This is a genomic window from Ralstonia edaphi, from assembly GCF_958350185.1.
Taxonomy (GTDB): domain Bacteria; phylum Pseudomonadota; class Gammaproteobacteria; order Burkholderiales; family Burkholderiaceae; genus Ralstonia; species Ralstonia edaphi.
In genome coordinates, this window is the sequence record NZ_CATWHI010000003.1 from 450,208 (window position 1) to 900,438 (window position 450,231).

At 65.3% G+C, this 450,231-nt stretch carries 421 protein-coding genes, 1 tRNA gene, 6 pseudogenes and 2 riboswitches (2 of these 430 cut by a window edge); of the genes and pseudogenes, 212 read left to right on the plus strand and 216 right to left on the minus strand.

What is annotated here, in order from left to right:
- The 16 genes from R2669_RS12560 to R2669_RS12635 all read left to right on the plus strand — a co-directional run.
- Positions 1-416, plus strand: partial view of an acetyl-CoA C-acetyltransferase gene (locus R2669_RS12560; RefSeq protein ID WP_316900375.1) — the 3' portion only. Its footprint begins 766 nt before the window's first position; the window shows 416 of its 1,182 coding nt (coding positions 767-1,182); its start codon lies beyond the left edge, outside the window; the stop codon is at positions 414-416.
- Between the two features lie 9 nt (positions 417-425).
- Entirely contained in the window at positions 426-1,139 is a 714-nt protein-coding gene (locus tag R2669_RS12565) for an SDR family oxidoreductase (protein ID WP_316900377.1), read from the plus strand.
- Positions 1,140-1,149: 10 nt separating this feature from the next.
- Positions 1,150-2,280 carry an acyl-CoA dehydrogenase family protein gene (locus tag R2669_RS12570; protein ID WP_316900379.1) on the plus strand — a complete coding sequence of 377 codons (1,131 nt, stop codon included), beginning with the start codon at positions 1,150-1,152 and terminating at the stop codon, positions 2,278-2,280.
- A gap of 27 nt (positions 2,281-2,307) precedes the next feature.
- Positions 2,308-3,006 (plus strand): HAD family hydrolase, encoded by a 699-nt coding sequence (locus R2669_RS12575; RefSeq protein ID WP_316900380.1) that lies wholly within the window; start codon positions 2,308-2,310, stop codon positions 3,004-3,006.
- Positions 3,006-3,446 carry a YchJ family protein gene (locus R2669_RS12580; RefSeq protein WP_316900382.1) on the plus strand — a complete coding sequence of 147 codons (441 nt, stop codon included), beginning with the start codon at positions 3,006-3,008 and terminating at the stop codon, positions 3,444-3,446. Before R2669_RS12575 ends, R2669_RS12580 begins: the two co-directional genes overlap by 1 nt.
- Before the next feature lie 28 nt (positions 3,447-3,474).
- A complete protein-coding gene (locus R2669_RS12585; protein WP_178959184.1) occupies positions 3,475-5,082 on the plus strand; it encodes a carboxyl transferase domain-containing protein in 1,608 nt (535 codons plus the stop codon).
- 30 nt (positions 5,083-5,112) lie between these two features.
- A complete protein-coding gene (locus R2669_RS12590; protein ID WP_316900383.1) occupies positions 5,113-6,036 on the plus strand; it encodes a dienelactone hydrolase family protein in 924 nt (307 codons plus the stop codon).
- A complete protein-coding gene (locus tag R2669_RS12595) occupies positions 6,033-6,827 on the plus strand; it encodes an enoyl-CoA hydratase/isomerase family protein (RefSeq protein ID WP_316900384.1) in 795 nt (264 codons plus the stop codon). The genes R2669_RS12590 and R2669_RS12595 overlap by 4 nt, the downstream gene beginning before the upstream one ends.
- Positions 6,828-6,870: 43 nt before the next feature.
- The gene (gene bioB, locus R2669_RS12600; RefSeq protein WP_316874972.1) at positions 6,871-7,950 is read left to right on the plus strand and encodes a biotin synthase BioB; all 1,080 of its coding nucleotides are present in this window, start codon (positions 6,871-6,873) and stop codon (positions 7,948-7,950) included.
- A gap of 619 nt (positions 7,951-8,569) precedes the next feature.
- Positions 8,570-10,594, plus strand: a complete 2,025-nt coding sequence (locus R2669_RS12605; protein WP_316900387.1) for an acetyl/propionyl/methylcrotonyl-CoA carboxylase subunit alpha — start codon at positions 8,570-8,572, stop codon at positions 10,592-10,594.
- A gap of 108 nt (positions 10,595-10,702) precedes the next feature.
- Positions 10,703-11,644, plus strand: coding sequence for a 2-hydroxyacid dehydrogenase (locus tag R2669_RS12610; protein ID WP_316900389.1), 942 nt, complete (start codon positions 10,703-10,705; stop codon positions 11,642-11,644).
- 1 nt (position 11,645) lies between these two features.
- Complete coding sequence (locus R2669_RS12615; protein WP_316900390.1) at positions 11,646-12,575, plus strand: hydroxymethylglutaryl-CoA lyase; 930 nt, start codon at positions 11,646-11,648, stop codon at positions 12,573-12,575.
- Positions 12,576-12,597: 22 nt separating this feature from the next.
- Complete coding sequence (locus tag R2669_RS12620; protein WP_316900392.1) at positions 12,598-13,098, plus strand: YbaK/EbsC family protein; 501 nt, start codon at positions 12,598-12,600, stop codon at positions 13,096-13,098.
- Positions 13,099-13,108: 10 nt separating this feature from the next.
- Entirely contained in the window at positions 13,109-13,375 is a 267-nt protein-coding gene (locus R2669_RS12625) for a DUF1289 domain-containing protein (RefSeq protein WP_316900394.1), read from the plus strand.
- Between the two features lie 12 nt (positions 13,376-13,387).
- Entirely contained in the window at positions 13,388-14,341 is a 954-nt protein-coding gene (locus tag R2669_RS12630; protein ID WP_316900396.1) for an MBL fold metallo-hydrolase, read from the plus strand.
- A gap of 61 nt (positions 14,342-14,402) precedes the next feature.
- Positions 14,403-15,080: a TetR/AcrR family transcriptional regulator gene (locus tag R2669_RS12635; protein WP_147217425.1), complete on the plus strand. Its 678-nt coding sequence runs from the start codon at positions 14,403-14,405 to the stop codon at positions 15,078-15,080.
- 6 nt (positions 15,081-15,086) lie between these two features.
- Here R2669_RS12635 and R2669_RS12640 read toward each other — a convergent pair whose 3' ends face one another.
- The 8 genes from R2669_RS12640 to R2669_RS12675 all read right to left on the minus strand — a co-directional run bounded on the left by R2669_RS12640 (position 15,087) and on the right by R2669_RS12675 (position 26,258).
- Positions 15,087-16,673 (minus strand): AMP-binding protein, encoded by a 1,587-nt coding sequence (locus R2669_RS12640; protein ID WP_316900398.1) that lies wholly within the window; start codon positions 16,671-16,673, stop codon positions 15,087-15,089.
- 93 nt (positions 16,674-16,766) lie between these two features.
- Entirely contained in the window at positions 16,767-18,761 is a 1,995-nt protein-coding gene (locus R2669_RS12645) for an acetyl/propionyl/methylcrotonyl-CoA carboxylase subunit alpha (RefSeq protein ID WP_316900400.1), read from the minus strand.
- 4 nt (positions 18,762-18,765) lie between these two features.
- Positions 18,766-19,923, minus strand: a complete 1,158-nt coding sequence (locus tag R2669_RS12650; protein WP_316888781.1) for an acyl-CoA dehydrogenase family protein — start codon at positions 19,921-19,923, stop codon at positions 18,766-18,768.
- A 60-nt stretch (positions 19,924-19,983) separates the two neighbouring features.
- A complete protein-coding gene (locus R2669_RS12655; RefSeq protein WP_316900403.1) occupies positions 19,984-21,603 on the minus strand; it encodes an acyl-CoA carboxylase subunit beta in 1,620 nt (539 codons plus the stop codon).
- Positions 21,590-22,477, minus strand: coding sequence for an SDR family oxidoreductase (locus tag R2669_RS12660; protein ID WP_316900405.1), 888 nt, complete (start codon positions 22,475-22,477; stop codon positions 21,590-21,592). Before R2669_RS12660 ends, R2669_RS12655 begins: the two co-directional genes overlap by 14 nt.
- Positions 22,478-22,523: 46 nt before the next feature.
- Positions 22,524-23,690, minus strand: coding sequence for an acyl-CoA dehydrogenase family protein (locus tag R2669_RS12665; protein ID WP_316900407.1), 1,167 nt, complete (start codon positions 23,688-23,690; stop codon positions 22,524-22,526).
- 14 nt (positions 23,691-23,704) lie between these two features.
- The gene (locus R2669_RS12670; protein ID WP_316900409.1) at positions 23,705-25,477 is read right to left on the minus strand and encodes an acyclic terpene utilization AtuA family protein; all 1,773 of its coding nucleotides are present in this window, start codon (positions 25,475-25,477) and stop codon (positions 23,705-23,707) included.
- A 1-nt stretch (position 25,478) separates the two neighbouring features.
- Complete coding sequence (locus R2669_RS12675) at positions 25,479-26,258, minus strand: enoyl-CoA hydratase/isomerase family protein (RefSeq protein ID WP_316900411.1); 780 nt, start codon at positions 26,256-26,258, stop codon at positions 25,479-25,481.
- A gap of 272 nt (positions 26,259-26,530) precedes the next feature.
- On the opposite strand from R2669_RS12675, the gene R2669_RS12680 reads away from it, so the two are divergent.
- Genes R2669_RS12680 through R2669_RS12690 form a run of 3 tightly spaced genes read left to right on the plus strand, consistent with a single transcriptional unit; the run spans position 26,531 to position 30,254 of the window.
- Entirely contained in the window at positions 26,531-28,810 is a 2,280-nt protein-coding gene (locus R2669_RS12680) for a TonB-dependent receptor (protein ID WP_316900414.1), read from the plus strand.
- A complete protein-coding gene (locus R2669_RS12685; protein ID WP_316900416.1) occupies positions 28,810-29,580 on the plus strand; it encodes a tetratricopeptide repeat protein in 771 nt (256 codons plus the stop codon). The genes R2669_RS12680 and R2669_RS12685 overlap by 1 nt, the downstream gene beginning before the upstream one ends.
- Complete coding sequence (locus R2669_RS12690; RefSeq protein WP_316900419.1) at positions 29,571-30,254, plus strand: Fe2+-dependent dioxygenase; 684 nt, start codon at positions 29,571-29,573, stop codon at positions 30,252-30,254. The genes R2669_RS12685 and R2669_RS12690 overlap by 10 nt, the downstream gene beginning before the upstream one ends.
- Positions 30,255-30,263: 9 nt before the next feature.
- Here the strand turns inward: R2669_RS12690 and R2669_RS12695 are convergent, their stop codons facing one another.
- Entirely contained in the window at positions 30,264-31,190 is a 927-nt protein-coding gene (locus R2669_RS12695; RefSeq protein WP_316900421.1) for an alpha/beta fold hydrolase, read from the minus strand.
- Between the two features lie 137 nt (positions 31,191-31,327).
- Between R2669_RS12695 and R2669_RS12700 the strand changes: the two genes are divergently transcribed.
- The 3 genes from R2669_RS12700 (at position 31,328) to R2669_RS12710 (ending at position 34,645) form a co-directional block, all read left to right on the plus strand.
- Entirely contained in the window at positions 31,328-31,876 is a 549-nt protein-coding gene (locus R2669_RS12700) for a type 1 glutamine amidotransferase domain-containing protein (RefSeq protein WP_316900423.1), read from the plus strand.
- Positions 31,877-31,975: 99 nt separating this feature from the next.
- Positions 31,976-32,959: an NAD(P)H-dependent flavin oxidoreductase gene (locus R2669_RS12705; protein ID WP_316900424.1), complete on the plus strand. Its 984-nt coding sequence runs from the start codon at positions 31,976-31,978 to the stop codon at positions 32,957-32,959.
- A 210-nt stretch (positions 32,960-33,169) separates the two neighbouring features.
- Positions 33,170-34,645, plus strand: a complete 1,476-nt coding sequence (locus tag R2669_RS12710) for a DUF1254 domain-containing protein (protein WP_316900425.1) — start codon at positions 33,170-33,172, stop codon at positions 34,643-34,645.
- A 22-nt stretch (positions 34,646-34,667) separates the two neighbouring features.
- Here R2669_RS12710 and R2669_RS12715 read toward each other — a convergent pair whose 3' ends face one another.
- Positions 34,668-35,699, minus strand: coding sequence for an NADP-dependent oxidoreductase (locus tag R2669_RS12715; protein ID WP_316900427.1), 1,032 nt, complete (start codon positions 35,697-35,699; stop codon positions 34,668-34,670).
- A gap of 181 nt (positions 35,700-35,880) precedes the next feature.
- Between R2669_RS12715 and R2669_RS12720 the strand changes: the two genes are divergently transcribed.
- Positions 35,881-36,465: a helix-turn-helix domain-containing protein gene (locus tag R2669_RS12720; RefSeq protein WP_316900428.1), complete on the plus strand. Its 585-nt coding sequence runs from the start codon at positions 35,881-35,883 to the stop codon at positions 36,463-36,465.
- Positions 36,465-37,004: a GNAT family N-acetyltransferase gene (locus tag R2669_RS12725; protein ID WP_316900430.1), complete on the plus strand. Its 540-nt coding sequence runs from the start codon at positions 36,465-36,467 to the stop codon at positions 37,002-37,004. Before R2669_RS12720 ends, R2669_RS12725 begins: the two co-directional genes overlap by 1 nt.
- On the opposite strand, the gene R2669_RS12730 is transcribed toward R2669_RS12725, so the two are convergent.
- Both R2669_RS12730 and R2669_RS12735 read right to left on the minus strand, forming a co-directional pair.
- Positions 37,001-37,858 carry a PhzF family phenazine biosynthesis protein gene (locus tag R2669_RS12730; protein ID WP_147217391.1) on the minus strand — a complete coding sequence of 286 codons (858 nt, stop codon included), beginning with the start codon at positions 37,856-37,858 and terminating at the stop codon, positions 37,001-37,003. The genes R2669_RS12725 and R2669_RS12730 overlap by 4 nt on opposite strands.
- 145 nt (positions 37,859-38,003) lie before the next feature.
- Positions 38,004-38,858, minus strand: a complete 855-nt coding sequence (locus R2669_RS12735) for a 3-hydroxybutyryl-CoA dehydrogenase (protein WP_147217389.1) — start codon at positions 38,856-38,858, stop codon at positions 38,004-38,006.
- 175 nt (positions 38,859-39,033) lie between these two features.
- On the opposite strand from R2669_RS12735, the gene R2669_RS12740 reads away from it, so the two are divergent.
- From R2669_RS12740 to R2669_RS12770, 7 genes are all read left to right on the plus strand, one after another.
- Positions 39,034-39,966: a LysR family transcriptional regulator gene (locus tag R2669_RS12740; protein ID WP_147217387.1), complete on the plus strand. Its 933-nt coding sequence runs from the start codon at positions 39,034-39,036 to the stop codon at positions 39,964-39,966.
- A gap of 240 nt (positions 39,967-40,206) precedes the next feature.
- Positions 40,207-40,890 (plus strand): hydrolase, encoded by a 684-nt coding sequence (locus R2669_RS12745; protein ID WP_147217385.1) that lies wholly within the window; start codon positions 40,207-40,209, stop codon positions 40,888-40,890.
- A 111-nt stretch (positions 40,891-41,001) separates the two neighbouring features.
- Positions 41,002-41,823: an alpha/beta fold hydrolase gene (locus R2669_RS12750; RefSeq protein ID WP_147217383.1), complete on the plus strand. Its 822-nt coding sequence runs from the start codon at positions 41,002-41,004 to the stop codon at positions 41,821-41,823.
- Positions 41,824-41,880: 57 nt separating this feature from the next.
- Complete coding sequence (locus R2669_RS12755; RefSeq protein WP_045785585.1) at positions 41,881-42,201, plus strand: XapX domain-containing protein; 321 nt, start codon at positions 41,881-41,883, stop codon at positions 42,199-42,201.
- A gap of 4 nt (positions 42,202-42,205) precedes the next feature.
- Entirely contained in the window at positions 42,206-42,637 is a 432-nt protein-coding gene (locus R2669_RS12760) for a DoxX family protein (RefSeq protein WP_147217381.1), read from the plus strand.
- 4 nt (positions 42,638-42,641) lie between these two features.
- Positions 42,642-44,480, plus strand: coding sequence for an amidohydrolase (locus R2669_RS12765; RefSeq protein WP_316900433.1), 1,839 nt, complete (start codon positions 42,642-42,644; stop codon positions 44,478-44,480).
- Positions 44,470-45,177, plus strand: coding sequence for a YoaK family protein (locus R2669_RS12770; protein WP_316900435.1), 708 nt, complete (start codon positions 44,470-44,472; stop codon positions 45,175-45,177). The genes R2669_RS12765 and R2669_RS12770 overlap by 11 nt, the downstream gene beginning before the upstream one ends.
- A 12-nt stretch (positions 45,178-45,189) precedes the next feature.
- On the opposite strand, the gene R2669_RS12775 is transcribed toward R2669_RS12770, so the two are convergent.
- On the minus strand, positions 45,190-45,912 hold the full coding sequence (locus R2669_RS12775) for a GntR family transcriptional regulator (protein WP_316900437.1): 723 nt from the start codon (positions 45,910-45,912) through the stop codon (positions 45,190-45,192).
- Between the two features lie 274 nt (positions 45,913-46,186).
- Between R2669_RS12775 and R2669_RS12780 the strand changes: the two genes are divergently transcribed.
- From R2669_RS12780 to R2669_RS12805, 6 genes are all read left to right on the plus strand, one after another.
- On the plus strand, positions 46,187-47,254 hold the full coding sequence (locus R2669_RS12780) for a porin (RefSeq protein WP_147217373.1): 1,068 nt from the start codon (positions 46,187-46,189) through the stop codon (positions 47,252-47,254).
- A gap of 147 nt (positions 47,255-47,401) precedes the next feature.
- Positions 47,402-48,448, plus strand: coding sequence for an ABC transporter ATP-binding protein (locus R2669_RS12785; protein WP_316900439.1), 1,047 nt, complete (start codon positions 47,402-47,404; stop codon positions 48,446-48,448).
- Between the two features lie 77 nt (positions 48,449-48,525).
- The gene (locus tag R2669_RS12790; RefSeq protein ID WP_206273234.1) at positions 48,526-49,791 is read left to right on the plus strand and encodes an ABC transporter substrate-binding protein; all 1,266 of its coding nucleotides are present in this window, start codon (positions 48,526-48,528) and stop codon (positions 49,789-49,791) included.
- Between the two features lie 2 nt (positions 49,792-49,793).
- A complete protein-coding gene (locus R2669_RS12795) occupies positions 49,794-50,750 on the plus strand; it encodes an ABC transporter permease (RefSeq protein WP_316900441.1) in 957 nt (318 codons plus the stop codon).
- A 1-nt stretch (position 50,751) separates the two neighbouring features.
- A complete protein-coding gene (locus R2669_RS12800) occupies positions 50,752-51,648 on the plus strand; it encodes an ABC transporter permease (RefSeq protein ID WP_316888813.1) in 897 nt (298 codons plus the stop codon).
- Positions 51,649-51,658: 10 nt separating this feature from the next.
- Positions 51,659-52,381 (plus strand): aspartate/glutamate racemase family protein, encoded by a 723-nt coding sequence (locus R2669_RS12805; RefSeq protein WP_316900443.1) that lies wholly within the window; start codon positions 51,659-51,661, stop codon positions 52,379-52,381.
- A gap of 11 nt (positions 52,382-52,392) precedes the next feature.
- On the opposite strand, the gene icmF is transcribed toward R2669_RS12805, so the two are convergent.
- Positions 52,393-55,680 carry a fused isobutyryl-CoA mutase/GTPase IcmF gene (icmF, locus tag R2669_RS12810; RefSeq protein ID WP_316900444.1) on the minus strand — a complete coding sequence of 1,096 codons (3,288 nt, stop codon included), beginning with the start codon at positions 55,678-55,680 and terminating at the stop codon, positions 52,393-52,395.
- Positions 55,681-55,989: 309 nt separating this feature from the next.
- On the opposite strand from icmF, the gene R2669_RS12815 reads away from it, so the two are divergent.
- The 9 genes from R2669_RS12815 (at position 55,990) to R2669_RS12855 (ending at position 65,440) form a co-directional block, all read left to right on the plus strand.
- Positions 55,990-57,015 (plus strand): hypothetical protein, encoded by a 1,026-nt coding sequence (locus R2669_RS12815; protein ID WP_147217361.1) that lies wholly within the window; start codon positions 55,990-55,992, stop codon positions 57,013-57,015.
- 256 nt (positions 57,016-57,271) lie between these two features.
- Positions 57,272-58,474, plus strand: a complete 1,203-nt coding sequence (locus tag R2669_RS12820; protein ID WP_027678482.1) for an ammonium transporter — start codon at positions 57,272-57,274, stop codon at positions 58,472-58,474.
- A gap of 84 nt (positions 58,475-58,558) precedes the next feature.
- Positions 58,559-58,915: a DUF427 domain-containing protein gene (locus R2669_RS12825; protein WP_316900446.1), complete on the plus strand. Its 357-nt coding sequence runs from the start codon at positions 58,559-58,561 to the stop codon at positions 58,913-58,915.
- A gap of 163 nt (positions 58,916-59,078) precedes the next feature.
- Positions 59,079-59,801, plus strand: a complete 723-nt coding sequence (locus tag R2669_RS12830; RefSeq protein ID WP_147217357.1) for an AraC family transcriptional regulator — start codon at positions 59,079-59,081, stop codon at positions 59,799-59,801.
- Positions 59,802-59,906: 105 nt separating this feature from the next.
- Positions 59,907-60,887 carry a DMT family transporter gene (locus R2669_RS12835; protein WP_316900448.1) on the plus strand — a complete coding sequence of 327 codons (981 nt, stop codon included), beginning with the start codon at positions 59,907-59,909 and terminating at the stop codon, positions 60,885-60,887.
- 638 nt (positions 60,888-61,525) lie between these two features.
- On the plus strand, positions 61,526-62,161 hold the full coding sequence (locus R2669_RS12840; RefSeq protein WP_316900450.1) for a LysE family translocator: 636 nt from the start codon (positions 61,526-61,528) through the stop codon (positions 62,159-62,161).
- 25 nt (positions 62,162-62,186) lie between these two features.
- Positions 62,187-63,380 (plus strand): low temperature requirement protein A, encoded by a 1,194-nt coding sequence (locus R2669_RS12845; protein ID WP_316900452.1) that lies wholly within the window; start codon positions 62,187-62,189, stop codon positions 63,378-63,380.
- 94 nt (positions 63,381-63,474) lie between these two features.
- Positions 63,475-64,182, plus strand: a complete 708-nt coding sequence (locus R2669_RS12850) for a glutathione binding-like protein (protein ID WP_316900453.1) — start codon at positions 63,475-63,477, stop codon at positions 64,180-64,182.
- A gap of 61 nt (positions 64,183-64,243) precedes the next feature.
- Positions 64,244-65,440, plus strand: a complete 1,197-nt coding sequence (locus R2669_RS12855; RefSeq protein ID WP_316900455.1) for an MFS transporter — start codon at positions 64,244-64,246, stop codon at positions 65,438-65,440.
- A 261-nt stretch (positions 65,441-65,701) separates the two neighbouring features.
- Here R2669_RS12855 and R2669_RS12860 read toward each other — a convergent pair whose 3' ends face one another.
- The 4 genes from R2669_RS12860 to R2669_RS12875 are packed head-to-tail and all read right to left on the minus strand — an operon-like array spanning position 65,702 to position 68,118.
- Positions 65,702-65,959, minus strand: coding sequence for a hypothetical protein (locus tag R2669_RS12860; protein WP_316900458.1), 258 nt, complete (start codon positions 65,957-65,959; stop codon positions 65,702-65,704).
- Positions 65,956-66,372, minus strand: coding sequence for a VOC family protein (locus R2669_RS12865; protein ID WP_004633594.1), 417 nt, complete (start codon positions 66,370-66,372; stop codon positions 65,956-65,958). The genes R2669_RS12860 and R2669_RS12865 overlap by 4 nt, the downstream gene beginning before the upstream one ends.
- Positions 66,372-66,878, minus strand: coding sequence for a helix-turn-helix domain-containing protein (locus tag R2669_RS12870; protein WP_316888830.1), 507 nt, complete (start codon positions 66,876-66,878; stop codon positions 66,372-66,374). The genes R2669_RS12865 and R2669_RS12870 overlap by 1 nt, the downstream gene beginning before the upstream one ends.
- A gap of 19 nt (positions 66,879-66,897) precedes the next feature.
- Positions 66,898-68,118 carry an aminotransferase-like domain-containing protein gene (locus R2669_RS12875; protein ID WP_316900460.1) on the minus strand — a complete coding sequence of 407 codons (1,221 nt, stop codon included), beginning with the start codon at positions 68,116-68,118 and terminating at the stop codon, positions 66,898-66,900.
- 125 nt (positions 68,119-68,243) lie between these two features.
- On the opposite strand from R2669_RS12875, the gene R2669_RS12880 reads away from it, so the two are divergent.
- Positions 68,244-68,597, plus strand: coding sequence for a glyoxalase superfamily protein (locus tag R2669_RS12880; RefSeq protein WP_147218043.1), 354 nt, complete (start codon positions 68,244-68,246; stop codon positions 68,595-68,597).
- A 69-nt stretch (positions 68,598-68,666) separates the two neighbouring features.
- Here R2669_RS12880 and R2669_RS12885 read toward each other — a convergent pair whose 3' ends face one another.
- Both R2669_RS12885 and R2669_RS12890 read right to left on the minus strand, forming a co-directional pair.
- Positions 68,667-68,855, minus strand: a complete 189-nt coding sequence (locus R2669_RS12885) for a hypothetical protein (protein ID WP_147218045.1) — start codon at positions 68,853-68,855, stop codon at positions 68,667-68,669.
- A 61-nt stretch (positions 68,856-68,916) separates the two neighbouring features.
- Entirely contained in the window at positions 68,917-69,387 is a 471-nt protein-coding gene (locus R2669_RS12890; RefSeq protein WP_147218048.1) for a PRC-barrel domain-containing protein, read from the minus strand.
- A gap of 199 nt (positions 69,388-69,586) precedes the next feature.
- Here R2669_RS12890 and R2669_RS12895 point away from each other — a divergent pair, with 199 nt between their 5' ends.
- Together R2669_RS12895 and R2669_RS12900 are read left to right on the plus strand one after the other, a co-directional pair.
- Positions 69,587-70,063 carry a hemerythrin domain-containing protein gene (locus R2669_RS12895; RefSeq protein WP_147218051.1) on the plus strand — a complete coding sequence of 159 codons (477 nt, stop codon included), beginning with the start codon at positions 69,587-69,589 and terminating at the stop codon, positions 70,061-70,063.
- Positions 70,064-70,093: 30 nt separating this feature from the next.
- The gene (locus R2669_RS12900) at positions 70,094-71,890 is read left to right on the plus strand and encodes a thiamine pyrophosphate-requiring protein (RefSeq protein WP_316900463.1); all 1,797 of its coding nucleotides are present in this window, start codon (positions 70,094-70,096) and stop codon (positions 71,888-71,890) included.
- 23 nt (positions 71,891-71,913) lie between these two features.
- Here R2669_RS12900 and rtcA read toward each other — a convergent pair whose 3' ends face one another.
- The 4 genes from rtcA to R2669_RS12920 all read right to left on the minus strand — a co-directional run bounded on the left by rtcA (position 71,914) and on the right by R2669_RS12920 (position 75,230).
- Entirely contained in the window at positions 71,914-72,984 is a 1,071-nt protein-coding gene (gene rtcA, locus R2669_RS12905; protein ID WP_316900465.1) for an RNA 3'-terminal phosphate cyclase, read from the minus strand.
- A 94-nt stretch (positions 72,985-73,078) separates the two neighbouring features.
- Positions 73,079-73,594 carry a hypothetical protein gene (locus tag R2669_RS12910; protein ID WP_316900466.1) on the minus strand — a complete coding sequence of 172 codons (516 nt, stop codon included), beginning with the start codon at positions 73,592-73,594 and terminating at the stop codon, positions 73,079-73,081.
- 11 nt (positions 73,595-73,605) lie between these two features.
- On the minus strand, positions 73,606-74,820 hold the full coding sequence (locus tag R2669_RS12915) for an RtcB family protein (RefSeq protein ID WP_316900467.1): 1,215 nt from the start codon (positions 74,818-74,820) through the stop codon (positions 73,606-73,608).
- Positions 74,817-75,230 carry a zinc-ribbon domain containing protein gene (locus R2669_RS12920; protein ID WP_316900468.1) on the minus strand — a complete coding sequence of 138 codons (414 nt, stop codon included), beginning with the start codon at positions 75,228-75,230 and terminating at the stop codon, positions 74,817-74,819. Before R2669_RS12920 ends, R2669_RS12915 begins: the two co-directional genes overlap by 4 nt.
- A gap of 194 nt (positions 75,231-75,424) precedes the next feature.
- Between R2669_RS12920 and rtcR the strand changes: the two genes are divergently transcribed.
- Together rtcR and R2669_RS12930 are read left to right on the plus strand one after the other, a co-directional pair.
- Positions 75,425-77,023, plus strand: a complete 1,599-nt coding sequence (rtcR, locus tag R2669_RS12925; RefSeq protein WP_316900469.1) for an RNA repair transcriptional activator RtcR — start codon at positions 75,425-75,427, stop codon at positions 77,021-77,023.
- A 56-nt stretch (positions 77,024-77,079) separates the two neighbouring features.
- Positions 77,080-77,994, plus strand: a complete 915-nt coding sequence (locus R2669_RS12930) for a LysR family transcriptional regulator (protein ID WP_316900471.1) — start codon at positions 77,080-77,082, stop codon at positions 77,992-77,994.
- Position 77,995: 1 nt separating this feature from the next.
- Here R2669_RS12930 and R2669_RS12935 read toward each other — a convergent pair whose 3' ends face one another.
- The 7 genes from R2669_RS12935 to ttcA all read right to left on the minus strand — a co-directional run bounded on the left by R2669_RS12935 (position 77,996) and on the right by ttcA (position 86,874).
- Complete coding sequence (locus tag R2669_RS12935; RefSeq protein WP_316900473.1) at positions 77,996-79,009, minus strand: zinc-binding alcohol dehydrogenase family protein; 1,014 nt, start codon at positions 79,007-79,009, stop codon at positions 77,996-77,998.
- Positions 79,010-79,123: 114 nt separating this feature from the next.
- On the minus strand, positions 79,124-80,044 hold the full coding sequence (locus tag R2669_RS12940; protein ID WP_316900475.1) for a patatin-like phospholipase family protein: 921 nt from the start codon (positions 80,042-80,044) through the stop codon (positions 79,124-79,126).
- A 108-nt stretch (positions 80,045-80,152) separates the two neighbouring features.
- On the minus strand, positions 80,153-80,425 hold the full coding sequence (locus tag R2669_RS12945) for a DUF1145 domain-containing protein (RefSeq protein WP_316900477.1): 273 nt from the start codon (positions 80,423-80,425) through the stop codon (positions 80,153-80,155).
- Positions 80,426-80,552: 127 nt separating this feature from the next.
- The gene (locus R2669_RS12950; protein WP_316900479.1) at positions 80,553-82,019 is read right to left on the minus strand and encodes an FAD-dependent monooxygenase; all 1,467 of its coding nucleotides are present in this window, start codon (positions 82,017-82,019) and stop codon (positions 80,553-80,555) included.
- Between the two features lie 258 nt (positions 82,020-82,277).
- Complete coding sequence (gene glmS / locus R2669_RS12955) at positions 82,278-84,116, minus strand: glutamine--fructose-6-phosphate transaminase (isomerizing) (protein ID WP_316888847.1); 1,839 nt, start codon at positions 84,114-84,116, stop codon at positions 82,278-82,280.
- Between the two features lie 116 nt (positions 84,117-84,232).
- Positions 84,233-85,600: a bifunctional UDP-N-acetylglucosamine diphosphorylase/glucosamine-1-phosphate N-acetyltransferase GlmU gene (gene glmU, locus R2669_RS12960; protein ID WP_027678561.1), complete on the minus strand. Its 1,368-nt coding sequence runs from the start codon at positions 85,598-85,600 to the stop codon at positions 84,233-84,235.
- A gap of 326 nt (positions 85,601-85,926) precedes the next feature.
- The gene (ttcA, locus tag R2669_RS12965; RefSeq protein ID WP_027678562.1) at positions 85,927-86,874 is read right to left on the minus strand and encodes a tRNA 2-thiocytidine(32) synthetase TtcA; all 948 of its coding nucleotides are present in this window, start codon (positions 86,872-86,874) and stop codon (positions 85,927-85,929) included.
- 166 nt (positions 86,875-87,040) lie between these two features.
- Between ttcA and panE the strand changes: the two genes are divergently transcribed.
- On the plus strand, positions 87,041-87,997 hold the full coding sequence (panE, locus tag R2669_RS12970) for a 2-dehydropantoate 2-reductase (protein WP_316900861.1): 957 nt from the start codon (positions 87,041-87,043) through the stop codon (positions 87,995-87,997).
- 287 nt (positions 87,998-88,284) lie between these two features.
- Here panE and R2669_RS12975 read toward each other — a convergent pair whose 3' ends face one another.
- From R2669_RS12975 to R2669_RS13000, 6 genes are all read right to left on the minus strand, one after another.
- Positions 88,285-90,024, minus strand: coding sequence for an efflux transporter outer membrane subunit (locus R2669_RS12975; protein WP_316900480.1), 1,740 nt, complete (start codon positions 90,022-90,024; stop codon positions 88,285-88,287).
- A gap of 7 nt (positions 90,025-90,031) precedes the next feature.
- Positions 90,032-91,201, minus strand: a complete 1,170-nt coding sequence (locus R2669_RS12980) for an ABC transporter permease (RefSeq protein ID WP_316900481.1) — start codon at positions 91,199-91,201, stop codon at positions 90,032-90,034.
- The gene (locus tag R2669_RS12985) at positions 91,198-92,169 is read right to left on the minus strand and encodes an ABC transporter ATP-binding protein (protein ID WP_316900483.1); all 972 of its coding nucleotides are present in this window, start codon (positions 92,167-92,169) and stop codon (positions 91,198-91,200) included. Before R2669_RS12985 ends, R2669_RS12980 begins: the two co-directional genes overlap by 4 nt.
- Positions 92,166-93,140, minus strand: a complete 975-nt coding sequence (locus tag R2669_RS12990; RefSeq protein WP_316875056.1) for an HlyD family secretion protein — start codon at positions 93,138-93,140, stop codon at positions 92,166-92,168. Before R2669_RS12990 ends, R2669_RS12985 begins: the two co-directional genes overlap by 4 nt.
- A 58-nt stretch (positions 93,141-93,198) precedes the next feature.
- Complete coding sequence (locus R2669_RS12995; protein ID WP_316900485.1) at positions 93,199-93,963, minus strand: TetR/AcrR family transcriptional regulator; 765 nt, start codon at positions 93,961-93,963, stop codon at positions 93,199-93,201.
- Positions 93,964-94,049: 86 nt separating this feature from the next.
- Positions 94,050-94,973 carry a LysR family transcriptional regulator gene (locus R2669_RS13000; RefSeq protein WP_316900487.1) on the minus strand — a complete coding sequence of 308 codons (924 nt, stop codon included), beginning with the start codon at positions 94,971-94,973 and terminating at the stop codon, positions 94,050-94,052.
- Positions 94,974-95,091: 118 nt separating this feature from the next.
- Here R2669_RS13000 and rocD point away from each other — a divergent pair, with 118 nt between their 5' ends.
- A complete protein-coding gene (gene rocD, locus R2669_RS13005) occupies positions 95,092-96,318 on the plus strand; it encodes an ornithine--oxo-acid transaminase (protein WP_316900488.1) in 1,227 nt (408 codons plus the stop codon).
- Between the two features lie 25 nt (positions 96,319-96,343).
- Complete coding sequence (locus tag R2669_RS13010) at positions 96,344-97,273, plus strand: arginase (protein WP_316900489.1); 930 nt, start codon at positions 96,344-96,346, stop codon at positions 97,271-97,273.
- A gap of 286 nt (positions 97,274-97,559) precedes the next feature.
- On the opposite strand, the gene R2669_RS13015 is transcribed toward R2669_RS13010, so the two are convergent.
- The gene (locus tag R2669_RS13015; RefSeq protein WP_024976941.1) at positions 97,560-97,958 is read right to left on the minus strand and encodes a dihydroneopterin aldolase; all 399 of its coding nucleotides are present in this window, start codon (positions 97,956-97,958) and stop codon (positions 97,560-97,562) included.
- 21 nt (positions 97,959-97,979) lie between these two features.
- A complete protein-coding gene (locus R2669_RS13020; protein ID WP_147215915.1) occupies positions 97,980-98,798 on the minus strand; it encodes an SDR family oxidoreductase in 819 nt (272 codons plus the stop codon).
- A gap of 16 nt (positions 98,799-98,814) precedes the next feature.
- Here R2669_RS13020 and R2669_RS13025 point away from each other — a divergent pair, with 16 nt between their 5' ends.
- A complete protein-coding gene (locus R2669_RS13025) occupies positions 98,815-100,008 on the plus strand; it encodes a class I SAM-dependent methyltransferase (protein WP_316900491.1) in 1,194 nt (397 codons plus the stop codon).
- A 4-nt stretch (positions 100,009-100,012) separates the two neighbouring features.
- On the opposite strand, the gene R2669_RS13030 is transcribed toward R2669_RS13025, so the two are convergent.
- A complete protein-coding gene (locus tag R2669_RS13030; RefSeq protein ID WP_027678574.1) occupies positions 100,013-101,302 on the minus strand; it encodes a muropeptide transporter in 1,290 nt (429 codons plus the stop codon).
- Positions 101,303-101,399: 97 nt separating this feature from the next.
- Between R2669_RS13030 and R2669_RS13035 the strand changes: the two genes are divergently transcribed.
- Together R2669_RS13035 and R2669_RS13040 are read left to right on the plus strand one after the other, a co-directional pair.
- A complete protein-coding gene (locus tag R2669_RS13035; protein WP_147215921.1) occupies positions 101,400-102,347 on the plus strand; it encodes a M48 family metallopeptidase in 948 nt (315 codons plus the stop codon).
- 304 nt (positions 102,348-102,651) lie between these two features.
- On the plus strand, positions 102,652-103,683 hold the full coding sequence (locus R2669_RS13040) for a hypothetical protein (protein WP_316875067.1): 1,032 nt from the start codon (positions 102,652-102,654) through the stop codon (positions 103,681-103,683).
- A gap of 15 nt (positions 103,684-103,698) precedes the next feature.
- Here the strand turns inward: R2669_RS13040 and R2669_RS13045 are convergent, their stop codons facing one another.
- The gene (locus tag R2669_RS13045; RefSeq protein WP_316900494.1) at positions 103,699-104,616 is read right to left on the minus strand and encodes an EamA family transporter; all 918 of its coding nucleotides are present in this window, start codon (positions 104,614-104,616) and stop codon (positions 103,699-103,701) included.
- 216 nt (positions 104,617-104,832) lie between these two features.
- Between R2669_RS13045 and R2669_RS13050 the strand changes: the two genes are divergently transcribed.
- The 4 genes from R2669_RS13050 to R2669_RS13065 all read left to right on the plus strand — a co-directional run bounded on the left by R2669_RS13050 (position 104,833) and on the right by R2669_RS13065 (position 107,580).
- Complete coding sequence (locus tag R2669_RS13050; RefSeq protein ID WP_316900496.1) at positions 104,833-105,345, plus strand: MarR family winged helix-turn-helix transcriptional regulator; 513 nt, start codon at positions 104,833-104,835, stop codon at positions 105,343-105,345.
- Positions 105,346-105,369: 24 nt separating this feature from the next.
- Positions 105,370-105,525 (plus strand): hypothetical protein, encoded by a 156-nt coding sequence (locus R2669_RS13055; protein WP_316900497.1) that lies wholly within the window; start codon positions 105,370-105,372, stop codon positions 105,523-105,525.
- Between the two features lie 81 nt (positions 105,526-105,606).
- Entirely contained in the window at positions 105,607-106,362 is a 756-nt protein-coding gene (locus R2669_RS13060; protein ID WP_316888868.1) for a YdcF family protein, read from the plus strand.
- A gap of 309 nt (positions 106,363-106,671) precedes the next feature.
- Complete coding sequence (locus tag R2669_RS13065) at positions 106,672-107,580, plus strand: prohibitin family protein (RefSeq protein WP_316900500.1); 909 nt, start codon at positions 106,672-106,674, stop codon at positions 107,578-107,580.
- A 59-nt stretch (positions 107,581-107,639) separates the two neighbouring features.
- On the opposite strand, the gene argC (R2669_RS13070) is transcribed toward R2669_RS13065, so the two are convergent.
- Positions 107,640-108,653 carry an N-acetyl-gamma-glutamyl-phosphate reductase gene (gene argC / locus R2669_RS13070; protein ID WP_012760871.1) on the minus strand — a complete coding sequence of 338 codons (1,014 nt, stop codon included), beginning with the start codon at positions 108,651-108,653 and terminating at the stop codon, positions 107,640-107,642.
- Between the two features lie 127 nt (positions 108,654-108,780).
- Positions 108,781-109,566 carry an exodeoxyribonuclease III gene (locus tag R2669_RS13075; protein ID WP_316888870.1) on the minus strand — a complete coding sequence of 262 codons (786 nt, stop codon included), beginning with the start codon at positions 109,564-109,566 and terminating at the stop codon, positions 108,781-108,783.
- A 32-nt stretch (positions 109,567-109,598) separates the two neighbouring features.
- Between R2669_RS13075 and pyrE the strand changes: the two genes are divergently transcribed.
- Entirely contained in the window at positions 109,599-110,276 is a 678-nt protein-coding gene (gene pyrE, locus R2669_RS13080) for an orotate phosphoribosyltransferase (RefSeq protein WP_316875077.1), read from the plus strand.
- A 603-nt stretch (positions 110,277-110,879) separates the two neighbouring features.
- On the opposite strand, the gene R2669_RS13085 is transcribed toward pyrE, so the two are convergent.
- The 4 genes from R2669_RS13085 to R2669_RS13100 all read right to left on the minus strand — a co-directional run bounded on the left by R2669_RS13085 (position 110,880) and on the right by R2669_RS13100 (position 114,492).
- A complete protein-coding gene (locus tag R2669_RS13085; RefSeq protein WP_316888872.1) occupies positions 110,880-111,707 on the minus strand; it encodes a polyphosphate kinase 2 family protein in 828 nt (275 codons plus the stop codon).
- A 57-nt stretch (positions 111,708-111,764) separates the two neighbouring features.
- The gene (dapF, locus tag R2669_RS13090; protein WP_316888874.1) at positions 111,765-112,646 is read right to left on the minus strand and encodes a diaminopimelate epimerase; all 882 of its coding nucleotides are present in this window, start codon (positions 112,644-112,646) and stop codon (positions 111,765-111,767) included.
- A gap of 90 nt (positions 112,647-112,736) precedes the next feature.
- On the minus strand, positions 112,737-113,630 hold the full coding sequence (locus R2669_RS13095; RefSeq protein WP_147218780.1) for a lipid A biosynthesis lauroyl acyltransferase: 894 nt from the start codon (positions 113,628-113,630) through the stop codon (positions 112,737-112,739).
- 13 nt (positions 113,631-113,643) lie between these two features.
- Entirely contained in the window at positions 113,644-114,492 is an 849-nt protein-coding gene (locus R2669_RS13100; protein ID WP_316900502.1) for a lysophospholipid acyltransferase family protein, read from the minus strand.
- Between the two features lie 239 nt (positions 114,493-114,731).
- Here R2669_RS13100 and metK point away from each other — a divergent pair, with 239 nt between their 5' ends.
- Positions 114,732-115,922, plus strand: a complete 1,191-nt coding sequence (metK, locus tag R2669_RS13105; protein ID WP_045205042.1) for a methionine adenosyltransferase — start codon at positions 114,732-114,734, stop codon at positions 115,920-115,922.
- A 117-nt stretch (positions 115,923-116,039) separates the two neighbouring features.
- Here metK and R2669_RS13110 read toward each other — a convergent pair whose 3' ends face one another.
- Both R2669_RS13110 and R2669_RS13115 read right to left on the minus strand, forming a co-directional pair.
- Positions 116,040-116,618 (minus strand): hypothetical protein, encoded by a 579-nt coding sequence (locus R2669_RS13110; RefSeq protein WP_316900504.1) that lies wholly within the window; start codon positions 116,616-116,618, stop codon positions 116,040-116,042.
- 7 nt (positions 116,619-116,625) lie between these two features.
- Positions 116,626-117,255 (minus strand): hypothetical protein, encoded by a 630-nt coding sequence (locus R2669_RS13115; RefSeq protein ID WP_316900505.1) that lies wholly within the window; start codon positions 117,253-117,255, stop codon positions 116,626-116,628.
- Between the two features lie 530 nt (positions 117,256-117,785).
- Between R2669_RS13115 and R2669_RS13120 the strand changes: the two genes are divergently transcribed.
- Positions 117,786-118,667, plus strand: a complete 882-nt coding sequence (locus tag R2669_RS13120) for an AraC family transcriptional regulator (protein WP_316900506.1) — start codon at positions 117,786-117,788, stop codon at positions 118,665-118,667.
- A 20-nt stretch (positions 118,668-118,687) separates the two neighbouring features.
- Here R2669_RS13120 and R2669_RS13125 read toward each other — a convergent pair whose 3' ends face one another.
- Complete coding sequence (locus tag R2669_RS13125; RefSeq protein WP_316888880.1) at positions 118,688-120,676, minus strand: acid phosphatase; 1,989 nt, start codon at positions 120,674-120,676, stop codon at positions 118,688-118,690.
- 232 nt (positions 120,677-120,908) lie between these two features.
- Here R2669_RS13125 and R2669_RS13130 point away from each other — a divergent pair, with 232 nt between their 5' ends.
- Positions 120,909-122,057, plus strand: coding sequence for an HPP family protein (locus tag R2669_RS13130; protein WP_147218768.1), 1,149 nt, complete (start codon positions 120,909-120,911; stop codon positions 122,055-122,057).
- Between the two features lie 42 nt (positions 122,058-122,099).
- Here R2669_RS13130 and R2669_RS13135 read toward each other — a convergent pair whose 3' ends face one another.
- Positions 122,100-123,005 (minus strand): LysR family transcriptional regulator, encoded by a 906-nt coding sequence (locus R2669_RS13135; protein ID WP_316900507.1) that lies wholly within the window; start codon positions 123,003-123,005, stop codon positions 122,100-122,102.
- A 106-nt stretch (positions 123,006-123,111) separates the two neighbouring features.
- Here R2669_RS13135 and R2669_RS13140 point away from each other — a divergent pair, with 106 nt between their 5' ends.
- From R2669_RS13140 to R2669_RS13150, 3 genes are all read left to right on the plus strand, one after another.
- Positions 123,112-124,170, plus strand: coding sequence for a polysaccharide deacetylase family protein (locus R2669_RS13140; protein ID WP_316900509.1), 1,059 nt, complete (start codon positions 123,112-123,114; stop codon positions 124,168-124,170).
- A gap of 73 nt (positions 124,171-124,243) precedes the next feature.
- On the plus strand, positions 124,244-124,618 hold the full coding sequence (locus tag R2669_RS13145; protein ID WP_316900512.1) for a 5-carboxymethyl-2-hydroxymuconate Delta-isomerase: 375 nt from the start codon (positions 124,244-124,246) through the stop codon (positions 124,616-124,618).
- Positions 124,619-124,673: 55 nt separating this feature from the next.
- Positions 124,674-126,029, plus strand: a complete 1,356-nt coding sequence (locus R2669_RS13150) for an MFS transporter (RefSeq protein WP_316900514.1) — start codon at positions 124,674-124,676, stop codon at positions 126,027-126,029.
- A 61-nt stretch (positions 126,030-126,090) separates the two neighbouring features.
- On the opposite strand, the gene R2669_RS13155 is transcribed toward R2669_RS13150, so the two are convergent.
- Entirely contained in the window at positions 126,091-126,705 is a 615-nt protein-coding gene (locus R2669_RS13155) for a glutathione S-transferase (protein WP_316900516.1), read from the minus strand.
- Positions 126,706-126,947: 242 nt separating this feature from the next.
- Here R2669_RS13155 and R2669_RS13160 point away from each other — a divergent pair, with 242 nt between their 5' ends.
- From R2669_RS13160 to R2669_RS13170, 3 genes are all read left to right on the plus strand, one after another.
- The gene (locus tag R2669_RS13160; RefSeq protein WP_316900518.1) at positions 126,948-129,167 is read left to right on the plus strand and encodes a response regulator; all 2,220 of its coding nucleotides are present in this window, start codon (positions 126,948-126,950) and stop codon (positions 129,165-129,167) included.
- A gap of 75 nt (positions 129,168-129,242) precedes the next feature.
- Entirely contained in the window at positions 129,243-130,151 is a 909-nt protein-coding gene (locus R2669_RS13165) for an RNA polymerase sigma-70 factor (RefSeq protein ID WP_316900520.1), read from the plus strand.
- A gap of 133 nt (positions 130,152-130,284) precedes the next feature.
- Positions 130,285-130,755 carry a carboxymuconolactone decarboxylase family protein gene (locus R2669_RS13170; protein WP_147218582.1) on the plus strand — a complete coding sequence of 157 codons (471 nt, stop codon included), beginning with the start codon at positions 130,285-130,287 and terminating at the stop codon, positions 130,753-130,755.
- 82 nt (positions 130,756-130,837) lie between these two features.
- Here R2669_RS13170 and R2669_RS13175 read toward each other — a convergent pair whose 3' ends face one another.
- A complete protein-coding gene (locus R2669_RS13175; protein WP_147218580.1) occupies positions 130,838-131,380 on the minus strand; it encodes a GNAT family N-acetyltransferase in 543 nt (180 codons plus the stop codon).
- Between the two features lie 208 nt (positions 131,381-131,588).
- Between R2669_RS13175 and R2669_RS13180 the strand changes: the two genes are divergently transcribed.
- On the plus strand, positions 131,589-133,121 hold the full coding sequence (locus tag R2669_RS13180) for a lactonase family protein (protein ID WP_316900522.1): 1,533 nt from the start codon (positions 131,589-131,591) through the stop codon (positions 133,119-133,121).
- Positions 133,122-133,229: 108 nt separating this feature from the next.
- On the opposite strand, the gene R2669_RS13185 is transcribed toward R2669_RS13180, so the two are convergent.
- Positions 133,230-134,864, minus strand: a complete 1,635-nt coding sequence (locus tag R2669_RS13185) for an acyl-CoA synthetase (RefSeq protein WP_316875109.1) — start codon at positions 134,862-134,864, stop codon at positions 133,230-133,232.
- Between the two features lie 193 nt (positions 134,865-135,057).
- Between R2669_RS13185 and R2669_RS13190 the strand changes: the two genes are divergently transcribed.
- Both R2669_RS13190 and R2669_RS13195 read left to right on the plus strand, forming a co-directional pair.
- Complete coding sequence (locus R2669_RS13190) at positions 135,058-135,756, plus strand: Crp/Fnr family transcriptional regulator (RefSeq protein WP_316875110.1); 699 nt, start codon at positions 135,058-135,060, stop codon at positions 135,754-135,756.
- 102 nt (positions 135,757-135,858) lie between these two features.
- Positions 135,859-136,530, plus strand: coding sequence for an AraC family transcriptional regulator (locus R2669_RS13195; protein WP_316900524.1), 672 nt, complete (start codon positions 135,859-135,861; stop codon positions 136,528-136,530).
- A gap of 21 nt (positions 136,531-136,551) precedes the next feature.
- On the opposite strand, the gene R2669_RS13200 is transcribed toward R2669_RS13195, so the two are convergent.
- The 11 genes from R2669_RS13200 to R2669_RS13250 all read right to left on the minus strand — a co-directional run bounded on the left by R2669_RS13200 (position 136,552) and on the right by R2669_RS13250 (position 144,346).
- The gene (locus tag R2669_RS13200) at positions 136,552-137,499 is read right to left on the minus strand and encodes a bestrophin family protein (RefSeq protein WP_316900526.1); all 948 of its coding nucleotides are present in this window, start codon (positions 137,497-137,499) and stop codon (positions 136,552-136,554) included.
- Between the two features lie 33 nt (positions 137,500-137,532).
- Positions 137,533-137,874, minus strand: coding sequence for a type II toxin-antitoxin system RelE/ParE family toxin (locus tag R2669_RS13205; protein WP_316900528.1), 342 nt, complete (start codon positions 137,872-137,874; stop codon positions 137,533-137,535).
- Positions 137,874-138,149 (minus strand): type II toxin-antitoxin system Phd/YefM family antitoxin, encoded by a 276-nt coding sequence (locus R2669_RS13210; RefSeq protein WP_147216796.1) that lies wholly within the window; start codon positions 138,147-138,149, stop codon positions 137,874-137,876. Before R2669_RS13210 ends, R2669_RS13205 begins: the two co-directional genes overlap by 1 nt.
- Positions 138,150-138,516: 367 nt before the next feature.
- The gene (locus R2669_RS13215; RefSeq protein WP_147216794.1) at positions 138,517-138,792 is read right to left on the minus strand and encodes a fucose-binding lectin; all 276 of its coding nucleotides are present in this window, start codon (positions 138,790-138,792) and stop codon (positions 138,517-138,519) included.
- Between the two features lie 32 nt (positions 138,793-138,824).
- Positions 138,825-139,118 carry a hypothetical protein gene (locus R2669_RS13220; protein ID WP_316900530.1) on the minus strand — a complete coding sequence of 98 codons (294 nt, stop codon included), beginning with the start codon at positions 139,116-139,118 and terminating at the stop codon, positions 138,825-138,827.
- Positions 139,119-139,165: 47 nt separating this feature from the next.
- The gene (locus R2669_RS13225; protein WP_316900531.1) at positions 139,166-140,278 is read right to left on the minus strand and encodes a hypothetical protein; all 1,113 of its coding nucleotides are present in this window, start codon (positions 140,276-140,278) and stop codon (positions 139,166-139,168) included.
- Between the two features lie 269 nt (positions 140,279-140,547).
- Complete coding sequence (locus R2669_RS13230) at positions 140,548-141,285, minus strand: amino acid ABC transporter ATP-binding protein (protein WP_102064220.1); 738 nt, start codon at positions 141,283-141,285, stop codon at positions 140,548-140,550.
- Positions 141,272-141,925, minus strand: a complete 654-nt coding sequence (locus R2669_RS13235) for an amino acid ABC transporter permease (RefSeq protein ID WP_316900533.1) — start codon at positions 141,923-141,925, stop codon at positions 141,272-141,274. Before R2669_RS13235 ends, R2669_RS13230 begins: the two co-directional genes overlap by 14 nt.
- Positions 141,922-142,656: an amino acid ABC transporter permease gene (locus tag R2669_RS13240; protein ID WP_027678607.1), complete on the minus strand. Its 735-nt coding sequence runs from the start codon at positions 142,654-142,656 to the stop codon at positions 141,922-141,924. The genes R2669_RS13235 and R2669_RS13240 overlap by 4 nt, the downstream gene beginning before the upstream one ends.
- Before the next feature lie 67 nt (positions 142,657-142,723).
- On the minus strand, positions 142,724-143,551 hold the full coding sequence (locus R2669_RS13245; RefSeq protein ID WP_430708790.1) for a transporter substrate-binding domain-containing protein: 828 nt from the start codon (positions 143,549-143,551) through the stop codon (positions 142,724-142,726).
- A gap of 30 nt (positions 143,552-143,581) precedes the next feature.
- Positions 143,582-144,346: a FadR/GntR family transcriptional regulator gene (locus tag R2669_RS13250; protein WP_316875122.1), complete on the minus strand. Its 765-nt coding sequence runs from the start codon at positions 144,344-144,346 to the stop codon at positions 143,582-143,584.
- A 541-nt stretch (positions 144,347-144,887) separates the two neighbouring features.
- Here R2669_RS13250 and R2669_RS13255 point away from each other — a divergent pair.
- Positions 144,888-146,873: a glycoside hydrolase gene (locus tag R2669_RS13255; RefSeq protein ID WP_316900535.1), complete on the plus strand. Its 1,986-nt coding sequence runs from the start codon at positions 144,888-144,890 to the stop codon at positions 146,871-146,873.
- An 87-nt stretch (positions 146,874-146,960) separates the two neighbouring features.
- On the opposite strand, the gene R2669_RS13260 is transcribed toward R2669_RS13255, so the two are convergent.
- Together R2669_RS13260 and R2669_RS13265 are read right to left on the minus strand one after the other, a co-directional pair.
- Entirely contained in the window at positions 146,961-147,962 is a 1,002-nt protein-coding gene (locus tag R2669_RS13260; RefSeq protein WP_316900537.1) for a helix-turn-helix transcriptional regulator, read from the minus strand.
- A gap of 256 nt (positions 147,963-148,218) precedes the next feature.
- Positions 148,219-148,995, minus strand: coding sequence for a hypothetical protein (locus tag R2669_RS13265; protein ID WP_316900539.1), 777 nt, complete (start codon positions 148,993-148,995; stop codon positions 148,219-148,221).
- 498 nt (positions 148,996-149,493) lie between these two features.
- Here R2669_RS13265 and R2669_RS13270 point away from each other — a divergent pair, with 498 nt between their 5' ends.
- Both R2669_RS13270 and R2669_RS13275 read left to right on the plus strand, forming a co-directional pair.
- Entirely contained in the window at positions 149,494-149,862 is a 369-nt protein-coding gene (locus R2669_RS13270) for a 5-carboxymethyl-2-hydroxymuconate Delta-isomerase (RefSeq protein ID WP_316900542.1), read from the plus strand.
- A gap of 104 nt (positions 149,863-149,966) precedes the next feature.
- Positions 149,967-150,074: pseudogene (locus R2669_RS13275) on the plus strand (IS5/IS1182 family transposase); the annotation flags it as partial.
- A gap of 37 nt (positions 150,075-150,111) precedes the next feature.
- Here the strand turns inward: R2669_RS13275 and R2669_RS13280 are convergent.
- On the minus strand, positions 150,112-151,062 hold the full coding sequence (locus tag R2669_RS13280) for a fimbrial protein (RefSeq protein WP_316900863.1): 951 nt from the start codon (positions 151,060-151,062) through the stop codon (positions 150,112-150,114).
- Positions 151,063-151,617: 555 nt separating this feature from the next.
- On the opposite strand from R2669_RS13280, the gene R2669_RS13285 reads away from it, so the two are divergent.
- The 4 genes from R2669_RS13285 (at position 151,618) to R2669_RS13300 (ending at position 156,275) form a co-directional block, all read left to right on the plus strand.
- Positions 151,618-152,721 (plus strand): hypothetical protein, encoded by a 1,104-nt coding sequence (locus tag R2669_RS13285; protein WP_316900544.1) that lies wholly within the window; start codon positions 151,618-151,620, stop codon positions 152,719-152,721.
- Positions 152,722-153,376: 655 nt separating this feature from the next.
- Positions 153,377-153,850, plus strand: a complete 474-nt coding sequence (locus R2669_RS13290) for a hypothetical protein (RefSeq protein WP_316900545.1) — start codon at positions 153,377-153,379, stop codon at positions 153,848-153,850.
- A 293-nt stretch (positions 153,851-154,143) separates the two neighbouring features.
- Positions 154,144-154,821, plus strand: a complete 678-nt coding sequence (locus R2669_RS13295) for a type II restriction-modification system restriction endonuclease (RefSeq protein WP_316900547.1) — start codon at positions 154,144-154,146, stop codon at positions 154,819-154,821.
- Entirely contained in the window at positions 154,818-156,275 is a 1,458-nt protein-coding gene (locus R2669_RS13300) for an SAM-dependent methyltransferase (protein WP_316900549.1), read from the plus strand. Before R2669_RS13295 ends, R2669_RS13300 begins: the two co-directional genes overlap by 4 nt.
- A gap of 161 nt (positions 156,276-156,436) precedes the next feature.
- Here R2669_RS13300 and gyrB read toward each other — a convergent pair whose 3' ends face one another.
- The 3 genes from gyrB to dnaA form a co-directional block, all read right to left on the minus strand.
- Entirely contained in the window at positions 156,437-158,965 is a 2,529-nt protein-coding gene (gene gyrB / locus R2669_RS13305) for a DNA topoisomerase (ATP-hydrolyzing) subunit B (RefSeq protein ID WP_316900550.1), read from the minus strand.
- Between the two features lie 115 nt (positions 158,966-159,080).
- On the minus strand, positions 159,081-160,196 hold the full coding sequence (dnaN, locus tag R2669_RS13310; protein WP_012760842.1) for a DNA polymerase III subunit beta: 1,116 nt from the start codon (positions 160,194-160,196) through the stop codon (positions 159,081-159,083).
- A 276-nt stretch (positions 160,197-160,472) separates the two neighbouring features.
- Positions 160,473-162,062, minus strand: coding sequence for a chromosomal replication initiator protein DnaA (gene dnaA, locus R2669_RS13315; protein WP_147213433.1), 1,590 nt, complete (start codon positions 162,060-162,062; stop codon positions 160,473-160,475).
- A 629-nt stretch (positions 162,063-162,691) separates the two neighbouring features.
- Between dnaA and rpmH the strand changes: the two genes are divergently transcribed.
- The 4 genes and pseudogenes from rpmH to yidC all read left to right on the plus strand — a co-directional run bounded on the left by rpmH (position 162,692) and on the right by yidC (position 165,416).
- Entirely contained in the window at positions 162,692-162,826 is a 135-nt protein-coding gene (gene rpmH / locus R2669_RS13320; protein WP_003262958.1) for a 50S ribosomal protein L34, read from the plus strand.
- Between the two features lie 62 nt (positions 162,827-162,888).
- Positions 162,889-163,311, plus strand: a complete 423-nt coding sequence (gene rnpA, locus R2669_RS13325; RefSeq protein WP_316888928.1) for a ribonuclease P protein component — start codon at positions 162,889-162,891, stop codon at positions 163,309-163,311.
- Positions 163,308-163,604: pseudogene (gene yidD, locus R2669_RS13330) on the plus strand (membrane protein insertion efficiency factor YidD); the annotation flags it as partial. The gene rnpA and the pseudogene yidD, both read left to right, overlap by 4 nt.
- Positions 163,605-163,751: 147 nt before the next feature.
- Complete coding sequence (gene yidC / locus R2669_RS13335) at positions 163,752-165,416, plus strand: membrane protein insertase YidC (RefSeq protein WP_147213436.1); 1,665 nt, start codon at positions 163,752-163,754, stop codon at positions 165,414-165,416.
- A 75-nt stretch (positions 165,417-165,491) separates the two neighbouring features.
- On the opposite strand, the gene R2669_RS13340 is transcribed toward yidC, so the two are convergent.
- Positions 165,492-165,890, minus strand: coding sequence for a VOC family protein (locus R2669_RS13340; protein ID WP_316900552.1), 399 nt, complete (start codon positions 165,888-165,890; stop codon positions 165,492-165,494).
- A 59-nt stretch (positions 165,891-165,949) separates the two neighbouring features.
- On the opposite strand from R2669_RS13340, the gene mnmE reads away from it, so the two are divergent.
- From mnmE to R2669_RS13355, 3 genes are read left to right on the plus strand one after another with little or no spacing between them, the layout of a single operon-like run.
- Entirely contained in the window at positions 165,950-167,395 is a 1,446-nt protein-coding gene (gene mnmE / locus R2669_RS13345) for a tRNA uridine-5-carboxymethylaminomethyl(34) synthesis GTPase MnmE (protein WP_316900554.1), read from the plus strand.
- Positions 167,396-167,402: 7 nt separating this feature from the next.
- Entirely contained in the window at positions 167,403-167,792 is a 390-nt protein-coding gene (locus R2669_RS13350; RefSeq protein WP_316900556.1) for an NUDIX hydrolase, read from the plus strand.
- A gap of 3 nt (positions 167,793-167,795) precedes the next feature.
- Positions 167,796-168,119, plus strand: a complete 324-nt coding sequence (locus R2669_RS13355; RefSeq protein WP_147213439.1) for a low molecular weight protein tyrosine phosphatase family protein — start codon at positions 167,796-167,798, stop codon at positions 168,117-168,119.
- A 15-nt stretch (positions 168,120-168,134) separates the two neighbouring features.
- On the opposite strand, the gene R2669_RS13360 is transcribed toward R2669_RS13355, so the two are convergent.
- Both R2669_RS13360 and rpsU read right to left on the minus strand, forming a co-directional pair.
- Positions 168,135-168,386, minus strand: a complete 252-nt coding sequence (locus tag R2669_RS13360) for a hypothetical protein (protein ID WP_147213440.1) — start codon at positions 168,384-168,386, stop codon at positions 168,135-168,137.
- Between the two features lie 339 nt (positions 168,387-168,725).
- Entirely contained in the window at positions 168,726-168,938 is a 213-nt protein-coding gene (rpsU, locus tag R2669_RS13365; protein WP_003262970.1) for a 30S ribosomal protein S21, read from the minus strand.
- Positions 168,939-169,184: 246 nt separating this feature from the next.
- Between rpsU and R2669_RS13370 the strand changes: the two genes are divergently transcribed.
- Positions 169,185-170,276, plus strand: a complete 1,092-nt coding sequence (locus R2669_RS13370) for a DNA topoisomerase IB (RefSeq protein WP_147213441.1) — start codon at positions 169,185-169,187, stop codon at positions 170,274-170,276.
- Between the two features lie 33 nt (positions 170,277-170,309).
- On the opposite strand, the gene R2669_RS13375 is transcribed toward R2669_RS13370, so the two are convergent.
- From R2669_RS13375 to R2669_RS13385, 3 genes are read right to left on the minus strand one after another with little or no spacing between them, the layout of a single operon-like run.
- Entirely contained in the window at positions 170,310-171,854 is a 1,545-nt protein-coding gene (locus tag R2669_RS13375) for an efflux transporter outer membrane subunit (RefSeq protein ID WP_316875164.1), read from the minus strand.
- Between the two features lie 2 nt (positions 171,855-171,856).
- The gene (locus R2669_RS13380; protein WP_316900558.1) at positions 171,857-175,009 is read right to left on the minus strand and encodes an efflux RND transporter permease subunit; all 3,153 of its coding nucleotides are present in this window, start codon (positions 175,007-175,009) and stop codon (positions 171,857-171,859) included.
- Positions 175,010-175,024: 15 nt separating this feature from the next.
- On the minus strand, positions 175,025-176,296 hold the full coding sequence (locus R2669_RS13385; protein WP_316900561.1) for an efflux RND transporter periplasmic adaptor subunit: 1,272 nt from the start codon (positions 176,294-176,296) through the stop codon (positions 175,025-175,027).
- Between the two features lie 568 nt (positions 176,297-176,864).
- On the opposite strand from R2669_RS13385, the gene R2669_RS13390 reads away from it, so the two are divergent.
- The 4 genes from R2669_RS13390 (at position 176,865) to R2669_RS13405 (ending at position 180,948) form a co-directional block, all read left to right on the plus strand.
- Positions 176,865-177,536: a TetR family transcriptional regulator gene (locus tag R2669_RS13390; protein ID WP_147213444.1), complete on the plus strand. Its 672-nt coding sequence runs from the start codon at positions 176,865-176,867 to the stop codon at positions 177,534-177,536.
- A complete protein-coding gene (locus tag R2669_RS13395) occupies positions 177,533-178,426 on the plus strand; it encodes a patatin-like phospholipase family protein (protein ID WP_027678632.1) in 894 nt (297 codons plus the stop codon). Before R2669_RS13390 ends, R2669_RS13395 begins: the two co-directional genes overlap by 4 nt.
- 105 nt (positions 178,427-178,531) lie before the next feature.
- Complete coding sequence (locus R2669_RS13400; protein WP_316900566.1) at positions 178,532-179,956, plus strand: dihydrolipoyl dehydrogenase family protein; 1,425 nt, start codon at positions 178,532-178,534, stop codon at positions 179,954-179,956.
- Positions 179,957-180,057: 101 nt separating this feature from the next.
- Entirely contained in the window at positions 180,058-180,948 is an 891-nt protein-coding gene (locus tag R2669_RS13405; protein WP_316900567.1) for a DODA-type extradiol aromatic ring-opening family dioxygenase, read from the plus strand.
- 31 nt (positions 180,949-180,979) lie between these two features.
- Here R2669_RS13405 and R2669_RS13410 read toward each other — a convergent pair whose 3' ends face one another.
- Positions 180,980-182,008 (minus strand): D-2-hydroxyacid dehydrogenase family protein, encoded by a 1,029-nt coding sequence (locus R2669_RS13410; protein ID WP_147213467.1) that lies wholly within the window; start codon positions 182,006-182,008, stop codon positions 180,980-180,982.
- 426 nt (positions 182,009-182,434) lie between these two features.
- Here R2669_RS13410 and R2669_RS13415 point away from each other — a divergent pair, with 426 nt between their 5' ends.
- The 3 genes from R2669_RS13415 (at position 182,435) to R2669_RS13425 (ending at position 186,569) form a co-directional block, all read left to right on the plus strand.
- Complete coding sequence (locus R2669_RS13415) at positions 182,435-184,303, plus strand: phosphoenolpyruvate carboxykinase (GTP) (protein ID WP_316900570.1); 1,869 nt, start codon at positions 182,435-182,437, stop codon at positions 184,301-184,303.
- Positions 184,304-185,163: 860 nt separating this feature from the next.
- The gene (locus R2669_RS13420) at positions 185,164-186,006 is read left to right on the plus strand and encodes a winged helix-turn-helix domain-containing protein (RefSeq protein WP_316875171.1); all 843 of its coding nucleotides are present in this window, start codon (positions 185,164-185,166) and stop codon (positions 186,004-186,006) included.
- Between the two features lie 101 nt (positions 186,007-186,107).
- On the plus strand, positions 186,108-186,569 hold the full coding sequence (locus tag R2669_RS13425) for a DUF3617 domain-containing protein (RefSeq protein ID WP_316900571.1): 462 nt from the start codon (positions 186,108-186,110) through the stop codon (positions 186,567-186,569).
- A gap of 69 nt (positions 186,570-186,638) precedes the next feature.
- Here R2669_RS13425 and otnI read toward each other — a convergent pair whose 3' ends face one another.
- The 6 genes from otnI to R2669_RS13455 form a co-directional block, all read right to left on the minus strand.
- Positions 186,639-187,427 (minus strand): 2-oxo-tetronate isomerase, encoded by a 789-nt coding sequence (otnI, locus tag R2669_RS13430; protein ID WP_316900573.1) that lies wholly within the window; start codon positions 187,425-187,427, stop codon positions 186,639-186,641.
- Between the two features lie 23 nt (positions 187,428-187,450).
- The gene (locus tag R2669_RS13435; protein ID WP_316888949.1) at positions 187,451-188,776 is read right to left on the minus strand and encodes an MFS transporter; all 1,326 of its coding nucleotides are present in this window, start codon (positions 188,774-188,776) and stop codon (positions 187,451-187,453) included.
- A gap of 61 nt (positions 188,777-188,837) precedes the next feature.
- The gene (gene otnC / locus R2669_RS13440; protein WP_316900575.1) at positions 188,838-189,482 is read right to left on the minus strand and encodes a 3-oxo-tetronate 4-phosphate decarboxylase; all 645 of its coding nucleotides are present in this window, start codon (positions 189,480-189,482) and stop codon (positions 188,838-188,840) included.
- Positions 189,479-190,792: a 3-oxo-tetronate kinase gene (otnK, locus tag R2669_RS13445; RefSeq protein WP_316900577.1), complete on the minus strand. Its 1,314-nt coding sequence runs from the start codon at positions 190,790-190,792 to the stop codon at positions 189,479-189,481. Before otnK ends, otnC begins: the two co-directional genes overlap by 4 nt.
- Positions 190,789-191,700, minus strand: coding sequence for an L-threonate dehydrogenase (gene ltnD, locus R2669_RS13450; protein ID WP_316900579.1), 912 nt, complete (start codon positions 191,698-191,700; stop codon positions 190,789-190,791). Before ltnD ends, otnK begins: the two co-directional genes overlap by 4 nt.
- 15 nt (positions 191,701-191,715) lie before the next feature.
- Positions 191,716-192,432, minus strand: a complete 717-nt coding sequence (locus R2669_RS13455) for a FadR/GntR family transcriptional regulator (protein ID WP_102064183.1) — start codon at positions 192,430-192,432, stop codon at positions 191,716-191,718.
- Between the two features lie 132 nt (positions 192,433-192,564).
- Here R2669_RS13455 and denD point away from each other — a divergent pair, with 132 nt between their 5' ends.
- A complete protein-coding gene (denD, locus tag R2669_RS13460) occupies positions 192,565-193,548 on the plus strand; it encodes a D-erythronate dehydrogenase (RefSeq protein ID WP_316900581.1) in 984 nt (327 codons plus the stop codon).
- Here denD and R2669_RS13465 read toward each other — a convergent pair.
- Complete coding sequence (locus R2669_RS13465) at positions 193,545-194,189, minus strand: response regulator (protein WP_147213457.1); 645 nt, start codon at positions 194,187-194,189, stop codon at positions 193,545-193,547. The genes denD and R2669_RS13465 overlap by 4 nt on opposite strands.
- Positions 194,186-195,625 (minus strand): cache domain-containing protein, encoded by a 1,440-nt coding sequence (locus R2669_RS13470; RefSeq protein WP_316900583.1) that lies wholly within the window; start codon positions 195,623-195,625, stop codon positions 194,186-194,188. Before R2669_RS13470 ends, R2669_RS13465 begins: the two co-directional genes overlap by 4 nt.
- A 226-nt stretch (positions 195,626-195,851) precedes the next feature.
- Here R2669_RS13470 and R2669_RS13475 point away from each other — a divergent pair, with 226 nt between their 5' ends.
- Together R2669_RS13475 and R2669_RS13480 are read left to right on the plus strand one after the other, a co-directional pair.
- Positions 195,852-197,906: a carbon starvation CstA family protein gene (locus R2669_RS13475; RefSeq protein ID WP_316888957.1), complete on the plus strand. Its 2,055-nt coding sequence runs from the start codon at positions 195,852-195,854 to the stop codon at positions 197,904-197,906.
- Positions 197,907-197,914: 8 nt separating this feature from the next.
- The gene (locus R2669_RS13480; protein WP_027678649.1) at positions 197,915-198,109 is read left to right on the plus strand and encodes a YbdD/YjiX family protein; all 195 of its coding nucleotides are present in this window, start codon (positions 197,915-197,917) and stop codon (positions 198,107-198,109) included.
- A gap of 74 nt (positions 198,110-198,183) precedes the next feature.
- On the opposite strand, the gene R2669_RS13485 is transcribed toward R2669_RS13480, so the two are convergent.
- The 5 genes from R2669_RS13485 to gabT all read right to left on the minus strand — a co-directional run bounded on the left by R2669_RS13485 (position 198,184) and on the right by gabT (position 203,945).
- The gene (locus R2669_RS13485; protein ID WP_410003861.1) at positions 198,184-198,864 is read right to left on the minus strand and encodes a tetratricopeptide repeat protein; all 681 of its coding nucleotides are present in this window, start codon (positions 198,862-198,864) and stop codon (positions 198,184-198,186) included.
- Positions 198,865-199,031: 167 nt separating this feature from the next.
- On the minus strand, positions 199,032-199,667 hold the full coding sequence (metW, locus tag R2669_RS13490; RefSeq protein WP_147213461.1) for a methionine biosynthesis protein MetW: 636 nt from the start codon (positions 199,665-199,667) through the stop codon (positions 199,032-199,034).
- A complete protein-coding gene (metX, locus tag R2669_RS13495; protein WP_316900586.1) occupies positions 199,664-200,878 on the minus strand; it encodes a homoserine O-succinyltransferase MetX in 1,215 nt (404 codons plus the stop codon). Before metX ends, metW begins: the two co-directional genes overlap by 4 nt.
- A 279-nt stretch (positions 200,879-201,157) precedes the next feature.
- Positions 201,158-202,660 carry an NAD-dependent succinate-semialdehyde dehydrogenase gene (locus R2669_RS13500; protein WP_316900588.1) on the minus strand — a complete coding sequence of 501 codons (1,503 nt, stop codon included), beginning with the start codon at positions 202,658-202,660 and terminating at the stop codon, positions 201,158-201,160.
- Positions 202,661-202,664: 4 nt separating this feature from the next.
- Positions 202,665-203,945, minus strand: a complete 1,281-nt coding sequence (gene gabT / locus R2669_RS13505) for a 4-aminobutyrate--2-oxoglutarate transaminase (protein WP_316875186.1) — start codon at positions 203,943-203,945, stop codon at positions 202,665-202,667.
- Positions 203,946-204,098: 153 nt separating this feature from the next.
- Here gabT and pdxR (R2669_RS13510) point away from each other — a divergent pair, with 153 nt between their 5' ends.
- Positions 204,099-205,613 carry a MocR-like pyridoxine biosynthesis transcription factor PdxR gene (gene pdxR, locus R2669_RS13510; protein ID WP_316889238.1) on the plus strand — a complete coding sequence of 505 codons (1,515 nt, stop codon included), beginning with the start codon at positions 204,099-204,101 and terminating at the stop codon, positions 205,611-205,613.
- A gap of 60 nt (positions 205,614-205,673) precedes the next feature.
- On the opposite strand, the gene slmA is transcribed toward pdxR (R2669_RS13510), so the two are convergent.
- Genes slmA through argB form a run of 3 tightly spaced genes read right to left on the minus strand, consistent with a single transcriptional unit; the run spans position 205,674 to position 208,153 of the window.
- On the minus strand, positions 205,674-206,324 hold the full coding sequence (gene slmA / locus R2669_RS13515; protein WP_027678656.1) for a nucleoid occlusion factor SlmA: 651 nt from the start codon (positions 206,322-206,324) through the stop codon (positions 205,674-205,676).
- Between the two features lie 45 nt (positions 206,325-206,369).
- Entirely contained in the window at positions 206,370-207,227 is an 858-nt protein-coding gene (locus tag R2669_RS13520) for an HAD-IA family hydrolase (RefSeq protein ID WP_316900591.1), read from the minus strand.
- Complete coding sequence (gene argB, locus R2669_RS13525) at positions 207,227-208,153, minus strand: acetylglutamate kinase (RefSeq protein ID WP_316900592.1); 927 nt, start codon at positions 208,151-208,153, stop codon at positions 207,227-207,229. Before argB ends, R2669_RS13520 begins: the two co-directional genes overlap by 1 nt.
- A gap of 183 nt (positions 208,154-208,336) precedes the next feature.
- Between argB and R2669_RS13530 the strand changes: the two genes are divergently transcribed.
- The 3 genes from R2669_RS13530 to R2669_RS13540 are packed head-to-tail and all read left to right on the plus strand — an operon-like array spanning position 208,337 to position 209,397.
- On the plus strand, positions 208,337-208,930 hold the full coding sequence (locus R2669_RS13530) for a sigma-70 family RNA polymerase sigma factor (RefSeq protein WP_004628241.1): 594 nt from the start codon (positions 208,337-208,339) through the stop codon (positions 208,928-208,930).
- Between the two features lie 42 nt (positions 208,931-208,972).
- Positions 208,973-209,185, plus strand: a complete 213-nt coding sequence (locus tag R2669_RS13535) for a zf-HC2 domain-containing protein (RefSeq protein WP_147215063.1) — start codon at positions 208,973-208,975, stop codon at positions 209,183-209,185.
- The gene (locus tag R2669_RS13540) at positions 209,182-209,397 is read left to right on the plus strand and encodes a cysteine-rich CWC family protein (protein WP_147215061.1); all 216 of its coding nucleotides are present in this window, start codon (positions 209,182-209,184) and stop codon (positions 209,395-209,397) included. The genes R2669_RS13535 and R2669_RS13540 overlap by 4 nt, the downstream gene beginning before the upstream one ends.
- Here R2669_RS13540 and R2669_RS13545 read toward each other — a convergent pair whose 3' ends face one another.
- Together R2669_RS13545 and R2669_RS13550 are read right to left on the minus strand one after the other, a co-directional pair.
- Positions 209,398-209,619: a hypothetical protein gene (locus R2669_RS13545; RefSeq protein ID WP_316888968.1), complete on the minus strand. Its 222-nt coding sequence runs from the start codon at positions 209,617-209,619 to the stop codon at positions 209,398-209,400. It lies immediately after the preceding gene.
- 46 nt (positions 209,620-209,665) lie between these two features.
- A complete protein-coding gene (locus R2669_RS13550) occupies positions 209,666-210,160 on the minus strand; it encodes a copper chaperone PCu(A)C (protein WP_430708795.1) in 495 nt (164 codons plus the stop codon).
- Positions 210,161-210,304: 144 nt separating this feature from the next.
- On the opposite strand from R2669_RS13550, the gene R2669_RS13555 reads away from it, so the two are divergent.
- Positions 210,305-211,651, plus strand: coding sequence for an ATP-binding protein (locus tag R2669_RS13555; protein WP_147215058.1), 1,347 nt, complete (start codon positions 210,305-210,307; stop codon positions 211,649-211,651).
- A 48-nt stretch (positions 211,652-211,699) separates the two neighbouring features.
- On the plus strand, positions 211,700-212,278 hold the full coding sequence (locus R2669_RS13560) for a response regulator transcription factor (protein ID WP_024977037.1): 579 nt from the start codon (positions 211,700-211,702) through the stop codon (positions 212,276-212,278).
- Positions 212,279-212,309: 31 nt separating this feature from the next.
- On the opposite strand, the gene R2669_RS13565 is transcribed toward R2669_RS13560, so the two are convergent.
- The 20 genes from R2669_RS13565 to gatC form a co-directional block, all read right to left on the minus strand.
- Positions 212,310-212,513 carry a CsbD family protein gene (locus R2669_RS13565; RefSeq protein ID WP_024977038.1) on the minus strand — a complete coding sequence of 68 codons (204 nt, stop codon included), beginning with the start codon at positions 212,511-212,513 and terminating at the stop codon, positions 212,310-212,312.
- 79 nt (positions 212,514-212,592) lie between these two features.
- Positions 212,593-213,207, minus strand: a complete 615-nt coding sequence (locus R2669_RS13570) for a hypothetical protein (RefSeq protein ID WP_147215056.1) — start codon at positions 213,205-213,207, stop codon at positions 212,593-212,595.
- Between the two features lie 214 nt (positions 213,208-213,421).
- Positions 213,422-214,753, minus strand: coding sequence for an ATP-dependent protease ATPase subunit HslU (hslU, locus tag R2669_RS13575; RefSeq protein ID WP_316900596.1), 1,332 nt, complete (start codon positions 214,751-214,753; stop codon positions 213,422-213,424).
- Positions 214,754-214,779: 26 nt separating this feature from the next.
- Entirely contained in the window at positions 214,780-215,316 is a 537-nt protein-coding gene (gene hslV, locus R2669_RS13580; RefSeq protein WP_015856093.1) for an ATP-dependent protease subunit HslV, read from the minus strand.
- 156 nt (positions 215,317-215,472) lie between these two features.
- The gene (locus tag R2669_RS13585; RefSeq protein WP_316900598.1) at positions 215,473-217,074 is read right to left on the minus strand and encodes an ABC transporter substrate-binding protein; all 1,602 of its coding nucleotides are present in this window, start codon (positions 217,072-217,074) and stop codon (positions 215,473-215,475) included.
- Positions 217,075-217,174: 100 nt separating this feature from the next.
- A complete protein-coding gene (zigA, locus tag R2669_RS13590) occupies positions 217,175-218,482 on the minus strand; it encodes a zinc metallochaperone GTPase ZigA (protein WP_316900600.1) in 1,308 nt (435 codons plus the stop codon).
- 99 nt (positions 218,483-218,581) lie between these two features.
- A complete protein-coding gene (gene dksA, locus R2669_RS13595) occupies positions 218,582-219,001 on the minus strand; it encodes an RNA polymerase-binding protein DksA (RefSeq protein ID WP_024977044.1) in 420 nt (139 codons plus the stop codon).
- Between the two features lie 421 nt (positions 219,002-219,422).
- On the minus strand, positions 219,423-220,508 hold the full coding sequence (locus R2669_RS13600; protein ID WP_027678670.1) for a CobW family GTP-binding protein: 1,086 nt from the start codon (positions 220,506-220,508) through the stop codon (positions 219,423-219,425).
- Positions 220,496-221,023 carry a Fur family transcriptional regulator gene (locus R2669_RS13605; RefSeq protein ID WP_316900602.1) on the minus strand — a complete coding sequence of 176 codons (528 nt, stop codon included), beginning with the start codon at positions 221,021-221,023 and terminating at the stop codon, positions 220,496-220,498. The genes R2669_RS13600 and R2669_RS13605 overlap by 13 nt, the downstream gene beginning before the upstream one ends.
- Before the next feature lie 96 nt (positions 221,024-221,119).
- A complete protein-coding gene (locus R2669_RS13610; RefSeq protein WP_316900604.1) occupies positions 221,120-222,358 on the minus strand; it encodes a lactonase family protein in 1,239 nt (412 codons plus the stop codon).
- Positions 222,359-222,370: 12 nt separating this feature from the next.
- Positions 222,371-223,897, minus strand: a complete 1,527-nt coding sequence (locus R2669_RS13615; RefSeq protein ID WP_316900606.1) for an FAD-binding oxidoreductase — start codon at positions 223,895-223,897, stop codon at positions 222,371-222,373.
- A 132-nt stretch (positions 223,898-224,029) separates the two neighbouring features.
- Positions 224,030-224,548, minus strand: a complete 519-nt coding sequence (locus R2669_RS13620) for a metal-dependent hydrolase (protein WP_316900865.1) — start codon at positions 224,546-224,548, stop codon at positions 224,030-224,032.
- Positions 224,549-224,626: 78 nt separating this feature from the next.
- Positions 224,627-225,820, minus strand: a complete 1,194-nt coding sequence (locus R2669_RS13625; protein WP_316900607.1) for a class I SAM-dependent rRNA methyltransferase — start codon at positions 225,818-225,820, stop codon at positions 224,627-224,629.
- 39 nt (positions 225,821-225,859) lie between these two features.
- On the minus strand, positions 225,860-226,846 hold the full coding sequence (gene xerC, locus R2669_RS13630; RefSeq protein WP_316888980.1) for a tyrosine recombinase XerC: 987 nt from the start codon (positions 226,844-226,846) through the stop codon (positions 225,860-225,862).
- A 14-nt stretch (positions 226,847-226,860) separates the two neighbouring features.
- Positions 226,861-227,550, minus strand: coding sequence for a DUF484 family protein (locus R2669_RS13635; protein WP_316900866.1), 690 nt, complete (start codon positions 227,548-227,550; stop codon positions 226,861-226,863).
- A gap of 14 nt (positions 227,551-227,564) precedes the next feature.
- Positions 227,565-229,031, minus strand: a complete 1,467-nt coding sequence (gene gatB / locus R2669_RS13640; RefSeq protein ID WP_316900609.1) for an Asp-tRNA(Asn)/Glu-tRNA(Gln) amidotransferase subunit GatB — start codon at positions 229,029-229,031, stop codon at positions 227,565-227,567.
- A gap of 85 nt (positions 229,032-229,116) precedes the next feature.
- The gene (locus tag R2669_RS13645) at positions 229,117-230,079 is read right to left on the minus strand and encodes a dienelactone hydrolase family protein (protein ID WP_316888982.1); all 963 of its coding nucleotides are present in this window, start codon (positions 230,077-230,079) and stop codon (positions 229,117-229,119) included.
- Complete coding sequence (locus tag R2669_RS13650; protein WP_316900611.1) at positions 230,079-230,561, minus strand: hypothetical protein; 483 nt, start codon at positions 230,559-230,561, stop codon at positions 230,079-230,081. The genes R2669_RS13645 and R2669_RS13650 overlap by 1 nt, the downstream gene beginning before the upstream one ends.
- 38 nt (positions 230,562-230,599) lie before the next feature.
- Positions 230,600-232,087: an Asp-tRNA(Asn)/Glu-tRNA(Gln) amidotransferase subunit GatA gene (gene gatA / locus R2669_RS13655; RefSeq protein ID WP_316900613.1), complete on the minus strand. Its 1,488-nt coding sequence runs from the start codon at positions 232,085-232,087 to the stop codon at positions 230,600-230,602.
- 98 nt (positions 232,088-232,185) lie between these two features.
- Positions 232,186-232,485 (minus strand): Asp-tRNA(Asn)/Glu-tRNA(Gln) amidotransferase subunit GatC, encoded by a 300-nt coding sequence (gatC, locus tag R2669_RS13660; protein WP_316900615.1) that lies wholly within the window; start codon positions 232,483-232,485, stop codon positions 232,186-232,188.
- 491 nt (positions 232,486-232,976) lie between these two features.
- On the opposite strand from gatC, the gene R2669_RS13665 reads away from it, so the two are divergent.
- From R2669_RS13665 to rodA, 5 genes are all read left to right on the plus strand, one after another.
- Positions 232,977-234,020 (plus strand): rod shape-determining protein, encoded by a 1,044-nt coding sequence (locus tag R2669_RS13665; protein ID WP_004628293.1) that lies wholly within the window; start codon positions 232,977-232,979, stop codon positions 234,018-234,020.
- A gap of 239 nt (positions 234,021-234,259) precedes the next feature.
- Positions 234,260-235,306 carry a rod shape-determining protein MreC gene (mreC, locus tag R2669_RS13670; RefSeq protein WP_316875201.1) on the plus strand — a complete coding sequence of 349 codons (1,047 nt, stop codon included), beginning with the start codon at positions 234,260-234,262 and terminating at the stop codon, positions 235,304-235,306.
- 16 nt (positions 235,307-235,322) lie between these two features.
- A complete protein-coding gene (mreD, locus tag R2669_RS13675) occupies positions 235,323-235,835 on the plus strand; it encodes a rod shape-determining protein MreD (protein WP_147215030.1) in 513 nt (170 codons plus the stop codon).
- Positions 235,836-235,877: 42 nt separating this feature from the next.
- Positions 235,878-238,283, plus strand: coding sequence for a penicillin-binding protein 2 (gene mrdA, locus R2669_RS13680; RefSeq protein ID WP_316900617.1), 2,406 nt, complete (start codon positions 235,878-235,880; stop codon positions 238,281-238,283).
- Between the two features lie 23 nt (positions 238,284-238,306).
- Positions 238,307-239,458: a rod shape-determining protein RodA gene (rodA, locus tag R2669_RS13685; protein WP_037026347.1), complete on the plus strand. Its 1,152-nt coding sequence runs from the start codon at positions 238,307-238,309 to the stop codon at positions 239,456-239,458.
- Positions 239,459-239,494: 36 nt separating this feature from the next.
- On the opposite strand, the gene R2669_RS13690 is transcribed toward rodA, so the two are convergent.
- A complete protein-coding gene (locus R2669_RS13690; protein ID WP_316900619.1) occupies positions 239,495-241,183 on the minus strand; it encodes an AMP-binding protein in 1,689 nt (562 codons plus the stop codon).
- 450 nt (positions 241,184-241,633) lie between these two features.
- Here R2669_RS13690 and R2669_RS13695 point away from each other — a divergent pair, with 450 nt between their 5' ends.
- Positions 241,634-242,572, plus strand: coding sequence for a LysR family transcriptional regulator (locus R2669_RS13695; RefSeq protein ID WP_316900621.1), 939 nt, complete (start codon positions 241,634-241,636; stop codon positions 242,570-242,572).
- A 73-nt stretch (positions 242,573-242,645) separates the two neighbouring features.
- On the opposite strand, the gene R2669_RS13700 is transcribed toward R2669_RS13695, so the two are convergent.
- From R2669_RS13700 to R2669_RS13715, 4 genes are all read right to left on the minus strand, one after another.
- Positions 242,646-245,276, minus strand: coding sequence for a DNA topoisomerase III (locus tag R2669_RS13700; RefSeq protein WP_316888988.1), 2,631 nt, complete (start codon positions 245,274-245,276; stop codon positions 242,646-242,648).
- A 253-nt stretch (positions 245,277-245,529) separates the two neighbouring features.
- On the minus strand, positions 245,530-245,910 hold the full coding sequence (locus tag R2669_RS13705; RefSeq protein WP_316888990.1) for a thioredoxin family protein: 381 nt from the start codon (positions 245,908-245,910) through the stop codon (positions 245,530-245,532).
- A gap of 62 nt (positions 245,911-245,972) precedes the next feature.
- Entirely contained in the window at positions 245,973-247,178 is a 1,206-nt protein-coding gene (gene dprA, locus R2669_RS13710) for a DNA-processing protein DprA (protein ID WP_316900623.1), read from the minus strand.
- A 25-nt stretch (positions 247,179-247,203) separates the two neighbouring features.
- Positions 247,204-248,391, minus strand: coding sequence for a LysM peptidoglycan-binding domain-containing protein (locus tag R2669_RS13715; RefSeq protein ID WP_316900625.1), 1,188 nt, complete (start codon positions 248,389-248,391; stop codon positions 247,204-247,206).
- 252 nt (positions 248,392-248,643) lie between these two features.
- Between R2669_RS13715 and def the strand changes: the two genes are divergently transcribed.
- From def to R2669_RS13790, 15 genes are all read left to right on the plus strand, one after another.
- Positions 248,644-249,159 carry a peptide deformylase gene (def, locus tag R2669_RS13720; RefSeq protein WP_092974019.1) on the plus strand — a complete coding sequence of 172 codons (516 nt, stop codon included), beginning with the start codon at positions 248,644-248,646 and terminating at the stop codon, positions 249,157-249,159.
- Between the two features lie 10 nt (positions 249,160-249,169).
- Positions 249,170-251,194, plus strand: a complete 2,025-nt coding sequence (locus tag R2669_RS13725; RefSeq protein ID WP_316900626.1) for an ArnT family glycosyltransferase — start codon at positions 249,170-249,172, stop codon at positions 251,192-251,194.
- 56 nt (positions 251,195-251,250) lie between these two features.
- Positions 251,251-252,234: a methionyl-tRNA formyltransferase gene (gene fmt / locus R2669_RS13730; RefSeq protein WP_316900628.1), complete on the plus strand. Its 984-nt coding sequence runs from the start codon at positions 251,251-251,253 to the stop codon at positions 252,232-252,234.
- A 31-nt stretch (positions 252,235-252,265) separates the two neighbouring features.
- On the plus strand, positions 252,266-252,922 hold the full coding sequence (locus tag R2669_RS13735; RefSeq protein WP_316900630.1) for a LysE family translocator: 657 nt from the start codon (positions 252,266-252,268) through the stop codon (positions 252,920-252,922).
- A gap of 120 nt (positions 252,923-253,042) precedes the next feature.
- A complete protein-coding gene (gene htpX / locus R2669_RS13740) occupies positions 253,043-253,903 on the plus strand; it encodes a zinc metalloprotease HtpX (RefSeq protein ID WP_316888995.1) in 861 nt (286 codons plus the stop codon).
- Positions 253,904-254,006: 103 nt separating this feature from the next.
- The gene (rsmB, locus tag R2669_RS13745; RefSeq protein ID WP_316900631.1) at positions 254,007-255,338 is read left to right on the plus strand and encodes a 16S rRNA (cytosine(967)-C(5))-methyltransferase RsmB; all 1,332 of its coding nucleotides are present in this window, start codon (positions 254,007-254,009) and stop codon (positions 255,336-255,338) included.
- A 13-nt stretch (positions 255,339-255,351) separates the two neighbouring features.
- Complete coding sequence (locus R2669_RS13750; protein ID WP_316900633.1) at positions 255,352-256,122, plus strand: DUF4390 domain-containing protein; 771 nt, start codon at positions 255,352-255,354, stop codon at positions 256,120-256,122.
- Positions 256,119-258,587 (plus strand): sensor histidine kinase, encoded by a 2,469-nt coding sequence (locus tag R2669_RS13755; RefSeq protein WP_316900635.1) that lies wholly within the window; start codon positions 256,119-256,121, stop codon positions 258,585-258,587. The genes R2669_RS13750 and R2669_RS13755 overlap by 4 nt, the downstream gene beginning before the upstream one ends.
- A 36-nt stretch (positions 258,588-258,623) precedes the next feature.
- Positions 258,624-259,337 carry a response regulator gene (locus tag R2669_RS13760; protein WP_147215005.1) on the plus strand — a complete coding sequence of 238 codons (714 nt, stop codon included), beginning with the start codon at positions 258,624-258,626 and terminating at the stop codon, positions 259,335-259,337.
- Positions 259,338-259,404: 67 nt separating this feature from the next.
- Positions 259,405-259,480, plus strand: a tRNA-Phe gene (locus tag R2669_RS13765).
- A gap of 285 nt (positions 259,481-259,765) precedes the next feature.
- Positions 259,766-260,071, plus strand: a complete 306-nt coding sequence (locus tag R2669_RS13770) for a hypothetical protein (RefSeq protein ID WP_147215003.1) — start codon at positions 259,766-259,768, stop codon at positions 260,069-260,071.
- Positions 260,072-260,248: 177 nt separating this feature from the next.
- Complete coding sequence (locus R2669_RS13775) at positions 260,249-261,157, plus strand: MurR/RpiR family transcriptional regulator (protein WP_316900637.1); 909 nt, start codon at positions 260,249-260,251, stop codon at positions 261,155-261,157.
- Between the two features lie 25 nt (positions 261,158-261,182).
- Positions 261,183-262,538, plus strand: coding sequence for an aspartate aminotransferase family protein (locus R2669_RS13780; protein ID WP_316900639.1), 1,356 nt, complete (start codon positions 261,183-261,185; stop codon positions 262,536-262,538).
- A complete protein-coding gene (locus R2669_RS13785; RefSeq protein WP_316900640.1) occupies positions 262,535-263,368 on the plus strand; it encodes a beta-keto acid cleavage family enzyme in 834 nt (277 codons plus the stop codon). Before R2669_RS13780 ends, R2669_RS13785 begins: the two co-directional genes overlap by 4 nt.
- A gap of 83 nt (positions 263,369-263,451) precedes the next feature.
- Entirely contained in the window at positions 263,452-264,357 is a 906-nt protein-coding gene (locus R2669_RS13790; RefSeq protein ID WP_316900643.1) for a glutamate/aspartate ABC transporter substrate-binding protein, read from the plus strand.
- A 30-nt stretch (positions 264,358-264,387) separates the two neighbouring features.
- Here R2669_RS13790 and R2669_RS13795 read toward each other — a convergent pair whose 3' ends face one another.
- The 4 genes from R2669_RS13795 to R2669_RS13810 form a co-directional block, all read right to left on the minus strand.
- Complete coding sequence (locus R2669_RS13795) at positions 264,388-265,674, minus strand: multifunctional CCA addition/repair protein (protein WP_027678703.1); 1,287 nt, start codon at positions 265,672-265,674, stop codon at positions 264,388-264,390.
- Positions 265,671-266,372 carry a glutathione S-transferase family protein gene (locus R2669_RS13800; protein ID WP_316889005.1) on the minus strand — a complete coding sequence of 234 codons (702 nt, stop codon included), beginning with the start codon at positions 266,370-266,372 and terminating at the stop codon, positions 265,671-265,673. The genes R2669_RS13795 and R2669_RS13800 overlap by 4 nt, the downstream gene beginning before the upstream one ends.
- Before the next feature lie 225 nt (positions 266,373-266,597).
- Positions 266,598-267,602, minus strand: coding sequence for a complex I NDUFA9 subunit family protein (locus R2669_RS13805; RefSeq protein WP_316900644.1), 1,005 nt, complete (start codon positions 267,600-267,602; stop codon positions 266,598-266,600).
- A 182-nt stretch (positions 267,603-267,784) separates the two neighbouring features.
- Positions 267,785-269,737, minus strand: a complete 1,953-nt coding sequence (locus R2669_RS13810) for a lytic transglycosylase domain-containing protein (protein WP_316900645.1) — start codon at positions 269,735-269,737, stop codon at positions 267,785-267,787.
- A 43-nt stretch (positions 269,738-269,780) separates the two neighbouring features.
- Here R2669_RS13810 and R2669_RS13815 point away from each other — a divergent pair, with 43 nt between their 5' ends.
- Positions 269,781-270,386, plus strand: coding sequence for a 5-formyltetrahydrofolate cyclo-ligase (locus R2669_RS13815; protein WP_316900647.1), 606 nt, complete (start codon positions 269,781-269,783; stop codon positions 270,384-270,386).
- Positions 270,387-270,403: 17 nt separating this feature from the next.
- On the plus strand, positions 270,404-271,018 hold the full coding sequence (locus R2669_RS13820) for a pyridoxamine 5'-phosphate oxidase family protein (RefSeq protein ID WP_316900649.1): 615 nt from the start codon (positions 270,404-270,406) through the stop codon (positions 271,016-271,018).
- A gap of 4 nt (positions 271,019-271,022) precedes the next feature.
- Here the strand turns inward: R2669_RS13820 and R2669_RS13825 are convergent, their stop codons facing one another.
- The 5 genes from R2669_RS13825 to R2669_RS13845 all read right to left on the minus strand — a co-directional run bounded on the left by R2669_RS13825 (position 271,023) and on the right by R2669_RS13845 (position 275,151).
- Positions 271,023-271,481 (minus strand): TfoX/Sxy family protein, encoded by a 459-nt coding sequence (locus R2669_RS13825; protein WP_316900651.1) that lies wholly within the window; start codon positions 271,479-271,481, stop codon positions 271,023-271,025.
- Between the two features lie 29 nt (positions 271,482-271,510).
- Positions 271,511-272,341 (minus strand): methylenetetrahydrofolate reductase [NAD(P)H], encoded by an 831-nt coding sequence (metF, locus tag R2669_RS13830; RefSeq protein WP_015856052.1) that lies wholly within the window; start codon positions 272,339-272,341, stop codon positions 271,511-271,513.
- 10 nt (positions 272,342-272,351) lie between these two features.
- A complete protein-coding gene (locus R2669_RS13835) occupies positions 272,352-272,696 on the minus strand; it encodes a phage holin family protein (RefSeq protein WP_004628357.1) in 345 nt (114 codons plus the stop codon).
- Positions 272,697-272,751: 55 nt separating this feature from the next.
- A complete protein-coding gene (gene ahcY / locus R2669_RS13840) occupies positions 272,752-274,176 on the minus strand; it encodes an adenosylhomocysteinase (RefSeq protein ID WP_316900653.1) in 1,425 nt (474 codons plus the stop codon).
- A gap of 108 nt (positions 274,177-274,284) precedes the next feature.
- Positions 274,285-274,359: riboswitch (S-adenosyl-L-homocysteine riboswitch) on the minus strand.
- 42 nt (positions 274,360-274,401) lie between these two features.
- Positions 274,402-275,151, minus strand: a complete 750-nt coding sequence (locus R2669_RS13845) for an AAA family ATPase (protein ID WP_316900867.1) — start codon at positions 275,149-275,151, stop codon at positions 274,402-274,404.
- A gap of 235 nt (positions 275,152-275,386) precedes the next feature.
- Between R2669_RS13845 and R2669_RS13850 the strand changes: the two genes are divergently transcribed.
- From R2669_RS13850 to R2669_RS13870, 5 genes are all read left to right on the plus strand, one after another.
- Positions 275,387-276,847 (plus strand): alkaline phosphatase, encoded by a 1,461-nt coding sequence (locus tag R2669_RS13850; protein ID WP_147214986.1) that lies wholly within the window; start codon positions 275,387-275,389, stop codon positions 276,845-276,847.
- A gap of 17 nt (positions 276,848-276,864) precedes the next feature.
- Positions 276,865-278,259 (plus strand): alkaline phosphatase, encoded by a 1,395-nt coding sequence (locus tag R2669_RS13855; protein ID WP_147214984.1) that lies wholly within the window; start codon positions 276,865-276,867, stop codon positions 278,257-278,259.
- Between the two features lie 75 nt (positions 278,260-278,334).
- Positions 278,335-279,030 (plus strand): hypothetical protein, encoded by a 696-nt coding sequence (locus R2669_RS13860; protein WP_316900655.1) that lies wholly within the window; start codon positions 278,335-278,337, stop codon positions 279,028-279,030.
- A gap of 526 nt (positions 279,031-279,556) precedes the next feature.
- Positions 279,557-280,468, plus strand: a complete 912-nt coding sequence (gene thiD, locus R2669_RS13865; protein WP_147214981.1) for a bifunctional hydroxymethylpyrimidine kinase/phosphomethylpyrimidine kinase — start codon at positions 279,557-279,559, stop codon at positions 280,466-280,468.
- A gap of 12 nt (positions 280,469-280,480) precedes the next feature.
- Complete coding sequence (locus R2669_RS13870) at positions 280,481-280,840, plus strand: DUF4369 domain-containing protein (protein ID WP_147214979.1); 360 nt, start codon at positions 280,481-280,483, stop codon at positions 280,838-280,840.
- Between the two features lie 18 nt (positions 280,841-280,858).
- Here R2669_RS13870 and R2669_RS13875 read toward each other — a convergent pair whose 3' ends face one another.
- The 8 genes and pseudogenes from R2669_RS13875 to thiC form a co-directional block, all read right to left on the minus strand.
- Positions 280,859-282,457, minus strand: a complete 1,599-nt coding sequence (locus R2669_RS13875; RefSeq protein ID WP_316900658.1) for a hypothetical protein — start codon at positions 282,455-282,457, stop codon at positions 280,859-280,861.
- A gap of 9 nt (positions 282,458-282,466) precedes the next feature.
- Positions 282,467-284,861 (minus strand): annotated as a pseudogene (locus tag R2669_RS13880) (T6SS effector phospholipase Tle3 domain-containing protein).
- Between the two features lie 170 nt (positions 284,862-285,031).
- Positions 285,032-285,511, minus strand: a complete 480-nt coding sequence (locus R2669_RS13885) for a VOC family protein (RefSeq protein ID WP_316900660.1) — start codon at positions 285,509-285,511, stop codon at positions 285,032-285,034.
- Between the two features lie 125 nt (positions 285,512-285,636).
- Complete coding sequence (locus tag R2669_RS13890; protein ID WP_316900662.1) at positions 285,637-286,791, minus strand: thiamine phosphate synthase; 1,155 nt, start codon at positions 286,789-286,791, stop codon at positions 285,637-285,639.
- Positions 286,788-287,615: a thiazole synthase gene (locus tag R2669_RS13895; RefSeq protein ID WP_316900664.1), complete on the minus strand. Its 828-nt coding sequence runs from the start codon at positions 287,613-287,615 to the stop codon at positions 286,788-286,790. Before R2669_RS13895 ends, R2669_RS13890 begins: the two co-directional genes overlap by 4 nt.
- A gap of 9 nt (positions 287,616-287,624) precedes the next feature.
- Entirely contained in the window at positions 287,625-287,840 is a 216-nt protein-coding gene (thiS, locus tag R2669_RS13900) for a sulfur carrier protein ThiS (RefSeq protein ID WP_027678722.1), read from the minus strand.
- Positions 287,837-288,982 (minus strand): FAD-dependent oxidoreductase, encoded by a 1,146-nt coding sequence (locus R2669_RS13905; protein ID WP_316889025.1) that lies wholly within the window; start codon positions 288,980-288,982, stop codon positions 287,837-287,839. The genes thiS and R2669_RS13905 overlap by 4 nt, the downstream gene beginning before the upstream one ends.
- Before the next feature lie 14 nt (positions 288,983-288,996).
- Entirely contained in the window at positions 288,997-290,892 is a 1,896-nt protein-coding gene (thiC, locus tag R2669_RS13910; protein ID WP_147214971.1) for a phosphomethylpyrimidine synthase ThiC, read from the minus strand.
- A 99-nt stretch (positions 290,893-290,991) separates the two neighbouring features.
- Positions 290,992-291,093, minus strand: a riboswitch (TPP riboswitch).
- Positions 291,094-291,308: 215 nt separating this feature from the next.
- On the opposite strand from thiC, the gene R2669_RS13915 reads away from it, so the two are divergent.
- Entirely contained in the window at positions 291,309-292,469 is a 1,161-nt protein-coding gene (locus R2669_RS13915; protein WP_147214970.1) for an NAD(P)H-dependent flavin oxidoreductase, read from the plus strand.
- A gap of 74 nt (positions 292,470-292,543) precedes the next feature.
- Here R2669_RS13915 and R2669_RS13920 read toward each other — a convergent pair whose 3' ends face one another.
- On the minus strand, positions 292,544-297,571 hold the full coding sequence (locus tag R2669_RS13920) for a putative Ig domain-containing protein (RefSeq protein ID WP_430708792.1): 5,028 nt from the start codon (positions 297,569-297,571) through the stop codon (positions 292,544-292,546).
- A gap of 628 nt (positions 297,572-298,199) precedes the next feature.
- Here R2669_RS13920 and R2669_RS13925 point away from each other — a divergent pair.
- The gene (locus R2669_RS13925) at positions 298,200-299,861 is read left to right on the plus strand and encodes an acyl-CoA dehydrogenase family protein (protein WP_316900668.1); all 1,662 of its coding nucleotides are present in this window, start codon (positions 298,200-298,202) and stop codon (positions 299,859-299,861) included.
- A gap of 323 nt (positions 299,862-300,184) precedes the next feature.
- Positions 300,185-301,093 (plus strand): amino acid ABC transporter substrate-binding protein, encoded by a 909-nt coding sequence (locus R2669_RS13930; protein ID WP_316900669.1) that lies wholly within the window; start codon positions 300,185-300,187, stop codon positions 301,091-301,093.
- A gap of 306 nt (positions 301,094-301,399) precedes the next feature.
- Here R2669_RS13930 and R2669_RS13935 read toward each other — a convergent pair whose 3' ends face one another.
- Positions 301,400-303,130, minus strand: coding sequence for a GMC family oxidoreductase (locus R2669_RS13935; protein ID WP_316900670.1), 1,731 nt, complete (start codon positions 303,128-303,130; stop codon positions 301,400-301,402).
- Between the two features lie 352 nt (positions 303,131-303,482).
- Between R2669_RS13935 and R2669_RS13940 the strand changes: the two genes are divergently transcribed.
- Together R2669_RS13940 and R2669_RS13945 are read left to right on the plus strand one after the other, a co-directional pair.
- Complete coding sequence (locus R2669_RS13940; protein WP_316900672.1) at positions 303,483-304,907, plus strand: coniferyl aldehyde dehydrogenase; 1,425 nt, start codon at positions 303,483-303,485, stop codon at positions 304,905-304,907.
- 58 nt (positions 304,908-304,965) lie between these two features.
- Positions 304,966-305,850 carry a LysR family transcriptional regulator gene (locus tag R2669_RS13945; protein ID WP_316900674.1) on the plus strand — a complete coding sequence of 295 codons (885 nt, stop codon included), beginning with the start codon at positions 304,966-304,968 and terminating at the stop codon, positions 305,848-305,850.
- A 14-nt stretch (positions 305,851-305,864) separates the two neighbouring features.
- Here the strand turns inward: R2669_RS13945 and R2669_RS13950 are convergent, their stop codons facing one another.
- The 4 genes from R2669_RS13950 to R2669_RS13965 form a co-directional block, all read right to left on the minus strand.
- Positions 305,865-306,563 (minus strand): VOC family protein, encoded by a 699-nt coding sequence (locus R2669_RS13950; protein ID WP_316900869.1) that lies wholly within the window; start codon positions 306,561-306,563, stop codon positions 305,865-305,867.
- A gap of 74 nt (positions 306,564-306,637) precedes the next feature.
- Positions 306,638-306,922 (minus strand): hypothetical protein, encoded by a 285-nt coding sequence (locus R2669_RS13955; RefSeq protein WP_260803671.1) that lies wholly within the window; start codon positions 306,920-306,922, stop codon positions 306,638-306,640.
- Between the two features lie 460 nt (positions 306,923-307,382).
- On the minus strand, positions 307,383-307,604 hold the full coding sequence (locus R2669_RS13960) for a hypothetical protein (protein WP_027678733.1): 222 nt from the start codon (positions 307,602-307,604) through the stop codon (positions 307,383-307,385).
- 109 nt (positions 307,605-307,713) lie between these two features.
- Positions 307,714-308,157, minus strand: a complete 444-nt coding sequence (locus R2669_RS13965; RefSeq protein WP_316900676.1) for an acyl-CoA thioesterase — start codon at positions 308,155-308,157, stop codon at positions 307,714-307,716.
- A gap of 186 nt (positions 308,158-308,343) precedes the next feature.
- Here R2669_RS13965 and R2669_RS13970 point away from each other — a divergent pair, with 186 nt between their 5' ends.
- Positions 308,344-308,778: a universal stress protein gene (locus R2669_RS13970; RefSeq protein ID WP_316900678.1), complete on the plus strand. Its 435-nt coding sequence runs from the start codon at positions 308,344-308,346 to the stop codon at positions 308,776-308,778.
- Between the two features lie 40 nt (positions 308,779-308,818).
- Here R2669_RS13970 and R2669_RS13975 read toward each other — a convergent pair whose 3' ends face one another.
- Complete coding sequence (locus tag R2669_RS13975; RefSeq protein WP_316900679.1) at positions 308,819-309,616, minus strand: IclR family transcriptional regulator; 798 nt, start codon at positions 309,614-309,616, stop codon at positions 308,819-308,821.
- 194 nt (positions 309,617-309,810) lie between these two features.
- On the opposite strand from R2669_RS13975, the gene R2669_RS13980 reads away from it, so the two are divergent.
- From R2669_RS13980 to R2669_RS14000, 5 genes are all read left to right on the plus strand, one after another.
- Positions 309,811-310,575 carry an ABC transporter substrate-binding protein gene (locus R2669_RS13980; protein WP_147218707.1) on the plus strand — a complete coding sequence of 255 codons (765 nt, stop codon included), beginning with the start codon at positions 309,811-309,813 and terminating at the stop codon, positions 310,573-310,575.
- Positions 310,576-310,596: 21 nt separating this feature from the next.
- Positions 310,597-311,268 (plus strand): ectoine/hydroxyectoine ABC transporter permease subunit EhuD, encoded by a 672-nt coding sequence (gene ehuD, locus R2669_RS13985; RefSeq protein ID WP_147218705.1) that lies wholly within the window; start codon positions 310,597-310,599, stop codon positions 311,266-311,268.
- A 2-nt stretch (positions 311,269-311,270) separates the two neighbouring features.
- Positions 311,271-312,032, plus strand: a complete 762-nt coding sequence (locus R2669_RS13990; RefSeq protein ID WP_316900871.1) for an amino acid ABC transporter ATP-binding protein — start codon at positions 311,271-311,273, stop codon at positions 312,030-312,032.
- Positions 312,029-313,339, plus strand: coding sequence for an NAD(P)/FAD-dependent oxidoreductase (locus R2669_RS13995; RefSeq protein ID WP_316900681.1), 1,311 nt, complete (start codon positions 312,029-312,031; stop codon positions 313,337-313,339). Before R2669_RS13990 ends, R2669_RS13995 begins: the two co-directional genes overlap by 4 nt.
- 73 nt (positions 313,340-313,412) lie before the next feature.
- Entirely contained in the window at positions 313,413-313,802 is a 390-nt protein-coding gene (locus R2669_RS14000; RefSeq protein ID WP_147218701.1) for an RT0821/Lpp0805 family surface protein, read from the plus strand.
- 71 nt (positions 313,803-313,873) lie between these two features.
- On the opposite strand, the gene R2669_RS14005 is transcribed toward R2669_RS14000, so the two are convergent.
- Positions 313,874-314,737, minus strand: coding sequence for a DMT family transporter (locus R2669_RS14005; RefSeq protein WP_316900684.1), 864 nt, complete (start codon positions 314,735-314,737; stop codon positions 313,874-313,876).
- Between the two features lie 373 nt (positions 314,738-315,110).
- On the minus strand, positions 315,111-315,383 hold the full coding sequence (locus R2669_RS14010) for a metal/formaldehyde-sensitive transcriptional repressor (RefSeq protein WP_027678743.1): 273 nt from the start codon (positions 315,381-315,383) through the stop codon (positions 315,111-315,113).
- Positions 315,384-315,480: 97 nt separating this feature from the next.
- On the opposite strand from R2669_RS14010, the gene R2669_RS14015 reads away from it, so the two are divergent.
- Positions 315,481-316,605, plus strand: coding sequence for a nickel/cobalt efflux protein RcnA (locus tag R2669_RS14015; RefSeq protein ID WP_316900686.1), 1,125 nt, complete (start codon positions 315,481-315,483; stop codon positions 316,603-316,605).
- Positions 316,606-316,824: 219 nt separating this feature from the next.
- Entirely contained in the window at positions 316,825-317,133 is a 309-nt protein-coding gene (locus tag R2669_RS14020) for a hypothetical protein (RefSeq protein ID WP_316900687.1), read from the plus strand.
- Positions 317,134-317,186: 53 nt separating this feature from the next.
- On the opposite strand, the gene R2669_RS14025 is transcribed toward R2669_RS14020, so the two are convergent.
- On the minus strand, positions 317,187-318,083 hold the full coding sequence (locus R2669_RS14025; protein WP_045785360.1) for a LysR family transcriptional regulator: 897 nt from the start codon (positions 318,081-318,083) through the stop codon (positions 317,187-317,189).
- A gap of 98 nt (positions 318,084-318,181) precedes the next feature.
- Here R2669_RS14025 and tam point away from each other — a divergent pair, with 98 nt between their 5' ends.
- Positions 318,182-318,961, plus strand: a complete 780-nt coding sequence (tam, locus tag R2669_RS14030; RefSeq protein WP_316900689.1) for a trans-aconitate 2-methyltransferase — start codon at positions 318,182-318,184, stop codon at positions 318,959-318,961.
- An 86-nt stretch (positions 318,962-319,047) separates the two neighbouring features.
- Here tam and R2669_RS14035 read toward each other — a convergent pair whose 3' ends face one another.
- The gene (locus R2669_RS14035) at positions 319,048-319,884 is read right to left on the minus strand and encodes a bifunctional allantoicase/(S)-ureidoglycine aminohydrolase (protein WP_027678748.1); all 837 of its coding nucleotides are present in this window, start codon (positions 319,882-319,884) and stop codon (positions 319,048-319,050) included.
- A gap of 138 nt (positions 319,885-320,022) precedes the next feature.
- A complete protein-coding gene (argC, locus tag R2669_RS14040; protein WP_316900691.1) occupies positions 320,023-320,955 on the minus strand; it encodes an N-acetyl-gamma-glutamyl-phosphate reductase in 933 nt (310 codons plus the stop codon).
- Positions 320,956-321,070: 115 nt separating this feature from the next.
- Between argC (R2669_RS14040) and R2669_RS14045 the strand changes: the two genes are divergently transcribed.
- Positions 321,071-321,955: a LysR family transcriptional regulator gene (locus R2669_RS14045; RefSeq protein WP_316900693.1), complete on the plus strand. Its 885-nt coding sequence runs from the start codon at positions 321,071-321,073 to the stop codon at positions 321,953-321,955.
- A gap of 168 nt (positions 321,956-322,123) precedes the next feature.
- On the plus strand, positions 322,124-323,443 hold the full coding sequence (locus R2669_RS14050; RefSeq protein WP_316900695.1) for an MFS transporter: 1,320 nt from the start codon (positions 322,124-322,126) through the stop codon (positions 323,441-323,443).
- 4 nt (positions 323,444-323,447) lie between these two features.
- Here the strand turns inward: R2669_RS14050 and R2669_RS14055 are convergent, their stop codons facing one another.
- The 5 genes from R2669_RS14055 to R2669_RS14075 all read right to left on the minus strand — a co-directional run bounded on the left by R2669_RS14055 (position 323,448) and on the right by R2669_RS14075 (position 328,425).
- On the minus strand, positions 323,448-323,879 hold the full coding sequence (locus R2669_RS14055; protein ID WP_316900697.1) for an SRPBCC family protein: 432 nt from the start codon (positions 323,877-323,879) through the stop codon (positions 323,448-323,450).
- Between the two features lie 48 nt (positions 323,880-323,927).
- Positions 323,928-324,365: a carboxymuconolactone decarboxylase family protein gene (locus R2669_RS14060; RefSeq protein ID WP_147218668.1), complete on the minus strand. Its 438-nt coding sequence runs from the start codon at positions 324,363-324,365 to the stop codon at positions 323,928-323,930.
- A gap of 78 nt (positions 324,366-324,443) precedes the next feature.
- Positions 324,444-325,901 (minus strand): MocR-like pyridoxine biosynthesis transcription factor PdxR, encoded by a 1,458-nt coding sequence (pdxR, locus tag R2669_RS14065; RefSeq protein WP_316900700.1) that lies wholly within the window; start codon positions 325,899-325,901, stop codon positions 324,444-324,446.
- Between the two features lie 75 nt (positions 325,902-325,976).
- Entirely contained in the window at positions 325,977-327,191 is a 1,215-nt protein-coding gene (locus R2669_RS14070) for an NnrS family protein (protein ID WP_316900702.1), read from the minus strand.
- A 28-nt stretch (positions 327,192-327,219) separates the two neighbouring features.
- Positions 327,220-328,425 carry a globin domain-containing protein gene (locus R2669_RS14075; RefSeq protein ID WP_316900703.1) on the minus strand — a complete coding sequence of 402 codons (1,206 nt, stop codon included), beginning with the start codon at positions 328,423-328,425 and terminating at the stop codon, positions 327,220-327,222.
- A gap of 230 nt (positions 328,426-328,655) precedes the next feature.
- On the opposite strand from R2669_RS14075, the gene R2669_RS14080 reads away from it, so the two are divergent.
- The 5 genes from R2669_RS14080 (at position 328,656) to R2669_RS14100 (ending at position 332,418) form a co-directional block, all read left to right on the plus strand.
- Positions 328,656-329,135: an RrF2 family transcriptional regulator gene (locus R2669_RS14080; RefSeq protein ID WP_147218674.1), complete on the plus strand. Its 480-nt coding sequence runs from the start codon at positions 328,656-328,658 to the stop codon at positions 329,133-329,135.
- Positions 329,136-329,316: 181 nt separating this feature from the next.
- A complete protein-coding gene (locus R2669_RS14085; protein WP_147218676.1) occupies positions 329,317-329,700 on the plus strand; it encodes a DUF2795 domain-containing protein in 384 nt (127 codons plus the stop codon).
- 26 nt (positions 329,701-329,726) lie between these two features.
- Entirely contained in the window at positions 329,727-330,269 is a 543-nt protein-coding gene (locus R2669_RS14090; protein ID WP_316900704.1) for a DUF4142 domain-containing protein, read from the plus strand.
- A gap of 34 nt (positions 330,270-330,303) precedes the next feature.
- Positions 330,304-330,510 carry a hypothetical protein gene (locus R2669_RS14095; protein WP_316900705.1) on the plus strand — a complete coding sequence of 69 codons (207 nt, stop codon included), beginning with the start codon at positions 330,304-330,306 and terminating at the stop codon, positions 330,508-330,510.
- Between the two features lie 246 nt (positions 330,511-330,756).
- On the plus strand, positions 330,757-332,418 hold the full coding sequence (locus R2669_RS14100) for an S-layer protein (protein ID WP_316900707.1): 1,662 nt from the start codon (positions 330,757-330,759) through the stop codon (positions 332,416-332,418).
- A gap of 168 nt (positions 332,419-332,586) precedes the next feature.
- On the opposite strand, the pseudogene R2669_RS24825 reads toward R2669_RS14100, so the two are convergent.
- Positions 332,587-332,823 (minus strand): annotated as a pseudogene (locus R2669_RS24825) (sensor histidine kinase); the annotation flags it as partial.
- Between the two features lie 131 nt (positions 332,824-332,954).
- Here R2669_RS24825 and R2669_RS14110 point away from each other — a divergent pair.
- Positions 332,955-333,389: a PaaI family thioesterase gene (locus R2669_RS14110; protein ID WP_316900711.1), complete on the plus strand. Its 435-nt coding sequence runs from the start codon at positions 332,955-332,957 to the stop codon at positions 333,387-333,389.
- A gap of 21 nt (positions 333,390-333,410) precedes the next feature.
- Positions 333,411-334,010: a hydrolase gene (locus R2669_RS14115; RefSeq protein WP_316900713.1), complete on the plus strand. Its 600-nt coding sequence runs from the start codon at positions 333,411-333,413 to the stop codon at positions 334,008-334,010.
- 4 nt (positions 334,011-334,014) lie between these two features.
- Here R2669_RS14115 and R2669_RS14120 read toward each other — a convergent pair whose 3' ends face one another.
- On the minus strand, positions 334,015-334,860 hold the full coding sequence (locus tag R2669_RS14120; protein WP_316875274.1) for a helix-turn-helix transcriptional regulator: 846 nt from the start codon (positions 334,858-334,860) through the stop codon (positions 334,015-334,017).
- A gap of 124 nt (positions 334,861-334,984) precedes the next feature.
- On the opposite strand from R2669_RS14120, the gene R2669_RS14125 reads away from it, so the two are divergent.
- Together R2669_RS14125 and R2669_RS14130 are read left to right on the plus strand one after the other, a co-directional pair.
- Positions 334,985-336,451: an MFS transporter gene (locus R2669_RS14125; protein WP_316900714.1), complete on the plus strand. Its 1,467-nt coding sequence runs from the start codon at positions 334,985-334,987 to the stop codon at positions 336,449-336,451.
- Between the two features lie 134 nt (positions 336,452-336,585).
- Positions 336,586-337,365 carry an aquaporin gene (locus R2669_RS14130; RefSeq protein ID WP_316900716.1) on the plus strand — a complete coding sequence of 260 codons (780 nt, stop codon included), beginning with the start codon at positions 336,586-336,588 and terminating at the stop codon, positions 337,363-337,365.
- Between the two features lie 9 nt (positions 337,366-337,374).
- On the opposite strand, the gene R2669_RS14135 is transcribed toward R2669_RS14130, so the two are convergent.
- The 14 genes and pseudogenes from R2669_RS14135 to R2669_RS14200 all read right to left on the minus strand — a co-directional run bounded on the left by R2669_RS14135 (position 337,375) and on the right by R2669_RS14200 (position 353,203).
- Complete coding sequence (locus tag R2669_RS14135; protein WP_147218691.1) at positions 337,375-338,022, minus strand: response regulator; 648 nt, start codon at positions 338,020-338,022, stop codon at positions 337,375-337,377.
- Between the two features lie 242 nt (positions 338,023-338,264).
- On the minus strand, positions 338,265-339,479 hold the full coding sequence (locus tag R2669_RS14140; protein ID WP_316889056.1) for an EAL domain-containing response regulator: 1,215 nt from the start codon (positions 339,477-339,479) through the stop codon (positions 338,265-338,267).
- A gap of 940 nt (positions 339,480-340,419) precedes the next feature.
- The gene (locus R2669_RS14145) at positions 340,420-341,226 is read right to left on the minus strand and encodes a MetQ/NlpA family ABC transporter substrate-binding protein (protein WP_316889058.1); all 807 of its coding nucleotides are present in this window, start codon (positions 341,224-341,226) and stop codon (positions 340,420-340,422) included.
- A 136-nt stretch (positions 341,227-341,362) separates the two neighbouring features.
- Positions 341,363-344,179, minus strand: a complete 2,817-nt coding sequence (locus tag R2669_RS14150) for a sensor histidine kinase KdpD (RefSeq protein WP_316900718.1) — start codon at positions 344,177-344,179, stop codon at positions 341,363-341,365.
- 639 nt (positions 344,180-344,818) lie between these two features.
- On the minus strand, positions 344,819-345,442 hold the full coding sequence (kdpC, locus tag R2669_RS14155; RefSeq protein WP_316900720.1) for a potassium-transporting ATPase subunit KdpC: 624 nt from the start codon (positions 345,440-345,442) through the stop codon (positions 344,819-344,821).
- A gap of 15 nt (positions 345,443-345,457) precedes the next feature.
- Positions 345,458-347,683 carry a potassium-transporting ATPase subunit KdpB gene (kdpB, locus tag R2669_RS14160; RefSeq protein ID WP_316900723.1) on the minus strand — a complete coding sequence of 742 codons (2,226 nt, stop codon included), beginning with the start codon at positions 347,681-347,683 and terminating at the stop codon, positions 345,458-345,460.
- A 40-nt stretch (positions 347,684-347,723) separates the two neighbouring features.
- Positions 347,724-349,496, minus strand: a complete 1,773-nt coding sequence (gene kdpA, locus R2669_RS14165) for a potassium-transporting ATPase subunit KdpA (RefSeq protein WP_316900724.1) — start codon at positions 349,494-349,496, stop codon at positions 347,724-347,726.
- Between the two features lie 19 nt (positions 349,497-349,515).
- Positions 349,516-349,605 carry a K(+)-transporting ATPase subunit F gene (gene kdpF, locus R2669_RS14170; RefSeq protein WP_004628487.1) on the minus strand — a complete coding sequence of 30 codons (90 nt, stop codon included), beginning with the start codon at positions 349,603-349,605 and terminating at the stop codon, positions 349,516-349,518.
- Positions 349,602-349,727, minus strand: a complete 126-nt coding sequence (locus R2669_RS14175) for a hypothetical protein (protein ID WP_004628489.1) — start codon at positions 349,725-349,727, stop codon at positions 349,602-349,604. The genes kdpF and R2669_RS14175 overlap by 4 nt, the downstream gene beginning before the upstream one ends.
- 31 nt (positions 349,728-349,758) lie before the next feature.
- Positions 349,759-350,556 carry a TorF family putative porin gene (locus R2669_RS14180; protein WP_316900726.1) on the minus strand — a complete coding sequence of 266 codons (798 nt, stop codon included), beginning with the start codon at positions 350,554-350,556 and terminating at the stop codon, positions 349,759-349,761.
- 387 nt (positions 350,557-350,943) lie between these two features.
- Positions 350,944-351,342 (minus strand): hypothetical protein, encoded by a 399-nt coding sequence (locus tag R2669_RS14185; RefSeq protein WP_147216765.1) that lies wholly within the window; start codon positions 351,340-351,342, stop codon positions 350,944-350,946.
- A gap of 103 nt (positions 351,343-351,445) precedes the next feature.
- A pseudogene (locus R2669_RS14190) lies at positions 351,446-351,628 on the minus strand (toxin-antitoxin system HicB family antitoxin); the annotation flags it as partial.
- Positions 351,629-351,674: 46 nt separating this feature from the next.
- Positions 351,675-352,205 carry a YqhG/Tai3 family protein gene (locus R2669_RS14195; protein WP_147216767.1) on the minus strand — a complete coding sequence of 177 codons (531 nt, stop codon included), beginning with the start codon at positions 352,203-352,205 and terminating at the stop codon, positions 351,675-351,677.
- A 482-nt stretch (positions 352,206-352,687) separates the two neighbouring features.
- Positions 352,688-353,203 (minus strand): hypothetical protein, encoded by a 516-nt coding sequence (locus R2669_RS14200; RefSeq protein WP_147216769.1) that lies wholly within the window; start codon positions 353,201-353,203, stop codon positions 352,688-352,690.
- A gap of 798 nt (positions 353,204-354,001) precedes the next feature.
- On the opposite strand from R2669_RS14200, the gene R2669_RS14205 reads away from it, so the two are divergent.
- From R2669_RS14205 to R2669_RS14220, 4 genes are all read left to right on the plus strand, one after another.
- Positions 354,002-354,367 (plus strand): hypothetical protein, encoded by a 366-nt coding sequence (locus tag R2669_RS14205; protein WP_316900730.1) that lies wholly within the window; start codon positions 354,002-354,004, stop codon positions 354,365-354,367.
- Between the two features lie 338 nt (positions 354,368-354,705).
- On the plus strand, positions 354,706-354,969 hold the full coding sequence (locus R2669_RS14210) for a DUF2933 domain-containing protein (RefSeq protein ID WP_147215665.1): 264 nt from the start codon (positions 354,706-354,708) through the stop codon (positions 354,967-354,969).
- Complete coding sequence (locus R2669_RS14215) at positions 354,969-355,640, plus strand: methyltransferase family protein (RefSeq protein WP_316900731.1); 672 nt, start codon at positions 354,969-354,971, stop codon at positions 355,638-355,640. Before R2669_RS14210 ends, R2669_RS14215 begins: the two co-directional genes overlap by 1 nt.
- A gap of 28 nt (positions 355,641-355,668) precedes the next feature.
- Positions 355,669-355,932: a DUF5676 family membrane protein gene (locus R2669_RS14220; RefSeq protein ID WP_104564768.1), complete on the plus strand. Its 264-nt coding sequence runs from the start codon at positions 355,669-355,671 to the stop codon at positions 355,930-355,932.
- A gap of 42 nt (positions 355,933-355,974) precedes the next feature.
- On the opposite strand, the gene R2669_RS14225 is transcribed toward R2669_RS14220, so the two are convergent.
- The 11 genes from R2669_RS14225 to R2669_RS14275 form a co-directional block, all read right to left on the minus strand.
- Positions 355,975-358,215: a copper-transporting P-type ATPase gene (locus R2669_RS14225; RefSeq protein WP_316900732.1), complete on the minus strand. Its 2,241-nt coding sequence runs from the start codon at positions 358,213-358,215 to the stop codon at positions 355,975-355,977.
- A 156-nt stretch (positions 358,216-358,371) separates the two neighbouring features.
- Complete coding sequence (locus tag R2669_RS14230; protein ID WP_316889084.1) at positions 358,372-358,845, minus strand: hypothetical protein; 474 nt, start codon at positions 358,843-358,845, stop codon at positions 358,372-358,374.
- An 832-nt stretch (positions 358,846-359,677) separates the two neighbouring features.
- Positions 359,678-360,007, minus strand: a complete 330-nt coding sequence (locus tag R2669_RS14235) for a hypothetical protein (protein WP_045205246.1) — start codon at positions 360,005-360,007, stop codon at positions 359,678-359,680.
- A 48-nt stretch (positions 360,008-360,055) separates the two neighbouring features.
- Entirely contained in the window at positions 360,056-360,361 is a 306-nt protein-coding gene (locus R2669_RS14240) for a DUF6966 domain-containing protein (protein ID WP_316900733.1), read from the minus strand.
- Complete coding sequence (locus R2669_RS14245; protein ID WP_316900735.1) at positions 360,362-360,598, minus strand: hypothetical protein; 237 nt, start codon at positions 360,596-360,598, stop codon at positions 360,362-360,364.
- Between the two features lie 135 nt (positions 360,599-360,733).
- A complete protein-coding gene (locus tag R2669_RS14250; RefSeq protein WP_316900737.1) occupies positions 360,734-361,642 on the minus strand; it encodes an alpha/beta fold hydrolase in 909 nt (302 codons plus the stop codon).
- Between the two features lie 238 nt (positions 361,643-361,880).
- Positions 361,881-362,954 carry an ACR3 family arsenite efflux transporter gene (gene arsB, locus R2669_RS14255; RefSeq protein ID WP_147215598.1) on the minus strand — a complete coding sequence of 358 codons (1,074 nt, stop codon included), beginning with the start codon at positions 362,952-362,954 and terminating at the stop codon, positions 361,881-361,883.
- Positions 362,955-362,969: 15 nt separating this feature from the next.
- Complete coding sequence (locus R2669_RS14260; RefSeq protein ID WP_147215600.1) at positions 362,970-363,464, minus strand: arsenate reductase ArsC; 495 nt, start codon at positions 363,462-363,464, stop codon at positions 362,970-362,972.
- A 10-nt stretch (positions 363,465-363,474) separates the two neighbouring features.
- Complete coding sequence (locus R2669_RS14265) at positions 363,475-363,963, minus strand: ArsI/CadI family heavy metal resistance metalloenzyme (protein ID WP_147215602.1); 489 nt, start codon at positions 363,961-363,963, stop codon at positions 363,475-363,477.
- Positions 363,964-363,974: 11 nt separating this feature from the next.
- Positions 363,975-364,298, minus strand: coding sequence for an ArsR/SmtB family transcription factor (locus R2669_RS14270; RefSeq protein ID WP_316900738.1), 324 nt, complete (start codon positions 364,296-364,298; stop codon positions 363,975-363,977).
- A 485-nt stretch (positions 364,299-364,783) separates the two neighbouring features.
- Positions 364,784-365,245 carry a lysozyme inhibitor LprI family protein gene (locus tag R2669_RS14275; protein ID WP_316900741.1) on the minus strand — a complete coding sequence of 154 codons (462 nt, stop codon included), beginning with the start codon at positions 365,243-365,245 and terminating at the stop codon, positions 364,784-364,786.
- A 174-nt stretch (positions 365,246-365,419) separates the two neighbouring features.
- Here R2669_RS14275 and R2669_RS14280 point away from each other — a divergent pair, with 174 nt between their 5' ends.
- Positions 365,420-366,424, plus strand: coding sequence for a lysozyme inhibitor LprI family protein (locus R2669_RS14280; protein ID WP_316900743.1), 1,005 nt, complete (start codon positions 365,420-365,422; stop codon positions 366,422-366,424).
- A 6-nt stretch (positions 366,425-366,430) separates the two neighbouring features.
- Here R2669_RS14280 and R2669_RS24830 read toward each other — a convergent pair whose 3' ends face one another.
- Positions 366,431-366,868, minus strand: a complete 438-nt coding sequence (locus R2669_RS24830) for a Rieske 2Fe-2S domain-containing protein (protein ID WP_428984269.1) — start codon at positions 366,866-366,868, stop codon at positions 366,431-366,433.
- Positions 366,863-367,987 (minus strand): annotated as a pseudogene (locus R2669_RS14285) (NAD(P)/FAD-dependent oxidoreductase); the annotation flags it as partial. The pseudogene R2669_RS14285 and the gene R2669_RS24830, both read right to left, overlap by 6 nt.
- A gap of 223 nt (positions 367,988-368,210) precedes the next feature.
- Here R2669_RS14285 and R2669_RS14290 point away from each other — a divergent pair.
- Positions 368,211-368,450, plus strand: a complete 240-nt coding sequence (locus R2669_RS14290) for a hypothetical protein (protein WP_147214349.1) — start codon at positions 368,211-368,213, stop codon at positions 368,448-368,450.
- A gap of 75 nt (positions 368,451-368,525) precedes the next feature.
- Here the strand turns inward: R2669_RS14290 and R2669_RS14295 are convergent, their stop codons facing one another.
- From R2669_RS14295 to R2669_RS14320, 6 genes are all read right to left on the minus strand, one after another.
- Positions 368,526-368,675, minus strand: a complete 150-nt coding sequence (locus R2669_RS14295) for a hypothetical protein (RefSeq protein ID WP_186829252.1) — start codon at positions 368,673-368,675, stop codon at positions 368,526-368,528.
- Between the two features lie 40 nt (positions 368,676-368,715).
- The gene (locus tag R2669_RS14300) at positions 368,716-369,891 is read right to left on the minus strand and encodes a DUF4382 domain-containing protein (protein ID WP_147214348.1); all 1,176 of its coding nucleotides are present in this window, start codon (positions 369,889-369,891) and stop codon (positions 368,716-368,718) included.
- A 210-nt stretch (positions 369,892-370,101) separates the two neighbouring features.
- Positions 370,102-370,563 carry a chromate resistance protein ChrB domain-containing protein gene (locus R2669_RS14305; protein WP_260780507.1) on the minus strand — a complete coding sequence of 154 codons (462 nt, stop codon included), beginning with the start codon at positions 370,561-370,563 and terminating at the stop codon, positions 370,102-370,104.
- Between the two features lie 30 nt (positions 370,564-370,593).
- Positions 370,594-371,766 (minus strand): chromate transporter, encoded by a 1,173-nt coding sequence (locus R2669_RS14310; RefSeq protein WP_316900746.1) that lies wholly within the window; start codon positions 371,764-371,766, stop codon positions 370,594-370,596.
- A 38-nt stretch (positions 371,767-371,804) separates the two neighbouring features.
- Positions 371,805-372,767: a chromate resistance protein ChrB domain-containing protein gene (locus R2669_RS14315; protein ID WP_316900873.1), complete on the minus strand. Its 963-nt coding sequence runs from the start codon at positions 372,765-372,767 to the stop codon at positions 371,805-371,807.
- Between the two features lie 54 nt (positions 372,768-372,821).
- On the minus strand, positions 372,822-373,823 hold the full coding sequence (locus tag R2669_RS14320; RefSeq protein WP_316900876.1) for a dienelactone hydrolase family protein: 1,002 nt from the start codon (positions 373,821-373,823) through the stop codon (positions 372,822-372,824).
- A 543-nt stretch (positions 373,824-374,366) separates the two neighbouring features.
- Here R2669_RS14320 and R2669_RS14325 point away from each other — a divergent pair.
- Positions 374,367-377,846: an autotransporter outer membrane beta-barrel domain-containing protein gene (locus tag R2669_RS14325; protein WP_316900747.1), complete on the plus strand. Its 3,480-nt coding sequence runs from the start codon at positions 374,367-374,369 to the stop codon at positions 377,844-377,846.
- 78 nt (positions 377,847-377,924) lie between these two features.
- Here the strand turns inward: R2669_RS14325 and R2669_RS14330 are convergent, their stop codons facing one another.
- Complete coding sequence (locus R2669_RS14330) at positions 377,925-379,298, minus strand: ABC transporter ATP-binding protein (protein WP_102064047.1); 1,374 nt, start codon at positions 379,296-379,298, stop codon at positions 377,925-377,927.
- 75 nt (positions 379,299-379,373) lie between these two features.
- Positions 379,374-381,158: an ABC transporter permease gene (locus R2669_RS14335; RefSeq protein WP_316900748.1), complete on the minus strand. Its 1,785-nt coding sequence runs from the start codon at positions 381,156-381,158 to the stop codon at positions 379,374-379,376.
- A gap of 287 nt (positions 381,159-381,445) precedes the next feature.
- Here R2669_RS14335 and R2669_RS14340 point away from each other — a divergent pair, with 287 nt between their 5' ends.
- Both R2669_RS14340 and R2669_RS14345 read left to right on the plus strand, forming a co-directional pair.
- Positions 381,446-381,733: an acylphosphatase gene (locus tag R2669_RS14340; protein WP_316900750.1), complete on the plus strand. Its 288-nt coding sequence runs from the start codon at positions 381,446-381,448 to the stop codon at positions 381,731-381,733.
- 102 nt (positions 381,734-381,835) lie between these two features.
- Entirely contained in the window at positions 381,836-383,422 is a 1,587-nt protein-coding gene (locus tag R2669_RS14345) for an inorganic phosphate transporter (protein WP_316900752.1), read from the plus strand.
- A gap of 82 nt (positions 383,423-383,504) precedes the next feature.
- Here R2669_RS14345 and ppk2 read toward each other — a convergent pair whose 3' ends face one another.
- Positions 383,505-384,407, minus strand: a complete 903-nt coding sequence (ppk2, locus tag R2669_RS14350; RefSeq protein ID WP_027678801.1) for a polyphosphate kinase 2 — start codon at positions 384,405-384,407, stop codon at positions 383,505-383,507.
- A gap of 231 nt (positions 384,408-384,638) precedes the next feature.
- On the opposite strand from ppk2, the gene R2669_RS14355 reads away from it, so the two are divergent.
- On the plus strand, positions 384,639-385,838 hold the full coding sequence (locus tag R2669_RS14355) for an AVRPPHE avirulence protein (protein WP_147214340.1): 1,200 nt from the start codon (positions 384,639-384,641) through the stop codon (positions 385,836-385,838).
- Between the two features lie 21 nt (positions 385,839-385,859).
- Positions 385,860-387,098 (plus strand): AVRPPHE avirulence protein, encoded by a 1,239-nt coding sequence (locus R2669_RS14360; RefSeq protein ID WP_147214339.1) that lies wholly within the window; start codon positions 385,860-385,862, stop codon positions 387,096-387,098.
- 34 nt (positions 387,099-387,132) lie between these two features.
- Here R2669_RS14360 and R2669_RS14365 read toward each other — a convergent pair whose 3' ends face one another.
- Together R2669_RS14365 and R2669_RS14370 are read right to left on the minus strand one after the other, a co-directional pair.
- Positions 387,133-387,990 carry a 23S rRNA (adenine(2030)-N(6))-methyltransferase RlmJ gene (locus R2669_RS14365; RefSeq protein WP_147214338.1) on the minus strand — a complete coding sequence of 286 codons (858 nt, stop codon included), beginning with the start codon at positions 387,988-387,990 and terminating at the stop codon, positions 387,133-387,135.
- A gap of 60 nt (positions 387,991-388,050) precedes the next feature.
- Positions 388,051-389,484 carry a CoA transferase gene (locus tag R2669_RS14370; RefSeq protein WP_316900754.1) on the minus strand — a complete coding sequence of 478 codons (1,434 nt, stop codon included), beginning with the start codon at positions 389,482-389,484 and terminating at the stop codon, positions 388,051-388,053.
- A 107-nt stretch (positions 389,485-389,591) separates the two neighbouring features.
- Here R2669_RS14370 and R2669_RS14375 point away from each other — a divergent pair, with 107 nt between their 5' ends.
- A complete protein-coding gene (locus tag R2669_RS14375; RefSeq protein WP_316900756.1) occupies positions 389,592-390,824 on the plus strand; it encodes a citrate synthase family protein in 1,233 nt (410 codons plus the stop codon).
- Between the two features lie 15 nt (positions 390,825-390,839).
- On the opposite strand, the gene minE is transcribed toward R2669_RS14375, so the two are convergent.
- From minE to R2669_RS14395, 4 genes are all read right to left on the minus strand, one after another.
- Positions 390,840-391,094: a cell division topological specificity factor MinE gene (minE, locus tag R2669_RS14380; protein ID WP_147214336.1), complete on the minus strand. Its 255-nt coding sequence runs from the start codon at positions 391,092-391,094 to the stop codon at positions 390,840-390,842.
- Between the two features lie 12 nt (positions 391,095-391,106).
- The gene (gene minD, locus R2669_RS14385) at positions 391,107-391,925 is read right to left on the minus strand and encodes a septum site-determining protein MinD (RefSeq protein WP_009239512.1); all 819 of its coding nucleotides are present in this window, start codon (positions 391,923-391,925) and stop codon (positions 391,107-391,109) included.
- Positions 391,926-391,969: 44 nt separating this feature from the next.
- Complete coding sequence (gene minC / locus R2669_RS14390) at positions 391,970-392,740, minus strand: septum site-determining protein MinC (RefSeq protein WP_316900758.1); 771 nt, start codon at positions 392,738-392,740, stop codon at positions 391,970-391,972.
- Between the two features lie 161 nt (positions 392,741-392,901).
- On the minus strand, positions 392,902-393,099 hold the full coding sequence (locus tag R2669_RS14395; RefSeq protein ID WP_316889104.1) for a hypothetical protein: 198 nt from the start codon (positions 393,097-393,099) through the stop codon (positions 392,902-392,904).
- On the opposite strand from R2669_RS14395, the gene R2669_RS14400 reads away from it, so the two are divergent.
- The 4 genes from R2669_RS14400 (at position 393,098) to R2669_RS14415 (ending at position 398,420) form a co-directional block, all read left to right on the plus strand.
- The gene (locus R2669_RS14400; protein WP_316900760.1) at positions 393,098-395,164 is read left to right on the plus strand and encodes a bifunctional 2',3'-cyclic-nucleotide 2'-phosphodiesterase/3'-nucleotidase; all 2,067 of its coding nucleotides are present in this window, start codon (positions 393,098-393,100) and stop codon (positions 395,162-395,164) included. The two genes, R2669_RS14395 and R2669_RS14400, sit on opposite strands and share 2 nt — an antisense overlap.
- 12 nt (positions 395,165-395,176) lie before the next feature.
- A complete protein-coding gene (locus R2669_RS14405) occupies positions 395,177-395,980 on the plus strand; it encodes a tetratricopeptide repeat protein (protein ID WP_316900762.1) in 804 nt (267 codons plus the stop codon).
- Between the two features lie 266 nt (positions 395,981-396,246).
- Positions 396,247-397,215, plus strand: coding sequence for a fimbrial protein (locus R2669_RS14410; RefSeq protein ID WP_316900764.1), 969 nt, complete (start codon positions 396,247-396,249; stop codon positions 397,213-397,215).
- A 326-nt stretch (positions 397,216-397,541) separates the two neighbouring features.
- Positions 397,542-398,420: a fimbrial protein gene (locus R2669_RS14415; RefSeq protein ID WP_316900766.1), complete on the plus strand. Its 879-nt coding sequence runs from the start codon at positions 397,542-397,544 to the stop codon at positions 398,418-398,420.
- Positions 398,421-398,435: 15 nt separating this feature from the next.
- Here the strand turns inward: R2669_RS14415 and R2669_RS14420 are convergent, their stop codons facing one another.
- From R2669_RS14420 to R2669_RS14435, 4 genes are all read right to left on the minus strand, one after another.
- Positions 398,436-399,413, minus strand: coding sequence for a 2-dehydropantoate 2-reductase (locus tag R2669_RS14420; RefSeq protein ID WP_316900767.1), 978 nt, complete (start codon positions 399,411-399,413; stop codon positions 398,436-398,438).
- 4 nt (positions 399,414-399,417) lie between these two features.
- On the minus strand, positions 399,418-400,242 hold the full coding sequence (locus R2669_RS14425; RefSeq protein WP_316900768.1) for a class II aldolase/adducin family protein: 825 nt from the start codon (positions 400,240-400,242) through the stop codon (positions 399,418-399,420).
- 112 nt (positions 400,243-400,354) lie between these two features.
- Positions 400,355-401,302, minus strand: a complete 948-nt coding sequence (locus R2669_RS14430) for a DUF2272 domain-containing protein (protein ID WP_316900770.1) — start codon at positions 401,300-401,302, stop codon at positions 400,355-400,357.
- Positions 401,303-401,447: 145 nt separating this feature from the next.
- Positions 401,448-401,726 carry an HU family DNA-binding protein gene (locus tag R2669_RS14435; protein ID WP_004628548.1) on the minus strand — a complete coding sequence of 93 codons (279 nt, stop codon included), beginning with the start codon at positions 401,724-401,726 and terminating at the stop codon, positions 401,448-401,450.
- A 633-nt stretch (positions 401,727-402,359) separates the two neighbouring features.
- On the opposite strand from R2669_RS14435, the gene R2669_RS14440 reads away from it, so the two are divergent.
- Positions 402,360-402,899 (plus strand): SET domain-containing protein, encoded by a 540-nt coding sequence (locus R2669_RS14440; RefSeq protein ID WP_147214327.1) that lies wholly within the window; start codon positions 402,360-402,362, stop codon positions 402,897-402,899.
- A 16-nt stretch (positions 402,900-402,915) separates the two neighbouring features.
- On the opposite strand, the gene R2669_RS14445 is transcribed toward R2669_RS14440, so the two are convergent.
- Together R2669_RS14445 and R2669_RS14450 are read right to left on the minus strand one after the other, a co-directional pair.
- Complete coding sequence (locus tag R2669_RS14445) at positions 402,916-404,589, minus strand: sensor histidine kinase (protein WP_316900772.1); 1,674 nt, start codon at positions 404,587-404,589, stop codon at positions 402,916-402,918.
- Positions 404,590-404,598: 9 nt separating this feature from the next.
- On the minus strand, positions 404,599-405,309 hold the full coding sequence (locus R2669_RS14450; RefSeq protein WP_316900774.1) for a response regulator transcription factor: 711 nt from the start codon (positions 405,307-405,309) through the stop codon (positions 404,599-404,601).
- A gap of 77 nt (positions 405,310-405,386) precedes the next feature.
- On the opposite strand from R2669_RS14450, the gene R2669_RS14455 reads away from it, so the two are divergent.
- Positions 405,387-405,614, plus strand: coding sequence for a DUF3717 domain-containing protein (locus R2669_RS14455; protein WP_024973951.1), 228 nt, complete (start codon positions 405,387-405,389; stop codon positions 405,612-405,614).
- 18 nt (positions 405,615-405,632) lie between these two features.
- Here the strand turns inward: R2669_RS14455 and R2669_RS14460 are convergent, their stop codons facing one another.
- Positions 405,633-405,947, minus strand: coding sequence for a 4a-hydroxytetrahydrobiopterin dehydratase (locus R2669_RS14460; protein ID WP_316875319.1), 315 nt, complete (start codon positions 405,945-405,947; stop codon positions 405,633-405,635).
- Between the two features lie 46 nt (positions 405,948-405,993).
- Positions 405,994-406,938, minus strand: coding sequence for a phenylalanine 4-monooxygenase (phhA, locus tag R2669_RS14465; protein ID WP_316900775.1), 945 nt, complete (start codon positions 406,936-406,938; stop codon positions 405,994-405,996).
- Positions 406,939-407,076: 138 nt separating this feature from the next.
- On the opposite strand from phhA, the gene R2669_RS14470 reads away from it, so the two are divergent.
- The 4 genes from R2669_RS14470 to R2669_RS14485 all read left to right on the plus strand — a co-directional run bounded on the left by R2669_RS14470 (position 407,077) and on the right by R2669_RS14485 (position 410,379).
- A complete protein-coding gene (locus R2669_RS14470; protein WP_027678817.1) occupies positions 407,077-407,553 on the plus strand; it encodes an Lrp/AsnC family transcriptional regulator in 477 nt (158 codons plus the stop codon).
- A gap of 93 nt (positions 407,554-407,646) precedes the next feature.
- Complete coding sequence (locus R2669_RS14475) at positions 407,647-408,411, plus strand: lysoplasmalogenase (protein WP_147214323.1); 765 nt, start codon at positions 407,647-407,649, stop codon at positions 408,409-408,411.
- A gap of 34 nt (positions 408,412-408,445) precedes the next feature.
- A complete protein-coding gene (locus R2669_RS14480; RefSeq protein WP_316889121.1) occupies positions 408,446-409,447 on the plus strand; it encodes a delta(1)-pyrroline-2-carboxylate reductase family protein in 1,002 nt (333 codons plus the stop codon).
- Between the two features lie 203 nt (positions 409,448-409,650).
- On the plus strand, positions 409,651-410,379 hold the full coding sequence (locus R2669_RS14485; protein WP_102064027.1) for an OmpW/AlkL family protein: 729 nt from the start codon (positions 409,651-409,653) through the stop codon (positions 410,377-410,379).
- Between the two features lie 65 nt (positions 410,380-410,444).
- On the opposite strand, the gene R2669_RS14490 is transcribed toward R2669_RS14485, so the two are convergent.
- Positions 410,445-410,657, minus strand: coding sequence for a heavy-metal-associated domain-containing protein (locus R2669_RS14490; protein WP_206273366.1), 213 nt, complete (start codon positions 410,655-410,657; stop codon positions 410,445-410,447).
- Positions 410,658-410,802: 145 nt separating this feature from the next.
- On the opposite strand from R2669_RS14490, the gene R2669_RS14495 reads away from it, so the two are divergent.
- The 9 genes from R2669_RS14495 (at position 410,803) to R2669_RS14535 (ending at position 421,260) form a co-directional block, all read left to right on the plus strand.
- Positions 410,803-413,025, plus strand: coding sequence for a heavy metal translocating P-type ATPase (locus tag R2669_RS14495; RefSeq protein WP_316900779.1), 2,223 nt, complete (start codon positions 410,803-410,805; stop codon positions 413,023-413,025).
- On the plus strand, positions 413,022-413,489 hold the full coding sequence (gene cueR / locus R2669_RS14500) for a Cu(I)-responsive transcriptional regulator (RefSeq protein ID WP_316900781.1): 468 nt from the start codon (positions 413,022-413,024) through the stop codon (positions 413,487-413,489). Before R2669_RS14495 ends, cueR begins: the two co-directional genes overlap by 4 nt.
- A 75-nt stretch (positions 413,490-413,564) precedes the next feature.
- Positions 413,565-414,434 (plus strand): alpha/beta hydrolase, encoded by an 870-nt coding sequence (locus R2669_RS14505; protein WP_316900783.1) that lies wholly within the window; start codon positions 413,565-413,567, stop codon positions 414,432-414,434.
- Positions 414,435-414,500: 66 nt separating this feature from the next.
- A complete protein-coding gene (locus R2669_RS14510; protein WP_316900785.1) occupies positions 414,501-416,135 on the plus strand; it encodes a GMC family oxidoreductase in 1,635 nt (544 codons plus the stop codon).
- Between the two features lie 251 nt (positions 416,136-416,386).
- The gene (locus tag R2669_RS14515) at positions 416,387-417,157 is read left to right on the plus strand and encodes an ABC transporter ATP-binding protein (RefSeq protein ID WP_147214315.1); all 771 of its coding nucleotides are present in this window, start codon (positions 416,387-416,389) and stop codon (positions 417,155-417,157) included.
- Between the two features lie 112 nt (positions 417,158-417,269).
- Positions 417,270-418,010, plus strand: coding sequence for an ABC transporter ATP-binding protein (locus R2669_RS14520; RefSeq protein WP_027678827.1), 741 nt, complete (start codon positions 417,270-417,272; stop codon positions 418,008-418,010).
- Between the two features lie 75 nt (positions 418,011-418,085).
- Positions 418,086-419,294: an ABC transporter substrate-binding protein gene (locus tag R2669_RS14525; protein WP_027678828.1), complete on the plus strand. Its 1,209-nt coding sequence runs from the start codon at positions 418,086-418,088 to the stop codon at positions 419,292-419,294.
- 80 nt (positions 419,295-419,374) lie between these two features.
- Complete coding sequence (locus R2669_RS14530) at positions 419,375-420,259, plus strand: branched-chain amino acid ABC transporter permease (protein WP_316900787.1); 885 nt, start codon at positions 419,375-419,377, stop codon at positions 420,257-420,259.
- Positions 420,260-420,273: 14 nt separating this feature from the next.
- Entirely contained in the window at positions 420,274-421,260 is a 987-nt protein-coding gene (locus tag R2669_RS14535; protein ID WP_147214313.1) for a branched-chain amino acid ABC transporter permease, read from the plus strand.
- Between the two features lie 233 nt (positions 421,261-421,493).
- Here the strand turns inward: R2669_RS14535 and R2669_RS14540 are convergent, their stop codons facing one another.
- Positions 421,494-421,745 (minus strand): hypothetical protein, encoded by a 252-nt coding sequence (locus R2669_RS14540; protein ID WP_045785300.1) that lies wholly within the window; start codon positions 421,743-421,745, stop codon positions 421,494-421,496.
- 119 nt (positions 421,746-421,864) lie between these two features.
- Here R2669_RS14540 and R2669_RS14545 point away from each other — a divergent pair, with 119 nt between their 5' ends.
- Together R2669_RS14545 and R2669_RS14550 are read left to right on the plus strand one after the other, a co-directional pair.
- The gene (locus tag R2669_RS14545; protein WP_316900791.1) at positions 421,865-422,302 is read left to right on the plus strand and encodes a hypothetical protein; all 438 of its coding nucleotides are present in this window, start codon (positions 421,865-421,867) and stop codon (positions 422,300-422,302) included.
- Positions 422,303-422,325: 23 nt separating this feature from the next.
- Positions 422,326-423,084 carry a sulfite exporter TauE/SafE family protein gene (locus R2669_RS14550; RefSeq protein WP_316900793.1) on the plus strand — a complete coding sequence of 253 codons (759 nt, stop codon included), beginning with the start codon at positions 422,326-422,328 and terminating at the stop codon, positions 423,082-423,084.
- Here R2669_RS14550 and R2669_RS14555 read toward each other — a convergent pair.
- The gene (locus tag R2669_RS14555; RefSeq protein WP_316900795.1) at positions 423,074-423,451 is read right to left on the minus strand and encodes a cupin domain-containing protein; all 378 of its coding nucleotides are present in this window, start codon (positions 423,449-423,451) and stop codon (positions 423,074-423,076) included. The two genes, R2669_RS14550 and R2669_RS14555, sit on opposite strands and share 11 nt — an antisense overlap.
- Before the next feature lie 169 nt (positions 423,452-423,620).
- Here R2669_RS14555 and R2669_RS14560 point away from each other — a divergent pair, with 169 nt between their 5' ends.
- The gene (locus R2669_RS14560) at positions 423,621-424,172 is read left to right on the plus strand and encodes a phosphonate degradation HD-domain oxygenase (RefSeq protein ID WP_316900796.1); all 552 of its coding nucleotides are present in this window, start codon (positions 423,621-423,623) and stop codon (positions 424,170-424,172) included.
- Here the strand turns inward: R2669_RS14560 and R2669_RS14565 are convergent.
- Positions 424,158-425,126, minus strand: a complete 969-nt coding sequence (locus R2669_RS14565; RefSeq protein ID WP_316900798.1) for an SDR family oxidoreductase — start codon at positions 425,124-425,126, stop codon at positions 424,158-424,160. The two genes, R2669_RS14560 and R2669_RS14565, sit on opposite strands and share 15 nt — an antisense overlap.
- A gap of 105 nt (positions 425,127-425,231) precedes the next feature.
- Between R2669_RS14565 and R2669_RS14570 the strand changes: the two genes are divergently transcribed.
- On the plus strand, positions 425,232-426,128 hold the full coding sequence (locus R2669_RS14570; protein WP_316900800.1) for a LysR family transcriptional regulator: 897 nt from the start codon (positions 425,232-425,234) through the stop codon (positions 426,126-426,128).
- 12 nt (positions 426,129-426,140) lie between these two features.
- Here R2669_RS14570 and R2669_RS14575 read toward each other — a convergent pair whose 3' ends face one another.
- From R2669_RS14575 to crgA, 3 genes are all read right to left on the minus strand, one after another.
- Positions 426,141-426,356: a DUF3820 family protein gene (locus R2669_RS14575; protein ID WP_027678837.1), complete on the minus strand. Its 216-nt coding sequence runs from the start codon at positions 426,354-426,356 to the stop codon at positions 426,141-426,143.
- Positions 426,353-426,898: a hypothetical protein gene (locus tag R2669_RS14580; protein ID WP_316889138.1), complete on the minus strand. Its 546-nt coding sequence runs from the start codon at positions 426,896-426,898 to the stop codon at positions 426,353-426,355. The genes R2669_RS14575 and R2669_RS14580 overlap by 4 nt, the downstream gene beginning before the upstream one ends.
- 149 nt (positions 426,899-427,047) lie before the next feature.
- Positions 427,048-427,944 (minus strand): LysR family transcriptional regulator CrgA, encoded by an 897-nt coding sequence (gene crgA, locus R2669_RS14585; RefSeq protein WP_316889139.1) that lies wholly within the window; start codon positions 427,942-427,944, stop codon positions 427,048-427,050.
- 107 nt (positions 427,945-428,051) lie between these two features.
- On the opposite strand from crgA, the gene R2669_RS14590 reads away from it, so the two are divergent.
- Both R2669_RS14590 and R2669_RS14595 read left to right on the plus strand, forming a co-directional pair.
- On the plus strand, positions 428,052-428,657 hold the full coding sequence (locus tag R2669_RS14590; RefSeq protein ID WP_147214304.1) for a short chain dehydrogenase: 606 nt from the start codon (positions 428,052-428,054) through the stop codon (positions 428,655-428,657).
- Positions 428,658-428,812: 155 nt separating this feature from the next.
- Complete coding sequence (locus R2669_RS14595; RefSeq protein ID WP_316900802.1) at positions 428,813-429,961, plus strand: ABC transporter substrate-binding protein; 1,149 nt, start codon at positions 428,813-428,815, stop codon at positions 429,959-429,961.
- A gap of 78 nt (positions 429,962-430,039) precedes the next feature.
- Here the strand turns inward: R2669_RS14595 and R2669_RS14600 are convergent, their stop codons facing one another.
- Positions 430,040-431,053, minus strand: a complete 1,014-nt coding sequence (locus R2669_RS14600; RefSeq protein ID WP_316900804.1) for an aldo/keto reductase — start codon at positions 431,051-431,053, stop codon at positions 430,040-430,042.
- An 86-nt stretch (positions 431,054-431,139) separates the two neighbouring features.
- Here R2669_RS14600 and R2669_RS14605 point away from each other — a divergent pair, with 86 nt between their 5' ends.
- The 14 genes from R2669_RS14605 to R2669_RS14670 all read left to right on the plus strand — a co-directional run bounded on the left by R2669_RS14605 (position 431,140) and on the right by R2669_RS14670 (position 444,613).
- Positions 431,140-432,069 (plus strand): LysR family transcriptional regulator, encoded by a 930-nt coding sequence (locus tag R2669_RS14605; RefSeq protein ID WP_316900806.1) that lies wholly within the window; start codon positions 431,140-431,142, stop codon positions 432,067-432,069.
- Between the two features lie 186 nt (positions 432,070-432,255).
- Positions 432,256-434,205, plus strand: coding sequence for a tRNA uridine-5-carboxymethylaminomethyl(34) synthesis enzyme MnmG (mnmG, locus tag R2669_RS14610; protein WP_316900808.1), 1,950 nt, complete (start codon positions 432,256-432,258; stop codon positions 434,203-434,205).
- Complete coding sequence (gene rsmG / locus R2669_RS14615) at positions 434,205-434,873, plus strand: 16S rRNA (guanine(527)-N(7))-methyltransferase RsmG (RefSeq protein ID WP_316900810.1); 669 nt, start codon at positions 434,205-434,207, stop codon at positions 434,871-434,873. Before mnmG ends, rsmG begins: the two co-directional genes overlap by 1 nt.
- Before the next feature lie 37 nt (positions 434,874-434,910).
- Positions 434,911-435,696, plus strand: coding sequence for a ParA family protein (locus tag R2669_RS14620; RefSeq protein ID WP_015855941.1), 786 nt, complete (start codon positions 434,911-434,913; stop codon positions 435,694-435,696).
- 17 nt (positions 435,697-435,713) lie between these two features.
- Positions 435,714-436,625 (plus strand): ParB/RepB/Spo0J family partition protein, encoded by a 912-nt coding sequence (locus tag R2669_RS14625; RefSeq protein ID WP_147214297.1) that lies wholly within the window; start codon positions 435,714-435,716, stop codon positions 436,623-436,625.
- 350 nt (positions 436,626-436,975) lie between these two features.
- The gene (locus R2669_RS14630) at positions 436,976-437,524 is read left to right on the plus strand and encodes an ATP synthase subunit I (RefSeq protein WP_316889145.1); all 549 of its coding nucleotides are present in this window, start codon (positions 436,976-436,978) and stop codon (positions 437,522-437,524) included.
- 232 nt (positions 437,525-437,756) lie between these two features.
- Positions 437,757-438,638, plus strand: coding sequence for a F0F1 ATP synthase subunit A (gene atpB / locus R2669_RS14635; RefSeq protein ID WP_147214295.1), 882 nt, complete (start codon positions 437,757-437,759; stop codon positions 438,636-438,638).
- 83 nt (positions 438,639-438,721) lie between these two features.
- Entirely contained in the window at positions 438,722-438,988 is a 267-nt protein-coding gene (gene atpE, locus R2669_RS14640; protein ID WP_003262709.1) for a F0F1 ATP synthase subunit C, read from the plus strand.
- Between the two features lie 106 nt (positions 438,989-439,094).
- The gene (locus R2669_RS14645) at positions 439,095-439,565 is read left to right on the plus strand and encodes a F0F1 ATP synthase subunit B (RefSeq protein WP_009239554.1); all 471 of its coding nucleotides are present in this window, start codon (positions 439,095-439,097) and stop codon (positions 439,563-439,565) included.
- Positions 439,566-439,567: 2 nt separating this feature from the next.
- Positions 439,568-440,104, plus strand: coding sequence for a F0F1 ATP synthase subunit delta (locus R2669_RS14650; RefSeq protein WP_027678847.1), 537 nt, complete (start codon positions 439,568-439,570; stop codon positions 440,102-440,104).
- A gap of 73 nt (positions 440,105-440,177) precedes the next feature.
- Complete coding sequence (atpA, locus tag R2669_RS14655) at positions 440,178-441,719, plus strand: F0F1 ATP synthase subunit alpha (protein WP_009239556.1); 1,542 nt, start codon at positions 440,178-440,180, stop codon at positions 441,717-441,719.
- Positions 441,720-441,783: 64 nt separating this feature from the next.
- The gene (atpG, locus tag R2669_RS14660) at positions 441,784-442,659 is read left to right on the plus strand and encodes a F0F1 ATP synthase subunit gamma (protein WP_027678848.1); all 876 of its coding nucleotides are present in this window, start codon (positions 441,784-441,786) and stop codon (positions 442,657-442,659) included.
- Between the two features lie 42 nt (positions 442,660-442,701).
- Positions 442,702-444,105: a F0F1 ATP synthase subunit beta gene (atpD, locus tag R2669_RS14665; protein WP_037028786.1), complete on the plus strand. Its 1,404-nt coding sequence runs from the start codon at positions 442,702-442,704 to the stop codon at positions 444,103-444,105.
- A gap of 91 nt (positions 444,106-444,196) precedes the next feature.
- Positions 444,197-444,613 (plus strand): F0F1 ATP synthase subunit epsilon, encoded by a 417-nt coding sequence (locus tag R2669_RS14670; protein WP_027678849.1) that lies wholly within the window; start codon positions 444,197-444,199, stop codon positions 444,611-444,613.
- A gap of 102 nt (positions 444,614-444,715) precedes the next feature.
- Here the strand turns inward: R2669_RS14670 and R2669_RS14675 are convergent, their stop codons facing one another.
- Positions 444,716-447,091, minus strand: a complete 2,376-nt coding sequence (locus R2669_RS14675) for a DUF6600 domain-containing protein (RefSeq protein WP_316900812.1) — start codon at positions 447,089-447,091, stop codon at positions 444,716-444,718.
- Positions 447,092-447,658: 567 nt separating this feature from the next.
- Between R2669_RS14675 and R2669_RS14680 the strand changes: the two genes are divergently transcribed.
- The 3 genes from R2669_RS14680 to R2669_RS14690 all read left to right on the plus strand — a co-directional run.
- A complete protein-coding gene (locus R2669_RS14680) occupies positions 447,659-448,801 on the plus strand; it encodes an RsiV family protein (RefSeq protein ID WP_316900814.1) in 1,143 nt (380 codons plus the stop codon).
- 20 nt (positions 448,802-448,821) lie between these two features.
- Complete coding sequence (locus R2669_RS14685; protein ID WP_316889148.1) at positions 448,822-449,283, plus strand: CoA-binding protein; 462 nt, start codon at positions 448,822-448,824, stop codon at positions 449,281-449,283.
- Positions 449,284-449,398: 115 nt separating this feature from the next.
- Positions 449,399-450,231, plus strand: the 5' portion of a protein-coding gene (locus R2669_RS14690; protein ID WP_316900816.1) for an alpha/beta hydrolase. Its footprint extends 115 nt past the window's final position; the window shows 833 of its 948 coding nt (coding positions 1-833); the start codon lies at positions 449,399-449,401; its stop codon lies beyond the right edge, outside the window.

Here is a 450,231-nt window from a genome sequence, read left to right on the forward strand (position 1 = left end):
CGCTGGTGATGATGCGCGAATCGACTGCCAAGCAGCTCGGCATCACGCCGCTGGCGGTGATGCTGGGCCACACCACGCACGCGCAAGAGCCCGGCTGGTTCACCACGGCGCCGGTCACGGCCATCGACAAGCTCTTCAAGAAGCTCGACTGGAACTCGGGCAACGTCGACCTGTTCGAGATCAACGAGGCGTTTGCCGTGGTGCCGATGGCCGCGATGCACGACCTACACATCCCGCACGAGAAGGTGAACGTGAACGGTGGCGCGTGCGCGCTGGGCCATCCGATCGGTGCATCGGGCGCACGCGTAATCGCCACGCTGCTGGGCGCCCTGCGACACCGCGGCGGCAAGCGCGGCGTGGCCAGCTTGTGCATCGGTGGCGGCGAGGCCACGGCTGTCGGCATCGAACTCTACTAAGGCACGCGCATGACGAATGCAACGTCGCGCCGCACGCGCACCGCGCTCATCCTGGGCGCGTCGCGCGGCATCGGCCTGGAAACCGTCAAGCAGTACCGCGCGGATGGCTGGCGCGTGATTGCGACCGTGCGCACGCAGGAAGCCGCGCAGGCGCTGCAGGCATTGGGCGCGGAAACACACGTGCTGGACTTGACCGACGCAAATGCCGTGGCTGGCCTTGCATGGAAGCTCGACGGCGAAGCGCTGGACGTGGCGATCTACGTGGCGGGCATCTACGGCCCGCGCACGCAGGGCGCCACGCCCGTCAGCCAAGCCGACTTCGATGCCGTGATGCACACCAACGTGTGGGCGCCGATGGGCGTGCTGCCCGCCGTGCTGCCGATGGTGGAGGCCGGACGCAATGAGGCGGACGAGCCTGGCGGCGTGCTCGCCGTCATCTCCAGCCGCATGGGCAGCATCGGCGACATGGCGGGCAACGGCGGCTGGCTGTATCGCGCCAGCAAGGCGGCGGTGAATGCCGTGCTGCGCGGGGTGTCGATCGACGCCAAGAACGCCACGTGCCTTACCTTCCACCCCGGCTGGGTGCAGACCGACATGGGCGGTGCAGGCGCGGCCATCACGCCGCAGGAAAGCGTGGCCGGCATCCGCCGCGTGATTGCCGGTGCCACGCGTGCCGACAACGGCGGGTTCCGCAACTACGACGGCAGCGTCATTGAATGGTGAGGCCGAAACGATGCTGCTGACCCAAGAGCAAGAGATGATTCGCGACGCCATCCGCACCTTCGTGCGCGAGGCGATCGTGCCGCACGCCGCCGCATGGGACCGCGATGCGACGTTCCCGAAAGACGTGCACCGCCAGCTCGGCGAGCTGGGCGCGTATGGGGTAGCCGTGCCGGAAGAACTCGGCGGAGCGGGGCTCGATTACCTGTCGCTGGCGCTGATCCTGGAAGAGATTGCCGCGGGCGACGGCGGCACCTCCACCGTCATCAGCGTGAACAACTGCCCCGTGTGCAGCATGCTGATGGCGTTTGCGAACGACGCGCAGAAGCAGCAGTGGCTCGTGCCGCTGGCGCGCGGCGAAATGCTTGGCGCGTTCTGCCTGACCGAGCCGCACGTCGGCTCCGACGCATCGGCGCTGCGCACCACGGCCGTGCGCGATGGCGACCACTGGGTGCTCAACGGCGTGAAGCAGTTCATCACCAGCGGCAAGCATGCCGACGTGGCGATCGTCATGGCCGTGACGGACAAGGCCGCAGGCAAGCGCGGCATCAGCGCATTCCTGGTGCCGACCAAGACGCCGGGCTACATCGTCGCGCGGCTCGAAGACAAGCTCGGCCAGCACTCGTCCGACACGGCGCAGATCGTGTTCGAAGATTGCCGCATCCCCGCCGATTGCCTGCTGGGCGAAGAAGGCGCCGGCTACAAGATGGCGCTGTCCGGGCTGGAAGGCGGGCGCATCGGCATTGCCGCGCAGAGCGTTGGCATGGCGCGTGCGGCCTTTGAAGCCGCGCTGGCGTACGCCAAGGAGCGCGAGAGCTTCGGTCAGCCGCTGTTTGCGCACCAGGCGGTGCAGTTCCGCCTGGCCGAGATGGCGACGCGCGTCGATGTGGCGCGGCAGATGGTCTGGCATGCAGCCAGCCTGAAAGACGCCGGCCTGCCGTGCCTGAAAGAGGCCGCCATGGCCAAGCTCAACGCCAGCGAGATGGCGGAGCGCGTCTGCTCCGATGCCATCCAGGTCTTCGGCGGTTACGGCTACGTAAGCGACTTTCCGGTGGAGCGCATCTACCGCGACGTGCGCGTGTGCCAGATCTACGAAGGCACGAGCGATATCCAGAAAATCTTGATCGCCCGCGCGCTGGCGTAGGCGGTCTCAACTCTCAACGCACCAGGCATGACTGCAGTGACTTCCCCTGTTTCGAACCACCCGCGCTTTGACGCGATCCTCTTCGATTGCGACGGCGTGCTGGTCGACAGCGAACCCCTCGTCAACCGCCTGATCTGGGAGATGCTGACCGAGCTGGGCATCAGCATCAGCCTGGAAGATTCGATCCAGCGCTTCCTCGGCAAGGCCATCCGCGAAGAGCTGGATGCGATTGCCGAGATGCGCGGCGCACCGCTGCCGCCGAACTGGCTGTCGACGTTCCAGGCGCGCCGCAACGCGCTGCTCGAAGCCGAAGTGGAAGCCGTGCCGCATATCGGGCATGCCATCGATGTGCTGTCCAGGCTTGGCCTGCCGATGGCCGTGGCTTCCGGCGCGGATCGCACGAAGGTCGAGCTGCAGCTCAATCGCACCGGCCTGATCGAGCATTTCCGGCCGACGGACGTACGTATCTTTTCGGCCACCGAAGTCGCGCGCAGCAAGCCCGCGCCCGATGTGTATCTGCTGGCCGCCAGCAGCCTCGGCGTATCGCCGTCGCGCTGCTTGGTGATCGAGGACAGCCCAACCGGCGTCACTGCCGGGCACGCTGCCGGCATGACGGTGCTGGCGTACGCCGGCCGCAACGCGCCCGGCCCGTTGATCGCCGCCGGTGCGACGCGCACGTTTACCGACATGCGCGAGCTGCCGGAGCTGCCGGAGTTGTTGGCCTGATGCCTGCTGCACAAACCCGGTCCATCGGCCTAGCCGACGCTTGCCCGTGCGGCAACGGCACCTACGCGCGCTGCTGCGGCCCGTTCCACGCAGGCGACGCCGTGCCGGCCACCGCTGAGCAACTGATGCGCTCGCGCTACAGCGCCTATGTGCTGGGCGACACGGCGTACCTGCGGCGCACGTGGCATCCGTCTACCTGCCCCGCCGACCTGGAAACCAGCGAAGCAGACGCGGCCGCCACGCGCTGGCTCGGCCTGGACGTCAAGCGCCACACGCCGCAAGACGCCACGCACGCGACGGTGGAATTCGTCGCGCGCTACAAGGTCGGCGGCCGCGCGCATCGCCTGCACGAAACCAGCCGCTTCGTCCGCCTGGACGCCAGCGGCGCTGAATCCGCCGAAGGCCGTTGGCTGTACGTCGACGGCACCTTCCCTGACTGAACCGCACCGACCTTCCCGCACTGCTGCCATGCCGACGCTAGAGACCAAGCTGAACCCCCGCGCTGAAGACTTCAAGGCCAACGCCGATGCCATGCGCGCGCTCGTCGCCGACTTGCGCGACAAGGTTGCGCGCATCGCCCAAGGCGGCGGTGACGACGCCCGCGCCAAGCACCTCGCACGCGGCAAGCTGCTGCCGCGCGACCGCGTGCAGCAACTGCTCGACCCCGGCACGCCGTTCCTGGAGTTCTCGCAGCTGGCCGCGTACGGCATGTACGACGACGCCGCACCGGGCGCCGGCATCATCACCGGCATCGGCCGCATCTCGGGGCAGGAATGCGTGATCGTCTGCAACGACGCCACGGTCAAGGGCGGCACGTATTACCCGATGACGGTGAAGAAGCACCTGCGCGCGCAGGAGATTGCCGAGCAGAACCACTTGCCCTGCGTCTACCTGGTCGATTCGGGCGGCGCCAACCTGCCGAACCAGGACGACGTGTTTCCCGACCGCGACCACTTCGGCCGCATCTTCTACAACCAGGCCAACCTGTCGGCCAAGGGCATTCCGCAGATCGCGGTGGTGATGGGCTCGTGCACGGCGGGCGGCGCCTATGTGCCGGCCATGAGCGACGAGTCGATCATCGTCAAGGAACAGGGCACGATCTTCCTGGCGGGCCCGCCGCTGGTGAAGGCCGCGACCGGCGAAGTGGTGAGCGCTGAAGACCTCGGTGGCGCCGATGTGCACACGCGGCTGTCCGGCGTGGCGGATTACTTCGCCAACAACGATTCGCACGCGCTGGCGCAAGCCCGCAGCATCGTCGCGCACTTGAACCGCCGCAAGCCCGAGCAGGTGCAGATTCATGCGCCGGTCGAACCGCGCTACGCAGCCGAAGAGCTCTACGGCGTGATCCCGACCGACACGCGCAAGCCGTTCGACGTGCGCGAAGTCATCGCCCGCATCGTCGACGATTCGGCCTTTGACGAATTCAAGGCACGCTACGGCACGACGCTGGTCTGCGGCTTTGCGCGCATCTGGGGCTACCCGGTCGGCATCATCGCCAACAACGGCATCCTGTTTTCGGAGGCGGCGCTCAAGGGCGCGCACTTCATCGAGCTGTGCTGCCAGCGCAAGATTCCGCTGGTGTTCCTGCAGAACATCACCGGCTTCATGGTCGGCCGCAAATACGAGAACGAAGGCATCGCCAAGAACGGCGCGAAGATGGTGACGGCGGTGGCGACGGCGCAGGTGCCGAAGTTCACGGTCATCATTGGCGGTTCGTTTGGCGCGGGCAACTACGGTATGTGCGGGCGCGCGTATTCGCCGCGCTTCCTGTGGATGTGGCCGAACGCGCGCATCTCGGTGATGGGCGGGGAGCAGGCGGCCAGCGTGCTCGCCACCGTGCGCCGCGACGGCATCGAGGCCAAGGGCGGCCAGTGGAGCGCGGATGAAGAAGCCGCCTTCAAGGCGCCGATCCGTGATCAGTACGAGCGTCAGGGCCACCCGTACTACGCCAGCGCGCGCCTGTGGGACGACGGCGTGATCGACCCCGCCGACACGCGCAGCGTGCTGGGCCTGGGCCTGTCGGCCAGCCTGAACGCGCCGATCGGCGACATGAACTTCGGCGTGTTCCGCATGTAAGCGGACCGCCCATCGAACAGGACATTTGCAGTGAACAGCAACACCGCGCGAACGTGGCGCAGCGCCTTGGCAGCCGTTGGCTGCGCGCTGCTGCTTGCCGTCGCGCACGCGAGCGAAGCGGCGCCGCCGGGCATCAGCGAAACCATCGTGGAAGTGCCCAAGTCTGCGGGCATCTTCACGCTCAAGCTGGAGACGACCGTCTACAAGCCGGCCGGTGACGGCCCTTTCCCGCTCATCGTGCTCAACCACGGCAAGGCGCGCGGCAAGGCGGCATTCCAGGCACGTGCCCGTTACAGTGAGCAGGCGGCGGCGCTGGTCGCGCGCGGCTACGTGGTGGCCATCCCGATGCGGCAGGGGTTTTCCAAATCCGGCGGCGCGTATATCGGCAGCGGGTGCAACGTGGAGGCCAACGGCATCGTCCAGGCCGAAGACGTGGTGGCCACGCTCGACTACATGACCGCGCAGCCGTACGTGGACCGCAACCGCATCGTGATCATGGGCCAGTCGCACGGCGGTTTGACCACGCTCGCCTTCGGCACCATCGCCTACCCCGGCGTGCGTGGGCTGGTGAACTTTGCCGGGGGCCTGCGCAACGACACCTGCGTCGACTGGGAGGGCAACCTCGTGCGCGCCTTTGAAACGTACGGCCGCCAGTCACGCTACCCGTCGCTCTGGTTCTACGGCGACAACGACAGCTACTGGCCCAAGCCAATGCCCGAGAAGATGTTCGCGGCCTACACAAGTGCGGGCGGCAAAGGGCGGCTGGTGGATTTCGGCACCTTCCGGAACGACTCGCACGGCATGTTCGCCAGCCATGCAGGGCTTTCCATCTGGCTGCCGCAGGTCGACGCCTTCCTGCGCGAACTCGGCTTGCCCGCAGGCCCGGTCGGCCCCACCGCTGAAGCTTCCGGGGCCGACGACCCCAAGTCCGACACCAACAAGGACCCCGAATGAACGCTTTCGAGACCCTCGCCTTCGCACAGAACGGCACCGTCGCCACGCTCACGCTGAATCGGCCTGACGTGCGCAACGCCTTCAACGAGACTGTCATCGCCGAGCTGACCGGTGCGTTCCGCGCGCTGGCCGACGAGCCGAGCGTGCGCGCCATCGTCCTGTCGGGCAACGGCCCTGCGTTCTGCGCGGGCGCCGACCTGAACTGGATGAAAAAGATGGCCGGCTACTCCGACGACGAGAACCGCGCCGACGCCCTGCGCCTGGCCGAAATGCTGCGCGCCATCTACACCTGCCCCAAGCCCGTGATCGCGCGCGTGCAGGGCGACACGTATGCCGGCGGCGTCGGCCTGGTCGCCGCGTGCGACATCGTCGTCGCTGTCGACACGGCCAACTTCTGCCTGTCGGAAGCGAAGCTTGGCTTGATCCCGGCCACCATCAGCCCATACGTGATCCGCGCGCTGGGCGAGCAGGCATCGCGCCGCTACTTCATCACCGCAGAACGTTTCTCCGCCGCAGAGGCGCATCGCCTCGGCCTCGTGCATGAGCTGGTGAGCGCAGACGGCCTCGACGCCAAGGTGGCGGACATCACCGCCACGCTCGTCGCCAACAGCCCGAACGCCGTTCGCGAGAGCAAGCGCCTCGTGCGTGAGGTGGCTGGCGCCGCCGTCAACGACGCCTTGCTGGCGGATACCGCCGAGCGCATCGCCGCCATCCGCGCCTCGGAAGAAGGCCGCGAAGGCGTGCAGAGTTTCCTGGGCAAGCGCAAGCCGAACTGGCTGCTGCCGGCCTGACCCGCATAACAACGAAATCACGCATCACTTGAAGGAAGTCCTCATGCAATCCACCCCATTGAACTTCGTGCCGAACGCCGCCAAGGTGCCGCCCACGCCGGGGCAGAATCCCAACGCCCGCTGGAGCCGCGAAGCCATCGAAGCGCTGTTCGCGCTGCCGTTCAACGACCTGCTGTTCCAGGCGCAGCAGGTGCACCGCGCGAACTTTGATGCGAATGCGGTTCAGCTGTCGACGCTGCTGTCCATCAAGACCGGCGGCTGCCCCGAAGACTGTTCGTACTGCCCGCAATCGGCGCGCTACGACACGGGTGTCGAGGCTGAAAAGCTGATGCCGATCGACGCAGTGCTGGAAGCCGCATCGCGCGCCAAGCAAAACGGCGCCAGCCGCTTCTGCATGGGCGCCGCGTGGCGCAACCCAAAGCCGCATCAGCTCGACGCCGTAGCCGATATGGTGCGCGGCGTGAAGGCGATGGGGCTGGAGACTTGCGTGACACTCGGCATGCTCAAGCAGGAACAAGCCGCGCAGTTGAAGGAAGCTGGCCTGGATTACTACAACCACAACCTCGACACCGCGCCCGAGTTCTACGGCGAGATCATCACCACGCGCACGTATCAGGACCGGCTCGACACGCTCGAGCACGTGCGTGACGCCGGCATCAACGTGTGCTGCGGCGGCATCGTCGGCTTGGGGGAATCGGTGCACGAGCGTGCAGGCCTGATCGCCGAGTTGGCGAACATGGAGCCGTATCCGGACTCGGTGCCCATCAACAACCTGGTGAAGGTGGAAGGCACGCCGCTGGCGGGCAACGAAGAACTGGACCCGTTTGATTTCGTGCGCACGATTGCCGTGGCGCGCATCACGATGCCCAAGGCGATGGTGCGGCTCTCCGCTGGCCGCGAGGCGATGGACGATGCGCTGCAGGCGCTGTGCTTCATGGCGGGCGCCAACTCGATCTTCTATGGCGAGAAGCTGCTGACGACGGATAACCCGGAGGCCGATGCGGATCGGAAGCTGCTGGCGCGGTTGGGGATGCGGGTGGAGGTGCAGGATCACATGCACCATGAATCGCATGCAGGGGCGCAGTCTTCGCATTGTCATATCGACATTACGCCTGCGGACTGATGCTTTTTTGTGGGGGTGGGTCTTGGTTTTTTGTTGGTGGTCTGCCTCCCTTTCGTCCCCTGCCGGGGCCGACTCACTTTCTTTGTCTTGCCAAAGAAAGTAAGCAAAGAAAGGCGCGCCCGAGATGGCGAAGGATTCCTTGAATTTATGTCGCAGAGAGGGAGAGGAGGCAAACTCGCTTCGCTCAAACAGCCTCCTCTCTTTTTCCTCTCTGCAACAGAAATTTAAGGCGCCATCTAGGGCAGAAAAGTCAACGGCCAAACCATCGGCCACGAGTGCAGTAGGAACCGGCAGCACAACGCGAAGCAAAGCGAGCAACACAGCAGCAAACAAGAGCCAGCCAGGTCAGCACACAGATTGTGTGGCCGTACCCTGCCCTAGATGGCGCCTTGAATTTGTGTAAGCGGGCGGAAAAAAGAGGGAGGCTTGTCTGAGCGAAGCGAGTTTGCCTCCCTCTCCGCCCGGTTACACAAATTCAAGGAAGGGGTCGCCATCTCGGGCGCGCCTTTCTTTGGTTACTTTCTTTGGCAAGACAAAGAAAGTGACTCAGCCCCGGCAGGGGATGAAACAAGGAATGCACCACAAGTGCAAAACCAAAACCAGGAGACGTAACAACACCATGATCACCAAGCTCCTCATCGCCAACCGAGGCGAAATCGCCTGCCGGGTCGCCGCCACCTGCCGCAAGCTCGGCATCCGCACCGTCGCGGTCTACTCCGATGCCGACGCCAACGCCCGCCACGTCGCGGCCTGCGACGAAGCCATCCACATCGGTGAACCTGCCGCCCGCGACAGCTACCTGCGCGCCGACCGCATCCTCGAAGCCGCACGCGCCACGGGCGCGCAAGCCGTCCATCCCGGCTACGGCTTCCTCTCGGAAAACGAAGCCTTCGCAAAAGCCTGCGCAGACGCCGGCATCATCTTCGTCGGCCCACCGGCCTCGGCCATCGAAGCCATGGGCAGCAAGAGCGCGGCCAAGGCGCTGATGGAAACGGCGGGCGTGCCGCTCGTCCCCGGCTACCACGGCGACAACCAGGACGCGGCCTTCCTGCGCACGCAGGCCGATCGCATTGGCTATCCCGTCCTCATCAAGGCAAGCGCCGGCGGCGGCGGCAAGGGCATGCGCGTGGTGGAATCGGGCGACGCGTTCGAAGCGTCGCTAGCGTCGGTCAAGCGTGAGGCGTCGTCCAGTTTTGGCGACGACCGCGTGCTGATCGAGAAATACCTCACCCGCCCGCGCCACATTGAAATCCAGGTCTTCGCAGATAGCCTTGGCAATGCCGTCTATCTGTTCGAGCGCGATTGCTCCGTGCAGCGCCGCCACCAGAAGGTGCTGGAAGAAGCGCCCGCCCCGGGCATGACGCTGGAGCGTCGCCGCGCGATGGGCGAAGCCGCCGTGGCTGCCGCGCGCGCCGTGGGCTACGTGGGCGCCGGCACGGTCGAATTCATCGTCGACGAAGACGGCACGTTCTACTTCATGGAGATGAACACGCGCCTGCAGGTCGAGCACCCGGTCACCGAAATGATCACGGGCGAAGACCTCGTCGAATGGCAATTGCGCGTCGCCTCCGGCGAGCCGCTGCCGCGCACGCAGGACGAACTGCACATCCACGGCCACGCGCTCGAAGCACGCATTTACGCTGAAAACCCCGACCGCGATTTCCTGCCCTCCATCGGCACGCTGAAGGTGTTGCGCACGCCGGCAGCCGTGGAGTTCACCGTCGGCGCGCAAGCCAATGGCGAACCCGCCGCCGTGCGCATCGACGCTGGCGTGCGCGAGGGCGACGCCATCAGCCCGTACTACGACCCGATGATCGCCAAGCTGATCGTCTGGGGCCGTGACCGTGACGAAGCGCTCGCGCGCATGCTGCAGGCGCTGGGCAGCTTCCACCTGGTGGGGCTGTCGTCCAACGTGGCATTCCTGCGCCGGCTTGTTGCATCGAAGCCGTTTGCGACCGCCGATCTGGATACCGGCCTGATCGCGCGCAATCACGACACGCTGTTCCCTGCAGCACCGGACGTGCCGCAAGACGCCATCGCCCTGGCCGTGGCAGCGCTGCTCGCCCGCGAGGCGCGCAGCCTGCGCACCGACACGCGCGACCCGCATTCGCCGTGGGCACGCGGCAGCGGCTGGCGGCTGAACGGTGCTGCTGAGCGCACGCTGCGTTTCACGCATGGCGATCAGTCCATCGACGCGACCCTCATCTACGGCCGCGACGGCTCGCGGCTGAAAGCTGGCGGCAGCGAAGCGCCCTTCACCTCGCAGCGCCATGCCGAGACCTTCACCGTCACGCTCGGCACGCACAAGGCGACCGGCCAGGTGCACGCCGATGGCGATGCCTTCCACGTCTTCACCGGTGGCGCGCACTGGACGCTCGAGCGTCACGACCCGCTTGCCCATGCCGGCGAAGCCGATGACGAAGGCGGCAAGCTCACGGCGCCGATGCCCGGCAAGGTCATCGCCGTACTGGCCGCGCCCGGGCAGACCGTCACCAAGGGCGCGCCGCTGGTCGTCATGGAAGCCATGAAGATGGAGCACACGCTCACCGCACCGGCCGACGGCGTCGTCGAATCGGTGTTGTATGGCGTGGGCGATCAGGTGACGGAAGGTGTGCAGCTGCTGGCGTTCAAGCCGGCGGAATGACGCCCGAATGACCGCCGAATAACGCTTGAGGGGGCCGCCACACGCCTTGGCGGCCCCTGCTACACTGCTTGACGTATACGTCAATCATCCGCACTGAAGTCGCCCCACATGCACATCCAGATCTACACGCCCGACGGCAAGCCCCAACCCTGGCTCGATGGTTTTGCGCAGGCACTGCCCGAGGCGCGGCTATCGGTGTGGGAGCAAGGTGCGGCGCGGGATGCGGACTACGCCGTGGTGTGGCAACCGCCCGCCGACATGCTGCGCGATCGCCGCGACCTGCGCGCCGTGTTCAACCTCGGTGCGGGCGTCGATGCGATCCTGGGCCTGCGCGCGCAATCGCCCGACGCGATTCCCGAAGGCCTGCCGATCGTCCGGCTGGACGACGCCGGCATGGCCGCGCAGATGGGCGAGTACGTCACGCACGCCGTGCTGCGCTTTTTCCGCCGGCTCGACGAATACGAGCGTCAGCAGCAAGCGAAGATGTGGCGCTTCCTCAAGCCGTTCAACCGCGACGAATTCGTCGTCGGCGTGCTCGGCCTGGGCGTGCTGGGCACGCACATCGCCAAGACGCTGGCAGGCTTCGGCTTTCCGGTGCGCGGCTGGAGCCGCTCCGCCAAGCACGTCGATGGCGTCGATTGCCGCGCGGGCAGCGATGCCCTGCCGGGCTTTCTCGCCGGCACGCGGGTGCTGGTGAACGTGCTGCCGCTGACGGCCGACACCGAAAACGTGATCGACGCGAAACTGCTGGCTCAACTCGCGCCGGGCGCGTTCGTCGTCAACGTGGCGCGCGGCAAGCATGTGGTGGAAGACGACCTGCTGGCCGCGGTGCGCAGCGGGCATGTTGCCGGCGCCGCGCTCGACGTGTTCCGCACCGAGCCGCTGCCTGCCGACCACCCTTTCTGGACCGAACCGCGCATCCACATCACGCCGCACATTTCGGCGCTGACACTGCGCGAGGTCAGCATTGCCCAGATCGCGCGCAAGATCCGCGCGCTGGAAGCGGGCGAGCCGATTGCCGGCATCGTCGATCTGCAACGAGGGTACTGAGATGAGCATGCCGAATTTTGTGAAGGTGGTCGAGGTCGGCCCGCGCGATGGTCTGCAGAACGAGAAGTCGCCGGTCTCGACGGATACCAAGGTCGAGCTGGTGAACCGGCTGTCCGACGCCGGCTTCGTCAATGTGGAAGCCGCCTCGTTCGTGTCGCCCAAATGGGTGCCGGCGATGGCCGATGGCGCCGACGTGATGGCGCGCATCCAGCGCCGGCCGGGCACGCTGTACTCCGTGCTCACGCCCAACATGAAGGGCTTCGAAGGCGCGGCCGCAGCGGGCGCGGATGAGATCGTGATCTTCAGCGCCGCCAGCGAGGCCTTTGCACAGAAGAACATCAACTGCTCGATTGCGGAATCGATCCAACGCTTTGTGCCGGTGGCCAAGGCCGCCAAGGATGCGGGCATTCGCGTGCGCGGGTCGATCTCGTGTTCGCTGGGCTGCCCGTATCAGGGCGAGGTGCCGGTGTCGTCGGTGGTGGATGTCATCAAGCGCATGGCCGATCTGGGTTGCGACGAGATCGACATTGCCGACACCATCGGCGTGGGCACGGCCGGGCAGGTGAAAACCGTGATGGAAGCCGCCGCGGCGACGTTCCCGATCGACCGCCTCTCGGGCCATTTCCACGACACGTACGGCCAGGCGCTGGCCAACATCCTCGCCAGCCTGGAAGTCGGCATCGCGATCTTCCACGCGTCGGTGGCGGGGCTGGGCGGCTGCCCGTATGCCAAGGGCGCGACCGGCAACGTCGCCACCGAAGATGTGCTGTACCTGCTGCACGGCCTGGGCATCCGCACCGGCATCGACCTCGACAAGGTTGTGCTTGCGGGCGACTTCATCTCGCAGGCCATCGGCCGCCCGACTGCCTCGCGTGCGGGCCGCGCGCTGCTGCTCAAGCTGCAGGACCAGATCGCCCAGGCCTGCATCTGAAACTCCATCCAGAAACACGACGATGACCGCTACCGATACGAACGCCCCCCTGCCGGAATCCGCCCAACGTGTGGCCGACCACCTCCGCACGCTCGGCTACGAAAAAGCCATCGTGATGCTACCGGCCACCGGCAAGACCTCCGCTGAAGCGGCTGCCGGCCTGGGCTGCTCCGTGGCCGAGATTGCCAAGTCGATCATCTTCCGCCGCGCAGAAGACGACGTGCCGGTGCTGGTGATCGCCAGCGGCACCAATCGTGTCGACGAGGCAAAGGTTTCCGCGCACGTGGGCGCGCTCGCCAAGGCCGATGCGAAGTTCGTGCGCGAGAAGACCGGTTACGCCATCGGCGGCGTGTGCCCGGTCGGCCATGCGGTCAAACCCGTGATGCTGCTCGACCAAGACCTGTTCCAGTACGACAGCGTGTGGGCCGCGGCCGGCCACCCGCATGCCGTGTTCAACCTTACACCCGCCGAGCTGGAAGCGATGACCGGCGCGCCCGTGGCCGACATCGCCCAGCGCAACTGATCGCCCAAGCATGGACGCCTGCACCCGCGCGCAACTGAAGCTGTCGCTCGGCAAGTTGCGCAACAGCCGCCAGCAGGCGGAGCGTGCGCAGCCGGTGTCGTCGCCGTGCATCAACGTCTGCAAGATGGACGACGCGCGCGGCCTGTGCATCGGCTGCATGCGCACGATCGACGAAATTGCCGCGTGGTCGACCATGAACGACGCAGCTCGTCTGGCCGTGTGGAAAACCTTGCCCGAGCGCGCCTGCGCCTGGCTCAACGACGCGCCCTGCGCCTGACCGCTGATCACCATGGCCGAACACGACATCGTCACCCTTCCGGATTCGATGCGCGTGTTCGAGCGCGGCTGGCTGTCGTCCAACAACATCCTGTTCTTCGATGACGAAGCGCACGGTGGTTGCGCGCTGGTCGACAGCGGCTATCTGACGCACGCCCCACAAACCGTCGCGCTGGTGCAGCACGCGCTGCAAGGCAAGCCGCTGCGCCGTCTGCTAAACACGCACCTGCATTCCGACCACTGCGGCGGCAATGCAGCGCTGCAGGGCATCTACGGCAGCCATACACGCGTGCCCGCCGCGCAGATCGACGACGTGCGCCGCTGGGATACCGACGCCCTCAGCTACGGCCCCACCGGGCAGGAATGCGCGCGCTTCACGCTGCCCCACAACGATGCCGACGCAGCCCTGGCCGACGGCATGACCGCGCGACTGGGCGGCTTCGACTGGCAGGTCATCAGCGCACCCGGGCACGACCCGCACGCGGTCATCCTCTTCAACCCCGACACGCGCGTGCTGATCTCGGCCGACGCCCTGTGGGAACGCGGCTTTGGCGTGATCTTTCCCGAGCTGGAAGGCGAAAGCGGTTTTGCCGAGCAGCAGGCCATTCTTGAGCGCATCGCGCAACTCGACGCGCGCGTGGTGATCCCCGGACACGGCCGGCCATTCACCAACGTCAATGCCGCAATTGACGCGTCGCTGGGGCGCCTCGCCTATCTGCGCGCAGACCCCGAGCGCAACGCGCTGCACGCCATCCGCGTGCTGGTGAAGTTCAAGCTGCTGGAGCAGCAGGCGCTGTCGCACGACGCGCTGTTCGCGTGGTTCACGCAGACCACGCTGATGCCGCGCTTGCAAGCGCGCTTCTTCGCGAGCCAATCGATGGAGACGCTGCTGGATGCCGCGATTGCGGCGCTGGTCAAGGCGGGCGCCGCCACCGTCGAACACGGCCGCATCCTGAACCGCGATTGACGTGCCGCGCGGTGGTGATGCCCCGCTACAATGCATCGACGCCTCTTCTCCTGCCCAGGGCATGCCGAAACCCGCCACACCCAACCCGCCCGAATCTGCCGCCGACACCGCCTCTGAAGCCGAAGCACCGCGCCGCAAACGCGGCCGCCCCGCGCAGGATGCCAACGAGGGCCTGCGCCGCGCGCTGATCGAGCAATCGGCCAGGCTGTTCCGCGAGAAGGGCTACGGCAACACCACGGTGCGCGACATTGCCGCCGCCACGGGCGTGCATGCAGGCAGCTGGTTCTATTACTTCAAGACCAAGCAGGACATCCTGCAGGCGGTGATCGAGCACGGCCTGACCGTCGCGCTGGCCGACATCGAAGCCATCGATATCGACCACCTGCCGCCGCGCGAGGCCATGCGCCAACTTGTGCGCGCACACCTCTACACGCTGCTCGCGCCGAACCAGGATTTCATTCCGGTGATGCTGTACGAATGGCGCTCGCTCGATGCGCAGGCACAGGAACGCATCATCGCGCTCAAGGATCGGTACGAAGACATCTGGACGCGCGTGATCGATCGACTGCGCGCCTCGGGGGAATGGGCCCAGCCGACGCCCGTCGATCGGCTGCTGATGTTCGGTGCGCTGAACTGGACGGCGCAGTGGTATCAGGCCGGCGCGGGCATCAGCATCGATGCACTCGCCGATCAGGCGGTGCTGTTCATCCTGCGTACGCCGCCCCAGCCGGCGGCTTAGCGCTCCTTAACGCGCATCGCCCTCGAACAGCGTCTGGTTGGCAGTGCGCAGCACGTGCTTCTGGATCTTGCCGGTCGCAGTCATGGGCAGCTTGTCGACCACGGCGATGTGCTTGGGCACCTCAAAGCTGCCGAGATGCGCCCGACAATGCGCCTGCAGCGCGGCGGCATCGGCCTGTGCATCGGGCTTGAGGCAGACAAACGCCGCCACCGCTTCCACCCAGTGCGCGTGCGGCAAGCCGACCACTGCAGCGTTCGCCACGGCCGGGTGCCGTAGCAACACTTCTTCCACCTTGACCGAAGGGACGTTCTCGCCGCCGGTCTTGATCATGTCCTTGATGCGGTCCTTGAACTGAAGCTGGCCGTCGGCATCCCACATCCCGAGGTCGCCCGTGTGGTGCCAGCCGAAACGGCGCGCGTTGGCCGTGGCCTGCGGGTCCTTGTAATAGCCGAGCATGACGTTGGGGCCGCGGTGCACGATCTCGCCCAGTTGGTTCGGGCCGAGCAGATTGCCTTGATCGTCCATCACCGCTGCTTCGTTCACCATGCAGGGCTGGCCCCAATAGTTGCCGGTGCGCTGCAGTTGCTGGTCGGGCGCGAAGTACATCGTCATCGGAAAAATTTCGGTCTGCCCGGAGCCCAGGGCAAAGTTGGGGCACACCTCGGCAATCAGGCGTTCGAGCAGCGGCTTGGCCATCGGCGCCATCGCATAGAGGCACAGGCGCAGGCTGGAAAGGTCCCGCTGTGCACGCAGCGGATGGTGCAGCAACGCGGCGTACATGAGCGGCAGGCCGAACAGTTGCGTGATGCGCTCGCTGGCAATCGCATCGAGCAGCGCCGCCGGATCAAAGCCGCGCTGGATGACAAGCGTGGCGCCCACCATCATCGCGGACGCAGCCGTCGCGAACTGCGCGCAGTGGAACATCGGCAGCAGGCACGAGAACACGTCGGTCTCGTTCAGATTCAGGCTGGCGACGTTGGACATCAGCGCGGCATGCACTGAGCGGTGTGAGTGCATGGCACCCTTTGGCCGCCCGGTCGTGCCGCTGGTGTACATGATGAGCGCGAGATCGCGGTCGTCGATCACCACGGCGGGCAGCGTATCGGCGTGGCCTTGCGACGCTTGCTCCACCGTTTGCGGCCCGTCAGCAGCGGGTTCACCGAAGCATTGGTGCGCTGGGAGCCCGAGCGCCGCCAGCGTGTCGCGCAGCGTCGGATACAGCGTCGCGTCGATCACCACGTGCCGCGCCTCGGCATGTTCGAGGATGTAGCGCACATCCTCCGGCCCGAGCATTGCGTTGATCGGCACCCACACCAGCCCCGCCTTGAGAATGCCGTACGCGGCCACCAGGAACTGCGCCGAGTTGCCACACACCATCGCAACCTTGTCGCCGGGCTTGAGGCCGCTTGCAAGCAGCGCATGCGCATAGCGATTGCTGTCTGCATTGAGTTCGCCATGCGTCATGCGGCGCGGGCCGTCCACCAGCGCGACCTTCGCGCCGAATTTGCGGGCACTGCGATGCAACGTGTCGCCCAGCGCCACCCGGTTCAGCAGGTTGGCTTCAAGCGTGGTGTCTGGCGTGGCTTCGGACATGAGACGTCTCCTGTGGACTGCATGGACCGCATTGACCGCACGAATGGCACGAACTGCACGACGAAACGATGGAGCAGGATGACGGCCGAACCGTCAGGCCGCGGCAATCTCCATCAGCAACCCACCGGGCGCAACCTGTGCCCCGACCTGGGTGAACAGGCCCCTCACCTCGCCTGCGAGCGGCGCGGCAATGCTGTGCTCCATCTTCATCGCCTCCACCACCAGCAGCACCTGACCCGCGCTGACGGCCTCGCCTTCGGCTACGTGCACCGCAACCACGCGGCCGTTCATCGGTGCGCTGATGCGGCCGTTGCCGGTTTGCGCGCCGCTGCGCTCGGCCTTGGCGTAGGTGGTATCGATGGCGGCGTGTTCGATGCCATTCAGCACGAAGTGGCAAGCGCCGGCCATGACGGCGTAATCAACCGCGTGAAATGTGTCGCCCAGCACCAGCGTGACGCGACGGTCGCCCTCAGACACAAGCGCCACCTGCGTGGCACCGCCGTCCCAGGTCAGCTCCCATTGCTGCGCACCGAGCGCACGCACGCGCATGTCGATCGCTTCACCGTCGAGCGTGAAGCGGCACAGCGTGGGATAGGTGCGGCTGCTGGCCCACCCATGCAGTTCTGCGGGATAGCGGCGTGCAGTGTCTTCACGCAGATGCGTGAGCAGCACGGCAGCCGCCTGGCAGACCGCTGCATCGGGTACGGCCGCCTGCCGCGTCGCCGCCGGGAAATGGCGGTCGATGAACGCCGTCGACACGTCGCCGGCAAGGAAGGCCGGATGCGCCACGCAATCGCGCAGAAACGCTCGGTTGGTCGGCAAGCCAAGCAGCAGGCAATCGTCCAAGGCGCGCGCAAGACGCCGGCAGGCATCGGCGCGGTCGGTGCCGTGCGCGACGATCTTGGCGAGCATCGAGTCGTAGTAAGGCGAGACGACGAGCCCGTCGGCCAACGCATGGTCCGTGCGCACCTCTTCGGGCGCACGCCAGCGGGCGACGGTGCCGCTCTGCGGCAGGAAATTCTGCTGCGGGTCTTCTGCGCACAGCCGTACTTCGATGGCGTGCCCGCCTTGCGCGCGGCGTGCATCGATGGCGTCTTGCGCAAGCGGCAGCGGCTCGCCCAGCGCCACGCGCAACTGCCACTCGACCAGATCGACGCCGACGATCGCTTCGGTCACCGCATGCTCGACTTGCAGGCGCGTGTTCATCTCCATGAAGTAGAACGCGCCGTCCGGGGCGAGCAGGAATTCCAGCGTGCCCGCGCCCACGTAGCCGATGGCGCGTGCCGCCGCCACCGACACCGCGCCCATGCGCGCACGCAGTTCGGCCGATACGGCGGGCGACGGCGATTCTTCGATCACCTTCTGATGACGGCGCTGCACCGAGCAATCGCGCTCGCCGAGGTGGACCACATTGCCGTGCGCATCGGCAAAGACTTGAATCTCGATATGGCGCGGCTCAACGATGGCTTTTTCGAGGATCAACTCGCCCGAGCCAAACGCGTTCTCCGCTTCCGAGCGCGCGGACTGCAGCGCCGCCTCAAACTCCTCCGCGTGGTCCACGCGCCGCATGCCGCGCCCACCGCCGCCAGCGGCCGCCTTGATCATCACCGGGTAGCCGATCCGTGCGGCTTCCTGCGCCATGCGCCCGACGGATTGATCTTCGCCTTGATAGCCCGGCACGCACGGCACGCCGGCGGCTTCCATGAGGCGCTTGGCGCCGGCCTTGTTGCCCATTGCGCGGATGGCATCTGCGGGTGGGCCAATGAACACGAGGCCGGCATCCGCGCATGCGCCGGCAAAGGCATCACTCTCCGCCAGGAAGCCATAGCCTGGATGGACCGCCTGTGCACCCGACTTGCGCGCCGCCTCCAGCAACGCCGCAATGTTCAGGTACGAAGCCTGCGGTTGCGATGCGCCAATCGGCAACGCGAGATCGGCGGCGCGGCAATGCGGCGCATCGCGGTCAGCGTCGGAATACACGGCAACGGTGCGCATGCCAAGGCGACGCGCCGTGCGCATGATGCGCAAGGCGATCTCGCCCCGGTTGGCGATGAGGACCGAGCGGAAGGCGGCATGCGGGGCGGCCATCGCGTTAGCCCTTCTTGCCCGGCAGCGTGTTCATGTATTTGCAGATGATGCCGAGCATCACCTCGTCCGCGCCGCCGCCAATCGAGCCCAGGCGGCCGTCGCGGTAATAGCGCGAGACCGGGTTGTCCCACGTGAAGCCCATGCCGCCCCAGAACTGCAGGCAGGCGTCGGGCACGATGCGCGCGAGGCGCCCGGCCTTGAGCTTGGCCATCGATGCCAGCTCCGTGACGTCCTGCCCGTTGATGTACAGGTCGCATGCGCGATACGTGAGCGCGCGCAGCGCTTCCACCTCCGTCTTCAGCTCGGCCAGCTTGAAGTGCACCCACTGGTTGTCGAGCAGGCTGGCGCCGAAGAGCTTGCGCTCACGTGCGTACTCGACGGTGGTCTCGATGCACATCGTCATCGTCGCCAGGCTGCTGGCCGCGGCCCACAGGCGCTCTTCCTGGAACTGCAGCATCTGGTACGTGAAGCCCCTGCCTTCCTCGCCGATGCGGTAGCGCTGCGGCACGCGCACGTCGTCAAAGTAGATGAGGCCCGTGTCTGATGAATTCATGCCGATCTTGCGGATCTTCTTGCCGATCGACACGCCCTTCGTGTTCATCGGCACGATGATGAGTGACTTGTTTCGGTGGGCCGGGTCATCGGACGTGTTGGCCAGCAGGCACATCCAGTCCGCTTGCAGGCTGTTGGTGATCCACATCTTGCTGCCGTTGATGATGTAGTCGTCGCCGTCCTTGCGCGCGGTGGTCTTGATGCTTGCCACGTCGGAGCCGGCGCTCGGCTCCGATACGCCCACGCAGGCCACCGCATCGCCGCTGATGGCGGGGGCCAGAAACTGTGCGCGCAGTTCGTCCGAACCGAAGCGTGCCAGGGCGGGCGTTGCCATGTCGGTCTGCACGCCAATCGCCATCGGCACGCCGCCGCAGTGGATGTGCCCGAGCGTCTCGGCCATCGCCATCGCATACGAATAGTCGAGCCCCAGGCCGCCGAATTCGGTGGGCTTGGCGATGCCGAGAAAACCCAGCTCGCCCATCTTCTTGAAGAGCTGCTTGGCAGGAAACATCTCGGCCGCTTCCCATTCATCCACGTACGGGTTGATGTCGCTGTCGATGAAGCGTTTCAGGTTGCGCTGCAGTTCCTGGTGTTCGTGGGTGAAGTGCATGGTGTCTCGCTCCGTTGTCCTGGTGTGCTGGCTGTTTCGAGTATGGATTTCGGGGTGGCGCTACGGGCGCGCAACGCCAAACTGGATCGGATGCAGCGTTCGCCTGCGGGCCTCGTCGCAGACGGACAGCACGCAGGCGAGCACCTTGCGCGTATCGCGCGGGTCGATCACGCCGTCGTCCAGCAGCCGGCCCGAAATAGTGAACGCGTCGGACTGCCGCTCGAACGTGTCGATGACCTTGGCGCGCATCGCTTCGATGGCGTCGTGGTCGACGGTCTGCGTCTTGCGTTGCATGCTCGCGGCCATCACCGTCGCCATCGTGCCGGCGGCCTGCTCTGCGCCCATCACGGCCGTCTTGGCGTTGGGCCAGCTGAAGCAGAAATCCGGAAAGAAGCCGCGCCCCGACATGCCGTAGTTGCCCGCCCCGAACGACGCACCGCAATGCACGGTGATGCGCGGCACGGTGGCGTTGGCCATGGCCTGGATCATCTTCGAGCCATGCTTGATCATGCCGGCCTGCTCCGACGCCTTGCCGACGATGAAGCCGGTGGTGTTTTGCAGATACAGCAGCGGCGTGTCGGACTGGCAGCACGCCTGGATGAAGTGCACCACCTTGGTGGCGCCCGCCGGGTCCAGCGGCCCGTTGTTCGTGATGACGCCAACGCGCATGCCGCAGATGGCCGCATGCCCGGTGACGGTGCCGGGGCCGTAGTCGGGCTTGAACTCCAGGAAGTCCGACCCGTCTGCAATGCGTGCAATCACCTCGCGCATGTCGAGCGGTTTGCGATGATCGGTCAGCGCAATGCCAAGCAGTTCTTCGTCATCAAAGCGCGGCGGCGCGTATGGCCTGTCCGGTGCCGGCACATCGCGGTTCCAGTCGAGCGCAGCAACAACTTCGCGCGCGATGCGCAGCGCATCGGCATCGTCTTCGGCCAGGTATTCGGCCAGGCCGGAAGTGGTGGCGTGCATCTCGGCGCCGCCCAGTTCCTCTTCGGTGGCGATCTCGCCCGTGGCGGCTTTCAGCAACGGCGGGCCGGCGAGGAACGCGCGCGCCCGGTCGCGCACCATCACCACGTAGTCCGACAGCCCGGGCATGTAGGCGCCGCCCGCCGTGCTCGACCCATGCACCACGCTGATCACCGGAATGCCCGCCGCCGACAGCCGCGCGAGCCAATAGAAACCGCTGCCGCCGTGGATGAAGGTCTCCACGCGATACGTCAGCAGGTTGGCGCCGGCCGATTCGACGAGGTGGATGAACGGCAGCTTCTGCTCCAGCGCAATGGCCTGCGCGCGCTGGAACTTCTCGATGCCCATCGGCTGCACCGCGCCTGCGTCGATGCCCGCGTCGTCAACGATGATCATCGCGCGCACGCCGCTCACCCAGCCGATGCCCGCAATGAGGCCGCCGCCAGGAATGGAGCGCGCCGGGTCGGCGTGATCGAGGCAAAAACCCGCCAGCGTCGACAGCTCCAGAAACGGCGCACCGGCGTCGAGCAGGCGGCCCAACCGGTCGCGCGGCAACAGTTGCCCGCGTTGTTCGAAGCGCACGCGCGAGGCTTCGGACTTGTCGCGCGTGCGGTTCTCCAGCGTGCGCAACTGGCCGACGCGCTCCGCGAGCGCAGCATGGTTCTGCCGATACGCGTCGCTCTGCGGCACGATGCGCGATTCAAGCGCCGGCATTGCGGTCCTCCTCGTCTTGCAGCACGTGCGGCGTCACGGCCAGGTGAAAACCGTTGAACGGCTCGGCGCCATGCCGCGGTGCCGGCATCGGTGAACCTGGCCGCACGTTCGGCCGGCCGCCGTCCACGCGCAGCGTCGTGCCGGTGATGAATGCCGCCGCCTCCGAGAGCAGATACACGATGGCCGACGACACTTCCGCCTCGGTGGCAAAGCGCCCGAGCGGCACCGTCGACGGCATGCTGCGGATGGTCTCGGCCATCCACGACGGATACGCATCCATGCCCGACGACGCCACGTAGCCGGGCGCCACCGCGTTCACACGCACGCCGTACTGCGCCCACTCGAATGCGGCCGTCTCCGTCAAGTTCACCATGCCTGCCCGCGCGGCGCCGGAGTGACCCATGTTCGGCATGCCGCCCCACATGTCCGCCACGATATTGACGATGGCGCCGCCGCGCTGCTGCATCGCCTGGTTGAGGCATTCGCGCGCCATCAGGAAGCCGCCCGTCAGGTTTGTCTGCACGACGGCTTCCCAGCCCTTGGCCGAAATGTCCTTGAGCGGCGCCGGAAACTGCCCGCCCGCGTTGTTGACCAGCGCGTCGATGCGGCCGTGTTCGCCGTAGATGTGCGCGACGGTCGCTTGCACGGCGGCCTCGTCGCGGATGTTGCAGACGTAGGCGTGCGCGGTGCCGCCGGCTTCGACGATCTCCGTGCGCACCGCCGCGAGCTTCTCTGCATTGCGCCCCACCAACGCGACGGCCGCGCCCAGCGATGCCAGCTCATGCGCCGTGCACCGGCCGATGCCGCTGCCGCCGCCCGTCACCACGGTCACCTGCCCCTGGAACAGCCCCGGTCGAAAGACTGAGCGATACATGGTTCTCTCCCTGAATGCTGAATGCGCGCGCTGGCCCCTTAGGCCCTTAGGCCCAGCCGAGCTGGCGCGCGGCAAGGTCGCTGAGGACTTCCTCCGCGCCGCCGCCGATCATGTAGACCTTCACTTCCCGATAGATGCGCTCCGACTTGGTGCCGCGCATGAAGCCCATGCCGCCGAGCAGTTGCACGGCCGTGTCGGCGCAGAACTGCAGGCTCTGCGTGGCGAAGTTCTTCAGCATGCACAGCTGCGCGACCGGTGCATCGCCGGCTTGCATGCGCCGCATCAGGTCTTCAAGCAAGGCGCGCGTGGCTTCGATGCGCGTGGCCATCGCCACCAGTTTCTGGCGCGCCACCTGATGCTGCACGAGGCGCTTGCCGAAGGTTTCGCGCTGGGTGGCCCATTCCACGGCTTCGGTCAGGCACGTGCGCGCCAGGCCGTAGGCCTGCATCGCCAGCGCCAGGCGTTCGTGGTTGAAGTTGCGCATGACCAGCTCGAAGCCGCGGTTTTCTGCGCCGAGCAGGTTGGCGACAGGCACGCGGCAATCATCGAAATGCAGTTGCGCGGTGTCGGAGCACCACCAGCCCATCTTCTTGAGCGGCGTGCGCGTCAGGCCCGGCGTGTCACCTTTCACCAGCAGCACCGAGATGCCGCCCGCGCCCGCCCCGCCGGTGCGCACCGCCACGGTGATGTAATCGGCGCGCATGCCGGAGGTGATGAAGATCTTGCTGCCGTTGACGATGTAGTGATCGCCGTCGCGCACCGCGCGCGTGGCAAGGTTGGCGACGTCAGACCCACCCGAGGGTTCGGTGATGGCGAGCGCGCTGATCTTCTCGCCCGACAGAATCGCCGGCAACACGCGCGCCTTCAGCTCGGCCGATCCGCCAGCAACGATGGGCGGCGCGCCGATCGTATGGCTGAACAGCGAAGCAAGCAGGCCACCGCTGGCAGCGCGTGTCAGTTCTTCGATCATCGCCAGTTCAAGGAACAGGTCGCCCGGCGTGCCGCCGTATTCCTCGGGGAAACCGATGCCGAGCAAGCCAAGATCCGCCGCTTCCCGATACAGCGCACGCGGAAACGTCTCGGCCTCTTCCCACGCATCGATGTTCGGCAGCACGGCCTTGTCGACAAAGCGGCGCACGGTTTCGCGAAACGTATCGTGATCGGCGTCGTGATCGGCGCCAAAGCGCGCAGACGGCAGCAGGCCTGGGAACATGATCGCCTCGTCGTTCAAATGGGGTCGACCGGCACGCGCACCGGCATCGTCAGCAGCACCTGCGCCATGCCCTTGCCGAGCGGGTCGTTGCGCAACGACGCCATGCCGCCACCGCCCAGTGCCTGCTCGCACACAAAATTGAGCGCGTGGATGCCGGGCAAGTCGTAGCGCGTCACGCGCCCCTTCACGACGTGCGCGAGGTACGCGGCGACGGCCTCAGCGGTCAGCTGCGCGCGCAGCAATGGCAGGTCTTCAGGCCGACGCGCGATAACGCCGATATTGGAGGTGTCGCCCTTGTCGCCGCTGCGCGCGTAGGCGAGTTCGATGAGCGGCACGTCCCGCGTCGGACCGGGCGGCAATGCAGCCGATGCCGGCGCGACAGCGGATGCTTCCAGCGCAGCGCCACCCGTCGGCACGGCAATGTCGAAGCCTTCCTCACCCAGCAACGTCACGCGCGGCTGCACGCGCGCCTTGTCGATCAGGAAGGCGTATTGCTTGATGGCCGGCACCACGCTTGGCCGCCCGCCGGCGCCGGTCGTGCCGGGCGCCCACGACGTGCCGGCCGGGGCGATTTCGCGCGCGAACAACTCCAACGCCTGCTTGTTCGGATGCGTCACCGCCAGCCACATCACCGATTCAAAGCGGGGCGCGTCCGGCTGATGCGGCCCGAACAGATACGCCGAGCCGAGCGTCTCGATATGCGTTGCGCTGTAGTCCGGCAGGCCGAGCTGGCGGAACAGGCCGCGCGTGCGCTCCAGAATCGCCTCGGCTGTACGGCGCGCCTTGCGATCGGCATCGATGCCGACAACAGTGAGCTGACCCGTCGCGCGATAGCCGTCGGCATACGTTGCGCTCACCTTGTAATCGGGCGTGGGCGCGCGACCGCGTGCGCCCCGCACTTCGACGCGATGCTCGCCGGCCTGCGCCATCGTCACGTGCGTGAAATCGCAAACGACGTCGGGCAGCACATAGCGCGCGGGATCGCCGATTTCGTAAAGCAGCTGTTCGCCCACGGTCGCAGGCGTCACCAGCCCGCCCGTGCCGTCGGGCTTGGTGACGATGAAGCTGCCGTCGGCCCGGCATTCGGCGATCGGATAGCCGCTGTGCGCCCAGTCGGGCACGGCTTCCCAATCGGTGTGCAGGCCGCCCGCGCCTTGGCAGCCGCATTCAAGGATGTGCCCGGCAAGGCTGCCGGCAGCGAGTCGATCGTAGTCGTCGATCGCCCAGCCGAAGTGGTGCATCAACGCGCCGAGCGCGACGGCGCTGTCGACGCATCGCCCCGTAATGACAACCTGCGCGCCGGCATCCAGCGCTGCCTTGATCGGCAATGCGCCGAGATACGCATTCGCGCTGACCACCTTGTCGGGCAAGGGGCGGCCGCTTTGCAGCTCGCGCACGCCCTCGTCGCGTAGCGCGGGCAGCAGCGGCGTGACGTCGTCGCCTTCCACGACGGCAATGCGCACGCTCACGCCCAGGTCGGCGGCCAACGCTTGCAGCGCCGCTGCGCATCCGCGCGGATTCACGCCGCCCGCGTTGGCGATGATGCGGATGTTCTGCGCCAGCGCATCCTTGAGCACCGCGCGCATCGCCACGCTCACAAAGTCGGTGGCGTAACCCAACTCGGGGTTTTTCATGCGGGCGCTGGCCAGCAGCGACATGGTCAGCTCGGCCAGGTAATCGAAGACGAGGAAGTCGATGCGGCCGGAGGCCACCAGCTGCAGCGGCCCGGTCACGCTGTCGCCCCAGAAACCGCTGGCCCCGCCGATGGAAATGGTGTCCTTGCGCATGTCAGCGGCCCGTCCAGTTGGGCGCGCGCTTCTCGCGAAAGGCGGCCTGGCCTTCCTGCGCGTCTTCGGTCAGTGCAAACAGGCCGATCTGGCTTTCGGTAAAGGCCATGGCCTGCTCGAAGCTGAGTTGCTCGACGTGCTTGAGCGTGTACAGGCCGCGCCGGATGGCCGACGGCGATTTGTCGACCAGCCGCGCGAGCAATGCATCGACTGCCGCATCCAGCGCTTCGGGCTCGGCGACTTCGTTGACGAGGCCGGCGGCGAGCGCGCGGTCTGCGTTCATCGGTTCGCCCGTCAGGCAGAGTTCATTGAGCACGCGACGCGGCAACTGGTGCTGCAGCACGGCCAGCACCTGCGCTGGAAACAGGCCGACCTTCACCTCCGGCAACCCGAACGTGGCGCCGCGGCTGGCCACCGCCAGATCGCACATCGCCAGCAAGCCCATGCCGCCCGCCATGCACGCGCCGTTTACGCGGGCGACGAGCGGCACGGTGCAGCGACGCGCCGCGCGAAACAGATCGGCCAGCGCCTGGTGCGGCTGGGAATAGTCGAAGCGGAAGGACTGGCCGCTTTGCAGATCGGCCCCCGCACAAAAGGCGCGCGTGCCGGCGCCGGTCAGCACCACGGCGCGCACGGCGGCGTCACGGCCGGCGTCGGCCAGCGCGGCAGTCAGCGCTTCGAGCACGGCGGCGTTGATCGCGTTGCGGCGGTCTTCGCGCTGAATGGTCAGCCACAGCGCTTGGCCGCGCCGCTCGATGAGGAGTTCCGGGTCCGTGCTCACGCGATGCTCGCCTTGAAAGGGAAATCGGTTGGACAACCTGCCCGGCAATACTAAATCATTTGATTGAAAAAATGGAAGCGTTCGCGTGACGTAGCGCTCAACAATTTTCTACAGCAGCGGAGGAGCGTCGTAACCCCATGATTTATATGACGATCCCACCGCAGCCATCAGGCAATTCGCCTTTCGGCGCGTTGACTCGTTCACGCGCAAACAATAACAATTCTCATTTACAAAACATGTGTAACGAGAACTTTGGGGAGAGGCAACACGCCATGTACGCAGCACAGACGGAACGCAAGCGCACGGAACATTCGGTCGTCGGTTATCTGACCGGCGCGATGAGCTTTGCGGTGGCTTCAGCGCCCGCGATGGCCGACACGAAGAAAGACGCCGTATCCGCCACCCTGCCCGAGCAGACCGTGACCGGCACCAACGGCTTCAAGACCGACGCGGCCTCGGGCGGCAAATTCACCGCGCCGCTGCTCGATACGCCCAAGTCCGTCACGGTGATCCCCGCAGAGGTGTTGCAAGGCACGGCCTCCGTCACGCTCACCGAGGCGCTGCGCACGGTGCCGGGCATCGCGTTTGGCGCCGGCGAAGGCGGCAATCCCGTGGGCGATCGCCCGTTCATCCGCGGCTACGACGCGCAGGCCAGCACCTTCCTCGACGGACTGCGCGACATCGGTGCGCAATCGCGTGAGATGTTCAACGTGGAATCGGTGGAAGTCATCAAGGGGCCGTCGGGCGCGTATGAAGGCCGAGGCGCGGCAGGCGGGGCGGTCAACATCGTCTCGAAGACGCCCAAGCTGGAGCACTTCACCGAGGGCACGCTGTCGGTCGGCAACGCGGCGTACAAACGTGCCACGGCCGACGGCAACTACCAGATCGGCGAGCACGCGGCGTTCCGCCTGAACGCGATGGCGCACGACGCCGCCGTTGCCGGCCGCGACGTGACGAGCTTCAGCCGCTGGGGCATCGCGCCGTCCATCGCCTTTGGGCTGGGCACGCCCACGCGGGCCACGCTGTCGTACTACCACCTGCAATCGAACGACACGCCGGACACCGGCATTCCGTACAACAACCCCGACAACCCGAAGAAGCCGCCGCCGGGCCCGCGCCTGTCCGGCCCCGGTGACGGCTCGCCAGTGGGCGTAAACCGGAACGTCTACTACGGTCTATCGCGCGATTTCCGGCGCGACCAGATGGACATGGGTTCGCTCGCGCTGGAACACGACATTTCCGGCTCGGCAAAGCTGCGCAACATCACACGTGTATCCAAATCACGCCAGGACTATCTCTGGACACGCCCGGACGGCCAGTTCGACGGCAACATTTATTACGGCATGGTCTGGCGGCGCACCAACTCGCGTTTTTCGGATGTGAACACCGCCGCCAATCAGACCGAGCTGACCGGCAAATTCACAAGCGGCGGCATCAAGCACAGCTATGCCGTCGGGCTGGAGTTCTCGCGCGAGAAAAGCCGCAACGACACCTATAAGGTCGATACCGGCCCAAAGTGCGCGCAAGGCACGGGCGTCGCCAGCGGCTACAACTGCACGGACCTGTTCCATCCGAACCCCGACGACCCGTGGGCGGGCAGCATCGCACGCGCCAACAATCCGGCAGAAACGACCGTCCGCACGCAGTCGGCCTACGTGTTCGACACGATCGAGCTGTCGCCGCGGTGGCAAGTCAACGGCGGGCTGCGCTTTGATCGCTATTCGGCATCGGCCACCACGTCGGCGAATGCGCAGGGCGTGCGTTCCAGCTTCTCGCGCGATGACAACCTGCTGAACTACCAACTCGGCCTGGTGTTCAAGCCTGCGCAGAACGGCAGCATTTATCTCGCGTACGGCACATCGTCGACACCGTCGGGCTCGGTCGCGGGCCAGGGCGCCGATACCAGCGCGCTCACGCCGGACCGCTCGGGCAATCGCGGGGACGTGCTCGCTCCGGAAAAGAACCGCGCCTACGAACTCGGCACCAAGTGGAACGTGCTCGACAGCAAGCTGGCGCTGACGGCCGCAATCTTCCGCATCGAAACGACGAATGCGCGCATCGTGCAGCAGGACGGCACCGCCGCCATGGCCGGCAACAAGCGGGTCGATGGCTTCGAGCTGGGCTGGTCGGGCGCGCTGACCAACCGCTGGCAGGTGTTCGGCGGTTACACGTATCTGAAGAGCGAACTGCGCAACAACGGCGGCGCGGGCGCTGCCTTTGGCGGCACCAACGGTACGGCCTTCCCCAACACGCCGAAGAACAGCTTCAGCCTCTGGACGACATATCAGCCGACGCCGAAATTCACGCTGGGCGGCGGCGCGTATTACGTCTCGAAGGTGTGGGGCAGTGCCAACCCCGCCAACCCGAAGTGGGTGCCGGCTTACTGGCGCTTTGACGCCATGGCCGCGTACCGCATCGACAAGCACGCCACCCTGCAGTTGAACGTGCAGAACCTGTTCGACAAGGTGTACTTCAACCAGGCGTATGCGTCGCACTACGCGTCGCTGGCACCGGGCCGCACGGCCATCCTGACGCTAGGCATCCGCTACTGATGCCGGCTGACGCTGCAACCGCCGCAGCCGCTGTGAGCCCCACAGCCGATCCGGCGGTGATCGATGCCATCCACGCCGTGCTGACCGGCCCCGCAGATCGCGCCGCGCGCTGGCTGGCGTCAGCCGCCCGGCGCGGGCACACGGAAGCGCAGGCCATCTTCGGCCAATGGCTGCTCGATGGCCGCGGTGTTAAACGCAACCCCGGCGAAGCGCTGTTCTGGTTCAAGACAGCCGCGCTGTCGGGCCACGCGATGGCCGCCAACATGCTGGGCCGCTGCTATGAGCACGGCTGGGGCGCGCCCGCCTGCGACAAGACCGCCACGCGCTGGTACGCCCGCGCGGCCGATGCCGGGCTCGACTGGGGCCAGTACAACTACGCGACGCAGTTGCAACTCGGGCGCGGCATCCCGGCGGACCGCGCCCGCGCGTTTGCACTCTTCGAGGCTGCGGCCGCGCAAGGGCACGCCAAGTCGATCAACGTGCTGGGCGGCTTCTACGAAGACGGCTGGGAAGTCGAGGCCGATCCCGCGATGGCCCTGCGCTGCTATGTGCGTGCCGCAGAGGGCGGAGACTTCCGCGGCCAGTTCAACGCAGCGCGCCTGCTCGCACTGGCCAACCGCGCAGACGACGCTCTCGCCTGGATGCAGGCCGTGCCGCGCACCGCCACGCCGGCCTTCCTCGCGAAGGCGCATGACTTTCTCGCCGGCCATCCCGATGCGCGCTTGCGTGCGTTGGCCTGCGTGCTGAACACCCCATCGCCATGTTGCTGAAGATTCCCGCCGTCCTCACGAAGAAACAGGTCGCGCAGTGCCGCGCCACGATCGACGCTGCCGAATGGGTCGACGGCAAGGTCACGGCCGGCGCGCAGTCGGGCCAGGTGAAGCACAACATGCAGCTGCCCGAAGGCTCGCCGGCCGCGCGCGAGGTCGGCACCTTGATTCAGGATGCGCTGTCTGCCAATACGCTGTTCTTCTCGGCCGCATTGCCGCTCAAGGTGTTTCCGCCGCTGTTCAACCGCTATGCCGGCGGCCAGACCTTCGGCAACCACGTCGACAACGCCGTGCGCCATCTGCGCGGCACGGATTTCCGCATCCGCAGCGACCTCTCCTGCACGCTGTTCCTGACCGAGCCCGAAGACTACGACGGCGGCGAACTCGTCATCGACGACACCTTCGGCGAGCACCGCGTCAGGCTCGGCGCCGGTGACATGGTGCTCTACCCCAGCAGCAGCCTGCACCGCGTGACGCCTGTCACACGCGGCGCTCGCGTCTGCTCATTCTTCTGGCTGCAGAGCATGGTGCGCAGCGATGCCCATCGCACGCTGCTGTTCCAGATGGACACGGAACTGCAGCGGCTGATGGCGTTGTTGGGGCAGGACGATCCGTCGGTCATTGCCCTGACCGGGACGTATCACAACCTGCTGCGCGAGTGGGCCGACGCCTAGGCGGCTGCCTCAGGCAAAGTACGCCCGCATCTCCTTGAGCAACGCCTCCGGCGCCTCCTCCGGCACGTAATGCCCGCATGGCACCGTGCCGCCGCTCACGTCGTCTGCCACGGCTTTCCACAACTCCAACGGCTTGAAGCAGCGCTGGATCACGCCGTGCTCGCCCCACAACACACGCAGCGGCACGCTCACGCGCTTGCCTGCGTCGCGGTCGGCGCGATCATGTTCGAGGTCGATGGTGGCGGCGGCGCGGTAGTCCTCGCACATGGCGTGCACGCAGGCGGGTTCGCGCATGGCAGCGGCGTAGGTGGCCATCGCTTCGGGGGCGAACGGTTCCAGCCCCGCGTGGCGCAGGCCCATCAGTTTGCTGATGTAGAAATCGGGCGTGGCGTTGATCAGCGTCTCTGGAAACGGCGACGGCTGGATCAGGAAGAACCAATGCCAGTAGGCAGACGCAAACGCCATGTCGGTGTGTTCGTACATCGCCAGCGTGGGGGCGATGTCGAGCAGCATGGCGCGCTCGACGTGGAGGGGATGATCGACACACAGGCGATGCGCCACCCGCGCCCCGCGGTCATGCGCGCACAGCCGGAAGCGGCCGAAGCCGAGCGCGCGCATCACCTCCACCTGGTCCTGCGCCATGGTGCGCTTGCTGTATTCCGCATGCCGGGCGCTGCCGGCCGGCTTGGACGAGGCGCCATAGCCGCGCAGATCGGTCGCGACGACCGTGTAATCGTGCGCCAGCTCGCGCGCCACCTTATGCCAGATCACATGGCTTTGCGGATGGCCATGCAGCAACAGCAGCGGCGGCCCGCTCCCGCCGATCACCCCCGCGATCTCCACCCCGTTGGCCATCTGGCGGAACGGACGAAAGCCGGAAAACAGCGCGGCATCTGCGGCAGCGGTGGCGGCATCGATGGAAAGCGGCGTGGTCATGCGGGTCTCCGGTGATCGGTCGTGGTTGAAGTGATGCGTGGCGAATGCTCCGCATGCTAGCGCAGAGCGGGCACGCGCGTTGCGAAATGGTCCACTGCCGTTTTCTTCTTTTCATTTCCCCTGACAAGGAGTTCGCCATGACCCCATTGCATGACATGCGCATCGCCATCCTCGTCGACGATCTGTTCGAGCAGGCCGAACTGGCCAGCCCGAAGCAGGCGCTGGAAGGCGCCGGTGCCACCGTCAGCATCATTGCGCCCAAGGGCCCCAGCGTGACCGGCCTGCACCACGCCGACAAGGGCGATACGTTCAAGGTGGACCTGGCGCTGGACCAGGCCAAGGCAGACGACTTCGACGGCCTGGTGCTGCCGGGCGGGGTGTTCAACGCCGATGCACTGCGCGTCGTGCCGGCCGCGCAGGCCTTCGTGAAAGCGTTCGAGCGCGCGCAAAAGCCGATCGCCGTGATCTGCCACGGGCCGTGGCTGATGGTGTCTGCCGGACTGGTGCGAGGCCGCACGCTGACGAGCTGGCCGACGCTGCAGGACGACATCCGCAATGCCGGCGGCATGTGGGTCGACCGTGAGGTGGTCACCGACCGCAACTGGGTCAGCAGCCGCAAACCCGATGACCTGCCCGCCTTCAACCGCGCATTCATCGAACTGCTGGCGCAGCACGCGCACGTTTGAGCCCCGGGGGTGACCGCGCACGGCGGGGTGCCGGATCGTTCCTATAATCGAACGACATGTTCTGCCCTGTTGTGCCGGTTTGCCAAACCAGGAGACGCCATGCCCGCCGCCAAGCACCTGCCGCCCGTGCTGCAGCACCTGACGCTGCCTGTGATCGGTTCACCGATGTTCATCGTCAGCTATCCGGAACTGGTGCTGGCGCAATGCAAGGCCGGCATCGTCGGAGCGTTTCCCGCGCTCAATGCGCGCCCGGCGGAGGTGCTGGACGACTGGCTCACGCAGATGAACGAAGACCTGGCGGCATACCGCACGGCGCATCCGAACGCGCTGGTGGGGCCGATCGCCGTCAACCAGATCGTGCACCACTCAAACGCGCGGCTGGAGCAGGACGTGGCGACCTGCGTCAAGCACAAGGTGCCGATCTTCATCACCTCGCTGCGCGCGCCGGTCAAGGAAATCCTGGATGCCGTGCACAGCTACGGCGGCATCGTGCTGCACGACGTCATCAACCTGCGCCATGCGGAAAAGGCCTTGGAAGCCGGCGTCGACGGCCTGATCCTGGTCGCTGCCGGTGCGGGCGGGCATGCCGGAACGCTCTCACCCTTCGCACTCGTTGGCGAGGTGCGGCGCATTTTCGACGGGCCGATCGCGCTGTCGGGCGCCATCGCCACGGGCGACGCCATCCTGGCCGCGCAGGCCATGGGCGCGGACCTTGCCTACATCGGCACGCGCTTCATCGCCAGCCAGGAAGCCCACGCCGCCGAGAGCTACAAGCAGGCCATCCTCCGCGCAGCCGCATCGGACATCATTTACACCAACCTGTTTACCGGCGTGCACGGCAACTACATCCGCGAAAGCATCGAACTGGCCGGCCTGGACCCGGCGGCCCTGCCCGAGGCGGACAAATCAAAGATGAACTTTGGCGACGGCAGCTCGCGCGCCAAGGCCTGGAAAGACATCTGGGGCGCGGGCCAGGGTGTCGGACAGATCGCCGATCTGCCGCCCGCCGCCGAAATCGTGGCGCGCATGAAAGCCGAGTACGACGCTGCAAAGTTGCGTCTCGCACTGCACCTGCGCCTGTGAAACGCGCCCGCGCCAAGCCATGCGTGCATGCCCGGCTGCACTTGAATTGACTTGCGCGGGCGGCGCTTCTACATTCCAAAGATTCGACACACGACATGCATGGAGCCACGGGATCGGCCACCACGCAACCGTATGCGCAAGCATCCTTGGGGGGATGTCCGACAGGCGTCTGCTTTCCTGTTGCGCGCACCGACGACAAAGGAGAACAAGATGACGCACTGCCCTGCGCCCGCGCGCCCGCTTACCAAGCTGGCGGCTGTGGCGCTGAGCGTGGCGGCCTCGGCGCTTACCCTGGGCCTGACTGGCTGCTCCACCCAGAACGCCGCGACCACGGCCCCGATCGAACAACGTCTGCCAAGGCCGAACGAAGCGCTCGTGCGCTCGGCCTATGTCTACGCGTTTCCGTTGATGATGACCGACGCGTTGGTGCAGACGACATCCGCACTGGCGCCGGCCGGCACGTTCATGCACCAGCGCACCCTGGAAGACGAAGCCCTGCCCACCGGCGTGCGGGCCCGCGTGGACGTGCTCGCCAGCAGCGCCTTCGTCGATCTGCGTAACGGCCCGGTCGTCCTGAGCCTGCCCGACACGGGGCGCCGCCACATCTGGGTCGCACTGCACGACGGGTGGAACGATGTGTTCGAGTCACTCGGCAACCGCACGACGGGCGCCCGTGCCGCGCATTACGCCATCACGCCGCCGGGCTGGGAGGGTACGCTGCCGGCCGGCGTCAAGCAGATCGCCGCGCCGACCAGTCTCGTCTGGGCGGTTGCCCGCACGCAGGTGGCCGGCCCACGTGACATGACGGCCGCGCGCCGCGTGCAGGATCGCTTCCGCATCACCCCGCTGGACGCCTTCGGCAAGGCCGCCCTGCGCGAGGCTGAAGCCGAAGCCAAGGTCAGCACCGACAAGGCCACCGACTTCGACGTCAGCCTGGATGCCGCGCGCCGCCGCGTCACCGCGCTGGATGCGAACAGCTACTTCACGCGCTTTGCCGAGCTGCTCAAGGACAATCCGCCGCACGCGGCCGATTCGACGATGCTGCAATCGCTGCGTGAGTTGGGTATCGTGCCGGGTGCGCCGTTTGACGCCAAGACCGTCAGCGCCGCCAATCTGAAGGTGATGGACGGCGGAGTAGCGGCCGCGCGCGAGACACTGGCGCTGGCCGTCAAGCAGCCGTCCGTCACGCAGAACGGCTGGTTCATCCCGCGCATGATCGGCGCCTATGGGCTGGACTACGCGCAGCGCGCCATCGTCGCGTGGAACGGCGGCGGTACCGACCTGCCGCAGGACATGCTCATCGCCACCGCCACGACCGACACCAACGGCATGGCGCTGGACAGCACGCACCGCTACGTCCTGCATTTCGAGCGCAACCAGCTCCCGCCCGAGAATGCCGGTTGGGCCATCGCCGCCCTGTCCCCGGCCGGCCAGCCGCGACGCGGGTCCGAACGCACGGGCCTGCGCAACATGCTGAGCGAAGCCGACCACCCGCGCCTGAACCGCGACGGCTCGCTCGACATCCTGATCCAGCGTGCGCCGCCCAAGGGCATGCGCAACAACTGGCTGCCGCCGCCCACCGGCCCGTTCGTGCTGCGCATGCAGCTTACGTGGCCGAAGGAGGCCGCGCTCGACGGCTCGTGGCTGCCGCCGACGCTACAGCGCCGCGACGCCGCAGCCCAATAACCAACGGACAACGCCGGGGCGATCACGCCTCGGCCACGCGCACCACGAGCTTGCCGAAGTTGCGTCCTTCGAGCAGGCCGAGGAACGCGGCCGGGGCATTTTCCAGACCGTCGACCCGGTCTTCGCGCACCTTGACCTTGCCGGCCGCCACCCACGCAGTCATGTCGCGCTGGAAAGCGTCGTAGCGGCTGGCGTAGTGGTCGAGGATGATGAAGCCCTGCATGCGCACGCGTTTCTGCAGCACGGTCGCGGTGACCTTGGGCAGGCGGTCTGGCCCGGCGGCGGCCTCGTCGTTGTAGTGCGAAATGAAACCGCACACCGGCACGCGTGCGCCGATGTTCAGCAGCGGCAACACCGCGTCGAACACCTCGCCACCCACGTTTTCGAAGTACACGTCGATGCCGTCTGGGCAGGCCTCGGCCAGGCGCTTCGCGAGGTCCGGTTGGCGGCGGTCCAGGCAAGCGTCAAAGCCGAGCGTGTCGACGGCGTAGCGGCATTTGTCCGCGCCGCCGGCAATGCCGACCACGCGCGCGCCCTTGAGCTTGGCAATCTGTCCGACCACCGCACCGACCGCGCCCGTGGCCGCGGCCACCACCACGGTTTCGCCGGGCTTGGGCTCGCCAATGTCGAGCAGCCCAACGTACGCGGCAAACGCCGGCATGCCAAGCCCGCCCAGCGCCAGCGACGGCTCGGGCATATCGCCCAGCGGCGTCAAGTCCTCGCCGGCGGCAACGGCATAGTCCTGCCAACCGGCGGCGCCGAGCACCACATCGCCCTCGCGAAACTGCGCGTGCCGCGATGCCACCACGCGGCTGACGGTACCGCCCACCATGGGCGCGCCCACCTCCACGGGCGGCGCGTAGCCGGGGCCGACTTCATCCATCAGATTGCGCATGTAAGGGTCGAGCGACAGGTACAGCGTACGCAACAGCACCTGGCCATCCTGCGGCGTGGGCACGGCGGTTTCTTCGATGCGGAAGTTGTCGAGCGAAGGCGTGCCGCTGGGGCGGCTGGCGAGAACGATGCGGCGATTGACGGCTTCACGTTGCGGCATGGCAAACTCCTGTAGACCAATCGTCTAGAAAACGGCGAAAAAAATTTGCGTGGCTGGGCAATCTAGCAGCAATCGCAAGATTCAGCCGACGGCTCGGCAAGGCACTACCCTCAACAAGGCCAATTGCGCCACCCCGCAAATTCCAGTTTACTGGATACAAATTTCCATTAAACTGGAACGCATGGACATCCATCAACGTATCGCCCAGCGCCTGCGCGAACTGCGCGACGGCCAGGGCCTCTCGCTCGACGCGCTGGCCGAACGCAGCCAGGTCAGCCGATCGGCCATTTCCCTGATCGAGCGCGGGCAGAGCAGCCCGACGGCTGCGGTGCTCGATCGGCTCAGCTCCGCGCTGGGCGTGACGCTCGCCTCGCTGTTCGAAGACAGTGCGGCGCCGGCTGCGGAGCCCTCGCCCGTATCACGCGCGTCGGAGCAGCCGGAGTGGACCGACCCCGCCTCCGGCTACGTGCGACGCAATCTGTCGCCAGCAGCACGTTCGCCGCTGCAGCTCGTGGAGGTGCACTTTCCGCCCGGCGAGCGCGTCGCCTATGACACCGGCGCGCGCGATGCCGAAATCCACCAGCAGGTGTGGATCATCGAAGGCACGATGGAAATGACCGTGGGCGACGCGCACTGGCGCCTCAATGCAGGCGATTGCCTGACCATGCGGCTGGACTGCCCGATCGTCTATCACAACCCCACGCGGCGGCCGGCCCGCTACCTCGTCGCACTGACAACCGTGTCCGCTGCCCACTGGAGACCCTGATGACCGACACCCTCACCATCCGCCGCGTGGGCGCCAACGAGGCAAGCGCGTGCGTCGATGCCTTGGCCGATGTGCTGATCGATTGCGTGGAGGGCGGCGCGTCGGTCAGCTTCATGGCGCCGTTGTCGCACGACAAGGCGCAAGCATTCTGGCGCAGCGTGGCCGATGGCGTGGCGAGGGGCGAGCGCGCCCTGCTGATTGCCGAAGATGCGGCGGGCGCCGTCCACGGCACCGTGCAACTGGTGCTCGCGCAGCCGGAAAACCAACCGCACCGCGCAGACGTCGCCAAGATGCTCGTGCACCGCCGCGCACGCCGTCAGGGCCTGGCGCAGCGGTTGATGGCGGCCATCGAAGACGAGGCGCGCGCCGAGGGCAAAACGGTGCTCGTGCTCGACACCGTAACGGACGGCGATGCCGAGCGGCTGTACGCACGCGCCGGCTGGCAGCGCGTGGGCGTGGTGCCCAACTACGCGCTCATGCCCGACGGCGCGTTCTGCGGGACGACGTTCTTCTGCAAACAGTTGAGCGCCGCAAGTTAAATCGTCAACGTGCCGCGGCCGATTTCGATCACGCGGCCACCGACGTGGATCGTGCCGTCGGCATCCACCCGCAGCGTGAGGTGGCAGGGTCGTCCCACTGCGGCGCCCTGCTCGATGCGGTAGCTGGCGGGCAACGCATGGCCCGTCGCGCGCAGCCAGCCGCCGAGGTTGGCACACGCCGAGCCGGTGCCCGGGTCTTCCCACAGGCCCGTGCCGTATTCGAAGAAGAAGCGCGAGACCACCGGATCGTGGCTGCCGGGCGCCGGCATGGTGAAGACGTAGGCGTTGCGCCCGTCGTTGCGGCTGCGCGGCCACGCATCGAAGGCCGACGGGTCGGGCCGGGCGCGCTCCACGTCGGCGCGTGTCTTGACCGGCACCATCAGTTGCTCAATGCCTGCGTCGACCCACAGCGGCGGGCCTGCCAGCGCATCGGCATCCAAGCCCAGTATGCCGGCGATGGCCGGGTCCGCCTCGCGCGTGCTGAGGGCACCGGAGCGCGGCGGCACCAGCGACCACCCGTCGTCCTGCGCCGTCAGCGACACGATGCCCGACGGGCAACGCAGCGTCAGTTCATTGCCGGGGCCGTACAGCTCGCGCACCACCTGCGCGGTCCCGAGCGACGGGTGGCCGGCAAAGGGCATCTCGTAATCGGGCGTGAAGATGCGGAAACGCGCCGTGGCGCCCTCGGCCCCGTCGGGAAAGATGAAGGTGATCTCGGACAGGTTGAACTGGCGTCCGATGGCCTGCATGGTGGCGTCATCCAGGCCCCGTCCGTCTTCAAATACGGCGAGCTGGTTGCCGCCAAAGGTGGTTTCGGCAAAGACGTTGAGCAGGCGGAAGGCGTAGCGCGACATGGTGGCGTCCGAAGTGTTGGGGAAGAAAAAAACGGTGTGGCGATGCGTCATCATCAACGCACCGCCACACCGTCTCCATGCACACTTGCAGACAGTTTGCGCGAATCCGGCCTGACAGTTGGGGGACAGCGCGAACGTCAGGGGCTTACTTCCGATAGTCGTACACGCCGCGGCCGGTCTTGCGGCCCAGGTAGCCGGCGGCCACCATTTCGCGCATCAGCATGGCGGGGCGGTATTTCGGATCACCGAATTCGGTGTACAGCACTTCCATCACGGCCAGCATGGTGTCCAGGCCGATCATGTCGGCCAGCGCCAGCGGCCCGATCGGGTGGTTGCAACCGAGCTTCATGCCTTCGTCGATCTCCTCCGGCGAAGCCAGACCCTCACCCAGCACGCAGAACGCCTCGTTGATCATCGGACACAGGATCCGGTTGACGACAAAGCCCGGGCTGTTCTTGACCGTGATCGGCGTCTTGCCGAGCTGCTTGGCCAGCGCTTCCACAGCCGCGTGCGTGGCATCGCTCGTCTGCAGGCCGCGGATGACTTCCACCAGCGCCATCAGCGGCACCGGGTTGAAAAAATGCATGCCGATGAAGCGGCTGGCGTCTTGCAGCACGGCGGCCAGCTTGGTGATCGAGATGGACGACGTGTTCGACGCCACGATTGCGTGCGGCGCGGCGGCAGCTTCCAGCTGCTTGAGGATCTTCACCTTCAGGTCGAAGTTTTCGGTGGCGGCCTCGATGACGAGGTCGGCGCGCTTGAGGTCGTCGTACGAAGTCGAGCCCTGAATGCGTGCTAGCGCTGCGGTCTTGTCGGCTTCGGTCAGCTTTTCCTTCTTGATGAGGCGGTCAAGGCTGCCGGCCACGGTAGCAATGCCTTTCTGCACGGCGGCATCGCTGATGTCCACCATCACCACATCCAGCCCGACCACGGCGCACGCTTGCGCAATGCCGTTGCCCATTGTTCCGGCACCGACGATGCCGACGACTTGAATTGCCATGAACTGCTCCTCGTTTGGTATTGGAATGGAAGATGGATGAAAACAGATTGCAGAGGATAAACGACGCGGCGACGCACCGAAAAGCCTTGCTGACGGCAACGTCACATTCCGCCGGTTCGCCGTATGATGGCCGGCGTCGCGCCACCCTTTGACTTCAGGCGCCGGGACGCAGCAAATGGACCGTTTTCTCAGTATCGAAGCCTTCGTGCGCGTGGCAGAAACGCGCAGCTTTGCCGAAGCCGCCCGCCAGCTGGGCGTGACGAACTCGGTGGTCACCAACCGCGTGCAGCAGCTGGAGCGCTTTATCGAAGCGCCGCTGTTTCACCGCAGCACGCGGCACGTGCGCTTGTCCGAGGTGGGCGAAACCTACTACAAGCAATGCGCTGAAGCCGTCTGCATGCTGACGGATCTCACCGACCAGATGCGCGGCCTGCGCGCCACGCCCGCCGGCAAGCTGCGCATCCGCATGCTGCCCGGCTACGCGCTCAGCCACTTTGCCGAGCCGCTGGCCCGTTTCAGTGCGCAGTACCCCGATATCCAGCTCGACGTGGTGGTGGACGACAGCGTGGTCGACCCGATTGCCGAAGGCTTCGACGTGGCGTTCCAGATTTTCCCGCCCATCAATGATTCGTTGATCGAGCGGCGCCTGTTCATGCTGCGGCGCATGTTCTGCGCCACGCCTGCGTACATTGAGGAGTACGGCCTGCCGCAGCAGCCGGCGGACCTGCTGCAGCATTCGCTGGCGCTGTACTCCGGCTACCCGACGCGCAAGCGCTGGGAGTTCTCGCGCAACGGCGAAACGCTCCCCGCGATGGATCTGCCCGAGCAGGTGCGCTCCAACTCCGTGCATCTGTTGCGCGACTACGCCCTGACCAGCGCCGGCATCGCCTGTCTGCCCACGCTTGTCATCAGCGACGATCTGGTCGCGGGCCGCCTCGTGCCCGTGCTGGCCGATTACGACCTGACACCGCTGCATTTCTCGGCCGTATACCCAGCGACGCAGCGCCAGGCGGTCAAGGTGTGTGCGCTCATCGATTGCCTTGCCAGCCACCACGCCGGCGAGCTGGCTTGGGACAAGCCCTTGCTCGAGCGCGGCTGGATCCGCTGACGTCCGCTTCGGCCATGCGCGTCGAATCCCACCACCGGCGCGCGGGTCCAGGGTACCGACCGAATGTTTCCGAACGTCGCGACGATTGTTCGGCAATCGCAAAAACTGCACTCGCCGATTGGGGCGTTGCGCCCGGAACGCAACTTCCTATCATGGATGGGCCGTTGATCGCGCCGCGCCGATGCGGCGACCGGTCTGCAGCATCCCCCCTCGCATCTCCCATCGGAACCCGATACGGCCATGAATCCCAAGCTGGAAGTCCTTACGCCCCAAAACTGTCAACTGATCTTCATCGACCATCAGCCGCAAATGGCCTTCGGCGTGCAGTCGATCGATCGCCAGGTCCTGAAGAACAACACCGTTGGCCTTGCCAAGGCCGCGAAGATCTTCAACATCCCCACCACCATTACCACTGTCGAATCGCAGAGCTTCTCGGGCTATACCTACCCCGAACTGCTCGATGTGTTTCCGGATCAGCCACTGCTCGAACGCACCTCGATGAACTCCTGGGACGACCAGAAGGTGCGCGACGCCCTGGCAAAGAACAACCGCAAGAAGGTGGTCGTCTCGGGGCTCTGGACGGAAGTGTGCAACTGCACCTTCGCGCTCTCGGCCATGCACGATGCCGACTACGAGATCTACATGGTGGCAGACGCTTCGGGCGGCACGTCGAAAGATGCGCACGACTACGCCATGCAGCGCATGATCCAGGCCGGCGTGGTGCCCGTGACCTGGCAACAGGTGCTGCTGGAGTGGCAGCGTGACTGGGCCCACCGCGACACATATGACGCCGTCATGAAGCTGGTGAAGGAACACTCCGGCGCCTACGGCATGGGCGTGGACTACGCCTACACGATGGTGCACAAGGCCCCGCAACGCACCGCCACGCCGCACGAGGCGCTGGCTGCCGTGGCCGCCAACTGATCGCGCTGCCGACCATAAAACAAGACGCTGCTTCGGCCGGGCGACCCATGTGCAACCGCATGCGTCGCCCCGTCGTCCATTCAACCAGCCACCCTCCTCTCTCTCATTCCCATGCAAACGATTACCACCCAAGACGGTACGCGCATCTTTTACAAGGACTGGGGCAGCGGCAAGCCCGTCGTCTTCTCGCACGGCTGGCCGCTCAATGCCGACGCGTGGGACGCGCAGATGCTGTTCCTCGTGCAGAAGGGTTTTCGCGTCATCGCGCATGACCGGCGCGGTCATGGTCGTTCCGACCAGCCGTCGCAGGGCAACGACATGGACACCTATGCCGACGACCTGGCAGCGCTGCTCGATGCGCTCGACATCCAGGGCGCCACGCTGGTCGGCCATTCCACCGGCGGCGGCGAAGTCGCGCACTACATCGGTCGCCACGGCACCAAGCGCGTGGCCCGCGCCGTGCTGATCGGCGCAGTGCCGCCCATCATGCTGAAGACGGCGGCCAACCCGAACGGCCTGCCGATGGACGTGTTCGACGGCATCCGCAAGGGCGTGACCGACAACCGCTCGCAGTTTTACCGCGATCTCGCCACGCCGTTCTTCGGTTTCAACCGGCCGGGCGCGAAGGTTTCGCAAGGCACCATCGACGCCTTCTGGGCGCAGGGCATGACCGGCGGCATTCACGGCCAGTACCTGTGCATCAAGGAATTCTCGGAGGTCGACTACACCGAAGACCTGAAGAAGATCGACGTGCCGGTGCTGTTCCTGCATGGCGACGACGACCAGATCGTGCCGATCGACAATTCGGCGAGGCTGGGCGTGGAGCTGGTGAAGAACGGGACGCTCAAGGTCTATCCGGGCGGCTCGCACGGCATGTGCGTGACCGAGGCAGACAAGGTCAACGCGGACCTGCTGGCCTTCCTCAGCACCTGATCGGCACGGGCGGCGCCGTTTGCGCGCGCCGCCCCTTGGCATCCTGGAGCCCTCCTCGTGAAGCCCTATCTCATCTCCATTGCCGTCGGCATGCTGGTTGGCGTCATCTATGCATTGCTGCACGTCCGCTCACCGGCGCCACCGGCGATCGCGCTGGTAGGGCTGCTCGGCATGCTGATCGGCGAACAGATCGTGCCGGCCGCGCAGCGCCTGCTGGCCGGCGAGCCGATCACCATGGCGTGGTTCCGGCACGAATGCGTACCCAAGATTACGGGCGCGCCGCCTCAAGTGCCGAGCCAAGCGCCGCCCCAGGCGTCACCCACGGACCTGGCCGCCACCGGCGAATCCGGCAGCGCCACGCCGCGCAATCCGAGCTGATGCCATGACACGCCTGTCGCTCGAACCCTCGCACGCTGCCGCGCCCACCGGCACCGCGGCGAATGTTGCCCTGCATGCCGGCCTGCTGTTCCTGCGCGTGACCGGCAGCGCCCTGCTGATCGCCGTGCATGGGTTGCCCAAGGTGCTGCACTACAGCCAGGAACTCACGCGCATTGAAGACCCGTTCCACATGGGCGCCGCACCCACGCTGCTGCTCGCCATCCTGTCGGAAACGCTGTGCCCGCTATTGATTGCGCTCGGCGTGCTGACGCGCCTGGCGTGTCTGCCCATCATCGCCACGTTGCTGGTGGCCATGCTGGTGGTGCATCCTGGCTGGTCGCTTGCCGATGGACAGTTCGGCTGGATGCTGCTGATCATCTTCACCACCGTCCTGATTGCCGGACCCGGACGCTTCTCGATCTATCCCAAATACTGACGCAATGACCGCCGACCTTATCCTGCACAACGGCCGCATCCACACGGTCGACCGCGAACGCCCCTCCGCCAGCGCCGTGGCGGTGCGTGACGGGCGCTTTGTCGCCGTGGGCGACGACGCTACCGTGATGGCCCAGCGCGGCGCCACCACCCAGGTCATCGACCTGCGCGGGCGCACCGTCATTCCCGGCCTGAACGATTCACACCTGCACCTGATCCGGGGCGGGCTGAACTACAACCTCGAGCTGCGCTGGGAAGGCGTGCCCTCCCTGGCCGACGCGATGCGCATGCTCAAGGAGCAGGCCGCGCGCACGCCGTCGCCGCAATGGGTGCGCGTGGTGGGCGGCTGGTCGGAATTCCAGTTTGCCGAGCGCCGCATGCCCACGCTCGAAGAGCTGAACCAGGCCGCGCCCGATACGCCCGTGTTCGTACTGCACCTGTACGACCGCGCGCTGCTCAACCGCGCGGCGCTGCGCCAGGTCGGCTACACCAAGGACACGCCGAACCCGCCCGGCGGCGAGATCCAGCGCGACGCATCCGGCGAGCCCACCGGCATGCTGATCGCCAGGCCCAACGCGATGATCCTGTACGCGACGCTCGCCAAGGGGCCGAAGCTGCCGCCGGAATACCAGGTCAACTCCACGCGCCAGTTCATGCGCGAGCTGAACCGCCTCGGCGTAACAAGCGCCATCGACGCGGGCGGCGGCTTCCAGAACTACCCGGAAGACTACGAGGTCATCCGCGAGCTGTCGGCGCAGAACCAGCTCACCATCCGCATCGCCTACAACCTCTTCACGCAGAAGCCAAAGGAAGAGCTGGCCGACTTCAAAAACTGGACCGGCAGTGTGCAATACCGCCAGGGCGATGACTTCTTCCGCCACAACGGCGCGGGCGAGATGCTGGTCTTCTCCGCCGCTGATTTCGAAGACTTCCTGCAACCGCGCCCCGACCTGCCCGAGACGATGGAGCAGGAGCTGGAAACCGTGGTGCGCCACCTGGTCGCGCAGCGCTGGCCGTTCCGGCTGCACGCTACTTACGACGAATCGATCTCGCGCATGCTCGATGTGTTCGAGCGTGTGAACCGCGACATTCCCTTCAACGGCCTGCCGTGGTTCTTCGACCATGCCGAGACGATTTCGCCGAAGAATATCGAGCGCGTGCGTGCACTCGGCGGCGGCATCGCCATCCAGGACCGCATGGCCTTCCAGGGCGAATATTTTGTCGACCGCTACGGCGCAGCCGCTGCCGAACAGACGCCGCCCATCAAGCGCATGCTGGCCGAAGGCGTGCCCGTGGGCGCCGGCACCGACGCCACGCGCGTGTCGAGCTACAACCCGTGGACGTCGCTGTACTGGCTGGCGAGCGGGCGCACCGTGGGCGGCATGGCACTGTATCCGGAAGGACTGCCGCGCGAGGTGGCGCTCGAGCTGTACACGCACGGCAGCGCGTGGTTCTCGGCAGACCAGGGCAACAAGGGGCAGATCAAGGTCGGCCAACTCGCCGACCTGGCAGCGTTGTCGGCGGATTTCTTCAGCGTGCCGGAGGCCGATATCAAGACCATCGAATCGGTGCTGACGGTGGTGGGCGGCCGCATCGTCTACGGCGCCGCGGAGTTTGCCGAATTCGGCCCGCCGCCGATTCCGGTGCTGCCGGAGTGGTCGCCCGTGGCGCGCGTGCCGGGGCACTGGCGGCCCGCTGCGGCCATGCAGCAGCAGGTGCATCAGTGCGTCGGTTCGTGTTCGGTGCACGGCCACGCCCACCAGAAAGCGCGCACGGCCAATGTGCCGACCACCGACTTCCGCGGCTTCTGGGGCGCCTTCGGGTGTTCGTGCTTTGCCTTCTGAAGCGGCGACGGCGGCAACGGCCGCACCGGCGTCAGCGCGTTTCCTGATCGCGCAGGGAACGCTGCTGGCGTTCGTCGCGGGCTATGTGGATGTGGTCGGCTTCGCGGCGTTGTTCGGACTGTTCACCGCGCATGTCACCGGCAACTTCGTGATGATCGGCCTGGAGCTGGCGGGCTCGGGCCAGGGTGTGCTCGCCAAGCTGCTGGCGCTGCCGATGTTCGTGGTGGCCGTGGCGGCGACCAAACTTGCCGTGACGGCGCTCACGCGGCGCGGTGTGGCGCCGCTGCGGCCGCTGCTGCTTGTGCAGGCCGTCCTGCTGCTGGCCTTCATGGCGGCGGGACTGCTGGCGCTGCCGATTCAGTCACCCGATGCACCAGCCACGATCGTTGTCGGGCTGATCGGCGTCGCGGCGATGGGCGTGCAGAACGCCAAGGCGCGCATCGTGCTGTCGGAACACGCCCCCACGACGATCATGACGGGCAACACCACGCAGATCGTGATCGATGTGGTGGAGCTGCTGTCGCCGGGCGCTACGCAGAAGGATGTTGCGCGCACGCGGTTGCGCAAGATGGTGCCGCCGCTTGCCGGCTTTGCCATCGGGGCGGTGCTGGGCGCGCTGGCGTTTGCGACGCTGTCGTTCTGGTGCGTGTTACAGCCGGTGGGGATTCTCGTGGCCCTGGCCGTCATGCAGCGCTAGGGCTTCGCCCGGTCAGAGCTTGACGCGGCGGAAGAGCGTCGAGAAATCGATCGCCTCCACCTGGCGGGGCTCCAGCTCCAGCGCAGCGATGTATTCACCCAGGTGTTCGCCCATCAGCCGCGCGGCGCGCTCGCCGTCGCGGCGCTCCACCGCATCGAGAATGGCCAGGTGTTCGTCATGGCCGCAGCTCGGCCGTGCGGGAGACTCATAAAGCCCGATCAGCAGCGAGGTGCGCGCCACCAGCGTGCGCAGCATTGCCGTGATGATGGGGTTGCCGTTGGCCTCGGCAAGCTGGATGTGGAAATCGCCCGACAGGCGGATCCACTCGCGCCAGTTGCCGGATTCCCGGCTGGCATGTTCTGCCGCGGCCAGCGCGCGCAATTCGGCGAGTTGCGTCGCGGTAGCGTGCTGGGCCAGTTCCCGCACCGAGCCGGTTTCCAGAATCAGCCGCGCCCCAAAGACCTGTCGCGCTTCCGCCGCGTCGTGCACGGCGATGGTCGCGCCTCGATTGGGCTGCAGTTCGACCACGCCCTCATGCGCCAGCTTCACCAGCACCCGGCGCAATGTCCCCCGCGTAATCCCAAAAGCCTTGCATAGCTGCGCCTCGACCAGGCGCGTGCCCGGCGGCAGCTTGTGCTCAAGGATCGCCTCGTACACCGCATCGGAAATGCGGGCGTCGATTTCGGCGTTGTTGCGGCGGGGCTGGGAGATCGGAGGGGTCGTAGGCGCTGGCATCTCGCCATTCTAATCGAGCAAACCGCGCTTGGATTGTGCACAACCCTGATGCCAATCCGGACGACCTTGGTGCGACATCCTCAAGAAATCTCCCCGCCTCACACACGGTTTTGCACCAGAAGCAGGCGAAAACCCGCGATTTTGCATGGCACGGTTACTGCATAGATGGTCTACGTGATTGTGCACAATCCAAACGAAGCTTGTACTCAACATAGAACGCAATGCCAGGGGCGGCCACGCGGTCGCGCCAATTCATTTAGGGGGATCACCTGTCATGAGCACCACCACCAAGCTGGGCGCTGCCGCCCTGGCATTCGGGCTGTCTGGCGTCGCTGCTGCGCAGTCGAGCGTGACGCTGTCGGGCGTCATCGATACCGGCGTGAGCTGGACCAACCATGCCGGCAACGGCTCGCAAAGCCTGACCGGCGTGTCGGACAGCATCCTCGGTGTGTCCAACTTCGGCCTGAGCGGCAAGGAAGACCTCGGTGGCGGCCTGAAGGCGCTGTTCAACCTGCAGGCGGGTTTCAACCCGAGCAACGGGCGCATGTCGTCCAACGGCACGCTGTTCTCGCGCAATTCGTATGTCGGGCTGAGTTCGTCGTCGGGCACGCTCACGGCCGGCAAGCAATGGAACTTCAACGACGACTGGCTGGTGGGCAGCGTCTTCAAGGGCGGCTACAACTCGGGCTCGATCTTCAAGTTCAGCGAGTTCGACGCCGTCAGCGAGATCTACAACAACACGGTCAAGTACGTGTCGCCCGACCTGGGCGGCGCGCAGTTCGGCGCGATGTACGGCTTTGGCGAAGCCGCCGGCTCGATCTCGCAGGGTTCGCTGTTCAACCTCGCTGGGCGCTATAGCGCCGGCCCGCTGTACCTGGCCGCCAGCTACGACCAGGAGCGCGATGGCAGCGGCACCGGCTCGCTCTACAAGCTGATCACCGTGGGCGGCAGCTACACGTTTGGCGCGACCAAGCTGCGGCTGGGCGCGGCGCGCGCCGATGTGGGCGGCACGGGCGCGTTCCAGTCGATTCCCAGCATGTCGGCGCGCAAGGCCTACGCCGTGGAAGGCGGCGTCGACTACGCCTTCACCACCGCCTTTACCGGCTCGGCCGATGTGCTGTACCGCCGTAACACGACGCTGTCGAACAGCTCGATGGTCTACCGGCTGCTGGGTCTGTACAGCCTGTCGAAGCGCACCACGCTGGTGGCCAACGTGGCGTATCTGAAGAACTCGTCGAGCGCGACCGAAGCGCTGGTCAACACCACGTCGGGCGCCATCGGCGGCGGTGTGCCGGGCACAAGCCAGACCTCGGTGGCGCTGGGCGTGCGTCACACCTTCTGACCCGCGCGAAGCCAGTCGCGCCACCTGCCCCGGTATGTGGCGCGGCTGCCCGCAGATGCAGCCACACGCACCAGAACGACGCATGCACGGCGCGCACGCCGCGAATTTGCCGCGCGCAGACAGGCACACCTATTGCACCAACCCGACATGACCCGCGCCCCCACTGCTCCCGCCGCCGCTGCCGACTCCCTCGAACTCGTTGCGCTGACCAAGCGTTACGCACCGGACGCCGTGGCCGTCGACGCCATCAACCTGCGCGTGCCGGCCGGCAGCTACTGCTGCCTGCTGGGCCCGTCGGGCTGCGGCAAATCGTCAACGCTGCGCATGATTGCCGGCCATGAGCACGTGAGCGAAGGCGACATCCTCCTGGGCCCGCGCAACATCACCAACCTGCCGGCGGCATCGCGCGGCACGGCCATGATGTTCCAGAGCTACGCGCTGTTTCCGCATTTGAGCGCGCTCGACAACGTGGCCTTCAGCCTGAAGATGCGTGGCATCAACACACGCGAACGCCGCCAGCGCGCGCAGGCGTTGCTCGAACGCGTGGCGATGGGCCACCTGGCGCAGCGCCGGCCGGGCGAGTTGTCGGGCGGCCAGCAGCAACGCGTGGCGCTGGCACGTGCGCTGATCATGGAGCCGCGCGTGCTGCTGCTGGACGAACCTCTCTCTGCGCTCGACCCGTTCCTGCGCACGCAGATGCGCGCCGAACTGCGGCGCTGGCAGCAGGAGCTGGGGTTGACCTTCGTGCACGTCACGCATTCGCAGGAAGAGGCGATGGCGCTGGCCGACCAGATGGTGGTGATGAACCACGGCCGCATCGAACAGGCCGGCAGCCCGCGCGAGATCTACAACCAGCCGGCCAGCGCGTTTGTTGCCACCTTCATCGGCGGACACAACCTGCTGGAAGACGCGCATGGGCCCGTGGCGGTGCGCATCGATCGCATGACCCTGCACGCAGACGAGGCCACCGCCGGCGACCGCCCGCGCCTGCACGGCCGCATCTGCGACATCGAATACCAGGGCACGCACGTGCTGGTGAGCGTGGAAGGCGTGGCGCTCTCGCCCTCGCAACGCGTAACGGTGAGCCTGCCCGAGACCGACGCCGCCATCGCGGGCCTGGCCCTGCATCAACCCATCTGGGCTTCGTGGGATGCCGCGCAGGCGCACCGTCTGCCGGCCGCCTCCGCAGCCTGACACCCGAGACCCGACATTCCAATCCGCAGCCTGACGGCTTCAGGCGCTGCCTTCACCTTCCTATCAGGGGTTGCAACATGTCTGACGATTCCAACGACTTCAAGGCCGGCCGCCGCACCGCACTCAAGGGCATGGCCGCCATCCTGGCCACCGGCGTCGTACCCGCGATCCACGCGCAAGAAAAGCTGACGCTGCGCTACCTCGGCACGGCGGTCAACCAGGACAAGCTGATCGCCGAGAAATTCGAAGCCGACACGGGCATCCGCGTGCAGTACGTGGCCGTGACGACCGACGAGATCACCAAGCGCGCCGTGACCGCGCCGAGCAGCTTCGACCTCATCGACACGGAGTATTTCTCGCTCAAGAAGATCGTGCCGACCGGCAACCTGCTGGGCATCGACGCGCGGCGCATCAAGAACGCGGACAAGATCACGTCGCTGTTCACCAAGGGCGAGGTGGCCGGCAAGAAGGTGGGCGACCAGGGCACCGCGCCGAAGAAGGTGATGTACCTGCCGGGCGCCAATGCGACCACGTTCGCGGCCTCGCCCACGCAGTTCATGACGCTGATCCCGACCGTGTACAACGCCGACACGCTGGGCATCCGCCCCGACCTCATCAAGCGCCCCATCAACTCGTGGGCCGAGCTGCTGAACCCGGAATTCAAGGGGCGCGCGTCGATCCTGAACATTCCGTCGATCGGCATCATGGACGCGGCGATGGTGGTGGAAGCCAAGGGCCTGCACAAGTACGCCGACAAGGGCAACATGACCCGCGCCGAAATCGACCTGACCATCAAGACGCTGATCGAAGCCAAGAAGGCCGGCCAGTTCCGCGCGCTGTGGAAAGACTTCAACGAAAGCGTGAACCTGATGTCCTCGGGCGAGGTGGTGATCCAGTCGATGTGGAGCCCGGCGGTGACGGCCGTGCGCAGCAAGGGCATCGACTGCACGTTCCAGCCGCTGAAGGAAGGCTATCGCGCGTGGGCCGCCGGCTTTGGCATTCCAAAGACGGTGTCGGGCAAGAAGCTCGACGCAGCGTATGAATTCATCAACTGGTTCCTCGACGGCTGGGCGGGTGCATACCTGAACCGCCAGGGCTACTACAGCGCCGTGCTCGAAACGGCCAAGGCGAAGATGGAGCCGTACGAGTGGGCCTACTGGATGGAAGGCAAGCCCGCGGCCAAGGACATCAAGAGCCCGCACGGCGATGTGCTCGCCAAGGCCGGCAGCGTGCGCGACGGCGGCAGCTACGAACAGCGCATGGGCGGCATCGCCTGCTGGAACGCGGTCATGGACGAGAACGAGTACATGGTCCGCAAGTGGAACGAGTTCGTCGCCGCCTGATCATGACGACCACAGCACCGTCCACATCGTCAGAACCGTCGGCAGCGTCGGCACCGTCCAACGACACAGTCGCCGCCCGCGCCCGGCGCCCGGTCGGTCCGGGCTTGCAGGCGCTGCCGTTTGCGGCGGTGTTCGTGGTGTTCTTCCTCATCCCGCTGGGGCTGGTCGCGATGGTCAGCTTCTGGGATTTCAACGAGTACGCGCTGCTGCCGACCTTCACCTTGCGCAACTACGCCAAACTGTGGGAAGGCTGCGGCCATCTCAATGAATACGGCGATCTGTGCGTGACCGCGTCGACGTATCTGTCGACGCTGCGCTTTGCGCTGGGCACCTGGGCGCTCACGCTGGTTCTGGGTTTTGCGCTGGCGTACTTCCTCGCGTTCCATGTGCGCTCGGCTGCCGTGCAGACGCTGCTGTTCGTGATCTGCACGGTGCCGTTCTGGACGTCCAACGTGATCCGCATGATTTCGTGGATTCCGCTGCTGGGCCGCAACGGCCTCGTCAACCAGACGCTGCAGGCCATGCACCTGATCGACCAGCCGCAAGACTGGCTGCTGTATTCGAACTTCTCGGTGCTGCTGGCGTACGTGCACCTCTACACCATGTTCATGATCGTGCCGATCTTCAATTCGATGATGCGCATCGACCGCGCGTTGCTCGAAGCCGCGCGCGATGCGGGCGCCACCGCGTGGCAGACGCTCTGGCATGTGATCGTGCCGCTGTCGCGCAGCGGCATCCTGATCGGCTCCATCTTCATCCTGACCATCGTGATGGGCGATTTCGTCACCGTCGGCGTGATGGGCGGCCAACAGATTGCCTCCGTCGGCAAGATGATCCAGGTGCAGACGTCGTACCTGCAATTTCCGCTGGCGGCCGCCAACGCCGTGGTGCTGCTGCTGACGGTGCTGATGATCATCTGGGGCCTGACCCGCGTGGTCGACATCCGCAAGGAGCTTTGACATGCAAGCGCGCTTTCGCGAACCCCGTGCCCCCGGCTTCTGGCCGCTGGCGTGCCTCTTCGCGCTGTTTGTGCTGTTCCTGTACGGGCCGATGCTGACGATCTTCGCGCTCAGCTTCCAGGGCCCGGACGGCGGGCTGACGTTCCCGATGAACGGGCTGTCGCTGCACTGGTATCGCCAGCTGGCCGAGGGGCTGGGCGTGGTGGATATCGGTGCGGCGTTCCGGCGCTCGCTGGCGCTCGGCGCGGTGGTGATGGCGCTGACCATGGGGCTCTCGCTGCTCGCGGCGCTTGCGTTTCGCAAGCGGCTACGCGGCGGCGGTGTGCTGTTCTATGTGACGGTGGCGAGCCTGATCATGCCGTCGATCGTGGTGTCGCTCGGCATCGGCCTGCAGTTCCGGCTGATCGACACGGGCCTCAAGGCGCTGCTCACCGCGTTGGGCATGACCGATCAGGCCGACAGCTTTGGATCGTCGCTGGGCCTGTGGACCTCCGCCCTGGGCGCGCACCTCACGTGGACGCTGCCGTTCGGCCTGCTCATCATGTTCGCGGTCTTCAACCGCTTCAACCCGGCCTACGAAGAAGCCGCGCGCGACCTGGGCGCCACGCCGTGGCAGACCTTCCGCCACGTCGTGCTGCCGCTGATTGCGCCGTCGCTGATCGGCGTGGGCATGTTCGGCTTCACGCTGAGCTGGGATGAGATCGCGCGCACCTCGCAGGCCATCGGCGACGTCAACACGCTGCCGCTCGAGCTGCAAGGCTTGACCACCACCGTCACGACGCCATCCATCTACGCGCTGGGCACGCTCACCACCGTGGTGTCGTTCGTGGTGATGGGGCTGACGATGCTGGCCATTGTTCGACTGCGCCGCCGCCAGAGCGCCGGGCGTGTCGACTGAACGCCTGCCAATGACCATCGCTACCGAATCCCCCAGCCCGCGCCGGCTGCTGTTGATCAACCCGAACACCACGAGCGCGCTCACACAGACCATCACACGCTTCGTGCAGGCCGCATTGCCCAGCGATGTTGTTGTGGAATCGGTTACCGCGCGGTTTGGCGCGCCGTACATCGCCACCGAAGTCGGCTACGCGGTGGCCGCGCACGCCGCGCTCGACGCATGGACGCGGGCACAGCAGCCGGCCATCGACGCCGCCATCATCGGCTGCTTTGGCGACCCGGGGCTCTTCGCGCTACGCGAGGTGGCGCCGTGCCCCGTCACCGGCTTGGCGGAAGCCGCGTTGATGGAAGCGGCAACGTACGGCAGTTGCGCGGTCATCACGGGCGGCCACGCGTGGGGCCCGATCCTGGAGCGCTTGCTGCCCACGCTGGAGGGCGGCGACACCGTGCGCGACATCCATACCGTCGAACTCGACGGGGCCGCGCTATACGCCGCGCCGGATGCGGCAGAACAGATCTTGATCGGCGCCTGCACGACCGTCCTGCGGCGCCAGCCCGTGGACGCGATCGTGCTGGGCGGCGCCGGGCTGGCGGGCCTCGCGCAGAAGCTGCAAGCCCACGTTCCCGTACCGCTCATCGACAGCGTGACAGCAGCCGCGCGCCAGGTCTGGCACGCGCCGCGCGGCGGGCATGGCGCGCTGCCGGCATGGATTGCGCCCGCCGCGCACGCTTGAGCGGGGTGCGGCTACATGTTGCGCCGGTACTGCCCGCCCACCTCGAACAGCGCATGCGTGATCTGCCCGAGCGAGCAGACGCGCACCGCATCCATCAGCACCGCAAACACGTTCTGATCGTCGATCGCGGCACGCTGCAGCCGCTGCAGCATGGCGGGCGCTTCCCCGGCATGCCGCGCATGAAACGCTTCCAGGCGCGCGAGTTGGCTCTGCTTCTCTTCCTCGCTGGACCGAGCCAGTTCAATGTGCGGCGGCACCACGCTCTCCGCATCGGGATTGCGGAACGTATTCACACCAATGATCGGCAGCGAGCCATCGTGCTTGCGCTGCTCATACAGCATCGACTCTTCCTGGATCTTGCCGCGCTGGTAGCCGGTTTCCATCGCCCCCAGCACACCGCCGCGCTCCGCAATGCGCTCGAACTCCTGCAGCACGGCCTCTTCCACGAGGTCCGTCAGCTCGTCGATGATGAAGCTGCCCTGGTTCGGGTTCTCGCACTTGGCCAGGCCCCACTCGCGGTTGATGATGAGCTGGATGGCCAGTGCGCGCCGCACGGATTCGGCCGTCGGCGTGGTGATCGCCTCGTCGTAGGCATTCGTGTGCAGGCTGTTGCAGTTGTCGTAGATGGCGATCAGCGCCTGCAGCGTCGTGCGGATATCGTTGAAGGCAATCTCTTGCGCGTGCAATGACCGGCCCGACGTCTGCACGTGGTACTTCAGCTTCTGGCTGCGCTCGTTCGCGCCGTACTTGTCTCGCAGCGTCACCGCCCAGATGCGGCGCGCGACGCGGCCGAGCACGCTGTATTCCGGGTCCATGCCGTTGGAGAAGAAGAACGACAGGTTCGGCGCAAAGTCATCGATATGCATGCCGCGCGCGAGATACGCCTCCACATACGTGAAGCCGTTGGCGAGCGTGAAGGCGAGTTGCGAGATCGGGTTCGCGCCCGCCTCGGCAATGTGGTAGCCCGAGATCGACACCGAGTAGAAATTGCGCACCTGGTGGTGCACGAAATATTCCTGGATGTCGCCCATTACCTTGAGCGAAAACTCCGTCGAGAAGATGCAGGTGTTCTGCCCCTGGTCTTCCTTGAGGATGTCGGCCTGCACCGTGCCGCGCACGTTTTGCAGCACCCACGCGCGGATCTTCGCCTCTTCGTCTTGCGTCGGCTCTCGCCCGTTGTCGGCGCGGAACCGGGCGAGGTTCTGGTCGATGGCGGTGTTCATGAACATCGCCAGGATCGTCGGCGCGGGGCCGTTGATCGTCATGGACACCGACGTGGCGGGGCTGGTCAGGTCAAAACCGTCGTACAGCACTTCCATGTCGTCGAGCGTGGCGATGGACACGCCGGAGTTGCCGACCTTGCCGTAGATGTCGGGGCGCAGCGCCGGGTCTTCGCCGTAGAGCGTGACGGAGTCGAACGCGGTGGAGAGCCGCTTGGCCTCCATGCCTTCCGAGACCAGCTTGAAGCGCCGGTTGGTGCGGAAGGCATCGCCCTCGCCCGCGAACATGCGCGTCGGGTCTTCGTTCTCGCGCTTGAAGGCGAACACGCCGGCGGTGTACGGAAAACTGCCCGGCACGTTTTCGCGCATCAGCCAGCGCAGCACTTCGCCGTCGTCTTCGTACGGCGGCAGCACGACCTTGCGGATGGTGGTGCCCGAAAGCGTGGTGTGCGTGAGCTGCGTGCGGATTTCCTTGTCGCGGATCTTGACGACGTATTCGTCGCCGGAATACGCGCGGCGCAGGTCGGGCCACATGGCGAGCAGCTTGCGCTCGGCGGCGCCGAGCTGTGCGTCGCGCTCGGCCGCCTGCTTGTCGAGCGCGGACAGCGTCTGCACGGTGGCGCCGGCCTGCTCCAGCATGCGGTGGCTGGCCTGCAACTGCTGGCGCTCGCGTGCGAGGCGGCTTTGCGCGTCGACGCGGCGGTGGTAGCTGCGCACCGTATCGGCCACCTCCGCCAGGTAGCGCACGCGCGCGGGCGGCACGATGGCATCGTGGCTGGTGGAGCATTTGCCGGCCGGGCGCGGCAGCGAGCGTTCGGCCAGCGCCATGCCGCGCTCGGTCAGTCGATCGGCCAGCGCGTGATACAGCGCCGTCACGCCGTCGTCGTTGAAGTGCGAGGCCTGCGTGCCGAACACCGGCATGTCTTCGGGCCGGGCGTGCCATTGCTCTCGATTGCGCTGCACCTGCTTGGCGACGTCGCGCCACGCATCCTGCGCGCCCTTGCGGTCGAACTTGTTGATCGCCACCAGATCGGCAAAGTCGAGCATGTCGATCTTCTCCAGCTGACTGGCGGCGCCAAACTCGGGCGTCATCACATACAGCGACAGATCGACATGCGGCACGATCGCCGCGTCGCCCTGCCCGATGCCGGAGGTCTCGACGATGATGAGATCGAACCCGCCCGCGCGGCAGGCGGCAATCACGTCGGGCAGCGCGTCGGAAATCTCGCGGCTCGCTTCGCGCGTGGCCAGCGAGCGCACGAAGATGTTCGGATGGTTGATCGCGTTCATGCGAATGCGGTCGCCCAGTAACGCGCCGCCCGACTTGCGCCGCGATGGGTCGATCGAGATGACGGCGATGCGCAGCGAGTCCTTCTGGTCGAGCCGGAAGCGGCGGATCAGCTCATCGGTCAGCGACGACTTGCCTGCGCCGCCCGTGCCCGTGATGCCGACCACCGGCGTATGCGTGGCCGCCGCAGCCGCGCGTACGGCGTCGCGCAATGCCGGATCGATGCGGCCCGACTCCAGGGCGGTGATCAGTTGCGCGAGGGCGCGGCGGTCGCCGGTGGCGACGGGCTCCAGCGTGGCGGGCGCATAGACAGAAAGATCGATGTCGCAACGCTGCACCATGTCGGCAATCATGCCGGCCAGCCCCATGCGCTGGCCGTCTTCGGGGCTGTAGATGCGCGCGACGCCGTAGTCCTGCAGTCCGCGGATCTCCGCCGGCACGATCACGCCGCCGCCACCGCCGAACACCTGGATGTGCTCGCCGCCGCGTGCGCGCAGCGCGTCGATCATGTACTTGAAGTATTCGACGTGGCCGCCCTGGTAGCTGGACACCGCAATGCCCTGCACGTCTTCCTGCAACGCTGCGTTGACCACCTCGTCCACCGAGCGGTTATGCCCGAGGTGGATCACCTCGCAGCCCATCGACTGCAGGATGCGCCGCATGATGTTGATCGACGCGTCATGCCCGTCGAACAACGATGCGGCCGTCACGAAGCGCACCTTGTTGCGCACCGGCGCGGCTTCGGTGGCAAGCGTCGGATCGGCCGCGCGGGCAGCGGAAAGATCGGTCATGTCTCCACCTTCGATAGTGGGGCGCCGGCGTTGGATGTGTTGTACGACGCACAAGGCGACGCGTGCCGGTCAGCGGGTCGAACAGACAGTATTTTCGGGGTTGGGGCGGTCGTCAACGGGCCGCACGGGCGAGGGCCTGTTGAGCCCTCCACACAAATGGGCACGCTGCCACCCGGGCCGGTTTGCGCAAATCGCGGACGACCGGAACGGTCCGATCTCGGTGCAACACCCAGCTTGCACACAATCGATACAAATCGTTAGAGTCGGATTTTGGTCGGAAACGGGTCCGGCCACAGGGGGGAACTTCCAATGCCAAGCCGCGCAACGATGCGCTGGTGTCTGACCGCCTTGCTGGCGTGGTCCGGCCACGCCGTAGCGTGGGACTACACGCCCGGCGCCATCCCGGGGCTGATCAGCGTGCTTGGCTTCCTGACCGTGCAATCGCAGGCGATCGACCGCGCCATCCAGCGCTTTCCCGGGCAGCGTGAAGAGTTGATCCGCGCCCGCACCCAGTTCGACAACACGTTCCCGCAGGCGCTGACTCGCACGCGTCGCCTCATCGCCGGCATTCCGCTGTCCGACGACGAGCGCCAACTGCTGATCGGGCGCGCGCTCGACATTCATCAACCCAGTGTTGGCGTTGCCACCCAGACAGCCGAGACGGCCCACGCCCTGGCCGAACGCGTGGTGGCACGCGCACAGGGCAACCAGGACCGCGCCACGCTGCAGACGCTGCTGGCGGTGGTCTACGACGACCGCCCCGCCGATGAGCTGGGCAGCCGCTTCACCCAGGCCGTGACGCTGTCTGACTGGCCGAACGCGCGCGGCGCGAGCCTCAACCTGCGGCTGCCGTTCTCGTGGGAACGCGTGCCGCCCACGGCCCCGCGCAAACCCGACCCGGCCCGCGTGGCGATCGGCGCGTGGGCCAACCAGGGCGGCTCGGGGCTGTCGCGCATTGAACTGATCGTGCGCCCGACCGAAGGCGATCTCGAACCCGTTCCCGACAGCCGCGAGCCCCGCTGGATGCGCGATGCCGTCAAGCAAGCCGTGGCCGGCCCCTGCAAGCTGCTCGGCTGGGGCACGCAATCGTTCGGCGGCCGCCCCGGCGTGTGGGCCAGCTACATCGGCGAATCGCCCGGGCCGCATATCCCGCGCGCCACCGGCAACACGCTGGTGGGCCGCGTTTTGATGGTGCCGACCGACGGCGCCCTGCTGATGCTGCACATGCAATCTCCCGCCACCTCGCCCGAGCAGGCCAGTGCCGTGCGCCTGCGGTACGAGCCGCTGTGGAACGCCGTGGCGGCATCGTTCAGCGTCGCGGGCGCCAAGCCTTAATCTTCCGGCGGGCCGGCCGCACCACTACGGCGCATCCGACGCCTCGACCGCACCATTTCAAAGCAGACACGCACCGATTTCGGGCTGAACTCAGAACCTCGTCCGACCGCGACCTGCCGCGCACGGCCGTGGTGCGCCATGTCACCTTTTTGCACACCGTTGGAACAACTTTTGCATCTGTCGGCGCTTTTTGCGTCATTTGTGGGCAAGCACTGCACCCGGATGGCGCTGACCCTCAACCCGCACGACAACCGCAATGAACTCCATCAAAACCGGGGGCGACGCGCTCTTCATCCTGCTGGGCGCGATCATGGTGCTGGCCATGCATGCCGGCTTCGCGTTCCTTGAGCTGGGCACCGTCCGCAAGAAGAACCAGGTCAATGCGCTGGTCAAGATCCTGGTCGACTTTGCCGTGTCGACCATCGCGTACTTCTTCATCGGCTATTCGATCGCGTACGGGGTCAATTTCTTTACCGGCGCCGACGTGCTCGCCCAGCAGAACGGCTACGAGCTGGTGAAGTTCTTCTTCCTGCTGACCTTCGCGGCCGCCATCCCGGCCATCATCTCGGGCGGCATTGCCGAGCGCTCGCGCTTCGAGCCGCAACTGGCGGCGACCTTCGTGCTGGTGGGCTTCGTCTACCCGTTCTTCGAGGGCATCGCCTGGAACCAGCGCTTCGGCATCCAGCACTGGCTGCAGAGCGTGACGGGCGCGGAGTTCCACGACTTTGCCGGCTCGGTGGTCGTGCACGCGGTGGGCGGCTGGATCGCGCTGCCGGCCGTGCTGCTGCTGGGCGCACGCCACGGCCGCTACAAGGACGACGGCCGCATCGCCGCGCATCCGCCGTCGAACATCCCGTTCCTGGCGGCCGGCGCCTGGGTGCTGGCGGTGGGCTGGTTCGGCTTCAACGTGATGAGCGCGCAGACGCTCGACAAGATGAGCGGCCTGGTCGCCATCAACTCGCTGATGGCGATGGTGGGCGGCACGCTCACCGCGTGGTGGATGGGCAAGAACGATCCGGGCTTTTCGTACAACGGGCCGCTGGCCGGCCTGGTAGCCGTGTGCGCCGGGTCCGACGTGATGCACCCGCTGGGCGCGCTGGCCGTCGGCGGCATTGCGGGCGTGCTGTTTGTCTGGATGTTCACGCGCGTGCAGAACGTCTGGCGCATCGACGACGTGCTCGGCGTGTGGCCGCTGCATGGCCTGTGCGGCGCCTGGGGCGGCATCGCGGCCGGCATCTTCGGTTTGAAGGCGCTCGGCGGCCTGGGCGGCGTGTCGTTCTGGGCGCAGGTGGCGGGCACGGCCGGCGGCATCGCCATTGCGCTGATCGGCGGCACGGTGGTGTACGGCACGCTGCGCAAGCTCGTCGGGCTGCGGCTGGACCGCGAGGCCGAATTCATGGGCGCCGACCTGGCCATCCACCGCGTCTCGTCCACGCCGGAATCGGAAACGCACTGGTAAGCACGAGCCGGCAGTCAGGGGAAGGCGCGCGCGGCGCTTGCTACAGTGAAAGCGTCTCCCCTCGCCCAACTGCAGGAGTGCCGCATGCCCGATATCGATCCGAATCACCCGATCACCGTCGAGTCGAACCCGCGCCGCGTAACCGTGACGCTCAACGGTTTCACCATCGCCAGCACGCATCTGGCGCGCACGCTGCGCGAGGCGTCGTATCCGCCCGTGCAGTACATCCCGCGCGACGATGTGCAGATGAACCTGCTGGAGCGCACGCAGCATCACACCCATTGCCCGTACAAGGGCGATGCGTCGTACTACACGATCGTGGCCGGCGATGTGCGCGCCGACAACGCCGTCTGGACGTACGAACAGCCCAAGCCCGTCGCGCGTGAAGTGGCCGGCTATCTGGCGTTCTATCCGGACAAGGTGACGATCCAGGAGGAATGAAAGCGCAGGCGCGGCTGACACGCCGGTGTCACGCAAACAGCGCACGATATGCGTGTTCCTCTTCTCACGGAGCCTCTTTCCGTGAAAGTTCCGAGACCCGGCGCAGACGATCTGTGGCCGGGTATTTTTTTGGGCGAATGCCGGTGCTATTCTCGGCGGCACCATGCTGGACTTCCGCACTTACGGCCTCGCCGCGCCCCCGCACTCGCACGACTTCATGCAGGTCGTGATGCCCGCACGCGGCATCCTCGAGATGGACGTCGACGGCCGCGGCGGCCGTGTCGACACGCACCACGCGGCGCTCATTCCGGCGGGCGCCACGCATGCGTTTGAAGCCACCGGCGCCAACCGCTTCATCGTCTTCGACATCCCCGGCCAAACCGTGGACGCGCCCAGCCTGGGCGGCTTGGCCGACCGCGTGTTCTTTCCGCTCACGCCCGGCCTGCGCGCACTGACGACCTGGCTGCAGGACGCGCCCATCGTCGATGCCGTGCTGGCCACTGCGTGGTCGTCGCTCGCGCTAGCGACGCTGGCCGCGCATCCGGCCAACCAATCCACGCAGATCCGCGCACGCCCCGACGCGCGTGCCGAGCGCGCATGGCACGCCATCGAGCACCGCTACGCGGAGCCGCTCACCGTCGATGCGCTGGCCGCAGAAGCGGGCGTGAGCGCGCGTCGCCTTGCCACGCTGTTTCGCGCCGCTTACGGCACCACGCTGCATGCGCATCTCGCCCAGGTGCGGCTGCGGCATGCATTGACGCTGCTGGAAACCACCGCCCTGCCCATCGCCGAGGTTGCCGCACGCACCGGCTACTACGACCAAAGCGCCCTCACGCGTCACCTCAAGGCCGCGCACGGCATCACGCCCGCAGCGGTGCGGCGCTAGCCCCACCATTTCCGTTTTTGCCAAAGCGCAGCCGTCTTCACCAAGACGCGCGGCACGCACGCGCGCAGAGTGCCGGTTCGATTGGTCTTTTCGGACAGGCGCTCCATGGCTGTTGGCGACACCTCCACTGCAACGCAGCTGCATCACGGTCAGCACGACGCGCGGCGCGACCACCTCACGGGCATCGGCTACGGCGTCGCGGCCGGCGCGCTGTGGGGCGTCATCTTCGTCGCGCCGAAAATGCTGCCGCAGTTTTCACCGCTGGCGCTGTCGGCCGCGCGGTATGTGCTGTACGGCGTGCTCTCGCTCGTGCTGGCGCTGCCGGTGTGGCGCACGCTGTGGCGCAAGACGACCCGGCGCGACTGGGCGGCGCTGCTGCTGTTATCGCTGCCGGGCAACATCCTTTACTACCTGTGCGTGGCGGGCGGCGTACAGCGCGCGGGCGTGGCGCCGGTGTCGCTCATCGTCGGGCTGTTGCCCGTGACCGTCACACTGGCCGGCGCGGCCGAACGCGGCAGCCTGCCGTTGCGGCAACTGGCCCTGCCCCTGCTGATGGCCGTGGCCGGCGTGGTGTGCATTTACCTCGATGCGCCCGACGTGCATTCGAGTGCCGGCGGCAGAACCTATTTCATCGGGCTCTTGATGGCAGCGGGCGCGCTGGCGTGCTGGACGGTGTACGCGGTGTGCAATGCGCGGTACCTGCGCGCGCGGCCGCAGTTCACGAGCCGGGAATGGTCGCTGTTGACGGGCGTCGCTACCGGGGTGCTGTCACTGGCACTGGCCGTGCCGGCGTTCTTGCTGCCCGGCATGGCAACGGCGTCTGCGCAGCCCGCATCGGCGTGGGGGATGTTCTGGCTGGTGAATATGGGCGTGGCGCTGGGGGCGTCTGTGCTCGGGAACAGCCTGTGGAATGCGGCCAGCCGCAAGTTGCCGTTGACGCTGTCGGGGCAGTTGATTGTGTTTGAGACGGTGTTTGCGTTGGTGTATGGGTTTGTTTATGAGGGTCGGTTGCCGCATGGGTTGGAGGTGGCGGCGGGGGTTTTGTTGGTGAGTGGGGTGGGGTTGGCGGCGCGGAGGCATGGGTAGGGTTTTTTTTGGGGTTGTTTTTTGCCTTGGTGGTCCACCTCCCTTTCGTTCCCTGCCGGGACCGACTCACTTTTCTTTGTCTTGCCAAAGAAAAGTAAGCAAAAGAAAGGCGCGCCCGAGATGGCGACCCCCTCCTTGGATTTGTGTCGCGGGGAGGGGAAGGAGCCAAACTCGCTGCGCTCAGACAAGGCTCCTTCCTTGATCCTCCCCGCAACAAAAATCCAAGGCGCCATCTAGGGCTCAACGTCAAAAGAAAAAGGCCAACCCATCGCGCAGTTGGCCTTGTCGTTTGGGCCTGCGCTTAGATGGTTTGGCCTTTGACTTTCCTGCCCTAGATGGCGCCTTCAATTTTCGTAAGCGGGCGGAAAAAAGACGGGGAACTGTCTGAGCGCAGCGAGTTTTCCCCGTCTCCGCCCGGTTACGAAAATTGAAGGAGTCTTTCGCCATCTCGGGCGCGCATTTCTTTGCTTACTTTCTTTGGGCAAGACCAAAGAAAGTGAGTCAGCCCCGGCAGGGGATGAAACAAGGGATGCACCAACAACCCCAAAACCAAAAACAAAAAACCCCACCCCATTTGACGCCCCATTTTTTTCATGGATAACTGTCTCCCCTCCCCCAACAACACAGCGAGCCACCCCATGACCCTCCAAACCTGGCTGGCCTTCATCGGCGCCAGCATCATCATCCTGCTCATCCCCGGCCCGACGATCCTGTTGGTGATTGGTGATTCGCTGGCCAACCGTGGCCGCTCGGCGTGGAGCACCGTTGCCGGCGTGGCCGCTGGGGACACCACAGCCATGGCCGTGTCCCTTGCCGGTGCGGGCGCCCTGCTGGCCGCATCGGCGGCGGCCTTCACGGCGCTCAAGCTCATCGGCGGTTCGTACCTCGTCTATCTGGGCATCAAGTCCATCCTGAGCGCCCGCCGCCTGCGCGACGATGCGCCCGAGGCGACCATCCCGGTGCAGCAGAAGTCCGCTGGCCGCCGCTTCCTGTCCGCCTGGACGGTCACGGCGCTCAACCCCAAAAGCATCGTCTTCTTCGTCGCCTTCGTGCCGCAGTTCATGTCGGCCGAGCAGACCTTCCTGTCGCAGAGCGTGATCCTGCTGCCGACCTTCGTCATCCTGGCCGCCGCCAACGCGTCGTTGTACGCGCTGGCCGCCAAGCTGCTCGCCAAGCGCCTGACCAGCGTGGCCGCGCAGCGCCGCTTCGGCTACACGGGCGGTGCGGTGATGGTGGGCGCTGGCACGCTCACGCTCGGCATGCAGTCGGCCTGAACCTGCCCGTACGAGGTTCGTCACGATGCACCGCAGCTACCTCCGCCCCTCGCCCGAAGGGGCCCACGGCCACCACCGCGTCACCAACATCGAGCTGTTCTTCGATCTGGTGTTCGTGTTTGCGGTGACGCAGCTCTCGCACCTGCTGATCGGCAACTTCACGCTGCAAGGCGGCGCGCAGGCGCTGCTGCTGATGCTGGCGGTGTGGTGGGTATGGATCTTCACCTCGTGGGTGACGAACTGGCTCGACCCGGACAAGCTCGCCATCCGCATGCTGATGCTCGTGCTGATGACGGGCGGGCTGCTGCTCTCGGCGTCGCTGCCGCAGGCATTTGGCTCGCGCGGGCTGGCGTTTGCGCTGGCCTATGTGTTCATGCAGTTCGGGCGCACGGTGTTCTTCCTGTGGGCCGTGCGCGGCGAGTCGCTGCCCATGCGGCGCAACTTCCAGCGCATCGCCACGTGGCTCGGCATCTCTGCGGTGCTGTGGCTGGCGGGCGGCCTGTCGGACGGTTCCGTGCGGTGGGCCTGCTGGATCGTCGCGCTGTCCATCGAATGGGTGGGGCCGTCGATGGGCTTCTACACGCCGGGCCTGGGCCGCTCCACCACGAACGACTGGAACGTGGAAGGCGGCCACATGGCCGAGCGCTGCTCGCTGTTCATCATCATCGCGCTGGGCGAATCGGTGCTGGTCACGGGCTCCACGTTTGCCGGGCTCGACTGGACTGCCGAAAACATCGCGGCGATGGCGATGTCGTTCATCGGCAGCCTGGCGATGTGGTGGCTGTACTTCGACACGATTGCCGAGCGCGGCGCGCACACCATGTCGCATTCGGCGGATCCGGGCCGGCTCGCACGGCTGGCCTACACCTACATCCACGTGGTGCTGGTGGCCGGCATCATCGTCGGGGCGGTGGCCGACGAGTTCGTGCTGGCGCATCCGGTGGGCCACCCCCATGCGGGGACGGCACTGGCGGTGCTGGGCAGCGCGGCGCTGTACCTGCTGGGCAACCTGCTGTTCAAGTGGGCGATCTTCGGCAGGTTGCGCCCGGCGCATGTCGTTGGCCTCGTGGTGCTGGGCGGCGCCTGGATGGTGACGGGCGAATGGCCGGCGCTGGCGGTATCTGCGCTGGCGACGGGCGTGCTGTGCGGCACGGCGGCGTGGGAAGGGTACGCACGCTCCTGCGAGACAGCCGAACCGGCACAAGCGCACGGACACTGAGTGGTCACCTGAAAATTCCAGTTTCTGGACATTACAAAAGGCCACTCGCGCGCCTACTCTGTCCACCAACATGACAGAACACGAGGGCCCCGCCATGATCGACCTCTACTACTGCGCCACGCCCAACGGCCTGAAGATGGCGCTGTTCTTTGCCGAAACCGGCTTGCCGCACCGCGTCATCCCCGTCGATATCAGCCGGGGGGACCAGTTCAAGCCCGAGTTCCTGGCCATCTCGCCCAACAACAAGATCCCGGCCATGGTCGACCACGACCCGGCCGCGGGGACCGAGCCGGTGGTGCTGTTCGAATCGGGCGCCATGCTGCTCTACCTGGCCGAGAAGACCGGCCAGCTGATGCCCGCCGACCTGCACGGCCGCATGGAAGTGCTCAAGTGGCTGTTCTGGCAGGTGGGCGGCCTGGGTCCGATGGCCGGGCAGATCGGCCACTTCAATGTCTATGCGCCCGAGCGCGTGCCCTACGCCATCGAGCGCTACACCAAAGAGACCAACCGCCTCTACGGCGTGCTCGACCGCCGCCTGGCCGACCGCCCGTACATTGCCGGCAACGACTACACCATCGCCGACATCGCGGCCTATCCGTGGATCGTCCCGCACGCCGGGCATGGGCAGGACCTGAACGACTTCCCGCACCTGCAGCGCTGGTTCGAAGCCGTGGGCGCACGGCCGGCCACGCAGCGCGCTTATGCCGGGGTGGAACGTGCCTACTCGCGCCGCCGCGAAGACATCTCCGACGACGAGCGCAGCGTGTTGTTCGGTCAGACCGCCAACTCCGCCGCGCGCTGATCCTCGCGGAGCCTCCGCGCTCCGCCCTCTCTCCGTTTTCCTCTTCTGACAGGAGCCGACCATGCCGGCATCGCTGTGGTGGTTGTGCCTGGGCGCGTTCGCCATCGGCACTGAAGGTTTCATGATCGCCGGCCTGCTGCCGGTGCTGGCCGCAGACCTGGGCGTGAGCGTGCCGGCGGCCGGGCAGCTCGTTACCGTGTTTGCCGTTACGTATGCCGTGGGCTCGCCGGTGATGGCGACGCTGCTCGGCAATGTCGACCGCCGCCGCGTGCTGATCGGCGCGCTGGCCATCTTTGCGGCCGGCAACCTGCTGGCGGCCACCGCGCACGGCTTTGGGCAGTTGATGGCGGCGCGCGTGCTGCTGGCGCTGGCGGCCGGCGTGTTTCTGCCCACGGCCAATGCGGTGGCCACCTCGCTGGTGCCGGCTTCGCGCAGCGGCTCGGCGCTGGCCATCATCACGGGCGGCGGCACGGTGGCAGTGGCGCTCGGCGTGCCGCTGGGCGCGTGGATTGCGGCGCAGGGCGACTGGCGCTCGACGTTCATCGCATGCGGTGTGCTGTCAGCGCTGGCCACGGCGGGCCTCGCCTTCGGCCTGCCGCGCGCGCTGCCGCACAGCGTGACCACGCTGGCGCAGCGCCTCTCCGTGGCCCGCCGGCCAGGCATGCTGGGCGCGCTGGCGGTGTCCACGCTGTGGGCCGCAGGCGGCTTTACGTTCTACACCTACGTCGCCCCGTTCTTCGTGCAGGGGCTGGGCTTCGCGCCGCAGCACGTGGGGGTCGTGCTGTTCCTGGTCGGCAGCTTCGCGGCGCTGGGCACGGGCCTTGGCGGCCACATGACCGACCGCGCAGGCGTGGCGCGCGTGCTGGCGGTCAGCAGCGCGGGCATCGTGCTGGCGTTCTCGGTGCTGTCGCTGTCGGCGCAGGTGCTGCACGGTACGGTGGCCGGCGCGGTCGCCATCGGCGCGGTCGTGCTGTGGGGCATGGCCGGCTGGGGCTTCGGCCCGGCGCAGGCAACGCGCCTGATCCGCCTCGCGCCCGATGTGTCGCCGATCACGCTGTCGCTGCATGCGTCGGCCGTGTATGTGGGGATCGCGCTGGGGTCGAGCGTTGGCGCGCTGGCCCTGGCGCATGGCGGCCCGGGCATGCTGGGCTGGGCAGCCGCCGCGTGCCATGTGGTGGCGGTGGTGTTGTGGCGCAACAGTGCGCGCCATGAAGCCGCACAGGCAGACGGGCCGACGGCCACATCGATCGCACATTGAGCGCCGGGCCGCCGATGCCGTGCTCAAGGTTCCGAGCTCGGCGAGCCGAGCAAAAAGCCTGGCGATCCGAGCTCCGAGCTCGGCGGGCCGAGCAAAAAGCCTCACGATCCGAGCTCCGAGCTCGGCGGGCCGAGCAAAAAGCCTCACGATCCGAGCTCCGAGCTCGGCGGGCCGAGCAAAAAGCCTCACGATCCAAGCTCCGAGCTCGGCGAGCCGAGCAAAAAGCCTGGCGATCCGAGCTCCGAGCTCGGCGGGCCGGCCTCAGGCCCCAGCGGCGGGGGCTTCGCGGTTGGCCCGATTTACGCGTCGCTCGGCGCGGCGGTCCAGGTACGGCAGCGCAAACATGTAGAGCCCCGTGAACAGCAGCAGCGCCAGCGGCAGCAGCGGCGCGTAGGTGATCCACGCCGGCGGCTGCGCACCCTTGCCCAACCCCAGGGCGACAAAGTTGGCGATGACCGTGAGCGTGAACGCCATCGACACCCAGCGGTGAAACTGGCGGATTGCGTGGCGGGCGCTCACTGGGCACCTCCGGCGGCCTGGATCATCTTCCAGCCGTTGCCGGCCGGGTCACGAAAGCCGGCGTCGACGCTGCCGAAGCGGTCGATCGGCTCTTGCGTGAACTCCACGCCGCGCTCGCGCAGTTGCGCATAGGCGGCGCGGCAATCGGCGACGGTCAGCACCAGCGGCGGCATCGCGCCCTTGGCCACCATGGCGCGCAAGGTCTGCGCGGTGGCTTCGTCGTGAATGGGCGGGCCCGGCTGGAACAGGCCGAGCTGAAACGACGGCTGCTCCGGATGCTGCACCGTCAGCCACCGGTACGGGCCGTTGCGCACGTCGGTATGCACGCGAAACCCGAGCTTGTCGACATAGAACGCCAGCGCCGCGTCCTGATCATCCACATACAGCCCGACGACATTGATCCCTTGGCTCATCACCGCTCCTTGTTGTTGGTGGGTGACGGATTTGTACCCGCCGCCAGCTGGCGGCGCTTCTCCGAAACTGCTGTGACGAGGTCGGGCCGCTGCGCCGCCTTCAGCACACAGGCGGGCACGCGGTCGAGTTGCTGCTGCGGTGCGGTGGCCTGGGCGTGGCGGCGAAGCGCGCTCGGGCTCTGCCCGGTGATGTCGCGAAAGATGCGGCCGAAGGTGCCGAGGCTTTCCCAGCCCGTGGCGTAGGCGATTTCGATGATGGGCAGGTCGGTGTCGCGCAGCAGGGTGGTGGCCTGCTCAATGCGGCGCGTCAGCAGGTAGCGGTGCGGCGGAATGCCGAAAGCCTGCTTGAACGAGCGCGCGAAATGCGCCTCCGACACGCCGCTCACCTCGGCCAACCGCTTGACGGGCCATGCCTCGTGCGAGGCGGCGTCCATGCGGTCTTTGGCGCGCAGCAGGCGGCGCAGCAGCGCGGGGTCTTGCTGCGCGTCGGTGTGTGCCTGTGCCACCGCGGCCTGCCAGCGGGGGTCAGCCCAGCTTGAACTCGCCGATGGCATGCGCGAGCTTGCGCACCCCCTCTTCCACCTGCGCCAGCGACGAGGTGGCGTACGACAGACGCAGCGTCGAGCGATCCGGGTCGACCGGGTAGAACGCCGCGCCCGGCACGAACGCCACACCGCGCTCGATGGCCACCTTGGCCACATCGCCGGCATTGCGGCCCGGCAACGTGCACCACAGGAACATGCCGCCGCGCGGGCGGTTGAAGGTCAGCTCAGTGTCGGGCAGCAGCGCACGCAGGCCGTTGGCCATGGCGTGAGCGCGTTCGGCATAGGCGGCACGCGTGCGCGGCAGCACGGTGTCCAGGCGATTGCTGCGCAGGTACGCCGCGGCCGTGGCCTGTGCAAACGTGGAGGTGTGCGCATCGGCAAACTGCTTGACCATCACCGCGTTGCCCAGCACCGGCTGCGAGGCGATCATCCAGCCCACGCGCAGCCCCGGCGCCACCACCTTCGACAGGCTGCCCAGGTAGATCACACGCCCCTGCGCGCCGTCGGTCTGCTGCGACAGCGCGTACAGCGACGGCGGCGGGGGCGCGTCGAAATACAGATCGCCGTACGGGTCGTCTTCCACGATCAGCAGGTTGTGGCGCACTGCCGCGTCGAGCAAGCGCTTGCGGCGCTCCAGGCTCATCAGCGCGCCGCTCGGGTTGCCGAAGTTGGGAATCACGTAGAGGAATTTGGGGCGAGTTGTGGCCGCCCCCGTGGCGAGCATCTTTTCCAGCGCGTCGACATCCAGGCCGTCGCCATCGGTCGGCACGCCGGCCACCTTGGCGCCGTACAGCTTGAACGCCTGGATGGCGGCGAGGAAGGTGGGCGCCTCGGTCAGCACCGTGTCGCCCTCGCCGATCAGCACCTTGCCCAGCAGATCCAGCCCTTGCTGCGAACCGGTGGTGACGAGGATGTCGGTGTTGGCGACATTGGCGCCGCGACTCTTCATCAGCGTGACGATGGCCTCACGCAGCGGCTCGAAGCCCTCGGTGGCGCCGTATTGCAGGGCGCGGGCGGCGTCGGTGGTGAGCGCGCTGTCGGCGGCAGCCTTCAGGCCTTCCACGTCAAACAAGGCGGCATCCGGAAAGCCGCCGGCAAACGAGATCAGGCCCGGCTTGCCGAGCACCTTGAACAACTCGCGGATGGCGGAGGTTTCAACGTTTTGCAGGCGGGGTGCCAGCAGCGATTGCAGGAATTCCATGGCGTGCGTGTCTCTGTAGTTCGGTGCCCGCCACTTTACGTGATGTGCGCCCCGTGCGCATGCCAGCAAGACGTCACAGCCGTGACTAGAATGCCGCCACCGAATGGGTAAAAAGGAGGCAACGCATGGCTGTCCGACGCATCGTCCCGAACCTGCATGCCACCGATCCGGCACGTGCCCGCGCGTTCTACGTTGAACTGCTGGGGCTGGAAGCGGTGATGGACCACGGCTGGATCGTTACCTTTGCCAATCCAGCCAACACGACGACGCCGCAGGTCAGCATTGCCAGCGAAGGCGGAAACGGTACGCCGGTGCCAGCGCTGTCGGTGGAGGTTGACGACGTGGATGCCGTGCACGCACGGGCCGTGTCGCTGGGCCTGGAAGTCGTCTACCCGCTCGTCGACGAGCCTTGGGGCGTGCGCCGTTTTTTCGTGCGCGATCCGTTCGGCAACGTGGTCAACATCCTGACGCACCGCTAACCACACGCGTCAAAAAAGAAAACGCCCGCATGCCAAAGGCGATGCGGGCGCGGCAGGGCCGGCTAGCGGCTACCGGTGATTGCCGTTGTGGGTGCGCTTGTCCTGGTGTGCGTTGCCGTTCTTGTCCTTCTCGACAACGCGTGTGATGCCGCCCGTGGCGGGCGGGTCACTGGCCGGGAAGGTGTCTTCCACCGCCTTTTCCACCAGCTCCTCACGCTTTTCTGCGTGCGGATGCTTCTCTTTCTTGCCCTTCTCCATGGCGCCCTCCTGTTTCAAGCGTGGTTGAAGACACGCAAGCGAACAGCGTGCCTGGGCGCGTTCAATACTCTTCCCAGTACGGACGCGAGCCGTAGTACTCATGCACGGACTGCGCCCAGGTCGGATCGGCCATCGTGGGCCAGCTGTCCTTGTCGAAACCCGGAGCTGCCTCCAGGCGATCCTTGTTGGCGTCGAGCACAAAGCACTTGCGGTCGACGTCGAGCGACATGGCGCTCCACGGCACGGCAAAGAGCTTGTCGCCGATGCCCAGGAAGCCGCCCACCGACATCACCGCATAGGCGATCCGGCCGCGCTGCACGTCGAGCATGATGTCGGTGATCTTGCCGAGGTCCTCTCCATTGAGGTTGACGACGCGATCGCCCTCCAGCGTATCTGCGGCCATCAGTTCCGGGCCCGGGCCGGCTGAATCAGACTCAGCGCGGCCGATGATGCGCATGCGTACACCGGCGGTGGTGCCTACACCGGTGGCGGTGCCAGTGCCCAGGGTGGTGCCGGTTGTCGTGGTTTGCATAGCAGTTACCTCCCATCAATCAGTTGACGTTCAGGATGGTGTGCGGCCGCCACGCATCTTGCGCAGCGTCTGTCGCACGCAATGACCTCTGCCAGCACGAAGCTTGCCTGCAACGCGCCGCCCGCAACGACGGGGCGCGGCATGGCGCTTGCTCGACGGTACGGCGTACTTCAACAAGAACCCCACCCGGAGAACCCCCATGAACAAAGCTGAAATTCCTGTGGCGCAACGCGCTGTGCTGTCGATGCTGCTGGACGATCACCGCGAGGTGAAAAAACTCTTCAAGGCCTTCCAGCAGGAAAAAGACAAGGCGGCCGGCGAGCAAATCGTGCGCGAAGCGTGTGAAAAGTTGACCGTCCACACGCAGCTTGAAGAAGAGGTGTTCTATCCGTTCGTGCGCGACAACGGCGGCGAAGCCTTCAAGGACCTGGTCGACGAAGCCGTGGTGGAACACGCCACCGCAAAGGATCTGATCGAGCAATTGAACGGCATGGAAGCAGGCGACGATCTGTTCGCGGCCAAGTTCACCGTGCTGGCCGAGTACGTCTCGCACCACGTGGAAGAGGAAGAGACCGAGCTCTTTCCCAAGCTGGTCCGACAGCACGTGGACCTGACGCCGCTGCAGGAACCCATGACCGCGCGCAAGGAAGCGCTGCTCGCCGAGACCGCCAGCTGACGCCCCGCCACCCGACACCGGACAGACACCATGCAAGCCACCGTCAGCGATTTCCTCGTCGCCCGCCTGTATGACTGGGGTGTGCGGCGCATCTTTGGCTACCCCGGAGACGGCATCAACGGCATGTTCGGGGCCTTGCAGCGCGCGGGCGGCAAGATCGAGTTCGTGCAGGTGCGGCATGAAGAGATGGCCGCCTTCATGGCCTCGGCGCACGCCAAGTTCACCGGTGAGCTGGGCGTGTGCATGGCGACGTCCGGGCCGGGTGCCACGCACCTCATCACGGGGCTGTACGACGCGCGGCTCGACCACATGCCGGTGCTGGCGATTACCGGGCAGCAGGCGCGCACGGCAGTCGGCGGGCATTACCAGCAGGAGGTGGATCTGGCGGCGATGTTCCGCGACGTGGCCGGCGCGTTCGTCCACCAGGCCAGCATGCCGGCGCAGGTGCGGCACCTGCTGGATCGCGCGGTGCGCATCGCCATCGGGCAGCGTCGGGTGACGGCGCTCGTGCTGCCCAACGATCTGCAGGAAATGCCCTACACCGAGCCGCCGCGCGCGCATGGCACGGTGCACTCGGGCGTGGGCTACAGCGCGCCGAGCGTGATCCCGCAAGCGGCCGATCTGGAGCGCGCGGCGGACATCCTCAACAGCGGCCGCCGGGTGGCGATGCTTGTCGGCGCGGGCGCACTCGGGGCCAGCGCAGAAGTGGCGGTCGTGGCGGAAACGCTCGGCGCGGGCGTGGCCAAGGCGCTGCTCGGCAAGGCCGTCCTGCCCGACGAGTTGCCCTATGTGACAGGCGCCATCGGCCTGCTCGGCACCGAGCCGAGCTGGGAGCTGATGAGCCACTGCGACACGCTGCTGATGGTCGGCTCCGGCTTCCCCTATGCGGAATTCCTGCCCAAGGAAGGCCAGGCGCGCGGCGTGCAGATCGACCTAGACCCCGGCATGCTGGGGCTCCGCTACCCGATGGAGGTCAACCTCGTGGGCGACAGCGCGCAGACGCTGCGTGCGCTGCTGCCGCTGCTGCAGCGCAAGACCGATCGCTACTGGCCCGACCGCATTGCCCGCTGGAACGAGCGCTGGTGGAAGACGCTGGAAGACCGCGCGCTGCAGCCGGCCTACCCCGTCAACCCGCAGCGCGTGCTGTGGGAGTTGTCACCGAAGCTGCCTGGCAACGTGATCGTCACCAGCGACTCCGGCACCTGCGCCAACTGGTATGCGCGCGATCTCAATTTCAAGCCCGGCATGATGGGCTCGCTCTCGGGCGGGCTGGCGTCGATGGGCGCGGCGGTGCCGTATGCGATCGCCGCCAAGTTTGCGCATCCCGATCGCCCCGTCATCGCACTCGTGGGCGACGGCGCCATGCAGATGAACAACATGGCGGAACTCATCACCGTGTCGAAATACTGGAAGCGGTGGAAGTCTCCCAAGTGGATCTGCATGGTGCTCAACAACCAGGATCTGAACGAAGTCACCTGGGAGCAGCGCGTGATGGAAGGCGACCCGAAATTCCCGGCGTCACAGGACATCCCTGACGTGCCGTATCACCGCTTTGCCGAGTTGATCGGCCTGAAGGGCATCTACGTCGACAACCCCGACCAGCTGGCCGGCGCGTGGGATGAAGCGCTCGACGCAGACCGCCCCGTGGTGCTGGAAGTGAAGACCGACCCCGATGTACCGCCGCTGCCACCGCACGTCACGCTGCAGCAGGCGCGCAACTTTGCGACGGCCCTGGCGTACGGCGACCCGGACGCGAGCGGTGTGCTGCGCGGGACAGCGCGGCAGGTGTTGTCGGCGCTGTTCCCGGTGCACAGGGACAAGGAGTGACACGGAAAGTGGAGGTGGCGCGGTCAGGCCACCTCGACGTGGACGGCCCCTGATTCCAGCGGGCGCACCGCCACCTCCACCGGCAGGAACTTCTCGATCACGCCGATGTTGGTCAGCAGATGCGATGACGCCGTGACCACCGTGAAAGCACCGGCGCCTGCGAGCGCCATTGGCAGCACAAGCTGATCAGCGAGGTATTCGTCGACGGCTGCGGTGCTTTGCAGGTAGCGCTGCGCGGCACGGGCGACTTCCTTGCCGATCGTCTCCGCCGTCACGCCACGCTCGCCAAAGCCCGTGAAGACTTCGGTCACGTGCTCATGCTCGATGTCCAGGACGAGCGCATTGCCCGGGCCTTCCGCGTTGCCGAGATCGCGGACCGTGCCTTCGACGCCGGGCACGAGACGACTCAACGTGTCCAGCTCGCGCCGCGCCACGCTGCCGCGCACGCCGGCAACGATGCCTTCGGCACGCAGCGCCCGTTGCGCACCGCGCTCGGTCAGGTGTAGCGGCATCAACGCATCCGTGCACGGCGCTACCGTCGCGACCACCTCGCCGCCGCCCGCCGGATAGAAGCCGTGGCGCTTGAGCGCGAGCGTCTGCGTCACACCCATGCGCGCCACCAGCGGCAGCCATGCCCGGATAAGGAAATCGACCGGCGGCGCCGCGCGGTTGTGCGTGCCACCGCTGACCGACACGGTGCTCGGCGCGTCGGCAAACCAAAGCGCTGGAAGGATCGTCTGCAGCACGAGCGTGCAACTGCCGGCCGTGCCGATGGCGAAGCGGTAATCGCCGCCACGGATGACTCCCGGCACAAACCGCAGCGTCTGCGAGCCTGCTTCTGCGCCCCCTACCGTCGCACCGCTGATCTGCACGGCAGCCTGCACCGCCGTCAGATGCTGGCGCAGCAAGCCCGGCTTGGAACGCTTGGCGCGAATGTTCTCGATCTGGAACGGCGTGCCGGTCAGCATGGACAGCGTGAGCGCCGTGCGCAGGATCTGCCCGCCCCCTTCACCTTGTGCGCCGTCCAGTTCGATGCAATCGGCGGACTGCACGTGTGGTGTGTGTCGTGCGTGTCGTTGTAATAGGGTGTTCATGGTTTGTTCTTCTTGTTCTTTGTTGGTGTGCGCCTCGCCGCCGCATGCGCGTCAGGTCGCACGGGCTTCGCGAGCGTGCTCGCCCGTCTCAATCTCAATCGGTCGTGCTTGCTGCCAGCACGCACAGCGTGCGGCATCGCGGGTTGAAGACGGTCAGGCACCAGATGCCCCACCATTCCTTTCCCGCATCAAAGTAATCACTCCACGTGCTGCGCTCGGGCTCGTCGTCCGGGTTACCTACCCAGTCGATGGCTTCCAGATCGTCATCTGGAAGAACACACAGCATTGCGAGCCAATCCCGGAAGTCCTTACGGTCGAGCTTCGTACCGTAAGGCGGATCGAGGAACGCCCGCTCCAACGGTCTGCCTTCTTCTGCCAACGCACGAACTTCCGGTGCGTCAAGGCGCCTCGGACAAGCACGGTCCCACTGGACGTCTTGTGCGGGCCACTCGAGGTGCGCGAACAAGCCGGCCAGCGCCTGGCGGTGAATCTCAGTGCCAGGCGCGTCCGGCCCTTCGACGCGATACAGCACGAAATCAAAAGCGCATCCGGCGTGCCCCAAGCGCCGGCGCATCGCCTCCATGTCAGGGCTCTCGACACGCGTCAGCATGGTCGATGCCCTTAACCCTTCACACACACCACCTGGCGCAGCGTGTGGACGATCTCCACCAGATCCGCCTGGGCAGCCATCACGTGGTCGATGTCCTTGTAGGCCATCGGGATCTCGTCGATCACGTCGGCGTCCTTGCGGCATTCCACGTGGGCCGTGGCGCGGATCTGGTCATCGACCGTGAAGCGCTTCTTGGCCTGCGTGCGGCTCATGGTGCGGCCTGCGCCGTGGCTGCACGAACAGAACGCGTCTTCGTTACCGAGCCCGCGCACGATGAAGCTCTTTGCGCCCATCGAACCCGGGATGATGCCGAGCTGCCCCTTCTGTGCCGACACCGCGCCCTTGCGCGTCACCAGCACCTCGCGGCCGAAGTGGGTCTCTCGCTGCACATAGTTGTGGTGACAGTTCACCGCTTCCACGTCGGCCGCGAACGGCTTGGTGATGACCTTGCGCGCGGCCGCAATCACGTTCTGCATCATCGTGGCGCGGTTGCGGCGCGCGTAGTCCTGCGCCCAACCGACGGCTTCAACGTAATCGTTGAAGTGCTCGCTGCCTTCTTCGAAGTACGCCAGGTCGCGGTCCGGCAGGTTGGCGATGTGCTGTCGCATATCGGCCTGCGCCAGTTCGATGAACAGGTTGCCGATGGCGTTACCCACGCCGCGCGAACCGGAGTGCAGCATGAACCAGACGCGCTGCTCTTCATCGAGGCAGACCTCGATGAAGTGGTTGCCCGTACCGAGCGTTCCCAGGTGCTTGTAGTTGTTGGTGTTCTTCAACTTCGGGTACTTGTCGGTGATGCGCTTGAAGCCATCGGCCAGTTCACCCCACATGGCATCCACGGTTTCCGGCGGCGTGTTCCAGGCCCCCTTGTCGCGCGGGCCCGGCGTACGGCCGTGCGGCACGGCCGCTTCAATGGCGCTGCGCACGCCGTGCAGGTTGTCCGGCAAATCAGCCGCCGTGAGCGTCGTGCGCGCGGCCATCATGCCGCAGCCGATATCCACGCCCACGGCCGCCGGAATGATCGCGCCCTGCGTCGGGATCACGCTGCCGATGGTCGAACCCTTACCCAGGTGCACGTCCGGCATCACGGCCAGGTGCTTGAAGATGAACGGCATCTTGGCCGTGTTCATCAACTGCTTGCGGGCGTCGTCTTCCACCGGCACGCCGTTGGTCCACAGCTTGATGTCGGCACCGTTGTCGACGTGGAGGGTGTTGTAGCTGCTCATGATGCGTTGCTTCCTTTGTTGTTGTCGTTGTTCTTCTTGCTGATCGTGCGTCCGCTGCGTCGTATTACGCGACACGGTTTGCAGCGGATGGCGATCGAGTCGATATAGCCCTTGGCGGTTTCATACCACCATTTCTGCTGTGCGGCGGTCCAGACCTCGTGCTTTCCGCAATCGACGCAGGCGTACCACTGATCGACGTAGTAACCGTGTTGTGCGAAGCGGGGCAGACCGGAACCCCAGCTGTTGTGCGGCGCCAGTTGCGACACATCCACCGGCAAGCTACCTCGCGGTGGAGGCGGAGGTAGAAGCGACACCAGCGCTCGTGCCCGCAGGCAGGCAATCTTTGCCTGTTCTCGCCGCTCGTGGCGCCGCGCCATGATGGCGGCGCGCTTCTGTTTACCGCTGATCATGGTGCGCTCCTGCTGAGTTGGACACATCCTCTAGTGCAATGGGTATGCCAGGTCACTTCCCATGGCGTGATTGCACTCGCAACACCTTGATTTCATTGGATTTCCACGCATCCAACGCAGATGTAGGCACGCTAAACTTCCCGAAATATCGATCTATCGATATATTGGTTTATCTTTTTAGATAAACACACGGGATGCGCAAAAACGTCGCCATTGGTTTCGTCGGTACCACGCTCGACTACGTGGGCAAGGGCGCGCAGCGCTGGGAACGGTGGCGGCCGACCGTCGGCCTGTGCCAGCAGGACGACCTCGTCATCCACCGCCTTGAGCTGCTGCACGACGCCCGCAGCCGCGGCCTGTTCGAACGGCTGCGTGCGGACATCGCGTCCGTATCGCCCGAGACCGAGGTGCGCAGTGTGGAAGTGTCGCTACGCGACCCGTGGGACTTCGAGGAGGTCTACAGCACGCTGCACGATTTCACCCGCAGCTATGCCTTCGACACCGAGGCCGAGGACTACCTCATCCACATCACCACGGGCACGCACGTCGCGCAGATCTGCTGGTTCCTGCTGGCCGAGGCGCGCTACCTGCCAGCCCAGCTCATCCAGACCGCACCGCCGCGCAAGAAGGAACTCGGCAACACTGCGGGCAGCTACAGCATCATCGACCTGGACCTCTCGCGCTACGACAAGATCGCCACGCGTTTTGCACGCGAGCGCGAAGACACGGTGTCGCTGCTGAAGTCCGGCATTGCCACGCGCAACCCGGCGTTCAACCGGATGATCGAGCAGATCGAGCGCGTGGCCTCGCGTTCCAAGTCGCCGATGCTGCTGTTCGGGCCGACCGGCGCGGGCAAGTCGTTCCTCGCGCGGCGGGTGTACGAGATGAAGAAGGCGCGGCACCAGCTGGCCGGCCGCTTTGTCGAGGTGAACTGCGCCACGCTGCGCGGCGACAGCGCCATGTCGGCGCTCTTCGGCCACGTGAAAGGCGCCTTCACCGGCGCACAGACCGAGCGCGCGGGCCTGCTGCGCAGCGCGGATGGCGGCCTGCTGTTCCTCGATGAGATTGGCGAACTGGGCCTGGACGAACAAGCCATGCTGCTCAAGGCCATCGAAGAGAAGCGCTTCCTGCCGTTCGGCAGCGACCGCGAAGTCGAAAGCGATTTCCAGCTCATCGCGGGCACCGTGCGCGACCTGCGACAGTGGGTGGCCGAGGGGCGCTTTCGCGAAGACTTATACGCGCGGATCAATCTGTGGACCTTCGACCTGCCGGGCCTGGCCGATCGCCCTGAAGATCTGGAGCCGAACCTCGATTTCGAACTCGCCCGTTTTGCACGCGAGCACGGCGAGCAAGTGCGCTTTCATACCGAGGCGCGCCGCATTTATCTGAAGTTCGTCACTTCGCCGCAGGCGCGGTGGACGGGCAACTTCCGCGAGCTATCGGCCAGCGTCACGCGGCTGGCAACGCTGGCCGAAGGCGGGCGCATCACCGAAGCCGATGTCGCAGACGAAATCGCGCGTCTGCAACGCACGTGGGCCGAGCCGGACCCGGCAGGCAAAGGCGACCGCCTTGCCAACTTGATCGGCGACGCGGCGGCATCGATCGACCTGTTCGACCGCATGCAGCTGGAAAACGTGATTGCCGTGTGCCGCGAATCGGCATCGCTGTCGGACGCCGGGCGCCGGCTCTTCGACGTGTCGCGCACCGAGAAGGCCAAGGTGAATGACGCCGACCGTCTGCGCAAATACCTCGCACGGTTCGGACTGGATTGGGCGACCGTGCGCGCCGGCTAGGCGCTCGGTAAGATGCGCTCCATCCTTCGACGCCTTCGCACTCGACACCACACGCCATGATCCGCCTGGACGACCTCACCATCCTCGTGCTGGCCGTGGACAACGGCAGCCTGTCGGCGGCTGCGCGTGTGTTGAACATTGCCCCCGCGGCAGCAAGCGCGGCCATCAAGCGGTTGGAGGCGGAACTCGGCGTGCGGCTGCTGGCGCGCTCCACGCGCAGCCTGGCGCTCACGCAGGAAGGCGAGCGCTACCTGCAACACGCGCGCCGTGCGCTGGCGGATCTGCAGGCCGGGCAGGACGCGCTCGCGCTCGGCCGCCAAGCCATCGGCGGCGATGTGTCGCTGTCGATCCCGTCAGACCTCGGCCGCAACGTGCTCACCGGCTGGCTCGACGACTTCCTCACCGAGCACCCAGCGGTGGCGCTTCAGGTGCGCATCGGCGACCGGCTGGTCGACATGTTCCGCCAGCGCGTCGATGTCGCGGTGCGCTATGGCGAGCCCCAGGATTCATCGCTCGTGGCGCTGCCGCTGGCGCCGGACAACCGCCGCGTGCTGTGCGCGGCGCCGGCCTACTTTGCGCGGCACGGCATGCCGAAGACACCGGACGATCTGCGTCAGCACAATTGCCTGTTGCTGGCCCTGTCCGACACCACGCACGACCAGTGGACCTTTCACGGCGCGAGCGGCGACGGTCAGGCGCACGTTGTGCGTGTCACCGGCAACCGCATTGCCGACGACGGCGAACTCGTGCGCCGCTGGGCCGTTGCGGGGCATGGCATCGCTTACAAGTCGCGGCTGGATGTCCTGGCCGATCTGCGCGCCGGCCGGCTGCAAGCCGCGCTGACCGACTGGCGCGGTGAGGCAGCGCCGCTGCACTTGATCTGCACGCACCGCCTCACGCTATCACCCACGTTGATGCGGCTGCGCGACTTCCTGCAAGAGCGCATCGCCGGTTATCTGGCGGACGCCTGAGTCAAAACCCTTCCAGCACGATCTTGCCGCGCGCCTGATTGCTTTCGATCAAGGCATGCGCGCGCTTGAGGTTGGCGGCATTGATCGTGCCGAAGTGCTCGTTCATGGTGGAACGCAACGTGCCTTCGTCGATGAGCGCGGCCACGCGGTTGAGCAGGCGGTGCTGCTCGATCTGGTCGTCCGTGCTGAACATGGAGCGCGTGTACATGAACTCCCAGTGCAGCGACAGGCTCTTCGCCTTGAGCTTGCGAACGTCGAGCTGCGCCGGGTCGTCGATCAAGGCAAGGCGGCCTTGCGGCTTGAGCGCCTCGACGATCTGCTCGAAGTGGTGTTCGGTCTGGTTCAGGCTGGCGACGTAGTCCACCGCCGGCACACCAATGCGATGCAGTTCCGCGGCCAGCGGCTGCGCGTGGTTGATCACATGGTGGGCGCCCAGCTCGCGCACCCAGGCGGCCGTCTCCGGGCGCGAGGCGGTGCCGATGACAGTCAGGCCGGTCAACCGGCGCGCGAGCTGCACGAGCACCGACCCCACACCGCCCGCCGCGCCGACGATCAACAACGTCTTGCCGCTGGGCGCCGCAGACTCCGGCACCTGCAGCCGGTCGAAGAGCAATTCCCAGGCGGTGATGGCGGTGAGCGGCAGCGCCGCTGCCTGCGCAAACCCGAGCGTGGCGGGCATCGCGCCGACCACGCGTTCGTCCACGACATGCAGCTCGCTGTTGGTGCCCGGGCGCTGCAGGGCACCGGCATACCACACCGCATCACCCGGCTTGAAGAGCGACACCTCGGCGCCGACAGCGCGCACCACGCCGGCAGCATCCCAGCCCAGCACGCGGGGCTGACCATCCACCGGCGGCATGCCGGCGCGCACCTTCACATCGACCGGGTTGACGGAGATGGCGCGCACTTCCACAAGCAAGTCGCGCGGGCCTTGCGTGGGTTCGGGCAGGGTCAGGTCGACGAGCGCCTCGGGGCGGTCGATGGGCAGGCTTTGGTAGTAGGCAACGGCTTTCATGGCGGGCATTCCAGTGAATTGGATAGCCGCATCATGGGCGCGCAACGCTGGGGGAAACAGACGCGCGGCGCAGATTCAGTTTCAACGCCGGACAGAAAATCGCACCCTGCAGCATCAAGCCGCGGGCATGCCGTGGAGGTCTGCGCTGCAGTTCGGGTGAGCTTCGTCGTGATGGTGCTCACGCAGCGCGCCCGGGATGCCGGTGGCCGCCAGACCATCGGCTGCAAGCCATGTCGCCGTGGCGGCAGCAGCGCGGTCGATCAATTCGCCGCAGCGGGCGTAATCGTAGGGCGACACGTCGAGCGGGCACAGCGGCGGCACAACGGTAATGGGCACCTGCCCGGCCCAGCGCTCCAGGTCTTGCACAAGCTGACGCGCGACCAGCAGCGACAAGGCGTTCAGTGCGTGCTCGATGGCGCTGCGCGGGGCGCGGCGGTCCGCACAGGCAAACCCCGCCGGCAATACGACGACGCGCGTGGCGCCCAGCCGGATGGCCGCGGAGATCGGCGTGTTGTTGGCGACGCCGCCGTCGATCAACAGGCGATCACCAACGCGCACCGGCGGAAACACGCCGGGAATGGCGGCGCTGGCCAGCACAGCCGGCACGATGGCGCCGGACGACAACACCACCTCGGCGCCGGTGCGCATATCGGTGGCGACAACATGCAGCGGCAGCGTGGCCGACTCAAGCAGGGTCTGCGCAAAATGCCGCGTCAGCAGGCGCTCCAGGCCAGAGGCATCGACGAGGTGCTCCCGTCGGCCGCCCAGGATGCCGAGCATGCCGAACATTGCCCGCCAGGACCACGGCATCACGTCGGCGCGCCGCACACCGCGCCACAGCGCCTCCAGCTGCGCCGTGCCGGCCGCATGCGGATTGCACGCAAAAAAGGCAGCGTTGATGGCGCCGGCCGAGGCACCCACCACCATGTCGGGCACCACGCCGGAGGCCACCAGCTCGCGCAGCATGCCGGCCTCGATGGCGCCGAGGCTGCCGCCACCGGCAAAGACAAATGCCGTTCGTTCCACTCTGTCCATGATCGATGCCGCGTTGCAGCAAGGAGTCCCAACTGGTCAATCCAGGGACGACTGGAACTAGAGTAGGTCTGCCCCGCCGTTGCGGCTAGTAGGGCCGGTCAGTCGCAATCAGCGAGCTTGCCGCGCGGCGTCCGCCAGCGGCTTCCAGTGCAGAAAGCCGAACAGCAACGTCAGCAGCACGCTGTCGAACAACGGCCCCTTGTGCAGCACCACCTTGCGAAAGCACAGCACCACTTCCAGCAGGTGCGCGGCCAGCAGCACCAGCGCCACGATGCGCAGCCAGCCGATGGCGTCGGCCGACAGCGGCAGTGGCGTGGCATAGCTGGCCAGCGCGAGGCCATACACGGCCAGCAGGACGATCTTGCTGAGGACGTTGAACATGCCAGGACTCCAGAGGGACGGTGATTCCGATGCCATGCAGCATACCGGCCACCGCTGTCCCTCCGGCCGCTTCAAACACCTGGATAGACGCCGCCCTCCACCCGGCTGTCTCTGCCGGCAAGCGGCGTCAGGCCGTCGCCGTGCCGAACCACCGCTGCAACGCCGCCTGCAGCCCCTCGGTCGTTCCGTCACCGACCCACCCCACGTGGCCGTCCGGGCGGACCAGCACAGCGGACGGCGCGGGCACCGTGCCCACCACGGGCAGCGTCCAGGCGCCTGCGTGGCGGGCGTCCACCCGCCGCACGCGATCGGCCCATGGCGCGATGTCGATCGCATCCGCCGGGCCGAAGTTGAGCAGCACCGCGCCCGCCGCGTGCAACAGCTGGAAAACGCGCACCGGGCCCTCGGCGGTGTCCAGGTCGAGATCGGGCATGCGGCGGCCAAGCAGCGGATGCCCTTCGCCAAAGTCGTAGCGCACATCGAGCGCCGAGACCATCCCAACCAGACGCCGGCGCGGTTCATCCATGCGAAACAGCTCCGAGGTGATCTCGCTCAGCGCCTTGGAGCGTTCGTCCTGGCGAAGCAGCACCACCTGCGCCAGCGTATTACGCAACGTGCGTGCGGCCACCGGATGGCGCTCCGCGTGATAGCTGTCGAGCAGGCTTTCGGGCGCCGTCTGCTTGATGACGGCGGCCAGCTTCCAACCCAGGTTCACGGCATCCTGCATGCCCATGTTCAGGCCCTGCCCGCCCATGGGCGGATGCACGTGCGCGGCGTCGCCTGCCAGCAGCACACGTTTGTCGCGGTAGGCCACGGCCTGGCGGGCCATATCGGAAAACCGCGAGATCCAGTTCGGGCGATGCGCGCCAAAGTCGGTGCCATAGACCGCGATCAGCGCCTCGCTCAGGTCGGTCAGCGTGGGCGCATTGTCGGTGCCGAGTTGTCGCTCGGTCAGCACCACGCGGACGCATTTGCCGTCCTCCATGGGCGCGACGGCGTGCCGGCCGATGGCATCGTATTTGAAGCCGAAGGGGGGCGGCGGCTGCGTGGTGTGCACCTCGGCGATGAGCCAGCTGGTCGTGGCTTCCCAGCCGGCAAACTCAATGCCGGCGGCCTTGCGGACAGCGCTGCGCCCGCCATCGCAGCCAACGAGGTATTGCGCCCGCAGCACCTTGCCGTCGGACAGCGTGACCTCGACGCCGCTGCCGTCTTGCGTGAAGTCCGTCACTTCCCGCGCGCGATAGAACGGCACGCCCAGCTCGCCGACCCACTGCGCGAGGAGGCGCTCGGTGTGGTGCTGCCACAGGCCGAGCACATAGTTGTGCCGGGTCGGGAAGTCGCTGATGTCCAGCGGGTTCTCGCCGAAGTGCACGACCGGATAGGTCTTGCCCTGCGAGACAAACCGCTCGGCCACGCCACGCTGGTCGAGCACCTCGATCGATCGTGCGTGCAAGCCGAGGGCACGCACACCCACCACATCCTGGTTGGCACGGCGCTCGACAATGGCGACGTCAATGCCGGCCAGCGCCAGCTCGGCCGCGAGCATGAGCCCGGTCGGCCCACCACCGGCAATCACCACGGCATGCCCGCTCATTTCGCACCTCCGGCTTGCATCACCGCGGCACTGCCCTGTGCTCCAAACGTCGATGGCATCACACGCATGTCTCACCCTCCTTCGGTCGGTTTCAAGATGGGTGGCGATGCTACTGCGGCCGCCGGGGCTTCCCGCAAGCCCCAGGGGCCGCGGTATACTTGAGGCAACGGTGGAGCGAATGCTTGTCTGGCGAAGCGCACACCACGAAAAAAGGCCGTCCCGAAGGACGGCCTTTTCTGTTTCTGCGCCTGCCGAAACTTATTCGACAGTCACCGATTTCGCCAGGTTGCGCGGCTTGTCGACGTCGGTGCCGCGCGCCAGTGCCGTGTGATACGCCAGCAGCTGCAGCGGCACCACGTGCAGGATCGGCGACAGCTGGCCGTAATGCTCCGGCATGCGGATCACCTGAATGCCGTCGCTCGACTGGATATGCGTATCGGCGTCGGCAAACACGTACAGCTTGCCCCCGCGCGCGCGCACTTCCTGGATGTTCGACTTGAGCTTTTCGAGCAGCGCGTCGTTCGGAGCCACCGTCACGACCGGCATCTGCTCGGTCACCAGGGCCAGCGGGCCGTGCTTGAGTTCGCCGGCCGGGTAGGCCTCTGCGTGGATGTACGAGATTTCCTTGAGCTTGAGCGCGCCTTCCAGGGCGATCGGGTAATGCAGACCGCGACCGAGGAACAGCGCGTTTTCGCGGCGGGCAAATTCGTCCGACCACGCGATGATCTGCGGCTCGAGCGCCAGCACCGCGTTCAGCGCCGACGGGAGGTGGCGCAGATGGCGCAGTGCATCTTCTTCCTGCTCGGCGTTCAGATGACCGCGCAGCTTGGCGAACGTCAGCGCCAGCATGTACAGCGCGGCCAGCTGCGTGGTGAATGCCTTGGTGGACGCCACGCCGATCTCGGTGCCGGCGCGCGTGAGGAACTTGAGCTGCGTCTCGCGCACCATGGCGCTGGTCGCCACGTTGCAGATGGCGAGCGTATGCGTGTGGCCCAGTTCGCGTGCGTGGCGCAGTGCGGCCAGCGTGTCGGCGGTTTCGCCCGATTGCGAGATCACGACGACGAGCGCGTTCGGGTTGGGCACCGTCTCGCGGTAGCGGTATTCGCTGGCAACCTCGACCTGCGTCGGGATCTTGGCGATCGATTCAAGCCAGTACTTGGCCGTGCAGCCAGAGTAGTAGCTCGTGCCGCAGGCCAGGATCAGCACGCTGTCGACCTTGGGCAGCACCTGGGCCGCCTCGGGGCCAAACAGGTCGGGCCCAAAACCCTGCACGCCTTCGAGCGTATCGCCCAAGGCGCGCGGCTGCTCGAAGATTTCCTTCTGCATGAAGTGGCGGAAGGGGCCGAGTTCAACAGCGGCAGCGTAGGTGCCGACTTCCTTCACTTCACGCTCGACGATCTTATCGTTTGCATCGGCCACGGTGAAGCCTTCGCGGGTGAGTTCCACCACGTCGCCTTCTTCCAGGTAGGCCATGCGGCTGGCGGTACCGGCCACGGCCAGCGCATCGGAGGCGAGGAACGATTCGTTCTCGCCAAGCGCCACGACCAGCGGCGAGCCGGCGCGCGCCCCCACCACCACGTCGGGGTTGTCGCGTGCAAACACGGCAATCGCATAGGCGCCGTGCAAGCGCTTGACCGACGCACGCACCGAGGCGAACAGGTCGCCGCGCGTGGCGCTGCTCGGGTACGTGTAGGCCTGGTGGATCAGGTGCGCGACGACTTCCGTATCCGTCTGCGATTCAAAGCCGTAGCCGACGGCTTTGAGTTCTTCGCGCAGCGCCTCGTAGTTTTCGATGATGCCGTTGTGCACCAGGGCGATGGTGTCGCCCGAGAAGTGCGGGTGCGCGTTGACGGTGTCCGGCCGGCCGTGCGTGGCCCAGCGCGTGTGGGCGATGCCGATGGCGCCGTCCAGGTGGCTGGTCTGTGCCTGGGCATCGAGATCGGCCACGCGCGACACGGTGCGCGCGCGCTCGAGCTGTCCGTCACGCTGTACGGCGACGCCGCAGGAGTCGTAGCCGCGGTATTCCAGGCGGCGCAGGCCTTCGATCAGGACGGGAACGATATTGCGCGTGGAAACCGCGCCAACGATACCGCACATGTTGATTTCTCCAGTTGGGGTGTGACCGCACGTTCAATGTGCGCCGCACTCGGTAATTCAGTATCGATGCTCGTGTGCCGAAGCGGCATCCGCTGTTCGGCGCAGGAGAAAACCTGTCAGCCTTCCTTCTTCTGCTTGACCGGGCGTTGCCAGCTGTCGATGGTGACCTGCCGTGCGCGCGAGACCGTCAGCTTGCCGTCGGGCGCATCCTTGGTCAGCGTGGTGCCGGCGCCCAGCGTCGCGCCCTTGCCCACGCGCACCGGCGCCACGAGCTGCGTGTCGGAACCGATGAAGGCGTCGTCTTCGATGACGGTGCGGAATTTGTTCGCACCGTCGTAGTTGCACGTGATGGTGCCCGCGCCGATGTTGACGCGCGAGCCGACCGTGGCGTCGCCCACGTAGGCCAGGTGGTTGGCCTTGCTGTGCGCCGCGATCTGGCTGTTCTTGACCTCGACAAAGTTGCCGATGTGCACGTCTTCGGCCAGCTCGGTGCCCGGGCGCAGCCGCGCATACGGGCCGATGCGCGAGTCGGCGCCAACCTTGGCGCGCTCGATATGGCAGAACGGCAGGATCTCTGCGCCGGCCTCGATGGCCGCATCGCGGATCACCGCGTTGGCGCCGATGCGCACGCCGTCAGCCAGCGTCACATCGCCCTCGAAGATGCAGTTGACGTCGATCACCACGTCGCGGCCGCAGGTGAGCTTGCCGCGCACGTCGATGCGCGCCGGGTCGACGAGCGTCACGCCGTCTTCCAGCAGTTGCTGCGCGATGTTGCGCTGGTGAATGCGCTCCAGCTCAGCCAGCTGCACCTTGCTGTTCACGCCCAGCGTTTCCCACTCGGCCAGCGGGTGGGCGGACGTGATGGGCACGCCTTCGCTGGCGGCGCGCTCGATCACGTCGGTCAGGTAGTACTCGCCCTGCGCGTTGTCGTTGGAGAGCGTGGCAAGCCAGCTCTTGAGCTTGGCCGTCGGACACACGAGGATGCCGGTGTTCACCTCATGGATGGCGAGTTGCGTTTCGTTGGCGTCTTTCTGCTCGACGATGCGCGTGATGCGGCCGGCGGCGTCGCGCACGATGCGGCCGTAGCCGGTCGGGTCGCCCAGATGCACGGTCAGCACGCCCAGGTGGTCGTTGCCGGCGGCGCCCACCAGCGCGTTCAGCGTTTCGGCGCGGGTGAGCGGCACATCGCCGTAGAGCACCAGGGTGGGCACGCTCTCGTCGAGCTGGTCCACGGCCTGCATGACGGCGTGGCCCGTGCCAAGTTGCTTGTCTTGCGTGGCGAAAGCGATGTCGGGCGCGCCAACCATCTCGCGCACCCGATCGCCGCCATGACCGACAACCACCACCAGCCGCGTCGGCGACAGGGTGCGCGCGGTTTCAATGACGTGCGCCAGCAGCGATTTGCCGGCCAGGGGGTGCAGCACTTTCGGCAGGGCGGAGCGCATGCGTTTGCCCATGCCTGCAGCCAGGATGACGATATTCACAAGGAGGTTCCTAGAGTGACTCGAAGCGATAGCCTGCGACGGGTTGCCGGCACCGGGATTGGCTGCCTGAAACCCACCGCCAGCCACCTCCCCTCAGGATGGCCGGACCGCCTGCAAACCCTTCTGCGGGGCGCTTTTGCGGCGTATAAGACACAGATGGAAAAATTCTAGCATGGGGCCCACCCTCCCCCTGAACCGGTCAAACGGTGGAATTGTTGCAATCGCGCCATTACCGAGACGGTTAGGCCGCCGGCCGGTCAGGCGGATGGCGGAGCGCACGCAGCGCATGTGCGCCGCGTGTGTCACCTGTGTGAAGCGCGCCGCGCTCAGCTTGCCGCGGCCTCCCCGGGCACGGCTTGCTCGGCGGGCTTGTCGCCTGGTTTGCGCTCAAACCGCACGAACTCGATGCGATCGTCGTGCGAGCCGGCAAACACCAGCGGGGCCTGGTCGTAGGCAGTCTGGCCGAACAGCGCGTCTTCGCCGATCTTCGCCAGGCCGGTGGTCAGGCCGTTGAAGTCGAACAGATCCGTATCGGCTAGGTGCGACGGCACGACGTTCTGCAGCGAAGCGAAGATGTTGTCGATGCGGCCCGGCGTCTGGCGCTCCCACTCCAGCAGCATCTCCTTGACCTTCTTGCGTTGCAGGTTTTCCTGCGAGCCGCAGAGGTTGCACGGGATGATCGGGAATTCCATCGCGCGGGCGTAGGAGGCGATGTCCTTTTCCGCGCAATAGGCAAGCGGCCGGATGACGATGTGGTCGCCGTTGTCGGTGGCCAGCTTGGGCGGCATCGACTTCATCTTGCCGCCAAAGAACATGTTCAGGAAGAACGTGTTGACGATGTCGTCGCGGTGGTGGCCCAGCGCGATCTTGTTGGCGCCCAGCTCCTTGGCCGTGCGGTAGATCACGCCGCGGCGCAGGCGCGAGCACAGCGAGCACGTCGTCTTGCCCTCGGGCACCTTCTCCTTGACGATCGAATAGGTGTCCGCCTCGACGATCACATATTCCACGCCCAGCTTCTTCAGATAGTTGGGCAGCACCTCTTCCGGAAAGCCGGGCTGCTTCTGGTCGAGGTTCATCGCGATCAGCTTGAAGTCGACCGGCGCGCGCTTCTGCAGCGCCATCAGCACCGACAGCATCGTGTACGAATCCTTGCCGCCGGACAGGCACACGAGGATGGTGTCGCCGTCTTCGATCATCTTGAAGTCGCCGATGGCGCGGCCAACCTGCGACTGCAGACGGGTTTCGAGGCGGTGGAAATTATTGGAAAACGTCATGGCATATCGACCCCGCCAGCGCTGAATAATGGCCGGACGGGCGTCAAATTGTGAGGAAAATCAGCATTTTAGCGCGCGCGGGGCGCCGCCTGCAGGGTCGCGCGAACAGGCCTAGAATCGTTTGCCTATCTTTGGCTCGATGGAAACGAACCCCATGACGACAGCAATGCGGATTCTGGTGCTTGGCGCCGGTGGCACCGGCGGTTATTTCGGTGGGCGGCTCGCCCAGGCGGGCGCAGACGTGACGTTCCTGGTGCGCCCTGCGCGGGCGGCGCGGTTGCGCGAACACGGCCTGGTGATCCGCAGCCCGCACGGCGATGCGCAATTGCCCGTGCAGACCGTCACCGCAGACCAGGCGGCGGCTTGGGGCCGTGCCGACCTGGTGCTGCTGAGCTGCAAGGCCTACGACCTGGAAGACGCCATCACGGCCATCCGCCCCGTGGTGGGCGAGCGCACGGTGGTGCTGCCGGTGCTCAACGGGCTCGCGCATCTGGAACGGCTGGATGCGGCGTTTGGTGAATCGCGGGTGCTCGGTGGGCTGTGCCACATCAGTGCGACGAGTGCGCCGGATGGCGCGGTGCTGCACCTGAGCAACGGCCAGGGCCCCGCCGCGCATTCGATCACCTTTGGCGAGCGCACGCCGCATGCGCCCCGCGAGCGCACCGAGGCGATTCGCGATGTGTTTGCCACGGCCCACTTTGATTCCGTGCTGGCCGAGAACGTCATGCAGGACATGTGGGAGAAATTCACGTTCCTCACTTCGCTAGCGGCAATGACGTGCCTGATGCGGGCGACGGTGGGCGAGATTGTCGCCACGGATGAGGGCGCCGCGCTGAACGAGGCGATGTTCACGGCGTGCGAGCGCGTGGCGGCAGCGTCGGGGTATCCGAATCGGCAGGCGGCGCGCGAGCGTGCGCTGAACGTGCTGACGCAGGCTGGGTCGCCGCTGACGGCATCGATGCTGCGGGATCTGGAGAGTGGTGCGCGGGTGGAGGCGGATCACATCGTGGGGGACATGTTGCGCCGTGGGCGGGCGTTGGGCGTTGATGTGTCGCTGCTGCGGGTGGCGTTTGCGCATTTGCAGGCTTATCAGCAGCGGTTGTTGCGGGCGGCGGCTGGCTGACTGTTTGTTTTTTGCGCTTTGGGTTCGCCCTTGTTTCACCCCCTGCCGGTGGCGACTCACTTTCTTTGTCTTGCCAAAGAAAGTAAGCAAAGAAAGGCGCGCCCGAGATGGCGACTTCCCCTTGAATTTCTGTGACCGTGCGGGGAAGGAGGCAAACTCGCTGCGCTCAAACAGGCCTCCTTCCTTTTTCCGCCCGCTCACAGAAATTCAAGGCGCCATCTAGGGCAGGGTACGGCCACACCGGCTGAAGGCTTGCGTTGTCGATTGGGTTTCCCTTTGTCGTGGGTTTATTGCCAACCGCCACCCAACGCCTGCATGAGCGCGGCGGAGTCCAGCAACCTGTCGGCTTGGCTCTGCACCTGTTGCAACGTGGCCTGGTCGACCTGGCGCTGGGCGTCCAGCAACGTCAGCGTGCTGATGCCGCCGGCGGCGTGGCGGGCTTGGGCGGCGCGCAGGGTCTGTTGCGCCTGATCGGTTGCCTGCGCTCGGGCCTGTAGCGTTTGGGCGTCGTTGTTGACGGCGTGCAGGGCGTCGGCCACTTCTTGCAGGCCTTGCAATACGGCTTGCTTGTAGGCGGCGCCGGCAGCGTCGTAGGCGGCTTCGGCTTCGCGCTTTTTGGCGCGCAGGGTGCCGCCGTGGAAGATCGGCTGCGTGAACCCGGCGCCGAGGTTCCAGATGCTCGACCCGGCGCCGAGGAGGTTGCGGAAGCTGGTGGTTTCCGAACCCAGGCCTGCGGACAACGTGATGCGCGGGAACAGGTTCGCCGTGGCCACGCCCACGTTGGCGCTGGCTTCGTGCCACATCGCTTCGGCAGCGCGGATGTCGGGGCGGCGCTGCGCGAGCGTGGATGGCAGCGACACCGGCAGCGGGTCGGGCAAATGCAGCGTGTCGAGCGATGGCAAGTCCGGCAACCCAGCGCCGGGCTCGCGGCCCAGCAATACCGATAGACGATGCCGCTGCTGCGCAGCCTGTTGCACGAGCGGCGGCAGCGTCGCGTCGGTCTGCGCGACGAGCGTGCGCTGCGAGAACGCATCGACCTGCGCGACGCCGCCCACGCTCAACCTCCGCTCCGTGATCTCCAACTGCTTGCGCTGCTCAGCCGCCAATCGCTGCGTGGTCGCGATCTGCACATCCAGCGCGGCAATCCGCACCACGGTCGTCACCACATTGCCTGCCAGAGACAAGCGCGCCGCTTCGAGTTCATAACGCTGCGTATCGACCTGCGCTTGCGATGCTTCCAGCGCCCGGCGCACGCCGCCAAAAATATCCAGCGCATACGACACCGACAGCGACGCCGAATACAACGTGAACGGCCCCGGCTTGGGCGTATTGAACCCGAACGCCTCCGGGTTGATCTGCTGGCGCACCGCCGACACGGTGCCATCCACCGACGGCAACGCATACCCGAACTGCGCCTGCGCTTCGGCCTGCGCCTGGCGCAAGCGCGCCTCCGCCTGCGCGACGGACGGGCTCGCGCGCAACGCCTCGTCCACCAACGCATCCAGCGCGGGGGACCGGAACAGGTGCCACCAATCCGCCGGCACGTTGGCATCGACAAGATGCTGCGCTTCGCCGCCAACAACGGGCGCGGACGCGGTTTCCCGCGCCACAGGCTGCGCGGAATAGCCGGTAGCCGCAGGCCCCGCGGGTGCCTTGAAATCGGGACCGACGGCACAGCCACTCACAGCCAGTGCGGCGATCAACACGACCCCCGCCGCACATTCGCCAACCGCCAACGCACGCCCCAACGTCAGCAAATGGGACCAGATGGTGTGGCCGTACCCTGCCCTAGATGGCGCCTTGAATTTCTGTTGCAGAGAAGAAGTAGGAAGGGAAACTGTTTGAGCGAAGCGAGTTTTTCCCTTCCCCTCTCTGCGACATAAATTCAAGGGGAATTCGCCATCTCGGGCGCGCCTTTCTTTGCTTACCTTTCTTTGGCAAGACAAAGAAAGTAAGTCGGCCCCGGCAGGGGACGAAACAAGAGATGCACCACCAGCCTCAGCACGTCGAATCCACAGCATCCACATAGCCACCTCAATCCAACGTCCTGCGATAAAACCGCAACGCCACCCCCAACACCACCACCGTAAACACCATCAACGGCCAAATGCTCGGCCACAACTCAACCCATCCATTGCCCTTGAGCAGAATGCCGCGCGTGAGCCGATTGAAGTACGTCATGGGGAGCAAGTTGCCGATCACCTGCGCCCACTTGGGCATGCCCACAAACGGAAACATGAAGCCCGAGAGCAAGATGTTCGGCAGGAAGTAGAAGAACGTCAGCTGCGTCGCCTGCAGCTGGTTCTGCGCCAGCGACGACAGCGTGATCCCCACCGTCAGGCTCGCCACGATAAACAGCAGCGCCGACACGTAGACCATCCACACGCTGCCGACAAACGGCACGTGGAAAACGAAGAACGCCATCAACAGAATGATCGTTACCTGCACCAGCCCGATGAAGATGTACGGGACGATCTTGCCCGTCATCACCTCCAGCGGATGCACCGGCGTGGCGAGCAGGTTTTCCATCGTGCCGCGCTCGCGCTCGCGCGTCATCGCCAGGCCCGTCATCATCACCATGGTCATCGTCAGGATGGTGCCCATCAGGCCGGGGATGATGTTGTACTGCGTGATGCCTTCCGGGTTGTAGAGCTTGTGGATCCGCACATCGAATGGCGGCGCCGCACTGCTCGGGCCCGCGCCCGCACCTCCGGCCAACGGCGACAGCGCGCCCTTCATGTCCTTGTTGACGACGCCTTGCACGAGTTGCGAGAGCGACGCCACGGCCAGGCCGGTAGCGGCAGGATCCGTGGCATCGGCCTCCACAAGCAGCGAGGGCTTCTCGCCGCGCACAAGCTTGCGCGTGAAGTCCGGCGGGATCGTTACGACAAACTGCAGTTGCCCCTTGGCCAGCGCTTCGCGCCCCGCCGTTTCGTCGACCAGCGTGGTCGTCAGGTCGAAGTAGTCGGAGTTGCGCATGCTGGCCAGGAAGCTGCGTGTGAACTCGCTCTGGTCTGCGGCAATCACGCCGGTCAGCAGATGCTTCGGATCGGCGTTGATGGCAAAGCCGAACAGAAACAGCTGCATGATCGGAATGCCGATCATCATCGCGAACGTCACGCGGTCGCGGCGCAGTTGCAGGAATTCCTTGAGCACCACGCTCCACCAGCGCACGAGGGAAAAGCGATTGCCGTCCGGCTTCATGGCTGCGCCCCGTAGTTGTCGGAGGAGCGCTTCATCATGTGGATGAAGACGTCTTCGAGGCCGGTGTCGATCGGCTCGGCGCGCGTGCCGGATTCTCCGGCGAGCTTGCGCAGCGTGCCCTCCAGCGCTTGCGCGTCCGCGCCGGTCACATGCAGCACAGACCCAAACGCGACGGTCTGATCCACGCCGGGCTGCCCTTCCAGCTTGCGGCCCAGTTCCACCAGGTTGCCGCCCGAAACCGACCATGTCGACAGATGCTGTGCGGCGATCACCTCATCGGCGGTGCCGTGCGCGAGCAGTTCGCCATACGCGATGTAGGCGAGCTTGTGGCAGCGCTCGGCTTCGTCCATGTAGTGCGTGCTGACGAGCACCGAAATGCCTTCCGCCGCCAGCCGGTGCAGTTCTTCCCAGAAGTCGCGCCGCGCTTTCGGGTCGACGCCGGCGGTGGGTTCATCGAGCAGCAGCAGCTCGGGCTTGTGGAGCATGCACGCGGCCAGCGCCAGGCGTTGCTTCCAGCCGCCGGACAGCGAGCCCGCCAGTTGCCTGGCGCGCGAGGCCAGCCCGAGATGCTCCAGCGCGTGGTCGACCACCTCTCGCCGATTGGGCATCTCGTACAGGCGCGCCACGAAATCGAGATTCTCCCGAATCGAAAGATCATCCCAATACGAGAACCGCTGCGTCATGTAGCCGACGCGCCGCTTGATCTGCGCAGACTCCTTGAGGATGTCGTAACCGAGGCACGAGCCGCTGCCGCTGTCGGGCGTCAGCAGCCCGCACATCATGCGGATCGACGTGGTCTTGCCGCTGCCGTTGGGGCCGAGAAAGCCGAAGATCTCGCCGCGCGCGACCTGCATGGAGAGGTCTTTCACAACGTGCTTGTCGCCGAAGTGCTTGTTCAGGCCATGCACGTCGATGGCGTAGTCGCCGTTGCGTGTGAGCGGTTGACCGTCGTGGCTGGCAGCGCTCATGGCAGCGTGACCTCCACGGGCTGGCCCGGGCGTAGCTTCGGACCGTCGGCCGCAGCGGGCCGCGCCTCCACCATGAAGACCAGCTTGTCGCGCGTCGCGTTGCTGTAGATGACGGGCGGCGTGTATTCGGCTTCGGTGGCGATGTAGGTGACGGTGGCGTTGATATCCGCCGCGCAGCCATCGCAGTGCAGGCGCGCGGCTTGCCCGGGCTTGAGCGCGCCGACCACGCCTTGCGGCACGAAGAACCGCACTTTCACGTTGGCCGGCGGCAGCATCCGCACCACGGGGCTGCCGGCGCCGACCCACTCGCCTTCGCGATACAGCGTGTCGAACACGAGACCGCCCTGCGTGGCCTTCTGCGCTTTCTGATCGAGCCGCCATTGCGCTTGCGCCACCGCCGCACGCGCGGCTTCCACCTGCGCGGATTGCGCGCGAATCTGGTCATTGCGCGCCGGCAACTGGGCAATGCGCAGCTGATTGGTCAACTCACGCACGCGCTGCGCGTTGGTCTGCGCGGTCGAGCGGCTTGCATCGAGCTGCGATTGCGCGATGCCGCCTGCGCGGAACTGCGCTTCGTCACGCGCGAGTTGCGTCGACGAGAGCTTGTCCGCCGCCACCGCCTGCGCCAGTTGCGCGCGCACCGCGTCCACTTCGGGCACACGCTTGCCGACGTTCAGATCGGCGAGTTGCGCTTCGGCGCCTTGCAATTGCGCGGCTGCCTGCTGGCGGGCCGCGGTCTCGTCCACCGATTCGAGCGCGAAGAGCGGCGTACCCGCATTGACGGTCTGCCCGCGTTGCACAGCGAGATGTTCGAGCCGCCCGCCCACCGGCGAGGCCACGTAGACGAACTCGCCTTCCACATAGCCCTGGTAGGTCCGGTCGTCGTGTTTGGCGCAGCCCGCCAGCACGATGGCTGCGGCCGATACCGCCGCCAAACTCCCTGCCCTACCCATGCACAACGCTTGCCGCATACCGCCCTCCGCGGGATTCGATTGATGCGATTGATGCGATTGACCTGCCGTGTTCGCCCTACTCGCGTTCCTTGCTCTTTGGCTTGGACTTGGGCTTCGATTTCGATTTCCGCTTGGCTGATTTCCCGTCCGCCTGCTCGGGCGTGGCGACTGGGCCGATGCCATGCAGCAGTAGCGCCGCCACGTGCCGGCCGATGTCCTCGTCGCTGACCCGATCCGCCAGCGGCAGGCGGCCCCACAGCGCGCGCGTCGCCAGCGGCAGCATCGCCAGGCCGATCAACGACACCATCACCAGCGGCGGCTGCAAAGACGCGTTCACCGCGCCGGCGGCCTGCGCGCGCGCAATGCGGTCGACCAGCAACGTGGCGCGCTCCAGCGCGATGCGTGCGAACACACGCTCGCGCAACTGCCCGCCCTCGCTGGCGATCTCGCGAATCCACAGCGTCGGAAACCATGGCGTGGCCGTGGCCACCGCCACCATGCGCTGGGCCACGCCGGCCACCGTCTGCGCAAGGTCGGGCAGATGCGCGTCGTCGGCGATGATCGCCAGCGCCGGCCCCGTCACCTGATCGACGAGCGGCCGGATGCGCCCTTCCACCACGGCGTCGAGCAATTGATCGCGCGTCTTGAAGTGGTAATGCACCATCGGCGCCGTCACCCCGGCTTCGCGGGCGATGGCGGCAAGCGTGGTCGGGCCGACGCCATCGCGCGCAAACAACGTGACGGCCATGTCGAGCAGGCGGTCACGGAGGTCGTCCTGCGTTGCGCCATCCTGGCGGCGGGGGCGGCCGGGGCCGCGAGCGGGAGGTTTACGGGTTGCCATGCCGCGAATATTAATTGTCGAATTAATTAATTTCAAGGCGGAAATTGACGCTGTGCAGGTCGGTCAGGAAGGGGACGATTTCGCGGCTAAGCGCGCGCGGCCGCATCGAGCTGCGCCAGCCGCACCAGCAAGCGGTCTTGGGCTTCGCTCGGGAAACTCGATGTGCGACGCACGGCAAACACGGTGTTCAGGCAGCGTCGCGCCACGATCGGGCGCACGACGTGCAAGCGCCCGCGCTCCACTGCATCCTGGATGGCGTGCAGCGGCAGCACCGACCAGCCCATGCCAGCCTCCACCAAGGTGCTCACCTCTTCCAGGTCGGAGACGTGATGCGCGCTGACGGTCGTCTCGGGCATGCGCCGGAACAGCGCCTTGAACCACAGCCCGTAGACCGCGTCGGATTCGTCGTAGGTGACGAAGGGCAGCGCCGCGCAATCAGCCAGCGTGCGTGGCGCAGCGTGCTCGCGCAGTGCGCGGGCGCTGCAGGCGAGCACAAATTCCTCGGTATAGACAGCGTGGTGCTCAAACAGGCGCGACGTGCGCGGTGTGTAGACGAAACCGAGATCGGCGCGGCCGGATTCAACGTGGCCGAAGACCTCTTCGTCGCTACCGAAGGCGAGTTCGAGGCGCACGTCGTCCAGCAGCGGCGCGTCTGATTCGGGCGATGGCGTCAGGAGCGCCGGCATCAGCACATAGCGGCCGAAGCTGGAGCCGCTCGCCAGCTTGAGCGACACGCGCTCCATCTCGCCGCTGTGCAAGGCCGCGCGCAGTTCATCCAGGCCGGCAAACGCATCGCGGCACCACGCACGCACCGAAGTGCCCGCGCGCGTGAGCACGAGCTTGCGCCCCGAGCGCTCGAACAAGGGCACGCCGAGCCACTGCTCCAGCTGCCGCATCTGGTAGGACAGCGCCGGTTGCGACACGGCCAGGCGGTCTGCGGCACGCACGAAGCTGCCCTCGTTGGCGACGGTCAGGAAGCTATGCAAATAGCGCAGCGGCGAGTGCGACATGGCGCCTCAATTCATCAAATTTTTGGATCGAAAAACGAAAAACATTCGATTTGATTTCAAGTCTGTCAGATCGCACAATCCGCCGCAAGTGAACGACCGATCCAGGCAGGAGGCCATCATGACGACCGCAATGCAACATCCGAGCTATGCATTGGAAGACCGTTACGGCGCACGCAACTACGCGCCCTTGCCCGTCATGCTGGAACGCGGCGAAGGCGTGTGGCTGTTCGATACCGGCGGCCGGCGCTACCTCGACATGATGTCGGCGTACTCGGCCGTGAGCTTTGGGCATTCGCATCCGAAACTCGTTGCCGCGCTGATAGAGCAGGCGGGCCGCCTGACGCTCACGTCGCGCGCCTTCCACAACGTCGAACTGGGCCCGTTCCTGGCCGACGTCTGCCGCATCACGCGCATGGACCGCGCGCTGCCCATGAACACCGGCGCCGAGGCCGTCGAAACCGCCATCAAGGCGGCCCGCAAGTGGGCCCGCGACGTGAAGGGCCTGGCGCCCGAGGCGGCCGAGATCATCGTCTTCGAGAACAATTTCCACGGCCGCACAACGACGATCGTCGGGTTCTCCTCGCACGATCAATATCGCTACGGATTCGGCCCGTTCGCGGGGGGCTTCCGACGCATTCCGTTTGGCGACGCCGATGCACTGCGTGCGGCCATCGGGCCCAACACCGGCGCCATCCTCATGGAACCTGTGCAAGGCGAAGGCGGCATCGTCGAACCGCCTGCTGGCTACTTGAAACTCGCGCGTGAACTCGCCACCCGGCACAACGTGCTGCTGATCTGCGACGAGGTGCAAACGGGCCTCGGCCGCACCGGCGATGTGCTCGCGAGCTGGCATGAAGGCGTTGACGCCGACCTGGTGGTGCTGGGCAAGGCGCTCGGCGGCGGCATGGTGCCCGTGTCAGCCATTGCGGGGCGCGAGGCCGTCATCGGCGTGTTCCGGCCGGGCGACCACGGATCCACGTTTGGCGGCAACCCGCTCGCAGCGCACATCGGCCGGGCGGCACTTGCCTTGCTGATGGAAGAACAACTGCCACAGCGTGCCGCGCGCGTGGGCGCAGCGTTCATCAATGAACTGAAAACGCTGGTCGGCCACGGCGTGCGGCAGGTGCGCGGACGCGGCTTGTTGATCGGCCTGCAGCTCGACGCCGACATCGACGCACACGACTTCGCCTTCGCGCTGGCCGAGCGCGGCGTGCTGACCAAGGACACCAACGGCAACGTGGTCCGCCTGACACCGCCGCTGGTGATTGGCGAGGCGGAACTGGCACTGGCGCTGGAGGCCATCCGCCAGACGCTGGCAGGGTGGCCGCGCCGCAAGGTGGCGTGACGGAAGAACTCGCAAGGGGAGTGACATGACCATCATCGATCTGATCGGCGCGGCCATCGGCTGCGGCGCGCAAGACGACGGCTGCAAGGACGGCCCGCGTGCGCTGCTGGAAGCCGGCGCGCTGGCGCGATTGCAGACGCCTGACACGCACGCTGGGCTCGTGCACGACATCGAACTGGCGACGTCGGCCGGGCACAACCGCTCGGCACGCCTGGCGGCGCTCCCGGGCGTTGCCGGCTTCTCTCGCGCGCTTGCGGATGCGACGGCGCACAGCGTGCACCAAGGACATGTGCCCGTGGTCATCGGCGGCGATCACTCGTGCGCCATCGGCACGTGGTCCGGCGTGGCAAACGCCTTGCGGCCGAAGGGTCCGCTCGGCCTGATCTGGATCGACGCCCATCTCGACAGCCACACACCGCAGACGAGCGATTCCGGCGCCATCCACGGCATGCCGCTGGCGGCGCTGCTCGGCCATGGCGCAGCGGCCCTCACGCAAATCCGCGATGCCGCGCCGAAGCTGTTGCCGGAACACGTCGTGGTAATCGGCGCGCGCAGCTATGAGCCCGCCGAACGCGCGTTGCTGGATCTGCTTGGCGTGCGCGTCGTCGACGCCGCCGAAGTGGCACGCAGCGGCCTGCGCGCCGTCATGGCTGACGCCATCCGCCAGGTCAAATCGGGCACCGCGGCCTTTGGCGTGACATTGGATCTGGATGCCTTCGACCCCGCCGTCGCACCCGGCGTCGGCACGCCCGAAACAGATGGCCTCACCGCACACGGCATGGCCCAGGCACTTGCCGCCTGCGCACGCGATGCACGTTTCGCCGCATTCGAACTGGTGGAATACAACCCGCGCCACGACAAGGGCGGGATCACAGCGCATCTGGCCCTGGACCTGCTGGCCAGCGTCGCAGGCGCATTGCACGCCCAGCGCCGCGAATACGCGACGGCGGCTTGAGCCGCCATCAAGAAAAAGCGCACCGCCAACGCCCGCGCACAGACGGTGTGGCCCTACCCTGCCCTATGCGGCGCCTTGAATTTCTGTTGCAAGGAGGAAAAAGGAAGGGAAACTGTCTGAGCGAAGCGAGTTTTTCCCTTCCCCTCCTTGCGACATAAATTCAAGGAGTCTTTCGCCGCATCGGGCGCGCCTTTCTTTGCTTACTTTCTTTGGCAAGACAAAGAAAGTGAGTCGCCCCCGGCAGGGGGTGAAACAAGGGACGCTCCACGAGCATCAAAAAAAGCCCTCAGCCCGACTCTTTAATCCGAAACACCTCAACACCCACGGATTCGCAATCCGGATACACATCCGGCTTCTCCGTCGACACCCGCGCAGCCAGCACATGCGGATGCTTGAGCATCGCCGTCAGCACGTCATCGCACAGCGTCTCCTGCAAGTGAATATGACCTTGCGCCATACGCCGCGCCACGGTGTCGCGCATGAAGTCGTAATCCACCACTTCATGCAGCTTGTCTTCCGTGGGCGACGAATGCTCCAGCGGCACGTACAGCTCGATGTTGATCAGGACGCGCTGCTCGCCCTTCTTCTCGAATTCATGCACGCCGATGTTGATCTGCACTTCGTAGTTGCGCAGGAACATGCGGCGGCAGTGCGACAGGCGCGGGTGGGATAGCAGGGAAAGCATGGGAGCGTCCGGGGGAGTTGTTTATTCAGTCAGGAACATCACGTCGCGGGCCAGCGGCATCAGATGCTGGCCTCCGTCGACGAACAGCGTGGTGCCGGTGACGGCGCGGGCGGTGGCGAGATAGCACACCGCCTCGGCAATATCTTCCGGCGTGGACGACTGGCCCAGCGGCGTCATCTGGTGCGCGCGTGCAAACCCGCCCTGCGACTGGTCGCCCGACACCATCGTGATGCCCGGCGCCACGCCCACCACACGCAGCGCGGGCGCCAGGGCCTGCGCAAGCTGCATCGTGGCCGTCGACAGCGCTGCTTTCGACAGCGTGTAAGAGAGGAAATCCGGGTTCAGATTGTCGAGCTTCTGGTCGAGCAGGTTAATGACGACGCCGTGGCCCTGGGCGCCATCGGCCGTCAACGCCCGGTGCAGCTCGCGCGACAGCAGCAGCGGCGCGGCCACGTTGGTGCGCATGTGCGTATCGAGCGACGCATAGCTGAAGCTGGTCGCCACGTCGTACTGGAACAAAGACGCGTTGTTGACCAGGCAGGTGGGCGTACCCAGTGCAGCGCTGCAATCGGCAATCAGGCGGCCAGCGGCGGCTTCGTCCGACAGGTCGGCCTGCAGCACGGCGGCGCGGCGGCCCATGGCGATGATCTCGGCGGCCACGGCGTCGGCCTCGGCGCGCGAGCGGTGGCAATGCACGGCCACATCCCAGCCGTGCCGGGCCAGCGCCAGGGCAATGACGCGCCCAACGCGGCGGCCTGCGCCGGTAACGAGGGCGATGCGCCGCTGAGTAGCGGATTCTGCGGTCGATTCCGCAGTGGACTGGTTGGGCGTCTGCGCCATTGTTTACAATTCGCCGATGAGCAAAACCGTGAGTTTACCGCTTCCCAACGAGGCGGCGCAGGCGCAGTCCGCGCACCTGTTCGCCGTGATCGCCGACGCCATTGCGGCCGCCGGCGGCTGGCTTCCGTTCGACCGCTACATGGAACTGGCGCTCTACGCGCCGGGCCTCGGCTATTACAGCGGCGGCGCGGCCAAGTTCGGCCGCCGCGTGGAAGACGGCGGCGACTTCATCACCGCGCCCGAATTGACGCCGTTCTTCGGCCGCACCGTGGCGCACCAGATCGCGCAGGTGCTGCAGGCACTGCCGGAAGGCCAGCGCCACGTGCTGGAATTTGGCGCGGGCACCGGCAAACTGGCCGCCGACATCCTCACCGAATTGGATGCGCTGGGCGCGCGGCCCGACAGCTACGGCATCGTCGAACTCTCCGGCGAGCTTCGCCAGCGCCAACAGGAACGCCTGGCTGCGCTCGGCCCCGAGCTGGGCGCCCTCGCGCGGTGGCATGACACGTTGCCTGCGCCGTTCACCGGCGTGATGGTTGGCAACGAAGTGCTCGATGCGATGCCCGTGTCGCTCTGGGCGCGCCGCGACGGCGTGTGGCACCAGCGCGGCGTGGTGCTCGATGTCGACAACGGCCTGCAATGGAAAGAGCGGCTTGTTGACCCGTCGGAGGTGCCCGCCAAGCTGGCCGCCCTGCCGGGCACGGACGATCTCATCACCGAATCACACGAGGCCGCCGAGGGCTTCATCCGCAGCGCCGGCGCGGCACTTGAGCGCGGCTTGTTGCTGCTGATCGACTACGGTTTCCCGGCTGCGGAGTACTACCACGCGCAGCGCGCCAACGGCACGCTCATGTGCCACTACCGCCAGCACGCGCACGACGATCCGTTCTGGCTGCCAGGCCTGCAGGACATCACCGCGCACGTCGATTTTTCGGGGATCGCCCAGGCGGGGCAGGAAGCCGGGCTGGAACTGCTCGGCTACACGAGCCAGGCGCGCTTCCTGTTAAGCGCCGGTGTGGGTGAGCTGCTGATGACGCTGGACCCGTCCGATCCGATGCAGTTTCTGCCGGCCGCCAATGCCGTGCAGAAGCTGCTGTCGGAAGCGGAAATGGGCGAGCTGTTCAAGGCCATCGCGCTGGGCAAAGGCATCGATGCGGCGCTGCCGCTGGCCGGCTTTGCGGATGCCGATCGCTCGAACCGCTTGGGTTAGTCGATCAGGCTGACGCAGCCTTGGCCGCTTTGGCTTCCAAGGCGCGTTCGTTCTGCTCGGCTTCGTAGCGGCCGATCGTGCCGCGCATCCACCACAGCAGCGCCAGGCCCGGGAAGGCAAACACCACGGTCATCAGGTAGAACGCCGGCCAGCCGTACGCTTCAACGAGGTAGCCCGAGGTGGGCCCGACGTACACGCGGCCGATGGAAGCCAGCGCCGACAGCAACGCATACTGCGTCGCCGAGAACGACCGGTTGCACAACGCCATCAGCAACGCCACAAAGGCCGCCGTGCCCATGCCACCGCAGATGTTCTCGATGCCGATGGCCACCGCCATCGTCCACAGATGCTGCGGCGTCACGGCCAGCACCCAATAGCCCAGGTTCGACACCGCCTGCAGCACGCCAAAAAGCAGCAGCGCCCGCACCAGCCCCAGCCGGACCATCAGCGTGCCGCCATACAGCGCGCCCACGATGGTGGCGGCCAAGCCGAGCGTCTTGTTGACGATGCCGACCTCACCCGCAGAAAAACCGACGCCGCGGATCAGGAACGTCGTCGACAGGCTGCCCGCAAACGCATCGCCCAGCTTGTAGAGCACGATCAGCGCCAGCAGCGCCCAGGCGCCACGGCGCGAGAAAAAGTCCCGCAGCGGGCCGACCACCGCCTCCTGCAGGCTGCGCGGCGGGCGCGCCGACACCTCCGGCTCGGGCGACCACAGCGTCGTGAAGATGCCCAGCGCCATCAGGCCGGCCATCAGCAGATACATGTTGCTCCAGCCCATGACGCGATCAGCCAGATACAGCGCCAGGCCGCCCGACACCAGCATCGCCAGCCGGTAGCCGAGCACCTTCACGGCTGCGCCGACGCCGCGCTCGCTCGAATGCAGCACGTCGGTGCTGTAGGCATCGAAGACGATGTCCTGCGACGCCGACAAAAACGCCACCAGCACCGCCAGCCCGGCCAGTGCCCAGAGCGCGGCGTGCGGCGGCGTGAACGCCATGGCGGCAATCGACGCCACGAGCCCTGCCTGCGTCAGCACCAGCCAGCCGCGACGACGGCCCATGAGGGGCGGCGTGAAGCGGTCCATCAGCGGCGCCCAGAGAAACTTGAAGATGTACGCCTGCCCCACCAGCGAGAACAGCCCGATGGTGCGGATATCCAGTCCTTCCACCGTCATCCACGCCTGCAGCGTGCCCGAGGTGAGCGCCAGCGGCAGGCCGGAGGCAAAGCCCAGCAGCAGCATCGCGCCGATGCGGCGGTTGCGGAAAATATCGAGGTAATCGTGGAAGGTCATGCGGCGGGCCGGAGGCGAGTGCGAATGCGGGTTGCCACGTAGCGTGGCGCGGTGCGTTGGCCGATATTATGTCGCACGGATTCGGCCCCTCATCCATATGCCCCGCGCCACACGCTCCCTGCTGACCGCCATCGGCCTCGCGCTGTCTGCGTGGGCCACCGCCATGGACGGCCCGCTGCCCGTGCCCGCCGACGGCGTGAAGCTGGAAGCGCCGACCACCACATCGCCCAACATCCGCCTCGTCATTCCGGCGGAAGAAATCGACAAGCGCGCGCTGGACGAATACCAGGGCATCGTCGACAACGCCGCCCACGAAGGCGCGCTGGCGCCCGACAACGTGCCCGACCTCATCCGCATCCGCGGCATCGTCAGGCGCCTCACACCGCAGGCGCCGCGCTGGAACCCCGACGCCGCGCGCTGGCAGTGGGAGGTCAACCTGATCGGCTCGTCGCAGGTGAATGCCTTTTGCATGCCCGGCGGCAAGATCGCCGTGTTTTCGGGGCTGCTCGAACAGTTCAAGCTGACGGACGACGAACTCGCCATGGCGCTCGGCCACGAGATCGCCCACGCGCTGCGCGAGCACGCCCGCGCCCGCGCCGGCCAGCGCGAGATCACCAACCTGGGCGCCAACGTCATCTCGCAGCTGTTCGGCTTCGGCAACCGGGGCGACACGGACCTGGGCGAAGGCGCCAAGATGCACCTGCTGGCCTTCTCGCGTGCGGAGGAAACAGAGGCCGACCTGGTCGGCATGGACATCGCCTCCCGCGCCGGCTACGACCCGCGCGCTGCCCTCACGCTGTGGCAGAAAATGGGTTCGATCGGCGGGACGGAGCAAAAGCAGTTTCTGTCGACGCACCCCTCGGGGCGCACGCGCATGGCGGTGCTGTCACGCCATTTGCCCGAAACGCTTACGCTGTTTGCCGACGCCCGACATATGACGATGGCGAAACTGCCGGAATATCGGTCGAACATGCAATATCTGGGCGCCGCGCCTGTTGATAATGGCGATGAGGCGCCGATGCGGCCGATGGTGCGGCGGCAATAATCGCCAGCGATTTACCGCGCCTCATCCCAAGGTGCCGTCGGATTGCATCGCGATACGCTTGAAACCCACATCAGCTGCCACTCTTGCCGTCAGCACGCTGTGCGCACACGCAAATGTCTGCGTTTTGCCGCGCGTTTTGTGTTCGCAATCGTGTTAATGACTGCGTGGCCCACCAGTTAGTGGGGAGTTACCCCGCGCTAAGCAAATCCTAAGAAAACAAATTCGCCCCGCTTGTACGCTGCGCCGGCAGATTTTCTGCGCACAAATCTCCACAAAAATCACAGCGACAGGGATACGTACAAAAATGAAGGCATGGGGCAAGGGATTTACGGGAATTGCACTGGCATGCGCGCTGAGCGCCTGCGGCGGTGGCGGCGATAGCGGCAGCGTTGCTGACCCGAACAGCTTTTCGGTTAGCGCAACCGTAGGCGGAACCAAGGTGCAAACGTTTAGCGCAACCAGCGGCCAAAATGCCACGCTGACGGTCAAGTCCGGGCAAGATCTGCGCCTGGATAGCAGCACCGACGTCAATTGGAAGTCCGGCGATGCAACGAGCAATACCGAAGTCTCGGTCAAGGGTGCCAGCACGCAGAGCTGGACTGCTGGCCTGAAGAGCCCGCCGGGCGGCACGTTCACGGTGACCGTGACGTCGGCCAAGGACGCGAGCAAGTCGGCCAAGGTGACGGTCACGGTGACGCCGCATGAGTACAGTGCCGTGGCGCAGCATGTCGGTTCAACGGTGGTCTGGTCAGAAAACAGCACGCGCCTGGACGGTTCGGTTTCAACCCGCACGCGCACAAACGTTACGACTGCCGTCGCGAACGGTCAGAGCACCGTGGATTCAACCGTAGATGCCGCCGCCACGCCTTCGGAGCGGTACACCTACGACGCGGACAACAACCGCCTCACCCGCACCTATCTCAATATCAATAGTGGCGGCGACAACGCTTGCAGCTATGGGCCCGTGCGAAAAATGCTGAATTTCCCGATGTCAGTCGGCAAATCGTGGCAGACGACGTGGTTCTACAGCTGTGCGGCCGGTTATCACGAATCCGCCGCTCTCACCTCTACGGTAGAAGGTTACGAGTCGCTCACCACGCCCGCCGGCACCTTCAATACGTTGCGCGTTCATTACGTACTCGCGCTAACCAACGCGAACGACTCTGCACTGCCCGGCGGTAGCACTGGTACCGCAGCTTATGGCCAAGACTATCGTTGCTGGTGGCACGTCGATACGGGTCACTTCGTCCGTTGCGATTTCGCGTATTCGTACCCGTCTGGGGCCCCGTCCAATTTCCTGAAGACATTCTCGCAAGTAGCGACATCGGTCCAATAAGATTCACTCCTTGCCTCACCGCTCAACCAGCCCCGCAGCCTTTACCGGCCTCGCGGGGCTTGTTGTTTGTACGGCCGCCTTCGCCCGCCGCGACAACGCCATCCCCGCCACCGTCGCGCCCAGGATCAGCACCGCGCCGCCCGTCTGCATCGGGCTGAACCATTCACCCAGGACGAGCGCGCCCAAGACCGTCGCCGTCAACGGGCTGAGCAGCGACAGGAACGTCACGTCTGCGCCCAGCACGCCGATGCCACGCACCCACAGCCAGTAGCCCAGCGCCGTGCCGATGACGATGAGGTACGCAAAGCCCAAGGCGTTACGCGCCGTGAGCGCAGGCGGCAGACCTTCCACGAACAACGCCACGGGCAGCAGGGCCAGGCCGCCGAGCGCAAGCTGCCAGGCGGCCACTGCCAACGGCGTGCCGATGCGGCCCCAGCGTTCAATGAGCACGGTGCCGATCGCCATCGAGAACGCCGCGGCCAGCGCGGCCACCACGCCGATTGCATCGAGCTTGGCCGCTGGGCCAAGAATCAACAGCCCCACCCCCAGCGAGCCGGCCAGCGCCGCGGCCAGTTGCGCCGGACGCGGCTTGCGCGCAAGCAGTGGCCACGCCAGCAGCGCGACCACCAGCGGTTGGGCCGACATGATCGTCGCTGCCACGCCGCCCGGCAGGCGCTGCGCCGCCACGAACAGCAGCGCGAAGAACACGCCGATATTCGCCAGCCCCAGGAACAGCAGCGGCAGCAGCTTGCTACGCGGCGGCAGGCCGGGGCCGAGCAGCATCAGCAGCACGCCCGCCGGCAGCGCACGCAGCGCGCCGACCAGCAACGGATGGCCGACGGGCAGCGTCTGCGTGAAGACGAGATAGGTCGTGCCCCACAGCACCGGCGCCGCAGCGGTGGCAAGCATCAACGTCAGACGGTTGAACGGCATATGAATCTCCATGTAACGTTATTTGATATCGAAATAAATAAGGGGGAAGGTCAAGCGGCGTCTTCGCTCCCGGCGCAAGTGCAGCGCTATCAAAGGCGCCGCTTTCCCGTGCGGCACGCGCGATTGCGCATTGTCTCCGCAGCGCAAAACCGATACGATTTCTCGGAGCCTCGACATCAAGTAATTCGATGTCGAAATACTAGGACGAGGATTTTTATGGGTCAAGGTGATTCCCTATCCCCGCAAGGGGGACCGATGGACAACATCCTCGCGCAATGGCGACGCGAGCGCCCAGACATCGACCCGAGCCCGATGGCCGTCTGCGGCGATGTCTGGCGCGCCGCAGAGCGGCTACGCAGCGGCGTGGTCGCTAACGTGGCGGGAGCGGATCTTGACGTGGCGGGTTTTGACGTGCTGCTGACGCTGCGCCGCAACGGCCGCGATCAGGCGCTGTCGCCTTCCGCACTGGCCAAGGACATGTTGCTGTCGACCTCCGCCATGACGAACCGGCTCGACCGGCTGGAAAAGCGCGGCCTGATCGCCCGCAAGACCGATCCGGACGACCGCCGCGGGCTGCGGATCGTGCTGACCGACGAAGGCTTCGCGCTGGTCGACGGACTGGTCGCCTCGCATGTGCAGACGGAAGAGCGGATGCTGGCGGCGTTGAGCCAGGCGGAGCGGGCGATGTTGCGGGAGCTGCTCGGGAAAATCGGCGGCGCAGGCGGGTAAGTGCGACCGACAGCAGAAACGTGCATGCTGATGCGATTCAAAAGCCTGTTCAGTCGACCAGCGTCGGCACCAACATCGGAAGACCTGCTGCGCGACGACATCCTGCAAGACGGTTTGTCTCCGAGCGCGGACGCAATCGATGCCCCGGCCGAGTTCGTGCGCCTGGTGGCAACCCCGTAAGCAGACGGGTCGCGCAACCGTCCATTCCTCTTTACGATGCCTCCTCATGTACGCGCGTAGCGCGCCAACCTGGAGGAACGTGTGAGCCTGACCATCCTGTGTGTGCTGGTGATCGTGGCAGCGGTGTGCGCAGCACGCGGCCGGCGTCGGGCTGCGCGCGGGCTGGCGGTGTTCTCCGGTGTGCTGGTGATGGCGATCGGCTGCGGGCCGGTGCCGGCGTGGCTGCTCGATTCGCTGGAAAAGCCGTTCGAGAACGAGCCGCACATTCAATGGGGCGCGCGAAACGCCATCGTGCTGCTGGGCGCCGGTACGTTCCGCGTGGGCGATGCCGTGGAGCCTGGGCTGTTCTCGTATCCGCGGCTGGTGGAAGCCGCGCAGTTGTACCAGGCGTGCCGCAAGGCCGACGGCGATTGCAAGATCCTGGTCAGCGGCGGCGATGCCCGTCACCACGGCGAATCGGAAGCCGCGGTCTATGGCCGCGAACTCGTCGCCCTCGGCGTCGACAAGGCCGACGTGCTGACGGAGCCCAAGAGCATGAACACGTGGCAGAACGCGCAATTCTCGCGCGCGGTCCTGGCGCAATACGCGGCCGACCGCACGGTGCTCGTGTCGTCGGCCATCCATCTGCGGCGCAGCCAGCTGTATTTCACGCACTTCGGCATGGCGCCAATTCCCGTGCGCGCCGACGATCTGCAAGCCGCGGCATCGCCCTTGCCGATGGCATACAACTTTGCGCTGACCGATTTCGCGCTGCACGAGTGGATCGGCATCGCCCGCTATCACGTGTACAACGCGCTGGGCTGGAACCCTGCGCGCATCAATCCCGGCGACGCCTGATTCGGCCACGCTGCACCCCACCGTTCGAAGCGGCGCTCTAGTGCTTCCGGAGGGCAGCAAAAATCCGGCGCCCGCCTATACTTTGTGCATCGCAACATCCGGGCATCGCAATGCGCCACCTCGGCCGTATTGAAGCTCACCGCCTCATCACCATTGGCAAGCTTGCTTGCCACCACCCGCCCACCGGGCGCGGCCATCCCTGACGGGAATCGCCGACGATTCCTGCGCCAGCAAGCAGGCCGTTGCGTAAGCAGCGCCCGCCCCGCCAGCCACACCTCAGAAGCAAACCAACAAGCAAGGGGAACCCTCATGCCTCAAGTCACGGCAAGCAAGCTGCCGGTCAAACTGCTCGCGCTCGTCTTCGGCGCCGTCGCGGCGCTGGCCATCGGGCGGACTTTCCTGCTGAACTGGCAGATCATTCCGCCCGGCTACACGGGCATCAAGATCAACCGGCTCGTCGATCGCGGCATCACGCATGAAAACGTCGTCACCGGGTTCGTGTTCTACAACCCTGTGCAGACGGCGATCATCCAATACCCGACCTACGTGCAGCGCGTGATCTGGACGCAAGACGTGAATGAAGGCCGCGCGCTCAACGAAGAGCTGACGTTCAATACCAAGGACGCCGTGCCTGTGAATGTGGACGTGGCCGTCTCGTACCAGCTCGATCGAGAGAAAGTGCCGGCGTTCTACACCAATTTCCGCGCCGATCGCATCGAGACCTTCACGCACGGCTACCTGCGCGACACCGCGCGCAACGTGATCGTCGCCATCGGCTCGGAATACAACTTCGACGACGTGAATGGCGGCAAGAAGGAAGAGTTCGTCGCGCGGCTGACCAAGGAGCTCGACGCGCGGCTCGCGCCGCTGGGCGTGTCGATCAAGCAGTTCGGCATCGTCGGCTCGCTGCGCCCGCCGCGTGCGCTGCTCGATGCGGTGAGCGCCAAGACCAAGGCCATCCAGGACGCCATCCGCACCGAGAACGAAGTGCGCTCCGCCCAGGCCGAGGCCAAGAAGCGCGTGGCGATTGCCGAAGGCGAAGCCGCTGCCAACCGTGCGCTCGCCTCGTCGCTCGATGACCGCCTGCTGGCGTGGGAGCGCCTGAAGCTCGAGCGTGCCGCCATCGAGAAGTGGAACGGCGTGACGCCGAGTGTGATGGCGGGCGGCAACGGCAGCGGCATGTTGTTCAACATCCCGGCCGGCGCGCAAACCAAGTAAGCCGCGCCCAAAGAAAAACGCGCCCGAAGGCGCGTTTTTCGTTTCCGCTCAGGCGGCGATCAGCTCGCGAAACCCGGCGCAGCTTCGCGCACGGCGTGCTCGGCGCCGGCTGCGGGAATCGGCGCTTCCACATGCAGGCTCGTCGCCTCGTCCACGCCCAGGTGCACGTTCATGCATTGCACCGCCGCACCGGCCGCGCCCTTGCCCAGGTTGTCCAGACGCGCGGTGACGACCATGCGCTCGTCCGAACCGAACACGAACAGGTCGGCGCGGTTGGTGTCGTTGGCGCCCTGCACATCGAAGAAGCCGTTGTCGAGCGTCGCAACGTTGTCGGCCGGCGCCACGCGGATGAACTGCTCGCCCTGGTAGTAATCGGCCAGCACACGGGCGATGTCCGTCGGGCTCACCTTGCGCGCCAGGTGCTGCGGGTGCAGGCCGATCGTCACGGCCAGGCCCTTGAGGAAGTTGCCGACGACCGGCGTGAAGATCGGCGCGAGGCTCAGGCGGCTCTGCACGCGCATCTCCGGCAGGTGCTTGTGCGCCAAGGCCAGCGCGTACGGGCGCGGGCTGTCGAGCTTCGGGTTATTGGCGGCCAGGTAGTCGGCGATCATGGCCTTGCCGCCGCCGCTGTAACCGGTGAGCGAGAACGCGGTGACCGGGTAGTCGGCCGGGACGATGCCTGCATCCACCAGCGGGCGCATCAGCAGCACGAAGGCGCTGGCGTGGCAGCCCGGCACGGCGATGCGCTTGGTGTTGCGCAGGCGCTCGCGCTGGCCCTGGGCCAGTTCGGGCAGGCCGTAGACCCAGTCGTCCGACGTGCGGAACGCGGTGCTGGCGTCGATGATGCAGGTGTTCGGGTTGTTGACCAGCGAGACGGCCTCGCGCGAGGCGACGTCCGGCAGGCACAGGAACGCGACATCGGCGGCATTCAGGAATTTGGCGCGCTCGGCTGAATCCTTGCGCTTGTCTTCGGCGATGCGCAGCAGCTCGATATCGTCGCGCTGCGACAGATAATCGAGCAGGCGAAGGCCGGTGGTGCCTTCCTGACCGTCGACGAAAACCTTGAATGCCATGGTGATCTCGCTAAAAAACTGGGGGCCAAAGACAACGCCGGCAAGCGGTGCCGGCGCGTGAGGTTTGCATTGTAGCGGCTGACGAAGACATTTCCGCGGCAGCGCTATGAAGTGACTTCGATGCCGCTTACCAGTGCGGCTTCGTGTCGTAATCGATCGTCAGCGGCGCGTGGTCGCTGAACTTGATGTCCTTGAAGATCGACACGCGTCGCGCCGTGGCGGCAATGCCCGGCGTGGCGATTTGGTAATCGATACGCCACCCGACGTTCTTTGCATACGCCTGGCCGCGGTTGCTCCACCAGGTGTACTGCTCGGGGCGCTGGTCGAGCGTGCGGAACACATCCACATAGCCGACCTCGTCGAACAGCTTGGTCAGCCACGCGCGCTCTTCGGGCAGGCAGCCGGAGTTCTTCTGGTTGCCCTTCCAGTTCTTGATGTCGATTTCCTTGTGCACGATGTTGACGTCGCCGCACAGCACGACCTCGCGGCCCTTTTCGTGGCGCAGGTCCTTGAGGTGGTCCATGAACAGGTCCATGAAGCGGAACTTGGCCTGCTGGCGCTCTTCGCCGCTGGAGCCCGACGGCACGTAGACCGAGATGATCGACAGCTTGCCGTAGCGGGCCTCGACGTAGCGGCCTTCGGCGTCGAACTCGCCGTTATCGAAGCCGATGATGACCTCGTCGGGCTTGTGGCGCGTGTAGATGCCCGCGCCGCTGTAGCCCTTCTTCACCGCGTGCTGGAACACGCCGTGGTAGCCGTGCGGCGCCAGGAATTCGGGCGTCATGTCGTCTTGCGCGCATTTCAGTTCCTGCACGCAGACGAAATCGGCGTCCTGCTTGCCCATCCATTCAAAAAAGCCTTTGCTGGCAGCGGAGCGAACGCCGTTGAGGTTGGCGGAAATGATGCGTAACATGGCGGGACTTTTTTGCGGACCAGAGAAAAAAGATGAGCCAAAACAGCGAGTTGCGCCAATCCTTCATCCGCTTTGCGGTGGAAGCCGGCGTGCTGTCGTTCGGGGAATTCGTGACCAAGGCGGGGCGGACGTCGCCCTATTTCTTCAACGCCGGCAAGTTCAATGACGGCGCACTGCTGGGCCAAGTCGCGCAATTCTATGCGAAAACCCTGCTGGACTCCGGTGTCGAGTTCGACATGCTGTTCGGGCCGGCCTACAAGGGCATCACCCTGGCATCGGCCACCGCCGTGGCGCTGGCGGGCCTGGGCCGCAATGTGGGCTTTGCGTACAACCGCAAGGAAGCCAAGGACCACGGCGAAGGCGGCAGCCTGGTCGGCGCGAAGCTGCAGGGCCGGGTGGTGATCGTCGATGACGTGATCTCTGCCGGCACCTCGGTGCGCGAGTCGGTGGAGATGATTCGCGCCGCTGGCGCAACGCCGGCTGCCGTGCTGATTCTGATGGATCGGATGGAGCGCAGCGGCAATGCGGTGGATATCGGCGAGCGCTCTGCGGTGCAGGATGTGCAGGCTCAATACGGCATGCCGGTTGTGTCGATTGCCAATCTGGATGATTTGCTGGGGTATCTGGATGGGGCGGGTGACCCGGCGCTGGCTGGGTATCGTGAAAAGGCTGCGGCGTATCGGGATAAGTACGGCGTTAGCGCGATTTGAGCTTTTGATGTTGTGGAAAACCCCGGCGGATGTTGTTCGCTGGGGTTTTGTCTTTTTTGGTTCATCCCTTGTTTCACCCCCTGCCGGGGGCGACTCACTTTCTTTGGTCTTGCCCAAAGAAAGTAAGCAAAGAAATGCGCGCCCGAGATGGCGAAAGACTCCTTGAATTTATGTTGCAGGGAGGGAGGGGAGGCAAACTCGCTGCGCTCAGACAGCCTCCCCTCTTTTTCCTCCCTGCAACATAAATTCAAGGCGCCATCTAGGGCAGGAAAGTCAAAGGACAAAGCCAAACACTCTGGGCGCCAGCCCAAACGACAAGGCCAACCGCGCGATGGGTTGGCCTTTTTCTTTTGACGTTGAGCCCTTGATGGCGCCTTGAATTTTTGTGAGCGGGCGGATCAAGGAAGGAGGCTTGTCTGAGCGCAGCGAGTTTGCCTCCTTCCCCGCACGGTCACACAAATTCAAGGGATGGGTCGCCATCTCGGGCGCGCCTTTCTTTTGCTTACTTTTCTTTGGCAAGACAAAGAAAAGTAAGTCGGTCCCGGCAGGGAACGAAAGGGGGGATGGACCACCAGCGCCAAAATCCGACACCGCCAACCCCAGTCACTCAATCCTCAACGCCTCAAACGCCGGATTCCCCTCCGGATACTGCGGCTTCATCGCCTCAAACACCTGCAACAAGATCTCCGCCACCATCACATTCCGATGTGTCTTGGAATCCGCGGGCACCACGTACCAGGGCGCTTCGGGCGTCGCTGTGGCATTGATGGCCGCCTCGTAGGCCTCCATGTAGCCATCCCAAAACCCGCGCTCTGCAATATCGGCCGGGTCGAACTTCCAGTGTTTGTTCGGATCGTCGATGCGCTCCTGCAACCGCTTGCGCTGCTCGTCTTTCGAGATGTGCAGGAAGCATTTGACGATGGTCGTGCCGGTTTCGCTCAGCATCTGCTCGAACGCGTTGATGTGCCCGTAGCGGCGTTTGCATTCGGCCGCGTCGATGTCGCCGTGCACGCGCGTGATGAGCACGTCTTCGTAATGGCTGCGGTTGAAGATGACGATCTCGCCGCGGGCGGGCGTCTGGGCGTGCACGCGCCAGAGGTAGTCGTGTGCGAGTTCCTGCGGCGTCGGCGCCTTGAAGCCGACCACGCGCAGCCCCAGCGGATCCATCGCGCGGAAGACGCCGCGCACGGTGCCGTCCTTGCCGGAGGTGTCCATGCCCTGCAGGATCACCAGGACCTTGCGTCGGTGCTCGGCGTAGAGCACATCCTGCAGCGCGTCGAGCTTGGCCGAGACTTCGGCCAGCCGCGCGTTGTCGTCCGCCTTGTTGCCGGTGGAGAACGGCTTGCTGGCGGCATCCACCTTCGCGATCTTGAACTTGTTGCTGCCGTCGAAACGGTAGTCGTCAATCAGGTTCTTGCCGTTCGTGCCCACGGTATCTCCTTGTTGTTCTGACGTATGCGGCAGCGGCCCGCCGGGGCATGCGCGGTGTCAATGCGCGGCGGCGGTCAGCTTGAGCGCATCCAAATCCAGCGTGCCTTCAAAGACGGTGGTGGCGGGGCCCGTCATCATGACCGGCTGGCCGACGCCCGCCCACGCGATGGTCAGGTCGCCGCCATGCGTGGCGACCTTGACGGGCGAATCGATCAGGCCGCGGCGGATGCCGGCCACCACCGCTGCGCACGCGCCGGTGCCACAAGCAAGTGTCTCGCCCGCGCCGCGCTCGTACACGCGCAGACGCACGGAATGCCGATCGACGATCTGCATGAAGCCCGCATTCACGCGACGCGGAAACACGGGATGCGACTCGATCAACGGGCCGTCTTCCAGCACGGGAAAGGCTTCCGTGTCGTCGACGATCTGCACGGCGTGCGGATTGCCCATCGACACGGTCGACAGCCATGCAGTGCGGCCGTTGATCTGCAGCGCGTGCTGCGTGTCGTCGCCTTCAACGCGGGTGGGCAGGCCTTCGGGCACGAACGGCAGGCGCGCCGCTTCGAACACCGGTGCGCCCATGTCGACCGTGACCTGGCCATCGTCCTGCATCGTCAACGTGGCGATGCCGTTCATGACTTCCACGCGCACGGTCCGTTTGTCGGTCAGACCGCGGTCGGTGACGAACTTGACGAAGCAGCGTGCGCCGTTGCCGCAGTGCTCCACCTCGCCGCCGTCGTGGTTGAAGATGCGGTAGCGGAAATCGACGTCGGGCCGCGTTGAACGCTCGACCAGCAGGAGCTGATCCGCCCCCACGCCGAAGTGGCGGTCGGCAATGGCAGCCCATTGCTCGGGCGTGAAGTCGATCGGGGTCTGGATGCCGTCGAGCACGACAAAGTCGTTGCCCGCGCCGTGCATCTTGGTGAAGTGCAGTTTCATGGCGGGCCGCACAGATGCGGCGATGAGCGTTCGGAAAACGCCCATTCTAAAGCGAGCCGGCCGCGGTTGCCCCAGGGCCGGCTGCGGGCATCAATAAATGCCCGGCATGCCCTCGGGGCGGTGCTTGAAGCGCTTGTGCACCCAGTAATACTCGGTGATGCGCGGGCGGATGGCGTCTTCAAAGAAGGCGTTCATGCGGCGCGTGTCGGCAGTCAGATCGCCGGTGGGGTAGTTCTCCCACGCCGGCAGGATGCGCAGCGCATAGCCCTCGTAGTTGGGCAGGATCTCGGTGTACATCGGCACGACCTTGGCGCCGGTCATCGACGCCATGCGCGGGATGGCGTTGAGCGTGAGCGCCGGCACGCCGAAGAACGGCACGAACTCGGAGTCGCGCTCGCCGAAATCCATGTCGGAGATGAGCTGCAACGCCTCGCCGCGCTTGATGGTGCGCATGATCTGGCGGATGTTTTCGTTGCGCGACACCATGGTCGCGCCAAAGCGGCTGCGCAGCGCCTTGATGGCGTCATCGAGCACCGGGTTCGCCATGCGCGTGTACAACGAGCAGCCCGCGTTGCCGACGTGCGTGCGCAGGTAGTCCGTCAGCGCCAGCGCGCCGATCTCCACACCCGACAGATGCAGCGTCACGAGAATGTGCGGCGTGCCGTGCAGCGCCGGCAGGTTGGCCTGATCGTCGATCTTCACCACGCGCATCAGGCGCTTTTCCGATGCGAACCACGCAAACGAGCGCTCGGCAAAGCTGCGGAAGACCTTGCGGAAAACCTCGTGCGCCAGGGCTTCGCGCTCGGCTTCCGATTTCTCGGGAAAGCACGCGCGCAGGTTGGCCAGCACCACGCGGCGGCGGCCATTGGGAATGCGGTACAGCAGCCCGCCAAGGCCTTCGCCAAAACGCGCGACGAAACCGTACGGCAGGAAGGACAGCAGCCACAAGAAGCCGAGTCCGAGTTTGGCAGAGAAACGTTCCATAAAGGCAGCAGTGTCAGGCAGCGGGTGGAGCTTCCGCGCCCTTGGGATGCTTGTAGCGGTTATAGCCCCAGAGATATTGCGTCGGCGCCACGGCAATCAACCGCTCGATGGCGGCGTTGATGCGGGTGGCGGCCTGCGTGGCGTCTTCGGGCAGATCACCGATCTCCTCCACGTGCAGCCGGTAGCCCGTACCGCGCGGCAGCCGCTCGGCAAACAATGCCACGACCGGCGCACCTGTGAGCCGATGCAGACGGTGCACCAGCGTCATCGTGTAGGCCGGCTTGCCGAAGAACGGCGCCCATACGCCTTCACCGCCGGTGGGCGTCTGGTCGGGCAGGATGCCAATGGCCTCGCCGCGCTTGAGTGCGCGCACCAGCATGCGCACGCCGCGCGGGTCTGCGGGGGCCATCTGCATGTTCGGCCCCGTGCGCATGTGTTCGATCCAGGCGCGCAGGCTTTCCTTGCGCGGCGGCTTGAACAGCGATGTGACGGGATGCTCGCTCGCGTAGGCCTGCGGCAGGACCTCGAAGCAGCCCAGATGCGGCGTGAGGAAAATCAGGCCGCGCCCGTCTGCCAGCGCGCGCTCGATGACGGTTCGGCAGACATCGAACAGGTGCGGCGCAACTTGCGCCCCGTTCTTGCGCACCCAGAAGTACGGCATCTCGAACACCATGCGGCCGGCGGAGCGCCCAGCCTCTTTGAGCATGGCGGGTGTGACGTCGGGATAGGCGTGGCGGAAGTTGGCGATGAGCCGGTCGTGATAGCGGCCGGGCACCTGGGCGGCCAACGCTCCCAGCCAGCCGCCCAGCGCCTGCAGCACTGACAGGGGCAGGCGTGAAAACAGCCAGTAGAGGAAGGTCATGCGTGCGTACGCTGCAATGTGTTGGTCGCAGTCGACAGGAGAGCAGGGTCTTGGCAGGCCGTGCTGCGGCCCCGAAAAGTGCCGCGTATAATAGCGCGATTCGCCGAGTTAACTGACAACTTGCGGGGCGAATCCTTGCTTGGCCACAAACCTCGGCAAGGTTGCTAAATACCGCTAAAGCGTCGCCGGCCGTGGCTTAACGGATTGGCAACGTGATAGCCAATCTGGAGCTAACAGCCGTGTCAAACGACTTCCTCTTCACCTCGGAGTCGGTCTCCGAGGGCCATCCCGACAAGGTCGCCGACCAGATTTCCGACGCCATCCTGGACGCCATCCTCGCCCAGGACAAATATGCGCGCGTCGCAGCAGAAACGCTGTGCAACACCGGCCTGGTGGTGCTGGCGGGTGAAATCACCACGACGGCCAACGTCGACTACATCCACGTGGCGCGCGAAACCATCAAGCGCATCGGCTACGACAACACCGAATACGGCATCGACTACAAAGGCTGTGCCGTTCTCGTCGCTTACGACAAGCAATCGCCGGACATCGCGCAGGGCGTCGACCGCGCATCGGACGACTACCTGAACCAGGGCGCCGGCGACCAGGGCCTGATGTTCGGCTACGCGTGCGATGAAACGCCCGAGCTGATGCCCTTCCCGATCTACTACGCACACCGCCTGGTCGAGCGCCAGTCGCAACTGCGCCGCGACGGCCGCCTGCCCTGGCTGCGCCCCGACGCCAAGTCGCAGGTGACGGTGCGTTATGTGGATGGCAAGCCGCACAGCGTGGATACCGTGGTGCTGTCCACCCAGCACGCGCCCGAAATGTCGCAAGAGGCCATCCGCGAAGCCGTGATCGAAGAGATCATCAAGCCGGTGCTCCCGTCGCACATGCTGGCCGACACCAAGTACCTAGTGAACCCGACCGGCCGCTTCGTCATCGGCGGCCCGCAAGGCGACTGCGGCCTGACCGGCCGCAAGATCATCGTCGACACATACGGCGGCGCAGCCCCGCATGGCGGCGGTGCGTTCTCGGGCAAGGACCCGTCGAAGGTCGACCGCTCGGCGGCGTATGCCGCGCGCTACGTGGCCAAGAACGTGGTGGCCGCCGGTCTGGCGCGCCAATGCCAGGTGCAGGTCAGCTACGCGATTGGCGTGGCACGCCCGATCAACATCACGGTGTACACGGAAGGCACGGGCGTGATCCCGGACGAGCAGATCGCCAAGCTCGTGCAGGAGCACTTCGACCTGCGCCCGAAGGGCATCGTGCAAATGCTGGACCTGCTGCGCCCGGTCTACGAAAAGACCGCCGCGTACGGCCACTTCGGCCGCGAAGAGCCGGAGTTCAGCTGGGAAGCCACCGACAAGGCCCTGCTGCTGCGCGAAGCAGCCGGTCTGGCCGGGGAGCCGGCCAAGGCGTTCGCCTGAGCCAGCACTGGTGCCAAAGAGAAACCGCCCTTCGGGGCGGTTTTTTTGTCTGCTTGCCAAGAAAAAAGCCGCCCCGAAGGGCGACTTCTTTTTTCTACCCTGCACATGCGGTGCGCGCTACTGCCTCGCAACAGCGGCACGGAAGGCGGCATCGTCGAGCAACGCGCCGACCAGCTTGCGGTAGAGCGCTTCATATTGCCCTGCCGCCTGTGGAATCGCCGACACCCCCATGAACGGAGAATCCCACGAAGCCTCGGTGCGCAATGCGCGGTCGTAGCGCACGGTGCCAGACCGCGTCACCACAAACCGTGCTGCCAGCGCTGCTTTGCCGGTCCCGACGGGAGCTTCAACGGAGCTGTCGAGCAGCGTGCCGGTGATCACCGCATCCGAACGTGCATCCAGCAAGCCTGCCGACTGCAACTCCACGCGCAAGGTTTCCCGCAGGTATTGAGCAAACGAGCCCTCCACCGGCGAACGCACTGTGTTGCTGCGAATGCTGACGCCCTTATCCACACTCGCCGATTGCGCAGCATCCAGCGTGAATTTGCCCACCTCGACCGGGCCGATGGCAGGGCTACCGGCGCGCAGCTTCGCGGCGTTCTCGATAGTCGGCTTGGGCGGCGTCATCGGCATTTCGGCGCAGCCCGCCAGCAGCGAGGCGGCCGCAAGCAACGCCGCCCACAGTGCACGCGTCATTCCGGAATCAGTTGAACGCGGCGTCATAGGACAGATCCTTCAGCGCGTTGCTCAACACCTCGCGCGTCACCTGTTGGACTGCGTCCAGCGCTGTCGCAGACTTCTTGGCGCCGGCGGGCGGATTGGCGTTACCCAGCGTGGTGTGGATCGCATGACGCGCAGTCTTCACGATGGGGGTCGCCTGCCCCGGCGGCAGGTAGCTCACCGTGCAGATGTAGCCATCGGTGACAGCGCTGCCGGCCAGACCAAAGGTCAGACCCGTCACGAACCCCTTTGACGCGGCATCGTCCGTGATCGGCACGTTGTTCAGCGTGACATTGAGCATGCCCACGTTCGGCGTCGGCTCTGTCGACACCTTCGAGAAGAGGCCGGTTTCGATGACTTCCTTGGCGGCCGTGTCTTTCAGAAGCGTGGTCACGCGCGGATTGGGCGCGCCTTTGGTTTGAAATTCGAACACTAGTTGCACCGGCTTCGGATCCGCAACCTTCTTCATTTCGGACGCCGGCACGGCTTTGGTCGCTGTGTCGACATAGAAGCTCGCGCAACCCGTCAAGAGAGCGGCGCCCGTCAATGCCGACGCCATCACCATACGGCGGATGAAACGCCCGCCCCCAAACTTGCTGTTGTTGTTTTGCATACCCTGATTCTTTTTGTGTGAGGTTCGACTTCGGATACGTCAGCGCAGGCGGTCAGCGTACTGGTACGCCCCCGCAGACGGCGCCCCGGAGGGGCTGGGGGATGCTATCAGAGGCGAAGTGGAGATCACGCCCTTTCGAAGAGGGGTATCACGCCGGCTGGGTCGGGCCGTTTCAAATAGGCGCCAGATCAGGCGCATCGGCAAGCCGGCGTTTGGTGTCGGTGCCGCCGCCCTCCGTCTGCAGGCTCGAACAGTTTCTGTGCGATGTGTCGAGGTCTGTTCTGCCATGATGTGGCCCCGTCATCTATGAGCGTGAATCACCGACCTGTATGCCGGGGCACCGCAACGCATCGCCCCACGGCAAGACCCACTCCACGGACGCCAACACACCGCCGAAATGCGCTGCATGTGCCCGGCCACGCCCCATGGCAAGCGGCACGGGCTAACGATCACGGCCGCCAATTGCGCAATTTCGATCAGGCGGGCACACCCCGCGGGCGATACCGTATCGCCACCCAGGAGCCACCGCATTGACCACCGCCACCGACCGCTACCTCGCCCGCTTCCGCACCGTGCTCGCACACATCGACGCGCATCTGGAAGACACGCTCGACGTGGACGGGCTGGCCAACGTGGCGGCGTTTTCCAGCTACCACTTCCACCGTCAGTTCTCGTTGCTGTTCGGCATGAACGTCGGGCGCTATGTGCAGTTGCTGCGCCTGAAGCGCGCCGCCCATCAACTCGCCTATCGCGACGATGTGCGCATCACCCACATCGCGCTGGCGTGCGGGTACGAAGGGCCGGAAGCATTTGCGCGGGCGTTCCGCAGGCAGGCGGGGCAGTCGCCGTCAGCCTTTCGGGCCGCGCCGCAGTGGGCGTCCTGGGCCACCGATCTACAGGCGCTGCGCGCCCTCAGGAGCCAACACATGCCCGCACAACCGCACACCCAATCCGTTGAGATCGTCGAGCGCGAGGCCGTCGCCGTCGCCGCCATCGAGCACCGCGGCGATCCCGCACGCCTTGGCGAGACCATCCGCACGTTCATAGCCTGGCGCCGCGAGCATCGGCTGCACCCGAGCGTTTCGGCCACGTACAACGTCGTCTACGACAACCCCGACGATGTGCCGCCCGAGGCATTCCGCATGGACATCTGCGCGGCGACGCAGGCACCGGTCGCCCCCAATGCGGCGGGCATCATCGGCAAGGCGCTGGCAGGCGCGCGCTACGCCGTGCTGCGCCACACGGGCTCTGACGACACGCTCGGCCAGAGCGTGGCGTACCTGTATGCCGATTGGCTGCCTGCCAGCGGCGAGGAATTGCGCGACGCGCCGTTGCTGTTCCAGCGCGTGCGCTTCTACCCCGACGTGCCCGAGCACGAAGCCGTGACGGACATCCTGCTGCCGCTCAGGTGAGCCTTCAGGCGATCAGACGATCAGGCATCCAGGTGGATCTGGATGCCGGTGGCCGTGTAGATGGCCGTGGCCTTGAAGCCGTCCACCACCACCGATGAGAACTGGCGGTTGCTGCCCGCGCCATCCACCACGGCGATGGTGTCGCCCACCTTGGGCGCGTAGCCGTTCACGAACTTCACGTGCAGCGTGCCGCCGGCAATCGTGGTGAGGCCGGCCACGCTCAGCTTGCCCTGGCCGTTCGGGCCGATGGCGAGGTCGAGCGTCGTGCCCTGCAGTTGCGTGAACTTGCCCGCAATGGCCACCGCCGCCGGCGCGTTGACCGCCAGCGTGCCGGCACCGACATACACGTCGCCCGTGCCGAATGCGTTGGCCGAATCGGCCTCCAGCACACCGCCTGCGACCTGCGTGCCGCCGGTGTACGTGTTGGCGCCTGCCAGACGCAGCCTGCCGGTGCCTTGCAGCGTGAGCTTGCCCGCGCCCGAGATGGCGTTGCGCCACGTATCGGCCGCGTTGAAGCCGCCCTGCGTTGCATCCATCGACACGATCACGTTGCCGTTGAACGCGCCGTAGCCGTCGGCCGCCGCGAACAGATTGAGGCGGCCCCAGCCTTCGGCGTCGTCCAGCACCGGGTAGCCGGACGGCAGTTCCGTCGTCTTCAGCACCACGCGGCGTTGATCGGCGCTCAGGTACGGAAAGCGCGTTTCCAGCAGCACTTCGGCGCCCTTGGGCACCACCGGCGCCAGCGTCGTCGCACCGATCTGCGTGAAGCCAAACGTCATGCGGCGCATGAAGTTGGCCTGGTTGGTGGCGTAGTCGGCAAAGCGGTCGGTGGCCGGCGTGCCGGACTGGGCCAGCGCCGGGAACGTCGTCGCATCCGTGCCGGTCTGCGCCATCAGCGCGGTGTGCGCCTGCGCGAAGGCCGCTGCCTTGAGCGCGGCATTGGCCGGATCGACGAGGTTGGCCGCGGCGGCGGCAATGCCGATCATGCGGCCCGACATCACGTCCAGCGGCGAATGCATGCCGGCCAGGATGCGGTTCTCGCCCAACTCCATGCCGCGCGACAGGATCTGCTGGAACCGCTCAGGCACCAGGTACGCCATCGCCACGGTGTCGCGCACGGCTTCGGCCGAGTGGCCGCTGATGAAGCCGCCGTCCGTCGTGGGCGTCGGGCTCTCGGCCGGCACCAGCGTCGGCACGACGACCACGCTGCTGCTCCAGCGGTACGGTCGGGCGTATTTGTAGAAGCGCTTCGAAGGCTCGGTGGAGGCGTTGTTGCCCACCGTGTTGATCAGGTCGACCACCTTGCCGAAGGCGGTATTGCCGCCCGAGGTGCCCACGCCCGTGTTGTTGCCGCTGTCGTTGTAGAGCACGGTGGTGGCATCGGCCGGCACGGTGGTGATGGACGTCGTCTGCTGCGCGAGCGTGCGCCACGCGGCGGTGAGCGGCCCCATGCCGTCGGTCACGCTGTAGCCCTTGCCGCGGCGATCGTCAAAGTACGCCGCATCGGCCTGGGCCTGTGTGCGGTTGGTAGTGGCGTTCACCACGTATTGAACGTTTGCGTTCAGCACCGGCAGATTGAGCTGCGTGCCGCCGGCCGTCCCGTCATTGGGCAGGCCCGTCCACGTAGACGCGACGACCGCCGGGAACGACCCGTTGGCCGGCGCACTCACGCCCGCATCGACGATTTCCGTCAGCGGCTGCCAAAGATCGAGAAACCGCGTGAACAGGCGCACGCCGGCGTTGGTGCCCAGCGTGGCGTAGCGCGCATCGCCGCGCTGGTTGGTGGCGATGTTGTCGACGAAGGCCGGCACGCCCGTGGCCACGGCGGCCGTGTCGACAAAGCCCGGGTCTGCCGGCGGCGCGGGAATGGCCTGCGTCGTGGCAACGGGCGTGCTGCTGGTGTTGTCGTCGCCGCCGCCGCACGCGGTCAGCGCAAGGGCGCCGAATAACGCAACGAGGCTTGAGCAAAGACGCGGGCGGGAAAACACGGAGCGGGCAGTGAAGGACATGGTGCGGCGGGCGCGGAGCCCGAAGAGAGCGCTGGAAAACCCCGCAGTCTCGGCACGCGCTGTGAAACCACTGTGACGTTTCGTTGACAAATCTGCGTGATCGTCGCCCTACATTGGGGCACGCCACGTCACGGCAGCGCTGACGGCGCGTTATGTCACAGCGTGATAGAATCGCCGGCTCCGTTTTTTGACTTTGGTGAAGCCTGGTCCGGGCAATCGCCGTCCGTCGACCATGTCCGCTTCACCGCTGCATCCCGCCCTGCGCCGCTGGCTCCACAGCTTCATTCCCGCACCCGTAACCGTGCGCTGGAGCGAACGCGTCCGCTCCGCCGTCGGCGCCCTCGTCGGCATCCTCTTTACCGGCACGATGATGAAAATGGTGCCAGGCGCTTCCACGCTGATCCCGCTGCTGGTCGCGCCGATGGGCGCCTCGGCCGTGCTGCTGTTTGCGGTGCCGGCCAGTCCGCTCGCGCAGCCGTGGTCGATCATCGGCGGCAACCTGGTGGCGGCCACGGTGGGCGTGACATTCGCGCTGCTGGTGGACGATCCGGTGATTGCGTCGGCGCTGGCCATCTCGGCGGCCATTGCCGGCATGTTTGCGCTGCGCTGCGTGCACCCGCCTTCGGGCGCGGTGGCGCTCACCGCCGTGATCGGCGGGCCGGCCGTGCATGCGCTGGGCTATCGCTTCGTGCTCGAGCCGATCCTGATCCAGTCTGCGCTGCTGCTGGTGGGCGCACTGGTGTACCACGCCGCCACCGGCCACCGGTATCCGCACGCGCAGCGCCTGCCCGCTGCCGAACGCCCGCCGACCGCGGCCGGCTTCACCCGCGCCGACATCGTCGCCGCGCTGCGCCGGCAGAGCGAGCTGCTCGACATCGACCCCGAAGACATTGAAGCCGTGCTGCGCGAGATGCAACTGCAGGCCTACACGCGCACGTTCCAGGCGCTGACCTGCGCCGACATCATGACCACGCCGGTCGTCACGGTGTCGGCCGGCACGTCGATCCCGCGCGCGCTGCAACTGCTGCGTCAGCATGGCTTCAAGGCGTTGCCAGTGGTGGACGAAGGCAGGCGCGTGGTGGGCATCGTCACGCGTGTCGACCTGCTCGGCCTGGCGCCCGCAGACATGCGCCAGACGCTGCGCCGCTGGTTCAGCATCGGCGCGCTCACGCCGCCGCGCGTGGCCGACCACATGAAGACGCGCGTGCAGACCATCGCGGCAGACGCGCCCATGTCGGATCTGGTGCCGATGTTTGCCAGCGCCGGCCACCACCACATTCCGGTGCTGGATGCCGACGGCCGGCTGGCTGGCATCGTTACCGAATCGGACTTGGTGGGCGGGCTGTACCGTCAGGCGAACATCGAGCCGCAGGCGGCCTGACGCGTCAGCACATCCGGCGCGCCGAGTGCGCCGGCCCCGCAGTCACAGCGCGTCCCAGCGCCAGTCCTGCTGCAGCCGGTCCCGAACGTAGTCGACAAACACGCGCACGCGCGGCGCAAGGTGCTGGCTGTGCGGATAGATCGCGTGCAGCGGTGCCGCCGACACGGAGTGCCCCGGCAGCACGCGCACCAGGCGCCCCGCCAGCAGATCGTCGCCCACGTCCCAGATGGATTTGACGGCAATGCCCGCGCCCTCGGCGGCCAGCGTATGCGCGGCTTCGCCGTCGTTGGTGACGATGGAGGCGGTCACGCGCACGGTGTGTTCTTCGCCGCCGCTGCTGAATCGCCAGTCCGCGCGGCGCTGATCACCGATGAGGATGCACCGATGCTGCACCAGGTCTGCCGGATGCACCGGCGCACCATGCTCGGCAACGTATGCCGGCGAGGCACATAGCACCCGGAAGTTCGGGGCCAGCGGCCGCGCAATCAGCGTCGAATCGGTCAGCGCGCCGAAGCGGATGGCCATGTCGTAGCCGCTGTCGATCAGGTCGACCACGGCGTCGGTCAGCTCCAGCTGCACGCTCAGTTGCGGATGCTCGCGCTGAAACGCCGCCACGATGGGCGCAATGCGCCGTCGCCCGAGTTGGCCCGGCGCCGTCACGCGCAGCAGGCCGCTCACGGCCTGGCGACGCTGCATCAGCAGCGACTCGGCCTGTTCGATTTCATCGAGGATGCGCACCACGCGGCTGTGGAACAGCACGCCCTCTTCGGTCAGCGTCTGACGGCGCGTGGTGCGCTGGATCAGGCGTACGCCCAAGGCGGCTTCGAGCTGCGCCAGGCGCTTGCTGATGACGGACAGCGGCAAATCCATCTCGCGCGCCGCGCCCGACAGGCTGCCGGCGGAAACGATACGGGCAAACGAAATGAGCGCGGGCAGGTTGTCGAGCATGGGGCAATTCTTCGCGTTTCGGAAAGGATGTTTCCTATTGGCAGCGGTATTTCCGCGATTTCGCGAAGGCTAGCATGCCCCGGTCTTTCACGTTCGCGCTTGCGCCATGACCCGACTGCCTGCTACCCCGTTCTCCACCGACGCTCGCGTCGACACCGCTGCCGCCCAGCCGCACGCTGGCCGCCGCACGTTTCTCAGCCGTGCAGGCGCCGGGGCAAGCGCCCTGGCTGCCGGCGCGCTGCTGGCCGGCAACGCCGCCGCGCAAGCACCGCGGGCCAGCGGCCCAGCGGTTGCGGGCACGCCCAGCACAGGCCAGTTCTGGCCAGACGGCATCCGCCTCGTCATTTCCATCTCGATGCAGTTCGAAGCCGGCGGCCAGCCGCCCAAAGGCACCGACAGCCCATTCCCCAAGATCGACTTTCCGGCCAGCATGCCGTCCGACCCGGCCACCAACACGTGGTTTGCCTACGGTTACCGCGAGGGCATTCCGCGCATGCTCGACCTGTGGGACCGGCACGGCGTGAAGGTGACCTCGCACATGATCGGCGAGGCGGCGCAGCGCCACCCGGAACTCGCGCGCGAGATCGTCGCACGCGGCCACGAGGCCGCCGGGCACGGCCCGCGCTGGAGTTCGCAATACGCCATGACGCGCGCCCAGGAACGCGCCTTCCTGAGCGAAGCCATGACGATGGTCGAGGCGGTGACCGGCCAGCGCCCCGTTGGCTACAACTGCAACTGGCTGCGACGCGGCCCCAACACGCTGTCGCTGCTGCAGGAGCTGGGCTACCTGTATCACATCGACGACCTGAGCCGAGACGAGCCCTTCATCGAGCAAGTCAACGGCCGCGACTTCGTGGTCGTGCCCTATACGCTGCGCAACAACGACATCCTGCTGATCGAAGGCCGCAACTACTCGCCATCGGCCTTCCTCGAGCAGATCAAGCTCGACTTCGACCAGCTCTACGAAGAAGCCGGCTCGCGCCGCCGCATGATGTCGATCAGCGCGCACGACCGCATCAGCGGCACGCCGCAGATGGTGCGCGCGTGGGACGCCTTCCTCCGCTACGCCAAGCAGCATCCCGGCGTGGCCTTCCTGCGCAAGGACGAGATCGCCCGCTACACGGCCGCAAGCCCGTTGAGCGTGCGCGAGCCCGAAACCATCTGACGCCGGCCCGGCGGCGGCGCTGCATGCCCGCCGCCAAGCTGCTCGGCAACCCGCACAACCTGCACGCACTGCCATGCCGCATATCGTGATCGAAGCGACCGAGCCGCTGGCACGTCGCCTGGACTTTCCCGCGCTGTTGCGCACGATCCACCAGCAGTTGGCCGACAGCGGCAGCGCGCGGCTGAGCGACCTCAAGAGCCGCGTCCACATCGCCGGGACATTTCTCGCCGGTGACGACGCGCAAGCGCAGTTCGTCGTCGCCCGCCTGGTGCTGACCAACCCGCGCCCCGCACAGATGCAGCGCGACATGGCCGCGACCATCCACGACGTTCTGCGCGATGCCATTGCCGCCCGCGCAGACGCCGACGCCTGGTGGCAATGCTGCGTGCTGGTGGAAACGCTCGACCGGACGCTGTACCAGAAGACCGACTCGCGGGCACCCGGCTAGCCCGTCAGTCAACACCGCACCCCGCAACACACACAACAACACCCAAGGAGACCTCATGAACCCGCACCCGCACGCCGGTGCGCTGGCGCAGCCTGCACCTGCCGCCGCCACGCCATCCGCACTGCCCCGCACCGCACCTGACGATCCGGCACTCGATGCCATCTACCGCCGCATTGCCTGGCGGCTGATGCCGATCCTGCTGCTGGCCCAGGTGTTGGCCTACCTCGACCGCGTCAACATCGGCACCGCCAAGCTGCAGATGGCGGCCGACCTGAGCCTGAGCGCCACCGCCTACGGGCTCGGCGCGGGCATCTTCTTCGTCGGCTATTTCTTCTTCGAGGTGCCGAGCAACCTGCTGCTGCATCGGCTGGGGGCGCGCGCCTGGATCGCACGGATCATGGTGTCGTGGGGGCTGCTGTCGGCGGCCATGGGCTGGGTGCAGAGCACCACCGGGTTTTACGTGCTGCGTTTCCTCCTGGGCGTGGCGGAAGCGGGCTTCTTTCCCGGCATCGTGCTGTATCTCACGTACTGGTTTCCGGCGCACCGGCGCGGCCGCATGACCACGCTGTTCATGAGTGCCACGGCCGTGGCAGGCATCGTGGGCGGCCCGTTGTCAGGATGGATCCTGGCGGCATTCGACGGGCAGCTCGGGCACGCCGGCTGGCGCTGGATGTTCGTGCTCGAAGGGCTGCCCTCGGCGCTGGTGGGCGTGCTGGTGTTCTTCCTCTTGCCGAGCCGGCCGCGCGAAGTGCGCTGGCTCAATGCCGATGCACTGGCGCGTCTGGAGGCGGATCTCGCGCAGGCCGCACCGGCGCAGGCGCCGCTGCATCGCGCGTCGGACATCCTCAACGGCACGGTCCTGCTGTTTGCGCTGATCTATTTCCTGCTGCTGGCGGGCCTGTATGGCGTGAGCTTCTGGCTGCCGAGCGTGATTCGCGCCGCCGGCATCGCCAGCACCGTCACGGTCGGGTGGTTGAGTGCCGTGCCGTATGCGGTGGCCATGGTGGCCATGAACCTGGTGGCGCGGCAGGCCGACAGGCGGCGCAACTGGGGCACGCTGGTCGGCGCGTGCGCGCTGGTGGCCGGTGCGGGCTTTTGTGTGAGCGCATTGACCGTCGACCAGCTCGTGCCCGCCATGGCCGCATTGACGGTGGCCTCGGCGGGCATCCTGTCGGCGCTGCCGCTGTTCTGGAACCTGCCCACCGCGCGGCTGGACGGCGTGGCGGCCGCTGCCGGCATCGGCTTCATCAACGCCATTGGCAACCTGTCGGGCTTCGTCAGCCCGTTCGCCATCGGGTGGCTGACGGACCTGACACACACGGCGACCGCGGGCGTCGGGCTGCTGAGCGCATGCGCCATGCTTGCCGGTGTGCTGACGCTGGCATACGGGCGTCGCGGTCGCCCGTCCTGATATCAGCTATAGACAGGTGCGGCCGACGCGGATACGACTGCGCTCCGCGTCGGCCGCTGCATCAAACCGCATCCATCGGCAACTCGCGAAACGCGCTCAGCTGCTCCGCCGCTGCGGAGTACGCCACCAGGCGCGGATAGTCCGCCGCCGGCACGCGGTCCGGCACCATCAGCTGGATGAAGGCCCAGGCCACGGCCACCGTCACGCCGGCCTGCGTCAGCTCGTTCTGGTCGACGGGCAACGGCGCGTCCTTCCACTCCGCTTCCAGCGCTTCCAGCGCCGCCAGCAACTGGCTGTGCACGCGTTCAACCCACGGCCCGTGCACTTTCTCGCTCGGGCGCAGGTTGTGTTCATAGACGATCTGCACCGCCTTTTCGCACGCGGCCAGCGCCAAGCCGATCACGCGCAGCGCATGCTGGCGCTCGGCAATCGCGCCGGGCATCAGGCTGCGGCCCGACAACGCTTCTGCGTAATCGATGATGAGCGTGGAGTCGATCAGCACGGTGCCGTCATCGCACACCAACGTGGGCGCCTTGACCACCGGGTTGATGGCGCTGAACTGATCGAAATGCCGGAACACCGACACCGACGCATGCTCGAACGGCAGCCCGAGCAACTTGAGCGAAATGGCCGTGCGGCGCACGTACGGGGAATCAAGCATGCCGATCAACTTCATGGAATCTCCTGGCGAGTGTGGGCGTGTGGTGGATGCGAAACGTGGGTGCGAACCGCGCTGCTGCGCGCGCACGGATGCACATGATAGTCACCGCGCGCCAAGCGTGCTGGCCGGCTCAGGCACGTTTTCTGCGTGCGCCACGTCGCTTTTGAGCCGTCTGTCGCCGACACCGGCCGGCCTCCCGATTTTCTAGAATGACCTCAACTCGGGTGCACTGTGCTGCCCGCCGGACAGGAGACCTTATGCCGTTTCTCGCGCATCACCATGACTGCCTCGGCTGGAGCGGTGAGATGGCGCAGCGCGTGCAGGCATTCGATTGGGCTTCCACTGATCTGGGCCCGATCCAGGACTGGCCCCCCAGCCTGCGTGCGGCCGTGCAGATGGTGCTGGCATGCCCGGTGCCGCTGGTCATGCTGTGGGGCCGCCACGGCTACATGGTCTACAACGATGCCTACGCCGAGTTTGCCGGCGGGCGTCATCCGTACCTTCTTGGCTGCCCCGTTGAACTGGGCTGGCCCGAAGTGGCCGATTTCAACCGCCATGTCATGGATGTCTGCCTGGGCGGCGGCACGCTGTCGTATCGCGACAAGGAACTCGTCCTGCTGCGCAACGGCCGCCCCGAAGACGTGTGGATGGACCTTTACTACAGCCCGCTGCCCGACGACAACGGCCGCCCCGCTGGCGTGCTGGCCATCGTGGTGGAGACCACCGAGCGCGTGCAGACCGAACGCGAACGGCAGGCCGCCGAACAGGCCCTGCGCCAGTTGACCGAAACGCTGGAGCAACGCGTGGCCGATGCGCTGTCGGCCCGCGCCGAAGTGGAAGCGCAATTGCGCCAGGCCCAGAAGATGGAAGCCATCGGCAACCTGACCGGCGGTGTGGCGCACGATTTCAACAACGTGCTGCAGGTGATTGCCGGCAACCTGCAGTTGCTCTCCGTGGAGGCACCCGGCAACGCACGCGTGCAGCATCGGATAGCCGCCGCCACGCGCGCCGTACAGCGCGGCTCCACGCTGGCCGCGCAGTTGCTCGCGTTTGCACGCCGGCAGCAGCTGTCTCCGGCAGTCGTCAACCCGACGCGGCTGGTCCGGGGCATGAGCGAGATGCTGCACCGCGCGCTGGGCGAAGCCATCAAGGTGGAAACACGTCTGGCGGACGACTTGTGGAACGTACAGGTCGACCGCAACCAGCTCGAGAATGCACTGCTGAACCTGGCGATCAATGCGCGCGATGCCATGCGCGGCAATGGCGTACTCACCATCTCCGCCAACAACGTCACGCTGGCCCAAACGCAGCGCCAAGGGCGCGACCAGCCTGCCCCCGGCGACTACCTCGTCTTCTCCGTCACCGACACCGGCGTCGGCATGCCGCCCGAAGTGGTCGAACACGTCTTCGAGCCCTTCTTCACCACGAAGCCCGACGGCCACGGTACGGGCCTGGGGCTCAGCATGGTGTTCGGCTTCGTCAAGCAGAGCGGCGGGCACATCGCCATCGACAGCGCGGTCGGGCGCGGCACCACGGTGCAGCTCTACTTCCCGCGCTGCGCAGAGTCTGTGCCGGACGATGCCGCCGAACTGCCCGACACCGTCGTCACGCCCATGGGTGGGCGCGAGACCATCCTCGTGGTGGAAGACGATACCGACGTGCGCCTGACCGCCGTCGACATGCTGACGCAGCTCGGCTACCGCGTGCTCACGGCGGCCAACGGCGAAGCGGCGCTGGAACTCATGGACAGCGGCACGCCCATCGACCTGCTGTTTACCGACGTGATCATGCCGGGCCCCATCAAGGGCGGCGAACTGTCGATACGCGCCGCGCAACGCGTACCGCCGCTGCCGGTGCTGCTGGTGTCGGGCTACACGCGTGACCAGGTGCTGCACGACGGCAGGCTGCCGCCCGGCGTGACGCTGCTCGGCAAGCCCTACCGGCGTGACGACCTCGCGCGCATGGTGCGCAACGTGCTCAACGCCAGCCGCACAGCGCAGGCACAGGAGCACGCGCAGGCAGAAGCGCCATCCGCGTCGCATCTTCCGCCGGCGCCCCATGCCGCGGCCACGGACGTGTCGCAGCCGCCCACGGTGCTGCTGGTGGAAGACGACACCGCCTCGCGCGAAGCCATGCAGGAAGTGCTCACCACCCTCGGCCTGCAATGCGTGTCTGCCGCCGATGCCGAAGACGCCCTCGCACTGGCGCGCACGCGCTCCGTGCAGGTGCTGCTGACCGACTTCACCCTGCCCGGCCAGTCCGGCGCGGATCTCGCCCGCACGCTGCTGCGCCTGCAGCCCCACGTGGACGTGCTGCTGATGTCCGGCTATGGCACGGAGGCCGAGATTGGCGAGCCCATCCCCGGCGCACGCCTGCTCAGCAAGCCGATCGACCTGGGCACGCTGCAACAGGCGCTGGCGCCGTGGCTCGCAACCGTGACGGCGGCCGACACGCAACACGTGACGAACGCCGCATAATCGCCGCACCTGTCACAACGGACCGCACCCGCGCGTCTAGGGAGGAACCTCCCCAGACGAAGCCTCCGCCACGCCATGACCCAGCCAAGCCCAGCTCCCGCCCGCCGCACCGACCGCGAAGACACGGCCTTCACCGCCGCGCGGCCGCGGCTCTTTGCGATTGCCTATCGCATGCTCGGCAGCCGGGCCGATGCAGAAGACGTGCTGCAGGACGCCTGGATGCGCTGGCACCAGACCGACCAGACCGCGCTGCAATCGGCCGAGGCGTGGCTCGTGACGGTGGTCACCCGCCTGTCGATCGACCGGCTGCGCGCCGCCAAGGCCGAGCGCGAAGCCTACGTCGGCTGGTGGCTGCCCGAGCCGCTGGTGGAGCCGGAATCCTCCGCACCCACGCCCGAAGCCGCCGTGGAACTGGCGGGCGACCTGTCGATGGCGTTGCTGTGGGTGCTCGAGCGGCTGTCGCCCGAAGAGCGCGCCGCGTTTCTCATGCGCCAGGTGTTCGATCAGGACTATGCGGAGATCGCCGCCCTGCTGGGCAAGACCGAAGCCGCGTGCCGGCAGATGGTGCACCGCGCATCCGACCGCGTGCAGCAGGAGCGCCCGCGTTTTGATGTCGCGCCCGATGCGCATCGGGACTTGCTCGAACGCTTTGCCGAAGCCTCGCGCACAGGCCAGCGCGACGCCATCCGCGCGCTGCTGGCGGACGACGCACAACTGGTGGGCGACGGCGGCGGCAAGGTGCCGTCGTTCATGCGCATCATTCAAGACGCCGGCCAGATCACCAAGATCTACTGCGAACTGGTGCGTGCCATGGGCGAGGTTCGCTACGTGCACGCCCGCGTGAACGGCGAACCCGGCCTGCTGCGCTACGTCAACGGCACATTGGAATCGGCCCAGTCGTTCGTCATCGAGAACGGCCGCATCGTGGCCATTTACGTGGTGCGCAATCCGGACAAGCTGGCGCACATCGGCATCGGCGCATAAAAGAACGAAGATTTTTTGGCCGGGCTGTCACACGCCGGCCGCCCGGGGCGTCTTGAGGGTATGGAGCGACGCAAGGCAGCCACCCGCCGCCCGCGCCGGCTCCTTCATCAACCCCAACCCTCAGGAGCCGCTCATGTCGCAAGCCCCCCGCATTGCCTACTTCCAACTCGCACCGAAGGCATTCAACAACCTGCTGAACCTGTCGAACGGCCTGCGCCGCGACTTGCTGGGCGCGAAGCTGGTCGACCTCGTGCTGCTGCGCGTATCGCAAATCAACGGCTGCGCCTTCTGCATCGACATGCACTGGAACGACCTCGTCAAGATGGGCGAAGACCCGCGCCACCTGAACGCCGTGGCCGGCTGGCGCGAGGCCCCGTTCTTTACCGAGCGCGAGCGCGCCGCACTGCGCTGGGCCGAGCTGGTCACCAACACCCCGCACAGCGATGCCAGCGACGAAGAATTCGCCCGGCTGCGCGAGCACTTCAGCGATGAAGAGATCGCCGAGCTGAGCTTTGTCATCGTCACCATCAACAGCTGGAACCTGCTGAACGTGAGCCTGCGCAACCCGGTGCCGTTGAAGGCGCCGTATGTTGCAGCGGCGTAACAAGGTCGGCGCCAATACGACCATCGCTGTACAGCAGCGCCTGCGTGCCCGCGTAGGCGCTGCACCTACAGGCTCAACCGGTTCAGCCGTGCAGGAAGCGCACCATCAGCACTTCATCTGCATAGCCGGTGGTCGATTTGAGGGCGCGCGGCTCCACGCCGTAGGTTTCAAACCCACACCGCTCGTACAGGGCCAGCGCCGCGTCGTTGCCGCGCACCACCGACAGCGTGACCTGCCGGACCAGGCCCTGTGCCGCCGCCACGATGCGCTCCACCAGCGCCGCTCCTACGCCGCGGCCGCGCGCGTCGGGCGCCACGTAAAACCCCCACACAAACCCCTTGTGCGCCAGCTTGGCCATCGTCTGCTGCTTGAAGCCGACCATGCCGATGATGCGCGCGTCGCTGCCGGTTCCCGCATAGGCGCCCAGCACGATGGTGGTGGCCAGGCGCTCGGCAAACGCTTCCATCGACAGCCCGACCTCCGCCTCGTACGTTGAACCGAATGCGTCAGGCGAATCCTGGAGTGCAGCGAGACGAATGGCGCGGTAGTCGGCCACATCGGCCGCATTGGCAGAAGAGAGCTGGCGGATCACGACGGCGTTGGGGTTGTGGGTGGCGTTGGACATGGCTGGCAAGGGAGCGGCGTGTAGGCGAGAAACAACGTCAGCCGCCAGTATCGCGCCAATCTCATGGCCTAGACCTACAGCGCCGCCTCCGTCCATGAAGCCGAGGGCTTTGTCGGTCAATTGGCCTATGTCGGCGTTTGGGTAGGGGTTTCTATCCTTCGGGGAAACGCGAGTCAGCGGACCGCGACAACGAGAACCGGGGGAAGCCATGGCCGAGCTTTTGATCGCCCACGCGCAACGCAGCAGCCGCGCACACGCAAACGCACAACCGGCACCTGCGCCAATTCCACCCGACGCCTCCCGGCACACACGCGGCTTGCACGGCGCCGCGCTGGTCATGGCCGCCGCGCTGTCGCTGGGTCTCACTGCCTGCGGTGGCGGCGACGATGCCGGAGCCACGACCCCGCCGACGAACAACAACACGCCAGCGCCCACCCCATCGCCCACACCGTCGCCAACGCCGGCACCCGCGCCCGCGCCCGCCCCGGCCACCTACTCCGTGGGCGGCACCGTGAGCGGCCTGGCCACCGGCAAATCCGTCACGCTGCTAGACAACGGCGGCGATGCGGTTGTGGTCAGCGCCAACGGCAGCTTCCACTTTCCGACCAAGCTCGCACAGGGCAAGCCCTATTCCGCCACGGTCGGCACGCGGCCTTCGGGCGAGAACTGCACCGTCACCAACGGCAGCGGCATTGTCGGCACCAGCAACGTGACCACCATTGCAGTGGCCTGTGCACCACGGCCGCTGTTCGGCTATGCCGTCAACTCGAACGACGGCACGATCTCCGCCTTCACGCTGGACCTGACCACCGGCATGCCCACGGCCATTGGCTCGTCGGTGCCCGTGGGGCAAGGGCCGCTGTCGCTCACCATCGACCCGGCGGGCAAGTACGTCTACGTGGCTAATGCGAACGACAACACCGTCACCACGCTCTCCATCAACGCCGATACCGGCCTGCTCACGGTGGTGGGCCCGGCCACGCCCACCGGCATGCAGCCGTACAGCATTGCGCGCACGCCCAACGGCAAGTTTGCGTACACCGCCAACTTTGGAGACAACACGCTCTCGGCGTTCTCCGTCAACACGGGCACCGGCGCGCTGACCGCGCTCGCCCCAATTACCGCCGGGGCCAACCCGTACACGGTCACCATCAACAGCGCCGGCACCTTCGCCTACGTGGTCAACGCCAACAGCGGCGCCACGCCGGGCACGGCCATGGCGTTTGCCATCAACAACACCACAGGCGCACTCACGCAGGTGGGCACCACGGTCAACACCGGCAACACACCGCAGTTCATTGCCGTTGCGCCCGGCGGCGGCTTTGCCTACGTTGCCAATTCCGCCGACAACACGCTGGGCGTGTACAGCATCGGCAACACCGGCGCGCTCACCGCATCGGGCTCGCCCGTGGCGACCGGCGTCAACCCGTTCTACATCGCCATCGCACCGTCGGGCAGCTTCCTGTATGTGGCCAACGTGCTGGACAACACCGTCAGCGTCTTCAACATCAACAGCGCCAACGGCGCGCTCACGCTGGTCGACACCACGCCCACCGGCAACGCGCCCGTAACCGTGCTCGTGAACCCCGCCGGCACCTTCGCCTACGTGGTCAGCGCGGTGGACAACAGCGTCAGCGCGTACAGCATCAACAGCACCACCGGCAAGCTCACCGCCGTGGCCAGCGGGTCAGCCGCCACCGGCAACATCCCGCGCGGGATGGCGATTGTGGCGGTGCCGTGAGGGTGTGATTGAGCTGAGCTGAATCGGTCTGCAGGAATGCAAAGTCCCTCGTGTTGGCGAGGGGCTCTTTTTTGTTGCCGGGGCCAAATGCGCCAGCCCCCGCCAACCTCACACATCAATCGCCGAAGTCGATTTCACCTTGCGGCGCAGTTCGTATTTCTGGATCTTGCCCGTCGAGGTCTTGGGCAGCGGCCCGAAGAACACCGCCTTGGGCACCTTGAAACCGGCGAGCAGCGTCTTGCAGTGCGCGATCAGGTCTTCTGCGGTGGCGGTGGCGCCGTCCTTGAGTTCAACGAAGGCGCAGGGCGTTTCGCCCCACTTGGCGTCCGGCTGGGCGACCACGGCGGCGGCCAGGACGGCGGGGTGGCGGTACAGCGCGTCTTCCACCTCTACGCTCGAGATGTTCTCGCCGCCGGAGATGATGATGTCCTTGCTGCGGTCCTTGATCTTGATATAGCCGTCGGGCATGCAGACGCCCAGGTCGCCAGTGTGGAACCAGCCGCCGGCAAAGGCCTCGCGCGTGGCCTTCTCGTTCTTGAGGTAGCCCTTCATGCAGATGTTGCCGCGGAACATGATTTCGCCAATGGTCTCGCCATCGGCCGGCACCAGCTGCATGGTTTCCGGATCGAGCACCGCCACCTGCGATTGCAGGTGATACCGTACGCCCTGGCGCGCCTTCATCGTGGCGCGATCGTGCTCGGGCAGCGTGCGCCATTCGTCTTGCTCGGCACAGACGGCGGCGGGGCCGTACACCTCGGTCAGGCCGTAGACGTGCGTCAGCTCAAAGCCCATGGCTTCCATCTGCGCCAGCACGGCGGCCGGCGGCGGCGCACCGGCCACCATGCCGCGCACCGGCCCACGCAAGCCCTCGCGCCATGACGGCGGCGCGTTCACCAGCGCGGTGTGAACGATGGGCGCTGCGCAGTAGTGCGTTACGCCTTCGTCGCGCATGAGGTCGAACACCAGCTTCGGCTCGAACTTGCGCAGGCAGACATTCACGCCTGCGCGCGCCGCGATCGTCCACGGGAAGCACCAGCCGTTGCAGTGGAACATCGGCAGCGTCCAGAGATAGACCGGATGCTTGGGGAGATCCCACTCCAGGATGTTCGACACCGCGTTGATGGCCGCGCCGCGATGGTGATAGACCACGCCTTTCGGGTCGCCCGTGGTGCCCGAGGTGTAGTTGAGCGCAATCGCATCCCACTCGTCGGCGGGCAACTGCCAGGTGTAGTGCGGATCGCCGGAGGCGAGGAACGTTTCGTAATCGGTGTCGCCAAACGGCTCGGCCTGCGGGCCCAGGGCATCGTTCACGGCAATCACCTTCAGGCCGGGAATCTCCAGGGCCATCTGCCGGGCCACGTCGGCAAACTCGGTGTCAGCCAGCAGCACGCGGGCCTCGCCATGGCGCAGCATGAAGACCAGGTTGGCGGCATCCAGGCGGATGTTCAGGGCGTTGAGCACGCCGCCCGCCATGGGCACCCCGAAATGCGCCTCCACCATGGCAGGCGTGTTGGGCAGAAGCGCCGCCACCGTGTCGCCACGGCCGACGCCCGCCAGCGACAGCGCGCTGGCCAGGCGCCGCGCACGCAGGTAGGTGTCGCGCCAGTTCTGGCGCACCGGCCCGTGCACGATGGCCAGGCGATCGCCATACACATCGGCCGCGCGGGCAAGAAACTCGATGGGTGTGAGCGGGACGAAGTTGGCCGCGTTGCGGGCCAGACCGCTATCAAAATCCGTGGGCATTGCTGTGTCTCCGTGCGCCGGGCGCTGTTGCTTTTTGTTGGGCAACGCTATCATCGGCCGGCTCCCGCACTCTGTCACCCGGATGACAAACCGCCCGGAAACCCGCGCCAACCCAAGGCTGACGGGTTTCTTACAAAGCGAAGGCAGAGCCCCACGCGCCCCCGCCACCCTTGACCGTGTGCCCACGCCTGCCATGACGACACCCCGTGCTCCGACGCCCGCCACACAACTGGAGGGCCATGCGTGGTACACCGCGCTTGCGCCCGAACACCAGGCCCTGGCCGCGCGCGAAACCCTGCTGCAGGCCTTCGAACCCGGCGCCTTCATTGCCCGCCGCGGCGAGCCGTCCCGCTACTGGATCGGCGTCGATACGGGCCTCATCAAGCTGGCCGTGTACACCTCCGACGGGCGCGGCTGCACGTTCTCCGGCGTGCCCGCGGGCGGCTGGTGCGGCGAGGGCAGCGTCATCAAGCGCGAAGACCGCCGCTACGACGTGATTGCCATTCGCGCCTCGCACGTGCTGCTGGTGCCCGAACCCGTGTTCAATACGCTGCTCGCGCAGAGCCTGCCGTTTGCCAGCTTTGTGGTGCGCCAGCTGAACGAACGCATGGGGCAGTTCATCGCCACCGTGCAGAACGATCGGCTGCTGAGCGCCGATGCGCGCGTGGCGCAAGCGATTGCGCAGTTGTTCCACCCCGCCCTGTACCCGCGCACGAGCACCGTGCTGGAGCTCTCGCAGGAAGAGATCGGGCTGCTGACGGGGTTGTCGCGCCAGCGCGTGAACCGCGCGCTGCAACGGCTGGCCGAAGGCGGCATGATCACGCAGTCGTACCAGACCATCCGCGTGACCGATCTTGAGCGGCTGCGGCTTTTCGGTCTGTCGGAGCTGTAAGCGCTGCTCGCGACTCTGTCACCCGGGCGACATTGCCCCTGTTGCGCGCAGACATAGAATCCTGCGACAGTCGCGCTTCTTCCGCCGCCTTATCGGTCAGCCATGCCACTCATCAGCCGCGCCCACGTCCGACTCTCGCGCCTGCGCTTTCCGTTTGCGGTGCGCGTGCAGGCCGAGCTGGGCAGCGCGTGCCTGCGCGATGCCAACGGCCGGCGCGAAGTGCGCCCGGGCGACCCGTTCGTGGTGCCCGCTTTCGCGCACTTCGGTTGCGAGATTCCGGGCACCGCGTGGCAGCCGTGCGCCATCACGTTCAAGGCCGTGCCCGACGCCGGCTGCCCGCGCATGGCCGCCATCCAGCATGACAAGCCGTGGGCCCGTGCGCTGGCCACGCTGGTGTTCGAACACCCGGCGCAGGCGTGGAATGCCGCCCTGCTCAGCCACTGCTGGCAGGCCTGCCCGCGCCAGGTGCGTGCGCGGCTGTTTGCGGAAGGGGAAGCGCTGCATGCGCTGGTGCGCGAGCAACGTGCCGCCTGGGCGCTGTACCGGCTGGCGCACGCCTGCGGCAATGACGCGCCCGAAGCCGAAGCGCTGCACGCGCTGGCCCGGCGCGCCGGCCTGCGCAACGTGCGCACGCTCAACGAAACGTGCGCGAGCCTGTTCGGGGTGGAGCTTGGGGCGCTGCTGGCGAGCAACGCAGATGCGGTCAGCGGTACGCTGCACGGCAGTGCGCCTGCGCTGGCGCACTGGGCACAGCCGCTGGCGCTGGCGGTTTAAGCGTCGGCCGCAGCCGCCGCCTCAATCCACAATCACCCCACGCCGCACACCCTCACGCGGCGGCGGGCTCGGCTCGCCAAGGATGTCGAGCACGGCGTCTTCAATGGTGTTGGACAGCGCGTTGAGCGCGAGGTCGTTGTCTTCGGTGCCGAACGGGTCTTCGAGCTGCGAGGCGATGGCCTCGTGCGCCATGAAGGTGTACGCCACGAACACCGCAAACACGGGCGTGAAGCTGCCGATGCTTTCCACCAGCCCGAACGGCAGCGCGGCGCAGAAGAAGTACACCGTGCGGTGGATCATGACCGAGTACGCAAACGGCAGCGGCGTGCCGGCAATGCGCTCGCACCCGCCGATGCTGTTCGACAGCTCGTTGAGGTTGCGGTCGAACGCCAGGGCGGCATACGCATCGAGCGCGCCGGCTTGCGTGCGACGCTGCACCCATTCACCCAGCCACTGCACGATGGCGATGGGCCGGTAGCGCGCGGCCATCACGCGTTCGAGCAACGGCGCGGGCAAGCGGGCGGCGAGGTCTTCGCGCGCATCGGTGTGGCGCAACTGGTGGCGCAATGCATGCGGCAGCGCACCCAGCACCTTTGCGAACTCGCGCACGTCGGCATCGGCTGCGGCACCGCTGGTGTCATGCGGGCCATCGGCGCGCGGCAGCGTCAGCGCCTGACGCGTGAGCGAACGCGCTGTGTTGAGCAACTGCCCCCAGAGCTTGCGGGCCTCCCAGTAGCGGTCGTAGCTGGCGTTGTTGCGAAAGCCGAGGAACACCGCCAGCGCAATGCCGACGAGCGAGAACGGCGTCGTGCTCAGGTTGACCGAGATGGGCAGCAGGTGCGCATGCACCGCGATGGCCACCAACGACACGAAGAAGATCAGGAACAAGCGGGGCAGAAGCTGCGGCAGCACCGATCCGCGCCATGCGAGCAGCATGCGGAACCAGTGCAGATGGGGGCGGACAACCATGGGGAGACGAAGGAGGATGGGCTTGGATCTGCCTTACGCGCCAAGCAGCCGGCGCGTCAGCAGGGATTGCATATCGCGCCGGCCATCGGCAATCAGGTAGATCACAACCTGATGACCCGACACGCGATAGATGACTCGATAGGGCTTGAATGCGGTTTGCCGGTATTCCTTGATGCCGAGGGCGGACAACTCTTTTGGGTAATTGCCCCGCTCCGGGTGGATCGACAGGCTCTCTGCCGCCTCCATCAGTTGATCGAGCACGTAGTTCGCGCTGGCGATGGAATCTGCGTCGGCAATGTAGTCATAGATCGATTCCAGGTCTTGCTCGGCGCCTCGCGTCAACACGACCTGGAACCTTGCGGGCGATCTCGCCATCAGCCCTCCGCACGCTTCGCGCGCAGACGGGCAACCACGTCAGCTACGGGTGTGACTTGCCCAGCCGCCACCTCTTGGGCACCCAGCGCCAGAATTTTCAGCAGGGCGAGTGTTTCCTGGGTTTCTTCGTAGGAAGCCACGTCTTGCAGAACCGCTTTCGCTTCACCGTTCTGCGTGATGACCAAAGGTTCTCGCTGCTCCGCCAGCTGCGTAAGCACCTCGGCTGCGTTGGCCTTGAGATAGCTGATCGGTTTGACTTGAGATGAGTAGCGCACGGTAGTCCTGGGGCAAAATCAACCAGGACTGAATATAGTCTTTTTATAGTCACCCAACAACCTGGTGGCACGCCTGCCGGCGTTGGGCCGTCGGCACCTGAACGCCCAGCCCCGGCGCTGCGGACGCTGAGTTGCGAGACAGCGTGGTCCACGCAAGCGCGTGCGTCTGCGTCATGCAGGGAACGGGCAATGCCGACAAGTCATGCCACACAACGGCGACCCGGATTTTATGAATTGATTATCTGCATCCGCAAAAACCACGCAGTTTCAAAATCCAAAACACAAATCGGCGCAAAGCGAACGCACTCGCTTTACGCCGACCCATGCAGAACCGCACGGCATTCTGCATGTTCAGGTTTGCTGTAAATCAGGTGGTCTGGGTATAGCCGCCCTTGGTCCAGCTGTTGCCGTCCCAGCACCACTCCGTGGTATTGCTGCCGCTGGTGGCATACACGCGGATATGGACCGCGCTGCCGACCAGCCAGCTCGTGACGGAGACGCTATCGCCGGGCTCGCTGAAGGCGCCCGTGTACCACCCCTTCCCGTCATAGCAACGCTCGGTGATCTTGCCACCATTGGCCGTGTACACACGGATCGACGGCACTGTCCCCCACGACGTGGCAGCGGTCTGAACGTTCGACATGTTTTATCTCCAGAATGTGATTTCAATATTCATCAAGCAAATGCATCGAGATTTTCTCGGCATTTACTACGGCCCGGATTCAGGGCTTCGGTAGCATAAGCAAAGAAAATTCCGGCTGCTGCTGAGAGATAAGAAGCACAGATGGAGAGAAAACTTACTGAACAAATGACCGATTTTTCGCGCTTAACCATTATGTTGAGCGCACCCACAAAATAGACAAAAGGCACCAGATGAGGTGCCTTGATAATGTCTAATCCAAAATGGCTGCAAGCGATGGCATAGACGCCCCGGTAACGAGGCGGAGGCGCGCCGCCCTCCCCCGGCATGAACGCGACCTGGAAGGACGGCGCCTGACAGAGGAAGGAGCCGCGTCTTACCGCGCCGGTTCCTGCCGACGGGCCGGCAGGATGGACGGATCGCGCTGCAGCATCGCCACGAGGTTGCGTACCAGCAGCTGTGCGTTGTCGCCAGCGGACTGCGCTGCTTGACGCACGGCCGGGTGCAGCGCGCCGGCTGGGCGAGCAGCAATATCTTGCAGGTGGTCGATGACGTCCTGCCGGTGGAGGCCCGCTTCTGCCGTCATGTCTTCGTGCTCGCCAGCAAAACCGGTGAGCATATCGACGGCGCGCCGCAGCGTCTGGACGTTGACGCCCAGCGTTGCCGGCACAAGCCCCGCCTGCGCTGGCGCACGCGGGCCCCCAGGTGGCGGCCGGCGCGGAGAATACACCGGTGGATTGCCCGTCAGCACGCCCACCAGATTGCGGATCAATTGCTGTGGGTTGCCGCCCGCCTGTTCGGCTGCAGCCCGCACGGCCGGATGCAGACGGTTGCGGGGCACGGCCGCAATGTCCTGCAGATGATCGATCACGTACAGCGCGTGATGTCCGGCTTCTGCAGTCATGTCCACATCGTCCAGGCCGTTGAGCATGTTCACGGCGTCAGACAGCATGTCAGCGCTCACACGCAGCGGCGCGGGATTGGCGAGCAGCAGGTCGGCAATGACGTGGCCTGCATGGAGTGCCAGCAACGCCGTGCTGAACATCGTGACGGATAGCCCGCCAGCGTAGGCATGAGGGTCATTGCGCTGCTCGGCACGTTGCATGTTGTAGTTGCCCATCGCAACGCCGCCCACGCCAGCAGTGAAGAGCGGATGATTCAACGCATATTGCGCGGCAGCAGCCCCGGCGCGAACGCCCACATGCGCGGCTTGCGCACCGGCGTTCGCCAAGACCTGCCTCGCGCCACGCAGGCGCTCCAGCGTGGCAGCAATGCGGCCGCGCGGCACTTCTTCGACGGCGGTATCCGCAGCGGGCACGCGGGGCACATTCGCAGGCGCGGGCGGCAATGCGGCCAGGGCACCCTCACGGGCACGCGCAGGGCGCTGGCGCAGATCGGACTGGGGATGCGGGCGAGCCTGGTTGGTCGAAGCCTCGCCCGTAGATGGCGGCGGCACGGCCGAAGAACTGGAACCATCAACACGCGGCATGGCAACTCCTGAACAACGGGCAATGGGGGAGCGTGCAATGTTGTGGCAACACGCAACGGGCAAGGCCACCCGGCACGAAACCATGGCCGGCCAAACGAACCCACGCCACCATCCACACCCTCAAAAGCCGTTGAGCGTTGACGCCGCCGCCCCGCCACTTGGAGCATCACAGGCGTATTGCTACTCCCTGAATGCCCGCCCAACACTGGCGCTGACACTGACACGGGCCGCCCCCGGCGCGCAGCGGGTGCGCCGTGCCGTCACAACGCTCACTGCACCGCGCCAATGAACGCCGCCAGTTCCGCCGTCTTGGGGCTGGCAAACACCTCCTTGGCGGGGCCGCTTTCATGGATCAGCCCCTGGTGCATGAAGACGAGCTGATCGCCCACGTCACGCGCGAAGCGCATCTCGTGCGTGACCATGATCAGCGTCATGCCTTCAGCGGCGAGCTGCTTCACCACGGCCAGCACTTCGTTCACCAGTTCGGGATCGAGCGCGGAGGTGATCTCGTCGCACAGCAGCACCTTCGGCTGCATGGCCAGCGCGCGGGCAATGGCCACGCGCTGCTGCTGGCCGCCGCTGAGCTGATCGGGGTAGGCATCGAACTTATCGGCCAGGCCCACCTTGACCAGCATCTGGCGTGCGAGGTCCTGGGCATCGGCCTTCTTCATGCCCTTGACCACCACGGGTGACAGCGCCACGTTCTCGCCCGCCGTAAGGTGCGGAAACAGGTTGAACTGCTGGAACACCATGCCGACGTTCAGGCGCAGCGCCCGCAGTTGCGCGGGCGTGGCCTGCGAGCCCTTGAGCACCGCGTTGTCGACCACGATCTGCCCGTCGTCGATGGCTTCTAGCCCGTTGATGGACCGCAGCAGCGTGCTCTTGCCCGAGCCGCTGCGCCCGATGATGGCGACCACCTGGCCGCTTTCCACGCGCAGGTCGACGCCCTTGAGCACATGGTTGTTGCCGTAATGCTTGTGTACGGCGCAGAGATCAACGAGCGGCATAGAGCTTCTTTTCCAGATGAGAGGCGTAAAGAGACAGCGGCCAGCACAGCGCGAAATACGCCAGCGCCACCAACCCGTAGATAAGGAATGGCTGGAAGGTGGCATTGGCCAGCACCGAACCCAGCTTGGACAGGTCTTCAAACCCGATGATGGACGCCACCGCCGTGCCCTTGACGATCTGCACGGAGAACCCGACCGTGGGCGCAATCGACAGGCGCACCGCCTGCGGCAGCACGACGTGCCGCATCTGCTGGAAGTAGCCCATCGCCAGGCTGGAAGACGCTTCCCACTGCCCGCGCGGAATGGCCTCGACACAGCCGCGCCACACCTCGGCCAGATAGGCGCTGGTGTACAGCGTCAGACCGATGGCGGCAGCCGTCCACGGCGACATTTCGAACCCCGCCATCGATGCCCCAAAGAACACGATGAACATCTGCATGAGCAGCGGCGTGTTCTGGAAGAGCTGGATGTAAGCCTTGCTCACGCGCTGCAGCGTGGCATTGCGCCCCACACGGGCAAACAGCACGATCAGGCCAGCGGTGCCGCCCAGCGCAAAGGCCATGAGCGACAGCATGAGCGTGGCAAGCAGGCCCTCCCCCAACTTGAGGAGAATGGGCAACAGAGGAATGTCGGCGATCATGCGGCGTCTCCAACGGAGGCGGCTGCGGTGGCGGTGGCAGCAAGCGGAGCAGCGGACGCCGCAGGCGCGCGGCGCCCCACGACAAAGCGCTGCCCGATCCAGGCCAGCAGCTGACGCAGCAACAGCGCCAGCGCAAAGTACAGCGCCGTCACCACCAGGTAGGTTTCAAACGCGCGGAAGTTGCGCGACTGGATGAAGTTGGCCGCAAAGGTCAGATCCTGCGCGGCAATCTGCGAGACGACCGACGTGCCCAACATCACGATCACGATCTGGCTGCTGAGCGCCGGCCACACCTTCTGCAGCGCGGGCCGCAACACCACGTGCCGGAAGATGGCCCAGCGGCTCATCGCGAGCGCGTTGGCCGCTTCCAGCTGGCCGCGCGGCGTTTCTTGAATACCTGCGCGCACGATCTCGGTGATGTACGCGCCCAGGTTGACCACCGCCGTGAGCAGCGCCGCCTGCCATTCGTTGATCTGCACGCCCAGCGAGGGCAAGCCGAAGAACACGAACATCAACTGCACGAGGAACGGCGTGTTGCGGATGCCCTCCACATACACCTTGAACAGCGCATTGAACGGGGCGATGCGCCAGGCGCGGCACACGCCCCCGGCAATGCCGATGGCGCCGCCGAGCACCGCGCCCGCCGCCGTGAGCGCGAGCGTGAACGCCGCGCCCTGCGCGAGCTGGCCGCTGTAACTGAAGACAGCGCCAAAGTCGAATTGATAAGCCATGGAGGTCATCCGTGGCCCGGCACACCAACGTGGGCGCCGGGCCTGTGTTGCGAAGGCGTGCGTGTGCTTACAGCTTGGCCGGCAGCGGCATCTTGATCCAGCGCTGCGACAGGTCGTTCAGGCGGCCATCCGTCTTCAGCTTGGTGATGATGACGTTCACCTTGTCCAGCAACGCGGGCTCGCCCTTGGCCACACCCACGTAGCAAGGCGTGTCTTCCACGGGGAACTTCAGGTCGAGCTGGCGCAGCTTCGTGCGCTCGTTCACCGCGTTGGCCACGATGTTGCCCACCGTCACCAGCTGCACCTGACCGATCAGGTAGCTCTGCGCCGTGGCGTTGTTGTCTTCATAGCGCTTGATGGTGGCCGACGCCGGCGCCACGGCCGACAGCGCCAGGTCTTCAGTCGAGCCGCGCGTCACGCCAATCGTCTTGCCGGCCAGATCTGCCGGTGCCTTGATCGACACATCCTTCGGGCCGTACACGCTCTTGGGAAACGGCGCATAGGCCTGCGTGAAGTCGATCACCTTGGCGCGCTCGGCGTTCTTACCCAGGCTGGAGATGACGACATCCACCTTGCCCGTGGTCAGGAACGGAATGCGGTTGGTGCTCGTGACGGGCACCAGCTCGGCCTTCACGCCGAGCTCCTTGGCGACGAGGTTGGCCATGTCGATGTCATAGCCCTGCAGCTTCAGGTCCGGGCCGAGCGAGCCGAACGGCGGGAAGTCGTTCGGGATCGCCACGCGGATTACGCCGGCTTTCTGGATGTTGGCCAGCGCATCGGCATGGGCCGGACGGCCCGGCAGCAACGCGACCAGCGCGCTGACCGCCATGACGGCGTGGAAGAACGTGCGGCGCGAAACATGGCGCGACGACTGCAGAGCAAGGGTGCGGATCATTCAAAAACTCCTTCAGGAAATTCGGGAAATTCAGGGAATCGAGACGAGGCGAAAGGAAACCGGTTCGTGCTGCATGGGTTCGGGCGCGGCGGGCGCGGCGCTCAGGTCGATGCCGCTGCGGCGTGCGGCCGACAGCAGGTGCGCGCGCATGGCCTCTGCGCTGGCGGCGGCATCGCCCGCGGCAACGGCTTGGACGATGGCGTCGTGCTCATGCGCGGGGTGGTCGTCTGCGCCGTTGCGGGCAAAGGGCAGCCGCAGGCTGTGGCCGATGGCGTGCTCCAACTGGCCGGCCATCGCCATCAACCCCGGGTTGCCGGACAACTGCGCGAGCAGCAGGTGGAAGTGCAGATCCGCCTCTGCCGCGCTCAGCAAATCATTGCGCTCAAGCGCGTGGGCCAACTGCTGCTGCAGCCATTGCAGGTGCCGCAGGCCGGCGGCATGCATGCGCGCGGCGGCCAGCGCCGTCCAGCCGGGCTCCAGCACCAGACGCAGCTCAATCAACTGACGCGGCGACAGCGTGCCCAGTGCCGGCGTGGCAAACGGGCGATGCAGGCGCTCGGCACTGGCCTGCTCTACGCCAAACTTCTGGCCGCGCACCACCACGCCCCGGCTGGGGAGGATGTCCACCAGCCCCAGCGTCTCGAGCACCGTCAGCGCCTCGCGCAACGACGCGCGGCTCACGCCCAGCGTTTCCGCCAGCTCACGCTGCGGCGGCAGGCGGCTGCCACTCGGGTAATCGCCGCTCAGGATGCGTTGCTGGAGTGCTTGCGCGACGGAGGATGGAATGCTGTGCATGGGCCGACGTTAGAGAAAGACGCGGCCGTGGTCTGACCGGTCGCCCACGGCTTATGCGAGTTTTGTGCCATGCAGCATCCAGCGGCTTGCTGGGCTGCACCGCGGGCGATTGATTGCCTGGGCGCTGCCCGTGTGCGAGGCGTGCACTGCCGGATGCGGGCATCGGCCGCTTGGAGTTGGTGCGGGCCGCACCGATTTGGAACGCGCTGCCCCGCGCATCGATACCCCCAGCGCAACAGTGCGGGCCGCAGTGCGTTACGCCAAAGCCGTCTTGCGTGCGGCGCAGGTTTGGTGCGCCCTGCCGGCTTGTTCATGGCGCAAAGCCATGGGGATTTTCAAGAACTCTCAACAACCCCGTCCTTGCCTTGACGCGTGCCGAGGCGCCATGGGATACCGCGTGCTCAACACAGCGCACCCCACTTTCGTAGGGGGTGGCTGCCCGCGTAACCCATCCAAAAAAATGAGCCCAGACATGTCGTTGACGTTGACGTCGAGAAGAACGCGCGCGCCGCAAGACCCGCATCCACGCCTCGCGCGGAGCATGGTGATCGGTTTGCTGAGCCTGGGGCTGGCGGCCTGCGGTGGCGGCGGCGACGCGCCTGCAGACTCGTCCACGGCCGCAACGACGGCCCCCGTGGCAACGTCCAGCCCCGGGGCCAGCCCGGCACCAGCGCCTGCGCCGGCCACCACCCCAACCACTACGCCGACGCCGACAACGCCAGCCCCGACACCCGCGCCAACGCCCGCACCCACCCCTGCGCCAACCACGTCCACCCCGACGATCATCTGGCTGAACCCTGCATCGATCGCGTGGGGCACGGCGCTCAGCACGGCGCAGTTGAACGCCACCGCCAATGTGCCCGGCACCTTCACGTATTCGCCGGCGGCCGGGACCAAGCTGGAGGTCGGCACGCAAACCCTGTCGGTGACATTCACGCCGCAGGACACAACCAAATACGCCAGCACCACCGCCGTGCGCACGCTGATCGTCAACAAGGCCGAGCCGCCGGTGCGGTGGGACTTGCCCGCTGCCGTGACGCAGGGCTCAGCGCTGACGCCGGCGCAGGTCTCCACCACGCCCTACGCGCTGTACGGCATCGGGGGCACGGTGGACCCGGCCTCTTACACCACGGCCGATGGCGCACCGCTGAGTGCCGCCACCACCAGCACGGCTGGCAGCGTGATCCTGCAGGCGACGTTCGTGCCGCGGGACAGCGCGCACTACCGCACGGCCCTGGTCAGCACCGCGCTGACCATCAAGCCCGCCGCTGCGGCCGCCGCCATCAACTTTGGCAGCGCGAAGCAGACCATCCAGGGGTTCGGCGGATCGGCGGCCTGGTACTACAGCAAGATGGCGGACGACCGCCTGAACGCGCTGTTCGGCACCAGCCTGACCGACAGCCTTGGGCTGTCCATCCTGCGGCTGCGCATCGCGCCGGCCGAGTGGAACACCACAACGCAGACGGCCGACACCACGCAGTGGACAGCCGAGCTTGAGAACGGCGCCGCCGCCCAGGCACGCGGCGCCCTCGTCTTTGCATCGCCGTGGACGCCCCCGGCCAGCATGAAGATCGTCAACACCACCCGCAGCAACCCGCTCTACAGCGGGCGCCTGGACCCAGCGCACTACGCCGACTACGCCAAGTACCTGAACAGCTACATCCGCTACGCCGCCACGCGCAACGTGCGGCTCTACGCCGTATCCCTGCAGAACGAACCGGACTGGGACCCGGCGACCTACGAATCCTGCCTCTGGAGCCCCGACGAAATGCGTGCCTGGACTGCCGCCCAAGGCGCGGCAGCCGTGGCCGGCACCACGACCAAGCTGATGGCCCCGGAATCGTTCTACTTTTCTCAGGCCACGGCGGACACGCTGCTGGGCGATGCCAATGCGGCCGCCAACGTCTCGATCATTGGCGGCCACTTGTACGGCGGCGTGCCCGCGTATCCGACGTCAGCCCGCAGGCTGGGCAAGGACGTCTGGATGACCGAGCACTTCCTGGACTCCGTCAACAAGGCCGACAACAAGACGTCTTGGCAGACGAGCATTGATGATGCGATTGCCATTGCAAAGGAGATCCACGACGGCTTTACGCTGGGGCAGTACAACGCCTACGTCTACTGGTGGCTGGTCAACTCCAACGACGCCCAGCCCACCGGCCTGATCGGCTCGGACAACAAGCCCACCTACTTCGGCATTGGCCTGAAGCACTTTGCGTACTTCATCCGCCCCGGCTACGTGCGCTACGACACGACAACGCTGCCGCAGAAGGGCGTGCGTGTTTCTGCGTTCGGCACGCCCGCGGGCGCCGCCGACAACAAGGCCGTGGTGGTGCTGGTGAACGAGAACGCCACGGACGTGACCCTGACGACGTCGATCAACCCGGCGGGCCGCACGGTGACCAGCCTGACGCCGTACCGGACGACGGCAACCGCAACGTTTGAGCAGCAGGCGGCGGTGGCCGTGAGTGGGAATACGTTTACGGTGACGCTGCCGGCGAAGAGCGTTACTACGTTGGTGAACTAGGCACCGCCGAGGCAGCATCGCGAATCAAGGATCGGGAACCGCGCATCGGCCGCCTTGGCGCGGCCGTCGCGGCCGTTGTTGCACGCATCATCGTGCAGCCATGACACGCGCAGCGACAGCACTGCGCGATTCAATCCCAAGCTTATCCAGCACCCGCCCAACGTGGCTGCGCACCGTCCAGTAGCTGATATTCAGCGCCTTGGAGATCTGCTTGTCCGACAGGCCCTTGAGCAGCAGTTCGCACACCTCGCCTTCGCGCCGCGTCACCTTGAACGCCTGCTGGAACCACGCCCCCGAGCCCACGGTACCGGCCGTCAGATACAGGCGGTGAACGATGCGGCCATCTGCGGCGTGTTCGAACTTTGTGCAGAGGTCGAACCCGGCCCACTGCATCGGCTCGCTCGCGCCTAGGGCGATCCGGTTCAACAACTGCAGCAACCCTTCGCGCTCGATTGCGCTCCAGCCGGCCATCAGCGCTTCTGCGGCGCGGTTGGGTTGTGGGGCCCGCGCAGGGTCGAGCACGAACGACGGGCGGCTGCTGGCGGCGCGTCCATCGCCCTCCAACGCGGCGAAGGCGCGTTGCCGGTGGGCGTTGATGAGGTGTGGACGCAGCAGATCGAGAATACGCAGCTCGCGCTCGCCAAAGACGCGGCCGACTTCGCTCGTGCCCAGGCGGTAATCGAGCAAGGTTCCGCCGCCGGCATCCAGGCACAGGCTCATGCCTGGGTAGACCTTGTACCGCGTGAGGAAATCGGTGAAGTATTCCGTGCGCTGCAGGCTGCGCCGGCCGATGATGCCCTCCACGAGCAGCGGGTCTGCGCGACGGTGCAACAGCGGGGAGATCGGGTCGACCGCATGGAAGTACTGCTTGTAGTCCGCATTCAATTGGTGATCCCGGCCCCATGTGGAGGTGTGGATGGGAACGGGGTTGGCCTCGTGCCGGACGATATGCGACATGACATCAATGCCCAACAATGACTCGAGCTTGCGTGCCACCGCAGGGCGCTCCGCCACGCTATCGGGCGATGCCTCGTGCAGGCTGCCGACGAGCGCCGTCAGCAATTGAAGATCTTTGAGCGAAAGCGTCATTGCGACCCTACTGCACCTGAGAATGCTGGACCGACCCGGCAGGGCGAGACATCAAGCGGAGTGCTCATGGCACACCGCAAGGGGCGCTCGCGCTCTGCACCAGCGCTGTGGATGCGTGCATGCCGATACGGCGCACGGCCGGGGACCTTGTCGACCTCGTCGACCTCATCGACCTTGTGGAAGGTTGCGGAATCAAGCCCCGACATGGGGCTCAGAGTGCGCGTGGGCGGAAGGCGCCAGCTGCTGCCGTCACTCGTCACTGGCCGGCGCGCCCGTGCAGCCAGCGGCGTGCGCGTGACAGCCAGCCATCGGGCGGCGGCCCGGCGTGAGGCGGCCCGGCGTGCAGCGGCTGCACTGGCGCCATGGTTGGATTGGATTGACTGCCCACACAGATTTCCAACGCGCCGCACTCCTTGAGCGTGCGCAGCAGCAGGCGCGCCTCTTCGAGTTCAAGTGCACCGTGATGGACGAGTTCATCCAGGCTGACGGGGCGCGCGGTCATGCCATCCATTGCCACACGAAAGCGCGGTTGGCTGAGGTGCGCATCCAGCGTGACGGGCCTGAGCAAGCGGTATGCGGGCTTGTCGGTCGCGGTGATATCGGGCGCGATGCCGGCGGCGTTAGCGGTGGCGGTATCGGAATCGGTCTGGATGAACGATGCGCTGCCGGCCTCGATGGGCTGCCTGCGACTGTCCATCAGCCGCAACGCGATCAGGTCGAGCACGCCCCAGAGCATGGGGGTGCTGAAGGCGCGCGGCAGACTGAATACGTCGTCGCCCAACACGTCGGGCGCAGGCTGACCCAGCCATAGCTTGAAGGGGCCTGCCGCGCGTACGTCGGCTTGGTCACCCTCCAGCACCAGCACGTCGGCCTGGTGCGGCTCGGCTTCATCCCATTGATAGAGCGAGCGCGCTGCGATTGCCCGGATGCTGGTACGCACCCGATGTTGCTGGGCCTGTTCGAGATACTGCAGCGAAATGCGGCCACGCCGATTGTCCACCAACCGTACCGCAGATGGCGTATGAGACTGCATGCGGCTTTCCCCTCAAAACAATGCAAGGGCCACTGACTGTGCAGGGCCAACGCTGTGCCGAGGGGCTTCCTCACCCGTGGGGCGTACTGGCGATGACCCGTTCATGCCAGCACGCGCACTGCGCTTATTTTTTGTTGGCTGTGCAGGGCTTGCGCCGGACACGCCGTATCAGGCTGGAAACTACCATCTGCGCGCGCGTGCTAACGGTGGGGCTGAGGAAAGTTGAGTATTGGGGTGGTAGCGAACTTCATGCGGTGTGATCGTGGATTCGCGTTGGCTGAGCGGATGGCCTAAGGGCTAACCACATCAGGTACCAATCGAAGGCCATCAAGAATGCCCGGACACCACAGTGAGCTGCCGGGTGGGCGCGAAGCGGTTGGCCAGACGGCCGTTTTCTGAATCCCCCACTGTGGAAATTGGCGTTGGCCCAGGGGCTGCCCCTTGCATCACAATCTGTGCCGCACTCCCCCAACAACCGCCGTGCAGCACGGCCCCGCCATGCCCCATCTCACACTTGAATACTCCGCTAACCTCAACGCCTTTGACGCCAAAGCGACCCTGCTCGCCGTCAACACAGCCCTTGCTGCGACCGGGCATTTTGTTGAGGCCGACATCAAAAGCCGAAGCCACCGGTGCGACACGTTTGCCGTTGGCACCGCCAGCGCGCCGCGCGCATTTGTACACGCTGATCTCGCGATCTTGAGCGGGCGACCGTTGGAGACGCGGCGCGAACTGTCGGCAAGCGTGTTGGCGGTCTTGCAAGCGCAGTGCAGTGCGCCGGCAGGCGTGCACCTTCAGCTTTCTGTGCAGGTGCTGGAGATTGAGCGCGACTCGTATGCGAAGGTGAGCATCGAGGCGCACGGTTGATAGATGGGCATGCCCGCCCGTCACGGGAATGCGTCCATCTCTTGTTATGGGCTGTAGCCACGCCGCTCTACGGCGGCTAGATCGGGAAGCGAGATGGCGTCTCCTTCTGCAAGTTGCGCCTTCGTTTCGAGCGCTCTCTGGATGCTCATCTCGCTTTGCTCACCCTGGCTTGCGCCGTCATCCGCGGGCCATTCGTCGACCGGTTTTGTTAGCGGCCCTTACAGTCGAGCGCTTCCGCGCCGCCGCTCGTTACTGATACTCCATCAGCACCGACATGGCGGCATTCACCGTGCCGGGCGTGACGTTGGTTTCGGTCTGAACGTATGACACCCGCATCGGGATCGAGAACGAACCGCCGGTGTCCTTGTTGTAGTCATCGATTCTGGTGGACGTATCGAATACAACAGGCGCCCCCGCACTGTCAGTTACCTTGATCCTCACGCCTTTGGCGGTTGATTCGGGCGAAAGCGGCAATACACCTGCCGAAGCCTCGATCGTGTCGCCCACCGGCTTGAGCCTGTAGAAGATCTTGTTGTATCCCTTCGGGCAGTCGTTAATGCTGATCTGGAAGCTGCGCTCGGCAGCCGTTGCCCCAATGCCAGTCAAGCTTCTTGCGCGGGTGGGTTGCAGTTCCACGGTCTGACTTGGCACCGAGCAGCTCCCTTCGATTCTGGTCAGCCTCGTGTTAAGGCGGATGTAGTTAATGATCCTGTCGGATCCCGACATTGTTTTTGTGAAAAACCAGAACTGAATTTCATCGGTTGATCCGTTAATCAACTCCGGGGAACTGTCCCTCAGCAATTGAATTTCGACCGGCGAAGAAAATGTTATGGGCGATTTATCTTCATTCATCCTTGTCTGAGGTTTCCCATTGACAAGGACTTGCATCTCCAAGCCTTTGATTTCCGTGACAACGGCCGGTCCGTCGACCGCCACGCCCGGTATGTCACCCGGGACGAAATGAATCTGGCTAACAGGACGGAAATTCACCAACCTGCATGTACCCTCGCCACATAACTGTTGGGGCGTCAAATAGTCTCTGGCCACAACGGTGTTAGCCGGAACATACCGGGGCAGTGAGAGTGCGGTAGGAAAAGGACGGAAATCCGTGCCGAAAGCGGACGTGGCCGCAGTCAAGCCCAGCGTCGCCGCTACTGCCCGCCCCAAGCGCATGGCTTTCAGACGCCGGTGCATCTTCATTAGTTTGAGATACGCCCGCGCTTCGAGTGCGCCGTTCAAGTAGACGCGGTTTTTGGTGAGTCCGCTTGCGCTGGAAGACGTGTGCGCGTGGGTGGGTGTTGCAGGTGGAGACGGGTAAGACGCGGGGCGGTGCCCGCTGGGACTTGCAGTCATGACAGCCTCTCTGGGTTCAAGGAGGCTCGCCATCTCGTCGCCAGACGGGGGTGGCGGGCCTGACGGCGGGGCTGGCGAACCGACCCCCAGAGAAAGCCGGCAGACCCGAAGGTCTCCCCACCCGGCCCGCCATAAGGGCATGCACGAGTGCATACGGACGAGACCGCTGCGGCGGGTGTCCGTCTTCTCTGGTATTGCCATGTCAGGTCGCCAAACCCGGCTACCGTTGGTGCGGCAGCGGGGCAATTATAGCGATGGAGGTTTATGTGGGCGTCTGATTCTTGCTAAAGCCCTGCGGAGCTCGTTTGCCATACCCTTTCGCCCCATCGACTCACGGAGTCACAGGCCTTCCTTTCTGCTAGTGTTGGCTGCAACACAACGAGAGCTGGGGAGGAAGTAGATATGGGCAATGCCCTAATGATTGACAACTGGACGCTGCAAGACGTTGAAGCCCTAATGCAGAACGGGATCGAGCCGAAAGACGTTTCCGAAATAGCAATCTCGGAAGACCGGCAGACCCATCGATTCGATCCAGTTCCATCGGGCACGATCCAGATAGACGCTCTCATTAGTCTGCTTACCAACATCGTCTGTTTCGACCACTTGCACGTTGACAGTGGTTTCGTTGAAGCCTGGCAGCGCGACGGCGGTTTTTTGGCACCGCTCGAGAGTTTAGGAGTTGTGCAACCAGACGACTACACGGCGCTTGGACAGAGTCTCAACGATATTCGGGAGATGATCCTCGCCGAGCTTTGTGTGACCGAATCTCTTCGCACGGCTATGCAAAAGATAAAACTGGAGTGGGAGCTAACGCGCTCCACATCTTCACCTCACCTCTCAGCTTTAGTTTGGGGGGGTGCAGGCCTTCTTGCCAGAAGCGATCTCACCTCGACACCTTACTTCGGGCATCCATTCCGACGAAGGCTCGTTGCGGAGACCCAGATGTTTTATCACCAAGCTAATGCCGTTCAGCAATTTGAAAAATTCATCGAGACGGAGCGAGCCAAGATGTTTCGCTACCGCAACGAGCGGTTCGGCGGCGCGATGGCGAAGGTCGTGCTTCCGCCCATACCCGCTTACATCATCGAAGAATCGAACTCTATTCATGACCTCATCCCGGTGGCAGTACAGATGCGTGATAAGTACGCAGGCCTGCGACAGTGGCTTGCGGACTATCAACGAGCGATCGAAGAAGAAGATGAGGGAAAGCAACTCCGTTTCGAGCAAACTCTGACAGCCGTCGGAAAGTCCATTCAGGTTAAGTACGGAGCGGAAAAATCTGGCTCTCTCGGCATATCGCTGAGCGCGGCATTTTTTAAAGCAGATGTATCGAAAAGACTTGTCGACGGAACGCTTAATAGATTCGGCGTACGCTCGACGTTGGCAAAGCTGATCATGGCGCCGCGAGGTCAACAAGCGCTAGCCAAGCTAGTCGGAATGCTCGGAGAATCCAAATCTAGTCTGGGGCGCACTGTACTGCTTAGTTGTCAGAAGCGATTCAGTTGACAGTTGTACGTCTGACCTGCATCGGGCTCCGAGCCCCAAGGACCAACCACACGTTGCACATTTTGGGCAGACGGGCGCAGCGACCAGGCGTCAGACATACAAGCTCGACTCGTTGCCCTACCCCGGTGCCCCATCGAACACTGAGCGCCGCAGTTTTCGGTTCGTGTGTCGAGGTCAAACATTCGATTTCGGCAGCCTCCGAGCGGTGCTCCGCCATCAAACCACCGCGCACGGCCGTTAGAGGCCCGAGCTCGGCTCAAAAACATTCGATACATCGGAGCCTCGAGAACCGAGCTTCGCCGTCAAAGCCTCGACGCTGACGCGTTCTGACTGGCGCGCCACCGCCCGAGGTTCAAAGCCCGCTGTCGGAGCTCGAAAATTTCGAGCTCCGACAGCGGAATGCGAGTGTTTGTGGCTCGCGATTCGCCTGCAACGGTTCGAGATCGAACCCGAAGGCCGCGGCCTCGGGCAAGAAACATGCGTAATCGGCGATTTGAGACCTGCGCTCCGACCTCAGACGTTTGCGCAGAGGCGACACACCGACCCGGGTTCTGTCAAAAGTGGTGACCTGCCTTGATATCGGGCCCGTAGCAAACCAATCTCGCCCGGTCGTGCCAATTGGCGCGACCTTGTTAATACGTAGAGAAGGAATGCAATGTCACAGAACCTGATTTCGCTTCAACTCACCACCGCAGACCTGAGCGCAGTAGATGCCGCGCTGAAGACGCTGGAAGAGAAGCTCGCGGGCTTAATCGATCTGTCGATCGACCAGCGCATGACCATCACGAAGATGGGCGACAAGTCGGAAGCGTTTTGCCGTAAAGCTGTTGAGGTGCTGGGTAACAACCCCGGCGTGCTTTCGGTGAACTACAGCTTGGCAGAAGTGAAGCGCGACTTGGCGGCGTTTGATGCGCTGCGCCCTCGCGTCGTTCGCGTGGAGAAGCTGCTTGAAAAGATGCACGACTCGCAGATGGCACTGGGCAGCGATTTGATGACGGCTTCGCTGGAGGGGTATGCGTATCTGAAGGTGGCCGGCAAGGGTGAGGCTTTGGATACGGCTCGGGCGGCGCTGTCGATGCGGTTTAGTCGGGGGGCGCGGAAGAGGGTGGAGGAGGCGCCAGCGCAGTGAGGTGATGGGTTGTTGATGGTTTGAATGGAGCCGCCCCGTATCGGGCGGCTTTAACCTATTTTGGGCCAACCTTCGGTACGCCTGTAAGTGTGGAGGCAAGTCGGAACTCCAAGATGTCACAGGCCAGAGACGTACACGTCATACCCCTCCTCTATCCAATGGGGCGGGTAGAACTCGCCGCTTCCCCGCAGCCAAGAATTGAAGGACCGCCGGATTGAGGTAAATTCTAGGGCCGCTGCGCCAACCAACTGCAGGCCCTCTCACTCACTACACGGCCGCCTCCAACTGACAACATGACCAAACTAGCACTGACCATAGATCTCTTGTGCGCAGAAGCACAGGCCTTTTCGGATGCGGAGAGCACACATGGGGAGCCTTCTCTCTATGGCGTAACCGACGGCAAAGCGGTAGGGACCTATCTTGAGCACAAGTTTCGTGCTTTTCTAAAAGATCGATACGAATTTGAAGAGGGAAATTCCGCAAACGGTATCGACTTCCCAGGCCTTGGCGTGGATATGAAGGTCACAAGTATCAGGCAGCCTCAATCCTCTTGTCCCTTCAAATCGGCTCGGCAGAAGGTCTATGGCCTTGGATACGGGCTTATCGTATTTGTCTACGACAAGGTAGACGACCCAGCTATTCGCTCCTCCACTCTGCGCATGACCGACACAGTTTTCGTGGAATCACAGCGCACTGCCGACTTTCAAATGACTCGTGGGCTACGCCAAATCTTGGAGAGCGAAGGAAACACTGAAGATTTGATGGCCTATATGCAGGACAAAAATCTTCCTGTAGACGATATTGAGCTCAAAAATCTGGCAGAGGAAATTCTCATTAACAAACCGGAACAAGGCTATCTCACAATCTCGAATGCACTGCAATGGAGATTGCAATATGGTCGAGCTATTGAGAAGGCCGGCGTGGAGTCAGGGCTACGTTCTATCTACAAGAGCTCGCCGCTTACGAAATGACTACAGAGAAGAAAAGACGAATTGAGTTCGGTGACTTTCAGACGCCCGATGACTTGGCGAACCAACTATGCACTTACCTGCATCAGTTGGGCTTACGTCCCGATGTTGTAATTGAGCCCACCTGCGGCGTGGGTGCGTTTGTCTTGGCTGCTGCGCGAGCTTTTCCGGAGGCTGAGGAGGTACGGGGCATTGACATCAATGGCAGTTACCTAGATCGCTTGCAAGAGCGCTTAGCGGCCGAGCCGGTAACACCGAAAGTACGACTCGATCAAGCAGACTTCTTCTCCACTGACTGGCAGTCGATCACGCAGGCCCTGGAAGGACACCTATTGATCCTTGGAAATCTGCCGTGGGTGACAAGTTCTACGCAGGGAGCTATCGGCGGAACAAACTTACCGGAGAAAACTAACTTCCTCGGCTTCAACGGCTTTGAAGCTATGACGGGAAAGGCGAACTTCGACATCTCCGAATGGATGCTTCTGGACATGTTCCGATGGCTCTCGGGCCGCCGCGGCGATGTTGCGATGCTGGTAAAGACTGCGGTAGCTCGAAAAGTGCTGGCCCATGCCGAGCGCCAGGGTGAACCCGTCGTTAATGCACTCATTGTCGAGATCGATGCGAAGAAGCACTTTGGGGCATTTGTTGACGCGTGCTTGCTGGTCATCCAGCTAGACCCACAAGCAACGCCTTCGTATGACTACACCATTCTTAAGAGCGTAGACGATACCGGCGGTCGCAGGGTGGGACATCGACAAGGCCTAACGATAAGTGATTTAGACGCGTTCTCAGCATGCTCTTTTCTGGTCGGGCAGAGCCCCCAGAAGTGGCGGTCTGGAGTCAAGCACGACGCATCTGGCGTGATGGAGTTCACGAGAGTTCCGGGAGGATATGAGAACGGACTTGGTGAAATTGCAGATCTTGAAGACCAGTACTTGTTCCCGCTACTCAAAGGGTCGGATATCGGGAGCAACAAGGATTGGCGTAGCAAGTTTGTGCTCGTAACGCAGAGAACAGTCGGACAAGACACCGCCCCGATTCGCGTCATTGCGCCCAAGACCTGGGCCTATCTCGAAGCTCACGCTACCCAACTTGATGGCAGAGGAAGCTCCATCTACGCAAAGAACCCGCGCTTCTCGATCTTTGGCATAGGAGACTACGCGTTTCGCCCCTGGCGCATTGCGATTTGCGGACTATATAAAGCATTGCGATTTCGGCTTGTTGGCCCCATTGAAGGTCGCCCCGTGATGTTCGACGACACGGTCTATTTCCTATCATTCGATACAGAGGAAGAAGCTCGGAACGTACTCAATCTTTTGCAATCGCCGCAGGCAACAAGCCTTTTGTCATCGCTAATTTTTTGGGATGAAAAGCGTCCGATTAAAACCAGCATACTTAACTCGCTCGATTGGAGTCGGTTTGGTGACTCTGACCAAACGCAAATGACGTTGCTTTAGCCTTTTTTACAAACGATTCTTTTCAAGCAAAAATTCCGAGCACCTCGATCGCCGGGAACTTGCACCCTCAGCGAAATTACCGCATAAATCTCGCGTCATAGGGCAAAAAAAAACCGAGAGAAAATCTCTCGGTTTTTTCATTATAGGGAACTCGCGTTACCTCAAACATCAATATTCCGCGCCACCAACGCATTGCTCTCAATGAAGTTCCGGCGCGGTTCCACGTCGTCGCCCATCAGGGTGGTGAAAATCTGGTCCGCGGCAATGGCGTCTTCAATCTGCACGCGCAGCAGGCGGCGCTGGGTGACGTCCATGGTGGTTTCCCACAGCTGCTCGGGGTTCATTTCGCCCAGACCCTTGTAGCGCTGGCGGCTCACGCCGCGCTCGGCTTCGCTCAGCAGCCAGGTCATGGCGGCGTGGAAGTCTGAGACGTTCTGCTCGCGCACCTTGTCGCCGGTGCCGCGGCGCACCTTGGCGCCTTCGCCAATCAGGCCCTGGAAGGTCTGGGCGGTGGTGGCCAGGGCGGCGTAGTCGGCGCCGGCCACGAAGTCGGCGTCGATGTGGCTCAGGCGCTGGTTGCCGTGCTGGCGGCGTACGACCATGACGCGGTATTTCTCGCTCTTTTCGTCGTACTGCATGAAGGCGTCTGCGGTGGCGCCGCCGTTGGCGCTGCTGGCGTTGCCTTGCATTTCCAGCAGGCGGGCCTTGAGCGTGCGGGCGCTGGCTTCGGCTGCGGGTTCGCTGGACAGGTCCAGGGCCACGCCTTCGGCAATGGCGCGCAGGGCGTCGGCGTCAATCACGCGAGACAGGCGCTCGATCACGCCGCGGCTGAGCTGGTACTGGCGTGCGAGTTCGGCCAGGGCGTCGCCGGCAATCTCGGTGCCGTCGGCACGCACGAGCACGGCGGTGTCCAGGGCCTGGCGCACGAGGTAGGCGGCCATCTCGACGTCGTCTTTGATGTAGCGCTCTTCCTTGCCGTGCTTGATCTTGTAGAGCGGCGGCTGGGCGATGTACACGTGGCCGCGCTCGATGATCTCGGGCATCTGGCGGTAGAAGAACGTGAGCAGCAGCGTGCGGATGTGCGAGCCGTCTACGTCAGCATCGGTCATGATGATGATGCGGTGGTAGCGCAGCTTGTCGAGGTTGTAGTCGTCTTTGCCAATGCCGGTGCCCATGGCGGTGATGAGCGTGAGCACTTCCTGGCTGGAGAGCATCTTGTCAAAGCGCGCGCGCTCGACGTTCAGGATCTTGCCCTTGAGCGGCAGGATTGCCTGGAACTTGCGGTCGCGGCCTTGCTTGGCAGAGCCGCCTGCGGAGTCACCCTCGACGATGAAGAGTTCTGACAGCGCGGGGTCTTTCTCCTGGCAGTCGGCCAGTTTGCCGGGCAGGCCCATGCCGTCGAGCACGCCCTTGCGGCGCGTCATTTCGCGGGCCTTGCGGGCTGCTTCACGCGCGCGGGCGGCTTCAACGATCTTGCCGCAGATGATCTTGGCGTCGACGGGCGTTTCCAGCAGGAAGTCGCTCAGCGCCTTGGCCACGACTTCTTCCACCGGCAGGCGCACTTCCGACGAGACGAGCTTGTCCTTGGTCTGCGAGCTGAACTTGGGCTCCGGCACCTTGACGGACAGCACGCAGGTCAGGCCTTCGCGCATATCGTCGCCCGAGGTGTCGACCTTGGCCTTCTTGGCGATCTCGTTGTCGGAGATGTACTTGTTGATGACGCGCGTCATGGCGGCGCGCAGGCCCGTAAGGTGGGTGCCGCCGTCGCGCTGCGGGATGTTGTTGGTGAAGCAGAGCACCTGCTCGTTGTAGGCGTCGTTCCACTGCATCGCCACTTCTACGGCCACGCCGTCTTTCTCGCCTGCGGCAAAGAAGATGGTGGGGTGCAGCACGGACTTGTTCTTGTTGATGTATTCAACGAAGCCCTTCACGCCGCCCGAGAAGGCGAAGTCTTCTTCCTTGCCGGTGCGCTGGTCGGTCAGCCTGATGTGCACACCGTTGTTCAGGAACGAGAGCTCGCGAATGCGCTTGGAGAGGATCTCGTAGTGGTATTCGACGTTGGTGAAGATCTCTTCATCGGCCAGGAAGTGCACTTCGGTGCCGCGCTTGTCGGTGGTGCCCGACACGCGCAGCGGCGAGACCTCGACCATCTGGCCGTCCGGCGCTTGCACGGTTTCGATCAGGCGGTTTTGCGGCACGCCCTGTGCAAACTCGATGTAATGCACCTTGCCGCCCTGGCGCACCGTCACCTTCATCCACTTCGACAGGCCGTTGACGCAAGACACGCCCACGCCGTGCAGGCCGCCCGACACCTTGTAGCTGTTCTGGTTGAACTTGCCACCGGCGTGCAGCTCGGTCATGGCGATCTCGGTCGCGCTGCGCTTGGGCTCGTGCTTGTCGTCAAACTTGATGCCGGTCGGGATGCCACGGCCGTTGTCGATCACGGAGATGGAGTTGTCCGTGTGGATGGTGACCTGGATCTCGGTGCAATGCCCGGCCAGTGCTTCGTCGATGGAGTTGTCCAGCACCTCGAACACGAGGTGGTGCAGGCCGGTGCCATCCGAGGTGTCGCCGATGTACATGCCCGGCCGCTTGCGTACCGCCTCCAGGCCTTCCAGGATCTGGATCGAGGCGGCGTCATAGCTGTTGGCCTCGGCGGGGGTGGATTGCGGTTTCTGCTCTTCGGTCATGTCGTTCTGCTCGCAGCCATGGGCGTTTTGCGCACACAGCGGGGTTGCTTAAAAACGGCGAAGGGGCGGATCGTCACGATCCAGCCCCTCGTCTTGCTCTGGGTGCAGCGGTGCGTCAAATGCGCATCGGCATGACGACGTACTTGAAGGTGTCGTCGTCCGGCAGGGTGATGAGTGCGCTCGAGTTGGAGTCGCCCAGGCTCACCTGCACTTTTTCGGCCTTGAGGTTGGCCAGCACGTCCAGCAGGTAGGTGACGTTGAAACCGATATCCAGCGCATCGCCCTGGTAGTCGATTTCGAGTTCTTCCTGCGCTTCTTCCTGGTCAGCGTTGGTGGAGCTGATCTTCAGGACGTTGGTGTCGAGCATGCAGCGCACGCCCTTGAACTTGTCGGTGGTCAGGATGGCCGTGCGTTGCAGCGCCTGCTGCAGGAAGGCACGGTCGATCGTGAAGCTGTTGCGGTAACCCTTCGGGATCACGCGCTGGAAATCGGGGAACTTGCCTTCGACCAGCTTGGAGATCAGCTCGATATTGCCGAAGGTGAACTTGACCTGGTTCGATGCCAGTTGCACCGAGACAGGATCGTCCACGTCTTCCAGCAGGCGCTGCAGTTCGAGGATGGTCTTGCGCGGGATGATGACTTCCTGGCGGCCGCCGGCACCTGCCGGTTGCTCGCCGGTTTCGACGCCGCAGTAGGCCAGGCGGTGGCCGTCGGTAGCGACAGCCATGACTTGCTTGCCGTCCACCACCAGCAGCATGCCGTTGAGGTAGTAGCGGATGTCTTGCTGGGCCATCGCGAAGTGCACCATCGCCAGCAGGTGCTTGAGCGTCTTCTGCGGCAGCGTGATGCGGGCACCGAAATCGGTTGCCTCTGCGACGGTCGGGAATTCTTCGGCGGCCAGCGTCTGCAGCGCAAAGCGGCTCTTGCCGGATTGCACCGTCATGCGCTTGTCGTTGAGCGTGAGCGCGACTTCGCCGTCAGGCATGGCACGCAGGATGTCGACGAGCTTGCGGGCGGCCACGGTGGTGGCGATGTCGCCGGCGCCGGCGCCGCAATCGGCGTGCGTGGTGATCTGGATTTCGATGTCGGTGGACAGGAAGGAAACCCGTTCACCTTGCTTGGTGATCAGCAGATTGGCCAGGATGGGCAGCGTGTGTCGGCGTTCCACGATGCCGCTCACGATTTGCAGCGGACGCAGCAGGTTGTCTCGCGAGGTTTTGACCAATTGCATGAAGGCGATCCTTGGCTTGAGAGGTGACACCGCGCGCGCCCCAGCCTGGGCCACATGGGCCGGTGCCTGCAGGAGCATTCGCGATTAACCCAAAGTTGTTGTAAATCAAGGGGTTAATCACAAATTATACCGCAAATAAGGGGGCGCTGGATAGCGTCACGCGCGCGGCAAATATGTCTATTGTGCATGAAAAGACGCCCGCATTCGAGCGGGCGTCTGTCGAGGCTTGATTCAGGGCGAATGGCTTTGCCATGCGCTCTGCTGACCATCGCGGGGTCAACCCTTGAGCGTTTGCTCCAGCACGTGCAACTCGTGGTTGAGCTGGGCGTCCTTGGTGCGCTCGTCGGCGATCTTGCGCACGGCGTGCAGCACCGTGGTGTGGTCGCGTCCGCCAAACAATTCGCCAATCTCGGGCAGGCTTTTCTGCGTGAGTTCCTTGGCCAGATACATGGCGATCTGGCGCGGGCGCGCGATGTTGGCCGGCCGCTTCTTGGAGTACATGTCCGCGACCTTGATGTTGTAGAAATCCGCGCAGGTCTTCTGGATGTTCTCCACCGAGATCTGGCGGTTCTGCACCGTCAGCAGGTCTTTGAGCGCCTCCCGCGTGACCTCGATCGTGATCTCTTTGCCGTGGAAGTTCGAGTACGCCAGGATCTTGCGCAGCGCGCCTTCCAGCTCACGCACGTTCGAGCGCAGGTGCTTGGCCACGAAGAAGGCCACTTCTTCCGGCACGGTCACGTTCTCGGCCTGCGCCTTCTTCATCAGAATCGCGACGCGCATTTCCAGCTCGGGCGGCTCGATGGCCACGGTCAGGCCGGAGTCGAAGCGCGAGATCAGGCGGTCGTCGATGCCGGTGATCTCTTTCGGATACGTATCGCTGGTGATGATGACCTGCGCGCGGTTGGCAATCAGCGCCTCGAACGCGTAGAAGAACTCTTCCTGCGTGCGGTTCTTGCCCGAGAAGAATTGAATGTCATCGATCAGCAGCAGATCGAGCGAGTGGTAGTAGCGCTTGAAATCGTCGAACGCCTTGCGCTGGTATGCCTTCACCACATCGGACACGTACTGCTCCGCGTGGATGTAGCGGATGCGCGCACGGGGGTTCTCCATCAGCATGAAGTTGCCGATGGCATGGATCAAGTGCGTCTTGCCCAGGCCCACGCCGCCGTACAGGTACAGCGGGTTGTACGACTTGCCCGGGTTGTTGGCCACCTGGATGGCCGCGGCGCGCGCCAACTGGTTCGCCTTACCGGTGACGAAGTTGTCGAACGTCAGGATCTGATTGAGCCGCGAGCGCTCGTGCACGGAATCGTCCACCGGCGCCTGCGGCGGCGCGGCCAGGCTCGTGACCACGGCGGGCGCCTGCGGCGGCATGCGGTACGACTGCGCGCTGACCTCGGCCGCGTCCATCACGGGCACGTCGATATCGGCGGCGGCATGGCTGGCCGTTGCGAGTGCGGTTTCGCGGTACACGGACGGCGCGGGGCGCAGCGTGGTGGCGTCATGTGCAACACCGTTGCCGGCCGGCATGACCTGCCGCGGTTGAATTGCTTGCCCGCCGAGGGGTTGCATCGGCACCGGCGCGAGCGCGGGCTGGAGGGCCGCCTGGCGCTGGCCGGCGGTCGGGTCGAGCACGAACTGCACATCGACCGCCGCCTCCCAGTAGTCGCACGCGAGCGACTGGATGCGGCCCGAGAACTGGCTCTTGACCCAGTCGAGCTTGAAGCGGTTGGGCGCGGCAATCCGCAGCGTGCACGCCTGCTCGTCAAACGACAGCGGCGTCAGCGGCTTGATCCACGTCTTGAATTGTTGCGGTGTCAGCTCACTCTCGAGCTGAGCCGACGCCGCATGCCAGAAATCCTGCATCGTTATCGTTAGGTGTTTGACCGGCGCCACACGCGTCTGATGACGTCCCCGGGAGGGCCGGCCGCCGGGCTTCTGGCGCAGGCCAGAAACCGGGTGGCTTTCGTTATTGGAACGGGATTGTACCCCCTGCCGAAAGTTATCCACAAAGGATAAGTCTGTGGATAACCTGTGGACCCGCTGTGAGTAGCGGTGGACAACCGATTTTGTTGACTTCCCGCAAACCCAGTCCCGACAACGCTTTTCGCAGAGCACACCAAGCCGCACAAGGCGATGGGGACAACTCGCCAGTGGGTGGATTTCGGGCGCGGAGCGCACGTTATCCCCAATTAGCAAGGCTTGACAGATGTGGAAAATGCCGCTTAAATGTCGGGTTCTGCGATGCGCAGCAGGGGAGCGCACGCTTGTTCGTGTCAGATGCGGGGCGAGAAACACTTCGTCACGACTGATCCGGCTTAGGCCCGATGCTCTCGGTGCCCGATGTTCCGGTGACACCCTAGACCTGAACAACATAGCGCACGGCAGTCTGCGTGGGCGATTTCTCTGACTGAATCGACACCAGGCCGCGGCGGTAGCCCTAGGCCCGGCGCGTGCGGCAATGTCCGCACCACCCATTAACAAGAGAGTGCATCATGAAGCGTACCTATCAACCTTCCGTTACCCGTCGCAAGCGCACCCACGGTTTCCGTGTTCGCATGAAGACCCGTGGTGGCCGTGCTGTGCTGAACGCACGCCGCGCCAAGGGCCGTAAGCGCCTGGCCATCTAAAGACGGCCGCGCCGAGGGTGGCGGCTCATAGTCGTTGCCCATGGCTTTGCGGCACGCTGGCGATGGGCTTGTACGCCTACCCCAAGGCCGCGAGGCTGACAAAAACGGATGAGTTTTCATCCGTTTTTGCTTTGCGGCCGGTCCGGCGTAGTCGTCACTTCGTTCTGTATGTGCGCGCCAACGGCGCCGCGCAAGCGCGCCTGGGCGTAGTGATCGGCAAGAAATTCGCCAAACGCGCTGTCGAGCGCAACCTCATCAAGCGTCAGTGCCGCGAGTTGTTCCGCCTGCGGCAGCCCTTGCTGGGCGGTCGCGACGTGCTGATCCGCCTGCACGCCAAGTTTCCGCGCCAGGACGTACCGACCGTGACCGCCTTCAAGCGCATCTGCCGCGAAGAGCTGGTGCACCTCTTTGAGGTTGCCGCGCGTCCATTGCCGGCACCGCCTTCGGCCACACCGTCCCAGCCCGGCGCTGGGAGCACGCCATGACGCGCGTGCTGCTGTTTCTGCTGCGCATCTACAAAGTGGCGTTCAGCCCGTTTGTGGGGGCGCAATGCCGATTCCTCCCGACCTGTTCCGACTACGCGCGCGATGCCGTGCTCGCTCATGGGCCCGGTTACGGCAGTTATCTTGCGGCAAAACGTCTATGCCGCTGCCATCCGTTCGCACAAGGCGGGTATGATCCTGTGCCGCCCGCCGCTGGCGACGCTGTGCCCCGCTCCACCGATCCCGCATCGACCGACGCGACCGCAGCTGACCCCCAGCCTGCGCGGCCGTCGATCCAGGCAGTGCCGGAAAACGTAGCGAGCAGCCCAAAGTTGGACCGAGAAGCGCAACCGTACAAGGGTACGGTGAGCAACGCAGGTTCAAGACCGGGCTGCGCAGCCGTTTTTCGGCGCTGGCTTCACCTTCCCAGACCGTAATCCGACATGGATATCAAACGCACCATTCTCTGGGTGATCTTCTCGCTGGCGGTTGTCCTGCTGTTCGACAACTGGCAACGCGCGAATGGCCACCAGTCGATGTTCTTCCCGACGCCGCAAACGGCCACGACGACGGCCGCTGCGCCGGGCAGCACGCCCGCAGGCGATGTGCCGAAGAGCGCGTCCACGACGGCAGCCGCCGGGTCGCAAGCTGCCCCGGCCACGGGCGCCGCTTCGCAGGCACCCGCTTCGGAAAAGATCGTCATCTCGACCGACCTGCTGCGCGCCACCATCGACACCGACGGCGCCATCGTCACCAAGCTCGAACTGCTCGATCAGAAAGACCACGACGGCAACCCGATGGTGCTGTTCGACCGCAGCGTCGAGCGCACCTATCTGGCTCGCTCGGGCCTGATCGGCGGCGACTTCCCGAACCACACGACGGTGTTCACGGCATCGGCCGGCCCGCGTGACCTTGGCACGGGCAACGATGTCTCGATCACGCTGACGGCCGACAAGGGCGGCGCCAAGCTGGCCAAGACGTACGTCTTCAAGCGCGGCAGCTACGTGATCGACACGCGCTTCGACGTGACGAACGACGGCACTGCCCCGATCAACCCGACGCTGTACCTGGAACTGGCCCGCGACGGCGGCGCGATCGAGCAGTCGCGCTTCTACAGCACGTTCACCGGCCCCGCCGTGTACACCGACGGCGACAAGTTCCACAAGATCACCTTTGCCGACATCGACAAGGGCAAGGCACAGGTGCCGGCCCCGACCGACAGCGGCTGGGTGGCGATGGTGCAGCACTACTTTGCATCGGCTTGGATTCCCGCAGACAACGTCAAGCGCGAGTACTACGTCAACCGCGTCGACAACAACTTCTACCGCATCGGCATCCAGGAGCCGCTGGGCACCGTGGCGCCGGGCGCCAGCGTGTCGGCCACGGCACGTCTGTTCGCCGGCCCGCAGCAAGCGCGCATGCTTGAAGCCATCACCCCGGGCCTGGACCTGGTGAAGGACTATGGCTGGCTGACCATCGTCGCCAAGCCGCTGTTCTGGCTGCTCGAAAAGATCCACGCGCTGCTGGGCAACTGGGGCTGGTCGATCGTGGCACTCACGGTGCTGATCAAGCTGGTGTTCTTCCCGCTGTCGGCCACGAGCTACCGTTCGATGGCGAAGATGAAGGACCTGCAGCCGCGCATGACGGCCATCCGCGAGCGCCACAAGGGCGATCCGCAGAAGATGAACCAGGAAATGATGACGCTGTACCGCACCGAGAAGGTCAATCCGCTCGGCGGCTGTCTGCCGATCGTGATCCAGATTCCGGTGTTCATGGCGTTGTACTGGGCGCTGCTGTCGTCGGTGGAAATGCGCGGCGCGCCGTGGATCGGCTGGGTGCACGATCTGTCCACGCCCGACCCGTTCTACATCCTGCCGGTGCTGATGGCCGTGTCGATGTTCGTGCAGACCAAGCTGAACCCCACGCCGCCGGACCCGGTGCAGGCCAAGGTGATGATGTTCATGCCGATCGCGTTCTCGGTGATGTTCTTCTTCTTCCCGGCCGGCCTGGTGCTGTACTGGGTGGTGAACAACTGCCTGTCGATCGCGCAGCAATGGTCGATCAACCGCATGCTGGGCACCAACAACAAGGCAGCACCCGCCAAGTAAGGCGAATGCGCTTCAGCAAAAAGGGCACCTTCGGGTGCCCTTTTTTTTCATGCCTGCTAGAAACGCTTCGGCTCCTCAAGCGGATGCGTGGCAAACGGCCTCGATGTTGTGACCGTCGGGGTCACGCACGAACGCACCGTAGTAGTTCGGGTGATAGTGCGCCCGCACGCCGGGTGCTCCATTGTCGGTTCCGCCTGCGGCCATCGCTGCGGCGTAGAACGCCTCCACTTCGGCACGCGTGTCGACGCGAAAGGCCACGTGCACCGGCGGCTTGTTCGGCGCCTGCCCCGCCATCGCCGCCGAAATCCAGAACTCCGCCTTGCCCGGCGGGCCAAAGCCGGCCACGTCGGTGTGGCCCGTAACGGCCGCGGGAAACTCCAGTACCTTGGCCAGGCCAATGGCGCCGAGCGCCTGTTCGTAGAACCGCTTGCTGGCGTCGAAATCGCTGACGACGACGCCGGTGTGATCGATCATCCGAATCTCCTTGGTTGGAAACTGGCGCGCAACTGCGCGGCTGCCGCACAATACCGCCCATGACTGCTGCTGACCACCCCACCGCCTTGCCGAACGCTTCCACCGCGCCACGCGCGCCCATCCTCACGATCCCCATCGCTGCGATTGCGACCGCGCCGGGGCGGGGCGGCATCGGCGTGGTGCGCGTGTCGGGGCCTAATGTGCGCGCCGTCATGCAAGCCGTGTGCGGACGCGTGCTGACGCCGCGCCTGGCAACCTACCTGCCGTTCCTCGACGCCGACGGCAACGCCATCGATCGCGGCATCGCGCTGTGGTTCCCCGCGCCGCATTCGTACACCGGCGAAGACGTGCTCGAGCTGCAGGGCCACGGCGGCCCCGTCGTGATGCAACTGCTGCTGCAGCGCTGCCTGGCCGCCGGCCGCGACATCGGTCTGCGCGTGGCCGAGCCCGGCGAGTTCACGCGCCGCGCCTTCCTCAACGACAAGATGGATCTGGCGCAGGCCGAGGCCGTGGCCGATCTGATCGAAGCCAGCACGGAAGCCGCCGCACGTTCGGCGGCGCGCTCGCTCGATGGCGCGTTCTCGCAGGCGGTGCATGCGCTGGTCGAGCGCGTGATCCATCTGCGCATGCTGGTCGAAGCGACGCTGGATTTTCCCGAGGAGGAAATCGACTTCCTGGAAGCCTCCGACGCGCGCGGTCAACTTGCCGACATTCGTGCCGCCGTTGACGGCGTGCTGGCGCAGGCGCGCCAGGGTGCGCTGCTGCGCGAAGGCCTGCACGTGGTGCTCGCGGGGCAGCCGAACGTCGGCAAGTCGTCGCTGCTCAATGCGCTGGCCGGCGCGGAGCTTGCCATCGTCACGCCCATCGCCGGTACCACGCGCGACAAGGTGCAGCAGACGATCCAGATTGAAGGCATCCCGCTGAACATTGTCGACACGGCGGGCCTGCGCGATACGGAAGACGAAGTCGAGCGCATCGGCATCGAGCGCACGTGGGCCGCCATCGCCCGCGCCGACGTCGTGCTGCATCTGCTGGATGCGGCGGACTATCGGGCCAACGGCCTCTCGCCCGAAGATGCCGCCATCGACGCGCGCATCGCCGAGCACGTGCCCGCCGGCGTGCCGACGCTGCGCGTCATCAACAAGATCGACCTTTCAGGCGTGGCCGTACCGGGCCGCGTGGATGCAGAGCCCCCCGAGGTGTGGCTATCGGCGCGCGACGGCCTTGGCGTCGAACTGCTGCGCGCGGCGTTGCTGGAGATTGCCGGCTGGCAGGGCGGCGGCGAGGGGCTTTACCTCGCCCGCGAGCGCCATCTCGCTGCGCTGCGCACGGCCCGCGAACATCTCGCCACTGCGGCGGAGCACGCGGCACAGCAAGCGCAATCGCTGGATCTGTTTGCCGAGGAGTTGCGGCTTGCGCAGGAGGCGTTGAACAGCATTACGGGGGCGTTTTCGAGTGATGATTTGCTGGGGGTGATTTTTAGTCGGTTCTGCATCGGCAAGTGACGGCCCCATGTCTGCCTACCCCGTCTCCATCAAAGGCGTCCTCCGCGCCCCCACCGGCGATATCGTTCTGCTGCTCAATGAGCGGGAGGAATGGGAGTTGCCCGGCGGCCGCATCGAACTTGGCGAAACGTCCACCGAATGCCTGGTTCGCGAGATCGCCGAAGAGCTGAACCTGCGCGTGGAAGTGGGCGCGTTGATCGACACGTACCTGTTCGAAGTCGTGCCGGGCAAGCATGTGTTCATTGCGACGTATGCGTGCGCGCTGGTCGGCCCGTTCGAGCCGACCGTCAGTCATGAACACAAGCGCCTCGGGCTGTTTGCGCCGGATGCGTTGCCGGTGAATTTGCCGGAGGGCTATCGGGCGTCGATAGCGGCGGCGCTGAAGGCAGCGGCCTAGCCGATGCGTGCGCTCTTCATCTGCAGCCGCAATCGGCTACGCAGCCCGACGGCGGAAGCGGTCTTCGCCAAGTGGCCCAACGTCGAGACCGACTCTGCGGGCTTGGCGCCCGACGCAGACGTACAACTCGACGCCGACCAGCTCGACTGGGCCGAAGTGATTTTTGTCATGGAACGCAGCCACCAGCGACGCCTGTCGCAACGGTTTGACGCGCGGCTGCGCGGCAAGCGCGTCGTGTGTCTGAATATTCCAGACGACTACGTATTCATGCAGCCGGAACTCGTCGCCTTGCTGGAGAAACGAGTCGGGCCGCATTTGCGCGGTTGACTGCCAGGCAGCCGCTCAATCCCGGCCCCACCGCCAGCGCGGCGGCTCGCCCTTCCACCAGCAAACCAGCACCAGCAGCACTGACACGCTCAGGACGTACAACGAAAAACCCAACTGCGTGCGCCCCGGCTGCAGCCCGACGATGCCAGCCGCCAGCAGTACGGCATAAATGGCGAGCACTACCCAGCCCTGCCAACGCGAAGGGAAACCCCATCCCCAGCCGTACCGCTTGGCGGGAAACCAGTACTCGTTGGAATCGGTAGACATCGTTGTTTGGGAAAGCGCGTGCAAAGGATGCCCGCTACTGTACTCCCGCACAGAATCGGCGAAACAAACGCCAACAGCCAGCCGGTCATTTACCGCTGGCGGATGTCGTTTGCAACAGAGAAGGGCGCGCAGGGCGCACCGAAGCGGCGGACAATGGCGCACAGGCCATCAACCGCATCTTGCTAGCTTCTGTATCGGGGAGTGGAGCGTTGGTTGATTCCGGAAAGGCTTCCGGCACGCGCAAGGCGCTACAAACCAAGCTCGGCGGAACGGAGGTCGAATGACTTCACACCGCCAGCGGCAGCACCCGATTGGTGCTACCGAAACAATCGCGCGATCTTAGTAGAGCTTCTTCGGCAGCATTTGCGAACGCAGGCGTTTACGCGTACGCGACACAGCAGCAGCCTTCTTGCGCTTGCGCTCGGTCGTCGGCTTTTCGTAAGCGGTGCGGGCGCGCAGTTCCTTGATCAGGCCAGTGCGCTCGATTTCACGGCGGAAGCGGCGCAGCGCAACTTCGACCGGCTCGTTTTCTTTCAGACGGATGGTGGTCATCGGGTCCCTTGCTCAGTATTCGGGTGGACGGCGAAACAGCGGATTATATACCGCCCAGAGGGCGTGCAGTGTAGTTGAATCTGTTTACCGATGCAAGGCACTTCCGATTGTGGCGGAAAGGCCATTTTCTGCCGCAATTTTGCGTAGATGCGTGGCCTTGATACTACGTCGGGAGCGACTCGCCAGCGGAAGAAGCGAGGAAGGAACGCCGCTTGCTCAACGCGAGCATCTCTCCAGGCCTCTACTGTGGAACGCGTTCCCAAGTCTGCGCCCGCGCCGGTTGCCGCAAGCGCCACCCTTCTCGCCGAAGCGCTGCCCGAACAGCTGCGCTATGTGGACGACACACGCCCGGGCTACACCCGGCGCCGGCTGCGCGGCCAATTCGTCTATTTCGACACGCGCGGCCAACGCATCCGCGATCCGGCGGTCATTGCGCGCATCAACAAGCTGGCGATCCCGCCGGCCTATACCGACGTCTGGATCTGCCCACACGCGGGCGGTCATCTGCAGGCGACGGGGCGTGACGCGCGTGGGCGCAAGCAATATCGCTATCACGCAGAATGGCGCGCCTTTCGCGATGCCGATAAATACGGGCGCCTGCTGGCCTTCGGGGCGGTGCTGCCGCGCGTGCGCGAGGCGATCACGGGCCATTTGGGGGCGCCGGGCCTGTCGCGCGAAAAGATGCTGGCGACGGTGGTCTACCTGCTGGACGTGACGCTGGTGCGCGTGGGCAACGCGACCTATGCGCGCGACAACCGGTCCTATGGGCTCACGACGCTGCGAAATCGGCATGTGGAGGTCCACGGCAACACGGTGCGCTTTCAGTTTCGCGGCAAGAGCGGCGTGGAGCATGACGTGTCGGTATCGGATCCGCGCCTGGCGCGCATCATCCGGCGCTGCGTCGATCTGCCGGGGCAGGAGTTATTCCAGTACATCGACGAAGCTGGCGAGCGCCGTGCGGTGGATTCCTCGGATGTGAATGCGTACTTACAGGAAATTTCGGGCGCGGATTTTACGGCGAAGGACTACCGCACCTGGGCGGGCAGCGTGCTGGCGCTGGACCTGCTGCGCGGGCGACCAGCGACCAATGCCACCGAGGCACGCCGGCAAGTGGTGGAGGCCATTGCCGCAGTCGCTCAACGCCTGGGGAACACGCCGGCCGTCTGCCGCAAGTGCTACGTGCATCCGGCCGTGGTGGACGCATTCCTGGCGGGCGAGCTGGAAGCCCTGCCCCCGGTTCGGGCACGCAAGGGCCTGCGACGCGAAGAGGTGGCCCTGCTTCAATTTCTCGAACGCACCGCCGGCACAAACGGCGCCGGCAAAAAAAAGCCCGCCTGAACAAGGCGGGCTTCCGAGCGAACAGACGCAAACTTACTTCGATTGCTGCGGCGTCATGTCGGGCGTGGCGGGCGCAACGCCTGGCGCAGCCGTCGGCTGAGCCTGCTGTGCGGCCACAGTGGTGCTGTGCTCCTGCAGGCCACCGCCCAGCGCCGTGTACAGATCGATGGCGTTGGTCAGGCGGGCCAGGCGCGTCTGCACCAGCGTCTGGTCAGCGCTGAACAGATCGCGCTGCGCGTCGAGCACATCGAGGAAGCTCGACACGCCGTTACGATAGCGCTGGTCAGACAGCGTCAGGCGATCGGCCGTGGCATCGCGGAAGCGCTTCTGCGCTGCCACCTGATCTTCCAGCGTACCGCGCGCCACGAGGGCGTCGGACACCTCGCGGAAGGCCGTCTGGATCGTCTTCTCGTAATTGGCAACCGCAATCTTCTGGTTGGTCTTGGTCAAGTCCAGATTGAAGATGTTGGTGCCCCAGTTGAAGATCGGCAGCGTCAGGTTCGGCACGAACGACCAAAACCCCGTTCCGCTCTTGAACAGATCATGCAGCGCGCCGCTTGCCGTGCCCACGTTGGACGTCAGCCCGATGCTCGGGAAGAACGCCGCACGCGCCACGCCAATGTTGGCGTTGGCGGCAATCAGCTTCTGCTCGGCCTGGCGGATGTCAGGGCGTTGCTCCAGCAGCTCCGACGGCAGACCCGGCGGAATGTCGGCCACGATCTTCTCCGACGACACCGTGGTCGGCGCAGGAAGATCGGCCGGCAGCGGGGCGCCCACCAGCAGCACGAGGGCGTTGGTCGCCTGGGCATACTGGCGCGTCAGCTGCGCCACCGACACACGCACCGATTCCACCAGCGTCTCGGTCTGACGCAGATCCAGCGCCGACGAGGCGCCTACGTCAAAACGCTGCTTGGCCAGCTTGTAGTAGTCCTCGCGCCCCTTCAGGGTCTGCTGGGCCAGTTCAAGCTGCTCGGCGTACGCGCGCTCGTTCAGGTAAGCCTTGGCCACCTGCGAGATCAGGCTGATCTGCGCGGCACGCCGGCCTTCGTCCGTTGCGAGATAACTCGCACGCGCAGACGACGTGACGTCGCCCACGCTGAACAGGTTCACCTGGTAGTTGCTGATGCCCACGCCAAGCTGGTACTGCTTGGTGTAGATGTCGCCGCCGGTGGTTGAGATCGACGGCGGCGTATGGCTGCGCGTGTACGTGGCAGACGCATTGACCGGCGGCAGCAGGTCAGCGATCTGCAGGCGGTACTGCGCACGCGCGGCCTCGACGTTGAGCATGGCCACGCGCAGGTCGCGGTTGTTCTCAAGCGCCAGGCCGATCAGCTTCTGCAGGCGCGCATCGGGGAAGAACTCGCGCCAGCCCAGTTCGGTCGCGCGGGGCGCGTTCTCGCCGGGCTTGGCGGAGTCTGCCGGCACGGCATAGCCCGCTGGTGCCTGCGGATACGTGCTCGTTATCGGAGCATCCGGGCGCTCATAGGTGGGCGCCAGCGAGCAACCGGACAACACGCCGGCGGCCAGCAGGAGCGCCGGCAGCAGCGCAGGGGTTCGAAAGGTCATCGTTTTCTGCATGTTCAGATTTCCTCGTCCAGCGGACGGTGCGCGGCATCCAGACGGCGTTGACGCTCGCTGCCCTTGAAGACGCGGCGGACCACCACGAAGAACACAGGCACCAGCACCACGGCCAGCACCGTCGCGGTGAACATCCCGCCCATCACGCCGGTACCGATGGCGCGTTGGCTGGCGGAGCTGGCGCCCGTGGCAATCGCCAGCGGCAGCACACCCAGGATGAAGGCGAACGACGTCATGATGATCGGGCGGAACCGCAGGTGCACGGCTTCGAGCGTCGCCTCGATCAGGCCCTTGCCTTGCGCCTGCAAGTCCTTCGCAAACTCGATGATCAGGATTGCGTTCTTGGCGGACAGGCCCACCACCGCAATCAGGCCGACCTTGAAGTACACGTCATCGGGCATTGCGCGCAGCGTCACCCCCAGCAGTGCGCCAAGCACACCCAGCGGCACCACCAGAATCACCGCCGCCGGGATCGACCAGCTTTCATACAGCGCGGCCAGCACCAGGAACACCGCCAGCAGCGACAGCGCATACAGCGCCGGCGCCTGCGAGCCCGAAGCCTTTTCCTGCAGCGACTGGCCCGTCCACTCGTAGCCGATACCGGCCGGCAGCTTGGCGGCCAGGCGCTCCATCTCGGCCATGGCGTCACCCGAGCTGGCACCCGGTGCGGCCGCACCCGACAGGCGAACAGCCGGATAGCCGTTGTAGCGCACGAGCTGCACCGGGCCGACGATCCAATGGCCCTTCGCGAACGTCGACATCGGCACCATGTTGCCCTGCGCGTTGCGCACGTACAGGTTCATGATGTCTTCGGGCTGCATGCGGTTGATCTTGTCCGCTTGCACGATCACACGCTGCTGACGACCGTAGTTCGGGAAGTCGTTGGCGTACGCCGAACCCAGCGCCGTCGACAGCACGGCGTTGATGTCGGTGAACGAGACGCCCAGCGCATTGGCCTTCTCGCGGTCGATATCCACCTGGTACTGCGGCGAATCTTCCAGACCTTCCGGGCGCATGCCGGTGATGATCTTGCTTTGCGCCGCCATCCCCATCAGCTGATTGCGAGCAGCCATCAGCGCGTCGTGGCCCAGGCCCGCGCGGTCCTGCAGACGGAACGTGAAGCCCGTTGCGTTACCCAGTTCCGGAATCGGCGGCGGGTTCAGCGGGAAGACAATCGCATCGCGAATGCCGCCGAACAGCGCACCAAAGGCACGGCCGGCCACGGCATCAGCGGTTTGGTCCTTGCCCTTGCGCTCGCTCCAGTCCTTGAACGGGGTGAAGACGATACCGGCGTTCGGGCCGTTACCCGAGAAGCTGAAGCCCTGCACGGCCACGATGTTCTCGACCGCCTTTTCCTGTTTGTAGTAGTTCTCGACCTGCTTGATCACTTCCAACGTGCGGTTGGCCGATGCCCCCGGCGGCAACTGGATGTTGGTCACGATGTAGCCCTGGTCTTCGGTCGGCAGGAACGAAGACGGCAGGCGCAGGAACAGGAACACCACCGCCGCGATCAGCGCAACATAGATGACCATGTAGCGGAAGGTCTTCTTCAGGATGCGTTCCACGAAGCTCTGATAGCGGTTCGTGGTGGTGCTGAACATGCGGTTGAACCAGCCGAAGAAGCCTTTCTTCTCGTGGTGCGAACCCTTCTCGATCGGCTTGAGCAGCGTCGAGCACAGTGCCGGCGTGAGCGTCAGCGCCATGAGTGCCGAGAAGAAGATCGACGACACCATCGACAGCGAGAACTGGCGATAGATCGCGCCCACCGAGCCCGAGAAGAACGCCATCGGGATGAACACGGCCATCAGCACCAGCGTAATACCGATGATGGCGCCTGTGATCTGGCCCATGGCCTTGCGGGTCGCTTCGCGCGGAGGCAGGCCTTCTTCGGCCATGATCCGCTCGACGTTTTCCACCACCACGATAGCATCGTCAACGAGAATACCGATCGCCAGCACGAGGCCGAACATCGTCAGCACGTTGATGGAGAAACCCATCGCGTTCATGACGGCAAACGCGCCCAGCAGCGAGATCGGCACCACGATCGACGGCACCAGCGTGTAGCGGATGTTCTGCAGGAACAGCAGCATCACCAGGAACACCAGCACCATGGCCTCGAACAGCGTCTTGACCACTTCCTCGATCGAGATCTGGACGAACTTCGAGGTGTCGTACGGCACCTTGTATTCCACGCCGGCCGGGAAGTACTTCGAGAGCTCTTCCAGCTTGGCCTTCACGGCCTTCGCGGTGCCCAGCGCGTTACCCGTAGGCGAGAGCTGCACACCAATGGCCGAAATCGGCTGGCCGTTGATCCGCGCAGACGTCGAGTAGGTCTGGCCGCCGAGTTCCAGGCGCGCCACGTCCTTCACGCGCACGAGTGAGCCGTCCGGCTTGGCGACCAGCACGATGTTGCCGAACTGCTCGGTGGTCGTTAGCTGGCCTTCCACCACGACTGTCGCCGCGAGCGGTTGGTCAGCGACGGACGGCAGATCGCCGATCGTACCGGCCGAGACCAGCGCGTTCTGCGCACGGATGGCGTTGTAGACGTCCGTCGGGGTCAGCTTGTAGCCGACCAGCTTGGCCGGATCGATCCAGACGCGCATCGCGCGTTCCGTACCGAACAGCACCGCCTGACCGACACCCGGCACGCGCTTGATTTCGTTCAGCACGTTGCGCGAGATGTAGTCGCCCAGTGCCACCGGATCCATCTTGCCGTCGGTGGATGCCAGCGTGGCGAACAGCAGGAAGTTCGAGCGCGCCTTGTCGACCTGCACGCCCTGCTGCGTCACCGCAGACGGCAAGCGCGCTTCCACACGCTTCAGGCGGTTCTGCACGTCCACCTGCGCCAGCGCCGGATCGGTACCGGCCTTGAACGTCACGGTGATCTGCGCCTGGCCGTTACCGCCCTGGCTGACCGACTCCATATAGAGCAGGCCGTCCGCACCGTTCATTTCCTGCTCGATGATGCTGGTGACGGATTCGTCCAGCGTCTTCGCATTGGCGCCCGGATACGTTGCCGTGATGATGACGGACGGCGGCGCAATGGTCGGGTACTGCGAGATCGGCAGCTGGGTGATCGAAATCGCCCCGGCAAGAATGATGAACAGCGCGAGCACCCAGGCAAAGACCGGGCGATCGATAAAAAACTTTGCCATGCGATGGCTCCTTGTTTACTGCTTGGCTGCCGGTGCGCTGGCAGCGGGAGTGCTTGCAGCAGGGGCGCTGGCTGCCGGTGCGGGTGCCGCGCCGCTACCCTGGCCGCCCTGACCTTGCGGGGCCTTGCCCTGGCCTGCCTGCATCGGCTGCCACGGCACGGCCTTGACCGGTGCGCCCGGACGAACCTTCTGCAGGCCGTCGACAATCACCTTGTCACCCGCCTTCAGGCCGCTGGAGACGATCCATTCGGTACCGGTCGAGCGGTCGGCCTGGACCTGGCGCACGGCTGCCATGCCCTTTTCGTCGACCACCATGACGGAGGCGCCGTCCGGGCTGCGCGTCACGGCTTGTTGCGGCACCGTGATGGCCTGCTCGTCCACGGCCTGCTCCAGACGGGCACGCACGTACATGCCCGGCAGCAGCGTGCGGTCGGCGTTCGGAACGATCGCGCGCAGCGTGATCGTGCCCGTGGCCGGATCCACCGTCAGGTCCGAGAAGTAGAGCTTGCCCGATTGGGCATAGGCACGGCCGTCTTCCGTCACGAGCGTGACCTTGGCTGCATCGCCACCGGCCTTGGCCAGCTTGCCGTCCTTGAGCGCCTGCTGCAGACGCATCACTTCGGTGCTCGACTGCGTGAAGGTCAGATAGATCGGATCGATCTGCTGCACGGTCGTCAGCAGCGTCGCCTCGCCCTGGCCGACGAGCGCGCCTTCGGTGACCTGCGCCAGACCGGCACGGCCCGAGATGGGCGAAGTCACGCTGGCATAGCCGAGGTTCAACTTGGCGGTTTCGACGGCAGCGCGGGCGGCGGCCACGTCAGCGGTGGCTTGCTTGGCGGCGGCAGTGGCGTCGTCGTAGTCCTGCTTGCTGATGGCGTTGGTGGCAACCAGCGGCTTGTAGCGCTCAGCCTTCAACTGCGCCTGCGTTTGCGTGGCTTCCGAACGCGCAAGCTGTGCCTTGGCGCTGTCCAGCGACGCCTGATACTGCGCCGGATCGATCTGGAACAACTGCTGGCCGGCCTTCACGTCACTGCCTTCAGCGTAGGTACGCTTGAGCACGATGCCCGCGACCCGTGCGCGCACCTGCGCCACACGCGTGGCTTCCAGGCGGCCCGGCAACTCGCTGGTCAGACCAACGGAGTGCGGCTGCACGGTCACAACGCCGACTGCGGTCGGAGGCATGCCGGCGCCGCCCGGCCCTTGTGCCTGCTTGTTGCCGCAGGCTGCAAGTGCCACCACCATGAATGCGGCGGCAGCGAGTTGGTGATAACGGCGGGTGTTCGTCATAGATGACCCCATGTGGCGATAAGCGGAATGCCGGGTGCCGCAACGCCGCGCAAACGAGTGCGACGCCGGCAAGCCGTCAGCGAAACCAAAAAACACAAAACGAAAACGTCCGATGCTAGCTGCATCTCGCGGCATGCGATATGGCCTTTGCGACGAACTCGCAACAACTCGGACCAGAATGCTAAGACGCGGGAGCGATCGGCAGTCGATCTCCGGCCCGCTGACCGACAGACATGAAGTCGGCCCCGGGGCCGCTTGCCCGCATGGATGTGGCGCATACGGCCATGGGCAAGCGACGGAGTGCGCGCTATTATAGATACGTTCGCGTATGTATGTAAGTCTCGCCCTCGACGAATAGGGACTCCGTTGACACGTTTCCGGGGTTCGTAGCAATGACGGCGATCAAGCGAACAGGCTGCGCATACCGCGCTGCGACAAGCATTGTCAGCCAACGGACCTGCTGCCGCGTTGTGCGGGGCGCAATGGTGCGTTGCCTGGAATTGTGCATTGCACAAAAGCCAATCGAAAGAACGCCGGACGAGATACCCCGGCGTTCCTCTGGAAGATCATGGTCAGACGAACGAAGGAAGAAGCCCTGGAAACACGCAACCGCATTCTGGATGCGGCGGAAGACGTGTTCTATGCGCGCGGCGTGGCACGCACATCGCTGTCGGATATCGCGCAGGCCGCGGGCGTGACGCGCGGCGCTATCTATTGGCACTTCCGTAACAAGACCGACGTCTTCGCCGCCATGTGCGAGCGCGTGAAGCTGCCGATGGAGACCATGTGTACCCCACTTGGCGTGGAGGCCGATGACCCGCTGGGTGAACTGCGCACCGTGGGCAACTTCCTGCTGCGGCAACTCGTGGAAGACGCGCACTGGCGCAAGGTCTTCGAGATCATGTTCAACAAGTGCGAGTTCGTGGAGGACACAAGCCCCATCCTCAAGCGCCAGCAGGAATCGTTTGAGGAAGGCATGGCCCATCTGACGAGCATCATCGAGCAGGCGGCGCGGCGCGGGCAGTTGCCGGCCGACCTCGACATCCCGCTGGCCGTGGCGCATTTTCATGCGACATTCAACGGCATCATGGGCGATTACCTGTTCTACCCGGACGCCTCGAGCCTCGCCACCAAGCGCGAGCGCCTGCTGGACGCCTGCATCGACACCCTCAAATATGCGCCGTCGCTGCGGCTGGAGCCGGCAGCCGCAGCGGCCGCCCGCAGCGGGGCCTCGGCATGAGCGCGCCGGTGTTCGATCAGATGGTCTTTGCCGGCGGCGGCAATCGCTGCTGGTGGCAGGCCGGCTGGTGGGACGTCGTGCAGCCCGAACTGGGCCTGGCGCCGCGCGTGATTGCCGGCATCTCGGCCGGCGCGTCGACGGCGTGCATGCTGCATGCATGGAATTCGGCCGAGCTGATGGATTACTACGGCGAAGCCTTGCGCCAAAACACCCGCAACGCCCATTGGGGCAACCTGCTGCGCGGCGAGCGCGTGTTTCCCCACTACGGCATGTACCGCACGGCGCTGCTGACGGTGTTCGGCGAGGGCCGCTTCGCGCGGCTGGCGCAGGCGCCCGAGATCCGCATCGGCGTGGCGCATATCCCGCGCTGGCTGGGCGCACGCTCGGCGGTGGCGGCGGGGCTGATTGCGTACAACATCGAAAAGCACGTTCGCAAGACGCTGCACCCGACGCTGGGCAAGCGCCTCGGCTTCACGCCGGAAATCGTGCGCGCGCAGGATTGCGCCACACCGGAAGACCTGGCAGACCTGCTGCTGCAATCCGCTTCCACGCCGCCGTTCACGCCGGTGCTGCGGCGCGCGGGGCGGCCGGTGCTCGACGGCGGCATGGTCGACAACGTGCCGGTGCACGCGCTGGACGCCACGCCGGGCGACGCGCTGGTGCTGGTCACGCGCCTGTACCCGCGGCCGACGTATTTCCGCATGGACGTGCCGGTGGCCGACGGCGTGCAGCGCCGCTTTTATGTACAGCCCTCGCGCAAGGTGCCCATTTCGAGTTGGGATTACACCCGCCCCGGCGCCATGCGCGACGCCTATGCGCTCGGGCGTCATGACGGCGAAACCTTCCTGCGCGAACTTCCACGCGGGTTCGCCACGGCGGTGGCTGCGTAACCACCTCCTCCAAGACAGGCGGCGGGCGCGCCGCTTGCTCCACATGGCGCGCCCGCCGGCGTGCCACCAGGGTCGTCCGGCCGATGCTTCTTCGACGGACACTTCATGCCCGCAAACCCTGCACATGCGTTTGACCTGATCGTGATTGGCGCCGGTTCGGCCGGGCTCGCGGCTGCGCGTCGATCTGCGCAACTGGGCGCGCGCACGCTGCTGATCGATCGGGCGCAAGTGGGCGGCACCTGCGTCAACCGCGGGTGTGTGCCCAAGAAACTGCTCGGCTACGGCGCTGCCTGGTCGCAGGCGGTATCCCAATGCCTGCGCACCGCACGGTCCACCGATGCCTGGGCCGATGCCATCGCCCGCACGCGCGCCGAAGTTGCCCGCCTGCACGAAACGCATTTCGCGCACTTGGCCGATGCCGGTGTGCAGTGGCTGAGCGGCACCGCATCGCTGCGCGGGCGCGGCATCGTCCGGCTGCAAACCGAGTCCGGCAAAGCTACGCTGCGCGCGCGCCAGATCGTGCTGGCCGCCGGCGCGCGACCCACGCCGCTCCCCGTACCCGGCGCGGAGCTGGCCTGCACTTCCGACGACGTGTTCGGCTGGGACGCGCTGCCCGCCTCGCTCATCATCGCGGGCGGCGGTGTTGTCGCGGTGGAAATGGCGTCCACGCTGGCGCGCTTTGGCGTCCGGGTGACCGTGCTGACGCGCGATGCGCGCGTGCTGCCGGAATTTGATGCCACGGTGGGCGAGGCCGCCGCGCAGTCGCTGGCTGGCTGCGGCGTCGACCTGATCCTGAACGCCGACGTCGTCCGCATCGAACACGATGCCGTAAACGGCGGCGGCATGGCCGTCTACGCGAGCACCGAGGGCAGCGACGCTCTGCGCGTGCTCCGCGCCCAGCGTGTCATGAGCGCCATCGGCCGCGTGCCGAACCTTGCCGGCCTTGGCCTGGACGCGGCGGGCGTCACGCTCGATGCGCACGGGCGCATTGCCGTCGACCGCCACTTCCGTACGCGCGCCCGCGCCGTCCACGCAGTCGGCGACGTCTGCGGCAGCAGCCCGCTTCAATTGACGCCCGTGGCCGCGGCGCAGGGCCGCTACGTGGCCGAACGCCTGTTCGGCAAAGGCATCAAGCTGCCCGACATGAACACCGTGCCGATGGCCGTGTTCTGCGATCCGGCCATCGCCAGCGTGGGCCTGACCGAGGCCGACGCCCGCGCGCGCTGGCCTGAATTGGGCAAACGCGGCCCAGACACCGACAAACGCGCGCTCGCCGACCGCATCGACGTGGTCGTCCGCCGCTTTGTCTCGCTGGAACAGCGCTTTGCGGGCACGGGCATGGAGTCGCTGATCAAGCTGGTGTGCAACGCGCGCAGCGGCCGCGTGCTGGGCGCGCACATCGTCGACAACGCGGCGCCGGAGATCATCCAGGCGCTCACGGTGGCGGTGCGCATGGGCGTGCGGCTCAAGCATCTGCAGTCCACCGTGGGCCTGCACCCGACCGTGGCGGAAGAATTGCTGAGCATGTAAGCGCACTCATTCAATTTTCCTGATCCCGCCCTGCAAATCCATGCACGTTACTGGCGCGGCGTCGGCGCAGAATGACAGGCATATTCTTCAGGAAATTTGACATGCTCCCCGTGCTTTACCTGTCCCATGGGTCGCCCATGCTGGCGGCCGATCCCGGCCCCGTCGGCAAGATGCTCGCGGCGCTCGGGCAAGAGATGGCAGCCCTCAAGCCGCGCGCCATCGCTGTGGTTTCGCCGCACTGGATGACGCGCCGACCCGCCGTCACGGCGCGCGCGCAGCAGGAAGCCTGGCACGACTTCGGCGGCTTCCCGCCGCAGCTCTACGCCCTGGAATACGCCCCGCCGGGCGCGCCGGACTTGGCCGAACGCATCCGCACGCTGATCGACGGCAACATCGTCCCCGGGCTGGAAGAACAGGCCTCCACCGTGCTGGACCCGCGTCAGCCGCTGGACCACGGCGCCTGGGTGCCGCTGATGCTGATGTTTCCGGAGGCGAACATCCCCGTGGTGCAGGTGTCGTTGATGCCGGGCCTGTCGCCGGCGTGCCAGATGGCGATGGGGCGCACGCTCGCGCCGCTGCGCGACGAAGGCGTGCTGATCGTCGGCTCCGGCAGCTTCACGCACAACCTGCGCGCGCTGATGCGCGGCCCGGGCATGGCGCAGCACGGCGTGCCGGTCGAGCCGTGGGTGACGGCCTTCCGCGAATGGATGATCGAAACGATGACCGACGGCATCCGCAGCGGCGATTTCACCCGCTTCTGCGATTACCGCGCGCAAGCCCCGAACGCCGCCCACGCCCACCCGACCGACGAACACCTGATGCCGCTGTACGTGGCGCTGGGCGCCGCGATGGGGCAGCCGAGTCAGGCCACGCAGGGCGGCGTGCAGGCTCAGCACGTGGTCGATACGGTGACGTACGGATCGCTGGCGATGGACAGCTTCCGCTTTGACGGCGCAGGCGCCAATCAGCCGCAGCTGCGCGCCGCGGCTTGATTGATGGAAACGACGGGTAGAACGACTGGCGTTATGCGCGGATCAGCGCAGGCGCCAGTGCCGTCGGATTGACCACGCTGTCGACGTTGCCCTGCAGAACATCGAGGATGTTCTGGAACGCGATGCTGAAGTACAGCTCGTAACCTTCGCGCTCGACGTAGCCGATGTGCGGCGTGCAGATGCAGTTCTCCATGCGCAGCAAGGTGTGGCCTTGCAGGATGGGCTCCGTTTCAAACACGTCGATGGCCGCCATGCCGGGGCGCCCGCGGTTGAGCGACGTCACCAGGCCGTTTTCTTCCACCAGCTCGGCGCGGCTCGTGTTGACGAACAGGGCGGTCGGCTTCATGCGCGTGAGGTCGGCCACCGTCACGATGCCGCGCGTTTCGTCGTTCAGGCGCAGGTGGACGGACAGCACATCGGACTGCTCGAACAGCGCCTCCTTCGAGTCCGCCACGGCAAAGCCATCGGCACGCGCGCGTTCCTGCGATCCCTCGCGGCCCCACACCAGCACATTCATGCCGAAAGCACGGCCGTAGCCGGCCACGAGCTGGCCGATCTTTCCGTAGCCATAGATGCCCAGCGTCTGGCCCTTCAGGACGCGGCCGATGCCAAAGTTGGGCGGCATCGTCGTGGATTTCAGCCCCGATTGCTGCCACGCGCCGTGCTTGAGGCTCGCCACGTATTGCGGGATACGGCGCTGTGCGGCCATCACCAGCGCCCAGGTCAGCTCGGCCGGCGCCACGGGCGAGCCCTTGCCCTCCAGCACCACCACACCCTTGTCGGTGCAGGCATCCAGATCGATATGGCCGCCCGAATCGCGCGATACGCGGCCGGTCTGGCTGATGATCTTGAGTTTGGGCAGACGATCGAGCAGCTGACGCGTGACGCGCGTGCGCTCCCGGATCAGCACGATGGCTTCAACGTCCGCCACGCGTGCGGCCAATTGCCCCACGCCTTTGACGGTGTTGTTGAACACTTTGACTTCGTGGTCTTGCAGCAGGCTGAAGCAGTCCAGCTTGCGAACAGCGTCTTGGTAGTCGTCCAGTACGGCAATCTTCATCGACATCTCACTTCGAACAATGGTGCGCAGCAAAAAACAGCGATCCCTCGCGGTGGTATTCTTCCCATCCCTCGTCGCACGACAATCCGTGTCGACGTTCGGAATTGCCCGCCGCGGGCACGCAATTTGCGCAGCCCCGCTGGTGACGAGTCCTTGTTCTAGGGTCTGTTGACCTCGGTCCCGCCACTTTAGCGCACGCGGCCCCCGCTGCCCGGAAAAACCCACATTCCGCCAGCGCTCCGCTTTGTAACTGAATGTGAAATCAGCACGGCTACCGTCCCTCCGCCTGCCTCACCTCTCCCTCTGGAAATCGCTGATCCGGCTTGCTGCTGATGCGCCGTCGATCGCTTTCCACCCCGCCGCTCGGCGCGGCCACCGTGCTGATCCGACACCGATTTCTTTCTCACTTCCATTGGAGTTTTGGTCATGAATCAACCCGTGATGCAGGGCGTGCCCGCATTGAACGTGCCCGATTACGTGAAACACCCGCGCCTGATCGCGTGGGTGGGCGAGGTGGCGGCGCTCACCAAGCCAGAGCGCATCGTCTGGTGCGATGGTTCGCAAGAGGAATACGACCGCCTGTGCGCCGAAATGGTGGCCGCCGGCACGATGAAGCAGCTCAATCCGGCCAAGCGCAAGAACTCGTACTTGGCGCTGTCGGACCCGTCGGACGTGGCGCGCGTGGAAGACCGCACCTTCATCTGCTCGCAGAAGAAGGAAGACGCTGGCCCCACCAACAACTGGACGGCCCCGGCCGAAATGCGCCAGACGCTGAACGGCCTGTTTGACGGCAGCATGCGCGGCCGCACGCTGTACGTGGTGCCGTTCTCGATGGGCCCCCTGGGCTCGCCGATCGCACACATCGGCGTGGAGCTGTCGGACAGCCCGTATGTGGCCGTCAACATGCGCATCATGACCCGCATGGGCCGCCCGGTGTACGACGTGCTGGGCAGCGACGGCGATTTCGTGCCGTGCGTGCACACCGTCGGCAAGCCGCTCGCAGCCGGCGAGAAAGACGTACCGTGGCCGTGCAACCCGACCAAGTACATCGTGCATTTCCCGGAAACGCGCGAAATCTGGTCGTTCGGCTCCGGCTACGGCGGCAACGCGCTGCTGGGCAAGAAATGCTTCGCGCTGCGGATCGCCTCCACCATGGGCCGCGACCAGGGCTGGCTGGCCGAGCACATGCTGATCCTGGGCGTGACGTCGCCGGAAGGCAAGACGTATCACGTGGCGGCGGCCTTCCCGTCGGCCTGCGGCAAGACCAACTTTGCGATGCTGATTCCGCCTGCGGGCCTGAACGGCTGGAAGGTGACGACCATCGGCGACGACATCGCCTGGATCAAGCCCCGCCAGGACGCCAACGGCAAAACGCGCCTGTACGCCATCAACCCGGAAGCCGGCTACTTTGGCGTGGCCCCGGGCACGAGCGAGAAGACCAACTTCAACGCGATGGCCACGCTCAAAGAGAACGTCATCTTCACCAACGTGGCCCTGACCGACGACGGCGACGTGTGGTGGGAAGGCATGACCGACACGCCGCCGGCGCACCTGATCGACTGGCAAGGCCAGGACTGGACGCCCGAGACCGCCAAGGAAACCGGCCGCAAGGCTGCGCATCCGAACGCGCGTTTCACGGCGCCCGCCGCACAATGCCCGTCGATCGATCCGGAATGGGACAACCCGGCCGGCGTACCCATTGATGCGTTCATCTTCGGCGGCCGCCGTTCGACCACCGTGCCGCTCGTGACCGAAGCGCGCGACTGGACCGAAGGCGTGTACATGGCAGCCACGATGGGCTCGGAAACCACCGCCGCCGCTGCCGGCCAGCAAGGCGTGGTGCGCCGCGACCCGTTCGCCATGCTGCCGTTCTGCGGCTACAACATGGCCGACTACTTCGCGCACTGGCTCAAGCTCGGCGAGAAGCTGGCCGAGAGCGGCGCGACGCTGCCGAAGATCTTCTGCGTGAACTGGTTCCGCAAGGATGAAAACGGCAAGTTCGTGTGGCCGGGCTTTGGCGAGAACATGCGCGTGCTCAAGTGGATGGTCGATCGCATCGAAGGCCAGGCACAGGGCGAGGAGCACGTCTTCGGTGTGTCGCCGCGCTACGAAGAACTGAGCTGGGATGGCCTGGACTTCACGGCCGAGCAGTTCGCCAAGGTGATCTCGCTGGACGCAGCGGCCTGGAAGCAGGAGCTGGCGCTGCACGACGAGCTGTTCACGAAACTGGCGCACGGCCTGCCGCAAGCGCTGCCCGAGGCTAAAACCCGCCTCGAAGAACGCCTGGACAGCTGACACCGGCAGCCGCCTCGGCATCAGGACAAAGCCCGCCTCGCGCGGGCTTTTTTTCCGCCCGCAGAAGGTTGCCCAAACAATGGGCAGTAATCCTAAAGTTTTAAATCGCGTGAATTACCCCTGCCAGCAAAACAGATCAATTGATTTTTAGCGAATCAATTTGTTTTGTAAAAAATACCGACGCGCACATGAGAGCAGCCATTATGGCGGCGCGAGCATAATCGTCATGCATTTATGCCGGGTTTGAATCATTGCCCGCATGGTATCGGCCAAGAACGTTGCCTGGCATAGCTTTATGAAGAATGCATGTCAACTGCGGCACCCCAATGCGTGTCGGGTTGAATGAATTTCCAAATTTTAAAATTCTTGCGTGACGAATCCCTACGGGATTCTTATAATCCGGCAAAACGGAATCCTTTCTCTCTGAGCCAGAGGGGGGTTCATGACTAGAGGAAACGGGAAAGGGCGAACAAGCCTTATGCCAACGGAGGTGGGGGATCCCTACTTCCCCGGCGCTCGGGGGGGCGCCGGCTCGGATTGCGCGCAGACAACGCCGCAAACTGTGCAAACGATTGCATGGTTCGGCACGCTGCGGCAGGCGCCGAGGGGTTTGCAGACCTTTCTCAGGACCACCCTGGACACCACCCAGGAGGCTCCGCTGGCGATCGTCGACGGGAACCGCAGCATGACGATCCGCGCAAGGCCGACGGCCAGGCAACAGCGCCCGCAAGAAACGACATGCGAGCACAAGCGCAACTGCCCGCATGGCACTCATAACAACGCGCACCGCAGACAGCAGAGCGCAGCCGCAAGGCTGCTCGCCGGAGTGTGTCGGCTGGTTAGACGGGAGGTATAACAAAGTGGGTATTCAGATCTTGCTGGTCGAACAAGACCAGGCAGAGGGGGAGCGTCTGTCGTTTTCCCTGCGTGATGGTGGACACGATGTTCAACGGGTCAGCCATCCGGGCCAGGCGCAGGCGGCCATCCTGGCCGCCATGCCCGAGCTTCTCCTCATGGAGTGGACGTGGCCCGAGCGCGAGTCGATCGACATGCTGCTGGCGTTGCGCGCCAACATGCAGACGCGCGGCCTGCCGGTCATCGTGCTGTCCCGTCATGGCGATGCGCGCGCCAAGATTGCCGCGCTGGACGCCGGTGCCGACGACTACGTCGTCAAGCCGTGCGACACGGGCGAGCTGCATGCCCGTATCCGCGCCGTACTGCGCCGCCGCGCGCCGCATCAGCATGGCGACGACATCCTGCAGGTCAACGGCCTGCGCCTCGATCCGCTGACGCTGGGCGTGACCGCACAAACCGACACCGGCCCGCGCGCCATTCCACTCAGCCCGCTGGAATTCCGCCTGCTGCACTTTCTCGTCGCGCATCCGCAACGCGTGCATTCGCGCACGCAACTGCTGGATCGCGTGTGGGGCAACCATGTCTTCGTGGGTGAGCGCACGGTCGATGTGCACGTGCGCAAGCTGCGCGTGGCGCTGGCCGGCACGCCGTGCGATGGCCTGATCCAGACGGTGCGCGGCGGCGGCTATCGCCTCGTTGTCGGCACCAGCGGCGCAACGGCCATACATGCGGCCGAAGCGATCGGCCTGCAGCTCGAAGCCGCGACCCGCAAGGCCGAACTGCCGTCGTATGGCCACATGCCGACATCGCGTTCGCTGGCCAAGGAACCGGTGCGCCTGGGCGCCTGAGCCCAGGTCGATCCAACGCATCGCGCGTCCCCGACGCCCATCGCCGCTCATGCCGGGCGGGGATGGGCGTCGCGTCATCTCATCCGTTCAAGGTATCCAATATGAAGCTGTGGCACAGCGGTGTACTGCTGGCTGGACTGGCGCTGGGCGCGCACGCGCAGGAAGTCACGCCAGGTTTGTGGGAAAGCACGGCGAGCGTGACGCTGAACGGCAAGCCGTTGCCGCACTTTGACGAGCAAGGCCGCCAAGTACCGAGCCGCCCCGAACGCGGCTGCCTGAGCGCCAACGATGCCGGGGACGTGCGCGCCATGTTCGAGCGTTCCATTCGCCGCGATCAACAAGGCTGCAAGCTCACGCGCTGGAACTACACGCTCGGCACGCTCAAGGTAACGCTGTCGTGCGAAGACCCGCAAGGCGGCAAGGGCGTGCTGGAAGCGAGCGGCCCGCTGACGTCGACGTCGTACAACATCAGCGGCAATGGGCAGTATCAGCATCCGCAGTTCGGACCGATGAAGAGCGGCTTCCACTACCAGGGCCGCTACCTCGGCGCGTGCAAGTCGTAAGCGGCGCGCCAAAACACAACGGCCGGACTGCACACGCAGCGCCGGCCGTTTTTGTTTGGGGAAGCCCGATCAGCGTTGGCTCTCACGCCAGCGCTTGAGCCAGCCGAGCCCTTCGCTGGTGCCGGCACGGGGCCGATACTCGCAGCCGACCCAGCCGTTGTAGCCAAGCGCATCCAGCAACGCAAAGAGGTGCGGATAGTGCAGCTCGCCTTCGTCCGGTTCGTGGCGATCGGGCACGCCGGCGATCTGCACGTGGCCCACACCATCGACGTACTGCTTGAGCTTGACCGACAGATCGCCCTCCATGATCTGCGCGTGGTACAGGTCGAACTGCACCTTGACGTTGGCCGCGCCGACTTCCTTGCACACCGCATGCGCCTGCGCCTGGTGCGTGAGGAAGAAGCCCGGCATGTCGCGCGTGTTGATGGGTTCCAGCACGATGGTGACACCCGCGCCGGCAGCCTCGCGCGCAGCGTAGGCGACGTTGCTCACGTAGGTGGCGTGATGGCGTGCGCGGTCTGCACCGGCGGGCAGCAGGCCGGCCATGACGTGCAGGCGCGTGTTGCCCAGCACCTGCGCATACTCCAGCGCCGTGGCAATGCCGCGCTTGAATTCGTCTTCGCGACCGGGCAATGAGGCGATGCCTCGCTCGCCGCCCGCCCAATCGCCCGGCGGGGCATTGAATAGCGCTTGCGTGAGCCCAGCGTCGTCAAGACGGGCGCGGATATCGGCCTTGTCGAAGTCGTAAGGAAAGAGAAACTCCACGCCCTCGAAGCCGTCTTTTGCCGCGGCGGCAAAGCGGTCGAGGAACGCGTGCTCCTGGTACATCATGGACAGGTTGGCGGCAAAGCGCGGCATGACAGACCTCTGAATACGATTGCTTATTTATTGACCAGCTTGGGCGGCGTGCGCAACACGGCAATGCAGCCAAGTACCAGCACGCCCGCCAGCGCATACATGCCGGCGGATGTGCTGCCCGTCATGTCCTTGAGCGCACCGATCATATAGGGGCTCACGAACCCGGCCAAGTTGCCGACCGAGTTGATGGCGGCAATGCCGGCCGCAGCAGCGGTGCCTTGCAGGAACGCCGTGGGCAGCGACCAGAACAGCGGCGCACACGTCAGCACACCCGCGGCAGCCAATGAGAGGAACACGATCGACAGCGCCACGTTGTGCCCGGCGGTCGCCACCACGGCAAACCCGACTGCGCCCATCAGCGCCGGCACAACAAGGTGCCAGCGACGCTCGCGTCGTGCATCGGCGCTGCGGCCGATCAGCACCATGGTGATCGCCGCACAGACATACGGAATGGCGGACAGCACGCCCACCATCAGGGTGTCTTTCACACCGGCGTTCTTCACCAGCGTCGGCATCCAGAACGTCAAGCCGTACTGGCCCATGACGAAGGCGAAGTAGATCAGGCTCATCATCCACACGCGCGGATCGGAGAACACCTTGCCGATGCCGGGGTGCTCGGTCTTGCCTTTGTTATCGGCCGCAATGTTGGCTTCGAGGATCTGCTTTTCGTCTTCCGACAGCCACTTGGCCTTGCGGATGCTGTCATCGAACTTCCAGAGCACCAGCAGCCCAACCAGCACGGCAGGGATGGCTTCGATCACGAACATCCACTGCCAGCCCTGCCAGCCGTCGCCGGCGCCCACCCCGTGAAATGCGCTCATGATCCAGCCCGACAGCGGGTTGCCGAAGATGCCTGAGATGGGAATCGCCGCCATGAACATCGCCACGATGCGTGCGCGGCGGTGCGACGGATACCAGTACGTCAGGTACAGGATGATGCCGGGGTAGAAGCCGGCCTCTGCCAGGCCCAGGAGAAAGCGCATCACATAGAACTGGGTGGGCGTCTGCACGAATGCGAACGCGCCGGAGATCAAGCCCCACGTGATCATGATCCGCGCGATCCAGATGCGCGCGCCGATCTTGTTCATCAGCAGGTTGCTCGGCACCTCGAAGAGGAAATAGCCGATGAAGAAGATGCCGGCACCCAGCCCGTAGACCGTCTCCGAAAAATTCAGCGCCTGCGACATCTGCAGCTTCGCAAACCCGACGTTCACGCGGTCGAGGTACGCGACCACGTAGCAGAGCATGATGAGCGGGACGATGCGACGCGACACGCGCGCATAGACGCTGTCCTCTTTTGAAACGGCGTGCGAAGGCAACGCCGCCGTGGTGGCGGTCGAGGTGTTCATGTGGTCTCCGGTGTAGGTTTTATGTGGGCCGGGCAGCGGGCTACCGATTTGCTCCTGATCGCTACCAACGGGCTCCGAACGTCTGGCGCAGTTCGTCGACCTGCGCGTCGGACAGCGGTGCCGGCTTGGGTTCGGTCATCAACCAAAGCCGTGCGGTTTCTTCCAGTTCTTCCAGCGCGTACGCCGCGTTCGACACCGAGCCGTGCCACACCACGGGCCCCAGCCGGTCGAGCAGCACGGCACGCACGTCGCAGGCCAGCTCGGCAATCTGCGCAGCGACATCCGGATGCCCCGGCCGCTGATAACGGACAAGCGGCACGTGGCCAACCTTCATCACGTAGTACGGCGTAATGGGCGGCAGCACGTCGGCTTCATGCCAGACGCCCGCCAGCGTAAGCGCCACGAGATGCGTCGAATGCGTGTGCACCACGGCATGCGCGTCGGCATTGCGGTCGTAGATGCCGCGATGCAGGGCGAGCGTTTTCGATGGTTTGTCGCCGCCGACCCACTCGCCTGTCGCCAGCACCTTGGCAATGCGCGCCGGGTCCAGCGTGCCAAGGCAGGCGTCGGTGGGGGTGATGAGCCAGCCGTCAGGCAGGCGCGCGCTGATGTTGCCCGCAGTGCCGACGGTGTAACCACGCGCATACAGGCTCTGGCCGACGCGGGCGATCTCTTCACGCAGCGCGTTTTCGTTCGTTGCAGTCATGCGACCGGCTCCGTCGTGGCGTGCGCCAGCTGCGCGAGCGCCTTCTCGAAGAAATCCACCGTCCCGAAATTGCCGGACTTCAATGCCAGTGCAACGGGGTCGTTGTCGATCGTGGCCGTCCAGGGCACGCCCGGATCAATCTGCGGGCCGATGCGCAGCGCGCTCACATCCAGCGCCTGCACCACCGCGCCCGAGGTCTCGCCGCCAGCCACCACGAAGCGGCGCACGCCGTCGGCATGCAGCGTGCGCGCGATGCGGCCCAGTGCGTCTTCCACCAACTTGCCGGCGCGCTCCACGCCCAGCGCCTTCTGTACGTGGGCCACTTGCTCCGGCGCACTGGTGGCGTACACCAACACCGTCTGACCTGCGTGGCGATGCACGAAATCGAGCGCCTCGACCACCACCGGTTTGCCTTCAGCCAACGCCAGCGGATCAACCTGGAACGCCGGGCGCGAGGCACGCCAGTGCGCCACCTGGGCATTCGTCGCGCGCGAGCAGCTGCCCGACAGCACGATCGCCGAATCGGCCACCGCGGGCAGCTGCGCCGCGTTGCCCTGCGCGGTAATCAGCCCTGCGCGGCGATATTGCGCCGGCAGGCCCAGCGCCAGGCCCGAGCCGCCCGTCAGCAGCGGCAGGTCGGCAAACGCCTCGCCCAGCACGATGAGGTCGTCGTTCGAAATGGCATCGGCAATTGCCAGCTTCACGCCGTCGGCGCGCAGTTGCTGGGCCTGGTCGCGCGCAGCCTGCGCACCGCGCATGATGGCGTCGTAACGCAGCAGGCCGACCTTGCCCGCACTCTGGCGCGCGAGCACCGACACGAGGTTCGGATCGCGCATCGGCGTCAGCGGATGGTGCTCCATGCCCGACGCGTTGAGCAGCACGTCACCCACGAACAGATGGCCACGGAAGATCGTGCGGCCGTTTTCCGGAAACGCCGGGCAGGCCAATGTGAAATCGGTACCCAGCTCAGCCATCAACGCTTCGGCCACGGGGCCGATGTTGCCGGCATCGGTGGAATCGAAGGTCGAGCAGTATTTGAAAAAGAAGCGCGAGCAGCCTTGCGCGCGCAGCCAGTGCAGTGCATTCAACGACTGCGCCACGGCATCGGCCGCGGCAATCGTGCGCGACTTGAGCGCAACGACGATCGCATCGGCATCCGCCGCGATGGCCTCGCCGCCAGCCTGCGGCACACCAATGGTCTGCACCGTGCGCATGCCGGCGCGCACGAGCATGTTGGCAAGGTCGGTCGCACCGGTGAAGTCGTCGGCGATGCAACCGAGGACTGGGCGGGAGGTCTGCGCAACGCTCATTTCGATTGGCCCTCCGGCAACGTGATGCCCGGGAAGATCTTGATGACGGCCGAATCGTCTTCCTTCGCATAACCGGCCGTGGATGCCTGCATGAACATCTGATGCGCGGTAGCCGCCAGCGGCAGCGGAAACTTGGTCGCGCGCGCGGTATCGAGCACCAAGCCCAGATCCTTGACGAAGATGTCGACGGCGGACAGCGGCGTGTAATCGCCGGCCAGCACGTGGGCCATGCGGTTTTCGAACATCCAGCTGTTGCCCGCGCTATGCGTGATGACTTCGTACAGCGCATCCGCTGCCACGCCTTCGCGCAGGCCCAGGGCCATGGCTTCGGCGGCGGCGGCGATGTGCACGCCGGCCAGCAGCTGGTTGATGATCTTGACCTTGCTGCCCGCGCCCGCCTTGTCACCCAGGCGATAGACCTTGCCGGCCATGGCGTCGAGCACATGGCCCGCTGCCGCATATGCCTCGGGCGTGGCCGAGGTCATCATGGTCATCTGGCCCGAGGCAGCCTTGGCCGCCCCGCCGGAGATGGGGCCATCCACATACAGAATGCCAAGTTGCGCGAGACGCGCCTCCAGCGCAATCGACCAGTTCGGGTCGACCGTAGAACACATGACGAAGGTGCTGCCCGGTCGCATGGCGGCCGCTGCACCGGCCTCTCCGAACAGCACAGCTTCGGTCTGCGCGGCGTTGACCACCACCGAGACCACCACGTCCACGCCCGCCGCCACCTCGGCTGGCGTTGCACAGGCCACGCCGCCTTCCTTGGCGAAATCCGCCGCGGCGCCGGGGCGCGCGTCGCAGGCATGCACGGTGTAGCCGTGATTGCGCAGGGTCTTGGCAATGCCCAGGCCCATGGCGCCCAGTCCAATCACGCCGACCTTCCGGTCAGCCATCGATTGCGTCATGAATGACTCCAGAAATCAGTCTTGCGCCACGTCGCGCCCTTCGGCCAGACGACGAGCGGCATTGAACATGTGGGTCTGCGCGGCATTGCGTGCAGCCAATGCGTCGCGGTGGCGGATGGCCTCGACCATCGCGCGGTGCTCGTCGCGGACCTGGCGGGCGAAGTCTTCACGGCGCGCTTCGTTGCTGCGCGTCACGCCGATCGCTTCCTCCAGGTATTGGCTGAAGAAGCCAAGCGCCTGCACGAGGAACGGATTGCCGCTGGCCGCCGCGATGGCATGGTGAAAGCGCAGGTCTTCGGTCACGCCGTCACCGCCGGCCGCCACGGCAGCGTCAATACCGTCGAGTGCGGCGTCGATCTCGATCATCTCGGCCTCGGTGCGACGCTGGGCGGCCAGCGCGGCGCCTTCGGCCTCCAGCGCGCGGCGCAGTTCGATGATGTGCAGCACGGCGTCGATCGACCCGGCCTGCGCAGCATCGATCCGCAGCGGCTTGAGGCCGGCCTGCTGCGTGACGTACACGCCGCTGCCCTGGCGGGCTTCGACCACGCCTTCGTGGCGCAGCCGTGAGATGGCCTCGCGAATCACGGTACGGCTGACACCGAATTCCTGCCCGAGCACGGTTTCGGAAGGCATGCGTTCGCCGCGGCGCAGTTCGCCCGCGTCGATCTTGTCCATCAGGGTCTGGGCCACGCGGTCGGACAGGGAGGGCGCGGCGTCGAGTCGTTCAAACATGGGGCAGGGATGTCTTGGCAAGCGTAAATTCGTCGTGTCATCATACAAGTTGAGTCGCAGAGCTTCATCCCTGTTTACCCTAGGCATCGATCAGAACGCCCGGCGGGTTACGTCGGGCAACAAGGAGACACCATGAACATCGTCATCACCGGCGGCGCCGGTTTCCTGGGCCAGCGCGTGCTGGCGGCACTGCTCGAACAACCCGGCCTGCCGGATGCGGACGGCTCGGTGCAGCGCGTTGAGACCTTCATCGTGCTGGACCAGGTGGCCGGCCAGATTGCCGATGCGCGCGTGCGCTACGTGACCGGCGATGCCTCCGACCCCGCCCTGATCGCCAAGGTGATCGACGAAAACGTGGGCGGCGTGTTCCACCTGGCCGCCGTGGTGAGCGGCACCGCCGAGGCCGACTTCGACCTCGGCATGCGCGTGAACCTGGACGGCACGCGCGCATTGCTCGATGCGCTGCGCGCGCAGCACGCCAAGACCGGCCGTGCGCCGCGCATGCTGTTCGCAAGCTCCGTGGCGGTGTTTGGCGGCCAGTTGCCCGCCGTTGTCACCGACGACACGGCCGCCACACCGCAGGCCTCGTACGGCGTCCAGAAGCTGATGGGCGAATTCCTGGTCGGCGAGTATTCGCGCAAGGGCTACATCGACGGCCGCGCGGTGCGCATTCCCACGGTGTCGGTGCGCCCGGGCAAACCGAACGGCGCGGCCTCGAGCTTTGCCAGCGGCATCATCCGCGAGCCGCTGGCCGGCGAGGAAGCCATCTGCCCGGTGGAAGCCGAGACTGAGCTGTGGCTCGCGTCGCCGCGTCAGGTGGTGGCGTCGCTGCTGCACGCGTACACGCTGCCGGCGTCGGCATGGGGCCATCGCCGATCACTGAACCTGCCGGGCATTACCGTGCGGGTGGGCGAGATGGTGGAGGCGTTGCGCAAGGTGGCGGGTGATGCGCCGGTCTCGCGTATCCGCTGGGAGCCGGACGCCCGCATCAAGGCCATCGTGCAAAGCTGGCCGGCGCGCTTCGATACCGCCCGCGCCGATGCCATGGGCTTTGGGCGCGACACCTCGTTCGAAGCGATGGTGCGCGATTACGTGGACAGCGCGAAGGGCGCCTAACGGCCCTTTCCCAGCTCGACCGCAAACTTCACCAGTTCCGCCTGGCCCTCGATGCCGAGTTTGCGCTTCAGGTTCAGGCGGTGCGATTCCACCGTGCGCACAGACAAGCCCAGCTCGTCGGCGATGCGCTTGTTGGCGTAGCCCTTGGCGATGCCGTCGAGAATGTCGCGCTCGCGCGGCGTAAGCGCCTCCACCGGCGTGGGCATGACGGCCTGCTCGGCCATGCGCATCGCCAGCTGCGCGCTGTAGAAGGGCCGGCCGGCCAGCACGGCGTCGATGGCCTCGACCAGTTCGCTGGCAGGCGCGTCCTTGAGCACGTAGCCGCGCGCGCCGGCGCGCATCACCTGCCGCACGTATTCCAGGTTGTCGTGCATCGACAGCACGAGCACGGCAATCTCGGGAAACTCTTCAGCAAACTTCTCGGTGAGCGCGATGCCGTTCATGCCGCGCATGCCGATGTCCATCAGCGCCAGGTCAGGCGACAGCGTGCGCGCGGCCTGCAGGGCGGCTTCAGCATCGCCGGCTTCACCCACCACTTCGAAATGCGGCACGGCTTCGAGCCGCACGCGCACGCCATCGCGCACGAGCGGGTGATCGTCGACGAGGAGCAGTTTGACGGGCGCAGGAGTACGCATGTTCATACGAGAGGAGAAGAGGGGGCGGAAGCCAGTTGAGCGATGACGGCATGCGGCAGCACGGCGCTCACCTCGGTGCCGTGCGGGCCCGAGGCGATGGTACAGGTGCCGCCCAGCGCTGCCATGCGCTCGCGCATGTTGCGCAGGCCGATCCCGTGTTGCGGGTCCACCTGCACGGACTCCACGTCGAAGCCCGGGCCGTTGTCGCGAATGGACAAACGCACGGCATCGATATCGTTTTCGAGCAGGACGCCGATGCGCGTCGCTTGCGTGGCATGGCGCTCGATGTTCGAGACGGCCTCCTGCGCAATGCGGAACAGCGCGGTGTTGCACGCGTCCGGCAGTTGCACGGGCGGGCCGACAAGTTCGAGCGCAATCGCAAACCCCGGCTGGGTGTCTTCGTGTGCCTCGCGCGTTTCGCGCACGAGCAGCTCAAGCGCGGCTGCCAGGCCGAGATCGTCGAGCAGCGCAGGGCGCAGGTTGTGCGACACGCGGCGCACCTCGCCCAGCGCTCCGTTCAACCGGTCGAGCGCGCGGCGCAGCATGCTGTCCGCCCGCTCGATCGACGCCGGCGATGCAGGCGCGGCTTCAAGATGGCCATGCGCGGTTTCCAGCAGCAGCTTGGTCGACACCAGCACCTGACTGATGCCGTCGTGCAGTTCACGCGAGACGCGCGCGCGTTCGTCTTCCTGGGACTTCACCACCTGCTGCGCGAGCTGGCGCAGCTTGGCATCGGCCTGGCGGTGGTCGCTCACGTTCAGCGCCAAGCCGCTGCCGGCCACCAGCAGGATGCTGATCGCGGCAATGCCCACCACCCAGGCCAGCGTCTGGTCGATGTTGGCCTGCGCGCGCCGGTCAATCTCACGCAAGGTCTGTTCGATGTCGTCCAGGTACAGGCCGGTGCCGACCATCCAGCCCCACTGCGGAATGGGCTCGACGTAACCGAGCTTGGGCACGCTCTGGTGCGTGGATGGCTTGTCCCACATGTAGCGCACGAAACCACCCCCAGCCTGCGCGGCGGCGACGAGCTTCTGGATGGTCGGCTGGCCCCCGGCGTCCGTCAGGTCCCATAGATCGCGGCCGACAAGTTCTGGCTGGCGCGGGTGCATCAGGTTGCGGCCGCGCAGATCATAGAGAAAGAAATAGCCGTCGGTGCCGAAGTCGAGACGGGCGAGGGTGCGCATGGCCTCGTCGCGTGTGGCTTCGTCCCGGGCCGGGTCGCCGCCATGGCCGGCCGCCAGCAGCGGCGCGATGGCGCTCTGCGCAAGCTTGACGTAAGACCGCAGCTCGGTCTCCTTGGCCTGCAGATACGCCGACTCCACCAACTGCCGCTCGTGCCGCGCCAGCGCGATCGACTGATGGCGCACGGTCAGCATGATCGCCAGCATGGCGATGGTCAGCGGTGCGACGGCGAGCAGCAGGATCTTCTGGCGGAGCTTCATGGCAAAACGCGGCGGGCATTGCGGCATCGCAAGCGGGCGCCGCGGTCTCGGTCGGGTGTGGCGCCTGCGTAGAACTACGGACGTGCGCTGCGTAGTCCTCCGCTTGTGGTGCGGGGTGCGGCTGGCAAATACTACACGCCCCTGTCACGGGGCAGGACTCACCGCAGGGATGAACCCACATCCCGCATTCAACAGATTACTTCGACCAAGGTTCGAGGAGACCGACATGAGCTTCGTCAGGCAACACCTGATCTGGCTGGTCGTCGCCATTCTTGGCGCGTCTGCCTTTGCCACCGTTGCGCTTGCGCGCGGCGAGGCTGTCAGCGCGCTATGGGTGGTGGTGGCCGCCGTATGCATCTACCTGATCGCGTATCGCTACTACAGCCGTTTCATCGCCGACAAGGTGCTCGGCCTGGACGGCACCCGTAAAACGCCCGCCTGGCGTTACAACGACGGGCTCGACTACGTTCCCACCAACAAGCATGTGCTGTTCGGCCACCACTTTGCGGCCATTGCCGGCGCTGGCCCGCTGGTGGGCCCCGTGCTGGCCGCGCAGATGGGCTACTTGCCGGGCATGCTGTGGATCCTGGCCGGCGTCGTGTTTGCCGGTGCGGTGCAGGATTTCATCGTGCTGTTCATCTCCAGCCGCCGCGACGGGCGCTCGCTGGGCGACCTCGTGAAGAGCGAGATGGGCACGGTGCCTGGCGTGATCGCGCTGTTTGGCGCGTTCCTCATCATGATCATCATCCTGGCCGTGCTGGCGCTGATCGTGGTGAAGGCGCTGGTCGGCTCGCCGTGGGGCACCTTCACGGTGGCCGCGACGATTCCCATCGCGCTGTTCATGGGCGTGTACGTACGCTACATCCGCCCGGGCCGTATCGGCGAGATCTCCATCATCGGCTTCGTGCTCCTGATGCTGGCCATCATCGGTGGCCAGGCGGTGCACGAAAATGCTGCCCTCGCGCCGCTGTTCACGTTCGACGGCAAGGCCCTCACGTGGATGCTGATCGGCTACGGCTTTGTCGCCTCGGTACTGCCGGTGTGGCTGCTGCTGGCCCCGCGTGATTACCTGTCGACGTTCCTGAAGATCGGCACGATCCTCGCCCTGGCGATCGGCATCCTGATCGTCGCGCCCAAGATGCAGATGCCTTCGCTGACGCAGTTTGCCGGCGGCGGCGGCCCGGTGTGGTCGGGCAACCTGTTCCCGTTCCTGTTCATCACCATTGCGTGCGGCGCGGTATCGGGCTTCCACTCGCTCATCTCGTCGGGCACCACGCCCAAGTTGCTGGAGAACGAAACGCAGGCCCGCTTCATCGGCTACGGCGCGATGCTGATGGAATCGTTCGTCGCCATCATGGCGCTGGTGGCCGCTTCGGTCATCGATCCGGGCGTGTACTTCGCGATGAACAGCCCGGCAGCACTCGTGGGCGCGACGCCGGATACGGTGGCGCACACGCTGTCCACCTGGGGCTTCGTCATCACCCCTGACGTGCTGATCCAGACGGCCAAGGACGTCGGCGAGAACACCATCCTTGCCCGTGCAGGCGGCGCCCCGACGCTCGCCGTCGGCATGGCGCACATCCTCCACCAAGTGGTGGGCGGCCAAGCCATGATGGCCTTCTGGTACCACTTTGCGATCCTGTTCGAGGCGCTGTTCATCCTCACGGCGGTGGACGCAGGCACGCGCGCTGGGCGCTTCATGCTGCAGGATCTGCTGGGCACCTTTGTGCCGGCACTCAAGCGCACGGACTCGCTCGTCGCGAACCTCATTGCCACGGCCGCGACCGTCGCCCTGTGGGGCTACTTCCTGTACCAGGGCGTGGTCGATCCGCTGGGCGGCATCAACACGCTGTGGCCGCTCTTTGGCATCTCCAACCAGATGCTCGCCGCGATTGCGCTGACGCTGGGCACTTGCGTGCTCGTCAAGATGAAGCGCGACCGCTACGTCTGGGTGACGCTGCTGCCGACCATCTGGCTGCTGATCTGCACACTCACCGCCGGCTGGCAGAAGCTGTTCGATCCGGACCCGAAGATCGGCTTCCTGGCGCATGCCAACAAGTACGCCAGCGCGATCGCCGAAGGCAAGCTGTTGGCCCCGGCCAAGTCGATGGCACAGATGCAGCAGGTGGTGCTGAACGACCGCATCGACGCGTTCCTGTGTGGCCTGTTCATTCTCGTGGTGGTCAGCATCGCGTGGTATGGCCTGCGCACGGTGCTCAAGGCACGCGCTGCGAGCCGCCCGACCGCCAACGAAACGCCGTACGAAGCGCTGGGCGCATGAGCACGGGCATGCGCGAAGAACTCGAAAACTTCGGCCGCTACCTGGGCCAGACGCTGCGTCTGATGGTCGGCGTGCCGGACTACGACACCTACGTGCGGCACATGCAGGAGACGCACCCCGACCAGGCCGTCATGACGTACGAAGACTTCTTCCGCGAACGCCAGGACGCGCGCTACGCCGGCCGCGTCGGCCGGTGCTGTTGACGATCGGTTGAACGCGCTCCAAAACAAGAACCGCCGGTGCATGCTGCCATGCCCGGCGGTTTTTCTTGCGTGTCCTACATGGACTGACGTGCCGCTGTGGGCGGATCGCCATGCTTGGCGCGATACGTTTGCTCCACCAGTGCCCGCAGCTTGCCCAGTGCGCCGACGTCGCCTTGGGCAGCCGCCCTGCCGTACCACTTCTTGGCCTGCTCGATATCCTGCGCCACCACGCCGGGCTCACCGCGCTCGTAATAGCTGCCGACGATGTACTGCGATGGCGCGTCGCCGCCCTCGGCCGCCTTCTTGTACCAAGTGAACGCACGCCCGTAGTCGCGCGGCACACCGCGTCCGGTGAAGTAGTCGGTGGCGAGCGCGCGCTGCGCCTCGACATGCCCGCCGACGGCGGCACGTTCGTACCACTTGTTGGCTTCTTCCAGGGAGCGCGGAACCAGCTCGCCGCGTTCGAACAATTCCCCGTAGGCAAACTGCGCGTGGGTCATCTGGTTATCGGCGGCACGACGCAGCCATTTGACCGCTTCATCAGGCCGCGCGACGGTGCCTTCGCCGCGCATCAGCATCATCGCGTAGTTGAATTGTGCGAGCCGGTTGCCGCGCTGGGCGGCCTCTGCAAATTCGTCGAAGGCGTGGCCGAAATCGTTCTTTTCGTAGTGCGCGATGGCAATCTGGGTGAGGGCGTCGGCGTCGCCCCGCACATCCTGCGGAGAGGGTGCGGCCAGTGCAAAAGGCGCCGCCATCCCGATCGCAACCACCAACGCCGCCTGCAGGATGCGCCAACTTCTGCGCCGGATCTCTCTGCTCATCGCACGCTCCTCATCGGAAGATGATCGAGTGTAGCGCGCCGCTGTGGTCCGCGTCGGTGCGCGCAAATCAGCACACCGCTAAACGGTCGATGCCCGGGCAATCAGCCCGCGCGCACCCGGTACACCGCCACGCTGCCGCGCCAGTTGGCGCCCCAGCGCACCACGCTGCCTTCGTGCAGTACAACGCGATCGAGGATCACCAGCCCCACCTTGGGCGCCAGCGCTTCAAAGTCGCGGATGGTCAGCACGCGCACGTTGGGCGTGTTGTACCACTCGTAGGGCAGCGACTTGGACACCGGCATCCGCCCCCGGAAGATCGACAGCCGATGCGGCCAGTAACCGAAGTTGGGGAACGACACGATGCACTCGCGGCCCACGCGCAGCATCTCGCGCAGCACCTGCGCCGTGTTGTGGATGGTCTGCAGCGTCTGCGAAAGGATGACCGTATCGAAGCTCTTGTCCTCGAACAGGGCCAGCCCGCCCTCCATGTTCTGCTGGATCACGTGCACGCCCTTTTTCGTGGACGCCAGTACGCCCGCATCGTCGATCTCGATGCCGTAGGCCAGCACGTCGAGCTCGTCCTGCAACACGCGCAGCAGGCTGCCGTCGCCGCAGCCGAGGTCGAGCACGGTGGAGCGCGGCTCGATCCAGCGGGCGATGGCACGGAAGTCCGCGCGATCGGCCAGGATGTTCGGTACCGCGGACGGCGCAGCGGGGTTCAGCGTTTGCGTTGTCATGCGCCGATCTCCTGGGCGATGCGTTCGTAATAGGCGCGCACCAGCGCGTGGTAGCGCGCGTCTTCCAGCAGGAAAGCGTCGTGGCCGTGGGGTGCGTCGATCTCGCCGTAGGTGACGGGATGCTTGTTGTCGAGCAGCGCCTTGACCAGCTCCCGGCTGCGCGCCGGCGCGAATCGCCAGTCGGTCATGAAGCTGACGACGAGGTAACTCGCCTTGGTATGCGCAACGGCCTTGGTCAGGCTGCCGCCGTAGGCCAGTGCGGGGTCGAAGTAATCGAGCGCGCGCGTGATGAGCAGATACGTGTTCGCATCGAAATACTCGGCAAACTTGTCGCCCTGGTAGCGCAGGTAGCTCTCGACCTGGAACTCGACGTCGAAGGAGAAACGGATGTCCTCCGCCTTCAGCTCGCGGCCGAATTTTGCGGCCATGTCTTCGTCCGACAGATAGGTGATGTGACCGATCATCCGCGCCACGCGCAGGCCGCGCTTAGGCTTGACGTTGTGCGCGTAGTAATCGCCGCCGTGGAAATCGGGGTCGGACAGAATCGCGCTGCGCGCCACTTCGTTGAAGGCGATGTTCTGCGCCGACAGCTTGGGCGTAGAGGCCACCACCACGCAGTGCCGCAGCCGATCGGGATACATCAGGCTCCAGGCCAGCGCCTGCATGCCGCCAAGGCTGCCGCCCATCACCGCCGCAAATTGCTGGATGCCGAAACGATCCGCCACGCGCGCCTGGGCGTTTACCCAGTCTTCCACCGTCACCACGGGAAAGCGCGCGCCATAAGGCAGGCCGGTTTCCGGATGCGGGCTCATGGGGCCGGTCGAGCCGAAACACGAACCGAGGTTGTTCACCCCGATGACGAAGAAGCGGTTGGTGTCGACCGGCTTGCCGGGGCCGACCATGTTGTCCCACCAGCCGACTTCGCCCTCGGCGTGCACGCCGGCCACGTGGTGCGAGGCGTTGAGCGCGTGGCAGACCAGCACGGCGTTGGAACGGTCGGCATTGAGCGTGCCGTAGGTTTCGACCATCAGGTCGTAGCCGCTGATCTGCGAGCCGTTGCGCAGTTGCAGCGGCTCGGCAAAGTGCATGCGCTCGGGCACGACCAGGCCGATGGCGTTGGCCGGTTTGCCCTGATGTGCCTTCGGAGTGGAGGGATCGGCCTGCGCCGCATCGGCTGCGGTGACCGCGGGGTCAGCCTGGATGTCTGTCATGGCACCAAAGAAAAAACCCGACCGGCAACGCTGTTCACGCAACCAATCGGGTTCTCATGTGGCGCACGTGGGGCGCTTGCTTTCACCACCCCCGCTCTGACCGAACCTCTTTAGCCGCATTTGTAATGAGAGCCCAGAGCCACATGCGTGTATGTCTGGACTCCCGCGCGCCCGCAAGCCAGTCGTCAAATCGGCGCGCCAGAGAAGGGTGATTATAGAGCAAGCGGCGGCGGACGCATCACCGCAGCGTGATGCGTCCGATCCCGACCATCCGCAGGCTCAAAGGCCGGCCATGTTGATGTACTTGATCTCCAGGTACTCGTCGATGCCGTATTTCGAGCCTTCGCGGCCCAGCCCCGATTGCTTGACGCCGCCAAACGGCGCCTCCGCCGTCGAGATCAGCCCCGTATTGACGCCGACCATGCCCGACTCCAACGCATCCGAAACACGCCAGGCACGGCCCAGATCGCGCGTGTAGAAATACGCGGCGAGACCGAACTCGGTGTCGTTTGCGGCCGCCACGGCTTCGTCTTCCGTATCGAAAGGAATGAGCGCCGCCAGCGGGCCGAACGTTTCTTCATGCGCGACCAGCATGCCTGGCTTCGCATCGACGACGACCGTCGGCTCGAAGAACGCGCCGCCCTGTGCGGACAACGCATGCGGCTTGCCACCGACCAGCACGCGGGCGCCCTGGCGTACGGCGTCGTCCAGATGCTGTTGCACCTTCTCCATCGCGCGCATGTGGATCAGCGGGCCCTGCTGCACGCCGGGCTCCGTGCCGTTGCCCACGCGCAGCGCACGCACCGCGTCGGCCAGCTTGGCAGCGAAGGTGTCGTAGATGCCGCGCTGCACGTAGAAGCGGTTCGCGCACACGCAGGTCTGGCCCGCGTTGCGGTACTTGGCGATCATCGCGCCTTCCACGGCCGCATCGACGTCGGCATCGTCGAACACGATGAACGGCGCGTTGCCGCCCAACTCGAGCGAAAGCTTCTTGATGTCGTCCGCGCACTGGCGCATCAGCAAACGACCCACGGCCGTCGAGCCCGTGAAGCTGAGCTTGCGCACGACAGGGTTGGACGTCAGCTCGCCGCCAATCGCCTGCGAATCGCCGGTGACGATCGACAGCAAGCCTGCCGGCACGCCGGCGCGCGCCGCCAACTCGGCAAACGCGAGCGCAGAGTAGGGCGTTTCCAGCGCCGGCTTGACCACCATCGAGCAGCCCGCCGCCAGCGCGGGGCCGACCTTGCGCGTCATCATCGCGATGGGGAAATTCCACGGCGTGATGGCCGCGCTCACGCCGATCGGCTCCTTCTGCACGACGATGCGGCGATCGCCCTGCGGCGACGGAATGGTGTCGCCGTAAATGCGGCGTGCCTCTTCCGCAAACCATTCGATGAACGACGCGGCGTAAGCGATTTCACCGGCGGCTTCGGGCAGCGGCTTGCCTTGCTCGGCCGTGAGAATGGCCGCAAGGTCCTGCTGGTGCTCCATCATCAGATCGGCCAGCTTGCGCAGGATTTTGGCGCGATCGCGTGCGCTCACCTTGCGCCAGGCGCGTTGTGCAACCTGGGCGGCATCGATGGCGCGGCGCGTTTCGGCGGCGCCCATGCCGGGCACGGTGCCGATCTTGCGGCCCGTGGCCGGATCGGTCACGTCGCGCGTGGCGCCGTCGTCGGCATCGGCCCAAGTGCCGGCGAGGAACGCCTGCGTGCGCCACAGGCCGGGGTCTTTCAGTGCGATCGGCGGCGTAACCGGCGCGCTCGGCAAATCGGTGCGGGTCATGGTGTCAGCCCTCCAGTGCGCGTTGCAGGATGGCAAGGCCCTCTTCGAATACCGCGTCTTCAATCGTGAGCGGGAACAGGAAGCGGATCACGTTGCCGTACACGCCGCACGACAGCAGGAGCAGGCCGGCTTCGAGCGCCCGTTGCTGCACGAGCTTGGTGAAATCGGCGTCGGGCTTGCCGTCCGGCGTGTTGAATTCGACAGCAACCATCGCGCCCACGCCGCGCACTTCTGCAATGCGTGGCTGCTTGGCCTTGGCAGCGTTCAGTGCATCGACCAGACGTGCGCCCAGCGCGGCGGAGCGCTCGCAGAGTTTCTCGTCGGCAATGATGTCGAGCACGGCATGTGCGGACGCCACCGCCAGCGGATTGCCGGCATAGGTGCCGCCGAGCCCGCCCGGAGCAGGTGCGTCCATGATCTCTGCGCGGCCCGTGACAGCAGACAGCGGCAGGCCGCCGGCCAGGCCCTTGGCCATCGTCGTGATGTCCGGCAGCACGCCGGTGTGCTCCATGGCAAACAGCTTGCCGGTGCGGGCAAAGCCGGTTTGCACTTCGTCGGCGATCATCACGATGCCGTGCTCGTCGCACAGTGCGCGGATGGCACGCACAAAGTCGGCAGGCATCTGGTAGAAGCCGCCCTCGCCCTGCACCGGCTCGAAAATGATGGCCGCCACCTGGCGCGGATCGATATCGGCCTTGAACAAGCGCTGGATGGCATCCAGCGCATCCTGCGTGCTCACGCCATGCAGCGCGACCGGCGCGGGCACGTGGTAGATGCTGCCCGGGAACGGCCCGAAGCCCGTCTTGTACGGCACCACCTTGCCCGTCAGCGACATGCCCATGAACGTGCGGCCGTGGAAGGCGCCCGTGAGTGCAATGACACCCGGGCGGCCCGTGTGCGCCCGTGCGATCTTGATGGCGTTTTCGACAGCCTCGGCGCCGGTGGTGAAGAACGCGGTCTTCTTGGCGTGCGTGCCGGGCGTGATCGTGTTCAGGCGCTCGGCCAATTCGACGTACGAGCCGTACGGCACGATCTGGAAAGCGGTATGCGTGAAGTGATCCAGCTGCTCGCGCACAGCCTGCACCAGCCGCGGGTGGCGGTGGCCCGTGTTGACCACGGCAATGCCAGCCGCGAAGTCGATGTAGCGGCGGCCTTCGACGTCCCAGAACAGCGCGTTCTCGGCACGCTCGGCGTAGCGGTCGGTCATCACACCGACACCGCGCGGCGTAGCGGCGAGGCGGCGGGCATTCCATTGGGCGTTCTGTTGCGGGTCTCGGGCGTTCATGGCGGTCGTGTGCGTTGGGTCAAGAAAGGTCGGATGCGAGCCAGTGTGGCGCCATTGGCTCTGTACAATAAGACCCAATCAGGTTTTTCTTTTGGAACCACTTTGGCTCCATCACCCGCCATGGCCGACCACTCACCTACGCACCGCGCCAGCATGCTGGTCGACTACCTGCAGCGCCGCTTCGACCGTGCCGGGCCGGGCGGCGAGCCCGACCACCGCCGTCTGTATCGCGTGCTGCAAGAGGGCATCCTGCGCGACGAACTGCAGCCGGGCACCCGCCTGCCGTCGTCGCGGCAGCTGGCGACCGAGCTGGGCATCGCGCGCAACACGGTCATCCACGTCTACGAGCAACTCGGTGTGGAAGGCTATGTCTCGGCGGGCGTGGGCAGCGGCACCTTCGTCGCCGATACCGCGCCGGACCGGTTGGACGCGGCGCCTGCACCGGCCGCAGCCGTTGCCGCAGTGGCCGCCGCGCCGATCGCCGAGGCAGCCGCACCGTCTGCGCCGATGCTTTCGACGCGCGGCCGTGCGCTGGTGCGCGATGCAGGCGCCAGCTCGCGCCAATGGGGCGCCTTCATGCCGGGCGTGCCTGAAGTGCGGATGTTTCCGGCGCGCATCTGGTCGCGCCTGCACAACCGGCTGCTACGCAAGCCGTCGCCCGCATTGCTGACGTATCCCGTAGGCGCGGGTTACTTGCCGCTGCGCACCGCGCTGGCCGACTACCTGCGCACCGCGCGTGGCGTGCGCTGCGAGCCCGAGCAGATCATCATCACCGCGGGCATCCATCCGTCGCTCCAGCTGATCGCGCAACTGCTGTGCGACGCCGGCGACAGCGCATGGACCGAAGACCCGGGTTACTGGGGCGTGCGCAGCGTACTCACCGCTGCGGGCGTACGCACGGTGCCGTTGCCGGTGGACGACGAAGGCATGCGCTTCGACATCCCCACGCGCGGGCGCCAGCGCAGCAAGCCGCCCAAGCTCATGGTGGTTTCGCCCTCGCACCAATACCCGCTCGGCTCGGTGATGAGCCTGGCGCGACGCCGCGCGCTGCTGGCCACCGCACACGCCACCGATGCGTGGATCGTCGAAGACGACTACGACAGCGAATTCCGCTACGGCAGCCGCCCGCTGCCGTCATTGCAAGGGCTGGATGAAGGCGGGCGCGTCCTCTACATGGGCACGTTCTCGAAGGTGCTGTTCCCGAGCTTGCGGATCGGCTATCTGGTCGTGCCGCCCGCGCTGGCCGATGCATTTACGACGGGCTTGTCGGAGATGTTCCGCGGCGGCCAGATCCTCACGCAGGCGGTGCTGGCGGACTTCATTGCGGAAGGCCATTTCGTCTCGCACATCCGGCGCATGCGCGGCGTCTATGCGGAACGGCGTGAAACGCTGCTGGCTTCCATCAACCGCGAGTTTGGCGACGCGCTGCCCGTGCACGATGGCGCGTCCGGCCTGCATCTCGTGCTGGGCTTGCCGGCCGGCACCGACGATGTGGCCGTGGCGGATCTGGCGCTTGCCAACGACGTCGTCACGCGGCCGCTCTCACGGTATTACCAGGACGATGCGCGCCGCCTGCCTGGGCTGCTGCTGGGCTATGGCCACGTGGAAACCGAGCAGATTGCGGCGCGGTTTCATACCTTGGCGGAAGCGATACGCACCGTTGGCTGACCTACGGCGTGCGCAACAAAAAAGCCCCGAATGCGGGGCTTTTGTTTGGGGGATGCACGCTCAGGCCAACAGCACGCGCAACTGCGCATCCGCACCTTCCACCGGAGACTTCCGGAAACCGCTCTTTGCATACCGATGCCAGCGCCCCAGCACCGCGCAGACGAGCAGGTTGGCACGCGACGCGATGTCGGTATCCGCCGGCCAGGCGCCCTGCGTGACCGCCATGCGCAGGCTCTGCTTGAGCGATGCCTCGATGCGATCCAGGCATTGCGCCATGCGCTCGGGCAGGCGCTCGTCTTCGCCGACCAGCGCATCGCCCACCAGCACACGCGTCATGCCCGGATTCTTGTCGGCAAACGACAGCAGCATGTGCGCGATGGCATGCGCCTGCCGCAAGCCGTGTTCTTCACGCAGCGTGATCTGATTGATGAGGCCGAAGACGGTCTGCTCGATGAATTCGATCAGCCCTTCGAACATCTGCGCCTTGCTGGCGAAGTGGCGGTACAGCGCCGCTTCGGACACATCCAGCCGTGCAGCCAGCCCAGCCGTTGTGATCTTTTCTCCACGCGGATGCTCGAGCATGCCGGCGAGCGTCTGCAGAATCTGCACGCGGCGCTCGCCTGGGCGGGGCCGTTTGCGTACCGGCGGTGCTTCTATGGCGACGTCCGCGACCGGCTCGGCGGTCGGAAACTCCGTTTGCGCGTTGCTCATGACTTCCTGGCCCCTCTCCCGTTCTGAGCGCGGAGTTACCACTGCCTAGCCGCGTCGAACAAGCCTTCGTTTTAGTTGAAGCACCGATTTTACTTTCACGCTCACATAGCCGGGCCGGTTGGCGAACAAAATCGGTGTGGCGGCCGGTTGATGTGGTGAATTTGCACGCGCGCCAACGGCCGCCGCTTGCATTGGATGCAATGCGTCGGCAGTGGACGTCGGCTGCCCGCCAGGCGGCACGCGCCGCAGGTAGCCTGTCACCCACACCGTGCCGATCCCCAGGCGCCGATAGCGTTTGAGGTGAGAAAGCGTGTCTTCGACGAGGATGGCGCGCGATGGCGCAATACGCTCGCGGGCGAGCAAGCGGCGCAGCATCAGCGGATCGGGTTTCGGGCGCAGGCGCCGGTGCACCCACATGTGCTCGACGGCAATTTCGCGCAGGAATGCGCGTTTCAGGCCAATGAGGCGCAGCACCTCGCGCGCGTAGGCAACCGGCGCGTTAGTCAGCAGGATCTTGCGCCCCGGCAGGGCGCGCAGCAGTTGGGCGAGGCCGCGTTCGGCGCGCACCATGGCGCGCAGGTCTTCAAAGCGGTGTGCCTCGGCCAGGAAATCATCGGGGTCGACGCCGTGATGGCGGACCATGCCGAGAATCGTGGCGCCATAGCGGCGCCAATAGTCCACACGCACCTGGCTGGCCGTGGCGTCATCCGTGCCGAGCACGCGCGCCACGTACGCCGTCATCAGCCGGTTGATCTGCGGAAAGATCGCGTGGGAGGCGTGGTGGAGGGTGTTGTCGAGGTCGAACAGCCAGACCGGCTGCCGGGCGGGCGCGGAGCCCGCCGGCACCTCGCGCGGGAAGGCGCGCGCAGCATGGCGCACCCGCACCGCCCGGGTGGTTCGCATCAGTGCGAGCGGATCATCGTGCCGAACGCCTGTTCGGTCAGGATTTCCAGCAGCAGCGAATGCTCGATGCGGCCATCGACGATGTGCACGGAGTTCACGCCGCTCTTGGCAGCATCCAGCGCCGACGAAATCTTCGGCAGCATGCCGCCCGAGATCGTGCCGTCGGCAAACAGCTCGTCGATCTCGCGCGCCGACAGGTCGGTCAGCAGATTGCCCTGCTTGTCCATCACGCCCGGAATGTTGGTCATCATGACCAGCTTCTCAGCCTTCAGGATCTCGGCCATCTTGCCGGCCACGACGTCGGCGTTGATGTTGTAGGCCTGGCCTTCGTCAGAGAAACCGATGGGCGAAATGACCGGAATGAACGCGTCGTCCTGCAGCGCCTTGACCACGGCCGGGTTGATCGTCTCGATGTCGCCCACGAAGCCGATGTCGATGAATTCGCCCGGCTTCTCCCGGTCCGGCATCTTCAGCTTCTTGGCGCGAATCAGGCCGCCGTCCTTGCCGGTCAGGCCGACCGCCTGGCCGCCGTATTGGTTGATCAGCATGACGATGTCCTGCTGGACTTCGCCGCCAAGCACCCACTCGACCACTTCCATGGTCTCTTCGTCGGTCACGCGCATGCCCTGGATGAAGGTGCCTTGCTTGCCGACCTTCTTCAGGGCTTCGTCAATCTGCGGGCCGCCGCCGTGCACCACCACCGGGTTCATGCCGACCAGCTTGAGCAGGATCACGTCGCGCGCGAAGCCATGCTTCAGCTTCTCCTCCGTCATGGCGTTGCCACCGTACTTGATGACGATGGTCTTGCCATGGAACTTGCGGATGTAAGGCAGGGCCTGTGCGAGAATTTCAGCCTTCAACGCCGGCGCAATGTGTGCGAGTTCGGGGGCGAGGCCAGCAGGGTCGGGGGCAGCAGAAGCGGTCATGACGGTGACATCCGGGATTGGGCGGATTGAGGCGGGTATGATGGAGCGCCGAATGTCGCGTGCCGCACAAAATGCAGCAGCCCATTTTCGGCAGGCGCGATTTTACAAGAAAAGCCCGCGCGGTCCTGGCCGCAGCTTGCGTGCCTGACAAACCGTTGCGGACAAAGAACACCCTGGGGAAACATGGCCATCGCACCCGACCAACTCGACGCGCTGCGCCCTCACCTGCTGCGGTTTGCGCAACTGCAATTGCGCGACACGGCCCTGGCAGAAGACACGGTGGCCGACACCATCCTGGCCGTGCTCGAGCACCCGGAGCGCTTTGCCGGCAACGCCTCGCTCAAGACTTACGTGATCGGCATCCTCAAGCACAAGATCATCGATGCGATCCGCTCGGGGCGCCGCGAAGTGCGCGTCTCGCTGCTTGCGGGCGGTGAATCCGACGAGGCCGGCATGCGTTCCGACGAGGCCGTCTTCGACAGCCTGTTCGCCGCCGACGGCCACTACACCAGCCCGCCGTCCGACTGGGGCGACCCCGATGCCGCGCTGTCACGGCGCGAGTTCTTCGACGTGCTGCAGATGTGCGTTGATCGGCTACCGCCACGTGTTGGCCGCGTCTTCATGATGCGCGAGTGGCTGGAGCTGGAAACCGACGAAATCTGTCAGGAATTGCAGATCACCGCGACCAATGCCTGGGCACTGCTTTACCGTGCCCGCATGCGCCTGCGCGAGTGCCTTGACCTGCACTGGTTCGGCAATCAGCCCGCCGCCGCCTGAATTGCCCGTAGGCGCACCTAAGCCGCATCACAGAGAACAACCATGCCGAACCGCTGGGGACTGCCCACCTGCAAAGAAGCCCACCGCATGCTGGTGTCGAAGATGGACCGCGACCTCTCCACAGGCGAGCGGCTACGCTTGCGCGTACATCTGTTTGCCTGCGATGCGTGTACGCGGTTCTCGCATCAGATGGGTTTTTTGCGCCAGGCGATGCACAAGCTTGGGCAAGACGAAGACGGGAGCAGCCAAGGGTGACCTCGTCTGCCGCCAACACGGTATGCGCGGTCTGCGGCGCACAGATGCGCTGCGGAGCGATCGGCGACGGTAAGCAGCCCGACGCGACGTGCTGGTGCATGACCGAAGAAACGCTGCCGGCCAGCGCGCGGCGCCCCGGGCAGGGCTGTCGCTGCCAGCGTTGCCTGCGCGAAGCGATTGCGCAGGCGCGGGCAGCGTCTGAAGCGACCTGATCAGTCTTTGTCTTGGCTGTCGTCGTCCAGCGTGCGGAGGGCGCGGCGGACCTCGGCCCGGCCGCGCTGGCGCTCTGCGTGACCGCCTTCGGTGTGGGCGCCGGCCTTGCGGCCGCGGGCAAGCGGCACGAGAACGTTGCGCGGGCGCGCAGTGCCGGCCTTCGTTGAAGGCTCGATGCGGAACGTCAGTTTCTGGCGAGTGCCCAGTGTCTTGTTAGCCATGGGAATGCTCCCTTGCTTGGCTTGAAGCGACACTCGCCGCAAGCCATCAATGTTTGTGTTCGCCGCCGTGGTTCATGGCGGGCATGTTGCCGGCGGTCAGGTCGCGCACACGCGCCTCGACCTTCTGCTCGACGACGCGCTTGTCGGCCAGCTCCACCTTCAGCGTGAGCGGCACGGTGGCGTCCTTGGCGAGCGGCTGCTTGAGGTCCATGAGCATCACGTGGTAGCCGCCCGGCTTGAGCTGCACCGTCTGGCCCTTCGGCAGCTCCAGCGACTGGACGGCGCGCATGCGCATGACGTTGCCTTCCATCTTCATCTCGTGAATCTCGGCCGTGCCGGCCACGGGCGTCGACACGCCCACCACCTTGGCGCCGTCGGCCGATTGCAGCGTCATGAACGCGCCGCTGGACGTCTGGCCTGGCACAGTGCCGCGCACCCAGGCGTCCTGCACCGTGACCTGTGCGAACGCGGCGGCGCTGGCAAGCAGGCCAGCAGCAAGCACAGCCAGACAAGCGGAAGAACGGATCGATCGGGACGTCATCATCAAGGGCTCCTGTCGGGACAAACGTGCTGCGCATTAAAGCACAGCGTTTGTGGGGAGATAGGTTGGGTGCACAATTGTGCGGCTGATTGACGCATCGCCGCACGGAGAACCGCGCGGTGCGCACGTTTACACTTGTCCACCATGCTTTCCACCCTGTCTCTTGCCGCGCCACTGCTGGACGCATCCAGTCTACGCCGCCTCTTCTGGCTGCGATGGAGCCTGCTGGCCACCCAGCTGGTCCTGATGCTGCTCGCGCCGCTGGTGTTTGGCGTGCAGCTGCCGGTGGTGCCGCTGCTGAGCGTGATGGGCCTGCACGCGCTGTTCAACCTGCTCACCGGATGGCGGGTGCGGCGCAACCGGCCCGTGCAGCATATCGAGATCACCGTTCAACTGCTGGTGGACCTGACCGCGCTGTCCGCCCTGCTGTATTTCACGGGCGGCGCGACCAACCCGTTCGTCTCGTTCTACCTGCCGGCGCTGGCGATTGCTGCGGCCATGCTGCCGATTGCACACGTGGTGGGCCTGACGCTCTACGCGCTGGCCGCCTACAGCATGATGCTCGGCAACTACATCCCGCTGAAGCTGGCAAACCAGGCCGATGCGGTGGCGTATCACCTGGCCGGCATGTGGATCGACTTCGTGGCCAGCAGCGCGATGATCGCCGGCTTTACGGCGCGCCTGTCCGCCGCACTGCGCGAGAGCGAAGCGCAGCTGACCGAAGCACGCGAGCGACTGCTGCGCGAGCAACGCATCGAAGCCTTGATGTCGCAAGGCGCGAGCGTGGCGCACGAGATGGGCACCCCGTTGTCTACGGTGGCCGTCATCACCGGCGAGCTGCAGCACGACGCGAAGCAGCCCGATTCTCCGCTCGGCCCGTACCGCGAAGACCTGCGCGCCATCGAACAGCAGCTCGAACTGTGCCGCGCCGCCCTGGCGCGCCTGCAGCGCAAACCCAGCGACGGCGGGCCCGAACCGCTTGGCCAATGGCTTCCGGATTTCACGCAGACATGGCAGTTGCGGCATCCGGACATCCGCCTTCACACGGAGACGTCGCCTGCCGCGCAAGCGGTGGCGTTGGATGCAGTGAACGTCGGCCAGATCCTGACCATCCTGTTGGACAACGCCGCCCGCAGCCAGCACCACGCCGGGCGCGACCTCGTGCCGCTGCTGCTGACCGCCAAGATCGACGCCAACCCGGACGTGCTCCGCGATATGCCGCCGCAGATCGTGCTGTCGATCGTGGATACGGGGTTGGGTCTGCCGGAAGACCTGCGGACGTCGCTCGGCCGCACACCGGTGCCCAGCCGCCACGGCGGTCACGGCATCGGACTGTACCTGGCCTCGACCACCGCGCGCCGCCTGGGTGGTACCGTGGTGCTGCGTCCGAACCCGCCGCAAGGCGCCATTGCCGAACTCCGACTGCCGGTCGGCGGTCCGATGGAACACGCGGCCGCGCCCATCATGGGCGCGCCCACCCTCTTCACATAACGAGACGGCCTGACGCAGCCCCGTGCGCGTACGGCCCCGGAGAACACCATGCAGCAGCCCGCCCCCTTTCTGATCCTCGACGACGACGATGTCTTTGCGCAGACACTGGCGCGCGCGCTCACGCGGCGCGGCTTTGCTCCGCAGATCGCCCACACCGGCGGCGAGGCGTTGGCCCTGGCGCGCCAGACGCGGTTCTCGTATGTCACCGTCGATCTGCATTTGGCCGCCAGCGACAAGGGCCTGATGCCCCATGGCGGCACGGATTCCGGCCTGCATTGGATTGCCCCGCTGCGCCAGGCGCTACCCGACGCGCGCATGCTGATCCTCACGGGCTACGCGAGCATTGCCACGGCCGTGCAGGCGGTCAAGCTCGGGGCTGACGAATACCTGGCCAAGCCGGCCAATGTCGATTCGATTCTGCTTGCGCTGCAGGTGGGCGTGTCTGAAGCCGTGGCCGAGCAGACCATGGAAAACCCAGCACCGCTGTCCGTCGCGCGCCTGGAGTGGGAGCACATCCAACGCGTGCTGGCTGAACACGGCGGCAATATCTCCGCCACGGCGCGGGCGCTGAACATGCACCGGCGCACGCTGCAGCGCAAGCTGGGCAAGCGACCGGTCGCCAAATAAGCGCCGGCCGCGAGGCTACATCAGCGCGGCATCACCAGCGGGTGTCGCGCTCCCACGCCTTGAGTTCGTCTTCGGCGCGCTCCTTCGTGTAGCCGTAACGTTCCTGGATCTTGCCGGCAAGCTGGTCGCGCTTGCCGCGGATCACGGTCAGGTCATCGTCGGTGAGCTGGCCCCACTTCTCCTTGACCTTGCCCTTGGCTTGATCCCATTTACCTTCGATCTGGTCCCAGTTCATACGTCCTCCGTTGCGAGTGAGAGATTGAAACAAAACATGGGCGACCCGCAGGCCGCCCGTGTCGACCTTTCAGGGTGGCTTACTTCTTGAACTTGGCAGCCACGTCGTTCTGGCACTTCGTCTTGGCATCGCCCGACATGGCGTCGCAGCGCTCCTTCGCGGCCTTGTAATTGGCGTCGTTGGTGTCCTTGACGGCATCGCGGCGCGCTTCGCTTACGTCCTTGGCATCGCCGGTAGCCTTGGCATGGCTCACTTCGTCGCCGGCCTTGGCACGCGTGTAGGCAGCCTTCGCGTCCTTCACACAGGTGTCCTTTTCGTTGCCCTTCATGGCATCGCACTTCGTCTTGGCGACGTCGTAGTCGGCCTCCGCCTTTTCCTTGGCGGCGCGGTTGCGGGCGGCTTCAGTGCCATCGCGCTCCACCATCGCGTTGGCTTTGGCGACGTTGTAATCGCCCTTGGCCTGCGCGCGGCAGACGTCGCGGTCATTGCCCTTCATCGCATCGCACTTGTCCTTGGCGGCCTTGTAATTGGCATCGGCTTGTTTGACGGCACTGTCGTAAGCGGCGCGCTTGGCATCGTTCGGTGCGGAGGCACCGGCGGGGCCGGTCGGCGCGGGAGTAAGTTGGGCATGGGCAATGCCCAACGGGGCGCAGGCGAGCACGCAACACAGGGCCAGGCGTTGGATCGGTTTCATACGCTTCTCTCCTTGTCGTGATTGGAATCGCGCACGCCAGGTGCGCGGCGCGCATTGTCTGTGCGGCACCACCTTCTTCAGCAGATAACGGACCCGACTCCGGGTGATCCTGAGCAAACCCTTGCTGCGCCTAGGTTTGCCGCCCTCCAAACGAAACGGGCCGCATCGTCTCCGATGCGGCCCGAAATGCATATGGAATGCGTTGCTTACATGCTTACAGCACGTAGCGCGACAGATCTTCGTTGCCCGACAGCTCGTTCAAGCGCTCGTCGACGTACGCGGCGTCGATGGTCACGGTCTCGCCTGACGATTTGTGCGCGTGGAACGACAGATCTTCAAGCAGCCGCTCCATCACCGTGTACAAGCGGCGCGCGCCGATGTTCTCGACCTTCTCGTTGACCGAGCAGGCGATCTCCGCCAAGCGGCGGATACCGTCTTCCGCAAACACAAGGTCGACACCTTCCGTCTTCAGCAGTGCCTGATATTGCTTGGTCAGACTCGCGTCCGTCTGCGTGAGAATCGCCCGGAAATCCTCAACCGACAGCGAATCCAGCTCCACGCGAATCGGGAAACGGCCCTGCAGTTCGGGAATCAGATCGCTCGGCTTGGACAGATGAAACGCGCCCGACGCGATGAACAGGATGTGATCGGTCTTGATCATCCCGTACTTCGTGTTGACGGTCGTACCTTCCACCAGCGGCAGCAAGTCACGCTGCACGCCCTGGCGCGATACCTCGCCGCCGCCGTATTCGCTGCGGCTCGCGATCTTGTCGATCTCGTCCAGGAACACGATGCCGTTCTGCTCGACGTTGGCGACCGCCTTCTGCTTCAGCTCATCTTCGTTCACGAGCTTCGCGGCTTCTTCGTCGATCAGCAGCTTGAAGGCTTCCTTCACCTTCATCTTGCGACGGTTCTTCTTGCCCTGGCCCAGGCCCGCGAACATCGAGCGGATCTGCTCGGTCATGTCTTCCATGCCGGGCGGCCCCATGATGTCCATGCTGGGCACGCCGGCCGACACTTCCAGTTCGATTTCCTTATCGTCGAGCTGGCCTTCGCGCAGTTTCTTGCGGAAGGTCTGGCGCGCGGTCGAATCCTTCTCTTCTGGCTGCGCAAAGCCGATATCGCGCGGCGGCGGGATCAGCACGTCAAGAATGCGGTCTTCGGCTGCATCTTCGGCCTTGGCGCGCACCTTCTTCATCTCGGATTCGCGCGTCTGCTTGACGGCCATCTCGGCGAGATCGCGCACGATGGTGTCGACGTCACGGCCGACGTAGCCGACCTCCGTGAACTTCGTCGCCTCGATCTTGATGAACGGTGCGTCGGCGAGCTTGGCGAGGCGCCGCGCAATCTCGGTCTTGCCCACGCCGGTCGGCCCGATCATCAGGATGTTCTTGGGCGTGATTTCCTGGCGCAGCGGGTCTCCCACCTGCTGGCGGCGCCAACGGTTGCGCAGCGCCACGGCCACAGCCTTCTTGGCCTTGTGCTGGCCGATGATGTGCTTGTCTAGTTCGGAGACGATTTCCGACGGCGTCATGGTTTCAGACATGGGAATCCTGTCGATGGGGGCGTTCGTTATTCGAGCGTCTCGATCACGAAATTGGTGTTGGTATAGATGCAGAGTTCGCCGGCGATCCGCAGCGATTTTTCCACCACATCGCGCGGGGCGAGGTCGGTGTTCTCCATCAGGGCCTTGGCGGCCGATTGGGCATACGAGCCGCCCGAGCCAATGGCAGCAATGCCGCCTTCGGGGTCCAGCACGTCGCCATTGCCGGTGATGATGAGCGTGGCTTCGCGGTCGGCGACGATCAGCATCGCCTCAAGGTGGCGCAGGGCGCGGTCGGTGCGCCAGTCCTTGGCGAGGTCGACCGCCGAGCGCAGCAAGTTGCCTTGATGCTTCTGCAGCTTGGCTTCAAAACGGTCGAGCAGGGAGAAGGCGTCGGCGGTGGCGCCGGCAAAGCCGACCAGCACCTTGCCGTCGTAGATGGCGCGCACCTTGCGGGCCGAGCCCTTCATGACGATGTTGCCGAGCGTGACCTGCCCGTCGCCGCCGAGCGCAACCTGGTTGCCGCGCCGCACGCTGACGATGGTAGTGCCGTGATACTGTTCCATGCGCTTGTTCCTAGGGTCCGGCTTGGCGCGGCCCCCAGCGGGCCGGCCAAAGAACTTCATACTTGACGCCAGCCCGGAGGATTTCAAGCCTGATTTCCGTCACAACGCACACTTTTTGTGCGCCGGAAATCGCTTCCTACGCCGTTTGCTCCCCGCTTAGCGCGTCACGTCGAAGGCGTAAGTGCGCTCATCAAGACGCGGCATCACCGTATAGCCCTTGCGCGCCGCCCACACGTTGATATTGAAGTAGAGCGGAATCACACCGTCATCGCGCATGCCGATTTCCGTGGCTTCCTGCAGCAGCCGCTCTCGCTTGCTGTCGTCCAGGGTCTGCAGCGCTTCGGTCAGCTTGGCATCGAGCGCCGGGTTCGAATAGCGACCGCGATTGGACGCACCCCAGCCGCGCGCCGGGTCGTACGTCGCCAGCAGCGCTTTCAGGCTGGAACTGGCTTCACCCGTATCCGCACCCCAGCCGGCCTGCAGGAACGAAAAGTCCAGCTTGTTCGCTCGCGTGAAGAATGACGCCGACGGCAGCGTCTCGACCTTGGTGGCAATACCCACCCGCGAAAGCATCGAAGCGACCACCTGCGCGACGCGGTCATCGTTCGGATAACGGTTGTTGGTGGCGTGCAGCGTGATGGCAAAACCGTCAGGGTAGCCGGCCTGGGCCAGCAGTTTCTTCGCTGCGGCCGGGTCTGCCGCAGGTGCATTCAGGCCCGGCACGTGGCCGAACAGCGCGCTGTTCACGAGTTGGCCCGTCGGTTCGGCCGCGCCTTCCATCACGCGGTCGACGATGGCCTGGCGCGAGATCGCCAGCGAGATCGCCTCGCGCACGCGTGCGTCCTTGAGCGGATTCTTCGGCAGTGGCTTGCCTGCCTTGTCGGTCACGAACGGCGACACATCGCGGTTCGAATCCATATGCAGATACATCATGCGGAACACCGGCATCTTGAACACCGTCACCGCCGGGTTGGTCGACAGCTTCTTGATGTCGGAACTCGGCACGTTCTCGATGACCTGCACGTCGCCAGCCAGCAGCGCCGCCACGCGCGGTGCGTCCGCCGTCAAAATGCGCAGCGTCACGTGCTGCCATTGCGGCTTCTTGCCCCAGTAGCCGTCAAAGCGCGCGAGTTCAACGCGATCGCCCCGGCTAAAGGAGACGAACTTGTACGGCCCGGTCCCGACCATGGCGCGGCCGTTGTTGAAGTCGTCTGGGCCAGCTTTTTCCACGGCCTTCTTCGACACCATGTAGATGGTCGACAAATCGTTCGGCACCAGCGGGTACGGGCCGTTCGTGGTGATGCGCACGGTCAGCTTGTCGACGGCCGTCACCTCCTTGAAGCCCCGCGTGTAGATCGTAAACGGCGACGGGCTGTTCTTGATGGTGGCGGGGCGCGCGAGCGAATACACGACATCGGCCGAGGTGAACTCGCTGCCGTCATGGAAGTGCACGCCCGGACGCAGCTTCACCTCCCACACCGTATCGCTCAGGGCTTTCCACGACATGGCGAGGCCGGGCTTCATGCGCATCTTCTCGTCCTTGGCGATCAGCGCCTCGAACATATGCTCGGCAACGTTCGAATTGGGCGTGACGTTGTGGAAGTGCGGATCGAGCGATGTGATGTCGCTCGACAGCCCAATCACCAGCGTGGAGGCCGGCTGGGCATGCGACGCGATCGGCGTGAGCGCCGAAAGCGCCGTGGCAAAAGACAGCGCTGCGACCAGGTTTGCGGCGCGCAGCAGACGCAGGACCGGCATGACGACTCCCCGATGGTTCGTGACGAAAGCAAAACGTTCGGGGATTGTCAGGACCGGACGACGCCGGTGTCAACGTCGATGAAGCAGGGGGTCTGCGTGCTCAGTGATGGTGCCCGCAGTCGCAGTCGTCACCGTGTTGGTGATCGTGATCGTCGTCGCCGTCGTCATCGTCGTGGTCGTCGTAGGCCCACGCCGGGAATGGATCGGGCAGCGCGGCCCACGCTTCGGGCCCGGCGGCCAATTCAGCGTCGGTCAGCAGGCAGGTGTCGAGTTGCGCGATGAGCGCGGCTTCGTCCAGGTCTGTGCCAATGAAGACGAGTTCCTGACGGCGGTCGCCCCACTGCGCGGGCGCACCGTTGTCGTGCATCTTGTCCGCGATGTCTGCACGGGCTTCTTCCTCGTCGGGCCACTCGGCTTCATCGACCGCAGCCCACCAGGCGCCGGCGCCGCCGTGACGCATGACGCCGCCCGCCTGCCCCCAGCTGCCCGCCGTGTCCATCCGCGAAGCGAGCCAGAAATAGCCCTTCGAACGCAGCACGCGACCGTGTTCGCGCAGCCACTCGGTATGCATCAGGTCCCACAGGCGCTGCGGATGAAACGGCACGCGGCGGCGATAGACGAAACTGCCGATGCCGAGCGCCTCGGTCTCCGGCACATGTTCGCCGCGCAGCTCGGCCAGCCACGCAGGCGCCGCCGATGCGGCATCGAAATCGAAACGATGCGTATTGAGGATTTCGTCCAACGGCACCTTGCCGAACGATGCCGGCACGATGCGCGCCCGCGGGTTCAATGAATGCAGGATGCCGGCGAGGCGTTCGCGCTCGGCGTCGCTCACGAGGTCGATCTTGTTGAGCACGATCACGTCACAAAACTCGACCTGTTCGATGAGCAAGTCGACGACAGTGCGATCGTCATCCTCATCACGGGCCTGGCCGCGATCGGACAGAAAATCAGCAGCGTCGTAGTCGGCCAGGAAGTGCTGCGCATCAACGACGGTGACCATGGTGTCCAGGCGCGCGAGGTCCGACAGCACGTCGCCTTCAGCATCTTCAAACGTAAACGTCTCGGCAATCGGCAGCGGCTCGGCCACGCCGGTCGATTCGATGAGCAGATAGTCAAAGCGGTCTTCACGCGCCAGGCGCGCGATCTCGTCGAGCAGGTCTTCGCGCAGCGTGCAGCAGATGCAGCCGTTGGACAGCTCCACCATGCGCTCGTCGGTGCGCGAAAGCTGCGCACTGGTGGCCGTGCCATCGCCCACGAGCTGCGCGTCGATGTTGACGTCCGACAGGTCGTTGACGATCACGGCCACGCGCTTGCCCTCGCGGTTGGCGAGCACGTGGTTGAGCAGCGTGGTCTTGCCGGCGCCCAAAAAGCCGGACAGCACGGTAACGGGAAGCGGACGGGACATGATCAGCGGCCTCGGTTCGTGGCCAAACAAAGCAAACAGCCCGGTGAGTTACCGGGCTGCCAAATCAAATGAATGCGTCAGACAACTGCGACGCGTGCGTCAGTCACCCATCAACTTCTGGCGCTTTTCGCGGCGCTCTTGCGCCTCCAGCGTCAGCGTGGCCGTCGGGCGAGCGAGCAAGCGCGGAATGCCGATCGGCTCGCCGGTTTCGTCGCAATAGCCGTAGTCGTTGGCATCGATGCGGGCGATCGACTGTTCGACCTTCTTGAGCAGCTTGCGCTCGCGATCGCGCGTGCGCAGCTCCAGCGCGTGCTCCTCTTCGATCGTGGCACGGTCTGCCGGGTCCGGCACGATCACGGTCTCGCGCAGGTGCTCGGTGGTCTGGTTGGCGTTCGCGAGAATTTCATCGCGCATTTTTACAAGCCGGTCCTTGAAGAAGGCGAGCTGCGCCTCGTTCATGTAATCCTTGTCGCTCATCTTCAGGATTTCGGCTTCGGTGAGTAGTTTCTTGCTGCTCATGGTTGCTGCAGATGATCCTGGTAAATCGCGCGCCGTCTCGGCTATCGCGTCGTCCTTGCGCGGGGATGCGTCGGACTCATTCTGGCTGGCGGCGGACTTGCCGCCCCGCGCGCCTCCTTTTGCCTCTCCCGCAGCGGCGCCCCCTGCCGCTTTTTTTCGGGTGGCTGGCGCAGCCTGGGCTGCTGCCGACTCCGTTCCGGACTGCCCGGCTCCAACGTTGGCGCCGGGCCCTTCCTTGGTCTTAGTCACCATCGCCTGCTCTCCTATCGGACGTGCTTCGGACGACGTGCTTCTAAATCGACCTATTGTAGCTGAACGATCTTACCCGAACTATCGGAGAAACACGGACACAAAATCCGGCCCGGATTCTGCCTGAAAGCGCGCGGCGGGGCCACCCGAAAGGAGGGTAAAAGCGGCCGGATCAGGCCAGGCAGTTCTCCAATCCTTTCAGAATCGTTTCGCGCGGCAGGTCGACACCAATGAACACCATCCGGTTGGAAGGGGTCTCGCCGTCCCATTTGCCGCCCACATCGCTGCCCATGAGCTGGTGCACGCCCTGGAATACGACCTTGCGGTCGACGCCTTCCATGTACAGCACGCCCTTGTAGCGCAGCAGCTTCTCGCCGTAGATGTTCAGCACGCCAGAGAGAAACTCCTCCAGCTTGGTGTAGTTGAACGGCCGTTCGCTGCGGAAGACGAACGAGGCGATGCGGTCGGTATGGTGCGCATGCCCGTGATGGTGGTGATGGCCGTGACCGTGGTGCTCATGATCGTGGTCGTGATCGTGATCGCAATCGGCCGAGCAGGCGTGGTCATGATCGTGATCGTGGTTGTGATCATGACCGTCTTCGCGCAGGAAGTCGGGGTCGATCTCCAGCTTGGCATTCAGATTGAAGCCGCGCAGATCGAAGATGGTGTCGATCGGCGCGTCGCCAAAATTGGCGGTGCGGATCGGGGCGCGGGGGTTCATGTGCAGCAGGCGGTGGCGGAGCGCGTCCACGTCGTCGGCGGACACCAGATCGCTCTTGGTGATGAAGATGGCGTCGGCAAAGCCCACCTGGCGCTGCGCCTCTTCCTGCTTGTCGAGCTGCATGTTGCCGTGCTTGGCGTCGACCAGCGTGATGACGGCATCCAGCAGGTAGCGGCTGGCGATCTCGTCGTCCATGAAGAACGTCTGGGCAACGGGGCCGGGGTTCGCAACGCCGGTGGTCTCGATGACCACGCGATCGAACTGGATCTGGCCGTTGTCGCGGCGCGTGAGCAAGTCGGACAATCCCTTCACCAGGTCACCCCGGATGGTGCAGCAGATGCAGCCGTTGCTCATCTGCACGATCTGCTCGTTGCCGTCCTGCACGAGGATGTCGTTGTCGATGTTCTCTTCGCCGAACTCGTTTTCGATCACGGCGATCTTCATGCCGTGCTGTTCGGTCAGGATGCGCTTGAGCAGCGTGGTCTTACCGCTGCCGAGAAAGCCCGTAAGGATGGTGACCGGGATCATTTTGGACATGATGCGTTTCCTGTCTTGTGATGGGCCGCCAGATGCGCGCAATCCGCGCAAGCGCCCTTGATGGTGAGTTCGGCATGGTCGGCTGCGAAGCCGGCGGGCAGGGCGGCCTTCGGCATGGCCGGCGGCTCGGCACCCTCCAAGCAGAAGTCGCGCCCGCATTGCGTGCAGTGGAAGTGACTGTGCGAGCGGTGCGCCGCTTCGCGCGCGGCATCGTGCTCGGCCAGGCTGAAGCGGAAGACACGATCGGCCCCGGCCGTCTTGTGGACGATGCCGCCTGCCACGAGCCAATCGAGCACGCGGTAGACCGTCACGCGGTCGATGCCGGAATCGTCCGGCAGCGCATCGCATACCGCCTGGTGCGAGAGCGCATCGGCGCCCTGCATGAGCACAGCGAGCACGCGCACGCGGGGCTCGGTCACACGGCTGCCCAGGCCGCGCAGGCGTGCGCGGGCAGCCTCTTCAGGCGAACTGGGTTGCGAAGTGGCGAGATCGTCGCGCGGGGCCGGGGTATTCATGCGCGGGATTGTCCCACGGGGCGCGGGTTGCTGCAATTGAGTTGCAATTGGGCGGCCTTGCACCGCCCAGAGTTTCTTTTCGCGCGGCGGTAGCGCTTATGCCGCAAATGCCAGACACACCGGCGTCGGCACCTTCGCCACCACCGCCGGCTGGTCCAGCTTGCCGGTCTGGCCGTCGATGCGCAGCCGCAGGATGGTGTCGCCCTTCTGGTTGAGCACGTAGAGGTGGCTGCCGTCGGGCGCCATCGTCATCGCCCGCGGAAAGTGCACGCCCTCGCTCCAGTACTGAAGCGGCGCGAGCTTGCCCGAGGCGTCAATGCTGAAGGCGGCCACGCTGTCGGCCAGCGGGTGGTCGGACTTCAGCTTCCGGTTGCTGGCGTAGAGGAACCGCCCGGACGGGTGCATCAGCAGCTCGGCGCCGCTCTTCTGGCCGGTGTAGTCGGCAGGGGTGGTGAAAATGCGCTGACGCTCTTCCTGCACGTGGCCGGTGGCGGGGTCGTAACCGTGGCAGGCGACCGAGCCTTCCAGTTCGTTGATGACGTAGAGCAGCTTGCCTTGCGGATGCAGCGCCAGGTGGCGCGGGCCGCTGCCGGGCTTGAGCTGCGCGCGGTCACGCGGGGCAAGCTTGCCGCCCTCAATGGCAAACACGTTGATGCGATCGGTGCCCAGGTCGGTGCCGATCACGTGGCCGCCGGTGGTGTCGAACAGCATCATGTGCGCGTGCGGCGCTTCCTGTTCGGGGCGGGGGCCGGAGCCGGTGTCCTTGAAGATGCCGGAGACGGTGCCGAGCTTGCCGTCCTCGCCGATCGGCAGGAGGTTGTACGCGCCGCCGCTGTAGATCGACACGCACAGGTGCTTGCCGTCCGGCGACACGACCACGTGTGCGGGGTTCGTGCCCGACAGCGACAGCGGCTGGCGGTTCAGCAGCGTCAGCTTGCCGTCGCGCGCGTCGATCGCATAGGCCTCGGCGCTGCCGTTCGGCCGGCCTTCATACACCTCAAGCTCGTTGATGGCGTACAGGAACCGCTGATTCGGGTGCACGGCCAGGAACGACGGATTCGCGCTTTCGACGACCTGCACCTGCGTCCATGCATCGCCGCGGGGCGCCAGCACATAGATGCCGCGTGCGGCGGGGCCACCGGCGGTGCCGCCCGGCGCATTGAACGTGTACGTGCCGACATAGGCAAAGCGGGGAGGGCGTGCATTGCCTGCGGGCTGCGCGCCCGACGCGGCAGGTTGCTCGGCCGCCTGGGCCATGACGGTTTTGGGAAGAGCGCCCAGCAAAGGCAAGCTACCGGTCCACTGCATGAAAGTTCGACGAAGACGATTGGTCATGGGAGGGCTCCATCAAACACGCACGGACATGGCGTGGTGGAAGATGTTGTTCGGATCATACCGGCGCTTCACATCCTGCAGAAACGCGTACAAGTCGCCGCTGCCGTAGTAGAGCTGCGGCCAGAACGGGTAGGCGAGCATGTCGACGTCGGGGTAGTTGATGTAGCAGCCCTCGTACCGGTCGCCTGGGTACGGCGTGCCGCTGTGCGGCGCAGGCACATCGGGCGCGCCATAGACATCGCGGTAGAAATCGCTGATCCAGCGCAGGTGGCCGGCGTCATCTGCCGCGGAGGTCCAATACGTCTGGTACTGCAGCTTCATGATCGACGCCCGCTGCGGCACGGCGGTGTCGCCAATGCGCTCGGCCTTGTTGACCGCGCCGCCGTACGAATCGACCTGCAGCAACGACTGGCTCAGATCGACGCCCGGCATCGTCCGCGTGAGGTGGGCGTAGATGCGCTGCGCCTCGCGTGCCGTGAAGCCGCGCTTCATGTAGGCCGACTTGTACTTGCCGCGCTGATTGGCCCCCGAGCCGTTCAGATACTGCGTGGCCGTCAGCCAGTCGTATTGGACGATGGTGTGCGGCTTGGAGCAGAGCAGTTGCCCCACGCCCTGCCTGTGCGCGGGGCCGTAGCCGGGCGGGCGCCCCTTGACCGGCGTCGGCGCGCAAGCCTGGAAGCGGTTCAGAAAATCGTTGAGGACGGAGAGATCGCGGCACGTGCCATCCGGGTTGCAGAACTGCGTGAGCAGCACGATCTGCCCCGACGATTTGTGCGTGAGTTTGAGCAGCGAGAACATGCCCCACGTGTCCGGATCCTTGCCGCGCGTCTCCCAGTATTCGCCGTAGATGCGCAGCAGTTCGGCAAAGCGCTGCGGTGTCATGGTCGCCCAGTCGAACGCCACGGTGGCAAGCGCCACTTCCTGCGGCGCCTCGGGCAGCTTGGCGAAGGTGTAGCCCGTGATGACGCCGAAGTTGCCGCCGCCCGCGCCGCGGCACGCACGGAACAGATCCGGATCATGCGCCGCATCCACCGTGCGCGCAGCGGCCTTACCTGTCTTGTCGACCGTGACGATGTCCACGGCCGAGAGCCAATCCACCGTCAGCCCCTGCAGCCGCGAAAGCAGCCCGTACCCGCCGCCGCAGATATGCCCGCCCGCGCCCACCGAATAGCAGGAGCCGCCCGGCAGCGTTACGTTGCGGCGCTTGTACAGCTCCAGGTAGCCGTTCCAGTTCTGCGTGCCGGCCGGAATGCGCACCGCCCCGTCGGCACGCACTTCGGGCGTGGCGAGCAGGCTCAGGTCGACGATCGTGCCGTCGGGGTTGTTGGAGACGAAATCCTCGTAGCAATGTCCGCCGCTGCGCACGGTCGGGCGCTGGCCCGCGTTGATGATGCGCTGCACGGCGGGCGCCACATCGTCGGGCTTTTCAATGAGGGCGATGCGGCTCGCGGCCTGCGCGTCCGTCGACGGCCAGCGCAGGTTGAAGCCATGTTTGAGCGTGTTGTAGCGAGGGTCTTTGCGCGTCACATCCAGTGTCATCGACGACTCCCGGTGAGGGCGTTTGCGCAACGCTTGCGCAAACGGAGTTGGATTCGGACGCGTGGCGTCCGGCGGTTCCAACTTAGTCGTTCGCGGGCCCGGCTTCCATCAGACGATGTCGAGGCGATCGGCTCATCGCGCCACGTGGGCGAACCAACCCACCACCCGCGTTGCCGTCGCCGCCCACAGCGGCCGCACCAGCCAGCATGCCGCGACCCACGCCAGCGTCACCACGATCAGGTCGCAGCGGCCGCTCTTCCACAGGTTCAGCGAATGGCGCCCCCAGATCCAGGGCACACCCAGCGGATTGGGCCAGTCCGCCAGCAGGTGCATCAGCCCACCGCACGCGAAGCCGAACAGCAGCGGCGCCCACAGGTGCGCATGGCCGAGCGCCTGGTATGACAGAACAAGCACCGCCACCCAGCCGATGCCCCAATGGGTGGCGGTGCGGTGCGTGATCCAGAGCCGGCGCGCACGGGTCCACCAAGCCACCTCCATCCAGTCGGGCGCGGTGCTGCCGGCCACCGCCGCGCAAAACGCCAGGAGGCTGCCGAGATGTTCGAGGGAAGTGTGCGAAGCCTGTGCGACGAGGGTGGCGGCAATCAGGCCTGCTGCCCAACCCGTCGCGTGATGGGCAGCGTTGGAAGCCATCGACGTGATGCGGAAAACGGAGGACCGCATCTTCGCAATGGCGGCTTGCCGGGACAAGCCAAAAATTGCGACAAATTGCTAGCCGACTTGCAGCAGCAGGCCCTTGAGGTATTCGCCTTCCGGGAAGCTCGTCAGCAGCGGGTGGTCGACGCCGCCCGCCAGCCGGCGCTGGATGCGCGCCGTCACCTTCGCATCGGCCGCCGCACCCGCGACGATCTTCTGGAACAGGTCTGCGTCGATCGCGCCCGAGCACGAATACGTGAACAGCAGGCCGCCCGGGCGCAGCAACTGCATGCCGACAAGGTTGATCTCCTTGTACGCCCGCGCCGCGCGATCGACCTGCTGCGCCGACGCCGCAAACTTGGGCGGATCGAGCACGATCAGGTCGAACTGGCGGCCTTCCGCGCGAAAGTTGCGCAGCGACTTGAAGACGTCCGCGTCCAGCCACTCGGCGCGCGCCGGATCGAAGCCGTTGAGCGTGACGTTGCGTTCAGCCACCGCCAGCGCCTCGCCCGACGAGTCGATCGACACCACCGAGCGCGCCCCGCCCTTGAGCGCCGCCAGCGAAAACCCGCCGGTATAGCAGAAGCAGTTCAGCACATCGCGATCGCGCGCCAAGGCGCCGACGAGCGCGCGGTTGTCGCGCTGGTCCACGTAGAAGCCGGTCTTGTGGCCTTCGCGCACGTCCACGTAATAACGCACGCCGTGCTCGGTGGCGGACAGATCGGCGGGCGGCTCGGCGCCGGCCAGCACACCGGTCATCTGCTCCAGGCCTTCACGCTCGCGCACGCTCACATCCGACCGTTCGTAGACGTTCGGGCAACCCGTCTCTTTGATGAGCGCGGCGACGATCGCCTGCTTCCAGTGCTCCACGCCCGCGGCGCTGAACTGGCAGACGAGCTGGCCCGCATTCCCTGTGCCGTACTGGTCGACGATCAGGCCGGGCAGGCCATCGGCTTCGCCCATGACGAGGCGCGCGGCGTCGGTGTCGTGCACCCACGCGCGGCGGTACGCCACGGCCGCGGCAATGCGGCGCTTGAAGAACGCGTGGTCGACGGGCTCCGATTCATCAAAGCTCCACACGCGCGCGCGAATCTGCGAAACGGGGCTGAACGCGGCGCGCGCCAGAAACTGGCCGTTGTGCGCGCGCACGATGACGGTCGCGCCGGAGGCCGGCTTGCCCTCCACGCGATCGATGGCGTTGGCGAAAATCCACGGGTGCCGGCGCAGCAGCGAGCGCTCCTTGCCGGGCTTCAGAATCAGGGTTTGCATACGACTGGGGATGGGGTGCCCGATGGCTCGGGCAATGCGCTACTTCTTTTTTGCGCGGGGATGCGCCTGATCGTAGATCTTGGCCAGGTGCTGAAAATCGAGCGAAGTATAAACCTGCGTGCTGGCAATGCTGGCGTGGCCGAGCAGTTCCTGCACGGCGCGAAGGTCGCCGGACGACTGCAGCATGTGCGTGGCAAACGAATGCCGCAGCACGTGCGGATGCACATCCGCCGGCACACCCGCCGCGATGGCGTTGCGCTTCATGCGCAATTGAATCTGCCGCTGCGCCAGCCGCTTGCCGCGCGGCGAGAGAAACAGCGCGTGCGCGTCTTCGGGTGCTGCGTCGGGCTTGGCAAGCTGCTCGCGCACCGCCAGCCATGCAGCCAGCGCCTCCGCCGCCTTGGTGCCCACCGGCACGGTGCGCCGCTTGCTGCCCTTGCCGAGCACCTGCACCTCGCGCGCCTCCAGATCGAGCCAGCTCGCCGACTCATACGCGCCGGCCTTCACGTGGCGCATGTCGAGGCTGACCAGCTCGGAGAGCCGCAGCCCGCACGAATAGAACAGCTCGTTGACGGCACGGTCGCGCACCGTCTCCGCATCGTCGCCGGGCAGTTGCTCCATCAGCGCGACAGCCTGCTCCACGGACAACGCTTTCGGCAGCCGCTTCGGGCTCTTCGGGGCGCGCACGCCATCGACGGGATTGGCGGTGACGGCGGCATCGCGCAGCGCCATCCATTTGAACCAGCCGCGCCACGCCGACAGCGCCCGCGCAATGCTGCGGCCCGACAAACCATCGCCGTGCAGCTGCGCCATCATGCGGCGGATATGGTGGGACTGCAGTTGCGTGAGATCGACGTTGGCGGCGTGCTGGGCACCGAGGCGCTGCAGCACGGCCAACTCGCGGGTGTAGCTCTCCAGCGTGTGGGGCGAGAGCTGCCGCTCGAACTTCAGCGCGTCAAGGTACGCCGCAATCTGCGGATGCGGCGGCCGAGCGCCATGGTCATCGGCTGAAGCAGATTGCGGCATGCGGCGGGCTGCGCTCAGTCGCGCAGGCGGTTGAGCGCGGCAGAGGCCAGTTCGCCGATCTGGGCAAGGTAGGTCGTGCCCATGCCGTCATGGAAGCGACGGGCGTCCGGCGAGCCCAACACCAGCAGGCCGAATGCCGGCGCGGCGCTGGCATCGGCATCGCCACGCACCGGCACGCGCAGCGTGACGATCGCGAGCGATTCGATGGGCGCGCCGCCGGTATCCGACGTATCGAGCCAGCCGGCCGCTTCAAAGCCGGCATTGGTGCCGCAATACGGGGCGCGCAGGCCCGCTGCAAACAGGCGCACTTCCTCGCTCACGCCCTGCGCGACTTCCAGGTGTGCAAATTCTTCGCCCACCTGCCACACGCGCAGCGCCACAGCGGGCACGTCAAAGATTTCGCGCAGACCATCCTGCACGGCGTACGGCAGCGCATGCGTGTCAGCCTCGCCGAGCAGGCGCGTCGTCCAGGCGTGCACGCGCTGCTGCGTGCGGTCGTTCTCGTTGCCGTGGCGCATCAGGTCCGACAGCTTGAGTTCGAGGTGCTTGTTCTTGTCGCGCAGGATCTCCATCTGGCGCTCCTGCAGCGACACCGCGCGATGGCTGTGCGGGCTCGTCAATTGAATGGCGGCCAGCAGCTCGGCGTGCTCTTCAAAGAAGGCCGGATGCGCCTGCAGGTAGTTGGCGACGTCTTGTGCGTTCATCGTGGAGGTGCTCATCAGGCTGCGCCGAGTTTCTTCTTCAGCAGTTCGTTGACTTGTGCGGGGTTGGCCTTGCCGCGCGTGGCCTTCATGGCCTGGCCGACCAGCGCGTTGAATGCCTTCTCCTTGCCGGCGCGGAATTCCTCGACCGACTTGGCATTGGCGGCCAGCACGTCGTCGATGATCTTCTCCAGCTCGCCCGAATCCGACATCTGCTTCAGGCCCTTCTCGGCGATGATCGCGTCGGCATCGGCGCCGTGTTCGCCGGCCCACATGGCGGGGAAGACGTCTTTCTTGGCGGTGTTGTTGCTGATCGTGCCGTCGGCAATGCGCGCCAGCAGCTTGGCGAGCTGCGCAGGCTTGACCGGTGCGGCATCGATTTCCAGGTCGGCGCGGTTCAGGTTCGAGGCGACCTCGCCCATGATCCAGTTGGCCGCGGCCTTGGCGTTCGCGGCGCCGGCATCCGCCACGACGGCTTCGAAATACGCAGCCGTCGCCTTGGTGGCGGTGAGGATGCTGGCGTCGTACTTCGGCAAGCCGTAAGCCGATTCAAAGCGTGCGGCCATGGCGGCCGGCAGTTCGGGCAGCGTGGCGCGCACGCGCTCGATCCAATCGTCGCCAATGACGAGCGGCAGCAGGTCCGGGTCGGGGAAATAGCGGTAATCCTGCGCGTCTTCCTTGCTGCGCATTGAGCGCGTTTCCTTGCGGTCCGGATCGTACAGGCGGGTTTCCTGCACCACGGTGCCGCCGTCTTCGATCAGTTCGATCTGGCGGCGCACTTCGTAGTTGATCGCCTCTTCCAGGAAGCGGAACGAGTTGAGGTTCTTGATTTCGCAGCGCGTGCCGAACGGCGCATCCGGGCCGCGGCGCACCGACACGTTCGCGTCGCAACGGAAGCTGCCTTCTTGCATGTTGCCGTCGCAGATGCCCAGCCACATCACCAGCGCGTGCAGCGCCTTGGCGTAAGCAACGGCTTCGGCCGCGCTGCGCATGTCGGGCTCGGTCACGATTTCCAGCAGCGGCGTGCCGGCGCGGTTCAGGTCGATGCCCGTCATGCCGGCAAAGTCTTCGTGCAGCGATTTGCCCGCATCTTCTTCCAGGTGGGCGCGCGTGAGCTGCACGGTCTTCTCATAACCGGGCTGGCCGTTCTTGCCTTCCACCTGGATGGTCAGCGTGCCGCCCTGCACCACGGGGATCTCGTACTGGCTGATCTGGTAGCCCTTGGGCAGATCGGGGTAGAAGTAATTCTTGCGCGCAAAGATGCTCTTGGGCGCGATCTTGGCGCCGATGGCCAGGCCGAACACGATGGCGCGCTCGACGGCGCCCTTGTTCAGCACCGGCAGCACGCCCGGCAGCGCCAGGTCAACGGGCGCCGCTTGCGTGTTGGGCGCCGCGCCAAAGGCGGTGGACGCGCCGGAGAAAATCTTCGAGACCGTCGAGAGCTGCGTGTGCGTCTCGAGGCCGATCACCACTTCCCATTGCATGTTGCGTGTGTCCTGTCGATTGTTGTGGTGTGAATGTCTAGGTACTCAGGTGTTCAGGTATTCAGGTGTTCTTGCCTGGCTGCGATCAGGGATGCGGCGCATCGAGCCACGCCGCGAGCTTCGCAAACGCGGCCTCGCGCGCTGCCGGATCGCCTCCGACCGTGACCGTTCCGTAGCGACGTCCCTTTGGGATGCCGTTGCGGTCCTTGACCGGCGCCGTGCCGTCAAAACCGTGATACGCGCCGCCAAACATGTCCAGCTCGAAACGCGCCTGCGGCTGCCGCGCCAGTACAGCCGTCTGCAGCGCCTGGCAGTGATCGGCCGGGGTCCAGTCGTCGTTGCCGCCAGCCAGCAGCAGCAATGGCGCGTTCAGCCGATAGTCGGGCCGCTTCTGTGCCGACGCACAGCCCGGATAGAACGCCACCGCGCGATTGACGGCAGGCGTATCGGCCGGCCAAGCGCGGCTGGCATCCACCGCCTCCAGCACGGCCTGCGCACCGTTGGACCAGCCGAGCAGCACGATGCGGCGCGCGTCCACACCCGGCTGCCCCGCTACCCAGCGGATCGTGGCCAGCACGTCGGCGCGGCGCACGGCGCCGTTGATATCGCGCGTAGCGGTGCGTTCGGTGCAGATGCCGTGCGGTTTGCCGCGCGGGCCGAAACTGTCCGGAAACACCACCGCGTAACCACGCGCGCCAAGCCACTGCGCATACCCGCGATACCGCGAGCCCAGCGCCTTGGCATCCGCCCCGGCCTGCGTATAGAGGCCGCTGCAGCCGTGCAGCGCGATCACCACCGGCGTGCCGGTCGCGGGCGCCTTGACGGGCGACGCGACCCAATAGCCGGTCAGCGTTTGCGGCGCATCGTCGGCGTCTTTCACAGACGCACGCGGAATCTCCACCGTCTGCACGCCCAGCTCCGCCGACGACGGCGCACGCGCCGCCGGCATATCCGGCAGGGCGCCTTCAGCGTCGGGCGTCGGTTGCGCGAACGCGTGCAGCGCCAGGGCGCTGGTCAGCGCCGCCAACACGCGAAGCGATAGGCGCATCACCGGGCATTCCGGGCGCATTGGCCCGTTTGCGGGTCGAACATCACCGGCCAGGCTTCTTCATAGATGCCGGGCGTGCAATGCGCTTCGCAGTTGGCATGTGCCAGCGTGACGCGGCGCGGGTCCTGCCAGACCATCAGCGTGCAATTGCCGTAGCGCTCGCGCAGCTCGATGCTGGGGCGGCGCTTGGTCTGCTGGAACGTCGACAGGTCGAATTGACACGAACCGCGCCGGCCGACCCACAACTGCCATTGCATGGCGTTGACGTTGTTGTCGGCCACGGTAAGCGTCGCCTGCTCGCGGAAGCCGTCTTCTTCGGTCTGGCTGCAGTAGCCGTTGACGTCGATGCGGCGGTCGGAAATCGGCGGCGGCTTCGACGGCCGGCTGATGCCCGGAATCGACGGCAGCGGAATCGGCACGCACGCCGCCAGCAGGCCGGCGGCAAGCGCCAGCCCGAGTGCAGTGCGGATGCGGTGGTTCATGCGCGCCTCCTGCGTGGAGCGATACGTCTGTACGGGCCTCAGGCCGCCGGCTGGCGGTTGTGCCAGTCGGTCGCCTGCTGGAACGCATGCGCGATCTGCAGCATGCGCGCCTCTTCAAAATAGTTGCCGATGATCTGCAAGCCAACCGGCAGACCGTTTGCGCCGAAACCGGCCGGCACGCTCATGCCCGGCAGGCCCGCCAGGCTGGTCGACAGCGTGAAGATGTCTTCAAGGTACATCTGCACCGGATCATCGCTCTTCTCGCCGATCTTCCAGGCAACGGTCGGGGCGACGGGGCCCATGATCACGTCGCACTGCGCGAATGCGTTCTGGAAATCCTGCGCGATGATGCGGCGGATCTTCTGCGCCTGCAGGTAATACGCGTCGTAATACCCGTGCGACAGCACATACGTGCCGACCAGGATGCGGCGCTTGACCTCCCAGCCGAAGCCTTCGGCGCGGGACTTGCGGTACATGTCGGCCAGATCGCGGTATTCCGCCGCGCGGTGGCCGTAACGCACGCCGTCAAAGCGCGACAGGTTGGACGAGGCCTCGGCCGGGGCGATCACGTAATACGTCGGGATCGACAGTTCGGTCTTCGGCAGGCTGATGTCGACCAGCGTGGCGCCGAGCTTTTCCAGTTCGGCCAGCGCGGCGCGCACCGTGGCGCGAACGTCGTCGGCCAGGCCCTCGCCGAAATACTCCTTGGGCAGGCCGATGCGCAGGCCGGCCAGGGGGCGGGTGGCATCCGCGCCTTGCACGGGCTGGCCGAGCAGGCGGCTGAAATCTTCCACGTCGCCACCGCGGCCGGGTTCCAGGCTGGTGGAATCGCGCGGGTCAAAGCCGGCCATGGCAGACAGCAGCAGCGCGCAATCCTCGGCCGTGCGGGCCATCGGGCCGCCCTGATCCAGCGACGAGGCGAAGGCGATCATGCCGTAGCGCGACACCCGGCCGTACGTCGGCTTGATCCCGGTAATGCCCGAGAACGATGCCGGCTGGCGGATCGAGCCGCCGGTGTCCGTTCCGGTTGCAGCAGGCGCCAGATCGGCCGCGACCGCTGCCGCCGAGCCGCCCGACGAGCCGCCCGGCACGTGTTCGAGGTTCCACGGGTTCTTGACCGCGCCGAACGCCGAGTTCTCGTTGGACGAGCCCATCGCGAATTCGTCCATGTTGGTCTTGCCCAGCGTCACCATGCCGGCCGCGCCCAGGCGTTCGACCACGGTGGCGTCAAACGGGCTGACGTAGTTGCCGAGCATCTTGGAGCCCGCCGTGGCACGCCAGCCGCGGGTGACGAACACGTCCTTGTGCGCGATCGGCACGCCGGTCAGCGGCGCCGCGTTGCCGGCCGCGATGCGCGCGTCGGCGGCCCGCGCCTGGGCAAGCGTCGCCTCGGCGTCGACATGGGTAAAGGCGTTGAGGTGCGCCCCGGCCTCGATGCGCGACAGGTAGTGGCGCGCCAGTTCCTCCGCCGAAACCTCCTTGGCGGCGAGTTGGGCAGACAGGGCTTTGATCGTGGATGCGGTCATCGAATACGTTCGGATGGGCTGCCGGCAGCGGCCGGCGACGTCGAATGGAGTGGGCTCAAGGCGGGCGCAGGCGCGCCGTTTACGCGGATTACCGCGGGTTACTCGATCACCTTGGGCACGAGGTACAGGCCGGCTTCGGTGGCCGGCGCGCATTGCTGGTAGTCGGCGCGGCGGTCGGGCTCGGTGACGGCGTCGTCGCGCAGACGCTGGGCTTGCGCCTGAACCTGCTCGATCGGGTGGGCCATCGGCTCGATGCCGGTGGTGTCCACGGCCTGCATCTGCTCGACCAGCGAGAAAAACTGGTTGAGCTGGGTGAGGGTCTGGGCCGCCTCGCCTTCGGAGACTTCGATACGGGCGAGATGGGCGATGCGTTTGACGTCGGAGAGTTCGAGTGCCATCGGAGTGGGTCAGTGAGTGCAGCGGCGGGCGGGCAACGTGCGGCAAGCGACGGCTACTGCGCGCAAAGTCCGCTCAGGTTGGGCGCTGACAGCGCCGATTTGCCGGAATTTTGGCGCCAAACGCCCGCGAAACGCTCGAATTATAAGGTATGATTGCCGACTAAATTTCTAAGTCAGCAGGCGACTTCGTGCAGTCACGGACCCTCTGATTAAGTACCCCGGGAACCTCCCGGCAGTCGCACCGTCAGCATCAGGCGACACTTAATCAAAGGTTCCTTGGGGGCCCCCTCTCCGGGCGGCCCAGCCTCGGCAGGATGGCCAGTGCCACGGCACCCCACCGTCGACCACCACGGAGCCCGCGACATTCCCGGGAGCGCAGTAGCAGGATCGGACCGCATGGCATGCCCTTGCGAGGTCCGCGCGTTGGTGCAGCCGTTGCGCCGCAATCCTGCTGCTGGGCCGCCCATGACTCGAAAAACAGGATTCATTCGATGTTCGGCTTTTTGCGCAGCTATTTCTCCAACGATCTCGCGATCGACCTCGGCACCGCCAACACCCTGATCTACGTCCGCGACAAGGGCATCGTCCTTGACGAGCCGTCGGTGGTGGCCATTCGCCAGGAAGGCGGCCCGAACGCGAAGAAGACCATCCAGGCTGTCGGTAAGGAAGCCAAGCAGATGCTGGGCAAGGTGCCGGGCAATATCGAGGCCATCCGCCCGATGAAAGACGGCGTGATCGCCGACTTCACCGTCACCGAGCAGATGCTCAAGCAGTTCATCAAGATGGTGCACGACACCAAGCTGCTGCGCCCGAGCCCGCGCATCATCATCTGCGTGCCGTGCGGTTCGACCCAGGTCGAGCGCCGCGCCATCCGCGAATCGGCGCTGGGCGCCGGCGCATCGCAGGTCTACCTGATTGAAGAGCCGATGGCGGCTGCCATTGGTGCCGGCCTGCCGGTGTCGGAGCCGTCTGGCTCGATGGTGGTGGACATTGGCGGCGGCACCACCGAGGTGGGCATCATCTCGCTGGGCGGCATGGTCTACAAGGGCAGCGTGCGCGTGGGCGGCGACAAGTTCGACGAGGCCATCGTCAACTACATCCGCCGCAACTACGGCATGTTGATCGGCGAACAGACCGCCGAAGCCATCAAGAAGGAAATCGGCTCGGCCTTCCCGGGTTCGGAAGTGCGCGAGATGGAAGTGAAGGGCCGCAACCTGTCGGAAGGCATTCCGCGCGCCTTCACGGTGTCGTCCAACGAAATCCTGGAAGCGCTGACCGACCCGCTGAACCAGATCGTTTCGTCGGTGAAGATCGCGCTGGAACAAACCCCGCCGGAACTGGGCGCCGACATTGCCGAACGCGGCATGATGCTCACGGGCGGCGGTGCGCTGCTGCGCGACCTGGACCGCCTGCTGGCCGAAGAAACCGGCCTGCCGGTGCTGGTGGCCGAAGACCCGCTGACCTGCGTGGTGCGCGGCTCGGGCATGGCGCTCGAGCGCATGGACAAGCTCGGCAGCATCTTCTCGTACGAATAACGGGACCATGCGCCACGCCGCTCCGCGTTCCGCTGTTGCGACCGATTTCGTGACCGCCGTTCTGGTCACGCCAACCGCCTTCGCGGACCGCTGAGATGCGTCTCGCGCCGGTGCGCCGTGCTCCGCCCGTCCAGGGCTCGGGCACCGCACCAGCGCCACACCCAATCTGTTGCCGGCAGGCCGTTGACCTTGACGTTGACCGTCACGCGTCTGCCGTGCCCATTTGAAGCGTCCGGGTCATGGATTACTCCCCGCCGCCCCTCTTCAAGCAGGGCCCGTCCGCCACCGCGCGGCTGGTCGCCTTGCTCGCGCTTGCGCTTGCGTTGCTGGTGATCGATGCCCGCATGTCCGTGCTGGGCGTGGTCCGGCAAGTCGTGTCGGTCATCCTGTACCCGGTCGAGCGCCTGGTGCTGATTCCACGCGATACGGCGCGCGCCGCGCTCGATTACACGCAGTCGTCCACCAAGCTGGCTGTTGATAACCGCAACCTGCGCGAGTCGGCGGTTGCCCAGGCGCAGCAATCGCTGCGCGCCTCGCAACTCGAAGCCGAAAACCGCAATCTGCGCACGCTGCTGAATCTGAAGCAGCACGCGGCGGTGCCCACGGTGGCGGCGGAAGTCCTCTACGAAGCACGTGACCCCTATACGCAGCGCATCGTGATCGATCGCGGCTCGAAGGACGGCGTGCGCGCGGGCTACCCCGTCATCGACGACCGCGGCGTGGTCGGCCAGGTGACGCGCGTGTCGCTGTTCGAATCGCAAGTCACGCTGCTGACGGACAAGGACCAGGCGATCCCCGTGGAGGTCGTGCGCAACGGCCTGCGCAGCGTGGCGTTTGGCGGAGCGCGACCGGGCGCGCTGGACCTGCGCTTCATGGCTGCCTCGGCCGATTTGCAGCAGGGCGACCTGCTGGTCACGTCGGGGCTGGACGGCGTCTATCCGGCGGGCCTGCCGGTGGCGCGTATTTCGCAAATCGAGCGCAAGGCCGACACCGCGTTCTCGCGCGTGATCTGCGAGCCGGTGGCCGGCATCCGCAGCAACCGGCATCTGCTGATCGTGAAGTACGAATCGGGCTTCCCGCCGCCGACGGATTTGTCGCCCGCGCCAGCGCCCAAGGGCAAGAACGCTGCCCGCGACGCCCGCGAAGAAAAGGACCGCGCCGCACGCGCCGCCGCCGAAGCGAATGTACCGGCGCCCGCGGCCGCAGCCGAAGAAAACACCCCGCCGCCGCGCCCGACCGACGCCGACGGCAATCCGCTGGACACCGATTCAGCGCAAAAACGTTGAAGCGAGGCCATCGATCATGAACTCGCCTCAATACCTGCTGCGCCCGGTCAACCCCGGCTTCATCGCGTTCAGCTTCGTGCTGGCGTTCCTGTTCAACCTGATGCCGTGGGGCCACATGCAGTGGATTCCCGATCTGGTGGCGCTGGTGCTGGTGTTCTGGAACATCCATCAACCGCGCCGCGTGGGCATGGTGGTGGCTTTCCTGCTGGGCCTCCTGATGGACGTTCACGAAGCGCGTCTGCTGGGCGAACACGCGATGGCCTACACGATGCTGTCGTATTTTGCGATCACGATTCACCGGCGCGTGCTGTGGTTCTCGGTGCTGTCGCAGGCGCTGCACGTGCTGCCGCTGCTGGTGCTGGCGCACGCCGTGCCGATCATCATCCGCCTGCTGATGGGCGCACACCTGCCGGACTGGCAGGTCATCCTGCCGCCGCTGATCGAAGCTGCGCTCTGGCCGTTCGCCAACGCCTTCCTGCTGGCGCCGCAGCGTCGCCCGGAAAGCGTCGACGAAACTCGGCCCATCTAAGGCGGCCGATCTGATGCACCCCGCTATTCGCCTTCACCTGGCATGACCGAAATCCGCAACGTCGAACAGGAGCTGTCACGCTTCCGCCTGCGGCTGGCGGCGGCCGCCCTGTTCGTGCTGATCTGCTTCGGGCTGCTGCTGGCGCGGTTCTTCTGGCTGCAGCAGGTCAAGCACGAGCAGTACTCGGCCAAGGCGGAAGACAACCGCATCTCGGTCGCGCCGATCGAGCCCAACCGCGGCATCATCATGGACCGCAACGGCGTGGTGCTGGCGCGCAACTATTCGGCGTACACGCTGGAGATCACGCCGTCCAAGCTGCAGGACACGCTCGACAACACGATCGACCAGCTTGCCCAGGTGGTCGATATCCAGCCGCGCGACCGCCGCCGCTTCAAGCGCCTGATGGAAGATGCGCGCAGCTTCGAAAGCCTGCCGATCCGCAGCCAGCTGACGGACCAGGAAGTCGCGCGGTTCTCGGCGCAGCGCTTCCGCTTTCCGGGTGTGGACGTGCATGCGCGGCTGTTCCGCCAATACCCGCTGGGCGACTCGGCGTCGCACGTGATCGGCTACATCGGCCGCATCTCCGAGCGCGATCTGGACCGCATCGACAACATGAGCGATGCCAACAGCCAGCCCGGCGTGGCGTACGACCCGCGCAAGGATTCGAACAACTACAGCGGCACGGAATACATCGGCAAGGTCGGCATCGAGCAGAGCTACGAAACCGAACTGCACGGCCTGACGGGTTACGAAGAGGTGGAAGTCAGCGCGGGCGGCCGGCCGATCCGCACGCTGTCGACCTCGCAGGCAACGCCGGGCAACAACCTGATCCTGTCGCTCGACATCAACCTGCAGCGGCTGGCCGAACAGCTCTTCGGCAACCGGCGCGGCGCCCTCGTGGCGATCGAGCCGGAGACGGGCGACATCCTGGCCTTCGTCTCGAAGCCGACGTTCGATCCCAACCTGTTCATTGAAGGGATCGACAGCACGACCTGGAACGAGCTGAACAACTCGCCGGACAAGCCGCTGCTGAACCGCCCGCTGCGCGGCACGTATCCGCCCGGCTCGACGTACAAGCCGTTCATGGCGCTGGGCGCGCTGGAGCTGGGCAAGCGCACGCCGCAGTGGGGCATGGCCGATCCCGGCTCGTTCACGCTGGGCAACCACACCTTCCGCGATGACGTACCGGGCGGGCACGGCTGGGTCGACATGTACCGCTCCATCGTGGCGTCGTGCGACACGTATTACTACCGGCTCGCCAACGACATGGGCGTCAATGCCATCCACGATTTCATGAAGCCGTTCGGCTTCGGGCAAGTCACGGGCATCGACATCGAGGGCGAGCGTACCGGCATCCTGCCGTCCACCGAGTGGAAGCGCAAAGCCTACAAGCGCCCCGAGCAGCAGAAGTGGTACGACGGCGAAACCATCTCGCTGGGCATCGGCCAGGGCTACAACAACTTCACCATCCTGCAGCTCGCGCATGCGATCTCGACGCTGGCCAACAATGGCGTGGTGATGAAGCCTCACCTGGTGAAGGCCGTTGAAGATTCGCTGTCCAAGTCGCGCTCGCTGACGGTGCCGACCGAGAGCTACCGGATTCCGCTCAAGCAGGCCAACATCGACGTGATCAAGCGCGCCATGGTGGGCGTGAACCAGGCCGGCACGGCGGCCAAGGCGTTCATCGGTGCGCAGTATGTGTCGGCGGGCAAGACCGGTACGGCGCAGGTGTATTCGCTGGGCAAGAACGAAAAGTACAACCACCACGCCATCCCCGAAAACAAGCGCGACCACGCGTTGTTCGAGGCGTTTGCGCCGGCAGACCATCCGAAGATCGCGCTCGCGCTGATCGTGGAAAACGCCGGCTTCGGTGCAGCATCGGCCGCGCCAATCGCACGCGCGGTGATGGACTATTACCTGACCGGCAAGTGGCCCGCCGAGCTGGCTGCCACCGCGCCGAAACCTCAGCAGCAACCGCCGGTGGATACGCCGAGCGTGTTCTCGACCGGCAAGACGGCCACCATCGCCAGCGCGACGGCGCCGCCGCCGGTGGCGGCTGAGGCGGCATCCGGTGTGGCTGCCGCTTCGGGCGTGGCAGCCTCCGCGGCCAGTGGGGTGGCCGCCGCTTCTGCGCCGGCCGCGTCGTCGACGGCAGCGGGAGGCACGCGCAGTGCGCCGCCGCTGTCGCCAGACCTGGTGGCCCCGGCCTTGCGCGAGGCCGGCACCAGCGCAGAAGCTGTCGCCCCGGCCACGCTGGACGCCCAGGTGCTGCAGGCGCTGTCGCATGCGCAACCCGCACCAGAACTGCCGCCACGCGGACGAGGCAACGCTGCCGCACCGGCTTCGGCGCCGGCCACCGCCCCCAAGGGGGCGAAGGACGCCAAGCCCGGCAACAAGCCGGCACCGAAGCCCGCGCAGAAACCGGCCTCCAAGCCGGCCGCGCCCTGATATTTGCGCTTGAGGATTTCGCCATGGACAAACTGGACAAGCGCCGCATATTCAACGTCATCAAGTCGCTCTTCACGGGCTTCGATGGTCCGCTGGCGCTGATCGTCTTCCTGCTGCTCGGCACCGGATTGATCGCGCTGTACTCGGCTGCCATCGACATGCCGGGCCGGGTGGAAGACCAAGTCCGCAACATCCTGCTGTCATTCGTGCTGATGTGGATCATCGCCAACCTGCCGCAGCAGACGCTGATGCGCTTTGCGGTGCCGCTCTACACCGTCGGCGTGGCGTTGTTGATTGGCGTGGCGGCGTTCGGGCTCATCCGCAAGGGCGCGCGGCGGTGGCTCAATATCGGCGTGGTGGTCCAGCCTTCCGAGATCATGAAGATCGCCATGCCGCTGATGCTGGCGTGGTACTTCCAGAAGCGCGAGGGCGTGATCCACTGGTACGACTATCTGGCGGCCGCCTTGCTGCTGCTGATTCCCGTCGGGCTCATCGCCAAGCAGCCGGACCTGGGCACCGCGCTTCTGGTGCTGGCGGCAGGCATCTACGTGATCTACTTTGCCGGGCTGTCGTGGCGGCTGATCGTGCCGGTGCTGGTAGTTGCTGTGACGGCGATCACGCTGGTGGTGTCTTTCGAGTCGCGCATCTGCGCGCCGGGCGTGAACTGGCCGATCCTGCACGACTACCAGCAACACCGCGTCTGTACGCTGCTCGACCCGACCACCGACCCGCTCGGCAAGGGCTTCCACACCATCCAGTCCATCATTGCGATCGGCTCGGGCGGCGTGACGGGCAAGGGATGGCTGAAGGGCACGCAAACCCACCTGGAGTTCATCCCCGAGAAACACACCGACTTCATTTTCGCGGTGTATTCGGAGGAATTCGGGCTAGTGGGCAACGGCGTGCTGCTGTTCCTGTATCTGCTGCTGATCCTGCGCGGGCTCTTCATTGCCGCCAACGCGGGCACGCTGTTCGGGCGCCTGCTGGCCGGGTCGATCACGCTGATCTTCTTCACCTACGCCTTCGTCAACATGGGCATGGTGAGCGGCATCCTGCCTGTGGTGGGCGTGCCGCTGCCACTCATCAGTTACGGAGGAACGGCGCTCGTCACGCTGGGCATGGGCATCGGCATCCTGATGAGCATCGCCCGACAGAAACGCTTCGTGCAGACCTGACAAAACGGCCGCCAGAATTTGGCGGCCGTTTCGTTTTCAGGCGGCGACGGCGTCTTCGCGCAGCAACCTTCGCAGCACCTTGCCCGTCGCGGTAGCGGGCAGCGCATCGTGGAACTTCACGCGCCGCGGCACCTTGTAGGGCGCCATGTTGTCGCGCGACCAGGCAATCAGCTCGGCTTCCGAGAGCGTCACGCCGCTCATCGGCACCACATGCGCACAGACGACTTCGCCCTTGTCGGGATCCGGGATGGGCGTCACGGCCACTTGGCGGATGCCCGGGTGGCGCGACAGCAGCGCCTCGACCTCCTCCGGAAACACGCTGTAGCCCGAGACCTTGATCATCTCCTTGATGCGGCCCTGCCATTGAAGGTAGCCGTCGGGCGAGACCTGGCCGATATCGCCGGTCCGCAGGAAACCGTTGTGCAGGACGGCGCGCGTGGCCTCGTCGCGCTGCCAGTAGCCGCGGAAGACGCCGGGGCTGCGGATGGTGATTTCGCCGGCCTGGCCCGGCGGCAGTTCCGCGCCGGTGTGCGGATCGACGATGCGTACCTCGGTCTGCGGGACGATCTTGCCGTGCCAACCCCAGCGCGGGGCATCCGCGGGGGTAATGGCATCGCAAGTGTGCGTTTCCGATAAGCCATAGGCGGCTTCATAGATGCGGCACTGCGGGCCTGCAAAGGCACGCCACCGGTCGGCAATGGCTTCGGTCAGCGTGACACCGAAGCTGGTGCACGGGTTGGCCACCAGGGATTCCATGCGGTACTGCGCCGCGTCCGGATGCGCCATCACGGCAAGATTCATTGGCGTCATGCTGTACCAGCGTGTCACGCGATAGCGGTCGATGGCCTGCAGCACAGCCAGGGGATCGAACCGATAAAGCAGGATGGTCGTCGCGCCGGAATACAGCATCACGTTCATGCCCATCAGCATGCCGGCGATATGCGACAGCGGCGCCACCGCCAGCATCACATCCGAGGCATGGATGCCGCTGACCTGCACCGTGACGGCCGTTTTGTACAGCGCGTTGCGGTGCGTGAGCATGGCGCCCTTCGGGCGTCCGGTGGTACCGGAGGTGTAGACCATCAGCGCAACGTCGTCCAAGTTCACCTGGATGGCGGCGACGGCGTTGCGCTCGGCCACATCCACGGGTTCGGCCATCAGCTGCATCAGGTCGAGCTGCGCGGCGCCCGGCTTGTTCTTGAGCGGCGGCGCGGACGAGGCATCGGCGGCAATCAGCTCGGGCGGCACGGCCAGCGCCTTGCGACACGCAGGCTGCGTGGGCTGCAGATCGGCATAGCGTGTGGTGATGACGGTCGTGACTGACGTGCCCGGCCGCGCAGCCTCGACAATCGGCATCAGGTCAGCCGCGGCCACCAGAATCTTCGCGCCGCAATCGGCCAGTTGGTCGCGCAGTTCGTGCTGACGCGACAGCGGCCCGCACGGCACGACGATACCGCCCAGCTTGGCCGTGGCCAGATGGGCCACGATGGCTTGCGGACAGTTGTGCAGGAACAGCGCAACGCGATCGCCGCGTGACACGCCCAGCCGCTGCAATTGCACGGCCAGCCGCGTCGACGCCTGATCCAACTCGCGCCAGCAGATCGTGCGGCCGTACCACAACAGGGCGATGCGCTCGGGCGTTTGCTGCGCATGGTGGGCGCAATACCGGTGCAGCGGCATTTCGCCCGCCAGATAGTGGACCGGTTCGCGATTCTGGATGGTCATGTGGTGTCTCCTCGGCCGTCGGCATCGCGGGGCGATACATCGGCCGTGATGGCTGCCCTCGTTGCGGGGCGCTCATGCGGGTCAGGGTTCGCGGCATCCATCGTTCAAGTATGGCGAGGCCCTCTGGCCACCGCCGCACCGATTTGCGCAAGACTGCGTTCCACCCACGATTCGGGCCAAACATGACCTGGCACAAGACGAACCCACGAAAATCTACCGCTCGGTATAGAGTCTCGACGCAAATCTGCTGTTGCGTCAATCGGTGAGAAGTCGGATACGCAGCCCCGGCAACCAAATATCTCAAATGGAGCTGGGGCGGCATTCTCACATGAGCGTGTGCTCACATTCAAGAATTGTCCCTAGGCAGTGAATTGCTTCTGACAATATTAAATATTTGCTGTCACGACAGATTTGTTCTATTTTTGACAACAAATTATGTGAGAGGCCGGAATGGATCGTTTGCAGTCGATGCGGGTGTTTTCCAAGGTGGTGGAGCTCGGCAGCTTCGCCCGGGCGGCACAGCATCTGTCAATGAGCAATGCCGTGGTCACGCGTTACGTGGCCGACCTCGAGGCGCATCTCGGCACGCGCCTGCTCAACCGCACCACGCGCAGCCTGTCGCTGACCGACGTGGGCGAAACCTACCTGCAGCGCTGTGCGCAAATCTTGCTCGACATTGACGAGGCGGAATCGCTCGCCACCTCGCGCAGCCAGGCGCTGGTCGGCGGCCTGCGCATCGTCGCCCCCGTCATGTTCGGGCTGCACGTGCTGCCGATGCTGCTCGCGCGCTTCCAGCAGCTTTATCCCGAGGTGACGTTTGACGTGGCGCTGTCCGATCGCCCGATCGACATCGTCGAGGATGGCCGCGACGTCGGCATCATGGTTTCAGAACTCGGCCTCGGCTCGCACCTCGTTGCACGCCGGATGATTTCCGCCGAGATGATCATGGCCGCCACGCCAGCCTACCTCCGCCAGCATTCCACGCCCCAGCGCGCCGAAGATATTGCCGAGCACCGCGTCATCGCCATGTGGCACCCGCAGCTGCGTCACGAATGGGAGATGAGCACGCCCGACGGTCAGTCGATTTCGGTGCCGGTGCAGCCATCGCTCGTCACGAGCAATGCCGAACTGATGCACCGCGCGGTGCTCGCCGACATGGGCATCGCGATTCTGTCGTCGTACATGGCGCGGCCGGATCTGGAATCCGGACGGCTGGTGCGCGTGCTGCCGCAATACAAGCTGCCGCATCGGTCGCTATCGCTGGTGTACCCGAGCCGCAAGTTCCTGCCGACGAAGGTCCGCACGTTCATCGATTACATGCTGGCCCAGGCGATGGAGGTAAAGCACAGCGAGGCACGCGCCGGCCGTGGCCTGAGCGAAGCCGCATAAGCCGAGCCGCATCGCCAAAACAAAACGGGAGGACAGTGTCCTCCCGTTTGCGTTGATGCCTGCGAAACCGCGTTCAGGTTTCGCTGGTGCTTTCCTCATCGGCCTCGGCTTCAGCGGCTTTCTTGCGCGCCGGGGCCTTCTTTGCGGCCGTCTTGCTTGCGGTCTTGGCGGGCGCCTTCTTGGCAGCGGGCGTCTTGGCGGCGGCCGTGGTCTTCTTCGCCGCAGTCTTGGCGCCGGGCTTGCCCTTGCCTTCGCCGCGCGGCTCGAACTCGAAGCCGATCTTGCCGTCCGGCTGCTTCACCAGGAACGCCTTGAAGTTGCGGCCCGTGCGCGCCGACTTGAAACCGGTCAGCAGGTCGGTCTTGCCTTCGGTCAGCAGCTTGGCCAACTGCTCGCGGCTGATCTCCTGCTGCAGGATGATCTTGCCGGTGGTGAAGTCGCAGGTCTTCGGCTGCGCCACGGCGTTTTCGCAGACGTACTTCAGGCCATGCTCGTAGACGTTGCCGTTGCACTTCGGGCAGTGACCGACGCTTTCCTGGCCGGAGAAATCGACCGGCTCGCCATCGTCTTCGTCGTTCTGGCCGAAGTCGAACCCCATCTTCCAGTGACCGTCTTCCTGCGCCAGCTTGAGGATGGCCGCAAACGGCCGGCCCATCTTGCTGCGGAAGCCCTGCAGCGGGCCGATGGTCTTGTTGGTCAGCAGCTCTTCCACCTCGTCCAGCTCGAACTGGCGGCCGCCCGGAATCTTGCTGATCGAGAAGTCGCAGTGGCTGCAGGCGAAACGGCGGTAGTTTTCTTTGACCACGTGGCCGCATTGCGGGCACGGCGTGGAAAGCGTCGCGTAGTCGCCGGGGATGGTGTCGCTGTCGTATTCCTTGGCGCGCTTGACGATCTGCTGTGTCATCTGCGCGATCTCGCGCATGAATTCATCACGCTCCAGCTGACCGCGTTCGATCAGGGAAAGCTTGTGCTCCCAGCCGCCCGTCAACTCGGCCTGCGTCAGTTCTTCCACGCCCAGGCCGCGCAGCAGCGTCATCAGCTGGAAGGCCTTGGCCGTTGGGATCAGCTCGCGGCCCTCGCGCACGAGGTACTTTTCCGTCAGCAGACCTTCGATGATGGCCGCGCGCGTCGCTGGCGTGCCCAGGCCCTTGCCGGCCATGGCTTCGCGCAGCGCGTCGTCGTCGACGAGCTTGCCGGCACCTTCCATGGCCGACAGCAGCGTCGCTTCGTTGTAGCGTGCGGGCGGCTTGGTGGTCAGGCCGACCGGCTCGACCTTGTCGGTCTTGACCTTCTCATCCTTGGCGACCGGCACGAGGTTGGCGTCTTCGCCCTGCGCCTCGCGGCCGTACACGACCAGCCAGCCCGGATTCACCAGCACCTTGCCTTCGGTCTTGAAGTGATGCCCGGCCACCTCGGTAATCCGCGTGGTGACCTGGTATTCGGCGGCCGGGAAGAACACTGCCAGGAAGCGGCGCACCACCAGGTCGTACAGTTTCTGCTCGGGCTCCGAGAGGTTCTTCGGCGCCTGCAGCGTCGGGATGATGGCGAAGTGATCGCTGATCTTGCTGTTGTCGAAGATCCGCTTGTTCGGCTTGACCCACTGGTTGGCGAGGATCTTCTTCGCGTGCGTCAGATAGTTGGGCGAGCTTTCGCCCAGCATGTCCAGCGTCTGCTTGACCGTGCCCATGTAGTCTTCGGGCAGCGCGCGCGAATCGGTACGCGGGTAGGTCAGCACCTTGTGCTTTTCATACAGCGCCTGCGCCAGGCCCAGCGTGTTCTTGGCCGAGAAGCCGAAGCGGCCATTGGCCTCGCGCTGCAGGCTGGTCAGGTCGAACAGGGCCGGCGACATCTGCGTCGACGGCTTCGATTCTTCCGTCACGGAACCCGGCTTGTCGCGGCACGCAGCCACGATGCTCTTGGCCTCGGCCTCGCTCCACAGACGCGAATCGCGCTGCTCTGGATCGAACTCGTTCTTCTTGAACTTCGGGTCAAACCAGCGGCCTTCGTACAGGCCGGCCGCGGCGATGAACTCGGCGCGCACTTCCCAGTAATCGCGCGGGACAAAGCGTTTGATCTTCTCTTCGCGCTCCACCACGATCGACAGCGTGGGCGTTTGCACGCGGCCCACGGTAGTCAGGAAGAAGCCGCCGCCCTTGCTGTTGAACGCGGTCATGGCGCGCGTGCCGTTGATACCGACCAGCCAGTCGGCCTCGGAACGGCAGCGGGCAGCATCGGCCAGCGGGATCATCTCTTCGTCGCTGCGCAGCTTGGCAAAGCCGTCGCGAATCGACTGCGGCGTCATCGACTGCAACCACAGACGCTTCACCGGCAACTTGGTGTTTGCGTGTTGCGCGATCAGGCGGAAGATCAATTCACCTTCGCGCCCCGCGTCACATGCGTTGATCAGGCTGGTGACGTCCTTGCGCTTGATCAGGCGTGTCAGCACCTTCAGGCGTGATTCCGACTTGGCGATCGGGCGCAGGTCAAAGTGCGGCGGGATCACGGGCAGATGCGCGAAGCTCCATTTGCCGCGTTTGACTTCGTATTCATCCGGCGCGGCAATCTCGACCAGGTGGCCAACCGCCGACGAGAGGACGTAGTCGTCGCTCTCAAAGTACTCGTCGTGCTTGGTGAAGCCACCCAGCGCGCGCGCGATATCAGCGGCGACCGACGGTTTTTCGGCAATGATGAGAGCCTTGGACATGTGAGCGGATCCTGGCGATCGCAAGTAATCGGGTAAAGAAGAAGTCGCTTTTCTATAACGACCGTTCGCGTGTTTTTTTAGAGTCTTATGGCAACGCCTGCCGACTTCAAGTGCCGGCGACGCTTGTCAGCGCGCCCCTTTGGGCGTCCTCAATGTTCGGCCGGCCCAAATTTGGCCGCCAATCATAAGCGCGGTTCCTTTTCAGGCGCAATAGAGTGGCGCATGCGGCGCTTGGCGTTGTCAAGGCCTGCAATCACGCCGATTCCAGCAGCCAGCCTCGCAAGTCAGGGGCCGAAGCCACCGCCGAAGCCGTGCTCAGATCACGCGAAAGCAATCCCTCAACAACACCCGCGTGGGGCAAGACCGGGCCGAAAAACAACACATCGCTCCCTCGCTGCACCAGCAGGGTCGGAAAGTTCTCCACGTCGAAATCGCCCAGCGCGTCGGCATGGTCTTCCACATCGACCCAGACGAAGCAGCACTCCGGATGCCGCTGCGCCAGTTCAGTGAAGGTCGTCCGATAGCTGCGGCACGTGCCACACCACTCCGCGCACAGGCACGCGACCAGCAGTTGCCCGGAGCGGATGCCCGCGTGCAGCGCAGCGGCGTCGGTGTCGGGCGAGAGCAGTGGCATGAAAAACGGGGCTGAACGATCAGCAGAGTGGCGAGGGGGTCGCGCCTATTGTAGGCACGCTTTCACGGAAGCCGCAGGAAGCGCCCGCCGGGCTGACGCTCGACGCGGCCATCCAGCTCCAGCGCCAGAAGCTGCGCGGACAGCGCAGCCGCTGCCTGGCCGGTGCGCTCGCACAAGGTATCCAGATCGACGGGGTCAAACCCAAGCGCGTCGAGCAACGTCGTTTCAGCCGCACTCGGCGCCGCGCGGGCTGGGGCCGACGCAGCCTCGGGTGCCTGGACCGCGGCCGTGCGCGTCGCACGTTTGGCCGGCGTTGCAGCACGCCCCCAGCCGAGTTCGTCGAGGATATCGGCGGCGGTTTCCACCAGCTTGGCGCCTTGCTTGATCAACAGATGGCAGCCCTTGGCCAGCGGCGAATGGATCGACCCGGGAATCGCAAACACATCGCGCCCCTGCTCGACCGCCAGCCGCGCCGTGATCAGCGAGCCGGACTGCGCCGCCGCTTCCACCACCAGCAGCCCGCGCGCCAAGCCGGAGATGAGGCGGTTGCGGCGCGGGAAGTTCTCGGCCCGCGCGCCCATGCCGAGCGGGTATTCGGAGATGATCACGCCAGCCTCGGCAATGCGATGCGCCAGCGCCCGGTTGCGGGCCGGGTAAACAATATCCAGCCCCGTACCCACGACTGCGATGGTGCTTCCCGGGCCGGCCAGCGCGCCCTCATGCGCCGCCGCATCGATGCCGAGCGCCAGACCGGACACGACCGTCACGCTTGCCGCCGACAGCGCCTGGGAAAACGCCCGGGCGTTGTCGATGCCGGCCGCCGTGGCGCTACGCGCGCCCACCACGCCCACCGCTGCGGCGCGCAGCAGCGACGCATCGCCCTTGGTGTACAGCAGCGTCGGCGGGTCCGGCAGTTCGAGCAGGCGGGGCGGGTAGCCGCGATCGGCCAGTGTGAAGATGGCATTGCCGGGCTCGTTCACCCAGGCGACGGTGCGCTCGATCAGCGCTGACAGCGTCTCGTCGGGCTCGGCGAGCACCGCACGCGCCTGACGCTCAGGAAGCACCTTGGCGAGCGCGGCATACGGCTGGGCGAAGATGTCTTGCGGCAATCCGAAGGCCGCCAGCAGCTGCCGCGCGGCCACAGGCCCAACGCCCGGGGTTTCAGTCAGACGCAGCCACGCGGCCAGTTCAGCCGGATCGCGCGTACAGGAGAGGGAAGCAGTGGAATCGGCCGCAGCGGACGCCGCGGCCTGGGATGCATCGGTCAAATCGAGGACTGCGGTAGCGCGTAGTTCAGGGTTGCTGCGACATCGGGTTGCTGACGCTGTCGCCCACTTCCACGGCGTTCGACGCGTCCGTCACCAGCGCATAGGCCACGTGCGGGAACACGCGGAACACGAAGGCGAGGCCGTAGCGCTCTGCGGGCAGTTGCACGGCTTCGTTGCCAGCGGTGGCGTCTTTCACGAGTGCGCCAGCGCGCGCCAGCGACAGCACGTGGCCAGGCTCCAGCCCCTGCTGACTGCCGATGTTCAGCACAACCACCTGGTCGGTGCCGCCGAAGCGCACACCGCCGGTCACCTTGGCGACCGCGCCGTGCACGTCACCTTCCGGCGCATGCGGCACATAGCGCACCGGCACGCGCGGCGGCAGCGGCATCAGTTGCGAGCCGACGCCCATTTCTTCCTTGGACGACAGCACCTCCATCTTGGTCACCGCCTGCGGGCCGGTCGCCGCACGCACCACGCGCAGCGTGCCGAGGAAGTCCGCTTCGTAGCCCAGCACGTTGCCTGTCACAGGGTCCTTGAGCGGACGGACTGGGCGATACGCCTGCCATTCGGTGCCAGCCTGCCCGCCTTCGCCTTCCGGCAGGCCGCGGGCGTAGGCGTTTTCGCCCTTGCCCAGATAAACGCGGCCTTCGGGCAGCGAGAAGATGCGCGCCGGCGTGGCCAGCGTTTCTTCATCCACGACGATCGGCTGGGTGAGGAACGGCTCGATGGCGGCGGCGGGAATGCTGGAGATGGCGTCACCGTCCTGCCCCGACACGCGGGTATGCGGCGACAGGCGCACCGTGCTGCCATCCGCCGACGCCGGCGAACTCGACAGCCACGCGCGGCCGTTGGCGTGATGCAGATACAGGATCTGGCCCGGATAGATCAGATGCGGGTTGCGGATCTGCTCCCGGTTCATGCCCCAGAGTTCGGGCCAGCGATAGGGCCGCTTGAGGTACTTGCCCGAGATTGCCCAGAGCGTGTCGCCACGGCGCACGGTGTACTGGGCCGGCGCGGTGGGGGACAGTTCGGATTCGGGGATGCCAGCTTGCGCAGCTGTCTCGGCCTGCGCCTGTTGCGCCGGCGTCACAGTGCGCTCGGCAGCGTGGGCGGCGCCCATGCAGAAAAGCGCTGCCGCGGCAACCGCCGACAGGGCGCAAACGTAAGGCTGGCGCGCTTTCATGGCGGTTTGCATGGCGGGCTGAGAGTGCATCGGTGTGTTACGATGGCGCATTATTCTATGAAGAATCGGCGAGTGGTCCGCGTGCCTGTCCGACGCCTCACCGCCGCAGCTGTACGCAGTTCTGCGTTGCAGCAAGAGGGGTATGGCATCCAACATTCGTCAGGCTTTTTCCTAAGCCATGTGGCGGATAGCGCCCCCGATTCTGCATGACATTCCAAGCGATCGCAATTGAAGGCAACCCCTCGTTAGCGTGGCCTTCTGCAACCGTTGTTGCCAAGCATCATGGCCCTACTGAATATCCTGCAATACCCTGATCCGCGGCTGCACAAAGTCGCCAAGCCCGTCGCCGTTGTGGATGACCGCATCCGCAAACTGGTCGCCGACATGGCCGAGACCATGTACGAGGCGCCGGGCGTCGGCCTGGCCGCCACGCAGGTCGACGTGCACGAGCGCGTGATCACCATCGACGTGTCGGAATCGCGCGACGAGCTGCGCGTGTTCATCAACCCGGAAATCATCTGGGCAAGTGACGAGCACAAGGTGTGGGACGAAGGGTGCCTGTCGGTGCCTGATATCTATGACAAGGTCGACCGCCCGGCCCGGGTGCGCGTGCGCGCACTGAACGAGAAGGGCGAAACCTTCGAGTTGGAGGCCGACGATCTGCTGGCCGTGTGCATCCAGCACGAGATGGATCACCTGATGGGCAAGGTCTTCGTCGAATACCTCTCGCCGCTCAAGCAGACGCGCATCCGCTCCAAGCTCAAGAAGCATCAACGCGACGCCGTGCCCCAGCGTTGAACGTGTTCCCATGCCTGGCGACGCCGACGCGCGCACCCGCTCCATCCCGCTGATGCCGATCGCTCCCGCCGACGCAGGCACCAACGTAAGCCCGCGCCGCCTGTCGGCGCTGCTGGTGCGGCACTGGCGTGCCGTCGTCGTGCTGATGCTGTGCGCGTATTTTGTCGCGGGCACATTCTGGCGTGCGCCATGGAAGGCCGACGAGCCGTATTCCTTCGGCATCGTCATCAACATCATCGAACGCGGCGACTGGGTCGTCCCGAACGTCGCCTTCGAACCGTTCGTCGAAAAGCCCCCGCTGATGTACTGGACGGGCGCGCTCGCCGCGCTCGCGCTGCCCGACATGCCGCCGCACGAAGCCGTACGCGTGGCGGTGCTGTTCTGGATGGCGCTGACGTGCTGGGCCGTCTGGCGCACGGCGCGCCTGCTGCGCAGCGAAGCGCGCGACTGGCGCTTGCGTGTGGGCGCAGACTTGGCCCGGGGGCGCCCCGGGCTGACGTTGGCCGCACGCCGTGAAGCCGGCCTCGACGCCGGCGGCGCGGCACTGCGCGACTATGCGCTGGGCGCGCTGCTGCTGTTTGCCGGCTGCGTGGGACTGGTCGAGCACGTCCACAAGTTCATTGCCGATGTCCCGCAACTGGCCGGCACGGCGCTAGCGCTGTACGGCCTCGTGCGCTTCGTCAAGGAGAGCGAAACCGGCGGCGCCAAGGGCGTCGACGTCCTGCGACCCGCACTGTGGTTCGGTACAGGCATCGGCGTGGCGTTCCTCGGCAAGGGCGTGCTCGTACCGGGGCTGTTCGCGATCACCCTGTTGGCAGCGATTGCGCTGCTGCCAGATTTCCGCAACCGGCAGGCATGGCGCTTCTATGGCCTCTCGCTGCTAGTGGCACTGCCATGGCTGGCGATCTGGCCGGCCATCTTCTGGCACGAATCGCCGGATCTGTTCATCGAATGGTTCTGGGTCAATAACCTCGGCCGCTTCTTCGGCTTCTCGCATCTGGGCGGCGAGAAAGGTGCGCTGACAACGACCATCCGCTCGATCTTCCTGACCGGCACGCCGGCTGTGTGGCCGGCGGTGGCCGTGCTCGGCGTGTCGCTGTACAAGCTCGTGCGGCAGCGCGGGCATGGCGCGCGCACGGCGTGGCTGTTGCCGTATCAAGGGCACCTGGTCGTTGCGCTGTTCGTGTTGGCGACGATTGCCGTGGTGCTGCGCTCGGCGGTGCTGCGCGATGTCTACCTGATGCCGCTGCAACCGGCGCTGGCCCTGCTCGGCGCGCCGATGCTGCTGCTGATCGCGCCAGCGTGGCGCGCGCGCGCATGGGGCGCGGCGGTGGCGTTGTTTGGCGTGGTGGGTCTGGTGGTGTGGGCCGTGTGGGGCGCGCTCGTGACGAGCGGCGGGCAGTTGCTGCCGGGCTGGCTGGCCAAGATGCTGGGCCGCGTGCTGCCATTGCCGTACGACATGCTGGTCCACCCGTTCGCCGTCTTGGCGGCGGCTGCCATCACGGCGCTATGGGCCGCCTGCGTCTGGCTGCGGCCGGCGCGTTCCGGTGTGGTCGCATGGGCGGCCGGTCTGGGGATGGTGTGGGGTCTGCTGGGCACGCTTTTGATGCCCTGGGTGGACGACGCCCGCAGCTACCGGCCGCTGTTCCAGGCCATCAAGCCCGTGCTCGAATCCGCGCAGATCTGCGTCGCCACGCGCGGCATGGGCGAAAGCGAGCGCGCACTGATGCACTACGAAACCGGCGTACGCCCCGTCAAATGGCTGCTCGGCCACAGCGGTGCCGGCGACGACCACCGCCCGAACCCGACCGCCCGCACCTGCGACCTGATACTCGTGCTCGAAAAACGCCCGGAACACGCCCGACGCCGCCCGCACGGCAACAACTGGGAAATGGTCTGGCGCGGCAGCCGTCCGGGCGACACCAACGAAACCTTCTCGCTGTTCCAGCGGCGCGGCAATGGCGTGCCCGAGGCACTGCCGTCGCCGGAGCCCATCGTGCCGCTCACCGACACGCCGCATCGCGGCCGTCGCTAAGCCAATGCGCTACGCTGTCGTGTAGCGCGCTTCCCCTCGATTTCGGTTTTCCATCCATGACGTCCACCCTTCGCGTAGCGTTTGCCGGCACGCCTGAATTTGCGCAGATTGCCCTGGCGGCGATCCACCAGGCCGGCTTTCCCGTCGTTGCCGTGCTGAGCCAGCCCGATCGCCCCGCAGGCCGCGGCATGCAATTGCAGGCAAGCCCCGTCAAGCAATACGCCGTCACACATGGGTTCGCGCCGATCCTCCAGCCGCCGTCGCTGCGCCGCACGGGCAAGTATCCGCAGGAAGCCGCGGAAGCCATCGACGCCTTGGCCGCCCAACGCCCCGACGTGATGGTCGTCGCGGCCTATGGCCTGATCCTGCCGCAGGAAGTGCTCGATCTGCCGCGCTTTGGCTGCATCAACATCCACGCGTCGCTGCTGCCGCGCTGGCGTGGCGCCGCGCCCATCCACCGTGCAATCGAAGCGGGCGATGCCGAATCGGGCATCACGCTCATGCAGATGGATGCAGGCCTGGATACCGGCGACATGATCGCCATGGAGCGCGTGCCCATCGGCCTGACCGACACGACCGGCACGCTGCACGACACGCTGGCCGCGCTCGGCGGACGCATGGTCGTGGAGGCGCTCGCCAAGCTGGCGCAGGACGGCAAGCTCGACGCCACGCCGCAGCCGGCCGAAGGCATCACGTATGCCGAGAAGATCGCCAAGGACGAAGCCGCGCTCGACTGGTCGCGCCACGCCGCCGCGTTGCTGCGGCAGGTGCATGCGTTCAATCCGTTTCCCGGTGCATCGGCTGCGCTGGATGGCGTGGCGATCAAGTTCTGGCAGGCGGAGGCGCTGGCCGATCGCCCGGCTGACGCAGAACCCGGCACGGTACTCGCCGCGAACGCCGAGGGCGTCACCATCGCGTGCGGCGCCGGCGCGCTGCGTGTGACGCATTTGCAGAAGCCGGGCGGCAAACGCCTGCCTGCGCGGGAATTCCTGCAAGGCTTGGCGATCCAGCCCGGCCAGCGCTTCGCATCGCGCAGCTGACCACGCCATCTATATAGAAGAGGATTTCGCCATGACCGCGCTGGGCATCGTCAATCTGCCGCTCTTCATGCTGGCCGTGTTTCTGCTGAATGTGACGCCAGGGCCCGACACGGCCTATATCGTCGGGCGCAGCGTCTCGCAAGGACGCGCGGCGGGGCTGCTGTCGTCGCTGGGGGTGTCGGCGGGCTGTTGCGTGCACGTGCTGGCGGTCGCGTTCGGGCTGACGGCGCTGCTCGCGGCGTCTACCGGGGCGTTCACGGTCATCAAGGTCGTGGGCGCGGCGTACTTGATTTATCTGGGCGGCCGCATGCTGCTGGCGCCGCCCGAACGCGAGGACGCCCCGGCCGAAAAAACGGAAACGCCCGCCGCCAAGCGCCCGCGTCCGCTCAAGTCGCTGTTCATGCAGGGCTTTCTCACCAATGTGCTGAACCCCAAGGTGGTGCTGTTCTTCCTGTCGTTCTTCCCGCAATTCGTCGATCCGCACGCCGCCCACAAGGCGCTGGCATTCCTGGCGCTGGGCGCGGTGTTCATCGTCATGTCGACGATCTGGAATAGCCTCGTGGCGTGGGTGGCCGCCAGCGTCACTCGCAGCGTGGCGGGCAAACCTGGCATCAAGCGCTGGCTCGATCGCGTGGTCGGGACGGCGTTCATCGGGCTGGGTGCGCGACTCGCGTTCACCACCCGTTGATGCGTCAAGCGTCATCTGCGGCGAAATATCGCGCAACTGCCGCGCAAACCCTTGAATTTTCAGCGATTATCGCGATCTAACGAACTCGCAAAACCCAACACCCACAGGAGCCACACCCCCATGTTCAACTGGATCAAGACCTTCATGTTGATGGCAGCGATCACCGCGCTGTTCATCGTCATCGGCGGCATGATCGGCGGACGCAGCGGGATGATGCTGGCGCTGCTGTTCGCGCTGGGCATGAATTTCTTCTCGTACTGGTTCTCTGACAAGATGGTCCTGCGCATGTACAACGCGCAGGAAGTCAACGAGACCAGCGCGCCGCAGTTCTATCGGATGGTGCAGGAACTTGCCGGCCGCGCCGGCCTGCCGATGCCGCGCGTCTACCTCATCGACGAAGCCCAGCCGAATGCCTTCGCCACCGGCCGTAACCCCGAGCACGCCGCCGTGGCCGCAACCACCGGCATCCTCAACATCCTGTCGGAGCGCGAACTGCGCGGCGTGATGGCGCACGAACTGGCGCACGTGCAGCACCGCGACATCCTCATCTCGAGCATCTCGGCGACGATGGCCGGTGCGATCTCGGCGCTGGCGAACTTTGCCGTGTTCTTCGGCGGCCGCGACAGCGAAGGCCGCCCCGCGAATCCGATCGCCGGGATTGCGGTGGCGATCCTCGCGCCGCTGGCGGCGTCGCTCATCCAGATGGCGATTTCCCGCGCACGCGAGTTCGAGGCCGACCGCGGCGGCGCGACCATCAGCGGCGACCCGCAGGCGCTGGCTTCGGCGCTGGACAAGATCCATCGCTATGCGGCCGGCATTCCGTTTGCCGCGGCTGAAGCCCACCCGGCCACCGCGCAAATGATGATCATGAACCCGCTGCATGGCGGCGGCCTGGCCAACCTGTTCAGCACGCACCCGGCCACGGAAGAGCGCATCGCGCGCCTGATGCAGATGGCGCAGACGGGGCAATATCCGGCGTAAAAGCGGCAGCCCGGCCGGGCGCTTCCTTTATACTTCCGCAGTCCGCACGAGCCCGCCCATCGCGGGCTCGTTGCATTTTGTCCGCCTGATTTCCTGTTGCCCGATGCGCCTGCCGCCCGATTCCCTCGCCCACGCCTTGTCGCTTGCCGCCGCCGCCCTGGGCAAGCTGCGGCAGGGCACGGCATTGCCGCAGGCCATCGATGCCGTCTGCCAGGGCCAAGCCGCACCGGTGCGCGGCGCCGTGCAGGATCTCGCCTACCGCGCCACGCGCTGGCTGGGCAGCACCGACTGGCTGATCCGCACGCTGATCCCGCGCCCGCCCGCCGAAGGCGCCGCCAATCTGCTGCGCGTGGCGCTTGCACAATTGCTGGACGAACCGCTGCCGTACGCGCCGTTCACCGTCGTCGACCAGACCGTCACGGCCGCCTCGGCCGACCCGAAGCTTTCGCACGGCAAGGGCATGATCAACGGCGTGCTGCGCCGCTTCCTGCGCGAGCAACAGGCGCTGGTCGCCAACATGCAGGCGGACCTACCGGCCGCCACCAACTATCCGATGTGGTGGATCGACGCCGTACGCAGCGCGTATCCCGAGGCATGGCAGTCCATCCTGGCCGCCGGCAACCGCCGCCCGCCGATGGTGCTGCGCGTGAACCCGCGCCGCATTGCCGTCGACGCGTATCTCGCGCGCCTGGCCGAAGCCGGCATCGACGCCCAGCGCATCGGCGAGCAGGCCGTACGCCTTGCGCGCGCGGTGCCCGTTGCTGAACTGCCCGGTTTTGCCGACGGCGATGTCTCCGTGCAGGACGCCGGAGCGCAACTGGCTGCAACGTTGCTCGACGTGGCCCCCGGCCAGCGCGTGCTCGATGCCTGCGCCGCGCCGGGCGGCAAGACCGGCCATCTGCTGGAGCTGGCTGACGGCCTGGACGTCACGGCGCTTGAGTCGGATGCCGCGCGCGCCGTGCGCATCACCGAAAACCTCGCACGCCTGAGCCAGACCGCCACGCTCTGCGTCGGCGACGCGGCAAAACCCGACACCTGGTGGGACGGCCGACCGTTCGACCGCATCCTGGCCGATGTGCCGTGCTCGGCCGCCGGCATCGTGCGGCGCCATCCGGACATCCGGTGGCTGCGCCGCCCCGCCGACCTCAAGGCGCTGGCCGGGCTGCAGCGCGACATCGTGCGCGCCCTTTGGGCATGCCTGAAGCCGGGTGGCAAGTTGGTTTATGTCACCTGTTCGATTTTCCCGACGGAAGGCGAGGACCAGGCCCGATGGTTTGAACGCCATCTGGAAGATGCGATACGATTGCACGCGCCCGGCCAGTTGCTGCCGGTCTCGCCCGACGCGGCGCAGGCCAGCGGATTCGACGCCGGCGCGTCGCCCTTGCCGCTCGATCACGACGGCTTCTTTTACGCGGTTTTCCAGAAACGGCCTTGATGCACCGACCGTTGTGACTGTCATCCTTCGCCCATCGATCCGGCTGCTGCAAACCCGGTTCCGGCAGATTCTGCAACGGCTGGTCGCGCTGGTCGCATTGGGCATGCTGCTTTGGTGGCCGGTGGCGGCGCCCGCACAGTCCATCGAAATCAACCGGGCCCAGCTCGAATACGCCGACGGCGGCTGGAACCTCTCCGCCGATTTCGACTTCGACCTACCCAGCAATCTCGAAGACGCAGTGAACAAGGGCATCGCGCTCTACTTCCTCGTCGAATTCGAGCTGATCCGCCCGCGCTGGTATTGGTTTGACGACCACGCCATCAGCGCCACGCGCGTGGTGCGACTGTCGTATCACCCGCTCACACGCCAATACCGGGTATCGACCGGCGGCCTGCAGGTGCCATTCTCGCGGCTGAAAGACGCCGTCGATTTCATGCAGCACGTACGGGGCTGGCGCGTGTTCGAGCAGCGCGCCGTCAAGGCCGGCGAAACCGTCCAGGCCGAAGTGCGCATGCGCCTGGACGTGACGCAATTGCCCAAGCCGTTCCAGATCAACGCCGTCAACACGCGCGACTGGAATCTCAGCTCGGAGTGGAAACGCTTCAGCCTCCTGGTGCCGAACGAGCCGCCACCGGCCCCGGCACCCGCGCCCGCTGCGCCGCCGGCCAGCGCACCGGCATCGGCCCCGCCCGCTTCGGGCTCGGCCGGCCTGACGCCCAATCCGGGCTGGGGCATGAGCGCCGGCCCGTCGAGCGCAGGCACGTTGCTGGCGCCCGCCAAATGATCTTCGATCGCAGCTACAAGCGGCTGCTCTATCAGGTGGTGGCCGGCACCATCGTCTTTCTGGCCATCGTGCTGGTCGGGCTGCTGGCTGCCGCATCGGCCAACACCGAATTCTTTGACCGGTATTTCGCGCTGCTCTACAAGGTCAACCTCGTCATCGGGGTGCTGCTGGTGGTGATCATCGGCGGGTTGATGCTGGCGCTGGCGCTGCGCGCGCGGCGCGGCAAGTTCGGCACGCGGCTGATGACCAAGCTCGCGGTGTTCTTCGGCGTGGTCGGCGTGCTGCCGGGGGTGCTGATCTACCTGGTGTCGCTGCAGTTCGTGTCGCGCAGTATCGAATCGTGGTTCGATGTGAAGGTCGAGTCGGCGCTGGAGGCCGGCCTGAACCTTGGCCGTTCGACCATGGATACGGCGCTGGCCGATCTGCAGAACAAGGGCCGCCTGATCGCAGAGCAGGTCGGCGATGGGTCGGCCTCAGCCACGGCCATCACGCTCAATCGATTGCGCGAGCAGTTCGGCGTGCAGGAGGCGACCATCTTCACGGCGAGTGGCCGCGTGATCGCCACCGCGTCAAATAGCTACGACACGCTCGTCCCCAACCTCCCCGACCAGGCCGTGCTCGAACAGGCCCGTGCGCCGGGAGGCTATGCCAGCCTGGAAGGCGGCAGCGATAACGATACCGGCAGCGCCTCCGCGCTGGCCGCCTCGGCGCCAGCGGCACGCAACACTGGCCGCCGCAACGATCTGTACCAACTGCATGTGGTGGTGGCACTGGGCACATCTTCCCGCGACGAGCCCGGCCTCGGACTGAACACGCCCGCACGCAAATGGGCCGGCACCGGTTTGCTCGCAGACCGCCGGCCGGAAGATGGCAGCACCTCGCGTGGCTTCGGCCTGATCGGCGAAACCGGTCGCGACGAGCGCTTCCTGCAGCTCGTGCAGCCGGTGCCGCAGGCGCTCGCCCGCAACGCCGACGCCGTCCAGCGCGCCTACCAGGAATACCAGGAGAAAGCGCTCGGCCGCACCGGCCTGCGCAAGATGTACATCGGCACGCTCACGCTCACGCTGTTCCTGGCGGTGTTCATCGCGGTGATGCTCGCGCTGCTGCTCGGCGCCCAGCTGGCACGGCCGCTGCTAATGCTGCTCCAGGGCACGCGCGAAGTGGCCGAGGGCGATCTCTCGCCCAAGCGCGAACTGCATACGCGCGACGAACTCGGTGTGCTCACCCAGCAGTTCAACCAGATGACGCGGCAGTTGGCCGACGCGCGCCGCGCCGTGGAGCAGAATCGCGCGGCACTCGAGCAATCGAAGGCCTATCTTGAGAGCGTGCTGACCAACCTGACCGCGGGCGTCTTCGTGTTCGACCATCGCTTCGTTCTGCTGACCGCCAACCCGGGTGCCGAGCGCATCTTCAAACAGCCCTTCGGCGCGTGGGTCGGCCAGTGCCTGACCAGCATCACGCCGGTGGCGGCCTTCGCGCCGGTGGTCGAACAGGCCTTCGCCGAACAAGACGCAAGCACGGCCGCCGGCGGCGCGGTGGCCCACTGGCAGAAGCAGGTCGAAATTCCGCTCGAAGACGAAGACGAGCCCCTCACGCTGCTGGTGCGCGGCACGCGTCTGCCCGGCCCGTCGGTGGGCGCGCATGGCACCGAGCGCGGCTACGTGGTGGTGTTCGACGATATTTCCGACGTGATCTCGGCGCAGCGCTCCGTGGCGTGGGGCGAGGTTGCGCGGCGCCTCGCGCACGAGATCAAGAATCCGCTCACGCCCATCCAGCTCTCGGCCGAGCGCCTGGAGATGAAGCTTTCGCCCAAGCTGTCCGAGGCGGACGCAGACGTGCTGCGACGCGGCGCCACCACCATCGTCAACCAGGTGGCCGCGATGAAGCGCATGGTGGATGACTTCCGCGACTACGCCCGCACGCCGCCGGCCATGCTGCAGGAGCTGGACCTGAACGCGCTGGCCGCCGAGGTGCTGCACCTGTACGGCATCGATCACCCCGACCGCCGCGACCATCCCGTCATCGAAGCCAAGCTGGGCGCCAATCTGCCGCTCATCAAGGGCGACCCGACGCAGCTGCGCCAGGTCATCCACAACCTGCTGCAGAATGCGCAGGACGCCGTGGCAGAGAACGAAGCGGCCGGGCGACCTGCTCCGCATGTCATGTTGCAAACTGACACGGTAGAATACGACGACGCCTCGGGCGCGCGGCGGCAGGCCGTGCGGCTTGCGATCGCGGACAACGGCGGCGGGTTCTCTTCCCGCATCCTCAACCGCGCCTTCGAGCCGTACGTCACGACCAAAGCCAAGGGCACAGGATTGGGCTTGGCCATGGTGAAGAAAATCATGGACGAGCACGGGGCACGCATCGAATTGCGCAACCGCCAATCCAGCACAACATCGGGCACATCGGGTACCGACACCGTCGGCGCCCAGGTTTCCATACTGTTCGTAAAACTCGCGTAGCGCGGACGGCAATCCCGCCGCACATAGAGGAAAAGCATGGCCACCATCCTCGTTGTCGACGACGAAATGGGTATCCGGGAGTTGCTCTCCGAAATCCTCGGAGACGAAGGGCACGTTGTTGAAGTCGCCGAGAACGCGCAGCGCGCGCGCGAATACCGCGCGAACGCAACGCCCGACCTCGTCTTGCTCGATATCTGGATGCCGGATACCGACGGCGTGACGCTGCTCAAAGAGTGGGCATCGCAAGGTCTGCTGACCATGCCCGTCATCATGATGTCGGGCCACGCCACCATCGACACCGCCGTCGAGGCGACCAAGATCGGGGCGCTGAATTTCCTGGAAAAGCCGATCGCGCTGCAAAAGCTGCTGACGGCGGTGGAGCAGGGCCTGTCGCGCAGCAAGGAAAAGCCGCGCTCGGCAACACCTGCAGCCGCACAGGCGGCGGGACTCGCCGGCGCCATGCCAAGCGCCGCAGTCGCAGGCACGCCCGCCGCGCTCGATCGGACGGATATCAACGGCGCGCCCGCCCGTGCAGCGGAAGGCGGTGGCATGCAGTTCTCGTTCGACATGCCGCTGCGCGAAGCGCGCGACCTGTTCGAGCGGGCCTATTTCGAATACCACCTGCAACGCGAAGGCGGCAGCATGACGCGCGTGGCAGAAAAGACCGGTCTCGAGCGGACCCACCTGTATCGCAAGCTCAAGCAGCTGGGCGTCGAACTCTCGCGCAACAAGGGCGAGCCGGCGGCCTGATCATCAAAGTGCTTGAAGGTACTTGACGACTGGGCGCACACCCTGTCATACTTGCCTTTCTTTGCTTGGCCCGGTAGCTCAGTTGGTAGAGCAGCGGATTGAAAATCCGCGTGTCGGTGGTTCGATTCCGCCCCAGGCCACCAAAATTCTTCGCCCTTCAAGATCAATCGATTTTGCAGGGCAACAAAAAAGACCTCCTCGCGAGGTCTTTTTTCATTTCTGCGACGCCGTTCGCGCGTCCCGTCATCTCCCATTTGTCGCGCCACACGCCGATCTGCGGCGCAGTGTCGCACGCACAAAAAATGTACCCGAGCCTCTTGACGCAGCGCAGCTCAGGGTATACCTAGCGGCGCAAACTGCGCCAAACTGTCGCAGGTCTCGGTATAGTGACTCAACGCTATCAAACGGCAAGCACAAGGAGATTCTCCATGGCACTCGTTGGCACCGGTCACCACCACTTCCATTTCCACGCTTTCGACGGCATCAGCCGCAAGACGCGGTTGACGTGGTTGCGCAATGCCGCCGCGCTGACGTGTTTGATGGCCCTGGTCGCGGCGATGTGGGTAGGCGGCAATCTGTCGGCCCTGACGCACACGCCACTCATGAGCGGGGTTTCGTCGGTAGGTGCGGTGATGATTCTGGCCTGCACGTGCATGGCGCTGAGCTTGCTGGGGCTGATTGGCGCCGGCTTCTTCCAACTTCGCATGGAACAGCTCGACGCGCCGGCAACCTGAGACGCACGCATCACACACAGGACGGAGGCTTAGGCCTCCGTTTTTATTTGCCGAGACGGCCGCATTCCTGGGATGCGGCCGTTTTTGCGTTCGCCCAACGACTGAGGTCAATCTGATCTTGACTCATTTGTTTCAATTACGTAGTTTACGAAACAGTTGAATCACCTCGGCCACCTCATGACGTTCGATGGGCTCATGCAAACGCTGCGCGACCGCGCCGGCGATCTGTCTCCGCAACTGCAGCGCGCCGCCATGTTGCTGGAGACGCACCAGCACGACATCGCCCTGCTCTCGATGCGGGATCTTGCGCGCCGCTGCGACCTGCCGCCGGCCACGTTTTCGCGCCTGGCACGCGCGCTGGGCTTTGACGACTTTGCGGCGCTGCGCGACATCTGCGTGAACCACCTACGCCAGCAAGCCGATGGCTTTACCGGCCGGGCCAACGCGCTGCAAGGCGACGATGCAGCGGGCGCGTCCGAAGCCGAGCGCATCGGCCTGGCAATCGGCGCGCATGTGCAGTCGGCGTTTTCGCCAGCCAACCTCGCCGCGCTGGAGACCGTAGCCAGCGCCCTCTGCAAGGCGCGTCGTGTCTTCCTGCTGGGCGCACGCAGTTGCCTGGCGCTGACGCATGCATTCGGCTATGCCGCGCAGCTGTTCGACGACAAGGTCACGCTGTGCGCCGGCAGCGGCAACACGTTGGCCGATCCGCTGCGCTTTTGCGGTGAGGGCGACATCGTCGTGGCCGTCACGTTCGATCCGTACACGCGCGAGGTCATTGAAGCGATGCAGTACGCGCATGCGCGCGGAGCGCGCCTCGTGTACGTGACCGACAGCGCCATCGCCCCCGGCGCTGAACTGGCGTGGCAACACCTCGTCGCGCCCGTCGCCATTCCTTCGTTCTTCCATTCGCTGGCAGCGCCGATGGCGCTGCTCGATGCGCTGCTGATGACGTGGTTCCGCCACGCCGGGCCCACCGCACTCGCCCACCTGGCCGACAGCGACGCCCAGCTCAAGCAACAAGCCGCCTACGTGCGCAGCGCCCGCCGCAGTGAAGCGGCTGTCGCCGTGCCGCCCACCCAACGTTGATCGCACCAACAGCCGGAGACCGCTCATGACACCGTCCACCACCTCCGTCTTCCACCGCGACCCGCGCAAGACGCTGCCCACGGCTGTCGGCGGCGAGGGCATGACCCTCATCGACTCCGACGGCAAGCGTTACCTCGACGCCTGCGGCGGCGCCGCCGTCTCGTGCCTCGGCCACGGCCACCCGCGCGTGGTCGACGCCATCTGCAAGCAGGTGCGCGCGCTAGCCTATGCGCACACATCGTTCTTCACGACCGACGTGGCGGAAGAACTCGCCGCGCGCCTCGCCGCTGCGGCGCCGGGTGATCTGGACCACGTGTATTTCGTCTCGGGCGGTTCGGAAGCGATTGAAGCGGCGCTCAAGCTGGCGCGCCAATACTTCGTTGAAATCGGTCAGCCACAGCGCCGGTACTTCATCGCGCGACGTCAGAGCTATCACGGCAACACGCTGGGCGCGCTGGCGATTGGCGGTAACGCATGGCGCCGCGAGCCGTTCCTGCCGCTGCTGGTGCCGGCTCACCATGTTTCGCCGTGCTATGCGTATCGCGAGCGCCTGGATGGCGAGAGCGACGCGCAATACGTGCAGCGCCTGGCCGACGAGCTGGACGCGAAGATCGTTGAACTCGGCGCAGAAAATGTCGCGGCCTTCGTCGCCGAAACCGTGGTGGGCGCCACGGCCGGCGCAGTGCCGCCGGTGGGCGATTACTTCCGCAAGATGCGGGCCGTGTGCGATCGCCACGGCGTGCTGCTGCTGCTCGATGAGGTGATGTCCGGCATGGGGCGTACCGGCTACCTGTTCGCCTGCGAGGAAGATGGCGTGGTGCCGGACATGGTCGCCATTGCCAAGGGCCTGGGCGGCGGGTATCAGCCGATCGGCGCAACGCTGGTGAATCGCCGCATTGTCGACGCGATCACGAACGGCAGCGGCTTCTTCCAGCATGGCCACACCTACATTGGCCACGCCACGGCGTGCGCGGCAGCGCTGGAAGTGCAGAAGGTCATCGAAGAAGACAACCTACTTGCCAACGTGCAGGCACGCGGCGAGCAACTGCGTGCGGCGCTGCGTGCACGCTTTGCCGACCACGCACACGTGGGCGACGTTCGCGGGCGTGGGCTGTTCGTCGGCGTGGAACTGGTGGCCGATCGCGCCACCAAGGCGCCGCTGTCGCCTGCCTGCAAGACGCACGCACGCGTGAAGGCCGAAGCAATGCAGCGCGGCCTGATGGTCTATCCGATGGGCGGCACGATTGACGGCCAGCGCGGCGACCACATCCTGCTCGCACCGCCGTTCATCGCCACCGCGCAGGACATTGATGCCATCGTCGAACGCCTGGGCGATGCGGTTGACGCCGCCACCGCCAAGGCAATGGAGGCCGCGTGGTGACCCAGCCCATCGCTATCGCCGTTGCGCCCAACGGTGCGCGCAAAACGCACGTCGACCACCCTGCGTTGCCGATCACGCCCGACGAGCTGGCCACCTGCGCGCGCCAATGCGTGGACGCCGGCGCCGCGATGCTGCATCTGCATGTGCGCCGCCCCGATGGCACGCACAGCCTGGAGCCCGACCACTACCGCCCGGCCATCGCCGCCGTGCAACGCGCCGTGGGCGATGCGTTGGTGATTCAGATCACCACGGAGGCCGTCGGCATCTACACGCCCGAACAGCAGATGGCATCGGTGCGCGCGCTGCAGCCGGAAGCGATTTCCGCCGCGCTGCGCGAGCTGGCGCCCGATGCCGCGCACGAGGCGGAAGCCGCGCGCTTCTTTGGTGAGCTGGCCGCGGCGCGCACGGCCATCCAGTACATCCTGTATTCCACCGACGACGTGGTGCGCTACCGCGACCTGCGCACACGCGGCGTGTTGCCCGATACGCCGCACTGGGTGCTGTTCGTGCTCGGCCGCTACAGCGCGGGTCAGCGCTCCGACCCCACCGACCTGCTGCCGTTCCTGCAGGCGTGGGCGGAGGGCGGCGACATCACCGCCAACGTGCCCTGGGCGATGTGCGCATTCGGCCCGCGTGAAGCCGAATGCGCGCTCACCGCAGCGCTGCTCGGCGGCCATGCGCGCCTGGGATTCGAAAACAACATGGCCCTGCCCGACGGCAGTACAGCGCCCGACAATGCAGCGCTCGTCACCAACCTGCGACGGCATCTCGACGCGCTGCACCGGCCATTGGCCAGCGCCGCCGATCTGCGTAGCTGGTTCGGCCGTTAAGACGTTCCGCATTCACCGCCACGAAGCCAAAGCACAGACGGCCGCAACACAACAGGCCGCGCACCACAACCATTGGAGGAAATATGCGTTTGACCACCCGCTGTATCCGGATCATCCCGCTTGCGCTGACGAGCCTGCTCGCGATCGGCGCGCAGGCACAGGCCCTCGACGGCACGCTCAAGAAGATCCAGGACAGCAACACGATCCTGATCGGCGTGCGCGAGTCGTCGATTCCGTTTTCTTACCGCGACAGCAAGAACGAGATCGTCGGTTTCTCGGCCGATCTCTGCTCCCGCGTGATCGACGCCATCAAGAAGAAGACGGGCAAACCCAACCTGGACATCAAGCAGATTCCGGTGACGTCGCAGAACCGGACGTCTCTGGTGCAGAACGGCTCGGTCGATCTGGAGTGCGGCGTCACCACGCACCTGAAGTCGCGCGAGCAGCAGACGGCGTTTTCGACGACCTTTTTCATCGCCGGCACGCGCCTGCTGACCAACGTGAAATCCGGCGTGAAGGATTTCCCCGACCTGGCGGGCAAGTCGGTCATCACCAACGCGGGCACCACGTCGGAACGCATCCTGCGCAAGATGAACGACGAGAAAAAGATGAACATGAACGTGATCAGCGGGAAGGATTACGGTGAATCGTTCCTCACGCTGCAGAGCGGCCGCGTGGCGGCATTCATGATGGATGACGTGCTGCTGGCCGGCGCACGCACGCTGGCGCAGAAGCCCGACGACTGGGTCGTGACCGGCACGCCGCAGTCGTTCGAAGCGTACGGCTTCATGCTGCGCAAGGACGATCCCCAGTTCAAGAAGCTGGTGGACGACACCATGACCGGCGTGATGAAGAGCGGCGAGATCAAGACGCTCTACGCGAAGTGGTTCGAAAAGCCGGTGCCGCCCAAGAACCTGAACTTCAACTTCCCGATGAACGATCAGTTGAAGGCGCTGTACGCCAATCCGAACGACACGCCGTTCGAGTAAAGGGCCGCACAGCCGGCGCTGGGTAGCAACCTAGACGCCGGCCTGCGCAACGGCCTCGATGCGCGCCTGATGCACGGCCTGCTTGATGTGCGCCGGGTTGTCGGCGTAGCGTTTGGCGACGGCGCCGGCATCGATGGACGACGCAGCCGCCAGCGCGCGCAGCAGGCGTTCCGTCTGCGGATAGCTGCGGTCTTCAAACCCGAGCCGGCCACGTGCGTCGGCCTCGCACGCCTGCAGGGCCTGACGGAAACGGTCCGGCTTGCGCAGCGCATCGCAACGCTCGAGCAGGCGCACCAGCGCTGCGGCATCGAAGCCGTCGCAGCGATGGATGTTGCCGTGCTCGCGCGCCACCACCAGCGCCAGCTCGCGGCACTCTGTCGGCACGCGCAGACGCTGGCACACCGCTTCGATCAGCGGCAGGCTGCGCTCTTCGTGGCCGATGTGGCGGGGCAGGATGTCGTCGGGCGTGGTGCCCTTGCCGAGGTCGTGCACCAGGGCGGCAAAGCGTACCGGCAGCGACGTCGCCATCGCTGCCGCGGTTTCGATCACCATCATGGTGTGCACCCCGGTATCGACTTCGGGGTGGTAGTCGGCGCGCTGCGGCACGCCCCACAGCCGGTCGAGTTCGGGTAGCAGGCGCACCAGCGCCCCGCAGTCGCGCAGCACGGCAAACATGCGCTGCGGATGGGCTTCCATCAGGCCGCGCGCAATCTCCTGCCACACGCGCTCGGGCACCAGCGCATCGACTTCGCCGTCCTGCACCATGCGCTGCATCAGCGCGTTGGTTTCGGGCGCGACATGAAAGTCGGCAAAGCGCGCAGCAAACCGCGCCAGCCGCAGGATGCGCACCGGATCTTCCATGAACGCATCGGACACATGCCGAAACGTGCGTGACGCCAGATCGGCCTGCCCCCCGTACGGATCGACCACCGGGCCGACCAGCGCGCCGTCTTCCGCCACGCGCTGCGCCATCGCGTTGATGGTCAGGTCGCGGCGGATGAGGTCGTCTTCGAGCGTGACGTCCGGCGCGTAGTAAACCGAGAAGCCCTTGTAGCCGGCAGCCGTCTTGCGCTCGGTGCGGGCGAGCGCGTATTCGGCATGCGTAGCGGGGTGCAGGAAGACCGGGAAATCCTTGCCGACGGCACGAAAGCCACGCGCCTCCATGGCTTCCGGCGTGGCCCCGACAACAACGTAATCCCGGTCCTGCACCGGCAGCCCGAGCAACGCGTCACGAATGGCGCCGCCCACGGCATACACATCCAGCCCGTGCGTGGCTGGATCGACGATGGCTTCAGTCTGCGCTGCGCGTTCCGTCATTGATTGGCGGCATGGTCGGCAACAACCAGCGTGTCTTCGTCCGGCGCGGTGCGATACGGCTCGTCGTCGGCGAGGAAGTCATGCTCGGCGCGCGCACCGTCGATCCACTCCTGCATGGCGGGCAGGTTGAGGATGTAGTCGGCATAAGCCTTGGCGGCCTCGGGCAGACGCACGCCGTACGTGGCGAAGCGGCTGACGACCGGCGCGTAGAACGCATCGGCCACGGTGAAGTGGCCGAAGAGGAACGGGCCTTCTGCGGCGTACTTCTGACGCAGCTCGGTCCACATGGCGGCAATGCGGTCGATGTCGCGCTGCACGGCCACGTTCCAGCCCATGCCGGGCAGCACAGCCGTCACGTTCATCGGCATGTTGTTGCGCAGGTTGGTGAAGCCGCTGTGCATCTCCGCACAAATCGAGCGGGCGTGTGCGCGGGCCTTCGGATCAGCCGGCCACAGTTGCGCGCGCGGAAAGCGCTCGGCCAGCGTCTCGCAGATGGCGAGCGAATCCCACACGTTCATGTCGCCGTCAACCAGCACGGGCACGCGACCGGCCGGCGAATGACGTGCCACGTCGGCGGCAAAGGTCTCGCTCAGCAGACGCACGCGAATCTCTTCGAACGGAATGCCGGCCTGCTTGGCGAGCAGCCACGGGCGTAGCGACCACGACGAATAGTTCTTGTTGCCGATGACCAGTTTCATGATTCCCGTCCTTGGAGAGTGCACAGCAATTATTGTGGGAGTCCGCCGGCATCGCGCGGGAATGCCGGGGCGCTCTGGTGTTGTTGTAGCGGAAACGGCGAGCGGCAGCGCGAGGGCGAACGAACCATTCTAGCCTTGCGCTGCACCGCCACAAAACGAATCCGATTGGCCACGGTTGTGAAGCGGATTCACAAACGCGGCAAATCCTCCGCGTTTCCGTAGCGGCTAGCGATGGACCCGCGTACGTGCGGCACGCAATCCGCGGTCCGGCCCAAAGCCGGCCAGGGCGGGCAGCATCACGGCCTCCATGCCGAGCGGGTGGATGCCGAGTTCCGGCGCGACCGGTTCCATGCTGACGTTGTCCACGCGCATGGAATCGAGGTTGTCCCGCGAGATGGGCGCGCCGGGCAGGTGCTCCAGCAGGGCGGCCTGCATGCGGCCCAGCCCTTCTGGAAGCGGCACGATCCAGCGCGGGTGGCCGCTGGCACGCCCCGCAAAGCGCATCAGCTCCGCCAACGTGTAGATGCGCGGCCCCACCAGCGGATACGCGTGCCGGATCGTCGCCGGCTTTTTGAGCGCGTTGATGAACGCGGCTGCCACGTCATCCACGTACACGGGCTGGAAGCGCGCATCGGCACAGGCCAGCGGCACAAACGGCGCCATGCGCTGCATGCTCGCAAACAGATTCAGGAAGTGGTCCTGCGGACCGAACACCACCGAGGGGCGGAACACCGTCCAGTCAAGCTCGCTGTTCATGACCACGCGTTCGCCATCGCCCTTGCTGCGCAGGTACATCGACGGGCCGGCCGGATCGGCGCCCAATGCGCTCATGTGCAGCAGCCGGTTCACGCCATGGCGTCGGCATGCGGCGACGATGCGGCGGGGCAGGTCGACATGCGCGCGCTGGAAATTCGGCCCGTACGGTATCTCGCGCGCATCCTGCAGCACGCCGACGAGATTGATGACGGCGCAGTGCTCGCCGCCGCGCTCGGTCAGCGCCAGGAACAGCGCGTCGAGGGCATCGTCCGCGTAGATGTCGGCGTCCATCACGTCGACGCGCGGCAGCAGCGTGAGGTTGTGCGCGCGGGACGACTCAGGATCGCGCGTGGGCACGATCATGCGGCCTTCGGGCATGCCCGGCGCGGAAAACGTCTCCGTGACCAGCCGAGACAGCAGTTGCGAGCCGATAAAACCGGTACCGCCAAAGACGAGCAGATTGGAGGGCTGCATGGAGGCATCTCCAAGACGGGTGGGGGGCAACACCACAATACATCCCGAACGGGATTGCCCCCAAGGTATGTCGACACGGCGTGCTGCGTGCGGCACAACTGTGCGCCAGCCAGCGCACGCGCGCATGAAAAACGCCCGCGTTGCGGCGGGCGTCGGGTGACAAAGGAATGACGATCAGGCGCTTACGGAAGATCGTCCGGCGTGACCGATTCCGGCACAACCTTGCCCAGGCGGTCCTTCAACGACTGCGGGCGGCCAGTCAGCAACGCGCTGTAGTACGTCGCGTTCGACAGCACGTTTTTCACATACGTGCGCGTCTCGTTGAACGGGATCGTCTCGGCGAAGATCGCCCCTTCCACCGGCCGCGTGAGCGTCGAACGCCAGCGTTTCGGGCGGCCAGGGCCGGCGTTGTAGCCGGCGGTCGCCAGTGTGACGGAGCTGTCCAGATTCGTCAGGATCATCGACAGGTAGGCCGTCCCCAGCAGCACGTTGGTATCGATGTCGCTCATCTGCGAAACGCGGAACCCCGGCAGGCCGATCTTCTTGGCGATGTGCTTGGCGGTTTCCGGCATCACCTGCATCAGGCCCGAGGCCCCCACCGACGAACGCGCATCCATGATGAAGCGCGATTCCTGGCGGATCAGGCCGTAGGCCCAGGCAATGTCCAAGCCCACGGCATCGGCGTTGCGCTGGACCACATTGAGATACGGCGTCGGGAAGCGCAGCGCGAAGTCGTGCTCGGTCTTGGTCTTGTCCGCGGAGTTGACGGTGCGATCGAGCAAGCCGAGCTTGCGGCCATATTCGGCTGCGGCCAGCAACTCGCGGTCGCTCATGTTGCGCAGCTCCCAGTTCCACTCGCGGTTGCCCTCGAAGCGCAGATTCAGGTCGTACAGTTTCTTGGCACGCGCAAAGCCCGGGTGGTTGCGGCCCATCACGTCGATCTCGGCATCGGTCACGGTCGTGCGCGGCGGCACGGTGATGCGCTGACCGAGTTCTTCCTGCGCCAACTGGCCATAGAAGTTGAACTGGCCGGCAATCGACTGGAACTGCTGGCGGGCTTCGTCGTTGCGATTGTCGGCCTTGAGCGCGCGGCCGTACCAGTACGTCCAGGCCGGGTCCCGATCACGCAGGCTGGGGCGCATTTTCTCAACAGCCTGACGCACCATCTTCCAATCCCCGGCGCGCAGAGCCGCGCGCACGCGCCACTCCTGCGACTCGTCGGAGAGGTAGGCGTCGCCGCCGAGCGTCAACTGGCGACGGTAGGCATCCAGCGCATCGGGCGTCTGCTTCTTGGCGGCGTACTGGCCGATGACGCCCCAGCCTGCGCCTTGCTCTTCGCGCGACAGGCCGCCGCTTTGCGCCAGCAGATACGCCGTCGCCTGCGACGGATCGTTGCGCGCCATGCGCGTCACGTTGGCCAGCGTGTCGTTGTCCACGCGATCGCCGTCCGGCAGCACCGCCGCAATGCGCGACGCCTGCGTGACGAGGTTCTGCTCCAGCGACAGCCGCGCCGCAAAAGCCACGTCCGCACGGGTGAACTGCTTGGACTGCGCCAGATAGCCGATCAGGTCGACACAGCCTTCGCCATAACCTTTGGGATCCGACAGCGTATTGCGTGCATCGGCCGCCACGTTCTGCCCCTTCATCGCACGCGAGAGCAGGGCATAGCACTCGACCTGCGTGTCGTCCTTCAGCACGAAGTTCGGGTACTCGGCATCGAAGGTCGCCCAGTCGCGCTTCTTGCCCAGCACGAGCAGCCAGTCGTTGCGCAGCCGGTCGGCAATCGCCTCGCCCTTGTAGCGTTGCAGGAACGAGCGGATCTCGTCTTCCGGCGCGTCGGTACGCGCATAGCCGCTGGCATCGAACAGCTGCGGCTTGATGCGGAAATACTGCACGTAAGACTGGATCGGGTAATCGGACAGGCTGTCGGCCAACTCCCAGCTGCGCGACACATCGTTGCGGCGCGCCGCGTTGCGCAACTCGACAAACGCATCGTCCGGATTGGCCGGAATGCCTTGCGGCGCCTGGCGCTTTGCAGCCACCGCCAGCGGTGTCGGGCCGACCACGCTCATGCCCACCACACCCGCAAAAGCCAGCGCGACCGCGCGATATACTGCCTTGGCCTTCAATGTCATCTCCTGCCCCATCCAATCACTGTTAGGTCCGCCGAATTATCCCATGTCAGCCTTAGGGAACCCGCACGATCCGGCCAATCCCACCACGCCAATCGAATCGCGCCGCACGCTGCGCACCATGTTGCTCGATGCACGCGCCGTGCTGCCGGATCGCATTGCCCACGATGCTGCACTGGCACATCACCTGGCCGGGTTGCTGAACACACTGCCCGTCAAACGCCTGGCTGCTTACTGGCCAACGCAGGGAGAGTTCGATGCGTTGACCGTGCTGGGCCACTGGTTGGCGGCCGACGCCGCGCGCCATGCACTGCTGCCTGTAGTGACTGACAAATTCTCGCCCCTGCAGTTTCGGCGTTGGACGCCCGATTGTGAAATGACGCCCGGCGCGTACAACATTCCCATCCCCCGCTCGGGTGAGATGGAAACGCCCGATGCCTTGCTGATCCCGTGCGTGGGCTTTGACGCGCAGCGCTACCGCATCGGCTACGGCGGCGGCTTCTACGACCGCACGCTCGCTGCGCTGCATGCCGCCGGACACCGTCCGCGCACGATTGGCGTGGCATATGAAGTGAACCGCGTGGAATCCATCGCACCGCAATCGCACGACATCGCGCTCGACTGCATCGTCACCGAGCACGGCGCGTTTTAATCCGCCACAGGAAACCCATGTCCTACACGCTGAAAACCGTTGCCGACCTCGAAGCCGTGTACGGCGCTCCGAACCCGCGTTCGCTGCTCAAGGAGATCGACCACCTGAACGCCGACTACCGCGCGTTGGTGGAGGCTTCGCCGTTCATCGTGCTGTCGTCGGTAGGCGCTGGCGGCACCGATGCCTCGCCGAAGGGCGATGCGCCGGGCTTCGTCCGCATCCTCAACGAACGCTTGCTGGCGATTCCTGACCGGCCCGGCAACAACCGCATCGACAACCTGCGCAACATCGTCGAAGACGGTCGCGTGTCGGTGCTCTTCATCGTGCCGGGCGTGGGTGAAACCTTGCGCGTGAACGGCACGGCGACCATCTCGGCCGATCCGGAATTGCTCGCGTCATTTGCGGTGCAGGAGAAGCTGCCGCGCAGTGTGATCCTCGTGCAGGTGCAGACGGTGTACTTCCATTGCTCGAAGGCGCTGGTGCGCTCAAAGCTGTGGGAGCGCGGCGCGCAGGAAACCAAGCCGGCCGTGCCCACCGCAGGCAAGATCCTGCAACACATCAGCGGTGGTGCATTCGATGGAGACGCCTACGATCGCGAGTTGCCGGAGCGGCTGAAGACCACGCTGTACTGAGCGTTCAGCGCTTGGCTGTCTTTTTTGCGGCGACCGTCTTGGTCGCCGTTGTCTTTGTTGCCTTGGTAGCTTTCGCCGTCTTTGCCGTGGCGCGCTTCGGCTTGGCGGCCTTGGCATTGGCGTCACGCAGCGCGGCTTCAATGGCCAGCCGCGCCCAGTCGCGCAATGGCTGCCCACCGTCGAGCGCCTCTGCCGGCGTGCTCAGGTAGCCCGTCATGCTGATGGTGCGGCCGTTGCGCTCGTAACTGAACGGCGTGCATTTTTCAGCAAGGAAACGTTCGCGCGTGAGGTCGTCCACGCGCAGGTAAGACGTGCCACGCAGCACCAGCGCAAACACGACGTCGTCGTAATACAGCGCCGCACCGCTGAACATGCGGCGGGCGCGGATCTCGCCGATTTGCGCGGCCAGCGGCCGGAGTTCGTCAAGCAACCAGGCGATCAGCGGATCGGGTGCGGCGGCCATGACGATCTCCTTTGCTATGCGCGTTCTCTTTACAGGCCCAGTCGCTGCCAGATCGCCCGCGTGGAGCCGGCGGCGTTCAGCGTGTAGAAGTGCAGGCCCGGCGCGCCGCCTTGCAGCAGGCGGTCGCACATGGCCGTCACCACGTCCAGGCCGAAGGCGCGGATCGATTCACGATCGTCGCCAAAGCCTTCGAGACGCTTGGCGATCCAGCGCGGCACTTCCGCACCGCACATCTCGGAAAACCGCATCAGCTGTGACGAATTCGTGATCGGCATGATGCCCGGCACGATGGGCACGTCCACGCCGAGCTTGCGTGCGTCGTCGACGAACTGGAAATACGCGTCGGCGTTGAAGAAGTATTGCGTGATGGCAGAGTCCGCACCGGCCTTCACCTTGCGGGCGAAGTTCTCCAGATCGTGCCGGGCAGAGCGCGACTGCGGGTGGTATTCCGGATACGCCGCCACTTCAATGTGAAAAGCCTCGCCGGTTTCCTGGCGGATGAACTCGACCAGCTCGTTGGCGAAGCGGAATTCACCGATCTCGCCCATGCCCGACGGCATGTCGCCGCGCAGCGCGACGATGCGGCGGATGCCGTGTTCGCGATACGTATTGAGAATGCCGCGGATGCTCTCGCGCGACGAACCCACGCACGACAGGTGCGGCGCCGCTTCGATGCCTTCGCGCTGGATTTCCACCACGGCGTCGAGCGTGCCTTGTTGCGTGGTGCCGCCCGCGCCGAACGTCACGGAGATGAAGCGCGGCTTGAGCGGCGAGAGTTGCGCGCGCGTGTTGCGCAGCTTCTCGGCGCCTTCCGCCGTTTTGGGCGGGAAGAATTCGAAACTGAATTGACGGTCTTGCATGACAGAAACCTTAAGCCTCGCGCAGCAACAGGCTCGAGAGCAGCCACGAGATCACGCTGTACAGGATGGAGCCCAGCAGCGCGGCGCCAAAGCTGGCCACCTGAAAGCCCGCCAGCAGGTTGCCGACAAACAGGAACAGCAGCGCGTTGATGATGAAGATGAACAGCCCGAGCGTGAGCAGCGTCACCGGCAGGGTGAGGATCACCAGGATCGGGCGGATCAGCGTGTTGACCAGACCCAGCACGAGCGCCGCGATCAGCGCGGAGCCGAAGCCGTTGACGTGGATGCCTTTGAGCAGATAGGCGACAAGAAGCAACGCCAGCGCGTTGATGACCCAGACAGCGAGCAGTCTCATGGAGGAGTCCTCGGTTGGAGAGCCGGCGGCGGGGAATGCCGCCGGCAGGTACGGCTTAGTAGCGGTAGTGGTCAGCCTTGTACGGGCCTTCCTTGCTCACGCCGATGTAGGCGGCTTGCTGGTCCGTCAGCTCGGTCAGTTGCGCATTCAGCTTCTTCAGCTGCAGGCGCGCGACCTTCTCGTCCAGGTGCTTGGGCAGCGTGTAGACGCCCACCGGGTACTTGTTCGAGCCCTTCACCGCTTCGGTCCAGAGTTCGATCTGCGCGATGGTCTGGTTGGCGAACGAGCTGCTCATCACGTACGACGGGTGGCCCGTGGCGCAACCCAGGTTCACCAGGCGGCCCTTGGCCAGGATGATGATCTTCTTGCCGTCGGGGAAGATCACGTGATCGACCTGCGGCTTGATCTCTTCCCACTGGTACTTCTCGACGGACGCGATGTCGATCTCGTTGTCGAAGTGGCCGATGTTGCAGACGATGGCCTGGTCCTTCATCTTGGCCATGTGGTCGTGCGTGATGACGTGGTAGTTGCCCGTGCAGGTCACGAAGATGTCGCCGTGCTCGGCGGCGTAATCCATCGTCACCACGCGGTAGCCTTCCATGGCGGCCTGCAGCGCGCAAATCGGGTCGATCTCGGTCACCCACACTTGCGCCGACAGTGCGCGCAGTGCCTGTGCCGAACCCTTGCCCACGTCGCCGTAGCCAGCCACGACCGCCACCTTGCCGGCGATCATCACGTCGGTCGCGCGCTTGATGCCGTCGACCAGCGATTCACGGCAGCCATACAGGTTGTCAAACTTGCTCTTGGTGACCGAGTCGTTCACGTTGATGGCCGGGAAGCGCAGCTCGCCGCGCTGGGCCATCTGGTACAGGCGATGCACGCCCGTGGTGGTTTCCTCGGTCACGCCCTTGATGGCGTCGAGGTTGCGACTGTAGAACGTGGCGTCCTTGGCCAGCTTTTCCTTGATGGCGGCAAACAGGAAGGTTTCTTCTTCGCTGCCCGGCTTGGCGATCACGGAAGCGTCTTTCTCGGCGCGGGCGCCCAGGTGCAGCAGCAGCGTTGCGTCGCCGCCGTCGTCCAGGATCATGTTCGGCGTGCCGCCGTCATGCCATTCGAAGATGCGGTGGGTGAAGTCCCAGTATTCCTTGAGCGATTCGCCCTTGAAGGCGAACACCGGCGTGCCCGATGCGGCAATCGCGGCGGCCGCGTGGTCCTGCGTCGAGAAGATGTTGCACGAGGCCCAGCGCACGTCGGCGCCCAGTGCCTTGAGCGTCTCGATCAGCACGGCGGTCTGGATGGTCATGTGCAGCGAGCCGGCAATGCGCGCGCCCTTGAGCGGCTGGCTGGCGGCAAATTCCTCGCGGATCGCCATCAGGCCGGGCATTTCGGTCTCGGCAATGGCGATTTCCTTGCGGCCCCAGTCGGCCAGCTTGATGTCGGCGACGAGGTAATCGTGTTTCAGTTCGGTGACAGCGTTCATTGGATCACTCCGGAAAAGATGGGTGACCGCACGCGGGGAGATGACCACTGAGACGGGGCCCATGCTGGGGCCCCGGATAGATGCGTTCTCGCCATCGTGTCAGCCACGATACTGCGAGCGCCGTTTGAACTTCCGAGCCTGGCGGTTGGGCAGTGCCCACCCGTTGCAACGCTCCTCGGAATGGGCTGGATTGTAGCGGATTCGGCCGACCGCCACCACGGCAGTTCATTGCTCCAGCAGCATGTTCAGCATCCGTTGCGGATTGGCCAAAAAATCGCGCGTGACCTGAAAGTGCTCAGTCTCCTCATAGGCGATGCGCCGAATGCCGTCGCCGTCACACTGATAGATCCACGCGTCGGGATAGGCCATCAGGATGGGCGAGTGCGTGGCGATCACGAATTGGCTTTCCGCCTGCACCAGGTCATGCAGGCGGGTGAGCACCGCCAGTTGCCGCTGCGGCGACAGCGCTGCCTCGGGTTCGTCGAGCAGGTAGAGGCCGTTCGGGCCGAAGCGGTTCATCAACAGCGCCAGAAACGATTCGCCGTGCGATTGCGCATGCAGCGACCGACCGCCGTAGGAATCGATCACGCGCCCGCCCAGGCCCGGCTCTTCATCCATCTGCTGGATGTTGGTGGCCACGTTGAAAAAGCTCTCGGCGCGCAGGAAGAATTCGGTGCGCGGCTTGCGAAAACCCCGTGCAATGCGCAGATGCGCGTGCAGCTCGGAATGCGACGCGTGCGTGCTGAAGTTGAAGTTGCGCGAGCCGCCCTCGGCGTTGAAGCCGAGCGCCACGGCAATCGCCTCCATGAGCGTGGACTTTCCCGAGCCGTTTTCCCCCACGAGGAACGTGACCTTGGGATGCAGCTCCAGCGTCTCGAGCGCGCGCACGGCGGGCAGGCTGAACGGATACGTGTCGAAGGCGGCAACGGTGTCGCGCCGCAGCGTGACGTGGCTGACGAACTGGCGGGTGAGCATGGTCGCAGGCAGGCAAGCGGAGGTGCCGGCATCGTAGCGCGGCGGCGCGCCGGATGCGCCTGCCAAGGCGTGGCTCGCCGCTCAGGAGACTGCAAAGCGGTAGCGCGGCTCATGCAGCGGTGTCAATCGGTTGTCACATTCGAACCTTGCGATCCGGTTAGGAAGTGGCGCACCCGCATCACGTACGTGCAACACACGGCCACCAAAGTGCCCGGCATCGTTCAGGGAGCCAACGATGCACAACCATAAACTCACGAAGTACGCCGCCGCCGCGGCCGCTGCACTGGCCATGGCTGCGTGCGGCAGCGACGGCACATCGAGCAATGCCGGCACCGCCGCGCCGGATACCGGTACGCCCGCCACCACCCCGACCAAGAACGTGGTGTTCTTCCTGGGCGACGGCATGGGCCTGACCACCATGACCGCCGCGCGCATCTACAAGGTGGGCGAAGACGGCGAACTGACCATGGACACGCTGCCCGAAACCGGCTTCGTGCGCACGTATTCGAACAACGCGCAGGTGACGGATTCCGCGCCGTCGATGTCGGCCTACATGACCGGCGTGAAGATGAACAACGAGGTCATCTCGATGTCGCCGGACACGATGGCGTATGACGCGGGCGGCAAGGATTACCTCTCGGGCGCCGACAGCACCTGCCCCAGCGGCAACGGCAAGCCCGTCACGACGCTGCTCGAATTGATGAAGGCTGCGGGCTACGGCACGGGCGTGGTCACCACCACGCGCATCACGCACGCCACGCCGGCCGCCACGTATTCGCACATTTGCCATCGCGACGGCGAGAACACCATCGCCGCGCAGCTCACGCCGGCCGGCAAGGGCTTCAACGCCGCGCTGGGCGATGGCGTGGACGTCGTCTTCGGCGGCGGCCGCAAACACTTCCAGCCGACCACCGCAGGCGGCGCGCGCACTGACGGCCGCGACCTGATCGCCGAACTCAAGGCCGGCGGCTACCGCTATGCCAGCAACAAGGCCGAATTCGACACGCTGCAAGCCACCGACGGCAAGGTCGTGGGCCTGTTCACCAGCAGCCACATGTCGTACGACCTGGATCGTGATCCGAGCAAGGAGCCGAGCCTGGGCGAGATGACCAACAAGGCCATCGACGTGCTGGCCGCCAAAAAGAAGGGCTTCTTCCTGATGGTGGAAGGCGGCCGCATCGACCACGCGCTGCACGAGACCACCGCCCGCAAGGCGCTGCAGGACACCGTGGCGTTCGACTCCGCCATCCGGGGCGCAATCGACAAGCTCAACACGATCGACCCGGGCCTGAAGAACACGCTGATCGTCGTGACGGCTGACCACGACCACACGCTGGTGCTCAACGGCTACGCCAAGCGCACGGGCCCGACCAGCGACAGCAACCCCGGCGTGCTGGGCCTGCTGAAGAACTACGTGACGGGCGCCAACGCCACCGACACCGGCGGCAACCCGTTCACGATCATCGGCTTCGGCACGGGCGAGAACCGCCCGGCCACGCGCGGCGCACTGACCGATGCCGCCGTGTACGACAAGAGCTACCACCAGGAAGCCGTGATCCCGGTTGCACCGGGCGGCGAAACGCACGGCGGCACCGATGTCTTCATCGGCGCACGCGGCCTGGGTGCCGAGCGCTTTACCGGCACGATGGACAACACCGAGGTCTTCGGCCTCATCAAGCAGGCCGTGGGTCTGTAAGAGGGAGAGGGCACATCATGAACACGCAATCGAACCGTATCCTGCGCGCCACGCTGCTGGCGCTGGCAGCCGGTGCCTGCGCCCAAGCGCACGCCGCCGGTGAAGCCAAGAACGTGATCTTCTTCCTGGGCGACGGCATGGGCCCGACCACCGTCACCGCCACGCGCATCTACAAGGTGGGCGAGGCCGGCCGCCTGACGATGGAATCGCTCAAGCGCACGGCACGCATCAAGACGTATTCGAACGATGCGCAGACCACCGACAGCGCCCCGTCGATGTCGGCCTACATGACCGGCGTGAAGATGAACAACGAAGTCATCTCCATGTCGCAGGACACGAAGGCCAGCGATGCCACCGGCAAGGGCTACGTGAGCGGTGCAGACAGCACGTGCCCCGCCAACAACGGCACGCCTGCCGTCACGCTGCTGGAGCTGGCCAAGGCCGCCGGCAAGTCGGTGGGCGCGGTGACGACCACGCGCGTGACGCACGCCACGCCGGCCGCCACCTACTCGCACGTCTGCCACCGCGACGGCGAGAACACCATCGCCGCGCAAGGCACGCCGGGCAACACGCTGTACAACGCCGCGCTCAAGGATGGCCTGGACGTGCTGCTCGGCGGCGGCCGCCGTCATTACCTGCCGCAAGGCACGACGGGCAGCAAGCGCACCGACACGACCGACCTGATCGCCCAGTTCCAGGCGGCCAACTACACCTATGTGTCGACCGGCACGCAACTGACGGCCGTCAACCCGGCCACGACGACCAAGCTGCTCGGCCTGTTCAACCTCGACCACATGAACTACGAGCTGGACCGCAAGAAGAACAATGTGGACGAGCCCAGCCTGGCGGACATGACCGAGAAGGCCATCCGCGTGCTGCAGAAAAACGGCAAGGGCTACTTCCTGATGGTGGAAGGCGGCCGCATCGACCACGCGCTGCACGGCACCAACGCCAAGCGCGCACTGGAAGACGCGGGCGCATTCGACGAAGCCATCAAGCGTGCGCTGGGCACGGCGGATCTGTCGAACACGCTGATCGTCGTCACGGCCGACCACGATCACACGATGACGATCAACGGCTACCCGCGCAAGGGCAACCCGATCCTGGGCGTGTCGAACGACATCAAGACCGGCCAGCCGCAATTGGCTGCCGACGGCCTGCCGTACACCACGCTGGTGTTCGGCAACGGCGGCACGACACGCAAGGCCACGCGCGACAACGTGGCCTCGGTCGACACGGCTGCAGACGATTACCTGCAGGAAGTGGGGGTGCAGCTCGGCACGCCTGGTTCGGAAACGCACGGCGGCGGGGATGTGATGCTGTTCTCCTCTGGTCCGGGCAGCACACCGCTGAAGGGCACGCTGGACAACACGAAAGTGTTCGGCGTGGTCAAGACGGCCATGGGCCTCTGATTCCTGCGTTTCCATTGACGCGCATGCCGAGGCAATCGGCATGCGCTTTTTTCGTTTCAGCCTGACCGACTTCGTATGACCCGATCTGCCCGCATTCTGTTTTCGTTCGCCTTCGCCGCCCTCGCTGCTACGGCGCAGGCCGCCGGCCCCGCTTCGTCCAACGCGCTGACCGCCTTGCGCGTCGAACACCAGATGTCGTCGCTCGGCACCGACGGCATCCAGCGCGACGTCCGCTTTGCCGAGCGCGTCTACCGCCAGGGTGACAGCGTCTGGATCGCCCGCGAACTGCCGCCCGCTTCGGCGCACGCCGAGCACGACCACGCCAACGCCCATGCCGGCCACAAGCACGCCGATACCGACACCGCCCCGCGCTGGATCGAACGCGACGCCAAGGGCGCGCTGACCGTGCGCGTGGTCAGCGAATCCCAGCAGAAAAACTACGCCGTGGAACCGGCCGAATATTCCAACATCGGCTTTGATGGCTCGTGGGCGACGGCGTATCACCTGCTCGACCCCGCCGCACTCAAAGGCATGCGCGCCGAAGGCCCGGTACGCAACGGCGTGCAGACCTACCGCTCGACGCAGGGCGAGCGCACCGTCACCGTCGATTGGGACGTGGCCGGCCAATACCCGCGCCGCGTGGAATCGCGCAACGCCACCGGCACGCAACGCAAGCTCACGCGCGTGACAGCGTTGCCGGCGCCCGCCGCCGCACCGTGGGAACGCGCCCAGCGCTACGCCGCCGCCGATTACACCGACCTCATGGACTGACGCGCCGACGTCTGCGGCCCGAGCGCAAGGCACAAAGCCTCGCGCTCCAAGCTCGGACAGCCGATCGCCGGGGTCCAAGGCCCGTGCTCCGCTCTCCGAGCTTCAAATTTTCGACCTCGGACGGCCGCCTTCCACGCTCCAACCCTCACGCGCCAGCCTTGGAGGGTGGCGAACGGCGCTCGGAGCCCCACCCGCGGCTCTCCAAGAGCCAACAAAACGGTGCTTTGACAGCGGTGCGCCGCACTCTGAGCCCCGCCTTCGACCCTCACAGGGTGACGCTCCACGGTTTAGGCCTCGTGATCGAGGGTAAGGGGGTCGCGCTCCACGGTCTGACGCTCGCATTCAGGCCGGAAACGATCGCCGCTCACGGTTTGAGCCTCGCGCCCGAACCAAAAACCGTCGTGCTTCACGGTTTTCGCTTCGCGCTTGGCCCTGAAACAGGCGCCTTCCGGGCTCAGAGGCCGGCGCGTCGATCCGGCCGCGATAGCGCTATAGTGCGAAACACCCCCCAACGCTCGCGCTTGCCATGACGATCACCGACCCGACCCTCGCTGCGTTTGCCGCTCCTGCCTCGCACGTGCCGCGCGTGCTCACCATCGCCGGTTCGGACAGCGGCGGCGGTGCGGGCATCCAGGCTGACCTGAAGACGTTTGCCGCGCTCGGCTGCTACGGCATGTCGGCCATCACGGCCATCACCGCGCAGAACACGCTGGGCGTGACGGCGGTGGAATCGCTCACCCCCGATATCGTTGCCGCGCAGATCGACGCCGTGGCAAGCGACATTGGCGTCGATGCCGCCAAGACCGGCATGCTCGGCACGCCGCAGGCGGTGGAGGCCATTCTCTCCGCGCTGGACCGCCACCCGATCGCCAACCTCGTCGTCGATCCGGTCATGGTCAGCACCAGCGGCGCGCAGCTCGGTAGCGACGCCACGGTGCAGGCGATGGCGAAATGGCTCTTCCCGCGCGCGTTGGTCGTCACGCCGAACCTGCCGGAAGCCAGCGCGCTGCTCGGCCGCGAGGTGCGCACCGCCGAAGACATGCTGCCCGCCGCGCGCGACCTGCTGGCGCTTGGGCCCCGCGCGGTGCTGCTCAAGGGTGGGCACCTGAGCGCCACGTCCAATGCCGGTGAAGACGGCGTGCTGCAAGACGTGCTTGTCACCGCCGATGGCACCGAGCGCGTCTACGCGCATACCTACATCGACACGCCGCACACGCACGGCACCGGCTGCACGCTGTCTGCCGCCATTGCCGCCCACCTGGCGCGCGGCGATGCGCTGGAAGTCGCCATCGAAGCCTCGCTCGATTACCTGCTGCACGCCATCGGTGCCGGCCGCCACCTCGCGCTCGGTCGTGGCGCCGGTCCGTTGAATCACGGTTTCGCGCCGCGCCCGCTCGCCGCACCGCGTTCGCTTGAAGTGGATGTCGAGGAAGACTGATCAGGAGCTGCCATGAAACGCCTGCCGCTCATGCTGGTTCGCTGCCTTCCGGTGGCTGTGCTGTGCGCGCTGCTCGGTGCCTGTAACGGCTACATCAGCCTCGGCTCGCCCATCGGCAGCGCCTTCTCGATTGGCGGTACGTTGTCCGGGCTGCCCGGCGGCCAGTCGATCGTGTTGCTCAACAACGGCCGCGATTCGCTCACGCTGGCCGCCAACGGTCCGTTCGTGTTTGGCGGGCTGGTGCCCTTCGACGACAGCTATGTGGTGACGATCAGCTCGCAGCCCGCATCGGCCAACTGCGTGGTGACGAATGGCAGCGGCACGGTCAATGGCGATGTGAACAATGTGCAGGTGACGTGTCAGGCGCGCTGAACCTGTCTCGTACCGGCTTCATTGGACGTTGGCTTGATTGCCGTCGGTCCGCTCCCCAAACCACGCCCAATACGCCCGGTTCTCGCCTCGTGCGCGCGGCCAGTACGTCACCGGCGGCTTGGGTTGCCAACCCGGCGGCGGGCCAATCAGCACTGCCCAGCTGTCGGTGGAATCGGCCACGCTGGTGACGACGGCACTCTTGCCGCTTTGGTCGGCATACGCCGCCGCAAAGGCGGCATTGACGGCAAAGCTGGCTGCCCGCGCCGGGCCCTCCATGTGCTCAGCCACGCTATACACGTTGGCGATCTGGTCGAGGTCCGGCCACTGCTGGTGAATAGCGGCGCGCAACGGCCGCATCAACGAAGTGACATTGTCGGCATGCTTTGGCACGTCGTAGTAGACGCGTTCGACCGGATGCTGTTCTGAGGCCTGCGCTTGCACGGCTTGCATGAGACCGGTCCACGCGCCGCCGGGATTGGCGGCCTTGTTGCCGATGGCGCCTTGGTGTTGATGCGGAGTGTAGAACGAGGCCAGTGCTGTGTAGCCCCAGTCGGCCCTCGGGTGGCCGAGGATCAGCAGGGCGGTGTTTTCGTTGGTCTGCTCGCCCATCGGATAGTTAGGTGCATCCACGTTCCATACCCACGCCAGCTTGTCAGGGTGTTGCGCCAGGAACTTGAGGGCGTCTTGCAGGTTGTAGAAGCCGACGTTGGTGTCGCCTGCCGACACGGTGACGTTGGGCAACTTGCCTTCGGGGTTGAGCAGCATGCTTTTGGCTTGTGAGTCCCGCGCAATTTCATGAAACACAAGGCGGCGCACCGCGAGCAGTGACAGAGTGCGTTCGCCAATGATCATGGACGGGAGGACGCGGGTACCACGCACAGTTTTCCCCTCCCGGTCTTTGTGCAGCGTGACCCAGTAGTCGCGCATGCGTTCTTCGGCGTGGGCGGCATCGTAGGCAAGGTAGCTTGGCGCCGGAACCCCCATCTCCCGTTGCTCGCGGAGCATGGCATCCAAGCCAGTGTCCTTCGGATTGGCGTTGAAGTACGTGGGGGTGTTCAACCACTCGCGCGGCAGTCCAAAGAATACGTTCGGGTCGAAGTAGTTCGGGCGGCCGGTGCCCCGCTTGAGGGAATAGAAATAATTCGCGTCCTCCAGGTAGTCGTTGAAGGTATTGAGCGGAGCGGTAATCAAATCGCTCAACGCCGTCGCGAATTTGTCACGCTTCACGTGCGGCAAATCCTCCAGCTTCTTGTAGCGGGCGACGCCATTGGTGACTTGCCCCACCGCATCGCCCAGCTTGAAGCGTTTCGCCTGCTGGTCGTCGTCATTGGGCTGAGCGAGCCCTTGCGCCCACAGCAGATTCCATTGAGTGGGGTAGCTTCGGCGCATCAGCGGATTGAGCCATTGCACCCCAAGCAAGACGGCGGCGGGGGTATGCGCCGAATCAGCTTGTTCTTCTTGCGTTTGCATGCGCGGCCAGGCGATGGGTTGGCGGTAGTAGGTTTTGTTAGTGGGCATCTGGACTCCCGATTGACAGGCGGAAAGGAACAGGCAGGCGACTGCGAGCACGTGGGTGGCGGCACGCCGATAAGCGAGGAGATGAAATGAATCGCGCATATGGGTTCCTCAGGCGTAGCGTGGTCCGTCTGGCGGCATGTGGTGGGCATCGAAGCGCCCAGGGTTACGCGCATCAGGAATGCCGATGGCCTTAACTGCGCCTTGATTGGTATCCAGTAGCTCGTGTTTGGCCAGTGCGCTCCCCCGATAGAGCGCCTCTTTGGTGTTGTAGTAAGTGAACTCATCGTCCGACTCGGGATCGCGCCCCGGTGGGTACTCGTCATCGTCCATCGGCTTGCACCACCGCCAATCCGCCATCCGCCGCAACTGGTTCATCAACGGTTCATCGAAGTGGCACAGGCCCACGTCCACGTCATAGGCGAGCACATGCTCCGCATGCATGGCGTTGGTGAGGATGGTGGAGTGGTTGGTGGCTTGCGCGTCTTCGCCGTCCTTCATCAGGGCGGTGCGCTCTTGCTGTTCGAAAGCGCCAAACGTGGTGCCGCGCAGCGGTGTGGTGTTGTGCGGCGTTCATCTTCTTGACGTCGTCTTCCGCAAAGGGCGCGCCCTTCCTGGCGGTGCCGTCGTCGTTGTAGAGTTCGCGTCGCGCGCGCTGGCGCACCCCGGCGTTCTGGTCGTAGCGCATGGCGGCTTCGCTGGTGGCATTGCCGTGGCCGGTCTTGCGTTGCTCGGCGTAGGGGTCGAACTGGCCTTCAGGGATGCTCCGCTTGTGGTTCAGCGCATCGCTGGCAGATTCCTTGTGCGCGTTGAAGGGGCCGATGGTGCGCACGCCATCCGGATGTGAGGTCTCGCCGGGTCGGGGCTCGCCGTGCGGCAGGTAAACGGCCTGGGGCACGATGCCGCCGCTGGGCACCTTGGGGGCATTGACCAGCACGGTCCAGTCATCCGCTGGGTCGGCATTGACGTGGGTGGCGCCCTTGAGGGCTTGGCCAGCCCACATGATGGCTTGGATCGGAACGCCGGCTGCGCTGGCGACAAGCTTGCCCCAAATGCTCTTGCGCGAATCGCCCCAGATCCTGGCGAAGGAAACACTCGCGGTGTCAGGGGACGGCGTCCAGAAGGTGGGGTTGGTGTTCCGCGGTTTGAAGGTGCCGGTGGTGTCATCCCAACCGCTGCCCACATCGGCCGGCGTGGCGCCGATGGTGTCGTGCCAATAGCGGTAACGGTAGCCGGGTTCTGCCCCAACCTTGTACGGGGTGCCCGGCTTGGTTTGCGCCCAGACGCGTTGGAACAGAATGTCCCGGGCCCCGGTGGCTTGCACATCCTTGTCGTTCAAGCCAAGCCAGCCCATGCCTTGGACTGGTGAAACGGAGATGACGCGGTCGTGCGGGCAGCAATAGAGGAAGACGCGCCCGCGGGTCTGATGGTCGGCGCTGTCCTGGGCGGCAGTGCGCGGGGTGTCGCCATTCTGAGGGCACGCGTTGAATCCGAGCTGATCCACGGCGTGGTGGCTGTAGTGTTGGGCACGGGCCTGGAAGTGGCGCACGATGTCGAAGAAGCCCTTGAGGCCGGCAACGCGCGCGTGGTAGGTGACGCGGCCTGCGCCATCAAATTGGCTGAAGTTGTCCAGGCGACTACCGCGCAGGCTGTAAGGCGCGTTGGCGAGAACGTAGGTGTCGGCTACGCCCAATGATTGGAACTCGGGATGGTTAGCTCCGAAGTAGGCAGAAGCCAGGCCGACCATGTTGCCCTGGCTATGGCAGACGACGGTGACGGGGCAATCGCGTTCGAAGATGTCGCGGTGCAGCTCGCGGATGCGAGCGACCAGCTTGGCTAACCGCCAAGCGGCAAAGGCCTGGTAGTGGCGCGTCGGCGCGCTGTAGATTTGCCGGTCGCTGGTTTGCAGGTGCTGAAGTTCAAACAGACCGCCCAGGACTTCGCTGTCGGTACCCTTGCCGAACAGATCCGGCAGAGCGGAGGCGCCATTGACGAACGGACCGCCGCCCCAGGCGTTTTTCTCGTCGAGCAGAATATTGCCGCCCACACTGGCAAGCTCGTTTCGAACGGTGCCATCTTCTTGGACGACGTCTTCGCTGCCGGCTTTGTAGCCCCAGCGGAAACGGATGACGGGGCTGGTGCCGCTGCCCGGTTCAATGAAGGTGTTGGCTTTGAGGTCGTCAGATATATAGCCGTCTTCTGTCAGCTCGGCTGTATAGCGCATGGGGCGGAGCTTGCCGCTCTCCTTGGGGTAGGCCATTTGTTCGTCATTGCGTTGCAGGCGGGCATTGAGCCCCTTGCAAAGGCCTTCCTCTGCGGCATCGAACCATTCGCCGGTGGAGTTGACGCCATGCACGAAGATGATGACGCCGGGCAGTGGTGCGGGATAGACGACCTTGCGGCATGGGCCGCCGGGCAGGGTGATGTCCGTCACCTTGATGCCGTAGAACGAGCGGCGGCGGGCGGTGACGGGAGTTTCGGGCAGAGCCTGTTCAGGGGTAGTCATCGTGCAGGACCTCAGGGTGGAAGATGCGAATGCACACAGATCCACCAGTGTCGGAGCGTCGCGCACGAAATCGACGAGACTCAACACTCTTTGACGTCATCGCCTCCGAGGCCCGCACGAGAAAAAAAAGCGCGGCTCTCGTCCGCGCTTTTTTCTTTGCACCGCCGATGTCAGGCTGATGCCGCCGCCTGATCCTTCGTCCACTTCTCCATGCGTTTTGCCATCTCATCGGGCGCCACATCTTCGACATGCGTAGACACGGTCCACACGTGGCCGAACGGGTCTTTGAGCGTGCCGGAGCGGTCGCCGTAGAACTGGTCCACCACGGGGCGGACTTCCGTGCCGCCGGCCTTCAGCGCATTGGCAAACACGGTGTCGACGTTGGGTACGTAGATCATCATGCCGACCGACGTGCTCTGCAGCGTGTCGGGGCTGGCGCAAGCCATGTTGGGGAATTCATCGGCCAGCATGATGGGCGAATTGCCGATGCGGATTTCTGCGTGCGCGATGGTGTCGTTGGGGCCGTTCATGCGCATGATCTCGGTGGCGCCGAAGGCCTGCTTGTAGAAGTCGATGGCGCGCGCGGCGCCTTTGATGCTCAGGTACGGGGTGACGCTGTGGTAACCCTCGGGGATGGGCTGGACCGCCATGTCTTGTCTCCTGCAGCGTGTGTTGGAAAGCCGCTGCGGCAACAACCGCAGCGGCGCACGAACAGGATAGGTCAGCGAAAACCCGGGTGGGCGGCGCAAGCGCGCGGACGTGCGGCTGACGATGCTTACGCGCGCACGTGCGCCGCGAACGTCGCTTGCAATGCGTCCACCGCAGCCGGCACATCGGCCGCCTGGGTGATGGCGCGCACCACAGCCACGCTACCCACGCCGGATTCCAGCACGCGCGGCATCGCGGCCAGATCGATGCCGCCAATGGCGACCAGCGGCGGCGCCGGCACGCGCGTGCGCATGGCCGCCGCGTAGGCAAACAGGCGGCCTAGGCCCTGCGGCACGGTCGGCATGGTCTTGGTGGGCGTGGCGAACACCGCGCCCAGTGCGAGGTAGCTTGGGTTCAGCGGCGCGACGCGCAGCATTTCGGCAAAGCCGTGCGTGCTGATGCCAAGGCGCAAACCGGCCGAGCGGATTGCCACCAGGTCGGCATCGTCAATGTCTTCCTGGCCGAGGTGAATGCCGTAGATGCCGCTGCCGGGCACCTGCGCATGCACGTCGAGCGCGACTTGCCAGTGGTCGTTGATGAACAGGCGCGTGGCGCTGCCGCGTGCGGCGGCTTCTGCGCGGCGCACCTGGTCCACCACGGCTTGCGCGTCGTCCGACTTGAAGCGCAGCTGCACCGTCGGCACCTTGAGCGCGACGAGGCGCGCCACCCAGTCCGCATCCGGCACGACGGCGTAGATACCGAGCTGCGTCGGGCACGGCGCAAAGGCAAGGTCGGCTGCGGTCGGGCACGGCAACGCCGGTTCAAGCACGCGAGGCAAGGCATCGAATTGCGTCGGCCAGGCCAGCACGTCGGCATTCGCTTCCGCGACCCACGCGCGCGCCACGCACAGCGCATCGCGCGGTTCGAATGCCAGCGCGAGTGCCGCACCAAAGACGGCAACGAAGCGCGCATCGAATGCATCGCCTTGCGCCGCAGACGTGAAGCGATACATGCCGAGGCGATCGTGCACGGTGTCGATGCGCTGATCGCCTTCCACTGCCGTCAACACAACGGCCGCACCGGCGGCGCAAGCACGTTCGGCTTGCGCCGCATCCGCCGTCAGCAGAACGGTGGCGGGGCTGGTGGCTTCGTCAGCGCGGTCGGTCACGCTCCAGGCGTGCGGCGCGCGACCGAAGGCTTCGGTATGGCGATCGACGATCTGCGCAGCAAGGGCTGCGGCTTCGGGCCACGCGGCGGAGAAACGCAAGGCGGATGCACTCATGCCTGCTTCTCTTCCGCATGCCAGAACGGCAACCCAACAACCGGCGTGCTGGCCTGCGCGATATCACGCTCAGGCATCGGGCCCGACAGCCGCGCAAGGCGACCGGCCTGCGTGGCCATCGCAAACGCCTGCGCCATCGCCACCGGATCGCCGGCTTGGGCGACGGCGGTGTTGAGCAGCACGGCGTCGTAGCCCCATTCCATCACCTGCGTCGCGTGCGACGGCACACCCAGGCCCGCATCGACGATGAGCGGTACGTTGGGCAGGCGCTCGCGCAGCAGGCGCAGGCCGTACGGGTTGGTGGGCCCGCGGCCGGTGCCGATGGGTGCGGCCCACGGCATCAGCGCCTGGCAGCCGACGTCGAGCAGGCGGCGGCACAGCACGAGGTCTTCAGTGCAATACGGCAACACCTTGAAGCCGTCGCGGATCAGGCGTTCAGCCGCAGCCGGCAGCGCGAGCGTGTCGGGCTGCAGCGTGTAGTCGTCGCCGATGACTTCGAGCTTGATCCAGTCGGTCTCGAACACCTCGCGCGACATCTGCGCGAGCGTGTAGGCCTCGTCTGCGGAATAGCAGCCGGCGGTGTTCGGCAGCACGGGCACGCCGAGTTCGCGCAGCATCTTCCAGAAGCCCGCGCCGCCTTCGGGCGAGCCGGCGCTCTGGCGGCGCAGCGCCACCGTCAGCATGGCGGGGTTGGACACGCGCACCGCGTCTTCCAGCGATTGCGGCGATGGGTAGCGCGCGGTTCCGAGTAGCAGGCGCGAGGCGAAGGTTTCGTCGTAGAGGCGCAGCGGGTCAGCCACGGCGGACAGATTCGTAGTGGTCATCGAAGACTCCTAGCCGCCCACGACGGGCTGCACGAGTGCAATGCGGTCGCCTGTCTTGAGCGCGTGCTGCGCATGGCGCGCCTTGGGCACAAAGTCGCCATTCACGGATGCGGCAAACGGCGGCGCGATCTGCAGTTGCGGCGTGGCAGCACCAATGGCGTCGGCCAGCGTGCTGCCCGCAGGCAGCGCCAGCGACAGGTCGTTGAGGGTGACGTTCAGCGTCATGACAAAACAGGTTCTGGGGATGCGGCATCAGCGAACAGCGCGGGCCATTCGCAGTCGTCCGTATCGAAGGCACAGCCGTCCAGCACATCGCACGCCGCGGCCACCGCGGCTTGGGTGACGGCGGGCGCGATCATGTAGCCGTGCCGGTACAGGCCATTGACCGACAACGTGCCCGCGCCGTCCCAGCGGATGGCCGGACGGTGGTCGGGCAGCGTCGGCCGGCACTGCGTATTCAGTTCCAGCACGCGCGCCTCGCCAAACGCGGGGTGCACGGCGTAGGCAGCGGAAAGCAGTTCCAGCGTGGAGCGCACGCTTGCCGGCGACATATCGTCGGATTCGAGCTCGGTCGCGCCGATCACGTACACGTTGCCCGGCTTGGGCGCGATGTACAGCGGGTAGCGCGGATGGAGCATGCGCACCGGGCGCGTGAGCGACACGTCAGGCGCATGGATGCGCGCCACTTCGCCACGCAGGCCACGCAAGCGCGGCCATTGCGGCTTGGCGCCGAGGCCGCGGCAATCGAGCACAAGGCGCGCGCCAAGCCCTGCAGCGGCAAGCGCGTCGGGGCTCGGATCAGCAACTTCCGTGTTCCAGCGCAATTGCACGCCCAGCGCTTCCAGCTCGGTCGCCAGCGCATCCAGCACGCCGCGCGGGTCAAGCTGGCCTTCGCCTGCCAGATACAGCCCCTGCGTGAAGCGTTGCGCGAGCAGCGGCTCGAGCTGGGCGATGCCCGATGCGTCTACCGCACGCAGATCGGCGGCCACGCGCTCGGGCGGCGCGGCATTGCGCACGTGGTTGGCAAACAGCGATGCCTCACCGCGGTCTGCCGCATGCCACACGACGAGCGTGCCGGCCTCCTGGAAGAACACCGGCGTGCGAAGCTTGGGCAGCCAATCGCGCCACAGCGCCAGGCTTGCCAACCCCAAGTCCACGACAAAACGATCGGCCACGGCGGCTTCGGCCAGCGGTGCCAGCATGGCCGCGGCGACGTAGGCAGCAGCACCGCTGCCGTCGCGCGCGCCGCGCTCCACCACGGCAATGCGCGCGGGGGGCACCCCCGTTTGCGCGAGTTGCCAGGCACACAGGCGGCCAGCGAGGCCGCCGCCGAGGATCGTTACGTCAAAGGAAGTGGAAGTTGGCATTGCACCGGTTGTGGTTAGCTGTAGATCTTGCCGCCTGTCTTGCGGAACTCGATCGACTTCTCTTCCATGCCCTGGACTGCGGCTGTGGCGTTGGAATCGAGCGTGGCCGCGTAGTCGCGCACTTCCTGCGTGATCTTCATCGAGCAGAACTTCGGACCGCACATCGAACAGAAGTGCGCGATCTTGGCGCCCTCGGCCGGCAGCGTTTCATCATGGAAGGCGCGTGCCTTCTCCGGATCGAGGCCGAGGTTGAACTGGTCTTCCCAGCGGAATTCGAAGCGCGCCTTCGACAGCGCGTTGTCACGCAGCTGCGCGCCCGGCCAGCCCTTGGCAAGGTCCGCTGCGTGCGCGGCGATCTTGTAGGTGATGATGCCTTCGCGCACGTCTTCCTTGTCGGGCAGGCCCAGGTGTTCCTTGGGCGTGACGTAGCAGAGCATGGCGGTGCCGTACCAGCCGATGTTGGCCGCACCGATGCCGCTGGTGATGTGGTCGTAGCCCGGGGCGATGTCGGTCACTAGCGGGCCCAGCGTGTAGAACGGGGCTTCGAAGCAGTGCTTCAGCTCTTCGTCCATGTTGGCCTGCACGCGTTGCAGCGGCACGTGGCCCGGGCCTTCGATCATGACCTGCACGTCGTGCTCCCACGCCTTCTTGGTCAGTTCGCCCAGCGTGTGCAGCTCGCCGAATTGCGCGGCGTCGTTCGAGTCGGCAATGCAACCCGGGCGCAAGCCATCGCCCAGGCTGAACGACACGTCGTACGCCTTCATGATTTCGCAGATCTCGTCGAAGTGCGTGTACAGGAAGTTTTCCTTGTGATGCGCCAGGCACCACTTGGCCATGATCGAGCCACCGCGCGACACGATGCCGGTAATGCGGTCAGCCGTGAGCGGCACATAGCGCAGCAGCACGCCGGCATGGATGGTGAAGTAGTCCACGCCCTGCTCGGCTTGCTCGATCAGCGTGTCGCGGAACATCTCCCACGTCAGGTCTTCAGCCACGCCGCCCGTCTTGTCCAGCGCCTGGTAGATGGGCACCGTGCCGATGGGCACCGGCGAGTTGCGCAGGATCCATTCACGCGTTTCGTGAATGTGCTTGCCGGTGGACAAGTCCATGATCGTGTCGGCGCCCCAGCGGATCGCCCACACCATCTTTTCCACTTCCTCAGCCAGCGACGACGTCACCGCCGAGTTGCCGAGGTTGCCGTTGATCTTCACGCGGAAGTTGCGGCCGATGGCCATCGGCTCCAGCTCGGTGTGGTTGATGTTGGCGGGGATGATCGCGCGGCCTGCAGCCACTTCCGCACGTACGAACTCCGGCGTGATGTCTTCCGGGCGCTGCGGCAGGTTGGCGCCGTACGAGAAACCCGGATGCTGCTTGAGCAGCTGGCGGTATTCGGGCTTGTCTTGCAGCGCCTGCAGGTTCAGCGATTCGCGCAGCGCGACGTACTCCATTTCCGGCGTGATGATGCCGCGGCGCGCGTAGTGCATCTGGCTCACGTTGGCGCCAGCCTTGGCGCGGCGCGGCTTGGAGATGTGCGAGAAGCGCAGGTGCGCGGTGGCCGGGTCGTTGGCGCGCGTCTGGCCGTATTCCGACGACAGGCCCGAGAGGATTTCCGTATCGCCGCGCTCGTCGATCCACTTGGCGCGCAACGGGGCCAGACCGGCCTTCAGGTCGATGTGCACATCGGGGTCGGAGTACGGGCCCGAGGTGTCGTACACCGGCACCGGCGGGTTCAGCATCTCGCCCTTGTCGGTGCGCGTAGCCGTCTGCTTGATGGTGCGCATCGGCACGCGGATGTCCGGGCGGCTGCCGACGATGTAGGTCTTGCTGGAGGCCGGATAGGCGAACTTCTGGTCGAGCTCGGACTGCAGCGAGTCGAACGATGCGGCGGGGGCGTTTTTGGCTTGGGGCATGGTCTCGTCCTTGATTCTGTGGCCTGGTGGAGCAGGCAGTGGACGAAACCGGGAGAGGTGGCGGACCCGAAGAAAACTGATGGGTGGCTGCCAGAGACTACGCGGTGTTCTGAAACTTCCCACGCCGGTACGAACCGGATCGGGTGCGAAGGGACTCTCTCAGCCGCACGGCCCATCCGTACGGCACCCCTGTTTCATCCAACGAGGCTGAATTTAAGCACAGGGCTGCCGGCGTTGCCAGCACGAAAACCGGTGACGTGACGGTCGACGGGTCATTTCAGTCCAAACCGCCACGCAATGTGCGGCGGCGCGCACCGGCGCAGCCTGCCTTGATCTTGCGCAACCCCGCCGCGTTTCACCTATGCGACGCTCAATCCCTTTTCTATTGCATTGCGGCACGGCCGCTGGGAGTTGTCATGCTGGAGCGTCGGTTCACACTCGCGGGGCGCAGCCTCGTACCCATCGTGCAGGGCGGGATGGGCGTGGGTATTTCGGCGCACCGGCTGGCCGGCGCCGTGGCGCGCGAAGGCGGCGTGGGCACCATCGCCAGCATCGACTTGCGGCATCACCATGCAGACCTCGTCGCGGCCACCGAGAAGTCGCGCGACAAGGACGCGATCAACGCCGCCAACCTCGTCGCGCTGGACCGCGAGATTCGCGCCGCGCGTGAAGGCAGCCAGGGCAACGGCATGATTGCCGTGAACGTGATGAAGGCCGTGGAATCGCACCCGGCGCTGGTGCGGCAGGCGTGCGAGAGCGGCGCCGATGCGATCGTCATGGGCGCAGGCCTGCCGCTCGATCTGCCCGAGATGACGGCCGAGCATCCGAATGTGGCGCTCATCCCGATTCTTTCCGACTCGCGCGGCGTGGGCGTGGTGCTCAAACGTTGGATGAAGAAGTCGCGGCTGCCGGATGCGGTGGTGATCGAGCATCCGACGCATGCGGGCGGGCACCTGGGCGCGGCGCGCATTGAGGATCTGCGCGACGAGCGCTTTTCTTTCGCGCGCGTGCTGGACGAATGCCGGGAGTTGTTCATCAAGCTTGGGCTGGCGGCGGAACAGATTCCGATCATCCTGGCGGGCGGCATCGATTCGCATGCCAAGGTGAAGCACTGGCTCGACAAGGGCGCCGCTGCGGTGCAGCTCGGCACTGCATTTGCCGTGACGGAAGAGGGTGATGCGCACGTCCGCTTCAAGCGCGTGCTGACGGGTGCGGAGCAAGGCGATATCGGCGAGTTTGTCAGTGTGGCCGGTCTGCCGGCGCGGGCCGTGATGACGCCTTGGCTGTCGCGGTATCTGTCGCGCGAGAGCGCGCTGCAGGCCAAGGCCAAGGTGCGGGATTGCCTGCAGGGGTTCGATTGCCTGCAGACGTGCGGACTGCGCGATGGGATTGGCAAGGTGGGGCAGTTCTGCATTGACCTGAAGCTGGCGCAGGCGCTGCGGGGTGATGTGGAGCGCGGGTTGTTCTTCCGCGGTGCGGGCAAGCTGCCGTTTGGGGAGGCGATTCGGCCGGTGCGGGAGTTGATGCATTACTTGCTGACCGGAGAAAAACCGGCGGCGTCCTCGACGGCAAGCTGATGCGCTGAGATCGCGTCCGAAAGAAAAGCCAGCCCCAAGGCTGGCTTTTTGTTGGGCGCTGACCGCGTGTTGCCTCAGAACGGCGCAGCAAAGGTCAATCGAAGTCCCTGCTGCAAACCGCCCATCCCGGCCATCACGCTGTAGTCCAACCCAAACGTGAGCGGCCCGGTGCGGAATTTCGTTCCCAGCCCGATCTGCATCCGATCGCGCCCAAACGGCGTACCGGGCACGTAATAAGCAGGGCCCGCCGATGCCAGATCGGCATACGCCAACCCTGCGTTGCTCTGCCCATTGAAGTCGTGCTGGTACTCCACGCGCGCGAACGGCAGGAAGGTGCCCCACTTGGTCTTCTGGACGTATTCCGCACGCAGGCCGAGCGTGCCGGATACCGTCGTCACCGTCTGGTCGAAATACGTCAGCGCGTTGATGCCGGCACCCGATTCGCTGAACTGATCCAGCGTCGATTGCGAGACCGACAGGCGGCCGTAAGGCGAGATCAGCCAGGTGCGATCGCGATGCTCATAGCCGGCCGACACGGAGGCGAACACCTGCTTGCCGTTGCGTTTGCCGGTGGCGAAGTCGTTGGAGTCCGTCACCCAGCGGCGCGAGTCGAAGCTGAGCGTGCCGAAGCCGGCCACACCATCGACGAACAACGATGGCAGCGGGCGATAGCTGCCGTACAGCGCGAGGCTATAGCTGTCGCCCGTGCTCTTGGTGCCCGCGTTGCCGATGTCGGTGGAGTCACGCCCGTAGCCGAAGCCCGCGCCGATGGAGAGCTGATCGGACACGCGGTAATCCGCGCCCGCTGTCACACCGCCCGTGGTGAAGCGGAAACCGGAGCGTTGCGAGCCAGCGTTGGCGAAACCGAAGTCCAGCGTACCGGCGCTCCAGAACGCGAGGCTCGGGTCAGTGTTGTCCGGGCCCGCGGCCGCAGCGTCGGCACCGGGCAGGTCAGGGCCGGCATCTGCGTTCGACTTGTCGGCGTTGCCGTTGGCCGCATCGGTGGTGCGCTTGGCCCGTGCGAACGGCCGAACGCCCTGGCCCTCACCGCGCATGCAGGCATCGTGCGCGGAAATGCCGACCACATCCTGGCAACGCGCCTGCATGTCCACGCGCTGGCCCGGCATGGCGACTGTCAGACCGTTGCTTGACGGCGCCCGGCCGGTGCCATGCAGCGCTTCGAGACGACGGTTGTAGTTGTCGATCTGCGTGGTGGCGAAGCGGCGCGCGGCCTGGACTTGCGCGTTGATCAGGCCTGCTACATCCGGGTCGGCCGAAGGGTCCTTGCGCGGTGCAACGTTCACCTGCACGGTTGCCGGCGCCGAGGTGGCAAACGCGTTGGACAGCGTATAGGTGATGGCAGCCTGGCCGCTGTAGGTGCCCGACGGAGTGAAGTTCAGCACGTAGGTCGATGCCGCCGCAGCCGGACTCCTCACGCCTGCGGGGGTCTGCACGGCCTTCTGCACGATCGTCGCCGTACCGGCGTTGGCCGGCACCACCGATACCAGCGTCGCGCCTGTGAAGGGGCCACCCGTGGCGCCTTCGGTCAAGTCCACGCTCACCCCCTGACCCGACGACGTGATGGCCTGCTTCTGCGCCACGGCAATCGGCACCGCGTTCACGTTGACCGTCACCGGAATCGGCGCGGAAGTGCCGGCCGTATTGATCAGCGCATAGGTGAAGTTGACGGCGCCAGAGGTGGTCGGGGTTGGCGTGTAGACGATGTCCAGCCCGTTGACGACGGCAGTGCCGCTGGCGGGCGGACTGCCAATCGCGATGGACGTGAACGGACCGCCCGTTGCATTGGCCGTTGCATGCAGCGTGATCGGCACCGTCGACGTGGTGGTGGCCGTGATTGCCGGCGCGGTGCCGATCACCTGGCCGACCGTGATCGTGTAGCTGCGTGTACCGCTGTACGGGGCGCCGGTGCCGGTGCTGCTGTCGGTGGCCTTCACGGTGAAGGTGCTGCTGCCCAGCGTGGTGGGCGTGCCCGACAGAACGCCTGTGCTGGCGTTCAGGCTGAGGCCCGCGGGCAACGTCCCTGCAGACACGGCGTAGGTGTACGGCGCGGTGCCGCCGGTGGCGCTGAAGGTCTGGCTGTAGGCCGTGGTGACCTGGGCCGACGTTGCGGCCGCCGGATTCACCGTCACCGTGGGCGCACCGATGGTGACGCTGTAGGCGCGGCTAGCCGTGAAGCTGTTGGCGTCGGTGGCCGTAATGGTGAAGTTGAACGTGCCGCCTGCGGTGGGCGTGCCCGACAGCACGCCGGAGGTGTTCAGGCTCAAGCCTGTCGGCAATGCGCCCGCCGTCACGGCATAGGTGTACGGCGCGGTGCCATTGGCCGCCGTGATGGTTTGGCTATACGCCGTAGCAACGCCCGGGTTGGGCAGCGTGGCCGGCGATACCGTCACGCTGGGCGCAGCGATGGTGAGCGTATAGACACCGCTGACCGCAAACGGAGCGCCCGCCCCTGTCGAACTGTCGGTAGCGGTGACGGTAAAGCCGACCGTGCCGGCTGTGGTTGGGGTACCTGCCAGCGTGCCGGTGGCGCCGTTCCACGTCATGCTCGCGGGCATGGTGCCGCTGTTGACCACGAGGCCATAGGTGTACGGGTTCGTACCACCACTTGCCGTGAAGTTGCGGCTGTAAGCCGTGCCGGCCACACCGCTGAGAGAACCCGAGGCCGGCGTGATCACCAAGGTGGGCGACCCAATCGTCAGCGAGTAGGCGCGGCTACCCGTGTAGGGGCCGCTTCCGGTGCTGCTGTCAGTCGCGGTGACAGTGAAGTTGAACGTACCGCCGGCCGTGGGCGTACCCGACAGCGTGCCGTTGCTGGATAGCGTCAGCCCCGTCGGCAGCGAACCTGCCGTGACGGCGTACGTGTAGGGACCTGTGCCGCCGCTTGCCAAGAGGGTCTGGCTGTATGCCGTGGCGATGGTGCCGCCCGGCAACGTGCTCGGGCTGACCGAGATGGTGGCTGCGTTGACCGTCAGCGTGTACGCCCGCGCGCCGGTATAGCTGTTGGCGTCGGTGGCCGTGACCGTGAAGTTGAAGTTGCCGCCCGCCGTGGGCATACCCGTGATTGCGCCGGTGCTGCCGTTCAAGGTCAGGCCCGCTGGCAGCGCACCGGCCGTCAGCGCGTAGCTATAAGGCGCGGCACCCCCGCCAGCCGTGGCAGTCTGGCTGTAGGCGACGCCCACAGTCGCCGCAGTCAGCGTGGCGGGCGACACGGTAATGGTGGGCGCCGAGGTGGTCAGCGTGTAGGTACCAGACGTGCTGTACGGGCCCGTGCCCGTTGCGTGGTCGGTGGCAGTGATCGTGAAATTGACCACGCCCGTGGTGATGGGCGTACCGGACAACACGCCGGTACCGGTGTTGAACGAGAGGCCAGTCGGCATCGTCCCGCTATTGACCACCAGGCTATAGGTGTACGGCGCCTGGCCGCCACTGCCTGCGAAGGTCTGGCTGTACGCCACGCCGGCTGAAGCGCTGAGACTGCCCGATGCCGGTGTGATCGCCAACGTGGGCGCATTGACCACCAGCGAATAGGCGCGGCTACCCGTGTACGGGCCGCTACCGGTACTGCTATCGGTGGTGGTCACGGTGAAGTTGAACGTGCCGCCTGCCGTGGGCGTACCCGACAGCACGCCGCCAGAACTGAGCGTGAGGCCCGCCGGCAACGCTCCTGACGTGATGGCGTAGGTGTAGGCCGCCGTACCGCCGCTGGCCGTTATCGTCTGGGTATATGCCGTAGCAACCGTGGCATTGGGCAGTGCGGACGGCGAGAGCGTGATCGTCGGCGCAGCGATGGTCAGCGTGAGCGTGCCGCTGGTCGCTGTGAATGGACCGGTGCCTGTGCTGCTGTCGGTGGCCGTCACGGTGAAGTTGAACGTACCGCCCGCCGTGGGCGTGCCCGAAAGCGTGCCATCGCTGGCCAGCGAGATGCCCGCTGGCAACGCACCCGACGCGATGGCGTAGGTATAAGGCGCCGTGCCGCCGCTGGCCGAAGCCAGCGTTTGGCTATAAGCCGTACCCACCGTGCCGGCTGCAGGCGACGACGGCCCATACGTGACGGTCGGATTCGACACGGTGACCGTCACGGTGGCCGGCGCCGACGTGCCGCCCGTATTGGTAGCCGTGTAGGTGAATGAGTCCGAGCCAGAGTACGACGCGTTGGGCGTGTAGGTGATTGACGTGCCCGACGCGGTGGCTGTGCCGTGCGCTGCCTGCGTTCCGACAGCCACCCCGGTCGGCGCGCCGCCGGTGATGTTCAGCGTGACGGGGTTGCCTGTACTGCCGTGTGCAACGGTGGTGCTGACCGCGTTCGCAACGGGAGGCGCCACAAAGGTGTATTGGTCGGCGGCGCTGGTGGTGCTGGTGCCGCTATCGTTCGTCACGGTGATGTCAACGGTACCGGCCGCCCCTGCGGGCGCGGTGGCTGTGATCGACGTGGCGCTGTTGACGCTGAAGCTGCTTGCGTTGGTCGCGCCAAACTTGACCGCCATGGTGCCGGCGAAATTCGTGCCGGTGATGTTGACCAAGGTGCCGCCGGCGGTCGGGCCTGAGCTCGGCGAAACGCTCGTCACTGTGGGTGCAGTTGAGATGACAGTGATGCTGACGATACCGTTAGGCACCCACGTGACGCCGTCATTGCTCGTGTAGAACATGGCGGTATCGGTGCCGCTGAAGTTGTTCGGCGGGGTGTATACGAAACCACTGGTAAACGGATCGCCCGAGGGCGGTACCGAACCGCTGTAGATGGCGATTGTGCCGCCTTGGGCGGTCGCCTTGAGAACGGCCGGGCTGGTTGAATTGTTCGTACCGCCGACAGCATCGTAAGCAATGCCGGCCAGGAAGGGGTCGCAGTTGTTCGTGTCCGCGCCCGTAAAGACATAGGACTTCTGCACATTCATGTTGGTCGCGAATGTGACGGTGCAGGCGGCGGCGAGCGCTGCTTGCGACAACACCGCCAGCCAGATCGCCAGCACAGCCAGCAAGCCCCGGCGCAGCCATGCCCGACCGTGCGCCTGCAGACAACGAAACATTGACCATCCGGCGACCCCCCGCCGGTCAAACGGGCTGTTTTGTGTCAGCACGCGCATTTCTCCCTCGTTCCGGCCCGCTGTCTTGCGAGCTTTTTCTCTCGAGCGTTCTTGTGAAATTCAGAGCCTGGCTGCTGCCAGGCACTCCCCCTTCACAGGGGAATAGCGCGTGGGATTTGCACACCGGCACTCCATTGCATGCCGATAATCTGCGCAATGGCTGCGTGTTATCCCTTGGAAATCCCCCGTCAGATCAGCGCAGTCTTTCTTATTTATTTTGACTGACACATTGATCCGGACGGGATGCTAAGAAAAGCCTCCCCTTCCGTCAACACCGGCCGGCGGACAAACCGTTGCCAGACAAGGATTTTCTGGGATTTTTCCCCTTCATATCGCGGCCGCGTCTCCTTAAAAGAACGCATATTGAGACGGCATGACCGGGCAGTGAGACACAGAGACCATTCATCACCAAAAATATCGGACACCGATCATTTTTGAATTTTCGAATTAGAAAGCGCCAATGAGTCTTGGGCTAAATAAATCCGGCTCTTCGAATTTTCCACCAGGAGGATGGGGCGGCCCTGCAAGCGGAATGAGGACCGCGTATGGAAATCCCCCTCCACCCACCCCAGCGCGCGGTGGTCTACCATGGCCCACACACCAAAAGCACCACGCCAGGAGACTCCCAATGCCCACAGAGGCCACCCACCGCGTCTTCAACCAGGTCCCGGACCTGACCGGCTTCAACCCCTTCACGTCCGACACCACGCTGCAAGGCGCGCTCGAACGCCTGGGCGGTGGCTGGAACGCCAGCGCGCTGCAAGCCTTCGGCGACCAGCTCGGCGCACCCGAGACGCTGCAGTGGGCCGCCGAGGCCAACACCTATCACCCCGAACTCCACACCCACAGCCGCACCGGCGAGCGCATCGACGCCATCCGCTTCGACCCGGCCTGGCACGCGTTGCTCGGCTTGATGCGCAGTCAGGGGCTGCAGGCGCTGCCGTTTGCCGACCCGCGCCCGGGCGCCTGGGCCGCGCGCACCGCCGGTTATTTCATGCAGGCACAGATCGAATCCGGCACGCTGTGCCCGGCGACGATGACGTTCGCCAGCATTCCCGTACTGCAGAAAGAAACCGCGCTGTTTGCCGACCTGGGGCCGCGTCTCTATGCCCGCGAACACGATGCACGCGATCTGCCGTGGCGCCAGAAAACCGCCATCCTCGTCGGCATGGGCATGACCGAAAAGCAGGGCGGCTCCGATGTGCGCAGCAACACCACGGTGGCAATACCCTTGCGTGGCGAAGGCCGTGGCGCAACGTACGCCATCACCGGCCACAAGTGGTTTTTCTCTGCGCCGATGTGCGATGCGCACCTGGTGGTCGCGCGCATGGGCGCAGAAGACGGGCCGCTGTCGTGCTTCTTCGTGCCGCGCTTTCGCGATGACGGCAGCAAGAACCCGATCCAGATCCAGCGTCTGAAAGACAAACTCGGCAACCGTTCGAACGCGAGCAGCGAAGTCGAGTTTCGCGGCGCGGAGGGCATCCTCATCGGCGAGGAAGGGCGCGGCATTCCGACCATCATCGAGATGGCGACGCACACGCGGCTCGATTGCGTGATCGGCAGCGCGGCCATCCTGCGCCACGCGCTGATGCAGGCGCTGCACCACGCGCGCCATCGCATGGCATTCGGCCGCCTGCTGGCGGACCAGCCGCTGATGCGCAATGTGCTGGCCGATCTGGCCCTGGAATCGCAAGCCGCGACCTTGCTGATGATGGAACTGGGCAACGCGTTCGAGCGCGCCGATGTCGATCCGCTCGCGGCGGCGTGGAAGCGCATCGTCACGCCCGCCGCCAAGTTCTGGGTCTGCAAGCGCACCATCGAAGCGACCGGCGAGGCGATGGAGGTCTGGGGCGGCAACGGCTACGTGGAAGAAGGCCCGATGGCGCGCCTGTATCGCGAAGCGCCGGTCAATTCCATCTGGGAGGGCTCGGGCAACGTGATGTGCCTGGACGTGCTGCGTGCCATCGCCCGCACGCCCGACGATGCGCTGCGCCTGGTGCACGACATTGGCGAGCGCGCGCAGGGCCATCGTGCCGTGCGCGCCGAGCTGGCCGCGCTGCAGGCGATGCTGCATCAGCCGGGCGATATCCAGGAAACGTCAGCGCGCCGCATCGCGCAGGGGCTGGCGCTCACCGCGCAGGCGGCGCTGATGCTGGCCCACGCCCATCCGGACGACGCGGAGCGCTTCATCGCCAGCCGCTTCCATCATCAGCATGGCCGTGTGTTCGGCACGCTCGACGGGCACGCGCAGGAGCTTGGCGCGGTGCTGCAGCGCGCGTGGCCCGTGTAGCGCAAACCCGGGAGGCGGCCTTACGTGAGCGCACGCTTTCGTACAACACCAAAAACCACGGGCCGACGTCGGGCCGTTTATCCCCGCACCGAACAGGTGCTTGAGGGTATACCCGCAAGCAGCGCATAATGCGCGCCCATGGCGGCGCGTGACATTGCTTCACGTTTTGGCATTCCCCGGGGGGAGTGACGGCGCGCCCCAGCCAATGCTGCGCAGTCCGGCGGGTGTCGCCAGGCAATCGATTGCGCACACCGCCGCGTCGATAGGGCCCCGATGCGGTCGGCTGGCCATTAGAAGCCCGAACCTCTCCTAGGACTTTGACGATGCCGTTCGCTGCGCGCACGTGGCTGCTGGCCGCGCTTGCCGTTCCCGCTGCTGTTTCCGCCACATTTTTCTCTCCCGATGTTGCTGCCGCCACCCCGACGCTCGATCGCATCCGCGACTCCGGCACGGTGCATGTGGGGTATCGGGAAGACTCCATTCCCTTTTCGTATCTCGATGGCACGAAGCCGGTCGGCTACGCCATCGACATCTGCTCGCGGCTGATCGACTCGCTGCGCACGTCGCTCAAGCGCCCCGACCTGAAGGTGCAGTACGTGCCCGTCACGGCTGCCAACCGCCTGGACGTGATCGCCACGGGCAAGGCCGACCTGGAATGCGGCTCGACGAACAACTCGCCGGAGCGCCGGCAGAAGGTGGCCTTCACGATCCCGCACTACATCACCAAGGGCCGCATGCTGGTGAAGACCAGCTCGCCGATCCAGCAATGGGAAGACCTGAACGGCAAGACGGTGGTGGCCGCGCGCGGCTCGACCAATGCCGACCTCGCACGCAAGCTCAACGAAACGGGCATGACGATGCAGGTGGTGGATGCCAACGACCTGCGCAGCGCGTTTGCAATGCTGGCCGATGGCCGCGCCAATGCGTTTGCGGGCGACGACATCCTGCTCTCGGGCATGCGCGCCACGGCCAAGAACCCGGCGGACTACCGCCTGGCGGGCAAGACGCAGCTCGTGTCGTCGTACGCGATCATGCTCAGCAAGCAGGACCCGGAGTTCAAGAAGCTGATCGACCAGTCGATGACGCGGCTGATTGTCGACGGCGAGGTGCCGAAGCTCTACAAGAAGTGGTTCCAGCAGCCGATTCCGCCGAATGGGGTGAATCTGGAGGTGCCGATGAGTTATTTGTTGCGGGATTCGTTTAATACGCCTACGGATAGTGCGGGGAACTGAGGCGGGCACTGTTTCCCCTGGCGGGGTGGGCGTTTGTGGTGCATCCCTTGTTTCGTCCCCTGCCGGGGCTGACTCACTTTTCTTTGTCTTGCCAAAGAAAAGTAAGCAAAAGAAAGGCGCGCCCGAGATGGCGACTTCCCCTCGAATTTATGTCGCAGAGAGGGGAAGGGAAAAACTCGCTGCGCTCAGACAGTTTCCCTTCCTTTTTCCTCTCTGCAACAGAAATTCAAGGCGCCATCTAGGGCTCCAACGGCCACACCATCGGTGTGCGGAGGGCGGCGGTGCGGTTCGTCGCCCTGGTCGTTTTTAGTGCACTTCCGCGGGCGCGGCTTGCGCGGGGATGCTGCTCACCACATTCAGCGTGGGGCGTCCGCCTTGGCGCATCAGGTCTGCGGCGCGCTCGGCAATCATGATGATTGGGGCGTTGGTGTTGCCACCAATCAGCGTCGGCATGACTGAGCCGTCGATCACGCGCAGGCCTGTCAGGCCGCGCACGCGCAGTTCGGGGTCGACCACGGCCATGCCATCGTCGGCGCTACCCATCTTGCAGGTGCCGACGGGGTGGTAGATGGTGTCGGCGTGCTGGCGGATGAGGGCGCGCACGGCTTCGTCGTCGGAGCCGTCGCCGCGGATGTTTCCGGAATACAGCTCACGCCCGCCGAGGTCGGCCAGCGGACGCTGCGCGAAGATGCTCTTCACGGCGCGGAAGCCGGCGAGCATGCCGGCCATGTCCTCGGGGTCAGAAAGGAACTTTGGATCGATCAGTGGGGCGTCGCGCGTGTCGGCGGAGGCCAGGCGCACTTCGCCGCGGCTCTTCGGGCGCAGCACGCAGACGTGGCACGAATAGCCGTGGCCATAGTTGAACGTGCGGTTGTGGTTGTCAGCCATGGCGACCACGAAGTGCAGTTGCAGATCGGGATCGGCCAGATCGGGCCGGCTCTTGATGAAGCCGCCGGCTTCGGCAAAGTTGGTGGCCAGCATGCCGCGACGCTCGCGCCGGTAGCGCAGGATCTGGCCCAGCATATGCGCGCTGCCGCGTGCGGAATAGCCGATCAGATCCAGGTTGAAGACCTTCTTGTGCAGGATGATGTCGAGGTGATCCTGCAGGTTCTGGCCGACGCCGGGCAGGTCGTGCACGACGGGAATGCCGAGCGAGCGCAGATGCTCCGCCGGGCCCACGCCCGAAGCCATCAGCAATTGCGGCGAGCCGAACGCGCCCGATGAGACGATCACCTCGCGGCGCGCGCGCAGCGTTTCTGTGCGGCCCGCACGCTCCACCACCACGCCCGCCGCACGCTTGCCGTCGAACACGATCCGCAGGGCCTGCGTGTCGGGCATCACCGTCAGCTGGCGGCGGTTGCGGCTGAAGGTGACGTCGGCCTTGTCCCCGCCATGCAGGTAGGCGCGCGCGGCATTCCAGCGCTCGCCGTTGTATTGCGTGACCTGGTACGGGCCGACGCCTTCCTGCTCGGGGCCGTTGAAATCGTTGTTGCGCCGGTAGCCTGCGGCCACGCCGGCCTCCACAAAGCGTTGTGCGATGGGGTTGCCGGTGCGCAGGTCGCTCACGTGCAGCGGGCCGGTGCCGCCGTGCAGCGCGTCGTCGTCGCGGCCGGCAAAACGCTCGTTGCCTTCGGAGCGCTTGAAGTAAGGCAGCACGTCGTTCCAGCTCCAGCCGGTGCAGCCGAGTGCGGCCCAGTGGTTGTAGTCGCTCGGCGTGCCGCGGATGTAGATCATCGCGTTGAGCGAAGAACTGCCGCCCAGGCCGCGCCCGCGCGGCTGATAGCCCTGGCGGCCGCCCAGCCCGGCTTGCGGCACGGTCTGGAACCCATAGTTGCGCTTGTTCTTGAACGGCAGCGACGCCGCGCATCCGGCCGGCACCCAGACTGACAGGTGATGATCGTGCGGGCCGGCTTCGAGCAGCGCAACGGTCACGTCCGGGTCTTCGGTCAACCGGCTGGCGAGCGCGCAACCGGCCGAACCGGCGCCAACGATGACGTAGTCGAAGGTGAGGGCCGAGGTGGGCAAATCGGTGGCCATGGATGTCTCCGTATGGGTTTTTTATTGGGCGAGCGACGCCGCCGGCTGTCTGCCGGTCACGAACTCACATCCTAGGCGCCATGGGTTGTTTCAAACGGCCGGGCTTACCCGCATTAGAGGCATCGTTCGATGTCACGCAGCAAACCAGCGCGCCGCCGCCCACAAACCCTTGTCCGGGTAGCGATGGCGAGATGCCGCAATGCAGCAATTCCGCGCTGGCACACGGTTGCGTGGGCCTCGGCAAGCCTGGCATGCGGCACACGGCAGAGCCGTATCAGCCCGTCGCAGAAGCGCGTGGCGACCATACTGCTTTGCAATTGCACCGATCCGCCGACCTTGTCAGGAGCCCCCCATGCAACCTGCCGACCTGCCCGCCCCGCACATGCTGCGCATGCAGCAGACCTTCGAGGCCATGCGCGCCGCGCACCAGGCCGACATGCTGCCCGCCTGGCCCGTGCGCCGAGACCGCCTGATGCGTCTCAAGCGCCTTGTCATGGACAACCGCGAGGCCATCGCCCAGGCGGTCAGCGCAGACTTCGGCAATCGCTCGCGGCAGGAAACCGAGTTGCTGGAGATCTTCCCGAGCGTAGACGGCATCAAGCACGCGCTGTCGCACGGCAAGCGCTGGATGCGCGTGCAGCGACGCGGCGTGAGCCTATGGTTCCGGCCGGCCAGCACGCGACTGATTCCGCAGCCGCTGGGCGTGGCGGGCATCGTCGTGCCGTGGAACTACCCGATCTACCTGACCATCGGGCCGCTGGTCTCCGCACTGGCGGCGGGCAACCGGGCGATGGTCAAGCTCTCGGAATACACGCCGCGCTTTTCCGCCCTGTTTGCCGACCTGGTCGAGCGCAGTTTTGCCGCCGACGAAGTGCGCGTCATCAATGGCGATGCGGCGGTGGCCGAGGCCTTCTCGCGGCTGCCGTTCGACCACCTGCTGTTCACCGGCTCCACCAACATCGGCCATCACGTCATGCGCGCGGCCGCCGACAACCTCACGCCCGTCACGCTGGAGTTGGGCGGCAAATCGCCCACGCTGATCGGGCCGGATGCGGACTTTGACCGCGCGGTAGAGCGCACGCTGGTGGGCAAGCTGCTCAACGCCGGGCAGACCTGCGTGGCGCCCGACTACGTGCTGCTGCCGGCCGGCACCGAACAGCGCTTCATCGATGCCGCACGCAAGCTGGTCGGCAAGATGTACCCCGACATGGCGCGCAACCGCGATTACACAACGCTCATCAGCCCGCGCCACTTCCAGCGCATGGTCAGCCTGGCCGACGAGGCCCGCGAGCAGGGCGCGCAGGTGCTGCCGCTCGCCAACGTTGCGCCCAACGACGCCACGCGCCTGTTCCCGCCCGCGCTCATTACCGGCGGCACCGACGACATGCGCGTCATGCAGGAAGAGATCTTCGGCCCGCTGCTGCCGCTGGTGCCGTATCGCACGCTGGACGAGGCAATCGACTACATCAACGCGCGCCCGCGCCCGCTCGCGCTGTACGTGTTCGAGCGCAGCAACAGCACCATCGACCGCGTGATGAGCAGCACCATCGCCGGCGGCGTCTGCATCAACGAAACCTTGCTGCACGTGGCGCAAGACGACCTGCCCTTTGGCGGCGTGGGCGCCAGCGGCATGGGCGCGTACCACGGCATCCACGGGTTCGAGCGGTTCTCGAAGATGAAGCCGGTGTTCAAGCAGGCCCGGCTGAATGGGCTGGGCCTGTTCCGCGCGCCGTACGGCAAGACGTTCGAGACGATGATGAAGCTCTTGGTGCGCTGACAAGTCATTAGCAGCGATGAGGTTTTTGCGGCCAAGCATTAGCTTCTAGAATGCAGCGATGGCCAAGAACCTCGACATCACCCTTGTCCGCACCTTCATTGCCGTGGCGGAAAACGCCAGCATGACGGTGGCGGCCAACGCGCTGCACCTCACGCAGGGCGCCATCAGCCAGCAGATTAAGCGGCTCGAAGACGCCTTCGAATGCCGCCTGTTCGAACGCGACGGCCGGCGGCTCGAACTCACCCACGCGGGTGAACGGTTCCTCGGCCGCGCCAAACGCCTGCTCGCCCTCAACGACGAAATCTGGGCCGACATGGCCGCACGCCCGCTGCAGGGGCCGGTGCGCCTGGGCGTGCCTTACGACCTGGTCGGCACCGTTTTCCCGCCGATCTTCAAGGCGTTTACCGAAGCGTGGCCGTCGGTGGAATTGACCATCGTCTGCGGCACCTCACCCGAGCTGGCGGAGGGCATTGCGCGCGGCGAGCTGGACGTCGCCGTGGTCGAAGCGCCGGTGGATGAGGCCGCGGGCGAATGCCTGTGCGTGGAGCGGCTGGTGTGGGTCGGCCCGCGCGGCGGCAATGTGCATGCGAAGCGGCCGCTGCCACTGTCGATGGTGGATGAAAGCTGCGCCTTCCGCGCCCGCGTGCTCAAGGCCCTGGGCGAGCACGGCATCGAATGGCGCACGGTGTTCGAGAGCGGCAACATCGAAGCGACCACCGCCACGGTCCGCACCGGGCTGGCCGTCACGGCATGGCTGACGCCGACGGTGCCGGCGGACTTGGACATCCTCGGGCCCGAAGCCGGCCTGCCCGAACTGCCGATGTTTGCGATCAGCCTGCTGCTGCCGGCGCAAGGCGCGAGTGCGGCGGCGCTGGCGTTGGCGCAGTGCGTGCGCGACGGATTCTCAACGCGGCAACGTGTGGCGGAGCGGCGCGCCGCCTGACCCGTGAACGGCGGTTAGAGGCCGCCGCCTTCGATCTGCACGCGCCCATTTGGCGTATCAAGCACAAGCGTCAATCCGGGCCGCGCCGCATCGGCTAATTCGACAGATCGGTTCTCCGCGGCCACAGCCTCCCAGCCGAGCCGCTGAAGCTTCTCGCGGAGAGCGGGCATCTCCGGATGCGCGAGTTGGAATTGGATCAGGCGCAGCCCAACATCCTGCATCCTGCCGGCTGGGCTTTGGCCGCCCGCCCAGTCGATGAGTGCGGGCCAGCATCCGTCCAATTCCGCTTCACCGTCTCTGCGGTGAAAGAAGTGCCATCGCAAATCGCCACGCGTCACTTCAAGCAACTCGTGCTGCGGTAATTCGCTCGCGTTGCGCGCCAGATCAGGAACGCTCGCGACCCATCCGAACAACCGGGGCGCCTCTTCCAATGTGCCTTCCCGCATCAGGCGGTCCAGCGCAAACCAGCGCGTCCTGTTGGGCGTTGCGGCGTCCGGGTCGATGGCGATGAACTCCAGAAAGACGCCGGGCGCAATCCGCGTAACGAGGTTGTGCGTGCCCATCAAGGGATGCTTGCCGCCAGCAGGCAGCGACACGCCAAACCGCTGCAAGGCATACGCCTGCGCCTGCTCAAGCGATTGCGCCGCAAAGGCAATGTGATCGAGCTTCAAGATGGCTCCCGCTGTATCCGTCTCAAATGAGAGGGCCAGCATGCCACAGCGCCTTCCACGACGTTGCAGCGTGGTACCGGCATCCCCGCCCGTCTCGGGGATGCGTCTGCGTGTTGTTATGCGGCGGTGACCTGCCGTCGCTCGATGGCGGCCAATACCTCCCACGTGCGCGGGTCCACGTCGCTCCCCCCGAGCGACATCGACAGATACGCGTCGATGGCATCGATAAAGCCTTTCACGAAGGCCGGTGGATACGCGTGTTCCGAGAAGTACGTGAGCTGCTCGCGCAGCCTGCCGGGCCGGCAATGACCGGCGTCGTGCATGACGCTGCGCGTGCGGCACAGAAACGCGCGCGCCGAGACTGCGCCGTCAAGGTAGAGGCGGTTCTTGGTCAGCGACATGCGGCACCTCCCGGTTGCGGGGGAAGCCTGCAGCGCCAAGGCGGAGGGGAAGGGTAAGACGCGGGGCGATGCCCGCTGAGTGCGGTAGCCATGTGGCCTCCTGTGGTGATTGCAGGAGACCCGCCATTCGCTGCGAAACGAGGGTGGCGGGCCTGACGACAGGGTTCGCAGACCGGCCACCACAGGAAACCGGCAGACCCGAAGGTCTCCCTGCCCGGCCCGCCGCAAAAAAAAGCATAGGCGTGCGCAAGCACCGGACATGAAAACGCCGCGCGAAAGGCGGCTGTCCGTCTGTGGTGAGCGTGGACGGGCTGCGAAACCCGATCACCGTTGGTGCGGTGACGGTGGGGATTATAGGTGCCCATATGGCGGTAAGGACTCGCCTCGAACGCAGGGCACCAAAAAACAAAAACCCCGCCAACCGGCGGGGTCCCCCAAATCCTTTTGAGCCTGCGAGCAATCAAGCCTGCGGCGCAGCCCCATCTTCCGGAGCCGCCTCGGCGCCTTCGGCCTTGGCTTCGTCCTTCTTTTCCAGCATCTCTTCCAGCGCGCCAGCGCCCTTGAAACCGGCGACCGCGGCAACGGCCTTGGTCAGCAGGCCGGCATCCGGATCGACCTTCTCGGCGGCTTCAACGGCGGCGACGGCGCCGGCGATCTTGCCCACTTCATCCAACAGCCCCATGGTCACCTCCGCGTGATTGAACGGGAGAGCCATCTTGCTCCCGGCCAGGGGCGCAAGTGCAAGCAAAGTTAAAAAATTTTCGGAGGCGTTCGTTTGCGTACGCCGCGCATCACTCCGCTTCGGCGCCGGCAGGGGCAGCGGTGAGCGCAGCCAGGCGCTGGCGAGCGCTATCGGTAATCGGAGTCGATTGGCGAGTCGCCACGTCGATCTGCACGATCACCGATTGCGAGGTGGCGGCGCATTGGCCGTTCTGGAAGATGGCCTGCTCCAGCTTGACCGAGCTGCGCCCGACGCTCGCCACACGCGTGCCGATCTGCACCGAACCCGGCCAGAGAATTTCGTTGCGGAAGTCGAGCACGAGCTGCGCGATGACGAACTCGCAGCCGGGCGCGGCCAGCGGGTTGTCGGGCGTGAAGAGCATTTCCACGCGGCCGGTCTCCAGGTACGTGGCGAAGACGGCGTTGTTGATGTGGCCCTGGCGGTCGGTGTCGCCGTAGCGAAGCTTGTCGGTCGAATGCAGCGGGTAATCGGAAAGTGATGGAGTGGTCGTCATGAGGGGGCGCGAGCTTGCGGGTCAACTTGCGCATTCTGCCTGCCTTCCTGTGCAAGCGCTGACTGCGCGACCGCACCACAGCGCTTACGTTGACTCGTATCAACGCGTGGTTTTCAGCAGCGCTTACGTTGGAAGCAGATACCGGCCGCGCACAAGGTGCGGCCGCAGACATGGCAAGGAGGCCACATGAAAACCCTGGTACTGGCGACGGACGGATCGACCTATTCCGATGCGGCAGCGCGTTGCATTGCAAACAAGACCCTCTTCGGCAGCGATGTGACGGTGCACGTTGTGCACTGCATGCCGGACCTGTCTGGCGACATCAAATCGCTCGTGGGCAAGGCAGAGGTTGACGCGTGGTACGCGGAGGAAAGCACCGGCGCCATGGCTTCGGTCTGTTCGATCCTGGGTGCCGCCGGCGTGCCGTTCGAGCAGCACGCACTGGTGGGTTTTCCACCGGATCGCATCGTGCACCACGCGCAAAGTGCGGGGGCGGCGGCCATCGTCATGGGCTCGCACGGGCGCGGCGTATTCGTCGAGGCGTTGATGGGCTCGGTGGCAGGCCGGGTGCTTGCCCATGCCGAATGCCCCGTGGTGCTGGTGAAGGCGCCCAAGGCTTGATGGTGGCGGGGCGGCTGCAGCGACGCTCCGCTGCCCGCCGCTACCCCAGGGCCCGCACCGACGTGCTGATGGCCCGCGCGCATTGCAGCAGCGCGGGGCCCAGCTTCGCTTCCATCTCTTCCGCCGTCCATCGGCCGGTGGGCGCAACAAGGTGGATGGCGCCCAGCGGCCGCCCATTGCTGCTGACGACCGGCGCGGCAATCGTCATGTCGCCGAGGAACAGTTCTTCGCAGTTGGTGGCGTAGCCGCGCTGGCGCGCCTGGCGCAGCGTTTCCATGATGTCCGCCACGTCGGTGCGCGTGTGCATGGTGTGCGCCACGCGCTGCGAACTTTCGACGATGGCCTGCGCTTCGGGCATCGGCAACGCGCTCAGGTAAGCGCGGCCAGACGCGGTGCAATACATCGGGATGCGGGCGCCGATGGGCATGTGCACCGGCACGAAATGCGCGCTCACGAAGCGTGCGACATACACCATCTCGTCCTGATCGGGCTCCGTTAGGCACGAGGTTTCGGTGGTCATCTTGGTGAGTTCGGCCAGGAACGGATTGGCCACGTCGATCAGCGTGTCGGCGGCCAGGTAATTGAAGCCGATCTTCATCACTGCGGGGGTGAGCTGGTAGCGCCGCGTCTGGGGATGCTTGCGCAGGTAACCGAGCTGCTCCAGCGTGTAGACCATGCGCTGCGCCGAGCTTTTGTTGATGCCGGCGGCGGCGGCCACGTCAGCAATCGTCATCGTGCGGCGCTGCGCGTTGAAGGCGCCGAGCACGGCCAGCCCTTTCTCCAGCGACTGGTTGAACAGCAGGTCGGGGGCGTCGGCAGGTTCAGCGGCGTCGGTCATGACAAGTGGCGGTTCGGTGACAAATCAACGAACAAAGAATCGCATATCGATTCACATACGTCGATTAGTGGTTTTCCATAGTTATTTATCGATTCGTTACGTTCGAATATTGGCACAACCATTGCATTACGTTGAGCCAGTCCCCGTGCATGCGCGTTCGGGGTGCGTCTTTTTCCGTTGCCTGGAGGATTGCCATGTCTGTTGTCACCACCTTCCGTCGCGCTGCACTGGCGTTGTGCATGCTCGGCACCGCATCGTTTGCCTGGGCGCAGGGTGCGCCGGCCACCTACAACGTCGGTGCCACGGCCACGGGCGTGCCGTTCACGTTTCTGGACGTGAAGACGAATTCCATCCAGGGGATGATGGTCGACACCGTGACGGCCGTGGGCAAGGCCGGGGGCTTCAACGTGAACGTGCAGCAGACGGTGTTCTCGGCGCTGATTCCGTCGCTCACGTCCAACAAGATCGACATCATCTCGGCGGCGATGCTCAAGACGCCGGCGCGCGCGCAGGTGGTGGATTTCTCCGACCCGGTCTACTCGTACGGCGAAGGCCTGATCGTCAAGGCTGACGACGCCAAGAACTACGCCACGCTTGATGACCTGAAAGGCGAGGTCGTTGGCGCGCAGGTCGGCACGGTGTTCCTCGACATGCTCAACAAGAAGGGCATCTTCAAGGAAGTGCGCAGCTACGACTCGGTGGCCGACATGACGCGCGACCTGGCGCTGGGCCGTATCAAGGCCGGCCTGGGCGACCAGCCGATCATCGCGTACCAGATCCGCCAGAACGCCTTCCAGGGCGTGAAGCTGGCGGCCGGCTACAAACCCGCCAACGTAGGCGACGTGTGCCTGGTGGTGCGCAAGGGCGATACCGAAACGCTCAACCGCCTCAACAAGGCCATCGCCAAGATCAAGGCCGATGGCACGCTCGATGCCATCGTGAAGAAGTGGGGCATCTGATTTTCGGATCGGTGATGCGCCATGAGTGTTGCAACGTTTCTTGAGAACGCGCAGGACTTCCTGCCGATCCTGCTGAAGGGGGCGGTGGTCACGGTGGAGGTGACCGTGCTGTCGTTCCTGCTCAGCAGCGTGATCGGCCTGGGGCTTGCGCTGATGCGCCTGTCGCCCGTCAAGGCCGTGTCTGCGGCCGGGGCGACGATCGTCAACATCATTCGGGGGCTGCCGATCATCGTGCAGCTCTTCTACATCTATTTCGTGCTGCCGGACATCGGTATTCAGCTGACCGCGTTTCAGGCGGGCGTGATCGGGCTGGGCATTGCGTATTCGGCGTATCAGGCCGAGAACTTCCGCGCCGGCATCGAAGCGGTCGACCCCGGCCAGCGTGAAGCGGCGCAGGCCATGGGCATGCGCGGCGCGCTGATCATGCGGCGCGTGATCCTGCCGCAGGCGTTTCGCATTGCGCTGCCGCCGTACGGCAACACGCTGGTGATGATGCTCAAGGATTCGTCGCTGGTGTCCACCATCACGGTGGCGGAAATGACGCGTGCGGGGCAGCTCATTGCCTCGTCCACGTTCCAGAACATGACGGTCTACACGCTGGTCGCGCTGCTCTATCTGGTGATGAGCCTGCCGCTGGTGTTCGGCCTGCGCAAGCTGGAACACCGCATGGGCGCGGGGAGGGCCAAACGATGAGCATGATCGAGATCCGCGATCTGCAGAAACACTTTGGCGACCATCACGTGCTGCGCGGCGTGAGCCTGCACGTGAACAAGGGCGAGGTTGTCTGCCTGATCGGCCCGTCGGGCTCGGGCAAATCGACGGTCCTGCGCTGCATCAACGGGCTGGAGTCGTACGACGGCGGCGAGATCCGCGCCTTTGGCGAACGCGTCGACCAGCACAGCAAAACGATCCACACGCTGCGCAGCCGCATGGGCATGGTGTTCCAGCGCTTCAACCTGTTCCCGCATCGCAGCGTGCTGGAAAACGTGATGGAAGGCCCGGTCTACGTGAAGGGCGAGCGCCCCGAAGCCGCACGTGCCAAGGCGATGGCGCTGCTGGAAAAAGTGGGCCTGGCCGCCAAGGCAGAGGCCTATCCGGCGCAGCTTTCCGGCGGCCAGCAGCAGCGCGTGGCGATCGCCCGCGCGCTGGCGATGGAACCCGAGGCGATGCTGTTTGACGAGCCCACGTCTGCGCTCGACCCCGAACTCGTCGGCGACGTACTTGAGGTGATGCGCGCACTCGCCCGCGAAGGCATGACGATGATCGTCGTCACGCACGAGATGGGTTTTGCGCGCGAGGTGGCGGACCGCGTATGCTTCCTGCACAGCGGCACCATCGTCGAAGAAGGCCCAGCCGCGCAGGTCCTGGGCGCCCCGCGCCAACCGCGCACGCAGGATTTTCTGCGCCGCGTGCTGCACAAACCCGCCGATGCTCCCGCCGGAGACCTCGCGCCATGACGCAGCCGCAACTCGACATGGCTGCAAGCGGCGAGCCGCTGCCGCCCTCGCTATGGGCCGCCACGGCGCCTGCTGCACCGCCTACACCTGCGTTGATGGAATCGATCACCACCGATGTGCTCGTCATCGGCGGCGGTTACACCGGGCTGTCCACCGCGCTGCATCTGGCCGAACGCGGCACGCAGGTCACCGTGCTCGAAGCCAACGATCCGGGCTGGGGCGCTTCCGGGCGCAACGGCGGGCAGGTCAACCCGACGCTCAAGCACGACCCCGATGAACTGGTGAGCCTGCTGGGCGCCGCGCGCGCCGAACCGTTGATCGACACCGTCTCGCGCTCCGCCGATCTGGTGTTCGACCTGATCGACCGGCACCGCATCGACTGCCAGCCCGTGCGTGCCGGGTGGCTGCAGCTTTCCTATTCGGACAAGGCTGTGCCCGCGCTGCACGCCCGCGCACGGCAATGGGAAAAGCGCGGCGTGCCGGTGGAAATGCTGGACCGCGCCGCCGTCGCGCAACGTGTGGGCACCGAGGCGTTTGCCGGCGCGTGGCTCGACGGCCGCGCGGGCGCCATCCAGCCGATGGCGTATGCACGCGGCCTGGTGCGTGCCGCGCAGAATGCAGGTGCCGCCGTGCATGGCCGCACGGCCGTCACCGCGCTGGAGCGGCAAGGCACGCAGTGGAGCGCCACCACCAGCACGGGCGCAACGGTGCGTGCGCAGCGCGTGGTGATCGCCACCAACGGCTACACCGGTCCGCTCTGGCCGGGCCTGGCGCAGACGGTGCTTTCGGCCAACAGCTTCATCGTCGCCACCAAGCCGCTCAAGACGGCTGAAGCCGAGCGCATTCTGGCGCGCGGCGAAACGGCTTCCACATCGCAACGGCTGCTGCTGTATTTCCGCAAAGACGCAGCCGGGCGCCTGCTGATGGGTGGACGCGGCTTCTTTTCCGAGCCGCGCGACGCGCAGGATTTTGCACACCTCGAACGCTCACTGGAGCTGCTCTTTCCACAACTCGGCCCGCTGGAATACGAATACCGCTGGGCCGGCCGCATCGCCATCACGCGCGATTTCATGCCGCACATTCACGAGCCGGCACCGGGCATCACGATGGCGCTGGGTTGCAATGGGCGCGGCATCGCGTTGTGTACGAGCCTCGGCCAGCACATTGCCGCGCGGCTGGCGGGCAGTGGCGAGGCGTTTCCGTACCCCGTATCGCCCATCACGCCGATCCCGCTGCATGGCCTGCAGCGCTTCTACATTGCGGCGGGCGTGGCGTGGTACAGCCTGCTCGACAAGCTGGGCGGCTGAGCACAGCGACACCCCAGGCCGGTGCGGCATGGTCTAGGATGAAGGCTCCTTTTCGTCACATCCTGGGGGACCCATGTCGCATCGCCGCCGTCTTGCGCTCGCTTGTGCGGGCGCCGCGCTGTTTGCTGCCGCCACGCCGTCGTTCGCCTATTTCCGCAACGTGCTGGCCAGCACCATCATCGGCTCAATGAGCCCGACGGAGTTGAAGTCGTTCACCAAGGCCATCGGCGATGCGCTCAAGAGCACCGCCGACAACACGCCGGCGCAATGGACCTCGCCGGCCAGAGGCAAGCAGGCCGCCGTCGACGCGACCATCACACCGCTGGAATCGAAGACGGACGCCGGCCAGCCGTGCCGCCGTCTGCAGAGCGAACTGACGCGCGGCAGCAGCAAGGAGCAGTGGACGGCGTGGCTGTGCAAGCAGCCCAGCGGCGAATGGAAGTTGCGGCAGCTGGCGCAGTAAGGCAACGGCCACCGGGCGGTTTGTAGCGGGAGCGAGCCGCCCAGATCCAGCGGCTCGCCCGGCGGCGGCGCTCAGCGGATCGCCCGAAACGCCACCGCCAACCCCAGCAAAATCATCGCCATGCCCGCCATCGCAACAAGCGCCAAGCGATGCCCCAGCACAAGCTCATCCAACAGCGCCGTCACCACCGGCACGAGGTAGAACAGGCTCGTCACGTTCACAAGATTGCCGCGCTGCATGAGCCGGTAGAACAGCAGCTGCGCTCCCACCGATATCACCACGCCCATCCACAGCAAGGCGGTGATACCGGGCAGGCTTGGCGCGAGCGCCAGCGATTGCGCAGGCAGCGCGAAAGCAAACGCCGCACACATCACGAGGCTCACCGCGTTCTGCAGCGGCAGCGTATCGATGGGCGACTGGTTCAGCCGCTTCTGGCCGATGGCGCCGACCGTCATGCACAACAGCGCGGCCAGCGCATAGCCGAGACCGGCCATCGGCACCTGATGCGCATCGGCGCCGCCCACCACCAGCGAAAGGCCGCCCAGCGCGAGGACGAGGCCGGCCATCCGCGGTGCGGACCAGGTACGTTCAGTCACGAGCAGCGTCAGCAGCGGCTGCACGCCGAGCACCGTGGCCAGTAGCCCGGGCGTGAGGCCGCGGTCCAGCGCGAGCAGATAGCAGATCGAATAGCCGCCGGTCAGCAAGGCACCGGTGGCGGCGACCTTCAGCCGTGAGCCCGGCGCCGGCCACCACTGCCTGCGCCGGAGCCCGAGGCCCGCCAGCACCAAAGACGCGAGCGCAAAGCGCCCGACCAGAAACGCGAACGCCGGGACATGCTGCACCCCGATCTCCGCAAAGATTGCACCGCTGCTCCACAGCAGCACGAATAGAACCGTCGCGCCGGACCCTGCCAGCGCGGCTTGCATGGAACGCATTCCACTCACCTGTCGAAAAGAGATGTCGGGTTCCGGCGCGCAGGCAAGCGCCTGCCTCGGGCGTGTGCCCGAGGCAGGTTCAGGTCAACCGGAAACGAAGCGGCTGGAAATCAGCCGAGAGCGGGCGGCGGCGGCGGCGGCTGTGCAGCGACCGCGTCGTAGCCCCAGGAGACGACAGGAGGCGGGAAAGGCCCAGGCTGCACGCACACGTCATCCACGCGGGCGCGATGGCCGGCGGCGAGGAGGGTGGCGTGAAGTCGGGACATGAAGACGAAGATTCAGAGAATCAAAGAGGCGATAAATCGGAATTGGCCGATGGCGTCTGAGCAGACTATCGGGATCGCGCGCTGGGCGCAAGGGCGGCGCGTTACGGTTACTTCAGGTACGACTTGATCACCTGCATCACCGCATCGAGGTCTTCCTGACGTTGCGCCTCGGCAGGTTCCTTCACGACGTGATCGGTCAAGTGACCCTCGATGACCGCTGCCATCAGTCCGTTGACCGCACCGCGAATCGCCGCGATCTGCTGCAGGACGGCCGTGCAATCGCCCTCGTCGGCGAGTTGTTTTTCCAGCGCAGCGGCCTGCCCCTGGATGCGCCGCACGCGCGCCAGCAGCTTGGCTTTGTCGCGGATGGTATGAGCCATGGGTCGGGTATCGAGGTGAGGTGAACGACGCGCGAGAGTAGCATCACTATACTCGGGGGGAGTATATTTCGCGTACCCCGAATTCACTGCCTTCCCCATGACCGCGTTCACCACCCTGCTGCAGCAAGGCAACGCCTGGCTGTTCGTTCCCAGCGCGATCCTGCTCGGTGCGCTGCATGGCCTGGAGCCCGGGCATTCCAAGACGATGATGGCGGCGTTCATCGTTGCGATCCGCGGCACGCTCACGCAGGCGGTGTTGCTTGGGCTGTCGGCCACGGTGTCGCATACGGCGGTGGTGTGGGCGGTGGCCATGGCCGGCCTCTACTTCGGCCGCAACTGGAACGCAGAAACGACCGAGCCGTATTTTCAGATGGTGTCGGCCGTGCTGATCGTGGCCGTGGCAGCGTGGATGATGTGGCGCACCTGGCGCAGCACGCACGCGGCGCACGACCACGATCATCATCACCACGATCACGGCCATGACGAGATCCAGCGCATCGACACCGGCCACGGCGTCGTGCAACTCGCCATCTTCGAAGATGGCGTGCCGCCGCGCTTCCGGCTGACGCGCGAGGGCACGCGCGGCACCGCATGGTCGGCCGATCAGGTGCAAGTCGTGACCGAGCGGCCCGACGGCAGTCGGCAAACCTTCCGCTTCGTCCAGCGCGACGGCTTTCTGGAATCGGAGCACGTCATTCCCGAGCCGCATGCTTTCGTAGCGCGCCTGTCGCTCGGGCACGAACACCATCGGCATGACTATGACGTCACGTTCACCGAGCATGACCATGATCACGACCATCATCACCACCCCGGGCTCGATGTGTCGTCTGCCGAATACCAGGACGCCCACGAACGCGCGCACGCCAACGACATCCGCCGCCGCTTCACCAACCGTGAAGTCACCACCGGCCAGATCATCGTATTCGGGCTCACGGGCGGGCTGATTCCGTGCCCGGCGTCGATCACCGTGTTGTTGCTTTGCCTGCAGCTCAAGAAGATCACCCTGGGCGCGGCGCTCGTGCTGTGCTTCAGCATCGGGCTGGCCCTCACGCTGGTGGCCTCCGGCGCGCTCGCCGCGCTGAGCGTGAAGCACGTCTCCCGGCGCTGGGGCGGCTTTGGTGAATTTGCACGCAAGGCGCCGTACCTGTCAGGCGTGCTGATTGCCCTCGTGGGGTTGTACGTGGGGTGGCAGGGCGTGCACGGGTTGATGCAACTGCCGTAGCAACGTCTGCGTGTTTGGTGTGACAAGGCTGCATCCATTGCCGCGCGGCCTGCGTATCTGCAGGTACAGGCTGAGGCTGGTGCGGCATGTTTTTCGTCGATGCAGTGTCAGGTTTGCATGCGCACCGCGACCAACCTGTGGGATCCGGGCGGCCACGCGCCGCTAGCGATCCAATGGATGCCGCCTCCGGCGGCACGTTCACCGCACGAGGAGTTCATCATGCACACCCGCCGCCTTACCCTGGCCTTGCTTGCTACGCTTTCCGCTTCCGCCGCGCTGTTCATCGCCCAACCGGCTTCGGCCGCGCAGGCCAAGTACGACCCGTACACGCAAGGTGCCGTGGACAAGACGGCCCCGTTCACGCAGGGCGCTGACCGCCAGGCCGACACCTATGGCTATCTGTCGTGGAAGTACGATCGTTTCGACCCGTATGCGCAAGGTTCGGATCGTCAAGCCAGCGCACACGACGTGCTGGCGTGGCGCGGAGATACGAGCTACCCGGGCAGCACGGACGGCGCACGCGCGTGAAGGGCCGGCATGGCGTGAGAGGGACCGTGTAAGCGCGGCCCTCCACGCGAGCCTCACTTCACCGAGGTTGCCCCGTCGACGATCCGGTCATACAACGCACGCGCTGCAGGCGACAGCTGCGCTGCCTTGCGCGTGACGAGCACCAGCGTGCGCGACACTTCGGGCTCGACCAGCTCCACCGTACGAATCATCGGATACGCGTTCTTCTGCATCGCCAGCCGCGGCACCACCGCTGCGCCCAGGCCTTCGGCCACCAGCCCGAGCGCCGTTGAACTGCGCTGCACTTCATAGAACGAATGCAGCGTCACGCCGCTTGCCTTGAGTGCGCCGTCGAGCAGGCTGCGGTTGCCGCTCACCTCGCCGGCAAAGATGAGCGGGTGGGGCTGCAGGGCCTGCCACCGGATGCGGCGGCGCTTGGCGAGCGGATGATCGTCGCGGCAGACGAGGACGTACGGATCGCTGGTCAGCGGCACGCTCACGAGTTCCGGATGCTGGTCACCGGCAATGCTGATGCCGAACTCGGCCTCACGACGCAGCACCGCCTGCAGCACCGACGCCGAGGCGTGGTCGAGAATCTTCACCCGATCGTGCGGGCGGTGCTCGGAGAACGCGCGCAGGATGCGCGGGAGGTAGTGCACGCCCACCGTCGGCACGCAGGCGATCGTGATGTCGCCGCGCTGGCTCAGGCCGGTCTCGCGAATCTCCGTGAGCGCATCGGACAGCTCGTTGAGCAGCCGACGCGCCTGCGGCAGAAAGCGCTGACCGATTTCCGTTAGCTCGGTCCGGCGCGTGGTGCGCTCCACCAGCGCCACACCAAGAAACGCCTCCAGCTTGCGCAGGCGCTGCGTGATGGCGGTCTGCGTCACGTGCAGCGTATCGGCGGCTTGCGTAAAGCTGCCGCTCTCCGCAATCGCCACGAATGCCTGCACGCCGAGCGTATCGATTTTCATCAACGTTATGAATCAATTCGGAAATTGAATTCATTTTACTGATCGATTGGGAAACCTGACACTTTGCGCATCCCGCAAACAACGACAAGGAGCGCATCGTGACGACCCCACACGATTGGTACGCCAAGCAGTACGTGCAATTCGAGGATGAGCGGACGCGACCGGTCCGAGACCTGCTCGCCGCGGTGCCGCCCACGCCCATCCATATCGCCATCGATATCGGCTGCGGACCGGGCAATTCGACGGAAGCGCTGATGGCGCGTGCGCCCGCCGCAGCCGTTCGCGGCATCGACGCCTCGGCCGACATGATTCAAGCCGCCCGCAAGCGCCTGCCGGAGGTGCGCTTCGATGTCGCCGACATTGCTGCGTGGGATGAGCCGGGTGCGTATGACCTGATCCTCGCCAATGCGGTGCTGCAGTGGCTGCCGGCGCATGAAAAGCTGTTTCCGAAACTCGTCGGCAAACTTGCTGTGGGTGGCCATTTGGCCGTGCAGATGCCGGACAACCTCGACGAACCGGCGCACCGCCTGATGCGCGAAGTGGCCGCTGCGGGGCCGTGGGCCGGCAAGCTCAAGGGCGTGGAGCGCACGGAACGCTTCGATGCGCGCCGCTATTACGCGCTGCTCGCGCCGCTGTGTTCGCGCGTGGACGTGTGGCGCACCACGTACATGCATCCGCTGCAAGGCGGCGCAGATGCGGTCGTCGAATGGTTTAAGGGCAGCGCGCTGCGGCCCTTCCTCGCCGCGTTGAGCGAGGACGAGCGCCCCGCATTTCTCACCCGCTATCGCGACGCGATTGCCCAGGCCTATCCGGCACTCGACGACGGCACGGTGCTGCTGCCGTTTCCGCGCCTGTTCATCGTGGCGACGCGCAAGTAGGCGCAATCGCAGAAGCAGAAGCGCCGCCATGAAAAAAAGCCCGACGGCAAATACCGGCGGGCTTTTTTATCCGACCTCTGCGTCGCTTAACGCGACGGGTTCAGGGTCAGGTTCATGTGACGGTTCACATCCTTGTACAGCAGGTAACGGAAGCGGCCAGGGCCCCCCGAATAGCAGGCCTGCGGGCAGAACGCGCGCAGCCACATGAAGTCGCCGGCTTCCACTTCGACCCAGTCCTGATTGAGGCGATAGACGGCCTTGCCTTCGAGCACGTACAGGCCGTGTTCCATCACGTGGGTTTCGGCGAACGGAATCACGCCGCCTGGCTCGAACGTGACGATGTTGACGTGCATGTCGTGGCGCATGTCGCTCATGTCGACAAAGCGCGTCGTCACCCAGGCGCCGTTGGTGCCCGGCATCGGGATCGGCTCGACGTCCTGCTCGTTCGTCACGAAGGCTTCCGGCAGGGGAATGCCATCGACAACCTGGTAGTGCTTGCGGATCCAGTGGAAGCGCACCGCGGCGTCGCTCACGTTGTGCAGCGTCCAGTCGGCACCCGGCGGGATGAACGCGTAGCCGCCCGGCGTGAGCGTGTGCTTCTTGCCCTGCAGCGTCAGCTCGGCTTCGCCTTCGACGACGAACAGCACGGCTTCGGCGTTCTTGTCCTGCTCGGGCTTGTCGCTGCCGCCGCCCGGGTTCACTTCAACGATGTACTGCGAGAAGGTCTCGGCAAAACCCGACAGCGGGCGGGCGATCACCCACAGGCGCGTCTGGGTCCAGAACGGCAGCCAGCTCGTGACGATGTCGCGCATCACCCCCTTGGGGATCACCGCGTACGCCTCGGTGAACATCGCACGATCGGTCAGCAGATCCGTCTGCGGCGGATGGCCGCCATGCGGCGCGTAATACGTGGTCTTAGACATGTTGCATTCAGGCAATGGGTTGGTCCGGCCCCGAGCGCAAACAGCAACAGGCGGTTCGTACGCGGGCGGCGTTGACGATAGCGAAGTCGCCCGCAATCGACCAATTAAATGTTCCGATAACTTCCATTCGATTTCCCACTACCGCGCCAGCATCAGATCAAGGTTCTGGACCGCCGCGCCGGATGCGCCTTTGCCGAGGTTGTCGAATACCGCCGTGAGCAGGACCTGACCGTGGTCGTTGGCGAACACGCCCAGCCGCATGTCGTTGGTGCCGTTAAGCGCCTGCGGATCGAGATGCGGCAGGGCGGACGGCGCCTGCAGCGGCATCACGTCCACATGCTGCGCGCCGGCGTAGTGGTCGGCCAGACATGCGTGCAGCGCGGTCCCATCAACGCCGGCGTTGAGCAGACGCAGCTCCAGCGGCACCGTCAGCACAATGCCCTGGCGATACGCGCCGTAGGCCGGGACGAACATCGGCCGCTGCGTGAGCCCGGCGTGCAGTTGGATCTCCGGCGTGTGCTTGTGCGCCAGACCCAGCCCGTACACCTGGAACGGCAGGGCGTTTGCCGCCTCCGGCCCCTCGTAGGTTTCCACCGCGGCGCGGCCACCGCCCGAATAGCCGGACACGGCATGAATGCTGATCGGGTAATCCGCCGGCACAAGGCCCGCCTGCACGAGCGGGCGCAGCAGCCCGATCGCGCCGGTCGGGTAGCAGCCCGGATTGGTCACGCGCGACGCGCCCGCAACACGTTGAGCTTGCCCTTCGCTCATTTCCGGAAAGCCGTAGACCCAGCCCGGCGTGGTGCGATGCGCGGAGCTGGCGTCGATCACGCGCACACCCGGGTTGACGATGGCCGCGACCGCCTCGCGCGCGGCCGCGTCAGGCAGACACAGGATGGCGATATCGCAGGCGTTGATGGCTTCGGCACGGCGTTGCGCGTCTTTGCGGGCGTCGGCGGGAAGCGTCAGCAGTTTCAGGTCTTGCCGCTCGACACGGCCGCGCAGACGCTCGTGGATTTGCAGGCCGGTGGTGCCTTGGTCGCCGTCGATGAAGACGAGGGGCGTGGACATGGCGGGGCGCTCCCAGGGAAAGAAGTTGGTGATGAATGCGAGCCCCCATCTTCGAGCGCGACCTAGAATATGAAAAGTTGAATTTCACAACCGTCACCTTCAGCGTTTCTGAATCATGCGAGAGATCAGCCTGGACCGCCTGCGCACGCTCGTCGAAGTTGCCCAGCGCGGTTCGTTTGCCGACGCGGCGCGGGCGCTGCATCTGGCGGCGCCCACCGTCAGCCTGCACATTGCCGAACTCGAAGATCGCGTGGGCGCGCAGTTGCTCTCTCGCAAGCGCGGGCAGGTGCAGCCCACCGCCATCGGCGAGGTGATGGTGGAGCGCGCCCGCAAGCTGCTGGCCGATGCCGAGCAGGCGCTGGACGACATCCAACGCCAGGTGCAGGGACTGAGCGGGCGCGTACGGCTGGGCGCGTCCACCGGCGCCATCGCCCACTTGCTACCGCAGGCGCTGGAGGTGCTGCGGCAAGACCACCCCGGCATCGACGTGCAGGTGGCGGTGCTCACGTCGCAGGAAACGCTGGCGGGGCTCGCCGATGGCGCGCTCGACATTGGCCTTGTGGCGCTGCCGCAATCGCAGGTGGCGGGGCTCGCCATCAAGCCATGGCGGCGCGATCCGGTGATGGCGTTCCTGCCGGCGCACTGGACGAGCCCAGCGCGCATCACGCCGGCTTGGCTGAGCGCGCAGCCGTTGATCCTCAACGACGCCACCACGCGTCTGTCGCGCCAGACGACAGAGTGGTTCGCCACGGACGGTTATCACCCCGTGCCGCGCATCCAGCTCAACTACAACGATGCCATCAAAAGCCTCGTTGCCGCCGGTTATGGCGCTACGCTGCTCCCGCACGAGGCGTCCGCCGCACCGTCGGATGTGCGCATCACCATGCGGCCGCTGCGGCCTGCGTTGTGGCGCGAACTTGGCATCGCGCACCGGGCGGGCAACGTCGAGCGATCGACCCAGCATGTGCTCGACGTGCTTTGGATGCTGCGCGCGAAATAGCGCATTGCGCGCCTTGGCACCGTGACGAGGCGGAGAATCCGCTGAATAAGGTTTGACTTCTTGTGTCGCGACAACTATCTTAAGATATGTTTTTCGACACAACCCGGCGCGCTTGGCTGTCCCTTCCGAGCCGCGCGCGCCGCCCCCTCCCTTTCTTTCTTCGCCCTCATGCCTCTACTTGATCCCTCGCGCGAGCGCAGGTTGCTCTGGCTGCTCGCGCTCACGCAGTTCACCGTCATCATGGATTTCATGGTGATGATGCCGCTTGGTCCGCAGATCATGCATACGTTTGGCATCGGCCCGGCGGCGTTCGCCACGGCCGTGTCGGTGTATTCACTGTGCTCGGGTGCCTCCGGCCTGCTGGCCGCCACCTATATCGACCGCTTTGACCGGCGCCGGCTGCTGCTAGCCGTCTACGGCCTTTTCACGCTCGCCAACCTGGCCTGCGCGCTGTCGGGCAGCTACGGCATGCTGCTGTTTGCACGCGCGTTTGCGGGCGTTACGGGCGGCGTGCTGGGGTCGATCATCATGGCTGTCTTGTCGGACGTGGTTCCGCCCGCGCGGCGCGGCGCGGCCACCGGCGTGGTGATGTCGTCATTTGCGCTGGCTGCCATGGCGGGCGTGCCCGTGGGCATTGCGATTGGCGCGCACTTCGGCTGGTCGGCGCCGTTCTTCCTGCTGACGGCACTCACGGTGCTGATCTGGCTGGGCGCGCGGCAAACGGTTCCGCCGCTGGCCGAACATCTGGCCGGCAATCGCAGCCAGACGCTGGGCGAGGTGCTCTCCGGCCTGTGGCGGTTGCTCACCAACCCGCGCCATCTGCGCGCCTTCGTGCTGACCTTCGTGATGATGGGCTCGCACATGCTGGTGATTCCGTTCATCTCGCCGGTGCTGGTGGCCAACCACGGCGTGGCGCCTGAAAACCTCTCGTGGCTGTATGTGGCGGGCGGCGCGGCGTCGTTCTTCAGCTCGCGCGCCGTCGGCAAGCTGGCCGACCGCTACGGCCGCCGCCGCGTGTTCGTGGGCGCGGCACTGCTGGCGTTCATTCCGGTGCTGCTCATGACGCATCTGCCCGACTGGCCCTTCATCGGCATGCTGCTGTTCTTCCCGTTCTTCATGGTGATCCTCTCCAGCCGCATGGTCCCGATGCAGGCATTGATGACGACGGTGCCCGCCCCGCAGGTGCGCGGCGCGTTCCTGTCGGCCAACAGCGCGGTGATGTCGGTGGGGACTGGCGTGGGTGCGTGGGTGGGCGGGCTGCTGCTGTCCGCCGGTGCCGGCGGCCGTATCGAGGGCTATGGGCTCAACGGCTGGCTGGCCGTGGCGGCGGGGCTGTTCTGCGTGTTCTGGGTGAGCCAGGTGAAGGGCTCGGATGCGCAAGGCGATCCGTCTCTGGCGGCATCGCCTGCAGCACCGGCATCTGCTGCACCTGCCGGCGCGTCCGGTCCGCAAACGGTGCCGCAAGCACCGCAGGCGGAAAAGGCCTGAGCGGTTATTCGGCTTCCAGCACCGTCTTCAGCTTCACCAGGTCGCGCTGCACCCATTCGGCATCGGCGTCGAACTGCGCATCGTCCATGTTCGGCTGCTGAAACAGCGTGAGCGAGACGGTGGTGCCGGCGCCGTTGCGCACCACGCGCAGCGGCACGTACACGATCGATCCATCCGGCAGGCGCACCCAGTGATCGGCGATGCCAAATTCATTGGGCGGGCTGAAGCGGATAAACACGGTGCCTTCGTCGCTGTTGGGCGCGGCCTTGGCGATCCACTCGTCGGGTGCGGCGCCCGAACCCTGCGTACCGGGCGCGAGCCCTTCCGACAGGCCGGTCGCCCAGATCGGAAAGTTCAGCGGCTCGGCCAGGAACATGGCCACGTCATCGAAGTGACGCTCGATATTCACGCTTAGGGTGCGGACGTCGTGCAGCATGGGGCCTCCGTGTGCGGCATTCGCCGTGCGAGGCAGTATATGCGGCGCTCAGGCGGGCAGCTTGCGAAAGCTGATGGCCAGGCGGTTCCACGTGTTGATGGTGCTGACCAGCAGCGTCAGGTCGACCAGCTCGGCATCGGAGAACTGCGCGCGCACGGCCTGCCAGACCTCGTCGGGCACGTGCGTTTCTGCGACGAGGGTGACGGCTTCCGTCCAGGCCAGCGCGGCGCGTTCGCGGTCGGTGAAGAAGGGCGTTTCATGCCAGACCGAGACGGTGGCCAAGCGGCGGTCGTCTTCGCCGCCCTTGCGGGCATCGGCGGTGTGCAGGTCGACGCAATAGGCGCAGCCGTTGATTTGCGAGGCACGCAGGCGCACGAGTTCTGTCAACGGCTTTTCCAGCGTGCTTTTGCCCAGCGCTTTTTCGAGGCCCAGGACCGCCTGGATGGCGGCGGGATTGCTTTGATAGAAGTCGAGGCGGGGTTCCATGAGAGGCTCCTGTGCTTGAGAACTGGAGCCAGTCTAGGCGCGCAGGTGGCACCTTGAAATTGCCAATCCCCGCGAATATCAGGTAGCCACCGTGGCCAGCACTTCTGCCAGCTTGCCGAGCCCGGCGTCGATCTCGGCAACGTTCACGTGGCCGTAGCCGATCAGCAGCCCGGGCTGCGGCGGCCGCGCCACATACATCCGGGCGGTGCCGTACAGCCCGACGCCCACGCTTTCCGCCAGCTTCACCAGCTCGGCTTCGGGAAACGGCGCGTGCACCTGCGCTGCCATGTGAATGCCTGCCGCTGACGGCACGGGCACCAGCCACGGCGCCAGCGGCCCACGCAGATGCCGCAGCAGCGCATTGCGGCGCGCTGCGTATTCCTTGTGCATGCGGCGCAGGTACTTGCCGAAATCGCCGTCGAGCATGAACTTGGCCAGCGCCGCCTGCATGAGCGATTCACTGTGCCAGTCGGCCACCTGCTTGGCGTGCCGCAGCGGCGCCACGAGCGAGGCCGGCGGCACCACGTAGCCGATGCGCAGCTCCGGAAAGATCGTCTTGGAAAACGTACCCACATAAGCGACGCAACCCGCAGCGTCCAGGCTCTTGAGCGATTCCATCGGACGGCCGTCGAAGCGGAATTCGCTGTCGTAGTCGTCTTCGATGATGAGCGCGTCATGCCGTTGCGCCCAGTCGAGCAGTTGCGCGCGGCGCGCAAGGCTCATCGGCATGCCGAGCGGAAACTGGTGCGACGGTGTCACGTAGACGAGCTTGGCGTGCTCGGGCAGCGCATCGACGACGAGGCCTTCGGCATCGACCGGCACCGGCACGACATTCGCACCAAGGGCCTGCAGCGCAATGCGCGCGGGCGGGTATCCCGGATCTTCGATGGCGACGGTGTCGCCGGGGCGCACCAGCATGCGCGCGATCAGATCGATAGCCTGCTGCGCGCCATGCGTGACGACAATATCGGCCCAGGCACACACCACCGCGCGACTGAATGCGAGATAGCGCGAGATGGCCAGGCGCAGCGCCTGGTCGCCCGCCGGATCGTGATAGCCGCCGCGCCCGCGCGCCTGCTGGCGCAACGCGTGCGCAACACAGCGGCGCCACACGTCAAACGGGAACAAACGCTTCTCGGTCACGCCTCCCACAAAGTCGTAAACGATATTCGCGCGCGGCATGGGGAGCACCGCCGGCATGTTGTTCCAGGGTGTGTCGAAAGTGCGTGCGACCGGCGCAGGCGACGCCAATTGCGCCGCAGGCGAGGCCGTCGGCGTGCGTGCGCGCAATCCTTCGGTGGCCTCAGCGACGAAGGTGCCGGAGCCGGCGCGCGTGCGCAGATAGCCCTCGGCGATGAGGCGTTCGAATACGTCCAGCGTGGTCTTGCGCGACACCCCGATCTGCAGCGCCAGGTCCCGCGTGGAAGGCAGACGCTCGCCCGGCACGAGCCGGCCGTCGAGGATGGCGGTGCGGAGTTGTCGATAGAGCTGGCCGGCAAGGTCATGCCGGCCGTGGATCGTCAAATGGACATCCATCGTGGGCGCAGTGTGCAGAGGGGCTGCGCCATTCTACGGAAGCTGCCGGCCAGGACGAACGGCCGACGCTGAAGCTCAGCCCTCCCGGCCGTCAGCGCGCGGCGCCATCAGCCACGGCGTGTAGCGCCACAGGTACGCCACGAACGCCGCCACCCACAGCAGGCTCGCCCCGCCGATCCACACCTCGCGCGGCAGCAACGCGGGGCCTGCCACGCGCACGACTGCAGCCAGCGCGATGGCGGCGTAGGCGAAATTCTCTGCCCGCCCCGTGCGCAGCATCCGGCCGGTATGGCCGAGCGCGGTGCGCGTGATCATCGCGATGATGGCGCCGCCGATGGCTCCGGCCGTGAGCGCATGCAGCGCGGTGGAACGGTCGCCCCAGCCGAGTGCAGCCGCTGCCAACATGGCAAAGCCGACGGGCAGGAAGGCATACGCCGCATGCAGGATGGAGACGATGGGCGTGCGCAGCGTTCGGCGTGTGTCCCAGCCGGCCCAGCGGACGGCCTGCACGACTGCTGCCGCCGCAAACACGGTGGCAGGAACGATGCCTTGCAGCGGCGTCGCCAACATGACGACTGCGAGCGCCGTTGCAGGCACGATTGCGCGCTCGGCCCAAACCACGCGGCGGACATGCACGCCCGGAACCGCGTTGGACGTGAACATCGGGATGACGCGCCCGCCGATGACCGTGACGAACAGGCAGACCAGCCCGGCGGCCGCATCCAGGCAACGCAGTGCGGCCAGCGGCGCCTCCAGCGCCAACGCGGCATGGAACGCCGCGTTGATGGCACCGAGCACCAGGAGCGCGATCGCCAGCCCGTAGTTGCGTGCGCTCTTCGCGCGCCGCAAGACGCGCAGGAACGCCACGCCGCACGCCGGCAGGAACGCCACGTCCGCAGCCACAGCCAGCGGCACGGGCCCGGTCCACATCAGCACACGTGCCGCCAACCACAGCCCGGCGAGCGCGGCGAGTTGCGTGCCTTGCGGCGTCTGCAGGCCGGTCCAGTTCTTTCCCGCTGTGAAAAGGAAACCGACCACCACCGCCGCCGCAAAACCGAACACCATCTCGTGCGCGTGCCAGAACAGCGGCGCCATGGTGGCCGGACCTTGGGCCGAGGGCAGGACACCCAGCAGCAACGCCGCCCACAACGCCATGCCCAGCGCGGCAAATGCCGCAGCGAGCAGGTAGAACGGCCGGAAGCCGAGCGCGAAGACGGCCCGCCCCGAGTAAGGCACGCGGCTTGCCGGGTCGGGCTTGCCGATGGTGAGCAACGGGGCTTGGCGGGGCATGGTGATTTCCGTGGTTCAGGTCAGAGAGTCAGAGAATGTCGTCCAGCAGGTCGGGGCCGAACACTTCGCGGTGGATGCGCTCCGACGGCACGCCGCTGGCGAGCAGCGCAGCACGCTGTGCCTGCATGAACGGCAGCGGGCCGCAGAGATAGAAGTCCGCTTCCGTCGCGTTGTCGCGCACGAACGTGTCCACCGTCATGCGGCCGGGCCGTGCGGGGCGCGATGCGAATTCCGCGGCTTCGCCGGATTCCAGGAACACATGCGCCTCGAATGCCGGCAGCGCCTGGGCCGCACGCTCCAGATCGTCGACGTGAGCAACATGTGACGCGGCGCGCGCGGCGTGGCTGAACACGATCTTGCGTGCGCTGTTCTCCTGCGCGAGCGTGTTGAGCGCCGAGATCATGGGCGTGATGCCAACACCCGCCGACATCAGCACGATCGGGTTGTCGGTCGCCAGTTGCGGCACAAAGTCGCCGTAGGGCTGGCTGACCAGCAGGACGTCGCCTTCGCGCGCATTGGCATGCAGCCAGCTCGACACGGTGCCCGCCGGGCGGTCAACGTCACCGGCATCACGCTTGACCGAGATGCGCCACGTGCGGCCATTCGGCGCGTCCGACAGGCTGTACTGGCGCTGCTGCAGCGCGCCCGGCGCCAGCTCCACCTGCACCGAGATGTATTGACCCGGCAGGAAATCGGCCAGCGGCGCACCACCCACGGCTTCGAGCGTGAGCGACACCACGTCTTCGGCCTGCTGACGGCGGCTGACAATGCGCACCGGCTGGCGATGGTCGGGGCCGCTGCCGGTGTGCTGGTACAGGCGCGCTTCAGCGGCGATCAGCTCGGCGGCGAGCAGCCAGTAGGCTTCGTCCCAGGCGGCAAGCAGGTCGGGCGTGGCAGCATCGCCCAGCACTTCGGCAATGGCACCCAGCAGGTGGCGCGCAACGATCGGATAGTGGCTCGGCTTGATACCGACAGCGGCGTGCTTATGCACGATACGGTTGACCACAGGCACAAGCGCCGCGTTGTTGCCATGGTTGGCGGCATACGCAAACACCGCCGAAGCCAGCGACTGCTGCTGCGACCCGTTGGCCTGGTTGCCCATGTTGAACACGTTCGTCAGCTCGGGGTGGCTGGCGAACATGTTGCGATAGAAGGTCTGCGTGATGGTCAAGCCATGCTCGCGCAGCACGGGAACGCTGGCATCGATATAGGGCTTGGACTTGTCGGACAGCATGCTGGACTCCAAATATGCGTGAAATATGCAACAAATAAGACGGGGGGCGCCGTCACGCTTTGTTTTGGATGGCCTGGTGCTCAGGCAACCGCTTGCATTGGATTCTATTAAACGTATATTTGTGATGCAACAAATTGACCTGCGGCAAACCGGCGCATCTCGTGCGCAACTTCCCGATAAGATGTGCCTCTCATGAATGTTTCTACCTGCGGCAACGCCGCACGCCCGCCATGCGACTGACCGACTACACCGACTACGCCCTGCGCACGCTGATCTACGTGGCTGTGCACCCGGACGAGCTCGTCACGATCCAGCGCATTGCGGATGCCTTCGACATTCCCAAGAATCACCTCATCAAGATCGTCCAGCAGCTTGGTCAGGACGGCTTCCTGCATACCGTGCGAGGGCGCTCTGGCGGCATCACGCTGGGCCGCCCGGCCGCCGAAATCAACCTCGGCGACGTGGTGCGCGCCACCGAACCCGACTTCCGCATGGTCGAGTGCTTCCACGGCGACGACAACCATTGCGTCATCACGCGCGTGTGCGGCCTGCGCGGCGTGCTGCACGCGGCGTTGCGGGCGTACTTCGAGGTGCTCGATGGGTACACGCTGCAGGATCTGGTCGACAAACCCAACGCGGTCAGTCGCGCATTGGGAGAGGCACCACTGCCGATGCCGCGTGCGGCCCGGCGCAAAAGCGTAGCAGCGTAAGCGCTCGCCAGAGTTGCCGTAGCACGCACTGAAGCACGATGTCGGGCCTACGTAACTAAGCTGTCGCCCGCCCACTCCGCTCCCCCCGACCACCGCCCGCAGGCATGTTCGCTGCTGCAAAACGGTCGTGGGCCGCGCCATTTCCGGCAGCGGCCCGATCAACCCGACCAGCGGAGGTGTCATGAAACCCACTCGCGACAAGAGCAAGCACGCGTCGCATTCGAAATCGACGTCGCAGAGCAAACGCAGCAGCGCATCGGCCAAGGAGCGCGGCGGACACGCCAGCCAGGGCAGCGCAGGCAAGTCGTCCGAACGTGCGGGTGCCAAGTCGCACGAGCGCGGCGCGCATGGCGGGGGCAGCAGCGGCGAACACGCAACGCATTCGCCGATCGGCATCCAGAAGGCCCTGAAGGGCGCGTCGTACCCCGCCAAGAAGCAGGAGCTGCTGAAAACCGCGCAGGCAAACGGCGCGGATGACAGCACGCTGAAAACGCTGCGCGACATGCCCGACGACGAGTACGACACGCCGGCCGCGGTTTCGAAGGCCGTCAGCAACGAAAAGTGATGCGCACTCGCGCAGGAGGACAGCTCATGAACAGATCGACACAGCATATTGTTGGCATCCGGCGCGTTGCCGCGCTGCTGGTGGCGGGTGCGCTCGGCTTTGGTGGCGCGTTGAGTGTGGCGCGTGCCGCAGCGGACAAGTCCGACACGACGTTCGTTACCAAGGCCGCGGCCTCGGGCATGCTCGAAGTGCAGGCCAGCCAGGTTGCGATTACGCGCGCGAGCAACCCCGACGTGCGCGCCTTCGCACAACGGATGGTGAAGGACCACACCACCGTCGGCGACGAACTCAAGACCCTGGCCGGCAAGAAGGGCATTACGGTGCCCGATAGCCTGCCCGCAGACGAACGCGCCAAGGTCGACAAGCTCAGTGCGCTTGAAGGCGCGAAGTTCGACAAGGCCTACGCCGACGAGGTGGGGGTGAAGGCGCACAAGGAGGCAGTTTCCTTGTTCGACAAGGCCTCGAAGGATGCGAAGGACCCCGACATCAAGGCGTTCTTCTCACACAACCTGCCGGCGCTGCGCGAGCACTTGCAGATGGCGGAACAGCTGAAACCCGCGGTGAAATAACGCGGCCGCCGCAACATCACTGACAGAGGTGACCATGAATAACCGACACCAGAAGGGCGCCGGGCACGCCTCCGGCGACGATACGTTTCTGACCGATGTGTCGGAAACCGATGCCGAAGGCACGACGGTGCGCGAAGCGGAAGTCCGCGAGCGCGACATGTCAGAGGTCGGCGGGCGCAAATCGCACCACCAGCCCGCCGGCGAGGAAGAGCGCGATACGTCCGCCAAGGACGCCCCTTGACGCCAAACCCGCAGCCCGTTGAACGCGGCCCCTTTTTAGGGGCCGTTTTCTTTGCGCACTGTTTGCGTCCGGCGCCGGCTCGCTTAGGGCCGATCAGCTTCTGTTTTCACACCGGTTCGTCACTAAAACGTCATGGTTTGTCGCCAAGATTCGGCCGCGCAAACGTTTTAGTTCTGCATGAGCCGCCCACACGCATGGGTGGCCGGAGGCGTTTGCCCGACCTCATCGAATCGACAGGAAACCACAATGCTTTCGACCAAGAAGACGCTGCTCGCCATTGCAGTACCGGCATGCCTGACCCTCGGCCTGTACGCGTGCGGCGGCAGTGACGACCCCGCGCCCACGGGCACCGCAGGTACCTCGCCGGCACCGACAACCCCCACCACACCGACAGAGCCAGCCAAGCCGCAAGGCATGTGGACCACGGGCGACCTGCACGTGCACACGGCGGAGTCCGTCGATGCCGTCACGCCGCTGTCGACGGTGCTCGACCACGCGTTCGACCTCAACAGCCTCGACTGGATGGCCGTATCGAACCACCTGCGTCCCTCGCCGCGCGACGCCACCGGCGCCACGCTGGTCGGCGGCTCCATTGCGGCATCGGCCGGCATCGCCAAGTACGAGATGCCCGCCATTGCGCAGGCGCAGGCGGCAGGCAAGTACGCGGGCAAGCTGATCTTCTCCGCCGCCGAGTGGGACATGCCGACGCACGACCACCTGAACGTGGGCATCTTCGAAGGCACCGACAAGCTGCAGACGTCGGCCAAGGGCCTGAACAAGTTCGAGTACTTCTTCACGCAGCAGTCCGCATCGCTGTTCGACCCGAACGATGTGACCGCATGGCAGCAGGAAGGCCCGCGCGCCGGCACGACACACACCGACGTGGTCAATGCCTTCAAGTGGCTCAAGACGAATTACCCGAACACCAGCTACGGCCTGATCAACCACCCGTCGCGCAACCCGGGCAAGTACACGGTGGCGGATTTCCGCGAGTTCAACGACACGGCGCCCGACATCATGTTCGGCATCGAAGGCATGGTCGGCAACCAGATGGAACCCGATCGCGGCGGCTATACCAGCGCCTATATCGACGCCAACCTGAAGAACCGCACCTACGGCGGCGTCGACTACGTGGTCGCGCAAGTCGGCGGCGTCTGGGATGCGCTGCTCGGCGAGGGCCGCCGCATCTGGAACTTTGCCGATTCCGACCACCACTTTGAAGTGGACGCCACGCAGCAGTTCAGCAGCGGCTACTACCCCGGCGAATACGCCAAGACCTATATCTGGCTGCCGGGCACCAGCCCCGACCTGAAGACGCTGCTGGCCGCCATGCGCTCGGGCAAATCGTTCGCCGTGTTCGGCGACCTCATCAACGCGCTGGACTTCCGTGCTGGCACCGCGGCCACATCTGCCGACATGGGTGGCACGCTCACGGCCAAGGCCGGCGACAAGGTGACGATCACCATCCGCTTCAAGAGCCCCGATCACAACAACTATGAGTACCCGCTCGGCAGCGGCTTCAAGGTCAACATGCGGCCGGTGGTCGATCATGTCGACCTGATTGCCGGCGACGTGACCGGCAAGGCCGCGTCGGGCACACCGGCCTATGCAAAGGACACCAACGACTCCACCAAGGTCATCGCCACGTTCACCAAGGCCGACTGGAAGGTCGACGCCGACGGCTACAACACCGTCACGTACACCTACACGGCCGCCAAGAACCAGTACTTCCGCCTGCGCGGCACCAACCTCGGCATGAACGTGTCGGGCGAGACCAGCAACGGCAATCCGCTCCCCGACCAGAAGACCGTGGTGACGGAAAACGCCGCGCGCTTCAACGCCATCAACGATCGCAACTACAACGATCTGTGGTTCTACTCGAACCCGGTGTTCGTGTCGGTGCAATAAGCGCCGCAGCCGTCAGGCAGGCGCGGTGACTGACGCTGCGGCGGGTGCGCTGGTGCGCCGCAGCCACACCGTCACCGCCCGCCCGAAGCTGCCTGGGTCTGCGTGCCTTCCAGGCGCGTGAAGCGCTCCAACACGCGTGTGTACGCCTCGGGCGGAATGCCGGGGCCGTTGTCGATGCGTATCGAGAATCGCCAGCGGCGTGCGCATCTGGTGCGCGGCATGGGCAATGAAGCGCTTCTGCGTGAGCGCGTTGTCGGCAATGCGCCGCTGGTACTGGTTGAACGCGCCGGCAATCGGCTGCAGTTCGTGCTGCCGGCCGTCGCGGTCGAGCGGCGCAAGGTCGGTGGGCGCGCGCGCAAACACATTGCCGGCCAGCCGTAAGAGCGGCCGCAGTTCCACCGGCAGGGTCTACCCGCATTGGGACGTGTGCAGGGGCAGGGGTTGTTGCGCTGGGCAGTGCAACGCATTGCAGCCATGGCAATCGGCCTCGCGGTAGAGTGTCGAGTCGCCCCATCTCAACTCCACCGATCCCTCCCATGCATCCGTCCCAAATGACCGGCCTGCAATTGCTGCAGGCCATGTCGCACGGCGAGCTGCCGCGCGCGTCCATCAGCGAAACCATCCCGATGACGATGGATTCCATCGAAGCGGGCACCGTGCACTTCACTGCCCAGGCCGACAAGCGCCACCTCAATCCGCTTGGCGGTGTGCACGGCGGCTTTGCGGCGACGGTGCTCGATTCCGTAACAGGCTGCGCCGTGCATTCGATGCTGGAAGCGGGCGTCGGCTACGGCACGGTCGACCTGAACGTGAAGATGGTGAAGGCCGTGCCGGTGGATACACCGCTGGTGGCCCTTGGGCGCGTGCTGCATGTCTCGCGCACGATCGGCGTGTCGGAGGGCACGCTCAAGACACAGGACGGCACATTGCTGGCGCATGCCACGGCAACGTGCGTCATCCGCCGTCCGTAAATCGAATTGACTGGAGCACTGATGTCTGAACCGCTGCAAACCCTCTCTGCCCTGTCTGCGAAGACCACCGCGCTGGTGCTGATCGACCTGCAACGCGGCATCCTGCCGTTCGCGCAAGGGCCGCATACGGCCGAGCAGGTATTGGGCGCGTCCGCCAGGCTCGCCAGGCGCTTTCGCGAGCTGGGGGCGCCCGTGGTGCTGGTGCGCGTAGGTTGGGCGGCCGACTACGCCGACGCGCCGCGCCAGCCCGTCGACCGCCCCACGCCCACACAGCCCGGCGGCCTGCCGGCGCAATGGTGGGAACAGCCCGCCGAGCTGGAAGTCGCAGCCACCGATATCCAGATCACCAAGCGCCAGTGGGGCGCGTTCTACGGCACCGAACTGGATCTGCAGCTGCGCCGTCGCGGCATCACCACAATCGTGCTGGGCGGCATCTCGACGCATGTGGGCGTGGAATCGACCGCGCGCGCCGCGTGGGAGCACGGCTACGCGCTGGTGCTGGCCGAAGATGCGATGAGTTCGAACGATGCGGCGATGCATCGTTCGTCGGTGGAAAACGTGTTCCCGCGACTGGGCCGCGTGCGCGACACCGACACCATCCTGGCAGCGCTGACGGCCTGAACGTTCAAGCGCCGTCCTCGACCGGCACGTACAGCACCATGCGCAGGCGCGGGTCTTCCATCACCGGCAGGCCGATGTAGTCGTAGCGGACGACCTTGCCGCCGGGCGTGCGGATCAGCTTGTGCTCCGCGCGCTGGGCGCGCACTTCGTGCTGGCGCCACCAGGTATCGAACTCGCGGCTGCTGGTGCGCAGCCGGTCGACCAGCGCCACGAGCACCGGGTCGTCTGCGTGCGGGTCGTACACCGCGCGAAACTTTGCCAGCATGCGGCGCGCCTCGTTTTCCCACTCGACAAAACGCTCGCGCGCATTGGCGTACAGAAACATGTAGACCAGGGAGTTGCGGTCTTCCGCCGGCATCGTGCCGAAATCCATGAAGAGCTGCGAGGTCGCCTCGTTCCAGCACAGCAGCTCGGTGCGGTAGCTGCGCACGTGAGCGGGCAGGACCATGCCGGCAACGGCGCGGCGCAAGACGTCGGGCACCGCTTCGGCGGGTGGGCGCCCCGCCGGTCCAGCTGCGGCGCCCGTCAAGACCGATTCCGCGCGCGCCAGACCACGCATGTGCGCGCGTTCATCCGCAGACAGCTTCAGCGCCCGCCCGATCGCTTCGATGGTCGCCACCGAGGGCCGCACGTCGCGCCCCTGCTCGATGCGCACATACCAATCGATGCTGATGTTGGCGAGCTGCGCGACTTCTTCCCGGCGCAGCCCGGCGGTGCGGCGGCGCCCGCTGCCCTCGGGCAGCCCCACATCCTGCGGACGCAGATGGCTGCGGCGGCTGCGCAGGAATTCGCCCAGCTCGTTGCGCGGCGCGGCAGGGAAGGGGGCAAGGTCGGCGGTGAAATCGTCCATGGCGGTATTACACACGCTGGCATGTGCAAGTGGGAGGGACAAGCTAATCCTAGGTTAATCCTAGCTCTGCATCGAATCGGCTCGCGCACCTACGCTGCGTTCACCTCTCTTTCCGGAGCCGATCGTGACCCACGTTTCTTCTGCTTCTTCCGTATCCGAACCGCGCCGCTGGCTCGCCTTCGGTGTGATGGTGACGGCGCAATTCATGTTCATCGTCGATGCGTTCATTGCCAATGTGGCCATCCCGAGCATCCGCACGAGCCTGCATGCCACGCCCGCACAACTGGAGGCCGTGCTGGCGGTGTACCAGCTTGGCTACGCGATTCTGCTCATTACCGGCGGCCGTCTGGGCGATCTGTTCGGCCGCAGGCGCGTGTTCCTGCTGGGCCTCGTCGCCTTTACCGCCACTTCGGCCGGCTGCGGGCTGGCGGGCAGTGCTGCGGCGCTGATTGCATGGCGTTTTGCGCAAGGCCTGTCGGCCGCGATGATGGTGCCGCAAGTGCTGGCGAGCGTGCAGGCGCTCTTTGCCGGCGCCGAGCGTGACCGGGCGCTGTCGATCTTCGGCTTGGTGATGGGCACGGGCGGCGCGGCCGGGCTGCTGGTAGGCGGCGCACTCACCAGCGCAGACATCGCCGGGTTGGGCTGGCGTTCGGCCTTCCTGATCAACGTGCCTGTCGGTTTGACGGCCGCGCTGCTCGGCTGGCGCTGGATTCCACGCCCGAGCGCCGACGCGGCAAAGGTGCATCTCGATACCGCCGGCGTGGCGTGGATGGCCGTCAGCGTGGCGGCCGTGCTGGTACCGCTGCTGTTCGGCCGTGAACTGCACTGGCCGGTGTGGACGCTGGCACTGCTTGCCCTGGGCGTGCTGGGCATGGCGACATTCCAGCAGCTCGAGGCCCGGGTCGACCGCGCCGGCGGTACGCCGCTGCTGCCGCCCACCTTGCTGCAGCATCGCGCCTTCATGACGGGGATGACCGCATCAGCGCTGCACTACATCGGGATGATGGCGTTCTTCCTCGTGCTGACGCTGTATCTGCAGAACGGGCGGCAGCTGTCTGCGGTGCGCATGGGCGTTGCCATCCTGCCGCTGGCCATCACCTTTCTCATCACGTCGCGGGTGGCGAATGCGCTGGTGCGGCGCCATGGCGTCCGCGCGTTGTTGTCGGGCCTTGGGCTGATGGCGCTGGGGCTGGTGGCGCTGCTGTCGGGTTTCGGCACGGCGTGGGCGCACCCCGCCACGCCGAGCATGGCGCGCATCGGCATTGCGGTGGCGCTGTACGGCGCAGGGCAAGGCCTGGTCGTCGTCCCGCTCATCGGCCTGGTGCTGACCGGCGTGGCACGTACGCAGGCCGGCGCAGCGGCTGGGCTGCTGATTACGGCGCAGCAATTGGCGGGCGCCCTGGGCGTCGCCTGCATCGGCGGGCTGTATTTCACCTTTGCCGCTGGCGGCGGTGCCATCGGCATGGCGCACGGCACGATGGCGGGATGCATCGCCATGTTGGCGGCGCTCGGCGCGGCTGCGGTGGGTTTCGCGCGGCTCGGGGCGCAGCAACGGCAACTGGCGTCCGCCGGCGCGGCCAGCCCGGCCTGAGCTGCACCCTCACATCACTTCCACGATTCGATACCCGGGCGCGCGACACAAGCGCGCCCGGGTGCATTGATCGGCCCCGGCGGACATTCCACACTCCCGCGCGATGCGCTTGGCATCGCCCGCCTTCTTTCCGCATGGCCACTGTTTCCCACCTTCGCACCGCGGCCTCGGCCCCGTCCGCCGCTCCATCGCTGGCCCGCCGCATCGTCGCGGAGGCGCTCGGTACGGCCTTGCTGATTGCGGTGGTCATCGGCACGGGCATCCACGCAAGCCGGCTCTCCGGTGGCGATGCCACGTGGACGCTGCTGGCGCAGTCGCTCGCTGGCGGCGCCGGTCTGCTGGCGCTGCTGACGGTGTTCGCGCCAGTGTCGGGGGCGCACCTGAACCCGGCGGTCACGCTGTCGGCGTTGCTGCGGGGCGGTCTGCGGGGGCATGAGGCGCTGGCCTATCTGGCTGCACAGGCCATGGGCGCCGTGCTCGGTGTGGCCGCCGCGCACGCCATGTTCGGCATGCCGGCGTGGGCGCCGGGCACGCATGCCGCCACCGGGCCCGCATTGTGGTGGAGCGAAGCACTGGCAACGTTCGGGCTGATCGGCGCGGGCATCGCATGCGGGCGTCACGCGCCGAAGCAATTGCCGCTGGTGGTGGCTGCCTATATCGCGGCGGGGTACTGGTTCACGTCGTCGTCATCGGTGGCCAATCCGGCGCTGGCCCTTGCCTGCGCGCTGACCGACGGCCCCTACGGCATCCGCCCCGGCGATGTCCCTGGCTACATGCTGGCGCAGCTGGTCGGCGCGCTGCTGGCAACGCCGTTGTTCAACTGGCTGATGAGTGTGGACCCGGCACCCGCGCAGGCATCTGGCACCGCCATCGCAGCGGCGCAAGCCGTGCCGATGCATCGCCCGGCCAGCTGAGGCTGGCGCTCAGCCGCGCGCGATCAGCCCGCTGGCGCGGGCGTATTGAAAGAGGTCGATCTCGCGCGCCAAGCCCAGCTTGCGCAGCGCCATGGCCTTCTGCGTGCTGACAGTCTTCACGCTCGAACCGAGCATGAGCGCAATGTCGGACACGGCTGTGCCAGCCGCATACAGGCGAAGCACTTCGCGCTCGCGTGCGCTCAGCCGCTCGGACGCATCCCGTTCGTTGGACCCGAGACCCGTGTCTTCCAGGATGCGCGGGCTGTCATAGCGCACGCCGCGCGCGGCCGCCATGACGGCGTGCCCGGCATGCACGAAATCATCGTTCTTGCTGACGATGCCTGCCACGCCAATCTGCCGCATGGCGCGCAGCAGCGCCGGGTTGTGGACCATCGTGCAGACGACGATGCCGCACCTGGGATGCTGCTTGCGCAGGCGCGCCAGCAGTTGCATGCCGTCGAAGGCCGGTTCGCCACCGAGGTTGTAGTCCGTCACGATGACGTTGCAGTCGACGGACGTAAGCACCTGCATCAGCTCGCGCCCATCGTGTGCCTGTGCGACGACCTGCTGCTGTGGAAACTGCCCAATGGCCGCCGCCAGCCCCATGAGGATCACCGGATGATCGTCCGCCAGCACGATCGAGAGGACAGGGCACATGTGCACGCCGTCAGGCCAGGCGCGTCGCCGGGGAAGACTTGGCCGGCGTGACGAGCAACAGGATGGGAGAGATCGGAGCCGTCATGGAAGTCAGGAGCGCCGCGGAAAGGAGCCGGTACCTTACTCACCGGATATGCCCTTCGGGATCAGACTTTTCTTACTTTGGCGCCGCGTAACCTTTCGGGGCAGAAGCTGTTTCTATCTGGGTTGAGAGAAACTGAATGACCCTGCAGCGTTCGCGCTTACGCAGCCGCCTGCACGTGCGCAAGAAACGCGGTGACAGACAGCGGGGCCGCCCACAGATAGCCCTGCCCGGTGGCACAACCCAGCGCGCGCAGCGTCTGGCGCTGCGCTTCGGTTTCCACCCCTTCGGCAATGCACTCGAGATGCAGCGTGCGCGCCAGCTCGATCATCGTGCGGCAGATCACGCCGCGCTGGCTGGTCTGGTCTACCGCGGCCGTAAATGAGCGGTCGATTTTCAGAATGGTGAAGGGCAGATCGGCCAGCAGCTTGAGCGTGGCAATGCCCACGCCAAAATCGTCGATGGCCAGCGGATGGCCCAGCAGGCGCAAGCGGTTGAGCGCGATGGTGAGCTGCGCCGCGTCGTGCACGGGCGAGTCTTCCGTCAGCTCGATCGCGATGGCAGCGGGCGCAATGCGCGCCTCGCGCACGATGGCTTCGATGCGGTCGACGGTGCCGGCCCGGCTCAGCGTCTGCGCAGACGCATTCACGCCAATCGAAACGGGATATGCATGCGCGGCCAGCGCGTGCTGCACGCGCACGCAATGCTCCAACACATGGAAGAACAGGCCATCAGCCAGCCCCAGCGCCTCCAGGCGCGGCACGAACGCGGCAGGCGACACGCGCCCGTGCACCGGGTGCATCCAGCGGCAGAGCGCCTCGGCGCCCGCAATCTGGTTGCTGGCCAGATCGTGCTGCGGCTGGAAGACGACTTCGATCTGCTCGGGCGTTTCGTGGATGAGCGCGGCCAGCTCGTCGTCGGAAAACTGCGGCAAGCCAGCCGTTGCGGCAGGCGGCCGGTCTCGCTCCCGGGCGGCGGCTTCTTCGAGCAGCGGCAGCACGTGTGCCGGGCGCAGCGGCTTCTGCACGCCGTGGGTGCGCGTCAGCCCGATCGCATCGGCCAGGCTGACGTGCGACTCCACGATCGGCGCATCCAACCCGCTGACCCACGCCCACACGGGCGCCTGCCGCGGAAAGACGCGGCCGCCGCGCAGGTGCATCTGCTCCATCAGTTCGGGGCCGTTCATGCCGGGCATGTCGATGTCGCACAGCACGAGATCGACGTGGCAGAGCTGAAGGAGGTAGAGCGCCTCGCGGCCGTCGCAGGCCGTCAGGATCTGCTGCACGCCCAGCGTATGGAGCAGTTGCCGGGCCGCGGCCCGTTGCACCGGATGGTCGTCCACCACCAGCACGGCGAGTTGCGCGAAACCTTCCATCGGCCAATCCTTGTTGTTGTAGGGATGGGGGCGAGGCGCATCGCTTGCGCTGTGTGACGCCGCCGTCAGCCGCCATTGAAGCACCGGCCGGCGGCCTTGTCAGGCGAAGTCCGTGCGCGGCGTCGGAAAAAACAAAGCCCGCGCAGCTTTTCAACTGCGCGGGCCTTGAGCGATTCCCCCAACCTTTTGAGCTTCCGGCGCCGGTGTCGACGGCGTCGGGATGGAGGAAATCGTGCCCGAAAAAAATGAAGCCCGCAACAGGGGCGGGCTCAAAAGGGGGGGAGTGCTCTCTAAAGAGAGAGCAAGGTGAAGTTTAGTGAAGGGAGGGCAGTCAGACTGTCCGGGGTTGGCCGAAAGGCTTGTAGGACAAAAACTGACGATATTTCGCGATGTTAGCCACACAAAGCAGGCGGTTGCGCGCACATTCGCGGCGGCGGCGTGATTCAAACAGCGCTTCGGCTCTTTTCCGCCGACATGCGCGTCAGTCGTTGAAGTGAGACTCGAAGCGCACGATTGAAAATTCCTCGCTCGTTGCTAGCGGGCAACGCCGCCGAGCAAAACGCGCAGAAAAATTGAGAATTCAGGGTAGCCGGAACCGGCTGAGATGCAAGGCGACCAGAAGAACAGAAAAAGCCGCGCGCCAAAGAAAAAAGCCCGAGCACCAGGTGCTCGGGCCACAATCCACCAAGGAGGGTGGAGGAGACAGTTCCTACTATAGCGAATCGTTTGTTGCGTTGCAATAACGTAGAACTACTTAATGTAACGAGAGGCTACAAGCGTTGCCGCGGCGCCACGTGTGACGAAAACGATTGCATCTGTCACACGATGACGCATCGCAACAAAACGCTGTGGCACAGCGGAAACCCGCTCCGGCTTCCGAGAGGCCACATCTCAACATCGCCGCATCCGCGAAAGTAACCGCTGACTTAGCGTCCGCTGCTTAAAACGCCGGCAGGATGGCGCCCTTGAACTGCGTGTCGATGAACTTGCGCACGTCTTCCGATTGATAGGCGTGCACCAGCGTCTTCACCCACGGCTGGTTCTTGTCTTTTTCACGCACGGCGATCAGGTTGGCGTACGGACCCTGGCGATCTTCCAGTGCGATGGCGTCCTTGGCCGGCGTCAGGCCGTTCTTGACCGCGTAGTCGGTGTTGATCGACGCGGCGTCCAAATCATCCAGCGAGCGCGGCAGTTGCGCCGAATCCAGCTCGATCAGCTTGATCTTCTTCGGGTTCTCCACCACGTCACGCGGTGTCGCATTGTTGCCGTTCGTGCCGGCGCCCGCCTTGAGCTTGATCACGCCCGCCTTCTGCAGCAGAAGCAGCGCACGGTTGCCGTTGGACGGATCGTTCTGGATGCCAACCTTGGCGCCCTCCTTGAGCTGCGCGAGCGACTTGATCTTCTTCGAGTAAAAGCCCATCGGCGCCACGTAGGTCAGACCCACGTTGACGATCTTGTAGCCGCGCGCCTTGATCTGGCTGTCGAGGAAGGGCTGATGCTGGAAACCGTTGGCGTCCAGGTCACCCGAATCGAGCGCGGGGTTGGGCTGGGCGTAGTCGTTGAACTCGATGATCTTGACGTCCAGGCCGTCCTTCTTGGCGACCTTCTGAACGACTTCCCAGATTTGCGCATCGGGGCCGCTCATGGTGCCGAGCTTGATCTGCTTGGTGTCGGCGTTGGCGGCAGTGGCAACGGCAAAGGCGATGGCCGGTACGGCCACGCGCGCAAGGCGGGAGAACAGAGACATGGAGAAACCTCGTGGATCTTGTCGTGAATGAAATCGCCCGCGGGTAGCGGGCGTGTGACGTGATCCTGTCATAGCGGCGACCGTAACCGAACGACTTTTTCGGCATGTCCATATGCCCTGCAACGGTGCAATCAGGCTAGGCGATGGGCTCGGCGTCCTCCACAGGCGGCGGCTCGGCGGCGGACAGGGCGACGACGAAGCACGCGCCGCCATCGGCCGGCGCCTCCACCCAGATGCGGCCGTGATGCGCGCTGACGATCGCCTCGCACACCGCCAGGCCCAGGCCGACGCCGGTGGTGGCCGATTCCTTTTCGCCGCGGGTGAATTTCTCGAAGATGGTGCGCACCGATCCGGCGGGCACACCCGGCCCGTGGTCGCGCACACGCAGGCGCAGTTCGTCGCCGCGTGCTACGTCATGGACGAGTTCGCCCGAGACGCGGACCTCGGTACCGGCCGGCGCAAACTTGCCCGCGTTCTCCAGCAGGTTCGACAGCACGCGCTCCATCAACGGCCCATCGCAGCGAATGAGCGGCAGCGCCGCAAGGTTATCCACAACGACGCGATGATCGGGCAACGGAATCGTCTGCAGTGCCGCGCCGACAAGCTCCTCGATCGATTGCCACTCGAGCCGCAGCTTGACGTCCTGGTTCTGCAGGCGCGCCATGTCGAGCAGGTTGGTGACCATCGTGCGCATGCGCTGCGCCTGCTGGCCGATGGCGGCTGCAGCTTCGGCCTGCAGCGGGGGCAAGGGCGGCTGCGCGCGCAGCAGCGTCTCGGCCATCCCCACCAGGCCCGTGAGCGGCGTGCGCAAGTCGTGCGACACGGCGGCCAGCAGCGAATTGCGCAGCCGCTCCGATTCAATCCGCACCAGCGCATCGCGGGCCACTTCCACGTAATGCACACGCTCGATGGCGATGGCGATGAGCGTGGCGCAGGCGTCGATCTGGCGGCGGTTGTCGGGCTGGGCGAGCACCTGGAAGGTTTCGGGCTCCACGGCGAGCACACCGCGAATCGCCATCGGCGCCTTCAGGGGCAGATACAGCACCGAGCCCGACGGCAGCGTATGCGTGCCCGTACCGGCAGGCTGGCCATGCTGATACGTCCAATCGGCCAGCACGCGGTCGAGGTTCGGCATGCCGGACGGCGCATCGGTGCTGCCTTCCGGCTTGGCAATCTGCGGTGCGCCCAGCCGCCCATCGAGCCCGACGAAGAAGAACGCACAGCGCCCGCCAAACGTTGCGTTGACGAAGCGCCCGCCGATGCTGACGATCTGGTCCAGCGTGAGCGCGGCGGACAACTCCCGCGCGGCCTCATACAGCGCATGTGCCGACGCCTCGCGCTGCACCGCCACCTCGGCTTGTTCACGCAGGCCCGCCGTCAACTGGCCCACCAGCATGCCCACGGCCAGCATCACCGCAAAGGTCAGCAGGTACTGCACGTCGCTCACGGCAAAGGAAAAACGTGGCGGCACGAAAAAGAAATCGAACAGCGCCACCGACAGCACCGACGCCAGCGCCGCCGGCCCGCGCCCATGGCGCATCGCCACCGCCACCACGGCCGCCAGGAAGACCATGACGATGTTGGCCAGATCGAACACCGGCCGCACGAGGCTGGACAGCGCCGCCGCCACGCCCACATACACGCACGCGGCCACGTACGCCGGCTTGAGCCAGCCGGCCTGCGCATCGGCAGCACGCTGCGCCTCGCTGCGCACGTCAGCACGGCCGATATCTGCAGCACGCGGCGGGAGTTGGATATGCGCCGGGTCCGCCGCCGTGCGGATCACGTCGACCTCGGGGCAATGCCGCGCCAGCGCTTCGGCAAAGTCACCGCTCGGCAGCCGGCGCTCCAGCCCGATCGCCAATCGCAGGGCCACGACAATGGCCCGCGCCGATCGCCAGCGCTTCTCCGGGGGCCGCCCGATCACCGCCTTGGTGATGTTGTGGCGGCGGATATAACCGGTGATCGCCTCGACGGCGTTGGTGCCGGCCAGCGTCTCCACCTTGGCACCGGCGTCTTCAGCCAGCTTGAGCAGGGCATGCAAACGCTCGGTGCGCGCATCGGCGGCGCGCAGATGCGGCATCACCACGGCCACGGCATGCCAGTCGCACTCCAGCTGCGCGGCCAGGCGTGCAGCGCTGCGGATCACCTGTTCGCTATCGCCCTGCGGGTCCAGGCACGCGACGACGGTTTCGCGCGTGCGCCAGACGTTTTCAATGCGACGCGCGCGGCGATAGGCCTGCACGTCGTCGTCGACGCGATCGGCGGTGCGGCGCAGGGCGAGTTCGCGCAGCGCAATGAGGTTGCCCTTGCGGAAGAAATTGCGCGCGGCGTGCTGCGCCTGCTCGGGCATGTAGACCTTGCCCTCGGCCAGGCGGCGCAGCAGTTCATCGGCGGGCAGGTCGACGAGGATGACTTCGTTGGCCGCATCGAACACCGCATCCGGCACGGTTTCCCACACGCGGATGCCGGTGATGCTGCCGACGGCCTCGTTCAGGCTGTCGAGATGCTGGACGTTGACGGTGGTCCAGACGTCGATGCCGGCGGCGAGCAGGTCTTCAATGTCCTGCCAGCGCTTGGGGTGGCGCGAGCCTGCCACGTTGGAGTGGGCAAGCTCGTCGACGAGGATCAGCGCGGGCCGGCGCGCCAGTGCGGCATCCAGATCGAACTCGGGCAACGTGCGGCCTTTGTATTCGACTTGGCGGGTGGGGAGGTGCTCAAGGTCTGCGACCAGCGCGGCGGTTTCGGCGCGGCCGTGGGTTTCGACCAGGCCGATGATGGCGTCGATGCCGGCGGCGCGGGCGGCCTTTGCTGCGGCCAGCATCGCGTAGGTTTTGCCTACACCGGCCGAGGCGCCGAAATAAATGCGGAGTTTGCCGCGGGCGGACTGTTCTTGGCCGGATTGGAGTTCGGCTAAGAGTTGGTCGGGGTTGGGGCGCGCGGCTTCTGGCATGTTGTGTATTTTGGGTGCTTTTTGTTTTGTGGTGCATCCCTTGTTTCATCCCCTGCCGGGGCTGACTCACTTTCTTTGTCTTGCCAAAGAAAGTAAGCAAAGAAAGGCGCGCCCGAGATGGCGAAAGATTCCTTGAATTTCCGTAACCGGGCGGAGACGGGAAAAACTCGCTGCGCTCAGACAGTTTCCCGTCTTTTTTCCGCCCGCTTACGAAAATTCAAGGCGCCATCTAGGGCAGGGTACGGCCACACCATCGAAGCACCACCGCAGTAGGGCGTAAGCGACAAGACGCGAAGCAAAGCGAGCGAACCAGTGGAGTGCGAGCGAAGCGAAGCAGCACCCCGCAACAAACGGAACTCCGACAAGGCACGCATACCACCGTTTTGGCCGTGGACGTTCCTGCCCTAGATGGCGCCTTGGATTTTTGTTGCGGGGAGGATAAAGAGGGGAGGCCTGTCTGAGCGCAGCGAGTTTGCCTCCCCTCCCTCCCCGCGACATAAATCCAAGGGGAAGTCGCCATCTCGGGCGCGCCTTTCTTTTGCTTACTTTTCTTTGGCAAGACAAAGAAAAGTGAGTCGGTCCCGGCAGGGAACGAAAGGGAGGTGGACCACCAACACATAACCCAGTGGTCCACAAACCTCACCTCAAACCATCCAACGCCAAATTCAGTTCCAACACATTCACCCTAGCCTCCCCAAACACCCCAAGCACCGGCCCCTTGGTGTTCTCAGCCACAGCCTTCTTCACCAGGTCAGCGGAGAGATGCCGCGCCCGCGCAACACGCTCCACCTGATACGCCGCAGCAGCCGGACTGATCTCCGGGTCCAGCCCACTCGCAGAAGCCGTCACAAGATCAGCAGGAATCGGCGCGGCATTCCCAGGGTCCGCTTCCTTGAGCGCCGCAATGCGCGCCTTCGCCGCCTCCGTCAACGCCGGGTTGCTCGGCCCAAGGTTGGAGCCACCAGAAGCCTGCGCGTTATACGGATTCGGCGCAGTCGCCGAGATCCGCCCCCAGAAATACTCCGGCGACTCAAAGTTCTGCCCGATCAACGAAGACCCGACCGCCTTGCCGCCACGCTCGATGATCGAGCCCCCGGCCTGCGCCGGAAACAGCGCCTTGCCCACGCCCGTCACCACCACCGGATACAGCCCCCCCGTAATGAGCGACAGCCCGACGAACACCACCAGCGCCGCACGCACCAGCCCACCTTGTTGCGGCACATCGGCCTGAACAGGTTGACGCGTTTGAGTTGTGGTTGCCATGAATGCACTCCTTCCTTAAACCCAGCCCATTGCGGCCAGGAACATGTCGATGATCTTGATGCCCGGGAAGGGCAGAAGCAGGCCCCCCAGGCCGTAGATCAAGAGATTGCGGCGCAGCAGCGCGGCGGCTCCCAGCGCGCGGTACTTCACGCCTTTCAATGCCAGCGGAATCAGGAACACGATGATCAGCGCGTTGAAGATCACGGCGCTCATCACGGCGGATGCCGGCGTTGCCAGGTGCATCACGTTCAGTGCGGCGAGCTGCGGATACGTCGTCGCAAACGCGGCCGGGATGATGGCGAAATACTTCGCCACATCGTTGGCGATCGAGAACGTGGTGAGCGAGCCGCGCGTCATCAGCATCTGCTTGCCGATCTCGACAATCTGGATCAGCTTGGTCGGGCTGGAATCCAGGTCGACCATGTTGCCGGCCTCCTTGGCGGCCTGCGTGCCGCTGTTCATGGCGACAGCCACGTCGGCCTGTGCCAGCGCGGGGGCATCGTTGGTGCCGTCACCGGTCATGGCAACGAGGCGGCCTTGTGCCTGCTGCTCGCGGATGAGCGCGAGCTTGGTCTCGGGCGTGGCTTCGGCAATGAAGTCGTCGACGCCGGCTTCGGCTGCGATGGACGCGGCGGTCAGGCGGTTGTCGCCGGTGATCATCACCGTCTTGATGCCCATCTGGCGCAGCTCGGCAAAGCGCTCGCGAATGCCGGCTTTCACGATGTCCTTCAGTTCCACCACGCCGAGCACGCGGTCGTTGTCGGACACCACCAGCGGCGTACCGCCCGCGCGTGCCACGTCATCCACAGCCGTCGACACCGCATCGGGAAACTTGCCGGCCAGCAGCGTCACATGCGTGCGGATCGCATCGGCCGCGCCCTTGCGGATCTGGCGGGCGTCACCGGCATGCGAGACGTTGATACCGCTCATGCGCGTTTGCGCAGAGAAGGCGACGTACACCGGTTGCGTCTTCGCCAGCGCCGCTTCATCGATGGATGCCTCGCCCAGATTGCGCGCGAGCGTGACGATGCTGCGGCCTTCCGGCGTTTCATCGGCCAGCGACGACAGCCATGCGGCCTCGGCCAACTGCTTGGCCGTCACGCCCGGCGCGGGAATGAAGCGCGAAGCCTGGCGGTTGCCGTGCGTGATCGTGCCGGTCTTGTCGAGCAGCAGCACATCCACGTCACCGGCCGCCTCTACGGCGCGGCCCGAGGTGGCGATCACGTTGGCCTGCATCATGCGGCTCATGCCCGCCACGCCAATGGCGGAGAGCAGACCGCCGATGGTGGTCGGAATCAGACACACCAGCAGCGCGACGAGCACGGTGATCGTGATCGGCGAGCCCGCCTTCATCGCCTCCACCGAGAAGATCGAGTACGGCAGCAGCGTGACGGTCGCCAGCATCAGGATGATGGTCAGGCTCACCAGCAGGATCGTCAGCGCCAGCTCATTGGGCGTCTTCTGGCGCTTGGCGCCTTCCACCATCGAGATCATCCGATCAAGGAAGCTCTCGCCGGGGTTGGCGGTGATGCGCACGATGATCCAGTCCGACAGCACGCGCGTGCCGCCGGTCACGGACGAGAAATCCCCGCCCGATTCGCGGATGACCGGCGCCGATTCGCCGGTGATGGCACTTTCGTCCACCGAGGCCACGCCTTCGATGACTTCACCGTCGCCGGGCACCATGTCGCCGGCTTCGATGAGCACGATGTCGCCACGGCGCAGCGCGGTGGCGGCGCGCGCTTCCACGCGATCTCTGCGGTGCGGGTCTGCCAACACCTTGGCCTGCACCGTGGTCTTGATGCCGCGCAGCGATGCGGCCTGCTGCTTGCTGCGGCCTTCGGCCAGCGCTTCGGCAAAGTTGGCGAACAACACCGTGAACCACAGCCACACCGACACGGCGAGGATGAAGCCCGCCGGCGCTTCGGCCTGGCCGCGCAGCGCCATCACCCACAGGATCGTGGTGAGGATGCTGCCGACGTAGACGACAAACATCACCGGGTTCTTGGCCTGCGCGCGCGGCGACAGCTTGCGGAAGCTGTCGACAATGGCGGGCTTGACCAGCGCCGACGAGAACATCGACAGCTTGCGCACATCCTTGGCGGACAGCGTGGTATGCGTCGTATGCGTGCTGCGTGCCTGCGGCTCGGCGGCTGCAGCAGTACCAGTACCGGCGCTCGGCTCAAGCTTGTGCTTGACCGTACGCACAGCCGGTTCGGATTCGGGATAACGGATAGCCATAAGGCACCTGTTGATATGGGGTAGACGACTCGCCGTGCGCTTAGCGTGCGAGGTGTTCTGCAATGGGGCCGAGGGCCAACGCTGGGATGTACGTGAGCGCGCCCACCAGCAACACCGAGCCGATCAGCAGCACCACAAACAGCGGCCCATGGGTGGGCAGCGTGCCGGCGGTCACGGGCAGGCGCTTCTTGGCGGCAAACGTGCCTGCCATCGCCAGCACCGGCACGATGATCCAGAAGCGGCCCAGCCACATCGCAATGCCTAGGGCCACGTTGTAGAACGGCGTGTTGGCAGACAGGCCCGCAAACGCGCTGCCGTTGTTGTTGGCGGCGGACGAGAAGGCGTACAGCACTTCAGAGAAGCCGTGCGTGCCGGGGTTGAAGATGCCCGCCTTGCCCTGCGTGACCACCACGGCGATGGCCGTGCCCACCAGCACCAGCAGCGGCGTGACGAGGATGGCGATCGACGTCATCTTCATCTCGAACACCTCGATCTTCTTGCCGAGGTATTCCGGCGTGCGGCCGATCATCAGGCCCGCAATGAACACGGCCAGGATGGCGTACACCAGCATGCCGTACAGGCCCGAGCCGACACCGCCAAACACCACTTCGCCCAGCTGCATCAGGAACATCGGCACGAAGCCGCCCAGCGCGGTCAGCGAGTCATGCATGGCATTCACCGCCCCGCACGACGCTGCCGTGGTGATGGTGGCAAACAGCGACGAGGCCACGATGCCGAAGCGCGTTTCCTTGCCTTCCATGTTGCCCACGGCCTGGTCGATGCCAAGGTTGGAAAGCATCGGGTTGGCGTGCAGCTCCGCCCATGCCAGGAAGACGGCCAGCACGGCAAACAGCACCGTCATCGCCGCCAGCACGGCCCAGCCTTGCCGGCCATCACCCACCATGCCGCCAAACGTAAAGCACAGCGCCGCCGGGATGATGAAGATCGCCAGCATCTGCACGAAGTTCGTCAGCGCGTTGGGGTTCTCGTACGGGTGTGCGGAGTTGGCGTTGAAGAAGCCGCCACCGTTCGTGCCGAGCATCTTGATCGCCTCCTGCGACGCGACCGGGCCCATCGGCAGGGTCTGCGTTTGCGTGGTGGCTTTCTCGGTAACGGGGTTGCCTTGGGCATCCTTGAGCGGGTTGCCCTGCGCGTCCATCTTCGGGTTGTCGTACGTGGTGGCGGTGACGGTGGTCACCTCCTTGTAGCCATCGAAGTTCTGGATCACGCCCTGGCTCACGAAGAACACCGAGACCAGAATCGACAGCGGCAGCAGCACGTAGACCGTCGCGCGCGTGAAGTCGACCCAGAAGTTGCCGATGGTGTTGGCCGAGTGGCGTGCAAAGCCGCGGATGAGCGCAATCACCACCGCAATGCCGGTGGCCGCAGACAGGAAGTTCTGCACCGCCAGGCCCAGCATCTGCGTGAGATAGCTCATCGTGCTTTCGCCCGAATAGCCTTGCCAGTTGGTGTTGCTCACAAAGCTGATGGCCGTGTTGAAGGACGAATCCGGCGTAATGGCACCAAAGCCCTGCGGGTTGAGCGGCAGCCACTGCTGCGCGCGTTGCAACGCATACACCGCCAGCGCGCCCAGCACGTTGACGACGATGACGGCCAGCGCATAGCGCTTCCAGCCCATCTCGGCCTGCGGGTTGACGCCGGCCACGCGGTAGAACAATCGCTCGATGGGGCCGAGCCAGTGCGCGCGCGACGGTTTGTCGCCAAACACGCCGGTCATATACGCGCCCAGCGGTTTGGCCAGAACCAGCAGCACGACCAGATAGATCGCCAGCTGGAGGAGGAACGCATTCATGGTGTGCCTCGCAGTGTTGTTAGAAGCGTTCGGGCCACAGCAGGGCCACAAACAAGTAGACGAGCAGAACCACCGTGATGGCCCCGGACAGCACATAGAGCCAGGTCATTGCTGTTTCTCCATCGCGTGCGTGGTCGGTTGGTCTTTGGTGGCAAGCCGGCCGGAGAGGGCGAGCAAGCCGCCCACTGCCAGGGCCAGCACCGCAAGGCCGGCGAGATAAACGAGGTCCATATGCGCTCCCCTTTCCTTCAGGTCGTGTTGGTCAGAACGTCTTGGTCACCGCCAGCAGCGCGGTGGCCTTGCCCATGTAGTTGCCGCGCGTGTTGGTGTACGCGGCGCGCGCAGCGTTGGTGTCGATGTACGCAAGCGATGCCGTCCAACCGCTGCCGAAGTCTTTCGTCACGCCCACCTTCCAGTCGGCATACGAGGTGCGCACCGCCTGATGCGGCACCTGCTGGTAGCCCACGTGCAGGTTCAGCGTGAGGCCCCAGAAACCGGTGTCGAAGTTGCCCGACAGATCGAAGTACTGGCTGTGGTGGCTATCTGCAAAACCGAACAGGTTGGAGAACGCATGCGAGTACTTGAACGAGACCGGCCCGTAGCCGATCTGTGCATAACCTTCGGTGGTGTGCGGACGGGTGTAGCCGTCGGGGTAGCTGCCCGGGTAGTAGTACTGCAGCACGCCCACATCAATGGGCACGTCCTTCATCAGCTCGGTCTTGTAGCCGCCGTAGAAATCCATCTCGATGGGGGCGGAGACGTTGGGGTTGGAATCCCCCAGCCAACTGATCGACGAGTTCCAGTTGCCCACGTAGAAGCCGTTGGGCAGCGCGTAATCCACACCGCCCTGGATGGCGGGCTTGTTGTTGGTCTGCATGAGACCGCGATAGCGGTATTGGCTGGCCAGCGTGACATTGGCCGTCAACGGACTGGCGGGTGCTGCGGCCGGGGCCGGCGCAGCGTCAGTGGACTGCGCAAAAGCGGCCGCGCTCGACAGTGCTACGGCACAGAAGACAACGCCACCCATGACGGTGGCGTGCAAAGAAACCTTGGCTTGCATGGACCTTTCCCTTGTTGTTTTAGGTGCCGCCCGGCCCGGCGCAGGTGCGCGTCAACGGGGCCGGATGCGGCGTGCAAGCAGGCTCCCGTCACAGGGCCTGCGTGCAGTGCAACAGTAGGGAAAGGGGGGTAAAAACGGGGTAAAGGTTGGGGGGAGGGGTGTAAACGCCGTATAAAAACCGGCTTGCTACATGCGAGGCGCTTGACGGGGCAGCGAGGTGTTGTAGGTCCAACCCCGCGCCTGTGTCAGATGTTGGGAGAATGGAAGAAGTGCCGTGTTGTGACGTTGCCCGGTTCCACTCGCGCGCTCGCACTAATCAACAACACAACGACAAGCGCGCTGCTAAAACAGACGCCCTAAAAGTGACTGGGCTTTTGCTCTGAATGTTCACTCTTCTGACTTTGTAGCGAACACGCCTTTTTTGCCCGCCGAGCCCGGCGTATATGTGACGAACGAGTTGTCTTTTGCCGTTTCCATATGCAGCCGCCCGCAAGCAGTGCATTCATACGCCGTCCGTCTCAACGCTATGAACTGTCCATGGATGTGGTCATGGAGCAGATTGCCATGGTCCAGTCCGAGAGCTATGTACTCCTCGGAGTAGCCCCGATCGAGCAGCCAGCGGTGCACCTCCCCTTGTTCGACTGCCGTCACATAGCTCTGAATTTCGCCGACGAACCAGTCGGAGAACGGCTCGCAATCTACGTCCTTTAGGAAAGCGGCCTTGTACGGTAGAGACGACGTGTTATCCCGAATGGTGTTGCCACACGTGCATAGCAATTTGCTCATGACACCAACGTAATCTTGAGAATGGACACCAGATGATAGGGCCGGGCGACAGTCTTTCCAAACGACTATCCGCTCAAGTTAGCCAATCTAAGTTGGCTGGGAGGACTTTCTCGCCATTCGCCTCCATGTCGCCCACCGCTTCTGCAACAATCCTCCGGATACCGGCGAGTGCACCCTCCGGCGTGGCAGCGAGCCACGATAGCGACGGAAATTCTGCGCAGAGGCCAACGTGTTCCCCATCTTCGGGGTACCACGTCACCCGGTAAGTGAACTGGTCTTGCGTCATGACTTCGCTCCTGAATCAAAAGAGCCGCACGAGGCGGCTCCCTTTGTCAGTTACCCGGTGATGAATAGGGCAGCATGTCATCGACTTTGATGATCTTCCACCCATCATGTCGTTTGGTGAAAAACACGAGAACGGTGACCTCGCTACGCGAGCCAAAACTCACAGGCACGACAACAGCCTCGCTGAACGTGAGCGGCCGGCCTGGCTTGATATGAGCGAGCCAATCACGTTCGTCGTAGTCCTGCGCCTTCAGAAAGTAGTCCGCACCGCCAGGAAGTTGGTCTCGCCTGTAGTCTCTGCGCAGGCTCTCAACCGTAGACGCGTCAACGTAGCGACCAATCTCGCGATCTAGAAGCGGGAACACCTGGTTCACCTGCTTGTTGATGTACCAGACATAGAACTGTTTCGCTTGCAGACCAAGAGAAGTCAGCGCGTCAGCATAGGACGCGCACGAGAATGCCATTAGAAAACCGGCAAGCCAAAATGACAGTGTTTTTTTCATCCTTGCCTCAATGACGTCGATACAGTTTGTACGGCGGCTTTTGCGTTCGATACGCTTGGCCGGGATAAAACCCATTGTTCTGGACAAAGTCTGATACCCAGCTTGATCCGTCAAACATGGCCATATGGCCGTGGGGGTGCCCGGGGATGGGTTGGATCACGATCACATCTCCTCGACGAGGCGACGAAGCGTCGTCCAGTTCGATGAACCCGGCCTGACGCAAGGGAAACCCATAGTCCTTTGCCGAACGTGTTGGCGTCACACTGACTCCTCCTGCTTCAATCGCCTTTCGAACATACTTTGCACAGTTCCCAGTGCTTTGGCTTTGTGCATGCTGTCGAACGTGATTGGCCGCTGCATTACTGTCCCACATAGTTTCCTCGCATTCAGTTGATTGGAAATATCTTTCCCAAGATATATCCGAGAATGCTAGGTCTTAAAGCGTAGTTTAATGATTGAGATTTGTTTCTTATTTATTGGAAGATGTGTTATTCCAATTCAGCGGACTTTCTTCACATCGGACTCGTACCAAGCCCCTCCGCATCATCCAAGCACGTCTACGATAATTCCGCCTGCTGCTCCTCATCCGACGATCTTTCATCAGCTCTGCCAGCTTCGTCGTCCTTTCGCTTTGCTCCCCGACTAAACCGCACCGCCAGCGCCTTGCGCGCCGCGTCCAACCCTTCTCCCTGACCCGCCACCTTGAGGAACGCATACCCCTCCAACGTGGCGCTCATCACATCGCTGCCCAGCGCCAACTGCGAATCCGCCATGCGTTCGTGAATGCGCGCCACGCGCATGAGGCGGCTGCGTAGCTGATCGAAGCCCGCCAGATCGCGGCGCAGTTCGGCAAGGTCGAAATTGCCAGGTAGCAGGTTGGGATTGGTGTTCAGCACCTCCACGGCCTTGCGCGCGAAGGCTTCGGACTTGTCGCCCATCTTCACCAGCGTTCGGCGCTGCACCGGGGTGAGGTCGATCAGGCTGGCGAGCCGGTCTTCCAGCGTCTTCAGGGCGCCGTCCACGGCGGCCAAGTCAGCTGAAGTGAGCTGATACGAAATCAAGTTCTGCGGCATTTCACTCCTCGCAAGTCAATTGTCAGTGCCGTGCCATCTAGGGCACAAGGGCGGGAGATTGGCCGCTGCGGCGCGGCTCCGCAATGCCAGAAGGCAGTTTCGGGCGAAGAATCAGAATGATCTGATGCGGCCTTCACAACTCGACACATCGAGCGGCGTTCTCGACGGTCCGAGCTCGGAGCTCGGCGTGCGAGGCTTTGTGCTCGACTGTCCGAGCTCTGAGCTCGGCGTGTGAGGCTTTTTGCTCGGCGGCTCGAGCTCGGAGCTCGGCGCTTGAGGCTTTTTGCTCGGCGGCTCGAGCTCGGAGCTCGGCGTGTGAGGCTTTTTGCTCGGCCGTCCGAGCTCGGAGCTCGGCGTGTGAAGCTTTTTGCTCGGCCGTCCGAGCTCGGAACTCGGCATGTGAGGCTTTTTGCTCGGCTGACCGAGCTCGGAGTCGGCGTGTGAGGCTTTTTGCTCGGCTGACCGAGCTCGGAGTCGGCGTGTGAGGCTTTTTGCTCGACCGCCCGAGCTTGAAGCTCGACGTACGAAAATCAGAATCCGGTGCGTACCCCATCGCTATAATTCCCCCGCTGCCGCACCAACGGCAGCACGGGTTTAGCGATCCGTAACTCTCCGAAGAGGCCGCCGTCACACGCGGCAGGCCTCAGCACACTCGCGCGCTTTCTATGGCGGGCCGGGTGGGGAGACCTTCGGGTCTACCGGTTTTCTCGGAGAGCCGGATCGCTAACCCCATCGTCGGGCCCGCCTCCCTCGTTTAGCGACGAAAGTCAGGCCTTTCACCATCTCCGAGAGGTCCTTATGTCTAGCAGTGAACAGACGGCGCGGAGAATCGCGTCGTATCCCTCCCCGCCAACATCGCCACCCCTAACCGCATCCAACGCAGGCGGACTCACCAAAAACCGCGTCTACCTGAACGGCGCACTCGAGGCGCGGGCGTACCTCAAGCGCATCCGCACTGCCATGTGCACCCACGGCCAATGCCGGCCGGGCATGCTGCTCGAACAGCTGCAACTGTTCTCCGCGCAGTCGTTCCCGCCGCCGTTCGTGAAGGGCTTTGTCGATGCAATTGACGCCTACGTTTCGATGTCGCTTGGGGGCCGCGATGTCGATCCGCAAACGTGGGATGTGCTAGCCGCCATAGAGCGGCGTGGCTACAGCCAATAACAACTGATTGACGCATTCCCGTGACGGGCGGGAATGCCGATGCAGGCGGGGCGTAGTGAGGCGGCTGTCTTCAAAGGACAGAGCCGGGCCGTCCACCCTGCGAGCCTTAATTCAAGCGTTAATTCAAGCGTTAATTCAAGACAACGACGCTATGGCAACTCCGAGGCGGCTGAATCGAATACGGCAGTTATGGCCCGAGCAAGAAGAGCGCCGTTGATTGTCGTATCGCACAAGGGCAAGTCATTGGATCGTGTTGATCCGGGTCAACTCCTCTTTCTGTATCGCGCCAATACTGAAAACGTAGCTTGGTGAGCCCATTGCTCTGGCCGGAGGCGGATATGGAGAACCATGAACATGGGCAACAACGTGACGACGCTGCGCCAGCCATCACGCGTTCGAAGCTTGTACTGGTCGGTTTTCTATTGGTGGTTGCGTACTTCCTGTGGACCGAACATCAGGCGCACGTTATCCAGTTCCTGCCGTTTCTGCTGCTCGCGGCATGTCCGCTGATGCATGTATTCATGCACGGCGGTCACAGCCATCGACATCACGGGCACCCGTCGGCCAAGGCTGACCGCGCCGACGCCCAGGGAGAACAGTGATGCAACACGACAGCACATTTGGGTACGGCCTCTGGTCCTTGGTGTTCATCAACTCCGCCGTCTTCATCATCTTTGCCTTCAGCTTTACGAAGCCTCAAACCTCGCGGGACTGGCGTTCGTTCGGCGCGTTCTCGGCGTTCATCGTTGCGCTGTTCACCGAGATGTATGGGATACCGCTGACGATTTATCTGCTGTATCCATGGCTCACAGCAAAGTTTCCTGGCGTCGACTTTCTTTCGCATGACTCGGGGCATCTGCTGGAAGTCATGTTTGGCTGGCGGGCCAATCCGCATTTTGGCTTGTTCCACATCGTGAGCAACGTCCTCATCTTTGGTGGCTTCATCCTGCTCGCCACGGCATGGCGCGTGCTCTACGTCGCGCAAAGCGCTCACCGACTTGCAACCACGGGAATCTACGCGCGCTTGCGACATCCGCAGTACGTGGCGTTCATTCTCATCATGGCCGGTTTTCTCTTCCAGTGGCCGACCCTGCTGACAGTCGCCATGTTCCCGATTCTCGTGTGGATGTATGTGCGCCTGGCGAAGGCTGAGGAAGCCGAGGCACTGGCCGAGTTCGGGCCCGAATATGAAGCCTATCGGGATCAGACACCCGCATTTTTTCCCCGCCTTGGCGCTGGTGCCCACAACGACAAGGTGCATAGGAAGCTCTGACGTCCGGATATTGAATCAGGAGGCAGCGATGAAGCCGCTCAAAACAGGTGCCACGTTTGGCGTGACGGTCATGCTGTTCTACGCTTTGTGCGCGGTGGTCTGGTATGCGTTTCCAGAGCCGTTCATGCAGTTCATGACGGCGCTATTCCATGGCATCGATTTCCACCCGCTGCAGAGCGGGAAGGCAACGCTTGGGGGCACGGTCTATGCAGATGTCGTCCTTGGTCTCTGGGCCTTTTTTGCGGCGACGTTCTTTGCCTGGCTGAGTGCAAAGCTTCCCTCGGCACATTGAGTGGCTGGGCTCGCCGGGGCAGTGTGGAAACCGCCCCAGTGGCTAGATACTTAGCCGGCGCAGACGAAGCGCGTTGGATACCACCGACACCGAACTCAGGCTCATCGCGAGCGCTGCAATCATGGGGGACAGCAGCAAACCGGTTGTGCTGTAGAGCACCCCGGCGGCGAGCGGCACGCCAAGGGCGTTATAGACGAACGCGAAGCCCAGGTTTTGCTTCATGTTGGCGATGGTTGCCTCGGACAGGTTCCGTGCGCGTGCGATGCCGCGCAGGTCCCCTTTCACGAGCGTGACCTGCGCACTGTTCATGGCGACATCCGTGCCTGTGCCCATGGCAACACCGACATCGGCCTTTGCCAACGCGGGCGCATCGTTGATCCCGTCACCTGCCATGGCGACTGTCCGACCTTCGCTTTGCAGCTTCGTCACAAGCGCCAATTTATCCGCGGGCCTGACTTCTCCATGAAACTCGGCGATGCCCAGCGACTCAGCGACCGCTCTTGCCGTGACCGTGCCATCGCCGGTGGCCATCACCACACGAATGCCTGCGTCCTTCAACTGCGCCAACGCTTCCGCCGTTGTCGATTTAACGGGATCTGACACGGCAAGCAGACCAGCAAGCCTGCCATCTGCGGCCAGGTACATCACGCTCGCGCCTTGGGCGCGTAGCGCGTCTGCGGCGTGGGCCAGCGGAGCTGCATCGACGCGTTCTTGTTCCATCAACACCGTATTACCCAGCGCCAGCTTCTTGCCCGCGACAGCGCCGCGTACGCCGATGCCGCTGCTGGATTCGAAGTTATCCGCCTTGTACAAAGACAGCCCGCGCGCTCTGGCGGCCTCCACAATGGCCGCAGCCAATGGGTGTTCGCTGCCTTGATCCAGGCTGGCCGCCAAGCGCAGCACTTCCACGTCATCAAAACCGTTGGCCCCCACGCTGCGTTCAAAAGCAGGCTTGCCTTCGGTGAGCGTTCCGGTCTTGTCCACCACGAGGGTGTCAACCTTGCGCAGGTTCTCGATGGCGGCGGCATCGCGAAACAAGATGCCGTTCGATGCGCCCTTGCCGCTCGCCACCATGATCGACATTGGTGTGGCAAGCCCCAGCGCACATGGACAGGCGATGATCAGCACGGCGACCGCGTTGATCAGCCCGTACACCCAGCTTGGCTGCGGCCCAAAGAAGCCCCAGGCGAAGAAAGTCAGCACGGCAACGGCCACCACAGCGACAACGAAACCGCCCGCGACCTTGTCCGCCATGCGCTGCATGGGCGCCTTGGAGCGCTGAGCCTGGGCAACCATCTGGACGATCTGCGAGAGGACGGTTTGAGAACCGACTTTCTCAGATTCGATGATCAGGCTGCCTGCTGTGTTCATCGTCGCGCCAATCACGTGGTCACCCACCCGCTTGGTCACGGGGATCGGCTCACCGGTAATCATGGATTCGTCAAGCGAGCTGGTGCCTTCGACCACGATACCGTCGGTGGGCACCTTCTCGCCCGGCCGCACGCGCAGCCGGTCACCAACGTGTACATGGGTCAGCGGTATATCGGCTTCGGTGCCGTCCGCGTTGACGCGCCGGGCCGTCTTGGGGGCCAGACCCAGCAGTGATTTGATGGCGGCAGAAGTTTGCGATCGCGCCTTCAGCTCCAACAGTTGGCCCACCAGCGTGAGAGAGATGATGACCGCCGCCGCCTCGAAGTAGACGCCGATCCGGCCGTGCTCGGTGAACGTCTGGGGAAACAGTCCTGGCGCGACGGTGGCGATCACGCTGTACAGATACGCGGCGCCCGTGCCGAGGCCGATCAGCGTCCACATGTTCGGGCTACGGTGCACGAACGACTGTGCGCACCGCCGGAAGAAGGGATAACCCGCCCACAGCACCACGGGGGTCGACAGGACCAGCTCGACCCAGCTTTGTTGCGAAGCATCCATCCAGCCGTATCGGTGCCCGAACATCGCGAGGATGAACGCTGCAACGGTGAGCGGCAGCGTCCACCAAAAGCGGCGCTGGAAGTCGATAAGTTCCGGGTTCTCTTCTTCGTCCAACTCCGGAATGACGGGCTCCAGCGTCATGCCACAGATCGGGCAATTCCCTGGCCGGTCCTGGCGGATTTCCGGATGCATCGGGCACGTGTAGACGGTGCCTGCTTGGGATTCGGCGGGGGCTGTTGCGGCCCAGCCGTGTTCGTGCGCTGCACCGTGTCCGTCAAGGCGATGACCGGCGTGCGGATCATGCGAGTGAGTGCGATCGTGCTCGGCTGCGTGGATGTGGCGGTGCTCTTCCATGGACATCGGCTCCTATCAGTTCGCCTACTGCCGGACGCACTCACTTAGGCAAGCATCGTGCGTTTTCTCATGCTCAAGAAACGATGAACCCTCCCATTTGGGAGGGTCAACGGTGAGCGTTGCGCCAGCGCCGCACTGCGCGACTCGGCTATCCACCTACTTAGACATCATGCCGCCCATTCCGCCACCCATGCCCATGCCTTGGCCATCCATCATCATCTGCATCATTTCCTGCATCATGGCCGTGTGCCGTTCCATCATCCCCTGACACATCGCCATCTGGCTGGCCTGACTCTTTCCCTTCATTGGCTTCATGTCGCCCGTCTGCCGCATGCCAGCCATCATGTCTTGCATCACTTTCATGCGCTCGTCCATCAACGCTTGACGTTGTTCAGGCGTCTTGGCGGATGCCAAGCGTTCCCTGATGGCACGGAGATGAGCAATTTGGGCATCAAAGTCGGCATTGCTTTGCTGCACAGCCGTTGCAGCCGGTGCTGCGGCTTTCTTCTCTGCGTGAGTATGGTCATGCTCGGCGCTGCTCGAAGGGCCCGCAGCGAGCGCCAGAGAAGTCCACACGCACACGAGCGTGGTCGAGACGGTTGCGATAAGGGTGCGTCGAGTGTTTGCCATGATGACCATCCTTGAGTGTCATTTGCTCCAGATATCACTGCCAATGTAGAAGACGGGTGCGATGCGCCATTGATGCATGTCAAGCCGTCACTGCATACGCCTGCGTGGAGCGCGCGCGAGCGGTCGTTTGTTGCGCTAGCGCCCTGGAATGGGCCTGACGTCAACGCACAGAATCGGAAGTTGGAACGGGCCCCCATCGCTACAATTCGCCCGCTGCTGCAGCAATGGCAGCCGGGTGTAGCAGCCCGTCTCTTTCTCATAGGACGGATAGCCGCTGCCACGCGGCTTTTTTGTCCGGAGCTTGTGCGCGCCTATTGCTTTTACGGCGCGCCGGGCAGGGAGATCTTCGGGTCTACCGGTTTCCTGTGAGGCCGGTCTGCTACCCCTGTCGTCAGGCCCCGCCTCCCTCGCTTAGCGACAAAAGCCGGCCTTTCACCGGCTCTGAGGCGCCTTATGTCTAGCGGTGAACAGGCGGCGCAGTCTCCGGACGGTAGGGAAGCCGCCCCGCGCTATCACTCAACGCGCTCCTCAAACTCACTGAGCCGCCTCATGACAGCGGGGTTGTCTTTGTACCGCCGCTTCAACGCAGCAAGACGCTTGTCTGTGCCAGCACAGTAGATGTCGAAGCTGTCGAGCAGCCTTTCTCGACGCGCAACCTGCTCCGGACTGTCTTCCTCAATCACCTGCCGACGGATGTAGTCGCAGGTCTTCCGTTCCTCAATGAACGTTGTAACTTCCGATGGCGGGCGCGGCGGCGTAAGCGCGCTCGCGTGCAAACACGCGGCCAGGAGGACTAGGCAGCCAGCAAACCTCAATGTGGCGCTCATATACCTCAAACCTTCTCCACCGGCTTCAACTCCCACATCGGCAGGTAGTTCATGATCGGCCGCTCAAACGTGCCGCCCTTGTCGATAAAGGGCTTGCCCGAGTCCAGCATCGGCCGGAACGTATCGAGTTGCTTGGCCGCGTCCAGATCAGTCCACAGGCTCACGTTCGACAGCGACGATGTCGACTCGTCCTCGCCCACATAAAACGCGACCAGACCGCGCATGGCTTCGATACCGGGCCGGAGCACCGCTTCGAGGTCGTTCATCATCTGGCGCATCTCGGCGAACTTGTCTGGCGGACACCGAAGAATCGAGACTCGGACGACTGGTTGCATTGGGAACTCCTCGCATTGAGATGCGTTGAACAATTGACGTCTCTACTCTCAGCGATCCGTTGGTCTACATGTCATCGCCAATTCGTAGATTTCGCTTCGTAGCTTGCTAAAGCGCTCGTTGTCATTGAAGTCCATCGTTACTTCAACACCGTTACTTCGCTGCAGAACCACATCGTTCAGGCTGCCCATGCCGCCATACGCCGAGAGCAGATGCTCGATACCGTAGCCATCATGGGAACGAATACGCATCGCGTCCTTGGCCAGCCACTCAGCCCACCCCGTCTGTTCGTAGGCGCGCAATAGCGCCGCCGCTTCATCGAGCAATTTGGTGAGCGTTTCTACTCTCCAGGACATTCACAGATCCACTTCATGTTTGTTATGGGGCGCCTTGCTCAGAAACCACCACATCGCCGGCGCCGCGATTGCGAATGTGCATGCTGCCGAAACGGCATTCCACCCGGGAGCCAGTGCAAACAGACCAGGCACCTCTTGCATTGAACCGCTGAGGAGAGAAATCGCCAGGACGATGCCGAACGGAACTGGAACAAGCATGATGGTTGCAGGGGCCAGGACCGGGGTGAAAACCGTCATGAAAAGCGCTGTCCCTGCTAGTACCCGCACGCCGCGAGCAAACCGCGGTACGCATGTGACAGCCGTCGCGCCTACAGAGAGGGCGACGACCGAAACATCGAGAGCTAACTCAACGACGTCCATTTGCGTACACCGCTACTGCGCCAAAAACTGAACCACCGCACCCACCGTAGCCTGCGTCTGCTCCTCCATCAACCAATGCCCCGCATCGGGAATCACCAGTTCCTGCACGTTGGTGGCGGCGTTGCGCATGACGATGGCCTCGTTTTCGCCAAACGACTTGGCGCCCCCAATGGCGAGCACCGGCATGGGCAGCTTGGTGGCGATGGCTTTCTGGTTGTCCTCCGCGTCTTGCGGGATCGACAGGAACTGCGCAAACGCTGAATGCATGGCGCCCGGCTTGGCGTAGAGGCGGGCGTAGTGCGCGCGGGTAGCTTCGTCGATCTTGGAAGGGTCGCCGGCAAACTCATTCCAGAAGCGGTCGAGGTAGATGCGCTCGCGGCCTTTGACGAGCCGCTCGGCATCGGGGCCGCCGAACGAGAAGTGCCAGAGCTTGGGCGAGCGGACGATCTGCTCCCACGGCGGCACGCCCGGCACGGGGGCGTCCATCACGACCAGCCGCGTGGTCTTGTCCGGATAGCGCGCTGCATAGGCAAACGCGACCATGGTGCCGATGTCGTGGCCGACCACATCGGCCTGGTCGATGTTCAGCTTCGTCAGCACAGCGCGGATGTCACCGGCCTGCGTGCGCTTGTCGTAGCCGCCTTCGGGGTGCGACGACAAACCCATGCCGCGCAGATCCGGCACCACCACGGTATGCGTGCGGGCCAGCTCGGCGGCCAGCGGCGCCCACATGTCACCCGTATCGCCAAAGCCGTGCAGCAACACCACCGCCGGGCCGCTGCCGCCCACGCGCACAAACAGCGTCGCCCCGTCGGTCTGGATGTTCTGGTGCCGAAAGCCCGGCGGATACGGCTTCACCTGCGCCTGCACAAGGGGCGTCATGGCGAGCATGAGCGCGACGGCTGCAAACAGTTTTCGCATGGCTGTTCTCTTTGGGGGAGCGGGGGGGCTGGCCGGGCCTGGGGGGAAGCAGCCTGCAGATCGGGCCGTACACCGTCGGAAACGCGCGACGCAAGGCCTCGTCAAGAGTAGTACGCGCCACGCGGGGCGCAAGCGTGAAGGAGAGAGTAAGGCGCGCGGGCGCCTCAGGCGTTGCGGCTGCTTTGGGTACTCGCCCGACGATTCAGGCGCGCTTACTGCTGGATTGAAACGTGCACTGCTACGTCCGGCACTCGTACCAGCCCTGCGTCTGGTTGACGATGCGCACGACAAGCAGCATGACCGGCACTTCGATCAGCACACCAACGACGGTAGCCAGCGCTGCACCGGAATGGAAACCGAACAGGCTGATCGCAGCCGCGACGGCCAGCTCGAAGAAGTTCGATGCGCCGATCAGCGCAGACGGGCAGGCGATGTTGTGCTTTTCGCCCACCGCGCGGTTGAGCCAGTAGGCCAGCGCTGAATTGAAAAACACCTGGATCAGGATCGGCACCGCCAGCAGTGCAATAACGAGCGGCTGCTTCAGGATGGCTTCGCCCTGGAAAGCAAACAACAGCACCAGCGTTGCCAGCAGCGCCGCGATCGACCACGGGCCGATCTTCGCCATTGCCGCGTCGAATGCTGATTGGCCTTTGGCGAGCAGCACCTTGCGCCAGATCTGCGCGAGGATCACCGGAATGACGATGTAGAGGACGACCGAAGTCAGCAGCGTCGCCCAGGGCACCGTGATGGCGGACATGCCCAGGAGCAGACCGACCAGCGGTGCGAAAGCAATGACCATGATGCTGTCGTTCAACGCCACCTGTGACAGCGTGAAGAGCGGATCGCCGCCCGTGAGCCGGCTCCAGACGAACACCATTGCGGTGCACGGTGCCGCAGCCAGCAGGATCAGGCCTGCGATGTAGCTGTCGAGCTGGTCCGCAGGCAGCATCGGCGCGAACAGATGGCGGATGAAGAGCCAGCCGAGAAACGCCATCGAAAACGGTTTGACGAGCCAGTTCACGACAAGCGTGACGCCGATGCCTTTGACGTGCTGGCGCACCTCATGCAATGCGCCAAAGTCCACCTTGACCAGCATCGGGATGATCATCACCCAGATCAACAGCCCGACCGGGAGGTTGACCTGTGCGTATTCCATCCGACCGATCTGTTGGAACAGGCCGGGCAGCACCTGGCCGAGCACGATGCCGGCAATGATGCAGAGGGCCACCCAGACGGTCAGGTAGCGCTCGAAGAAGTTGATGGAAGGCTTGGCGACAGCCTGTGCCGGCGGCGCTACGTTGGATGCGGTCATTGGGCGGGCTTCAGATCAGTTTTGCGAAATGCGTTCCAACGCCGTTTGCAGCTCGGCATTGCTCATGCTGCCCAGCGGCAGTGCCAGCAACTGCAACATGCGATAGCCGATGGCCTGGCGTGTCAGTTCGAAAGCCTGGCGCTTGCCTTCGTCGCCGCCCGTCGCGTTTGACGGGTCGGCATAGCCCCAATGCACTTTCACGGGACTGCTCGGCCAATACGGGCAGGTCTCGGCTGCAGCGCTGTCGCATACGGTAATGACGATGCGCATCTGCGGGGCGCCGTCCGCAACAAACTCGTCCCAGCTCTTGCTGCGGTAGCCAGTGGTGTCGATGCCTGCGTTGGTGAGGGCTTCCAGTGCGAACGGGTTGAGGCGGCCACTGGGTGCGCTGCCGGCGCTGTAGGCGCGCACGTCTTTGCCGAGTTGCTTGGCCCAATGATTGAGCATCCCTTCACTCAGCACGCTGCGTGCGGAGTTGTGGGTGCAGAGGATCAGGACGTTGGTGGTCATGCGTGCGCCCTTAGCAGCAGGATGAGCCGGAGCCGGACTTCACGGCAATGCCGATCGGCTTGCCCTTTGGAGCACGCGGTGCGCAGCAGGCAGAAGCCTCCGGGGCGGCTTCTTCCTTCTTGTCTTCGCTGAAGACGGGGATGTTGCTGAGCGAATGGAAGTGCTCCCACGCGATGCCCTGCGGGTCGGTGATCCAGTGCTTGTCGCTGCGGGCATAGCAGCAGGTGGTTTCGCCTTCGTCGAGCAGTGCCATGTCTGCGGCTTCGGCGCGGGCCTTCAGGTCGGCCAGCTCGGCGGCGTCATCCACCTGGAAGCCAAGGTGGTCAACGCCCGGGGCATTGCCACGTGTGGAGATGGCGAAGTTGATGCGCGGGTCATCCAGCATCCACTTGGCGTAGTCGGTTTCCACGCGCGTCGGCTCGGCGGCAAAGAGCTTGGAGTAGAAGGCGATGCTCTTGCTCAGGTCGTCAACGTGGAGATGGACGTGAAATCGTTTCATGGGATGCTCCTTCAGCATTTGCAGTCGGTGGCGTTCGCTTCCAGGCAGGCTTCGCCCTGACAGCAGTTGGCGGTCAGGAAGCCCAGCAGGGCGTTCATGTGGTCATATGCCGCGCGATAGATCAGGTTGCGGCCGTCACGCTCTTGCGTCACAAGGCGCGCGGCGGTCAGTTCCTTGAGGTGGAACGACAACGTGGCGCCCGGCACGTCGAGCTGTTCGGCAATCGCGCCTGGCGTCATGCCCGCAGGCCCTGCGACCACCAGCATGCGGAACACTTGGAGGCGCAGGCCGTGGGCCAGCGCGGCGAGGGATCGGATAACGTCGGTTTCTTCCATATTTCCAATATATTCGAAATATAGAGCTGCAGCAAGGCGATCAGCCTGCGATATCGGGAACCACTTGGGGAGCACTTGACGCTGTTGCGCGAGAGATTGGGCGGTGGCGTTCGGTGGTTGCTCCACCCATCGCCAGCACCTGCATGCTGCTTTGCCCACAACCCAGCCACGGGCTCGATGCCCCACAGAGGGTTTATAGGTTTACTTCTTTATGTATACAGATAGTAGTAGTAGATAACGGTGGATAAGTCCTGTGGATAAGCACTAAAAGCACTTTGGCATCAACGACTTGCAGAACGGACAACCGGTCGGACAGCGTGTGCCGTTGCGTGGATGAGTGCCGGGGATCGCGTCGGGCGTTCCCGACACGGTGGGAAGTTGTTCCCGTGCTGTCTGCACGCTGACCCCGGAGAACCAACACGCTTGTCCCTGGAGTTATTCACAGGCGGATGGGGAGTTATCCACAATGGCTTTTCCCCGCCCGGTTAGTGCGGGTAGTACTCCAGCTCTGCAATCCGCGTCCGGATTGCCTCCACGTTCAGGCCTTCGATATCGGGGCTCGCCACCGAGCCGGCGTCCGCCCGCCACGGCGCGTTGTCGGCCGCCTTCTGGGCGTTCCGATAGGCCAGCCACGCACGTTGCGCATTGCGGATGGCTTCGCGCGATACGGGGTCGGATTTGGCCATCACGGCCTGATACAGCGTGTTCATCTGCCGGTCGTAGGCTTGGTAGGCGGTGTGCGTGCACTCGGTCATGCCGGCGGTGGTTTGGCCGTGGGGAGTTTTCAGGCACTGCTCGAGCGCGTCGTCGATGGGGTCGGCGGCCCAGGCGGCCAGCGGCAGCAGCAGCGCGGCGGCAATGGATAGGGTGCGCACGATGCCACGCAGATGCTGAGTGGCGGGATCCTGTGCGGGGTGGGTCTGGCGGTTGTGCATCGGAAAGGCCATGGCTTACCTCATCGTTTTATTGGGGCGGGGTGGTTGCCATGGTAGGAAAACTCTTCCCGTGCCGCTCTGGCCGGGCGGTGAAGGCGGCCAAGTGCGGAGAAAGCACACCAGACCGGCCCATTCCGCAGCACAATCGCGCACACGCACACATCCGCTTTCCCAGGGGTTCATCCAATGACGCCATTTCGCGGCATCTCCGCCATCGCCTTTGCCATCGCCTTTGCCATCGCCCTGTTGCCCGCGGCTGCGCATGCCGCCAGCTTTGACTGCGCCGCCGCGCGCACCCCAATCGAGCACGCCATCTGCAATGACGCGCAACTCTCTGCGCTGGATAGCGAACTGGCCGATGCGTACCGGGCCGCATTGAAGAAGTACGGCGCCGACACCGATGCGTTGAAAGCCGGGCAGCGCGATTGGCTGAAGCAACGCGCGCCCGCTGGCCATATTGACGTGGCCGCGTTGAAGGAGGCGTACCGCGCGCGCATTGACGAGTTGGAAGCGCAGCCCGCGTTTCCGGACCCGGGCGAGCCGGTCAATGGCCCGGTCTTCCGGCTGAACGCGATCGCCAAGCAGCACGACTTCGTGCTGCGCATGCTCGAAGCCTGCCCGGGGGACAACAGCAAGGAGGACACGACCTGCGAAGGGCCTGCCCAATTGCTTGTCCATGACAAGGGCCAGCGCGCCGTGCGCCAGGTCATCAACCTGCCGAACGTCTTTGTCACGCTGCCCAAGGGGAGCAAGGGGCCGCTGGTCAACTCAGCGCGCCTTTATGACTACCAGGGCGTGATCAACGTTGGGGATTTCAACTTCGATGGGCTGGAGGACTTCGGCATCCAGACCGGCAACGAAGGCAGCTACGGCGGCCCGAGCTACGACATCTATCTGTTCAATGCGCAGGCGCAGCGCTTTGTACCCAACAGTGAGATGACTTCGCTCATCCGGTCGACACTCGGTTTCTTTGAGGTCGATGTTAAAAGCAAGCGTCTGCGCACCTTTGCGAAGGGCGGGTGCTGTTATCACGAGACCACCACGTACCGCGTCGACCACGATGTGCCGGTCGCCGTCGCGCGCTACATGGAAGAGGTGATGAGTTCCGGCGACAAGATGAAGATCACAGAGGAAACGCTCGTCAACGGCAAATGGCGCAGCAAGGTGCATTACGAGCCGATGCCGAAGTGAGGCACGTCAACCGCTGGTCGCCCTTGGCGGTACGTCGCCGCCGACGTCCACGCGGTGCAGGCCCGTTTTCGCCGGCCCGTGCAGCACCGCGCCATCGCAGCCGAAGCGCGAGCCGTGGCACGGGCAATCGAACGATTTTTCAAGGCTGTTCCACTGCACCAGGCACTTCAGGTGCGGGCAAGCTGCGTCAAACGTATTCAGGTGGCCGCGCTCGTCCCGGAAGGCAGCCACGTGGCGGCCGTTGGCCTTGACCACGTCGCCCCCGCCGGAGGGAATGCTGTCCAGCGCCGTGGCCGCGCCGGAGCCCAGCCAGTCCGCATACTGGGCCGCGACATTGGCGTTCTCGCGTGCGTATTCAAGTGCCGCCGTCAGCGATTTGCGCGATGGGTCGTAAAGGTCGGCCCAGGCGTTGTCGCGCCGGGTGATGAGATCGCGAATCAGCACGCCGGCGATGGCGCCGTGGGTCATGCCGTTGCCTGAATCGCCGGTCACGACATAGACGTTGTGGTTGCCGGGGTTGCGTCCAATGAAGGCGACACCATCCACCGGCTCCATCACTTGGCCGGACCAGGCAAACATGGGTTCACCGACCACAGGAAAGCGCTCGCGCGTCCATGCGCGCAGGCGGTCCAGCCGCCGGTCGGCATCGTCTGCCTGACCGACCTTGTGGTCTTCGCCGCCAACGATCAGGAGCTGGGCGTCGGGGCCGAGGTCGCCCGCAATGCGCGCGTAGTGGTATGGGTCGAGCGTGTCCCAGAACTGGCAGACCGGCACGCTGTCGCGCGGTACCTTCATGCCCACCACGAAGGTGCGGTATGCCGCCTGCTTGGTATGCAGGGCAAACAAGTCGTTGAAGGGTGTATTGCTGGCCACGACAACGCTGTCGGCATGTATGCGTGCCCCGCCGGCCGTGCGCACGACCACAGGGCGGCCGTCCTCCACGTCCATTGCCTGCGTCTTGCCATGGATCTTGCCGCCGCGACGCTCGATGGCGTCGATGAGCCCGCGCAAGTACTTCAGCGGGTGCAATTGCCCCTGGCCCGGAAAGCGAAGTGCCGATGGCAGCGCAACGCGGCCGGTCTGAACGTCGCTCACCCGTGTGACGTCGGTCAGCCCCGCGCGGTGTGCGGCTTCCAGTTCGTCGGTCAACACCTCGTCCTCTTCCGCCGATTCGGCAAACAGGTAGCCATCCACACGGGCAAAGTCGCAGGCGATGGACTCCGCTGCGCAGATGGCCTCCATCCGTGCAACGGCTGCCGTGTGGCTTTGCGCGATCGTCCGTGCGGCGTCGCGCCCGAGATGGCGTTCGATGTTGTAGTACCGGTCATCGAACGCCGTCATCAGGTGGGCGGTCGTTCGGCCGGTTTCGCCGCCGCCCGGGGTATCGGCGTCAATCACGATGACTGCCGCGCCGCCCGCTGCGAGTTCGTATGCGACGGACAGCCCTGCGATGCCCGCTCCGATCACGCAGACATCGCATGAAGCATCAGCCGTCAATGGCGGTCGGGCCAGTTCGATCTCTTCCGCCCAGTAGGACGTTGTGGTGCCGCCGTGGCTTGCCATTGCGTCTCTCCATGGTGTTTTGCTGCACCGCAATTCAGCGAGAAACGTGCCGGCTGGATCGCCGATCTCAGTGGAGCACGCTGGCCGGTTCGGAAGGTGTGCCGAGGGTCACGGGGGCACTGCGGCGGCGCGGGATGCCGTTACGTTTGGTTGCACTGAAACGCACATTCTCATCCGTGCCTACCTACAATCGGTTGAACCAAAAACCAGAAGGAGGAAGCAGATGACCCGAGCACAATGGATGGTGGCGGCTGCGATGGCTGCGCTGTGCACCGTTTCGCTGTCAGCCCAGGCCAAGGGCAATGCCGGCGGCGGTTCTGCTGCGCATATGAGCAGCCAGGGCATGTCCAATACCAACGGCCCCGACAGCCTGGACCGCGACAAGGGCAAGGCGCGTGCGGCAGACCGTGCGCATCAACATGGCAAATCCACGCAGCACAAGCACGCGGGCAAGGGCAAGTAAGCACCGCAACGCAGCAAAGAAAAAGCCGGTCACGCAGACCGGCTTTTTTGTTGCGCGGGCGCTGAGGTCAACGGCTCAGCAATTGCCCTTCTTGGCCTGTCCCGGCGGGCAGAAGCCGTTACCTGGGCCGCCTTGCGGGCGCGCAACCGGGCCGTCGACCGGCACGTAGACGCAACCGCCCAGCAGCGACGCACCCAAAGACAGGATGAGGATGATGTTCTTCATTGTGTTGTGAGGGGGCGGCGTTGGCCCCCGTTCTCCCTGGTTAGAAACTGAAGTTGACCCCGGTCTGGCTGCCGGCCGAAACGTTGACCGGATTGCTCAGCGTGGCGCCCGATGCGCTGGTGGCCTGCACCGAATACTGGCCCGCCGATGCCGACACGGCCGACAGCGCAATCGGCAGCGTCGCACTGTACGTACCCACCAGCGGCGCGGCTGCGGGCAACGCCAGCGAGTAGGCGCCGGTATCCAGGTTGGCATTGGCCGAGGTGATCTCGTACGACACCGAGCTCACCGTCTGCAGCGCGCGCAAGGTGGCCTGCGCCGATGCCGTGGCCGTGCCCGATGCGGTATTGGTGGTGGAGGCCGGCAGCGCGATCGGCGCGCCCGTGGTGGACACCGTGGTCGTGGTGCTGGCCGTGACGGGCACGGTGCGGATGATGCCCGTGGCATGGCCGGTCGGCAGCGTGTTGTCGACGATCACCACGTCATAGGCGCCGTTGGTGCTGCTCTGCACCAGCGGCGACAGCACGAACTTGCCCGTGGCATCCGCCACCGTGCCGCGGATGACCTGGCCATTCTGCTCGGCATACACCGTGGCGCCGGCCTGTGCGGCGGGCACGTAGCCTGTGATCGAGCCGCTCACCACCGTTGGCGTTGCGGTGACGACCGGCTTGAGGCTGTAGCCGCCATTGCCCTGCTGCACGATCGATTTGCAGGCATTGAAATCCAGCACCAGATCGACCAGCGTGTTGGCCTGCACGGTGAAGGGCTGGATGATCTTGTAGCCGCTCTGCGCGGCGCTGGGGGTGGCCAGCGGCTGCTCGGTCGACGAGCCGGTCACCACCACGGAGTTGGCCGGCGTGTTGCCCTGGTTGGGAGACAACACCAGGCGCAACTGCTGATATTGCCCTGCAGGCAGCGGCGCCGTTCCGAGGTCGGTCAGCACGCCGTTGGTGAGCGAAAGCAGGTCGACCTTCTTGGGCGTGGCCAACGCGATGTCGGTCCAGCCGGCGTCGGAGTCGGCCGCCGACGCGCTGGCGTGCACGCGCACCTTGTTGACCGTGACATAGACGTGATCAAAGCCGCAGGACGGCGCGTCCGTCATCGAGACATGGAGCGTGCCCGTGCCGGCATCCGTACCGCCATCGCCACCGCCGCATGCAGCGACGAGGAACGGCAGGGGCAGTGCAATGAGGGCGTTCCGATAGATTGTTTTCATGGTTATCTCCTCGGGTGGGGGGTGCCCGAAGGATAGTCCCGGCCATGACACGCATTTTGGTCGAATTGAAACCAATCGTAACGCGGCCTGGGCCGGTTGGCACCGGCCAAAGCGAACAACGTTTGCGCTGGTTTTCCCTGACTGCATGGGCGCAACCGTTTGGCATCGGCGGCCTCTTCGGACAGCGTGGGCGAGTGTGCCTCGCCGCTGTTATGCAGGCATCTTGGGCGGCCAGTTGTGCGTTTCTGCCTGGCAGTGTTTGCACCACGCATAGAGCGCGTCGTACATCACCAGCCCGTGTTCGAGCATGGCAAGGTCATCGGCAAAGACATGCGACAGGCCCAGCGAAATTGCGTAGAGCCCGCTGGACTGCGGTGTCATGTCGAGCCTTGAGGTATCCGCGCCGCGCACGATGCGGGCAAGGTGCTGCAAGGCCGGATCGTCGCCAAGCCGGTACTTGCTGAGAAACGCATCGAAGCTGCACAGCTCGCCCACATGCGAGAGCTCGACGCCCGGAACGTCATACGGAATGGCGCCGGTGTCATGGGCGACGCGCAGCACGTCACCCGGTGGCACGTAAAGAAAATCGGGGGTCTCGTCGATGAAGCGGGCGATCAGCCACGGGCAGGCGATGCGGTCGATCTTGGGACGCTCGCGCGTGATCCATTGCATGGCACAACCTCCCGCATGAGTGAACGCGAATCAGTGATGGAGCAGCGGATACAGCGCCAGGCCAAGCAAGGCGGCGCCTGCCACGATCACCGGCTCGGGCAGCTTCTTGAACTTCACGAGCAGCAACACCGTCGCCACGGCCAGCAGCGCCGTCGGCACATCGACGATGGAGCGCTTGGCCAGCACGATCACCGCGCCGGTAATGGCGCCCACCGCCGCCGCTGTAACGCCATCGACAAAGGCCAGGATGGCGGGCAGCTTGCCGTATTTCTTGAAGTACGGCGCCGGCAGGATGGTGAACAGGTAGCACGGCAGGAACGTGCCCAGCGCAGCTACGCACGCGCCGGGCAGGCCTGCCACCAGATAGCCGATAAAGCCGACGGTGATGACCACGGGCCCGGGCGTGATCATCGCCACGGCCACCGCGTCGACGAACTGTTTTTCGTTGAGCCAGTGGTGCTCCGTGACCACGCCGCCGTAGAGGAATGGCACGATGGCCAGCCCAGAGCCAAATACGAACGCGCCGGCCTTGGCGAAGAACGCGCCAAGCTGCGAGAGCAGCGGCCAATCGAGCGTGCCGAGCATGCCGCTGGCCGCTGCAACCGGGGCCACGGTCACGGCGTTCACGCGGCCCTGGCGCAGCCACTTTGGCGGCGCGCGCCAGAACCACACCAGCACACCGGCGGCCAGAAAGAGCCACGCCACTTCGGATTCCGTCACGACCGTCACCGCCGCCAGCAGCAGGTAGACGGCCCACAGCAGCTTGTCTTTGCCGACGCTCTTGGTGGTGAGCTTGTGCGCGCTGATGGCGATGATGCCGATCACCGCCGCACCCACGCCGTAGAACACGGATTGCATCCACGTCAGCCCGCCGAAGCGCACATAGGCCCAGCCCAGCGCCACCACCATCAGAAACGACGGCAGTACGAACGCCATGCCGACCAGCGTGGCGCCGACGATGCGGAAGTGCGCGTAGCCGAGGTAGATGGCGAGTTGCGCGGCCAGCGGCCCCGGCGCGAGTTGGGCAAGTGCGAGGCCTTCCTTGTAGTCCGCGTCGGTGATCCACTGGCGCGCCTCCACGAGGTCGCGGCGCATGTAGCCTGCAAGTGCCACTGGGCCACCAAAGCCGAGTGCGCCAAGCCGCAGGAAATACAAGACGAGCTGCCGCAGCGTGTAGGTGGGGCGTTCGGGGGCGATGTTCATGAGTGACCTGCGGGGGTGGCTGCGATGGGTGACAGCGGTCAGGGTTTCCGGCTGCCGGAAAAATGCACATACAACGAATCGAGCACGGTGCCGATCTCTGCGAGTAGGGCATCGTCATCGGCCAGCCGCTTGCGGGCGCCCGCCAGGATGGCCTCGAACCCGCCGGCTTCCGGCGTGGCTGCGCCGCCCACATCCAGCGCATGCACCATGGCGCCCAGACGCGCGAGGCCGGCATCGTCGTCAAGCCCGAAGCTGGCGACGAGCACCTCGAACGAAACGCGCTCGCCCACATGCGTGAAGGCGGCACCGTCGAAGTCGAAGCCGAGCGCGTCGGCGGGGCAGTCGGCCGGGCTGGCGAGCCACGTGAACCGCGCGTGCGGATCGATGAAGCGCTGGATGAGCCAGGCGCTGGCAACGCGGTCTACCCATAGGTGCCGGCGTGTTGCCCACAAACGGCCCTGGTACTGCGTGCGATCACGGCGCGGGATGCTGCCCGCAGCGGCACTCGGTTCGCCCGGCGATTGCGTGGCTTCCACCGCTGCAGCAAAGTCGCGCCATTGCGCATCGGCACGCACGGTCGCTTCATTGGAGAAGAAGTCGATCTTGCGGATGGCCTCGTAGGCGCGGGCATGGCGGCGCAGCAGCCGGTTGCGCTCGGCGGCGGGCAGGTCGGGGAGCGTCTTGCGCGCTTCAGACAGCTCCGCCAGCCACTCGGCGTAGTCGGGCGTGCGGTCGAACAGGGCGCGGTAGGCCGCGTCTTCCGCTGCGTCGCTGGCCTGCACGCGCAGCACCCACGCCTGGCCGTCTTCCTGCAACGTCTCGTCTGCCAGTTCGTTGAGCTGCGCCGCGTGTTCGGCACGCGCCGGCAGCAGGTAGACGCCATCACGCAAGGCCGCACAGCCGATGGCCTTGATGGCGCGCCAGATACGCATGCGCGCGGTCGCTCGGGCAGTCGGAAGGCTGACGATCAGCAGCAGCCAGGAATCGGGGGCGGCGGTCATGACGGCAGCATAGGCGCGCGTCATAACCGCTGCAACGTTGTAGAGGTTCCTACATCAGCGCGGCGCCAGGCCCATGCTCTTCGTCAGGAACGCTTTGACGTCCGCCTCGGCGCGTTCAGCTTGCTGCAGGTTGGCGCCAGTGGAAACGCCCCGGACGGTACAGCGCTGGTAGTCGGCCTCCATGGCGTGGAGGCTGGCGTACTTCTCACCGGTCTGCAGGCGGTAGTACGCGTTGTGCTGCACGTCGATCATGGTCTGCGGGCAATCGCGTGCCGTGGTCGCACCGGGGAAGTACTTGAAGTACGCATGCGTGTTGTCGAAGTCGTGATACGCGCCGGGGTAGACGTGCACGTCGACGGTCTGGCCGTCACGCTGCATGACATCGGCCGCATTGCGGCAGAGCTGCGCGGGCGTGTAGTCGTCTTTCTCGCCCAGCGCGAGCATCAGCGGAGCGCCCGTCAGCGGGGGCGGCGGGATCTCCCACCAGAGCGCCGAGCACCCGGGGTAGAAGCCGATGAGCGCCGCAAAGCGCGTGTCGTCATCAATGACACCTTTGCGGAACGCGTCGAGCGTCATGTCCAGTGCCACACCGCCGCCGCGCGAAAAACCGATCTGCCCGATGCGCTTCGGGTCGATGCGCGGGTCGGTGCTCAGCAGCTTGAGCGCGAACAGCGCATCGGCGTCGTTGGCGGCGGGGTTGAGCTGCGCTTGGTTGTCCATCGTGTTGGCAATGCCGCGCGGGCCATACGAATCCACCACGAACGCGGCCATGCCCATCTGGTTGAAGAGCCGCACCCATCGGTCGACGTCTTTCTGTTGCGGCCCGGCCGAGCCATGCGAAATCACCATCGCTGGCACCCGGCCCTGCAGGTTCTCGGGCAGATACAGCGTGCCCCAGATGGGCGTGGGCGTCTTGTCGAACTTGCGATGCACCAGCTCCCATTTGCTCTTGGGCGTGGCGCTGTTGAAGTGAATGCGGCCGGCAGGTTGTGCGGAAAGATCGCTAACGACTTGCTGCGCCGATGCGGGTACGGAGATCCACGCCAACACAAGCATGCACAGCCTCAACACGCCGAGTGGATTCCAGCGCGACGCGTGCAAGCGCAGCACGTCTTTTTCGTTGTGCGAATCATTGCGACTTCTTAAGTGTTCTTTTAACAGCGGGGAAAGGGGCATCGCTGAAACCTCGGTTGGTCGTGGTTCTTCACTTCTTTTTTATTGAATGGAAACAAAAAACGCCGCTTTAACGATGTGGGGAAGAAACACATCCTCAAATCGCGTTGATTTTTACATTCTTTGTACATCGCTATGGATTGGCATTCCTAGAATCACGCCGTCCGCAACACTTCAAAAAACAAAGTAACGGGTCAAGTGGCGCGGACAGGGCTGATGCTCGCCGTCATGAGTTGGTCTGGCAAGTCCACCATCAAAGACGTGGCAAGGTCGGAGACAACCTTGGCGAGATGATCGGCCCACCGGGGAAGTAGGACTTCATCAAACCATCAAAGATAAGAAGGGGAAGTCTGCGCAAATCGCGCTACGTCTGTCCGGGGGGACAGACGTAGCGGCTTCTTTTCGCGTGCGCGCGGACGCAAACGTATGTCTACGCCATTGTTCCAACGCCGCCGCGGGCGGCTTCAGTTCGTCTCCATCGCGCTTGTTGCTTCGCCATTCGCCTTGTTTGGGGCGCTTGCGCATGCAGACTGCACAACCACCGGGCAGACCACCGTCTGCGATACGGCGGCACCCAATCCAACCACATCCACCATCGGCACCGGCAACGTGGCGGCGGAAGACAACCGCGTGGTGACGGTACAGACGGGCAGCACGGTGGCAGTGGGCGACACCAGCGCCATTGCCGTGCGCGACAACGCCAACATCACGGTGCAATCCGGCGCCACGGTCAGCGCGAACGCGGTGTCCAGCTCCGGCTTTTACGGTACGGGCGGCAACGCGATCGACTTCCGCAACAACAGCACGCTGACGGTGGAGCAGGGCGGCCAGGTGCTGGCCAACGGCACGCAGCTCAGCGGAGAAGCCGTCAACCCGGAAGGCACGGGCAACACCATCATCAACAACGGCCTGATCAAATCGGCACACGGCGCGGCGATCTGGTTCCAGAACACCACCGGCGGCAACACGGTCGTCAACAACGCCACGGGTGTTATCCAGACGGACGTGGCCAACGGCAACGTGATGGGCGCGTCGGGCAATGGGTCGGTGGATTTCACCAACCGCGGCAAGGTGATCGGCAACCTGATCTTTGCGGGCGGCAACGATGCGCTGCACCTGTACACCGGCTCGTCGGTGAGCGGCAGCATCAGTGGCGGCGGCGGCGCGAACGTCATCACGCTCAACGGCACCGATAGCGCGACGCTGGGCACGATCACAAACTTCCAGACCCTGCAGAAGCAGGACAGCGGTACGTGGACGCTGTCCAAAACGCTCGTCAGCATGGGCGTGACCAATGCGCAGGTGCAGCAGGGCACGCTGATCGTGCAAGGCGACAACAGTGCCTACACCGGCACGATGCAGGTGGACGCGGGCGGCACGCTGCAAGGCGACGCGCTGGGCGTGACGAAGGCCGTGACGAACAACGGCCTGGTGCGCTTTCAGCAGGATGTGGACGGCAGCTATACGGGCCAGATCGTCGGCACAGGTGCGCTGGAGAAAACCGGCACAGGCACGCTCACGCTGGGCGCCGGCAATACGTACAGCGGCGGCACGACCATCACGCAGGGCACGCTCGCCATCGGCGCGGACAGTGCCATGGGCGACGCAGCGGGCGCGCTCACATTCAATGGCGGCACGCTGCAACTGACGGGCAACGTGGATGTGGCTGCCACGCGCGCGGTCAGCATCACCAATGCCAACGGCACGATCGATACGCAAGGCTTTACGTCGACCCTGAGCCAGGGCGTGACGGGCGCCGGTGCACTGACCAAGGCCGGCAGCGGCACGCTGGTGCTGGCGGGCGACAACACGTATCAGGGCGGCACCACCATCGCCGCCGGCACGTTGCAGCTGGGCAATGGCGGCACGTCGGGCAGCGTCGTGGGCGATGTCGTGAATAACGGCACGCTCGCTTTCAACCGCTCCGACACGTACACGTATGGCGGTCAGATTTCCGGCACGGGTGCGGTTAACCAAAGCGGCAGCGGCACGACGGTCCTGACGAACGATCACACCTATTCGGGTGGCACGACCATCTCGGCCGGCACGCTGCAGCTCGGTAACGGCGGCACGTCAGGTTCGATCACGGGCAATGTCGTGGACAACGGCACGCTGGTGTTCAACCGCTCGGATGTGTTCACGTTCGGCGGCACCGTCGCTGGCACGGGCGGCATCACGCAGGCCGGCACCGGCACGACCGTGCTGACCGCCAACAACGCGATCCAGGGCAATACGCTGGTCGCCAGCGGGGCGCTGGCCATCGGCGATGCGGCGCATGCCGGCGCATCGCTCGGCGTGTCGGGCTCCAACGCGCCGCAGAGCCTGCGCACGATGGCGGCCGGCGGCAGCACGGTACAGATTGCCGCCAACGCCACGCTGGGCGGCTACGGCACCGTGAACGGCGCTGTCACCAACAACGGCACGGTGGCCGTGGCCGATGCGCTGGCCGCGTTTGCCAATTCGGGCAGCGGCAGCCTGACGATCAACGGCTCCCTCAACAACGCCGGTACGGTGCAGGTTGGTGGTGCAGGCGTCGGCAACAAGCTGGTGGTCAACGGCAACTACGTCGGCAATGGCGGTGTGCTGGCCATCAACACCAAGCTGGGCGCTGACAATTCACCGACCGACAAGCTTGTCATCTCGGGCGGCACGGCCAGCGGCAATACGGCTGTGCGCGTGACCAACGCCGGCGGCGCGGGTGCGAAGACGACGGGCGACGGCATCGAAGTCGTCAGCGCGATCAACGGCGCGACCACGCAGGCCAACGCCTTTGCACTGGCCAACCGTGTCGTAGCCGGCCCGTATGAGTACACGCTGCAACGCGGTGGCTCGGCCAGCGCCGACAGCTGGTATCTGCGCACCCTGCAGACCGCAACCCAAGGCACCGGCAGCGGCACGGACGGCACGGGCACCACGCAGCCTGCGCTGCGTCCGGAGGTGTCGCTCTACACGGCCATTCCGCAACTGACGCTGCTCTACGGCCGCGCGCTGCTCGATACGCTGCACGAACGTGTGGGGGAGGAGAGTAACCAGGCCGCCGCACCGGCAGGCACGTCGCCCGTGCTGCGCACCGGCTGGGCACGCGTGATCGCCCAGAAGGGCAGCCGCATGTCCGATGGCAACGGTGTCTACGGCAACCAGGGCCCCGCGTTCAGCTATGACTTTGGCGGCGTGCAGTTCGGCGCCGATGTCTACCAGCGCCAGCGCGAAGACGGCAGCCACGACCACGCCGGCGGCTACTTCGCCACCGGCCGCATCGCGGCAGATGTCACGCACGCAGATGGCGCAGATGCCGGCCGCGACTCCGTCAACGCCAACACCGTCGGCCTGTACTGGACGCACTTCGGCCCGTCGGGCTGGTATCTGGATGGCGTGGTGCAGGGCACGCGCTACGACGCCGATGCCTCGCCGCATGGCGTGAACGGTCTGAAGACGCACGCGCTCGGTTACGCCGCATCGCTGGAGGCGGGCTACCCGATCGCGCTGTCGCCGCAATGGCGTGTCGAGCCGCAGGCGCAGCTTGTGTACCAGCGTGCCGCGTTTGCCGATGCCAACGATGGCGCCGCCGATGTGCGCTTCAACTCGGTCAATTCGATGCTCGGCCGTCTGGGCGTGCGCGTGAGCAAGCGCTGGGGCGAGTCGCCGGAGCGTCAGCACACCGCGTGGGTGCGCGCCAACGTGTGGCACGAGTTCCGCGGCCAGACGGGCACGCAGATGTCGTCGCCGGACGGCGGCTTCGTGCCGTTCACCGCGCAACTGCCGAGCACTACGCTGGAACTGACGGGTGGCCTCACGGCCCAGGTGGCGAAGAACGGCGTGTTCTATGCCAGCGTCGGCTATCAGGTCAGCGCCGACCGTCGCCTGCATGGTGTGAATGGCAAGGCAGGGGTGCGTTGGGGGTGGTGATGGAGCACCGCTGTTCCTGCATGTGAAAGAAAAAGAGCCGCTTCATGCGGCTCTTTTTTCATGGTCGATCTCGCGCACTTACGCCGCGTGATCCCCACCTTCCTGCGCCTCACGCTCTTCGCGTTCCTCGCGCTCTTCACGGGGCAGGGTCAGCATGCCGGTGTTGTAGACGTACTCATACACCTCGCCGTAGCGGCCCCATTCGATGCCGATCTTGAGCACGCGCTCGGCTTCTTCGGGCTTGAGGTATGCCTCCAACTCGCGCAGCACGTGCTCTTCGCGGATCTCGCCGTCTTCGTTGGCTTCCAGCTCGGCGCGGATGTGCGCGGCCAGGGCCACGCGCTCCAGCAGCTTCTGGCCGAACAGCACCTTGCGCTCGGGCGGTTCGGTTTCCATGTAGGTCTTGCCGAACGGCGTGACGATGATGTCGCCGCGCTCGATGGTGGCCAGTTGCAGCAGGGACAGCGCTTCGCACGCGGGCAGCAGGTCGTCGTCGGTGACGCCGGCTTCTTCTGCCAGGTGCGGCAGGTCGGCGCGGCCGTTGAACGGCGCTTCGACCAGCAGGTCCAGAATGGCCTCCATCTGGCCGATCTCGGCATCGGGCAGGCGGTAGGCAAGCTGCTCGGCGGCGGGCTCCACGCCCACATGCACGCCCACGCGCTGCGGCGAGGTCATCAGCCCATAGACCTCGTCGATGAGGTTGCGCACGGCGGCGGAGTCACGGTTGCGCGGGCGCGGGAACGGCACGCGCACCTCGGCGCGGATGCGCCCCGGATCGCTCGACAGGATGACGATGCGGTCCGCCATCATCACCGCCTCTTCGATGTTGTGCGAAACGATGAGGATGCTTTTGATGTTGGTGCGGCGGTCTTCCCACAGGTCGAGCATTTCGTCGCGCAGGTTCTCGCCGGTCAGCACGTCGAGCGCGGAAAACGCTTCGTCCATCAGCAGCAGGTCGGGCTCGGTGACGAGCGCGCGCGCAATGCCCACGCGCTGGCGCATGCCACCCGACAGTTCGCGCGGCAGGGCGCTGTTGAAGCCCGACAGGCCGATCAGGTCGATGGCCTGTTCGGCGCGCTCTTCGCGCTCGGCCTTGGGCACGCCTTGCGCTTCCAGGCCCAGCTCCACGTTCTGCTGCACCGTCAGCCACGGAAACAGCGCAAACGACTGGAACACCATCGCAATGCCCTGCACGGGGCCGGTGTATTCGCGCCCGCGAAACAGCACCTGCCCGCGATCGGCGCGCACGAGGCCCGCCATGATGCGCAGCAACGTCGATTTGCCCGAGCCCGATTTGCCCAGCATGGCGACGATCTCGCCCTGGCGCAGGTTGAGGTCCACGCCTTCGAGCACGGCACGGTCGGTGTGGTCTGCGGTGCGGAAGATCTTCGAGACGCCGCGCAGCTCCATGACGCTTTCAGCGTGCTGGCTATGGGTGCTGGTGGTAACCATGTGTGTTCTCAGCTAAATAAGGTCGTCTTGGAACGTGCTCAAGATCGGGGGCGCGGCAGGATCATGAGTCTGTTTTTAGAGGCGAGTGCGCTCTTGCGCGATGTCATACAGGCGGTTCCACAGCAGCCGGTTGAAGCCGACCACGAACAGGCTCATCACGGCAATGCCCAGCGCAATACGCGGGAAGTCGCCCTTCGATGTCATCTCGGCGATGTAGCTGCCCAGGCCCGTGGCCACCAGCGTGCGGTCGCCCCAGGACACATATTCGGAGACGATGCTGGCGTTCCACGAGCCGCCGGCCGCCGTCACCAGGCCGGTCAGCAGATTGGGGAACACGGCGGGGATGAGGAAGCGCTTCCACAGCAGCCAGCCGCGCAGGCCGAAGTTGCGGGCCGCCAGTTTGAGTTCGGTCGGGATGGCCGACGCGCCGGCAATCACGTTGAACAGGATGTACCACTGCGTGCCGAAAATCATCAGCGGGCTCAACCAGATTTCCGGGTTGAGCGCGAAGCGCGCGATGAGCATCACCGCCAGCGGGAACATCAGGTTGGCCGGGAACGCCGCCAGGAACTGCGCCACCGGCTGGGCGATGCGTGCCACGTTCGGGTTCAGGCCGATGCGGATGCCGATCGGCACCCACACCAGCGCGGCCAGCGCAATCAGCAGGATCACGCGCACCATGGTCAGGAAGCCGAGCCAGAAGACGTGGCCGACCTCGGCCCAGCCCACCTCGGAGCGCACGAATTGCAGCACGTGCGCCACCGCCATCAGCGCGGCCAGGATGATGACGACATCGGCGATGCGGTGCGACCACGGGAAGCGCGGCAGGAATCCGTTGCCGGGGGCCGCAGTGGGCCGCGTGCGTTCGGCACCCCAGGACAGCGTGCGCTCGGCCAGTGCGGCGGTGCGCTCCAGCAGCGCCTTGACCCACTCGGAGCGGCGCAGCAGGTCGAGCAGCCACGATTGCGGCTCGCGCTCCGACGACATCGAGTCGAAGCGGAAGCGGTCTGCCCAGGCAATCAGCGGGCGGAACAGCACTTGGTCGTACAGGATGATGCCGATCAGCATGGCCAGGATGGCCCAGCCGATGGCCGGCAGGTTCTGCTGCTGGATCGCCAGAGAAATGTACGAGCCGATGCCCGGCAGCTTGATGTCGTGGCCCGAGACCGAGATGGCCTCCGACGCCACCACGAAGAACCAGCCGCCCGACATCGACATCATCATGTTCCACAGCAGGCCCGGCATGGCGAACGGCACTTCGAGGCGCCAGAAGCGCTGCCACTTCGACAGGCGGAACACCGTGGCCGCCTCTTCCAGGTCGGTCGGGATGGTGCGAAACGATTGGTGCAACGAGAACGCCATGTTCCACGCCTGCGACGTGAAGATGGCGAAGATGGCCGCGCATTCCACGCCGACGAGGTTGCCCGGGAACAGCGCGATGAAGCCCGTAACGGTGATGGACAGGAAACCCAGCACCGGAATCGATTGCAGGATGTCGAGCGCCGGCACCATCACCTTTTCGGCCGTGCGGTTCTTGGACGCAATGGCGGCAAACGCAAACGAGAACGCCAGCGACGCGCCCAGCGCCAGCAGCATGCGGATGCTGGTGCGCAACAGGTAATAGGGCAGTTCAATGACGTCGAGGCTGACGTCCAGATGTTCGCCCGGCGTGTAGGGCACGTTCATCTGCTTGGCGGCGTAGGCCACGAGCACGATGGCGGCCAGGATGATCGGCAGCAGGGCCAGGTCGAACCGGTTGGGCGGCGCCGTCAGCAGGTTGCCGAAATTGACGCCAAGGTTGGTACCGAAGGTGGTACCCAAGCGGCCCCGGATGGTGGTTTCGTTGTCGTTCTGCTGCATCTTGGATAACCGGGACGGAAACCGCGGACGAAATTCGGGCGCCTCAAGGCCTGAGCCGAGGCGCAATACATGGCATGGCGTACTACGGGGCTGGGCGCGGTGCTTTGCGCAAGCGTTGCTTGGCACCCGGCGGCAAGCCGCCTAGTTTACCTTGCGTAACGTCAGAGCCCGCCGCGCGGTTGTCAGTCTGACGACGTCACATTCCAGAAATGTGACAGAGATGCGACAGCGCCGGTTTGTCATGTTTTACCCAACACATCACCTGCCGTTTGCTTCGGAGGCCTGCCATGTCCGCCATTGCGCAAGTGATCGTTACCGTACAGGGCCGCGTGCAAGGGGTCGGTTACCGCGCTGCGTGTGCCAACCGGGCCAGGCTGCTCGGCCTGCGTGGCTGGGTACGCAACCGTCGCGACGGCGCCGTCGAAGCCTTTTTGGCCGGCCCCGAGGCCAATGTGCTCAGCATGCGGGAATGGATGTGGGAGGGCCCGGACAGCGCCCAGGTGACGCAGCTGGATGTGGCAACGGGTGAGCATGAAGCGCCGGTCCCCGGTTTCGAGATCCGGCCGACGGTGTAATTTCCGGCAATCAACGGACACGGATTCGACACGAAACCGTCACCTAGTGCACAAGCTCGGCTCCTAGAATCGGTCACCCAGCCCCCTTCCTGGTGACCCGTCATGTCGCATCCCCTCTCCGTCCAGCCCGGGGCCGTGCCCGGGCGCTTCCGCAACCTTGGTATTGCAGCCTTCCTGCTGATGCTGGCGGGGGGCGCCGCCTACGTGGTGAGCCATCTGGTGACCGATCTGGAGGGCGTGTCCACCCGCTCGGCGTTGCCGTTCGTACTGCTGGGCATTGCGCTGCTGATCGCGCTGGGCTTCGAGTTCGTCAACGGGTTTCATGACACGGCCAATGCGGTGGCCACGGTCATCTACACGCATTCGCTGTCGCCGCACCTGGCGGTGGTGTGGTCGGGTGTGTGGAATTTTGCGGGCGTGATGGTGTCCAGCGGGGCCGTGGCCTTCGGCATCCTGCAACTGCTGCCGGTGGAGCTGATCCTGCAAGTGGGCAGCCACTCGGGCTTTGCGATGGTGTTTGCGCTGCTGATCGCGGCCATCATCTGGAACCTGGCGACGTGGTATCTGGGGCTGCCGTCTTCCAGCTCGCACACGCTCATCGGTTCGATCATCGGCGTGGGCCTGATGAACCAGCTCCTGCACGGCGCGAACGGCACCAGTGGCGTGGACTGGAGCCAGGCGCTGGGCGTGGGCAAGTCGCTGCTGTTTTCGCCCATCATCGGGTTTCTGCTAGCAGGGCTGCTGCTGTGGGTGCTGAAGGCCGCGGTACGCGTGCCCGCCCTCTATGCCGAGCCCGAGGGCAACCAGCCGCCGCCGTTCTGGATCCGCGCGCTGCTCATCCTCACATGCACGGGCGTGTCGTTCGCGCACGGCTCCAACGACGGGCAGAAGGGCATGGGCCTGATCATGCTGATCCTGATCGGCACGGTGCCTACCGTCTACGCGCTCAATCGCGCCGTCACCCCGGCCGAGACGCAGACCTTCCTGGCGGTGTCACACCACGCTGCGGACACGTTTGGCAAGTACGCCAACGGGGTGGCGCCGTCAGCCAATCCGCGTGCCGATGTGGAGGCCTATGTGCAGAAGCGCGTGCTGACGCCGGCCACGCTGCCGGCCGTGCAGGCGTTGACGAACAGCATCGCCGCGCAGGTCGGTGAGACGGGCTCGATTGCCGCCGTGCCGCAGAACGAAGTGGATAACGTGCGTAACAACATGTACCTGGCGTCCGAGGCCATCCGCCTGCTCAAGAAGAGCGGCCAGCCCGCCATCGCCAAGGACGACCAGGCCGTCATCGACAACTACAAGCACCAGCTCGACCACGCCACGAAGTTCATCCCCACGTGGGTGAAGGTGGCCGTGGCGATTGCGCTTGGCCTGGGCACGATGGTGGGCTGGAAGCGCATCGTCATCACCGTGGGCGAGAAGATCGGCAAGCAGCACCTGACGTACGGGCAGGGCGCGTCGGCCGAACTGGTGGCCATGGTGACGATCGGCGCGGCCGATGCGTATGGCCTGCCGGTATCGACCACGCATGTGCTGTCGTCCGGCGTGGCGGGCACGATGGCGGCCAACGGCTCGGGGCTGCAGTGGAATACCGTGCGCAGCCTGCTGCTGGCCTGGGTGCTGACGCTGCCCGCATCGATCGTGCTGGCGGGCGGCTTGTACTGGCTGTTCCGCGCAATCTTCTGAATATCTGAACGCGCGCATTCAACGAAAAAGGGCGACCGCGCAGGCCGCCCTTTATTGTTTCTCCGATGGCGTTGCCGCCGGTTCAGTAGACGTTCGGCACGATCATGTCTTCGGGCACCGGATGGCGGATGTACTCCGCGTGGTGCACGCGCTCGGGCAACAGCACCGGCGGATGCGGCACCGGGTGGTAAGGCACCTGCCCCAGCAGATGGTGGATGCAGTTCAGGCGCGCGCGCTTCTTGTCGTCGGCCAGCACGACCCACCACGGCGATTCGGGAATGTGCGAGCGCTCGAGCATCGCCTCCTTGGCCTGCGTATAGGCTTCCCAGCGGCGGCGGCTCTCCAGGTCCATCGGGCTCAGCTTCCACTGCTTGAGCGGATCGTCGATGCGGCTCTGGAACCGCACTTCCTGCTCTTCATCCGTAACGGAGAACCAGTACTTGACGATCTGGATGCCGGAGCGCACGAGCATCTTTTCGAACTCGGGCACGGAGCGGAAGAACTCTTCGTATTCCTCGTCGGTGCAAAAGCCCATCACGCGCTCGACGCCGGCGCGGTTGTACCAGCTGCGATCGAACAGGACGATTTCACCGGCGGCGGGCAGATGCGCTACGTAGCGCTGGAAATACCACTGCGTGCGTTCGCGGTTGGTGGGCGCCGGCAGCGCGGCCACGCGGCACACGCGTGGGTTCAGCCGCTGCGTGATGCGCTTGATGGCGCCGCCCTTGCCGGCGGCATCGCGCCCTTCGAAGATCACCACCAGCCGGTGGCCGGTCTCGATCACCCAGTCCTGCAGCTTGACGAGTTCGCCTTGCAGGCGGAACAGCTCGCGGAAGTACATGCGCCGCGTTTCGCGCGCTTCCTCGCTGATGCCTTCGCCGCCGCCGAGCAGGTGGTCGTCGATTTCCATCTCCAGCTCCTCGTCCAGCGTGTCGAGGAGGTCTTCCTGCAGGCGCGCCTGCCGGGCTGCGTCGCGTTCGCTCATGGTGTGTTGCTCCTGCCGATCTTGCCGAGAGTGCCGAGAGGGGCGCTGCGCACGGACAGCGCAGTGCAAGTCTAAGCCCGACTAGGTAGCACGGGCATGTGGCAGGGGAGTGACATGGCGGCTTCGGCCATGGCGTCATGGCTTCGCACGGCAGCACAAGCGCGCACGGCAGCGCTCCTAAGCTACCTGCGCCGCCGCGTATCTTGCGGGCCACAGAAGCCGGAGCTGCCCATGCCGTCCCCATTGCGATCGATCCTAAGCTGCCTCCGTCCGACGTCGCCGGCCGAAGAGCGCGCTTCCACTTCAACCGGCCACCCGGCCGAGTCGGCCACCCACGCGCCGCGCCGTGCGCCGGTGACGTTGCAGGGCCTGGCCAGCTTTGACGCCCAACGCATGCGTGAGCGGCAGGTCGAGATCCGGGCCCTGGCGCCCGACACGCGCAGGGCGCTGTCCGACGGCGAGTGCCAACTCGGCGGCTACGTACAAGGCCGCCAGATCGACGGCCGCCCGGTGGAGGGCAGGGCGCTCGACCGGCTCAAGCTCGCTAACGAAACCGTCATGGAGACCCGCCAGGCCCTGGCGCATGGCCGCGGCAATGTCGTCGACGATATCCAAGACAGCAACGGCCAGAGCACGATCCGGGCGGTGGCTGGCCGTATCGTGAGGACACAGCTTCCATCCAACTACGGTCCTGAGGTCAGCATCGCGGCGAGCGCCATGGCAGCGCAGGCGGGCAATTGCGGCGAGCATGCCAACGTCGCGGCGTTTCTGCATGCCGCCAAGCTGGGCAGCGGCGAATACGCATATGCCGTGGGCAGCACGACAATCGACCACCGCTGGGCGCAGTGGCACGCCGCCAGGGCGCGCGACCCAGAGCACGACATCGTCATGGACCCGTGGGGCAAAGGCCCCGCCATTTTTGCGGTGGATGGTGAATTCGCGGGGGGCCAACACGACATCGGGATCGCGCGCGAGTACGACCAGAGCACGGGTGCCAAGGCCCATGCGGACATGAGCGAACTCCAGCGCGATCACCATCAGCAGATGCAGACCAATCTGCACGTGGTGATGGAGCATCTGGGGCCCGATTTCCGGATTGGGGACGGTGCGATCTTTGCCGTCACGCCAGTCATCTCCAGCGAGTTCGCAGCACGCGTCAGCCAGAAGATGTCTGCGGCACCGGACGCTGCCAAGCTGGCACCGAAAGACCGACGCCTCGTGCGGCAGGCGAAAGAACGGATACGCGCTGGCGAACCCCGGATGGCACCGTTGCGTCAGGAAATTCACGCCACGCAAACCGCGCGGGCCTTGGGCGCCAGCGGCGTACGGGAAGTCACGCAAGCAGCTGCACGCATCGCCCAGGTGGCGGCGGATCTGGAGAACTATCCGCTGGCATCGCACCCTGCGCAGACCGCGCCCGAGAATTCCTGATCCAAACGATCCCGAGGCCGAATGCATTCCGCACGCGCACCCGCCCTGAGTGGCATCCGTCCGGCGGAGCCTGCCGCAGACCCGGCGTCCTCCAGTCCGATCGAACACGCCGCCGCCCCGACGGCACGCACACCCCGCCGTGCATCCGGCGCATTGCAGGATCTGGCACAGCGGCCGGGCGCTTCTGGGCGGCAGGTCAGCATCACGGCGTCGCCGCAACATGAGGTGCTCACTGCGCGGACTGCGCTGTCGGACAGCGAATGCCAACTGGGTGGCTACCTGCTGGCCCGGCAGATCGACGGTCGTCCCGTCGAGGGCCGCGAGCTTGAACGGTTGAAGCAAGCCAATGCGACGGTCATGGAGACGCGCCAGGCGCTGGCGCATGGTCGCGGCAACGTGTCTGACGACATCCGCGACAGCAACGGCCAGAGCACGATCCGGACTGTGGCCGGCCGGCGCCTCGGGAGGAAGTACCTGCCCGGAACCTGCATCCCGAAGAAAAGTCCCCTGTTCAAGTACTCTGCCGAAGTCCGGGCCGCAGCAGGCGCCATGGCGGCACAGGCCGGCAATTGTGGCGACCACGCCAACGTGGCAGCGTTTCTTCACGCTGCCAAACTGGAAGACGGTGAGCGCGTCCAGGCCGTCAGCAGCAAAATCGTGGATCACGTCTGGGCAGAGTTACATGGCGAAACCTCAAGCCGCGCGCATGACATCGTGATGGACGCATGGGGCAAAGGCCCGGCCATCTTCGCCGAAGACGGCGCCTTTACTGCGAACGAACGCGACACCGCAATCGAGCACCATTACGACAAAACCACGGGCGCCGATGCCCACGCAGAAATGCACATGCTTCAGGCCAAGCACCAGCAGCGCATACAAAAAGACCTGGACCGCCAGATGAAACGGCTCGGGCCCGATTTCCGGTATCCGAACAACGCGATCTGGGAGCCGACAGCGGTCGTCTCCGCCGAATTCGCGCAGCGCGTGCCGAGAAAGATGTTCCAGCCCGTCAACCCAGCCAAGCTGGCGCCGCCGCCCGAAAGCGAAGCGCAGCAGTCAGCCGAGCCGGTGTATATGGACGAACTTTGGATGGCGCCACTGCGCCAGCAGATCCACGCGACCGAGACGGCGCGCGTGCTGGGTGCCAGCGGGGTACGAGAGGCAACGCAGGCGGCTGAGCGCATTGCGCATGTCGCGGCGGACTTGCGCCGCTATCCGCTGGAATCGCATCCGGCGCAAACCGCGCCCGACGATGTCTGACGGTATGGCCCGCGCGAGGCGATAGCCTCAAGCCTCAGCTCGATTCGCCTTCCAGCATGAACTTGGCGCCGTCGTCCTGGCCGAGCAGGCGCACCAGCGTCGGCATGGCTTCCTGCAGTTGCGCCTTCAGCGTCCACGGCGGGTTGACGATGAACATGCCGCTGCCGTGCAGGCCGAGGCCACCCTCGACCGGGTGCTTGACCGTGAGCGTGACGTGCAGCCAGTCCGCCGGTCGCAACTGCTTCAGACGCGAGGGAAACTGCGCGGCTTCGCGCCGCTGCACGAGCGGATACCAGACCGCATACATGCCGGTGGCGAAGCGCTGCAGGCTGTCTTGCAGGGCCTGCACGGTGCGGGCGTAGTCCTGCTTGTCTTCGAAGGACGGATCGATCAGCACCAGCGCACGGCGCGGCGGCGGCGGCAGGATCGCCTTGATGCCGGCAAAGCCGTCGCCGTCGTACAGCATGACCTTGCGGCCGGCACCGCGGAAGTTGTTGGACAGCACCTTGATTTCGGAGCTGTGCAGCTCGAACAGGCGCAGGCGATCGGCGTCGCGCAGCATCTGCCACGCCAGCCACGGCGAGCCGGGGTAGTGCCGGAGTTCACCGTTCGGGTTCAGCTCGCGCACCTGGTCGAGGTATGCATCGAGCAGGGGCGGTAGCGTTTCGCCCGCTTCGGCGGCGCGCCACAGCGGGCCAATGCCGGTATCGAATTCGGCCTTCTTCTGCGCCCATTCGTGATCCAGCGCGTAGAGGCCGGCGCCAGCATGCGTGTCGATGTACCAGAACGGCTTGTCCTTCTGCGTGAGGTAATCGAGCATCTGCACAAGCACGGCGTGCTTGAGGACATCGGCGTGATTGCCGGCGTGGAAGGCGTGACGGTAACTGAGCATCGGCGGGCCATGTGCGCCCGGAGTATCAGGCGCGGGCAGAGAAAACGGTAGGCGCGAATGCTACCACCGCGCGGGATGCGTCCCCAGCGGCACGCTGGGCAGCGTCCAGTGCGGCGGCGTGTCAGAGAGCTGCCCCGCGTGGCGCAGCGCGGTGAGCGCGCCAAAGCCAGACGGCGACGTTTCCAGATACGCACCGATCTCTTCATAGCGCGGGTCGGCCGCATCGAACCCGTTGGCCATGCGGCCGAAGCTGCGCAGCCAATGCGCCGTCTGCGCGAGCGACACACGCACGTGCCAGCTGCCGCCCTCCGTCATGCGGCGTGCGAGCGCCGTCATCGCGCCAGCCGCCATCAGGTAGCCAGCGCCGTGGTCGAGCGCCTGAGCGGGCAGCGGACGCGGCTTGGCCTCACCGGCGGCTTGCGCTTCGGCCCAGTTGAAACCGCTGGCGGTCTGCACGAGCGAATCGAAGCCTCGGCGATTGGCCCACGGGCCGTCATAGCCGTATGCGCACAGGCTGACGTAGACGATGCCTGGGCGCAGCGCGGCAATCTGCTCCGGACCAAACTGCAGCGCCGCCAGGCCACCCGGTCGATAGCCCTGCACGAAGATATCGGCGTCGCGCAGCAGCGTGCGGAGTTGCCCCGCACCGGCCGCGTCGCGCAAGTCGAGCTGCGCGGAGCGCTTGCCGCGCCCGGTGTCGATCACCAGGGGTGGGATCGCCGGCAGATGCGGCCCCGTGACGAGCAGCACGTCGGCCCCATGCGCTGCGAGCGTCCGGCCGCAGACGGGGCCTGCAATCACGCGCGTGAGATCGAGCACGCGCACGCCCGAGAGCGGTCGGCCGTCGGCATGCGCCGCCAGCGGCTGCGGTGGCGCATCGCCAATGCGTTCGATCGTCATCAGCGGCTGGCTGGCGACGGCCATGCCCTGCGGGTGCGCGTCCCACTCTTCAAACGTGCGCGCGGCGGTGACGACCATGCCGGCCTGCGCCGCCGCCTCTTCAAATGCCTCGGCGTTCCATTGATTCAGCGCGGCGGCCACGGCGGCCCGGTCATACGCGCAGCCGAGCAGCTTCAGCACACCGTCACGGTGATGCGCAAAGTTGGTGTGCAGGCGCACCCAGCGGCCATCGCCGCAGCGGTAGAGCCCGGCGATCTTGTCCCAAGGTTCCGGGGGCAACTGGCCTTCGACACGGAAGTAGCGCTCGGAGCGGAACTCCAGCGCGGCGTGGTGCATGTCGACCGATACGGTTTGCTGCCGCCCGCTGCGCAACGTGTCGACCTGCGCGGCAGCGAGGGCGGCAGCAGCAATGGTGCTCTGCGCCAGCGTGCCCACCGCAAACGACGACGGCAGCGCCGGCTCGGCGCCCGTGAGTGTGGCGCGCGACAGCACATCGGCCGGCTGCCCGAGCACGTTCCATAACTGGTTCAGTGCGCGGGCGGGGCTGACAGTCTGCATGGAAGGATCAACCACATCAGCAACGGGTGACGGCATGGCGGGGCTCCGCAAGCAAGGTGCGCCCATTACAGTCCCGCGCGGCCGATAGCGTCAACATTGACTAGACTGATCAACCTCGATTGCCGTCCACTTCATCCGGCCCGATGACTGCCTACCTCAATGCCGCCGAAGCCGCCGAGCGCCTGCGCATCTCGCGCCCCACGCTGTACGCCTATGTGAGCCGCGGGCTGCTTGCCGCGTACCCGTCGCCAGACGGACGCGGCAGCCGCTACCGCGAGGCCGATGTTGCACGGCTGGCCGATCAGCGTTCCGGCGGACGGCGCCCGCGCCAGGTGGTGCGTCATGCGCTGGACTGGGGCCTGCCCGTCATGGAATCGGCCATCACGCTCATCGATCATGGGCAGTTGTTCTACCGCGGCATGCCGGCGCTGGAACTGGCCGAACACGCCACGCTGGAAACCGTGGCGGCGCGGCTGTGGCAGTGCGAAGAAGCGGGCGCCTTCAACGCACCCGCGCCTGTGTTGCCGAAAAGTTGGTACGCGGCGCTCACGTCGCTGGCAGAGGCGGACATCCGCCAACGTTGCATGGCGCTGTGCGCGCTTGCCCTGCCGGCGCTGGACGAAGCCGCGTGGCGACAGGATGCTGCACGCACGGCGCGCGATGCCGGTGCGCTGCTGCGCGTCGTGTTTGCCGCCATGCTGGGCCGCAAGCCCGACACCGCGCCCGTGCACCTGCAATGCCAGCAGGCATGGAACGTTGATGCGCACGCCGCCGAGGCCATCCGCGTCGCATTGGTGCTATGCGCCGATCACGAACTCAATGCCTCGAGCTTTGCAGCGCGCGTGGTGGCGTCGACCGGCGCCAGCCTGGGCGCGGTGGTCAGTGCGGGGCTGGCTGCGCTTACGGGTGGCCGGCATGGCGGCACCACCGCGCGCGTCGAGGCCTTGCTGAGCGAGCTGGAAAGCGAGCGCTCCGTGGCAACGGCATTGCGCCGCCGGCTGGATCGCGGCGATGCGCTGCCGGGCTTTGGCCATCCGCTGTATCGCCAGGCCGACCCACGCGCGCAAGCCATCCTGGCGCACTTGCCGAAGACGGGCGCGGTGCGCAAGCGGCTGCAGACAGTGATGGACGCCGTGGCCGGATTGACCGGCGATGGGCCATCGGTGGATTTCGCGCTGGTGGCCATCCGCCGCGTGCTGAGGCTGCCGGAAGGTTCAGGCTTTGGCCTGTTTGCCGCGGCGCGAACGGCGGGTTGGATTGCGCACGCGCTGGAGCAGCGCGCGGCGGGGCAGTTGATCCGCCCGAGAGCCGCCTATGTGGGGCCGATGCCGGCCGCGCCGGAGGCACCGGCGGGCCGCATCATTCGCGTCAGGTAACGACGCAGGCCGAGGTCAGGCCTGCGGAATCTCGATCTTCACCTCAAGCACTTCCAGGTTGTCCTGGCGCTCGAGGTTGACCTTGATGTCGTCGTTGCCGATCTTCACGTATTTGGAAATCACCGCCACCAGCTCGCGTTGCAGCGCGGGCAGGTAGTCGGCCGGAGCACCGCCGCCGGTGCGTTCATGGGCGAGGATGATCTGCAGGCGTTCCTTGGCAACGCTTGCAGTCTTCTTCTTCTCGCCCAGCAGGAAAGACAGAATCGACATTGAGGCGTCTCCTTACTTGCCGCCGCCGAACAGGCGCTGCAGAAAACCGGGCTTGTTGTATTCGACGTAACGGAGTTCCTTTTCCTTGCCCAGGAATCGGTCGATCACGTCGTGGTACGCGTTGGCCACGTCCGAGCCTTCCAGATGGATGGCAGGCAGGCCTTGGTTGGACGCTTGCAGCACGGCTTCGGATTCCGGAATCACGCCGATCAGCTTGATGCGCAGGATTTCCTGGATGTCGGTCAGCGACAGCATCTCGCCTTCGGACACACGCTTCGGGTTGTAGCGCGTGAGCAGCAGGTGTTCCTTGATCGGCTCCTTGCCTTCCACCGCGCGGCGCGACTTGGACGACAGGATGCCCAGGATGCGATCGGAGTCACGCACGGAAGAGACTTCCGGGTTCGTCACCACGATGGCCTCGTCGGCAAAGTACATCGCCATCAGCGCGCCCGACTCGATACCGGCCGGCGAATCGCAGACGATGTATTCGAAGCCCATTTCCTTCAGGCCTTCGATCACCTTCTCGACGCCTTCACGCGTGAGCGCGTCCTTGTCGCGCGTTTGTGAGGCGGGAAGGATGAAGAGGTTCTCGCACTTCTTGTCCTTGATGAGGGCCTGGTTCAGGTTGGCCTCACCGTGGATCACGTTGATCAGGTCATACACGACGCGGCGCTCGCAGCCCATGATGAGGTCGAGGTTGCGCAGGCCGACGTCGAAATCGATGACGGCGGTCTTGTGGCCGCGCAGCGCAAGGCCGGCAGAGAACGCCGCACTGGTGGTCGTCTTGCCGACGCCGCCCTTGCCGGAGGTGACTACGATGATCTTGGTCATGGCTCGTATATCGAAAAGTTAAATCGCTCGGCGCACGGGGTGCGTCACTTCATCCGCAACGGTTCGAAAACCAGCGTGTTGTCCGCGAGCCGGACCTGCGCAGGCTTGCTGGCGTAGGCGTCGGGCCACGGGGTTTCGCCGGTGCGGTAGATGCCGGCGATGGAAATCAATTGAGGCTCCAGGCACGTGCAGAAGATGCGCGCGTCCAGGTTGCCCTTCACGCCTGCCAGCGCACGGCCGCGCAGCGAGGCATACACGTAGATGTTGCCCTCGGCGATCACCTCGGCGCCGTCGCTCACCAGGTCCAGCACGACGAGGTCGCCGCGCGCATAGATGCGCTGGCCGGATCGCAAGGGGCGATCGACGATCATCGTGCCGGGCTGCATGGCCACGGCATCGGCGGCGGGAACGGCGGGGGTAGGGGCAGGTGCTTCTGCGGCTTGGGCGTGTTCGGGCGCATCCTGTGCGTCCTTTCCGTCCTTCTCACCGCGCGGGCGACGGCCGTGGCTGTCGAGCAGCGGCAGGCCAAAAGCCTGGGCCCACTCGGCCTGCTCGGGGCTGGCCACCACGCCGATCGCGCGGGCACGCAGCGCGGTCAGGGTCTCCACCAAACGGTCGATGGGCAGGCGCTCGTCTTCGGCCAGGCGGCGCACATCGATGGCGATCACGTCGTTGGAGAAAAACTCCGGCGTGTCGGCAAAGCGTCGCGTGAGTTCGGCGGCCAGGGCGTCCATGTCGGCGGTGCGCGGCGACAGCAGCAGGGCATCGACGGTGCCGCTGCGGATCTCGAACAGCGGCGCTTTCTTCTGGGACATAGAACGGCTACGCGGAAAAATGGGCTCATTCTAACGTTGTTGACGAAACGTCTTGGATTTTTTGGCCCTGCCGATCCGCCATCTGGCTGAGACCCGCAACCGGCATCGTTCTCCACGCCGCCGAGGCCACGCATAAATGTCATGCGACGGTCACGGCATCGTCATGCACGCTTTCGATACTTCTCCGCTTCTGTGCTCCCCGGCCCAGTCAGTTGTTCTCTCGCGTTGCGCAAACGGTTCCCCCGATCCTGCGTGCGGGCCGGCGCGTCATTCGCTTCATCAGCAATTCGCAGTTCGCAATTCGCATTCAGCAGTTCGTAGTTCGCAGACCAAAAAATAGACATCAGGGAGAAGTTCATGCGAGTCCGACCGTTGTGTTCGGCGGCGCTGCCGCTTGCTGTTTTCATGTCGATGACGCTGGCTGCGTGCGGCGGCAGCGACGACACCCCGTCGAACGGCAGCACCACGCCTGCTGCCAGCGCCGCCCCGGCCGGCACCAAGGCCACGCTGGCCGTGCTGGAAACGACCGACCTGCACACGAACGTGCTGTCGTACGACTACTTCAAGCTGGCGGCCGACAACTCGCTCGGCTTTGAGCGCGTGGCGACGCTCATCAACCAGGCGCGTGCGCAATTCCCGAACACGCTGCTGCTGGATAACGGCGACACCATCCAGGGCACGGCGCTGTCGGACTACCAGGCCATGGTCAGCCCCGTCACGTGCGACCAGACGCTGGCGATCTACAAGGTAATGAACGCCGCCAAGTACGACGGCGGCGGCATCGGCAATCACGAGTTCAACTACGGCCTACCGTATCTGTCGCAGGTCACGGGCAATACGTTCAACGTCGATGGCCTGCCCGATCCGGCCACGCAGAAGAAATGCGCGGGCCCGGCCTTCCCGCAGGTGCTGGCCAACGTGATGAGCGCGAAGACCAACGCGCCGCTGTTCCAGCCGTACACGATCATCACCAAGACGGTGACGGCCACGGCGCCGGACGGCAGCACGATCAGCGCGCCGGTCAAGATCGGCATCATCAGCTTTACGCCGCCCACCATCACGAGCTGGGACAAGCGCTGGCTCGACGGCAAGGTCTACACCGTCGGCATCAAGGAAACGGCGGCCAAGTACATCCCGGAAATGCGCGCGAAGGGGGCCGACCTGGTGGTGGCGATTTCGCACGGCGGGCTGGATAACTCGACGTATTCGCCGACGATGGAAAACGGCAGCTGGTGGCTGTCGACGGTGCCGGGCATCGACGCCATGTTGATCGGCCATTCGCACCAGCTTTTCCCGGATGCGAAGAGCACGGTCAGCCAGTTCAACCTGCCGGGTGTGGATAAGGTGGCCGGCACCGTGAACGGCGTGCCGACCGTGATGGCGAACTACTGGGGCAAGCACCTCGGCGTGATCAAGCTTGGCTTGACGTTCAACGGCACGAACTGGGCCGTCGACAAGACGCAGACCACGGTGGAAGCGCGCTCGATCCAGAACGCCGACAAGACCTACGTGGCGGCGGACCCGACCGTCTCGGCCGCCATCGCCACCGAACACCAGGCGACGATCAACTACGTGAAGACGCCGGTGGGCAGCACCGACTTCAACATGAGCACGTACTTTGCCGACGTGGGCGACCCGGGCGCGATCGAGATCGTCAACCAAGCGCAAGCCGATTACGTGTCGGCGTACATCCAGGCGAACCTGCCGCAATACGCGTCGCTGCCGGTGCTGTCGGTGAGCGCACCGTTCAAGAGCGGCTTTGGTGGCGGCACCGATTTCACCGACGTGGCGGCCGGCCCGCTGGCAATCAACAACGCAGCCGACCTGTATCTGTATCCGAACACGGTCTACGCCGTGAAGGTGGCGGGCTCCGACATCAAGAACTGGCTGGAAACGGCGGCTAAGCGCTTCAACACCATCGACCCGACGCAAGCGACGGTGCAGAAGCTGGTGAGCACGTTCCCGGGCTACAACTTCGACATGTTCACCACGCCGGACCTGACGTATGAGATTGACGTCACGCAGCCGGTCGGCAGCCGTATCAAGAACCTGATGTACAAGGGCGTGGCGCTCGACCCGGCGGCGCAGTTCATCGTGGCGACCAACAACTACCGTGCAAGCGGCGGCGGCAACTTCCCCGGCCTGGACGGTAGCAAGACGATCTATGCATCGCCGGATGCCAACCGTGACGTGCTGATCAGCTACATCAAGAAGATCGGCAGCGTGAAGCGCGCCACCAACGGCTCGCAGCGCAGCTGGCGCTTCACGAAGCTGGCCAGCTCGGTGGCGCAGGTGCAGTTCACGTCGGCGCCCAACAAGTTGGCCAGCGCTACGGCCGCCGGCATCACCAACGTCACGCAGGTGGCTGCGGATGACGGCTCGGGCAAGGGCCTCGCGGTGTACCAGATCGACCTGACGCAGTAAGAGGACCACGCCATGCCTTCTCTTCGTTCTGCATGGGCGGGTGCACCGGCGATGGAATCTCCGCGCCAGTCGGTGCCGATGCTGACCGTGGCTGCCGCGCTCGCGATTGTCGTGATGGCCGGCGGTTGGCTGTCGCACGCACGCCAGGCGCCGGCCGTGGATGCCACTCAACTGGAGTCGTGGCGCGCGATGGTCGTGCAAGCGATGGAGCCGGAAGCGCTGCAGCGGTTGCGTCAGCTCGCGCGCAGCGGTTCAGTGCCGGCGCAATCCGCGTTGGGCGAGGCATTGCTCGGCGCGCACGACAGCGCCTTGCGTAACGAAGGGATGCGCTGGCTGGAAACCGCTGCACCGAGCGACGCGGGTGCGCAGCTGTCGCTGGGCAAGGCGCTGCTGCTTGGTACCGGTGGTGTGGAGCGCGACTATCCGCGTGCGCTGCGCCTGCTGCGCCAATCTGCTGATAAGGGCGATGCTGCCGCCGCATACTACTTGGGCGTGATGTATCGCAGCGGCTACGGAACAGCCATCGACACGACGCAGGCCGCGCACTGGTTTGATCGTGCCGCGCGCCATGAGATTCCGGCCGCGATGTTCATGCTGGCCAATGCGTATCGTGACGGTGATGGCGTGCCGCGCGATGAAGCCCGCGCGCTGGCGCTGTACCAGGACGCCGCTGAACACGAATTGCCAGAAGCCGTGCAGGCGTTGGCGATGGCGTATCAGAACGGCGAACTCGGCCTCAAGCGCGACGATGCGGCGTATCACCAGCAGTGGATCGAAACGGCGCATGCGCTGAAGCATCCCGCGCTTGCGCCGTAAGCATTAGCCTCACTTCTTTTCGGCTGTTCTGATCAACGTGATCCTCGCTGTCATGGCGATGGATCGCGTGGGTCCTTCTAACCAGCAGACCGCTTCACCTTGCCCTGCCGCCGTTGATATGCGCACGCCATGTCTGCAACAGCTGAGTTTGCAGAATGGGACAAATCCTATCCACAGACATTGGATCGCGTGTTTTTATGTTGCCCGACGATAACGAACCGGAGCAACACATGCGCGTATGGTGCGCAAGGCTGGCAGCGGGCCTCATGCTAACCGCTGCAAAGGGCGCTTTTGCCTTCACTTGCACCACAGTCTCGACCAGTACCACCATCAAGCCGACTACGATCTCGGTGCAGCGCGACCTTCCGGAGGGTGCACTCATTACGCAAGTGGTGTCGGATGTGGTGAACACCTTCAAGTGTTCCAATGAAGCGCCTGCGTTGACCTACCAGGAAGCCGGCATCAAGGCCTATGGCACCTACCTGAAAGACATCGATGGCAAGCGTGTCTACAAGACCAACATTGAGGGTATTGGCTATGCCATCGGCATTCGGATGGTGAACGGATGTGCTGCAGGCTTGGAACGCTGGGTCAACGGAACGAACAAAGAGAACCCCAACCACTACCTCTACTGTGCGATCAACGGCATGTTCACCGCGCAACCCATGCAACATAAGGCGTTGATCAATTTCTACAAGACAGCAGCTAGCACGGGAACGGGCACGGTGTCGGGCCAACTGGTTGGCGCCTTTATCTTGAAGAACAACCAGAGTTACTGGCAGACGGAAGCCCAGTTCAGCATTGGCTCCGTCGCAGTGGAAAAGCTGTCGTGCACGTTGGGCAGTGCGGCAATCAATGTTCCGATGGGAGGTGTTCCTGTCAGCGCGTTCAAGGGACCGGGCACGTCGCCGCCAGATGGCCGCACGAAGAGCTTCGGTATTCCGTTGACGTGCCCGAAAGGCGCCAGCATCAACCTGCAACTTGACGGCACGGCACATGACGCCACGCAAGGCATGCTGAAGTTGGACAACGACGCCTCAAGCGCCACGGGCGTGGCCATCCAGATGCTCTATGACGACAAGCCCGTGGAGCTGGCCAAGCGTTTCAAGTGGCAGACGACCGACGCCGAAGGTACGTATTCGATCCCGCTCAAAGCGCGCTACGTGCAAACGGACAAGAGCATCACGCCCGGCGCCGCCAACGGCAGCGCCACCTTTACGCTGACGTATCAGTAGGCGAGCGCAGCCGGTTCACTGAAGTTTCGGTCAGCGTGCCTGCGCCACGCACGCTGATTTCCATCTTGTGCCGGCTTCGAAACTACGCTGGCCTGCGCCCCGTTCACGCCAAAACGAGAAGATTCCTACATACACGCGATAGCTCATCTGCTTCCATTCACCGTTCTCAATCATGACGGGAGCAGGATGTGTGTATCGGATACCGAAGCTTCTTAACAGCATTGATGTGCCTCGCTGGAGGCAGTGCCCTTGCGTACACCTGCGAAACCGTTACGACCAGCACCACAATCCAGCCGAAGGACCTTGCGATCCAAAGAGACATTCCCGTGGGGAGCGTCATTGCAGAGGTGGCATCGGACATCGTGAGCACCTTCAAGTGTTCCAACACCGAGCCAAAGCTTCCTTGGCAAGAGGTGGGCATTAAGGCGTATGGGACATACGTTGCCGACTTCGACGGCAAACGCGTCTACAAAACGAATGTTGATGGAATTGGCTATGCGGTCGGCATAACAGCAGGCTCCGCGGATACATGGGAGGCATGCGCTAATCAGACGCGCTGGGTCACCGGGTCGAACACTGATAACCCAGATCACTACGTCTACTGCGCTGTGAACGGGATGTTCAGCGCGCTGCCAAGGCAAGGCAAAGCGTTGGTCCGCTTCTACAAGACGGCGCAAAGCATCAGCGCAGGGTCGGTGTCAGGAAAGCAGGTGGGCTCTTTCATCCTGCGAAACAACAAGACCTCTTGGCACACGCCGGAATCCACCATCAATATCGGCACGTTCAAGGTCGATGTCATGTCGTGCACGGTAAGCCGCAAGTTGATTCCAGTGAAACTTGGTGACGTGCCGATCAGTGCATTCAAAGGGCCAGGCACCTCGCCGCCTTCCAGAACGCAGGCCTTCAGCATTCCGTTGAACTGCGCAAAAGGTACAAGCATCAACGTGCAACTCGACGGGGAGGCACATGACGCCGCGCAGGGCATGCTGAAATTGGACACAGGCGCCACCAGCGCCACGGGCGTAGCGATCCAGCTTCTTTACGATGACAAGCCGTTGCAACTCGCCAAGCTATTCAAATGGCAAGTGGCAGATGCGGATGGGGACTACGCGATTCCCCTCAAGGCGCGCTACGTGCAAACGGAAAACAGCGTCGCACCGGGCATTGCCAACGGCAGCGCCACCTTTACGCTGACGTATCAGTAATCTGGCATTGCCGGGTCAATAAAGCCCGCGGGTCTGGGCGTGCAGTCGCACCAGACCCAGCAGCGCATCAATCTGCGGGGTCGGCACACCCACGTGTTGACCAATCTCTCGCACCGATGCCACGAGCGCATCGATTTCCAGTGGCCCGCGTCCGGCCTCCGCATCCTGCAGCATCGACGTCTTGAACGCACCAAGTTGCCGCGTGACGGCGCTGCGTTCTTCACCGCTCTGTTCGATCGGGCAGCCGATGCGCGCGCCGATCGCTTTCGCTTCTTCCATGATGGCCAGGCAAAACGCGCTGACCTGCGGGTCGTCAAGGATGCGGTCACATGTCGCGCCGGTCAGCACCGACACGGGATTCATCGTCATGTTGCCCCACAGCTTGAACCAGATGTCGCGCTGAATAGCGTCGCTGCGCTCGATCTGCAAACCGGCGCGTTCAAAGAGTGAGCTAACTGCATCAAGGCGCGCTGAGGTGCCGCCCGCGGGTTCGCCAAGAATCAGCCGTTTGCCGAACCCATGACGTACATGCCCCGGCGCCGTCGTCGAGCACGTCAAATGCACTACGCAGCCGAGCACGTTCTTGGTTGGAATGGTCTGGGCGATACGGCCGTGCGGATCGACTGATTGCAGGCGCAGACCTTCCAGCGGGCCATGTCGATCAAAGAACCACCACGGGACGCCATTCATCGCCACCACCACGCAGGTTTCAGGGCCGATGAGGGGGGCGATGGTTTGTGCCACGCTTTCCATGGCGGGCGCCTTGACGGCAACGACGACGACATCCTGCACACCGAGCGCATGCGCATCGTCACTCGCGTGTACCGGCACAGAGCGCGTATTGCCGTCTTCGGTCAGCCGCAGACCTTCTGCTTGCAGCGCTTGAAGCGTCGCGCCGCGCGCCAACACGTTGATAGGTTGATCGGCCAACGCCAGCTTCGCGCCAAGATAACCGCCGACCGCGCCGGCGCCCACGATGCAAATGCGTGTCATGTGATCAGGTTCGGTAAGAAGAGTCGATGCGGTCAATGCTGCGGGTCAGCGCGGCGAATACGTCTTCACCCGCGCCAAAGTTCGGATTGAACTGCAATGAATCGCGCGTGCAGTTGCGCGCAATCGCTTCGGGAATCTCAAGCACCGCGCCCATCGACGTGGAGGCAAGCTGGATCTCGCACGCGCGGTTGAGCAGCCACAACACCGCAAAGGCCCGCGCAATCGAATCGCCCCAGGCCAGCAACCCGTGGTTCCGCAGAATGACCGCAGGCTTGTCGCCGATGTTCTTCACCAGCCGCGGCCCTTCATCGGCATGCACGGTAATGCCTTCAAAGTCGTGATACGCAACCTTGCCGTGCAACTGCGCTGCGTAGAAGTTGCTGATCGACAGACCATCGCGCGCACACGCCACGGCCATGCCGGCGGTGGTGTGGGTGTGCATCACGCAATGCGCACCCGGAATGCCGGCGTGAATGGCGGCATGCACGGTAAAGCCGGCCGGGTTGACGGGCCAGTCCGGCTGACTCGCCGCGCGCTGCACATTGCCCTGCAGGTCGATCTTCACGAGGTTCGACGCGCAAACCTCGGCATAGGTCAGGCCAAACGGGTTGATGAGGAAATGCGGGCCGCCAGCGTCGGCGCTGCCATCTTCGGGTGGCAGGCGCAACGTGATGTGGTTGTAGATCAGTTCGGTCCAGCCGAGCTGCGCAAAGATGCGGTAGCACGCCGCCAGCTTCACGCGCGCGGCCCATTCATGTGGGCCGCACCAGTCCGGGCGATGGGCCTGGATGCTCGATCCGGCGTCGGGTGAAAGCGAAAGCACCGTCATGACCTGTCTCCTGATCGCAGGGGCCATGCGCCGGTCGGGCTGCCGGCGCTTAAATGATTCACATGTTAATGAATTTACGCCGGGCGTCAAACAACGTTACATCTGCCGTCTGCTAGGGCAACTGGTTGCGCAGGATCACCAACCACTGCATGACCGAGTTCGTGTACGGATCGAGCTGGTTCGCGTCATTCAACTCGGTGATGCTCATCGATGCCGATTGCTGCACGTTGCCGCCAATCGATTTCACTTCATGGCGCACCGGGTCCACCTCGACGACCAAGTCGCAGTGCATGGGCGTTCTGCCTGCCTGGATCTCGGCCGGATCCGTCATGAAGCGATCGGCGCCGCGTGCGGTGCAGATGAGGTCGCCAGGGCGCGGCACGGCCGGCGTGCGTTCGAGCACGAAGGCGGGATGCTTGAGCAGACGGTCGCGCGCATCGGTCACGTATTCCGCATGCGTGGCGCCCGTCAGGAATTGATCGTTCTGCAGGCCGGCCTTGCGCATGATCCACGAGATAAACACCGCAGACCACGCCCAGCCGCCTGTCGTGAGCTGCTGGCACGTCGGCGTCTTGCCGACGATGGCCCAGTAGCGCTTGGCCAGCACGCAGCCGCGCGCGGTGGCTTCACCGCCCGTGCCGTCGGGATAGCGCAGGCAAGGTGCGGGGGCTGGAGCAGCGGGCGTTGCAACCGCTTTGGGCAGCGGCATGTCGGTACCGCTTTCTTCATCGGACGGGGCGGGCGTCGGGTCGTCGGGTGTCAGCCAGCGGCCTTGCGGCTGGTCTGGAAAACCGCCGCCGGCCACGCAATACGTATCGTCACGCCCCACGCGCACGACCTGGCGGCCCCATCGGTCCCATTCGGTCAGGGCAATCTCGATCATCTTTTCACGCGGTGTCGCGCCTGGGCGCGTCTGCACGACTTCGTTGTCGGGCAGCGGTTCGGCTTGCGGGCGCGCAGGCGGCGTCGCGCAACCGGCAAACCAAAGGACCGGTGCGATCAGGACGATCGGCAGGGCAATACGCAGAACGAGCGAATTGCGCAGAAGAGGGCGGGACATGGAAGAGGAGGGAAGGGATGGCCTGACGGGGAGACAGGCCTTCCGACGTGGTACGCCAATGCTGCGGTCGATTCACGCATGCAATGGCATGCCACGTCGTTGGCGCTCACCAGACGGGCTGGCTGCGCCGAGGGCTGTCATTGCATCAGGCGTTGACAGCGTCCTTGAACTTCTGGCCGGCCTTGAACTTGACCGTCTTGGCTGCTTCAACCTTGATTTCTTCGCCGGTGCGCGGGTTGCGGGCCATACGCTCGGCACGCTCACCTTGGCTGAAGGTACCAAAGCCGATGAGGCTGACCGCATCGCCCTTGCCAACGGATTCCATGATGGCTTGCAGCGTCACGTTCAGTGCCTGCTCGGCCTTGGCCTTGGTCAGACCGTCTACGCCGCTGGCGATGGCGTCGATCAGTTCGGTTTTCGTCATTGCTTGACTCCCTTCAAGAGTAGATAAAACACACAACAGAGCGTCCGGGGGATGGCTCCAAGGGCGACATGATACCGGCATGCGAACAGCGTCGGCACGTGAGCTTTGTAACGGCGCGTGGCATGTGGGTTCCGTAAACCCGCATGGGGCCTACGTTGCGAGGCGATCCCATCACATCAATGTTGACGCGTGGTGTTCTGGTTTGCGGTTGGCTTGTTGGTTCGCTGATCGGTTCGACGCAAGTCGATTGACGGGTTTACCTTTTTTCTTATGTATACAGATAGTAGTAGTAGATAACGGTGGATAGTTTCTGTGGATAAGTACAAAAACCGCTTTATGTTCAAGCACTTGTCGCAAGCAAAACAGGGGGTACCGCGTGTGCCCTCAGGTGGATAGCTTGCTGTTTTTCCCGATCGTCCGACGGGCAGGTCCGTCACTTGTGCCCACACCGTCGACAGGGCAGCCACAGACAGCCAACAGCCTTTGCCGGTAGTTATCCACAGCGGCAGGCCGAGTTATCCACATTGGCCGGGCGGCATGGGGTTGCCGCACGTGTCGAGATGCCATGCTTTTGGTGTAGGCTCACGGCTTCGTTGATCGACGTTTTTGTTTCGCTTTACTGCGCCATTTCCCATGACACGCACGTCCCCTGATGCCACGCCGGCTCTGGCTGAGTCCTCGCCCGCGACGGAAGCGCCGGCCAAACTGCGCCGCCGCGATCGCATTGAGGTGCGCGAATCGGGCGTGCATGGACGCGGCGTGTATGCCGTGGTCGCCATCGCACGCGGCAAGAAGATCATCGAATACAAGGGCGAGCACATCACGTGGAAGGAGGCGCTGCGCCGCCATCCGCATGATCCGTCCGACCCGAATCACACGTTCTATTTCAGCCTGGAAGACGGCAGCGTGATCGACGCCAAGTACGGCGGCAACCGCGCGCGCTGGATCAACCACGCCTGCAAGCCGAACTGCGAGGCGCGCGAAGCGGATGGCCGCGTGTTCATTCACGCGCTGCGCGATATCGAACCTGGTGAAGAACTGTTCTACGACTACGGCCTCGTCATCGAAGGCCGTCAGACCAAGGCATTGAAGGAACAGTTTGCGTGCCGCTGCGGCGCGAAGAAGTGCCGCGGCACGATGCTGGCGCCGCCCGCGAAGAAAAAGAAGAAGTAAGCCGAACGTCCGTCGTTCAGACGGATTCGCTTGCCAGCGGCAGGCGCAGCACGAAGCGCATCACGCGGCTGCCATCACGTGCGGTCGCATCATCGATGGCGACGGTGCCGCCGTGCAGACGCACGATGTCGTGCACGATGGCCAGGCCCAGGCCGCTGCCTTGCGGTTGCCCCGGGCGGTGGTCCGCATCCCCACGGAAGAAGCGCTGGAAGACTTCACCGCGCCGCTCGGGCGGAATGCCCGGGCCGTTGTCTTCCACACTCACGACACCCCACCATCGGGATGCCGCGTCGGCCTCCATGCCGGCGCGCAAGGTCACGCGCCCGCCCGCCGGCACGTATTTGATGGCGTTGTCGAGCAGGTTGTTGATGGCCTCGCGCAGCAGCACCACGTTGGCCAGCACTGGCGCCTGCAACGAACCCGGCGATGCTGCGTCCTGCGGCCAGGCCTCGAAGCCGAGATCCAGCCCGCGTGCGAGTGCGCGCGGTACCCACTCAGCGCCGGTATCGAACGCCAGCGAAACGAGATCGACCCGCATCGGCGGGCCCAGCTGATCGAGCGTCATGCCGGGCTCCGCACGCGCCAGCGTCAGCAACTGGTTGGACAAGCGCACCGCGCGGTTGGCGCCCGATTGCAGCTCCAGCAGCGCTGGCCGGGCATCGTCCAATGTCTTGGCATCGACGGCGCGGTCGGCATGCAGCTTCAACGCGGTGAGCGGTGTGCGCAGCTGATGTGCAGCGTCTGCGATGAAGGTGCGCTGGGCTTCGAGTGCGTCGCGCAACCGGGCCAGCAGCGCGTTCATCGCGTTGATGAGCGGTTGCAATTCGGCCGGGACGCGTTCCGCAGATTCCGCCGGCAGCGGCCTCACCGAACGCGCGCTCTGCTTGTTGAGCGTGTCGGCCAGCGTCTGCAGCGGCTGCAGCTCTTCCTTGAGCACGAGCGAGAGGATCAGCCCCCCGATGGCCAGCAGCACGATCAACGGAATCGATACCGACAGCAGCACTTCCTTGGCGGCCGTATCGCGATGGTCCAGCAGCTCCGCCACTTCCACGACGATGCCGTCTTCGGCCTGCATGGCATCGGGCGGGTTGGATGGATTGAGCGCCGGTGCCGTCTGCGCCTGCGTAGGTGCGAGCGCTGGACGCGTGACGTCGTCTTCGGGTTCGGGCGGCACGGGTTGGCGCGGCGAGCGCGGCTTGGGCACCTCCGCGCTTACGCCCGGCACGAGCAGATGCACCGCGCGCACCTGTTTGCCGTCAATCCAGCTGTAGAACACGCGCGCATCGCCAATGCGGACCTGGCCGGAGCCGTAGCCCAGCGGTGTGTCGCGCCCGACGAGCGTGCCCGTGGGGCCCGAAATGCGCCAGTAGATGCGGTCTTCACCGCTGTTCTGAACGAGCGTCTGGGCAGTGAGGGCAATGTCGTAGAGCTTGGCGGCCGGCACATGCGGACCGGCGATGCGCAGTTGCTCCGCCAGCGTGTTGGCCACACCCACCAATGCGCGATCGAACACCTGTGCGGTGTAGTGCGCCGCCAGCCAGTACGACAGGGCGCCGGTTCCCACAATCAAACCAAACAGCGGTGTCGCCAGCGCACGCAACAGATGCAGGCGCAGGCTGATCGCACCGTTGCCGCCCTTGGCCGGTGCTGCTGAAGCCGACGACGAGGCGGGACGATGGCGCTTGAACATGGGCGAGAACTACGCCGCGGCGCTTGCCTGCAACAAATAGCCGAAGCCGCGTACCGTAACGATCTCCGCCTGGGAATGTTCGATCTTGCGGCGCACGCGGTGCACATAGACTTCGATGGCCGTGTCGCCCACCACGTCGTGGCTGGCTTCGCCGATGGCATGACCGAAGCTTGCAAGATGATCCTGCAATTGCGCCTTGCTGACTACACGGCCCTGGCGCAGCATCAGCAACTCCAGTACGGCAAACTCGCGCGGCGACAGTTCCAGCGGGGCGGCGTCGACAAAGATGCGCCGCTCCATGCCGCTCATGCGCAAGCGTCCGACAAGGATGTCGGGCCGCGCGGCGGGTTCGGTCGAATCATTGCGACGGCGCAGCAGGGCGCCCACGCGTGCCACGAGTTCGAGCATCTCGAACGGCTTGAGCAGGTAATCGTCGGCGCCGGCGTTCAGGCCGTTCACCTTGTCGAGCAGGCCGTCGCGCGCGGTAAGGATCAGCACGGGCGTCACGCGATCGCGCGCACGAAACTGCGATAGCAGCGTCATGCCGTCGATACCGGGCAGCCCGAGATCAAGGATCACCAGATCGTGGGTCTGCCGGGTGAGCTGTTCAGTGGCGAAGACACCGTCGTGCACGACATGCACGCGATGTCCGGCTTGCGTGAGTCCGGCATGGATGCCGCTGGCGATGGCACGGTCGTCTTCAATCAGCAGGATGCGCATTGACTCGATCCAGAGTGCGGGCGGAAAAGGGCAAAAAAGGGACAATCGGCGAGATTGGGCAGCGCTACAATGCGCGGATGACCGATGCCCTGCTCACCATCACCGATCTGGAGGCCGCCATCAATTTCTGGCGTGCCCGTTCTCCCGCCGAAGGCGAGGAACTGCGGCTGTGTGCCGAGGCGTCGGCGCTGGCCAAGCCGTATGCGCTGATGATTGTACAAGGCGCCACCCGCATCGCCCCTGAGCAATTGGGCGACAAGGCGCGGGCAGCGTATGAGGCGTGGCGCGCAGCCACACAGGGCTGAGCGCCAGCATTGCGGTGATTACTTCGCGCCAGTGGCGCCTGCGCTTTTCGCGGCCTGCTCGATAAAGCGCGCGAGATCGGCGTCACGGTGCGTGAGCCCATTCGCATCGTGTGTGGACAACGTAATGTCCACGCGATTCCACACGTTGAACCACTCGGGGTGGTGATTCATCTGCTCGGCTTTGATGGCCACGCGCGTCATGAAGCCGAACGCGGCGTTGAAGTCGGCAAAGGTGAAAGTCTTCTGGATGGCGTCGCGGTCGCTCTGGAGCGTCCAGCCTGGCACTTCGGCAAAGAGGGCTTTGCGTTGGTCTTCGTTCAGGGTCGGCATCATGATTGGGGCGAAGTTCTGTCTTGAATGCGCGCAGTATAGTCAGCGCTCAGATGTCTGCCGTGTCCGCCCAACCTTCGCGGTTGCCCACGTTCAGCACCACATCCCCCTCCACCACATCGCCGGCACCGATGGTCGGCAGCGCGGCGAGTTCTTGATACAGCGGCGTGAAATCCGGACGCGTGGCGTCGAACAACTGCTCGAAGCTGTCGATCGTAAAGTAGGTCTTCTGGAACGTGTCGATGCGGTAGCGCGTGCGCATGATGCGGCGCACGTCGAAGCCGATGCGGTTCGGGCTGGCCGAATCCAGCGCGTACACCGATTCACTCTTGCTCGACACGATGCCCGCGCCGTAGATGCGCAGGCCGGCCGGCGTGCGGATCAGGCCGAATTCCACCGTGTACCAGTACAGGCGCGCGAGCATGTCGAGCTGGCCGAGGCGCGCGGCTTTAAGGCCACCCTTGCCGTAGGCTTGCATGTAGTCGGCAAAGATCGGATTAATCAGCAGCGGCACGTGGCCGAAGATGTCGTGGAAGCAATCCGGCTCTTGCAGGTAATCGAGCTGATCGGGACGACGCATCCACCAGCTTGCAGGAAAGCGGCGGTTGGCGAGGTGATCGAAGAACACTTCGTCGGGCACCAAGCCCGGCACGGCGACGATCTGCCAGCCGGTGGCGCGCATCAGGGTTTCGTTGAGTTCGTCGAAAGACGGCACGGCGTCGCGGCTCATGTCCAGCGTCGACAGGCCTTGCAGGAATTCATCGCACACGCGGCCCGGCAGCAGCGCTTCCTGGCGGTCGTACAGCGTGCGCCACGTTGCATGATCGGCGGCGGTGTAGCGATGCACCGGCTGCTGCATGGTGAAATCAGGGCGCAGCGTCTGGCCGTCGAGGCCTTCGGCGAACTGCTCACGCAGCTTGTCGGTCAGGGTGCCGTTGAAGCCGGCCGGGGCGGCGTTTTGGGCTGCGTCGGGGGCGTTGGTTGCGATGGCCATTTGTAATGTCGATCTCGTGCAATCAGGGTCCGGCCAGTGTATTGGGGGCGCCACGCGGGTTGGCCGCAAAACAAAGATCCATTGCGCCTTGTCTGCGAAAATCGTGCAAAATGCTGCCTGAAAACGCAGGAGATGTGCATGATTTCGCTTGATACCTTCGATCTGGCCCTGCTGGCGGCCCTTCAGCGCGATGGGCGTGCGACGCATCAGCAGCTGTCGGAACAGGTTCACCTGTCGGCCAGCCAGGTCGGGCGGCGCCTGGCGCGGCTTGAATCGGAAGGCGTGATCGAGGGCTACCGGGTGGTGCTCTCGCCGACGGGGCTGGGGCTGGGCGTGACGGTGTTCGCGAGCGTCAAGCTGGCGCACCACGGCGACGCCATCGTCGAACGCTTTCGCGAAGAGATCAGCCTGCTCGACGCGGTGCAGGAGTGCTACTCCGTGGCGGGTGATGCCGATTACATGTTGCGCGTGGTGGTGCCCGATCTGCCGGCGTTGTCGGAATTCGTCATGCGCAAACTGATGCGCGTGCCGGGTGTGGACAATGTCCGTTCCAATATCGTATTGACGGCCTTGAAGCGGGATGGCGCCTTGCCGCTATCCCACCTCGGTGGGTAGATTCGCGCCTTGCGCCAGGGTGCGCGGCGTGTCACGCTGCAAACCGACCTTACTTTGCTGATATGAAACGCCTGTCTTGGGCGGGAGACCACGATGGTTGACGGACACACCACGCATCCGGCGCACGCGCCGGCGCATCTGTCAGGCGGCTACGGCATGCCGGCACGGGTTCGCGCGTGGTGGGTGGCTGCCGCAGTGGCGGGCGTCACCTACGGCGGCATGCTGACCATGGTGGCCGTGGAAGTCCCGCCGGGCACGCCGCTGGTTGGCCGCATCGTCGCGCAGCCGCTGTGGAAGATGCTGATGGCGTTGCTGCTGGCACGCGCAGCCTCGCTGCACGAGATTCCGCGTGAGCGGCGCTGGCTGATCGGCGCCATGGTGTTTTCCGCGTTCGGGGATCTGTGGCTCGCTCTGCCGGGGTTCGCGTTCTCGTTCATGGCTGGGCTGGGCTGTTTCCTGCTGGCGCATCTGTGCTATCTGCGGGTGCTGATTGGGCTGCGCGGGGCGTCGTCGGCCCTGCGCATGGTCGGTGTGGGTGTGATGATCGGCGTGGCCATCGGCATGCTGCTGTGGTACTGGCCGGGCCTGGGTGAGTTGAAGGGGCCGGTGATTGCCTACATGGTCGTGCTGTCGGCGATGGTGTGCGCGGCATTGCTGGCGCGCCTGCCAGGGCCGCTGACGGCCTGGGGCGCACTGGCCTTTGCGGCTTCCGACGCGATGATCGGCATCAGCGTGTTCGTCTTTCCGTTCACCGACCACGAGCTGGCGATCTGGTGGAGCTACGCCGCTGCGCAGCTGCTCATCAGCGCGGGATTGCTCACGCGCCGCACACCGCCGCCGCGCCGCGCCGCTGCATAAGTCCGTCCGACGTTTCTTCCGCTGCGGGAGCCCGATGCTGGAGACCCTCGACGCTGCCACCACGGCAGCCCGCCTGCCTTACGCTGCGTTGGCCGATGCCATCGCCCAGGTGTTGCGCGACGCACGCGCCGGCCGCGCCCAGGCACCGGCGCGTCTTGTGATGCCCGTGGCGGGCGGCGGCAGTCTGCTGCTGATGCCGGCGTCCAATGCCGACATCGCCATCACCAAGATGATCACCGTGCACCCGCACAACCCTGGCCAGGGCTTGCCAGCCATTCACGGCGAGGTCGTGGTGATGGACGCCCGCACCGGCGAGCGCCGGCTGATGCTCGATGGCCCGACCGTGACCGCGCACCGCACCGCCGCCGTGTCGTTGCTGGCGGCGCGCTTGCTGGCACCTGAGCCGGCGGGTGATTTGCTGCTGATTGGCGCCGGTGCACAGGCGCGCGCCCACCTGGAAGCCTTCCGCTTCGGCCTAGGCACACGACGCGTCACGATCATTGCGCGCACGGCTGCCAGCGCCGATGGCCTGGCGGCCCACGCACGCGCACTCGGGATGAACGCCACGGCGCTGGCCGGTGGCGATGCTGAAGGTGCGGCAGGAGCTGCCCGCGCGGCATTGCCGCAGACGTCGCTCGTAATTACTGCTACGCCGTCATCGCAACCGGTGCTCCCGGATTTGGGCGATCCGGGACACCCCGCCGGCTATGCGTGGGGCGAGCATCACTTCATCGCCGCCGTTGGCGCGTTCCGGCCGGATATGGCCGAGTTGCCGCCACGCCTGTGCGTGCATGCCGCCGCCGTCGATCGGCTGTACGCCGACACCCTCGTCGACCTCGAAGCGGAGGCTGGCGACCTGCTGCAGGCTGGCGTGCCGTGGTCGCGTGTGCGGCCGTTACAACAGTGCGTCGACGCGCTGCCGGACACACTTACGCAGCCCGCGCCGGTGTCGCCGGTGGTGTTCAAGAGCGTCGGCAGTGCCCTGTGGGATCTGGCCGCGTGCGTACTTGCGTTGTCCAAGTCCAAGCCTGTTTAAAAACTGAGCATGTGCTGAAAACGCTCGCTGCAGGCCGATCTAGCGCACAGCTTGTAACAGGAAACCTCTAGAAAAAGGGTTCTAGCCAGGGCAATCACACGGGATAATGGCCATCCCTTCCGCCTGGGAGGAGACATAGAACGCACCGCAAACGTATCCACACGTTTGTATCGGATGCGTCTGACACAGGAGCACATACAGAGATGGCCTATAAAAAAGCACTGGCGGCCGCCGCCGGGATGATCCTCGCCACCGCCGCACACGCACAGGCTGCCGGCAGCAACATCGTCAGCCTCGGCTGGTTCCGCGTGATGCCGAATAGCTCGAGCGACCCGCTGTTCGTCAACAGCGTTGGCGGCGCACCCGTCAATCAATCGGTGCCGAACACCGGCGCGAAGATCAAGGAAGCCGATACCGTTGGTCTCGCCTTTACACACTTCTTCACCGACAACGTCGCCGTCGAACTGGTGGGTGGTCTGCCGCCGCGCCACAAGATTGAAGGCACCGGCTCGTTCTCCGGCTATGGCGAAATCGGTTCGGCCAAGCAATGGAGCCCGGCCGTGCTGGCCAAGTGGTACTTCTTCAGTGCGGACAGCAAGTTCCGTCCGTATGTCGGCGCCGGCCTGAACTACACCTGGTTCTCCGACGAGAAGATCACCAGCAGCGCGTTCCAGAACCAGGTCCTGGGCCGCGGCACGCCGGGCAGCAAGAGCAATGTGACGACCGACAGCTCGCTGAACCCGGTGCTGAACGTGGGCGCGACCTACGCCATCACCAAGGATTGGTTCGTTGGCCTGTCGGTGTCCTATCTGCCGCTGAAGACCACGGCCAAGATCGACACCACGCTGATCAACGGCGTGCACATTCAGAGTGAAGCGAAGATCAAGATCAACCCGGTCGTGACCTTCCTGAACGTCGGCTACCGCTTCTAAGCGGCTTCCGCGCAAACAAAAAGGCGTGCCACAGCGGCACGCCTTTTTTGTTGCCACCGCCCGGCTCAGGCGGAAGCTTTGACCGGGTAGCCGGCTTGCTCGATGGCGGCCTTGACCGCATCGGCGCTGGCGCCGCTGGTGACGGCCACGGTCTGCTTGTCGAGGTCGACCTGCACATTGGCGCCGGCATCGACCTGCTGCACCGCCCGCGTGACGGCCGATACGCAGTGGCCGCAGCTCATGCCCGTCACGGAAAAGGTCGTGGAAGACGTCGTCATGGTTGGCTCCTGAAAGAGGGAAGGGTGAATCACGGCAGCAGTATGAACCTTCCCATCGTGGGAAGCGCAAGCGTAAAATGGCGCTTGACCTTACCAAGATGGGAAGGTCTAGGCTGATGCCATCTACCTTAGAACGGACGCTTCCATGACTGCCGCCAGCCTTGCCGACGTGGCCTCTACCGATCTGGATATCAGCGGGATGACCTGCGCTGCCTGCGCGGGGCGCGTCGAGCGTGCCCTGCGCGCCGTGCCGGGCGTGACCGAAGCGAGCGTGAATCTCGCGACCGAGCGCGCCCGCGTGCAGGGCGGTGCGGCCCGCGATGCGCTGGTCGCCGCCGTCACCGCAGCGGGCTATGAGGCGCGCGTCGCTTCCGACGAAACCGCCGCGCCTGCTGTTGCCGAACCCGACTTCTGGGACGGTGCCGGCCCCGTGTGGATTGCCGCCGCGCTGTCTGTGCCGCTGGTGTTGCCGATGATCGCCGGGTGGTTCGGCGGCGACTGGATGCTGCCGGCCTGGGCGCAATGGCTGCTGGCGACGCCGGTGCAGTTCGTCATTGGTGCGCGCTTCTACAAGGCGGGCTGGAAGGCGCTCCGTGCGGGCGCCGGCAATATGGATCTGCTGGTGGCACTTGGCACGTCGGCGGCGTATGGGCTGTCGCTGTGGCTCTGGTGGCGCGCCGGGGCGGACGGGATGCACCATGCGCCGCACCTGTACTTCGAAAGCGCCGCCGTGGTCATCACGCTGGTGCGGCTTGGCAAGTGGCTGGAAGTGCGTGCCAAGCGCCAGACTGCCCAGGCCATCCGCGCCCTGCAGGCGTTGCGCCCCGACACCGCTCGCGTGCGCGGTGCCGACGGCACGCTGCGCGATACCCCCGTCGCCCAGGTGCGTGTGGGTGATGTGGTGTCCGTGCGCGCCGGAGAACGGATCCCCGTGGATGCGGTGGTGCTGGAAGGCGCGAGCCACGTCGATGAATCCATGCTGACCGGCGAAAGCCTGCCCGTGCCCAAGCGCGAAGGCGACCGGGTGACCGCCGGTGCCGTCGCCACCGACGGCGTGCTGCTCGTGCGCTCCACGGCCATCGGCGCAGACACGATGCTCTCGCGCATCATCCGTCTTGTAGAAGACGCGCAGGCCGCCAAGCCGCCGATCCAGCAACTGGTCGACCGCGTGAGCGCCATCTTCGTGCCGGCGGTCCTGGTGGCGGCGTTGCTGACGCTGGCGGGTTGGTTCATCGCTGGCGCGGGTTGGGAGACGGCCATCGTGAACGCCGTGGCGGTGCTGGTGATCGCTTGCCCGTGCGCGCTCGGCCTTGCCACGCCGTCCGCCATCATGGCCGGCACGGGTGCGGGCGCGCGGCGGGGCATTCTCATTGCCGATGCGCAGGCGCTGGAGCGCGCGCAACAAGTCGATTTCGTTGTCTTCGACAAGACGGGCACGCTTACCGTCGGCCAGCCGCGTGTGACGGCGGTGGAAGCGGCATCCGGCATTGACGCCGACACGCTGCTCGACCAGCTTGCCGCGCTGCAGGCCGAGAACACGCACCCGCTGGCACAGGCCACGCGCGACTATGCCAAGAAGCGCGGTCGCGCTGTCACGCCCGCGCAATCGCCGGAAGTGCTGGCCGGACGCGGCACGCGCGGCATCGTGAATGGCGCGTCGCTGCAACTCGGCAACGCGCGGTGGATGGATGAACTGGGACTCGATCGCAGCGCATTGCAAGCGCGCGCCGATGCGCTGGAGGCGCAAGGCAACACCGTCTCGTGGCTTGCGCAGCGTGACGAAAGCGGCGTGCAGCTGCGCGGGCTGATTGCCTTTGGCGATGCGCTGAAGCCCGGCGCGAAGGAAGCCGTGTCCGCGCTGCAGGCGCGCGGCGTGCGCACCGCGCTTGTGACTGGCGACAACGCTGGTGCGGCGCGCAGCGTGGCGCAGGCACTTGGCATCGATGAAGTGGCCGCGCAAGTGCTGCCGCAAGACAAGGCCGCGCGCGTGACGGCATGGCAGAAGGGCGGCCATGTGGTGGCGATGGTCGGCGATGGCATCAACGACGCGCCGGCGCTGGCTGCGGCCGATGTCGGCATTGCCATGGCCACCGGCACCGATGTGGCGATGCAGGCCGCCGGCATCACGCTCATGCGCGGCGAGCCCCGCCTGGTGAGCGACGCGCTGGACCTGTCGCGCCGCACCGTCGCAAAGATCCGCCAGAACTTGTTTTGGGCCTTCATCTATAACGTGGTGGGCATTCCGCTGGCGGCATTCGGCTTGCTGAACCCGACATTTGCCGGCGCGGCCATGGCGTTCTCCAGCGTGAGCGTGGTCACCAATGCGCTGATGCTGCGCCGCTGGCGCGCCACCGGAGACAACGCATGACGCGCACTCATCTCGTCGACAAAGGACCGGTCAACATTGGCGAGGCCGCGAAGGCCAGCGGCGTGTCGGCCAAGATGATCCGTTACTACGAAAGCATCGGCCTGCTGCCGCCGAGCCCGCGCACCGAAGGCAACTACCGCATGTACGACGCGCGGGCGTTGCATGTGCTGCGCTTTATCCACAGGTCTCGCTCGCTGGGTTTCTCGCTGGAAGAGATTCGCACGCTGCTGTCGTTGTGGAACGACCGCGAACGCGCCAGCGCCGATGTGAAAGCCGTGACCCTGCGCCACGTGGCCGACCTCGATGCGCGCATCAGCGAGCTGCAGAGCATGCGCGACACGCTCATGACGCTTGCCAATGCCTGCCACGGTGATGACCGGCCTGATTGCCCGATCCTCCAGCGCGTGGCCGGCGAGGACGGGGAAGGCGGCCCCGACTCCGACCCCGACGCCTGCTGCCACTGACGGGCCGCTCTATTGACGCAGATTGCGGCAGGCGGCGTCTATGCCACAATCTGGCAACCCAAGGAGGAGACGCCGATGACGCAAGCCCCCGCTCAGGTCACCGCCCATCCAGCGCTGGAAAGCCGCCAGCGCATGAAGGACGGCACTGAACTGCTGGTCCGCACGTGGTTGCCCGTGCCCGACATGGGCGAACCTCGCGGTACCGTCATCCTCGTTCACGGCATGGCCGAACACAGCGGCCGCTATCCACATGTGGCCAAGGTGCTCACCGACCTTGGCCTGCGCGTACGGGCCTTCGACCTGCGCGGCCACGGCAAGAGCGGCGGCGCGCGCATGGCGCTCGACGCGCAAGACAACTACCTCACCGACCTCGCAGAAATCGTCGATGCCGTCGTCGCCGAATGGCACGAGATGCCGTTCGTCCTTGGCCACAGCATGGGCGGGTTGATCGTCGCGCGCTTCACCACCGCGCGTATCCGCCCCGTGCGTGGCGTGCTGCTGTCATCGCCCGCGTTGCGCGTGAAATTGCCGCCCGGAACGGGCATCGTGCGGGGGATTCTCTCCGCCATCGCGCCGCGGTTGCCGGTGCCCAATCCCGTTGATCCGGCCAAGCTTTCGCACGATCCCAGCGTCGCTGCCGCCTATCGTGCAGACCCGCTGGTGCAAAGCACGATCAGCGCATCATTGCTGGAGTTCATGCTCAATGCGATCACGCAGGCGCAGCAGGATGCGCCGCGCCTGGAAGCGCCGATGCTGCTGATGGCTGGAGGCGCGGATGCGATTGTCGATCCCTCCGGCAGCCGCGATTTCTATGCGAATGCGCCGGAAGATTTGCGGACCTTGGCATGGTTCGACAACGGCTATCACGAGATCTTTAACGAAGCCGAGCCGCTGCGTAGCGAGGTGTTTGCGAAGATGACGGAGTGGCTGGCTTCGCGGATTTGATTTGAAGTGAATTGGTTGCACCACAAAAACAAAAACCAATAACACCAAGGAAAGAAGCACGGAGACATGGACACCTACGACTACATCATCATCGGCGCAGGCTCCGCAGGCTGCGTCCTCGCCAACCGGCTGACCCGCGACCCCGACGTTTCGGTCCTGCTGCTCGAAGCGGGCGGCAAGGACGATTACCACTGGATTCACATCCCCGTCGGCTATCTGTATTGCATCGGCAATCCGCGCACCGATTGGCTGTATCGCACGCGCGAAGAGCCCGGGCTGAACGGCCGCTCGCTGGGCTATCCGCGCGGCCGGGTGCTCGGTGGCTGCTCGTCGATCAACGGCATGATCTACATGCGCGGTCAGCGCGAGGATTACGACGGCTGGGCGGCCATCACCGGTGATGATTCCTGGAAGTGGGATGCGGTGCTGCCGCTGTTCAAGGCCAGTGAAAACCATCACGGCGGCGCGAACGAATGGCACGGCGCGAGCGGCGAATGGCGCGTCGAGCCGCAACGCCTGCACTGGCAGGTGCTGGAGACCTTCATCGAAGCGGCTGTGCAGGCGGGCATCCCGCGCACGAGCGACTTCAACCGCGGCGACAACTTCGGCGTCGGTTACTTCGAGGTCAACCAGAAACGCGGCATCCGCTGGAACACGGCCAAGGGCTTTCTGCGCCCGGCGTCGCAGCGACCGAACCTGACCATCGTGACGGGCGCGCAGGTGCGGGCGCTGACGTTTGACGGCAAGCGCTGCACGGGCGTGACGTATCGCGGGGCAGGACAGGACTACACCGTGGCTGCGCGCGAAGAGGTGATCCTGTCGGCGGGTGCGATCAACTCGCCGCAATTGCTGGAGCTGGCCGGCATTGGGCAGCCGGAGCGTCTGCAGGCGCTCGGCATTCCGGTGCGCCAGGCGTTGCCGGGCGTCGGAGAAAACCTGCAGGACCACCTGCAGCTGCGCAGCGTGGTGAAGGTGAACGGTGTGCCCACGCTCAACACGCGCGCCTCCAACTGGTGGGGCAAGGCCCTCATCGGCATGCAGTACGCGTTCAATCAGAGCGGGCCGATGAGCATGGCGCCCTCGCAGCTCGGCGTGTTTGCGCGCTCGAATCCGCATGTGTCGCGGCCCGATGTGGAATACCACGTGCAGCCGCTGTCGCTCGATAAGTTCGGCGATCCGCTGCACGCGTTCAATGCGTTTACCGCGAGCGTGTGCAACCTGCGGCCTACGTCGCGCGGCACGGTGCATGTCACGTCCGCCGATCCGTTTGCGGCGCCGACCATCGCGCCGAACTACTTGTCCACAGAGGAAGACCGCAAGGTCGCGGCGGATTCGCTGCGGCTCACGCGCCGCATCGTCGCGCAGCCGGCCTTGGCGCAATACCGGCCCGAGGAGTATCTGCCCGGCGCCGCGTTCCAGACCGACGAAGAACTCGCCCGCGCGGCCGGAGAAATCGGCACGACCATCTTCCACCCGGTCGGCACCTGCCGCATGGGGCGCGCCGACGATGCAGACGCGGTGGTCGACGCGCAGCTGCGGGTGCGCGGCATCGACGGCCTGCGGGTGGTGGACGCGTCCGTCATGCCGACGATTACCTCGGGCAACACCAACTCGCCGACGATCATGATTGCGGAGAAGGCGAGCGAGATGATTCGTGCGGCGCGCAAGGCCCGTGCCCGCGGCGAGGCCGTGGCAGCCTGACGCCGGTCCGGCTGGCGAAGCCGATGACACGGGCGTGACACACCGCCCGTGTCCACTGGATGCGCAATCCGCATTGCCCCGATACGTAACTCTACGTAACCCTCCCGCGTGAGCCGGAAAGCCAATACCGGTGCGGGTTTCCGGGGCGTAAGCGGGGTGTAATCGTCTCGGTAAAAACCCCGATGTTTTGCAACGCAACAGCCGTTGACAATCATCCGCACCATAAAAAGGGCGGGAGACAAGAGGGAATCATGGCGCAGGACATCATTCTCGAAACGCGCGGACTGACCAAGGGCTTCAAGGGCTTCACCGCCGTGTCCGACGTCAACCTGCGCGTGCAGCGTGGGTCCATCCATGCGCTCATCGGCCCGAACGGTGCCGGCAAGACGACCTGTTTCAACCTGCTGACCAAATTCCTGGTGCCGACGCGCGGCACGATTCTGTTCAACGGCGTCGATATCACATCGGAAAAGCCGGCACAGATCGCACGCCGCGGCGTCATCCGATCGTTTCAGATCTCCGCCGTGTTTCCGCATCTGACGGTGATGGAAAACGTTCGCGTCGGGCTGCAGCGGCAGCTCGGTACGGCGTACGCGTTCTGGCGCAGCGAGCAGTCGCTCAACAAGTTGAATGCGCGCGCGATGGAGCTGCTCGAACAGGTGGGCCTGACGCAGTTCGCGCATACCGTGACGGTGGAGCTGCCGTACGGCCGCAAGCGCGCGCTGGAGATTGCGACCACGCTCGCGATGGAGCCCGAGCTGATGCTGCTCGACGAGCCCACGCAGGGCATGGGCCACGAAGACGTGGACCGCGTGACGGAGCTGATCAAGCGCGTCGCACAGGGCCGCACGATCCTGATGGTCGAACACAACATGAACGTGGTCTCGTCCATCGCCGACAAGATCACGGTGCTGCAGCGCGGCCAGATCCTGGCCGAAGGCCCGTACGAAGAGGTCTCGAAGAACCCGCAGGTGATGGAAGCCTATATGGGCACCGCCGATGCGGCGCTGGAAGGCCATTGAAGCTGTTGACGCTGTTGAGGCCACTGATCGACGCTGATCGATCACGCGACGCGGCTGCATGCCGCGTATCAAACGTAAGCGAACGCTAGACCCGAACACACGAGAACACTGCATGAGCACGCCCGCGCTCCAGATCAAGGACCTGCACGCCTGGTACGGCGAATCGCACATCCTGCATGGTGTCGACCTGACCGTGAACCGCGGCGAGGTGGTCACGCTGCTCGGCCGCAACGGCGCGGGCCGCACCACCACGCTGCGCGCCATCATGGGCCTGGTGGGCACGCGCAAGGGCTCCATCGTCGTGCACGACGCAAGCGGCCAGGGCGTGGAAACAATCGACCTGCCGACCCACAAGATCGCCCACTGCGGCATCGGTTATTGCCCCGAAGAGCGCGGCATCTTCTCGAGCCTCTCGTGCGAAGAGAACCTGATGCTGCCGCCGGTACTGAAGGGGCAAGTCGCCAAGACCGGCAATGCCGGCATGAGCATCGAAGAAATCTACGAGATGTTCCCGAACCTGGCCGAGCGCCGCCAGAGCCAGGGCACGCGCCTGTCGGGCGGCGAGCAGCAGATGCTGGCGGTCGGGCGCATCCTGCGCACGGGCGCGAACCTATTGCTGCTCGACGAGATTTCCGAGGGCCTTGCGCCGGTGATCGTGCAGGCGCTGGCCCGCATGATCCTGATGCTCAAGAAGCGCGGCTACACGGTGGTGATGGTGGAGCAGAACTTCCGCTTCGCCGCGCCGCTGGCAGATCGCTTTTATGTGATGGAACACGGCCGCATCGTCGAGCGTTTCGAGGCGGCGCAACTGCAGGACAAGATGCCGGTGCTGCACGAACTGCTCGGCGTGTAAGACGTTTTCCCGATCGACTTGCAAGACCCATGCGCCAGCGTGATCCGCGGCGCGCACGACACAGGAGACAAGACCATGACACTCAAGAAGCTGGCTGGTGCATTGATGGCGGTAGGGCTGGGCGCGGCTGCATTCGGCGCGCATGCGCAGGTGAGCGGCGACAAGGTGAAGATCGGCTACATCACCGATCTCTCGGGTCTGTATGCCGACATCGACGGGCAGGGCGGTGTCGAGGCGGTCAAGATGGCGATCGAGGATGCGGGCGGCAAGGTGCTGGGCAAGCCGATCGAACTCGTGACGGCCGATCACCAGAACAAGGCCGACATTGCCGCATCGAAGGCGCGTGAATGGATGGATCAGCAAGGCCTGGACATGCTGCTGGGCGGCACGAACTCCGCCACGGGCCTGGCGATGAACAAGGTGGCCTCTGAGAAGAAGCGCGTGTTCATCGACATCGGTGCGGGCACGGCGCGCCTGACCAACGAAGAGTGCACGCCGTACACGATCCACTATGCATACGACACGGTGGCGCTGGCCAAGGGCACAGGCAGCGCGGTGGTCAAGCAGGGCGGCAAGTCGTGGTTCTTCCTGACCGCTGATTACGCCTTCGGCCATTCGCTGGAGAACGACACCACGGCCGTGGTGAAGGCCAACGGCGGCACGGTGGTGGGTTCGGTCAAGCACCCGCTGTCGGCGTCGGATTTCTCGTCGTACCTGCTGCAGGCGCAGTCGTCTAAGGCGCAGATCCTGGGCCTGGCCAACGCCGGCGGCGACACGATCAACTCGATCAAGGCCGCCAAGGAATTCGGCATCACCAAGTCGATGAAGATCGCCGGCCTGCTGATGTTCATCAACGACGTGCATAGCCTGGGCCTGCAGACGGCTGAAGGCCTGTTGATGACCGACAGCTGGTACTGGGACATGAACGACGCCACGCGCAAGTTCGCCAACCGCTACTTCATGAAGATGAAGAAGATGCCGAGCAGCCTGCAGGCGGCGGACTACTCGGCGGTGTCGAACTACATCAAGGCCGTGGCCGCTGCCGGCACGGACGATCCGGACAAGGTCATCGCGCAGCTCAAGAAGACCAAGATCGACGACTTCTACACGAAGGGCACCATCCGCCAGGACGGCCGTGCCATCCACGACATGTACCTGCTGCAGGTGAAGTCGCCGGCCGAATCGAAGAAGCCGTGGGACTACCTGAAGGTCGTGGCGACGATCCCGGGCGAGCAGGCTTTCACCACGCCGGCCGAGTCGAAGTGCTCGCTGATGAAGAAGTAAAAGCGTAGGCAATCCGGCGCCGCCATCCGTGTGGATGGCGGCGCCATCAACGTTGTGTTGGCGTTCTTCTCCTGACCGCGATGGAAATTTTCGGCGTTCCGCTACCGGCCATGCTCAGCCAGCTGCTGCTGGGTCTGGTCAACGGTTCCTTCTATGCGATGTTGAGCCTGGGCCTTGCGGTCATCTTCGGGCTGCTCAACGTCATCAATTTTGCGCACGGTGCGCTGTTCATGCTGGGCGCGGTGCTCACGTGGATGGGCTTCTCGTACCTGGGCGTGCCGTACTGGGTGATGCTGGTGCTGTCGCCCCTGGTGATCGGCCTGCTGGGCGTGGTGATCGAACGCACGCTGCTGCGGTTCATCTACAAGCTCGATCACCTCTATGGCCTGCTGCTCACGCTGGGCGTGACGCTCGTTATCGAAGGCGTGTTCCGCGCCATCTACGGCGTCTCGGGCCTGCCGTACGACACGCCCCAACTGCTGCAGGGCGCCACCGACCTCGGCTTCATGATGCTGCCCAACTATCGCGCGTGGGTGGTGGTGGCGTCGCTGGCGGTGTGCTTCGCCACGTGGTTCATGATCGAGAAGACAAAGCTGGGCGCGTACCTGCGCGCCGGCACCGAGAATCCGAAGCTGGTCGAAGCCTTTGGCGTGAACGTGCCGCTGATGGTCACGCTCACCTACGGTTTTGGCGTGGCGCTGGCGGCGTTTGCGGGCGTGCTGGCGGCGCCGGTCATCCAGATCTCGCCGCTGATGGGGCAGAGCATGATCATCACCGTGTTTGCGGTGGTGGTGATCGGCGGCATGGGGTCGATTCTCGGTTCGATCGTCACCGGGCTGGGCCTGGGCGTGATCGAGGGGCTGACCAAGGTGTTTTATCCACAGGCGTCGTCCACCGTGGTGTTCGTGATCATGGTGCTGGTGCTGCTGGTGCGTCCGGCGGGCCTGTTCGGTAAAGAGAAATGAGCGGCGCGGCCAACATGACCAACTCTTCTTCCCTCAAATACGTCCTGTACGGCCTGCTGCTGGTGGCACTGATTGCCGCGCCGCTGGTGGGCGCCTATCCGGTGTTCGTCGCCAAGCTGCTGTGCTTCGTGCTGTTTGCGTCCGCGTTCAATCTGCTGCTGGGCTACACGGGGCTGCTGTCGTTCGGGCACGCGGCGTTCTTTGGCGGCGCGGGCTACGTGGCCGGCTACATGATGCGCGACTTGCACGTCACGCCCGAGCTCGGCTTGCTGGCCGGCACCGCGGCCGGCGCGTTCATCGGCCTGATCGTGGGCCTGCTCGCCATCCGCCGTCAGGGCATCTACTTCGCGATGATTACGCTGGCGCTGGCGCAGATGCTGTACTTCTTCTGCCTGCAGGTGCCGTTCACCGGCGGCGAAGACGGCCTGCAGGGCGTGCCGCGCGGCAAGCTGTTCGGCGTGCTCGACCTGTCGTCGGACCTGACGCTGTATTACGTGGTGCTCGTGATCGTGGTCGCGGCGTTCCTGCTGATCGTGCGCACTATCCACTCGCCGTTCGGGCAGATCCTCAAGGCGATCAAGGAGAACGAGCCGCGCGCCACGTCGCTCGGCTACGACACCGATCGCTTCAAGCTGCTGGCCTTCGTGCTGTCGGCGGCGCTCACGGGCCTGGCCGGCTCGCTCAAGACGCTGGTGCTCGGCTTCGAGACGTTGACGGACGTGCACTGGTCGATGTCCGGCTCGGTCATCCTCATGACGCTGGTGGGCGGCCTGGGTATCCTGTCGGGCCCGCTGCTGGGCGCCGCGCTGGTGATCGCGCTGGAAAACAAGCTTGGCGACATCGGCAGCTTCCTGGCCGGAGCCACCGGCATCGACGGGTTCAATATCCTCGGCGAATCGGTCACCACGGTCACGGGCGCGATCTTCGTGATCTGCGTGCTGACGTTCCGCCGCGGGATCATGGGCGAAATTGCGGCGCGCGTGCCTTGGTTGCGGCGTTGACGCCACAATGCGCGAAGATACCGGTAAATTTCACCCGAACGGCTGAACTTGGTGCCTCATGCACCGTAAGGGTTTGCTCTAGTTGCTGCATTGCGGTGCATCTTTTACAGTCGCGTTACGGTTTTCGCACGAGATAAATGAGGCGGGAGCGAGGAGACGACAGCACACACCGCATGTACGGTGGAGATGCAAAATAAATGAAGGCCCTGCCAGGCGATCCCCGGCAGGGCCTTTTAGTTTGTGCGCTCGCCTTTCGCGAGGGCGCCGGCCAGCAGCGCACGGCCCCGGGCGCTGACCGTCACCAACTGCAGCCCCGGCGCGGAATCGGGCACGCAGTCCACCAGCCCGTCGATGCAGGCATCTTCCCAGATCGACAGCCGCGGGCACGACGTCCGCCACGTTTCCAGCACTTCAGCATAGGGCCGCGGCCGCTCGGCCAGCGACTGCAGCAATTGCAGGGTGAGGGCGTGTGTCGGATCGGCCATGGCGGGCTCCGTGGGGTGACGCATCCATTCTGGTTCGCGCCAATTCACAAGAGAAATGCATTCGGTGTCGACGCCTATGCGCGCGCTGCATGACAATGGCGCCTTCGCCTGAGCCGCCCATGACGTTCTCCACTCGCCTTGCCACGCCCGAAGACCGGCCGCGCCTGCTGGCCGCCGTCGCGTCGACCGCCTCGCCGCTGCAGGCCGCGCATGCCGTCGATACGCTGCTCGCCCATCCGAGCGTGCATCCGTGCTTCCTCGTTGAAATGGGTGAAGCGCTGGCCGGCGTGGCGCCGATCACGCTCGTGCCCCATCTGGCGCTGGGCGGTCTGGTGGCGTGGTTGCCCGTCGGCGTGATGGTGCTTTCCGGTGACACGGCCACGCGCGATGCGGCCCTGGCGGCCGTCAATGAGTACGCCAGGGCACATGGCATACTCCACGTCCTGTTGCCGCCCGCGGCGCTTTCGGCGGAAGACGCCGCAGAACTCGGCTTTGCGCCCGACGCATCGGGCTGCTGGCGGCGCAGCGCACGTCCGTCGCCCAAGTCGCTGGGCTAATCCTTCCCGTTACGTTTCTCCTGATGGAATTCGCTTTGCTCGCCGTGGCCGGCTTTCTGGCTGGCCTGATCGATGCCGTGGCCGGTGGCGGCGGCCTGGTGCAGATCCCCGCACTGTTCTCGGCGTATCCGAACACCGCGCCCGCCACGCTCATCGGCACCAACAAAGTCGCGTCGATGTCGGGCACGGCGACGGCGGCGGTGCGCTACGGCCGCACGGTGCGCATCTATTGGGGCGCGACGGCGCCGGCGGTGGTCACGGCGTTTGTGTTTTCGCTGCTCGGCGCGTGGGCGCTGACGCATATTCCGGCCGAGCCGCTGCGCCGTGCGCTGCCGTTCGTGCTGGCGGTGCTGCTCGTCTACACGGTGGCCAAGAAGAACCTGGGCGCCGATCACGCCCCGAGCCTCAAGGGCTGGCGCGAGCGCGCCGCGGCATTGCTGGCCGGCGCGGCCATCGGTTTCTACGACGGCGTGTTTGGCCCGGGCACCGGCAGCTTTCTGATGATCGTGTTCGTGCGCGTGTTCGGGTACGACTTCCTGCATGCGTCGGCGTCTACCAAGATCGTCAACTTGGCGACCAACGTGGCAGCGCTGTTGCTGCTGGCCGCCAAGGGGCACGTCTGGTGGCAGCTGGGCCTGGTGATGGCGGTGGCCAACGTCGCCGGCAATCAGGTCGGCAGCCACCTCGCGCTGCAGCACGGCAGCCGCTTTGTGCGCAAGGTGTTCATCGTGGTGGTGCTGGCGTTGATTTTGAAGACGGCTTACGACGCCTTCATCCGTTGAGTTGCTTCTCGAGCGCCACGCTGCGCTCGGTAACGACATCGCCCGTGTGCTGCGTGGTTACGGTTTCGATCAGCATGATTCCGCATTCTTCGTCGGCCACCGGAAAGTGACGCACGCCGCGCGGCACGACGCAGAATTCGCCGGGGCCGAGATGCACATCGGCGCGGTCTTCGAAAGCGATTTTCAGGTGGCCGTAGACCACGAAGAACAGCTCGTCTTCATTCGGGTGGTCGTGCCAGACGAACTCGCCTTTGAGCTTGGCGACCTTGATGTATTGGTCGTTGACCTGGCCGACGACGCGCGGCGACCAATAGTCCGCGACCTGTTCCAGCGCCTGCGTGACCTGTACGGCGTGTCCTGCGAGCATGATGCGCTCCGATGTGTGGGAAGGCACTGAAGATAAGGCCGCGCGCCGTGCATTCCCAACCAAACTTTCTAATCGCGCCGATCACGCGGGCTAATGCGCGGTGCGTTGTCACCGTGTTGCCGCACGGGCGGACTACGCTGCAAGGTTCTGCATTTGCCCGCGCAGCATCATGGCCCTGAGTCTCGACGACATCCGCACGCTGTTCGACCGCCACGGCAACCTTGCCTACAGCGGCGAGCCCGTCACCCAACTCGAACATGCCTTGCAGACGGCGGCGTTGGCGGAGGCGGCCGGCGCCTCGGATGAGCTCATCACGGCCGCGTTGCTGCACGACCTCGGTCATCTGCTGAACCTGCAGGGCGAGACGCCAACCGCTCACGGCATCGACGATCAGCACCAGTACTTTGCGCTGCCGTTTCTGCGTGCGACGTTTCCCGATGCCGTGCTGGAGCCGATTCGCCTGCATGTGGATGCCAAGCGCTGCCTGTGCGCGATGGATGCGCATTACTACGCGCGCCTCTCAGCCGATTCCGTACGGAGCCTGGCATTGCAAGGCGGCGTGTTTTCGGCGCAGGAAGCCGAGGCCTTCATGCAGCGTCCATACGCTGCCGATGCGCTGCAGCTGCGCCAGTGGGACGACCTCGCCAAGGTGGCCGGGCAGCGCACGCCTGATCTTGCGCACTTCCTGGCGACGGCCGCGCGGGTTTCAGCGGCAGCCTAGGCTGCGCAGCGTCGCGCCCACGGCTTCGTCCCACGGCGTGTGCGGTTCGGCGCCGAGTGCCTGCACGAGCTTGGCGTTGTCCATGCGCACCGGGTGCTGCCACAGGTAGCGCATCTCGCGCATCTCGCGCAGCATCTCCGAGAACGGCGCCAGCGCCGGCATCAGCCACCACGGGAATGCGCGCGTTTTGACGGGGCGGCCCACCGCGCGGCCAATCGCAGCGGGCATCTGCGTGCCGTCGGCATCCCAGTGACCACGCATGTGATAGACGGCGAAGTCCGGCAGACGGTCGCCTTGCTCGACCAGGCGCAGCATCGTTTCCGCCACATCCGGCAAGTACGCCCATTGATGGCCGATGCCCGCGGCGCCGGGCTGCGTGACGGTGCGCACGGGCTTGCCCGGCCTGACCAGCGCGCCGGCAAACCACGTGTTGCCGGTTTGCGGCCCGAAGAAATCGCCCGCGCGCACGATCAGGCTGCGCACGCCGTCGGCGCTTGCCGCCTGCATGCGGCGCTCCAGCTCTGCGCGGATCTTGCCCTTGCGCGTGAGCGGTGCCTGCGCAGTCGTTTCGCGCAGCACGGGAAACGTGTCCGGCGCAAAGTTGTACACCGTGCCCGGCAGCAGGATGCGCGCACCTGAAGCGCGGGCGGCGGCGATGGTGTTGTCGATCATCGGCAGCACCAGGCCGGCCCAGTTCTTGTAGCCCGGCGGGTTGACGGCGTGGATGATCAGTTCCGCATCCTGCGCCGCGCCGACCACGTCTTCGCGCACCATCGCGTCGCCGCGAATCCATTCGAACGCGGCGTTTCGGTTCGTCAGCGCCTCCGGATTGCGCTGCAGCGCCCGCACATGCCAGCCGCGTGCCACCAGCCGACGGGCCACTTCACCGCCGATGCCGCCGGTGGCGCCCAGTACCAATGCGATGCGTTTTGCCTGTTGGTTTGCCTGTTCCATGACCGTGCTCCTGAGGTGTGGGAGAGCGTTGCGATGGACGCATTCTGGGCGCGACTGTGCTTCAATGGAATTGTTGATGATGAGCGTGCAGCTATACGAATTTGTATGAGCGGAACTGAGCCCGGCTGGGAGTTGTATCGGACGTTTCTTGCCGTCGTGCGAGAAGGATCGCTGTCGGGCGCCGCCCGCGCACTGGGGCTGACGCAGCCCACGGCAGGGCGGCATGTCGATGCGCTCGAACGGGCGCTGGACATGTCGCTCTTCATCCGAACGCAGCAGGGGCTGAGCCCAACGGAAGCGGCGCTATCCCTTCGGCCGTTTGCGGAGTCGCTCGAAGCCACGAGCGCCGCCTTGCTGCGCGCCGCGTCCAGCCACGGCGAGGGCGTGCGCGGCACCGTGCGCATCACCGCCAGCGAGGTGGTGGCGGTGGAGGTGCTGCCGCCCATCCTCGCCGATCTGCACGCCGCCTATCCGGAGCTGACGCTCGAACTGGTGCCGTCAAACCGGATGGAAGACCTGCTGCGCCGCGAGGCGGACATCGCCGTGCGCATGCAGCCACCGAGCCAAGGCGTGCTCGTCGCGCGGCACTTGGGGGAGATTGAATTGGGGATGTTTGCGCACCAGCGCTATCTGGCACAGCGCGGCACGCCAACCACGGTGGAAGAACTCGCTGGCCACACGTTGATCGGCTACGACAAGGAGAACGCATTCCTGCGCAGCGTGCGAGCGCAGTTCCCGTGGATCCAACGCAACCGCTTCGCACTGCGCACCGACAGTGACCTGGCTGCAATTGCTGCGCTGCGCGCCGGCTTTGGCATCGGCTTCTGCCAGGTGGGCCTGGTGCGGCACAACGCAGATCTGGTTCGGCTGTTCAGCGATCAGGTTTCCATCACGCTCGACACCTGGCTTGCCATGCACGAAGACCTGCGTGACAGCCCGCGCTGCCGCGTCGTGTTTGATGCGTTGGCGACGGGGCTGCTGCGTTACATCAACGGCGATTGATCGATCGCGTTGTCAGCGGCCCTGGCGCAATGGGTCGAGCAGACCCTTCAGGCCGTTGTGATCCAGCTCCTGCATCAGCGCCAGCAAGCGGCCGATCTGCCCCGGCGGAAAGCCCTCGCGCGCGAACCAGTTGAGGTAATGGCCCGGCAGGTCGGCAATCAGGCGGCCCTTGTACTTGCCGAAGGGCATTTGCGTGGTGACGAGGCGTTGGAGGTCTTCGGGGTTCATGGTGCTGGGAGAGTGCCGAGCTGTAGTTCGATGGATTCGCCAATGCCGAGCTTGTACCTGGCATGATCATTCGACGGGGCGCGCACCGCGAGCCCTTCCAGCGTGGAGCTATGGAGCGATACACGTGCCTTGCCATCCCGATGCAGTGCATGCCAAATGACAGACATTGCCAGCGACTCCTCCTCTGGCAGCGTTTGACCGTTAAGTTGTGTGCAGTCCGGCGCAAGGAACTTGAATGTGTATTCACTTCGCAGAAGAGGGCGTTTCTTTAGCTCTGCGACCATCTCCGAGACAGGAGGCATCTGCTCATAGTCGAAGGCTTCCGAATCGTCGTCAGACAACTCTTGGATGGTCTTACCCCGATGCGTGGTCACACCTTCGTCGAGCAGCGACACGGTGATCGTCTGGGTCGCCTGGATCGGCATCATGTCGATCCATGTGAGATACGTACTGTCACCTTCCTCAGGATAAAAGCCACCGCTGAGATTCAATGTCGCGAAGTTTTCGTCGATCCGGGAGCAGCTCACGTGAAGGCTCAGCATGTTGTATCCGTCCTCGCTCGAGACCGTCGCGAGAAGTTGGCCATCCACTGAAACCGAGAGTGCGGGCATAGCGATGTGAGGAGGATCAAACGGATGAGCCTAGCCGATAAGCGGACCTGGCGAGTAACCATGCCTTACGAATTCGTGCGCTAGGCCGGCACGCGTGCCGTGACCTGCTCCAGCAAATGCTCCACAAAACCGGAAAGCTTCGGCAGCGGCCGCCGATCCTGCCGATACACCACATGAATCGGCCGCGGTTCGGGCGCATACGCCTGCAGCACGCGCACGAGTCGGCCGCTGGCGAGGTCTTCGGCGACGAGCACTTCGGGCTGCAGCAGCAGGCCGGCTCCGGCAACCGCTGCCGCGCGCAGGCCATGGCCGTCGTTGCATGTGAAGGCCGGGTCGTCGCGCCAGGGCGTGGCGCCGCTCCAGCCGGCAAGCTGCCACGCATTGCGGTTGTTCCACACCATGTGCGACAGGCAGCGATGCTGCGGCAGGTCGGCCGGCGTTTCCGGTCGGCCGTACCGCGCCAGGTACTCCGGCGACGCACAGATGACCATGCGATACACGCACAGCGGCTTGGCCACCAGATCGGCATCGCCCAGCGGGCCGATGCGGATGGCGAGATCGAACCCCTCGTCGACGAGATCGACCATGCTGTTGCTGAGGTTCAACTCCACGCGCACCTGCGGATGTGCCTGCTGGAACGTCGCGGCCAGTGGCGCAATCACGCACGCGCCGAACGTGGTCGGCGCGCTCACGCGCAGCGTGCCCGAAGGCGACGCGCGCAACCGTTCGACGGAGGTTTCCGCCCAGCGCACCTGTTCCAGCACACGCTTGGCATCTTCGTAGAACACGCGTCCGGCGTCGGTCAGGCTTTGGCGGCGCGTGCTGCGCTGGAGCAGGCGTGCGCCCAGTTGCGTCTCCAGCGCGCTGACATATTTGCCGACCATCACCGCGGACATCTCGAGCCGCGCCGCGGCCTCGGTGAAGTTGCCGCCTTCGACCACGGCAACGAAGGTCTCCATGCTGCGCAGCTTGTCCATATTCCGAACCATTGATTTGGAATGCCCGAAGGTATCACGGCTTTATCGCATGAGGGGTTCGGCCAAGAATAGGCGCCATTCCAACCGGATTTGCGAAGGAGCAGAGCATGAAAATCGTCGTGATTGGCGCCAGCGGCACACTGGGCCGCGCCGTGGTGGCAGAACTGGAGCAGGGCGGGACGCACGAAATCATCCGCGTCGGCCGCACGCAGGGCGAGCATCAAGTCGACATCACCAACGCAGACAGCGTGGCGGCGCTGTTCGACAAGCTTGGCCGCGTCGACGCGATCGTCTCCACCGCGGGTAACCTGTTCTTCGGGCCGTTGACCAAGATGACGGCCGCGGATTTCAACGTTGGCCTGCAGGACAAGCTGCTTGGCCAGGTGCGCCTGGCGCTGGTCGGTCAGCATTATCTGAACGACGGCGGCTCGATCACGCTGACGACCGGCATCGTAGGGCAGGAGCCGATCGCACAAGGCGCCAACGCCACTGCGGTGAACGCGGGCGTGGAGGGCTTTGTGCGCGCCGCCGCGTGCGAGCTGCCGCGCGGCATCCGCATCAACGCTGTAAGCCCGACGGTGCTGACCGAATCCATGGAGGCATATGGCCCGTTCTTCCCGGGCTTCGAGCCGGTCTCGGCAGCGCGCGCGGCGTTGGCGTACCGGCGCAGCGTGGAAGGCGTGCAGAGCGGCCGGGTGTATCGCGTGGGCTGAATCCGCCCAGGTCGTGAACACGTTAAGGTTCGGGGTATCTCCCCCTTGCCCGCGTGGCGTGACTCCTTCTAGACTCGTTCATCCCCGACCCATCGGTCGGTCAATCGCAGATTCAGGGCGGGCGCAGACCCGCTCGACCTATCTCAGGAGACGGCATGAAGGTATCGCGCGCATCCCGCATTGCACTCGCCGCGACGGCGCTGTTGGCCGGTACGGCATTCGCCCAGGTGAAGGTCGGCATCACGGTGTCGGCCACCGGGCCGGCGGCGTCGCTGGGGATTCCCGAGAAGAACACCGTGGCGCTGCTGCCCAAGGAAATCGCCGGCAAGAAGGTCGAGTACATCGTGCTCGACGATGCGTCTGACACGACCACCGCCGTCAAGAACACGCGCAAGCTCATCACCGAAGACAAGGTCGACCTGGTGATCGGTTCGACCGTCACGCCCAACTCGCTGGCGATGGTCGACGTGGTGGCCGAGAACGAAACGCCGATGATCACGCTGGCCGCCTCCGCGCGGATCGTCGAGCCGATGGACGCCAAGCGCACGTGGGTCTTCAAGACGCCGCAGAACGATTCGCACATGGCGACGGCCATTGCCGAGCACATGGCAAACCATGGCGTGAAGACCGTCGCGCTGATCGGCTTTGCCGATGCCTATGGCGATTCGTGGGCGCAGGAGTTCGACAAGGTGGCGGGGCTGCGCAAGCTGAAGGTTGTCGCTAACGAGCGGTTTGCGCGCACCGATACGTCGGTGACAGGCCAGGTGCTGAAGATCATGGCGGCCAATCCGGATGCAGTGCTGATCGCAGGCTCGGGTACGCCGGCCGCGCTGCCGGAACGTGCGCTCAAGGAGCGGGGCTACAAGGGCAAGCTGTATCAGACGCACGGGGTGGCGAACGCCGACTTCCTGCGTGTGTGCGGCAAGGACTGCGAAGGCACCTACCTGCCGGCGGGCCCCATCCTCGTGGCCGAGCAGCTGCCAGACAGCAACCCGGTGAAGAAGCCGGCGCTGGCGTACAAGACGGCATATGAAAAGGCCTACGGCGGGCAGGTTTCCACCTTTGGCGGCCACATGTGGGATGCCGGTTTGTTGCTCACCAATGCGATGCCGGAAGCGCTGAAAAAGGGCCAACCCGGTACGCCGGCGTTCCGCAAGGGATTGCGCGACGCGATGGAGACGACGACCAATCTGGCGATCTCGCACGGCGTGATGAATATGAACGCGAAGGACCACCTTGGTCTCGACCAGCGCTCGCGCGTCATGGTCGAAATCAAGGACGGCAAGTGGAAGCTGCAGAACTGACGACGTAGCCAACGTCATCGGTCCACGCAAAACGCACGGTTCGCGCCGTGCGTTTTGCTTTGTTTAGCGGAGCAAGTTTCAAGCGTTGACGAGGCTTTGTGGCACTGGCGACGCCGTGGTTTCCGGCCGCGCGGCGTCGATTTCCGCGAGATCCGCATCCGTCAGTTTCAGGCTGGCCGCGCCGAGCAGGCCGTCAAGCTGATCCGGCCGTCGCACGCCGACGATGGCGCCCGTCACCACCGGGTTGCGCAGCGTCCACGCGATGGCGACTTCGGCGGGCGTGCGCCCATGCCGGGCGCCGACGCCACGCAGCACCTCCACCAGCGCCAGGTTGCGCGTCAGGTTCGGCTCCTGAAATTCAGGGCTGCGCTGCGCGCGCCAGTCATCGGCGGGCAGCGCGGCGATGCGCTCGCGCGTCATGCGCCCCGACAGCAGTCCCGATTGCAGCGGCGAATAGACGATGTTGCCGATGCCATGCGCCGCCGTGTACGGCAGGATGGACTCCTCGATGCCGCGCATCAGCAGCGAGTAGGGCGGTTGCAGCGAGGCGATCGGCGCGACGGAGCGGGCGCGTTCCATTTGCGCCGCATCGAAATTCGACACGCCGATATGGCGGATCTTGCCGGCACGCTGTGCATCTGCCAGCGCAGCGATGGCGGCTTCGATCGATTGCTCCGGCGCCCCGGGCGGGAAGGCCGGCCAGTGGATCTGGTACAGGTCGATCGCCTCGACGTTCAGGCGGCGCAGGCTCTCGTCGATTTCACGTGAAAGCGATGCTGGGTCGAGCGAATGCGAAATCCGCCCCTGCGCATCCCACACCAGCGAACCCTTGGTGAACACGTACGGGCGGCGGTCTGCGGGCAACGTGCGCAGCGCGCGGCCGACCACCGTTTCCGCGTGGCCCAGCCCATAGGCGGCAGCGGTGTCGATCCAGTTGATGCCGGCGTCCGCAGCGGCGGCGATGGCGGCAATGGAATCGCGGTCGTCCTGCGCGCCCCAGCCATATTCCCAGTTGCCGCCGCCCGTGGCCCACGTGCCGAAGCCGAGTGGAGAGATGTACAGGTCGGATTGACCGAGTTGTCGTGTCTGCATGGCGATGTCCTTGTCAGGTTAGGGAGAGGAGTCGCCAGTCTAGGCAGCGCGGTCACGCGGATTAAGTGGATAGAATCGGATGCACTATGAAGACAGAATTCACAATCGATCCGGACCTGCTGCCCGCGCTCGATGCGCTGCGCCGGGTGGCGGAGGCGGGGAGTTTCACGCAGGCGGCCGCAGCGCTGGATGTTTCGACGTCTGCGCTGTCGCAGACCATCCGGCGGTTGGAGTCCGCGCTCGGCGCGCAATTGTTGGCGCGTACCACGCGGCAGGTCAGTGCCACGGAAGCGGGCGAAGCGTTGCTCGCCGTCGCGCGGCCGAGCCTCGATGCGCTGTACGGGGCCATGGCCGAAGTCGGGGAGCGCGCGACCGAGCCGCGCGGCGCGTTGCGCGTAACGGCCTCGCGCGTCGCGTATCAGGCGGTGCTACGGCCGGTGCTGGGCGATTTTCTCGCGCGCTATCCGCGCATCGAACTGGAGGTCTCGGTGGACGACGGCCTGTCCGCCATCGTCGCCGACCGCTTCGATGTCGGCATCCGCTTCGGCGAGCGTGTCGAGCGCGACATGGTCGGCGTGCCGGTCGGGCCAGCGCGCCGCATCGCGGTGGTCGGCAGTCCAGCGTATCTGCTGGCACACGGCACGCCGGAATCGCCGGACGCCCTGCGTGGCCATCGCTGCATCCGATACCGCTTTCCCAGCAGCGGCGCCTTGTACGACTGGGAGTTTGCCGCACCCAGCGATGGCGCCAATCAGTCAGCGGAGGTGAACGGCGGCTTCATCGCCAATGACGTACTGGCGATGGTCGAGGCGGCGAAGCAGGGCGTGGGTTTGGCGCACGTGCTGGAAGACCTCGTCGCGGAGGATGTGGCGGCTGGCCGCTTGGTTCGGGTGCTCGAAGACTGGTGCCCGCCGATGTATCGCTTCCATCTCTATTTCCCCCGCATGCCGCAGATGCCGGGCAAGCTCCGCGTGTTCATCGATTTTCTGCAGGCACGCTTCGCCAGCCAAATCTGAGTGACCGTCGGCGAAGTGTGTTTCACGTGAAACACAACGCGGCCAACAAGCGCTGCATGTTTCACGTGAAACACGAAAACCAAGTGAATTTCGCCTCGATTGCCGCATGGCCGAACTGCGGTGTAGCCGCGCGACTTATAATTCCGCTTCTCCAAATTTTTGATGCCTCCATGCGAGGAGGAAGCCATGCTGTATCCAATTGAATTCGATGTGATCGTGGTGGGCGGCGGACACGCCGGCACCGAGGCCGCGCTGGCGGCAGCGCGCATGGGGTGTCAGACCCTGCTGCTGACGCACAACATCGAGACGCTGGGGCAGATGAGCTGCAATCCGTCCATCGGGGGCATCGGCAAAGGCCATCTGGTCAAGGAAGTGGACGCCTTGGGCGGGGCCATGGCCATCGCGACGGACGAGGGCGGCATCCAGTTCCGTATCCTCAATTCCAGCAAGGGTCCGGCGGTGCGGGCAACACGGGCCCAGGCAGACCGCGTGCTGTACAAGGCGGCGATCCGCCATCGCCTCGAAAACCAGCCGAACCTGATGTTGTTCCAGCAGGCCGTGGACGACCTGCTTGTTGAAGGGGATCGTGTCGTCGGGGCGGTGACGCAGGTCGGCGTGCAGTTCCGCGCACGCGCTGTCGTGCTGACGGCCGGGACGTTCCTGGATGGGAAGATCCACGTTGGGCTGAATAACTACACGGGCGGGCGGGCGGGCGACCCCGCAGCGGTATCGCTGTCTGCGCGCCTGAAGGAGTTGAAGCTGCCGCAAGGGCGTCTCAAGACCGGAACGCCGCCGCGCATCGATGGTCGCTCCATCGATTTTTCGGTGCTCGAAGAGCAGCCGGGCGATCTTGATCCGGTGCCGGTGTTCTCGTTCATGGGCCGCGCGGACATGCATCCGCGCCAAGTGCCATGCTGGGTGACGCACACTAACGAGCGCACGCACGACATTATTCGCGCCGGGCTGGACCGCTCGCCGATGTACACGGGCGTGATCGAAGGGGTGGGCCCGCGCTACTGCCCCAGCATCGAAGACAAGATCCACCGCTTCGCCAGCAAGGACAGCCACCAGATTTTCCTGGAGCCAGAAGGCCTGACGACGAACGAGTTTTACCCCAACGGCGTGTCGACCAGCCTGCCGTTTGATGTGCAGCTGGACCTGATCCACTCCATGCGGGGGCTGGAAAAGGCCCACATCCTGCGCCCCGGTTACGCCATCGAATACGACTATTTCGATCCGCGCGGCCTCAAGGCGTCGTTGGAATCCAAGGCGATTTCCGGCTTGTTTTTCGCTGGCCAAATCAACGGGACGACCGGTTACGAAGAGGCCGCCGCGCAAGGCCTGCTGGCGGGCATCAACGCCGGCCTGCAAGTGCAGGGCAAGGACGCCTGGACGCCGCGCCGCGACCAAGCCTATCTGGGCGTGCTCGTCGACGATCTCATCACCCGAGGCGTGACCGAGCCGTATCGCATGTTCACCAGCCGCGCTGAATTCCGCCTCAGCCTGCGTGAAGACAATGCCGACATGCGCCTGACCGAAGTGGGCCGCGCACTGGGCGTCGTCGACGATGCGCGCTGGGATGCATTCAACCGGAAGCGCGACGCTGTTTCACGTGAAACAGAACGGCTCAAGTCGACCTGGGTGAATCCGGCCTCGCTTCCGCTGGAAGACGCCGAGCCGGTGCTGGGCAAGGGCATTGAGCGCGAGTACGCCCTGGCCGACTTGCTGCGCCGCCCGAACGTGACGTACGAAACGCTCATGGGCATGCAGGGCGGCAAGTACGCGCTCGAAGCGCCGTTGGCTGAAGACCCGTTGCTGGCCGAGCAGATCCGCGAGCAGGTTGAGATCGGCATCAAGTACCACGGATACATCGCCCGGCAAGCCGATGAAGTCGAGCGCCTCGGCGCCAACGAAAACACGCGTCTGCCGGCCGATTTCGATTATTCGCAGGTGCGCGGCCTGTCGATCGAAGTCCAGCAGAAGCTCGCCAAGCACAAGCCGGAAACCATCGGCCAGGCTTCGCGTATCTCCGGCATCACGCCTGCCGCTGTGTCACTGCTGCTCGTGCACCTGAAGAAGGGCGTGCTGCGAGGCCAAGTCGGCCCGCGCGCCAGTGCAGAAGGCGAGGCCGCTTGATGGCGAATGCACTGACAGACGCCCGGGCAGAGCTGGAAGCGGGCGCCCGCGCGCTCGGCTTGTCGCTGGACGAAGCGCAAATCGATCGTCTGCTGGCGTACCAAGGGCTGCTGGCCAAATGGAACCGCGTCTATAACCTGACCGCCATTCGTGATGCCGGCGACATGCTGACGCATCACCTGCTGGATTCGCTGTCGGCCGTATCGCGCATCGCCGAGCTGGCCCGCTGTGCACAACGCGACGCACCGCGCGTGCTGGACGTCGGTTCGGGCGGAGGCCTGCCGGGCATTCCGCTCGCCATCGCCTTTCCGGATGTCAGCGTCACGATGGTTGACATCGTGCAGAAAAAGACCGCCTTCCTGACGCAGTGCCGCGCGGAGCTTGGCCTGACCAACGCTCAGTCGCATTGGGGCCATGTGGAAAAGCTGACCGATGCCACCGGCTACGGCGTCATCACCTCGCGCGCCTTTGCCGAACTGGTCGATTTCGTGAATCTGGCCGGGCATCTGCTGGCCCCGGGTGGCCGCATGGTCGCCATGAAGGGCGTGCGCCCGGATGCGGAAATCGAACGCCTGCCCGCCGGCTGGACCGTCGAAGCCATCGAGCGCCTGACCGTGCCGGGGTTGCCGGCCGAGCGTCACCTGGTCATCCTCGCGCCGTCGGCGTGAGCGAACGTTGTAGCGAGCCATTCACCGCAGAGGAGTCATGTCGAATATTTTCGTGATCGCCAACCAGAAGGGCGGGGTCGGCAAGACCACCACCACGGTGAATCTCGCGGCCGGGCTGGCCGCGCAAGGGCAGCGCGTGCTGCTGGTCGACCTCGACCCGCAGGGCAATGCCTCGATGGGCTCCGGCATCGATAAGCACACGCTGGAATTCAGCGTCTACCAAGTTCTTGTCGGGCTCGCGACGATTCCGCAGGCGCGTCAGCGCTCGGAGGCTGGGCGCTACGACGTCCTGCCCGCCAACCGCGACCTGGCTGGCGCCGAAGTCGAACTGGTCGATCTGGAACATCGTGAAAACCGCCTCAAGCTTGCGCTCGCCGAGGTGGAGGCCGACTACGACTTTGTCCTCATCGACTGCCCGCCGTCGCTGTCGCTGCTGACGCTCAACGGCCTGTGCGCCGCACATGGCGTGGTCGTGCCGATGCAGTGTGAGTACTTCGCGCTCGAAGGCCTCTCGGATCTGGTCAACACCATCAAGCAGGTGCACGCCAACCTGAACCGCGATCTCAAGGTGATCGGTTTGTTACGTGTGATGTTCGACCCGCGCGTGACGCTGCAGCAGCAGGTGTCGGCGCAGCTCGAATCGCACTTCGGCGACAAGGTGTTCAAGACAGTCATCCCGCGCAACGTGCGTCTGGCCGAGGCGCCGTCGTACGGCATGCCGGGCGTGGCGTTTGACGTGGCATCGAAGGGCGCCAAGGCCTACCTGGATTTCGGCGCAGAGATGATCGCGCGCGTGCGGCAGATGGCCGACATGCCGGCCTGAGCAGCAAGAGGAACAACATGAGCACGATGAAGAAAAAGGGACTGGGCCGCGGCCTCGAAGCGCTGCTCGGCAGCCCGGCCGAGATTGTCGAAGCCGCCAAGCAGGAGGGCGCGCCGACGGTCCTCAAGCTGGAGCAGATGCAGCCCGGCAAATATCAGCCGCGCACGCGCATGGACGAAGGCGCGCTACAGGAGCTTGCGGCGAGCATCCGCGCCCAAGGCCTGATGCAGCCGATTCTCGTGCGCAAGGTCGAATCCGACGGCGCGAAACCGAAGTACGAAATCATCGCCGGTGAGCGCCGCTTCCGCGCCTCGCGCCTCGCCGGCCTGACCGAAGTGCCCGTCCTGGTGAAGGACGTGCCGGATGAATCGGCCGCCGCCATGGCGCTGATCGAAAACATCCAGCGCGAAGATCTCAACCCGCTAGAAGAAGCGCAGGGCATCGCGCGCCTGGTGCGTGAATTCCAGTTCACGCACGAGCAGGCGGCGGAATCGGTCGGGCGTTCGCGCAGCGCGGTCTCGAACCTGCTGCGCCTGTTGAATCTCGCCCAGCCCGTGCAGACCATGCTGATGGCCGGCGACCTCGACATGGGCCACGCCCGCGCGCTGCTCGCCGTCGATGGTGCTACCCAGATCACATTGGCGAACCAGATCGTCAACAAGCGCCTGTCCGTGCGTGAGACGGAAAAGCTGGTGGCATCGACGCTCAAGCCGTTCGAGCTGAAATCGCTCAAGCAAAAGGGCGGTCACCAGGGCGGCCGCGACGTCGCGCGGCTGGAAGAGGAGTTGGCCGACCAATTGGGGCTGGGTGTGCAGATCAAGCTGGCGGCAAAAGGCCGTGGGCAGTTGACCGTGCAGTTCAGCAGTCTCGACGAATTCGACGGCCTGCTGGCTCGCCTGCGTCCTGACGGCGCTGAAGAGGCTGCCTGAGAATCGCTGCGACAGTTTGACGCACGCGCCGTAGGCGTCGTCATTGCGCCATTTGCGGGCGCCATCCCGGCACGGAATTGGTGCAATTACCTCGCGCGTCATCGACGCGGCATTCCGCCAACACCATCATGGAATCAACGGGGCGCCGCTCCTTCAGGCGGATTCGGCGCCCCGGCAGCAGCACAGCATTGCGCGCGCCGTACGGAACGCGGCCACGCGGAGTGCTGTCGAAGGCGCCCGCACGAGCATTCGCTTGCGCGTTGACTGGCGAACGCCATGTCCCGTAAAATCGTGCGGTTTTAAATCCGCCTGACCCAAAGCGGTGCGGCATGATGAAAGCGCATTCTTCCATGCAGCCAGCCGACCGGCAACGGCCCGATTCTTACGCTTCGTTGAAGGCCGCCCGACCCGAATCGGCGCAGGATCCGAAGCACGACAATTGGGACGATGAGGAGAAGGCGGAGCCGCCGGTGCATGTGCTCTCACATGACGAAGCGGTTGCTCTGTTCGGCGAGCAGGCTCTGCAGGCCTCGCGTATCACGCCCTTTTCCATCGTGCTCGGCCAGGTGGCCATCACACTAGTGTGTGCGCTCGGGTGGTATGTCGGCAGTTGGTTCGCGGGCACGGGCGCTGCGTCAGCCGGCAAGGCTGCGCTGTCTGCCCTGCTGGGCGGCGGCGTGTGCGTGGTGCCTTCGGCATGGTTCGCGATGCGGCTGTCGACGGCCAAGGGGTTCGAATCCATCGCCCGCCTGGTGGTGGGTGAAGCGATCAAGGTGCTCGGCACGGTCGCGTTGCTGGTGATCGTGGTGGTCGTCTTCAAGGGCCTGCATTGGCCGCCCTTGCTGATTACCCTGATCCTGGCGCTCAAGATGTATTGGGTCGGTCTCGCGCTGCGATAGTGCGTTGAATCGGCTCCCGCCCACCGCGACATGGCGGGCACACAGGGTGTGTTGGCAGGCGGCAGGAACCTGAGGCAGGAGAAGCCCCGGTTCATTGCGCTGACACTCCGCAAGAATAAGGTGGCGCGTTTCAGCAGCGTGCAGTCCGCGATCTCCGGGGGAAACCTGGTTGTATCGGGCGCGAGTCGGAACGGGTCACGAAGAATGTTTCGCAATATTGGACTGAATCATCATGGCAACTGAAGTCGCAGAAGCCGCCGGCCACGCCGCCGAGCACGCTCTCACGCCTTCCGCGTATATCGCGGAGCATTTGCAGAATTTCAATAGCATCGGCGGCAAGCAGGCCTCCGTGGTCGACTTCTCCGTCATCAACTGGGACACGATGTTCTGGTCCGTGTTGATGGGCGTGATCGGCATCATCGTCCTCGGCATTGCCGCACGCCGCGTTACCGCCGGCGTCCCGGGCCGCTTCCAGGCGTTCGTTGAACTCGTCGTCGAGATGGTCGACGACCAAGCCAAGGGCATCATCCACGGCGATCGTTCCTGGATCGCTCCGCTGGCGCTGATGGTCTTCGTGTGGGTCACGCTGATGAATGCGGTCGACCTGATCCCGGTGGACTGGGTGACCGGCGTCAACCACCTCCTCGGTACCTTCGGTGTGCACGTGCCGCACCACCGCGCAGTGGCCACGGCTGACCTGAACGGCACGTTCGGCATGTCGTTCGCCGTGCTGATCCTGATGCTCTATTACAGCTTCAAGATCAAGGGCGCGGGCGGCTTTGCGCACGAGTTGCTGTCGGCACCGTTCGGCGCCAAGTGGTACCTCGCGCCGTTCAACCTGATCCTCAACATCATCGAATTCCTCGCCAAGGCTGTGTCGCTGGGCATGCGGTTGTTCGGCAACATGTACGCGGGCGAACTGGTGTTCCTGCTGATCGCGCTGCTTGGCTCGGTCTGGACGTTCGGTGCCGACACGTCGGCGCTGGGTTTCGTGGGTCACGTGGTGGCTGGCGCAGTGTGGGCGATCTTCCACATCCTGATCGTGCTGCTGCAAGCCTTCATCTTCATGATGCTGACGCTGGTGTACATCGGCCAGGCACATGAGCACCACTAAGTAGTTGCGGTTCAGGTTCTCCGGTTCCGTTTGATTTTTCCAAGTTCTCAAGTTCTTAGTCTTTCACGTAAAAGGGAGTCATCATGCAAGCATTTCTCGCCAACATCCAAGGTCTGACCGCCATCGGTATCGGCATCATCATCGGCCTGGGTGCTATCGGCGCCTGCCTCGGCATCGCACTGATGGGCGGCAAGTACATCGAAGCCTGCGCACGTCAGCCTGAACTGATGAACCCGCTGCAAACGAAGATGTTCCTGCTGGCTGGCCTGATCGACGCGGCATTCCTGATCGGTGTTGGTGTGGCCATGCTGTTCGCGTTCGCCAACCCGCTGCTGTCGGTCATCAAGTAATTCTTTTCGGTCTGCATGATGCCGGAGGCGGCCTGGGTGAACGCTGCGCGTGACCCTCGCCGCTTCGTGCATTGATCCGTAGTCTCAATACCGAAAGGAACACACCATGAACCTGAACGCCACACTCGTCGCGCAGATGGTCGTGTTCTTCATCCTGTGGTGGGTTGTTGCCAAATTCATTTGGCCGCCCCTGGTGAAGGCGCTCGACGAACGCGCGAAGAAAATCGCCGATGGCCTGGCCGCTGCCGATAAGGGCAAGGCTGAGCTGGAGCTGGCCAACAAGCGGGTCGAGCAGGCACTGACCGAAGCGCGCAATGAAGGCGCGCAACGCATCGCGGACGCTGAAAAGCGCGCCCAGATGAGCGCCGAAGAGATCAAGCAAAACGCCCAAGCCGAAGCCGCGCGCATCATCGCGCAAGCCAAGGCCGAAGCCGAGCAGCAAACCGTGCGCGCGCGTGAATCGCTGCGCGACCAGGTTGCCACGCTGGCCGTCAAGGGTGCCGAGCAGATCCTCAAGCGTGAAGTCAATGCGCAGGTCCACGCCGATCTGCTCAATCAACTCAAGGCTGAGCTGTAATCATGGCAGAACTCGCAACCGTTGCCCGTCCGTACGCAGAGGCGCTGTTCCGCGTGGCGAAGGCCGGCAATCTGGGTGCATGGTCTGAGCTTGTGTCGGAAATGGGGCAAATTGCCGCCGTGCCTGACATGAAGGCAATCGCCGATGATCCGAAGCTCTCCAAAGCCGATGTGGCGGGGATCTTCCTGTCGGCGCTGAAATCTCCGGTTTCGCATGAGGCGAAGGAACTGGTTGGCCTGCTGGTGGCCAACAAGCGCCTGTCGCTGCTGCCGGAAATTGCCGCGCAATTCCATGTGCTGCGGAATGCCAGCGAAGGCGCCGCCGACGTCGAGATCACCAGTGCGTTCCCGCTTGAGGGCGCGCCCCTGACCGAACTGGTCGCCACGCTCGAACGTAAGTTCGGCAAGAAGCTGCAGGCTCACGTGAGCGTCGATCCTTCGTTGATCGGCGGCGTGCGTGTGCAGATTGGCGACGAAGTGCTCGACACCTCGGTGCGCGCGCGCCTGACGCAGATGCAGTCTGCGCTGACCGCCGCGTAATGCTGTTTCGCGAGGCGCCGATGCAATCGACGATATCGCGCCCGCAGACAGATTGAAGAATTAGGAGCATTCGATGCAACTGAACCCCTCCGAGATCAGCGACCTGATCAAGACCCGTATCGAGGGCTTGAAGGCTGGCGCTGACGCAAAGAACACCGGCACGGTCATCTCCGTGACGGACGGTATCTGCCGCATTCATGGCCTGTCGGGCGTGATGCAAGGCGAAATGCTGGAATTCCCGGGCAACACGTTCGGCCTCGCGCTGAACCTCGAGCGCGACTCCGTCGGCGCTGTGGTGCTGGGTGAGTACGAGCACATTTCCGAAGGCGACGAAGTCAAGTGCACGGGCCGCATTCTGGAAGTGCCGGTTGGCCCGGAACTGCTGGGCCGCGTGGTCAACGCACTGGGCCAGCCGATCGACGGCAAGGGCCCGATCAACGCCAAGAAGACGGACGTGATCGAAAAGGTCGCTCCGGGCGTGATCGCACGTCAGTCGGTGAGCCAGCCGGTGCAGACCGGCCTGAAGTCGATCGACGCAATGGTGCCGATCGGCCGTGGTCAGCGTGAGCTGATCATTGGCGACCGCCAGACCGGCAAGACCGCTGTTGCAGTCGACGCCATCATCAACCAGAAGGGCAAGGGCATCTTCTGCGTGTACGTGGCAATCGGCCAGAAGGCTTCGACGATCGCCAACGTGGTGCGCAAGCTCGAAGAGCACGGCGCGCTGGAATACACGATCGTGGTGGCTGCTGCCGCTTCGGACTCCGCTGCCATGCAGTACCTGTCGGCCTACGCCGGCTGCACGATGGGCGAATACTTCCGCGACCGCGGCGAAGACGCCCTGATCGTGTATGACGATCTGACCAAGCAAGCTTGGGCGTACCGTCAGGTTTCGCTGCTGCTGCGCCGCCCGCCTGGCCGTGAAGCTTACCCGGGTGACGTGTTCTACCTGCACTCGCGTCTGCTGGAGCGCGCTGCACGTGTGAACGCCGACCACATCGAAAAGATCACCAACGGTGAAGTCAAGGGCAAGACCGGTTCGCTGACCGCACTGCCAGTGATCGAAACGCAGGCCGGCGACGTGTCCGCGTTCGTGCCGACCAACGTGATCTCGATTACCGACGGCCAGATCTTCCTGGAAACCGACCTGTTCAACGCCGGTGTGCGTCCCGCAATCAACGCCGGTATTTCGGTGTCGCGTGTGGGTGGTGCTGCTCAGACCAAGGTCATCAAGAAGCTGTCGGGCGGTATCCGTACCGACTTGGCTCAGTATCGTGAACTGGCTGCGTTCGCGCAGTTTGCTTCCGACCTGGACGAAGCGACCCGCAAGCAGCTCGAGCGCGGCCGCCGCGTGACCGAACTGCTCAAGCAGCCGCAATACCAGCCGCTGCAAGTGTGGCAGCTGGCCGCGTCGCTGTACGCAGCCAACAACGGCTTCCTCGACAACGTGGACGTGAAGGACATCCTGGCTTTCGAAAAGGGCCTGCACGACACGCTGAAGACGAAGTACGCCGATCTCATCAACCGCATCGAAGATACGAAGGATCTGTCGAAGGAAGATGAGGCCGCCCTGCGTGCCGCGATCGAGGATTTCAAGAAGTCCGCCGCGTTCTAACCGCGTCATTCCCGAAACTGGTCACGCGTAGCCTGCGTGACCAGGTTTGAACGGAGAGGAAGAAATGGCCGGAACAAAAGAAATCCGCACCAAGATCAAGAGCGTGCAAAACACGCGCAAGATCACCAAGGCGATGGAAATGGTCGCCGCATCCAAGATGCGCAAGGCGCAGGAACGGATGCGTGCTGCCCGCCCGTACGCCGAGAAGATCCGCAACGTGGCTGCGCACATGGCACTGGCCAATCCGGAGTACAAGCACCCGTTCATGGTTGCGCGCGACATCAAGCGTGCCGGCCTGATCGTGGTGACGACGGACAAGGGCCTGTGCGGTGGCTTGAACACCAACGTGCTGCGTGCCGTCACCACCCAACTGCGCGATCTGCAGAACAAGGGCGTCGAGACGCAAACCACCGCCATCGGTACCAAGGGCATGCAGTTCCTGGGCCGCGTCGGTGCCAAGGTCGTCTCGAACGTCGTGCATCTGGGCGACACGCCGCATCTGGAAAAGCTGATCGGCGCGATCAAGGTGCAGCTGGACGCGTTCAACGCTGGTCAGATCGATGCCGTGTACCTGGCGTACACCCGCTTCATCAACACGATGAAGCAGGAGCCGGTGGTCGAGCAGCTGCTGCCGCTGACCGCCGACAAGCTCGCGCAGACCGACGCCGAGAAGCAGGCCTACTCGTGGGATTACATCTACGAGCCGGACGCGCAAACGGTGGTCGACGAGCTGCTGATCCGCTACGTCGAGGCGCTGGTGTACCAGGCGGTGGCCGAGAACATGGCGTCCGAGCAATCGGCCCGGATGGTGGCGATGAAGGCGGCTTCGGACAACGCGAAGAACGTGATCGGCGAACTGCAACTGGTCTACAACAAGACCCGTCAGGCAGCGATCACGAAGGAACTGTCCGAGATCGTCAGCGGCGCAGCTGCAGTCTGATAGCCACGGCAAAGAATCAAGTTATTGGAGATACAAATGAGTATCGCAAACGGAAATATCGTGCAGTGCATCGGCGCCGTGGTGGACATTCAGTTCCCGCGCGACGCGATGCCGAAGGTCTACGACGCGCTGGTGCTGGACGACAGCAACGACGCTTCGTTCGCCGAGAAGGGCCTGACCTTCGAAGTGCAACAACAGCTGGGCGACGGCGTGGTGCGTACCATTGCGCTGGGTTCGTCCGACGGTTTGCGTCGCGGCATGCGCGTGGCGACCACCGGTGCGCCGATCTCGGTGCCGGTCGGTCACGGCACGCTGGGCCGCATCATGGACGTGCTGGGTCGCCCGATCGACGAAGCTGGTCCGATCGCGTCCGACGAGAAGCGCGCCATTCACCAGAAGGCTCCGAAGTTCGACGAACTGTCGCCGTCGGTGGACCTGCTGGAAACCGGCATCAAGGTGATCGACCTGGTCTGCCCGTTCGCCAAGGGCGGTAAGGTGGGTCTGTTCGGTGGCGCCGGCGTCGGCAAGACCGTGAACATGATGGAGCTGATCAACAACATCGCGAAGCAGCACTCGGGCTTGTCGGTGTTTGCTGGCGTGGGCGAGCGTACCCGTGAGGGCAACGACTTCTACCACGAAATGAAGGACTCCAACGTGCTCGACAAGGTGGCCATGGTGTTCGGCCAGATGAACGAGCCGCCGGGCAACCGTCTGCGCGTGGCGCTGACCGGCCTGACGATGGCCGAGCGCTTCCGCGACGAAGGCCGTGACATCCTGTTCTTCGTCGACAACATCTACCGCTACACGCTGGCCGGTACCGAAGTGTCGGCACTGCTGGGCCGTATGCCTTCCGCCGTGGGCTATCAGCCGACGCTGGCTGAAGAAATGGGCAAGCTGCAGGAACGTATTACGTCGACCAAGACCGGCTCGATCACGTCGATCCAGGCCGTGTACGTGCCTGCCGATGACTTGACCGACCCGTCGCCGGCAACGACCTTCCTGCACCTGGACTCGACCGTTGTGCTGTCGCGTGACATCGCTGCACTGGGTATCTACCCCGCAGTGGATCCGCTCGACTCGACGTCGCGCCAGCTCGACCCGCAAGTGGTCGGCCAGGAGCACTACGAAGTCGCCGACCGCGTGAAGAAGACGCTGCAGCGCTACAAGGAACTGCGCGACATCATCGCGATTCTGGGCATGGACGAACTGTCGCCGGAAGACAAGCTGGCTGTGGGCCGCGCCCGTAAGATTCAGCGTTTCCTGTCGCAGCCGTTCCACGTTGCAGAAGTGTTCACGGGTTCGCCGGGCAAGTACGTGCCGCTGAAGGAAACCATCCGCGGCTTCAAGATGCTGGTGGACGGCGAGTGCGATCACCTGCCGGAACAGGCGTTCTACATGGTCGGCTCGATCGACGAAGCCTTCGAGAAGGCCAAGAAGCTCCAGTAAGAGCAACGTCTGGCACCGTGCGTAAGCCGGCGCCAGTACTGGCTTCCTGAAGCCCCTTCAGGGAGCCGCTTTTCTGAGCAAAGGAATCGAGATGGCAACCATTCATGTAGACGTCGTCAGCGCCGAGCACGAGATCTTCTCCGGCAATGCCAAGTTCGTGGCGCTGCCTGGTGAAGCCGGCGAGCTGGGCATTCTGCCCGGCCACACGCCGCTGATCACGCGCATCAAGCCGGGCGCCGTGCGCATCGAGAAGGAAGATGGCGGCGAAGAGTTCGTGTTCGTTGCCGGTGGCATTCTCGAAGTGCAGCCGAAGAAGGTGACCGTGCTGGCCGATACCGCAATCCGCGGTCACGACCTGGACGAAGCCAAGGCGAACGAAGCCAAGCGTGCGGCCGAAGAGGCGCTGCAGAACCAGAGCAGCGATCTGGATCTAGCCCGTGCGCAGAGTGAACTGGCCGTGGCCGCTGCGCAGCTTGCAGCGATCGCGCGCCTGCGTCGCAAGCGCTAAGGCAAGTGTGTACCGGCTGGTGTCATCGGCCGGCGCAGACAGAAAAGCAGCCCCGAAGGGCTGCTTTTTTTTTTTTCGACTGCGGATTCGCGCGCTGACTGCCTAACGGTGCTCACCTTCGCGCTTTTCTTCACCGCGATGGGCCTGTGGATGCGGTTGGGCCTCATGGTGTTCTTGCCGCGGCGGTTGGGCCTGTGGTTGAGGTTGTGGCGGACGCGCTTCAGGCGGACGTGGCTGAGGTTGCGGCGCGCGCATCTCGACGTGTGGTTGCGGTGCGGGACGCGGCGCTCCCATGTGCGGTTCCGGCCGGTGCTGTTCCGGCTCGGGGCGTGCGCGCATCTGCGGCGGTTCGTTGTGCGGGCGTTCCTGCATGGCCGGCGGCGGGTTGCCATTGAAGCGATTCGGCTCCTGCCCGCCGCGCTGCGGCTGGGGATGTGGTGTTTGCGTGCCGGCCTGCGGCAGCTGCGGGCGCGGCTCGAAGGCGCGATGCTCGTCTCGCGGTGTGCCCGGGGCGCCTTCACGCTGCGGCGGACGTGTCGTCATGCCGGCCGGGCCTTGCGGGGCTTGTACGGGCTGCGATTGTGCGGGGCGCTCCTGCGGTGCAGCGGCACCCGGCAGCGGACGTGGGCGATTGATCGCGCCCGGGGCCATGAGACCCTGCGGCGCGGGGCCCGGCTGGGCACCATGGGGCGCCGGCGTACTCTGCGGATTCGGGGAGCCCATCAATCCTTGCGGACCATTCGGGCCACGCTGTTCCGCCGGTCGGCCCGGCTCGTTTCCAGCATGTGCGGGCCCATTGGGCGCGGCGCGAGTCAAACGTAGACCCGCGGCCTGCGCAGCCGCTGGTGCGGTCGGCATTCCCGTGTTCGGTTGGCCGCGCACCGGCGCAACGTGCGCGCCTACGTTGCCGCCCGTCCATGCAGGGCCGGCGCCCGGCAGCGCACCGCCTTGCGAGCGGAACCGCTCAGCCAACGCATCGTGTCCGCCTGCTGGCGCGGCGGGTGCGCGTACGGCGATCGCCTGGCGTGCAAACGCCTGCGGCGGCGGCAATTGATGCGGCCCGCCGTTGGCGGCTGCACCGACAAGGCTGGCGCGCACCGGAGCCAACGCCGGCGTCGACACAAACTGCGCATGCGCCATCTGCGCGCGCAATTGCTCCGGCCGCAGATGCGTCATGGCCGGGCCGACCGGCTGGCCGTTGACGAATGTCTTGGCCGGCACGGCGGTCAGTGCGGCGGGGTTGTTGGCGTTGACGTACGTCACCCGATTCACATTCCGGATGTTCGTCACGTTGGTGTTGTTGTTGATGATGGTCTTGTTGACCGTGACGTTGTTCACCACCACCGTGCGGTTGATGTTCGTTACATAGGTCGGGCTGGCCGCATACACAGGGCGATACGCTTCGCCCGGAGCGAGCGGGAACCACGCCACGCCCGGAGAGCCGATCGAGATATTGATCCCCCAGCTCACACCGCCGCCGCCCCCGCCACCGACGAAACCGACGAGTGCCGGCGCATAGACCGGACGCGGCACCACCGGCCCGGGCACCCAGCACCACGTCGTGCCGACGTACGCCCAGCGGCCGTAGTGGAAGGGGGCGAAACCCCACGGCGCATCATCGACCCACGTCCAGCCCCACGGCGCCACCCACGCCCAATGGCCTGTGCGATACGGTGCCCAGCCGGCGGGCACGGCGCGCGGTACCCACACGGCCCCGTAGCCGTCTTCTTCTCGCCATGTGCCGTTGTCGTCGAGGGCTTCGTAGCCGGTCATTTCGCGGCCGACGTAGCGGGCGGACACGGAAGCATCTTCGCGGGCGTCGCGCGACTCCGCCCAGCGGTCGAAGGCGTCGCGGCCCGGGTTGTCGGTGCCGCCCACTTCGGCGAGGTCCGTGCCGCCAAAACGGATTTGCTGCCCCGCGCCCAGCGGAGTAGAGCGGTCATCGCCGTAGGCCGTGCCCTGACCGTGCCACACGGTGACGGTCGTGCTGGAGCCGTCGGGCGCAACGTCGAGACGGTATTCGCCCGGCGCCTGCGGCGTGAACGCCAGATTGGGCGTATCGATCTCGATGGTCTGGTCGGGCGGCAGCGAGCGTACGCGAACCGACAGCGCGCCTTGCGTGAGCTTCACCTGCGTATTGCGGTCGTCCAGGTCGACGAGGGTCGCGCCGGTGTTCTGCCCCAGGCGCAGCGCCGTGGAGCCGACGTGGAGTTCGCTGTGGCTGCCCTGATCGGACCACAGGCGGTCGCCCGTGGTGAGCGGCCGATTGAGCGAGGCACCGGCCCAGTCGTCGGAGCCGGCAGGCGCGAAGCTCACCGTGCCCGAAAAGTCCGACAGCCGCGCCACCCGCGAAGCCGGATCAGCGGCCATCGCGGCCTGCGTACCGCAGACGAGCAAGACGGCGGCAACGCCAATCGCGCGCAACACATGCGGCAGCCGGACACCGGAGAGAGGAGAACGACGGGAAGCACTGGACATGATGAGCCCTCGTTTTTGTGGCGGCCTGTGCCGCGTGGATGTCTCCATTTAACGCGGCAGGCGTCGAGGGGTCGACTTGCCTTTGTAAGAGCGTGTTTCTCGCGGCAGGCGGCCGAGAGCGGACGGGCAGGCGCGCGAATTGCGCAGGCAAAAAAAAAGCGCGCGGGCCGGGGAGCACCGCGCGGACGGGAAATCCCTTCGAGGGGTCAATTCGAAAGGAGGGGGTAACTTTGCACCGGGGACTGTGTCGTCGTGATCGAGCCGGAGGAAGGGTCGTCCGAGGCTCGATATGGCGCACAACAATTGGACACAAACGCTGGGGTGCGAAGGCATTGTGGGCGACGGGGTGGCCCCGAGGCGTAACAAAGTGTGTCGGATTGCAATCGAATGCAAGCGTGGTAAAGGTCGCTTGGTGTGAGTCTTAAATCGCTTGGGAGGCGTGCTCAGGGAACGCCTGCTGCACCTGCGCAGTCCCATCGGTTTGCCGCTTAGGCAGACGGGGCTTGGAAAACGGCGAACCAGCGGCGTGTGTCCTAGTCTGGGGTGTCAGGTTGAGAGGAGGGAGGCATGCACAGGCATGCGATGCACCATGTGTTGCAGAAGTCGGTGGTGGCGGGCGTTTTTGTTACCTTGATGGGGGCACTTGGCGGGGTCGGAACAGCACAGGCGGGCGCCGAAGCGGCCTCTGCTCCGCCTGCGGCGCCTGCGAGTGCGTCGTCCGCCTCGGCACCTGTTGCTTCCGCGCCAATTGCGCCTCTTGCAAAAACGAAAGAGCAGCACGAGCGTCCCGCTGGCAGCTTCTGGCAGGGCACGGTCGCCAAGGGCGCCGATAGCCCTGGCTGGAATGTCTGGCTGAACGTCTACGACGCCCCTTCCAAAGAGCAGGACAAAGACAAGGATCCGGTGGCCGATACGCTGACCGGCGAGGCCTACGATGATCGCCCTCAGGGCCGTGCCTTCTGGACCATCGAAGGCCGCAATGCGCCCGAGCGCCGGTTCGTGTGGCGCGAGCGTGCAGAAGCGTTCGATGCGGCCGGTCAGTCCGTCGTGCGCGAGGGCGGTACGCTTTCCGGTGCGCTCTCGGCCGATGGCGCCACGGCCGCCGGCACCTGGAGCGACGGCGGCCGTAGTCAACCCTTCACGCTCAAGCGCTTGGCGCGCTATCAGGAGTCCACGTCCGCCTCAGGCCAAGCCAAGCTGACGGAGCGCTACCCGGTGACGGGCGATGCTGCCATCGACGCGCTGGTCCAATCGCTGCGTGTCCGCAAGTGCGATCAATACGATACCGAATGCGTCATCCGCATCAGCGCCGTCGGGCTGGGCGAAACCGTGAGCCTCTTGCGCATGGTGTGGGCCTACAGCGGCGGCGCACACGGCAACTACAGCTTCACCGCCGGGAACTGGCGACGTGGCGCGCAGGGCTTCCAGCCGATCGCCTTGGCCGATGTGCTGAACCCTACGTTGGCCTGCCTGCAGAGTCTCAACACGCAACTCGTCGATGCGCTCAAGCGCGAAGGTGCGCCCGAGGCGCCGCGCGGTGCGCTCAAGGAGCGCGATCTGCGTAACGCTGCGTTTCCGTTTACGCTGCAAGGAGACCGCATCGTCGTGCACTACGGGCCGTATGAGGTGGGCCCGTATTCGTCGGGCGCGTTCCGGGCAGCCGTGCGCTTCGATGACCTGGGTGCCGCATGCAAGCGGCCCACAACCTGATTGCCACTGCATTGCCAACCATGTCCGCCAATCCTTCCTACGTCGACGAGCAAGACACCATGCGCCGGCTGCTGTCGGCCAAGACCATCGCTGTGGTCGGGCTGTCGCCACGCCCTACGCGGCCCAGCTATGACGTGGCGCGCTATCTGCAGCAGGCCGGCTATCGCATCGTGCCCGTCAACCCGCAGCACGCGGGCGAAGACGTGCTCGGCGAGCCCTGCTATGCCACGCTCACCGAAGCGGCCACGACCCTCGCCGCCGCCGGCCAGCGCATCGACCTGGTCGATATCTTCCGCCGCTCGGAACAGGTCCTGCCCGTCGTGCAGGAAGCCGTGACGCTGGGCGTGGGCGGCATCTGGGTGCAGCTCGGCATCGTGAATGACGAGGCGATGGCCGTCGCGCGCAACGCAGGCATTCCGGCCGTGCAAGACCGCTGCACAAAGATCGAGCACTGGCGACTCGGCATCGCCGAGCAAAAATAAATCTCGGCCCGCAAGGCCCTGTGACAACCGCGGTGGCGCGGCGTCCCGACGTATCGAAGGCTTCAAGCCAGCGCGGCGCGCTACACTCCGGCGGTCATCGCATCCCGCTTACATCATGGCCGTCGATCCGCAAATCCTGCAGTTCTACCAACGCCTTGCCGAACAGTTCGGCGCCTTGCCGCCGCCTGAAGAAGCGGCCGCGCAACGCGTGCGCTTCGAAGCCATTGCGGCTGTGTCCGATCGCCCCGATCCCGACGGCGTTGAAGTTGCAGACCTGAGCCTGCCGCTTGCCGGGCGCACGCTCGACGCCATCGTCTTTCGTCCGAAGGGTGTGGCAACGCCGCGTTTGCTCGTGTGGTTCCACGGTGGGGGATGGGTCGTCGGCGCGCCGCGCACAACACATCGCATGCTCGCCGCATTGGTGGCGCAAGACACGGGCTGCGCCGTGGTGAGTGTCGATTACCGCCTCGCGCCTGAGCATCCATTTCCCGTGCCGGCGGACGATGCACGCGACGCGCTCGCGTACCTGGCCGAGCAGCGCGTGCACCTCGGCTTCGATCCAGACTTCCTCGCAGTTGGCGGCGACAGCGCGGGCGGCCATCTCGCGGTGCAGGCCGCGCAGGGTATGCGTCCCGGCCTCGTCAATGCGCAATTCCTGCTGTACCCCGTCACCACGCCGGCTTTCGGCAGCGAGAGCTACAACGCGTTTGCACAAGGCCCTGGCCTCACGCGCGATGAAATGCGCTGGTACTGGGACAAGTACATCGGTGCCGAAGCCCTCGCCAAAGCGCTCGCCGAGCAGGACCCCCGCATCTTCCTGATGGCACGCGCGCCGGCCTATACGCCGCCCGATACCGTCGTCATCGTGGCAGCGCACGACGTGCTGCGCGACGACGGCCTGCAATACGCCGACTACCTCGTGCAGCACGGCGCGCAGGTCATCACCAT

What these genes read in the sequence shown, in the direction of transcription:
- R2669_RS12565 (WP_316900377.1), top strand. Translation starts at nt 426, where the DNA reads ATGACGAATGCAACGTCGCGCCGCACGCGCACCGCGCTCATCCTGGGC.
- R2669_RS12570 (WP_316900379.1), top strand. Translation starts at nt 1,150, where the DNA reads ATGCTGCTGACCCAAGAGCAAGAGATGATTCGCGACGCCATCCGCACC.
- R2669_RS12575 (WP_316900380.1), top strand. Translation starts at nt 2,308, where the DNA reads ATGACTGCAGTGACTTCCCCTGTTTCGAACCACCCGCGCTTTGACGCG.
- R2669_RS12580 (WP_316900382.1), top strand. Translation starts at nt 3,006, where the DNA reads ATGCCTGCTGCACAAACCCGGTCCATCGGCCTAGCCGACGCTTGCCCG.
- R2669_RS12585 (WP_178959184.1), top strand. Translation starts at nt 3,475, where the DNA reads ATGCCGACGCTAGAGACCAAGCTGAACCCCCGCGCTGAAGACTTCAAG.
- R2669_RS12595 (WP_316900384.1), top strand. Translation starts at nt 6,033, where the DNA reads ATGAACGCTTTCGAGACCCTCGCCTTCGCACAGAACGGCACCGTCGCC.
- bioB (WP_316874972.1), top strand. Translation starts at nt 6,871, where the DNA reads ATGCAATCCACCCCATTGAACTTCGTGCCGAACGCCGCCAAGGTGCCG.
- R2669_RS12605 (WP_316900387.1), top strand. Translation starts at nt 8,570, where the DNA reads ATGATCACCAAGCTCCTCATCGCCAACCGAGGCGAAATCGCCTGCCGG.
- R2669_RS12610 (WP_316900389.1), top strand. Translation starts at nt 10,703, where the DNA reads ATGCACATCCAGATCTACACGCCCGACGGCAAGCCCCAACCCTGGCTC.
- R2669_RS12615 (WP_316900390.1), top strand. Translation starts at nt 11,646, where the DNA reads ATGAGCATGCCGAATTTTGTGAAGGTGGTCGAGGTCGGCCCGCGCGAT.
- R2669_RS12620 (WP_316900392.1), top strand. Translation starts at nt 12,598, where the DNA reads ATGACCGCTACCGATACGAACGCCCCCCTGCCGGAATCCGCCCAACGT.
- R2669_RS12625 (WP_316900394.1), top strand. Translation starts at nt 13,109, where the DNA reads ATGGACGCCTGCACCCGCGCGCAACTGAAGCTGTCGCTCGGCAAGTTG.
- R2669_RS12630 (WP_316900396.1), top strand. Translation starts at nt 13,388, where the DNA reads ATGGCCGAACACGACATCGTCACCCTTCCGGATTCGATGCGCGTGTTC.
- R2669_RS12635 (WP_147217425.1), top strand. Translation starts at nt 14,403, where the DNA reads ATGCCGAAACCCGCCACACCCAACCCGCCCGAATCTGCCGCCGACACC.
- R2669_RS12640 (WP_316900398.1), bottom strand. Translation starts at nt 16,673, where the DNA reads ATGTCCGAAGCCACGCCAGACACCACGCTTGAAGCCAACCTGCTGAAC.
- R2669_RS12645 (WP_316900400.1), bottom strand. Translation starts at nt 18,761, where the DNA reads ATGGCCGCCCCGCATGCCGCCTTCCGCTCGGTCCTCATCGCCAACCGG.
- R2669_RS12650 (WP_316888781.1), bottom strand. Translation starts at nt 19,923, where the DNA reads ATGCACTTCACCCACGAACACCAGGAACTGCAGCGCAACCTGAAACGC.
- R2669_RS12655 (WP_316900403.1), bottom strand. Translation starts at nt 21,603, where the DNA reads ATGCCGGCGCTTGAATCGCGCATCGTGCCGCAGAGCGACGCGTATCGG.
- R2669_RS12660 (WP_316900405.1), bottom strand. Translation starts at nt 22,477, where the DNA reads ATGTATCGCTCAGTCTTTCGACCGGGGCTGTTCCAGGGGCAGGTGACC.
- R2669_RS12665 (WP_316900407.1), bottom strand. Translation starts at nt 23,690, where the DNA reads ATGTTCCCAGGCCTGCTGCCGTCTGCGCGCTTTGGCGCCGATCACGAC.
- R2669_RS12670 (WP_316900409.1), bottom strand. Translation starts at nt 25,477, where the DNA reads ATGCGCAAGGACACCATTTCCATCGGCGGGGCCAGCGGTTTCTGGGGC.
- R2669_RS12680 (WP_316900414.1), top strand. Translation starts at nt 26,531, where the DNA reads ATGTACGCAGCACAGACGGAACGCAAGCGCACGGAACATTCGGTCGTC.
- R2669_RS12685 (WP_316900416.1), top strand. Translation starts at nt 28,810, where the DNA reads ATGCCGGCTGACGCTGCAACCGCCGCAGCCGCTGTGAGCCCCACAGCC.
- R2669_RS12690 (WP_316900419.1), top strand. Translation starts at nt 29,571, where the DNA reads ATGTTGCTGAAGATTCCCGCCGTCCTCACGAAGAAACAGGTCGCGCAG.
- R2669_RS12695 (WP_316900421.1), bottom strand. Translation starts at nt 31,190, where the DNA reads ATGACCACGCCGCTTTCCATCGATGCCGCCACCGCTGCCGCAGATGCC.
- R2669_RS12700 (WP_316900423.1), top strand. Translation starts at nt 31,328, where the DNA reads ATGACCCCATTGCATGACATGCGCATCGCCATCCTCGTCGACGATCTG.
- R2669_RS12705 (WP_316900424.1), top strand. Translation starts at nt 31,976, where the DNA reads ATGCCCGCCGCCAAGCACCTGCCGCCCGTGCTGCAGCACCTGACGCTG.
- R2669_RS12710 (WP_316900425.1), top strand. Translation starts at nt 33,170, where the DNA reads ATGACGCACTGCCCTGCGCCCGCGCGCCCGCTTACCAAGCTGGCGGCT.
- R2669_RS12715 (WP_316900427.1), bottom strand. Translation starts at nt 35,699, where the DNA reads ATGCCGCAACGTGAAGCCGTCAATCGCCGCATCGTTCTCGCCAGCCGC.
- R2669_RS12720 (WP_316900428.1), top strand. Translation starts at nt 35,881, where the DNA reads ATGGACATCCATCAACGTATCGCCCAGCGCCTGCGCGAACTGCGCGAC.
- R2669_RS12725 (WP_316900430.1), top strand. Translation starts at nt 36,465, where the DNA reads ATGACCGACACCCTCACCATCCGCCGCGTGGGCGCCAACGAGGCAAGC.
- R2669_RS12730 (WP_147217391.1), bottom strand. Translation starts at nt 37,858, where the DNA reads ATGTCGCGCTACGCCTTCCGCCTGCTCAACGTCTTTGCCGAAACCACC.
- R2669_RS12735 (WP_147217389.1), bottom strand. Translation starts at nt 38,858, where the DNA reads ATGGCAATTCAAGTCGTCGGCATCGTCGGTGCCGGAACAATGGGCAAC.
- R2669_RS12740 (WP_147217387.1), top strand. Translation starts at nt 39,034, where the DNA reads ATGGACCGTTTTCTCAGTATCGAAGCCTTCGTGCGCGTGGCAGAAACG.
- R2669_RS12745 (WP_147217385.1), top strand. Translation starts at nt 40,207, where the DNA reads ATGAATCCCAAGCTGGAAGTCCTTACGCCCCAAAACTGTCAACTGATC.
- R2669_RS12750 (WP_147217383.1), top strand. Translation starts at nt 41,002, where the DNA reads ATGCAAACGATTACCACCCAAGACGGTACGCGCATCTTTTACAAGGAC.
- R2669_RS12760 (WP_147217381.1), top strand. Translation starts at nt 42,206, where the DNA reads ATGACACGCCTGTCGCTCGAACCCTCGCACGCTGCCGCGCCCACCGGC.
- R2669_RS12765 (WP_316900433.1), top strand. Translation starts at nt 42,642, where the DNA reads ATGACCGCCGACCTTATCCTGCACAACGGCCGCATCCACACGGTCGAC.
- R2669_RS12775 (WP_316900437.1), bottom strand. Translation starts at nt 45,912, where the DNA reads ATGCCAGCGCCTACGACCCCTCCGATCTCCCAGCCCCGCCGCAACAAC.
- R2669_RS12780 (WP_147217373.1), top strand. Translation starts at nt 46,187, where the DNA reads ATGAGCACCACCACCAAGCTGGGCGCTGCCGCCCTGGCATTCGGGCTG.
- R2669_RS12785 (WP_316900439.1), top strand. Translation starts at nt 47,402, where the DNA reads ATGACCCGCGCCCCCACTGCTCCCGCCGCCGCTGCCGACTCCCTCGAA.
- R2669_RS12790 (WP_206273234.1), top strand. Translation starts at nt 48,526, where the DNA reads ATGTCTGACGATTCCAACGACTTCAAGGCCGGCCGCCGCACCGCACTC.
- R2669_RS12795 (WP_316900441.1), top strand. Translation starts at nt 49,794, where the DNA reads ATGACGACCACAGCACCGTCCACATCGTCAGAACCGTCGGCAGCGTCG.
- R2669_RS12800 (WP_316888813.1), top strand. Translation starts at nt 50,752, where the DNA reads ATGCAAGCGCGCTTTCGCGAACCCCGTGCCCCCGGCTTCTGGCCGCTG.
- R2669_RS12805 (WP_316900443.1), top strand. Translation starts at nt 51,659, where the DNA reads ATGACCATCGCTACCGAATCCCCCAGCCCGCGCCGGCTGCTGTTGATC.
- icmF (WP_316900444.1), bottom strand. Translation starts at nt 55,680, where the DNA reads ATGACCGATCTTTCCGCTGCCCGCGCGGCCGATCCGACGCTTGCCACC.
- R2669_RS12815 (WP_147217361.1), top strand. Translation starts at nt 55,990, where the DNA reads ATGCCAAGCCGCGCAACGATGCGCTGGTGTCTGACCGCCTTGCTGGCG.
- R2669_RS12820 (WP_027678482.1), top strand. Translation starts at nt 57,272, where the DNA reads ATGAACTCCATCAAAACCGGGGGCGACGCGCTCTTCATCCTGCTGGGC.
- R2669_RS12825 (WP_316900446.1), top strand. Translation starts at nt 58,559, where the DNA reads ATGCCCGATATCGATCCGAATCACCCGATCACCGTCGAGTCGAACCCG.
- R2669_RS12830 (WP_147217357.1), top strand. Translation starts at nt 59,079, where the DNA reads ATGCTGGACTTCCGCACTTACGGCCTCGCCGCGCCCCCGCACTCGCAC.
- R2669_RS12835 (WP_316900448.1), top strand. Translation starts at nt 59,907, where the DNA reads ATGGCTGTTGGCGACACCTCCACTGCAACGCAGCTGCATCACGGTCAG.
- R2669_RS12840 (WP_316900450.1), top strand. Translation starts at nt 61,526, where the DNA reads ATGACCCTCCAAACCTGGCTGGCCTTCATCGGCGCCAGCATCATCATC.
- R2669_RS12845 (WP_316900452.1), top strand. Translation starts at nt 62,187, where the DNA reads ATGCACCGCAGCTACCTCCGCCCCTCGCCCGAAGGGGCCCACGGCCAC.
- R2669_RS12850 (WP_316900453.1), top strand. Translation starts at nt 63,475, where the DNA reads ATGATCGACCTCTACTACTGCGCCACGCCCAACGGCCTGAAGATGGCG.
- R2669_RS12855 (WP_316900455.1), top strand. Translation starts at nt 64,244, where the DNA reads ATGCCGGCATCGCTGTGGTGGTTGTGCCTGGGCGCGTTCGCCATCGGC.
- R2669_RS12865 (WP_004633594.1), bottom strand. Translation starts at nt 66,372, where the DNA reads ATGAGCCAAGGGATCAATGTCGTCGGGCTGTATGTGGATGATCAGGAC.
- R2669_RS12875 (WP_316900460.1), bottom strand. Translation starts at nt 68,118, where the DNA reads ATGGAATTCCTGCAATCGCTGCTGGCACCCCGCCTGCAAAACGTTGAA.
- R2669_RS12880 (WP_147218043.1), top strand. Translation starts at nt 68,244, where the DNA reads ATGGCTGTCCGACGCATCGTCCCGAACCTGCATGCCACCGATCCGGCA.
- R2669_RS12885 (WP_147218045.1), bottom strand. Translation starts at nt 68,855, where the DNA reads ATGGAGAAGGGCAAGAAAGAGAAGCATCCGCACGCAGAAAAGCGTGAG.
- R2669_RS12890 (WP_147218048.1), bottom strand. Translation starts at nt 69,387, where the DNA reads ATGCAAACCACGACAACCGGCACCACCCTGGGCACTGGCACCGCCACC.
- R2669_RS12895 (WP_147218051.1), top strand. Translation starts at nt 69,587, where the DNA reads ATGAACAAAGCTGAAATTCCTGTGGCGCAACGCGCTGTGCTGTCGATG.
- R2669_RS12900 (WP_316900463.1), top strand. Translation starts at nt 70,094, where the DNA reads ATGCAAGCCACCGTCAGCGATTTCCTCGTCGCCCGCCTGTATGACTGG.
- rtcA (WP_316900465.1), bottom strand. Translation starts at nt 72,984, where the DNA reads ATGAACACCCTATTACAACGACACGCACGACACACACCACACGTGCAG.
- R2669_RS12910 (WP_316900466.1), bottom strand. Translation starts at nt 73,594, where the DNA reads ATGCTGACGCGTGTCGAGAGCCCTGACATGGAGGCGATGCGCCGGCGC.
- R2669_RS12915 (WP_316900467.1), bottom strand. Translation starts at nt 74,820, where the DNA reads ATGAGCAGCTACAACACCCTCCACGTCGACAACGGTGCCGACATCAAG.
- R2669_RS12920 (WP_316900468.1), bottom strand. Translation starts at nt 75,230, where the DNA reads ATGATCAGCGGTAAACAGAAGCGCGCCGCCATCATGGCGCGGCGCCAC.
- rtcR (WP_316900469.1), top strand. Translation starts at nt 75,425, where the DNA reads ATGCGCAAAAACGTCGCCATTGGTTTCGTCGGTACCACGCTCGACTAC.
- R2669_RS12930 (WP_316900471.1), top strand. Translation starts at nt 77,080, where the DNA reads ATGATCCGCCTGGACGACCTCACCATCCTCGTGCTGGCCGTGGACAAC.
- R2669_RS12935 (WP_316900473.1), bottom strand. Translation starts at nt 79,009, where the DNA reads ATGAAAGCCGTTGCCTACTACCAAAGCCTGCCCATCGACCGCCCCGAG.
- R2669_RS12940 (WP_316900475.1), bottom strand. Translation starts at nt 80,044, where the DNA reads ATGGACAGAGTGGAACGAACGGCATTTGTCTTTGCCGGTGGCGGCAGC.
- R2669_RS12945 (WP_316900477.1), bottom strand. Translation starts at nt 80,425, where the DNA reads ATGTTCAACGTCCTCAGCAAGATCGTCCTGCTGGCCGTGTATGGCCTC.
- R2669_RS12950 (WP_316900479.1), bottom strand. Translation starts at nt 82,019, where the DNA reads ATGAGCGGGCATGCCGTGGTGATTGCCGGTGGTGGGCCGACCGGGCTC.
- glmS (WP_316888847.1), bottom strand. Translation starts at nt 84,116, where the DNA reads ATGTGCGGTATCGTTGGCGCGGTTTCCACGCGCAATATCGTTCCCGTC.
- ttcA (WP_027678562.1), bottom strand. Translation starts at nt 86,874, where the DNA reads ATGACGTTTTCCAATAATTTCCACCGCCTCGAAACCCGTCTGCAGTCG.
- panE (WP_316900861.1), top strand. Translation starts at nt 87,041, where the DNA reads ATGCGGATTCTGGTGCTTGGCGCCGGTGGCACCGGCGGTTATTTCGGT.
- R2669_RS12975 (WP_316900480.1), bottom strand. Translation starts at nt 90,024, where the DNA reads ATGTGGATGCTGTGGATTCGACGTGCTGAGGCTGGTGGTGCATCTCTT.
- R2669_RS12980 (WP_316900481.1), bottom strand. Translation starts at nt 91,201, where the DNA reads ATGAAGCCGGACGGCAATCGCTTTTCCCTCGTGCGCTGGTGGAGCGTG.
- R2669_RS12985 (WP_316900483.1), bottom strand. Translation starts at nt 92,169, where the DNA reads ATGAGCGCTGCCAGCCACGACGGTCAACCGCTCACACGCAACGGCGAC.
- R2669_RS12990 (WP_316875056.1), bottom strand. Translation starts at nt 93,140, where the DNA reads ATGCGGCAAGCGTTGTGCATGGGTAGGGCAGGGAGTTTGGCGGCGGTA.
- R2669_RS12995 (WP_316900485.1), bottom strand. Translation starts at nt 93,963, where the DNA reads ATGGCAACCCGTAAACCTCCCGCTCGCGGCCCCGGCCGCCCCCGCCGC.
- R2669_RS13000 (WP_316900487.1), bottom strand. Translation starts at nt 94,973, where the DNA reads ATGTCGCACTCGCCGCTGCGCTATTTGCATAGCTTCCTGACCGTCGCC.
- rocD (WP_316900488.1), top strand. Translation starts at nt 95,092, where the DNA reads ATGACGACCGCAATGCAACATCCGAGCTATGCATTGGAAGACCGTTAC.
- R2669_RS13010 (WP_316900489.1), top strand. Translation starts at nt 96,344, where the DNA reads ATGACCATCATCGATCTGATCGGCGCGGCCATCGGCTGCGGCGCGCAA.
- R2669_RS13015 (WP_024976941.1), bottom strand. Translation starts at nt 97,958, where the DNA reads ATGCTTTCCCTGCTATCCCACCCGCGCCTGTCGCACTGCCGCCGCATG.
- R2669_RS13020 (WP_147215915.1), bottom strand. Translation starts at nt 98,798, where the DNA reads ATGGCGCAGACGCCCAACCAGTCCACTGCGGAATCGACCGCAGAATCC.
- R2669_RS13025 (WP_316900491.1), top strand. Translation starts at nt 98,815, where the DNA reads ATGAGCAAAACCGTGAGTTTACCGCTTCCCAACGAGGCGGCGCAGGCG.
- R2669_RS13030 (WP_027678574.1), bottom strand. Translation starts at nt 101,302, where the DNA reads ATGACCTTCCACGATTACCTCGATATTTTCCGCAACCGCCGCATCGGC.
- R2669_RS13035 (WP_147215921.1), top strand. Translation starts at nt 101,400, where the DNA reads ATGCCCCGCGCCACACGCTCCCTGCTGACCGCCATCGGCCTCGCGCTG.
- R2669_RS13040 (WP_316875067.1), top strand. Translation starts at nt 102,652, where the DNA reads ATGAAGGCATGGGGCAAGGGATTTACGGGAATTGCACTGGCATGCGCG.
- R2669_RS13045 (WP_316900494.1), bottom strand. Translation starts at nt 104,616, where the DNA reads ATGCCGTTCAACCGTCTGACGTTGATGCTTGCCACCGCTGCGGCGCCG.
- R2669_RS13050 (WP_316900496.1), top strand. Translation starts at nt 104,833, where the DNA reads ATGGGTCAAGGTGATTCCCTATCCCCGCAAGGGGGACCGATGGACAAC.
- R2669_RS13055 (WP_316900497.1), top strand. Translation starts at nt 105,370, where the DNA reads ATGCTGATGCGATTCAAAAGCCTGTTCAGTCGACCAGCGTCGGCACCA.
- R2669_RS13065 (WP_316900500.1), top strand. Translation starts at nt 106,672, where the DNA reads ATGCCTCAAGTCACGGCAAGCAAGCTGCCGGTCAAACTGCTCGCGCTC.
- argC (WP_012760871.1), bottom strand. Translation starts at nt 108,653, where the DNA reads ATGGCATTCAAGGTTTTCGTCGACGGTCAGGAAGGCACCACCGGCCTT.
- R2669_RS13075 (WP_316888870.1), bottom strand. Translation starts at nt 109,566, where the DNA reads ATGTTACGCATCATTTCCGCCAACCTCAACGGCGTTCGCTCCGCTGCC.
- pyrE (WP_316875077.1), top strand. Translation starts at nt 109,599, where the DNA reads ATGAGCCAAAACAGCGAGTTGCGCCAATCCTTCATCCGCTTTGCGGTG.
- dapF (WP_316888874.1), bottom strand. Translation starts at nt 112,646, where the DNA reads ATGAAACTGCACTTCACCAAGATGCACGGCGCGGGCAACGACTTTGTC.
- R2669_RS13095 (WP_147218780.1), bottom strand. Translation starts at nt 113,630, where the DNA reads ATGGAACGTTTCTCTGCCAAACTCGGACTCGGCTTCTTGTGGCTGCTG.
- R2669_RS13100 (WP_316900502.1), bottom strand. Translation starts at nt 114,492, where the DNA reads ATGACCTTCCTCTACTGGCTGTTTTCACGCCTGCCCCTGTCAGTGCTG.
- R2669_RS13110 (WP_316900504.1), bottom strand. Translation starts at nt 116,618, where the DNA reads ATGACGCGTGCACTGTGGGCGGCGTTGCTTGCGGCCGCCTCGCTGCTG.
- R2669_RS13115 (WP_316900505.1), bottom strand. Translation starts at nt 117,255, where the DNA reads ATGCAAAACAACAACAGCAAGTTTGGGGGCGGGCGTTTCATCCGCCGT.
- R2669_RS13125 (WP_316888880.1), bottom strand. Translation starts at nt 120,676, where the DNA reads ATGTCCTTCACTGCCCGCTCCGTGTTTTCCCGCCCGCGTCTTTGCTCA.
- R2669_RS13130 (WP_147218768.1), top strand. Translation starts at nt 120,909, where the DNA reads ATGTCCGCTTCACCGCTGCATCCCGCCCTGCGCCGCTGGCTCCACAGC.
- R2669_RS13135 (WP_316900507.1), bottom strand. Translation starts at nt 123,005, where the DNA reads ATGCTCGACAACCTGCCCGCGCTCATTTCGTTTGCCCGTATCGTTTCC.
- R2669_RS13140 (WP_316900509.1), top strand. Translation starts at nt 123,112, where the DNA reads ATGACCCGACTGCCTGCTACCCCGTTCTCCACCGACGCTCGCGTCGAC.
- R2669_RS13145 (WP_316900512.1), top strand. Translation starts at nt 124,244, where the DNA reads ATGCCGCATATCGTGATCGAAGCGACCGAGCCGCTGGCACGTCGCCTG.
- R2669_RS13150 (WP_316900514.1), top strand. Translation starts at nt 124,674, where the DNA reads ATGAACCCGCACCCGCACGCCGGTGCGCTGGCGCAGCCTGCACCTGCC.
- R2669_RS13155 (WP_316900516.1), bottom strand. Translation starts at nt 126,705, where the DNA reads ATGAAGTTGATCGGCATGCTTGATTCCCCGTACGTGCGCCGCACGGCC.
- R2669_RS13160 (WP_316900518.1), top strand. Translation starts at nt 126,948, where the DNA reads ATGCCGTTTCTCGCGCATCACCATGACTGCCTCGGCTGGAGCGGTGAG.
- R2669_RS13165 (WP_316900520.1), top strand. Translation starts at nt 129,243, where the DNA reads ATGACCCAGCCAAGCCCAGCTCCCGCCCGCCGCACCGACCGCGAAGAC.
- R2669_RS13170 (WP_147218582.1), top strand. Translation starts at nt 130,285, where the DNA reads ATGTCGCAAGCCCCCCGCATTGCCTACTTCCAACTCGCACCGAAGGCA.
- R2669_RS13175 (WP_147218580.1), bottom strand. Translation starts at nt 131,380, where the DNA reads ATGTCCAACGCCACCCACAACCCCAACGCCGTCGTGATCCGCCAGCTC.
- R2669_RS13180 (WP_316900522.1), top strand. Translation starts at nt 131,589, where the DNA reads ATGGCCGAGCTTTTGATCGCCCACGCGCAACGCAGCAGCCGCGCACAC.
- R2669_RS13185 (WP_316875109.1), bottom strand. Translation starts at nt 134,864, where the DNA reads ATGCCCACGGATTTTGATAGCGGTCTGGCCCGCAACGCGGCCAACTTC.
- R2669_RS13190 (WP_316875110.1), top strand. Translation starts at nt 135,058, where the DNA reads ATGACGACACCCCGTGCTCCGACGCCCGCCACACAACTGGAGGGCCAT.
- R2669_RS13195 (WP_316900524.1), top strand. Translation starts at nt 135,859, where the DNA reads ATGCCACTCATCAGCCGCGCCCACGTCCGACTCTCGCGCCTGCGCTTT.
- R2669_RS13200 (WP_316900526.1), bottom strand. Translation starts at nt 137,499, where the DNA reads ATGGTTGTCCGCCCCCATCTGCACTGGTTCCGCATGCTGCTCGCATGG.
- R2669_RS13205 (WP_316900528.1), bottom strand. Translation starts at nt 137,874, where the DNA reads ATGGCGAGATCGCCCGCAAGGTTCCAGGTCGTGTTGACGCGAGGCGCC.
- R2669_RS13215 (WP_147216794.1), bottom strand. Translation starts at nt 138,792, where the DNA reads ATGTCGAACGTTCAGACCGCTGCCACGTCGTGGGGGACAGTGCCGTCG.
- R2669_RS13220 (WP_316900530.1), bottom strand. Translation starts at nt 139,118, where the DNA reads ATGCCGGGGGAGGGCGGCGCGCCTCCGCCTCGTTACCGGGGCGTCTAT.
- R2669_RS13225 (WP_316900531.1), bottom strand. Translation starts at nt 140,278, where the DNA reads ATGCCGCGTGTTGATGGTTCCAGTTCTTCGGCCGTGCCGCCGCCATCT.
- R2669_RS13230 (WP_102064220.1), bottom strand. Translation starts at nt 141,285, where the DNA reads ATGCCGCTCGTTGATCTCTGCGCCGTACACAAGCATTACGGCAACAAC.
- R2669_RS13235 (WP_316900533.1), bottom strand. Translation starts at nt 141,925, where the DNA reads ATGATCGCCGACATTCCTCTGTTGCCCATTCTCCTCAAGTTGGGGGAG.
- R2669_RS13240 (WP_027678607.1), bottom strand. Translation starts at nt 142,656, where the DNA reads ATGGCTTATCAATTCGACTTTGGCGCTGTCTTCAGTTACAGCGGCCAG.
- R2669_RS13245 (WP_430708790.1), bottom strand. Translation starts at nt 143,551, where the DNA reads ATGATCCGCACCCTTGCTCTGCAGTCGTCGCGCCATGTTTCGCGCCGC.
- R2669_RS13250 (WP_316875122.1), bottom strand. Translation starts at nt 144,346, where the DNA reads ATGCACAGCATTCCATCCTCCGTCGCGCAAGCACTCCAGCAACGCATC.
- R2669_RS13255 (WP_316900535.1), top strand. Translation starts at nt 144,888, where the DNA reads ATGGTGATCGGTTTGCTGAGCCTGGGGCTGGCGGCCTGCGGTGGCGGC.
- R2669_RS13260 (WP_316900537.1), bottom strand. Translation starts at nt 147,962, where the DNA reads ATGACGCTTTCGCTCAAAGATCTTCAATTGCTGACGGCGCTCGTCGGC.
- R2669_RS13265 (WP_316900539.1), bottom strand. Translation starts at nt 148,995, where the DNA reads ATGCAGTCTCATACGCCATCTGCGGTACGGTTGGTGGACAATCGGCGT.
- R2669_RS13270 (WP_316900542.1), top strand. Translation starts at nt 149,494, where the DNA reads ATGCCCCATCTCACACTTGAATACTCCGCTAACCTCAACGCCTTTGAC.
- R2669_RS13280 (WP_316900863.1), bottom strand. Translation starts at nt 151,062, where the DNA reads ATGAAGATGCACCGGCGTCTGAAAGCCATGCGCTTGGGGCGGGCAGTA.
- R2669_RS13285 (WP_316900544.1), top strand. Translation starts at nt 151,618, where the DNA reads ATGGGCAATGCCCTAATGATTGACAACTGGACGCTGCAAGACGTTGAA.
- R2669_RS13290 (WP_316900545.1), top strand. Translation starts at nt 153,377, where the DNA reads ATGTCACAGAACCTGATTTCGCTTCAACTCACCACCGCAGACCTGAGC.
- R2669_RS13295 (WP_316900547.1), top strand. Translation starts at nt 154,144, where the DNA reads ATGACCAAACTAGCACTGACCATAGATCTCTTGTGCGCAGAAGCACAG.
- R2669_RS13300 (WP_316900549.1), top strand. Translation starts at nt 154,818, where the DNA reads ATGACTACAGAGAAGAAAAGACGAATTGAGTTCGGTGACTTTCAGACG.
- gyrB (WP_316900550.1), bottom strand. Translation starts at nt 158,965, where the DNA reads ATGACCGAAGAGCAGAAACCGCAATCCACCCCCGCCGAGGCCAACAGC.
- dnaN (WP_012760842.1), bottom strand. Translation starts at nt 160,196, where the DNA reads ATGCAATTGGTCAAAACCTCGCGAGACAACCTGCTGCGTCCGCTGCAA.
- dnaA (WP_147213433.1), bottom strand. Translation starts at nt 162,062, where the DNA reads ATGCAGGATTTCTGGCATGCGGCGTCGGCTCAGCTCGAGAGTGAGCTG.
- rpmH (WP_003262958.1), top strand. Translation starts at nt 162,692, where the DNA reads ATGAAGCGTACCTATCAACCTTCCGTTACCCGTCGCAAGCGCACCCAC.
- rnpA (WP_316888928.1), top strand. Translation starts at nt 162,889, where the DNA reads ATGGGCTTGTACGCCTACCCCAAGGCCGCGAGGCTGACAAAAACGGAT.
- yidC (WP_147213436.1), top strand. Translation starts at nt 163,752, where the DNA reads ATGGATATCAAACGCACCATTCTCTGGGTGATCTTCTCGCTGGCGGTT.
- R2669_RS13340 (WP_316900552.1), bottom strand. Translation starts at nt 165,890, where the DNA reads ATGATCGATCACACCGGCGTCGTCGTCAGCGATTTCGACGCCAGCAAG.
- mnmE (WP_316900554.1), top strand. Translation starts at nt 165,950, where the DNA reads ATGACTGCTGCTGACCACCCCACCGCCTTGCCGAACGCTTCCACCGCG.
- R2669_RS13350 (WP_316900556.1), top strand. Translation starts at nt 167,403, where the DNA reads ATGTCTGCCTACCCCGTCTCCATCAAAGGCGTCCTCCGCGCCCCCACC.
- R2669_RS13355 (WP_147213439.1), top strand. Translation starts at nt 167,796, where the DNA reads ATGCGTGCGCTCTTCATCTGCAGCCGCAATCGGCTACGCAGCCCGACG.
- R2669_RS13360 (WP_147213440.1), bottom strand. Translation starts at nt 168,386, where the DNA reads ATGTCTACCGATTCCAACGAGTACTGGTTTCCCGCCAAGCGGTACGGC.
- rpsU (WP_003262970.1), bottom strand. Translation starts at nt 168,938, where the DNA reads ATGACCACCATCCGTCTGAAAGAAAACGAGCCGGTCGAAGTTGCGCTG.
- R2669_RS13375 (WP_316875164.1), bottom strand. Translation starts at nt 171,854, where the DNA reads ATGCAGAAAACGATGACCTTTCGAACCCCTGCGCTGCTGCCGGCGCTC.
- R2669_RS13380 (WP_316900558.1), bottom strand. Translation starts at nt 175,009, where the DNA reads ATGGCAAAGTTTTTTATCGATCGCCCGGTCTTTGCCTGGGTGCTCGCG.
- R2669_RS13385 (WP_316900561.1), bottom strand. Translation starts at nt 176,296, where the DNA reads ATGACGAACACCCGCCGTTATCACCAACTCGCTGCCGCCGCATTCATG.
- R2669_RS13390 (WP_147213444.1), top strand. Translation starts at nt 176,865, where the DNA reads ATGGTCAGACGAACGAAGGAAGAAGCCCTGGAAACACGCAACCGCATT.
- R2669_RS13395 (WP_027678632.1), top strand. Translation starts at nt 177,533, where the DNA reads ATGAGCGCGCCGGTGTTCGATCAGATGGTCTTTGCCGGCGGCGGCAAT.
- R2669_RS13400 (WP_316900566.1), top strand. Translation starts at nt 178,532, where the DNA reads ATGCCCGCAAACCCTGCACATGCGTTTGACCTGATCGTGATTGGCGCC.
- R2669_RS13405 (WP_316900567.1), top strand. Translation starts at nt 180,058, where the DNA reads ATGCTCCCCGTGCTTTACCTGTCCCATGGGTCGCCCATGCTGGCGGCC.
- R2669_RS13410 (WP_147213467.1), bottom strand. Translation starts at nt 182,008, where the DNA reads ATGAAGATTGCCGTACTGGACGACTACCAAGACGCTGTTCGCAAGCTG.
- R2669_RS13415 (WP_316900570.1), top strand. Translation starts at nt 182,435, where the DNA reads ATGAATCAACCCGTGATGCAGGGCGTGCCCGCATTGAACGTGCCCGAT.
- R2669_RS13425 (WP_316900571.1), top strand. Translation starts at nt 186,108, where the DNA reads ATGAAGCTGTGGCACAGCGGTGTACTGCTGGCTGGACTGGCGCTGGGC.
- otnI (WP_316900573.1), bottom strand. Translation starts at nt 187,427, where the DNA reads ATGCCGCGCTTTGCCGCCAACCTGTCCATGATGTACCAGGAGCACGCG.
- R2669_RS13435 (WP_316888949.1), bottom strand. Translation starts at nt 188,776, where the DNA reads ATGAACACCTCGACCGCCACCACGGCGGCGTTGCCTTCGCACGCCGTT.
- otnC (WP_316900575.1), bottom strand. Translation starts at nt 189,482, where the DNA reads ATGACTGCAACGAACGAAAACGCGCTGCGTGAAGAGATCGCCCGCGTC.
- otnK (WP_316900577.1), bottom strand. Translation starts at nt 190,792, where the DNA reads ATGAGCGTTGCGCAGACCTCCCGCCCAGTCCTCGGTTGCATCGCCGAC.
- ltnD (WP_316900579.1), bottom strand. Translation starts at nt 191,700, where the DNA reads ATGACGCAATCGATGGCTGACCGGAAGGTCGGCGTGATTGGACTGGGC.
- R2669_RS13455 (WP_102064183.1), bottom strand. Translation starts at nt 192,432, where the DNA reads ATGTTTGAACGACTCGACGCCGCGCCCTCCCTGTCCGACCGCGTGGCC.
- denD (WP_316900581.1), top strand. Translation starts at nt 192,565, where the DNA reads ATGAACATCGTCATCACCGGCGGCGCCGGTTTCCTGGGCCAGCGCGTG.
- R2669_RS13465 (WP_147213457.1), bottom strand. Translation starts at nt 194,189, where the DNA reads ATGAACATGCGTACTCCTGCGCCCGTCAAACTGCTCCTCGTCGACGAT.
- R2669_RS13470 (WP_316900583.1), bottom strand. Translation starts at nt 195,625, where the DNA reads ATGAAGCTCCGCCAGAAGATCCTGCTGCTCGCCGTCGCACCGCTGACC.
- R2669_RS13475 (WP_316888957.1), top strand. Translation starts at nt 195,852, where the DNA reads ATGAGCTTCGTCAGGCAACACCTGATCTGGCTGGTCGTCGCCATTCTT.
- R2669_RS13480 (WP_027678649.1), top strand. Translation starts at nt 197,915, where the DNA reads ATGCGCGAAGAACTCGAAAACTTCGGCCGCTACCTGGGCCAGACGCTG.
- R2669_RS13485 (WP_410003861.1), bottom strand. Translation starts at nt 198,864, where the DNA reads ATGGCGGCGCCTTTTGCACTGGCCGCACCCTCTCCGCAGGATGTGCGG.
- metW (WP_147213461.1), bottom strand. Translation starts at nt 199,667, where the DNA reads ATGACAACGCAAACGCTGAACCCCGCTGCGCCGTCCGCGGTACCGAAC.
- metX (WP_316900586.1), bottom strand. Translation starts at nt 200,878, where the DNA reads ATGACAGACATCCAGGCTGACCCCGCGGTCACCGCAGCCGATGCGGCG.
- R2669_RS13500 (WP_316900588.1), bottom strand. Translation starts at nt 202,660, where the DNA reads ATGACCCGCACCGATTTGCCGAGCGCGCCGGTTACGCCGCCGATCGCA.
- gabT (WP_316875186.1), bottom strand. Translation starts at nt 203,945, where the DNA reads ATGAACGCCCGAGACCCGCAACAGAACGCCCAATGGAATGCCCGCCGC.
- pdxR (WP_316889238.1), top strand. Translation starts at nt 204,099, where the DNA reads ATGCTGGTCGACTACCTGCAGCGCCGCTTCGACCGTGCCGGGCCGGGC.
- slmA (WP_027678656.1), bottom strand. Translation starts at nt 206,324, where the DNA reads ATGAGCAACGCGCAAACGGAGTTTCCGACCGCCGAGCCGGTCGCGGAC.
- R2669_RS13520 (WP_316900591.1), bottom strand. Translation starts at nt 207,227, where the DNA reads ATGCGAACCACCCGGGCGGTGCGGGTGCGCCATGCTGCGCGCGCCTTC.
- argB (WP_316900592.1), bottom strand. Translation starts at nt 208,153, where the DNA reads ATGACCGCTTCTGCTGCCCCCGACCCTGCTGGCCTCGCCCCCGAACTC.
- R2669_RS13530 (WP_004628241.1), top strand. Translation starts at nt 208,337, where the DNA reads ATGGCCATCGCACCCGACCAACTCGACGCGCTGCGCCCTCACCTGCTG.
- R2669_RS13535 (WP_147215063.1), top strand. Translation starts at nt 208,973, where the DNA reads ATGCCGAACCGCTGGGGACTGCCCACCTGCAAAGAAGCCCACCGCATG.
- R2669_RS13545 (WP_316888968.1), bottom strand. Translation starts at nt 209,619, where the DNA reads ATGGCTAACAAGACACTGGGCACTCGCCAGAAACTGACGTTCCGCATC.
- R2669_RS13550 (WP_430708795.1), bottom strand. Translation starts at nt 210,160, where the DNA reads ATGACGTCCCGATCGATCCGTTCTTCCGCTTGTCTGGCTGTGCTTGCT.
- R2669_RS13555 (WP_147215058.1), top strand. Translation starts at nt 210,305, where the DNA reads ATGCTTTCCACCCTGTCTCTTGCCGCGCCACTGCTGGACGCATCCAGT.
- R2669_RS13560 (WP_024977037.1), top strand. Translation starts at nt 211,700, where the DNA reads ATGCAGCAGCCCGCCCCCTTTCTGATCCTCGACGACGACGATGTCTTT.
- R2669_RS13565 (WP_024977038.1), bottom strand. Translation starts at nt 212,513, where the DNA reads ATGAACTGGGACCAGATCGAAGGTAAATGGGATCAAGCCAAGGGCAAG.
- R2669_RS13570 (WP_147215056.1), bottom strand. Translation starts at nt 213,207, where the DNA reads ATGAAACCGATCCAACGCCTGGCCCTGTGTTGCGTGCTCGCCTGCGCC.
- hslU (WP_316900596.1), bottom strand. Translation starts at nt 214,753, where the DNA reads ATGTCTGAAACCATGACGCCGTCGGAAATCGTCTCCGAACTAGACAAG.
- hslV (WP_015856093.1), bottom strand. Translation starts at nt 215,316, where the DNA reads ATGGAACAGTATCACGGCACTACCATCGTCAGCGTGCGGCGCGGCAAC.
- R2669_RS13585 (WP_316900598.1), bottom strand. Translation starts at nt 217,074, where the DNA reads ATGCCGGTCCTGCGTCTGCTGCGCGCCGCAAACCTGGTCGCAGCGCTG.
- zigA (WP_316900600.1), bottom strand. Translation starts at nt 218,482, where the DNA reads ATGTCCCGTCCGCTTCCCGTTACCGTGCTGTCCGGCTTTTTGGGCGCC.
- dksA (WP_024977044.1), bottom strand. Translation starts at nt 219,001, where the DNA reads ATGAGCAGCAAGAAACTACTCACCGAAGCCGAAATCCTGAAGATGAGC.
- R2669_RS13600 (WP_027678670.1), bottom strand. Translation starts at nt 220,508, where the DNA reads ATGTCCAAAATGATCCCGGTCACCATCCTTACGGGCTTTCTCGGCAGC.
- R2669_RS13605 (WP_316900602.1), bottom strand. Translation starts at nt 221,023, where the DNA reads ATGAATACCCCGGCCCCGCGCGACGATCTCGCCACTTCGCAACCCAGT.
- R2669_RS13610 (WP_316900604.1), bottom strand. Translation starts at nt 222,358, where the DNA reads ATGACCAATCGTCTTCGTCGAACTTTCATGCAGTGGACCGGTAGCTTG.
- R2669_RS13615 (WP_316900606.1), bottom strand. Translation starts at nt 223,897, where the DNA reads ATGACACTGGATGTGACGCGCAAAGACCCTCGCTACAACACGCTCAAA.
- R2669_RS13620 (WP_316900865.1), bottom strand. Translation starts at nt 224,548, where the DNA reads ATGGCTTCCAACGCTGCCCATCACGCGACGGGTTGGGCAGCAGGCCTG.
- R2669_RS13625 (WP_316900607.1), bottom strand. Translation starts at nt 225,820, where the DNA reads ATGCAAACCCTGATTCTGAAGCCCGGCAAGGAGCGCTCGCTGCTGCGC.
- xerC (WP_316888980.1), bottom strand. Translation starts at nt 226,846, where the DNA reads ATGCCGCAATCTGCTTCAGCCGATGACCATGGCGCTCGGCCGCCGCAT.
- R2669_RS13635 (WP_316900866.1), bottom strand. Translation starts at nt 227,550, where the DNA reads ATGAACGCACAAGACGTCGCCAACTACCTGCAGGCGCATCCGGCCTTC.
- gatB (WP_316900609.1), bottom strand. Translation starts at nt 229,031, where the DNA reads ATGCAATGGGAAGTGGTGATCGGCCTCGAGACGCACACGCAGCTCTCG.
- R2669_RS13645 (WP_316888982.1), bottom strand. Translation starts at nt 230,079, where the DNA reads ATGCGCCTATCGCTTCGCGTGTTGGCGGCGCTGACCAGCGCCCTGGCG.
- R2669_RS13650 (WP_316900611.1), bottom strand. Translation starts at nt 230,561, where the DNA reads ATGAACCACCGCATCCGCACTGCACTCGGGCTGGCGCTTGCCGCCGGC.
- gatA (WP_316900613.1), bottom strand. Translation starts at nt 232,087, where the DNA reads ATGACCGCATCCACGATCAAAGCCCTGTCTGCCCAACTCGCCGCCAAG.
- gatC (WP_316900615.1), bottom strand. Translation starts at nt 232,485, where the DNA reads ATGGCACTCGAACTCTCCGACGTCAAACGCATCGCCCATCTCGCCCGT.
- R2669_RS13665 (WP_004628293.1), top strand. Translation starts at nt 232,977, where the DNA reads ATGTTCGGCTTTTTGCGCAGCTATTTCTCCAACGATCTCGCGATCGAC.
- mreC (WP_316875201.1), top strand. Translation starts at nt 234,260, where the DNA reads ATGGATTACTCCCCGCCGCCCCTCTTCAAGCAGGGCCCGTCCGCCACC.
- mreD (WP_147215030.1), top strand. Translation starts at nt 235,323, where the DNA reads ATGAACTCGCCTCAATACCTGCTGCGCCCGGTCAACCCCGGCTTCATC.
- mrdA (WP_316900617.1), top strand. Translation starts at nt 235,878, where the DNA reads ATGACCGAAATCCGCAACGTCGAACAGGAGCTGTCACGCTTCCGCCTG.
- rodA (WP_037026347.1), top strand. Translation starts at nt 238,307, where the DNA reads ATGGACAAACTGGACAAGCGCCGCATATTCAACGTCATCAAGTCGCTC.
- R2669_RS13690 (WP_316900619.1), bottom strand. Translation starts at nt 241,183, where the DNA reads ATGACCATCCAGAATCGCGAACCGGTCCACTATCTGGCGGGCGAAATG.
- R2669_RS13695 (WP_316900621.1), top strand. Translation starts at nt 241,634, where the DNA reads ATGGATCGTTTGCAGTCGATGCGGGTGTTTTCCAAGGTGGTGGAGCTC.
- R2669_RS13700 (WP_316888988.1), bottom strand. Translation starts at nt 245,276, where the DNA reads ATGTCCAAGGCTCTCATCATTGCCGAAAAACCGTCGGTCGCCGCTGAT.
- R2669_RS13705 (WP_316888990.1), bottom strand. Translation starts at nt 245,910, where the DNA reads ATGCCACTGCTCTCGCCCGACACCGACGCCGCTGCGCTGCACGCGGGC.
- R2669_RS13715 (WP_316900625.1), bottom strand. Translation starts at nt 248,391, where the DNA reads ATGCACTCTCAGCCCGCCATGCAAACCGCCATGAAAGCGCGCCAGCCT.
- def (WP_092974019.1), top strand. Translation starts at nt 248,644, where the DNA reads ATGGCCCTACTGAATATCCTGCAATACCCTGATCCGCGGCTGCACAAA.
- R2669_RS13725 (WP_316900626.1), top strand. Translation starts at nt 249,170, where the DNA reads ATGCCTGGCGACGCCGACGCGCGCACCCGCTCCATCCCGCTGATGCCG.
- fmt (WP_316900628.1), top strand. Translation starts at nt 251,251, where the DNA reads ATGACGTCCACCCTTCGCGTAGCGTTTGCCGGCACGCCTGAATTTGCG.
- R2669_RS13735 (WP_316900630.1), top strand. Translation starts at nt 252,266, where the DNA reads ATGACCGCGCTGGGCATCGTCAATCTGCCGCTCTTCATGCTGGCCGTG.
- htpX (WP_316888995.1), top strand. Translation starts at nt 253,043, where the DNA reads ATGTTCAACTGGATCAAGACCTTCATGTTGATGGCAGCGATCACCGCG.
- rsmB (WP_316900631.1), top strand. Translation starts at nt 254,007, where the DNA reads ATGCGCCTGCCGCCCGATTCCCTCGCCCACGCCTTGTCGCTTGCCGCC.
- R2669_RS13755 (WP_316900635.1), top strand. Translation starts at nt 256,119, where the DNA reads ATGATCTTCGATCGCAGCTACAAGCGGCTGCTCTATCAGGTGGTGGCC.
- R2669_RS13760 (WP_147215005.1), top strand. Translation starts at nt 258,624, where the DNA reads ATGGCCACCATCCTCGTTGTCGACGACGAAATGGGTATCCGGGAGTTG.
- R2669_RS13770 (WP_147215003.1), top strand. Translation starts at nt 259,766, where the DNA reads ATGGCACTCGTTGGCACCGGTCACCACCACTTCCATTTCCACGCTTTC.
- R2669_RS13775 (WP_316900637.1), top strand. Translation starts at nt 260,249, where the DNA reads ATGACGTTCGATGGGCTCATGCAAACGCTGCGCGACCGCGCCGGCGAT.
- R2669_RS13780 (WP_316900639.1), top strand. Translation starts at nt 261,183, where the DNA reads ATGACACCGTCCACCACCTCCGTCTTCCACCGCGACCCGCGCAAGACG.
- R2669_RS13790 (WP_316900643.1), top strand. Translation starts at nt 263,452, where the DNA reads ATGCGTTTGACCACCCGCTGTATCCGGATCATCCCGCTTGCGCTGACG.
- R2669_RS13795 (WP_027678703.1), bottom strand. Translation starts at nt 265,674, where the DNA reads ATGACGGAACGCGCAGCGCAGACTGAAGCCATCGTCGATCCAGCCACG.
- R2669_RS13800 (WP_316889005.1), bottom strand. Translation starts at nt 266,372, where the DNA reads ATGAAACTGGTCATCGGCAACAAGAACTATTCGTCGTGGTCGCTACGC.
- R2669_RS13805 (WP_316900644.1), bottom strand. Translation starts at nt 267,602, where the DNA reads ATGCAGCCCTCCAATCTGCTCGTCTTTGGCGGTACCGGTTTTATCGGC.
- R2669_RS13810 (WP_316900645.1), bottom strand. Translation starts at nt 269,737, where the DNA reads ATGACATTGAAGGCCAAGGCAGTATATCGCGCGGTCGCGCTGGCTTTT.
- R2669_RS13815 (WP_316900647.1), top strand. Translation starts at nt 269,781, where the DNA reads ATGTCAGCCTTAGGGAACCCGCACGATCCGGCCAATCCCACCACGCCA.
- R2669_RS13820 (WP_316900649.1), top strand. Translation starts at nt 270,404, where the DNA reads ATGTCCTACACGCTGAAAACCGTTGCCGACCTCGAAGCCGTGTACGGC.
- R2669_RS13825 (WP_316900651.1), bottom strand. Translation starts at nt 271,481, where the DNA reads ATGGCCGCCGCACCCGATCCGCTGATCGCCTGGTTGCTTGACGAACTC.
- metF (WP_015856052.1), bottom strand. Translation starts at nt 272,341, where the DNA reads ATGCAAGACCGTCAATTCAGTTTCGAATTCTTCCCGCCCAAAACGGCG.
- R2669_RS13835 (WP_004628357.1), bottom strand. Translation starts at nt 272,696, where the DNA reads ATGAGACTGCTCGCTGTCTGGGTCATCAACGCGCTGGCGTTGCTTCTT.
- ahcY (WP_316900653.1), bottom strand. Translation starts at nt 274,176, where the DNA reads ATGAACGCTGTCACCGAACTGAAACACGATTACCTCGTCGCCGACATC.
- R2669_RS13845 (WP_316900867.1), bottom strand. Translation starts at nt 275,151, where the DNA reads ATGCTCACCCGCCAGTTCGTCAGCCACGTCACGCTGCGGCGCGACACC.
- R2669_RS13850 (WP_147214986.1), top strand. Translation starts at nt 275,387, where the DNA reads ATGCACAACCATAAACTCACGAAGTACGCCGCCGCCGCGGCCGCTGCA.
- R2669_RS13855 (WP_147214984.1), top strand. Translation starts at nt 276,865, where the DNA reads ATGAACACGCAATCGAACCGTATCCTGCGCGCCACGCTGCTGGCGCTG.
- R2669_RS13860 (WP_316900655.1), top strand. Translation starts at nt 278,335, where the DNA reads ATGACCCGATCTGCCCGCATTCTGTTTTCGTTCGCCTTCGCCGCCCTC.
- thiD (WP_147214981.1), top strand. Translation starts at nt 279,557, where the DNA reads ATGACGATCACCGACCCGACCCTCGCTGCGTTTGCCGCTCCTGCCTCG.
- R2669_RS13870 (WP_147214979.1), top strand. Translation starts at nt 280,481, where the DNA reads ATGAAACGCCTGCCGCTCATGCTGGTTCGCTGCCTTCCGGTGGCTGTG.
- R2669_RS13875 (WP_316900658.1), bottom strand. Translation starts at nt 282,457, where the DNA reads ATGCGCGATTCATTTCATCTCCTCGCTTATCGGCGTGCCGCCACCCAC.
- R2669_RS13885 (WP_316900660.1), bottom strand. Translation starts at nt 285,511, where the DNA reads ATGGCGGTCCAGCCCATCCCCGAGGGTTACCACAGCGTCACCCCGTAC.
- R2669_RS13890 (WP_316900662.1), bottom strand. Translation starts at nt 286,791, where the DNA reads ATGAGTGCATCCGCCTTGCGTTTCTCCGCCGCGTGGCCCGAAGCCGCA.
- R2669_RS13895 (WP_316900664.1), bottom strand. Translation starts at nt 287,615, where the DNA reads ATGACCACTACGAATCTGTCCGCCGTGGCTGACCCGCTGCGCCTCTAC.
- thiS (WP_027678722.1), bottom strand. Translation starts at nt 287,840, where the DNA reads ATGACGCTGAACGTCACCCTCAACGACCTGTCGCTGGCGCTGCCTGCG.
- R2669_RS13905 (WP_316889025.1), bottom strand. Translation starts at nt 288,982, where the DNA reads ATGCCAACTTCCACTTCCTTTGACGTAACGATCCTCGGCGGCGGCCTC.
- thiC (WP_147214971.1), bottom strand. Translation starts at nt 290,892, where the DNA reads ATGCCCCAAGCCAAAAACGCCCCCGCCGCATCGTTCGACTCGCTGCAG.
- R2669_RS13915 (WP_147214970.1), top strand. Translation starts at nt 291,309, where the DNA reads ATGCTGGAGCGTCGGTTCACACTCGCGGGGCGCAGCCTCGTACCCATC.
- R2669_RS13920 (WP_430708792.1), bottom strand. Translation starts at nt 297,571, where the DNA reads ATGCGCGTGCTGACACAAAACAGCCCGTTTGACCGGCGGGGGGTCGCC.
- R2669_RS13925 (WP_316900668.1), top strand. Translation starts at nt 298,200, where the DNA reads ATGCCCACAGAGGCCACCCACCGCGTCTTCAACCAGGTCCCGGACCTG.
- R2669_RS13930 (WP_316900669.1), top strand. Translation starts at nt 300,185, where the DNA reads ATGCCGTTCGCTGCGCGCACGTGGCTGCTGGCCGCGCTTGCCGTTCCC.
- R2669_RS13935 (WP_316900670.1), bottom strand. Translation starts at nt 303,130, where the DNA reads ATGGCCACCGATTTGCCCACCTCGGCCCTCACCTTCGACTACGTCATC.
- R2669_RS13940 (WP_316900672.1), top strand. Translation starts at nt 303,483, where the DNA reads ATGCAACCTGCCGACCTGCCCGCCCCGCACATGCTGCGCATGCAGCAG.
- R2669_RS13945 (WP_316900674.1), top strand. Translation starts at nt 304,966, where the DNA reads ATGGCCAAGAACCTCGACATCACCCTTGTCCGCACCTTCATTGCCGTG.
- R2669_RS13950 (WP_316900869.1), bottom strand. Translation starts at nt 306,563, where the DNA reads ATGCTGGCCCTCTCATTTGAGACGGATACAGCGGGAGCCATCTTGAAG.
- R2669_RS13955 (WP_260803671.1), bottom strand. Translation starts at nt 306,922, where the DNA reads ATGTCGCTGACCAAGAACCGCCTCTACCTTGACGGCGCAGTCTCGGCG.
- R2669_RS13960 (WP_027678733.1), bottom strand. Translation starts at nt 307,604, where the DNA reads ATGGGGCTGTTGGATGAAGTGGGCAAGATCGCCGGCGCCGTCGCCGCC.
- R2669_RS13965 (WP_316900676.1), bottom strand. Translation starts at nt 308,157, where the DNA reads ATGACGACCACTCCATCACTTTCCGATTACCCGCTGCATTCGACCGAC.
- R2669_RS13970 (WP_316900678.1), top strand. Translation starts at nt 308,344, where the DNA reads ATGAAAACCCTGGTACTGGCGACGGACGGATCGACCTATTCCGATGCG.
- R2669_RS13975 (WP_316900679.1), bottom strand. Translation starts at nt 309,616, where the DNA reads ATGACCGACGCCGCTGAACCTGCCGACGCCCCCGACCTGCTGTTCAAC.
- R2669_RS13980 (WP_147218707.1), top strand. Translation starts at nt 309,811, where the DNA reads ATGTCTGTTGTCACCACCTTCCGTCGCGCTGCACTGGCGTTGTGCATG.
- ehuD (WP_147218705.1), top strand. Translation starts at nt 310,597, where the DNA reads ATGAGTGTTGCAACGTTTCTTGAGAACGCGCAGGACTTCCTGCCGATC.
- R2669_RS13990 (WP_316900871.1), top strand. Translation starts at nt 311,271, where the DNA reads ATGATCGAGATCCGCGATCTGCAGAAACACTTTGGCGACCATCACGTG.
- R2669_RS13995 (WP_316900681.1), top strand. Translation starts at nt 312,029, where the DNA reads ATGACGCAGCCGCAACTCGACATGGCTGCAAGCGGCGAGCCGCTGCCG.
- R2669_RS14000 (WP_147218701.1), top strand. Translation starts at nt 313,413, where the DNA reads ATGTCGCATCGCCGCCGTCTTGCGCTCGCTTGTGCGGGCGCCGCGCTG.
- R2669_RS14005 (WP_316900684.1), bottom strand. Translation starts at nt 314,737, where the DNA reads ATGCGTTCCATGCAAGCCGCGCTGGCAGGGTCCGGCGCGACGGTTCTA.
- R2669_RS14010 (WP_027678743.1), bottom strand. Translation starts at nt 315,383, where the DNA reads ATGGCTCATACCATCCGCGACAAAGCCAAGCTGCTGGCGCGCGTGCGG.
- R2669_RS14015 (WP_316900686.1), top strand. Translation starts at nt 315,481, where the DNA reads ATGACCGCGTTCACCACCCTGCTGCAGCAAGGCAACGCCTGGCTGTTC.
- R2669_RS14020 (WP_316900687.1), top strand. Translation starts at nt 316,825, where the DNA reads ATGCACACCCGCCGCCTTACCCTGGCCTTGCTTGCTACGCTTTCCGCT.
- R2669_RS14025 (WP_045785360.1), bottom strand. Translation starts at nt 318,083, where the DNA reads ATGAAAATCGATACGCTCGGCGTGCAGGCATTCGTGGCGATTGCGGAG.
- R2669_RS14035 (WP_027678748.1), bottom strand. Translation starts at nt 319,884, where the DNA reads ATGTCTAAGACCACGTATTACGCGCCGCATGGCGGCCATCCGCCGCAG.
- argC (WP_316900691.1), bottom strand. Translation starts at nt 320,955, where the DNA reads ATGTCCACGCCCCTCGTCTTCATCGACGGCGACCAAGGCACCACCGGC.
- R2669_RS14045 (WP_316900693.1), top strand. Translation starts at nt 321,071, where the DNA reads ATGCGAGAGATCAGCCTGGACCGCCTGCGCACGCTCGTCGAAGTTGCC.
- R2669_RS14050 (WP_316900695.1), top strand. Translation starts at nt 322,124, where the DNA reads ATGCCTCTACTTGATCCCTCGCGCGAGCGCAGGTTGCTCTGGCTGCTC.
- R2669_RS14055 (WP_316900697.1), bottom strand. Translation starts at nt 323,879, where the DNA reads ATGCTGCACGACGTCCGCACCCTAAGCGTGAATATCGAGCGTCACTTC.
- R2669_RS14060 (WP_147218668.1), bottom strand. Translation starts at nt 324,365, where the DNA reads ATGGAACCCCGCCTCGACTTCTATCAAAGCAATCCCGCCGCCATCCAG.
- pdxR (WP_316900700.1), bottom strand. Translation starts at nt 325,901, where the DNA reads ATGGATGTCCATTTGACGATCCACGGCCGGCATGACCTTGCCGGCCAG.
- R2669_RS14070 (WP_316900702.1), bottom strand. Translation starts at nt 327,191, where the DNA reads ATGCCCCGCCAAGCCCCGTTGCTCACCATCGGCAAGCCCGACCCGGCA.
- R2669_RS14075 (WP_316900703.1), bottom strand. Translation starts at nt 328,425, where the DNA reads ATGCTGTCCGACAAGTCCAAGCCCTATATCGATGCCAGCGTTCCCGTG.
- R2669_RS14080 (WP_147218674.1), top strand. Translation starts at nt 328,656, where the DNA reads ATGCGACTGACCGACTACACCGACTACGCCCTGCGCACGCTGATCTAC.
- R2669_RS14085 (WP_147218676.1), top strand. Translation starts at nt 329,317, where the DNA reads ATGAAACCCACTCGCGACAAGAGCAAGCACGCGTCGCATTCGAAATCG.
- R2669_RS14090 (WP_316900704.1), top strand. Translation starts at nt 329,727, where the DNA reads ATGAACAGATCGACACAGCATATTGTTGGCATCCGGCGCGTTGCCGCG.
- R2669_RS14095 (WP_316900705.1), top strand. Translation starts at nt 330,304, where the DNA reads ATGAATAACCGACACCAGAAGGGCGCCGGGCACGCCTCCGGCGACGAT.
- R2669_RS14100 (WP_316900707.1), top strand. Translation starts at nt 330,757, where the DNA reads ATGCTTTCGACCAAGAAGACGCTGCTCGCCATTGCAGTACCGGCATGC.
- R2669_RS14110 (WP_316900711.1), top strand. Translation starts at nt 332,955, where the DNA reads ATGCATCCGTCCCAAATGACCGGCCTGCAATTGCTGCAGGCCATGTCG.
- R2669_RS14115 (WP_316900713.1), top strand. Translation starts at nt 333,411, where the DNA reads ATGTCTGAACCGCTGCAAACCCTCTCTGCCCTGTCTGCGAAGACCACC.
- R2669_RS14120 (WP_316875274.1), bottom strand. Translation starts at nt 334,860, where the DNA reads ATGGACGATTTCACCGCCGACCTTGCCCCCTTCCCTGCCGCGCCGCGC.
- R2669_RS14130 (WP_316900716.1), top strand. Translation starts at nt 336,586, where the DNA reads ATGGCCACTGTTTCCCACCTTCGCACCGCGGCCTCGGCCCCGTCCGCC.
- R2669_RS14135 (WP_147218691.1), bottom strand. Translation starts at nt 338,022, where the DNA reads ATGTGCCCTGTCCTCTCGATCGTGCTGGCGGACGATCATCCGGTGATC.
- R2669_RS14140 (WP_316889056.1), bottom strand. Translation starts at nt 339,479, where the DNA reads ATGGAAGGTTTCGCGCAACTCGCCGTGCTGGTGGTGGACGACCATCCG.
- R2669_RS14145 (WP_316889058.1), bottom strand. Translation starts at nt 341,226, where the DNA reads ATGTCTCTGTTCTCCCGCCTTGCGCGCGTGGCCGTACCGGCCATCGCC.
- R2669_RS14150 (WP_316900718.1), bottom strand. Translation starts at nt 344,179, where the DNA reads ATGCCAGAAGCCGCGCGCCCCAACCCCGACCAACTCTTAGCCGAACTC.
- kdpC (WP_316900720.1), bottom strand. Translation starts at nt 345,442, where the DNA reads ATGGCAACCACAACTCAAACGCGTCAACCTGTTCAGGCCGATGTGCCG.
- kdpB (WP_316900723.1), bottom strand. Translation starts at nt 347,683, where the DNA reads ATGGCTATCCGTTATCCCGAATCCGAACCGGCTGTGCGTACGGTCAAG.
- kdpA (WP_316900724.1), bottom strand. Translation starts at nt 349,496, where the DNA reads ATGAATGCGTTCCTCCTCCAGCTGGCGATCTATCTGGTCGTGCTGCTG.
- kdpF (WP_004628487.1), bottom strand. Translation starts at nt 349,605, where the DNA reads ATGACCTGGCTCTATGTGCTGTCCGGGGCCATCACGGTGGTTCTGCTC.
- R2669_RS14175 (WP_004628489.1), bottom strand. Translation starts at nt 349,727, where the DNA reads ATGGACCTCGTTTATCTCGCCGGCCTTGCGGTGCTGGCCCTGGCAGTG.
- R2669_RS14180 (WP_316900726.1), bottom strand. Translation starts at nt 350,556, where the DNA reads ATGCAAGCCAAGGTTTCTTTGCACGCCACCGTCATGGGTGGCGTTGTC.
- R2669_RS14185 (WP_147216765.1), bottom strand. Translation starts at nt 351,342, where the DNA reads ATGAGCAAATTGCTATGCACGTGTGGCAACACCATTCGGGATAACACG.
- R2669_RS14195 (WP_147216767.1), bottom strand. Translation starts at nt 352,205, where the DNA reads ATGGGTTTTATCCCGGCCAAGCGTATCGAACGCAAAAGCCGCCGTACA.
- R2669_RS14200 (WP_147216769.1), bottom strand. Translation starts at nt 353,203, where the DNA reads ATGCCGCAGAACTTGATTTCGTATCAGCTCACTTCAGCTGACTTGGCC.
- R2669_RS14205 (WP_316900730.1), top strand. Translation starts at nt 354,002, where the DNA reads ATGTCTAGCAGTGAACAGACGGCGCGGAGAATCGCGTCGTATCCCTCC.
- R2669_RS14210 (WP_147215665.1), top strand. Translation starts at nt 354,706, where the DNA reads ATGGAGAACCATGAACATGGGCAACAACGTGACGACGCTGCGCCAGCC.
- R2669_RS14215 (WP_316900731.1), top strand. Translation starts at nt 354,969, where the DNA reads ATGCAACACGACAGCACATTTGGGTACGGCCTCTGGTCCTTGGTGTTC.
- R2669_RS14220 (WP_104564768.1), top strand. Translation starts at nt 355,669, where the DNA reads ATGAAGCCGCTCAAAACAGGTGCCACGTTTGGCGTGACGGTCATGCTG.
- R2669_RS14225 (WP_316900732.1), bottom strand. Translation starts at nt 358,215, where the DNA reads ATGGAAGAGCACCGCCACATCCACGCAGCCGAGCACGATCGCACTCAC.
- R2669_RS14230 (WP_316889084.1), bottom strand. Translation starts at nt 358,845, where the DNA reads ATGGCAAACACTCGACGCACCCTTATCGCAACCGTCTCGACCACGCTC.
- R2669_RS14235 (WP_045205246.1), bottom strand. Translation starts at nt 360,007, where the DNA reads ATGCAACCAGTCGTCCGAGTCTCGATTCTTCGGTGTCCGCCAGACAAG.
- R2669_RS14240 (WP_316900733.1), bottom strand. Translation starts at nt 360,361, where the DNA reads ATGTCCTGGAGAGTAGAAACGCTCACCAAATTGCTCGATGAAGCGGCG.
- R2669_RS14245 (WP_316900735.1), bottom strand. Translation starts at nt 360,598, where the DNA reads ATGACGGTTTTCACCCCGGTCCTGGCCCCTGCAACCATCATGCTTGTT.
- R2669_RS14250 (WP_316900737.1), bottom strand. Translation starts at nt 361,642, where the DNA reads ATGCGAAAACTGTTTGCAGCCGTCGCGCTCATGCTCGCCATGACGCCC.
- arsB (WP_147215598.1), bottom strand. Translation starts at nt 362,954, where the DNA reads ATGACCGCATCCAACGTAGCGCCGCCGGCACAGGCTGTCGCCAAGCCT.
- R2669_RS14260 (WP_147215600.1), bottom strand. Translation starts at nt 363,464, where the DNA reads ATGACCACCAACGTCCTGATCCTCTGCACCCACAACTCCGCACGCAGC.
- R2669_RS14265 (WP_147215602.1), bottom strand. Translation starts at nt 363,963, where the DNA reads ATGAAACGATTTCACGTCCATCTCCACGTTGACGACCTGAGCAAGAGC.
- R2669_RS14270 (WP_316900738.1), bottom strand. Translation starts at nt 364,298, where the DNA reads ATGGAAGAAACCGACGTTATCCGATCCCTCGCCGCGCTGGCCCACGGC.
- R2669_RS14275 (WP_316900741.1), bottom strand. Translation starts at nt 365,245, where the DNA reads ATGGCCTTTCCGATGCACAACCGCCAGACCCACCCCGCACAGGATCCC.
- R2669_RS14280 (WP_316900743.1), top strand. Translation starts at nt 365,420, where the DNA reads ATGACGCCATTTCGCGGCATCTCCGCCATCGCCTTTGCCATCGCCTTT.
- R2669_RS14290 (WP_147214349.1), top strand. Translation starts at nt 368,211, where the DNA reads ATGACCCGAGCACAATGGATGGTGGCGGCTGCGATGGCTGCGCTGTGC.
- R2669_RS14295 (WP_186829252.1), bottom strand. Translation starts at nt 368,675, where the DNA reads ATGAAGAACATCATCCTCATCCTGTCTTTGGGTGCGTCGCTGCTGGGC.
- R2669_RS14300 (WP_147214348.1), bottom strand. Translation starts at nt 369,891, where the DNA reads ATGAAAACAATCTATCGGAACGCCCTCATTGCACTGCCCCTGCCGTTC.
- R2669_RS14305 (WP_260780507.1), bottom strand. Translation starts at nt 370,563, where the DNA reads ATGCAATGGATCACGCGCGAGCGTCCCAAGATCGACCGCATCGCCTGC.
- R2669_RS14310 (WP_316900746.1), bottom strand. Translation starts at nt 371,766, where the DNA reads ATGAACATCGCCCCCGAACGCCCCACCTACACGCTGCGGCAGCTCGTC.
- R2669_RS14315 (WP_316900873.1), bottom strand. Translation starts at nt 372,767, where the DNA reads ATGACCGCCGCCCCCGATTCCTGGCTGCTGCTGATCGTCAGCCTTCCG.
- R2669_RS14320 (WP_316900876.1), bottom strand. Translation starts at nt 373,823, where the DNA reads ATGCTTGTGTTGGCGTGGATCTCCGTACCCGCATCGGCGCAGCAAGTC.
- R2669_RS14325 (WP_316900747.1), top strand. Translation starts at nt 374,367, where the DNA reads ATGTCTACGCCATTGTTCCAACGCCGCCGCGGGCGGCTTCAGTTCGTC.
- R2669_RS14330 (WP_102064047.1), bottom strand. Translation starts at nt 379,298, where the DNA reads ATGGTTACCACCAGCACCCATAGCCAGCACGCTGAAAGCGTCATGGAG.
- R2669_RS14335 (WP_316900748.1), bottom strand. Translation starts at nt 381,158, where the DNA reads ATGCAGCAGAACGACAACGAAACCACCATCCGGGGCCGCTTGGGTACC.
- R2669_RS14340 (WP_316900750.1), top strand. Translation starts at nt 381,446, where the DNA reads ATGTCCGCCATTGCGCAAGTGATCGTTACCGTACAGGGCCGCGTGCAA.
- R2669_RS14345 (WP_316900752.1), top strand. Translation starts at nt 381,836, where the DNA reads ATGTCGCATCCCCTCTCCGTCCAGCCCGGGGCCGTGCCCGGGCGCTTC.
- ppk2 (WP_027678801.1), bottom strand. Translation starts at nt 384,407, where the DNA reads ATGAGCGAACGCGACGCAGCCCGGCAGGCGCGCCTGCAGGAAGACCTC.
- R2669_RS14355 (WP_147214340.1), top strand. Translation starts at nt 384,639, where the DNA reads ATGCCGTCCCCATTGCGATCGATCCTAAGCTGCCTCCGTCCGACGTCG.
- R2669_RS14360 (WP_147214339.1), top strand. Translation starts at nt 385,860, where the DNA reads ATGCATTCCGCACGCGCACCCGCCCTGAGTGGCATCCGTCCGGCGGAG.
- R2669_RS14365 (WP_147214338.1), bottom strand. Translation starts at nt 387,990, where the DNA reads ATGCTCAGTTACCGTCACGCCTTCCACGCCGGCAATCACGCCGATGTC.
- R2669_RS14370 (WP_316900754.1), bottom strand. Translation starts at nt 389,484, where the DNA reads ATGCCGTCACCCGTTGCTGATGTGGTTGATCCTTCCATGCAGACTGTC.
- R2669_RS14375 (WP_316900756.1), top strand. Translation starts at nt 389,592, where the DNA reads ATGACTGCCTACCTCAATGCCGCCGAAGCCGCCGAGCGCCTGCGCATC.
- minE (WP_147214336.1), bottom strand. Translation starts at nt 391,094, where the DNA reads ATGTCGATTCTGTCTTTCCTGCTGGGCGAGAAGAAGAAGACTGCAAGC.
- minD (WP_009239512.1), bottom strand. Translation starts at nt 391,925, where the DNA reads ATGACCAAGATCATCGTAGTCACCTCCGGCAAGGGCGGCGTCGGCAAG.
- minC (WP_316900758.1), bottom strand. Translation starts at nt 392,740, where the DNA reads ATGTCCCAGAAGAAAGCGCCGCTGTTCGAGATCCGCAGCGGCACCGTC.
- R2669_RS14400 (WP_316900760.1), top strand. Translation starts at nt 393,098, where the DNA reads ATGCGAGTCCGACCGTTGTGTTCGGCGGCGCTGCCGCTTGCTGTTTTC.
- R2669_RS14395 (WP_316889104.1), bottom strand. Translation starts at nt 393,099, where the DNA reads ATGAACTTCTCCCTGATGTCTATTTTTTGGTCTGCGAACTACGAACTG.
- R2669_RS14405 (WP_316900762.1), top strand. Translation starts at nt 395,177, where the DNA reads ATGCCTTCTCTTCGTTCTGCATGGGCGGGTGCACCGGCGATGGAATCT.
- R2669_RS14410 (WP_316900764.1), top strand. Translation starts at nt 396,247, where the DNA reads ATGCTAACCGCTGCAAAGGGCGCTTTTGCCTTCACTTGCACCACAGTC.
- R2669_RS14420 (WP_316900767.1), bottom strand. Translation starts at nt 399,413, where the DNA reads ATGACACGCATTTGCATCGTGGGCGCCGGCGCGGTCGGCGGTTATCTT.
- R2669_RS14425 (WP_316900768.1), bottom strand. Translation starts at nt 400,242, where the DNA reads ATGACGGTGCTTTCGCTTTCACCCGACGCCGGATCGAGCATCCAGGCC.
- R2669_RS14430 (WP_316900770.1), bottom strand. Translation starts at nt 401,302, where the DNA reads ATGTCCCGCCCTCTTCTGCGCAATTCGCTCGTTCTGCGTATTGCCCTG.
- R2669_RS14435 (WP_004628548.1), bottom strand. Translation starts at nt 401,726, where the DNA reads ATGACGAAAACCGAACTGATCGACGCCATCGCCAGCGGCGTAGACGGT.
- R2669_RS14440 (WP_147214327.1), top strand. Translation starts at nt 402,360, where the DNA reads ATGACACGCACGTCCCCTGATGCCACGCCGGCTCTGGCTGAGTCCTCG.
- R2669_RS14445 (WP_316900772.1), bottom strand. Translation starts at nt 404,589, where the DNA reads ATGTTCAAGCGCCATCGTCCCGCCTCGTCGTCGGCTTCAGCAGCACCG.
- R2669_RS14450 (WP_316900774.1), bottom strand. Translation starts at nt 405,309, where the DNA reads ATGCGCATCCTGCTGATTGAAGACGACCGTGCCATCGCCAGCGGCATC.
- R2669_RS14455 (WP_024973951.1), top strand. Translation starts at nt 405,387, where the DNA reads ATGACCGATGCCCTGCTCACCATCACCGATCTGGAGGCCGCCATCAAT.
- R2669_RS14460 (WP_316875319.1), bottom strand. Translation starts at nt 405,947, where the DNA reads ATGATGCCGACCCTGAACGAAGACCAACGCAAAGCCCTCTTTGCCGAA.
- phhA (WP_316900775.1), bottom strand. Translation starts at nt 406,938, where the DNA reads ATGGCCATCGCAACCAACGCCCCCGACGCAGCCCAAAACGCCGCCCCG.
- R2669_RS14470 (WP_027678817.1), top strand. Translation starts at nt 407,077, where the DNA reads ATGATTTCGCTTGATACCTTCGATCTGGCCCTGCTGGCGGCCCTTCAG.
- R2669_RS14475 (WP_147214323.1), top strand. Translation starts at nt 407,647, where the DNA reads ATGGTTGACGGACACACCACGCATCCGGCGCACGCGCCGGCGCATCTG.
- R2669_RS14480 (WP_316889121.1), top strand. Translation starts at nt 408,446, where the DNA reads ATGCTGGAGACCCTCGACGCTGCCACCACGGCAGCCCGCCTGCCTTAC.
- R2669_RS14485 (WP_102064027.1), top strand. Translation starts at nt 409,651, where the DNA reads ATGGCCTATAAAAAAGCACTGGCGGCCGCCGCCGGGATGATCCTCGCC.
- R2669_RS14490 (WP_206273366.1), bottom strand. Translation starts at nt 410,657, where the DNA reads ATGACGACGTCTTCCACGACCTTTTCCGTGACGGGCATGAGCTGCGGC.
- R2669_RS14495 (WP_316900779.1), top strand. Translation starts at nt 410,803, where the DNA reads ATGACTGCCGCCAGCCTTGCCGACGTGGCCTCTACCGATCTGGATATC.
- cueR (WP_316900781.1), top strand. Translation starts at nt 413,022, where the DNA reads ATGACGCGCACTCATCTCGTCGACAAAGGACCGGTCAACATTGGCGAG.
- R2669_RS14505 (WP_316900783.1), top strand. Translation starts at nt 413,565, where the DNA reads ATGACGCAAGCCCCCGCTCAGGTCACCGCCCATCCAGCGCTGGAAAGC.
- R2669_RS14510 (WP_316900785.1), top strand. Translation starts at nt 414,501, where the DNA reads ATGGACACCTACGACTACATCATCATCGGCGCAGGCTCCGCAGGCTGC.
- R2669_RS14515 (WP_147214315.1), top strand. Translation starts at nt 416,387, where the DNA reads ATGGCGCAGGACATCATTCTCGAAACGCGCGGACTGACCAAGGGCTTC.
- R2669_RS14520 (WP_027678827.1), top strand. Translation starts at nt 417,270, where the DNA reads ATGAGCACGCCCGCGCTCCAGATCAAGGACCTGCACGCCTGGTACGGC.
- R2669_RS14525 (WP_027678828.1), top strand. Translation starts at nt 418,086, where the DNA reads ATGACACTCAAGAAGCTGGCTGGTGCATTGATGGCGGTAGGGCTGGGC.
- R2669_RS14530 (WP_316900787.1), top strand. Translation starts at nt 419,375, where the DNA reads ATGGAAATTTTCGGCGTTCCGCTACCGGCCATGCTCAGCCAGCTGCTG.
- R2669_RS14535 (WP_147214313.1), top strand. Translation starts at nt 420,274, where the DNA reads ATGACCAACTCTTCTTCCCTCAAATACGTCCTGTACGGCCTGCTGCTG.
- R2669_RS14540 (WP_045785300.1), bottom strand. Translation starts at nt 421,745, where the DNA reads ATGGCCGATCCGACACACGCCCTCACCCTGCAATTGCTGCAGTCGCTG.
- R2669_RS14545 (WP_316900791.1), top strand. Translation starts at nt 421,865, where the DNA reads ATGACGTTCTCCACTCGCCTTGCCACGCCCGAAGACCGGCCGCGCCTG.
- R2669_RS14550 (WP_316900793.1), top strand. Translation starts at nt 422,326, where the DNA reads ATGGAATTCGCTTTGCTCGCCGTGGCCGGCTTTCTGGCTGGCCTGATC.
- R2669_RS14555 (WP_316900795.1), bottom strand. Translation starts at nt 423,451, where the DNA reads ATGCTCGCAGGACACGCCGTACAGGTCACGCAGGCGCTGGAACAGGTC.
- R2669_RS14560 (WP_316900796.1), top strand. Translation starts at nt 423,621, where the DNA reads ATGGCCCTGAGTCTCGACGACATCCGCACGCTGTTCGACCGCCACGGC.
- R2669_RS14565 (WP_316900798.1), bottom strand. Translation starts at nt 425,126, where the DNA reads ATGGAACAGGCAAACCAACAGGCAAAACGCATCGCATTGGTACTGGGC.
- R2669_RS14570 (WP_316900800.1), top strand. Translation starts at nt 425,232, where the DNA reads ATGAGCGGAACTGAGCCCGGCTGGGAGTTGTATCGGACGTTTCTTGCC.
- R2669_RS14575 (WP_027678837.1), bottom strand. Translation starts at nt 426,356, where the DNA reads ATGAACCCCGAAGACCTCCAACGCCTCGTCACCACGCAAATGCCCTTC.
- R2669_RS14580 (WP_316889138.1), bottom strand. Translation starts at nt 426,898, where the DNA reads ATGCTGAGCCTTCACGTGAGCTGCTCCCGGATCGACGAAAACTTCGCG.
- crgA (WP_316889139.1), bottom strand. Translation starts at nt 427,944, where the DNA reads ATGGACAAGCTGCGCAGCATGGAGACCTTCGTTGCCGTGGTCGAAGGC.
- R2669_RS14590 (WP_147214304.1), top strand. Translation starts at nt 428,052, where the DNA reads ATGAAAATCGTCGTGATTGGCGCCAGCGGCACACTGGGCCGCGCCGTG.
- R2669_RS14595 (WP_316900802.1), top strand. Translation starts at nt 428,813, where the DNA reads ATGAAGGTATCGCGCGCATCCCGCATTGCACTCGCCGCGACGGCGCTG.
- R2669_RS14600 (WP_316900804.1), bottom strand. Translation starts at nt 431,053, where the DNA reads ATGCAGACACGACAACTCGGTCAATCCGACCTGTACATCTCTCCACTC.
- R2669_RS14605 (WP_316900806.1), top strand. Translation starts at nt 431,140, where the DNA reads ATGAAGACAGAATTCACAATCGATCCGGACCTGCTGCCCGCGCTCGAT.
- mnmG (WP_316900808.1), top strand. Translation starts at nt 432,256, where the DNA reads ATGCTGTATCCAATTGAATTCGATGTGATCGTGGTGGGCGGCGGACAC.
- rsmG (WP_316900810.1), top strand. Translation starts at nt 434,205, where the DNA reads ATGGCGAATGCACTGACAGACGCCCGGGCAGAGCTGGAAGCGGGCGCC.
- R2669_RS14620 (WP_015855941.1), top strand. Translation starts at nt 434,911, where the DNA reads ATGTCGAATATTTTCGTGATCGCCAACCAGAAGGGCGGGGTCGGCAAG.
- R2669_RS14625 (WP_147214297.1), top strand. Translation starts at nt 435,714, where the DNA reads ATGAGCACGATGAAGAAAAAGGGACTGGGCCGCGGCCTCGAAGCGCTG.
- R2669_RS14630 (WP_316889145.1), top strand. Translation starts at nt 436,976, where the DNA reads ATGCAGCCAGCCGACCGGCAACGGCCCGATTCTTACGCTTCGTTGAAG.
- atpB (WP_147214295.1), top strand. Translation starts at nt 437,757, where the DNA reads ATGGCAACTGAAGTCGCAGAAGCCGCCGGCCACGCCGCCGAGCACGCT.
- atpE (WP_003262709.1), top strand. Translation starts at nt 438,722, where the DNA reads ATGCAAGCATTTCTCGCCAACATCCAAGGTCTGACCGCCATCGGTATC.
- R2669_RS14645 (WP_009239554.1), top strand. Translation starts at nt 439,095, where the DNA reads ATGAACCTGAACGCCACACTCGTCGCGCAGATGGTCGTGTTCTTCATC.
- R2669_RS14650 (WP_027678847.1), top strand. Translation starts at nt 439,568, where the DNA reads ATGGCAGAACTCGCAACCGTTGCCCGTCCGTACGCAGAGGCGCTGTTC.
- atpA (WP_009239556.1), top strand. Translation starts at nt 440,178, where the DNA reads ATGCAACTGAACCCCTCCGAGATCAGCGACCTGATCAAGACCCGTATC.
- atpG (WP_027678848.1), top strand. Translation starts at nt 441,784, where the DNA reads ATGGCCGGAACAAAAGAAATCCGCACCAAGATCAAGAGCGTGCAAAAC.
- R2669_RS14670 (WP_027678849.1), top strand. Translation starts at nt 444,197, where the DNA reads ATGGCAACCATTCATGTAGACGTCGTCAGCGCCGAGCACGAGATCTTC.
- R2669_RS14675 (WP_316900812.1), bottom strand. Translation starts at nt 447,091, where the DNA reads ATGTCCAGTGCTTCCCGTCGTTCTCCTCTCTCCGGTGTCCGGCTGCCG.
- R2669_RS14680 (WP_316900814.1), top strand. Translation starts at nt 447,659, where the DNA reads ATGCACAGGCATGCGATGCACCATGTGTTGCAGAAGTCGGTGGTGGCG.
- R2669_RS14685 (WP_316889148.1), top strand. Translation starts at nt 448,822, where the DNA reads ATGTCCGCCAATCCTTCCTACGTCGACGAGCAAGACACCATGCGCCGG.